Annotated in this window: 449 protein-coding genes, 2 tRNA genes, 1 other RNA gene and 1 pseudogene (1 of these 453 only partly in view); 238 read left to right on the forward strand and 215 right to left on the reverse strand. The window is 41.0% G+C overall.

What is annotated here, in order from left to right; translation table 11 throughout:
• The 4 genes in view from FUA25_RS01360 to FUA25_RS01375 are tightly spaced (at most 57 nt apart) and all read right to left on the reverse strand, a layout consistent with a single transcriptional unit that may run on beyond the window.
• Positions 1–512, reverse strand: partial view of a hemolysin family protein gene (locus tag FUA25_RS01360; RefSeq protein ID WP_147755101.1) — the 5' end (the start) only. 775 nt of this gene lie to the left of the window's left edge; the window shows 512 of its 1,287 coding nt (coding positions 1–512); it begins with the start codon at positions 510–512; its stop codon lies off the left edge, out of view.
• A 54-nt stretch (positions 513–566) separates the two neighbouring features.
• Complete coding sequence (locus tag FUA25_RS01365) at positions 567–1,424, reverse strand: alpha/beta hydrolase (protein ID WP_147755102.1); 858 nt, start codon at positions 1,422–1,424, stop codon at positions 567–569.
• Positions 1,425–1,481: 57 nt separating this feature from the next.
• Positions 1,482–2,444 carry a glycosyltransferase family 2 protein gene (locus tag FUA25_RS01370; RefSeq protein ID WP_147755103.1) on the reverse strand — a complete coding sequence of 321 codons (963 nt, stop codon included), beginning with the start codon at positions 2,442–2,444 and terminating at the stop codon, positions 1,482–1,484.
• Between the two features lie 7 nt (positions 2,445–2,451).
• Entirely contained in the window at positions 2,452–3,330 is an 879-nt protein-coding gene (locus FUA25_RS01375; protein ID WP_147755104.1) for a lysophospholipid acyltransferase family protein, read from the reverse strand.
• A 97-nt stretch (positions 3,331–3,427) separates the two neighbouring features.
• Here FUA25_RS01375 and FUA25_RS01380 point away from each other — a divergent pair, with 97 nt between their 5' ends.
• The gene (locus FUA25_RS01380; protein WP_147755105.1) at positions 3,428–4,024 is read left to right on the forward strand and encodes a thioredoxin family protein; all 597 of its coding nucleotides are present in this window, start codon (positions 3,428–3,430) and stop codon (positions 4,022–4,024) included.
• A 159-nt stretch (positions 4,025–4,183) separates the two neighbouring features.
• On the opposite strand, the gene FUA25_RS01385 is transcribed toward FUA25_RS01380, so the two are convergent.
• Positions 4,184–5,545 (reverse strand): aldehyde dehydrogenase, encoded by a 1,362-nt coding sequence (locus FUA25_RS01385; protein ID WP_147755106.1) that lies wholly within the window; start codon positions 5,543–5,545, stop codon positions 4,184–4,186.
• A 56-nt stretch (positions 5,546–5,601) separates the two neighbouring features.
• Here FUA25_RS01385 and FUA25_RS01390 point away from each other — a divergent pair, with 56 nt between their 5' ends.
• Positions 5,602–6,408: an SDR family oxidoreductase gene (locus FUA25_RS01390; RefSeq protein WP_147755107.1), complete on the forward strand. Its 807-nt coding sequence runs from the start codon at positions 5,602–5,604 to the stop codon at positions 6,406–6,408.
• 49 nt (positions 6,409–6,457) lie between these two features.
• On the opposite strand, the gene rplI is transcribed toward FUA25_RS01390, so the two are convergent.
• The 5 genes from rplI to FUA25_RS01415 all read right to left on the reverse strand — a co-directional run bounded on the left by rplI (position 6,458) and on the right by FUA25_RS01415 (position 10,206).
• Positions 6,458–6,979: a 50S ribosomal protein L9 gene (rplI, locus tag FUA25_RS01395; RefSeq protein WP_147755108.1), complete on the reverse strand. Its 522-nt coding sequence runs from the start codon at positions 6,977–6,979 to the stop codon at positions 6,458–6,460.
• Positions 6,980–7,050: 71 nt separating this feature from the next.
• Positions 7,051–7,353 carry a 30S ribosomal protein S18 gene (rpsR, locus tag FUA25_RS01400; RefSeq protein WP_147755109.1) on the reverse strand — a complete coding sequence of 101 codons (303 nt, stop codon included), beginning with the start codon at positions 7,351–7,353 and terminating at the stop codon, positions 7,051–7,053.
• A gap of 27 nt (positions 7,354–7,380) precedes the next feature.
• Complete coding sequence (gene rpsF / locus FUA25_RS01405; RefSeq protein WP_147755110.1) at positions 7,381–7,722, reverse strand: 30S ribosomal protein S6; 342 nt, start codon at positions 7,720–7,722, stop codon at positions 7,381–7,383.
• 257 nt (positions 7,723–7,979) lie between these two features.
• Positions 7,980–9,317 (reverse strand): dihydrolipoamide acetyltransferase family protein, encoded by a 1,338-nt coding sequence (locus FUA25_RS01410; RefSeq protein ID WP_147755111.1) that lies wholly within the window; start codon positions 9,315–9,317, stop codon positions 7,980–7,982.
• Positions 9,318–9,378: 61 nt separating this feature from the next.
• On the reverse strand, positions 9,379–10,206 hold the full coding sequence (locus FUA25_RS01415) for an S-adenosyl-l-methionine hydroxide adenosyltransferase family protein (RefSeq protein WP_147755112.1): 828 nt from the start codon (positions 10,204–10,206) through the stop codon (positions 9,379–9,381).
• 129 nt (positions 10,207–10,335) lie between these two features.
• On the opposite strand from FUA25_RS01415, the gene FUA25_RS01420 reads away from it, so the two are divergent.
• The 5 genes from FUA25_RS01420 to FUA25_RS01440 all read left to right on the forward strand — a co-directional run bounded on the left by FUA25_RS01420 (position 10,336) and on the right by FUA25_RS01440 (position 14,088).
• Positions 10,336–11,295: a PhoH family protein gene (locus FUA25_RS01420; RefSeq protein ID WP_147755113.1), complete on the forward strand. Its 960-nt coding sequence runs from the start codon at positions 10,336–10,338 to the stop codon at positions 11,293–11,295.
• Positions 11,296–11,431: 136 nt separating this feature from the next.
• Positions 11,432–11,938 (forward strand): outer membrane protein, encoded by a 507-nt coding sequence (locus FUA25_RS01425; protein WP_147755114.1) that lies wholly within the window; start codon positions 11,432–11,434, stop codon positions 11,936–11,938.
• A gap of 101 nt (positions 11,939–12,039) precedes the next feature.
• Complete coding sequence (locus FUA25_RS01430; protein WP_147755115.1) at positions 12,040–12,609, forward strand: DUF3575 domain-containing protein; 570 nt, start codon at positions 12,040–12,042, stop codon at positions 12,607–12,609.
• 133 nt (positions 12,610–12,742) lie between these two features.
• Positions 12,743–13,303 (forward strand): porin family protein, encoded by a 561-nt coding sequence (locus tag FUA25_RS01435; protein WP_147755116.1) that lies wholly within the window; start codon positions 12,743–12,745, stop codon positions 13,301–13,303.
• A gap of 104 nt (positions 13,304–13,407) precedes the next feature.
• Positions 13,408–14,088, forward strand: a complete 681-nt coding sequence (locus FUA25_RS01440) for a porin family protein (RefSeq protein WP_147755117.1) — start codon at positions 13,408–13,410, stop codon at positions 14,086–14,088.
• Between the two features lie 98 nt (positions 14,089–14,186).
• On the opposite strand, the gene ffh is transcribed toward FUA25_RS01440, so the two are convergent.
• A complete protein-coding gene (gene ffh / locus FUA25_RS01445; RefSeq protein WP_147755118.1) occupies positions 14,187–15,554 on the reverse strand; it encodes a signal recognition particle protein in 1,368 nt (455 codons plus the stop codon).
• Between the two features lie 133 nt (positions 15,555–15,687).
• On the opposite strand from ffh, the gene FUA25_RS01450 reads away from it, so the two are divergent.
• The 10 genes from FUA25_RS01450 to FUA25_RS01495 all read left to right on the forward strand — a co-directional run bounded on the left by FUA25_RS01450 (position 15,688) and on the right by FUA25_RS01495 (position 23,480).
• Positions 15,688–16,014, forward strand: coding sequence for an AtpZ/AtpI family protein (locus tag FUA25_RS01450; RefSeq protein WP_147755119.1), 327 nt, complete (start codon positions 15,688–15,690; stop codon positions 16,012–16,014).
• Positions 16,015–16,036: 22 nt separating this feature from the next.
• Positions 16,037–16,429 carry a hypothetical protein gene (locus tag FUA25_RS01455; RefSeq protein ID WP_147755120.1) on the forward strand — a complete coding sequence of 131 codons (393 nt, stop codon included), beginning with the start codon at positions 16,037–16,039 and terminating at the stop codon, positions 16,427–16,429.
• A 64-nt stretch (positions 16,430–16,493) separates the two neighbouring features.
• On the forward strand, positions 16,494–17,648 hold the full coding sequence (atpB, locus tag FUA25_RS01460) for a F0F1 ATP synthase subunit A (protein ID WP_147755121.1): 1,155 nt from the start codon (positions 16,494–16,496) through the stop codon (positions 17,646–17,648).
• Between the two features lie 89 nt (positions 17,649–17,737).
• Positions 17,738–17,935, forward strand: a complete 198-nt coding sequence (gene atpE / locus FUA25_RS01465; RefSeq protein WP_027377418.1) for an ATP synthase F0 subunit C — start codon at positions 17,738–17,740, stop codon at positions 17,933–17,935.
• 98 nt (positions 17,936–18,033) lie between these two features.
• Entirely contained in the window at positions 18,034–18,531 is a 498-nt protein-coding gene (gene atpF / locus FUA25_RS01470) for a F0F1 ATP synthase subunit B (protein ID WP_147755122.1), read from the forward strand.
• On the forward strand, positions 18,532–19,071 hold the full coding sequence (gene atpH / locus FUA25_RS01475; protein WP_147755123.1) for an ATP synthase F1 subunit delta: 540 nt from the start codon (positions 18,532–18,534) through the stop codon (positions 19,069–19,071). It begins immediately after the preceding gene.
• A gap of 18 nt (positions 19,072–19,089) precedes the next feature.
• Complete coding sequence (gene atpA, locus FUA25_RS01480; protein ID WP_147755124.1) at positions 19,090–20,667, forward strand: F0F1 ATP synthase subunit alpha; 1,578 nt, start codon at positions 19,090–19,092, stop codon at positions 20,665–20,667.
• Between the two features lie 82 nt (positions 20,668–20,749).
• On the forward strand, positions 20,750–21,607 hold the full coding sequence (gene atpG, locus FUA25_RS01485; protein ID WP_147755125.1) for an ATP synthase F1 subunit gamma: 858 nt from the start codon (positions 20,750–20,752) through the stop codon (positions 21,605–21,607).
• 166 nt (positions 21,608–21,773) lie between these two features.
• A complete protein-coding gene (locus FUA25_RS01490) occupies positions 21,774–23,132 on the forward strand; it encodes a hemolysin family protein (protein WP_147755126.1) in 1,359 nt (452 codons plus the stop codon).
• 39 nt (positions 23,133–23,171) lie between these two features.
• Entirely contained in the window at positions 23,172–23,480 is a 309-nt protein-coding gene (locus tag FUA25_RS01495; protein ID WP_147755127.1) for an ATP-dependent Clp protease adaptor ClpS, read from the forward strand.
• A gap of 44 nt (positions 23,481–23,524) precedes the next feature.
• Here FUA25_RS01495 and FUA25_RS01500 read toward each other — a convergent pair whose 3' ends face one another.
• Positions 23,525–25,744: a M20/M25/M40 family metallo-hydrolase gene (locus FUA25_RS01500; protein WP_185146631.1), complete on the reverse strand. Its 2,220-nt coding sequence runs from the start codon at positions 25,742–25,744 to the stop codon at positions 23,525–23,527.
• Between the two features lie 89 nt (positions 25,745–25,833).
• Between FUA25_RS01500 and udk the strand changes: the two are divergent.
• The 27 genes and pseudogenes from udk to gldG form a co-directional block, all read left to right on the forward strand.
• Positions 25,834–26,475 (forward strand): annotated as a pseudogene (gene udk / locus FUA25_RS01505) (uridine kinase); the annotation flags it as partial.
• Between the two features lie 2 nt (positions 26,476–26,477).
• Positions 26,478–26,840 carry an FtsB family cell division protein gene (locus tag FUA25_RS01510; protein ID WP_147755129.1) on the forward strand — a complete coding sequence of 121 codons (363 nt, stop codon included), beginning with the start codon at positions 26,478–26,480 and terminating at the stop codon, positions 26,838–26,840.
• A 14-nt stretch (positions 26,841–26,854) separates the two neighbouring features.
• On the forward strand, positions 26,855–28,018 hold the full coding sequence (locus FUA25_RS01515) for a methylmalonyl-CoA mutase family protein (protein WP_147755130.1): 1,164 nt from the start codon (positions 26,855–26,857) through the stop codon (positions 28,016–28,018).
• A 39-nt stretch (positions 28,019–28,057) separates the two neighbouring features.
• The gene (locus FUA25_RS01520; protein WP_147755131.1) at positions 28,058–29,206 is read left to right on the forward strand and encodes a class I SAM-dependent methyltransferase; all 1,149 of its coding nucleotides are present in this window, start codon (positions 28,058–28,060) and stop codon (positions 29,204–29,206) included.
• A 65-nt stretch (positions 29,207–29,271) separates the two neighbouring features.
• Complete coding sequence (locus tag FUA25_RS01525) at positions 29,272–29,532, forward strand: hypothetical protein (RefSeq protein ID WP_147755132.1); 261 nt, start codon at positions 29,272–29,274, stop codon at positions 29,530–29,532.
• Between the two features lie 93 nt (positions 29,533–29,625).
• Entirely contained in the window at positions 29,626–31,011 is a 1,386-nt protein-coding gene (locus FUA25_RS01530; RefSeq protein ID WP_147755133.1) for a dipeptidase, read from the forward strand.
• Between the two features lie 132 nt (positions 31,012–31,143).
• Complete coding sequence (locus FUA25_RS01535; RefSeq protein ID WP_147755134.1) at positions 31,144–32,622, forward strand: T9SS type A sorting domain-containing protein; 1,479 nt, start codon at positions 31,144–31,146, stop codon at positions 32,620–32,622.
• Positions 32,623–33,104: 482 nt separating this feature from the next.
• Complete coding sequence (locus FUA25_RS01540) at positions 33,105–34,556, forward strand: T9SS type A sorting domain-containing protein (RefSeq protein ID WP_147755135.1); 1,452 nt, start codon at positions 33,105–33,107, stop codon at positions 34,554–34,556.
• Between the two features lie 234 nt (positions 34,557–34,790).
• Positions 34,791–35,537, forward strand: coding sequence for an electron transfer flavoprotein subunit beta/FixA family protein (locus FUA25_RS01545; protein WP_147755136.1), 747 nt, complete (start codon positions 34,791–34,793; stop codon positions 35,535–35,537).
• Positions 35,538–35,569: 32 nt separating this feature from the next.
• Complete coding sequence (locus tag FUA25_RS01550; protein WP_147755137.1) at positions 35,570–36,517, forward strand: electron transfer flavoprotein subunit alpha/FixB family protein; 948 nt, start codon at positions 35,570–35,572, stop codon at positions 36,515–36,517.
• 166 nt (positions 36,518–36,683) lie between these two features.
• Positions 36,684–37,280 carry a bifunctional nuclease family protein gene (locus tag FUA25_RS01555; RefSeq protein WP_147755138.1) on the forward strand — a complete coding sequence of 199 codons (597 nt, stop codon included), beginning with the start codon at positions 36,684–36,686 and terminating at the stop codon, positions 37,278–37,280.
• A gap of 15 nt (positions 37,281–37,295) precedes the next feature.
• Positions 37,296–38,618 carry a nucleoside permease gene (locus tag FUA25_RS01560; protein ID WP_147755139.1) on the forward strand — a complete coding sequence of 441 codons (1,323 nt, stop codon included), beginning with the start codon at positions 37,296–37,298 and terminating at the stop codon, positions 38,616–38,618.
• An 18-nt stretch (positions 38,619–38,636) separates the two neighbouring features.
• The gene (locus FUA25_RS01565) at positions 38,637–39,398 is read left to right on the forward strand and encodes a hypothetical protein (protein ID WP_147755140.1); all 762 of its coding nucleotides are present in this window, start codon (positions 38,637–38,639) and stop codon (positions 39,396–39,398) included.
• Positions 39,399–39,506: 108 nt separating this feature from the next.
• Positions 39,507–40,685: an acetyl-CoA C-acyltransferase gene (locus FUA25_RS01570; protein ID WP_147755141.1), complete on the forward strand. Its 1,179-nt coding sequence runs from the start codon at positions 39,507–39,509 to the stop codon at positions 40,683–40,685.
• A 102-nt stretch (positions 40,686–40,787) separates the two neighbouring features.
• Positions 40,788–42,272, forward strand: coding sequence for an MFS transporter (locus FUA25_RS01575; RefSeq protein ID WP_147755142.1), 1,485 nt, complete (start codon positions 40,788–40,790; stop codon positions 42,270–42,272).
• A 115-nt stretch (positions 42,273–42,387) separates the two neighbouring features.
• Entirely contained in the window at positions 42,388–43,314 is a 927-nt protein-coding gene (locus tag FUA25_RS01580; RefSeq protein ID WP_147755143.1) for a mevalonate kinase, read from the forward strand.
• Positions 43,315–43,362: 48 nt separating this feature from the next.
• Entirely contained in the window at positions 43,363–44,253 is an 891-nt protein-coding gene (locus FUA25_RS01585; protein WP_147755144.1) for a UbiA family prenyltransferase, read from the forward strand.
• 56 nt (positions 44,254–44,309) lie between these two features.
• The gene (locus tag FUA25_RS01590) at positions 44,310–45,479 is read left to right on the forward strand and encodes a proline dehydrogenase family protein (RefSeq protein WP_147755145.1); all 1,170 of its coding nucleotides are present in this window, start codon (positions 44,310–44,312) and stop codon (positions 45,477–45,479) included.
• A 177-nt stretch (positions 45,480–45,656) separates the two neighbouring features.
• Positions 45,657–48,104 carry a primosomal protein N' gene (gene priA, locus FUA25_RS01595; RefSeq protein WP_147755146.1) on the forward strand — a complete coding sequence of 816 codons (2,448 nt, stop codon included), beginning with the start codon at positions 45,657–45,659 and terminating at the stop codon, positions 48,102–48,104.
• 206 nt (positions 48,105–48,310) lie between these two features.
• On the forward strand, positions 48,311–49,714 hold the full coding sequence (gene dacB, locus FUA25_RS01600) for a D-alanyl-D-alanine carboxypeptidase/D-alanyl-D-alanine-endopeptidase (protein ID WP_410493455.1): 1,404 nt from the start codon (positions 48,311–48,313) through the stop codon (positions 49,712–49,714).
• 77 nt (positions 49,715–49,791) lie between these two features.
• The gene (locus FUA25_RS01605) at positions 49,792–51,720 is read left to right on the forward strand and encodes a M1 family metallopeptidase (RefSeq protein ID WP_147755148.1); all 1,929 of its coding nucleotides are present in this window, start codon (positions 49,792–49,794) and stop codon (positions 51,718–51,720) included.
• A gap of 160 nt (positions 51,721–51,880) precedes the next feature.
• Entirely contained in the window at positions 51,881–53,206 is a 1,326-nt protein-coding gene (locus FUA25_RS01610) for a BspA family leucine-rich repeat surface protein (protein ID WP_147755149.1), read from the forward strand.
• 141 nt (positions 53,207–53,347) lie between these two features.
• The gene (gene kbl, locus FUA25_RS01615; RefSeq protein ID WP_147755150.1) at positions 53,348–54,544 is read left to right on the forward strand and encodes a glycine C-acetyltransferase; all 1,197 of its coding nucleotides are present in this window, start codon (positions 53,348–53,350) and stop codon (positions 54,542–54,544) included.
• Between the two features lie 33 nt (positions 54,545–54,577).
• Positions 54,578–55,225, forward strand: a complete 648-nt coding sequence (locus FUA25_RS01620; RefSeq protein WP_147755151.1) for a hypothetical protein — start codon at positions 54,578–54,580, stop codon at positions 55,223–55,225.
• A 35-nt stretch (positions 55,226–55,260) separates the two neighbouring features.
• A complete protein-coding gene (locus FUA25_RS01625) occupies positions 55,261–55,818 on the forward strand; it encodes a CopD family protein (protein WP_147755152.1) in 558 nt (185 codons plus the stop codon).
• Positions 55,819–55,840: 22 nt separating this feature from the next.
• Complete coding sequence (locus tag FUA25_RS01630) at positions 55,841–56,569, forward strand: ABC transporter permease subunit (RefSeq protein WP_147755153.1); 729 nt, start codon at positions 55,841–55,843, stop codon at positions 56,567–56,569.
• A gap of 12 nt (positions 56,570–56,581) precedes the next feature.
• On the forward strand, positions 56,582–58,237 hold the full coding sequence (gene gldG / locus FUA25_RS01635) for a gliding motility-associated ABC transporter substrate-binding protein GldG (RefSeq protein WP_147755154.1): 1,656 nt from the start codon (positions 56,582–56,584) through the stop codon (positions 58,235–58,237).
• A gap of 73 nt (positions 58,238–58,310) precedes the next feature.
• Here gldG and FUA25_RS01640 read toward each other — a convergent pair whose 3' ends face one another.
• On the reverse strand, positions 58,311–58,739 hold the full coding sequence (locus FUA25_RS01640; RefSeq protein WP_147755155.1) for a DUF4268 domain-containing protein: 429 nt from the start codon (positions 58,737–58,739) through the stop codon (positions 58,311–58,313).
• 76 nt (positions 58,740–58,815) lie between these two features.
• Here FUA25_RS01640 and FUA25_RS01645 point away from each other — a divergent pair, with 76 nt between their 5' ends.
• A complete protein-coding gene (locus FUA25_RS01645) occupies positions 58,816–59,109 on the forward strand; it encodes a putative quinol monooxygenase (RefSeq protein ID WP_147755156.1) in 294 nt (97 codons plus the stop codon).
• On the opposite strand, the gene lipB is transcribed toward FUA25_RS01645, so the two are convergent.
• A complete protein-coding gene (gene lipB, locus FUA25_RS01650; protein WP_147755157.1) occupies positions 59,106–59,828 on the reverse strand; it encodes a lipoyl(octanoyl) transferase LipB in 723 nt (240 codons plus the stop codon). The genes FUA25_RS01645 and lipB overlap by 4 nt on opposite strands.
• A 58-nt stretch (positions 59,829–59,886) precedes the next feature.
• Positions 59,887–60,456, reverse strand: a complete 570-nt coding sequence (locus tag FUA25_RS01655; protein WP_147755158.1) for an anthranilate synthase component II — start codon at positions 60,454–60,456, stop codon at positions 59,887–59,889.
• A gap of 124 nt (positions 60,457–60,580) precedes the next feature.
• On the opposite strand from FUA25_RS01655, the gene FUA25_RS01660 reads away from it, so the two are divergent.
• The 6 genes from FUA25_RS01660 (at position 60,581) to FUA25_RS01685 (ending at position 66,980) form a co-directional block, all read left to right on the forward strand.
• Entirely contained in the window at positions 60,581–60,799 is a 219-nt protein-coding gene (locus FUA25_RS01660; protein ID WP_147755159.1) for a hypothetical protein, read from the forward strand.
• A complete protein-coding gene (locus FUA25_RS01665; protein WP_147755160.1) occupies positions 60,799–61,206 on the forward strand; it encodes a c-type cytochrome in 408 nt (135 codons plus the stop codon). Before FUA25_RS01660 ends, FUA25_RS01665 begins: the two co-directional genes overlap by 1 nt.
• A gap of 110 nt (positions 61,207–61,316) precedes the next feature.
• Entirely contained in the window at positions 61,317–63,014 is a 1,698-nt protein-coding gene (gene lysS, locus FUA25_RS01670) for a lysine--tRNA ligase (protein ID WP_147755161.1), read from the forward strand.
• 242 nt (positions 63,015–63,256) lie between these two features.
• Positions 63,257–65,191, forward strand: coding sequence for a DNA topoisomerase (ATP-hydrolyzing) subunit B (gyrB, locus tag FUA25_RS01675; protein ID WP_147755162.1), 1,935 nt, complete (start codon positions 63,257–63,259; stop codon positions 65,189–65,191).
• 74 nt (positions 65,192–65,265) lie between these two features.
• A complete protein-coding gene (locus FUA25_RS01680) occupies positions 65,266–66,072 on the forward strand; it encodes an RsiV family protein (RefSeq protein WP_147755163.1) in 807 nt (268 codons plus the stop codon).
• 47 nt (positions 66,073–66,119) lie between these two features.
• Positions 66,120–66,980 (forward strand): diacylglycerol/lipid kinase family protein, encoded by an 861-nt coding sequence (locus tag FUA25_RS01685; protein ID WP_147755164.1) that lies wholly within the window; start codon positions 66,120–66,122, stop codon positions 66,978–66,980.
• On the opposite strand, the gene FUA25_RS01690 is transcribed toward FUA25_RS01685, so the two are convergent.
• Genes FUA25_RS01690 through FUA25_RS01715 form a run of 6 tightly spaced genes read right to left on the reverse strand, consistent with a single transcriptional unit; the run spans position 66,963 to position 71,674 of the window.
• Positions 66,963–68,267 (reverse strand): cryptochrome/photolyase family protein, encoded by a 1,305-nt coding sequence (locus FUA25_RS01690; RefSeq protein WP_147755165.1) that lies wholly within the window; start codon positions 68,265–68,267, stop codon positions 66,963–66,965. The genes FUA25_RS01685 and FUA25_RS01690 overlap by 18 nt on opposite strands.
• A 1-nt stretch (position 68,268) precedes the next feature.
• Complete coding sequence (locus FUA25_RS01695; protein WP_147755166.1) at positions 68,269–68,910, reverse strand: MarR family winged helix-turn-helix transcriptional regulator; 642 nt, start codon at positions 68,908–68,910, stop codon at positions 68,269–68,271.
• Between the two features lie 9 nt (positions 68,911–68,919).
• Positions 68,920–69,615 carry an SDR family NAD(P)-dependent oxidoreductase gene (locus FUA25_RS01700; protein ID WP_147755167.1) on the reverse strand — a complete coding sequence of 232 codons (696 nt, stop codon included), beginning with the start codon at positions 69,613–69,615 and terminating at the stop codon, positions 68,920–68,922.
• A 22-nt stretch (positions 69,616–69,637) separates the two neighbouring features.
• Entirely contained in the window at positions 69,638–69,856 is a 219-nt protein-coding gene (locus FUA25_RS13420; protein ID WP_147755168.1) for a DUF2805 domain-containing protein, read from the reverse strand.
• On the reverse strand, positions 69,804–71,117 hold the full coding sequence (locus FUA25_RS01710) for an ABC1 kinase family protein (protein WP_147755169.1): 1,314 nt from the start codon (positions 71,115–71,117) through the stop codon (positions 69,804–69,806). The genes FUA25_RS13420 and FUA25_RS01710 overlap by 53 nt, the downstream gene beginning before the upstream one ends.
• Complete coding sequence (locus FUA25_RS01715; protein WP_147755170.1) at positions 71,117–71,674, reverse strand: TetR family transcriptional regulator C-terminal domain-containing protein; 558 nt, start codon at positions 71,672–71,674, stop codon at positions 71,117–71,119. Before FUA25_RS01715 ends, FUA25_RS01710 begins: the two co-directional genes overlap by 1 nt.
• Before the next feature lie 198 nt (positions 71,675–71,872).
• On the opposite strand from FUA25_RS01715, the gene FUA25_RS01720 reads away from it, so the two are divergent.
• Genes FUA25_RS01720 through FUA25_RS01750 form a run of 7 tightly spaced genes read left to right on the forward strand, consistent with a single transcriptional unit; the run spans position 71,873 to position 77,769 of the window.
• The gene (locus FUA25_RS01720) at positions 71,873–73,342 is read left to right on the forward strand and encodes a phytoene desaturase family protein (protein ID WP_147755171.1); all 1,470 of its coding nucleotides are present in this window, start codon (positions 71,873–71,875) and stop codon (positions 73,340–73,342) included.
• Positions 73,343–73,352: 10 nt separating this feature from the next.
• Entirely contained in the window at positions 73,353–74,198 is an 846-nt protein-coding gene (locus FUA25_RS01725; protein ID WP_147755172.1) for a phytoene/squalene synthase family protein, read from the forward strand.
• Between the two features lie 6 nt (positions 74,199–74,204).
• Entirely contained in the window at positions 74,205–74,663 is a 459-nt protein-coding gene (locus FUA25_RS01730; protein ID WP_147755173.1) for a hypothetical protein, read from the forward strand.
• Positions 74,664–74,666: 3 nt separating this feature from the next.
• A complete protein-coding gene (locus tag FUA25_RS01735) occupies positions 74,667–75,134 on the forward strand; it encodes a sterol desaturase family protein (RefSeq protein ID WP_147755174.1) in 468 nt (155 codons plus the stop codon).
• Between the two features lie 10 nt (positions 75,135–75,144).
• On the forward strand, positions 75,145–75,870 hold the full coding sequence (locus FUA25_RS01740) for a lycopene cyclase domain-containing protein (RefSeq protein ID WP_147755175.1): 726 nt from the start codon (positions 75,145–75,147) through the stop codon (positions 75,868–75,870).
• Positions 75,860–76,345, forward strand: a complete 486-nt coding sequence (locus tag FUA25_RS01745; RefSeq protein ID WP_147755176.1) for an SRPBCC family protein — start codon at positions 75,860–75,862, stop codon at positions 76,343–76,345. The genes FUA25_RS01740 and FUA25_RS01745 overlap by 11 nt, the downstream gene beginning before the upstream one ends.
• Positions 76,342–77,769 carry an SDR family oxidoreductase gene (locus FUA25_RS01750; RefSeq protein ID WP_147755177.1) on the forward strand — a complete coding sequence of 476 codons (1,428 nt, stop codon included), beginning with the start codon at positions 76,342–76,344 and terminating at the stop codon, positions 77,767–77,769. Before FUA25_RS01745 ends, FUA25_RS01750 begins: the two co-directional genes overlap by 4 nt.
• Before the next feature lie 3 nt (positions 77,770–77,772).
• Here the strand turns inward: FUA25_RS01750 and ggt are convergent, their stop codons facing one another.
• Positions 77,773–79,458 carry a gamma-glutamyltransferase gene (gene ggt / locus FUA25_RS01755; RefSeq protein ID WP_147755178.1) on the reverse strand — a complete coding sequence of 562 codons (1,686 nt, stop codon included), beginning with the start codon at positions 79,456–79,458 and terminating at the stop codon, positions 77,773–77,775.
• An 87-nt stretch (positions 79,459–79,545) separates the two neighbouring features.
• Here ggt and FUA25_RS01760 point away from each other — a divergent pair, with 87 nt between their 5' ends.
• The gene (locus FUA25_RS01760) at positions 79,546–80,511 is read left to right on the forward strand and encodes an NAD-dependent epimerase/dehydratase family protein (RefSeq protein WP_147755179.1); all 966 of its coding nucleotides are present in this window, start codon (positions 79,546–79,548) and stop codon (positions 80,509–80,511) included.
• Positions 80,512–80,517: 6 nt separating this feature from the next.
• The gene (locus FUA25_RS01765; RefSeq protein ID WP_147755180.1) at positions 80,518–81,270 is read left to right on the forward strand and encodes a polysaccharide deacetylase; all 753 of its coding nucleotides are present in this window, start codon (positions 80,518–80,520) and stop codon (positions 81,268–81,270) included.
• Here the strand turns inward: FUA25_RS01765 and FUA25_RS01770 are convergent.
• Together FUA25_RS01770 and FUA25_RS01775 are read right to left on the reverse strand one after the other, a co-directional pair.
• Positions 81,267–82,472 carry a metallophosphoesterase gene (locus tag FUA25_RS01770; protein ID WP_147755181.1) on the reverse strand — a complete coding sequence of 402 codons (1,206 nt, stop codon included), beginning with the start codon at positions 82,470–82,472 and terminating at the stop codon, positions 81,267–81,269. The genes FUA25_RS01765 and FUA25_RS01770 overlap by 4 nt on opposite strands.
• A 60-nt stretch (positions 82,473–82,532) precedes the next feature.
• Complete coding sequence (locus FUA25_RS01775; RefSeq protein ID WP_147755182.1) at positions 82,533–83,600, reverse strand: 3-oxoacyl-ACP synthase III family protein; 1,068 nt, start codon at positions 83,598–83,600, stop codon at positions 82,533–82,535.
• Between the two features lie 103 nt (positions 83,601–83,703).
• On the opposite strand from FUA25_RS01775, the gene FUA25_RS01780 reads away from it, so the two are divergent.
• The 6 genes from FUA25_RS01780 to rny all read left to right on the forward strand — a co-directional run bounded on the left by FUA25_RS01780 (position 83,704) and on the right by rny (position 88,385).
• Positions 83,704–84,273, forward strand: coding sequence for a hypothetical protein (locus tag FUA25_RS01780; RefSeq protein ID WP_147755183.1), 570 nt, complete (start codon positions 83,704–83,706; stop codon positions 84,271–84,273).
• A complete protein-coding gene (gene ubiE / locus FUA25_RS01785) occupies positions 84,267–85,001 on the forward strand; it encodes a bifunctional demethylmenaquinone methyltransferase/2-methoxy-6-polyprenyl-1,4-benzoquinol methylase UbiE (RefSeq protein WP_410493456.1) in 735 nt (244 codons plus the stop codon). The genes FUA25_RS01780 and ubiE overlap by 7 nt, the downstream gene beginning before the upstream one ends.
• 2 nt (positions 85,002–85,003) lie before the next feature.
• Positions 85,004–85,786, forward strand: coding sequence for a porin family protein (locus FUA25_RS01790; protein WP_147755185.1), 783 nt, complete (start codon positions 85,004–85,006; stop codon positions 85,784–85,786).
• Between the two features lie 135 nt (positions 85,787–85,921).
• Positions 85,922–86,224: a hypothetical protein gene (locus tag FUA25_RS01795; RefSeq protein WP_147755186.1), complete on the forward strand. Its 303-nt coding sequence runs from the start codon at positions 85,922–85,924 to the stop codon at positions 86,222–86,224.
• Positions 86,224–86,511 (forward strand): cell division protein ZapA, encoded by a 288-nt coding sequence (locus FUA25_RS01800; protein WP_147755187.1) that lies wholly within the window; start codon positions 86,224–86,226, stop codon positions 86,509–86,511. The genes FUA25_RS01795 and FUA25_RS01800 overlap by 1 nt, the downstream gene beginning before the upstream one ends.
• Positions 86,512–86,813: 302 nt before the next feature.
• A complete protein-coding gene (rny, locus tag FUA25_RS01805; protein ID WP_147755188.1) occupies positions 86,814–88,385 on the forward strand; it encodes a ribonuclease Y in 1,572 nt (523 codons plus the stop codon).
• Positions 88,386–88,461: 76 nt separating this feature from the next.
• Here rny and FUA25_RS01810 read toward each other — a convergent pair whose 3' ends face one another.
• The gene (locus FUA25_RS01810) at positions 88,462–88,926 is read right to left on the reverse strand and encodes an acyl-CoA thioesterase (protein ID WP_147755189.1); all 465 of its coding nucleotides are present in this window, start codon (positions 88,924–88,926) and stop codon (positions 88,462–88,464) included.
• A gap of 71 nt (positions 88,927–88,997) precedes the next feature.
• Here FUA25_RS01810 and FUA25_RS01815 point away from each other — a divergent pair, with 71 nt between their 5' ends.
• Positions 88,998–89,348, forward strand: coding sequence for an arsenate reductase family protein (locus tag FUA25_RS01815; RefSeq protein ID WP_147755190.1), 351 nt, complete (start codon positions 88,998–89,000; stop codon positions 89,346–89,348).
• Between the two features lie 137 nt (positions 89,349–89,485).
• Here the strand turns inward: FUA25_RS01815 and gcvT are convergent, their stop codons facing one another.
• Positions 89,486–90,571 (reverse strand): glycine cleavage system aminomethyltransferase GcvT, encoded by a 1,086-nt coding sequence (gene gcvT, locus FUA25_RS01820; protein ID WP_147755191.1) that lies wholly within the window; start codon positions 90,569–90,571, stop codon positions 89,486–89,488.
• A 174-nt stretch (positions 90,572–90,745) separates the two neighbouring features.
• Positions 90,746–91,255, reverse strand: a complete 510-nt coding sequence (gene idi / locus FUA25_RS01825) for an isopentenyl-diphosphate Delta-isomerase (protein WP_147755192.1) — start codon at positions 91,253–91,255, stop codon at positions 90,746–90,748.
• Between the two features lie 143 nt (positions 91,256–91,398).
• Here idi and FUA25_RS01830 point away from each other — a divergent pair, with 143 nt between their 5' ends.
• Together FUA25_RS01830 and FUA25_RS01835 are read left to right on the forward strand one after the other, a co-directional pair.
• Positions 91,399–91,800: a phosphoheptose isomerase gene (locus FUA25_RS01830; protein WP_147755669.1), complete on the forward strand. Its 402-nt coding sequence runs from the start codon at positions 91,399–91,401 to the stop codon at positions 91,798–91,800.
• 35 nt (positions 91,801–91,835) lie between these two features.
• Positions 91,836–92,795 carry a D-2-hydroxyacid dehydrogenase gene (locus FUA25_RS01835; RefSeq protein WP_147755193.1) on the forward strand — a complete coding sequence of 320 codons (960 nt, stop codon included), beginning with the start codon at positions 91,836–91,838 and terminating at the stop codon, positions 92,793–92,795.
• Between the two features lie 68 nt (positions 92,796–92,863).
• On the opposite strand, the gene mscL is transcribed toward FUA25_RS01835, so the two are convergent.
• Positions 92,864–93,238, reverse strand: coding sequence for a large conductance mechanosensitive channel protein MscL (gene mscL / locus FUA25_RS01840; RefSeq protein ID WP_147755194.1), 375 nt, complete (start codon positions 93,236–93,238; stop codon positions 92,864–92,866).
• A 128-nt stretch (positions 93,239–93,366) separates the two neighbouring features.
• Here mscL and FUA25_RS01845 point away from each other — a divergent pair, with 128 nt between their 5' ends.
• Positions 93,367–94,872: an NAD(P)H-hydrate dehydratase gene (locus FUA25_RS01845; protein WP_147755195.1), complete on the forward strand. Its 1,506-nt coding sequence runs from the start codon at positions 93,367–93,369 to the stop codon at positions 94,870–94,872.
• Positions 94,873–94,911: 39 nt separating this feature from the next.
• Positions 94,912–95,202, forward strand: coding sequence for a hypothetical protein (locus tag FUA25_RS01850; protein ID WP_147755196.1), 291 nt, complete (start codon positions 94,912–94,914; stop codon positions 95,200–95,202).
• Positions 95,203–95,263: 61 nt separating this feature from the next.
• On the opposite strand, the gene lgt is transcribed toward FUA25_RS01850, so the two are convergent.
• Both lgt and yidD read right to left on the reverse strand, forming a co-directional pair.
• Positions 95,264–96,133: a prolipoprotein diacylglyceryl transferase gene (gene lgt / locus FUA25_RS01855; RefSeq protein WP_147755197.1), complete on the reverse strand. Its 870-nt coding sequence runs from the start codon at positions 96,131–96,133 to the stop codon at positions 95,264–95,266.
• A gap of 26 nt (positions 96,134–96,159) precedes the next feature.
• Positions 96,160–96,396: a membrane protein insertion efficiency factor YidD gene (gene yidD, locus FUA25_RS01860; RefSeq protein ID WP_147755198.1), complete on the reverse strand. Its 237-nt coding sequence runs from the start codon at positions 96,394–96,396 to the stop codon at positions 96,160–96,162.
• A gap of 97 nt (positions 96,397–96,493) precedes the next feature.
• Between yidD and FUA25_RS01865 the strand changes: the two genes are divergently transcribed.
• Complete coding sequence (locus tag FUA25_RS01865; protein ID WP_147755199.1) at positions 96,494–97,771, forward strand: replication-associated recombination protein A; 1,278 nt, start codon at positions 96,494–96,496, stop codon at positions 97,769–97,771.
• Positions 97,772–97,846: 75 nt separating this feature from the next.
• On the opposite strand, the gene FUA25_RS01870 is transcribed toward FUA25_RS01865, so the two are convergent.
• A complete protein-coding gene (locus FUA25_RS01870; RefSeq protein WP_147755200.1) occupies positions 97,847–98,290 on the reverse strand; it encodes a hypothetical protein in 444 nt (147 codons plus the stop codon).
• A 123-nt stretch (positions 98,291–98,413) separates the two neighbouring features.
• Here FUA25_RS01870 and FUA25_RS01875 point away from each other — a divergent pair, with 123 nt between their 5' ends.
• Positions 98,414–99,676 (forward strand): T9SS type A sorting domain-containing protein, encoded by a 1,263-nt coding sequence (locus FUA25_RS01875; protein WP_147755201.1) that lies wholly within the window; start codon positions 98,414–98,416, stop codon positions 99,674–99,676.
• A 2-nt stretch (positions 99,677–99,678) separates the two neighbouring features.
• On the opposite strand, the gene FUA25_RS01880 is transcribed toward FUA25_RS01875, so the two are convergent.
• Entirely contained in the window at positions 99,679–100,089 is a 411-nt protein-coding gene (locus FUA25_RS01880) for an acyl-CoA thioesterase (RefSeq protein ID WP_147755202.1), read from the reverse strand.
• A 135-nt stretch (positions 100,090–100,224) separates the two neighbouring features.
• Here FUA25_RS01880 and dnaA point away from each other — a divergent pair, with 135 nt between their 5' ends.
• The 4 genes from dnaA to FUA25_RS01900 all read left to right on the forward strand — a co-directional run bounded on the left by dnaA (position 100,225) and on the right by FUA25_RS01900 (position 103,383).
• Entirely contained in the window at positions 100,225–101,679 is a 1,455-nt protein-coding gene (dnaA, locus tag FUA25_RS01885) for a chromosomal replication initiator protein DnaA (protein WP_147755203.1), read from the forward strand.
• An 82-nt stretch (positions 101,680–101,761) separates the two neighbouring features.
• On the forward strand, positions 101,762–102,223 hold the full coding sequence (locus tag FUA25_RS01890) for a low molecular weight protein-tyrosine-phosphatase (RefSeq protein ID WP_147755204.1): 462 nt from the start codon (positions 101,762–101,764) through the stop codon (positions 102,221–102,223).
• Positions 102,224–102,242: 19 nt separating this feature from the next.
• Positions 102,243–102,941: an SAM-dependent methyltransferase gene (locus FUA25_RS01895; protein WP_147755205.1), complete on the forward strand. Its 699-nt coding sequence runs from the start codon at positions 102,243–102,245 to the stop codon at positions 102,939–102,941.
• Between the two features lie 64 nt (positions 102,942–103,005).
• A complete protein-coding gene (locus tag FUA25_RS01900) occupies positions 103,006–103,383 on the forward strand; it encodes a hypothetical protein (protein WP_147755206.1) in 378 nt (125 codons plus the stop codon).
• Between the two features lie 52 nt (positions 103,384–103,435).
• Here FUA25_RS01900 and FUA25_RS01905 read toward each other — a convergent pair whose 3' ends face one another.
• Positions 103,436–103,909 (reverse strand): DUF962 domain-containing protein, encoded by a 474-nt coding sequence (locus FUA25_RS01905; protein WP_147755207.1) that lies wholly within the window; start codon positions 103,907–103,909, stop codon positions 103,436–103,438.
• Between the two features lie 97 nt (positions 103,910–104,006).
• Positions 104,007–106,043 carry a methionine--tRNA ligase gene (gene metG / locus FUA25_RS01910; RefSeq protein ID WP_147755208.1) on the reverse strand — a complete coding sequence of 679 codons (2,037 nt, stop codon included), beginning with the start codon at positions 106,041–106,043 and terminating at the stop codon, positions 104,007–104,009.
• A gap of 179 nt (positions 106,044–106,222) precedes the next feature.
• Here metG and FUA25_RS01915 point away from each other — a divergent pair, with 179 nt between their 5' ends.
• The 3 genes from FUA25_RS01915 (at position 106,223) to FUA25_RS01925 (ending at position 108,125) form a co-directional block, all read left to right on the forward strand.
• Positions 106,223–106,738 (forward strand): nuclear transport factor 2 family protein, encoded by a 516-nt coding sequence (locus FUA25_RS01915; protein ID WP_147755209.1) that lies wholly within the window; start codon positions 106,223–106,225, stop codon positions 106,736–106,738.
• Positions 106,739–106,838: 100 nt separating this feature from the next.
• Positions 106,839–107,552, forward strand: a complete 714-nt coding sequence (locus FUA25_RS01920) for a pirin family protein (protein ID WP_147755210.1) — start codon at positions 106,839–106,841, stop codon at positions 107,550–107,552.
• Between the two features lie 36 nt (positions 107,553–107,588).
• A complete protein-coding gene (locus FUA25_RS01925) occupies positions 107,589–108,125 on the forward strand; it encodes an NADPH-dependent FMN reductase (RefSeq protein ID WP_147755211.1) in 537 nt (178 codons plus the stop codon).
• 70 nt (positions 108,126–108,195) lie between these two features.
• On the opposite strand, the gene FUA25_RS01930 is transcribed toward FUA25_RS01925, so the two are convergent.
• A complete protein-coding gene (locus tag FUA25_RS01930; protein WP_147755212.1) occupies positions 108,196–109,107 on the reverse strand; it encodes a DUF808 domain-containing protein in 912 nt (303 codons plus the stop codon).
• Positions 109,108–109,392: 285 nt separating this feature from the next.
• Between FUA25_RS01930 and FUA25_RS01935 the strand changes: the two genes are divergently transcribed.
• The 6 genes from FUA25_RS01935 (at position 109,393) to guaA (ending at position 116,254) form a co-directional block, all read left to right on the forward strand.
• Complete coding sequence (locus tag FUA25_RS01935; protein WP_185146634.1) at positions 109,393–109,938, forward strand: YcxB family protein; 546 nt, start codon at positions 109,393–109,395, stop codon at positions 109,936–109,938.
• A 20-nt stretch (positions 109,939–109,958) separates the two neighbouring features.
• Entirely contained in the window at positions 109,959–110,948 is a 990-nt protein-coding gene (gene purM, locus FUA25_RS01940) for a phosphoribosylformylglycinamidine cyclo-ligase (RefSeq protein ID WP_147755214.1), read from the forward strand.
• 55 nt (positions 110,949–111,003) lie between these two features.
• Complete coding sequence (gene purN / locus FUA25_RS01945) at positions 111,004–111,576, forward strand: phosphoribosylglycinamide formyltransferase (protein WP_147755215.1); 573 nt, start codon at positions 111,004–111,006, stop codon at positions 111,574–111,576.
• A gap of 87 nt (positions 111,577–111,663) precedes the next feature.
• Positions 111,664–113,181: a bifunctional phosphoribosylaminoimidazolecarboxamide formyltransferase/IMP cyclohydrolase gene (gene purH, locus FUA25_RS01950; protein WP_147755216.1), complete on the forward strand. Its 1,518-nt coding sequence runs from the start codon at positions 111,664–111,666 to the stop codon at positions 113,179–113,181.
• A gap of 136 nt (positions 113,182–113,317) precedes the next feature.
• The gene (gene purD, locus FUA25_RS01955; protein ID WP_147755217.1) at positions 113,318–114,556 is read left to right on the forward strand and encodes a phosphoribosylamine--glycine ligase; all 1,239 of its coding nucleotides are present in this window, start codon (positions 113,318–113,320) and stop codon (positions 114,554–114,556) included.
• Positions 114,557–114,724: 168 nt separating this feature from the next.
• Positions 114,725–116,254, forward strand: a complete 1,530-nt coding sequence (guaA, locus tag FUA25_RS01960; RefSeq protein ID WP_147755218.1) for a glutamine-hydrolyzing GMP synthase — start codon at positions 114,725–114,727, stop codon at positions 116,252–116,254.
• Between the two features lie 51 nt (positions 116,255–116,305).
• Here guaA and FUA25_RS01965 read toward each other — a convergent pair whose 3' ends face one another.
• Positions 116,306–116,956, reverse strand: a complete 651-nt coding sequence (locus FUA25_RS01965) for a hypothetical protein (RefSeq protein ID WP_147755219.1) — start codon at positions 116,954–116,956, stop codon at positions 116,306–116,308.
• 107 nt (positions 116,957–117,063) lie between these two features.
• Between FUA25_RS01965 and FUA25_RS01970 the strand changes: the two genes are divergently transcribed.
• Positions 117,064–118,413: a DEAD/DEAH box helicase gene (locus FUA25_RS01970; protein WP_185146635.1), complete on the forward strand. Its 1,350-nt coding sequence runs from the start codon at positions 117,064–117,066 to the stop codon at positions 118,411–118,413.
• Positions 118,414–118,442: 29 nt separating this feature from the next.
• Here FUA25_RS01970 and FUA25_RS01975 read toward each other — a convergent pair whose 3' ends face one another.
• Positions 118,443–119,096 (reverse strand): GDSL-type esterase/lipase family protein, encoded by a 654-nt coding sequence (locus tag FUA25_RS01975; RefSeq protein WP_147755220.1) that lies wholly within the window; start codon positions 119,094–119,096, stop codon positions 118,443–118,445.
• Positions 119,097–119,209: 113 nt separating this feature from the next.
• On the opposite strand from FUA25_RS01975, the gene FUA25_RS01980 reads away from it, so the two are divergent.
• Genes FUA25_RS01980 through galE form a run of 3 tightly spaced genes read left to right on the forward strand, consistent with a single transcriptional unit; the run spans position 119,210 to position 121,809 of the window.
• Positions 119,210–120,334, forward strand: coding sequence for a DegT/DnrJ/EryC1/StrS family aminotransferase (locus FUA25_RS01980; RefSeq protein WP_147755221.1), 1,125 nt, complete (start codon positions 119,210–119,212; stop codon positions 120,332–120,334).
• Positions 120,335–120,336: 2 nt separating this feature from the next.
• Positions 120,337–120,771 (forward strand): hypothetical protein, encoded by a 435-nt coding sequence (locus FUA25_RS01985; protein ID WP_147755222.1) that lies wholly within the window; start codon positions 120,337–120,339, stop codon positions 120,769–120,771.
• Between the two features lie 21 nt (positions 120,772–120,792).
• On the forward strand, positions 120,793–121,809 hold the full coding sequence (gene galE / locus FUA25_RS01990; protein ID WP_147755223.1) for a UDP-glucose 4-epimerase GalE: 1,017 nt from the start codon (positions 120,793–120,795) through the stop codon (positions 121,807–121,809).
• 91 nt (positions 121,810–121,900) lie between these two features.
• Here the strand turns inward: galE and FUA25_RS01995 are convergent, their stop codons facing one another.
• From FUA25_RS01995 to pnuC, 4 genes are all read right to left on the reverse strand, one after another.
• Positions 121,901–124,462: a TonB-dependent receptor domain-containing protein gene (locus FUA25_RS01995; protein ID WP_147755224.1), complete on the reverse strand. Its 2,562-nt coding sequence runs from the start codon at positions 124,460–124,462 to the stop codon at positions 121,901–121,903.
• Between the two features lie 152 nt (positions 124,463–124,614).
• Entirely contained in the window at positions 124,615–125,646 is a 1,032-nt protein-coding gene (gene mltG, locus FUA25_RS02000) for an endolytic transglycosylase MltG (protein WP_147755225.1), read from the reverse strand.
• Between the two features lie 40 nt (positions 125,647–125,686).
• Positions 125,687–126,451, reverse strand: coding sequence for a diaminopimelate epimerase (gene dapF / locus FUA25_RS02005; RefSeq protein ID WP_147755226.1), 765 nt, complete (start codon positions 126,449–126,451; stop codon positions 125,687–125,689).
• Positions 126,452–126,554: 103 nt separating this feature from the next.
• Positions 126,555–127,229, reverse strand: coding sequence for a nicotinamide riboside transporter PnuC (gene pnuC, locus FUA25_RS02010; protein WP_147755671.1), 675 nt, complete (start codon positions 127,227–127,229; stop codon positions 126,555–126,557).
• A 163-nt stretch (positions 127,230–127,392) separates the two neighbouring features.
• Here pnuC and FUA25_RS02015 point away from each other — a divergent pair, with 163 nt between their 5' ends.
• From FUA25_RS02015 to hemN, 3 genes are all read left to right on the forward strand, one after another.
• Positions 127,393–129,069 (forward strand): amino acid permease, encoded by a 1,677-nt coding sequence (locus tag FUA25_RS02015; RefSeq protein ID WP_147755227.1) that lies wholly within the window; start codon positions 127,393–127,395, stop codon positions 129,067–129,069.
• Between the two features lie 70 nt (positions 129,070–129,139).
• Positions 129,140–130,165, forward strand: a complete 1,026-nt coding sequence (locus FUA25_RS02020; protein WP_147755228.1) for a WD40/YVTN/BNR-like repeat-containing protein — start codon at positions 129,140–129,142, stop codon at positions 130,163–130,165.
• Between the two features lie 110 nt (positions 130,166–130,275).
• Positions 130,276–131,655: an oxygen-independent coproporphyrinogen III oxidase gene (gene hemN / locus FUA25_RS02025; RefSeq protein WP_147755229.1), complete on the forward strand. Its 1,380-nt coding sequence runs from the start codon at positions 130,276–130,278 to the stop codon at positions 131,653–131,655.
• Between the two features lie 33 nt (positions 131,656–131,688).
• On the opposite strand, the gene FUA25_RS02030 is transcribed toward hemN, so the two are convergent.
• Complete coding sequence (locus tag FUA25_RS02030) at positions 131,689–133,047, reverse strand: PQQ-dependent sugar dehydrogenase (protein WP_147755230.1); 1,359 nt, start codon at positions 133,045–133,047, stop codon at positions 131,689–131,691.
• Between the two features lie 177 nt (positions 133,048–133,224).
• On the opposite strand from FUA25_RS02030, the gene FUA25_RS02035 reads away from it, so the two are divergent.
• The 4 genes from FUA25_RS02035 to FUA25_RS02050 all read left to right on the forward strand — a co-directional run bounded on the left by FUA25_RS02035 (position 133,225) and on the right by FUA25_RS02050 (position 138,579).
• The gene (locus tag FUA25_RS02035) at positions 133,225–134,007 is read left to right on the forward strand and encodes a hypothetical protein (RefSeq protein WP_147755231.1); all 783 of its coding nucleotides are present in this window, start codon (positions 133,225–133,227) and stop codon (positions 134,005–134,007) included.
• An 88-nt stretch (positions 134,008–134,095) separates the two neighbouring features.
• On the forward strand, positions 134,096–137,014 hold the full coding sequence (gene secD, locus FUA25_RS02040) for a protein translocase subunit SecD (protein ID WP_147755232.1): 2,919 nt from the start codon (positions 134,096–134,098) through the stop codon (positions 137,012–137,014).
• 149 nt (positions 137,015–137,163) lie between these two features.
• Entirely contained in the window at positions 137,164–138,222 is a 1,059-nt protein-coding gene (gene cax / locus FUA25_RS02045; protein ID WP_147755233.1) for a calcium/proton exchanger, read from the forward strand.
• A 117-nt stretch (positions 138,223–138,339) separates the two neighbouring features.
• Complete coding sequence (locus tag FUA25_RS02050) at positions 138,340–138,579, forward strand: hypothetical protein (protein ID WP_147755234.1); 240 nt, start codon at positions 138,340–138,342, stop codon at positions 138,577–138,579.
• 90 nt (positions 138,580–138,669) lie between these two features.
• Here FUA25_RS02050 and katG read toward each other — a convergent pair whose 3' ends face one another.
• The 3 genes from katG to FUA25_RS02065 form a co-directional block, all read right to left on the reverse strand.
• A complete protein-coding gene (gene katG / locus FUA25_RS02055; protein ID WP_228411619.1) occupies positions 138,670–141,003 on the reverse strand; it encodes a catalase/peroxidase HPI in 2,334 nt (777 codons plus the stop codon).
• Positions 141,004–141,244: 241 nt separating this feature from the next.
• The gene (locus FUA25_RS02060) at positions 141,245–141,877 is read right to left on the reverse strand and encodes an NAD(P)H-dependent oxidoreductase (RefSeq protein ID WP_147755235.1); all 633 of its coding nucleotides are present in this window, start codon (positions 141,875–141,877) and stop codon (positions 141,245–141,247) included.
• Positions 141,878–142,081: 204 nt separating this feature from the next.
• Positions 142,082–142,528 (reverse strand): hypothetical protein, encoded by a 447-nt coding sequence (locus tag FUA25_RS02065; protein WP_147755236.1) that lies wholly within the window; start codon positions 142,526–142,528, stop codon positions 142,082–142,084.
• Between the two features lie 146 nt (positions 142,529–142,674).
• Here FUA25_RS02065 and FUA25_RS02070 point away from each other — a divergent pair, with 146 nt between their 5' ends.
• The 6 genes from FUA25_RS02070 (at position 142,675) to FUA25_RS02095 (ending at position 154,717) form a co-directional block, all read left to right on the forward strand.
• The gene (locus FUA25_RS02070; RefSeq protein WP_147755237.1) at positions 142,675–144,804 is read left to right on the forward strand and encodes a type IA DNA topoisomerase; all 2,130 of its coding nucleotides are present in this window, start codon (positions 142,675–142,677) and stop codon (positions 144,802–144,804) included.
• A gap of 177 nt (positions 144,805–144,981) precedes the next feature.
• The gene (locus FUA25_RS02075) at positions 144,982–145,482 is read left to right on the forward strand and encodes a peptidylprolyl isomerase (protein WP_147755238.1); all 501 of its coding nucleotides are present in this window, start codon (positions 144,982–144,984) and stop codon (positions 145,480–145,482) included.
• 451 nt (positions 145,483–145,933) lie between these two features.
• Positions 145,934–149,854: a response regulator gene (locus FUA25_RS02080; RefSeq protein ID WP_147755239.1), complete on the forward strand. Its 3,921-nt coding sequence runs from the start codon at positions 145,934–145,936 to the stop codon at positions 149,852–149,854.
• Positions 149,855–149,864: 10 nt separating this feature from the next.
• Positions 149,865–150,221: a response regulator transcription factor gene (locus FUA25_RS02085; protein WP_147755240.1), complete on the forward strand. Its 357-nt coding sequence runs from the start codon at positions 149,865–149,867 to the stop codon at positions 150,219–150,221.
• A gap of 12 nt (positions 150,222–150,233) precedes the next feature.
• A complete protein-coding gene (locus FUA25_RS02090; protein WP_147755241.1) occupies positions 150,234–151,295 on the forward strand; it encodes a HEAT repeat domain-containing protein in 1,062 nt (353 codons plus the stop codon).
• A complete protein-coding gene (locus tag FUA25_RS02095) occupies positions 151,289–154,717 on the forward strand; it encodes a sulfatase-like hydrolase/transferase (protein WP_147755242.1) in 3,429 nt (1,142 codons plus the stop codon). The genes FUA25_RS02090 and FUA25_RS02095 overlap by 7 nt, the downstream gene beginning before the upstream one ends.
• Here FUA25_RS02095 and FUA25_RS02100 read toward each other — a convergent pair.
• The 11 genes from FUA25_RS02100 to FUA25_RS02150 form a co-directional block, all read right to left on the reverse strand.
• Positions 154,714–155,949 carry a YaiO family outer membrane beta-barrel protein gene (locus FUA25_RS02100; protein WP_147755243.1) on the reverse strand — a complete coding sequence of 412 codons (1,236 nt, stop codon included), beginning with the start codon at positions 155,947–155,949 and terminating at the stop codon, positions 154,714–154,716. The two genes, FUA25_RS02095 and FUA25_RS02100, sit on opposite strands and share 4 nt — an antisense overlap.
• A 205-nt stretch (positions 155,950–156,154) precedes the next feature.
• A complete protein-coding gene (locus FUA25_RS02105; RefSeq protein ID WP_147755244.1) occupies positions 156,155–156,577 on the reverse strand; it encodes a DUF1810 domain-containing protein in 423 nt (140 codons plus the stop codon).
• Positions 156,578–156,707: 130 nt separating this feature from the next.
• A complete protein-coding gene (locus tag FUA25_RS02110) occupies positions 156,708–156,917 on the reverse strand; it encodes a hypothetical protein (protein ID WP_147755245.1) in 210 nt (69 codons plus the stop codon).
• Positions 156,918–156,921: 4 nt separating this feature from the next.
• On the reverse strand, positions 156,922–157,413 hold the full coding sequence (locus tag FUA25_RS02115) for an SRPBCC domain-containing protein (RefSeq protein WP_147755246.1): 492 nt from the start codon (positions 157,411–157,413) through the stop codon (positions 156,922–156,924).
• On the reverse strand, positions 157,410–157,730 hold the full coding sequence (locus FUA25_RS02120) for an ArsR/SmtB family transcription factor (RefSeq protein WP_147755247.1): 321 nt from the start codon (positions 157,728–157,730) through the stop codon (positions 157,410–157,412). Before FUA25_RS02120 ends, FUA25_RS02115 begins: the two co-directional genes overlap by 4 nt.
• 336 nt (positions 157,731–158,066) lie before the next feature.
• Positions 158,067–158,348, reverse strand: a complete 282-nt coding sequence (locus tag FUA25_RS02125) for a hypothetical protein (protein WP_147755248.1) — start codon at positions 158,346–158,348, stop codon at positions 158,067–158,069.
• A 74-nt stretch (positions 158,349–158,422) separates the two neighbouring features.
• Positions 158,423–158,920 carry a Crp/Fnr family transcriptional regulator gene (locus FUA25_RS02130; RefSeq protein ID WP_228411643.1) on the reverse strand — a complete coding sequence of 166 codons (498 nt, stop codon included), beginning with the start codon at positions 158,918–158,920 and terminating at the stop codon, positions 158,423–158,425.
• Positions 158,921–159,110: 190 nt separating this feature from the next.
• The gene (locus tag FUA25_RS02135) at positions 159,111–159,740 is read right to left on the reverse strand and encodes a DUF523 domain-containing protein (protein ID WP_147755250.1); all 630 of its coding nucleotides are present in this window, start codon (positions 159,738–159,740) and stop codon (positions 159,111–159,113) included.
• Between the two features lie 145 nt (positions 159,741–159,885).
• Positions 159,886–160,434: a hypothetical protein gene (locus FUA25_RS02140; protein WP_147755251.1), complete on the reverse strand. Its 549-nt coding sequence runs from the start codon at positions 160,432–160,434 to the stop codon at positions 159,886–159,888.
• Between the two features lie 102 nt (positions 160,435–160,536).
• Entirely contained in the window at positions 160,537–161,973 is a 1,437-nt protein-coding gene (locus FUA25_RS02145; RefSeq protein WP_147755252.1) for a DUF6794 domain-containing protein, read from the reverse strand.
• Positions 161,974–162,084: 111 nt separating this feature from the next.
• Positions 162,085–162,780, reverse strand: a complete 696-nt coding sequence (locus tag FUA25_RS02150) for a hypothetical protein (RefSeq protein WP_147755253.1) — start codon at positions 162,778–162,780, stop codon at positions 162,085–162,087.
• A 329-nt stretch (positions 162,781–163,109) separates the two neighbouring features.
• Between FUA25_RS02150 and FUA25_RS02155 the strand changes: the two genes are divergently transcribed.
• Positions 163,110–163,889 carry a GLPGLI family protein gene (locus FUA25_RS02155; protein ID WP_147755254.1) on the forward strand — a complete coding sequence of 260 codons (780 nt, stop codon included), beginning with the start codon at positions 163,110–163,112 and terminating at the stop codon, positions 163,887–163,889.
• Positions 163,890–163,953: 64 nt separating this feature from the next.
• Here the strand turns inward: FUA25_RS02155 and FUA25_RS02160 are convergent, their stop codons facing one another.
• The 16 genes from FUA25_RS02160 to FUA25_RS02235 form a co-directional block, all read right to left on the reverse strand.
• On the reverse strand, positions 163,954–164,379 hold the full coding sequence (locus FUA25_RS02160; RefSeq protein ID WP_147755255.1) for a hypothetical protein: 426 nt from the start codon (positions 164,377–164,379) through the stop codon (positions 163,954–163,956).
• Between the two features lie 121 nt (positions 164,380–164,500).
• Complete coding sequence (locus FUA25_RS02165; protein ID WP_147755256.1) at positions 164,501–164,707, reverse strand: DUF4287 domain-containing protein; 207 nt, start codon at positions 164,705–164,707, stop codon at positions 164,501–164,503.
• Positions 164,708–164,950: 243 nt separating this feature from the next.
• Entirely contained in the window at positions 164,951–165,469 is a 519-nt protein-coding gene (locus FUA25_RS02170) for a hypothetical protein (RefSeq protein ID WP_147755257.1), read from the reverse strand.
• Positions 165,470–165,680: 211 nt separating this feature from the next.
• A complete protein-coding gene (locus tag FUA25_RS02175) occupies positions 165,681–166,253 on the reverse strand; it encodes a hypothetical protein (RefSeq protein WP_147755258.1) in 573 nt (190 codons plus the stop codon).
• Between the two features lie 321 nt (positions 166,254–166,574).
• Positions 166,575–167,141 carry a hypothetical protein gene (locus tag FUA25_RS02180; protein WP_147755259.1) on the reverse strand — a complete coding sequence of 189 codons (567 nt, stop codon included), beginning with the start codon at positions 167,139–167,141 and terminating at the stop codon, positions 166,575–166,577.
• A gap of 129 nt (positions 167,142–167,270) precedes the next feature.
• Positions 167,271–167,870, reverse strand: coding sequence for a hypothetical protein (locus tag FUA25_RS02185; protein ID WP_147755260.1), 600 nt, complete (start codon positions 167,868–167,870; stop codon positions 167,271–167,273).
• A gap of 114 nt (positions 167,871–167,984) precedes the next feature.
• Positions 167,985–168,650 (reverse strand): hypothetical protein, encoded by a 666-nt coding sequence (locus FUA25_RS02190; RefSeq protein WP_147755261.1) that lies wholly within the window; start codon positions 168,648–168,650, stop codon positions 167,985–167,987.
• A 109-nt stretch (positions 168,651–168,759) separates the two neighbouring features.
• On the reverse strand, positions 168,760–169,005 hold the full coding sequence (locus FUA25_RS02195; RefSeq protein ID WP_147755262.1) for a hypothetical protein: 246 nt from the start codon (positions 169,003–169,005) through the stop codon (positions 168,760–168,762).
• A gap of 239 nt (positions 169,006–169,244) precedes the next feature.
• The gene (locus FUA25_RS02200; protein ID WP_147755263.1) at positions 169,245–169,832 is read right to left on the reverse strand and encodes a hypothetical protein; all 588 of its coding nucleotides are present in this window, start codon (positions 169,830–169,832) and stop codon (positions 169,245–169,247) included.
• A 54-nt stretch (positions 169,833–169,886) separates the two neighbouring features.
• Positions 169,887–170,528 (reverse strand): hypothetical protein, encoded by a 642-nt coding sequence (locus FUA25_RS02205; protein WP_147755264.1) that lies wholly within the window; start codon positions 170,526–170,528, stop codon positions 169,887–169,889.
• A 160-nt stretch (positions 170,529–170,688) separates the two neighbouring features.
• Positions 170,689–171,783, reverse strand: coding sequence for a hypothetical protein (locus FUA25_RS02210; RefSeq protein ID WP_147755265.1), 1,095 nt, complete (start codon positions 171,781–171,783; stop codon positions 170,689–170,691).
• A 347-nt stretch (positions 171,784–172,130) separates the two neighbouring features.
• Positions 172,131–172,682 (reverse strand): hypothetical protein, encoded by a 552-nt coding sequence (locus FUA25_RS02215; RefSeq protein ID WP_147755266.1) that lies wholly within the window; start codon positions 172,680–172,682, stop codon positions 172,131–172,133.
• A 221-nt stretch (positions 172,683–172,903) separates the two neighbouring features.
• Entirely contained in the window at positions 172,904–173,467 is a 564-nt protein-coding gene (locus tag FUA25_RS02220; protein WP_147755267.1) for a hypothetical protein, read from the reverse strand.
• A 153-nt stretch (positions 173,468–173,620) separates the two neighbouring features.
• Entirely contained in the window at positions 173,621–174,085 is a 465-nt protein-coding gene (locus FUA25_RS02225) for a hypothetical protein (protein ID WP_147755268.1), read from the reverse strand.
• 123 nt (positions 174,086–174,208) lie between these two features.
• Positions 174,209–174,700, reverse strand: a complete 492-nt coding sequence (locus tag FUA25_RS02230; RefSeq protein ID WP_147755269.1) for a hypothetical protein — start codon at positions 174,698–174,700, stop codon at positions 174,209–174,211.
• 154 nt (positions 174,701–174,854) lie between these two features.
• Positions 174,855–175,172, reverse strand: a complete 318-nt coding sequence (locus tag FUA25_RS02235; protein ID WP_147755270.1) for a hypothetical protein — start codon at positions 175,170–175,172, stop codon at positions 174,855–174,857.
• A 402-nt stretch (positions 175,173–175,574) separates the two neighbouring features.
• On the opposite strand from FUA25_RS02235, the gene FUA25_RS13200 reads away from it, so the two are divergent.
• Complete coding sequence (locus FUA25_RS13200; RefSeq protein ID WP_185146640.1) at positions 175,575–175,718, forward strand: hypothetical protein; 144 nt, start codon at positions 175,575–175,577, stop codon at positions 175,716–175,718.
• Between the two features lie 161 nt (positions 175,719–175,879).
• Here FUA25_RS13200 and FUA25_RS02240 read toward each other — a convergent pair whose 3' ends face one another.
• The 3 genes from FUA25_RS02240 to FUA25_RS02250 form a co-directional block, all read right to left on the reverse strand.
• Entirely contained in the window at positions 175,880–176,509 is a 630-nt protein-coding gene (locus tag FUA25_RS02240) for a hypothetical protein (protein WP_147755271.1), read from the reverse strand.
• 453 nt (positions 176,510–176,962) lie between these two features.
• Positions 176,963–177,901, reverse strand: coding sequence for an RDD family protein (locus FUA25_RS02245; RefSeq protein WP_147755272.1), 939 nt, complete (start codon positions 177,899–177,901; stop codon positions 176,963–176,965).
• 491 nt (positions 177,902–178,392) lie between these two features.
• Positions 178,393–179,364, reverse strand: a complete 972-nt coding sequence (locus tag FUA25_RS02250; protein WP_147755273.1) for a tetratricopeptide repeat protein — start codon at positions 179,362–179,364, stop codon at positions 178,393–178,395.
• Between the two features lie 338 nt (positions 179,365–179,702).
• Here FUA25_RS02250 and FUA25_RS13205 point away from each other — a divergent pair, with 338 nt between their 5' ends.
• The 7 genes from FUA25_RS13205 (at position 179,703) to FUA25_RS02280 (ending at position 186,935) form a co-directional block, all read left to right on the forward strand.
• On the forward strand, positions 179,703–179,846 hold the full coding sequence (locus FUA25_RS13205; protein ID WP_185146641.1) for a hypothetical protein: 144 nt from the start codon (positions 179,703–179,705) through the stop codon (positions 179,844–179,846).
• A 290-nt stretch (positions 179,847–180,136) separates the two neighbouring features.
• Complete coding sequence (locus FUA25_RS02255) at positions 180,137–180,706, forward strand: hypothetical protein (RefSeq protein WP_147755274.1); 570 nt, start codon at positions 180,137–180,139, stop codon at positions 180,704–180,706.
• A gap of 187 nt (positions 180,707–180,893) precedes the next feature.
• Positions 180,894–182,129: a TCR/Tet family MFS transporter gene (locus FUA25_RS02260; RefSeq protein WP_147755275.1), complete on the forward strand. Its 1,236-nt coding sequence runs from the start codon at positions 180,894–180,896 to the stop codon at positions 182,127–182,129.
• A gap of 416 nt (positions 182,130–182,545) precedes the next feature.
• A complete protein-coding gene (locus tag FUA25_RS02265) occupies positions 182,546–185,077 on the forward strand; it encodes a cation-translocating P-type ATPase (RefSeq protein WP_147755276.1) in 2,532 nt (843 codons plus the stop codon).
• A 148-nt stretch (positions 185,078–185,225) separates the two neighbouring features.
• Positions 185,226–185,549, forward strand: a complete 324-nt coding sequence (locus FUA25_RS02270; protein WP_147755277.1) for a twin-arginine translocase TatA/TatE family subunit — start codon at positions 185,226–185,228, stop codon at positions 185,547–185,549.
• 4 nt (positions 185,550–185,553) lie between these two features.
• Positions 185,554–186,120, forward strand: coding sequence for a phosphatase PAP2 family protein (locus FUA25_RS02275; protein WP_147755278.1), 567 nt, complete (start codon positions 185,554–185,556; stop codon positions 186,118–186,120).
• Complete coding sequence (locus tag FUA25_RS02280) at positions 186,117–186,935, forward strand: tetratricopeptide repeat protein (RefSeq protein WP_147755279.1); 819 nt, start codon at positions 186,117–186,119, stop codon at positions 186,933–186,935. Before FUA25_RS02275 ends, FUA25_RS02280 begins: the two co-directional genes overlap by 4 nt.
• Before the next feature lie 4 nt (positions 186,936–186,939).
• Here FUA25_RS02280 and rlmH read toward each other — a convergent pair whose 3' ends face one another.
• A complete protein-coding gene (gene rlmH, locus FUA25_RS02285) occupies positions 186,940–187,413 on the reverse strand; it encodes a 23S rRNA (pseudouridine(1915)-N(3))-methyltransferase RlmH (RefSeq protein WP_147755280.1) in 474 nt (157 codons plus the stop codon).
• Positions 187,414–187,443: 30 nt separating this feature from the next.
• Here rlmH and FUA25_RS02290 point away from each other — a divergent pair, with 30 nt between their 5' ends.
• Positions 187,444–188,448: a YihY/virulence factor BrkB family protein gene (locus FUA25_RS02290; protein ID WP_147755281.1), complete on the forward strand. Its 1,005-nt coding sequence runs from the start codon at positions 187,444–187,446 to the stop codon at positions 188,446–188,448.
• Here the strand turns inward: FUA25_RS02290 and nhaA are convergent, their stop codons facing one another.
• The 4 genes from nhaA to acs all read right to left on the reverse strand — a co-directional run bounded on the left by nhaA (position 188,449) and on the right by acs (position 194,333).
• Complete coding sequence (gene nhaA, locus FUA25_RS02295; protein WP_147755282.1) at positions 188,449–189,636, reverse strand: Na+/H+ antiporter NhaA; 1,188 nt, start codon at positions 189,634–189,636, stop codon at positions 188,449–188,451. It lies immediately after the preceding gene.
• Positions 189,637–189,638: 2 nt separating this feature from the next.
• Complete coding sequence (locus tag FUA25_RS02300) at positions 189,639–191,843, reverse strand: RelA/SpoT family protein (protein WP_147755673.1); 2,205 nt, start codon at positions 191,841–191,843, stop codon at positions 189,639–189,641.
• A 112-nt stretch (positions 191,844–191,955) separates the two neighbouring features.
• Entirely contained in the window at positions 191,956–192,309 is a 354-nt protein-coding gene (locus FUA25_RS02305; protein WP_147755283.1) for a hypothetical protein, read from the reverse strand.
• 116 nt (positions 192,310–192,425) lie between these two features.
• Positions 192,426–194,333, reverse strand: a complete 1,908-nt coding sequence (gene acs / locus FUA25_RS02310; protein ID WP_147755284.1) for an acetate--CoA ligase — start codon at positions 194,331–194,333, stop codon at positions 192,426–192,428.
• 243 nt (positions 194,334–194,576) lie between these two features.
• On the opposite strand from acs, the gene FUA25_RS02315 reads away from it, so the two are divergent.
• From FUA25_RS02315 to carB, 3 genes are all read left to right on the forward strand, one after another.
• On the forward strand, positions 194,577–195,467 hold the full coding sequence (locus tag FUA25_RS02315; RefSeq protein WP_147755285.1) for an aspartate carbamoyltransferase catalytic subunit: 891 nt from the start codon (positions 194,577–194,579) through the stop codon (positions 195,465–195,467).
• A 100-nt stretch (positions 195,468–195,567) separates the two neighbouring features.
• On the forward strand, positions 195,568–196,653 hold the full coding sequence (locus FUA25_RS02320; RefSeq protein WP_147755286.1) for a carbamoyl phosphate synthase small subunit: 1,086 nt from the start codon (positions 195,568–195,570) through the stop codon (positions 196,651–196,653).
• Positions 196,654–196,807: 154 nt separating this feature from the next.
• Positions 196,808–199,990, forward strand: a complete 3,183-nt coding sequence (gene carB / locus FUA25_RS02325) for a carbamoyl-phosphate synthase large subunit (protein WP_147755287.1) — start codon at positions 196,808–196,810, stop codon at positions 199,988–199,990.
• A 64-nt stretch (positions 199,991–200,054) separates the two neighbouring features.
• Here the strand turns inward: carB and FUA25_RS02330 are convergent, their stop codons facing one another.
• Both FUA25_RS02330 and FUA25_RS02335 read right to left on the reverse strand, forming a co-directional pair.
• Positions 200,055–200,792 carry an anti-sigma factor domain-containing protein gene (locus FUA25_RS02330; RefSeq protein ID WP_228411620.1) on the reverse strand — a complete coding sequence of 246 codons (738 nt, stop codon included), beginning with the start codon at positions 200,790–200,792 and terminating at the stop codon, positions 200,055–200,057.
• A 49-nt stretch (positions 200,793–200,841) separates the two neighbouring features.
• Positions 200,842–201,417 (reverse strand): RNA polymerase sigma factor, encoded by a 576-nt coding sequence (locus FUA25_RS02335; RefSeq protein WP_228411621.1) that lies wholly within the window; start codon positions 201,415–201,417, stop codon positions 200,842–200,844.
• Positions 201,418–201,513: 96 nt separating this feature from the next.
• Between FUA25_RS02335 and msrB the strand changes: the two genes are divergently transcribed.
• The 5 genes from msrB (at position 201,514) to FUA25_RS02360 (ending at position 205,017) form a co-directional block, all read left to right on the forward strand.
• On the forward strand, positions 201,514–202,047 hold the full coding sequence (gene msrB, locus FUA25_RS02340; protein ID WP_147755290.1) for a peptide-methionine (R)-S-oxide reductase MsrB: 534 nt from the start codon (positions 201,514–201,516) through the stop codon (positions 202,045–202,047).
• A 127-nt stretch (positions 202,048–202,174) separates the two neighbouring features.
• Positions 202,175–202,708: a fasciclin domain-containing protein gene (locus FUA25_RS02345; RefSeq protein WP_147755674.1), complete on the forward strand. Its 534-nt coding sequence runs from the start codon at positions 202,175–202,177 to the stop codon at positions 202,706–202,708.
• A 155-nt stretch (positions 202,709–202,863) separates the two neighbouring features.
• On the forward strand, positions 202,864–203,451 hold the full coding sequence (locus FUA25_RS02350; protein WP_147755291.1) for a DUF2911 domain-containing protein: 588 nt from the start codon (positions 202,864–202,866) through the stop codon (positions 203,449–203,451).
• 100 nt (positions 203,452–203,551) lie between these two features.
• Positions 203,552–204,595, forward strand: a complete 1,044-nt coding sequence (locus tag FUA25_RS13410) for a bifunctional transcriptional activator/DNA repair enzyme AdaA (RefSeq protein ID WP_147755292.1) — start codon at positions 203,552–203,554, stop codon at positions 204,593–204,595.
• 59 nt (positions 204,596–204,654) lie between these two features.
• Entirely contained in the window at positions 204,655–205,017 is a 363-nt protein-coding gene (locus FUA25_RS02360) for a cupin domain-containing protein (RefSeq protein WP_147755293.1), read from the forward strand.
• A gap of 13 nt (positions 205,018–205,030) precedes the next feature.
• Here the strand turns inward: FUA25_RS02360 and FUA25_RS02365 are convergent, their stop codons facing one another.
• Positions 205,031–205,681, reverse strand: a complete 651-nt coding sequence (locus FUA25_RS02365; protein WP_228411622.1) for an HAD family hydrolase — start codon at positions 205,679–205,681, stop codon at positions 205,031–205,033.
• Between the two features lie 45 nt (positions 205,682–205,726).
• A complete protein-coding gene (locus FUA25_RS02370; RefSeq protein ID WP_147755294.1) occupies positions 205,727–206,161 on the reverse strand; it encodes a type I restriction enzyme HsdR N-terminal domain-containing protein in 435 nt (144 codons plus the stop codon).
• Between the two features lie 2 nt (positions 206,162–206,163).
• Here FUA25_RS02370 and holA point away from each other — a divergent pair, with 2 nt between their 5' ends.
• The 4 genes from holA to FUA25_RS02390 all read left to right on the forward strand — a co-directional run bounded on the left by holA (position 206,164) and on the right by FUA25_RS02390 (position 208,920).
• Entirely contained in the window at positions 206,164–207,201 is a 1,038-nt protein-coding gene (gene holA / locus FUA25_RS02375; RefSeq protein WP_147755295.1) for a DNA polymerase III subunit delta, read from the forward strand.
• Positions 207,202–207,313: 112 nt separating this feature from the next.
• The gene (gene trxB, locus FUA25_RS02380) at positions 207,314–208,255 is read left to right on the forward strand and encodes a thioredoxin-disulfide reductase (protein ID WP_147755296.1); all 942 of its coding nucleotides are present in this window, start codon (positions 207,314–207,316) and stop codon (positions 208,253–208,255) included.
• Between the two features lie 103 nt (positions 208,256–208,358).
• Positions 208,359–208,727 (forward strand): fluoride efflux transporter CrcB, encoded by a 369-nt coding sequence (gene crcB / locus FUA25_RS02385; RefSeq protein ID WP_317130254.1) that lies wholly within the window; start codon positions 208,359–208,361, stop codon positions 208,725–208,727.
• Positions 208,728–208,835: 108 nt separating this feature from the next.
• Positions 208,836–208,920: transfer RNA gene (locus FUA25_RS02390), tRNA-Ser, on the forward strand.
• Between the two features lie 70 nt (positions 208,921–208,990).
• On the opposite strand, the gene FUA25_RS02395 is transcribed toward FUA25_RS02390, so the two are convergent.
• On the reverse strand, positions 208,991–209,761 hold the full coding sequence (locus FUA25_RS02395; RefSeq protein ID WP_147755297.1) for an XRE family transcriptional regulator: 771 nt from the start codon (positions 209,759–209,761) through the stop codon (positions 208,991–208,993).
• 62 nt (positions 209,762–209,823) lie between these two features.
• Between FUA25_RS02395 and dinB the strand changes: the two genes are divergently transcribed.
• The 7 genes from dinB (at position 209,824) to FUA25_RS02430 (ending at position 218,464) form a co-directional block, all read left to right on the forward strand.
• On the forward strand, positions 209,824–210,987 hold the full coding sequence (gene dinB, locus FUA25_RS02400) for a DNA polymerase IV (RefSeq protein ID WP_147755298.1): 1,164 nt from the start codon (positions 209,824–209,826) through the stop codon (positions 210,985–210,987).
• Positions 210,987–214,055, forward strand: coding sequence for a DNA polymerase III subunit alpha (locus FUA25_RS02405; RefSeq protein ID WP_147755299.1), 3,069 nt, complete (start codon positions 210,987–210,989; stop codon positions 214,053–214,055). Before dinB ends, FUA25_RS02405 begins: the two co-directional genes overlap by 1 nt.
• Positions 214,056–214,151: 96 nt before the next feature.
• A complete protein-coding gene (gene dnaX, locus FUA25_RS02410) occupies positions 214,152–215,237 on the forward strand; it encodes a DNA polymerase III subunit gamma/tau (RefSeq protein ID WP_147755300.1) in 1,086 nt (361 codons plus the stop codon).
• Positions 215,238–215,344: 107 nt separating this feature from the next.
• Complete coding sequence (locus tag FUA25_RS13310) at positions 215,345–215,839, forward strand: hypothetical protein (RefSeq protein WP_228411623.1); 495 nt, start codon at positions 215,345–215,347, stop codon at positions 215,837–215,839.
• A 22-nt stretch (positions 215,840–215,861) separates the two neighbouring features.
• Positions 215,862–216,944, forward strand: coding sequence for a chorismate mutase (locus tag FUA25_RS02420; protein ID WP_147755301.1), 1,083 nt, complete (start codon positions 215,862–215,864; stop codon positions 216,942–216,944).
• A gap of 2 nt (positions 216,945–216,946) precedes the next feature.
• On the forward strand, positions 216,947–217,873 hold the full coding sequence (rsgA, locus tag FUA25_RS02425) for a ribosome small subunit-dependent GTPase A (RefSeq protein WP_147755302.1): 927 nt from the start codon (positions 216,947–216,949) through the stop codon (positions 217,871–217,873).
• Positions 217,874–218,044: 171 nt separating this feature from the next.
• Positions 218,045–218,464 (forward strand): nucleoside-diphosphate kinase, encoded by a 420-nt coding sequence (locus FUA25_RS02430; protein WP_147755303.1) that lies wholly within the window; start codon positions 218,045–218,047, stop codon positions 218,462–218,464.
• Between the two features lie 72 nt (positions 218,465–218,536).
• Here the strand turns inward: FUA25_RS02430 and rpe are convergent, their stop codons facing one another.
• A complete protein-coding gene (rpe, locus tag FUA25_RS02435) occupies positions 218,537–219,187 on the reverse strand; it encodes a ribulose-phosphate 3-epimerase (protein ID WP_147755304.1) in 651 nt (216 codons plus the stop codon).
• A 36-nt stretch (positions 219,188–219,223) separates the two neighbouring features.
• Positions 219,224–220,300, reverse strand: coding sequence for a M42 family metallopeptidase (locus tag FUA25_RS02440; protein ID WP_147755305.1), 1,077 nt, complete (start codon positions 220,298–220,300; stop codon positions 219,224–219,226).
• A gap of 54 nt (positions 220,301–220,354) precedes the next feature.
• Here FUA25_RS02440 and FUA25_RS02445 point away from each other — a divergent pair, with 54 nt between their 5' ends.
• Together FUA25_RS02445 and FUA25_RS02450 are read left to right on the forward strand one after the other, a co-directional pair.
• Entirely contained in the window at positions 220,355–221,056 is a 702-nt protein-coding gene (locus FUA25_RS02445) for a DUF4294 domain-containing protein (protein ID WP_147755306.1), read from the forward strand.
• The gene (locus FUA25_RS02450) at positions 221,057–221,848 is read left to right on the forward strand and encodes a S1/P1 nuclease (protein ID WP_147755307.1); all 792 of its coding nucleotides are present in this window, start codon (positions 221,057–221,059) and stop codon (positions 221,846–221,848) included.
• Here FUA25_RS02450 and FUA25_RS02455 read toward each other — a convergent pair.
• Both FUA25_RS02455 and mnmD read right to left on the reverse strand, forming a co-directional pair.
• Positions 221,843–222,259, reverse strand: coding sequence for an NUDIX hydrolase (locus FUA25_RS02455; RefSeq protein ID WP_147755308.1), 417 nt, complete (start codon positions 222,257–222,259; stop codon positions 221,843–221,845). The two genes, FUA25_RS02450 and FUA25_RS02455, sit on opposite strands and share 6 nt — an antisense overlap.
• Before the next feature lie 38 nt (positions 222,260–222,297).
• Positions 222,298–222,972, reverse strand: coding sequence for a tRNA (5-methylaminomethyl-2-thiouridine)(34)-methyltransferase MnmD (gene mnmD, locus FUA25_RS02460; protein WP_147755309.1), 675 nt, complete (start codon positions 222,970–222,972; stop codon positions 222,298–222,300).
• Between the two features lie 84 nt (positions 222,973–223,056).
• On the opposite strand from mnmD, the gene FUA25_RS02465 reads away from it, so the two are divergent.
• Positions 223,057–224,130, forward strand: coding sequence for a branched-chain amino acid aminotransferase (locus tag FUA25_RS02465; protein WP_147755310.1), 1,074 nt, complete (start codon positions 223,057–223,059; stop codon positions 224,128–224,130).
• Positions 224,131–224,310: 180 nt separating this feature from the next.
• The gene (locus FUA25_RS02470) at positions 224,311–225,315 is read left to right on the forward strand and encodes a peptidylprolyl isomerase (protein WP_147755678.1); all 1,005 of its coding nucleotides are present in this window, start codon (positions 224,311–224,313) and stop codon (positions 225,313–225,315) included.
• A gap of 311 nt (positions 225,316–225,626) precedes the next feature.
• Here FUA25_RS02470 and FUA25_RS02475 read toward each other — a convergent pair whose 3' ends face one another.
• The 6 genes from FUA25_RS02475 to FUA25_RS02500 form a co-directional block, all read right to left on the reverse strand.
• Complete coding sequence (locus tag FUA25_RS02475) at positions 225,627–226,988, reverse strand: M20/M25/M40 family metallo-hydrolase (RefSeq protein ID WP_147755311.1); 1,362 nt, start codon at positions 226,986–226,988, stop codon at positions 225,627–225,629.
• A 3-nt stretch (positions 226,989–226,991) separates the two neighbouring features.
• Entirely contained in the window at positions 226,992–228,368 is a 1,377-nt protein-coding gene (locus FUA25_RS02480; protein WP_147755312.1) for a M20/M25/M40 family metallo-hydrolase, read from the reverse strand.
• Positions 228,369–228,418: 50 nt separating this feature from the next.
• Entirely contained in the window at positions 228,419–229,660 is a 1,242-nt protein-coding gene (locus FUA25_RS02485; protein WP_147755313.1) for a DUF1015 domain-containing protein, read from the reverse strand.
• Between the two features lies 1 nt (position 229,661).
• Positions 229,662–230,627: a D-2-hydroxyacid dehydrogenase gene (locus FUA25_RS02490; RefSeq protein ID WP_147755314.1), complete on the reverse strand. Its 966-nt coding sequence runs from the start codon at positions 230,625–230,627 to the stop codon at positions 229,662–229,664.
• Positions 230,628–230,679: 52 nt separating this feature from the next.
• Positions 230,680–231,744 carry a 3-phosphoserine/phosphohydroxythreonine transaminase gene (gene serC / locus FUA25_RS02495; protein ID WP_147755315.1) on the reverse strand — a complete coding sequence of 355 codons (1,065 nt, stop codon included), beginning with the start codon at positions 231,742–231,744 and terminating at the stop codon, positions 230,680–230,682.
• Positions 231,745–231,840: 96 nt separating this feature from the next.
• On the reverse strand, positions 231,841–232,191 hold the full coding sequence (locus FUA25_RS02500; protein ID WP_147755316.1) for a 4Fe-4S dicluster domain-containing protein: 351 nt from the start codon (positions 232,189–232,191) through the stop codon (positions 231,841–231,843).
• Positions 232,192–232,826: 635 nt separating this feature from the next.
• On the opposite strand from FUA25_RS02500, the gene FUA25_RS02505 reads away from it, so the two are divergent.
• From FUA25_RS02505 to FUA25_RS02520, 4 genes are all read left to right on the forward strand, one after another.
• A complete protein-coding gene (locus FUA25_RS02505) occupies positions 232,827–233,021 on the forward strand; it encodes a hypothetical protein (RefSeq protein WP_147755317.1) in 195 nt (64 codons plus the stop codon).
• A 205-nt stretch (positions 233,022–233,226) separates the two neighbouring features.
• A complete protein-coding gene (locus FUA25_RS02510) occupies positions 233,227–233,712 on the forward strand; it encodes a hypothetical protein (RefSeq protein ID WP_147755318.1) in 486 nt (161 codons plus the stop codon).
• A gap of 490 nt (positions 233,713–234,202) precedes the next feature.
• Positions 234,203–234,478, forward strand: coding sequence for a DUF2130 domain-containing protein (locus FUA25_RS02515; protein WP_262712204.1), 276 nt, complete (start codon positions 234,203–234,205; stop codon positions 234,476–234,478).
• Between the two features lie 172 nt (positions 234,479–234,650).
• Positions 234,651–235,685 (forward strand): acyl-CoA reductase, encoded by a 1,035-nt coding sequence (locus tag FUA25_RS02520; RefSeq protein ID WP_147755319.1) that lies wholly within the window; start codon positions 234,651–234,653, stop codon positions 235,683–235,685.
• A gap of 72 nt (positions 235,686–235,757) precedes the next feature.
• Here the strand turns inward: FUA25_RS02520 and FUA25_RS02525 are convergent, their stop codons facing one another.
• From FUA25_RS02525 to FUA25_RS02540, 4 genes are all read right to left on the reverse strand, one after another.
• The gene (locus tag FUA25_RS02525; RefSeq protein ID WP_147755320.1) at positions 235,758–236,006 is read right to left on the reverse strand and encodes a DUF6952 family protein; all 249 of its coding nucleotides are present in this window, start codon (positions 236,004–236,006) and stop codon (positions 235,758–235,760) included.
• On the reverse strand, positions 236,003–236,314 hold the full coding sequence (locus tag FUA25_RS02530) for a thioredoxin family protein (RefSeq protein WP_147755321.1): 312 nt from the start codon (positions 236,312–236,314) through the stop codon (positions 236,003–236,005). The genes FUA25_RS02525 and FUA25_RS02530 overlap by 4 nt, the downstream gene beginning before the upstream one ends.
• 28 nt (positions 236,315–236,342) lie before the next feature.
• On the reverse strand, positions 236,343–236,981 hold the full coding sequence (locus FUA25_RS02535) for a peroxiredoxin (protein ID WP_147755322.1): 639 nt from the start codon (positions 236,979–236,981) through the stop codon (positions 236,343–236,345).
• Between the two features lie 163 nt (positions 236,982–237,144).
• Positions 237,145–238,335 (reverse strand): pyridoxal phosphate-dependent aminotransferase, encoded by a 1,191-nt coding sequence (locus tag FUA25_RS02540; RefSeq protein WP_147755679.1) that lies wholly within the window; start codon positions 238,333–238,335, stop codon positions 237,145–237,147.
• 81 nt (positions 238,336–238,416) lie between these two features.
• Here FUA25_RS02540 and rsmG point away from each other — a divergent pair, with 81 nt between their 5' ends.
• The 3 genes from rsmG to FUA25_RS02555 all read left to right on the forward strand — a co-directional run bounded on the left by rsmG (position 238,417) and on the right by FUA25_RS02555 (position 242,387).
• Complete coding sequence (gene rsmG, locus FUA25_RS02545) at positions 238,417–239,052, forward strand: 16S rRNA (guanine(527)-N(7))-methyltransferase RsmG (protein WP_147755323.1); 636 nt, start codon at positions 238,417–238,419, stop codon at positions 239,050–239,052.
• A 66-nt stretch (positions 239,053–239,118) separates the two neighbouring features.
• The gene (locus tag FUA25_RS02550) at positions 239,119–239,661 is read left to right on the forward strand and encodes a DUF922 domain-containing protein (RefSeq protein ID WP_228411624.1); all 543 of its coding nucleotides are present in this window, start codon (positions 239,119–239,121) and stop codon (positions 239,659–239,661) included.
• Positions 239,658–242,387: a PD-(D/E)XK nuclease family protein gene (locus FUA25_RS02555; protein ID WP_147755324.1), complete on the forward strand. Its 2,730-nt coding sequence runs from the start codon at positions 239,658–239,660 to the stop codon at positions 242,385–242,387. The genes FUA25_RS02550 and FUA25_RS02555 overlap by 4 nt, the downstream gene beginning before the upstream one ends.
• A 58-nt stretch (positions 242,388–242,445) precedes the next feature.
• On the opposite strand, the gene FUA25_RS02560 is transcribed toward FUA25_RS02555, so the two are convergent.
• The 3 genes from FUA25_RS02560 to FUA25_RS02570 all read right to left on the reverse strand — a co-directional run bounded on the left by FUA25_RS02560 (position 242,446) and on the right by FUA25_RS02570 (position 245,644).
• Positions 242,446–243,627, reverse strand: coding sequence for an acyl-CoA dehydrogenase family protein (locus FUA25_RS02560; protein WP_147755325.1), 1,182 nt, complete (start codon positions 243,625–243,627; stop codon positions 242,446–242,448).
• 65 nt (positions 243,628–243,692) lie between these two features.
• Positions 243,693–244,436, reverse strand: a complete 744-nt coding sequence (locus tag FUA25_RS02565; RefSeq protein ID WP_147755326.1) for an NUDIX hydrolase — start codon at positions 244,434–244,436, stop codon at positions 243,693–243,695.
• A gap of 11 nt (positions 244,437–244,447) precedes the next feature.
• Positions 244,448–245,644: an MFS transporter gene (locus FUA25_RS02570; RefSeq protein ID WP_228411625.1), complete on the reverse strand. Its 1,197-nt coding sequence runs from the start codon at positions 245,642–245,644 to the stop codon at positions 244,448–244,450.
• A 202-nt stretch (positions 245,645–245,846) separates the two neighbouring features.
• On the opposite strand from FUA25_RS02570, the gene FUA25_RS02575 reads away from it, so the two are divergent.
• The 8 genes from FUA25_RS02575 (at position 245,847) to FUA25_RS02610 (ending at position 258,525) form a co-directional block, all read left to right on the forward strand.
• Positions 245,847–248,615, forward strand: a complete 2,769-nt coding sequence (locus tag FUA25_RS02575) for a SusC/RagA family TonB-linked outer membrane protein (protein ID WP_147755327.1) — start codon at positions 245,847–245,849, stop codon at positions 248,613–248,615.
• A gap of 17 nt (positions 248,616–248,632) precedes the next feature.
• Positions 248,633–250,084, forward strand: a complete 1,452-nt coding sequence (locus FUA25_RS02580; protein ID WP_147755328.1) for a RagB/SusD family nutrient uptake outer membrane protein — start codon at positions 248,633–248,635, stop codon at positions 250,082–250,084.
• Positions 250,084–251,526 (forward strand): glycoside hydrolase family 30 protein, encoded by a 1,443-nt coding sequence (locus FUA25_RS02585; RefSeq protein WP_147755329.1) that lies wholly within the window; start codon positions 250,084–250,086, stop codon positions 251,524–251,526. Before FUA25_RS02580 ends, FUA25_RS02585 begins: the two co-directional genes overlap by 1 nt.
• A 9-nt stretch (positions 251,527–251,535) precedes the next feature.
• A complete protein-coding gene (locus FUA25_RS02590; protein WP_147755330.1) occupies positions 251,536–253,764 on the forward strand; it encodes a glycoside hydrolase family 3 N-terminal domain-containing protein in 2,229 nt (742 codons plus the stop codon).
• 3 nt (positions 253,765–253,767) lie between these two features.
• Complete coding sequence (locus FUA25_RS02595; RefSeq protein ID WP_185146642.1) at positions 253,768–254,601, forward strand: family 16 glycosylhydrolase; 834 nt, start codon at positions 253,768–253,770, stop codon at positions 254,599–254,601.
• Positions 254,602–254,611: 10 nt separating this feature from the next.
• Positions 254,612–256,051 carry a glycoside hydrolase family 30 protein gene (locus tag FUA25_RS02600; protein WP_147755331.1) on the forward strand — a complete coding sequence of 480 codons (1,440 nt, stop codon included), beginning with the start codon at positions 254,612–254,614 and terminating at the stop codon, positions 256,049–256,051.
• Positions 256,052–256,153: 102 nt separating this feature from the next.
• Positions 256,154–257,185, forward strand: coding sequence for a threonine aldolase family protein (locus FUA25_RS02605; protein WP_147755332.1), 1,032 nt, complete (start codon positions 256,154–256,156; stop codon positions 257,183–257,185).
• Positions 257,185–258,525, forward strand: a complete 1,341-nt coding sequence (locus FUA25_RS02610) for a M28 family metallopeptidase (protein WP_410493457.1) — start codon at positions 257,185–257,187, stop codon at positions 258,523–258,525. The genes FUA25_RS02605 and FUA25_RS02610 overlap by 1 nt, the downstream gene beginning before the upstream one ends.
• Positions 258,526–258,580: 55 nt before the next feature.
• Here FUA25_RS02610 and FUA25_RS02615 read toward each other — a convergent pair whose 3' ends face one another.
• Both FUA25_RS02615 and FUA25_RS02620 read right to left on the reverse strand, forming a co-directional pair.
• The gene (locus FUA25_RS02615) at positions 258,581–259,390 is read right to left on the reverse strand and encodes an enoyl-ACP reductase (RefSeq protein WP_147755683.1); all 810 of its coding nucleotides are present in this window, start codon (positions 259,388–259,390) and stop codon (positions 258,581–258,583) included.
• Between the two features lie 105 nt (positions 259,391–259,495).
• Positions 259,496–259,795 carry a hypothetical protein gene (locus FUA25_RS02620; RefSeq protein WP_147755334.1) on the reverse strand — a complete coding sequence of 100 codons (300 nt, stop codon included), beginning with the start codon at positions 259,793–259,795 and terminating at the stop codon, positions 259,496–259,498.
• A gap of 198 nt (positions 259,796–259,993) precedes the next feature.
• Here FUA25_RS02620 and FUA25_RS02625 point away from each other — a divergent pair, with 198 nt between their 5' ends.
• Both FUA25_RS02625 and FUA25_RS02630 read left to right on the forward strand, forming a co-directional pair.
• Positions 259,994–260,551 (forward strand): DNA-3-methyladenine glycosylase I, encoded by a 558-nt coding sequence (locus FUA25_RS02625; protein WP_147755335.1) that lies wholly within the window; start codon positions 259,994–259,996, stop codon positions 260,549–260,551.
• Positions 260,552–260,585: 34 nt separating this feature from the next.
• Complete coding sequence (locus FUA25_RS02630) at positions 260,586–261,464, forward strand: hypothetical protein (protein WP_147755336.1); 879 nt, start codon at positions 260,586–260,588, stop codon at positions 261,462–261,464.
• Between the two features lie 29 nt (positions 261,465–261,493).
• On the opposite strand, the gene FUA25_RS02635 is transcribed toward FUA25_RS02630, so the two are convergent.
• Both FUA25_RS02635 and FUA25_RS02640 read right to left on the reverse strand, forming a co-directional pair.
• On the reverse strand, positions 261,494–262,348 hold the full coding sequence (locus tag FUA25_RS02635; RefSeq protein ID WP_147755684.1) for a nucleoside phosphorylase: 855 nt from the start codon (positions 262,346–262,348) through the stop codon (positions 261,494–261,496).
• Positions 262,349–262,414: 66 nt separating this feature from the next.
• Complete coding sequence (locus tag FUA25_RS02640) at positions 262,415–262,738, reverse strand: translation initiation factor (RefSeq protein WP_147755337.1); 324 nt, start codon at positions 262,736–262,738, stop codon at positions 262,415–262,417.
• Between the two features lie 101 nt (positions 262,739–262,839).
• On the opposite strand from FUA25_RS02640, the gene gpmI reads away from it, so the two are divergent.
• The 7 genes from gpmI (at position 262,840) to FUA25_RS02675 (ending at position 269,081) form a co-directional block, all read left to right on the forward strand.
• A complete protein-coding gene (gene gpmI, locus FUA25_RS02645) occupies positions 262,840–264,369 on the forward strand; it encodes a 2,3-bisphosphoglycerate-independent phosphoglycerate mutase (protein ID WP_147755338.1) in 1,530 nt (509 codons plus the stop codon).
• A 102-nt stretch (positions 264,370–264,471) separates the two neighbouring features.
• Complete coding sequence (locus FUA25_RS02650; protein ID WP_147755339.1) at positions 264,472–265,455, forward strand: acyl-ACP desaturase; 984 nt, start codon at positions 264,472–264,474, stop codon at positions 265,453–265,455.
• Positions 265,456–265,596: 141 nt separating this feature from the next.
• Positions 265,597–266,028, forward strand: coding sequence for a BT0820 family HAD-type phosphatase (locus tag FUA25_RS02655; RefSeq protein ID WP_147755340.1), 432 nt, complete (start codon positions 265,597–265,599; stop codon positions 266,026–266,028).
• Positions 266,029–266,054: 26 nt separating this feature from the next.
• A complete protein-coding gene (map, locus tag FUA25_RS02660; RefSeq protein WP_147755341.1) occupies positions 266,055–266,864 on the forward strand; it encodes a type I methionyl aminopeptidase in 810 nt (269 codons plus the stop codon).
• A complete protein-coding gene (locus FUA25_RS02665; protein WP_147755342.1) occupies positions 266,864–267,631 on the forward strand; it encodes a class I SAM-dependent methyltransferase in 768 nt (255 codons plus the stop codon). The genes map and FUA25_RS02665 overlap by 1 nt, the downstream gene beginning before the upstream one ends.
• An 83-nt stretch (positions 267,632–267,714) precedes the next feature.
• Entirely contained in the window at positions 267,715–268,590 is an 876-nt protein-coding gene (gene era, locus FUA25_RS02670; RefSeq protein WP_147755343.1) for a GTPase Era, read from the forward strand.
• 62 nt (positions 268,591–268,652) lie between these two features.
• On the forward strand, positions 268,653–269,081 hold the full coding sequence (locus FUA25_RS02675) for a DoxX family protein (protein ID WP_147755344.1): 429 nt from the start codon (positions 268,653–268,655) through the stop codon (positions 269,079–269,081).
• A gap of 16 nt (positions 269,082–269,097) precedes the next feature.
• Here FUA25_RS02675 and FUA25_RS02680 read toward each other — a convergent pair whose 3' ends face one another.
• The 16 genes from FUA25_RS02680 to FUA25_RS02755 form a co-directional block, all read right to left on the reverse strand.
• On the reverse strand, positions 269,098–270,468 hold the full coding sequence (locus tag FUA25_RS02680; RefSeq protein WP_147755345.1) for an MATE family efflux transporter: 1,371 nt from the start codon (positions 270,466–270,468) through the stop codon (positions 269,098–269,100).
• A gap of 60 nt (positions 270,469–270,528) precedes the next feature.
• On the reverse strand, positions 270,529–271,713 hold the full coding sequence (locus tag FUA25_RS02685) for a sigma-54-dependent transcriptional regulator (protein WP_147755346.1): 1,185 nt from the start codon (positions 271,711–271,713) through the stop codon (positions 270,529–270,531).
• A gap of 76 nt (positions 271,714–271,789) precedes the next feature.
• Positions 271,790–272,452, reverse strand: a complete 663-nt coding sequence (locus FUA25_RS02690; RefSeq protein ID WP_147755347.1) for a YggS family pyridoxal phosphate-dependent enzyme — start codon at positions 272,450–272,452, stop codon at positions 271,790–271,792.
• Between the two features lie 72 nt (positions 272,453–272,524).
• Complete coding sequence (locus FUA25_RS02695) at positions 272,525–273,211, reverse strand: SIR2 family NAD-dependent protein deacylase (RefSeq protein ID WP_147755348.1); 687 nt, start codon at positions 273,209–273,211, stop codon at positions 272,525–272,527.
• Positions 273,208–273,933, reverse strand: coding sequence for a DUF72 domain-containing protein (locus FUA25_RS02700; protein ID WP_147755349.1), 726 nt, complete (start codon positions 273,931–273,933; stop codon positions 273,208–273,210). The genes FUA25_RS02695 and FUA25_RS02700 overlap by 4 nt, the downstream gene beginning before the upstream one ends.
• Positions 273,923–274,525 (reverse strand): hypothetical protein, encoded by a 603-nt coding sequence (locus FUA25_RS02705; RefSeq protein WP_147755350.1) that lies wholly within the window; start codon positions 274,523–274,525, stop codon positions 273,923–273,925. The genes FUA25_RS02700 and FUA25_RS02705 overlap by 11 nt, the downstream gene beginning before the upstream one ends.
• A 34-nt stretch (positions 274,526–274,559) precedes the next feature.
• On the reverse strand, positions 274,560–275,096 hold the full coding sequence (locus tag FUA25_RS02710; protein ID WP_147755351.1) for a type 1 glutamine amidotransferase domain-containing protein: 537 nt from the start codon (positions 275,094–275,096) through the stop codon (positions 274,560–274,562).
• 83 nt (positions 275,097–275,179) lie between these two features.
• Entirely contained in the window at positions 275,180–275,713 is a 534-nt protein-coding gene (locus FUA25_RS02715; protein ID WP_147755352.1) for a ferritin-like domain-containing protein, read from the reverse strand.
• A 119-nt stretch (positions 275,714–275,832) separates the two neighbouring features.
• Positions 275,833–278,370, reverse strand: a complete 2,538-nt coding sequence (locus FUA25_RS02720) for a copper-transporting P-type ATPase (RefSeq protein ID WP_228411626.1) — start codon at positions 278,368–278,370, stop codon at positions 275,833–275,835.
• The gene (locus FUA25_RS02725) at positions 278,357–278,755 is read right to left on the reverse strand and encodes an acyl-CoA thioesterase (protein WP_147755354.1); all 399 of its coding nucleotides are present in this window, start codon (positions 278,753–278,755) and stop codon (positions 278,357–278,359) included. The genes FUA25_RS02720 and FUA25_RS02725 overlap by 14 nt, the downstream gene beginning before the upstream one ends.
• A gap of 91 nt (positions 278,756–278,846) precedes the next feature.
• Positions 278,847–279,260 carry a DUF6157 family protein gene (locus FUA25_RS02730; protein ID WP_147755355.1) on the reverse strand — a complete coding sequence of 138 codons (414 nt, stop codon included), beginning with the start codon at positions 279,258–279,260 and terminating at the stop codon, positions 278,847–278,849.
• Between the two features lie 136 nt (positions 279,261–279,396).
• Positions 279,397–279,618, reverse strand: coding sequence for a hypothetical protein (locus FUA25_RS02735; protein ID WP_147755356.1), 222 nt, complete (start codon positions 279,616–279,618; stop codon positions 279,397–279,399).
• Positions 279,619–280,065: 447 nt separating this feature from the next.
• Complete coding sequence (locus FUA25_RS02740) at positions 280,066–280,488, reverse strand: hypothetical protein (RefSeq protein WP_147755357.1); 423 nt, start codon at positions 280,486–280,488, stop codon at positions 280,066–280,068.
• A gap of 326 nt (positions 280,489–280,814) precedes the next feature.
• Positions 280,815–280,887 (reverse strand) — tRNA-Phe (locus FUA25_RS02745).
• A gap of 85 nt (positions 280,888–280,972) precedes the next feature.
• A complete protein-coding gene (locus FUA25_RS02750) occupies positions 280,973–282,814 on the reverse strand; it encodes a lysophospholipid acyltransferase family protein (RefSeq protein ID WP_147755358.1) in 1,842 nt (613 codons plus the stop codon).
• 16 nt (positions 282,815–282,830) lie between these two features.
• A complete protein-coding gene (locus FUA25_RS02755) occupies positions 282,831–284,069 on the reverse strand; it encodes an aspartate kinase (RefSeq protein WP_147755359.1) in 1,239 nt (412 codons plus the stop codon).
• Positions 284,070–284,276: 207 nt separating this feature from the next.
• Here FUA25_RS02755 and fbp point away from each other — a divergent pair, with 207 nt between their 5' ends.
• Both fbp and menC read left to right on the forward strand, forming a co-directional pair.
• The gene (gene fbp, locus FUA25_RS02760; RefSeq protein WP_147755360.1) at positions 284,277–285,293 is read left to right on the forward strand and encodes a class 1 fructose-bisphosphatase; all 1,017 of its coding nucleotides are present in this window, start codon (positions 284,277–284,279) and stop codon (positions 285,291–285,293) included.
• A complete protein-coding gene (menC, locus tag FUA25_RS02765) occupies positions 285,294–286,298 on the forward strand; it encodes an o-succinylbenzoate synthase (protein WP_147755361.1) in 1,005 nt (334 codons plus the stop codon).
• Here the strand turns inward: menC and FUA25_RS02770 are convergent.
• Positions 286,295–287,044, reverse strand: coding sequence for a DUF3575 domain-containing protein (locus FUA25_RS02770; RefSeq protein ID WP_147755362.1), 750 nt, complete (start codon positions 287,042–287,044; stop codon positions 286,295–286,297). The genes menC and FUA25_RS02770 overlap by 4 nt on opposite strands.
• 151 nt (positions 287,045–287,195) lie before the next feature.
• Here FUA25_RS02770 and FUA25_RS02775 point away from each other — a divergent pair, with 151 nt between their 5' ends.
• Complete coding sequence (locus tag FUA25_RS02775; RefSeq protein ID WP_228411627.1) at positions 287,196–288,884, forward strand: glutamine--tRNA ligase/YqeY domain fusion protein; 1,689 nt, start codon at positions 287,196–287,198, stop codon at positions 288,882–288,884.
• 365 nt (positions 288,885–289,249) lie between these two features.
• Here the strand turns inward: FUA25_RS02775 and FUA25_RS02780 are convergent, their stop codons facing one another.
• Genes FUA25_RS02780 through FUA25_RS02805 form a run of 6 tightly spaced genes read right to left on the reverse strand, consistent with a single transcriptional unit; the run spans position 289,250 to position 295,814 of the window.
• On the reverse strand, positions 289,250–290,536 hold the full coding sequence (locus tag FUA25_RS02780; protein ID WP_147755363.1) for a glycosyltransferase family 4 protein: 1,287 nt from the start codon (positions 290,534–290,536) through the stop codon (positions 289,250–289,252).
• A 24-nt stretch (positions 290,537–290,560) separates the two neighbouring features.
• The gene (locus tag FUA25_RS02785) at positions 290,561–293,137 is read right to left on the reverse strand and encodes a YfhO family protein (RefSeq protein ID WP_147755364.1); all 2,577 of its coding nucleotides are present in this window, start codon (positions 293,135–293,137) and stop codon (positions 290,561–290,563) included.
• A 47-nt stretch (positions 293,138–293,184) separates the two neighbouring features.
• Entirely contained in the window at positions 293,185–293,418 is a 234-nt protein-coding gene (locus tag FUA25_RS02790) for a hypothetical protein (protein WP_147755365.1), read from the reverse strand.
• Positions 293,419–293,448: 30 nt separating this feature from the next.
• Positions 293,449–294,498 (reverse strand): DUF6263 family protein, encoded by a 1,050-nt coding sequence (locus tag FUA25_RS02795; RefSeq protein ID WP_147755366.1) that lies wholly within the window; start codon positions 294,496–294,498, stop codon positions 293,449–293,451.
• A gap of 53 nt (positions 294,499–294,551) precedes the next feature.
• Positions 294,552–295,304, reverse strand: coding sequence for a 23S rRNA (guanosine(2251)-2'-O)-methyltransferase RlmB (rlmB, locus tag FUA25_RS02800; protein ID WP_147755367.1), 753 nt, complete (start codon positions 295,302–295,304; stop codon positions 294,552–294,554).
• A gap of 39 nt (positions 295,305–295,343) precedes the next feature.
• The gene (locus FUA25_RS02805; protein ID WP_147755368.1) at positions 295,344–295,814 is read right to left on the reverse strand and encodes a DinB family protein; all 471 of its coding nucleotides are present in this window, start codon (positions 295,812–295,814) and stop codon (positions 295,344–295,346) included.
• Positions 295,815–296,060: 246 nt separating this feature from the next.
• Between FUA25_RS02805 and FUA25_RS02810 the strand changes: the two genes are divergently transcribed.
• The 9 genes from FUA25_RS02810 (at position 296,061) to FUA25_RS02850 (ending at position 304,339) form a co-directional block, all read left to right on the forward strand.
• Positions 296,061–297,065, forward strand: a complete 1,005-nt coding sequence (locus FUA25_RS02810; RefSeq protein WP_147755369.1) for an AAA family ATPase — start codon at positions 296,061–296,063, stop codon at positions 297,063–297,065.
• A 56-nt stretch (positions 297,066–297,121) separates the two neighbouring features.
• Positions 297,122–297,985 (forward strand): DUF58 domain-containing protein, encoded by an 864-nt coding sequence (locus tag FUA25_RS02815; protein ID WP_147755370.1) that lies wholly within the window; start codon positions 297,122–297,124, stop codon positions 297,983–297,985.
• Between the two features lie 11 nt (positions 297,986–297,996).
• Positions 297,997–298,917: a hypothetical protein gene (locus FUA25_RS02820; protein ID WP_410493458.1), complete on the forward strand. Its 921-nt coding sequence runs from the start codon at positions 297,997–297,999 to the stop codon at positions 298,915–298,917.
• The gene (locus FUA25_RS02825) at positions 298,910–299,914 is read left to right on the forward strand and encodes a VWA domain-containing protein (protein ID WP_147755371.1); all 1,005 of its coding nucleotides are present in this window, start codon (positions 298,910–298,912) and stop codon (positions 299,912–299,914) included. The genes FUA25_RS02820 and FUA25_RS02825 overlap by 8 nt, the downstream gene beginning before the upstream one ends.
• Positions 299,914–300,924 (forward strand): vWA domain-containing protein, encoded by a 1,011-nt coding sequence (locus FUA25_RS02830; protein ID WP_147755372.1) that lies wholly within the window; start codon positions 299,914–299,916, stop codon positions 300,922–300,924. The genes FUA25_RS02825 and FUA25_RS02830 overlap by 1 nt, the downstream gene beginning before the upstream one ends.
• Before the next feature lie 129 nt (positions 300,925–301,053).
• The gene (locus tag FUA25_RS02835) at positions 301,054–301,752 is read left to right on the forward strand and encodes a tetratricopeptide repeat protein (protein ID WP_228411629.1); all 699 of its coding nucleotides are present in this window, start codon (positions 301,054–301,056) and stop codon (positions 301,750–301,752) included.
• On the forward strand, positions 301,752–303,494 hold the full coding sequence (locus tag FUA25_RS02840) for a BatD family protein (protein ID WP_147755374.1): 1,743 nt from the start codon (positions 301,752–301,754) through the stop codon (positions 303,492–303,494). Before FUA25_RS02835 ends, FUA25_RS02840 begins: the two co-directional genes overlap by 1 nt.
• 40 nt (positions 303,495–303,534) lie before the next feature.
• Entirely contained in the window at positions 303,535–304,131 is a 597-nt protein-coding gene (locus FUA25_RS02845) for a MarC family protein (protein ID WP_147755375.1), read from the forward strand.
• Between the two features lie 13 nt (positions 304,132–304,144).
• Complete coding sequence (locus tag FUA25_RS02850) at positions 304,145–304,339, forward strand: hypothetical protein (protein ID WP_147755376.1); 195 nt, start codon at positions 304,145–304,147, stop codon at positions 304,337–304,339.
• A 1-nt stretch (position 304,340) separates the two neighbouring features.
• On the opposite strand, the gene FUA25_RS02855 is transcribed toward FUA25_RS02850, so the two are convergent.
• The 10 genes from FUA25_RS02855 to FUA25_RS02900 form a co-directional block, all read right to left on the reverse strand.
• Entirely contained in the window at positions 304,341–305,315 is a 975-nt protein-coding gene (locus FUA25_RS02855) for a chorismate-binding protein (protein WP_147755377.1), read from the reverse strand.
• Between the two features lie 29 nt (positions 305,316–305,344).
• On the reverse strand, positions 305,345–306,163 hold the full coding sequence (locus FUA25_RS02860) for a hypothetical protein (protein ID WP_147755378.1): 819 nt from the start codon (positions 306,161–306,163) through the stop codon (positions 305,345–305,347).
• Position 306,164: 1 nt separating this feature from the next.
• Positions 306,165–307,295, reverse strand: a complete 1,131-nt coding sequence (locus tag FUA25_RS02865; protein WP_147755379.1) for an RNA polymerase sigma factor — start codon at positions 307,293–307,295, stop codon at positions 306,165–306,167.
• Positions 307,296–307,298: 3 nt separating this feature from the next.
• On the reverse strand, positions 307,299–308,306 hold the full coding sequence (locus FUA25_RS02870) for a hypothetical protein (RefSeq protein ID WP_147755380.1): 1,008 nt from the start codon (positions 308,304–308,306) through the stop codon (positions 307,299–307,301).
• Positions 308,307–308,414: 108 nt separating this feature from the next.
• Positions 308,415–308,849 (reverse strand): PaaI family thioesterase, encoded by a 435-nt coding sequence (locus tag FUA25_RS02875; protein WP_147755381.1) that lies wholly within the window; start codon positions 308,847–308,849, stop codon positions 308,415–308,417.
• Positions 308,850–308,868: 19 nt separating this feature from the next.
• On the reverse strand, positions 308,869–309,435 hold the full coding sequence (locus tag FUA25_RS02880; RefSeq protein ID WP_147755382.1) for a 1-acyl-sn-glycerol-3-phosphate acyltransferase: 567 nt from the start codon (positions 309,433–309,435) through the stop codon (positions 308,869–308,871).
• Between the two features lie 330 nt (positions 309,436–309,765).
• The gene (locus FUA25_RS02885) at positions 309,766–311,463 is read right to left on the reverse strand and encodes a PspC domain-containing protein (protein WP_147755383.1); all 1,698 of its coding nucleotides are present in this window, start codon (positions 311,461–311,463) and stop codon (positions 309,766–309,768) included.
• Between the two features lie 5 nt (positions 311,464–311,468).
• Entirely contained in the window at positions 311,469–311,804 is a 336-nt protein-coding gene (locus tag FUA25_RS02890) for a PadR family transcriptional regulator (protein WP_147755384.1), read from the reverse strand.
• Positions 311,805–312,144: 340 nt separating this feature from the next.
• Positions 312,145–312,639: an ATP-binding cassette domain-containing protein gene (locus FUA25_RS02895; protein WP_147755385.1), complete on the reverse strand. Its 495-nt coding sequence runs from the start codon at positions 312,637–312,639 to the stop codon at positions 312,145–312,147.
• 286 nt (positions 312,640–312,925) lie between these two features.
• Positions 312,926–315,076, reverse strand: coding sequence for an endonuclease MutS2 (locus FUA25_RS02900; RefSeq protein ID WP_147755386.1), 2,151 nt, complete (start codon positions 315,074–315,076; stop codon positions 312,926–312,928).
• A gap of 89 nt (positions 315,077–315,165) precedes the next feature.
• Between FUA25_RS02900 and FUA25_RS02905 the strand changes: the two genes are divergently transcribed.
• On the forward strand, positions 315,166–315,807 hold the full coding sequence (locus FUA25_RS02905; RefSeq protein ID WP_147755387.1) for a uracil-DNA glycosylase: 642 nt from the start codon (positions 315,166–315,168) through the stop codon (positions 315,805–315,807).
• On the opposite strand, the gene FUA25_RS02910 is transcribed toward FUA25_RS02905, so the two are convergent.
• Together FUA25_RS02910 and FUA25_RS02915 are read right to left on the reverse strand one after the other, a co-directional pair.
• Positions 315,794–316,495: a hypothetical protein gene (locus FUA25_RS02910; protein ID WP_147755388.1), complete on the reverse strand. Its 702-nt coding sequence runs from the start codon at positions 316,493–316,495 to the stop codon at positions 315,794–315,796. The genes FUA25_RS02905 and FUA25_RS02910 overlap by 14 nt on opposite strands.
• Positions 316,496–316,499: 4 nt before the next feature.
• On the reverse strand, positions 316,500–316,991 hold the full coding sequence (locus FUA25_RS02915; protein ID WP_147755389.1) for a DUF456 domain-containing protein: 492 nt from the start codon (positions 316,989–316,991) through the stop codon (positions 316,500–316,502).
• Positions 316,992–317,059: 68 nt separating this feature from the next.
• Here FUA25_RS02915 and FUA25_RS02920 point away from each other — a divergent pair, with 68 nt between their 5' ends.
• Genes FUA25_RS02920 through FUA25_RS02950 form a run of 7 tightly spaced genes read left to right on the forward strand, consistent with a single transcriptional unit; the run spans position 317,060 to position 324,184 of the window.
• Positions 317,060–318,322 carry a mechanosensitive ion channel family protein gene (locus tag FUA25_RS02920; protein ID WP_147755390.1) on the forward strand — a complete coding sequence of 421 codons (1,263 nt, stop codon included), beginning with the start codon at positions 317,060–317,062 and terminating at the stop codon, positions 318,320–318,322.
• Between the two features lies 1 nt (position 318,323).
• Positions 318,324–319,043 carry a pyridoxine 5'-phosphate synthase gene (locus FUA25_RS02925; protein WP_147755391.1) on the forward strand — a complete coding sequence of 240 codons (720 nt, stop codon included), beginning with the start codon at positions 318,324–318,326 and terminating at the stop codon, positions 319,041–319,043.
• A gap of 35 nt (positions 319,044–319,078) precedes the next feature.
• On the forward strand, positions 319,079–319,867 hold the full coding sequence (locus FUA25_RS02930; protein ID WP_147755392.1) for an alpha/beta fold hydrolase: 789 nt from the start codon (positions 319,079–319,081) through the stop codon (positions 319,865–319,867).
• A 17-nt stretch (positions 319,868–319,884) separates the two neighbouring features.
• Positions 319,885–320,895, forward strand: coding sequence for an NAD-dependent epimerase/dehydratase family protein (locus FUA25_RS02935; RefSeq protein WP_147755393.1), 1,011 nt, complete (start codon positions 319,885–319,887; stop codon positions 320,893–320,895).
• A gap of 5 nt (positions 320,896–320,900) precedes the next feature.
• Positions 320,901–322,664 (forward strand): AMP-dependent synthetase/ligase, encoded by a 1,764-nt coding sequence (locus FUA25_RS02940; protein WP_147755687.1) that lies wholly within the window; start codon positions 320,901–320,903, stop codon positions 322,662–322,664.
• A 37-nt stretch (positions 322,665–322,701) separates the two neighbouring features.
• Entirely contained in the window at positions 322,702–323,757 is a 1,056-nt protein-coding gene (locus FUA25_RS02945; RefSeq protein WP_147755394.1) for a diphosphomevalonate/mevalonate 3,5-bisphosphate decarboxylase family protein, read from the forward strand.
• A 49-nt stretch (positions 323,758–323,806) separates the two neighbouring features.
• On the forward strand, positions 323,807–324,184 hold the full coding sequence (locus FUA25_RS02950) for a VOC family protein (protein WP_147755395.1): 378 nt from the start codon (positions 323,807–323,809) through the stop codon (positions 324,182–324,184).
• Between the two features lie 15 nt (positions 324,185–324,199).
• On the opposite strand, the gene FUA25_RS02955 is transcribed toward FUA25_RS02950, so the two are convergent.
• The 3 genes from FUA25_RS02955 to FUA25_RS02965 all read right to left on the reverse strand — a co-directional run bounded on the left by FUA25_RS02955 (position 324,200) and on the right by FUA25_RS02965 (position 326,572).
• Complete coding sequence (locus FUA25_RS02955; RefSeq protein WP_147755396.1) at positions 324,200–324,577, reverse strand: DUF1634 domain-containing protein; 378 nt, start codon at positions 324,575–324,577, stop codon at positions 324,200–324,202.
• Positions 324,578–325,408, reverse strand: a complete 831-nt coding sequence (locus FUA25_RS02960) for a sulfite exporter TauE/SafE family protein (protein WP_147755397.1) — start codon at positions 325,406–325,408, stop codon at positions 324,578–324,580. It abuts the gene before it with no gap.
• A gap of 96 nt (positions 325,409–325,504) precedes the next feature.
• Positions 325,505–326,572, reverse strand: coding sequence for an endonuclease/exonuclease/phosphatase family protein (locus FUA25_RS02965; protein WP_147755398.1), 1,068 nt, complete (start codon positions 326,570–326,572; stop codon positions 325,505–325,507).
• Between the two features lie 171 nt (positions 326,573–326,743).
• Here FUA25_RS02965 and FUA25_RS02970 point away from each other — a divergent pair, with 171 nt between their 5' ends.
• On the forward strand, positions 326,744–327,853 hold the full coding sequence (locus FUA25_RS02970) for a 5-(carboxyamino)imidazole ribonucleotide synthase (RefSeq protein WP_147755399.1): 1,110 nt from the start codon (positions 326,744–326,746) through the stop codon (positions 327,851–327,853).
• Here FUA25_RS02970 and FUA25_RS02975 read toward each other — a convergent pair.
• Positions 327,828–328,745, reverse strand: a complete 918-nt coding sequence (locus FUA25_RS02975) for a DMT family transporter (RefSeq protein WP_147755400.1) — start codon at positions 328,743–328,745, stop codon at positions 327,828–327,830. The two genes, FUA25_RS02970 and FUA25_RS02975, sit on opposite strands and share 26 nt — an antisense overlap.
• Positions 328,746–328,833: 88 nt before the next feature.
• Between FUA25_RS02975 and purE the strand changes: the two genes are divergently transcribed.
• The gene (gene purE / locus FUA25_RS02980) at positions 328,834–329,334 is read left to right on the forward strand and encodes a 5-(carboxyamino)imidazole ribonucleotide mutase (RefSeq protein ID WP_147755401.1); all 501 of its coding nucleotides are present in this window, start codon (positions 328,834–328,836) and stop codon (positions 329,332–329,334) included.
• A gap of 33 nt (positions 329,335–329,367) precedes the next feature.
• Here purE and FUA25_RS02985 read toward each other — a convergent pair whose 3' ends face one another.
• A complete protein-coding gene (locus FUA25_RS02985) occupies positions 329,368–330,006 on the reverse strand; it encodes an alpha/beta hydrolase (RefSeq protein ID WP_147755402.1) in 639 nt (212 codons plus the stop codon).
• 120 nt (positions 330,007–330,126) lie between these two features.
• Between FUA25_RS02985 and FUA25_RS02990 the strand changes: the two genes are divergently transcribed.
• The gene (locus FUA25_RS02990) at positions 330,127–330,546 is read left to right on the forward strand and encodes a hypothetical protein (RefSeq protein ID WP_147755403.1); all 420 of its coding nucleotides are present in this window, start codon (positions 330,127–330,129) and stop codon (positions 330,544–330,546) included.
• Positions 330,547–330,639: 93 nt separating this feature from the next.
• Here the strand turns inward: FUA25_RS02990 and FUA25_RS02995 are convergent, their stop codons facing one another.
• Together FUA25_RS02995 and tyrS are read right to left on the reverse strand one after the other, a co-directional pair.
• Positions 330,640–331,392, reverse strand: a complete 753-nt coding sequence (locus FUA25_RS02995) for an acyl-CoA desaturase (protein ID WP_147755404.1) — start codon at positions 331,390–331,392, stop codon at positions 330,640–330,642.
• A 131-nt stretch (positions 331,393–331,523) separates the two neighbouring features.
• A complete protein-coding gene (gene tyrS / locus FUA25_RS03000; protein ID WP_147755405.1) occupies positions 331,524–332,819 on the reverse strand; it encodes a tyrosine--tRNA ligase in 1,296 nt (431 codons plus the stop codon).
• 285 nt (positions 332,820–333,104) lie between these two features.
• Here tyrS and FUA25_RS03005 point away from each other — a divergent pair, with 285 nt between their 5' ends.
• Positions 333,105–333,914 carry a glucose 1-dehydrogenase gene (locus FUA25_RS03005; RefSeq protein WP_147755406.1) on the forward strand — a complete coding sequence of 270 codons (810 nt, stop codon included), beginning with the start codon at positions 333,105–333,107 and terminating at the stop codon, positions 333,912–333,914.
• A 43-nt stretch (positions 333,915–333,957) separates the two neighbouring features.
• Positions 333,958–336,612 carry an MGH1-like glycoside hydrolase domain-containing protein gene (locus FUA25_RS03010; RefSeq protein WP_147755407.1) on the forward strand — a complete coding sequence of 885 codons (2,655 nt, stop codon included), beginning with the start codon at positions 333,958–333,960 and terminating at the stop codon, positions 336,610–336,612.
• Positions 336,613–336,622: 10 nt separating this feature from the next.
• Here the strand turns inward: FUA25_RS03010 and FUA25_RS03015 are convergent, their stop codons facing one another.
• The 3 genes from FUA25_RS03015 to FUA25_RS03025 all read right to left on the reverse strand — a co-directional run bounded on the left by FUA25_RS03015 (position 336,623) and on the right by FUA25_RS03025 (position 339,761).
• Positions 336,623–337,204: a DUF1003 domain-containing protein gene (locus FUA25_RS03015; RefSeq protein WP_147755408.1), complete on the reverse strand. Its 582-nt coding sequence runs from the start codon at positions 337,202–337,204 to the stop codon at positions 336,623–336,625.
• 132 nt (positions 337,205–337,336) lie between these two features.
• A complete protein-coding gene (locus FUA25_RS03020) occupies positions 337,337–338,611 on the reverse strand; it encodes an aminotransferase class I/II-fold pyridoxal phosphate-dependent enzyme (protein WP_147755409.1) in 1,275 nt (424 codons plus the stop codon).
• A gap of 112 nt (positions 338,612–338,723) precedes the next feature.
• Positions 338,724–339,761: a PLP-dependent cysteine synthase family protein gene (locus FUA25_RS03025; RefSeq protein ID WP_147755410.1), complete on the reverse strand. Its 1,038-nt coding sequence runs from the start codon at positions 339,759–339,761 to the stop codon at positions 338,724–338,726.
• Positions 339,762–339,980: 219 nt separating this feature from the next.
• On the opposite strand from FUA25_RS03025, the gene FUA25_RS03030 reads away from it, so the two are divergent.
• The 5 genes from FUA25_RS03030 to FUA25_RS13210 all read left to right on the forward strand — a co-directional run bounded on the left by FUA25_RS03030 (position 339,981) and on the right by FUA25_RS13210 (position 348,289).
• Positions 339,981–343,466, forward strand: a complete 3,486-nt coding sequence (locus FUA25_RS03030; protein ID WP_147755688.1) for a DUF2723 domain-containing protein — start codon at positions 339,981–339,983, stop codon at positions 343,464–343,466.
• A 116-nt stretch (positions 343,467–343,582) separates the two neighbouring features.
• A complete protein-coding gene (locus tag FUA25_RS03035; RefSeq protein WP_147755411.1) occupies positions 343,583–344,110 on the forward strand; it encodes a DUF1697 domain-containing protein in 528 nt (175 codons plus the stop codon).
• Between the two features lie 31 nt (positions 344,111–344,141).
• Positions 344,142–344,951, forward strand: a complete 810-nt coding sequence (gene kdsA, locus FUA25_RS03040; protein ID WP_147755412.1) for a 3-deoxy-8-phosphooctulonate synthase — start codon at positions 344,142–344,144, stop codon at positions 344,949–344,951.
• Between the two features lie 80 nt (positions 344,952–345,031).
• Positions 345,032–347,185: a TonB-dependent receptor plug domain-containing protein gene (locus FUA25_RS03045; protein ID WP_147755689.1), complete on the forward strand. Its 2,154-nt coding sequence runs from the start codon at positions 345,032–345,034 to the stop codon at positions 347,183–347,185.
• 591 nt (positions 347,186–347,776) lie between these two features.
• Positions 347,777–348,289, forward strand: a complete 513-nt coding sequence (locus FUA25_RS13210; protein ID WP_185146643.1) for a hypothetical protein — start codon at positions 347,777–347,779, stop codon at positions 348,287–348,289.
• Positions 348,290–348,359: 70 nt separating this feature from the next.
• On the opposite strand, the gene FUA25_RS03055 is transcribed toward FUA25_RS13210, so the two are convergent.
• Complete coding sequence (locus FUA25_RS03055) at positions 348,360–348,914, reverse strand: hypothetical protein (RefSeq protein ID WP_147755413.1); 555 nt, start codon at positions 348,912–348,914, stop codon at positions 348,360–348,362.
• Between the two features lie 120 nt (positions 348,915–349,034).
• On the opposite strand from FUA25_RS03055, the gene FUA25_RS03060 reads away from it, so the two are divergent.
• Positions 349,035–349,685: a metal-dependent transcriptional regulator gene (locus FUA25_RS03060; RefSeq protein WP_147755414.1), complete on the forward strand. Its 651-nt coding sequence runs from the start codon at positions 349,035–349,037 to the stop codon at positions 349,683–349,685.
• Positions 349,686–349,732: 47 nt separating this feature from the next.
• Here FUA25_RS03060 and FUA25_RS03065 read toward each other — a convergent pair whose 3' ends face one another.
• Positions 349,733–351,109 carry a tetratricopeptide repeat protein gene (locus FUA25_RS03065; protein WP_147755415.1) on the reverse strand — a complete coding sequence of 459 codons (1,377 nt, stop codon included), beginning with the start codon at positions 351,107–351,109 and terminating at the stop codon, positions 349,733–349,735.
• Between the two features lie 27 nt (positions 351,110–351,136).
• Entirely contained in the window at positions 351,137–353,791 is a 2,655-nt protein-coding gene (gene gyrA / locus FUA25_RS03070) for a DNA gyrase subunit A (protein ID WP_147755416.1), read from the reverse strand.
• A gap of 151 nt (positions 353,792–353,942) precedes the next feature.
• Here gyrA and FUA25_RS03075 point away from each other — a divergent pair, with 151 nt between their 5' ends.
• Positions 353,943–354,257: a DUF4286 family protein gene (locus FUA25_RS03075; RefSeq protein WP_147755417.1), complete on the forward strand. Its 315-nt coding sequence runs from the start codon at positions 353,943–353,945 to the stop codon at positions 354,255–354,257.
• Positions 354,258–354,292: 35 nt separating this feature from the next.
• Here FUA25_RS03075 and FUA25_RS13425 read toward each other — a convergent pair whose 3' ends face one another.
• The 8 genes from FUA25_RS13425 to atpD form a co-directional block, all read right to left on the reverse strand.
• Positions 354,293–354,694 (reverse strand): hypothetical protein, encoded by a 402-nt coding sequence (locus FUA25_RS13425; protein ID WP_147755418.1) that lies wholly within the window; start codon positions 354,692–354,694, stop codon positions 354,293–354,295.
• 73 nt (positions 354,695–354,767) lie between these two features.
• Positions 354,768–355,265 (reverse strand): GNAT family N-acetyltransferase, encoded by a 498-nt coding sequence (locus FUA25_RS03085; RefSeq protein WP_147755419.1) that lies wholly within the window; start codon positions 355,263–355,265, stop codon positions 354,768–354,770.
• 55 nt (positions 355,266–355,320) lie between these two features.
• Positions 355,321–358,155: an excinuclease ABC subunit UvrA gene (gene uvrA / locus FUA25_RS03090; RefSeq protein ID WP_147755420.1), complete on the reverse strand. Its 2,835-nt coding sequence runs from the start codon at positions 358,153–358,155 to the stop codon at positions 355,321–355,323.
• A gap of 151 nt (positions 358,156–358,306) precedes the next feature.
• On the reverse strand, positions 358,307–358,882 hold the full coding sequence (locus tag FUA25_RS03095; RefSeq protein ID WP_147755421.1) for a glutathione peroxidase: 576 nt from the start codon (positions 358,880–358,882) through the stop codon (positions 358,307–358,309).
• Between the two features lie 27 nt (positions 358,883–358,909).
• Positions 358,910–359,773: a lipoyl synthase gene (lipA, locus tag FUA25_RS03100; RefSeq protein WP_147755422.1), complete on the reverse strand. Its 864-nt coding sequence runs from the start codon at positions 359,771–359,773 to the stop codon at positions 358,910–358,912.
• 141 nt (positions 359,774–359,914) lie between these two features.
• Positions 359,915–360,472, reverse strand: a complete 558-nt coding sequence (locus FUA25_RS03105; protein ID WP_147755423.1) for an RNA polymerase sigma factor — start codon at positions 360,470–360,472, stop codon at positions 359,915–359,917.
• Between the two features lie 108 nt (positions 360,473–360,580).
• On the reverse strand, positions 360,581–360,862 hold the full coding sequence (locus FUA25_RS03110; protein ID WP_147755424.1) for a FoF1 ATP synthase subunit delta/epsilon: 282 nt from the start codon (positions 360,860–360,862) through the stop codon (positions 360,581–360,583).
• Positions 360,863–360,941: 79 nt separating this feature from the next.
• On the reverse strand, positions 360,942–362,450 hold the full coding sequence (atpD, locus tag FUA25_RS03115) for a F0F1 ATP synthase subunit beta (RefSeq protein WP_147755425.1): 1,509 nt from the start codon (positions 362,448–362,450) through the stop codon (positions 360,942–360,944).
• 101 nt (positions 362,451–362,551) lie between these two features.
• Here atpD and FUA25_RS03120 point away from each other — a divergent pair, with 101 nt between their 5' ends.
• Positions 362,552–363,472 carry a bifunctional riboflavin kinase/FAD synthetase gene (locus FUA25_RS03120; protein WP_147755426.1) on the forward strand — a complete coding sequence of 307 codons (921 nt, stop codon included), beginning with the start codon at positions 362,552–362,554 and terminating at the stop codon, positions 363,470–363,472.
• On the opposite strand, the gene FUA25_RS03125 is transcribed toward FUA25_RS03120, so the two are convergent.
• Together FUA25_RS03125 and FUA25_RS03130 are read right to left on the reverse strand one after the other, a co-directional pair.
• Complete coding sequence (locus FUA25_RS03125; RefSeq protein ID WP_147755427.1) at positions 363,469–363,822, reverse strand: MmcQ/YjbR family DNA-binding protein; 354 nt, start codon at positions 363,820–363,822, stop codon at positions 363,469–363,471. The genes FUA25_RS03120 and FUA25_RS03125 overlap by 4 nt on opposite strands.
• A gap of 1 nt (position 363,823) precedes the next feature.
• Positions 363,824–367,573 (reverse strand): tetratricopeptide repeat protein, encoded by a 3,750-nt coding sequence (locus tag FUA25_RS03130; RefSeq protein ID WP_147755428.1) that lies wholly within the window; start codon positions 367,571–367,573, stop codon positions 363,824–363,826.
• Between the two features lie 114 nt (positions 367,574–367,687).
• Between FUA25_RS03130 and FUA25_RS03135 the strand changes: the two genes are divergently transcribed.
• From FUA25_RS03135 to FUA25_RS03145, 3 genes are all read left to right on the forward strand, one after another.
• Positions 367,688–368,344, forward strand: coding sequence for an NAD(P)H-binding protein (locus FUA25_RS03135; protein WP_147755429.1), 657 nt, complete (start codon positions 367,688–367,690; stop codon positions 368,342–368,344).
• Between the two features lie 85 nt (positions 368,345–368,429).
• Positions 368,430–369,296 carry an RNA polymerase sigma factor RpoD/SigA gene (locus FUA25_RS03140; protein ID WP_147755430.1) on the forward strand — a complete coding sequence of 289 codons (867 nt, stop codon included), beginning with the start codon at positions 368,430–368,432 and terminating at the stop codon, positions 369,294–369,296.
• A gap of 52 nt (positions 369,297–369,348) precedes the next feature.
• Positions 369,349–369,828 carry a hypothetical protein gene (locus FUA25_RS03145; protein WP_147755431.1) on the forward strand — a complete coding sequence of 160 codons (480 nt, stop codon included), beginning with the start codon at positions 369,349–369,351 and terminating at the stop codon, positions 369,826–369,828.
• Between the two features lie 27 nt (positions 369,829–369,855).
• On the opposite strand, the gene FUA25_RS03150 is transcribed toward FUA25_RS03145, so the two are convergent.
• The 4 genes from FUA25_RS03150 to FUA25_RS03165 are packed head-to-tail and all read right to left on the reverse strand — an operon-like array spanning position 369,856 to position 371,818.
• Positions 369,856–370,446, reverse strand: a complete 591-nt coding sequence (locus FUA25_RS03150; RefSeq protein WP_147755432.1) for a Crp/Fnr family transcriptional regulator — start codon at positions 370,444–370,446, stop codon at positions 369,856–369,858.
• A 6-nt stretch (positions 370,447–370,452) separates the two neighbouring features.
• Positions 370,453–370,827, reverse strand: a complete 375-nt coding sequence (ytxJ, locus tag FUA25_RS03155) for a bacillithiol system redox-active protein YtxJ (protein ID WP_147755433.1) — start codon at positions 370,825–370,827, stop codon at positions 370,453–370,455.
• Positions 370,824–371,282, reverse strand: coding sequence for a DUF1569 domain-containing protein (locus FUA25_RS03160; protein WP_147755434.1), 459 nt, complete (start codon positions 371,280–371,282; stop codon positions 370,824–370,826). Before FUA25_RS03160 ends, ytxJ begins: the two co-directional genes overlap by 4 nt.
• Entirely contained in the window at positions 371,279–371,818 is a 540-nt protein-coding gene (locus tag FUA25_RS03165) for a YfiT family bacillithiol transferase (protein ID WP_147755435.1), read from the reverse strand. Before FUA25_RS03165 ends, FUA25_RS03160 begins: the two co-directional genes overlap by 4 nt.
• Before the next feature lie 131 nt (positions 371,819–371,949).
• On the opposite strand from FUA25_RS03165, the gene pncA reads away from it, so the two are divergent.
• Positions 371,950–372,555 (forward strand): bifunctional nicotinamidase/pyrazinamidase, encoded by a 606-nt coding sequence (pncA, locus tag FUA25_RS03170; protein WP_147755436.1) that lies wholly within the window; start codon positions 371,950–371,952, stop codon positions 372,553–372,555.
• Positions 372,556–372,632: 77 nt separating this feature from the next.
• On the opposite strand, the gene FUA25_RS03175 is transcribed toward pncA, so the two are convergent.
• Positions 372,633–373,709 (reverse strand): pseudouridine synthase, encoded by a 1,077-nt coding sequence (locus FUA25_RS03175; protein ID WP_228411630.1) that lies wholly within the window; start codon positions 373,707–373,709, stop codon positions 372,633–372,635.
• 108 nt (positions 373,710–373,817) lie between these two features.
• Here FUA25_RS03175 and aroB point away from each other — a divergent pair, with 108 nt between their 5' ends.
• Together aroB and FUA25_RS03185 are read left to right on the forward strand one after the other, a co-directional pair.
• The gene (gene aroB / locus FUA25_RS03180; protein ID WP_147755437.1) at positions 373,818–374,858 is read left to right on the forward strand and encodes a 3-dehydroquinate synthase; all 1,041 of its coding nucleotides are present in this window, start codon (positions 373,818–373,820) and stop codon (positions 374,856–374,858) included.
• 329 nt (positions 374,859–375,187) lie between these two features.
• Positions 375,188–375,796, forward strand: a complete 609-nt coding sequence (locus tag FUA25_RS03185) for a porin family protein (RefSeq protein ID WP_147755438.1) — start codon at positions 375,188–375,190, stop codon at positions 375,794–375,796.
• 75 nt (positions 375,797–375,871) lie between these two features.
• Here the strand turns inward: FUA25_RS03185 and purF are convergent, their stop codons facing one another.
• From purF to FUA25_RS03210, 5 genes are all read right to left on the reverse strand, one after another.
• Complete coding sequence (gene purF, locus FUA25_RS03190; RefSeq protein WP_147755439.1) at positions 375,872–377,359, reverse strand: amidophosphoribosyltransferase; 1,488 nt, start codon at positions 377,357–377,359, stop codon at positions 375,872–375,874.
• A gap of 18 nt (positions 377,360–377,377) precedes the next feature.
• Positions 377,378–378,097 carry a phosphoribosylaminoimidazolesuccinocarboxamide synthase gene (gene purC, locus FUA25_RS03195; RefSeq protein ID WP_147755440.1) on the reverse strand — a complete coding sequence of 240 codons (720 nt, stop codon included), beginning with the start codon at positions 378,095–378,097 and terminating at the stop codon, positions 377,378–377,380.
• A gap of 34 nt (positions 378,098–378,131) precedes the next feature.
• Positions 378,132–378,833 (reverse strand): DUF3307 domain-containing protein, encoded by a 702-nt coding sequence (locus FUA25_RS03200; protein ID WP_147755441.1) that lies wholly within the window; start codon positions 378,831–378,833, stop codon positions 378,132–378,134.
• Complete coding sequence (locus FUA25_RS03205; protein ID WP_147755442.1) at positions 378,834–379,436, reverse strand: SatD family protein; 603 nt, start codon at positions 379,434–379,436, stop codon at positions 378,834–378,836.
• Between the two features lie 106 nt (positions 379,437–379,542).
• Positions 379,543–381,420 (reverse strand): endonuclease, encoded by a 1,878-nt coding sequence (locus FUA25_RS03210; protein ID WP_147755443.1) that lies wholly within the window; start codon positions 381,418–381,420, stop codon positions 379,543–379,545.
• A gap of 171 nt (positions 381,421–381,591) precedes the next feature.
• Between FUA25_RS03210 and FUA25_RS03215 the strand changes: the two genes are divergently transcribed.
• A complete protein-coding gene (locus FUA25_RS03215; RefSeq protein WP_147755444.1) occupies positions 381,592–382,731 on the forward strand; it encodes an acyl-CoA dehydrogenase family protein in 1,140 nt (379 codons plus the stop codon).
• 94 nt (positions 382,732–382,825) lie between these two features.
• Here the strand turns inward: FUA25_RS03215 and FUA25_RS03220 are convergent, their stop codons facing one another.
• From FUA25_RS03220 to FUA25_RS03255, 8 genes are all read right to left on the reverse strand, one after another.
• Complete coding sequence (locus FUA25_RS03220; RefSeq protein ID WP_147755445.1) at positions 382,826–384,031, reverse strand: NAD(P)/FAD-dependent oxidoreductase; 1,206 nt, start codon at positions 384,029–384,031, stop codon at positions 382,826–382,828.
• Positions 384,032–384,058: 27 nt separating this feature from the next.
• Positions 384,059–384,721 (reverse strand): outer membrane lipoprotein-sorting protein, encoded by a 663-nt coding sequence (locus FUA25_RS03225; protein WP_147755446.1) that lies wholly within the window; start codon positions 384,719–384,721, stop codon positions 384,059–384,061.
• 100 nt (positions 384,722–384,821) lie between these two features.
• Positions 384,822–385,556 (reverse strand): 3-deoxy-manno-octulosonate cytidylyltransferase, encoded by a 735-nt coding sequence (kdsB, locus tag FUA25_RS03230; protein WP_147755447.1) that lies wholly within the window; start codon positions 385,554–385,556, stop codon positions 384,822–384,824.
• 76 nt (positions 385,557–385,632) lie between these two features.
• The gene (locus FUA25_RS03235) at positions 385,633–386,886 is read right to left on the reverse strand and encodes a pyridoxal phosphate-dependent aminotransferase (RefSeq protein ID WP_147755448.1); all 1,254 of its coding nucleotides are present in this window, start codon (positions 386,884–386,886) and stop codon (positions 385,633–385,635) included.
• Positions 386,887–386,937: 51 nt separating this feature from the next.
• Positions 386,938–388,656 (reverse strand): phospho-sugar mutase, encoded by a 1,719-nt coding sequence (locus FUA25_RS03240; protein WP_147755449.1) that lies wholly within the window; start codon positions 388,654–388,656, stop codon positions 386,938–386,940.
• Between the two features lie 52 nt (positions 388,657–388,708).
• The gene (locus FUA25_RS03245; protein ID WP_147755450.1) at positions 388,709–389,410 is read right to left on the reverse strand and encodes a GIN domain-containing protein; all 702 of its coding nucleotides are present in this window, start codon (positions 389,408–389,410) and stop codon (positions 388,709–388,711) included.
• Between the two features lie 89 nt (positions 389,411–389,499).
• Positions 389,500–390,450 carry a glycosyltransferase family 2 protein gene (locus tag FUA25_RS03250; RefSeq protein WP_147755451.1) on the reverse strand — a complete coding sequence of 317 codons (951 nt, stop codon included), beginning with the start codon at positions 390,448–390,450 and terminating at the stop codon, positions 389,500–389,502.
• A 19-nt stretch (positions 390,451–390,469) separates the two neighbouring features.
• Positions 390,470–391,045, reverse strand: a complete 576-nt coding sequence (locus FUA25_RS03255) for a DUF4199 domain-containing protein (RefSeq protein ID WP_147755452.1) — start codon at positions 391,043–391,045, stop codon at positions 390,470–390,472.
• A gap of 47 nt (positions 391,046–391,092) precedes the next feature.
• Between FUA25_RS03255 and ffs the strand changes: the two genes are divergently transcribed.
• Positions 391,093–391,190: signal recognition particle sRNA small type (gene ffs, locus FUA25_RS03260), an RNA gene on the forward strand.
• A gap of 8 nt (positions 391,191–391,198) precedes the next feature.
• Here ffs and FUA25_RS03265 read toward each other — a convergent pair.
• The 6 genes from FUA25_RS03265 to FUA25_RS03290 all read right to left on the reverse strand — a co-directional run bounded on the left by FUA25_RS03265 (position 391,199) and on the right by FUA25_RS03290 (position 397,565).
• Entirely contained in the window at positions 391,199–391,879 is a 681-nt protein-coding gene (locus FUA25_RS03265; protein WP_147755453.1) for a metal-dependent hydrolase, read from the reverse strand.
• Positions 391,880–391,895: 16 nt separating this feature from the next.
• Positions 391,896–392,825, reverse strand: coding sequence for a 1,4-dihydroxy-2-naphthoate octaprenyltransferase (menA, locus tag FUA25_RS03270; RefSeq protein ID WP_147755691.1), 930 nt, complete (start codon positions 392,823–392,825; stop codon positions 391,896–391,898).
• Between the two features lie 45 nt (positions 392,826–392,870).
• Entirely contained in the window at positions 392,871–394,373 is a 1,503-nt protein-coding gene (locus tag FUA25_RS03275) for a PH domain-containing protein (protein WP_185146644.1), read from the reverse strand.
• Positions 394,363–394,974, reverse strand: coding sequence for a PH domain-containing protein (locus tag FUA25_RS03280; RefSeq protein ID WP_147755455.1), 612 nt, complete (start codon positions 394,972–394,974; stop codon positions 394,363–394,365). Before FUA25_RS03280 ends, FUA25_RS03275 begins: the two co-directional genes overlap by 11 nt.
• A gap of 56 nt (positions 394,975–395,030) precedes the next feature.
• Positions 395,031–395,867 carry a 1,4-dihydroxy-2-naphthoyl-CoA synthase gene (locus FUA25_RS03285; protein WP_147755456.1) on the reverse strand — a complete coding sequence of 279 codons (837 nt, stop codon included), beginning with the start codon at positions 395,865–395,867 and terminating at the stop codon, positions 395,031–395,033.
• Positions 395,868–396,152: 285 nt separating this feature from the next.
• Positions 396,153–397,565, reverse strand: coding sequence for an APC family permease (locus tag FUA25_RS03290; RefSeq protein ID WP_147755457.1), 1,413 nt, complete (start codon positions 397,563–397,565; stop codon positions 396,153–396,155).
• Positions 397,566–397,724: 159 nt separating this feature from the next.
• Here FUA25_RS03290 and FUA25_RS03295 point away from each other — a divergent pair, with 159 nt between their 5' ends.
• On the forward strand, positions 397,725–398,231 hold the full coding sequence (locus tag FUA25_RS03295) for a DUF4920 domain-containing protein (RefSeq protein ID WP_147755458.1): 507 nt from the start codon (positions 397,725–397,727) through the stop codon (positions 398,229–398,231).
• Positions 398,232–398,281: 50 nt separating this feature from the next.
• Here FUA25_RS03295 and FUA25_RS03300 read toward each other — a convergent pair whose 3' ends face one another.
• A complete protein-coding gene (locus FUA25_RS03300; RefSeq protein WP_147755459.1) occupies positions 398,282–399,388 on the reverse strand; it encodes a M14 family zinc carboxypeptidase in 1,107 nt (368 codons plus the stop codon).
• Between the two features lie 347 nt (positions 399,389–399,735).
• On the opposite strand from FUA25_RS03300, the gene FUA25_RS03305 reads away from it, so the two are divergent.
• Together FUA25_RS03305 and FUA25_RS03310 are read left to right on the forward strand one after the other, a co-directional pair.
• On the forward strand, positions 399,736–400,827 hold the full coding sequence (locus FUA25_RS03305) for a TerC/Alx family metal homeostasis membrane protein (RefSeq protein WP_147755460.1): 1,092 nt from the start codon (positions 399,736–399,738) through the stop codon (positions 400,825–400,827).
• A gap of 134 nt (positions 400,828–400,961) precedes the next feature.
• Positions 400,962–401,474, forward strand: coding sequence for a helix-turn-helix domain-containing protein (locus tag FUA25_RS03310; RefSeq protein WP_147755461.1), 513 nt, complete (start codon positions 400,962–400,964; stop codon positions 401,472–401,474).
• An 85-nt stretch (positions 401,475–401,559) separates the two neighbouring features.
• Here FUA25_RS03310 and FUA25_RS03315 read toward each other — a convergent pair whose 3' ends face one another.
• On the reverse strand, positions 401,560–402,213 hold the full coding sequence (locus FUA25_RS03315) for a CoA transferase subunit B (RefSeq protein WP_147755462.1): 654 nt from the start codon (positions 402,211–402,213) through the stop codon (positions 401,560–401,562).
• 120 nt (positions 402,214–402,333) lie between these two features.
• On the opposite strand from FUA25_RS03315, the gene FUA25_RS03320 reads away from it, so the two are divergent.
• Positions 402,334–404,118, forward strand: coding sequence for an ABC transporter ATP-binding protein (locus tag FUA25_RS03320; protein WP_147755463.1), 1,785 nt, complete (start codon positions 402,334–402,336; stop codon positions 404,116–404,118).
• Positions 404,119–404,629: 511 nt separating this feature from the next.
• Here the strand turns inward: FUA25_RS03320 and FUA25_RS03325 are convergent.
• Entirely contained in the window at positions 404,630–405,016 is a 387-nt protein-coding gene (locus tag FUA25_RS03325) for an HU family DNA-binding protein (RefSeq protein ID WP_147755464.1), read from the reverse strand.
• 307 nt (positions 405,017–405,323) lie between these two features.
• Here FUA25_RS03325 and FUA25_RS03330 point away from each other — a divergent pair, with 307 nt between their 5' ends.
• Both FUA25_RS03330 and FUA25_RS03335 read left to right on the forward strand, forming a co-directional pair.
• Entirely contained in the window at positions 405,324–405,560 is a 237-nt protein-coding gene (locus FUA25_RS03330; RefSeq protein ID WP_147755465.1) for a hypothetical protein, read from the forward strand.
• On the forward strand, positions 405,545–405,847 hold the full coding sequence (locus tag FUA25_RS03335; protein WP_147755466.1) for a type II toxin-antitoxin system RelE/ParE family toxin: 303 nt from the start codon (positions 405,545–405,547) through the stop codon (positions 405,845–405,847). The genes FUA25_RS03330 and FUA25_RS03335 overlap by 16 nt, the downstream gene beginning before the upstream one ends.
• Positions 405,848–405,924: 77 nt before the next feature.
• On the opposite strand, the gene FUA25_RS03340 is transcribed toward FUA25_RS03335, so the two are convergent.
• Positions 405,925–406,626, reverse strand: a complete 702-nt coding sequence (locus FUA25_RS03340) for a CoA transferase subunit A (RefSeq protein WP_147755467.1) — start codon at positions 406,624–406,626, stop codon at positions 405,925–405,927.
• Positions 406,627–406,930: 304 nt separating this feature from the next.
• On the opposite strand from FUA25_RS03340, the gene rplS reads away from it, so the two are divergent.
• The 11 genes from rplS (at position 406,931) to FUA25_RS03395 (ending at position 414,609) form a co-directional block, all read left to right on the forward strand.
• Positions 406,931–407,284 carry a 50S ribosomal protein L19 gene (rplS, locus tag FUA25_RS03345; RefSeq protein WP_147755468.1) on the forward strand — a complete coding sequence of 118 codons (354 nt, stop codon included), beginning with the start codon at positions 406,931–406,933 and terminating at the stop codon, positions 407,282–407,284.
• Between the two features lie 152 nt (positions 407,285–407,436).
• The gene (locus FUA25_RS03350) at positions 407,437–407,904 is read left to right on the forward strand and encodes a nucleoside triphosphate pyrophosphohydrolase family protein (RefSeq protein ID WP_147755469.1); all 468 of its coding nucleotides are present in this window, start codon (positions 407,437–407,439) and stop codon (positions 407,902–407,904) included.
• An 11-nt stretch (positions 407,905–407,915) separates the two neighbouring features.
• Positions 407,916–408,443 carry a TlpA family protein disulfide reductase gene (locus FUA25_RS03355; RefSeq protein WP_147755470.1) on the forward strand — a complete coding sequence of 176 codons (528 nt, stop codon included), beginning with the start codon at positions 407,916–407,918 and terminating at the stop codon, positions 408,441–408,443.
• A gap of 16 nt (positions 408,444–408,459) precedes the next feature.
• Positions 408,460–409,074 carry a DUF4230 domain-containing protein gene (locus FUA25_RS03360; RefSeq protein ID WP_147755471.1) on the forward strand — a complete coding sequence of 205 codons (615 nt, stop codon included), beginning with the start codon at positions 408,460–408,462 and terminating at the stop codon, positions 409,072–409,074.
• 10 nt (positions 409,075–409,084) lie between these two features.
• A complete protein-coding gene (locus FUA25_RS03365; RefSeq protein WP_147755472.1) occupies positions 409,085–409,276 on the forward strand; it encodes a hypothetical protein in 192 nt (63 codons plus the stop codon).
• Positions 409,277–409,406: 130 nt separating this feature from the next.
• Positions 409,407–409,934 (forward strand): hypothetical protein, encoded by a 528-nt coding sequence (locus FUA25_RS03370; RefSeq protein WP_147755473.1) that lies wholly within the window; start codon positions 409,407–409,409, stop codon positions 409,932–409,934.
• 182 nt (positions 409,935–410,116) lie between these two features.
• Positions 410,117–412,036, forward strand: a complete 1,920-nt coding sequence (gene thrS / locus FUA25_RS03375; protein ID WP_147755474.1) for a threonine--tRNA ligase — start codon at positions 410,117–410,119, stop codon at positions 412,034–412,036.
• A gap of 89 nt (positions 412,037–412,125) precedes the next feature.
• Positions 412,126–412,632 (forward strand): translation initiation factor IF-3, encoded by a 507-nt coding sequence (infC, locus tag FUA25_RS03380; RefSeq protein ID WP_147755475.1) that lies wholly within the window; start codon positions 412,126–412,128, stop codon positions 412,630–412,632.
• A gap of 68 nt (positions 412,633–412,700) precedes the next feature.
• Positions 412,701–412,898, forward strand: a complete 198-nt coding sequence (gene rpmI / locus FUA25_RS03385) for a 50S ribosomal protein L35 (protein WP_012782450.1) — start codon at positions 412,701–412,703, stop codon at positions 412,896–412,898.
• Between the two features lie 119 nt (positions 412,899–413,017).
• Positions 413,018–413,362: a 50S ribosomal protein L20 gene (rplT, locus tag FUA25_RS03390; protein ID WP_147755476.1), complete on the forward strand. Its 345-nt coding sequence runs from the start codon at positions 413,018–413,020 to the stop codon at positions 413,360–413,362.
• A gap of 86 nt (positions 413,363–413,448) precedes the next feature.
• A complete protein-coding gene (locus FUA25_RS03395; RefSeq protein ID WP_147755477.1) occupies positions 413,449–414,609 on the forward strand; it encodes a M28 family peptidase in 1,161 nt (386 codons plus the stop codon).
• 45 nt (positions 414,610–414,654) lie between these two features.
• Here the strand turns inward: FUA25_RS03395 and hisC are convergent, their stop codons facing one another.
• From hisC to FUA25_RS03420, 5 genes are read right to left on the reverse strand one after another with little or no spacing between them, the layout of a single operon-like run.
• Positions 414,655–415,680, reverse strand: coding sequence for a histidinol-phosphate transaminase (gene hisC / locus FUA25_RS03400; protein WP_147755478.1), 1,026 nt, complete (start codon positions 415,678–415,680; stop codon positions 414,655–414,657).
• A gap of 36 nt (positions 415,681–415,716) precedes the next feature.
• Entirely contained in the window at positions 415,717–416,817 is a 1,101-nt protein-coding gene (locus FUA25_RS03405) for a glycosyltransferase family 4 protein (protein WP_147755479.1), read from the reverse strand.
• Positions 416,814–417,482 (reverse strand): glycosyltransferase family 32 protein, encoded by a 669-nt coding sequence (locus FUA25_RS03410; protein WP_147755480.1) that lies wholly within the window; start codon positions 417,480–417,482, stop codon positions 416,814–416,816. Before FUA25_RS03410 ends, FUA25_RS03405 begins: the two co-directional genes overlap by 4 nt.
• A gap of 13 nt (positions 417,483–417,495) precedes the next feature.
• Positions 417,496–418,305: a 2,3,4,5-tetrahydropyridine-2,6-dicarboxylate N-succinyltransferase gene (locus FUA25_RS03415; RefSeq protein WP_147755481.1), complete on the reverse strand. Its 810-nt coding sequence runs from the start codon at positions 418,303–418,305 to the stop codon at positions 417,496–417,498.
• A 59-nt stretch (positions 418,306–418,364) separates the two neighbouring features.
• Positions 418,365–418,904 carry a C40 family peptidase gene (locus tag FUA25_RS03420; RefSeq protein ID WP_147755482.1) on the reverse strand — a complete coding sequence of 180 codons (540 nt, stop codon included), beginning with the start codon at positions 418,902–418,904 and terminating at the stop codon, positions 418,365–418,367.
• Positions 418,905–419,094: 190 nt separating this feature from the next.
• Here FUA25_RS03420 and FUA25_RS03425 point away from each other — a divergent pair, with 190 nt between their 5' ends.
• Together FUA25_RS03425 and FUA25_RS03430 are read left to right on the forward strand one after the other, a co-directional pair.
• On the forward strand, positions 419,095–419,349 hold the full coding sequence (locus FUA25_RS03425; protein WP_147755483.1) for a hypothetical protein: 255 nt from the start codon (positions 419,095–419,097) through the stop codon (positions 419,347–419,349).
• A gap of 104 nt (positions 419,350–419,453) precedes the next feature.
• Positions 419,454–420,206 carry a hypothetical protein gene (locus tag FUA25_RS03430; RefSeq protein WP_147755484.1) on the forward strand — a complete coding sequence of 251 codons (753 nt, stop codon included), beginning with the start codon at positions 419,454–419,456 and terminating at the stop codon, positions 420,204–420,206.
• Positions 420,207–420,240: 34 nt separating this feature from the next.
• On the opposite strand, the gene FUA25_RS03435 is transcribed toward FUA25_RS03430, so the two are convergent.
• The 7 genes from FUA25_RS03435 to FUA25_RS03465 all read right to left on the reverse strand — a co-directional run bounded on the left by FUA25_RS03435 (position 420,241) and on the right by FUA25_RS03465 (position 427,516).
• On the reverse strand, positions 420,241–420,774 hold the full coding sequence (locus tag FUA25_RS03435; protein ID WP_147755485.1) for a lipocalin family protein: 534 nt from the start codon (positions 420,772–420,774) through the stop codon (positions 420,241–420,243).
• An 11-nt stretch (positions 420,775–420,785) separates the two neighbouring features.
• Complete coding sequence (locus FUA25_RS03440) at positions 420,786–421,304, reverse strand: pyridoxamine 5'-phosphate oxidase family protein (RefSeq protein WP_147755486.1); 519 nt, start codon at positions 421,302–421,304, stop codon at positions 420,786–420,788.
• Positions 421,305–421,325: 21 nt separating this feature from the next.
• The gene (locus FUA25_RS03445; RefSeq protein ID WP_147755487.1) at positions 421,326–421,694 is read right to left on the reverse strand and encodes an STAS/SEC14 domain-containing protein; all 369 of its coding nucleotides are present in this window, start codon (positions 421,692–421,694) and stop codon (positions 421,326–421,328) included.
• 68 nt (positions 421,695–421,762) lie between these two features.
• Positions 421,763–422,428, reverse strand: coding sequence for a ligase-associated DNA damage response endonuclease PdeM (gene pdeM / locus FUA25_RS03450; RefSeq protein ID WP_147755488.1), 666 nt, complete (start codon positions 422,426–422,428; stop codon positions 421,763–421,765).
• Positions 422,425–424,878, reverse strand: coding sequence for a ligase-associated DNA damage response DEXH box helicase (locus FUA25_RS03455; protein WP_228411631.1), 2,454 nt, complete (start codon positions 424,876–424,878; stop codon positions 422,425–422,427). The genes pdeM and FUA25_RS03455 overlap by 4 nt, the downstream gene beginning before the upstream one ends.
• Before the next feature lie 29 nt (positions 424,879–424,907).
• Complete coding sequence (locus FUA25_RS03460; RefSeq protein ID WP_147755489.1) at positions 424,908–426,488, reverse strand: ATP-dependent DNA ligase; 1,581 nt, start codon at positions 426,486–426,488, stop codon at positions 424,908–424,910.
• 5 nt (positions 426,489–426,493) lie between these two features.
• Positions 426,494–427,516, reverse strand: a complete 1,023-nt coding sequence (locus FUA25_RS03465) for a ligase-associated DNA damage response exonuclease (protein ID WP_147755490.1) — start codon at positions 427,514–427,516, stop codon at positions 426,494–426,496.
• 306 nt (positions 427,517–427,822) lie between these two features.
• Between FUA25_RS03465 and FUA25_RS03470 the strand changes: the two genes are divergently transcribed.
• On the forward strand, positions 427,823–428,227 hold the full coding sequence (locus tag FUA25_RS03470) for an endonuclease domain-containing protein (RefSeq protein ID WP_228411632.1): 405 nt from the start codon (positions 427,823–427,825) through the stop codon (positions 428,225–428,227).
• 624 nt (positions 428,228–428,851) lie between these two features.
• Here the strand turns inward: FUA25_RS03470 and FUA25_RS03475 are convergent.
• Both FUA25_RS03475 and FUA25_RS03480 read right to left on the reverse strand, forming a co-directional pair.
• The gene (locus tag FUA25_RS03475) at positions 428,852–430,069 is read right to left on the reverse strand and encodes a PepSY-associated TM helix domain-containing protein (protein WP_147755491.1); all 1,218 of its coding nucleotides are present in this window, start codon (positions 430,067–430,069) and stop codon (positions 428,852–428,854) included.
• Positions 430,070–430,138: 69 nt separating this feature from the next.
• Positions 430,139–432,277 carry a TonB-dependent siderophore receptor gene (locus FUA25_RS03480; protein ID WP_147755492.1) on the reverse strand — a complete coding sequence of 713 codons (2,139 nt, stop codon included), beginning with the start codon at positions 432,275–432,277 and terminating at the stop codon, positions 430,139–430,141.
• A 578-nt stretch (positions 432,278–432,855) separates the two neighbouring features.
• On the opposite strand from FUA25_RS03480, the gene FUA25_RS03485 reads away from it, so the two are divergent.
• The 5 genes from FUA25_RS03485 (at position 432,856) to FUA25_RS03505 (ending at position 438,474) form a co-directional block, all read left to right on the forward strand.
• Entirely contained in the window at positions 432,856–435,666 is a 2,811-nt protein-coding gene (locus FUA25_RS03485) for a fibronectin type III domain-containing protein (RefSeq protein ID WP_185146645.1), read from the forward strand.
• Positions 435,667–435,969: 303 nt separating this feature from the next.
• Entirely contained in the window at positions 435,970–436,338 is a 369-nt protein-coding gene (locus FUA25_RS03490; RefSeq protein WP_147755494.1) for a nuclear transport factor 2 family protein, read from the forward strand.
• A 73-nt stretch (positions 436,339–436,411) separates the two neighbouring features.
• Positions 436,412–437,380 (forward strand): alpha/beta hydrolase, encoded by a 969-nt coding sequence (locus FUA25_RS03495; RefSeq protein ID WP_147755495.1) that lies wholly within the window; start codon positions 436,412–436,414, stop codon positions 437,378–437,380.
• A 119-nt stretch (positions 437,381–437,499) separates the two neighbouring features.
• Positions 437,500–437,967, forward strand: coding sequence for an SRPBCC family protein (locus FUA25_RS03500; protein ID WP_147755496.1), 468 nt, complete (start codon positions 437,500–437,502; stop codon positions 437,965–437,967).
• A gap of 240 nt (positions 437,968–438,207) precedes the next feature.
• Positions 438,208–438,474, forward strand: coding sequence for a cupin domain-containing protein (locus FUA25_RS03505; protein ID WP_228411633.1), 267 nt, complete (start codon positions 438,208–438,210; stop codon positions 438,472–438,474).
• Between the two features lie 269 nt (positions 438,475–438,743).
• On the opposite strand, the gene FUA25_RS03510 is transcribed toward FUA25_RS03505, so the two are convergent.
• The gene (locus FUA25_RS03510) at positions 438,744–440,828 is read right to left on the reverse strand and encodes a T9SS type B sorting domain-containing protein (protein ID WP_147755498.1); all 2,085 of its coding nucleotides are present in this window, start codon (positions 440,826–440,828) and stop codon (positions 438,744–438,746) included.
• A gap of 364 nt (positions 440,829–441,192) precedes the next feature.
• Here FUA25_RS03510 and FUA25_RS03515 point away from each other — a divergent pair, with 364 nt between their 5' ends.
• Positions 441,193–442,020, forward strand: a complete 828-nt coding sequence (locus FUA25_RS03515) for an HNH endonuclease (protein WP_147755499.1) — start codon at positions 441,193–441,195, stop codon at positions 442,018–442,020.
• A 149-nt stretch (positions 442,021–442,169) separates the two neighbouring features.
• Here FUA25_RS03515 and FUA25_RS03520 read toward each other — a convergent pair whose 3' ends face one another.
• Entirely contained in the window at positions 442,170–442,472 is a 303-nt protein-coding gene (locus FUA25_RS03520) for a prolyl oligopeptidase family serine peptidase (RefSeq protein ID WP_147755500.1), read from the reverse strand.
• A gap of 289 nt (positions 442,473–442,761) precedes the next feature.
• A complete protein-coding gene (locus tag FUA25_RS03525) occupies positions 442,762–442,938 on the reverse strand; it encodes a histone H1 (protein ID WP_147755501.1) in 177 nt (58 codons plus the stop codon).
• A 723-nt stretch (positions 442,939–443,661) separates the two neighbouring features.
• Between FUA25_RS03525 and FUA25_RS03530 the strand changes: the two genes are divergently transcribed.
• The 11 genes from FUA25_RS03530 to cphA all read left to right on the forward strand — a co-directional run bounded on the left by FUA25_RS03530 (position 443,662) and on the right by cphA (position 454,247).
• Positions 443,662–444,045, forward strand: coding sequence for a hypothetical protein (locus tag FUA25_RS03530; protein WP_147755502.1), 384 nt, complete (start codon positions 443,662–443,664; stop codon positions 444,043–444,045).
• A 55-nt stretch (positions 444,046–444,100) separates the two neighbouring features.
• On the forward strand, positions 444,101–444,412 hold the full coding sequence (locus FUA25_RS03535) for a hypothetical protein (protein ID WP_147755503.1): 312 nt from the start codon (positions 444,101–444,103) through the stop codon (positions 444,410–444,412).
• Positions 444,413–444,528: 116 nt separating this feature from the next.
• Positions 444,529–445,356 carry a PstS family phosphate ABC transporter substrate-binding protein gene (locus tag FUA25_RS03540; RefSeq protein ID WP_147755504.1) on the forward strand — a complete coding sequence of 276 codons (828 nt, stop codon included), beginning with the start codon at positions 444,529–444,531 and terminating at the stop codon, positions 445,354–445,356.
• On the forward strand, positions 445,353–446,231 hold the full coding sequence (gene pstC / locus FUA25_RS03545) for a phosphate ABC transporter permease subunit PstC (protein WP_147755505.1): 879 nt from the start codon (positions 445,353–445,355) through the stop codon (positions 446,229–446,231). The genes FUA25_RS03540 and pstC overlap by 4 nt, the downstream gene beginning before the upstream one ends.
• Positions 446,231–447,082 (forward strand): phosphate ABC transporter permease PstA, encoded by an 852-nt coding sequence (gene pstA, locus FUA25_RS03550; RefSeq protein WP_228411634.1) that lies wholly within the window; start codon positions 446,231–446,233, stop codon positions 447,080–447,082. Before pstC ends, pstA begins: the two co-directional genes overlap by 1 nt.
• 2 nt (positions 447,083–447,084) lie before the next feature.
• Positions 447,085–447,840 carry a phosphate ABC transporter ATP-binding protein PstB gene (gene pstB, locus FUA25_RS03555; protein WP_147755506.1) on the forward strand — a complete coding sequence of 252 codons (756 nt, stop codon included), beginning with the start codon at positions 447,085–447,087 and terminating at the stop codon, positions 447,838–447,840.
• Between the two features lie 179 nt (positions 447,841–448,019).
• A complete protein-coding gene (locus tag FUA25_RS03560) occupies positions 448,020–448,787 on the forward strand; it encodes a 4-hydroxy-tetrahydrodipicolinate reductase (RefSeq protein WP_147755507.1) in 768 nt (255 codons plus the stop codon).
• A gap of 354 nt (positions 448,788–449,141) precedes the next feature.
• Positions 449,142–449,990 (forward strand): cyanophycinase, encoded by an 849-nt coding sequence (locus FUA25_RS03565; protein WP_147755508.1) that lies wholly within the window; start codon positions 449,142–449,144, stop codon positions 449,988–449,990.
• A gap of 316 nt (positions 449,991–450,306) precedes the next feature.
• Positions 450,307–450,975: a guanitoxin biosynthesis heme-dependent pre-guanitoxin N-hydroxylase GntA gene (gntA, locus tag FUA25_RS03570; RefSeq protein ID WP_147755509.1), complete on the forward strand. Its 669-nt coding sequence runs from the start codon at positions 450,307–450,309 to the stop codon at positions 450,973–450,975.
• A 22-nt stretch (positions 450,976–450,997) separates the two neighbouring features.
• On the forward strand, positions 450,998–451,615 hold the full coding sequence (locus FUA25_RS03575) for a DUF1989 domain-containing protein (protein WP_147755510.1): 618 nt from the start codon (positions 450,998–451,000) through the stop codon (positions 451,613–451,615).
• A 70-nt stretch (positions 451,616–451,685) separates the two neighbouring features.
• Positions 451,686–454,247, forward strand: a complete 2,562-nt coding sequence (cphA, locus tag FUA25_RS03580) for a cyanophycin synthetase (protein WP_147755511.1) — start codon at positions 451,686–451,688, stop codon at positions 454,245–454,247.
• A 157-nt stretch (positions 454,248–454,404) separates the two neighbouring features.
• Here cphA and FUA25_RS03585 read toward each other — a convergent pair whose 3' ends face one another.
• The 6 genes from FUA25_RS03585 to FUA25_RS03610 form a co-directional block, all read right to left on the reverse strand.
• Positions 454,405–455,196, reverse strand: coding sequence for a hypothetical protein (locus tag FUA25_RS03585; RefSeq protein ID WP_147755512.1), 792 nt, complete (start codon positions 455,194–455,196; stop codon positions 454,405–454,407).
• Between the two features lie 206 nt (positions 455,197–455,402).
• Entirely contained in the window at positions 455,403–456,587 is a 1,185-nt protein-coding gene (locus FUA25_RS03590; RefSeq protein WP_147755513.1) for a MalY/PatB family protein, read from the reverse strand.
• Between the two features lie 5 nt (positions 456,588–456,592).
• Positions 456,593–458,158 (reverse strand): ABC transporter permease/substrate-binding protein, encoded by a 1,566-nt coding sequence (locus tag FUA25_RS03595; protein ID WP_147755514.1) that lies wholly within the window; start codon positions 458,156–458,158, stop codon positions 456,593–456,595.
• On the reverse strand, positions 458,155–459,063 hold the full coding sequence (locus tag FUA25_RS03600) for an ABC transporter ATP-binding protein (RefSeq protein WP_147755515.1): 909 nt from the start codon (positions 459,061–459,063) through the stop codon (positions 458,155–458,157). The genes FUA25_RS03595 and FUA25_RS03600 overlap by 4 nt, the downstream gene beginning before the upstream one ends.
• 6 nt (positions 459,064–459,069) lie before the next feature.
• Complete coding sequence (egtB, locus tag FUA25_RS03605; protein ID WP_228411635.1) at positions 459,070–460,260, reverse strand: ergothioneine biosynthesis protein EgtB; 1,191 nt, start codon at positions 460,258–460,260, stop codon at positions 459,070–459,072.
• Between the two features lie 14 nt (positions 460,261–460,274).
• Positions 460,275–461,255, reverse strand: coding sequence for an L-histidine N(alpha)-methyltransferase (locus tag FUA25_RS03610; RefSeq protein ID WP_147755516.1), 981 nt, complete (start codon positions 461,253–461,255; stop codon positions 460,275–460,277).
• Positions 461,256–461,373: the final 118 nt, after the last annotated feature.

Consider the following 461,373-nt stretch of genomic DNA (forward strand, 5'->3'; position numbering starts at 1 on the left):
TCGGATTTGCCTTTAATGCCCATCAGTTTCAGCAGTAAATTGTTGGAAGTGGTGAGCAGCCAGACAAACGGAGACGTGATTTTTGAAAGGATGTCCATTGGTTTGGAGATCAAAGTGATGATGGTTTCCGGATACGTCATGGCAATTCTTTTCGGAAGCAGTTCGCCCAGCAATATGGAGAGATAGGTAATAAAAAGCACGATTCCTGCAGTTGATAAAGTATCGGAATACTGCTGAAGTGCGGGAAAACCATTGAGAAAACTTTGGAAATCAGCGGTCAGGTTTTCTCCGGAATAAACCCCGAGTAAAATACCGATAAGCGTGATTCCGATCTGTACTGTAGACAGGAATCTGGTCGGATTTTCAGAAAGTTCCAGTGCTTTTTTTGCGCCCAAACTTCCTTTTTTCTGTGCATTCTCAAGTTTGAATTTTCTTGAGGAAACAAGAGCCATTTCAGACATTGAAAAAATTCCGTTAAGCAGTACAAGCAGCACTATAATAAGTAGCTCCATTCAGTTTTCTATATTTCAGCAAAGATAATCGATTGGCCCGACTTACACGCGCCATTAATTTCGGTGATTGATATTTAAACTTGTTTTTTCGGCATCAATGAATATTTTTCTTTCGTTAAATATTTCCTCCATTACCCGATGGTATTCTTCGAACTGGTGGATATTGATGTGTCCCGCTCCCAAAATCACATACAGCCGCGTCAGTTTCGGATTAATTTCGGACAAATCCACCGCAGTACTGATTGGAACCAGCCTGTCGTCGCTTCCGTGGATAATTTTTATCGGACAGCGCACCTTTTTAAGATACTGAAAAGTAGGAAGATTGTACCTTAAAAACGGTTTTGCCGGCATAAACGGGAGATAGCGGTGAATGGTCCGCAGCAGCGAATAGAGGGGTGAGGTTAAAATCAAAAGCCTAGGATTGTTTTTTGCAGCCAGCCTCGCTGCAAATCCGGAACCTAAAGAACGGCCGTATACGACAATTTTTTCTTCGGAAAACTCTTTTTTTACAATGTCATAAATGAACTGCGAATCTCTTTTCATCGCTTCCATCGTTCTCTTTCCTGTGCTTTTACCAAAACCGCGGTAATCCATCATGATCACTTCGTAACCAAGTCTGGTGAAATCGACTGCAAATTTTCCCCATCCTTTGATGCTTTTTGTATTTCCTTTCAGATAGATCACTACTCCTTTGGGTTCATCAACCATAAAATGGAGATAGTTGATTTTTGCACCGGGCTCAGGTTCCACGGTTTTTTCTTCAGCTTTTAAATGTTCGTAGGCAAATTTGAAATCGGGGGCAAGCTTTTCGGGCTGGAAGAAAAAACGGTGCTGAAAAAAATAGATGAATAAGCCGATGACCAGAATGACAACGGCAATAATGGTGAGGGCTAAATATACATCTGCATTCATTGATATAAATGTAGTGTTTATTTGCTTATATCTCGAGGTTAAGATCCAGAAAAAAACTTATAAAAAGTGCTTAAAAATAAGCCATTTACTATTGTAGTAATTTGGAATCTGATGTTTTCCCCGGAGTTTCAAAGTTCGCGCGATGTGAGCATAAAAACTGAAATGTGCCCGGAGCACTGCCCAAAAATGAGGAAATCCCATTTTAAATCCGAAATAAAACGCAGCCCCGGCATCCAGGATGAGCCGCAGAAGCAGAATCCAGATCAATCTCGGGAACGGAAGGTTTTTCAGCAGCATCGTAAGATTATTTCGCATGTTGAGAAAGGTCTTTCCGGAACTCTGTTTGTTTAAGGTTCCGCCGCCTACGTGATAAACGGTCGACTTTCCAGTATAGAAAATCTTTTTCCCTGAATTTTTGAGCCGCCAACAAAGGTCAATTTCTTCCTGATGCGCGAAAAACCTTCCGTCAAAGCCTTTTTGCGCCCAAAAATCATCAGCACGGATGAAAAGACTGCAGCCTGAAGCCCAGAAAATTTCTGTTTCATCGTTGTACTGACCGTGGTCTTCTTCAATATTTTCAAAAACTCTTCCGCGGCAGTACGGATAACCCAAATTGTCGATAAAGCCACCACCTGCGCCGGCAAATTCAAAGAAATTTCTGCGGTTGTAATCGAGTATTTTTGGCTGTATAGCTGCAACATCTTGGTCTTTTTCAAAAATTTTGAAAATCGGTTTCAGCCAGTTTTCGGTGACTTCCACATCTGAATTCAGGAGACAGTAAATATCGGCTTTTATATTTTTTAATCCTTCATTGTAACCGCCTGCAAATCCTCTGTTTTCAATATTTTTTACAATCTTAACCTCCGGAAAATGCTGCTGGAGAAAGGTAACAGAATCGTCGGTCGACGCATTGTCGATGACGTAAACTTCTGCCTGTTCGGAATGTTGAGTCACACTGGGCAGGAATTTTTCCAGCCAGTTTTTTCCGTTCCAGTTCAGTATGACGATTGCAGTTTTCAATGCGAAATTATTGGTCGTTGTATGTTTTGATGGCGTGTGCGTTTTTCCACTTGCGGTGCGACCACAGATAGTTATCAGGTCTTTTCCTGATGGTATTTTCCAGCTGTCTATGAAACTTTTTCACGACTTCGAATTGCGTGAATTTTTCTCCGTCGGGATAGATCCGGTGGTAATTTACCTGATAAAAACCACGTTTTACCTTTTTCATTTCACAGTATACAAATACCAGATCCATTCTCGTCGCCAGCTTGTCGTATCCGATGAATGCCGGAGTCCGTTGGTGCAGGAATTCAAGACCGAAATCCACCAGATCCACATGCGGAGTCTGATCGGCTACGAACATATAAATGGAATTACCATCGTTGGTGTTCCGGAAAATATGTTTGATGACGTCATTGGCTTCCAAAGCCTCGTTCCCGTAACTATTGCGGATTTTCTTAATCTGGTTTTCCCAAAATTCGTTGTTAACTTTCCGGTAAACAGGATGGCAGTGTTCCTGCGGTACGATCTGGGCTAAAGCATTGAACCATTCCCAATTGAAAACATGTCCAGCAAGAAGAATGATGTTCTTTTTTTCTTCCTTGGCTTCTTCGAAAACTTCCCGGTTCAGATGCTGCACCCGAACCCGGAGTTCGTGCTGCGAAATGCTGAAAGACCGTACCGTTTCCACCAGATAATCGGAGAAATTAATAAAGAAATTCTTTCTGATCTTTTGAAGATCTTGCTCGCTTTTGTCAGGGAAAGAGTTTCTGATATTTTCTCTGACCACTTTTTTTCGGTAACCGAACACGTAGAAAGTGAAGAAAAATATAAGATCCGCGAAAACGTAAAGTATTTTCAGCGGCAGATGTGAGATCAGGGAAACAATTTTAAATAAAAAATTCATAAACGAGCCGCTAATTTAGTGATAATAATAAAACGGAGAGAATTTCGTTTTCCTCTAACCAATAAATCCTTATATTCGAAGTCAAAATAACGATCAAATGAAAAGAAAAAGTCTGAACCTGTTTGTTGCAGGATGTATATTCACCGGTTTTTTAGCGTGTTCACAGAAAACCGACAATAAAAGCACAGAAACCAATTCGACAGATACTGTAGTTGCTACAAAGACTGACAGTGCTGCACTACTCGAAGCAAAGAAGAAACGTGCTGCAGAAGAAATGGCTAAATTGGAGAAGCCTTATCATCCGGAAGACAATGCAGAAGCGAAAATCGCAGAAATGGTGACTCTTGCAAAAAAAGAAAACAAGAACGTTATGATTCAGGCCGGTGGAAACTGGTGTATCTGGTGTTTGAGATTTAATGATTATGTAAAAAAAACACCTGAACTTAAAGAAGCAGTAGACCAGAATTACGTGTATTACCACCTGAACTGGTCTCCGGAAAACAAGAACGAAGCCATCTTTAAAAAATACGGTAATCCTGGAGATAAGTTTGGGTATCCGGTTTTCATGGTACTGGATCAAAACGGCAAGCTGATCCACACGCAGGACAGTGCGGTGCTCGAAGACGGCAAAAAAGGTTACAATCTCCAAAAGGTGAAAGATTTCTTTACCAAATGGGCGCCTAAAGCCTCTTAAGCGAACTGAAAATAAAAAATGCTCCTGAAAGATTCAGGAGTATTGTTTTTGCTGAGGCACTCTATGAATGATCCATTCTTTTTCCAAAACAGGTTGCTTTTAAATAAATTACTTTGCATTTATACTCAACTTGCTTTTGATCAAAAGATCTTTCTAAAATTACATTAATCGTTTAATCCAGTTCAGTTTCTCATCGGTATATGGCGGATATTTGAGATTGGGTTCGCCCCACGTTGCCCGGTCGAGCACGGATTTCTGATGCGAAAATGCTTCAAAACCATATTTGCCGTGGTAATTCCCCATTCCCGAATTTCCAACGCCTCCGAAAGGCAGATGGTCATTGCTCAGATGCATCATCACATCATTGATGCAGCCGCCCCCGAAAGAAATTTTCTGCGTAAAAAGTTCTTTTTCTTCGGCATTTCCGGAAAAAAGATAAGCAGCAAGAGGTTTTTCCTGTTCCGAAATCCTGAGCAGCGCTTCATTAAAATTCTGAAAGGTGAGGACGGGCAGGATGGGTCCGAAGATCTCTTCCTGCATCACGGTATCGTCCCAGGAAATATTGTGGAGCAGGGTAGGCTCAATATAACGAATGGCCGCATCGCTGTTTCCCCCATGATATACTTTTTCAGGGTCAATTAATCTGGTGAGCCTTTCGAAATTCCTGGTGTTGATGATTCTTGTATAATGTTTCGCGTCTGCAGTGTAGCTGAATTTCTTCAGATACTGGGTCATGGCATCCAGGAAGCTTTCCTTCACTTTTTCATCCACCAGAATATAATCAGGAGCCACGCAGGTTTGTCCGGCATTCAGAAATTTGCCCCACACAATGCGTTTTGCGGCCACTTCAAAATCGGCGTGCGAGGTTACAATTGCGGGAGATTTACCGCCCAGTTCCAGCGTTACGGGTGTGAGGTGTTTCGCGGCGGCTTCGTAAACAATCTTACCCACGCGCGGACTTCCTGTGAAGAATATTTTATCGAATTTCAGTTTGAGGAGTTCGGTCGTTTCCTCAACACCGCCTTCCACAACGTGCAGGTAGTCTTTCGGGAAATTTTCGTTGATGATTTTTGCCATGGCTTTCATGGAATGTTCCGCCACTTCACTCGGTTTCAGGATACACGTGTTTCCGGCCGCCAAAGATGCAACCACCGGCGAAAGGGAAAGCTGGTAAGGATAGTTCCATGCACCGATGACGAGCGTACATCCCAAAGGTTCGGTGTAAATTTTACTGGAAGCGAACTGATTCACGAGATTGGTCCAGACTTTTTTTGGTCCCGCCAACCTTTTCAGGTTTTTCAGATAATAGTCGATATCCTTTAATACGAATGAAATTTCAGTGGTAAAGGTGTCGAATTCCGATTTTCCGAAATCACTGTAAATGGCTTCACAGAGAAGATTCTGATGGTCTGTGATGACGGTTTTCAGCTTTTCAAGATACATTTTCCTGAAGTTTAGGTTCTTTGTTTTCTGGCTGCTGAAGAGTGCTCTCTGTCCGGTTAATATTTCGTGGAAATTCATTATATTTATTTCTGATTTAGAACAAATTTAACCATAAAAACTGATATCATTCAAAAATGGATTTTAAAGGTAAAACGGTGCTCATTACCGGAGGTGCATCGGGAATCGGAAAAATAATGGCGAGAAAATCGCTGGAAAGAGGAGTCCGGTGCCTCGTGATCTGGGACCGGAACGAAGAAGGACTCGCATTGCTGAAAAATGAGTTTTCAGGTTTCGGAATTCAGGTGATTGCTTTTACCGTGGATGTAATGAATGTAGATGAAGTCCGCATCACCGCGCAAAAAACGAGAACTGAAGCCGGAAAGATTGATATCCTTATCAACAATGCAGGAATCGTTGTCGGCAAATATTTTCATGAACACAGCCATGATGACATCTCCAAAAGCATGCTCGTGAATGCAAATGCTCCCATGCACATCTGTCTGGAGTTTCTGCCGGAAATGATGAAGACCGACTGCGGTTCGGTGTGCAACATCGCTTCTTCTGCAGGATTGATCTCGAACCCGAAAATGGCAGTATATGCCGCTTCAAAATGGGCGGTGACCGGCTGGAGTGACAGTCTGCGGCTGGAAATGGAACAACTGGGAAAAAGGGTTTCCGTTACCACGATTATGCCTTTTTTCATCAACACCGGCATGTTTGATGGGGTGAAATCGAAACTGCTTCCGATTCTGGAGCCCGAAAGCACTGCTGAAAGAATCATCAAAGCCATTGAAAGCGAAAGAAAAATGCTCGCTATGCCATTGCCTTACTGGTTCATCAGACTCTCGCAGGGAATTTTACCGCTTCCGGCCTTTGACTGGGTGATGGATCATGTCTTCGGTATCTATGATACGATGGCAGAGTTCAGAGGCAGAAAATAAAAAACCACTCTAAAAATTAGAGTGGTTCTGTATTGAAAAGAAATTTTCCTTATGCTTCTTCAGCAGGAGTTTCCTCTACTTTTTTAGGGGCAGGAGCCGGTTTAGGAGCTGCCGGCGCCGGTGGAGCGTCAGAAACGATGTCGAATGCGTAATTGTATTCAACATGTCTGTGAAGTCTGATAATGGCCTCAACTTTACCTGTTCTCTTGATCGTGTTCCCAGGAATCTTGATGTATTTTTTATCAACAGCAACACCTGCTTTAGCCAATTCTTCGGAAAGATTAGCGTTGTTGATGGATCCGAACAATTTATCTCCGGAACCCACTTTTGTAGCGATGGTGATGGAAGTTTTCTTCAGTTTTTCAACAATTGCGTTGGCATCTGCGATTAGCTGAGCTTCTTCTTCTTTTCTGGCTTCCAAAGTAGCTTCTAGCTGTGCTTTGTTTTTTGGAGTTGCTAAAAGAGCAATTCCCTGCGGCAACAAGAAGTTTCTTGCATAACCTGGTTTAACGTTTACAGTATCGAACTCAAGTCCTAAGTTCTCTACATCTTTTTTTAGGATAATTTCCATTGTTGTTGTCCTTTTTTAATTAGAAGTTAGGCGTTTTTGTAAAACAGCCAACAACTATTTGGGTTAAATAATTATTTCAATAAATCCGCAACATAAGGCATCAAAGCCAAATGTCTTGCTCTTTTGATTGCTGAAGAAACTTTTCTCTGGTATTTCAAAGAAGTTCCGGTGTATCTTCTAGGTAAAATTTTACCCTGTTCGTTAACGAACTGAAGAAGGAAGTCAGCATCTTTATAATCCACATGCTTAATTCCGTATTTTTTGAATCTACAGTATTTTTTCTGTGATTTTGTATTAATATCAAGTGGAGTAAGGAATTTTACTTCTGATTCTCCTCCGGCTGAGGCTTGTTTAGCCATATCATCTATTGCCATATTCTGTAATTTTTTAGAGGGTTAAAATTAAGCTCTTGCAGTTTTTACTTTTGTTCTTCTGGTAACTGCATAGTCGATTGCGTGTTTGTCCAGTTTAGTGGTCAGGAAACGGATGATTCGCTCATCACGTTTGAAAGCCAGCTCTAAATCTGCTACCACGGTTCCTTCACCTTTAAATTCAATTAAAGTGTAAAATCCATTCTTTTTCAGTTGAATAGGATACGCTAATTTCTTCAGTCCCCAGTTTTCTTTGGCAACGATTTCGCAATTGTGTGAAGTCATCAGATCTTCAAATTTTTTCACTGCTTCCTCCACCTGAGCATCAGATAGAACGGGAGTTAAAATGAAAACAGTTTCGTAATTGTTCATAATGTTAAAATATTTGTTATTTATTTCGAGGTGCAAAAATATAAATTTTAATTAGAATGTACAAGTAATTAATGGATTAGGTTGGTTTTTTATTGAATGTATAGTGATGTTTGCTGTCCTGAATTGCAGAAAAATGGACTTGAACGCTTGAATATTGTTTCGGCGGCGGCGAAGCCGCCGCCGAAAAAGAAAGATAAACCAATACATTTCTCAAAACAAAACCTCCGGAATTTCCGGAGGTTCATCATCATTTATTTCTATATTTCGGTATCCAGATCCCAGTTCTGCAGGTAATCGTGAACGTGTTTCAGGAACATTCCACCAAGTGAACCGTCTACCACACGGTGATCGTAAGAATGAGACATGAACATTAAATGGCGGATTGCAATAACGTCGCCGTCTTTTGTCTCCAGAACCGCCGGTTTTTTTACAATGGCACCGACCGCTAAAATAGCAACTTGTGGTTGAGGAATAATTGGTGTTCCCATTAGATTCCCAAAACCACCGACATTCGAAATCGTGTAGGTGGCGCCCTGAGTGTCTTCCGGTCTCAGTTTTTTGTTTCGCGCGCGGTAAGCAAGATCGTTAATCGCTTTAGCAAGTCCGGAAAGGGAAAGTTGGTCGGCATTTTTAATCACCGGAACAATTAAGTTACCGTCCGGAAGGGCCGTTGCCATTCCGATATTGATATTTTTCTTTTTGATGATTTTATCGCCGTCTACAGAAACGTTGATCATCGGGAAATCCTGAATCGCTTTTACAATGGCCTTCACGAAGATCGGCATATAAGTCAGTTTTTCACCTTCGCGTTTTTCGAAAGCATCTTTGTGTTTGGTTCTCCATTTCACAACGTTTGTCACATCAGACTCAATGAACGAAGTTACGTGCGGAGAAGTTCTTTTTGAATTCACCATCGCATCGGCGATGATTTTACGAACGCGGTCCATTTGGATCACTTCGTCGCCCGCGCCAACTGCAATTGGTGCAGAAACCGGTGCCGCAGGTTGCGGAGCTGCAGGAGCAGCTGCCTGAGGAGCTGAAACAGTTTGCTTCGCTTCGCTGGTAACGATACCTCTGTTGGAAACATAAGCCAGGATATCTTCTTTTGTGATTCTACCTTCGATACCGCTTCCTTTGATGGATTTAAGCTCACTTTCGGAAATATTTTCCTGCTGTGCGATATTTTTCACCAATGGCGATAAATACAAATCTCCCGAAAATTCCTGACCAGCTGATGCTACTACGGGTTTTTCAAGTTCTTTTACGTCAGCCTCCGAAAGCTGAGGGATGTCTGTTTTTACCTCTTCGGCAGTTTTTGGTTGTTGAGACTGTTCTGCAACTGCTTCACCTTCACCTCCAACTTCAAGAATGGCAATGGCCTCGCCAATTTTTGCGACATCATCTTTTTGCTTCAGAATTTTGATGATTTTCCCCGAAACCGGTGTCGGAACGTCGGAATCAACTTTATCTGTAGCAATTTCCACAACGGAATCGTCTTCTTTAACCGTATCTCCTTCACTGAACATCCAACTGATAATTGTCGCTTCCATCACGCCTTCACCCATGGAAGGAAGTAGTAATTTATATTCTGCCATTTTTAATTTTTAGATTTTCACAAATATATAAAAAATTGAACATTTTTTGAGAATAGTATAATCAGGCAAATTCCACATAGATTTTTTCACCTACGCTGAGCCCGAAAAGCGATTTAGCGCCGTTGTTAATATTTCCTTTGTAAATCGTAAGTTCTAAAAGATCTGCGTCATTGAAAATTGCTGCAGATTTGCCGTGGGACTCCGGTTCAAGTTTCCAGTCTGTCACCACGTCGGTATACTGGCCGTAAATTTTTGTCAAAGCAAGATTTCTGAATTTTACAATGAAATTTTCAAAGTTCACTCCGTTTTTTTCAAAGAATTTTTTGTGGATGTTGGAAACTACATTCCCGAAATTATCAATAAACATCACTTCGCCGATAATCATATTTTCATTTTCATTGAAAACGGGCCTCGGGAAAGAAAGCTGTTTGGGATTCTTGAATTTCCTTCCGATCACTTCAGGAAGTCCGCCGTTCTGAAGATGAACTGCCGCCGGAGCAAAAATATCGGTGGAGGTAAAACTCACTTCATCATCAAAACGGTTGTTGAGCGTAATTTCGTAAACCGCTTCGGGCTGGATGTCGTAGAAAATAAGACTCAGTACTCCATTGTCTGCTGCGATAAAATAATGGCCGTTGGCTTTGTAAATGATGCTTTTCCTTTCTTTCGTATAAAAACTGTCGACCGATATAATATGAACCGTGTCTTTCGGGAAAAACGAATAGGAATTCCGAACGATATAAGCGGTCTGCAGTAGATTGTATGCCTGTATTTCGTGTGAAATATCGACCAGTCTGATGTCTTCTTTCAGGCTCAGGATCCTGCCTTTCACAGAAGCCACTCTGTGATCTACCAAACCATAATCTGAAGTAAATGTGATAACTGACATTGAAATATAACCGTGAGAGGGCAAATTTAAATTAAAAAAATATTTTCTGCACCATTGCATAAAATTAAACTTGGTATCTGAAATAAAAATTATATTTTTAAAAAATATTCTAAACAAAACAATTAATAGATGTTTGAAGTCAACTATGAAATTTCCGGGATCGACATTAAGACTTTCTACGGAGTGAACAATCAGTTTTTCAATGTGCTGAAATCCAGCTTTCCGACCTTAAAAATTACCGGACGAGACCACTTTGTTTTTGCCATGGGCAACCGCGAAGCTTTAGATATTATGGAGCAGAAGCTGGATGATATCGTCGGGTTTATTTCGAAAAACAATTCCATTACTTTAAAAGATATAGAGAATATACTCAATTTAAAAGATGAAACCGAAAAACAGCTCGTTTTTGATCAGGATATCATTGTTAAAGGCGTGAACGGTAAAGTGATCAAAGCCAAAACCACAAATCTTAAAAAACTGGTAAAAGAGTCCGAGGTTAAGGATATGGTTTTTGCAATTGGTCCTGCGGGAACAGGGAAAACATACACAAGCGTTGCTTTGGCAGCAAGAGCACTCCGCGATAAAGAAGTGAAGAGAATTATACTTACAAGGCCCGCCGTAGAAGCCGGCGAAAGCCTCGGATTTTTACCCGGAGATTTAAAGGAAAAACTCGATCCTTACTTACAACCGCTTTATGATGCGCTTCGGGATATGATCCCGCACGAAAAACTGGAAGGTTATATCGAAAAAAAAGTAATTGAAGTCGCGCCACTGGCTTTTATGCGCGGACGCACACTTGACGAAGCTTTTGTGATTCTGGATGAAGCCCAAAATACGACGCATCTGCAGATGAAAATGTTTCTTACCAGAATGGGAATGAACGCCAAGTTCATCATTACCGGTGATCCGAGTCAGGTAGATTTGCCGCTCCGCCAGAAATCCGGTTTAAAAGAAGCCATGCGTATCCTGAAAGATGTGAAAGAAATCGGATTTGTACATTTAACCGATGAAGATGTGGTACGTCATCCTGTAGTGCGGAAAATCATCAATGCCTATGGAAATGAAGAAAAACGACAGCGCGAAGAGTAGTTGTTCACATATACACTTCAACGAAATATTGTTCTATTTATACTATTAAAAGGGGTTTAACGAATTATTTTTAAAAATTTAGTTAATAATTTGTTAATTAGATTAATAATTTTATATTTGTCGCACAACAATGAATATGAAGAAAATAATAATTTCAGCGGCAGTAATGATTTCTGCAACGTTTTTTGGGCAGCGTGTCCAGAAAGGAGATTTGCAGTTGAATGCGGGTCTGGCTCTGCCTCACCGTTATGCAGAAAATGTAGGTTTGTATGCCGGTTTGGATTATGGTGTATATAAAGATGTAACCGTAGGTATTGAAGCGCGTTTTGGAGATAAAGATTACGACAATGATACCCGTGGCAGATGGCTCGGTGTAGGAGTAAACGGAAACTACCACTTCAATACGCTGATGAGCATACCCGATAACTTTGATTTTTATGCCGGTTTAACAGTGGGATTCAATTCCTTCAATTTCGATCATCCGAACAATCCTAATTACCATGATCCTTACAAGTCGGAACCCGGAGTTTCAGCACAGGTGGGCGGTCGATATTATTTCAGCAATAATTTCGGCATCAATGCTGAAGCCAATGCAGGAGGCGTCTTTAACGGCGGAAAAATAGGGATTTCCTATAAATTTTAAAAACTTTTTACAATTCATCTGCTCTTTTAAAAATGCAATTATAATTGGGCAGTGTATGATAATAACCATAACTGAAAACTTTTTTAACTAAAATATAAAACATGAAAAAATTATTATTGGTGGGTGCTTTGGCACTGTTTGGAGCGGTAAACGCCCAGGAAAATTCAATCAAGGTTAATCCAGCGGCATTGTTAGGAGGTTCTGACCTTATTACCTTCGAACACAAATTGGGAGATAATTTTTCCGGCGTTATCGGCGCTGGTTACGGAGGCTTTAAGTTCGGGAGTAACAAATACACCACTTATGGCGGAGGTTTACAGGGACGTTACTATTTTGATGAGGCCATGACCGGTTTCTATGGTGCCGCAGTGGCAGATTATACAGCAGGAAAAGTGAAAATTGAAAATTCCTTTTCTTTTAGTATGGATCCCTCAATGCCAACTGAAACCCAGTCAGCTGAAGCCGATATCTCAGCAATCGGGGGTGGTTTAAGAGCAGGTTACCAGTGGATTTTTGATTCAGGTATTACATTGGACATCAACTTGGGTGCTTCTTACAAATCTTTCAAATATAAGTGGAACAACGCAGCTGATGAAACTTTTTATGGTGATAACCTTAAAGCAAGCGGAGTTTTACCAACAGGTTCATTAGGAATTGGTTACTCTTTCTAATCAAAGTTCAAATAAAAACACTAAATCCTGCAGCAATGCAGGATTTTTTTATGATAAAAATCATTTCCAAGGTTTTTGTACAATTCATCCTTATTTTTAATTTTGCGCTCGTTTAATTTAAAAAACAATAAACATGAAAAAATTATTTTTAGTAGGTGCTTTGACACTTTTTGGAGCTGTGAACGCTCAGACTTTTGGTTTGAAAGCCGGGGTTAACGTTTCTTCAGTATCAAACTTTGCCCAATCCAAATCTAAAATAGGTTTCAACGGTGGTGTATTTATGAACGCGCCGCTAGCTGCGAGCTTCAGCATTCAGCCTGAAATTATTTACAGCGGAAAAGGAGCAAAGTATGACGGCGTAGTGGAAGTAGACATGAATCTTGATTATATTTCTGTTCCCGTGATGTTCCAGTATAACGCAACTCCTAAATTTTATTTTGAAGCAGGACCGGAATTCAGCTTCTTAATGAGCGGTAAATTAAAAGGAGAAGGTGAAAGTGTTGATCTTAAAGATGATTTGAACTCATTCGATTTTGGTATCGGATTGGGATTAGGATATTTTTTCACCCCTAACTTCGGTATTAACGCAAGATATGTTTCAGGAATTACAGGCATCATCAAAGATAACCCAAATGATGAAGCGTCTAAAAATAACGTATTCCAGATTGGATTAGCGTACAAATTCAGCAAATAATCTGAATTTTATTAAAAATCCCGCTATTACGCGGGATTTTTTTTATTAATTTCTTGTTTTTTAACATTAATTAACAGTATTTTAGCCAATTAAAAATTAAAACTATGAAAAATTTATGGATCGCAGCATCTCTGCTGTTTTGCACTGCAGCTTCTGCACAAACCACTTATGGACTGAAGGCAGGTTATGCCAGTTCTTCATTCGCATCTGATGAAATGAGTGAATTCGAAGGAATCGACATGAATCTGAAATCCCGTTCTGGGTACTATGTAGGTGGGTTTGTAGAACATAAACTTAACGAGAAATTTGCTTTACAGGCAGATGTTCAATATGCGAGTTTAGGTGGAAAAATGACAGGAGGTTATGACGATGGAACTCTAAATTTTACTTTGGACACTGATATTGCCGTAAACCAAATTCTAATTCCGGTCTCAGCGAAGTATTATGTAACCCCTTCGTTCTCGCTTTCGGCAGGACCTTTTGTTGGATTCCGCACTTCTACAAAAGTGGAAATGTCTATTAAAGATACCAATATCCCGGCTGAGTTTATTTCAGAAATCGAAGGTGAGTTTACTGCATTGGAGAATGAAATGGAAAAATCATTGGAGGAGAATATGAAGTCAACCAATTTTGGGGTGCACGTAGGCGGACAATATACCTTCTACAAAGGACTTTTTGCAGAAGCAAGATATAACATCGGCCTAAGCAATTTAGAAGAAAGTTCTGCTTCGGATTCAAAAACAACAATGAGTTATTTGCAGATAGGTTTGGGATATACTTTCTAGTTCCTTGGTTTGAAATGACGAGATTATGTCTCAGAGATTATAAAAAAATCCCGGATCAATTGATTCGGGATTTTTAATTAAGTATAATTTCTCAAATTTTATTTTCCGAAAAGGTTACCGCCCATTCCCGGAACTTTCGGCATTCCTTTGCTCATCATCTCCATCATCTGTTTTCCCTGAGGTCCCTGCATCATTTTCATCATTTTGCCCATCTGTTCAAACTGTTTCATCAGCGCGTTCACGTCTTCAATTTTTCTACCGGCGCCTTTGGCAATCCTGCTTTTTCGCTGGGTATTGATGATCGAAGGTCTTCTTCTTTCATCCGGAGTCATCGAATAAATAATGGCTTCAATATGTTTAAAGGCATCGTCCTGAATGTCCACGTCTTTCATGGCTTTTCCAACTCCGGGAATCATGCCCATCAGATCCTTCATATTTCCCATTTTTTTGATCTGGTTGATCTGTTTCAGGAAATCATCGAAACCGAACTCATTTTTGGCAATTTTTTTATGGAGTTTTTTGGCTTCCTCTTCATCAAACTGTTCCTGAGCTCTTTCAACCAAAGAAACAACATCTCCCATTCCGAGGATCCGGTCTGCCATTCTTTCCGGATAGAAAACGTCCAGCGCTTCCATTTTTTCCCCGGTCGAAATGAATTTAATCGGTTTTTCAACCACCGAACGGATCGTTAAAGCCGCTCCACCTCTTGTATCACCGTCAAGTTTTGTCAAAACAACGCCATCGAAATTCAAAGCCTCGTTGAAGGTTTTTGCAGTATTCACGGCATCCTGACCGGTCATTGAATCGACCACAAAAAGCGTTTCATCGGGTTTGATGAAATAATGAACCGATTTGATCTCATTCATCATCTGCTCATCAATCGCCAAACGTCCGGCTGTATCCACAATCACGACATCGTGGCCGTTTTCTTTTGCGAATTTCACCGCATTTTCAGCGATCGAGGAAGGGTTTAAAGCGCCCTCTTCGGTATAGACAGGAATTCCGGTCTGTTGGCCGAGGATTTTCAGCTGTTCAATTGCGGCCGGTCTGTAAACGTCGCAGGCTACCAGTAAAGGTTTTTTATTTTTTTTCTGTTTTAGATAATTTGCGAGTTTTCCGGAAAAAGTAGTCTTTCCAGAACCCTGAAGTCCCGCGATAAGAATAACGCTCGGTTTTCCCGAAAGATTGATGCCTTCATGCGTTCCGCCCATCAGATCTACCAGTTCGTCGTGAACGATTTTCGTCATGAGCTGTCCCGGCGTCAGACTGGTGAGAACATTCTGTCCCAAAGCTTTATCCTGAACCCTTTTGGTCAAATCTTTCGCCACCTTGTAATTCACATCGGCGTCAACAAGTGCACGGCGGATTTCCTTTACCGTTTCCGCAATATTGATTTCGGTGATTTTCCCGCGCCCTGAGATGTTGTGAAGCGCTTTATCTAACTTATCCTGTAAACTGTTGAACATAATTTTTTAGTAATGATCTGCAAAAATAAGGATTTTTTATTTTTTAAATTCATTTTGTTGTATTTTACTTCATCAGCACCTCAATCATCTTTAATCAAACCTGCAAAAAACATATCTTTGTGAAAATATTAAGATGCCCGAAAAAAACACTGAAGAGCAGGATTTCAGTCAGGAAGACGAAAAAAAGTTTGCGAAAAACGGCCTTCGACAGTACGGCGTGTATTCCGCAATTGTTTTTCAGTTGCTTGCAACGATGGGACTTTCGTTCTGGGGCGGAAAAAAGCTGAACGACTACTTTGAAATCGACAGCAACCTTTTAACCATAGGCATCGGCTTTCTGGGGATGGGACTGGCTTTTTACAGCCTGCTGCGGCAGCTGAAAAAAGTGCAGGGCGAGGACCAACCTGCTTTGCCAAAAAATACAGCCCCAAAAAATGGAGGCTCCGGAACTTCTTCTTAAAAATAAACGCACCGCTATGAAAATGAAAAATACCACCCTTTATATCATCCTTTATTTTGTCATGTTTTTTGTCCACTTTGGGATCTGGCAGATATTGGAAATCGGTTTTGAGACCACTTTTATCAAATATTACCTCTTTCTTACGGTGCTTTTCACGATGGTGATTACCATCCTCTCGCTTATCAAAAAAATCTATCCCACTTACATCGGTTTTGCCTTTATGGGACTGGTCATGTTTAAGCTCATGATCATGTTTCTGATTATGAAAAAGCTTAATTTGAGCGAAGTCCCGAACTATAAGGTTCATTTTATCATTCCTTACCTGATTTCACTGGTCATCGAGACGCTGTATTCGGTGAAACTGATCCAGCGGGAAGATGCCCAAGAAAGCCCAAAAGATGAAAAATATCAGTAAAAATTGATTTTTATATTATGATTATTTGTTCTATTTTTGCAAAACTTTAAAACAAGATATCTCAATGCTGAAAAGAGTAGTACTTCTAATAGGATTTTTATCGACATTTTCTACATCGTTCGCACAGCACGGAACTGCGGTTACTGCTGAGCATGCCAACGGAACAGAAATTTCGGCACCCGTTTCAGAGCAGGAAAAAATTAAAACTGAAAATAAAAGTTTTATCGATCATCACCTTCTTGATGGGCACAGCTTTGATATCATGGTGGCAAAAAATGCCGACGGTACCGAAAAACACATCGGATTTCCGCTTCCTGTGATGTTTTACGATCAAGCCAACGGTTTTCATTCTTTCATGAGTTCTGAATTTCACCACGGTGCAGAAATGAAAGATGCGCATGGTACAAAATATAATGTGATTGAAAGCAAAGGTGCTCATTACGCACTTTACCATGAGAAGATCTTAAAAACTGACGCAAACGGAACACTTCAGCTGAACAAAGACGGTCACGCTGAAAACGAAAAAGTTCTGGACCTTTCCATCACCAAAAGTGTGCTGATGATCATCCTGACAGGATTACTGATGATATGGATCTTCGGTTCCATGGCCAGAAACTATAAAAAATCGCTGGTTCCTACGGGAGCGGGGAAACTCCTCGAACCCTTGGTGCTTTTTGTGAGAGATGAAATTGCAAAGCCGAACATCGGCCCCAAATACAAAAAATACATGGGTTATTTGTTAACCGTATTTTTCTTTATCCTTTTCCTGAATATTTTCGGATTGATGCCCTTCGGAATTAATGTGACCGGAAACATCGCCATTACCCTTGCGCTGGCCACAATCACCTTTTTTGTGACCCAGTTTACAGCAAATAAAAATTACTGGCAGCACATTTTCTGGATGCCGGGATTGCCTTGGCCAATGAAGATCGTCATGATGCCTATTGAAATTATCGGGGTATTCATCAAGCCTTTTTCCCTCCTTATCCGTTTGTTTGCAAACATGTCGGCAGGGCACATCATCATCATGAGCTTAATTGCACTCATCTATTATTTCCAGAATGTGATCGCTGGAGTGGCTTTCCCATTCCTGACCTTCGTTCTGTATTTACTGGAAGTGCTGGTCGCGTTTTTACAGGCGTATATCTTCACCATGCTTTCAGCAGTATATTTTGGAATGGCGAATGAGGAACATCACCACGAAGAAGCTCATCATTAATTGAGAGCCAAGTAGAAAGAGCTAAGTAAAAAGAAACAAGTTCAAGTTGAACTTCATTAAACAGAACTAATTTTTTAAAATTATATATTATGCAAGAAATGCCAAAAATCATCGGTGCAGGTTTAGTAGTAATCGGAACAGGAATCGGTATCGGTAAAATCGGTGCTGCTGCCTTGGAAGGTATGGCTAGACAACCAGAACAAGCTGGTAAACTTCAAACGGCGATGTTGATCGCTGCAGCCCTTGTAGAAGGAGTTGCTTTTGCTGCATTGTTTGCAGTAAACTAAGAAGCTGCAAAACAATATCACTTGCCGGGAACGGTTGGTTACGGCAGGTGATTTTTTAAAAAATTAAAAATTAATTACAATATTTTATTATAACTCTTATGGGATTATTAGAAAATTTTTCATCAGGTTTATTCATCATTCAGACGGTGATCTTTTTGGTCTTGCTTTTTGTTCTGAGAAAGTTCGCCTGGAAGCCGATCATGGATGCTGTTAACGAGAGAGAAGTAACCATCGTTGATTCCCTGAATCAGGCCAAACTTGCTAAGCAGGAAGTTTTAAACCTGAAAGCCGAAAATGAGAATATTATCCGTGAAGCGAAAGTAGAGCGCGATAATATCCTGAAAGAAGCACGGGAAATCAAGGACAGAATTGTTGGTGAAGCGAAAGATCTTGCAAAAGTTGAAGGCGACAAAATGATTGCGCAGGCAAGACAGGCCATTCAGGCTGAAAAATCTGCTGCAATGTCCGATATTAAAAACCAAATCGGTTCTTTGTCGGTAAGCATCGCAGAATCCATCCTGAGACAGAAGCTTGATAACGACGGTGCTCAAAATGCTTTGGTAGAGAATATTCTTAACAAATCTAATTTGAACTAAATGCTTACAAGTAAAGTAGCAAAAAGATACGCGCAGGGTCTGCTTAATTTCACTCAGGAATCCGGGAAAACCGATTCTGTGTACAGTGAAATGGCTGATATTGTGAAAACCATTGAAAAATCCAAGGAACTGCAGAATTTTTTCGCTTCCCCGGTAATCGATACAAAGAAGAAGATCAGCATCGCGATGGAGATCTTTAGAAGCTTTTCACCCATAGCTCAGAACATGATCCAGTTGGTCATCAAACAGGGTCGCGAAAGCCAAATGCAGAATATTGCTCAGGAATTCATCAATAAAGTGGAGGATATTAACGGGGTTCAGCGAATCACCTTAACTTCCGCATCATCACTGTCTGAAGGAAATATCCAGAATATTCTGAAATCTTCTTCCCTGGTGAACCACGACAATAAATTTGACGTGAAAACCATCATCAACCCTAAAATTTTAGGAGGATATGTTTTAAGAGTCGGTGACCAGCAGATTGATGCTTCGGTACGGTCCAAACTGACGCAGCTTAAAAAAGAATTTCAATTAAATTAAGACAAAAACAACCATAAAATGGCAGAAATAAATCCGGCAGAAGTATCTGCAATCCTTAAACAACAGTTAGCCAATTTCGACACGCAGTCAAATGTAGAAGAAGTGGGAACTGTTTTAACCATCGGTGATGGTATCGCTCTAGTATACGGTTTGGAAAATGTTCAGTACGGTGAATTGGTAAAATTCGAAGGCGGTATTGAAGGAATCGTTTTGAATCTTGCAGAGGACAACGTTGGTGTTGCACTTCTTGGAGAATCCAAACTGGTAAAAGAAGGTGATACAGTAAACAGAACCAACCGAATTTCCTCGATCAAAGTTGGGGAAGGAATGTTGGGTAGAGTAGTGGATACCTTGGGTAACCCTATCGACGGTAAAGGACCGATTGCAGGTGAACTTTTTGAAATGCCTTTGGAAAGAAAAGCGCCGGGAGTAATTTTCCGTCAGCCGGTAAACGAACCGCTTCAAACGGGTATCGTTGCCATCGATTCCATGATTCCTGTTGGAAGAGGACAGAGAGAGTTGATCATTGGTGACCGTCAGACCGGTAAAACTACGGTTGCGATTGATACGATTCTGAACCAAAGAGAATTTTATGATGCAGGCGAGCCTGTATTCTGTATATACGTTGCAGTTGGGCAAAAAGCTTCCACTGTGGCACAAATTGTAAAAACACTTGAAGATAAAGGAGCTTTGGCATATACCGTTGTGGTAGCTGCTAACGCTTCCGACCCGACTCCAATGCAGGTGTACGCGCCAATGGCGGGAGCTTCAATCGGAGAATTTTTCCGTGACACAGGCAGACCGGCTTTGATCATTTATGATGATTTATCAAAACAGGCGGTTGCTTACCGTGAACTTTCTCTTTTGTTGAGAAGACCACCGGGCCGTGAAGCGTATCCAGGAGACGTTTTCTATCTTCACTCCAGATTGTTGGAGAGAGCTGCAAAAGTGATCAAAGATGACACGATTGCATCTCAGATGAATGATTTACCGGATTCTTTAAGACCAATTGTAAAAGGGGGCGGTTCTTTAACTGCGCTTCCAATTATCGAAACTCAGGCAGGTGACGTTTCTGCTTATATCCCAACGAACGTAATTTCTATTACCGACGGACAGATTTTCCTTGAAACAGATTTGTTTAACTCCGGAGTACGTCCTGCCATCAACGTAGGTATTTCTGTATCCAGAGTTGGAGGTAACGCTCAGATTAAATCCATGAAAAAAGTTTCAGGAACGCTTAAGCTTGATCAGGCTCAGTACAAGGAACTAGAAGCATTTGCTAAATTCGGTTCTGACCTTGATGCTACAACACTTGGCGTAATTTCTAAAGGGGAAAGAAACGTAGAAATTTTGAAGCAGCCGGTAAATTCACCGCTTCCTGTAGATTCTCAGGTGGCTATGATTTACGCAGGAACTGAAAATCTTTTGAGAACCATCCCGATCAGAAATGTAAAAGCTTTCCAGAAGGAATACGTGGAGTTTTTAAGATCAAAGCATCCTGATACAATGGCAGCCATCAAATCCGGAAAGATTGATGACCAGATTACAGGAGTTCTGAAGCAGGCCGCTACAGAATTGGCTTCTAAATACAACTAAGATGATATTTGAAAGGTTTGATGTGCTTTTTAAGGCACATCAGACCATCAGATTTTTAAACCAAAATAAAACCATTTAATTAATGGCAAATTTAAAGGAAATACGGGGACGGATTACATCTATCTCTTCCACAATGCAGATTACGAGTGCGATGAAAATGGTTTCGGCAGCGAAACTCAAAAAAGCGCAGGATGCAATTGTGATGTTGAGACCTTATTCCGAAAAACTGCAGGAAATTATAGAGAATGTAAGTTCATCTACTGATCTGGAGGGGGTTTCGACCTTCACCGCCGAAAGGGAGATAAAGAAAGTCCTGTACATTGTGGTGACTTCAAACCGTGGTCTTGCAGGTGCTTTTAACTCGTCCGTAATCAAGGAACTCAATACTTTGATCGGGAACTCCCAGCATGAAGTTGAAATCTTGACGGTGGGTAAAAAAGTGTACGACTCTGTAAGAAAATCCAGAACAGTTTACGACAACCAGAGCGCGATTTTCGATGCGATGAGTTTCGAAACAGTTTCAAATTTCACTGAAAATCTGATGAAGGATTACAGAGAAGGGAAATTCGACAGGGTGTATGTGGTGTATAATAAATTCATCAACGCTGCAACGCAAGAAGTGAAAACTGAACAGGTTTTACCGATCGCACTGCCCGAAACGGCCACTACGGTAAACACCGATTATATTTTCGAGCCGAACGCGGCAGAAATTCTGAATGTATTGATTCCGAAATCCATCAAGACCCAAGTGTATAAATCGATTCTTGATTCTGTTGCATCTGAGCACGGAGCAAGAATGACGGCCATGCACAAAGCGACCGATAATGCTGAAGCGTTAAGAAGTGATCTGAAAATATTTTATAATAAAGCACGTCAGGCAGCGATTACGAACGAAATTTTAGAAATTGTAGGTGGAGCGGAAGCCCTCAAGAATTCTTAATTATTTTAAAAATACAATACAAAACACCGGTTTATCCGGTGTTTTTTTGTTGCATTAACTGTTACCATATTTATTAATTTTTGCCAATTCTGTTTTCAGTCTTATGCTTATCATATTGTAATTATTTAATTTTATATATCTTTGCAGCAATATATTCAAACTCTAAATGGACTCTGACATAGTCAAGCTTTTATTAGCAATTCTCCTCGTATTACTCAATGGTTTTTTCGTAGCCGCAGAATTCTCAATTGTTAAAGTCCGTTATTCGCAGATCCAGATCAAAGCCGCTGAAGGAAACGCCATGGCGAAACAGGCGGAACACATCATCAAACATCTTGATGAGTACCTTTCAGCTACGCAGCTCGGGATTACTTTAGCTTCTCTTGCCTTAGGGTGGGTGGGTGAAAGTGCCATGCATCATGTCATTGAAAATACTTTCCACTATTTAAATATTACCATTGACCCGGCTACCGTAACCACCATCTCCCTTGTGATCAGTTTTCTGTTGATTACGGTGATGCACATTGTGTTCGGGGAATTGATTCCTAAATCAATCGCAATCAGGAAAGCGGAAGCCACTACAATGGCCATTGCAATGCCGTTAAGGGTTTTTTATACCGTTTTCAAGCCTTTTATCTGGGCAATGAACCAGATGTCAAGTGCTGTTCTGCGTCTGATGAAAATTCATCCGGCCTCAGAACATGAAATTCATTCTACTGAAGAGCTTCAGCTCTTGGTGAAACAGTCGGCTGATTCTGGAGAAATCGAGGAAGAAAACTACGAGATCATTAAAAACGCTTTCGATTTTACAGATCATTCAGCCAAACAGATTATGGTTCCGCGACAGAATATCGCTTCCATCGATTTCGACAGTGATATCGAAGAGATTATTGGTAAGATTATGGACAGTGGTTATTCCAGGATTCCTGTTTTCCAGGGTTCTATTGATAACATTATCGGAATTTTTTACGCCAAGGAAATTATCAGAGAATACATCAAGCGGAAAGGTGCAATTACCCACGAAGTTTTAAAAGAACTGATGCGGGAAGCCTTTTTTGTGGTCGGGAGCAAGAAAATTTCAGACCTGCTGAAGGTTTTTCAGCAGAAAAAACAGCATTTGGCCGTTGTGATCGATGAATTTGGCGGTACCGAAGGAATCGTAACTCTTGAAGATATTCTGGAAGAACTTGTTGGCGAAATTCAGGATGAAGAAGATGACGAAGAGAAGATCGTTGACAAAGTAGGCGAGAATGTTTTCTGGGTGCAGGCTACTCAGCCGCTCGATGAAATCAATGAACATTTGCCTAAAAAATTCACGCTGTCTGAAGAAAGTGAATACAACACGCTTGCAGGATACATTCTGCATGAACTGGAAGATATTCCGGAAGAAAACCAGGAATTTGTCATCAACAACTATCATGTGAAAATTCTGAAAATGCAGAACAAAAGCGTTGACCTGGTTGAGCTGGTGTACGAAGAATCCAATATTATCGATGACCTGAGCGAAGAGATCAGCGAACTTTAACCCAGATCCGGAAACGGATATGCTAAAAGATTGAATCAGATGATCAACAATATTTACAATTCAAGAAATTACGAAAAACCACAGCGGGAATATGAAGAAGATGTCGCCCTCCTCGAAAAGGAAGACGACGTTTACAAACTGGTGCTGTGGAACGATGACGTTAATACTTTCGACGATGTCATTTCAGCTCTGATCGAAATTTGTGGGCATACCCTGGAACAGGCTGAACAGTGTACCTTGCTCGTCCACTACAAAGGCAAATGCACGGTAAAAACCGGTTCCCTCGAACTTCTGAAACCCATGCACGAAAAACTGATCGCGCGCAGTTTAACAAGCGAGATCGTATAAAAAAAGACGCAATTTGCGTCTTTTTTGTGTTGGTATATTACAGTTTAAAACTTCACTTTCATCGTAAGTTCTTTTCCGTTTCTGATCACCGTCACCGGAATTTCATCCCCCGAATTTACTTTGGAAAGGCAGTCCATATAAGAATATACTTCCTTCACCTCACATTTCCCGATTTTGGTCAGAATATCACCAGCCTGAATTCCTGCATCAGATGCAGGCCGGTGTTCAGAAACCCCGTCAATATGCAATCCGTCTTTGGTATCTTCATAACTCGGCATGATTCCGAGTGTTACTTTGTATTTCGGAATGGCTTTGCTTTGGGTGAGTTTGGTTTTGGTGAAAGGAATTTCTTTTATACTGGCCAGTTCGTTTGCCAGGCCGAAAACATACCCGGTAATATTTCTGACTCCTTCAAAATTGATTTTGTCTGTATCATCAGTCGGTTTGTGATAATCTGCGTGTGTTCCTGTGAAGAGAAACAGAACCGGAATATCTTTCAGATAAAAACTCGTGTGGTCACTCGGTCCTACACCGGCACTGTCAATGGCTAAGTTATAACCGGCGGGTTTGTAACGCGCAATCATTTCTCCAAAAATTGGCGACGTTCCGATTCCACCTACCGGCAGGACTTTATCTTTGTTCAGCCTTCCGACCATATCCAGATTGATCATCGAAACAACATTTGGATATTTCACTTTTACGGTTTCTGCAAAATTTTTAGAACCGATGAGCCCGTCTTCTTCTCCTGAAAATAAAGCAAAAACATAGTTGGCCTTCTCTTTGGTTTTATTTGTTGAAAACATCCTGGCGAGTTCAAGTACAGCCGAAGTTCCAGAAGCATTGTCATCAGCTCCGTTGTGAATCTGCCCATCAGAATTCATCAATGTGGAATTGTGGTGCTCGTTCAGGCCGAGATGGTCGTAATGTGCACCAATGATGATGGTTTTGTCGGCTTTGTTGTCTAAAAATCCGATGACGTTTCTGCCGTTTGTTTTAACTGAAGAATTTTCCTCGTGCGGATTCATTTTTATGGAGTATTCAAAAGGAATAATTTCTGTTTTAAGGCCGGAGTTTTTCAGTGCTTTTGAAATAAATTCTGCTGCTTTTTTTTCACCTTCGCTTCCAGCGAGACGGCCTTTCAGTTGATCTGATGCCAAGTATCCAATGGAATTTCTTAGGTTTTCTTCCGATACATTTTCGTTAGCATCATTTTCTACCCAGTCCGCGATAAAAACGTTGGTTTCATGGAGTTTCCCGGCCTGTCTGTTGCTGGAAAAAACCAGTTTTTTTCCGTCATGAGAAAACATCGGGAATGCATTGAATTCACTTTCGTAAGTAATCTGTCTTAAATTTTTACCGTCAATATCAATGGAATAAATCTGGAAATCATATCCACGGGTGGAGTGGTGGTTGGAAGAAAAAAGGATTTTTTTATCAGAAGGATGAAAATACGGTGACCAATTTGCTTTTCCCAGTTTTGTAATCTGTTTGAGGCCGCTTCCGTCGATATTCATCGTGTAAATTTCCATCTCGGTCGGTGCGACAAGATTTTCAGCCAGAAGCGCTTTATATTCTTGTACATCTTTTTCTGTTTTCGGACGCGAAGAACGGAAAACCAACTTCTTTGAATCATGGGAGAAAAAAGCGCCGCCGTCGTAGCCCAATCCTGAGGTGAGCTGTTTCAGGTTTTTACCGTCAAGATCCATTCTCCAGAGTTCGAGGTCGCCGCTTCTTGAAGAGGTAAACACAATGTATTTTCCGTCTGGAGAGACTACTGCCTCGGCATCGTACCCCGGTGAATCTGTTAACTTTTTAATGATTTTGCCATTCTGGTCGGCTTCATAAATATCAAATTCAGCATACACGGGCCAGAGATATTTTCCGTCGGTTCTGGGAGCAGGTTTTGCTGGACATTCTTTGCTGGCAGCATGCGTAGAAGCGTAAATGATATGTTTTCCGTCGGGCATGAAAAAAGAACACGTGGTCCTTCCTTCTCCTGTTGAAACCAGTTGCAGATCTTTGGTTCCGATCTCTTTCCGAGAAAGATCCAGCAGATAAATCTGATCACAGTGTGCACCGATCAGCGGGTTTGTTACCTGTAGGGTGAGTTTTTTACCGTCCGGAGAGAAGTAGGCTTCAGCGTTGTCTCCGCCAAAAGTAAGTTTGCGGATATTGGCAAGGTTTGTTTCCTGAGCGGAGATCATCCCGAACATCAGTAAAAAAGCGGGAAAGGCTGTCCTTAGGGAATAGTTTTTATGGATCATTGGTTACATTTTCTATAACAAATATACTTAATTAAAATGCTCATTTCTTCAAAAATCATCGTTGAAATAGAAGATTCAATTCCTTAAAATATTATATTTGTAAAAAACAAAATATGCTGGTTATCGGAATTGCAGGAGGAACAGGGTCAGGAAAAACCACAGTGGTGAATAAAATACTGCAACAACTGAATACTGAAGGGGTGAACGTGCTGTCGCAGGATAATTATTATCACGACAATCAGCAGCTTACGCTTTCTGAACGCGAAGTCTTAAATTATGACCATCCAAAATCAATCGATTTTGACCTTCTCATCAGTCATGTGAGGGCTTTAAAAAACGGCGAAACCATCGATCAGCCTTTGTATTCTTTTGTAACGCACTCCAGAACGGGTGACCATATTTTGATTGAACCGCGAAATGTTCTGATTGTGGAAGGAATTCTGGTCCTTACGAATAAGGAACTATTGAAAGAGTATGATTTAAAAGTTTTTGTACACGCCGATTCTGACGAAAGGCTGATCCGCAGAATCCGCCGCGACACGCAGGAACGTGGCCGAGACCTCCAGGAAGTGCTTCACCGTTACCAAACGACTTTAAAACCGATGCACCAGGAATTCATAGAGCCTTCAAAAAACGAAGCCGACCTGATTGTTCCGAATATGAAACAGAACACCGTGGCCATTGATTTTCTTTCAACAGTCATCAACAACACGCTCAAAAAAACACATTAACTATGGACGAAAAACTCATTAAAGAAATCAAACCGAAATCTGCAGGAATGAAGTTTTTTCAGAAGTATATTCTGAATAAATATTTCATCACCATTTTTCTTTTTTTGGGATGGATGGTTTTTTTCGACAGTACCTCGTTCCTCGTGATCAATGAACTGAACGGTGAGATCAGCAAATACGAAAAGCAGATGAGCTATTATCAGGAAGAGTACAGAAAGAATGATGAATTTTATAAGAAACTCATGAACAACAAAGATGAAAAGGAAAAATATGCACGCGAAAATTATTTCATGAAAAAACCCAACGAAGAAATCTTTATTTTAGTCGTGGACAGTACAAATCTGAAAGCAGATTCAAAAAAATAATCCAAATTTTAAAAATGTTTACAAAAACTTCACTCCAGGACTGGGAAAATCTTGTTAAGAAACAATTGAAAACTGATGATTTCCTTTCTGTTCTTATGAAAGAAAATCTGGAAGGAATTACAGTAAAGCCGTACTATGCGGCTGTTGAAAGACCTCTTAAAAATCTTCCGAAAGTGGAGGAGTCGACTCATTTGGTTTCTGCTTACCAGGAAAATCTCGAAGATCAGGCTTTTGCATTTCTTCTCGATAAAAATGTGGAAAATCTGGAGGAGAAAGTGATTTTTGTGAACAATAAAGACCTTGCCGAACACATCTCCGTCGAAGAGAACAACCGCTACTTTTCTCTCATCGATGTGTTTGATGAAGACACCGGCGAACTGCATGAAAATTTAGGCAAAGAACTGCTGGAAAAATCATTCGAAAGAAATATCTGCATAGATGCAGCACTTCACCAGAATTCCGGTGCGTCCATTCAGCAGCAGCTTGCAACTGCACTTGCCAAATCAAAGGACTTGACCGAAATTTTCGGTGCCGAAGTACAGAAAAAGATCATTTTCAGGTTTGCAGTCGGCGGAAATTATTTCTTCGAAATCGCTAAAATCAGGGCTTTTAAGTTACTGTTCAATCAGTTTTCAAAAGAATTTGGACTTGATGAGATTCCGTATATTTTTGCGGAAACATCTATGCGGAATAAGGCGGCAAATGATGCTGAAAATAACCTGATCCGCTCCACACTGGAGCTTTCCGCAGCGATGATTGGCGGTGCAGACGCAGTTTTCTGCAATAATTTCAGAATCGTTGGCGCAAATTCTCTTTCCGAAGAGATTTCCTTCAAGCAGCAGATTGTGCTGGCTTACGAAAGTATCATCAATGTTTTTGATGATGCGGGCAACGGCAGTTATTATATCGACAACATCACGCAGCAGTTCGCGGAAAAATCATGGAAATTATTCCTTGAAATGGAAGAGGAGGGAGGTTACAGCGAATTGATGAAAGCCGGAACGCTTCAGAAAAACATCTTTGATCATGCACTTGAAGAGCAGAAATGGGTTGAAGAAGGAAAGCTGAAATTAATCGGCGTGAACCTGTATCCGAAAACAGAGAAAACAAGATCTGTGGACGAATTGTATAACCCTTCGGTCATCAAACCGGTGCGCTGGGCCGAAATGTATGAATAAGAAATTTACATTTCTCCTGATTTACGCACTAAAACTGTTGTGAAAAAAATCCTGACAAAAGAAATTCAGAACTATATCAATGCAAATCTCAACAACGATTTGCATTCTTTGTTACTGAGGAAAAGCCCTTTCCCTGAAGTGTCGATGCCGGAAATCGTTCAGCAGATCAAGGGCAGAAAAGTGGCAGAGAAAAAATTCCCTTTTTTGCTTCAGGAAAATATTGTTTTTCCGCCCAATCTGAATCTGGAACAGGCTTCTTCGCAGTCAACGGCTTTGTTTAAAGCCAAAGACCTGAAAGGGATGAAATTCCTTGATCTTACCTGTGGTTTTGGGATCGATGCCTTTTTTTTATCTGAAAAATTTGAGGAAGTTACCTTGGTGGAGCAAAACACTGAACTTTTGGAAACGGTTGAGCACAACTGGAATACTCTTGGCCGGAAAGCACATTTTATCAATGAAAATCTGGAAATATTTTTGAACAGAAACACAGAAAATTTTGATCTCATTTACCTGGACCCAGCACGCCGCGATGACGAAAAAAACAAAAAATTCCTGCTCGAGGATCTTTCGCCAAACCTGTTGGAGATTCAGGAAAAATTATTGGATACTGCAGAACAACTCATTATTAAGCTTTCACCGCTCGTTGACATTTCCTACCTCATTTCTGTTTTGCGGGGCCTTTCAGAAATCACGATTATCGCCGTTAAAAATGAAGTAAAAGAACTGTTGGTTATCCTAAACTCCGGACAACAAAAAAAGGATGTTAAAATATCCTGTCATAACCTTGAAAGCACCGAACCGGCTTTCAGCTTCAATTTTAATGACGAAAAAAGTGCACCTTCCGAATTTTCTGAGCCGCTCAAATTCCTCTATATTCCGAATAATGCGATATTGAAATCCGGAGCCTTTAATTTAATCTCAAAAAAATTAGGCGTCAAAAAACTCCATCCTAATACTCATTTATATACTTCTGATCTCTTGTTGGAAGACTTTCCGGGTAGAATATTATCAGTGGAAATAATAGAATCAAAACAGATTAAAAAGGGGGAGAAATTCAATATTATTTCCAAAAATTACCCGCTGGCTCCGGATGAAATCAAAAAAAAATACAAAATTTCTGACGGCGGAAACACTTATCTGATTTTCACCCAAAGCCAAAAGGGGAAAATTATTTTAAAATCACTTTAAAAATCAGTGTTTTTCTTTGTGGGAATGCCAACATTTCTTACTTTTGGGCAATCAAAAATTTCAGAATGAAAAAAATTATTTTAGGAGTGTTGCTGGCCGGTACCGTAATGAGCTGTAAAAAAATTCAGCCCGGAGGAAATTTGGGAGCACTGAAACTGGAAGAAGGAACTGAAAGATATTCGGAAGACCAGCCCGGAAGTGCAAACACTGTTCATGCTGTTCCTGAAGCTCATGCTGATGCCGACAGTACTGCTGCACCTCATAACGTTGCGGAAAAAGCAAAGACTGACAGTGTGAAAGGCCCAACTTCACCCGAACACCGTTAATAAACTCTTTTAAAAATACAAAATGTCTTGCTCCTGCTGGGCATTTTTTTTTATTTTTACGCGTCCCTATTTAATAACTTTAATTATACCACAATGCAAGAAACCTTAAATTATATCCAGCAAAACAAAGAACGTTATGTTGAAGAACTTTTTGAACTGCTGAAAATCGCGTCTATTTCTGCAGATCCGGCTTATAAAGATGAAGTGCTGAAATGCGCTGATGAAGTGGCCAAATATTTGAAAAATGCAGGTGCCGACAACGTAGAAGTCTGCCAGACAAAAGGCTATCCGATCGTTTTTGGGAACAAGATCATTGATAAAAATCTGCCGACGGTCTTGGTTTACGGACATTACGATGTTCAGCCGCCGGATCCGCTTGATTTGTGGAAAAAACCACCTTTTGAGCCTTATATTGAAAAAACGGACATCCATCCTGAAGGGGCCATTTTTGCCAGAGGTTCCGCCGATGATAAAGGACAGTTTTTTATGCACATCAAAGCTTTTGAAGCGATGATGCAAACCAATACATTGCCCTGCAACGTGAAATTTATTCTAGAAGGAGAGGAGGAAGTAGGCTCCAAAAGTCTTGAAGCGTTTGTGAACGAAAATAAAGAAAAACTTTCCTGTGATGTCATTTTGATTTCCGATACCCATATTTATTCCAATGAACAGCCTACTGTTACCACAGGTCTGCGTGGACTGAGTTATGTGGAAGTGGAAGTGGAAGGACCGAACAGAGATTTGCATTCCGGATTATATGGTGGAGCGGTGCCGAATCCGATTCATGTGTTGTCGCGAATGATTGCCAATTTGATTGACGATGACGGACACATTAGGATTGACGGTTTTTATGACAATGTGGAAGAAGTTTCGCTGGAAGAGCGCGCAGAAATGAACAAACTGAAAGATGATCCTGAAAATTTCAAAAAATCCATTGGTTTAAGCGGCGTGGAAGGAGAAAAAGGATATACGACACTGGAGAGAACATCCATCCGTCCGACCTTGGACTGTAACGGAATCTGGGGCGGTTATACCGGTGAAGGTGCCAAAACGGTAATCCCGTCCAAGGCTTTCGCGAAAATTTCGATGCGTTTGGTCCCATATCAGACTCCGGAAGAAATCACTGAAAAATTCACAAAATATTTCGAAAAAACAGCGCCGGCTAACGTAAAAGTGAAGGTGACTCCGCATCACGGTGGAATGCCATATGTGCTGCCGAGCGAGACCAAAGAATTCCGGGCGGCGAAAAAAGCGATGGAAACTGCTTTCGGAAAAGAAGTTCTTCCTTACAGAAGCGGCGGAAGTATTCCGATTACCGCGATGTTTGAACAGGTTTTGGGTGCAAAATCAGTGTTAATGGGCTTTGGTCTGGACTCTGATGCCATTCATTCACCGAATGAGCATTATGGACTTTTCAATTTCTATAAAGGTATTGAGAGTATTCCGCTGTTTTTTGAAAATTATTCAACAAAAGGTTAAATGTAATTAAATATTTTCCGATTTTTTATGGAATAAAACTCATTAAAGCGATTTTTTATAAAAAGTGGCATTTTTAATTGGGCAAATAATGATATTGATTTATTTTTATCGCCAATATAAATTATAAATATTATGAAAAAAATTCTATTGACTTTATTGCTTGGAGTTGCGCAGTTGGGTTTTGCCCAGCTTACATGTGCGACCTCTTCTATTGCAACTGTTGGAACTAATGTTGCTCCTGCAATTACTGGGACATACGTTACAAGTTGCGATACAACCAACGGTAACAAGGTTGCACCTAAAGGGATATGGTACTCCTTTACTCCTTCTGCGAATGGGCAATTAAGCATAACCTCTAATTTGCCTGCAAATGATGGGAATACTTATAGTGATGACACGAGAGTTTCTGTCTTTACAGGAACTTGTGGTTCATTGACTTGTGTGGCTGGGAATGATGATATTAATGCTGATATTTACCTTTCAACTGTTAATGTTACTGTAACTGCAGGAACTACTTATTATATAGAATGGGATGATAGATGGTCTGCTTTAGGATTTGAATGGACTCTGGCTTTCACAAGCTGTCTACCTCCTACTGCATTAAGTATATCTGCAATTTCAACAACGACAGCGACGCTTACATGGACTGCACCAACTCCAGCGCCCTCAACTTATAATATTGAATACGGCCCAATCGGATTTACTCAAGGAACAGGAACAATAGCAAGTACTGCTACCCCAACCTATACTTTCCCGGCTCAAGCGCCTGGGTCAAATATCAGTTTCTATCTGCGCTCTAATTGTGGCGCTAACCAAGGAAGCTGGATGGGCCCTTACAATATATTTTTAGTGAAAAATACCCCGTATTCTAATAGTTTTGACGATACGGCGAATAGGGCAGATGGATTTGTACCTGCTGGAAATTGGGCATTGGCTGTTGATGCTCCTGGAGTTGCGCCATCCCAATCTCCTACCGGTTTTTACTATTCCAATAATTCCGCAACTGCCGCTTCAAACTCGCAATTATACTCAAGACCACTTAGTCTAGTGGCGGGTGCTACAAACACTGCAACTTTCTATACAAGACTGTATGCTTTTGAAGTTTCTACGGGCGTTCCCGGCGTTCCATCACCGATGACGATGAATGTTTATATAAATACAACCAGAAGTTTGACAGGTGCTACGCAAATTGGGACTGCAATTACTACCTCCGGAACAACTCACGTTTTAAGAACTGTGCCATTTACCGTTCCTACAACTGGTAACTATTATATGATATTTAGTAATAATACACCAGTTGCTACAGGCGCAACTAACACTACCGCTTTAATATTTGACACTTTTGCAATTACTTCTAACTCACTGGCAGTGAATGATATCGCAAGTAATGATGCAAATATCAGTGTTTATCCTAATCCAACTTCAGACATCTTAAACATCAGATCCAAAGAAAAAGTAAATTCAGTTTCTGTTTATGATATTGCGGGAAGAAAGATTGATGTTAAGCTTAAAGATAACACTGTAAATGTAAAATCTCTACAAAGTGGAACTTACATCATTACGGTTGAAACATCAAAAGGCAAAATTTCTGAGAAATTCATCAAGAAATAAAGATCATTAATTTTGATATTAACAGACACTCCGCGAGGAGTGTCTTTTTTTATATTTCTACTGATTTATTAGGAGGTTTTTCAATGATGAGCTGCAAGATGACTTACACCAAAGAAGGCTGGTTCTAAAGTAATAATGAAAAAAATTGAGTGATGTGACAGCTGTAACTCAGGGCAATTATATGATCCTTATAGAAAACACATTGGTTTTTTAATGAAAATTCATCAAAATATATATTTTCAATTAAAAATATTTTTAACGCCTCATTATTGAGGTGTTTTTTAGTTAGTAAATAAACCTAATTGACTTGAATACATAGATTAAATCTCGCTTTTTCATTGTTTTTTATTATGTTATTTTTTAAGTCAATTTATATTTAATAAGTAATAATATTTAAACAATATCGAAAAAGTGGTATTTTTTTTTGGTATATCAATTTATTTATTAATTTTATACTCTAATTAACTTTAAACATAAATGTTATGAAAAAACTTCTATCAATTTTACTGTTAGGATTTATTCAAACAGTATTCAGTCAAGGTTTAAGTTGTGCTACAGCTACAACTATAACCACAAATAACACGTATACCATAACAGCAATATCGGGTACTTACCAGCCTGGCTGTACTACAGAGCCTACACCTGCTCCGACGAGTGGAGTGTGGTATAAATATACACCAGCTACAAACGGTGTTCTGACGATAAGTTCAGATTTGCCGCAGAATGATGGAAACACCAATAGTGACGAAACGCGTGTTTCGGTTTTTACAGGAGCTGCATGCGGTTCTTTAACCTGTTACGCTGGAAGTGATGATATAAGCAGCGCGAACTATTTATCTACACTTTCAACACTTCCTTTAGCTGCCGGAACAACCTATTACATTCAGTGGGACAATGCCTGGGGAGCAACTTTGGGCTTCGATTTTACATTTACGTTCACTGCTCAAACCTGTATGCCTATCAATGCCAGTTCGGTTACTCAAACCAATATTACCAACACTGCCTTTACTGCTAATTGGACTGCAGCTATTGGTGCTCCTGCAAATTACAATATTGAGTATGGAGCTATTGGATTTACTCAGGGTACAGGAACTGTGGTGAGTACATCTGGAAACAGTATAACCATTACACCACCTACTGCAGGAGCAAGTTATGATTATTATATCAGAAGTAACTGCGGGGCAACACAAAGTACTTGGTCCGGTCCATTTACGGTTCATCTTGCATCTATTCTACCGTACAGTACTAATTTTGACACTACAGCATCATTATATGGTGTTACTACAAATGGCTGGTCATTATCGGCTACTGCCGCTTCAGCGCACACTGCTCCTAATTATCTATTTGTTAATTCTACCACAACTGCTGCTACAAATGCCCAACTATTTACAAAAGCATTAAGTATAGCGTCCAATGAAATTGTTACTGTCACATTCTACACCAGATTAGGTTCCGCAGCCGGAACACCACATACACTAAAAGTATATTATAATACGACCCCATCTATGACGGGAGCAACATTAGTAGGGACACCTTTAACAATATCAACAGGAACCTATACCCAGAACTCCCGCAGCTTTAGTGTGCCAACCAGCGGAATTTATTACATTATTTTTAGTGATGAGACCCCTATTGTTGCAGCTGCAACTTCATTAAGATTTGATACCGTTGCTACAACTTCTGTCTTAGGAACGAATGAAACGGAGATTTCACTTAACAATATTGTACTTTATCCTAACCCTGTTTCTGATGTTCTAAATATTAGATCAAACGACAAAATAAAAACTGTTTTAGTACATGATATGTCAGGTCGAAAAATTGATGTTAAATTAAGTGGTAGTACAATTAATGTAAGGAGTTTAGAAAGCGGAACTTATATAATTGATATTGAAACTGCTAGTGGTAAAACTTCACAGAAGTTCATCAAAAAATAAAAATCACAATTATCAAAAAAAACGTCCCTTTTCGGGGCGTTTTTTTTGCTTAAACTTTGAATTGCCCGTTTCTTCAAAAATCCGTAATTTTAATGCTTCGAATAATGATTCTTTTAAGGTATTATGCATGCATAGTAGTTTTTCTCTATCTTAGCACAGATAAAAGTTCATTCGTAGGCGATCAGTCTTTTACTTTTAAAAATTAGATGTTCTCTCAATAAAAAATAATTAAACATGAAAATATTGGTTTGTATCAGTAGTGTTCCCGATACTACTTCAAAAATTAATTTCACGGCAGACAAATCTGCTTTCGACAAAAACGGAATTCAGTGGGTGATCAATCCGCTGGATGAATTCGCTTTAACAAAGGCAATAAAACTTCAGGAATCCCAAGGGGCAACCGTTACGGTGCTGAATGTTGGGGATGCCACAACAGAACCGGTTATCAGAAAAGCTTTAGCCATTGGTGCAAATGACGCAGTTAGGGTGAATGCAGAACCAAAAGACAGTTTTTCGGTTGCGAAAGAAATTGCAAATGTCGCTCAAACTGGCGGTTATGACCTTATTTTGTGTGGTAAAGAATCAATCGACTATAACGGTGGGGCAGTTCCCGGAATGGTGGCACAGTTGCTGAACCAGCCTTTTGTAAACGCCTGCGTTGGTTTGGATGTAGCCGGAGCAGAAGCTACGGCGGTCAGAGAAATCGAAGGTGGTAAAGAAACCATTTCGGTAAAACTTCCTGCAGTAATCGCTGGGCAAAAAGGAATGGTAGATGAAAAAGACCTGATCATCCCGAATATGAGAGGAATTATGTCTGCAAGAACAAAACCTTTGCAGGTTCAGGAAGCTACCGCTTCTGAAGTCCGTGTTGAAGGCGTTTCATATGACTCAGTGCCTGCAAGGGCAGCAGTTAAAATGGTAACTCCGGACAATCTCGATGAGCTTGTAAGATTACTTCACGAAGAAGCAAAAGTGATTTAATTCATTATTCAAATTCTAAAAAATTAAAAAAAATGGCAATATTCGTATATGCAGAAAATATAAACGGTGTTTACAAAAAAGCAGCTTTTGAAGCGGTTTCTTATGCAAAATCTATTGCAGATAAAATGGGCGATACCGTAACGGCAGTTTCTGTAAATCCAACCGATGCATCCGACGCTTTATACAAGTACGGTGCAAACAATGTAATCAATATCAAGGATGAAGGTCTTAAAAACTTCAGTGCCAAAGCTTATGCACAGGCAGTGAACGAGGTGGCAACAGGAAACATCATCGTTTTCCCGCACACGACCGATGCTTCATCAATAGCGCCGATGTTGGCGATCATGAAGGATTCTTCATTAATAACCAATGTCCTGGAAACTCCGGAAAACTTGTCACCGTTTCAGGTGAAAAGACGGGCTTTTTCGGGCAAAGGATTTATGCATGCAAAAGCTGATGCACCGGCTGTAATTGTTACGGTTTCCCAGAATGCTTTTGGCGTGAAGGAAAATCCGGTTTCAGGTTCCGAGGAAATTAAAAATCTTACCATTTCGAATGAAGACACCAAAGTGATTTCGCATGAGCAGAGCTCAGGAAAACTTGATCTGAAGGAAGCGGAAGTTGTGGTTTCTGCAGGCAGAGGAATGAAAGGCCCTGAAAACTGGGGCATGGTCGAAGATCTGGCCAACACTCTTGGTGCTGCAACCGCTTGCTCGAAACCGGTTTCAGATATCGGCTGGAGACCTCATACCGAACACGTCGGACAGACCGGAAAAGCAATTTCTCCGAATTTGTACATCGCCATCGGTATTTCGGGAGCAATACAGCATTTGGCTGGAGTAAATTCCTCAAAAACGATCGTTGTAATCAATAACGATCCGGAAGCGCCCTTCTTCAAATCTGCTGATTATGGAGTAGTAGGTGATGCTTTCGAAATTATTCCTGCACTCACACAGAAAATAAAAGCCTTAAAAGGTTAATAATTGTTACAAATCATAAAAAATCCGGAAGTTCATCTTCCGGATTTTTTATGAATGGGGTTCCCCAAAAGCGTTAAGTTTTTGCAGCATTTCAATGCCTTGTATTTATTGTAAAAACTTCTCGATTTAAAATCCCGAATCTAAAAAATCATTTATATTTGTAGTCATGGATTACCAACGATTAACCATACGCGGAATTTCTTACAGCCAAACGCAGTCCGGTGCTTATGCCCTGCTTTTAGAGCATGAAGAAACGAACGTAAAATTACCCGTAGTCATAGGAAATTTCGAGGCACAGTCGATTTCCTTAGGCCTCGAAAAAGATATTCATCCGCCGCGGCCATTAACCCACGATCTGTTTTCAAAATTTGTAACGCAGGCCAATTATGAATTGGTTTCCGTCATCATTTATCAGATTGTAGACGGTGTTTTTTTCTCGAACATCAACTTCAAAAACAAATCCAACAACGAAGAAATGATAATGGATGCACGGACTTCAGACGCTGTAGCGATGGCAGTACGGTTTGATGCACCCATTTACACTACTCAACAGGTGCTGGATGAAGCAGGGATTCTTTTGGAACTGGACGTGCCGCCAACTGAAGATGGTGATGCCGAAGAGTTCCCTTCGGGCGAAAACCTGAGCAATGTATCGCTGGAAGAATTGCAGAAACTCCTCGAAATTGCAGTAAAAGATGAGGATTTTGATGCTGCTCTGGATCTTCAGGAGGAAATAAAACGCAGAAAAAAGAAAATCGACTAACCTTTATAAATTAAAATGAGTTTAAAATTACGGCTTACCATGTTAAGCTTCCTTCAGTTTTTTGTTTGGGGAGCGTGGCTTACAACATTGGGTACATATGGATTTTCTTATAAACAGTGGAATGGGGCAGAATTTGGGGCAGTATTTTCTACTTTAGGAATTGCTTCAATATTTATGCCCGCATTAATGGGGATAGTTGCAGATAAGTGGATTAATGCGGAGAAATTATATGGAACTTTACATGTTCTATATGGAGCCACCCTTTTCCTACTTGCAAAAACTAATGATCCAACTTCCTTTTTCTGGATTCTTTTGGTTGGAATGTGTTTTTATATGCCCACATTATCTCTATCAAATTCCATTTCATATAAAATATTAAAAGACAGTCATTATGATGTCGTAAAGGTGTTTCCGCCTATTCGGGTTTGGGGCACCATCGGTTTCATTGTCGCTATGTGGTGTACAAATATATTTAGTGATGAGCAGTCCTTTTCAAATTTCGGTATTAATATAGGAACAAAAATTGCTGGTATTTTCGGAAATTCTTTAAATGCAAATCAGTTTTATTTTGCTGGATTTTTTGCCATATTTCTTGGAGTATTTTCGTTCTTCTTACCTAAATGTCCACCTCCAAAATTGATTAAAAAGGACGCCACTTTATCACAGAAGTTAGGTCTGGATGCCTTCAAACTATTCGGAGAAAGAAAGATGGCGTTATTTTTTATATTTTCTATGTTTCTAGGTGCAGCATTACAGTTAACCAATATGTATGGGGACACCTTCCTGAAAGACTTTGGACAAGTTGCAGCATTTAAAGATTCCGCAGTGGTACAATATTCCACAATGATCATATCAATATCTCAGATTTCCGAAACAGTTTTTATTCTGGCAATACCTTTCTTCCTATATAAATTTGGAATCAAAAAAGTAATGCTGATCTCTATGGTTGCATGGGTGTTAAGATTTGGTTTCTTTTCTTTTGGAGAGCCGGAAGGTTTTGGATTGTTATTGATCATTCTATCCAATATTATTTACGGAATGGCTTTCGATTTTTTCAATATTTCAGGTTCGTTATTTATAGAAACCACTACTGACAGTAAGATCCGTTCCTCTGCGCAGGGATTATTTATGATGATGACAAATGGCTTCGGTGCTATTCTGGGAAGTTCAGTAAGTGGGTGGCTGATTTCAAACTATTACACAAATTCAACGGGAGATAAAATGTGGCATGAAATCTGGCTTGTTTTTGCCGGTTATGCTTTAGTCATTGCCGTGCTGTTTGCGATAATGTTCAAGCACAAACACGTTCCGGAAGCTATTGCGGAAATCAAACATTAAATCTAAAAAATCCCATTTATGAGAAAAATTACATTATTGGCTCTTACTTTTATTTCGGTACTGTCTTTTGCACAGGAAAAAATCAAATATTCGAGAGAGCAGCTGAAAAACATGGACAACTATCTTTTCGAAGAAGTATTTACAATGGTTTCTCCATCCAGAATTTCCAAAATTATCCTGAAAGATGGCCGTACTATAGAAGGTAAGGCGCGGGATCTGGACCGTAAAAAAGCACAGATTTATTCCATTGATATTAAGGACAAATCAGGAAATAAGCAAACGCTGGAAGCTTCTCAGATTGCCGAAATGTATCTCCCTACAGCTGAATTTGAAAAAGCTGTCAAAATCACAAACTATTTCTCTAAAGTTGGATACATGGAGAATAAAAAGATAAAAAAATCAGTTGAAAAAGATGTGGTCTACTTCCGCAATCAAAAAGTGTCCTTAAAGAACAAAGCGGATGAAAAAGAATATCTGATGCAGTTGATCAATCCGGAATTCAGCAGCAAAATTGAAGTCTATGGTGATCCTTTGGCTGGCGAAACCGGGGGAGTGAGCATTAACGGCAGTCCGCAAATAGGAGGCGGTGTTACCAAATCTTTTTACGTGAAGAAGGGCGATAACATCATTTGGCTTAAAAAATCAGAATTTGAGGAGCAATACAATTTTCTTTTTGGCGACAATGCTGAGTTTGTTAAAAAGTATCCGCTGAACAGTATAAAATGGGAGCAATTCAGCTTTTTGGTCAGTGAATATACAAGGCTGGCAGAAGAAGGATAAACTCAGCTCTAATCTCAGATTTATCAATAAAATGCTACAAAAACACACTTTCCGGAAAGTGTGTTTTTTTTTGTAATTTAGCGTATTCAAAAAATAATAAAATTCAATATGCAAGAAGTTTTCATCGTTTCAGCAGTAAGAACTCCAATGGGAAGTTTTATGGGGAGTTTATCCACCGTTCCGGCAACAAAATTAGGTTCAACAGCCATTAAAGGCGCTTTAGAAAAAATAAATCTTGATCCGAAACTGGTTCAGGAAGTATATATGGGAAATGTGCTTCAGGCTGGCGAAGGTCAGGCTCCTGCCCGTCAGGCTGCGTTGGGAGCAGGTCTTTCGAATGAAACACCTTCCACAACAATTAACAAAGTTTGTGCATCGGGAATGAAAGCGGTTATGATGGCTGCTCAGGCCATTAAAGCTGGTGATCAGGATATTATCGTTGCAGGAGGAATGGAGAATATGTCTTCAGTTCCCCATTATTTCAATGCAAGAAATGCAACGAAACTTGGAGATGTAAAAATGCAGGACGGAATGGTTCTGGACGGTTTAACCGACGTTTACAACAAAGTCCACATGGGAGTTTGTGCAGAGAAATGTGCAGCCAAATACGAAATTACAAGAGAAGATCAGGACAATTTCGCCGTAGAGTCTTACAAACGTTCTGCAAATGCGTGGAGTGGAGGTAAATTTAAAGACGAAGTAGTTTCTGTGGAAATCCCGCAAAGAAAAGGTGATCCAGTTATCTTCAGCGAAGACGAAGAATATAAAGCGGTTAATTTCGACAGAATCGGAACTTTAGCTACCGTTTTCCAGAAAGAAAACGGAACGGTAACCGCAGCAAATGCGTCCACCTTAAATGACGGTGCTTCTGCTTTGGTTTTGATGTCCAAAGAAAAAATGGAAGAACTGGATCTTAAACCTTTGGCTAAAATTGTTTCATATGCCGATGCCGCACAGGAGCCGGAATGGTTTACCACTGCACCTGCAAAAGCACTTCCGATTGCTTTGAAAAAAGCTGGACTCGAAATTTCTGATATTGATTTCTTTGAATTCAACGAAGCTTTTTCGGTGGTTGGGTTAGCCAACAATAAAATTTTAGGTCTTGATTCCGCAAAAGTGAATGTTAATGGCGGTGCTGTTTCCTTGGGTCACCCGCTCGGAAGTTCAGGTTCCAGAATCATCGTTACGCTTATCAATGTCCTTAAACAGAACAACGGAAAATACGGCGCAGCCGCAATTTGCAACGGTGGAGGTGGAGCTTCTGCAATTGTGATTGAGAACGTATAAGCACTAAATAAACTTTTAATCCAGGCCATTAAGAATTGTTAATGATTTTTTTCATCAGATTCTTAATGGTTTTTTTATTTTTGTTCAACTAATTGTACCCAAATGCCTGAAAACGACAATTTAAAGTCTCAGAACATCAAGAATAATCCAAAGATCATGAAAGCCTGGGCTTATTATGACTGGGCGAATTCGGTTTATTCACTGGTGATCACTTCCACCATTTTCCCCATTTATTATTCTATCCTTACGACTTCACATGAAAAAAGTGAATTTGTAAAGGAAACCGGGCAATGGATCAAGGTTCCGGTCCGCCATATGATCAGTATATTCGGGAAGGAATATCAGCCGGACGCTATTTACGGATATTCGCTTACGATTTCGTTCCTCATTGTGGTTTTACTTTCTCCTATTTTGTCTTCTTTGGCTGATACCATTGGGAATAAGAAATCATTTTTACAGTTCTTCTGCTATTTGGGAGCCACTTCATGTATGGGACTGGCGATGTTTACTGGGATGCAGAACGTTTTTTTAGGATTGCTCTTCAGCATTACCGCAAGCGTCGGGTTTTGGGGAAGCCTCGTTTTTTACAATTCCTTTCTCCCGGATATTGCCACGCGTGACAAACAGGATGCCCTCTCGGCTCGGGGCTATGTTTACGGCTACATCGGCTCGGTTGTTCTGGTGATTATATGTCTGGTTTTGATTCAGGTTTTTGCTAAAAATCCTGATGAAGCCAAGCTGTACACCCGGATTTCTTTCCTTCTGACCGGTGCATGGTGGTTTGGGTTTTCGCAGTATACTTTTAAATACCTGCCGCAGTTCGGGAATGTTAAAGATCAGCTTCCTAAGGATCTGGTTTTGCTGAATTATAAGAATATTTTTAAAAAACACGAAGAACAGGGCGGTTTCTGGGAAGTTTTTAAAGACAATATCCATTTTTACAGAGATATAGTGAAGGAAAGTTTTCACGAGCTTTTCAAAGTGGGAAAAACGCTTTTTGCAGACCGGAATCTTAAGTTCTTCCTTTCCAGTTTTTTCTTTTATAGTGTTGGAATGCAGACCATTTTTTTAATGGCGACGCTGTTTGGGAAAAGCGAAATCAATCTTCCTCAGGATCGCCTGATCTTAACGCTGTTGCTGATTCAGATTGAAGCGATTATCGGTGCTCTATTTTTCTCCTGGTTATCGAAGAAAATAGGAAATAAAAATGTGATCTCCATTGCTGTTTCACTTTGGATTGTTGCATGTTTGTCGGCATATTTTCTTAATAAAGAGAATCCGAATGTGGAGTATCAGTTTTACGGAATTGCAGGAATTATCGGTCTGGTAATGGGCGGTTTACAGGCAATGTCGCGTTCTACTTATTCGAAGCTGCTCCCGGAAGATTCCATGGATAACACCACATTTTTCAGTTTTTACGACGTGTTGGAAAAACTGGCGATTATTTTAGGAACTTTCATCTTTGCAACCATGATCGAAAAGTATCATAACATGCGATTTGCAGCCCTATCGATGACCATATTTTTCTTTGCAGGTCTGGTGCTCATCAGGTTTTTGAAGGTTAAAATGAATAACGAGAAGGAATAGGTTCAATTTAAATTATAATTAAAAATATGGCCCCGATTTTGCTGATATGAAAATGAATTTCCGGATTTAAATTTTTGTATCTTTGCAACTGGAAACCAACGAATTAAATCACATTATGACGAATCCTCTATTTTACGCAAAAATCCTTTTGTTCGGCGAATACGGCATTATCGAAGATTCCCAGGGTTTAACCTTACCGTACAGTTTCTATAAAGGCGCATTAAAATTCTCAGATCTAAGCAGCGATTTCGAAAAAAAATCAAATCTTTCCCTTCAAAAATATTCGGTTTATTTAAAAAATCTTGAAATTCCTGATCAGTTCAAAATAGATATTTCTGCCCTGGAGGAAGATCTCAGAAATGGTCTTTTCTTTGATTCAAATATTCCGCAGGGTTATGGAGTTGGGAGTTCCGGCGCTTTGGTTGCCGCGATTTTTGAAAAATATTCTGTTAAAAAATATTCTCCGGATCATATTTCGAAAAACGAACTTAAAGACCTGAAAAAAATATTCGGCGAGCTCGAAAGTTATTTCCACGGAAAAAGTTCAGGCATTGATCCTTTGATCTGCTATATGAATCTTCCGATTCTGATTGAAAACCGCGAAAATGTTGATAAAGTTTCCATTCCGAAAGGAGAGGAAGGAAAGGGCGCAATTTTCCTCATCGATTCCGGAATGACAGGTGAAACCGGACCGATGGTGCAGATTTTCTTTGAAAAAATGAAAACTGAAGGGTTCCGGAAAACGATGAAAGAGGAGTTCATCCGCTATAACAATGCGTGTATTGAAGCATTTTTGAAAAAAGAAATGAACCCCCTCTTCAGAAATCTTAAAAATCTCTCAATCTGGGCGTACGAACATTTTAAACCAATGATTCCGGAGAGTACTTACAAAGCGTGGAAAAAAGGACTTGATACCAATGCCTATTACCTGAAACTTTGCGGCAGCGGCGGTGGTGGCTATATTTTGGGATTCACAAAAGATTATGAAAAAGCCGAAAAAATGCTTTCGGGTTTTCAGAAAGAAGTCATTTACCGATTCTAATATTAATGCCGGAACTCACTTTTCAAAATTCACATTCGGCATAATTTTATGAAGCACCCACTCTTTTACAGAATTTCACAGTTTGTCGGTTTTTTGCTTGGAGCCAGGGTTTTCGTTACGGCTTTACTAACTTTCGCGTTATATGTTTCCACTTTTTTTCTTTTCAATCAGGAAGAGAGTCTGAGCAATTTTGTTTTCGATTTTAAGATTCACGGCATTATTTTCTGTGCTGTTTTAAGTATTTTGGCCGGCGGAATCATCAATCAGTTCTATGACCGTGAAAAGGATAAACTTACGAAACCTTTCCGCACGCGTTTACAGAGCTTTCTTAAACAGAAATATTTTCTTTACGCTTATCTTTCTTTAAACCTGGTATCCCTTGGGATCGCGTTTCTTATTTCGCCGCGGGTTTTTGTCTTTTTTCTGGTCTATCAGTTTCTGATGTGGTTTTACAGCCATAAACTGAGTAAAATTCTCATCATCAACAATCTCACATTTGTGGGGCTTACTTTATATCCTTTTTTCGGGATGCTTGTTTATTACCGCACTTTTTCTCTGAAGGTTTTTTTAATGGCCGCATTTCTATTTTTAATGCTGCTGATTATTGACGTTGTTAAAGATTTTCTTACCCGGACAGCCGATAAAATGTTTGGTTACGACACGCTTCCAATCCGCTTTGGTCTAAAGGCTTCCAGAACGATCAGCGTAATCTTGATCATAGTTTTAATGGGTATTTCGGCAATTATTATAGACAAAACAGGTTTCAACAGCATACTGAACTATTATTTCGGCGCGGGAATGTTCATTCTTATCGTTTCTGTTTATTTATTGCTCAGGCCGGCCACGAAAAATACCGTTATTGTTCTGAATATTCTCAGAATCTGGATTTTTGTAGGGATCATCGCCATGCTTTTTAACGGAATCCTTACAAAATTTTAGTTTTTATTTTTTATTCCTCTTCTATTGTTTAAATTTGCTTCTACTAAAAAGTTTTAATGAGCATTTTCAACAATACACAGCTTGCTTTCGCCGATAAGACCGATGCACAGCTGAAAAAAGCATACTGGATGTTTAAACTGATTGAACAGCCGGCTCTTACAAAAATAGGTACCAATATTCTCAATTTTACCGTTCATCATAATTTTCCTTTCGCCGGAGATGTTGTGAAAGCCACTTTGTTCGAACAGTTCTGCGGCGGGGAAACACGTGAAGAAAGCATGCAGGTCGTTACCCAGATGTTCCGCCGGGGAGTGGGAAGTATTTTCGATTATTCCATTGAAGGAAAAGAAGAGGAAGCAGTTTTTGATTCGGTTTGTAATGAAATTAAAGACATCATCCGTTTTTCAGTAGGCAATCCGGCAATTCCATTCATCGTTTTTAAACCAACAGCTTTCGGCAGAATTGATATTTATGAAGAAATCGGAAAAGGAACGGAACTCACTTCCAGCCAGAAAGAAGAATGGGAAAGAGTTGTAAAAAGGTTTGACGAAGTCTGCAGACTTTGTTTTGAAAATGACAAAAAAGTGATGATCGATGCAGAAGAGACCTGGATGCAGGATGCAGCCGACCATTTGGTGGAGGAAATGATGCAGAAATACAACCGCGAAAAACCCATTGTCTGGAACACCATTCAGATGTACAGAACCGGAAGGCTGGAATATATGCAGGCAAACCTTCAGCGTGCGAAAGAAAAAGGCTATTTCATCGGCTACAAAATTGTACGCGGTGCTTATATGGAAAAAGAACGGGAAAGAGCGGCCGCAAACGGTTATCCGGATCCGATCCAACCGACAAAAGACGCTTCAGATAAAAATTATAACAGCGGAATTGATTTTGTAATGGATAATTTGGATAGCGTTTCCGGATTTTTCGGTACCCATAACGAGAAATCTAGCGAACTGGTGATGGATAAGATGAAAGCGAAAGGTCTTGAAAACAGCGATGAACGCATTTATTTCGGTCAGCTTTATGGAATGAGCGATAATATCACTTTCTATTTGGCCGACAAAAAATACAATGTTGCCAAATATCTTCCGTACGGTCCTGTGAAAGATGTGGTTCCGTATCTCACACGAAGAGCACAGGAAAACACCTCTGTTAAGGGACAGACCGGTCGTGAACTCGGCCTGATTCAAAAAGAACTGGACCGCAGAAAAGGAAAATAAATTTTTATTGATCAACCATATTTTAGATCTGATATTTTCAGACTAAATAAAACATTTACAGAACGGGCTTCAGCCCGTTTTTTCGTGGGAAGCAGTTTGCTTTGACTGGAATTTTCTAAATTTGCAGATTGCCGCACCGCAAAATTTCTAAATCAGATAAATTTCTAAAAAATTACCTTGACTTTCGCCCAGATCATTTTACCGCTTAACCTAAAAGGGACTTTTACCTATAAAGTTCCCGAAGCTTTAGTGGAAAAACTCGAGCCGGGAATGCGCGTTTTGGTCCCGTTTCGCGGCAAAAAAATATACACGGGAATTGTTTCGGAAATTCACAGCGAAAAACCCGAAACCTTCGTTCCGAAAGAACTGATTAGTATTCTGGATGATTTTCCGATTCTGCCGAAAGAACAGAACCTTTTCTGGAACTGGCTTTCAGAATACTACCTCTGCAACCTGGGTGAGATTTACCGTTTTGCTTTTCCTTCCTCATTAAAGCTGGAAAGTGAAACCTATCTGAAACTGAAACCCAATACAACTGTTGATTTTGAGCATCTGGATGTGAATGAAATGTACCTGATCCAAGCGCTCGAAGTGCGTCAGCTCATCAATTTAACGGAAATCGAAGCGTTTATTCCAAAGAAGGACATCGTAAAAACGATCAATGCGCTCATTGATCTGCAGTATATTGAAATTGATGAAAAAATTACCGAGAAATACAGAGCTAAAGAAGTTGCGTATTTAAAGATTAATGAGGAAGAACTGAAAAACAGAAAACTTCCCGAAATTCTGGTCCAGCTGAAAAGGTCGCCAAAGCAGCAGGAACTGTTTCTGATGCTGCTTGAAAAGCAGACCGAAAATCCCGGAACACCGCTGCGGAAATCCGATATCTTCGGAGAAGGAAACTTTGCGCATGCGCACTTGAAATCTTTGACAGACAAGAATCTTGTACAGGAATATTTTCTTCAGAAAGACCGTCTGGAGACCTACAGTGGCGAAACCGAAGAACTGGACGAGTTGAGTGAAGCGCAACAACTTTCAAAAATTGAAATCGATACAGCATTTGCTGCAGGCAAAAATGTGCTGCTTCATGGGGTTACTTCTTCGGGCAAAACCCATATTTATCTCGAGAAAATTGAAGAGACCGTACAGAACGGAAAAAATGTTCTTTTTCTGCTTCCGGAAATTTCCCTCACCAAACAGATTGTTCAGCGCCTCGAAAAAAAATACGGAAATAAACTCGGTTTTTATCACCAGAAACTGACTGATTTTGAAAGGGTAGAGGTCTGGCGTAAAATTAAAAACAACGAACTGAAAGTGCTGATCGGAACAAGGAATGCGCTTTTTCTTCCGTTTCAGAATCTAGGCCTTATTGTCGTGGATGAGGAGCACGATTCTGCCTACAAACAGCGGGAAGTTTCACCATTTTTTAACGGAAAGGATGCCGCTCAGGTACTGGCCAACTTTTACAGAGCCAATGTCATTCTGGGTTCTGCAACGCCGTCTGTTGAGTCATATTATCTTGCAAAAAAAGACAGAATTCGTTACGTGTTTCTTGCCGAACGTTTCGGCAAGGTGAAATTACCGGAGTTTGAAATCATCAACTTTAAAGAAGAGCAGGATTCAAAAAAGATCATCGGCAATTTTTCTTTGAAATTGATTGATGAAATTAAAAACGAATTGGAGCATAAAAAACAGACCATGATTCTCCACAACCGTCGCGGTTATGCCAATGTGGTGGAATGTGAGACCTGTGGTTATGTAAATTACTGTTCGAATTGTGATGTGGTCATGACTTATCACAAATTTTCGAATGAAATGAAATGCCATTATTGCGGACAGAAAGCTGCCAAACCGAAAGTCTGTCCGAAATGCCATTCCGAAAACCTGAATGAACGCGGAGTGGGCGTGGAACAGATTCATGAAGAAGTGTCAAGGATTTTTCCGGAGGCTGAAGTCGATAGGATGGATGTGGATTCGATGCGCAAAAAGTTTGCCTACGAAAAACTCTACGAAAAGATTGAAACCGGCGAGACTGAAATTATCGTCGGAACACAGATGATTTCCAAAGGCCTGGATTTCGACAATATTGAACTCGTAGCTATACCAAAAGCGGATTCGTTGCTTTATGTGCAGGATTTCAGGGCAGATGAAAGAGCATATCAGCTCATTACCCAGGTATCCGGAAGAGCCGGAAGATTATCGGGTGAAGGTAAAATTCTGATTCAGACCTATAATCCTCAACATCTGGTTTTCCAGCTAATTAAAGAACATGATTCAACGAAAATTTACAGCCATTTTCTGGAAGAACGAAAGAAATTTCTTTATCCACCTTTCGTTAAATTGATCATGATCGAACTCAAACACCGAAAGGAAGACAAAGTGAACCGCGCTTCACAGTTTCTGGGATCGGTGCTGAGAAAATATCTGCCAGAAGAATGCATTCTGGGCCCTGAAAAATCTCCAATCGGGAAACTGAATCTGCTGTATCAGTTTCAGATTATGCTTAAGCTGCCGCGGGGCAAAAAATACGCCGAATATAAAAATCTTGTAGAAGCCAGTCTGGAGGAATTTGATGAAATCACTGCTTACCAAAGCATTAAAAAGATGATTTTCGTGGATTTTTAAGAAACTTTAACGCTTTTTTGTAGGTTTTAAGGCTGGTAAGTGACGGTTTATCAACAATAATTTCTATTTTTGAGCGTTCGATAGATGTTTATGCGTTCAATCTTATCGAAAAAAGAAGAGTTATTCAGATAATCAAATAAATATTTTAAATGATTAAACTAAAAAAAATCATTGTCCCGGTTGCTTTTGCGTTTTCAGCGTTAGCAATGGGACAGGGAACTTTCGCCTCGTCAACTTACCCTCAATCATACGAAAATCAACCTTCCAGTGCCGTTAAAGATGTAGTATCTTCAGAAAAACTGCTCACAGCAAAGGAAATTGTTGACATTAACATCAATTCGATGGCTACTGATCCTGTTCTTCGCAATGCGAATTGGGGTTTTGTAGTGTATGATCCGAAGACAAAAAAAGTTATTTCATCTTACAATGAAAGCGAGCCGTTGGTTCCGGCTTCTACAACAAAGCTGCTTACCACAGAAACCGCTCTGAATCTTTTAGGAGAGAAATTCCGATGGATTACACAACTGGAATACTCAGGCACATTGAACCCTGATGGTATTTTGGATGGCAATCTTTATCTTGTAGGCAGCGGCGATCCCTCCTTAGGGACCAATAAAGCAGGTGCCCAGTCATACAGCACCATTGTTGCAGATTTTCTGGCTGCCATGAATAGTAAAGGCATTAAAAAAGTAAACGGCAACATCATTATTCAGACGGCGGTTTTTAAACTGAATAAAACCCAGAAATTGCCCGAAAACATTGTTTGGCTGGAAAACGGAAACTATTATCTTCCGGCAGGAACCACCTTAAACATCAACCCGGCCAACGAAAAACTCATTTCAAAACAGTCGAATCCTTTTTCTGAAAGTAAAAATTATTATTACATCTCACCGTACATCCAACAGATGGTTTATGCGGAAAAATTCGAAAACGGAGGTGTTACCACAAAACTACCCGATGCTCCGGCTTATCTTGCGAATGCTTTAAGAACTGCCATGGTAAAAAGCAAAATGCCTATTACAGGGAAAGTCATGACGAAAATGAATGATGCTGAACCTGAAAAAAGAGAAATTATTACTTCTTACCTTTCTCCAACATTAGCTGAAATCCTGTTTTATACGAACCAGCACAGCGATAATGCACTGGCTGAAGCTACTTTGAGAATGGTGGGTTTTCAGAAAAAAGGCGATCAGACTTTGGAATCAGGAAGAGCAGTGGTTTTAAATCACCTCACTTCCGAAGGATTCGACACAGCAGGTTTGAATTATTTGGATGGAAGCGGCCTTTCACATTATAATAAAGTTACACCCATTGCTCAGGTTAAGTTTCTGACCTCGCTGATGAACGAGAAATATTTTAAATCGTATTTCGATTCTTTACCTGTTGCGGGACAAACCGGGACGCTTAAAAGGATGTTCGCCGGACCCGGAAATGGGCAGATATTTGCTAAAACTGGAACTTTAAACAAAGTGAAGACACTTGCAGGATATATGAAAACAAGTTCAGGCAGGACTCTGGTATTCTCCTTGCTCATCAATAATTATGCAGGCTCTGTGACGCAGGTCAAGGCTAAAATGGAAAAGATTCTGGAGCCGGCGCTTAATCTTTAAATAATACACCAAATTATATTAAAAACCTTTCTTCCATGATGTTGAAAGGTTTTTTTATCTTAGCAAAAATAATTTAAGTGAAAAAAATATATTTATTTCTTCTGTTATCGCTTTTCAGCGTAGCAGTTTCAGCTCAGAATGAAGAGCTTGAAAGAAAAGCACTCATTGCAAAGGAAATCAGCAATTATAATAAGATGGTTGAGTTTAATGTGAACCCAAACACCTTAAATTACGATCTGAAATATCAGCGGATGGATCTTACCCTTAATCCGGGTGTTTACAATGTTTCCGGATCGGTGACTTCACATTTTACTCCCAATCAGAATATCAGCAGTATTTATTTTGATTTGACTACTGCATTAACGGTTTCTCAGGTCACCTATCACGGAACAAACGTGACATTTCAGCAGCTTCCTACAAAAGAACTGAAAATCGATTTCCCTGCGCAGTTGCCCTCCAATACTTTGGATTCCCTCACCATTCATTATTCCGGAGCACCGGATTTGGCAAATAATGCATTTGCAAATCACATGCAGAGTGGGACGCCGGTGCTTTCCACCCTGTCGGAACCTTATGGCGCTCAGGATTGGTTTCCTACCAAACAGAGCATGAATGACAAAATTGACCGCTTCGATTTTAAAATCACAACGCCTAATCAGTACAGTGTAGCGGCTAATGGTAAAATGATGTCGGAAACTGCACTTGCAGGTAATCAGAAACTCACTTTCTGGAGAACACAGTATCCGATGGCAGCCTATCTGGTAGCGGTTTCCATAACCAATTTTACCAAGATTAATGACGTCATTGGAACACCGCCTTTCCCGTTTGTAAATTATGTTTATCCTACAACAGCGGCCAATACCGGCTCTATGGCGAACATTGAATGGACCAAACAGGCCATGTCAACGTTCGAAACGTACTTTGGACCTTATCCGTTCCGAAATGAAAAATACGGACACATGGAATATGGGTATTCCGGAGTCTGTATGGAGCACCAGACCATGAGTTCCATGAGTGGATGGGGAAAAGGTGTCATCGCACATGAACTTGCCCATCAGTGGTTTGGTGATAAAGTGACCTGCGGAGACTGGAACGATATCTGGCTCAACGAAGGTTTTGCTACTTTTGGAGAACACCTTGTGAACGAAAAATTGCTGATGAATAATGCTGACTTTCTCAACTATCTTTTATCACAGAAAAATTATATCACCAGTTCGACAGGAGGAAGCACTTATGTAGATGATGCTTTTCTGTCTAATCAGAACGTTATATTCAGTGGCAGGCTTACTTATGCCAAAGGAGGCTATATATTACGCATGCTGAAATGGATTTTAGGCGATGCAGCTTTTTACCAGGCGGTACAGGACTACCATTCAAGACCAAATTTGGCATATAATTATGCGAAATCCACCGACTTGAAGGCGTCATTGCTTCAGTCCACCGGTAGGGATTTTACCGAATTCTTCAATGATTGGCTCTATGGGCAGGGTTACCCGACTTACACCATTAAATGGGCTCAGAATACTTCAAATACCAATCTTGTCTTTCTTGTTTCTCAGGTGCAGAGCCATTCTTCAGTGAGTTTCTTTGAGATGCCGTTACCGATCAAAGTAAATGGTACAGGCGGACAGACCGCTTATTTCGCGCTTAATAATACTTCCAACAATCAGTACTTTAATCAGCCAGTTTCATTTCCGGTCGCGAGTGTAGAATTCAATTATGATTACCAGATTCTGGAGAAGAACAGCACCGTAACCAACGATATAACCTTAGGCGTAAAAACATCCGAAAATGAAGAATTTACAATGTATCCAATTCCCGCGAAGAATGAACTGTTCTTTAAAGGCATCAGCAGAACCACCGGCTTTGAGATCTATTCTATCGACGGGAAGCTATTGAGAAAAGGTACCTATACTCCTTCAGGCTCAATTAATATTTCAGAACTCGTTCCCGGAACCTATGTCATGAGCATAAACGGCAAGCATATTAAATTCACGAAAAAGTAACAGATAAACTCGATGCATTTCCCAGTGGCTACATAAACATCCAACATTTAACAAAAGGAAATTGTTTTCTGATAGAAACTCCAAATAATAAAGGAAAAGTGAAATTTATTAAAAATTAAAAAAGCGTAATTACGTTTGCCAATAAATAGCATTATTCACTATGAAAAAACTGATCACTGTCATTATCTGCTTCTTTTTTTTACACATTGCGAAAGCTCAGAATGAGTTTATTACTGTCTGGAAGCCTGGAACTTCCCAACAAATTCAGTTTCCGGGCAGAGGCACTAATTTTAACGTTGCATGGGAAGAAGTTGGATATCCTCAGCATAACGGGAATTTAAGTAATGTAAATTCTACTCTGGAATTTACAGTTAATTTTGGAAGTCCACTAAATCCAGTTCCTGCAAACACAACTTACAAAATAAAAATAAGTGATGGCAATGGTAGCTTTAATCAAGTAAGATTCTTTGACAGCACAGGCACCTTATCCTATTTAAATTCAGATCATGAAAAATTACTTGAGATTGCGCAATGGGGAAATATACAGTGGCAAACATTCGACAATGCCTTCGTGTGGTGCAGTAATATGAATGTTACTGCAACAGATGCTCCTGTTCTGACGAATGTTACCCAAATGAATGAGATGTTCTTCTTCTGTTTCTCACTTGTGGGAAATCCCAGTTTTAATACGTGGGATACTTCCACAGTCACTAATATGTATTATATGTTTGGTGACGATTCTTTGTTCAATGCCCCAATTAACGAATGGAACGTTAGTAACGTAACCAATATGTCTTACATGTTCGATGTTGCAACTAATTTTAATCAACCACTCAGTAAGTGGAATACAGCAAATGTAATAACAATGCAACATATGTTTCATTCAGCGAGTTCTTTTAACCAAGATCTGAGCAGTTGGAATACTGGAAATGTTACCAATATGAACGAGATGTTTCATGCTGCAACTGCTTTTAATCAGAATATTGGAGCGTGGAATCTCAGCTCATTGGTCAATGGTGTGGATATGCTTAAATTTTCCGGGCTCAACTGTCAAAATTACGACAACGCTTTATTTGGTTGGAATAACAACCCTCAAACCCCCAATAATATTGATCTTGGATCCGCACTGCCGCTCAATTACAAACATCAATCTGCCATAAACGCCAGAACCAATCTTATTAATTATAAAAATTGGTTAATTACGGGCGATAGTTATAATTCTGCCTGCACTTCGATTCTAGGGACGGACGAAACTGATATAAAATCTTCGCTTTCAATTTATCCGAATCCGGCAACGCATTCAATCTTCATAAAATCTAAGGAAAAAATAAAATCTGCAGAAATAATAGATGCTTCAGGAAGAGTTATTTCAGGAGTTTTAAATCCTGATGGAGTAATAAACATTAAGCAGTTACCAAAAGGAAATTATTTTCTGAAGATAGAAACTTCAAACAATAAAAAAACGGTGAAATTTATTAAAAATTAAAAAGCGTGATAAAGTTTACCAAAATAGCAAAATCACTATGAAAAACTGATCAGTAAAATGCAATTTACAGGTCTTAACTTTTAAAAGCCTTCAGTTTGAAGGCTTTTTCTTAAATTAGCAGGTCAAAAAAATCCAACAAACATGATTTCACCAAAGTACCTCGAAAACCTTCAGAACGAACTTACCAATATCAAGAACGACGGCCTTTTTAAGACCGAAAGAATCATCACTTCACAGCAAAGCGCCGAAATAGAGGCGAACGGGAAAAAACTCCTGAACTTCTGTGCGAACAATTACCTCGGACTTTCGAACAACCCTCGCGTGATGAAGGCTTCTCAGGACATGATCGAAAGCCATGGTTACGGCATGTCATCGGTACGTTTTATCTGCGGGACTCAGGACATCCACAAAGAACTGGAAGCCAAAATCTCCAGATTCCTCGGAATGGAGGACACGATTCTTTATGCCGCGTGTTTTGATGCGAACGGTGGGGTATTCGAACCGCTCTTTTCTGAAGAGGATGCCATAATTTCTGATGAACTCAATCATGCCTCGATTATCGACGGGGTAAGGCTATGCAAATCGGCACGATACCGGTACAAAAACAACAATATGGAAGACCTGGAAGCTCAGCTCATCGCTGCTTCCGGAAAAAATCACCGCTTTAAAATCATCGTAACCGACGGGGTATTTTCAATGGACGGGATTGTTGCGAACCTGAAAGGCGTTTGTGACCTTGCAGACAAGTATGATGCTTTGGTGATGGTGGATGATTCCCACGCAACAGGTTTCATCGGCAGAACCGGCCGCGGAACCCACGAAGCCAATGAAGTGATGGGAAGGGTAGACATCATTACTTCGACGCTTGGAAAAGCATTGGGCGGAGCGTTAGGCGGATTTACCTCCGGTAAAAAAGAGATTATCGATATGCTCAGACAGCGTTCAAGACCGTATTTATTCTCAAATTCACTCGCTCCCGGAATCGTAGGAGCAGCTATGGAAGTGCTCGACATGATTTCTGATGACACTTCGCTTCGCGATCAGGTCATGGAAAATGCAGAATATTTCCGTACCCATATGAAAGCGAAAGGTTTTGATATTCCGGACGGCGATGCCGCAATTGTTCCGGTAATGCTGTACGACGCGCCTTTATCCCAAAAGATGGCGGAAAAACTTATGGACGAAGGTATTTATGTCATCGGCTTCTTTTATCCCGTAGTACCGAAAGACAAGGCAAGGATCCGTGTTCAGCTTTCAGCAGCGCATACGAAAGAACATCTCGATAAAGCCCTGGCTGCTTTCGAAAAAGTTGGGAAAGAACTGGGAGTGATTTCCTAAAAAGGGAAAATCCCAAACACTTTATTGAAGCGTATGAAAAAATTAGTTCTTTTAATTGCTGCTGTATTCTGCGGCACTGCGAATGCGCAAAGTTCAGATTATAGAAATATTGTTACCGTAGGTACTGTTTCTGCATTGGCATCCAACCGGTGGACTGTAGGGTATATGCATGAACTAAACGAAAAAATCTGGTTGGGTGCAGAAGTTGGTGTTGGGGCACGTCCTATCGCATTCAGAATGGATGACTGGATTACAGAATTCAGCTCCTTTGAAATCCGCCCTGAAATTTACTACAGTCTTGCTCCCGACCGGAAATCGAAACATTTTCTGTCAGCTTCCCTGTTTTATGTCAATACGCAGCAGCATTTAAAGGATGGTGATTTCTCTGAAAACGGAGCCAATTATACTTACGACGAAACGGATTACCAGAAAACCAAGAAAGGTGTTGGGGTCAACTACAGTTTTCTGATGCTGAAGGAAGGCGGAAGATTTGGAGTAATGCCTAAAATAGGCATCGGTTTACCGGATGTAGATATTAAATATGAGAATACCGTGGGCAAAACTGAAACGCAGGGACCAACTGATGATTTTTCGCTGGGTTTGGCGGGAATGAATTCTGATGCCGGTTCCCATACTCGATTGAACATGTATTTCGATATAAAATTGTTTTACAGATTTTAACTGTGTTTAATTATCTTTGCACCTAAATTTTTCCGATGCTTTATACCGTCATCAAAGCCGTTCACATCATTTTTATGGTCAGTTACTTTGCCGGGATCTTTTACCTGGTCCGGCTGTTTGTCTATTATAAAGACACGGATGAATTCGAAGCAACCAAAAAACAAATCCTTCGCGAACAATATGTTTTCATGGCCAGACGTTTATGGAACATCATCACTGTTCCGGCGGGAGTCATCATGCTTTTAAGCGGTATTACGATGATTTTCCTGAATTTGGGTTTGATGAAAACACCGTGGTTTCATTTGAAACTGACGTTTCTGGTGGGGTTGGGAATCTATCATTTCTGGTGCTGGAAGAAAGTATTGCAGATGAAAAATTTGAACGGAGAGCTATTACCAATTTCCAATGTAAAACTTCGGCAAGCCAACGAAATCGCGACATTTATCCTTTTTCTCGTGGTATTTACGGTAATTTTAAAATATTCCGTCATCGAATACTGGTGGCAGTTGATTACAGGATTTATCGCGTTGGTTGTAGTGATAACATTGACGGTGAAACTCGTGAACAGGAGAAAATCAAACAATAAGAATTAAAACCATACCTCATTCATACGCAATGAAAGCAATTTTTAAAAAAGAACTTTGGAGCTATTTCGGGAACTGGAGCGCGTGGCTGATCATCGCTGCATTCAGTCTCATCGGAACGCTATTCCTGTTTTTCTTCGAAAACGATTCCAATATTTTCGATATCGGAACGGCTACTTTACAGAGTTATTTTGTTCTGGTACCGTGGCTGCTCATGTTCATTATTCCGGCGCTTTCGATGAAAACGCTGGCCGAGGAACAGCAGTCGGGAACATTGAGCTGGCTTTTTTCGCAACCGGTAAAGGTTTCTGAGATTGTTGTTGGAAAATTCCTGGCCGTTTGGGTCGTGGGAATTCTGTGTCTGTTGCCCTCTCTCATTTATCTTTATACAGTCTATGTTTTGGGAGTTCCGGTTGGCAATATTGATTTTGGAGCTACCTTAGGAAGTTATTTCGGACTGATTCTGCTTATTGCGGCATTTGCATCTGTCGGAATTTTAGCCTCGTCGCTTTCTCAGAACCAGATTATGGCGTATCTGTTAGGCGTTTTCATGTGTTTCATCCTGTATTTCGGAATAGAGCAGCTCGCAAGCTACAAACTCCTTGGCGGTGCAGATTTTTTCCTTTCCAACCTTGGATTTTACAAGCATTTTCTCGGTTTCACAAGAGGTCTGGTCGACAGCCGGGATCTTTTCTATTTCCTGCTGGTTATTGGGATCTGTTTGTATCTGTCTGAAATTTTTGTCGAAAAAAAGAAGTAATCATCACTCAAAATGAACAGAAATAATATCATTTATACGGTTATCGCAATTGTTTTGCTGGCGGGAGCTTTTGGCCTCTTTTCTTCAAGAATCGACTTAACGAAGGAGAAACGTTACACCCTGTCTGACTCCACCGTAAAAATCCTGGAATCGGTGAATAAACCGATGACGATTGATGTATATCTGGAGGGGGATTTCCCGGCCAGTTTCAAACAGCTGCAGAACGAGACGAAATTTATGCTCGAGGAATTCCGCAAGATCAATCCGAAAATCGATTACCGTTTCATTGATCCGATCAAAACAAAAATGTCTCAGGATACGTTGATGGCCATGGGAATGCAGCCTTCGAAACTTACGGATATGAAGGACGGAAAGATTTCTGAAATCTATCTTTTTCCTTACGCAGCCATCAAATACGATTCCCGCGGAACTTCGCTTCCGCTCATCATCAGCCAGACGGGGATTGAATCTTCGGAACAGCTGACAAAATCCATTGAAAATCTCGAATACAATCTGGTATCGAATATTAAATCCATCACCCGCCCGACAAAAAAGAATGTGGGGATCCTCATCAACCACGACGAACTGAATCCGCAACAGTTTCATGGATTCATGCAGATGGCGCTCGAAAACTATAATGCAGGTCCTATTATTCCTCAAAACCAGATTGAACTTACGCTTGCCGATGTCCCAAGACTCAAGAAAATGGACGCGCTGGTCATCGCCAAACCGAGAAAAGCTTTTACCGACGGTGAAAAAGTGATTATCGACCAGTTCATCATGAATGGCGGAAAGACTTTGTGGATGATGGATGCTGTGAATGCTGAAATGGATACGCTTTTCCGTTCAGAAAAAATCATGGCTTATCCTGTGGAAAATAATATGACGGATTTTTTCTTCAATTATGGAATCCGCATCAATTCAGGTTTGGTAAAAGACCTTAAGAAATCGGCACTCATCAGGCTTCAGGCCGGTGAAGTCTCCGGAAATGCGCAGTATGCAAGCTTTCTCTGGCCATATTTCCCGCTTGGAATTGCAGACCGACCCAATCCGATTACCAAGAACATCAATCCTGTAAAGTTTGAGTTCCCAACTTCCATTGATACGTTGGGAAGAAAAAACATCAGAACCAATGTCCTTTTCGAATCCAGCGAAAGAACCAAAATCAAGCAGGTTCCGAATTTTGTGCAATTGGGAGAAATTGTAACCGAAGATTCCATAAGACCCAATGAAAGACCGGAAACGCCGAAGATTTTCGCGGTTTCTCTGGAAGGAAAATTTACTTCTGCTTACGCTGCACGAAGCGAAAAAAATGCTTATCCCGGATTCAAAGCACAGAGTTCTGCCAATAAAATGATTGTAATTGCAGACGGCGATGTTGGAAGAAACCAGGTTTACAAAGGTAATCCGCTGCCTTTGGGGCAGGATCTTCTCACGAAACAGACCTACGGTAACGAACAGTTTTTACGAAACGCGTTGGATTATCTGCTGGATGACAGCAATCTGATGCAGCTCCGGAACAGAAATATAGAAGCGCGACTTCTGGACCGGCAACGAATTGATGAAGAGAAAAGCTACTGGCAGTGGCTGAATCTGCTGTTGCCTTTGGCCATTATCGGTTTGCTCGGAGGCGTATTTTACTGGTGGAGAAAGAAAAGATTTTCTTAAAATTAATGACAAAAAAGGCTGAATTAAAATGTTCAGCCTTTTTATTTAAGTTTTCAGTACACCAATTAATCTTTTAAACATCCTTGATATAATCTTCGTACTCGTAGTAAAAGTGTTCGAAGCCTTCCATCTTTTCAATAAAAAACTCAAAAATTTCGGACCAGGTGTTTTTGTTGAATATGGTGACGTTTTCTTTGGTGACCCAAATGCGGGAAATCACTTTTCCGTTTTCAAGCGTGTAAAATTCATCCTTCTGAAAATCCCCGATATGGTCTTTCAGCATGTTTTCCAGAGACCAAATCTTTTCATAATAGACATTGCGGAAGAGTTCATCCTTCATTTCGATATCGAGTGAAACTTCGGCTCTCTTATTGTCGGCAGAAAATTTAAAGGAAAAGTCCTTGATTTTGGTATCGTACAGAAGCCATTTTCTGGGGAAACTTTTTCCGAAGGCAATCCAGAATTCCTGCTTTAACTGTTGTGCTTCCTGTTTGCTGAACATCTATATTTTTAGGGATTTATTCTTGTTTACCGGCTTTTAATGCCTGCTTTTTCTTATTTTTGAAAAAACAAAATTAATGAAAAACCTGTATATCGTCGCACTGTTTCACTTTAAGGAAAATTATATGATGGACGCGATTGAACTGCTGAAAAAACTGGTAAGCGAAACACGCAAGGAAGAAGGATGTCTTCAGTACGATCTAATTGAAGACACTTCCAATAAAGGGACATTTTTCCTGGTTGAACTTTGGGAGACTGAAGAGCATCACCATAAGCACAGTGCGGCAGACCATCTTTTCGAGTTCCGTAAAAACGCCGCTCCGATGTTTGAAAAATCGGCAGAAGTGTACCGCGGGTCGAAAATATTTTAAGAAATTACAGCATCAAATACTTCACAGAAGTGTTTTTTTATTGTTTCTTTCAACGCTCCAATTTCTTCCTCAGAAAATTCCCTTTCCAGTTCTCTTTTTAATGAAGTCACTGATTTGTCTTTTATCCCGCACGGAATAATGTATTCGAAATACCGCAGATCGGTATTCACATTCAGCGCAAAACCGTGCATGGTTACCCATTTCGATGTTTTTACGCCCATCGCGCAGATTTTTCTTGCGTATGGTTTGCCGACATCCAGCCAGACACCCGTTTCACCTTCGCTTCGTTCGCCCTTTAATCCATATTCAGCAATCGTCCGGATGATGACTTCCTCCAGATTTCGCATGTACAGATGGATGTCGGATTTGAAATTGTCGAGATCCAGAATAGGGTAGCCGACAATCTGTCCAAAACCGTGATAGGTGATATCGCCGCCGCGGTTTGTCTTCACAAATGTGGCGTTGATTTCATTCAGTTTATCCGCATTCAGGAGCATATTGTTTTCATCACCGGATTTTCCTAACGTGTAAACATGAGGATGTTCAACAAAAAGCAAATAATTGGGTGTTTCTTCATATTCACCATCGGTGCGGTCGCGGTTTATCAGTTTAAGGTCGATGATTGCTTTCATCAGTTTTTCCTGATAGCTGAAGGCCGGTTCGTAATCCATTAAACCCAATTCCCGAAACTGCAAATTTTTATTTTGTGTAGCCACCATTGGTTTTCTCAGTTTTGAAGCGCAAATTTATGAATTTAATTTATTATGCACTGAATAATTAGTGAAGCAGAAAATTCTTAAGAACATCTTTTCCCAAAGGTGTCAGAATACTTTCCGGATGAAACTGAACCGCATGCAGATCATATTTACGGTGCTGAACGGCCATAATCATCCCTTCCTCGTCGATGGCGGTAATTTCTATTTCTTCAGGAAAATTTTCCGGATTTGCTGCCCAGCTGTGATACCTTCCTGCCTGAAATTTATCTGGAAATCCTCTGAAAATGACCGCGTTTTTATTTAAAATTTCAACTTCAGTTGCGACGCCATGATAGATTTTATCTAAGTTGATGAGGCTTGCACCAAAAGCTTCTGCAATGGCCTGCAGACCAAGACAGACCCCGAAAATAGGCTTTTTACCGGCAAATTTTTTAATAATTTCAAGCAGAATTCCCGCTTCTGCAGGGATTCCCGGACCGGGGGAAAGAACTATTTTATCGAATTTATCCACTTCTTGAAGCGCGATTTCATCATTCTTGGCGACAAAAACATTTTTACCGATAATTTGCTCCGTCATTTGAACAAGATTGTAGGTAAAACTGTCGTAATTGTCAAGAATCAGAATTTTCATTCCGCAAATTTAATAATAATGGGATCTTTCAGACTTAATAATTTCAGCTAATAATGGAAAATTTGGTCTTAAAAAGTTGACAGTTCACCACGGAATCTTTATTTTTGCTCAAATTAAAATCAGAATGAAAAAAATCCTAACAATGGCATTAATCGGTGGTTTGTTTGCCGCAAGCTGCTCAAAAAAAGAAAACACCTACCAACAGGACAGTAACACCATGTTGGCAGAACCTGAAGTAACGGTATCCGATACTGCACAAACCACTTCAGATAAGGCATCGTTGGGTACGCCGATGCCCAAAGCAGATTCTACAGCGGTAAACGATTCCGCGGCAGTAAAATAATGAAGGTGAATAAAATTTTCATCAGTTTCTCGGTAGCTTTATTTCTTTTTGCATGCTCGAAAAAAGAGTCATCTTCTGTTCCGGATCATCAGTCCGTCGCAGTAACGAAAACTGAGGAAAAGCTTCCTGAAGTTGATTCGGCTGCAGATATTACCGAAGGAAAAGCTTTAATAGAAGGTGCAGACTGTATGACGTGTCATCAGATTTCAGAAAAAATGATAGGACCATCTTATATGGATGTTGCTGGGAAATATGAAAACACGCCCGAAAATGCAGCGCTCCTTGCTGGAAAGATTATTGAAGGTGGAAGTGGTGTCTGGGGAAGTGTTCCAATGGCAGCGCATCCGGGAATGAGCCGTGACAATGTAAATAAAATGGTTGCATACATTCTGAGCCTTCGAAAATAATATTGATCCAAAGAATTCATGAACAGTCGGTCCCGACTGTTTTTTTTATGCCTGTTCAACAAAAAAATTGCATAAAAAACACTAAATTTGCCCCTTAAAAGCAATAAGAAATGCAGTTATCAGAACAGGAAATAATCAGAAGAGAAAAGTTGGCAACCCTTCAGAAAATGGGGATTGATGCTTTTCCTGCTGAAGAATATACCATAACCGACACCACGAAATCCATCAAAGAAAACTTTGAAGAAGGCAAAAAAGTAAAGATTGCCGGAAGGCTCATGAGCCGCAGGATTCAGGGGAAAGCGAGTTTTGCTGAAATCCAGGATTCCGAAGGCAGGATTCAGGTGTATTTCAACCGTGATGAAATCTGCCCGGGCGAGGATAAAAGCCTTTACAATGAAGTTTATAAACATCTTTCGGACATCGGTGATATCATCGGTATCGAAGGTGAACTCTTTAATACGCAGGTTGGAGAAATGACTGTGAAAGTGGAGCATTTCAAAATTTTAACCAAATCTTTGCGTCCGCTTCCGCAGCCCAGAACCGATGAAAACGGAACAGTTCACGATGCCTTTAATGATCCCGAACTCCGTTACAGGCAGCGTTATGTGGATTTGATTGTAAATCCGCAGGTGAAAGAGGTCTTTGTAAAAAGAACGAAACTCTTCAATGCAATGCGTACGTTTTTCAATGATGCAGGTTATTTTGAAGTGGAGACACCGATTTTACAGTCGATTCCGGGTGGAGCTGCTGCAAAGCCGTTCATCACGCATCACAATGCACTGGATATTCCCCTGTATCTAAGAGTTGCGAACGAATTATATTTAAAAAGACTTATTGTAGGCGGTTTCGACGGCGTTTATGAGTTTTCCAAAAACTTCAGGAACGAAGGGATGGACAGAACCCACAACCCGGAATTCACGGCGATGGAGATTTATGTTGCCTACAAGGACTATAACTGGATGATGGATTTCACTGAAAAACTGCTCGAATTCTGTGCTATTCAGGTAAACGGATCTACAGAAGCCACTTTCGGGGAACATCAGATCAATTTTAAAGCGCCTTATCCGAGAATTTCGATGACCGAAGCGATCCAGAAATTCACCGGTTTTGACATTACCGGAAAATCTGAAAGCGAACTGTTCGATTTTGCAAGATCAATTGGGGTCGACGTAAACGAAACGATGGGGAAAGGAAAGCTTATCGATGAGATTTTCGGGGAAAAATGTGAAGGAAACTTTATTCAGCCGACTTTTATCACCGATTATCCTGTGGAAATGTCGCCTTTAACCAAAAAACACCGCAGCAAAGAAGGTCTAACCGAACGTTTTGAACTCATGATCTGCGGAAAGGAGGTCGCAAATGCCTATTCTGAACTGAATGATCCGATCGACCAGCGCGAGCGTTTTGAAGCGCAGCTTTCGCTTTCTGAAAGAGGAGACGACGAAGCCATGTTTATCGACAACGATTTCCTGCGCGCTCTGGAATACGGAATGCCGCCAACTTCTGGATTGGGAATCGGGATGGATCGTTTGATCATGTTCTTAACGAATAATGCTTCCATACAGGAAGTGCTGTTCTTTCCACAGATGAAACCTGAAAAAACGGTGCCGCAGATCGAACTGGGAGAAGATGAAAAAGTGATATTGGAGATTTTAAGTTCTCAGGAAGAACCTTTTTCCCTAAATGAAATTAAAGAACGAAGCCAGCTCTCTGGCAAAAAGTGGGATAAAGCCACAAAAAATCTCTCGAAATACGAAATGATTAAAGTTGAAAAAACAGAAGATGCTGTTTTGATGAAACTTGTTTAATGATTTTTAAGAATCGATAAAGCGGGCTTCGGTCCGTTTTTTTTATGTATTAAAACCAGATAATTTGGAGTGTTTTCGTTAAATTTATTTATGAAAACCATCCATTTTATCATCCATTAAACTTTCATAAATCAAAAAAAATCACGATATTTGTAGGTCTTTGCGCCACGCAAAACAATCAAGAATTTTAAGTATTAATTTAATTTGCTGGAGACAGAAATGCAGCCGGCATCGCAAAAATTATGAGTCAAAAAGAATATACAGCGAGTAGTATACAGGCATTAGAAGGAATCGAGCATGTAAGGCTCAGACCTTCGATGTACATTGGAGATGTAGGAACCAGAGGTCTTCACCATTTGGTGTATGAAGTAGTCGATAATTCAATTGATGAGGCTTTAGGAGGGCATTGTGACACCATTTCGGTGGTCATTCACGAAGGAGAAAGTATTTCTGTAAAAGATAACGGACGAGGAATTCCTGTAGATATGCACGAGAAAGAGCAGAAATCTGCACTGGAAGTGGTAATGACCAAAATTGGAGCCGGTGGAAAATTTGACAAAGATTCCTATAAAGTTTCCGGTGGTCTTCACGGGGTTGGAGTTTCGTGTGTGAATGCACTTTCCACTTCTCTTATTGCAACCGTTAACCGTGACGGAAAAATATATCAGCAGAAATATTCTGAAGGAAAAGCGCTTGAAGATGTTCACCAAATAGGAAAGACTGATGAAAGAGGAACGGAAGTGTTTTTTCAGCCGGACGCCACGATTTTTCAGGAAACGGTGTACAATTATGACACGCTGGCTGCCCGTTTGCGGGAGCTTTCTTTCCTGAACAAAGGAATTACAATTACTTTGACCGATGAACGACATAAGAATGAAGACGGAACTTTCGTTACCGAGATTTTTCATTCTGAGGGCGGTCTGAAGGAATTTGTTGAATACATCGACGGAAACCGTGAATCCATCATGACCAACGTAATTTTCATGGAAGGCGATAAAGATGATATTCCGGTAGAAGTAGCCATGCGTTACAATACCTCTTACACCGAAAATCTGCACTCTTATGTGAATAATATCAATACCCATGAAGGCGGAACTCACCTTGCAGGTTTCCGAAGGGCTTTAACAAGAACACTGAAAAAATTTGCCGATGAACTCGGTCTTCCTGCAAAGGAAAAAGTGGAGGTAACCGGTGATGATTTCCGGGAAGGTCTTACTGCGGTAATCTCCGTTAAAGTGATGGAACCTCAGTTTGAAGGCCAGACCAAAACAAAATTGGGGAATTCTGAAGTTTCAGGCGCGGTAGATAAAATTGTAGGCGAAATGCTTTCGAACTTTTTGGAAGAAAATCCTAACGAAGCGAAAATTATTGTTCAGAAAGTTGTTTTGGCTGCAAAGGCAAGACAGGCTGCGAAAAAAGCGAGAGAACTCGTACAGAGAAAATCGCCGATGGGCGGAAGCGGGCTTCCGGGAAAACTTTCCGACTGTTCTTCAAAAGACCCTGCGATTTCTGAACTTTTCCTCGTCGAGGGAGATTCCGCAGGTGGAACAGCAAAACAAGGGCGTGACCGTCATTTTCAGGCGATCCTTCCTTTAAGAGGTAAGATACTGAACGTGGAAAAATCCATGCTGCACAAAGTGTACGATAACGAGGAAATTAAAAATATTTATACCGCTTTGGGAGTTTCCGTTGGAACTGAAGAGGATAGCAAGGCTTTAAATATCAGTAAACTCCGTTACCACAAAGTAGTGATCATGACCGATGCAGATATTGACGGTTCACACATTTCTACCCTGATTCTGACTTTTTTCTTCCGTTACATGAAGGAACTGATTGAGAACGGCTATATTTTCATTGCGCAACCGCCTTTATACCTCCTCAAAAAAGGAAACAAAAAAGTGTATGCTTACAACGAGAAAGAGCGCGAGGAATTTACCCTCGAAATGGCTCCGGACGGAAAAGGAGTGGAAATTCAGCGTTACAAAGGTCTTGGGGAAATGAATCCGGAACAGCTTTGGGAAACCACCTTGAATCCGGACGGAAGGATCCTGAAACAGGTAACGATCGAAAGTCTTGCAGACGCCGACAATGTTTTCTCGATGCTGATGGGTGATGAAGTTCCACCACGACGGGAATTTATTGAGAAAAATGCAGTATATGCTAAAATTGATGTGTAAACATTAAATACTATCTATACAGAAACCGTTCAGTTTTGGACGGTTTTTTGTATTCAAACCGAAAAATAAAAAAAATGAAAACCTATATTCAGGCTGTACTGGTTTTAGGACTTTTAAGCTGCAGCAAACCGGAAAAGACATCAGTGAAAAACGTTCAAAACAATGATGTCAGGCAAGTTCAGCCGGATTTGTTCAAGCATGATTCAATAATGGTGGAAGATTCGCTGAAGGTAGACGAAAATCTTACTTTCTCTTTTAAATCCAGCATTCTTGTTTTCCCCAATATTTCAAACAAAAAACTTCTTGACAGTATTTACGCGAAAGAACAGATAAAACTTTCAGAATATTCTGCAGAAAATCTTCTAAAGGAGTTGAATTCCCAAAAGGATAAATATTTTTCTGATTCAAAGGAGTCATTAAAAGAATGGAAACCGGACTTCAAACAAACCTGGAACCAAAATTCAGCCATGAAATTATTTTCTAAAATAAATGATATCATGACCATTCAATATTCAGGCGACGGATATACGGGAGGTGCTCACGGTTATTATTATGAGTTTTATAAAGTTTTTGATGCAAAAAACAATATCACTTTGCAGCTTTCAGACGTTGTGCAGAACCGCGACCCGAAAATCTGGAGTAAAATTCTGATGGACAATTACCTGAGCAGCGAAAGCGGGCATGCACAACCCAATATGCTCCTGGTAAAAGAAATCCCTTTGACGAAGAACTTTTATTTCGACACCAAAAATTTGTATTTTCTTTACAATGAGTATGAGATTGCAGCTTATGCAAGCGGGCCGGTTCTGTTGAAAGTTCCTTTTTCCGGAATCAAGGAAATGCTGAATCCTGATTTCAAATCTAAAATGAACATTCAATAAATTCCGTTTAGAAGCCAAATTAGTTGGCTTTTACATACTTTTGCCCAATGAAAAACGTCGCGTTCATCATCAATCCATTTTCAGCAAAAAAAAATTACGGAGTTTTTCTTTCAGCGCTAAAAAAGAAGGTGGAAAATCCACTGTTTTATGTATCAGAATCCATTGAAGGAACCTTTAATTTCATTGATGATAATTTTGCAACTGTCGATATTTTTGTAGCGGTGGGGGGCGATGGAACGATTTCAACTGTATCGCAAAAGCTTATCCAGACTGACAAAATTCTTGCTATTTTTCCGGCAGGTTCCGGGAACGGTTTTTCGAAGGAGACAAAATTTTCTAAAAATATTGATGAGCTTCTGACAAAAATAAAAGCTAGAAAAATTAAGGAAATTGATACTTTCACGGTGAACGGAAAACTTTCGATTAATGTCTCCGGGACCGGTTTTGACGGAAAGGTGGTAAAAGAATTTGAAAAAACCGACAGAGGGTTTAAAAATTACATCAAAGTTTCAATCCAGACATTTTTTAATTACAAGCCAATAAAAGTAAATTTTTTAACAGCGGATTTTCAGCAGTACAATGGTAAATATCTAATGCTGAATATCGCAAACACACGTCAGTTTGGCAATAACGCGTACATAGCACCAAATGCAAGTAAAAGTGACGGTTTGGTGGATGTGGTTCTGGTAAAGAAGTTTCCCATAACGTATTCTCCTTTTTTTGCTTTCAGAATGTTTACGAAGCGTCTGAAAGACGATCAGTACGTAACTTATCTGCCGGTTTCTGAAATTGATTTTGAAGTGAGTACCACCAACTGGCATTTGGATGGAGAATTCAATAAAATAAAGTCACCGATCAGCATTAAAGTGCTCCCAAAAAGTCTGAGAATTTTACAGGGATTCCTGTAAAGCTTTTTTATAGGTATCCAAAGCACGTTGTCTGGCAAATTTATGATCGATCATCGGTTTTGGATAGGATGAAGTTCCCAATTCCTTTACCCATTTTTTGATATAAATAAAATCCGGATCAAATTTTTTCTGCTGTTCTTCGGGATTGAAAACTCTGAAGTAAGGTGCTGCATCGCAACCGGAACCTGCGCTCCATTGCCAGTTTCCGTTGTTAGCAGATAGATCATAGTCCAAGAGTTTTTCCGCAAAATAGGCTTCCCCAATTCTCCAGTCCGTCAGCAAATGTTTGGTGAGAAAACTCGCGCAAACCATTCTCACACGGTTGTGCATCAGTCCGGTTTCGTTCAGTTCGCGCATTCCGGCGTCCACAATCGGAAATCCGGTTTGTCCTTCTTTCCATTTTATAAAATTTTCTTCATCATACAACCAAGGAATTCTATCATATTTCGCTTTGAATGCCTGGTTCATCACTTTGGGAAAATGATAGAGAATTTGCATGAAAAACTCCCGCCAAATCAATTCTTTCAGATAGGTTTCATTCAGTGAAGACGCTGTTCTGGCTAGTTCGCGAATGCTGATGGTTCCGAACCGCAGATGCACACCCATTTCTGAAGTTTTAATGGCCGGAAAATTTCGCGTTTCGTGGTAATTTTTTAAAATTTCAGCATTGATTTCAGGACTTTGAAACTGAAAACCGGTCGGCTTAAAACCTATTTTTTCCAAGGTAATTTTCTGTTTTTCAATATTCTCAAAATTCTGAAGAAAATCCTGGGATGGATAATGTGATTTTTCCGCTGCATGATATTTTAAAAGCCACTGTTTTGAATAAGGCGTGTAAACAGTGTAAGGAGTTTTGTCGGCTTTCAGTATTTCATCTTTATGAAAGTGAACCTGATCTTTAAACGAAAGGAAATCAATATTTTTTTGGTTTAAAAATTCTTGAACAGCAGCATCTCTTTGAATGGCCGAAGGTTCGTAATCTTCGTTGCAAAAAACCTTTTCAACTTTATAAGTTTGTGTAATTTCATTAAAAATTTCCAAAGGTTTGCCATGAAAAATTTTAATGGCTTTTCCGTTCCTATCCAGTTCTTCATTTATTTTTAGTAAAGCCTGGAAAATGAAATCTACTCTTCGGTCTTTCTTGTTTTCCAGTTTCGACAGTATTTCGGTATCAAAAATGAAAATGGGTAATACTTTATTTTCTGCAATTAGGGCCTGGTAAAGTCCATGATTGTCGTTTAAACGCAAATCTCTTCTGAACCAGAATACCGATAATTTTTCAGACATACTATAGCAATTTCAGAATTTCAGAGGTGTTTTCATTTTTGAAATTCGAATAAACGGTATGATGAAACGTGTTGAGTTTCTTCAGAGAAGCCAATAAATTTTCTTTTTCTTTTGTGGTTAGCTGTCCGCACATGATTTTTGAAACCACCGTAATATCCTGCATGGATTCCAGAAATACCTTTTTTCCTTTATCTGTGACGGCGAGACGGGTGCTTCGTTTGTCTTTTTTATCTGGGCTTTCAGCCAGCAAACCGTTTTTTACCAGACGTTTGATAATTTCGATACCTGTTTGTTTTTCGTGCGCATTTTTTTCAATGAGCTGCATTTTAGTCAGGCTCTCGTAATCCATCATTCGGAACAGATAAGTGAAGTCTTCATTCACCAGATCCGGGTGTTTTTCCAGAGATTTCCTGATGAGCTGTTTGGAATACCTGCCAAGCATAATGACCTGCTTTGCAATTTCATTTTCCAGATCGAAAACATCCAGATCAAACTTTTCGGTTAAATTTCTGGGATTTTCCTTTTCGTACGCAGTTTGGTTCAGGTACAGCCGGAAATCTTCCAAACTGGACTGACTGTTAGGATGATTTTTCCGGAAATGATCCAGTGCTGTTAAAATCTCAATGATTAAAGGTAATTCCATCGCTATTTTTTAAAGTTTAATGTTTCCCAAACCGCCATCAACGCCAATAACTTGTCCTGTAATCCAGGAGCTTTGGTCTGAAACCAAAAATGCCGCAAGCTGAGCACTGTCTTCCGAACTCCCAATTCTTTGCAACGGATGCCTTTTGGCCGAAGCTTCTCTCTTCTCAGCAGTCGAAAGCAGAACTGACGCCAACTGAGTATCCGAAAGCGAGGGCGCAATAACGTTCACCCGGATCTTCTGCGGCGCAAGTTCTGCAGCCAGACTTTTAGCAAAACCTTCCACAGCTCCTTTACTTGCAGCAATTGAAGTATGAAATGGCATTCCCACTTTCGCTGCAACAGTGCTGAAAAGTACAACAGAAGCCGCGCCGGATTTCTTAAGAGCAGGCAGACATTTTTGTATGATCCTTACTGCTCCAGTCACATTTTGTTGAAAATCTGCCAGAAAATCTTCTTCGGTTAACCTGCTGAACGGTTTCAGGTTGATGGAACCCGGGCAAAAAATCAGTCCGTGCAGTTCTTCAGGCAAAGATACTTTACTCAAATCATCTTTGGAAGCATCGAGCTGAAAAAAATGTGTTTCCAACACTTCCAATTCGGGCGTCAAATTTCGGGAGATGGTGAAGAGATTTTCCTCTCTGAGCAGTTCGGCAGTTTTGAGACCTATTCCTTTGCCGGCTCCAACAATTAAGATGTTTTTCATTAAGATGTTTTTCATTTTAATTTCAGTCTTTAAAATTTTTGAGAGAGGAACAGATAAGAACCTTTCTCATCAGTACGAAAACGTCTTTTTTAAAAACTCTAAACCGATAGCTGATTGCTTCGAAAGGAGTGCGATTCTCCCAGCCCATTTTGATAATACGGTCTAGATTTCCGGTGTTAGATTCATCGTTAAATGAATTCTTTATAATGATTAATTTTAATTTCTGTTGATCCAATATCATGCATCAGATTATATAAACCAAAAAAAGTACGGTTCATATAGATGAAATGGCGTGAACCACGATTGGCGTTTCTGCCTTTCATTTGGGTGTTCTTCGCATATTTCTGACCCAGATTTGCAATGTCGCTGAAGAACTTCTGATCGGAAAAATCGAAAGTTTCATTCTGAAACGGGGTGGTAAACAAAAACAGCAACTCGTGAAAAATTTCGGTAAAAAACTGCCGTTCTTCCGCAGAATCGTCGGTTCTGATGATTTCAAGTTCCAGCAATTTCTGATCGAAAAAATTTTTATTCTCAAGATTTTCTCGAACAGAAAGTTCAAAATAAGGTTTATAAAAATCTTCGGGAATGGTCTTCATACATCCGAAATCGATGGCGATGAGTTTTCCTGCGCCGGAAACCAGAAAATTTCCCGGATGCGGATCTGCGTGTACTTTTCGCAGATGATGGATCTGGAACATATAAAAATCCCATAAAGCCTGTCCAACGTTTTTTGCCAATTCCGGATCTTTCTTTTCCTTGCAGAACTCTGAGAGGTGTTTGCCGTGCATCCAGTCCATCGTGATGATTTTATCATTCGACAATTCAGGATAATAGTCGGGAAATGCAATACTTGGTAAGGGTTTACAAAGTTCCTTAATTTCCAGGCTTTGTTCAATTTCCAGTTTATAATCAGTTTCTTCAAGCAGTTTGTCCTCGACTTCTTTGAAATACTGCTCCGAATTTTTCCCTTTGATGTTGAACATTTTCATGGCGATGGGTTTTACCATAGCCAGATCAGAAGAAATACTCTCCGAAACGCCGGGATACTGAATTTTTACGGCCAGTTCTTTACCGTCTTTCATCGCTTTATGAACCTGTCCGATACTCGCAGCGTTACTGGAATTAGGATTAAACTCGTCAAACAATTCCGTTGGTCTTTTACCAAAATAATTTTTAAAAATTTTGCTCACCAAAGGTGCGGAAAGCGGCGGAACCTGAAACTGCGACAACGAAAATTTCTCTACATAGGCTGCCGGCAGAATGTTTTTCTCCATGCTGAGCATTTGTGCAACTTTTAAAGCGCTGCCTTTCAGTTCCTTAAGTCCGTCGTAAATATCTTCCGCATTGTTTTTATTCAGATTATCTTTGGCTTCCTCTTCATTTTTGGTGATTTTGTCGCCATAGTATTTCAGGTAGTTTACCCCAACTTTTGCACCGGTAGAAAGTAATTTTCCGGCACGCTGCATTTTTCCAGTTGGTATTTTGTCCAGTGTTTTCATTAGTTTGTTTTAAATTTTTCTTTAAAAAGAAATTTACCCAGATCCAGTATTTTTTTCAGCGGCTGTACTTCCAGTAAAGCAAAACTGGTGTCCAAAGATTTCTCAATAAAGATGTCGGTTTTTTCGAAACTGGAACTGGTATCCTCCATCCAGAATTTGAGGGTTGCCAGCAAATGTCCCCAAAAGACTTCCTCAATTCCTTTGTTCCTGAATTTTTCTATTTTTTCGGAATTTTCATTATTGATTTCCATGAGTGGTTCCGTAATGCCTAGACCGGACATAAAATGCTGATATACTTTCCGAAGAGGCCATAGCTTTTTAAGATTGGGTAGCGCACTTTTTTTGCCATCTAAAAGATAAAGAACCAGACTGCGGTTTAAGGTAAGCTGCTCGAAAAATGTGAAGTAAAAGGAGAGCATTCTGTCTTTCGGAGAATATTGGCTATAACTTTCTTCTGAAGAAATTAGCCTGATACTTTCCTGCATGAAGTACACCAAAAAATCACCTTCCAACTGTTCGAAGCCGGAATAATATTTGTAAAAGTCGGTTTCACTCATTTCATTCTCTTCACAGAAAATGAAAACGTTCGGCGGTCTGTGGTTATTCGTTAGTATGTATTTAGAATAGAGGTTCAAAATTATTGAATTGTCCAAATTTTCATTTTTCATAACTTGGTATATATTTATCAGCAAAATTAGTAAAAATATTTTCTAAATTGAAAATTAAAGTATATTTTTGTTCCATCATTATAGTTCATGAAAAAAGTCATCATTATTGGTTCGGGTTTTTCTTCACTCGCTTCTGCCTGTTATATGGCCAAAGCAGGTTATTCGGTGGAAGTCTTAGAAAAAAACGAACAGATTGGCGGCCGCGCTTCGATGCTGGAAGTTGATGGATTTAAATTTGATATGGGTCCAAGCTGGTACTGGATGCCGGATATTTTTGAAAGATTTTTTGCTGATTTTAATAAAAAAGTTTCGGACTTTTATACTTTGGAAAAACTTTCACCGGCTTACCGTGTGTATTTTGGGGAAAATAAGTTCATTGATATTGCTGATGACCCGGAACAGATCATTGAAACTTTTGAAAAAATCGAAAAGGGAAGTGGCAACCATTTGCGTGACTTCATGAAAGGAGCGAAAGCCAATTATGAAATCGCAATGCAGGATCTGGTATATAATCCCGGAAAATCGGTTCTCGAACTCATCAGTCTGGAAACGGCAAAACGCCTTCCTCTTTTTGTACAGAATATTTCAGAAACAGTCAGAAAAAATATTAAAGATCCGAGATTACAGAGCATTCTTGAATTCCCGGTTTTATTCTTAGGAGCAAAACCCGGCAACACGCCTGCTTTTTACAATTTCATGAATCATGCTGATTTTGGAATGGGAACCTGGTATCCGAAAGGCGGATTCAATGCTGTAGCCACCGGAATGGCAAGGCTTGCAGAAGAACTGGGCGTGAAATTTCATTTGAATTCCGAAGTTCTGAAAATTGAAACCGTCGGAAATGCTGTTACAAAAATCATTACCAATGTCGCAGTTTTTGAGGCCGATCTGGTAATTTCCGGAGCCGATTATGCGCATACCGAAACTTTATTGAAATCTGAAGAAAAAAATTACACATCGCAGTACTGGCAGAAAAAAACTTTTGCTCCTTCTTCTTTCCTTTATTATGTAGCGTTCGACCGGAAAGTTCCGCAGCTTCAGCATCACAATCTTTTTTTTGACACCGATTTTGAAGCACATGCCAGAGAAATTTACGATGAACCGGCTTTACCTAAAAAACCATTGTTTTATGCGAATTTCTCAAGCAAAACCGAGGTTGGACTTTGTCCGGAAGGAAAGGAAGTTGGATTTTTTCTGATTCCTGTTGCGGTGGATCTGGAGGATTCTCAGGAAATTCACGACCGCTATTTTGAACTGATAATGGACCGTATTGAGCAAAATACAGGCGAAAATCTTCGGAACTCAGTACTCTTTAAAAAAAGTTTTGGCGTCCAGGATTTTAAAGAACGCTACAATTCCTGCCGCGGAAATGCTTACGGATTGGCGAATACTTTATTGCAGACATCAGTTTTAAGACCACAGATTAATAATAAAAAAATAAAGAATCTCTTTTATACCGGCCAGCTTACTGTACCAGGACCGGGAGTACCGCCGGCGCTTATCTCCGGAAAGGTAGTTACCGACTATATTTTAAAAAATAAACACCGAATTTTCTAAAATTATTACGATGAACAATTTAGAAATTTTTAACAATGTGTGCAGTCTCTCTTCGAAAATGGTGACCGAAAAATACAGCACTTCATTTTCCAGAGCCTCTACACTCTTTCAGCCGGAAATAAGGCAGCACATTTACAATATTTATGGTTTCGTGCGCTTTGTAGATGAAATTGTGGACACTTTTCACGATTTCGACAAGGCAGATTTGCTTGATGATTTTGAACGGACCTACCGTTCAGGCTTGCAAAAGGGAATTTCACTGAATCCAGTGATTCAGTCGTTCTGTACCACTCAAAAGGAGAAAAATATTCCGCAGCATTTGGTGGATGCTTTTCTGCTTTCGATGAAAATGGATTTAGGGCAGATCAAGGATCTGAACAGCGATAAATACAACGAATATATATACGGCTCGGCTGAAGCGGTGGGTCTGATGTGTCTGCAGGTTTTTGTTAACGGAAACGTTGAGGAATATGAAAAAATGAAGCCTTATGCGCAGAGTTTGGGTGCCGCTTTTCAGAAAATAAATTTTTTAAGGGACATCAGCGCAGATTTCAATGACCTGAACCGCACGTATTTTCCGAATGTCGATTTCCGTAGCTTCAGCATTTCCGATAAGAAAGAAATTGAAAATGATATAGCAAAAGATTTTGCACATGCGATTACCGGAATAAAAATGCTGCCGATCTCGAGCCGACTTGCCGTTTTTATGGCGTACAAATATTACCTGAACTTATTTAAGAAAATCAGGAAGACAAAACCGGAACTGCTTTTATCAAAGAGAATCCGCGTTTCAAATGCCCGGAAAATTTACCTTTTCGGAGAAATGATTGTGAATAAAAACCTTAATTTAGTATAAGTTTTCATGAACAGAATTTGGATCTTTTTTTTAATATTTTTTGCGGCATTTTTTAATGCGCAGGATTTGAAGGATTTCAGGACACTTCTTCAAAAAGGTGAAAATTCCGAAAGTGCTTCTGAACTGCTGATACAGACTTCTAAAAAGGCTTTCGAAAAAAGCAGAAAGCCAATTTTTGAAGCTTTTTTTGCGGTTGGAAACTTTTTTATGGCGAAACATGCCACGAATCCGATTTCGAAATATGCTTATTTTAACAAAGGAAAAAAAGCGCTAAACAATGCCGTCATTAAGGATCCCGTGAATCTGGAAATCCGTTTTATGCGCTATCTTTCGCAGGAGAGTTCGCCTGCGCTGTTGGGATATAAAACAAATCTTGCTGCAGACAAGAAATTTATTTTATTGGAAGTGAAAAAATCAACAGACGAAGCGCTGATCCGTAGAATAAAAAATCATTTTAAAATTTAAGTCATGCATACCGTATTCTATATCTTTCTGACGTTGGGTGTTTTTGTAACCATGGAAGGCATTACCTGGCTTACGCACAGATTTGTGATGCATGGTCTGGGTTGGTATTTTCACGAAGACCACCATCAGCCGGGATATCCGCATGTTTTTGAAAAAAACGATTTCTTTTTTGTGGTTTTTGCCGCGCCGTGTATCGCACTCTGTTACTTCGGAACGTGGTACGGACTGAACTGGATGTTTTTTGTGGGACTCGGTATTTTTCTTTACGGGATGTGTTATTTTCTCGTGCATGATGTACTCATTCATCGCCGGTTTAAGTGGTTTGACAAAACAAACAACTGGTATTTCCGCGCATTGAGAAAGGCCCATAAAATTCATCACAAACATTTGGGCAAAGAAGAAGGGGAGTGTTTCGGGATGCTTTTCGTTCCGTTGAAATACTTCCGCGAAGCCAAACTATCAACCCACTAAAGAAAAACAATTGCAGTCGTATTATTATCTTTTACTTGATATTTTGAGTTTTTCTGTGCCCTTTCTTTTCAGTTTCGAGAAGAAAAGAATGCATTTTATTCAGTATTGGAAAGCATTTTTCCTTGCCATTTTCATGGTTGGAATGTTCTTTATTTTATGGGACATTTACTTTACAAAGATGGAGGTGTGGGGTTTCAACGACAAATATTTAATTGGATTCAGGATTTTTAAAATGCCGCTCGAAGAATATCTGTTTTTTCTGCTCATCCCATATTCCAGCGTTTTTATTCATTATGCAATTGAATATTTCTTACCAAAGTTCAAACTCAGCGAAAGTGCAGCAAAGTATATTACCATTTTTCTTTTTGTCTTGGGTTTCTCCGTAGCGGCCCTTAATTATGACAGGATTTATACCCTTGCCAGTTTTGGACTTTTCTCGCTCTTGATGCTGCTGCAGATCGTCTTTAAATGGAAAGATGCGCAGCGGTATTACCTGAGTTTCATCATCATTTATATTCCATTTTATTTTGTGAATAATGCCCTGACTGGAAATTATTCTGACAGTCCGGTAGTTTTTTACGACAATGCAGAGAATCTTGGAATCCGTGTGGGAACAATGCCGCTCGAAGACAGTTTCTATTGTTTTACCCTTCTCTACAGCATAGTTCTGGTGTTTGAATATTTCAAAAAAAAGTGGAATTACCCTATAAATTCTAAAAATTTAAATGAATATTAAAATAACGAAACAGTCCGGAATCTATACCCTGACATCAGAACAGATGCTGCCTATTTCTCCGGAAAAAGCCTGGGAATTTTTTACCGTGCCCACGAATCTGGATAAAATTACACCCGCAGAAATGAATTTTTACATCACGAACAATCCGGGAAGTGAAACCTATCAGGGACAGATCATTACCTATAAAATCGGGATTTTCCCATTCATCAAAAACAACTGGATTACTGAAATCACACATTTGGTAAAAGGGAAATTTTTTGTTGATGAACAGCGCTTCGGGCCCTATGCGATGTGGCATCACGAACATCATTTTGCAGAAACTGAAAACGGCATGGTGAAAATGACTGATATTGTAAACTTTAAACTTCCATTCGGAATTTTTGGCGATTTCATTGCCGGAAAATTGGTGAAAAACAAAGTGAAATTTATTTTCGAAAACCGCTATAGAATTCTGGAAAAACTCATCATTTCATGAAAATATTTCTCACCGGCGTCACCGGTTATATCGGCAAAAGACTTCTAATACAGCTTCTTGAAGAAGGACATTCAGTCGTCTGTTCGGTCCGGGATCCGAAAAGATTCAGCACCAAACTCTTTGAAAGTCACCTGAACCGGCTTGAAATTGTTAAAAATGATTTTCTGGATGAATCCAGTCTCCAAAATATCCCAATTGACGTCGATTTTGCGTATTATCTCATCCATTCCATGTCCTCAAATGATGGTGATTTTGAAGAAAAAGAGAGGATTTCGGCTGAAAATTTCCGCGTTGCATTGGAAAAAACTGAGGTGAAGCAGGTTATCTTTCTCACAGGAATTATCAATGAAGAAAAACTGTCCAAACACTTAAAATCCCGCAAAAAAGTAGAGGAATCGCTGCAAAGTGCAAAATATGCGTTAACAAGTCTTCGCGCCGGAATCATTGTGGGTTCAGGAAGTGCTTCGTTTGAAATCATCCGTGATCTGGTGGAAAAACTGCCCGTGATGATTGCTCCGAAATGGCTCATCACCAAATGTCAGCCGATTGCCATCCGGAATGTGATTCAGTTTTTGGTAGGGGTGATGGGCAAGGAATTTACTTTCAATAAAAATTACGACATCGCAGGACCGGATGTTTTGAATTACAAAGAAATGCTGTTGCAGTATGCGGAAGTGCGCGGTTTAAAAAGACATGTTTATATGGTTCCGGTCATGACGCCGAAACTATCTTCCTATTGGCTGTATTTCATTACAAGCACCACGTATTCTTTGGCTCAAAATCTGGTCGACAGTATGAAAATTGACGTCATCGCCAAAAACAACAGCCTCGCAAAAGACCTCGGAATTCACCTTTTTTCATACAAAGAAGCTATCAGTCAGGCATTCGACAAGATTAAGCAGAATGATGTCCTTTCGAGCTGGTACGATTCGTTTACCAATCCATTTCACGACCGTAATTTCTGGCAGTACCTGGAAGTGCCTTCAAAAGGATGTTTTAAAGACATCCGCAGGATGGAAATCACCGATGAAAAAGCAACGGTGGAAAGGGTTTTCAGTATTGGCGGAAAAACAGGTTGGTATTACGCAGATTTTCTCTGGAGAATCCGCGGATTTTTAGACAAACTTTTTGGTGGAGTAGGACTCCGACGCGGCCGCAGAAATCTGAACCATCTTGAAGCCGGAGATTCGGTAGATTTTTGGCGTGTTTTATATGCCGATAAGGAGGAAAAAAGACTTCTTCTTTTTGCCGAAATGAAAGTTCCGGGAGAAGCCTGGCTGGAATTTACGGTGAAAGACGGAGTACTGCTTCAGGAAGCCACTTTTCGCCCGCTCGGTTTGTCCGGAAGACTGTACTGGTATTCGGTATTGCCTTTTCACGGTTTGATTTTCAACGGAATGCTGAAGAAACTGGCGGGAAAATAAAATTTATTCCACTGCAACGGAATCTTCGCCACGCCCGTCTGCAACAGCGGTGGCATTTCCTTTTTCATCAATTATAATCAGTTCCGTTCTGCCGATTTGCGAAACCTTTTCCATTTTGTAATTCTTTTTTTCCAATTCTTTAATTGTGAATTCCGGGAAATTTTTTTCTACCAGAACGTTTTCCGGAAGCCACTGGTGGTGAAATTTCGGTGAATTAACGGCCCTTTCCGGACTGAGTTTAAAATCGATAAGATTCACGATCGACTGGTAAACCGATGTCGGAATGGTGGTTCCGCCCGGAGTTCCAACGATGATGAAAGGTTTCCCGTCTTTCAGAACAATTGTAGGAGTCATTGAACTCAGCATCCGTTTGCCGGGCTTTATCGAATTGGCTTCGCCGCCCACTGCACCAAACATATTCGGAACGCCTGGTTTTATGGAGAAATCATCCATCTCATTGTTCAGGAAAAATCCCGCTCCGGAAACCACGACTTTGCTGCCGAAGAGTCCGTTGAGTGTTGTGGTGACCGCAACTGCATTTCCATCTTTGTCAATGATGGAAATATGCGTTGTTTCGGTCGATTCTTTGGGCTGCGGAATAATTTTTCCGACATCAGCACTGGGGGTTGCAAGATTTTTACTGAAGCTTTTCCATCGTTTTTTCAGATATTCATCGGAAATAAGCCTTTCAGTCTTATCACTGATGAAATCCGGATCGCCCATAAACTCTGCGCGGTCGGCAAAAGCCCGTCTTTCGGCTTCCACCATTATCTGCACGGCTTCTGCAGAATTATGTCCATATGCTGAAAGATTTTCAAAACCGGACATTTTCAACATCTGAGCCAACAAAATTCCGCCGCTGGAGGGCAAACCCATCGAAACGACTTCGTTCCCTCTATAATCAAATACAAGTGGTGCTCGTTCTGCAACTTTATAATGTCTGAGATCATTCATTGTAATGATTCCGTTTCCTCTAGTCATTTCTGCCACAATCAATGCTGCGGTTTTGCCTTCATAAAAAGCTTTTTCACCGCCCTTCTGAATGCGTTTCAGCGTATCAGCCAGGTCTTTCTGAATTAACAGATCCCCCTGTTTCCACATTTCTTTTTTCTGAAAAATGGTTTGGGTTTTATTGTGAGCGTTGAAAAATTCTGTCTGACTGTTTAGCAAAGCAGCCTCTCTTTCAGTCAGGGCAAAACCTTTTTCCGCAAGATCGATGGCGGGCTGGATGAGTTTTTCCATCGGAAGTTTTGCATGTTTCAATGTCGCGAAAAAACCGGCAACAGAACCCGGAATTCCGACCGCCAGCCTGCCGTTCTGGGAAAGATCAGTATTGGCATTTCCTTTTTTATCGAGATACATGTCACGGGAAGCATTTTCCGGAGCGGTTTCGCGATAATCAATCGTGAATTTTTCGCCGTTGTTTTTAACACCGACTAAAAATCCGCCGCCGCCAATATTTCCGGCCTGGGGATACACCACGGCCAGAGCCAGTTGCGTTGCAATTGCAGCGTCATAAGCATTTCCTCCCATCCTCATGACTTTTGCTCCTGCTTCACTTGCCAAAGCATGGGCAGAAACCACCAATCCACGTTTGTTAGACTTAATTTCTTTAACAATACTGATTTCCGTGAACTGGGCAAACAAAAAATAAGGCAGTAAGAGAAAGATAAAAAGCAGTTTTTTCATACCTAAAGTTTGATCAAAAGTAAAGATTCCTTTTTTAAACTGCTCAAATTTTCTAAATTTGCTGACATCTAATTCTAAATTCTCAAAATGGAGTCCTACACGGAAAAAATTCTTATCACGGGTGCACTTGGACAGATCGGCACCGAACTCACCAACAGACTGGTGGAAATTCACGGCGCTGAAAATGTAGTGGCTTCAGGACTCGACCGTTGGGATAAAAACCTGACTTCTGCAGGGTTTTATGAAAGAATGGATGTATCAAATACCCAACTCGTGAGACAGGTGGTGAAAGATTATGAAATCACAACCGTTTATCATTTGGCTTCCCTGCTCTCCGGAACTTCCGAAAAACAACCGCTCTTTGCCTGGAAACTCAACATCGAGCCGCTTCTGAATTTCTGTGAAATGGCAAAAGAGGGAATGCTGAAGAAAGTTTTCTGGCCGAGCTCCATCGCCGTATTCGGTAAAGGTATTCCGAAAGAAAATGTAGGACAGGACGTGGTTCTAAATCCGACAACTGTGTACGGGATTTCCAAAATGGCAGGCGAAAAATGGTGCGAATATTACCATGATAAATTTGGAGTGGATGTAAGAAGCATTCGATATCCTGGACTGATTTCCTGGAAAACTCCGGCAGGTGGCGGTACGACCGATTATGCAGTCGAAATTTTTTACGAAGCCGTGGAAAAAGGAAAATACACGAGTTTTATTTCGGAAAATACTGCAATGCCCATGCTGTACATGGACGACGCGATTAATGCCACTTTAAAACTGATGGATGCTCCGAAAGAAAATCTGACCGTGCATACTTCCTATAATTTAGGCGGACTGTCTTTCACCCCGAAAGAGCTTGCAGAAGAGATCAAAAAAGAAATGCCGGAATTTGAAATCGCTTATGAAACGGATTTCCGACAGGCGATTGCCGATTCGTGGCCAAGTTCCATTGATGATTCTGTAGCCAAAAAAGACTGGGGACTGACCTATGATTTTGATATCACTGCTATGACGAAGGATATGCTGAAAAATCTGAAAGTAAAACTGGGCACTGCATAATTTCTGATGATTTTACTGACCTTCAACATTGTTAACAACAGAAATGCATTTAAAAACAATGCTCAGCTGAATGATGATGAAATCCTTAAAATCACCGAAAACAATATCCTGTCTGTGCTCAGAATTTTGGAAACCCACAACATTCTCGCCACTTTTTTTATTGAAATTTCAATTGCGGAAAAGTTACATCCCCTTTTGAGGAAAATAAACGCAAAAGGACATGAAATTGGTCTGTATAATGCGCATTCCGAAATCCCCGAAGTGGAAAAGGTTAAAAAAAACACCGAAGATCTTATTGGGAAAAACATCCGCGGGGTCCGGCAGAAAGATCATCTGATTGCGGTTGATGGTTTGAAAAAGCTGGAGTTCAGCTACATCTCCAACATTGAAAATGCCGATATTTTATTTCCCTTTAAAAGACTGAAAAGAAGCACGGAAATTCTGGAAGAAAACGGCATCAGCATTATTCCCGAAAGCATTTCTCCATATTCGCAGATTCCTTACAATGATTTTGTATTCCAGGCCGTTCCTATGAAATTTTATGAGAATATGGTTTTGGAAACAATCAAATCAGAAGACTTTGTTCTGATTTACCTGAATTCGTGGCAGTTTACCGGTTTTCAGAAATACCCATTCGAGATTCCTTTTTACCGGAAATACAATTCAGGAAGAAAAATGGAGGACAAACTGAATGCTTTTCTGGAGTGGATGAACGAAAATGAACTGCCGTTTGCCAGAATCAAGGACTTTATTTTTTAAGACAGTTCGAAAACGGTAATTTCCGGCTCAATTCCAACCCTTCCCGGAAACCCGATCACGCCGAAACCGCGGTTGACGTAAAGATATTTCCCCTGTGATTCATATAAATCTGCCCATTTTTTGTACCGGTACTGCACCGGCGACCAGCGGACGTTCTTCAGATCGATCCCGAACTGCATTCCATGCGTATGGCCGGAAAGCGTGAGCTGAACATTCGAAGGATGATTTTTCACGATTTGATCAAAATGAGTAGGGTCGTGGCTCATGAGAATTTTAGCGGCATCTGCAGGAACTCCGGCTGAAGCCTTGTCCAGATCTCCATATTGTGGGAAAGGTTTTTCACCCCAGTTTTCTACGCCTAAAATATAAAGTTTTTCGCCGTTTTTTTCGATGATGCGGTGCTCATTTCTGAGCATTTCAAATCCCGCTTTTTTCTGTAGCTGAATTAAATCAGGGATATTCCGGGCTTTTTCCTCTTTTGAGTTCCATTCGGCATAATCTCCGTAATCGTGGTTCCCCAGAATCGAAAGTTTGCCGTCTTTTGATTTAATGGTAGAAAACAAAGGTACAAAAGGCTGGAATTCGCTTGCGAAATTATTTACCATATCTCCCGTAAAAAGTACCAGATTCGCATCCTGCTCGTTAATGAGATCAATGGCTTTCTGCAATTTTTCAGGATGGAAGAAACTTCCGCTGTGAACATCGGAAATCTGCAGAACTTTATATCCTTTAAAGCTGTCTGGAAGTCCTGAAAGTTTCAATTTTACTTTTCTGATGCGATGACGGTATTTCCCGAATACAATTCCGTCGACAATCAATGCCGAGAAAACTGCAGCAAGACCTAACCCAGCGACGCTGATGAACTGTCTCCTTTCAGGAAAATAAGATTCAGGCGTAGCAAAAAAGGTAAATAGATATCTGAAAAACCGCGAAATATCCTCCAAAAACAGGAAGAAGACAATGAAAATTTTAGGAATGAAAAAAATCAGAAAGATAGAAGCCACAATTTGAATTCGGTGATGATCACGGTCTGACCGTCGTAAATTCAGCAGTTCGAAAACAAAATAGCCATACACCGCCAGTGTAATTACCCAGAATGCGATACGCAGATAGGTGTTGCTGGTAAGGGTCTTAAATGCCTGATAAACATAGAATTCCAAAAGGAATATAATACCGGCTATGATGAGAAAGTTTCTTTGCATATGATTAAAAAAAAGCACAAAATTTAAATTTGTGCTGTAGGTTTTAGGACTTTATTTTTCTTACGGAAACTTGTAAACAATGGCATTGATGTTCATGCCCGCGCCAACCGAGGCAAAAACGATATTCGAGTTCTTTTTGAAGGTCTGCCCTTCCATTTTTCCCTTCAGCATTAAATCAAACATGGTGGGAATAGTTGCTACAGAAGAATTTCCAAATTCCTGAATGGTCATCGGCGCCACCGCGTGGTCGTATTCTGATTTTCCATATAGCTTAAAAAGCCGGGAAATCATCGCGTAATCCATTTTGGCATTGGCTTGGTGAATAAGGATTTTATCAATATCTTCAATGCTTAAACCGGCATCATCAATAGTTTCTTTTATGGCAACGGGGACATTTTTAAGCGCATATTCATAAATTTTCCGGCCGTACATTCTGATATACGGAATATCCTGATTCGCATCTTTGTTGAGAGACGGTGAATTTATGAGGTAAGCAGATTCTGCACCGTTATCACAAATCGTATTGTGGGCAATAATTCCTACGTTGGATTCCTCTGTTGCTTTCACAACAACCGCACCCGCTCCGTCTGCAAAAATCATGCTGTTGCGGTCGTATGAATCGGTCACTCGGCTTAACGTTTCGCTTCCAACTACTAAAATCAGTTTCGCTGCCTTGGCTTTGATCAGCTGATCGGCTAAAATCATGGCTTCTACCCAACCAGGACAACCAAAAATCATGTCGTAGGTAATACATTTCCGGTTTTGGATGCCGAGTTTGTTTTTGACGCGTGCAGCCATATTCGGCATAAAATTCACGTAGGAGAGTTCCTTCACATCTCCGAAATTGCTCGCGTAAATTATATAATCGAGTTCCTCACCGTTAATTCCTGCATTACTGATGGCCTCTTTGGCAGCCTCATAACCGAGATCAGAATTGATCTGATCATCAGCAATATACCTCCTGGTTTCAATTTCAGTAATTTCAACAAACTTCTGAATAACTTCTTCGTTGGATTTTTCAATCTTCTCGCCTTCATCCGTATAAAATTCTGAATTCAAAAAATGATCTCGTCCTATTATTCTGGGCGGAAGGTAGCTTCCTGATCCGATGATGATGGTATTTGGCATTTATTTTAGGTAAAAAAAATTAGAACGCAAAGTTAAGAATTAAAAATCTATAAGAGGAATTAAAAATATTATTAAATTTGCAGAATATACTCCTGATAATCACATGAAAAACAACCCCGCCCTTAAAGGCTTACTGATTTCTGTAACTGTAGTTCTGATGGCCTTTGGGATATATTTCTTTTTTCTGGCAAAGAAAAATGAGTTTTTAGTGGACAATCCTACCGCCAATACCTACTATTTCAAAATCAATAACGGCACCGAGAAAATTATATCTGCCGGACAGTATGTAAAAGTTGATCTAGAGAAAGGCAGGAACTCCATCAAAGTTTTTGACGATAAAAAATCACTCCTTTACGATTCAGCTTTCACCGTAAATAAGGTGAGAGGTCTCCTGAATATCGCACATCAGGATTATTATATCAATACACAATATTATGGGTATAATTTAAAGAAAGATTCCTTACTTTTGGCACTGGATAAAACGCTGATTAACGGAAAACTCTATTTGGGAGCTCCACAGCATTTTAACAAACTTTATACCGACGACTTTTATTATAATGTGGATGAAGATTATGACAAACTCATCAAAAACATCCAGCAAATTGAATCACGAACCAAAATCTTCAGAAAGCAGGATTTTCTGAATTATTATAAAGAATATTATAAATTTTGAAAAAGAAATTGGAACAGGTAACTCCTTATAATTCCGAAGCCAGCAAAAAAAGTCAGGTTGAGGATATGTTTGACAATATTGCGCCGAAATATGACCTGTTGAATCATGTTCTCTCGATGAAAATTGATGTTCTCTGGAGGAATACCCTCGTAAAGTGGATGAATCAGGACAAGCCTCAGGAGGTTTTGGACGTGGCCACAGGCACTGGTGATCTTGCGATTGCAGTGCAAAAAGGAACCAATGCTAAAGTGGTGGGACTCGATTTGTCGCAACAAATGTTAAATGTTGGGATTATTAAAATAAAAAAACTTAAATTAGACGACAAAATTTCCATGCAGAAGGGGGATGCCGAAAAGCTTCCGTTTGAAGACAATCGTTTTGATGCAGTTTCCGTATCATTCGGTGTTAGGAATTTTGAAAATCTTACTAAGGGACTGGCCGAATTAAGAAGAGTAGTAAAAGAAAACAGAAGCGTTTACATTCTTGAATTTTCAAAGGTTGAAGGCTTTTTAGGGCCGTTTTATATGTTTTATTTTAGAAATATCCTTCCACTGATTGGAAGGCTTGTTTCTAAAGATAACAGAGCTTATACTTATCTTCCGGATTCGGTGAACTCATTTCCTTACGGAGAAAAAATGAAGAAAATCCTGTTAGAGGTAGGATTTAAAAAAGTAGAATATAAAAAACTGAGCTTAGGCATTGCCACGATTTATAAAGTAACCAAATAAACATGAATAAATTTTTATTAAAATCACTTGTTCTAGCATCATTAGGAGTAGCCACTTTTGCAGATGCACAATTCCGGACCCGAAACAGAATGGACCGCAGTGAAGAATTGGATCAGCAGCAGTTCAGCTGGGGTTTTTATCTGAACGGCAACAGGTTTGATTATCACTTGGTGCTTCATCCGAAATACGGAATGAATTTAGACAAAAATTTGGTGGTCGTTACGCCTACATACAGCTTTGGAGCGGGATTAATCGGTAAATTAAGACTGAACGACGATTTTGATCTGAGAGTTGAGCCTGGTTTGCAGTTTACAGAAAGGGAACTGAAATTCGAAACCCAGTCTAATGATCAGTATCAGTACGGAAATCCTACCAATCCCCCTTTTACACCAATTGTTCTGAAGGAAGAGGATAAAATCCGAAATGTAAAATCTACCTATGTTGATATTCCAATTCTTCTAGAGTTTCACGGCAACAGATGGTACAATTCACGCCCTTATGCTGCGGCAGGGGTTAATTACATTGCCAATTTGCAGTCCAATTCAGACAGTTCTGATGATAACTTACAGCAGATTTACAGATCTACTACGCATAATTTTGCATGGTCTGCCGAAATCGGGATGCAGTTTTATTTCAGCAGATTTAAACTTACACCTGGTTTCAGAGGTACTTTTTTCATGAACAACGAAAAAGTAGCCGACAATCCAAACACACCGCCATATTGGGCCACAGCAATTTCTGCTTTTCAAACCAGAGCCTTTATGTTCGTGCTGAAATTTGAATAAGTTTCACTTTCAATAATAATACAGAAGAAGATCGTCATGGTCTTCTTTTTTATTTAAATTATTCGATTAATATGCATTAATTCAAATTTAATTTTTATATTTTTGTAACATTGTTAGAATAATTAAGCCTGAAAAATGCTCAAGGATATAGAAAATAATTTTTCGGTTTTGGAGAAAGGGATTTTGAATATCAGTAAAAATTATCAAAATCTCAGCGAAAAATATTCAGAACTATCCCGTGAGCATGAAGAACTGCAGAAGAAGTACGATGAAGAGCGAAAAAAAAGCCAGGTTTTAGCAGAAGAACACAAAGAAATAAAACTTTACTCAGCAATATCAGGAAATCCGGATCACAACCGTTTGATGAAGAACCACATCAACCGTTTGATTAAAGAAGTGGACCACTGCATTGCAGAACTTCAAAACAGCGGTTTGTAATGGAAGTAAGAAGAATTACCATCAACATTGCCGGAAGAAATTATCCACTGAATGTTCCCGCAGCCGAAGAGGAAACCCTTCGGAAAGTTGGGAAGCAGATTGAAGCCATGATTAAAGATTTTGAACAGAATTTTGACGTGAGAGATAAGCAGGACGCTTTGGCCATGTGTGCCCTAAAACTGGGAACCAACGCTGAAGTTTCACAAATCAGTAACGAAAAAAATATGATAGCTGCCAATGACCGGTTAACCAAAATTAATCAGTTACTGGAAGCAGTGGAAAAGTAGATTTTTCTTTTCCGCAAACAACTGCCTACAATAGTTCTAACACATTACAGGTAAACTCAACGCTAAACAATAACCGAACGAAAGTTCATTTAATGGCGCGCCGACTTGCTCGGATTACAGAAAATGAAAATCAGTTTAAATCGTGTTGATTAGGAGTTTACTCTATATCACTGAACTGTTGTGGGTTTTTTTTATATTTTAGGAAAGGATTTAAACCATTTCCTTGAAAAGGTGCAAAGTGATTATTGGCTGACCGGCCGTCACACGCACATTAACAGATTGGAACATTAAAACAACCATATATGACAACAACCGCTATTATTATCGGTATTGTTTGCCTTGTTTTAGGAGCCGTGATTGGAATGTTATTTTCCAAAAGTGCACTTAATACAAAAGCAAAATTCATCCTCGAAGATGCAAAGAAAAATGCCGAAAACCTTATAGAAAAAGCCGGCGTTCAGGCAGAATCCATTAAGAAAGAAAAACATTTTCAGGCGAAGGAAAAATTCCTTGAACTGAAATCCCAGCACGATGCCGACATCCAGTCCCGCGAAAAGAAAATGCAGGACTCTGAAAAAAGAGTGAAAGACAAAGAGCAGAAGCTTAATGATGATCTCAGCAAAGCAGGAAAACTCGAAAAAGATTTGGAGCGACAGATCGCCGATTACGCGAAAAAACAAGAAATTCTGGACAGAAAACAGCAGGAACTTGATGTTGCTACCGCACAGAAAATTGAAATGCTGGAGAAAATCTCAGGATATTCTGCAGAAGATGCGAAAAGCGAACTTGTAGAAGCGCTGAAAGCAGAGGCGAAAACCAAAGCACAGGCTCACGTTCAGAATATCATGGCAGAGGCGCAGCTTAATGCCAAGAATGAAGCCCGAAAAATCGTTATCCAGACCATTCAGAGAATTGGGACGGAACAGGCAGTAGAGAATTCGGTTTCTGTTTTCAATATTGAGTCCGACGAGATTAAAGGGAGAATCATCGGTAGAGAAGGTAGAAATATCCGTGCGCTTGAAGCCGCAACAGGTGTTGAAATTATTGTAGATGATACCCCGGAAGCAATTTTGCTTTCGTGCTTCGATCCGGTAAGAAGAGAAGTTGCAAGACTTTCCCTTCACCGTTTGGTAACTGACGGCCGGATTCACCCTGCAAGAATTGAAGAAGTGGTGGAAAAAACCAAAAAACAGATTGAAGAAGAAATTATTGAAATCGGGAAAAGAACCATTATCGATCTCGGTATTCACGGGCTTCACCCAGAACTCGTAAAAATTGTCGGAAGAATGAAATTCCGTTCTTCTTACGGCCAAAACCTTTTACAACACTCCAGAGAAGTAGCGAACATCGCTGCTACAATGGCTGCAGAACTGGGATTGAACGTAAAAATGGCAAAAAGAGCAGGTTTACTTCATGATATCGGTAAAGTTCCTGAACAGGAATCTGAATTGCCGCATGCACTTTTAGGAATGCAGTGGGCTGAGAAATACGGGGAAAATGCTGAAGTAGTAAACGCCATTGGAGCTCACCACGACGAAGTGGAAATGACTTCACTGTTATCACCGATCATTCAGGTTGCGGATGCGATCTCAGGAGCAAGACCGGGAGCAAGACGCCAGGTTCTGGAGTCTTACATCCAAAGGCTGAAAGATCTTGAAGCAGCAGCACTTAGTTTCGACGGTGTTTCCAGCGCTTATGCAATCCAGGCCGGACGTGAACTCCGTGTGATGGTGGAAAGCGGAAAGATCAACGACGATCAGTCGGCACAGCTTTCTTATGATATTTCAGAGAAAATACAGAACGAACTGACGTATCCTGGACAGGTGCGGGTAACAGTAATCCGCGAAACACGAGCGGTAAATATCGCGAGATAAAATTTTAAAATTATTCATAAAAAACTCCTTTCAATTTGAAAGGAGTTTTCTTTGTGAAAGAGTTGAAATAAATCAATTAAAGGAACGGCTTCATTTCGTCTTCAATCTTTTTCCTTAAATCCATTAATTTTATTGCGTATTGCTCCATCTGTTTTTCCTGTTCGGTTTCCGGCACGAAGTGGGGTACCTGAACCGAATTTCCTTCATCATCAACCGCTACAAAGACAATGATGCAGTGGGTTTTCTTTTCAAAATCCTTGCGTTTGATGTTTCTTGAAAATACGTTGATTGCAATATGCATGCTGGTTTTTCCGGTGTAAATGACTTCAGCTTCCACTTTTACGATATGCCCGATTTTAATGGGTGAGTAAAAGCGGATTCCCCCCACATAAACGGTAACACAGTAACTTGAACTCCAATAGCTTGCACAGGCATATCCTGCCTGATCGATCCATTTCATCACACTGCCTCCGTGAACATTTCCGCCATAATTGATGTCGCTTGGTTCAGAAATGAACTGAAACACGGTTTTTGTCTGCATATTTTTCTTAAATTTGTAATAAAGATATTCATAAATTTTTAAATTCCTTTTATTAAGACTATTTTTGGAAAATGAAAAAAGTATTTTATTTAAAAACCTGCGATACCTGTCTGAAGATTCTTAAAAAATTCAATTTAAGAGACTGGGAACTTCGGGAAATAAAAATAAATCCCATAACGAAAGAGGAATTGGAGGAAATGCATAAATTCACGCAGTCTTACGAAACCCTTTTCAGCAAGAAATCAACGCAGATTAAATTGCGGGAGATAGATTTAAAGACCCTCACGGAAGATGATTACAAGGAACTTCTTCTGGATCATTACACGTTCCTGAGACGTCCTGTTTTTCTGACCGAAAACGAGATTTTCATCGGTAGCGACAAGAAGAATGTTGAAGCATTGCGGAGTTTCTTTGCTGCTTAAAAAGCATAATTCCAAATTTTCTTTACTGCACTGGCTTTAAAACCGCTAACAGTACAAACGGTTAATTCGTATCAAAAAAAATCGTCTGAAATTTTTCAGACGATTTTTATAGTTTCTATGAATTCCAAGCTTTCCGTTTATGATACGAATGGCAGTTTTACCACTTTTGCCGGAATGTTTTTGTTTCGGATCTGGATGAAGATCTCGGAACCTAGTTTAAAATGCGGTTTCGCCACATACGCCAAACCAATGCCGACGGATTTCATCGGACTCATGGTTCCTGATGTTACTTTTCCGATGACATTGCCTTCAGCATCCACCACCGGATAATCATGTCTCGGCACGGCTCTTTCCTGCATTTCAAACCCAACTAATTTGCGCTTTACGCCTTCTTCTTTTTGTTTCGCGAACATTTCCTTATCCACGAAATCTTTATCGAATTTTGTGATCCATCCCAAACCTGCTTCCATCGGAGAGGTGGTGTCATCAATATCGTTTCCGTAAAGACAGAAGCCTTTTTCCAGCCTCAAAGTGTCGCGTGAAGCCAGTCCGCACGGAATCAGGCCAAATTCTTTACCGGCATCCGAAATCGCTTCCCAGATTTTCACGGCATTTTCATTTTTGAAATAAAGTTCAAAACCGCCGCTTCCGGTATAACCGGTGTTCGAAATAATCACATCAGGAAAACCGGCCACAGAACCTTCTGTAAAATGATAGTAAGGAATCTCTGAAAGATTGGTTTCTGTAAGTTTCTGCAGGATTTCCGTCGCTTTTGGTCCCTGTAAAGCGATCAGCGACATTTCATCGGACGCATTCGTTAGTTTCGCACCGAATTTTTCGTTGTATTTGGAGATATGATTCCAGTCTTTTTCAATATTCGAAGCATTTACAACGACAAAATATTTTTCGTCCGCCATTTTATAAACAATCAGATCATCTACAATTCCGCCGTTTCCGTTGGGCAGACACGTGTACTGTGCTTTGCCGTTTTCGAGTGCATCCACATTGTTTGTCGTGACGAATTGCAGCAAGTCCTTTGCTGAAGGTCCTTCCACAAAAAATTGTCCCATATGCGAAACATCAAAAATCCCCGCTTTTTCGCGCACGGCAAAATGTTCTTCAGTAACCCCGGAGTATTGTACAGGCATTTCGAAACCTGCAAAAGGCACTATTTTCGCGCCCAGAGAAACATGTTTGTCGAACAGGGCAGTTTTTTTATCCATCTTATATTTTTTTTAATTTTTATTTTTAGAAGCAGTGGGTTTGTTGCTGTCTTCAAACTCAGTCCCGCTTTGGCTACGCCGAACCACTTCGTTAAGTTTTCACTCTATCTTTTGCTCGCTGCGCTCCGCAAAAGGATACCATTGCAATCGGGGCCATAATTGCTTATTCTTTTTCTAAAGATGATGTTGGTACTCTTCCAGAATAATTTTAAACCACTCCGTGAAATGTTCCGGATTTTCCGTCATTTCCCGGTTCAGTTCCTCCATTGAAATGTAGCGGACTTCTGAAACTTCCTCTTTATTCAGATGAAAATCACCGGCGAAATTTCCTGTAAAAACGTGGTCCAGCTCGTGTTCCCAAAGGTTCTGGCCCACATCAGCCTGGTAAATGAAATCAAATTTTTCGGTGAGTTCGGTTTCGATGCCCAGTTCCTCTTTCAGACGTCGGTTTGCGCCTTCCAGATAAGTTTCCCCCGCTTTTGGATGTGAACAGACAGCATTTGTCCACTGCTGCGGGGAATGATATTTTCCGGCGGCACGTTTCTGCAGAAGCATTTCACCCATGTCATTAAATAAAAAGACGGAAAAGGCCCGGTGAAGGATCCCGTTTTCATGTGCCTGCATTTTATCCATCAAACCCAGGATTTCATCCTGTTCCGAGACCAAAACAACCTTTTCTTCCATTCTTACAAATTTAAGATTTAAATGGCGATTGCTAAAACTTTTTGAAATAATATTCATGATCAGACTCCTCATTCAACAATTGAGGTTTTTAATCCGCTGAAAACCAATGAAATTTCGTACTTTGCCACTTGAAATAATGAATGATGGAATTAGAATACAATGACCATTTAAGTCCGATGCTGAAAGGGGATATCAAAAATTATCTGATTGATATTGACGGAACGATTACCGATGATGTGCCGAACGAAGAACCGGAACGAATGAAGGACTGCGAGCCGTATCCGGATGCTTTGGAAACAGTGAACAGATGGTACGACCAGGGTCACATCATCTGCTTTTTTACTTCCAGAACTGAAAATCTTAAACAGCTGACGGTTGATTGGCTCGATCATCACGGTTTTAAATATCACAGTGTTCTCTGCGGAAAACCGCGTGGCGGAAATTACCACTGGATCGACAATCACTTGGTCAAAGCAACACGATACAAAGGAAAATTCACCGATATGGTGGAAAAAAACCAGACCATCGAAGTGTTTCAGGACTAGGTTTTACATTTTCAAATAAAATATTAAAAATGACAATGAAGGTATTAGCAAACGACGGTTTAGACCAGTCAGGCATTGATGCTCTGAGAGAAAAAGGCTTTGAAGTGATAACCGAAAAAGTTCCTCCGGAAGATTTGAAGGATTACATCAATCAACATCAGATTAAAACCATTTTGGTCAGAAGCGCCACTACGGTCCGAAAGGAACTTATCGACGCCTGTCCGAGTCTGGAAATTATTGGTAGAGGCGGTGTTGGAATGGATAATATTGATGTGGAATATGCCCGTTCAAAAAACATTCATGTGATTAATACGCCTTCAGCATCTTCAGAATCCGTAGCAGAACTGGTTTTTGCTCATCTGTTTTCAGGTGCAAGATTTCTTCAGGATTCAAACCGGAAAATGCCCTTGGTTGGCGACACGGAATTTGCAAAACTTAAAAAATCTTACGAAAAGGGAATTGAACTCCGCGGAAAAACCATCGGAATCATCGGAATGGGAAGAATCGGGCAGGAAGTGGCCAGAATTGCTCTGGGTCTCGGAATGCGCGTCATTGCAGCCGACAGCACAGTGGGGAAAGCGAGCATTAAGGTTACTTTTTATAACCGTCAGTTCATCAATGTCGACATTGAAACAGAACCGATTGAAGGCGTTCTGAAACACGCCGATTTTATTACGTTGCACGTACCCGCGCAAAAAGACGGTTATGTGATTGGCGAAAAAGAATTGAACATGATGAAAACAGGCGCTGCGATTGTAAACTGTTCAAGAGGTGGAATCATCGATGAAAAGGCACTTATTGAAGCATTAGATTCCGGAAAAGTGGCTTATGCCGGTTTGGATGTTTTCATCAACGAACCCACTCCTTCAAAAGAAATTCTGAATCATCCGAAAATATCGGTTACTCCGCACACCGGAGCCTCTACCGTAGAAGCACAGGACAGAATTGGGCTTTCTCTGGCCAGCCAGATCTGCAGCATTCTGAATGTAAGCTGAAGAATTCACACAAAATAAAAAAAACACGTTTTAAAGCGTGTTTTTTTGTTTCCAGAATAAAAATAGATTTATGACCTGTTTTTTAATAAATCCCTTATTTCTGTTAATAACAGTTGATCTTTGGTCGGTCCAGAAACGGCCTTTTCCTCTGGTTTATTGATTTTATTGGCGACCTTAATGAGCCAGAATAAAACCATGGCAATACACAGAAAACTGATTACTGCAGAAAGGAAATTTCCGTATTTTACTCCTTCCCAGCTCAGTTGCGCAATATTTTCGGCTCCTACGGTTTTAAGGGCCGGGTTGAGGAGCAAAGGCGTAATAACGTCTTCTACCAACGACGAAACAATTTTACCGAAAGCTGCACCAATAATCACTCCAACTGCTAAATCCACAACATTTCCTTTGAATGCAAATGATTTAAATTCTTTAACAAATCCCATAATCAAACTTTTAAGGATTAAAAATATCATTTTTTTTAAAAAGAATGCTTTAAAAGCTGAAATTCTTTAAAAAGAAATAAAATGTCTTCTTTAATTTCTTAAATTTAAGGAAGCAAAATTGTTCCCGCATGAAAATCTTTTCGGCCGCTCAAATAAAAAGAGCAGATCTCTACACGGTTGAAAACGAACCGGTTTCCTCACTTGGCTTGATGGAAAGGGCCGCGGAATCCTGTGTAAGGTTTTTAACGGCTAAATTTAAAGAAAACCATACTTTTTCAGTCTTCTGTGGAAACGGGAATAATGGCGGCGACGGCTTCGCAATTGCGAGACTCCTGTATCAAAAAGGTTCTGACGTCAATGTTTTTGTGGATGAAAATAATCCTCATTTCACTCCCGATGCCAAGTGGAACTTCGATAGGATAAAGGAAATGTTCGGAATTTCGGTAGTTGATTTTATGGAGGATGAAACATTTGATTTCAGTGCGAACACGGTAATCATCGATGCTCTTTTTGGAACCGGATTGAACAGAAAACTGGAAGGAAAAATCGGCGAACTGGTTGTGCAGTTAAATAAACTCAGCTTCCCGAAAATTTCCGTCGATATTCCTTCCGGTTTGTTGGCAGATATTGTTCCGGCTGAAGATTCGATTATTTTCAAGACCGATCATACGCTGAGCTTCCAGTTCTGGAAAAAAGCTTTTCTTCACCCGGAAAGCGGAATCTTTTGCGGCAAAATTCATGTTCTGGACATTGGTTTGAGTCCGGAATTTATCAATAAAGAACCTACCCACAATTTTGTGATTGATGAAGGACTGATTCATCAGATTTTTAAATTCAGAGATGATTTTTCACATAAAGGGACGTACGGGAAAACTGCAATTGTTGCAGGCAGCCTCGGGAAAATGGGTGCGGCAGTTCTGGCTACACAATCTGCGATGAAGTCGGGAAGCGGAATTACCTTTACGCTGGCGCCAAAATGCGGTTATGAAATCCTGCAGACCACCTGTCCTGAAGCGATGTACCTGTTTGGCGGTGAAAATTATATCAGCCATTTTGAAATTGATTCTGATTCAACGATGGGAATTGGTCCAGGATTAGGTTCCGATCCGGAAACGGAGCATACTTTTCTGGATTTTTTAAAAAATTTCAGAAAGCCTTTGGTTTTAGACGCCGATGCATTGAATATCCTTTCAAAAAATCAAGATAATATAAAGTTGATTCCGCAGCATTCCGTCATTACTCCTCATCCGAAAGAATTTGAAAGGCTTTTCGGAAAAACAGAGAATTCATTTGACAGATTGGATCTTGCACTAAAAAAGTCGAAAGAATTTGGCATTTTTATCGTTTTGAAGGACCACCACACCCAGATCATTACTCCTGAAGGAGAAGTTTATTACAACATCACGGGAAATTCCGGAATGGCAAAGGGCGGAAGCGGTGATGTGCTGCTCGGAATCATCACTTCACTGCTTGCACAGTATTATTCTCCGCTGAATGCAGCAATTTTTGGGATTTGGCTTCACGGAAAAGCCGGAGATTTCGCGGCGGAAAAGCACTCAAAAGAAGCGATGCTGCCCAGTGATTTAATTCATGAATTAGAAACCGTTTTCAAACTTTTGAACGAAAGGGTCTGAATTTTGTTCTGCTTATTCAAATTTTAAAAAATGAAAATCATGAATTTTTTATCTGCCTCCGTACTTCTGATATTAAATATAGCCTGCACTGCCATTTTACCGACTGCTGAAAAAGCGACTGTTATCCGCGACTGTACCGGAACTTATTTACGCATGGACAAAAAAGACTTTAAAGTATGTAACAATGCCGTTCTGAAAAATTATAAAGAAGGCGTTGAAGTCACCGTAAAATTTGCAAAAACCGATAGCTGTCCGGAATTTAATGATAAAGCCGTCTGCATGATGTATCACGAGAATGAAGGTACAGTCCGGATTTCAGAAGTGAAATAATTGCTCACAAATAAAGAAAAGCCTTTCAGAATTTCTGAAAGGCTTTTTAATTTTAATTATTTTAAACTGGTTTTCCGTTTTCTTCTTCCGTGATTTTATTATTTTTAGAATAAAACATAATAACGACCCCGGCAAGCATAAACGGTATGGAAAGGATTTGACCTGTGTTCAGACCCGCAAACTGAATGAATTCGTCTCCCTGAGGTTCTTTCAGAAACTCAACAAAAAAGCGGATGGCCCATAAAAGGATAAAAAAGACTCCGAAAAGCCAGCCCTGCTGATATTTTTTATTGGTATAGCGATATAGAATCCACAATAAGATAAAAAGAAGGAAATAACCCGCCGCTTCAAAAAGCTGGGTCGGGTAGCGGGCAACAATGGCGCCATATTCGGAACTTTGCTGTGGAAAAAGCACTGCAAAAGGGGAGTCTTCAGGTGCGGGTTTACCAATAATTTCTGAATTAAAGAAATTGCCGATCCTCACAAATGTACCGCCCAATGCAACTACAATTCCAACTCTGTCATACACCCAAAAAGGATTTTTCCTGATGATTTTATAGGAATAATATAGGGTTGTCAAAATCACTGCGATGGTCGCACCGTGACTGGCCAATCCGGAAAAACCGGTAAATTTAAATTCAGGTTTTGTCTGGATCGGCAAAAATACCGACCAGAAATCCTCCGTAAAAAGTTCCGGCTGATAAAAAATAACGTGTCCCAGTCTTGCGCCCAGGATCGTTCCAACCAAAGTCCAGGTGAAAAGCGGTTCTACATACTTCTGGTTAACATTGTCGATCTTGAAAATTTTCGACATGATCACATAACCCAGTCCAAACGCCAGAATGAACATCAAACTGTAATAATGAAGTGTTACAGGACCTAAATGTATCCCTGTTGAAGGATCCCAGGTGGTATATAAAAGAGTCAGCATAGTATTTTTATTAATTTTTTAGTTTTTTATTCAGTTTTTGGAGGAACTGGGTCATAGCCTTGTCCTCCCCACGGATGGCAGCGTGAAATCCTTCTCGCTCCGAGCCAGAATCCCTTAAAAATTCCGTGAATCTGAAGCGCTTCTACCATGTAATGGGAACAGGTTGGTTCGTAACGGCAGTTTTTCGGCAGCCAGGGCGAAATCACCCACTGATAAATCTTTATCAGGATAACCAGAGGAAAAGTGATGATTTTGTTGAACATGGCGTTGCAAAAATAACGAAATAGTTTAAATTTGTTGAAGTTTCTGGTTAAACTTGTTTTAAACAGTTTTCTAAACGTTAATACCAAAATTTTCATCTTGAACTCAAACATGCCCCTTGCCGAAAGAATGCGCCCGAAAACGCTTGACGATGTTCTCGGTCAGGAACACCTGACCGGTAAAAACGGCACGGTGCGAAAAATGCTTGAGAATGATACTTTAAATTCCCTTATTTTCTGGGGTCCGCCCGGGACCGGCAAAACGACGCTGGCCGAAATTATTTCTGAACAGTCAGGAAGAAAATTTTTTAAGCTGTCAGCGGTTTCAAGTGGGGTGAAGGATGTTCGCGAAGTGATTGAGGATGCCAAAAAGCAGAATCTGTTTTCCGGAAAATCTCCGATTCTTTTTATTGATGAAATCCACCGGTTCAACAAGTCTCAGCAGGATTCTCTGCTTCATGCTGTTGAAAAAGGCTGGATCGTCTTGATTGGTGCAACTACTGAAAATCCGAGTTTTGAAGTCGTTTCGGCCTTGCTTTCGCGTTCTCAGGTATATGTTTTAAAATCTTTGAGTTATGAAAAACTGGAAGAACTGGCGGAAATTTCTCTTAAAAAATACAACGAAGAGGAATCTACTTCTTTTCAGATCAAAGACACGGAAGCTTTCATCCAATATTCCGGTGGCGATGCCCGGAAACTGATCAATGCGGTTGAAAATGTCTTGAATAATTTTAAAAATTCCAACAAAAAGGAAATTTCGAATGCAGATGTCCTTGAGGTGCTTCAAGAAACCATGGCACTTTATGATAAAAACGGGGAGCAGCATTACGATATCATTTCAGCTTTCATCAAATCCATGAGGGGTTCAGACCCAAACGGTGCTGTTTACTGGCTCGCCAGAATGCTGGTTGGCGGCGAAGATATTAAATTCATTGCGCGCAGAATGCTTATTCTTGCGTCGGAAGATATCGGTTTGGCCAACCCGAATGCTTTGGTGATTGCGAGTAACTGTTTTCAGGCCATCAACGTTATCGGAAATCCGGAAGCGCGGATTATATTAAGTGAAACGGCAGTGTATTTAGCGGTTTCGCCAAAAAGCAATTCAACGTATCTGGCGATTAACGCTGCCATGGCTCATGTAAAGCAGACCGGAAACCTGCCGGTTCCCCTGCACCTGCGAAATGCGCCTACAAAACTCATGAAGGATATGAATTATGGGAAAGACTACGATTACGCGCATTCATACGAAGGGAATTTTGTAGATCTTGAATTTTTACCCGAAGAAATCTCCGGAACTGTATTTTACAAACCTGGAAATAATTCTACCGAAAATAAAATTGCCGAAGAATTGAAGCGAAAATGGAGAGGGAAGTATTGATCTGAGATCGGTTAGAATTTTAAACAAAAAGGCGCTCCGAAGAACGCCTGAGTTTTCAAAGTAATTGCTACCTCTTTATTTTGCAGGAAAAGTGATGGACAAAACCTGCATACCATCTATAGTCTTAACTTCCATATTATCCAGTACGTTCCCATAAATTTTAAGGTCAGTATTTTCGATTTTTCTTCCGTCAACATAAACTGGATTATTTTTTGGCAGTTTAAACTGTTCATTAACTTCTCCTAGAGAGATGCGGTCATATACGGAGGCGTTTTTTTTCAGTTTCAGTTCAGTAAGTCCATTATCGGAAACACTTGCCCAGCTTTTTAAATTTTCAGGTATCGCCGACTTGGTTTTATAAACATTCATTGTTTGAATTTCACCTTTAGGAACGTCACTTTTAATCATCTTTTCCGAAGAAATAATGCCGTCAATTAAAACAAATGGAGACTGACCTGTTTTCTGGCCAAAAACCGTTACTGAAGCAAAAAGCAATGCCGTGTATAAAAATCTTTTCATTATTTTAATTTATTTCTAACAAAAATAGTAAAAAGAATGACTTACCGAAAAGATTTTCCGAATTTTATTCAATAATTTTGAATTGGAAAGTTAATACCTGCTTATTCTGTAAATTTACCTGTTATGAAAATATTGATATCATTTTTTCTCTTTCTCCATCTTGTTTTGCAGTCCCAGCAATATTCATGGTCTACTTTGTCCATGCCACCAGCAACAACAGGGCGATACGATGATGTTTTTTTTCTCAATGAAAATGTAGGATGGGCTGCAAGAGGTGGTGCCGGAAGAATCTACAAAACCACCGATGCAGGCGCGACATGGATTCAACTGACGCTGCCTAATCCAACCAATGAATATTACAGAAATATTGAGTTTCTCAATGAAAATATTGGTTTCTTGGGAACCCTCAACAACAGTTTTTATAAAACTACCGATGGGGGAACTTCCTGGCAAAAAGTACTTAATATTTCACCTGCGCCACAGGCAATCTGCGGTTTGGATGCTGTGGGAACTTCCACGATATATGGCTGTGGTGCTTATTTTTCGCCAGCATATATCATTAAATCAACAGACAGCGGAATTTCCTGGCAGTATATCGACATGTCAGCGCATGCCACCGCACTGGTCGAAATTCTTTTTATTGATGAAAATACTGGTTTCGTTTCAGGTCAGGATAATAACGGCGGCGTAATCCTGAAAACAACAGATGGCGGTGTAAACTGGACAAAAATCTACAGCGGTGTAGTCGCCAATGAATACGTTTGGAAAATTCAGATCCTGCCGGGAACAGGAAACCTGAAAATGTTCTGCTCCATTGAATCAGTAGCGCCAAATTCCGGAAAATTGATTAAAACATCAGATGGGGGTGCAACATGGCAGACAAAGTCTTTTCCTGACGTTGATGTTCAGGCAGTAGGTTTCATCAACGAAAATAAAGGATGGATGGGTGGCCACAACACCGGTTTCTACGAGACCAACGATGGCGGCACAACCTGGACCAATTTGGGAATCGGTGGTTCGCTCAACAGGATTTTCTTCATCAACAATACTTCAGCATTTGCATCTGGCCGCAATATTTATAAAATGAGTACCACAAATCTTTCTACTGCTGAAACTAATGATTTCGCAGATGAACTGAAAGTGGAGATTTTTCCGAATCCAGTAAGAAACAAGTTGAATCTGAAGGTAAATTTTGTGCATTCAGATCATATCCTCATTGGTCTTTACGATGCCTCGGGGAAGTTCCTGGGAAACATTTTAAAAGATGATATTTATAAAACCGGAAGAAGAACTTACACCTTAGATTTCCCTTATCCTTCAGGCGTTTATTATCTGAATATTCATTCCAATATCGGACGGATGTCTAAAAAGTTGATTAAAGAATAAAACTATTCGATCCATTTTTTTTCGATGAGTTCCAAAAGGAAATCAGGACATTTTATAATTTTGTCCGTTTCGGAGTCCAGAAAAAATAAAGTGGTTCTGGCCTCGCTTATTTTTTGTTTTGCCGGATTGTAAATTTCGTATTCAAATTCCAGTTTAACACCCGGAATTTTTTTAATAAAAGTATGGATTTCGAGAATTTCATCGTATCGTGCAGGTTTTATATATTTGATCTGATACTCGGAAACCGGAAGCCATATTCCGCGTTTTTCGATTTCATCGTACGAAAAACCGAGCGACCGAAAAAGTTCGACCCTTGCTACCTCCAGGTATTCGGCATAATTGCCGTAATAGACGTATTTCATAGGGTCTGTTTCTCCGTAACGTACTCTTATTGAATGAGTTGTGTGTATCATTTTAAGTTCTTTTTTATACATACAAATATATTTTTAAATAATCAATAGCACAAAAATTTTTTTTTGAGATTTTTAAATTGGATATTTGTAATCAGTGAAAAACGAAATAACCGCCGGAAAACTGCAGAGAGAAAAATGGACGAAAATTTAGAATTACTTTGGGAAAAATGCCTTCAGTTCATGAGAGACAATCTCAATGCGGCTGAAGACAACACCGACTTGAAAAAGTTGGAAAATTCCTTCGATTTACTCTTTGACAGTGTTTCACCTGTTTCATTGGTCAATCATAATCTGACCTTACTGGTACCGAGCGATTTTTATAAAGAATATATTGAAGACAATTACCTGTCTTTACTTTCAGCTGCGTTAAAGAAATACATCGGAAAAGGAGTGAAACTCTGGTATTCGGTGATGGAAAACAAACCTGCAGGCAAAGAGAAACCCATTACCATACAGCTTAAAGGTAAAAGCATTTCTGCTCCCAAAGTTCAGGAAACACTTCCACCTTCATTTTCACAGAATCTCATCAACCCTTTTGTAGTTCCGGGAATCAAGAAAATAAATATTGATTCAAATCTGAAAGCCGACTTTTCTTTCGACAATTACGTGGAAGGCGAAAGCAATAAATTTGCAGCCACAGTGGCGCGATCAATTGCGAAAAGACCCGGCGCTACTGCATTTAACCCCTTGTTTTTACACGGTGGTTACGGCGTAGGGAAAACCCATTTGGGTCATGCAATCGGTCTGGAAGTTAAAAATTCATTGCCGGATAAAGTAGTGCTTTATTTATCATCAGAAAAATTCATCCAGCAGTTTGTGTCTGCGGCCAAAGCCCATAAACAGACGGAATTTGCGAATTTTTACCAAATGGTGGATGTGCTGATTATTGATGATATTCAGTTTTTATCAGGCAAAGCCGCCACTCAGGACAGTTTTTTCCATATTTTCGATTACCTGCACCAAAACGGAAAACAGATCATCCTGACTTCCGATAAGGCACCAGTTGATATTCTGGATATTCAGGAAAGAATCGTTTCCCGTTTCAAATGGGGACTTTCTGCAGAAATAAAATCTCCGGATTTTGATACCCGCAGAAAAATTATCGTCGATAAATTAAGTAGAGACGGTATCATTCTGACTGATGATATGCTGGATTTTCTCGCCTCTGAAGTGAAAACGAATGTTCGTGAACTGATCGGGGTCATTAATTCAGTTATTGCGTATTCCACCATATATAAGTCCGAACTTAGTTTGGAACTGCTCAAAGAAACCATCAATAAGATTGCAGCCAATCAGAAAAAAATCATCAACATTCCTTATATTCAGGATGTGGTTTGTGAATATTTCGGTATTCAGCGGGAACAGCTGCTTTCCAAAACACGAAAAAGAGAAATTGCTTTGCCAAGACAGCTTGCAATGTATTTTGCAAAGGAACTTACGAACGCTACTTTCACCAAAATCGGAGAGGAAATGGGGGGAAAAGACCATTCAACCGTAATGTACGCCTGCGAAACGATCAAAGATGTTTCGAAAATTGATAAAGAACTTAAAAAATACGTAAAGGATCTGTCTGAAAGAATCAAACAGTAAATTTTACGACTTTAAAAAATAATAACCTTTCGGAAATTTTCTGAGAGGTTTTTTTAAACTTAATTCAGATTAAAAGTACCCTATGAAAATACTCATGGTATGTCTTGGAAACATCTGCCGAAGCCCGCTGGCGGAAGGAATTTTACGTAACATGCTCCCGGATAATTTCACCGTTGATTCAGTGGGTACCATTTCGCTGCATGAAGGGGAACACCCCGACCAACGCGCCATAAAAACCGCAAAGAATCACGGGACTGATATTTCCGGACAGAAATCCCGGCCCATAACCGTTCAGGATCTACAGAACTTTGACCATATTTACTGCATGGATTTAAGTGTTTATGAAGATGTGATTTCTCTGGCTCAAAATGAAGAACAGCGGAAGAAAATTGCTCTTTTTCTGGAGGCTGCCGGAAACTATGGTGAAAATACCGATGTTCCGGACCCGTATTGGAGCGGAATGAAGGGTTTCGAAAAAGTTTTTCTACTTTTGGAGGATTCCTGTGGGAAGATCAAAACGAAACTCCTCAGTCAGAACTCCTAATCCAAAATTCAAAGAAGCCATGTTATTCCTCATTCCCGCTTATTTATCTGAAAATTCCCCGGTTGATTATTTCGCGCCCGCGATCAGCGAATATATTCTGAAAACAGATTATTTTTTTGTTGAAAATGAAAAAACCGCCAGAAAAGTCATTAAATTTTTTGCACCAACGAAGAAACAGTCGGATCTTAAACTTTTTCTTCTGGACAAATATTCCAAATCCGATGATTTAAAAGAGGCGCAAACCTTAATGAAAAAAGGCCAGGATTTTGGACTTCTGTCTGAAGCAGGTTTGCCTTGCATTGCCGATCCGGGAAACCTGATGGTGAAATGGGCACACGAAAACAACATTAAGGTAATTCCGGTTAACGGTCCCTCTTCCATTATTCTGGCTTTAATTTCCAGCGGATTCAACGGTCAGGAATTTACATTTCACGGTTATTTACCCATCGACAGAGCCGAAAGGAAAGCAAAAATCCAGTGGCTCGATAGCCAGGTACAGAAAACCGGCTATTCCCAGATTTTTATGGAAACGCCTTACCGCAACAATCCGCTGTTCGAAGATTTGTGTAAATTTCTCTCGCCGCAAACCAAACTGAGCATCGCTGCAAACATCAATGATCCTCTGGAAGAATTTATTAAAACAATGAGCATCAAGGATTGGCAAAAGGCCAAACCGAATCTGCACAAAATTCCTGCAGTTTTTGTTCTTGGAAGGTAAAGTTTAACGTCCTTTAACAGCAGAATTGCATTAATCTTGATTATATTGCACAAAATAAATTATTATGTCAGATAAAAAATTAGCAGGACTTTGGTTAGACCAAACCAAAGCTGTAGTCGTTAAAAATCATGATGCACAGAATGCATTCAAATTTTTCCTTTGTTCACCGGTAAAAGCAGTTGTTCAGCACGGAAATTCCAATGAAAATGCTGGAAACAATGCAGAGCAGACCAATAAAGCAAAATTTTTCAAAGAAATCGAACACCTTTTAACCAATTCTCAGGAAGTATATATTACAGGTCCAGGAACAATGCAAGAAGAACTGAAGAAATATCTTCATGAAACGGCTCAGTTCAGAGATTTAAAAATTACGTTGGATACCGCTCAACATATGAGCGATGAACAGGTTCTGGAGACGGTAAAAAGCCATTTTGGTGAATAAGTAACAGGCAATTATATAAAAATGCGGTCAGATTTGACCGCTTTTTTTTTATTCAGTATCGTATTCCTAGTTTCTTCAGCACAAAACTCATCAGCCAGATGGGTCCTACCAATAAAAACTGCAGATCTTTAAGAAAACTGGGCTTTTTACCTTCGATTTTGTGTCCGAAAAACTGCCCAATCCACGAAAGGATGAAGATGATAAGGAAAAAGATCCATGATGTACTTTCAAATTTAATATTGATGAAATACACCAGATGTTCCATCAACAGCATCACGAAAATCATGATGAACGCGATCTTCCAGGATAATCTTAAATAAAAAACGCTCACCAGAATGATGGCCAGAATGCTTGCTGCACTGATGCAGCCGAAATAGCGCAGACAGAAATGCGGCGCAGGAATCAGTGACACAAATCCTAAAATGGTCCAGAAAATTAAGGGTACACAAATCCAGTGAATGGATTTGTTAGTTTGATTTTGATGACTTTCGGTGTATTCCGCGAAAAGCCTGTCTATTTTTCTCATGCCGTTTTCATTTTTCAATGAATAAAAATAAAAAAGATTTTGAGTTATCTCAAAATCTTTTTTAATGTATCGGACGAGTTAAATAGTTTTCAATCTTTTATCCAATTTCAACACCGTTTTCCACCGTTTCATCAGGGGTTACAAAAGCCAGTTTTCCGTCTGGTTTTGTGGTGAGCAAAAGCATTCCCTGAGATTCGATGCCGCGGATTTTCCGTGGAGCAAGATTTAGTAAAATCATCACCTGTTTTCCGATGCATTCTTCTGGGGTAAAACTTTCGGCAACTCCGGAAACCACAGTTCTTACGTCAACTCCTGTATCTACGGTGAATTTCAGCAGTTTGTCGGCTTTTTCCACTTTTTCTGCGGTAAGGATGGTGGCGGTTCTTAAATCTATTTTCGTAAAATCATCAAACTGAATTTCGTCTTTCATGGGGCTTGCTTTAAGGTTGGTTTTTTTGTTGGACTGTTTCGTGTTTTCGAGTTTCTGGATCTGAAATTCAATGGTTTCATCTTCAATTTTAGAAAACAGAAGCTCCGCAGGATTAATTTGATGTCCGGTTTTAATCAGAATTTTTTCGCTTTCAATCTCTTTCCAACTAAGTTGTGAAATGTTGAACATTTTCAGTAATTTTTCTGAACTGAAAGGCATGAACGGTTCAGAAATCTGTGCCAGTCCGGCTGCAATCTGGGCGGCAATGAACAGCGAATTTGCAGCTTTTTCAGGATTGTCTTTAATGGTTTTCCAGGGTTCTTCAATCTGAAGGAACTGGTTTCCGAAACGGGCTAGATTCATCATTGAACTCAAAGCATTCCTGAACTCAAAATGCTCCAGGAAATTTTCAATTTCGTTTGCTGCTTTTTTGATTTCCAGCAGTTCCGGAGCATTTTCATCTCCCTGTGGAACAACTCCGTCATAATATTTATGGATGAGAACGGCAACCCTGTTGATGAAGTTCCCGAAAATCCCAACGAGTTCCGAATTGTTTTTGGTCTGGAAATCTTTCCAGGTAAAATTATTGTCTTTGGTTTCCGGTGCCGATGCGAGCAAAGTATACCGCAGAACATCCTGCTGCCCCGGAAATTCTTCCACATATTCGTGCGCCCATACTGCCCAGTTGCGCGACGTGGAAATTTTATCGTTTTCTAAATTTAAAAATTCAAAAGCGGGAACATTGGTCGGCATCATGTACTCACCATGCGCCTTCATCATCGCCGGAAAAATAATACAGTGAAATACGATATTGTCTTTCCCGATAAAATGAATCAGGTCCGAATTTTCATTCTGCCAGTAATCTTTCCAGTTTTTACCGTTTTTTTCTGCCCATTCCTGAGTAAACGAGATATATCCAATCGGCGCATCAAACCACACGTAGAGCACTTTTCCTTCAGCATCAGGCAACGGAACCGGAACGCCCCAATTCAGGTCGCGGGTCATGGCTCTCGGTTTTAAACCGTCATTCAGCCACGATTTTACCTGTCCGTAAACATTGGGTTTCCAGTCGTCTTTATGGCCTTCAATAATCCATTCGTTTAGGAAATCTTCATAATCATTCAAAGGAAGATACCAGTTTTTGGTTTCTTTTAATACCGGAACATTTCCGCTGAGCATGGATTTTGGGTTCAGAAGTTCTGATGGTGAAAGGGTAGTGCCGCATTTTTCACACTGATCGCCATAAGCGCCGTCGTTTCCGCAGTTGGGACAGGTTCCGACAATATAACGGTCTGCGAGGAATTCTCCGGCCTGCTCGTCAAAATACTGTTCAGAAACTTCTTCTGTAAATTTGCCTTTATTATATAGCGTTTTGAAAAAATCCTGGCTTACTTCATGATGTTTTGTTGAAGTGGTTCTGGAATATTCGTCGAAAGAAATGCCCAGATCTGCAAAAGATTTTTTGATGATTTCATGGTATTTATCTACGATATTCTGGGGAGTTACGCCTTCCTTCTTTGCACGGATGGTGATTGGAATCCCATGTTCATCGGAACCGCAAATAAATGCGACATCTTTGCCCGATCTTCGCTGAAACCTCGCATACACATCCGCCGGAATATAAACTCCCGCCAAATGACCGATATGAACCGGACCGTTTGCATACGGCAAAGCGGCAGTAATCATCTTTCTTTCTGACCTCATTTCTTCTAAATTTATGCAAAGATAAGGGTTATGAAACTGAATAAAAAATTTGATGGCATTTTAGAATTCAAGTACCATTTGATGAATAAAAATTTTTACAAATGAAAATATTAAAGAAATTGTCTTAGTTTTAAAAAATAGAATTGCGGTCATAAGAACATATTCAAAAAATTAAAAACATGAAAAAATTGACTTTATTTGGAGTTTTAATATTAATGCTTCATTCAACTATCATGATTTCGGCCCAAAAGCAAAGAACAGATGATCACAAAAATGTTAGTAAGCTGCTCGATAACTTAAATATTTTCGCTGCCAGTGCTGATTTCAAAAATTATTTTGATTTGTATGCCGAAGAATCTACCTTTATTGGGACCGACGCCACAGAAATATGGAATAAAAAAGAATTCATGGCCTATGCAAAGCCTCATTTCGACAAAGGAAAAGCCTGGAATTTCACGTCCTTAAAAAGAAACATTACCTTCAGCAAAGATGGCCAGTATGCTTGGTTTGATGAAATTCTGGATACGCAGATGAAAATCTGCCGCGGTTCCGGAGTCCTTGAAAAGATTGCAGGAAAATGGAAAATAAAACAGTATGTACTGTCGATGACCGTTCCGAATGATGTTTCAAATGAAGTCATCAAAATAAAAGCGCCGGTTGAAGATCTATTGATTCAACAATTGAAGAAAAAATAAGAATTCCCCTTTTCAGACTGCAGTTTTCTTACCGCACATCAACGTTTTTGCAGACTGTTTTGAATTAAATTTGCAGTATTAACCCGTTAACTTATTAAAGATGAAAACAGTTTATCATAAAGCAGATACAAGAGGTTTTGCCGACCATGGTTGGTTAAAATCTTACCACACCTTCAGTTTCGCCAATTACCACAATCCCGAACGGATGAATTTCGGCGTTTTAAGGGTTCTGAATGACGATCAGGTGGCTTCCGGAATGGGTTTCGGAACGCATCCGCACCGCGATATGGAAATTATTTCCATTCCGCTTGAAGGTGACTTGGAGCATAAAGATTCCATGGGCACTTCATCGGTGATCCGAAAAGGGGAAATACAGGTGATGAGCGCCGGAACCGGAGTTCAGCACAGCGAATATAACCGGAATAAAGACGAAATCGTGAAATTTTTGCAGATTTGGGTCATTCCGAATAAAATGAATGTGACGCCGCGTTACGACCAGATCAACATTAAGGAGAACCAAAAAATCAATGTTTTTCAGCAGATTCTGTCTCCGGATCAGGATGACGAAGGCGTATGGATTCATCAGGATGCTTGGTTTAACCTCGCTGATTTCGAAAAGGACAATAAAAAAGAATACAAAATTCACAAACCTGGAAACGGAGTGTATGTATTTATATTGAAGGGTTCGGCAAAAATCGGAGATCAGATTTTAGGAACCAGAGACGGTTTTGGCATCTGGGAAACTGATTCTTTCACACTCGAAGCCCTTGAAAATGCAGAAATTCTGCTGATGGAGGTGCCGATGGAAGTTTAATAGTGTATATTTACTTTTTAACTGAAAATTTAATTTATGAAAATACTGGCCTTTGCAGGAAGCAATTCCGAAGTCTCCATCAATAAAAAATTGGTAACATTTGCGGCTTCATTTTTCCCGAACGATGAAATTGAAATTCTGGATCTCAACGCATATGAAATGCCGATTTATAAACATGAACGCGAGCAGCAAACAGGAATTCCGGAACTTGCAAAAAATTTCGCAGGAAAAATCGACGGTGCGGATCTCATCCTGATGTCTCTGGCTGAACATAATTCGGCGTATTCCACTGCTTTTAAAAATGTGTTCGACTGGGTGTCCAGAATTAAAGAACGGAAACATTTCGGCGAAAAACCCATGTTCCTGATGGCTACTGCACCCGGAAACGGCGGCGGAAAAAATGTTCTGGAAGTATTCGTGAAAAGAGCACCGTTCAGCGGAGCAGAAGTACTGACGACATTTTCCCTGCCCAATTTCAAAGAAAAATTTGAAGAAGGAAATGGGATTACTGATGATGAAAAACGCAGTGAATTTATGGAGAAACTTGAAACGGTAAAAGAACGTTTTGCCTGATCTTGTTGATCTTGCATTATAAAAAAAAGCGGACGAAAGTCCGCTTTTTTGTTTTAGTATGAAAAGAATATTATTTTTTGATGAGCGCAAGCATTTTTTTTCCTCCGGTCATCACCACAACCATAAGAAGTCCGGCTGCAAGTCCGAATAAAGCCTGCTTTGCCATTTCGGGAAATTCAGGAAGCAGATGATGCAGAAAATCAATATTGTGATCGAAAATACCGCCGGATACCAGAATCAACGCAAGAGTACCGATAACGCTTAATGCCTTGATCACAATCGGCAAAGCCTTCACAAGAATATTACCCAAAGTGGTAAGAAAGCCTTCGTTATTGGATTTTTTGATCAGTTTATAGCCCGCATCATCCATTCTTACGATAAGTGCAACGATTCCGTAAACACCAATGGTGGCGATGAGTGCAACAATAGAAACGGTGGCGATTTCCACAATTAGAGGATCAAATTGCGATTTGAGATCTTGAAAATTGTCTTTTGCTGAAGCCAGGGCAATAATTACGATTTCGAGTGAAAGAATAAAATCTGTTTTTATTGCTGAGTTTATTTTGGCTTTTTCTTCGTCTTCACCTTCAAAACCGGCGTCTTCAATTTCCTGAATGACATCCTGTCCAGATTCTTCGGTTTCCTTTTTATGAAAAAGATATTCAACAATTTTTTCAGCTCCTTCATACGCTAAATAAAAACCTCCGATGACCAAAACAATACTTACTGCAGGCGGATACAGCCATTGAAGGAAGAATACGATTGGAACAATGATCAGTTTATTGATGAAAGATCCTTTCATGATTTTCATCAAAACCGGTATTTCCCTCGATGATAAAAATCCGGTGGCTTTTTCGGCATTTACCGCCAGGTCATCGCCCAGGATTCCTGCAGTCTGTTTCGTAGCAATCTTTGAGGCAACTGCTACATCATCCATCAAAGCTGCAATATCATCGAGAATTGCAAAAAAACCTGAAGCCATATTTATTTTTTTTTGAAGCACAAAAATAGTACTTTCTGATGATAAAGAGCGTGTGAAAAATTTGTGCGGACAACTCTTTGAAAATATTTCCTTCTAAATTTTAAAATCAGGTCAAAAAATCTTATTTTTGCAGTACTAAATTTTTAAAAAAATTGAAACCGCAAAGATTACATGCCCCAAAAGAGAAATTCCAAAATATTGGAGGTGCAATCTTCACCAAGAAATAATAATGAGCCGACGTCTGAATGACTGTCGGCTTTTTTTTTTGATAAATTTAATATGTCAATGACTTTACAATTTAGCCTTGATGAAACTGATTATTTAAATTATCAGTTGTTTACCGCTTCAAAATCTAGAAATATTATTAAAAAAAGGCAGAGGAACAGATTTTTACTTCCTGTATTTTTTATTGTTTTAGGATTATTTCCAAGATTTGATCTTACCGAGAGATTCGCTCAAATTTATATTTTGATTGCTCTGCTGTGGTTGTTGCTGTATCCACTTTGGGAGAAAAAAATGTACATAAATCATTTTAAGAAACATATCACTGAACATCATAAAAATAATTTCGGTCGTACTTCCACATTAGAATTTGAAGAGAGGGCAATCATAGCTAAAGATGAAAACTCAGAATCAAAAATTTCATTTAATGAATTTGAGCAAATTGACGAAGTTCCATCTGCAATTTATATCAAACTGAAATCAGGTCAATCTATTATACTTCCAAAGAAAAGTGCAAATAATATTGATGAAATAAAAGTATTTCTACGAAATTTATCAAATGATATAAAGATCAAATATATTGATGATAATGAGTGGAAATGGAAATAGAATTTAAGTTAAAAATAAAAATGAGCAATACCTACAAATCAGCCGGAGTAGACAAAGAAGAAGGCTACAAAACCGTCGACAAAATAAAAACTGCCGTTGCAGAGACGCATAACAAAAATGTACTGAACAGTCTCGGAAGTTTCGGGGCTTTTTATGAAATTGCGGGCTATAAAAATCCGGTACTCGTAAGCGGAACCGATGGAGTGGGAACCAAGCTGAAAGTCGCTTTGGATTCAAAAAAATATGATTCTATCGGGATCGACTGTTTTGCGATGTGTGCTAACGATATTCTTTGTCACGGAGCCAAACCTTTATTTTTCCTCGATTATCTGGCTTGCGGAAAACTGGATTCCGAAATTGCGGCAGAAATTGTGATGGGCATGGTGAAAGCCTGTAAAGACAACAACTGTGCACTCATCGGTGGCGAAACCGCTGAAATGCCGGGAATGTACAACCCAGGAGATTATGATGTGGCAGGATTCTGTGTCGGAATTGTTGAAAAAGATCAAATAATTGATGGCTCTGGTATCAAAGCCGGTCACAAAATCATTGCGCTGCCGAGTTCCGGCTTCCACAGCAACGGATTTTCCCTCGTGCGCAAAATTTTCCCTGATTTTAATGAAGAATTTGAAGGAAAGCCGCTGTATGATACATTGTTGATCCCTACAAGACTGTATTATCAGCCGATTCATAAACTTCTGGAAGAAGTAAGTGTTTCCGGTATCGCACACATCACAGGCGGCGGACTTATCGAAAATGTTCCGCGTGTAATTCCCGAAGGCTTATGCGCAAAAATAGATGCTTCTAAAATTAAGATTCCAAGCATTATGCTTGAACTGGAAAAACGCGGAAATATCGACCGTATGGAAATGTTCGGAACCTTTAACATGGGAGTCGGAATGGTAATCGTGATTGATGCAGATCATGCGGAAAAAGTTTTTCAACTGCTTGATGATGCTTATGAGATTGGCGAAATCGTAGCCGGCCCGGAAAAAATTGAACTGAACTAAAAAAGTTGATGCGATAAGGAGTTTTTCATCTGAACATTATCGCATTACCATTCCTATGAAAAATATTGTTGTTTTAGTCTCCGGTGGCGGTACCAATCTGCAGAGAATTATCGACTGCATTGAAAGCGGAGAAATTCCCAACGCACAAATTTCGTTGGTTGTTGCCGACCGGGAGTGCTTCGGTTTGCAGCGCGCAGAAAACAGCGGAATTAAGAACGTGCTGATCAAACGTGGCAAAGATTTTTCTGAAAATCTGTCAAAAATATTACCTGAAGACACCGACTTGATTGTTCTGGCAGGATTTTTATCAATTCTCAACAAAGAATTCTGCGAAAATTTCAGCGGAAAAATCATCAATATCCATCCCGCACTTTTACCGAAATTCGGCGGAAAAGGAATGTGGGGACACCATGTTCACGAAGCGGTATTGAAAGCCGGAGAAAAGCAAAGTGGTGCCACCGTTCATTATGTAACCTCAGGAATTGATGAAGGTGAAATTATTCTTCAGAAATCATTTGACATTTCAGAGCATGAAACGCCTGAAAGCCTAGCGGAAAAAATTCATGCTATTGAATATGAAATTTTCCCGGAAGCCATCAATTTGGTTTTGAATAAAGATAAATGGTAGTCGGTCTTCATTCACAAAAATGTAGTTTCAGCCGTAATTGATGATGAAAAGTTAAAAGTATCTAATAAAAGTAAAAAGAAAGAAAAAATGTCAAAGAAAAGAGCTTTAATCTCTGTCTCCGATAAATCCGGACTCATCGATTTTGCAAAATTTTTAGAAGAAAAAAATTACGAACTCGTTTCCACCGGCGGAACGTTTAAACACCTGAAAGACGCGAGATTAAACCCGATTCAGATCGATGAAGTCACCGATTTTCCGGAAATGCTTGACGGACGCGTAAAAACCCTTCATCCGAAGGTTCACGGCGGTTTACTTGCGGTCCGTGACAGTGCAGAACACATGAAAACCGTTCAGGAGCACGGAATCGGACTAATCGACATGGTGATCGTGAATCTGTATCCGTTTTTCGAAAATGCAAATGCAGACATTTCTCTGGATGAAAAAGTAGAATTCATCGATATCGGCGGACCGTCTATGCTGCGTTCGGGCGCAAAAAACTTCAACTCCGTAACGGTGATTACCGATGTGGCCGACTATGCCAAAGTTCAGAAGGAAATGGAGGAAACCGGAAATACCACTTTGGAAACCCGTAAAAAACTGGCCGGAAAGGTTTTCAACCTGACTTCCGCTTACGACGGCGCCATTTCAAAAATGCTTCTGGATGAGGAATATCCGCAGTATTTAAATGCTTCCTATAAAAAAGTTTCGGACTTAAGATATGGCGAAAACCCGCATCAGTCGGCTTCCTATTATGTTTCAACAACCGACAACGGTGCAATGAAAGATTTTGAAGTTCTGGGCGGAAAAGAGCTTTCCTTCAACAATCTTCGCGACATGGATTTATGCTGGAAGGTCGTTAACGAGTTTAAAGATGAAATGGCCTGCTGTGCGGTGAAACATTCCACGCCTTGCGGGGTGGCTGTCGGAACTTCAGCACTGGAAACGTATAAAAAAACCTTCGATTGCGATCCTGTTTCCATATTTGGCGGAATCATCGGAATGAATTTCAAAGTGGATGCTGCAACGGCAGAAGAACTCAACAAAACTTTTCTTGAAATCGTGATGGCGACAGATTTCGATAATGAAGCGCTGGAGATTTTAAGAAAAAAGAAGAATCTGCGCATCATTAAAATCAAGAATCCGGTTTCAGACCATCAGACCTGGGTGAAAATCGACGGCGGAATCCTTGTTCAGGACAGCGACAATCAGTTTTCAGAAAAAATAGAAATCGTAACGCAGAACAAGCCTTCTGCGGAGCAGGAAAAAGCACTTCTGTTTGCACAGAGGGTCGTGAAATATGTAAAATCCAATGCAATTGTAGTGTCGAACGGCATTCAGGCACTTGGAATTGGCGGCGGTCAGGTGAACAGGATCTGGGCAACACAACACGCAGTAGAACGGGCAAAACAGAAATTCGGCGGCGATCTCGTTTTGGCTTCCGATGCATTTTTCCCTTTTCGGGACGTGGTGGACTTCTGCGCAGCGGAAGGAATCAAAGCCATTATTCAGCCAGGCGGAAGCCTGAAAGATAAAGACAGTATTGAAGCGGCAGATGAGCATGGAATCCCGATGATGTTTACGGGTATGCGCCATTTTTTTCACTAAAAATATGTTTTATCAATGGGGAAATAGGCGGTTTTGATGAATTTTTTAACTTTCATTAAGATGTTTTTCTTTACCCTAAAATTTGTAAAACCCTTTCTAATTAGTAATTTTGTAAAATTCAAACAGCAATAAAAAGATGAAAATATTAATCGTAGGAAACGGCGGTAGAGAATCTGCTCTCGCCTTAAAGTTAAAGGAAGACAGCAGAATCACTAAAATGTATTTTGCGAAAGGCAATGCCACTACCGATAAACTGGGACAGAATGTATACGAAGACAGTGTAGAAGGGTTAACCAGTTTTGCCATCAAGGAAAGAATCGATCTTACGGTTGTAGGTCCTGAAGCACCTTTGGTTGACGGAATTGTTGACGAATTTAAAAAACACGGTCTTAAGATATTCGGTCCTGTAAAAAGAGCTGCAGAACTGGAAGGAAGCAAGGCTTTCTCCAAAAAATTCATGCAAACCAATGGCATTAAAACTGCCCGCGCGGTGGTTTTTGATGCTTATCAGGAAGCCATTGATTACGTGAGAACACAGAAATTTCCTCTGGTCATTAAAGCCAGCGGACTTGCCGGTGGAAAAGGAGTAGTGATCGTGGATGAATTAATAGACGCGGAAGCTACGATTCATCAGTTTATGATCGAGAGAATTTATGGCGATGCCGGAATTCAGCTTGTGATCGAGGAGTACTTAGATGGTTTCGAAACTTCAATCATCGCATTTTCTAACGGTTCCAAACTTTTCCCATGTATTCCGGTGAAAGATTATAAAAGAGCTGGTAACGGCGATATAGGACCAAACACAGGCGGAATGGGCAGCGTAGCACCAAGCCCGGAATTTACCGCAGAAAATTATAAGGATTTTGAAGACCATATTTTGGCGCCAACACTTTCCGGTCTGCATTCGGCCAACATTCATTTCAAAGGGTTCATCTTTTTCGGATTAATGGTGACCAAAAACGGCACCTATCTTTTGGAATACAACATGAGAATGGGAGATCCCGAAACTCAGGTTCTGTTGCCTTTGATGGAAAATAATTTATTTGATGTAATTATGGACTGTCTTGACGGAAAAGACATTGACCTGAAATTTAAAAATAAGAAAGCGGTTTGTCTGGTGATGTGTTCAGGCGGTTATCCGAGAAAAATCGAAACAGGTTTCGAAATCAAGAATATCAGTAAGGTCACAGAAAGCCAAATCCTTTTTGCAGGCGCACAAAATTCCGGCAGCAAAGTCCTGACTTCAGGCGGTAGGGTCCTGAGTCTGGTAGCAACCGGAGACTCTTACGACGAAGCGCGTAAAAAAGTATATGCGGATGCGAAAACCATCCATTTCGATTACGAATTTTACAGAGAAGACATCGGAAAATTCTAAATGCAAAAGGCGTGAATTTTTCACGTCTTTTTTATTGAACGGAAGCGGTAAAAATTTTTATCATTTCGGTTCAGAACTAAATTGTTTCAGAAAATTCAATCCAAAATAAATAAATCGTCAGACTTTTTTCTCTTTAAGAAAGGTTTGAGGTAATAAAAAGTAAAATAAATGAACAAAGGCATTATCATCCTCGACTTCGGTTCCCAGTACAACCAGCTTATCGCCAGAAGAATCCGCGAACTGGGCGTATATTCCGAAGTGTTACCTTTCAATACCAGTCTGCAGGAAATACTGTCCAGAAACCCTTCCGGGATCATTCTTTCCGGTGGCCCAAGTTCCGTAAACGTTGAAAATGCACATCTTGTTGAGAAAGAACTTTTTGAACAAGGCATTCCAGTACTGGGAATCTGCTACGGAATGCAGCTGATTACGCATTTATTAGGCGGAAAAGTAAAAAAAGGAGTAAAAGGGGAATATGGAAAAGCCAAACTGGAAATCCAGAAATCAAATGCATTGCTTTCTGGTGTCAGCCGTTTTTCTACTGTTTGGATGAGCCATTTCGATGAAGTGGAAACACTTCCTGAAGGTTTTTCCGTTAACGGCATGACCGATGTGATTTCTGCGATCTCCAACGAATCTAAAAAAATCTACTGCGTTCAGTTTCATCCCGAAGTATCCCATACCGATGAAGGTTCACGTATGATTGACAATTTCGTCTTCGGTATCTGTCATGCTCCGAAAAACTGGAAACTTACCAATTATATCGACGAAACTGTGGCAGAAATCAAGGCAAAAGTAGGCGATCAGAAGGTGATTCTCGGACTTTCCGGCGGCGTGGATTCCTCAGTGGCTGCAGTGCTTATTCACAAAGCCATCGGTGATCAGCTGCAGTGTATTTTTGTAGACACAGGCCTTCTGCGAAAAGAAGAGGCTGAGAAAGTCATGAAAAATTATGGGGAGCATTTTCACCTGAAAATCAAATTGATTGATGCGTCCGAAAGATTTTTATCGAAGCTGAAAGGCATTTCAGATCCTGAAGAAAAAAGAAAAATCATCGGCAACGAATTCGTTTCTGTGTTTGATGAAGAATCGCATAAAATTGAAGGCGCAAAGTTTCTCGCACAGGGAACGATCTATCCGGATGTCATCGAATCGCAGTCGGTGAAAGGCCCTTCTGCAGTCATTAAGTCACATCACAATGTGGGCGGTCTTCCGGATGAGATGGATTTTGAGCTTCTGGAACCTTTGCGTGAACTTTTTAAAGATGAAGTGAGAAAAGTGGGAGAGGAACTCGGAATTCCGCATCATTTGGTTCACCGCCATCCGTTTCCGGGCCCTGGTTTGGGAATCAGGATTTTGGGTGAAGTGGACGAGGAAAAAGTGAAAATCCTGCAGGAAGCCGACGATATTTTTATTGAAGAACTCTACAAAAACGATCTGTACGAAAAAGTTTCTCAGGCTTTTGTTGTACTGTTGCCGGTGAAATCTGTTGGCGTAATGGGAGATGAAAGGACTTACGAATATACCGCGGTAGTGCGATCTGCAAATACTACAGATTTTATGACCGCCACGTTCAGCAAATTTCCATGGGAATTTCTGGAAACGGTTTCCAACAGAATCATCAATGAAGTGCGCGGAATCAACCGCGTTGCCTATGATATTTCAAGCAAACCGCCTGCAACAATTGAGTGGGAGTAAAAATTAAAAACCTTGTAATTTTTTACAAGGTTTTTTTATGATTTATAAAATTTACTCCACTTTGATACCGTTCTTTCGAAGGCGGAGTTTAGCGTAATCACTTGAAAAATTTAACGTATCGGGATATTGATAACTTTTTTTTGTCAAAGTTTTTAAATCATATTCATTCATAAAAAGTACTCTTTCATAACTATTTTCGAGGGTAACAAACACCGAATCATTTTTCCAGTAGGCGTCTTCGATCCAGAACGAAGGCCCGTAAAAAGCCACTCTTGAAACCTTCTTATTTTTTAAATCGACCAGATTCAATTCCTGATCGGCTTCAAAACTGGCATTTCCATCTGCATCCAGAATCCATTGGTAACTGTCGAAATCAAGATATAGCGTTTTCGAAGGATTAAAGACCAGAAACGGTGCATAAACGGGATCGAAATTCTGGTCAAATATTGCATGAACGTGTCCTTTAAAATTTAAATCGAATTTCGTTTCATTTAGTAGTATGAACCGATCCGGTGAAAATGCAGCAGCATGCTTTGTGTAATACTGAAGCCAGTCCGCAGGGATTTTCTGTGCAGCTTCAGGGTTTTTGATGGCCGTCACCATTTCTTTTTCAGATGCGATGACAGATGAATCTTTATGTTCCTTCTTTTCAGAACAGGAAAATATCAAAGCAAAAATGAGGAAAATAATCTGCCTTTTCATCACTACTAAATTAGGAAAAGTTTTACATTTTCAAAAACCTTATCTTTGCAGCATGTAACACTTTGTGATGCATCCGACTTCCTTTCTTTTAATTGATTATATTACTGATGAATACCACTTTTGCCGATTTCGAATTACCGGAAAAAATCCTCGACGTTCTTGCTGATTCCAACCTTTTTGAACCAACCCCTATTCAGATAAAAGCCCTAAAACCAATACTTTCGGGCCGCGACGTGATGGGAATTGCCCAAACCGGAACCGGAAAGACCTTGGCTTATTTACTGCCCGTTTTAAAAACCTGGAAATACAATAAAACCGGAAATCCTACTGTGGTGATTCTGGTTCCTACCCGTGAACTGGTGGTTCAGGTTTCCGACATTGTCAAAAATCTTACAAAGAATATCACCGCCAGAGTTGTCGGAATTTATGGTGGCGTGAATATCAAGACGCAGAAACTGCTCTTCAATGATGGCTGCGATATCCTGGTCGGAACTCCCGGAAGGATCATGGATCTTGCGATTGATAATGCCATTTCGCTGAAGGAAGTTCAGCAACTTATTGTTGATGAATTTGATGAAATGCTGAACCTCGGTTTCAAAGTCCAGCTTTCGAATATTTTCACGATGATGCGCGAAAAAAGGCAGAACATCCTTTTTTCTGCTACAATGACGGAAGCAGTGGATTCTGTACTCGAAGAATATTTTGCGAATCCAATGGAAATCTCCTTGGCAAAATCCGGAACACCTTTGGAGAAAATTCAGCAGTACGGTTATAAAGTGGAAAATTTTCATACGAAAATCAACCTCCTGGAATATCTGCTGAAGAGCGATGCAGATTTTTCAAAAGTTTTGATCTTCTGTAACAACAAAAAAAATGCGGATTACCTGCATACCAAAATCGAAGAACTTTTCCCGGAGGAGTTTGATGTGATCCATTCCAACAAATCCCAGAACTACCGTCTGAATGCGATGAGAAGTTTTGAAAACCAGGAGATCCGCGGACTGATCACCACCGATATCATGGCGAGAGGTTTGGATATTTCAGATATTACCCATGTCATTAATTTTGAAGTTCCTGAGGTACCTGAACAGTACATCCACCGAATCGGGAGAACGGGTAGGGCGGATAAAGACGGTATTGCTGTTGCCTTCGTGACAAAAAAAGAAGAAGCGCAGCTTTTGGACATTGAACTTCTGATGGACAAAGAAGTGAAGATGAAAGCCTTTCCACAGACGGTAAAGGTCAATCCTGTGAAAATCGCGTCTGAGAAGGATGAAATCGTCATGAAAAACGCCCATACCGTGAAACTTGAAGAAGGTGGCGGTGCCTTCCACGCGAAAAAGGAAAAAAACACGAAAGAGAACTGGGGTGGACCGCACCGCAGAAAAGAACCGAAAAAGATCGGCGCGAACAGGGCTCAGCAAAAAGCCAAATCGAAAGCGAAACGGAAAAAATAATAAAATCAGGAAGCCAACACTTCCTGATTTTATTTTAAATATGGTTCCATTTGTTTTTTCCAGATCCGGTAACCTTCGGGTTTCATGTGTAGCATGTCTTCCAGAAAAAGATCTTTCCGGACTTTTCCGTCAGGTCCGTTCATGGCTGCGGTGATATCAATATAATCCGCATTTTTTTTACGGATCATAAATTTTTCGATAAGGGTGTTCGTTGCAATAAATTTTGGCCAGAAATTTTCCCGGCGCGGCGAAAGTTTAATGGACACATAACTGACCGGAATTTCAGGATAAAGTTTTCTGATTTCTGAATAAAAAGTTTTGTAACGCCGGAAGACCTGTCGCGGAGTGAGTGTTTCATCGGTAGCAAAATCATTTTCACCGCAGTAAATAATAATCTGCTTTGGTGCATAAGGTTTCAGCAGTTCTTCTGCGTAAAAATTAAGGTCTTTCAGGCTTGAGCCTCCAAAACCACGGTTAATGATGGTTTTGCCGGGAAAATAATCATTAACGTCCGTCCATTTGGTAAAGGAAGAACTTCCTACGAAAAAAATGGCATTTTTTGGTGGTGGAGTGTTTAAGTCCAGCTGTTTGAAATGCTGGATATCCTCATAGAAAGCCGGCTTTTCCTGGGCGTGGGAGGTCAGGAAGAAAAGGAGCAGGCAAAAGGCAAAGAATTTTTTCATGGTCACGAACTTTCGATAAAATTATAAATAATCCTGAAAGCAAACGGTAAAAAGCCCCAAATTTTTTGAAAGGCATTTTAAATTTATTAAATTTGAAAAAATATATTTTTTTTATGAAAAAAATACAGATGGTTGACCTGCAAAGTCAATACTACAAAATAAAATCAGAGGTCGATAATGCTGTTTTAAACGTCATGGATTCCGCGGCCTTCATTAACGGACCTGAAGTAAAGTCTTTTCAGACCGAATTGGAGCAGTATCTTGAGGTGAATCACGTTATTCCGTGCGCAAACGGCACCGACGCGCTGCAGATCGCTCTGATGGCCCTGGATCTTAATGAAGGCGATGAAGTAATTACCGCAGATTTTACTTTCGCAGCGACTGTAGAAGTTATTCATCTGTTAAAACTCAAATCGGTTCTGGTGGATGTTGATTATGATACTTTCACCATCGATACTGAAAAACTCCGGGCCGCCATCACTCCGAAAACCAAAGCCATTATTCCTGTGCACTTATTCGGACAGTGTGCCAATATGGAGGAAATTTTGAAAATTGCGAAAGATCACAATCTGCATGTTATTGAAGACAATGCACAGGCAATCGGTTCAACCTTTACTTTTGCAGAAGGAACAGTGAAGAAATCCGGAACCATGGGAATCTTGGGAACGACTTCTTTCTTCCCTTCAAAAAATCTCGGCTGTTACGGAGACGGAGGTGCAATATTTACAGATGATGATGCGTTGGCGCATAAAATCAGAGGCATCGTAAACCACGGAATGTACGAAAGATATTATCACGATGAAGTGGGAGTCAATTCCCGTCTCGACAGTATTCAGGCCACCGTTTTAAGAAAAAAACTTCCCCTTCTGGACTCTTACAATGAAGCGCGCAGAAAGGCCGCCGATTATTACGATGAAGCTTTGGCAGGAAATCCCAATATCTTAACGCCGAAGAGAGCGGAAAATTCTACCCACGTTTTTCACCAATACACTTTGAGAATCCTGAACGGAAAACGCAATGAACTGCAACAGTTTTTAACGGAAAAAGAAATTCCGGCCATGATTTATTATCCGGTGGCATTAAGAAAGCAAAAAGCTTATTTTCAGGACAGTGAGGACAAGGATTTTGTGAATACCGACAAGCTTTTGGGCGAAGTCATTTCTTTACCCATGCATACCGAACTGGATGAAGAGCAGTTGAAATATATTACGGATGCGGTTTTGGAGTTTATGAAATAAACATGAAAAGAAAAATTTTTAAATATAAATCTGTTTATATTTATCATCTGATAATTACTTTAATTTTTATTTTTTCTTTCTCATTTTTTCTTATCAGCTTTATGGGGATTATTACCATTGGTAAAGAGGAAAAGTTCACAGATTCTTTGGCAAAATATTTAGGGATTATTGTTTTAATATCTAGCATAATTTCATTTTTTTTGTTAATTGAAAAAAATAAAAAAACTATTTTATTATTAAATCTAAATACTTTATTTGTTGGGTTGTTTTTAATATTATTAATTTTTACTGCACGTACAGAAGGTATTTATGATATTACAGCCATTATTATTTTTCTCTTACTTTTTTCTTTTATTGGATTGACGTTCTTTTTAATTAATTTTTATAGATATAAACCAATTAAGAACGAAATTGCAGATTTCGAAACTCCGCAATAAAATCATTAATCATTAATAAACATGACCATACTCGTAACAGGCGGCCTCGGCTATATTGGTTCACACACCGTTGTGGAACTTCTCAATAATAACTTCGATGTTGTGATCGTTGATGACTTGTCGAATTCTGAAAAATTTATATTAAAGAATATTGAGGAAGTCACCGGTAAAAAACCGGTTTTCTATCCTTTTGATCTGAAGAGAAAGGAACTTCTTTCACAGGTTTTTGATGCTCACGAGATCGCTGGATGCATCAACTTTGCCGCTTATAAAGCCGTTGGTGAAAGCCAGGAAAAACCGCTGGATTATTATGAAAATAATCTGTTCACTTTAATCAATATTCTGCAGGAATTCAAAAGAAGAAACCTTTCGAATTTCATTTTCAGCTCCTCCTGTACGGTTTACGGACAGGCCGATGAACAGCCTATTGATGAAAATACCCCACTTAAGACTCCTGAATCTTCCTACGGGAAAACCAAACAGATGGGAGAGGAGATCCTGAAGGATTTCGCTACGGCTTATCAAAAGAAAGTAACGCTTTTACGGTATTTTAATCCGATCGGTTCCCATCCTTCGGCACTTTTGGGGGAACTTCCCTTGGGAATTCCGAACAATCTGGTTCCTTACGTAACGCAAACAGCCTCAAAAATCCGGGAAAAACTCAGCATCTGGGGAAATGACTATCCGACAGCAGACGGAACTGCAATCCGGGATTACATTTACGTTGTAGATCTGGCCAAAGCACACGTAAAAGCGTTGCAAAAACTCCTGGACGAGACTTCTGAAACCGTGATTGATATTTACAACCTCGGAACAGGAAAAGGATCATCAGTTCTGGAAGTTGTTGAAGCTTTTGAAAGAGCTAATCATGTTGAAGTTCCTTACCAAATCTGTGAAAGAAGGGCGGGTGATATCACGGTTGCATTTGCAAATGCCGACAAGGCAGAAAGAGAACTCGGCTGGAAAGCAGAAACGATCCTTGAAGAAGCTTTACGCACCACCTGGGAATGGCAGAAGTATCTGCAGACCAGAATTTAAGATCGTCCAGATCACTTATAAACAAAAAACAGTCCCGTTTAATTTAAACAGGACTGTTTTTTGTTTGAAATCCATAAATAGGAGATGGAATTTACATCGGCACCTGATCTTCGTCGCCGGTGGCGTTGCTGTTGATGTCTTTCTTCCTTTTCGGCTGTTCCACTTTCTCACCCTGTTTGAAACGGTAGGTCAGTGAAATACTGAATTGTCTTGGCTGCCACTGCATGTAACTGTACTGCGAGTAACTTGGAGTGATGGTTAGATTCTCTCTTGCACGGGTATTGAAAATATCCTGAATATTGAATGAAACCGTACCGTTTCCGTCCAGAATCGTGCGGCTCGCGCCTAAATTCACCGCATACATCGGTTCTCTCTGTTGCGACACGGTATTTTGCGCTCCACGATAAAAGCCCTGAATCTGCACACTCGTTTTCTTATCCGGTTTGAAGGTATTGGTCAAACGGAATCGTGTAGAGAATCCTTCTCCTGAGAAGTCGAAATCTTCATAAGAGCCTTCGTTTTTGTAGCCGAAAACATCTGCGCTTCCCATGATTTTCCACCATTTGAAGGGATCATAAGTAGCATTCAGATCCAAACCATACTGACTTTCGGTTCCGGCATTTACGGGCATTGTGTAGATAACAGTATTTCCTTCGTCATTTAATCCGCTGTACTGATAGAAGTTTACTTCGTCTTCAGATTTTTTGTAGTACAGAGTGGGGTTGAAGGTCACTTTGCTTTTCGATAAGTTGTAGCCCAGCTCAAATGAATTTTCATAAGTCGGGTTCAGATCCGGATTTCCGCTGAAAAGGTTTCTGTTATTGTTATAAGACATAAATGGAATCAGAAAAAATGACCTTGGCCTGTTGATTCTCCGTGAATAATTTAATAAAAGCTGATTGTTTTTATCCAAGTCATAGCTGAAAAATGCACTTGGGAAAAATTTAAGATAATTTTTATCTACGCTGACCTGTTGAGCATCGTTCACCCTCTTGAAATTTACGCCAATGTCTGTATTTTCAGCTCTTAGACCAATCTGATATCCGAAATTGTTAATTTTGCTTTTAAACTGTGCATAACCTGCCAAAATATTTTCATTGTAAAAAGTTTTACTGGTAAAATCAGGAAGTACAGCCGTTGGACCGCCGTTTTCGCTTTGATCTACATAATAATCATAATCATTTTTGTTGGCATCAAACCTTGCTCCGGCTTCAATTTTGGAAAATTCGCCTACCGGAAGTTCATAATCTGCTTTTGCTAAAAATGTAGTATTTTCCGAAGAGGTAAGGATATTATTAGACGTTAAAGTCGCAATATCAAACTGGTTATCGAAACCGTTTTCGGTAATTGCAGATGTCCCGTCACTTTTGTTTTTCTGATAACTTGTTGCAAGGGAAATAAGTTGTCCTTTGTCTCCGATTTTCTGATCGAATCCTAAATCTGCCTGAAATGAATTGTTCACGCTGGTTCCCACACTCAGTCTGTTCGTAAACTGATCCTGCATGATATAGGGAACCGCCGGATATCCGACTGCATTTCTGTCCTTAAGAATGATACTGTCGAAATAATTGGTTTCACTGGTTGATTCATTATTAAAGTTACGGAACATTACAGAAGCATTCAGTGATGATTTTTCAGTAACATCCACCACAAATCCGGTCGTGACATTATAATTTTTATTTTCGCCCTCGTTAAGTCCGGTTTGAACAGATTTCATAGAAAATCCGTCGTTCAGCATCGTAGGATCCAGAAATGAATTGAATTCTGAATTGTTTTTGGATTTGTTTCTGCTGTAACCGCCGCCGCCATTGATATAGTATGTCCACGCTCCTTTTCTCCAGCTCAGATTGGTGTTTAATCTCGTGGTTGGCAAATAACCTAAAGTACCCTCAACGCTGCCGTTAAAACCAACTTTTTTTGATTTTTTCAGAATAATATTTAGAATACCTGCTGTACCGCTGGCTTCGTATTTTGAGGAAGGATTTGTAATGACTTCAATTCTTTCGATCTGATCTGCCGGAATCGACTGCAAAGCGTTGGCTCCGTCATCTATGCCGAGCATGGAAGAAGGTTTTCCGTTGATTAAAAAACGGACATTCGAATTTCCACGCATTGAAACCGTTCCGTCAGTATCTACATCCACTGAAGGTACATTCGCCAAAACGTCCTGAAGATTACCACCTTTTGCCACAATGTCCAATGAAGGATCGTAAACCTTCTTATCGATTTCTACGCGATAGGCTTTGGTGGAAGGAGCAGATAATACTACTCCCTGAATTTCCTGGGTAGCAATACCGGTTGTAACCTGTTCTCTGGAAATAGTGAGGTTTCCGATCGATCCTGGTCCGGAAATCTGTTTGTTGAGGCTTGCTTTCGTGAAATCAACCGCTTCGATGGTAATTTCATAATTGCCCGGAATAAGCTGAAGGGCATAATTTCCTTGCTCATCGGTCAAAGCGGCATCGCTGAAAAGTTTGTTGGTAGAATTTGAAAAAGTTACTGAAGCGTATGGAACCGTCTGGTTTTGCGCATCTACTATTTTTCCGGATACATTCACTTTTTCCTGAGCAAAAGCAAATGCTGCTGCAGATAAAAGTAAGGTAAGTCCTAACGTTTTTTTGGTTAATGTTTGAGTAATTTCAGTTTTAGTCATTATAAGTCATTTTATTACAGTCTGCCCTTTTGATTTTAAATTATTTCTAAAAAAGAGCAGGATTTAATGTCGTTAATTTAATTCGGATAATCAATTAGACGCAGCGTTTGCGAATTTGTTAAAAATTTAGGGTGTTAAAAAATGTTAAACATTTATTTAATGTTTTTTGAATTCAGCCAATCCTGATAATCGCGTGCATTTTTGGCATGTTCAGTATCACTAGCGGTAAATCGGTGAAAACCAAATCTTCCTGGATCAGCAGCCATAAAGATGTAGTTGTTTTGTTCAGCATTCAGCACTGCATCTACGGAGTTTTTGTCCGTAATACAGATGGGTCCCGGCGGAATCCCGACGTTGGCATACGTATTATAAGGAGATGGATGCGTAAGATGTTTGTAAAAAACCCTTTTGATGGGTGTGGTAAAGTTGGTTTCTTTGTTAATGGCGTAAATTACCGTCGGGTCGCTTTGGAGTTTCATTCCTTTTCTGTAGCGGTTGAGATAAAGCCCGGCAATGGTTTTCTGTTCATCGGGTTTTCCGCCTGATTCTTTGTAAACAATGGAGGCGAGTGCATAAATCTGGTCCCTGCTTAGGCCGCTTTGCTTTTCTTTTGCCTTTCTTTCAGCAGTCCAGAAATCGTTGTAACTGTCCTCGAATTTTTTAAAGAATTCTTTAGGTGTTACAGTCCAGAAAAAGTTATAACTGTCAATAAAAAAATATTTCTTAAGATCTTCTGCATTTTTATAGCCTTTCTGCACAGCAATTTGATTGAGATCGGTCGCAAAACGCAGCGAATCGAGTTCTGTTTTTTTGGTGACCTTCCCGATCATCTGATACACATCGCCGAAATCGCCGATTCTGAACGTATTTTCCGTCTGGTTTCCGGCTTTGATCATATTTACCAAATCGCTATTTCCCGTTCCGGATTTGATGCGGTACCGTCCTGCATTGAAATACTGCTCCAGATTTTTATCTTTCGCAACTTCCGTAAATGATGCCGTGTCCTTTAGATAAGGAGAAATGGAATCAAGGATCGACTTTAAATTTGCTGAATGAGGAATCAGAATGTAGCCTTCTTGAGCTACGTTGTTTCCGTAATATTTGGAGTAGTATCTGAAGCCAAAAAAACCGCCGATGACGATCAGCACGCCCACGATACCTAAGATTAAATTTTGTTTTTTCATATTTTAAAAATCTGATTGATGAACCGGTCGATTTTCAGAATCACAGATTGATTTTGCCTTTGAAGACCTGTTTTGCCGGACCTTCAAGCCAGATATTTCGGAAAGCATCTCCGTTCTGTTCGGCATACACTTTCAGTTGTCCTCCCAAAACTTTTACTTCTACACTGTCCAGATTTTTTCCTTTCAGAAAAACAAGGGCCGAAGCGGTGGCGCCGGTTCCGCAGCTGAAGGTTTCATCTTCCACGCCGCGTTCGTAGGTTCTCACGAATATGCTGTGTTCCGAAGTTTTTTCAACAAAATTCACATTGATTCCCGCTTTTCTGTAAGTCGCATTATTACGGATATTGTTACCGCATTCATAAACCTTGAAATGTTCAAGATCATCAACAAACTGAACAAAATGGGGAGAGCCGGTGTTCAAAACAAAATCTTTTCCGTCATTTTCAATGCTTTCCACATCAATCATCTTCAGTTTTACGATGCCGTTTCTGATTTCCGCTTCGTGAAGACCGTCGATGGCCATGAACGTGGTCCGGTCCTCAAAAATATCCAGGAAATGTGCGAAGGCGACAATACATCTTCCTCCATTTCCGCACATCGTACTTTCGTTTCCGTCGGAATTATAATATACCATCCTGAAATCTGCATTTTCTTCTTCTTCGAGCAGAATCAGACCATCGCCGCCGATACCGAAACGCCGGTCGCAGAGCTTTTTGATGATTTCAAGCTCCTTCGGAAACTGAAGGTCACGGTTATCGATGATCACAAAATCGTTTCCAGTTCCCTGATATTTATAAAATTCCATGTTTTTCTGCATAAAAAAAGCGGAAAATCCCGCAGTAGATTTGGTTTGCAAATTTAATCAAATCCGGTAAAAATTCGTATACGATAAGAAATATTGAAAAGATCTATTTTGCCGGCGAAATCGCTTTCAGAGATTTTTGCCACTCCAAATAACCCATTACAGCCATCACTGTGAAAACCAAATACTGTACCGAAGTGATTCCTAAACCTTTATGAAGCATCATCGGAACGCAGATGAAGTCGCCGATGACCCAGAAAATCCAGTTTTCGATGCGTCTTTTTGCCATGAGCCACATCCCGACCAGGAAAATCGCGGTGGTGAAAACGTCGAGCCAGTTTGCCCAGTCCAGATGATGCAGACCCAAGCTAACGCGATCCATTGAGAATTTATTTTCAATGAATGGCTTTAAATAATACACAACTGTAACCAATATTAAACTTAAAATAAATAGCATTCCTGCAATAAACCATTCTCTTTTTTTGGTCCAGGAGACTTTTACATGAACATGATCTTCAGAACTTTTAGCCCACAAAATCCAGCCATAAACACTCATAACGGTATAATAAAAATTGATCATCATATCCCCCAGAAGTCCGAAACTTAAAAGAATGTATACATACAGTGCGGTAGAAATGATGCCGGTAGGATAGACCCAGATGTTCTTCCGGATGGAGAAATAAACGCTCAGCAAACCAAAGACGGCGGCAGTGGCTTCCAGAAAGATCTGAAAATTCGTATAGCTTTCATAGGGTTTGAGAAAGAGATCATGCAGATTCATATTCGTCAAAGATAAAAATATTTAGGTGAGGTTCCGTTTTGATACTTCAGCATGAAAATCAGAAAATTAAATCCGATAAATACGCTTTAGAAAAAGAAAGTTGACTAAAAACAGTTAATAATTAACAAAATTTTATACTTTTGAAAATCTTAAAAAAAATAAAATGTCGAATCTTTGGAGAACGAAACCCCTGAGTCAGCTTCTGATTGAAGCCGATGATTCTGAAAAGGGACTTAAAAAAACACTGTCTTCCGGAGCACTGGTTGCTTTGGGAATCGGCGCCATCATTGGAGCCGGCCTTTTCTCGATAACCGGTATGGCTGCTGCTAATTACGCAGGTCCCGGAATCATGATTTCCTTTATTATTGCAGCAATAGGCTGCGCTTTTGCCGGACTTTGTTATGCCGAGTTTGCATCAATGATTCCTGTTGCAGGAAGCGCTTACACCTATTCCTACGCAACAATGGGTGAATTTGTGGCCTGGATTATTGGTTGGGACCTGGTCCTGGAATATGCGGTAGGCGCTGCCACCGTAGCTTCGAGCTGGTCAGGATACTTAGGGAAATTTTTCCATTCTTTCGGCGTATCGCTTCCTGAAACGTTGATGACGACGCCTTTTGACATCACTTCAAGCGGCGCGACCGGAATCATTAATCTACCTGCAATTTTCATCGTGTTGATCATGTCTTTGATTTTGATAAAAGGCACGAGCGAATCTGCATGGGTAAATACCGGAATTGTAATTCTGAAGGTGGCGATTGTAATTCTCTTTATTGTTGTTGGTTTCAAATACATCAAAGCAGAAAATCTGACTCCCCTGATTCCTGAAAACACCGGAAAATTTGGAGAATACGGCTGGTCCGGGATTATACGGGCCGCAGCAGTCGTCTTTTTTGCCTATATCGGTTTTGATGCGGTTTCTACGGCAGCACAGGAAACAAAAAATCCGAAAAAAGCAATGCCGATCGGTATTATGGGCTCCCTATTAATCTGTACAGTACTGTATATCATTTTTGCTTACGTAATGGTGGGTGTGGTTCATTATAAAGCTTTCGCTGCAGGCGGTGGAGCAGATCATCTTGCACCGGTAGCGATTGCAATTGAGGCGATGGGAGATGTGGTAAACGGAACAGTAGTTCCTGCTTATCCGTGGTTGAACACCACAATTATTTTTGCGATCTTATTGGGATATGCTTCGGTAATTCTGGTAATGCTGATGGGCCAAAGTCGTGTGTTTTATTCCATGAGTAAAGACGGACTTTTACCGAAAGTATTCAGCGAGATTCATCCGAAATACAGAACTCCATATAAATCCAATCTCTTTTTCCTTGTTTTCGTGAGTTTATTCGCGGCATTTGTGCCGGGAAGAGTGGTAGGAGAAATGACGAGTATCGGAACTTTATTTGCCTTTATTTTGGTGTGTATCGGAGTTTTGGTGATGAGAAAAACGCAGCCGAATGCACCACGTGCATTTGTGACTCCTTTGGTTCCTTTGGTTCCGGTGCTGGGTGTTCTGGTTTGTTTCGGAATGATGGCGTTTCTTCCGTTCGATACCTGGATCCGTCTGGTTTGCTGGATGATGATCGGTCTCGATGTATATCTGTTCAGAGGAATCAAAAATTCATTGCTCGGAAAAGCAAATGCTACGACACATGATCCTAAGAACTTCACCGTTACTGCCATATCAGGAGCAGTTCTTACGATAATTTTAGCGGTTCTTGCGTTCTTACATCATCGCAGTGCCGAGACCGATGACAGTGCGCTCATTAACTTCTCTATCGTAATGATCATCGTACATGCGGTGCTTTACGGATATTACTTCTTCAAAAACAAGAAATAAACATTCATTATAAACTGTTGAAAATCCCGCTTTATGGCGGGATTTTTATATTTTTGACCAAATTGGATTCATGAAAAAAATATTCCTCATTACTTTCATTGGTGCTTTTTGCCATATTGCTGCACAGAAAGTGCAGGTAAAGACCTTATTGAAAGACAAAATTTCCATCCGTGCGCTGCAGATCTGGAACGGAAAAGTCTGGTATTCCGGAACGGATTCAAAATTCGGATATGTTAATCTGAAGGATACATCTGACCACAAACAGATTAAACTTTCCCCTGAGAAATTACAGTTCAGAACCTTGGCGCAGAATAAACACGCATTTTATCTCATCAATATTGAAAGCCCGGGTTATTTCTTTAAAATTGATAAAAAAACTTTAAAACCTCAGATTGTTTTTAAAGATACTCTGAAAACCGCGTTCTACGATGCCCTTCATTTTGTTCATAATGATCTGGCTTATGCTTTCAGTGATCCTGACAAAGATTTAAATATGAAACTTGCGGCATATCATGGGAAAGGTAAAAATACATGGCACGTGATTGATCATGATGGAAAACTGAAAATGAATAAAGGCGAAGCCGCATTCGCAGCCAGCAATACCAATATCGCTTCTTTAGGAAAATATTTGTGGATCGCAACCGGTGGCGAGACCTCGCGCATCTTCAGACTGAATTTCAGTCAGGGAAATTGGGAGATTTTCAATACGCCGTTTATCCAGGGAACTTCTTCACAGGGGATTTATTCCATCGATTTTTATGATGAAAATTTCGGAATTGCTGTTGGCGGTGATTATACCAAACAGGCTGAAAACATCAGTAATATTGCAACCACCCACAATAGCGGCGAAACCTGGCAAATTCAGGCATCAGGAAAAAACGGCGGTTACAAAACTTGCGTAAAGATCCGTCCGGGATCGAAAGGGAAAGAAATCATTGCAGTCGGAGACCAGAATATTGAGTTTTCAAGGGATTTTGGCAAAACTTGGACAAAAATTTCTGAAGAAAAAGGGCTGTTCGTGTGCGAGTGGGGCGATAGGAATACTTTGGTATTTGCTGGAAAGGACAGAATCATTAAAATGGAACTTAAATTTTAAACTGTGAAATCTCATCACGCATAATTTCATGCTCCTAACTTATTTCGTATTTTTGCTGCTTGAAATTCTTTGAATGATTTTCATGTCTCCTTCAATAAATAAGTTCCCGAATGAATTCTTTAATCGATAAATACAATATTCCCGGCCCACGCTACACTTCATATCCAACCGTTCCGTTCTGGGACGAGGCTGGCTTTACAGCAGATTTGTGGCAGCAGTCGGTCATCAGGTCCTTTAATGAAAGCAATGATGCCGAAGGAATTTCCATTTACATTCACTTGCCTTTTTGTGAGCAGCTCTGCACCTTCTGTGCGTGTCATAAAAGGATTACAAAACAGCATTCTGTTGAAGTTCCTTATCTCGAAAGTGTCCTGAAAGAATGGGATCTTTATTTGAATCTTCTTCAGAGTGAAGGCAGTAATCTCGGTAAAAAACCAAAAATAAAGGAACTGCATTTGGGCGGTGGAACTCCAACTTTTTTCTCTCCTGACAATCTGAAAACCCTGCTGGAAGGGATTTTTGCCAAAGCTGAAATCGCAGAAAATCCTGAGTTTTCTTTTGAAGGCCATCCGAACAATACGACGCGTGAACATCTTCAGACGCTTTATGATCTGGGTTTCCGCAGAAGCAGTTTCGGCGTGCAGGATTACGATCCGCAGGTACAGAAAGCCATTAATCGGATCCAGCCTTTCGAAAATGTAGAAAGGGTGACCAACTGGGCCCGCGAAATAGGATACAAAGGTGTTTCTCACGATTTGGTCTTCGGTTTGCCATTTCACACCTGGGAAAAAATGGAACATACGATCCGCAAAACGTTGGAACTGAAACCTGACCGGCTGGCTTTTTATTCCTACGCCCACGTTCCATGGATTAAAGGGGTCGGACAAAGAGGTTTCGACGAAAACGATTTGCCGAGTGGCGAGGAAAAACGGAAACTCTACGAAAACGGAAAAAAATTACTGGAAGAACTCGGTTATATTGAAGTGGGAATGGATCATTTTGCTCTGGAACACGATGATCTGTATCAGTCAATGGTTTCCGGTGATATTCACCGGAATTTCATGGGTTATTCCTCAAGCAAAACCCAACTGATGATCGGTTTGGGCATGAGTGCGATTTCGGATTCATGGTACGCCTTTGCGCAGAACGAAAAAACCGTGGAAGATTACCAGAAAAGGGTAGAGGAAGGCAAAATTCCTGTTTTCCGCGGGCATATTTTAAATGAAGAGGATTTGAATATCCGCCAGCACATTCTGAATATCATGTGCAGGCTCGAAACTTCCTGGGACTGGCAGACTGCATTCCCTGAAATTGAAAATGCTCTGGATGCATTAAAAGAAATGGAAGCCGACGGTTTGGTGGAAATATCTGAAAATTCAATTAAAATAACCGAAAAAGGCCGCGCTTTCACCAGAAATGTGGCCATGACTTTCGACCTCCGCATGATGCGGAACAAACCGGAAACCCGGATTTTTTCGATGACGATATAGAAGATAAAGCGGCTCACATTTGAGCCGCTTTTTTTATTTTATGATGATTTTCTGTGAGTAAATCTTTACTCCGTCAGATTTTATGGTAGCGAAATACACGCCGGTCTTCAGAGACGAGATATCGATGCTTAGATCTTCGATGATCTTGACTTCTAGTACTTTTCTTCCTTCCGAATTGATGATTTCAGCCGAAAGATCTTTGCCTTTGATCCCTTTTACAAAAATTTTACCGGACGCAGGATTCGGGCTGATGCTGATTTTTTCTTTCAGCATCTCGGCCGTTGAAAGGGTAGTGGTCGTGACTTTATACACTTTTCCGTTGCTTACGGCCGCCACATAAAGTTCCTTGTTCACATCTTCACCAAAAGTTGAAAAATTATTGCCGGTAAATGCGGTTGTCCAGACAATGGAGTTGTCGGGAGCCATCATCCCGATCTGGGTGGAGCAGTAATCGGCGAAAAAATATTTTCCTGAAAAAGCAGGATAAAGTGCACCACGGTAAACATAACCTCCGGTAATTGAGCATTTTCCTCCGGAATGGTCATAGGTAGCAACCGGAAAGGTCATCGTGGAAGCGGCAGCGCAACCCGCAGTGTTGTATGCACTGTTTCCTTCATGGCACCGCCATCCGTAGTTGATTCCGGCCTGGGAAATCGGCATCCGGTTGATTTCTTCAATCTGGTTTTGTCCAACATCAGCGATCATTGCATTTCCTGCGGTAAGATCAAACGAAAATTTCCACGCATTTCTGAGGCCGTAAGACCAGACTTCATCAGCACCATCAACGCCGACAAAAGGATTGGCAGGTGGAATATTATAGGGTCCAGTGGAATTTACATCAATCCTGAGCATTTTTCCTAAAAGTGCATTTTTGTTCTGCCCATTTCCATTCGGGTCACCGCCACTGCCACCGTCGCCGGTTGAAATCCAGAGATAACCGTCGGGTGCGAAATGAATGCTTCCGCCGTTGTGATTGTCGAAGGGTTTCGGGATATTCAACAGTATTTTTTCTGAAGTAAGGTCGGCAATATTCGGATCGGTGGTGCTTACAGAATATCTTGCGACGGTAATATTTCCTGCAAGGTTATTGTAATACACGAAAAAATAACCGTTTGTAGCGTATTGCGGATGAAATGCAAGGCCGAGAAGCCCTCTTTCGCCACCAAATGTAATCTTGGAACTGAGGTTCAGAAAAGGAACGGCATCCACGGTTCCCGTGGACTGGAGGATTTTGATCTCGCCGCTTTGCTGAACAACAAACAGACGGCTGTCGTTGGCATTTGCAATTTCTACCGGATTGCTGAAACCGCTGGCGAATTCAACAAGACTAATGCTTTGGGCTGAAAAAACCATTGAAGAAAAAGCACTGATAAAAAATAATATTTTTTTCATGATACCGTGATTTTTATGTTTAGGTGAAGTTACTTAAAAATTAGTGAAGATATAGCGCCGTCAACTCGATTTTAAAACAGCGATATTTTTTCCACATTAAATATACAATTCCCGAATGATGGCCAGAAAAATAAAAAAGTTACATTTTTTATTAAATTTGCTTTAAAATCTACACCAATGAAAAAAATTAAACAAATCCTGGCAGTTGCCTTACTGTTCTCGGTTCAGCTCTTTTTTGCCCAGCAGTTGCAGGAATCTCTGGACTGGATTAATTCCAAAAGGATTGAAGGTTTCGATTACTTCAGCACCGGATTGTCACAGGATCCCGAAAACCGGCTGCAGATAACTTCGGACAAAATCCGGATCGAATCTAAAGATGCAACAAAATACACCTGGTTCGACTGGAATACCATTAACGACATGAGGGTAAATGATGAAGTGGAAGGCAAGTATGTTCTTTATATCGTTTCCAATTACATTTACGAAGGGCTTCCGCTTTATATCGGGATCCATTTCAAATCAAAAGATCTCAGAACACGTTTCTCAAATGCAGTGGAGCATATTGCCAAATTAAAGGGAGGGAAAGGTCTTATTTATAATAATTATGATACCTCCAAATCCAGTGCGGTGATATGGCTTCGGGCCCGAGGAATTGATATTTTTGAGGGAGACAATAAACTTCGACTTGAAATTACTGAAGACAGAATTCGGAAATATTATCTCAAATCCACGGAATCCATCAGCATCAACTGGCGGGATGTGAAAGAGATCAAGTCTGAACTTTACGAAAAAAACAAAAAATACAAGCACGTTACAATTGTTGGGCCCACCGACGCTGCAGGCAACTTAACCACCATCAGTTTTTATATCTATCAGGGAATGGCCGACGAATATGTAAAGGCTTTGAATTCACTGGCTTACAAAAACGGCGCACAACTCGTGAAAGAAGATTTGTTCTGAGCAGATTTATTATCTTCAAACCATTTCTAAAGTAGCCTACTTTAGATAAAATCATTATATTTGCCGACTAATTTTAATGTTGTATAAAATGCAAGGAAAAGGACTTATTACGATTGTTGCCATTGTTTTGGGATTAATTTGCCTCAACGAATTACTGCCGACTTGGTACGCAAGCAAAATTGAAAACCAGGCCACTGCCATTGCCGGAAACAACCAGGCTAAGTACCAGAAAGAGCTTTCAAGACTCTCGAAGGACACTTTGAACCTCGGTTTCACCAAACTTTACTACTCCAAAGCGAAGGAAAAAGAGATGAAACTGGGTTTGGATTTGAAAGGCGGTATCAACGTGCTGTTGGAAATCAACCAAAGAGATTTGGTAAATGACCTTACCAATTATTCCACCAATCCTGTGCTTATCGAAGCCCTTAACCGGACCGATGTAGCCCAGAGAAACTCCACAAAATCCTATATCGATAATTTCTTCGATGTTTTTGAGACGGTGAATAAAGAAAAAGGCACCAACCTGAAACTTGCCGATCCGGATATTTTCGGAAATACAACATTATCGGAAGTAAAATACAACACGAGTGACGATCAGGTGAAAAGCATCGTCAGAAAAAAAATTGAGCAGTCTATCGGGACCGCTTTTGAAGTAATCAGAACGCGTATCGACAAGATGGGAGCCGTGCAGCCAAACGTGCAGCAGGTACCTGGAACCGGAAGGATTTCTGTGGAAATGCCTGGAATCAAAGATATTGACCGCGTGAAAAAAATGCTTCAGACTTCTGCAAAACTCCAGTTCTGGGAAGTGCAGCAGACTCCTGAAGTATATCCGTACTTCGAGCAGCTAAATACAATGGTTGCTGCAAAAGGAGATTCAATGGGAGTGGCGAAGAACACCAACTTCACCAAAATTCTTCAGGTTGATAAATTAAGATCAAACGGCGTTGCCAACGTAAAATTATCCGATACTGCTGCGGTGAATAAAATCATCAACAGCAAAGTAGCGGTGGAGGCCCGTCCTTCAAACTTAAAATATACCCAGTTCATGTGGGGCTACAAACCGGAATCCGGTGATGAAGAGAATTTGGTTCTGTATGCCGTTCGCGGAAACATCAACCAAAAAGCTCCGGTTGACGGCGCGGTGGAGACTGCAAACGTCAGCTACGACCAGATGGGAAGAATTGTAGTGGACATGCAGATGGATTCTGACGGTGCGAAAGACTGGAAGACCATGACTGCGAAAAATGTAAACAAGCCGGTTGCAGTAACTTTGGACAACAGAGTATACACGGCCCCGAATGTAGTTGGTGAAATTCCGAACGGAAGAACACAGATTTCAGGTAACTTCTCTCAGGACGAAGCACAGGATCTTGTAAATGTACTGGGTGCAGGAAAACTTCCAGCCGGTGCAAAAATTGTTCAGGCCGATGTGGTAGGACCGTCTTTGGGTGCTGAATCCATCGATGCGGGTGTGCTTTCCTTTATGATAGCCTTCCTGGTGATTATTGCGTATATCATTTTCTATTATGGCGGTGCCGGAATTTATGCGGTAATTGCCATGATCATTAACCTTTTCTACATTTTTGGAATGATGGATTCTGGGGATTTCACCCTTACCCTTCCGGGAATTGCAGGGATCGTGCTCTCCATGGCCATGGCGGTGGATACGAATGTGATCATTTATGAAAGAACCAAGGAAGAACTCTTTGCCGGGAAAAATATCCTCGAAGCCTATAAAGACGGTTTCAAACATGCGCTTTCAGCGATTATTGACGGTCACTTAACAACGATCCTTACCGCAGTGGTGCTGTATGTCTTCGGAACTGGTCCGATCAAAGGTTTTGCGATTACATTGATCATCGGTATCCTGATGACGTTCTTTACTTCTGTTTTATTGTCAAGGGTAATGATCTTTGCACGTCTTAACAAAGGAAAAGGACTTTCCGTTTGGACTCCGCTTACGAAAAATCTTTTCAGAAACGTTTGGATCGATTTTATCGGAAAAAGAAAATATGCCTATATCATTTCCGCAGTGCTTACTGTAGCCAGTATTATTTCAATTGCCAGCAACGGCTTCAAATACGGAATTGATTTCACAGGCGGACGAAATTATGTCGTGAGATTCGAAAAACCGGTTGATGCGACTCAGGTTGAGGAAAAATTGCTTAAAATATTCTCAACTTCCAATAATCTCAACTCTTCTGTGGAGGCCAAAACATTCGGAACCGACAACCAGCTTAAAATTTCTACCGATTACCTCATCAATGATGAGTCTTTAGCTGCCGATCAGACGATTGAAAAGAAACTTTATGAAGGTCTGAAAAATGAGCTTCCTGCAAACTTAACCCTTCAGGATTTTAAAGCTTCTGATAAAGGACATGCCGGAATTGTTTCCTCAACGAAGGTTGGACCTACCGTTGCAGATGATATTAAATCAGGAGGAACGCTTGCGGTGATTGCTGCGCTGGCGGGAATCTTCCTCTACATCCTGTTAAGATTCCGCAAATGGCAGTTCTCCCTCGGAGCAGTTGCCGGTCTTGCGCATGATGCGATCATTATTTTAGGTGCGTACTCCTTGCTTCACCGTTATATGCCGTTCAGCATGGAGATCAACCAGGATTTCATTGCGGCGATCCTTACGGTTCTTGGATATTCAATAAATGATACCGTGATTGTCTTCGACAGGATCAGGGAATATTTGCGGGAGAAAAAATCCCTTACTTTGGCCGGACTCTTTGATGACTCCATTTCAAGTACTTTGGGACGGACTTTCAACACCTCTTTCACCACCATTCTGGTGATCACAGCCATCTTCATCTTCGGTGGAGACAACCTAAGAGGATTTATGTTTGCTCTTCTTTTAGGGATTATTTTCGGAACCTATTCCTCCATCTTTATTGCCTCAGCGATTGCTTACGATTTCCTGAAAGGCAAAGGAAAAGAGGAAACGCCTCACGGCAAATCGAGTACCGTTAAAGATGTCATTACTCCAAAAGCAAAATAATAAAAACTCATTTATAGAAAAAGTCCTTCGAAAGAAGGACTTTTTCTTTTATCCGCAGTTCGGGTTGTACATTATCATACTGCTCATTCATGGTGGAATTTAACCACTAGTCATTCTTTTTTATTACTTTTATAAATACAAACTACATCATGAATAAGAAAGATATTGTACTCATAATCGGTGCTGTTTTGGTGGCTGCCGCAACAGGAGTCGCGACTTATACCGGAATTAATGCGGTGCTGCTCTTTGCTGTTGCTGCTGCAGCGCTGGTGTTGGTTGCGATGATTGTCGGAAAAGCCACAGAACAGTTAGGGAGTAGAATGGGACCTGCCGCCACTGGGGTCTTACAGTCGGCATTGGGTAATTTACCGGAGCTGTTCGTTTGTATTTTTGCCTTAAAAGCAGGGCTGGTTACAGTAGTTAAGGCAGCATTGGTAGGATCTATTCTCGGAAATTCTGTGCTTGTCTTCGGAATGGCAATTTTTTTCGGCGGAATTAAGAATGGACGGCAGTACTTCCATTCGGAGCCTCCAAAGATGAATGCTATATTGATGATCTTAGCTTTTGCAGCAATGGCGGTACCTACACTTACTTTTTATCTTCATACTCCTGCGGAAAGTCATATCAATACACTGGATCTTATTGTGGCGATAGTTTTACTTGTTGTTTTTGGCGCATTTCTGAGTTTTTCTATTAAAGGCGACAAGTCGGTGGTTCCGAGTGAAGAAACAGAACCGCACTCGGCAAGTTGGTCTATGCCTGTAACCTTGGGCGTTTTGGCAGGAGCAGGAGTTGCTGCTGCATTTGTCTCAGACTGGTTTGTTAAAGCCCTGAATCCTGCTATGGAGTCCTTAGGAATCAACGAAGTATTTGCCGGCTTAATTGTTGTGGCTATTGCCGGAAATGCGATTGAAAATCTGGTTGGGATTCAACTGGCCATAAAAAATAAAGCCGATTATGCAGTGAGTGTCATTTTGAATTCATCACTGCAGGTTGCATTGGTTCTGTACCCGCTTCTGATCATTATATCATTTTTCCTGGGTGGCGCAGTACTGTCATTTGTGCTGAGCCCACTGCTCCTGGCTTCACTGGCGCTCTCCGTTTTAGTCAGTGCATTCATTGTTTTTGATGGAGAAAGTATCTGGCTTGAGGGCGTAGCATTAATAGGATTGTACATCATCATTGCTGCGGCTTTTTGGTGGGGGTAAAGGATAGCCTTATTCCTTTTCATGTAATTTAATGTAAACTGCGGTAATGGTGAAAAATTGTAAATTAGAAGTCTGAACAAATGATTAAAATCTTCAAAAATTATAAATAGAGATCTAATGAAAATACAGATTAAAGAAAACGAATTCCTGCTGTTGGCTTTAGGGCAGGCAAAAGAAGAACACGGCGTAGTAACGCGCGAAGTGAGTTTCGAATTCAACGGAAACCGGTTTGAAAGGGAAATTGTTTTAAGACCCAACGGTACAGGCGCCGATTACGAAGAGCCCGAAAAATTTTATATGATGAACAAAGAAATGGTAGATGCCAGTCTTGTAGAGTATCTTGCTGAACAGCACTGATTATTCTAATGGTTCTGAAAACTGCATTGGCAAATCAACAGTTTTCCGCAAATAAAAAAGCCCTTTCATTTGGAAAGGGCTTTTTTCTGATTATTTTTTGAGATCGTAGCGGTCTGCATTCATGACTTTCGTCCAGGCTTTTACAAAATCCTTCACGAATTTCTCTTTATTGTCATCCTGTGCATAAAATTCAGCATAGGAACGCAAAATGGAATTGGAACCGAATACTAGATCCACCCGGGTTGCCGTCCAGCGCGTTGCTCCGGACTTTCGGTCCACAATGTTGTAAAGGTTGTCCGAAACCGGAATCCAGCGGTAATTCATATCGGTAAGGTTTACAAAGAAATCGTTGCTCAAAGTACCTTCGCGATCGGTAAAAACACCGTGTTTGGTACCGCCGTAATTCGTTCCCAGAACGCGCATCCCTCCTACGAGAACGGTCATTTCCGGAGCCGTTAAACCCATGAGTTGGGTGCGGTCGAGCATGAGTTCTTCTGCAGAAACCACATAATCCTTTTTCAGCCAGTTGCGGTAGCCGTCGTGTATGGTTTCGAGTTCATCGAAAGATTCCGCATCGGTCATGTCCTGACTCGCATCACCACGTCCGGCGGAAAAAGGAACATTTATATTATATCCTGCCTCTTTCACAGCCTGTTCAACGGCAGCAGTGCCTCCCAGAACAATAAGATCAGCCATGCTTACTTTTTTTCCGAAATTAGACTGAATCATTTCCAGAATATCCAGCACTTTGCGGAGCCTTTGCGGTTCGTTTCCTTCCCAGTTCTTTTGGGGTTCCAGACGGATTCGGGCTCCGTTTGCGCCTCCGCGGTAATCGGAGCCACGATAGGTTCTGGCACTATCCCAGGCGGTATTGATGAGTTCTGTTCTGGTAAGTCCGCTGTTAAGTATTTTTCCTTTTAAATCTTCAGTTTCTTCATCGGTAATTACATAATCCACTGAAGGAATCGGATCCTGCCAGATCAGATCTTCAGCAGGTACATCCTTGCCGAGATATCTGGATTTCGGACCAAGATCACGGTGGGTAAGCTTAAACCAGGCTCTTGCAAAAGTATCGGTAAAATATTCAAAATCATGGTGAAATCTTTCTATAATCGCACGGTAGCCCGGATCCATTTTTAAAGCCATATCGGCATCGGTCATCATGGGATTTCTGCGGATATTCGGGTTGTGCGCATCTACCGGCTTCAGTTCCTCCGGAAGATTCACAGGCTCCCACTGGTTCGCTCCGGCCGGACTTTTTGTGAGCTGCCATTCGTGGTTCAGCAGCAGATCCAGATAACCGTTGTCCCACTGCGTTGGATGGGTTGTCCACGCGCCTTCAAGACCGGAGGTCACCGTATCTTCGCTGTGACCTTTTCCTTTCGGATTGATCCATCCAAAACCCTGCGTTTCCAGCCCGGATTCTTCCGGATCACCACCAAGAGCGGAGGCATCGCCGTTGCCATGACATTTCCCTACGGTATGCCCACCCACGGTGAGGGCGGCAGTCTCTTCATCATTCATGGCCATTCGTTTGAAGGTAACGCGCAAATCTGCTGCGGTTTTCAGTGGATCCGGATTTCCGTCCACTCCTTCAGGATTTACATAAATAAGCCCCATCATCACTGCAGCCAGAGGATTTTCAAGTTCTCTTTCCCCGGTATAGCGGCTGCCCTCGCTGCCGGTAGGAGCCAGCCATTCCTTTTCAGATCCCCAGTAAATGTCTTTTTCAGGATGCCAAACATCTTCACGTCCGCCACCAAATCCGAAGGTTTTAAGACCCATCGATTCATAAGCCATATTTCCTGCGAGGATAATGAGATCTGCCCATGAAAGCCGGTTTCCGTATTTCTTTTTGATGGGCGAGAGCAGTCTTCTTGCCTTATCGAGGTTCACATTATCAGGCCAGGAATTTAGTGGCGCAAAACGCTGGCTGCCGGTATTGCTTCCGCCTCGGCCGTCTGCAGTTCTGTAAGTTCCTGCCGAATGCCACGCCATTCTTATCATGAGTCCGCCGTAATGGCCCCAGTCGGCGGGCCACCATTCGCGGCTGTCGGTCATGAGGTTTTTAAGATCTCTTTTTACTGCTTCGAGATCGAGTTTTTTAAATTCCTCGGCATAGTTAAATTCTTTTCCCAAAGGATTTGTTTTTGTGTCATGCTGAGAAAGGATATCGAGATTGAGTGCTTTCGGCCACCAGCTCATCACATCATTTGCTTCTTCAGTATTGGCGCCGTGCATAACGGGACATTTCCCGTTCTGTCCCAAAGATCCGCCCGCTGCGGGAATGGGATTCTCTTCGTTCTGGCTGTGGATGGTTTCGCCCTGTGCAGGGTCATTCTGAACGGGTTGATTGGCCTGTTCCATAGCTTCCTGTGCTTTCTGTCCTTCATGATGCGGACAGCGTCCTTCTGAATTTGTCATATTGTACTGTTTTTACCAAAGTTAAAAAGAATCGATGGTAAAAATTCCGGATTCATGATTTATTCTGAAAATAACAGTGATAGGCGTTAATGATTACATAATTTGAGAAGCGATAAGATTCATAATAGGGTGAGTGCATATTGTGTCTCGGAGAAAGCTATAGCGTTGCTTCTAAAAAGAAAAACCCTGTCCGGAGTAAACCTGAACAGGGCAAATTGAGAAAAAATTTTAATTCCATGTATTATTTCATTACAATAAATTCCTCCATCGGAATTCTTACTTTCTTCATTGTAGCCAGCCAGTCGGTTTTCTCATCACGGTATCCGAGATAGAGAAGCGTTACACTTTTTAATCCGAGTTCTTTAAGTGCCAGGATTCCATCCACTACTTCATTGCTGAATCCTTCCGCAGGTGTACTGTCTATTTTAAGTTCAGCCGCCTGAGCCATCGCAAGTCCTAATGCAATATAGGTCTGCCTTGCCGTATGCGCAAAATGTTCGTCTGGAGTTTGTGCACCATAAATATTTTTCAGCTGATCGGTATAACTGCTGAATCTGCCTTGCGGCAAATCCCGTACTGTCGTATGGTGATCATACACCTGATCTATTTTCTCTGCGGAATAGCGGTCCCACGCTGCAAATACCAGTACATGTGAGCAGTCCCGCATCACCTCCGGGTTCAGGGCACCTGCTACCATTTTCTCTTTTAAGTCCTGATTTTCCACAACAATAACGCGGAATGGCTGAAGACCTGATGAAGTAGGAGCGAGCCTTGCAGCTTCGAGTATCTTGTTTAAATCTTCCGGTGAAACTTTTATGTTAGGGTCATATGCTTTGGCGGCATGGCGCCAGTTTAAATCTTCGAGTAATGACATGATGATATTTTAAAAGGTTATAGATTTCCGCTTTATTCGTCACTTCTGACAGCTTGTTTTTAACGGTTTATTGAAGGCACAAAGATAAGTGCAATACAGAACCTTAACGATCGAATGCTGAGAAACGCACGGTAGATAAAATCAATAAAAAGGAAACCAAAATATTTTTTCGAATGATGACAAAGTAATCGTCTAAAGGTCACCTTACTTTTTGTTTTTGAGTTTACTGATGATTTTCAGTAACGCTTCCCGGTTTTTGGAGTCGTGGTAGAACTTCGGCAGTTTTTCCAGAAAGGTAAAGTGTGTTCGGTCTTTATGCTCCCTGAGTTTTGCTATGATATACTGTTCCAGATAAAGGAGGTGCGCCTCATTATAAGCCCAGAATATCTCATTTTTAAAGGAAGTCTCATACCAAAGCGGCAAATCCAGATATACATGCGCCGCAGTAATGTAATGAGCGTTCATTCCGAAGGCCGAACGGCAGGTGCTCACTTCGCGGTGATGTCCGCAAGAGGTACAGGTCAAACGGACTTTCTGTGCTTCGTAATCGGCTTTTGCGGTTGCTTTTTTTGTACATACGGAGCAGATCACCGCAACTTCCTGCTGGAAATAGCTGAGACGGTACTGCTGATCCTGGAAACGGTGATCCATATTTGAGAGTAAATGGTAAGATGGATGTCTTTCGACTTTATACGAAATTAATAAATTAAATTTCGTTACAGAAATACTTCACGGAACGTCCTGAGATTTATTCAGAAAAAAAACGGAAATTTGCACGTCAAAAATGGAGCTGTAAGATGAAATTATGTATTGCCGAAAAGCCAAGTGTTGCCCGCGATATCGCCAAGGTATTGGGAGCCGACATGCCTAAACAGGGATATTTCGAAGGCAACGGATACTGGGTGACGTGGACGTTCGGGCATCTCTGTACGCTCAAGGAACCCCATGATTACAGTCCGCATTATAAATCCTGGGACCTCATCTTCCTGCCCGTCATTCCGCAGAACTTTGGCATCAAACTCATACCGAATCCGGGTGTCGAAAGACAGTTCGGCATTATTGCCAAACTCGTTGAAGCCTGCGAAGAGGTCATCAACTGTGGTGATGCCGGTCAGGAAGGGGAAGTCATCCAGCGGTGGGTCCTGCAGAAAGCGAAATGTACAAAACCAGTAAAACGGCTCTGGATTTCTTCGCTTACAGAAGATGCGGTAAGGGAAGGTTTCTCCAGTTTAAAACCGGCGGAAGCCTATGATAACCTTTACCTCGCCGGCAATGCACGCGCCGTTGGCGACTGGCTTCTTGGGATCAATGCAACACGGCTCTACACCCGTAAATTTGGCGGAAATAAAGGTGTGCTTTCGGTCGGCAGGGTACAGACGCCCACACTTGCCATGCTCGTGCAGCGCCAGAAAGAAATGGAAGCTTTCGAAACGGAAGAATACTGGGAACTGAAAACCCGCTACCGCAATGTGGTTTTCAGTGCTGCGATTGACCGCCTGAAAACCGAAGAAAAGGCAGAAAAAGGACTCGAATATCTGAAGCAGCATCTCTTTGATATCATCTCCTTTGAAATAAGAGAGGGGAAAGAGAAAAACCCTCGGCTCTTTGACCTCACAGCGCTTCAGGTAGAAGCCAACCGAAAATACGGACTCTCTGCCGATCACACCCTTAAACACATTCAGAGTCTTTACGAAAAGAAACATACGACTTATCCGCGGGTCGACACCACTTACCTTTCTGAAAATCTGCATCCGAAAATCTCCGTGATACTGCAGTCCATGAATTTTTATAGGGAACTCACCACTCCTTTGCTCGCGCAGCCCATCCCGAAATCCAAAGCCGTCTTCGATGATGCCAAAGTAACGGATCATCATGCGATCATCCCGACCGAAATTCCGCCTTCTGCACAATTGACAAAAGAGGAAAAACTCGTCTATGATCTCTTGGCAAGACGATTTATTGCGGTCTTTTATCCGGAATGTAAGATCTCCAATACCCTTGTGGAAGGACAGGTAGGTAAAATCCCATTTAAAGCCTCAGGAAAACAGATTCTTGAGCCGGGCTGGCGTGCAGTATATGCTAAAGATGAAGCTAAAGTGAAGGAAGAGACAAAGGATAAGAATGAAGTGAAAGAAGAGGAACAGCAGATCCCCGAGTTTAAAGCCGGAGAAAAAGGTCCGCACAAGCCACTGATTCACCGCGGTAAAACCAGTCCGCCCAAACCATACACGGAAGCAACGCTGCTCCGCGCCATGGAAACCGCCGGAAAGCAGGTGGAGGACGAAGAGCTGCGCGAAATGATGAAGAACAGCGGCATCGGACGACCTTCCACCCGTGCCAACATCATTGAAACCCTTTTCAAAAGAAAGTACATTGAAAGGAAAAAAAAGAACCTTTTCGCCACCGTTACAGGCGTGGAACTCATTGATGTCATCGACGATGAGCTGCTTAAAAGTCCGGAACTTACGGGCGAATGGGAATTCAAACTGAGGAAAATAGAACGCGGAGAATACGGTGCCGCTCTGTTCAGGGAGGAGCTCATCCAAATGGTAACTGACCTCACCGCAAAAGTCATCCGCGGAAAGGGCAAGACCATTTCCTTTCACGAAGAACCGATGCCCGTAGTAAAAAAGCCTGTGGTTCCGCGGAAATTGCTGCCCATTGCCTGGGAGGAAATGCAGTGTCCCAAATGCAAGGAAAACCAACTGATGAAAGGGCGGAGCGCAATCGGCTGCACCGCTCACAAAGACTGCGGATTCAAAATACTTTTTAGCCTTTTTGGCAAAAAAATCACCGAAAAACAGATCCTGGAACTCATTACAAAACGAAAATCCGGACGCCTCAAGGGGTTTACTGAGCATCCGGCGGGCATTAGTGAAGGGGCGCTCAGATTGTCGGAACGGTGGGAAGTGGAGTTTGTTGTGTAGTCGGTGAATCGTTCACTTAATAAATTGAAAATCGGCTTGTTTTTGGGCCGTGGAATACGAAAAAAACCGTTTTAATTCAAAATATTATCTTTGCACACTGGCAGATTCTGGAAACCGGCTGCTTTAAATACCAAAATTAACCGAAGGATATAAAAGCCTTTGCTAAACTTATACACAATGACAATAGAAAAAAACCACGTGGTAGCACTTCAGTACACGCTGAATGCCATTGAAGAAAACGGCGAAAGAACCTTTATTGAACAGACCGACGCTGAAAATCCTTTCACTTTCCTTTACGGAGTGGGCATGATGCTTCCTAAGTTTGAAGAGCACCTTCAGGGAATGGCTGCCGGAGAAAAGAAATCTTTCACGCTTACTGCAGAGGAAGGCTATGGCGAAAGAGAAGAAAATGCCACTACGCAGCTGCCTGCAGAAATGTTTGAGGAATCGGGAATACCGCCGCTCGGCGCCATATTGCCTTTACAGGATCCTGACGGAAACCACCTGAATGCCGTAGTGTTGGAAGTGACTCCGGAGGCCGTAACAGTAGATCTGAATCACCCGATGGCAGGGAAGGTACTGAACTTCGATATTGAAGTCGTGACCACAAGACCGGCGACCGAGGAAGAACTTGATCATGGTCATGCGCACGGCATTGACGGTCATGGCGGACATTAATACAAATTCATTTCATAGAAAGCTGCGGGTAACCGCGGCTTTTTGTTTTTCAGGAGTGAGGCGGCAGAAAGCTATTTGTAGTTTTCCAGGTTAAGAAAAACGTTCAGGCCAATATTAATGATTAATGCAGAGCCAAGGTGTAGATTGCAGTGACACATGTCAGAATAATTATATTGCGGAATTCGTGGCCATAGTGAATACTCGTGGTATATGTGTTTGGAGTGTCAGAACAATCTGCTGGCACTTACCGGAAAATATTATCCGACTCTAGGTAAGTGGCGGCATTTTAATTTAAGTTCACCAATAAGTAGTCTTTTATCCATCGGAAATTTACACTCAATCCATTTTTGTGTATAAATTATATCAATTTTATTTTTGAAATATTATCTTTGGTCTTCCTCCTCAAATAAAGCTTTTTGGAGAAACTTTATTACAACAAGTTCAAACCACTATGAAAATATTTCCTGTTCCTGCCAATGAGCATGAACGCCTGAAAAAACTGGAATTTTTTGATCTGATGCATTTGGGAAAAGATCCCGAGCTCGACGTTTTTGCGGAGGTGGCATGCCTGATTGCAGACTGTCCGGCATCAATCGTGGCAATGATGGAGGAGGAAACCCAAACCATACAAAGTTGCGTAGGGATGGACCTGGATTTTGTAGACCGTAAAGACACGGTTTGCCAGTACGCTATTGCCAGCCGGGAAATCCTAATTATTGAAGATACCCTGCTCGATGACAGATCATCATCAAACCCACTTATAATCGCAGGCGGAATTCGTTTCTATGCGGGGGTGCCACTCATCGATGATGAGGGTTTTGCATTAGGCACACTCTGCGTTATCGATTATAAACCTAAACCAATTTCTGAAAAGCAAGTGGCTTCACTGAAAAAGATGGGGGAAGCGATCACGAAAATTTTGATGGGGAAGAAAAGAAATATTCAGGCTGAGTATTTTGAACAGACCTTCAGTGTGACCAATAATCTCATCTGCGTTCTCGATAATAATTTTAAGATAAAGAATCTGAACCCTTCATTTGAAGAGGTATTTCAAATAAGTAAATGTGAGGTGCTCAACAGTAATTTTGTTGCGTTTCTGGGAGAAAATAATACGGATTTACACCAGCTTGCTGAAACGTTCCCCCAACATCAGGAGAAACTTTTTTTAACGACCACCACCCAAATTGATCTTTCAACAAAAATAACTGTTGAATGGTATATTAAGCAGAACCAAAACAATTCAGAAATATTTTGCTTTGGAATCAATATTTCCCACCTTATTGAGGAAAAAACCAAACTGGAAAGATCTGAACGCAGATTCAGGAGTTTTTTCGAAAATGCCATCGGACTTATGAGTATGCATGATATGGAAGGGAATATTTTGGATGTGAACGAAAAAGGAAGGGAAACACTTAACTATTCGATTGAAGAAACCAGGAGCCTGAATCTGAAAGATCTGGTTCCCCAGAAAAACTGGACATTTCTGGAGCAGTACCTTGAACGGATTGCATTAAACGGTGAAGATTTAGGTACAATGGTCCTTAAGTCAAAAGCAGGTGAAGAAATGTTCTGGATGTATCACAACGTAGTAGATACTGATGAGGAAGGAAAGCCTTATGTAATGAGTACATCGCTCAACATTACCGAAAGAATGGCCCTTGAGAAAGACCTTGTATATACTAAAAAGATCCTGGAACAAACGAGTGCTGTTGCAAAAGTTGGCGGATGGGAAGTGAATATGAAGCACGGTACCGTCTTTTGGTCACAGTCTACAAGAGATATTCATAAAGTAGATCAAACCTTCGAGCCCGATTTGGAACGCGCGATGAAATTTTATACTCCAGAAAGCGAAAAAAGAGCCCGTTTTCTATTCAACAGGGCGGTTACAGAAGGTATGCCTTATGATGAAGAATTGGAACTTGTGCAAAATGACGGCACTATTATATGGGTGCGGGTAATAGGAATACCTGAATTTGAAAATGAATTCTGCACCAAAGTATTTGGAATTATACAGAATGTAGATGTTTTTAAAAAGATCTATTTGGAACTGTCGAGAAAAGAAGCAATGCTGCAGTCATTTGTAGCTGATGTTCCTGTTGCTGTAGCAATGCTGGATATGGAGTTGAAATACCTAAACGTCAGCAAATCCTGGACTGAAGAATTTTCCATGAACCGTAAGGAAATTATTGGTAAAAATATATTGTATACTTCTATTGAGGTTCCGGTAGAAATAAGCCAGATTTATCTCGATGCACTGAATGGCAAATCTTATAGGAATGAGGATTTAGCGCTCAAAGTTTCCAATAAAGAGGAGATCCAGCATTACAAGATGGAAGTGGGTCCCTGGTACCTGTCTGACGGGCTGAAAGGAGGAGTCATTGTTTCCATCCAAAATATTACCGAATCCGTAAAGACAAATGAAGAACTTAAAAACGCAAAAGAAATCGCCGATTTAGCCAGCAAAGCGAAGTCAGAGTTTTTAGCCAATATGAGCCATGAGATCAGGACTCCACTCAACGGGGTAATCGGATTTTCAGATCTTCTGCTTAAAACTCCGCTGAACGAAATGCAGACACAGTATCTGAATTATATTAATGAATCAGGCGAAAGTTTGCTGAGCATCATCAACGATATTCTCGATTTTTCTAAAATAGAATCCGGAAAGATGGAGCTTCTGATTGACCGTTCCAACGTTTATGATCTCGTAAGCCAGGTAATGAATGTCATTCTTTATCAGTCCCAACGCAAGGATATTGAACTTTTGCTGAATATTGAACAGGGATTGCCCAAAAATGTTTTCCTCGACGAATCGCGAATCAAACAGGTCCTCATCAATTTACTGGGGAATGCCGTGAAATTTACTGATCACGGTGAAATTGAACTGAAGGTCGAAAAACTGGAGATGAACAGTGAAAATATCACGTTGCGTTTTTCCGTTCGCGACACAGGAATTGGGATTCCTAAAGACAAACAGCAGCGGATATTTGATGCTTTTACGCAGGAAGACAGCTCTGTAAGCAAACGTTACGGCGGAACAGGTTTGGGATTAACGATTTCCAACAACATTCTGAAATACATGGGCAGCAGGCTAATACTTACCAGCGAACAGCAAAAAGGTTCGGTATTCTGCTTCCAGTTGCAGATTCCTTATGAGATTGATGAATTGGACGTGAGTTCGGAAGATGAGGATTTGAAAATTGAACGCGTTCTGATTGTAGATGATAATGAAAACAACAGAATCATCCTTCAGCACATGCTGGCTTACAAAAATATTGATGCAAAACTAGCCGCAAACGGAATGGAGGCCTTACAGATTTTGATGAAAGGCGAGCGTTTTGATGTTATTTTGATGGATTACCACATGCCGGTAATCTCCGGTTTGGAAACGATAGAAAAAATCAAGGAACTGTTCACCCAACAAGACGAGATAGCGCCATTGGTTGTGCTTCATACTTCATCCGAAGAACACGATGTTATCAATGCCTTCCGCCAGGATGAAAAATCATTCTGCCTCCTTAAACCGATAAAGTCAGCCGACCTCTACAGTACATTAAAGCGCGCAGTAAAAAACGTAAAAACCAATACTCCCGAAATTAATCATGTTAAAGCTGAAGAGGCGAACTCTTTCTTTCCTCATTCTCTGAATGTTCTGTTGGTTGATGATAATCCGGTGAACATGGTGCTCAACAACAGAATGATGCAGTCGCTTATTCCCGATGCCCATTTAACGGAAGTTACTGACGGGTTGCAGGCGCTGGAAATCTGCAAGGTAAAACAGTTCAGTATAATTCTTATGGATGTACAGATGCCGGTGATGGACGGTATTGAAGCTACGAAACAGATACGCCTTCTTTCTGAATATAAAGACGTTCCAATTATCGGGGTTACCGCCGGAAATGTTCTCGGAGAAAAAGAAAAATGCCTCAATGCAGGGATGAACGACTTTTTGCCGAAGCCACTGCGTCATGCGGATCTTTTTGAAATGCTGAAAAAACATCTCTCGAATAAATCCGCTGAAGAGTACACGGGAACTATTGTAAATGAAGAATATCTCAATATGGACCTTCTCAGCGAACAGGTAGGTGATGATGTGGATTTTAAAAACATGTTTCTGAATCTGGTAGTGCAGGAGCTTACCATGTCCTCCGATAAGATTACGCAGGCGGCAGACAGCAGAGAAGTAGAGGAAATTAAAAAACTCCTTCATAAGCTGAAAGGAACCGCAGGAACTGCCGGTCTCTTTAGACTTGCAGAACTTTCTGCAGATTGGGAAATAAAAACAGATCCGAACACCGATTTTTCTGCCTTGAAGGATGAAATAACGGCGGAAATAGGCATTGGAGTGACGATTATGAAGGGTTTAATGAATTAAAAAGTAAAATATGTTGATTTTAATTGCTGAAGACGACGAATTGATTTTGAAAACAATTGAACATAAATTATTGAAGGAAGGGTATGAAGTGATTCTCACCCGCAATGGGAAAGATGCCATTGAAACGATAAAAAAAACGGAGATTGATCTCATCATTACAGACATCATGATGCCTTTCGCTTCCGGCATCGAGATCCTTTCCGCAGTGAAATCTTCCGGCAAAGAAATTCCCGTCATCATGCTGTCGAGTATGGGGCAGGAAGAGGTCGTGCTCAATGCGTTTGACCTGGGGGCATCGGATTTTATTGTGAAACCCTTCAGTCCCAACGAACTCATGCTGCGGATCAAGAGATTTTCTGTTAACTGACAAAAAGATTGAATGCCCGACTCTTTACATTTACTGTTATATATTTTTATCGGCATACTGGTAGTCGTTCTTTTGCTGATTATTGCGGTGCTTCTTTACAGCTTTCATCAGTACAAAGAATTACGGCACCGTGCGTTATGGTCAGAAATTATCGACAAAAAAGTTTCTGAAGCAATTGTTTTTGGTCAAAATGACCATAAATCCGATCTGAGCTTTGATAAATTTTCAGAAAATGCCAGTTTCAGAGATTTTTTTCTGGAGAAACTGGTAAGTTCCGAAAACAAATTTTCCGGACTGGCTCAGGGGGAAATAAAAGGGCTGTTTTCAAGTTACAATCTCAAAAAAGAAGCATTTAAAAAACTCGATCAGAGAAAACCCTATCTTATTGCAGGCGGGATTCAGGAACTCACGGCAATGAATGTAGAGGAAGCACTGCCCAAGATTTCTTCGTATATCAATCACCCATCACCCCAGGTTTTCCAGGAAGCACGCTATGCTATGGCCGCTTTCAGAGGATTTAAAGGGCTTGAGTTTTTAAATGATATCACCAACAGGATTTCAGACTGGCAGCAGCTGCGCCTGTTGCTCTCGGTATCTCGTATTCCGGAAGGTTCCGAACATATAATCTCCAATTGGCTCGCTAGTTCAAACAGTTCAGTGGTTATTTTTACACTGAGTCTGTTGAGGAAATTCCAGATGTTGTCTCACTATACAAAGGTGTGGTCTTTATTGACTCATCATGACGATGAGGTAAGAGTGAAAGCGGTGCATACTTTGCAGTGGCTCGAAAACCCTTCAACAATAAAGGATTTTATGGAAATATTTCCCGCTCAGTCTTTAGCCGTCCGGGAAGAGATCCTGAAAGCAATGAGACGTTCCCGCGACCCACAGTGCGTACCGTTTCTTAAGCAACAGCTCCTCGCAAGCGGCGAAACGAGTATCCAGATAGAAGCCGCAGAAACCATTTTCGAATTAGGGTACGAAACCTATCTTAAGAATTTAGCAGATACCGAATCTTCATCGGAACATTTGGTTAGAATCATCAAACACGCATTGCAGGAAAAAATATGTTAGAGTTTGCTCATATCGTTTACGAAGTTGTAATATGGCTGTTTTTAATCTATGGTGCGGCTGTTTTCATTATTTATGCCTGGGTAGGCATATATGCCCTGGGAGCAGTTGTAAATTACAAAAAACAGAATACATTCACCGACTACAGCATTATCGCGGCAAATCCTAACGCGCCAACCTTCAGCCTCATTGCGCCGGCGTACAACGAAGGGATGACGGTCGTGGAAAATGTGCGGTCATTGCTTTCCCTTTACTATCATAATCTTGAAATTATTATTGTTAATGACGGCAGTAAAGATGATTCCATTGCGAAACTCATAACGGCATATGATCTGGAATCGGTTTCGTTTTTTGTTCAGGGCGAAATCCCAACAAAAAACATCCGCGGAATCTATAAAAGTAAGAATCCGGCCTTCAGTAAACTTATTGTGGTGGATAAGGACAACGGTGGTAAAGCGGATGCGCTGAATGTGGGAGTAAATATTTCATCAGGAGAATATCTGGTATGTATTGATGTAGACTGTATTCTGGAGCAGGACGCAATCCTGAAACTCGCAAAACCGTTTTTGGAACAGTCAGAAAAAAAGGTGATTGCATGTGGGGGAGTGATCCGCCTCGCCAACAACTGTAAAATTGAGAACGGAAAGGTGGTGGAAGTCAACCTTCCAAAAACGCTTCTGGGCAAAACCCAGGTTCTGGAATATATCCGCGCTTTCGTACTGGGGAGAATGGCTTGGTCGCGTGCATCGGGTTTAATCCTTATTTCCGGTGCGTTTGGGGTATTCGACCGCCAAATTGTGCTGGCCTGCGGAGGCTATGATAAAAATACAGTTGGGGAAGATATGGAACTCGTAGTCCGGATGCGGAAGTATATGGAGGAGAAGAAGGAGCCGTACCAGGTTGTGACCATTCCCGATCCTTTGTGCTGGACCGAAGCCCCCGAGAGCAAAGATATTTTAAGAAAACAGCGCAACAGGTGGATGCGCGGGACCATAGAAACGTTATGGAAACACCGCAGACTCATGTTTAATCCCAAATACGGAAAACTGGGGATGGTGAGTCTCCCGTACTGGTTTTTCTTTGAATTTCTGGGGCCACTTGTTGAGTTTTTCGGATATATGGTGTTCTTTGTTTTTCTCATTCTGGGAATCATCAACTGGCCGTTTTTCATCGTGCTGTTTGCGCTGGTCATTTCCTCCGGATTTCTCTTTTCAGTCTATGCGATTCTGGTAGATTTGGTGAGTCATCAGGTTTATTCCAAACGGAAAGATTTCATTAGCCTTATTGGAACAGCGATTCTGGAACCCTTCTATTTTCATCCGATGGTGGTGAAAGCCGGAGTACAAGGTTTTATAGATTATTTCAAAAAATCCCATGCCTGGGGCGATATGACGCGTCAGGGCTTTAATCAGGACACTAAAAATTTGCCGCTGAAAGAAAAAATCTGGGCAATACTGAAGATGGGACTGCGAAAATGGGGAGTATTTGCCTCTGTTTTCCTGCTGTTATTTATTGTAGGAGTATTGGTGGAATGGGGATGGTACCGTTATAACTTTTCTGAAGCTCCTGAAGATGTTATAGCACAAAGTCTGTTTCTGGAGAACTTCATTTTCATTCTGAAACTCACCTTCGGGATCGGCCTGTTTTATCTTATTCTTAATTTCATTAAAGAATCGTGGGCAATGATATTGGCTCTAGTGGTCTGTACTTTTGTCGTCATCGTACAGTACATGCTGTTCGTGTATTTTTCAGAATCAAAGAATTTGCTTGGAGCAGACATTCTTTACTATGACCGGGAAGAAATCAAACAGATTCTGGAGGCAAGCGGAATGCTGAACATGAAGAATATTGCTTTGGCGCTGATTTTAACGGCAGTTTCTTTTGTTCCGTTCTGGTTTGCTGCAAAAATGCCTTTCAGGAAAATATATGCAGGTGTCGCAATAATGGGGTTGGGACTATTAGCGGTTTTTATTCCAAAAGATATCATGGTGCTGAACAATGTAAATGAATTTTACCAGAATGCAGCCAAAAGCAAATGGGAATATTTTTTCAATTCCAATGTCAATAATTTTGTAAATCAGCATCCCGAAATAGAAAATCTCTGGAATGATGCCGGAAGCTTTGCGAAAAATCCGGATATGATCGATGAAGATTACCCGTTTTGGAGAAAAGAAAACACTCCGGATTTTCTCGGCACATATTTCAACACTTCAGAAAAGACCCCCAATCTGGTTTTTATCATTCTGGAAGGGATGGGTCACGCATATTCGTCACCAAACGGATATGTAGGCAATTTCACCCCGTTTTTAAATTCACTCGCAGACAAAAGTTTATACTGGGAGAACAACCTCAGTTCATCCGGGCGTACGTTTGGAGTGTTGCCTGCAATTACCGGTTCTTTGCCTTTTGGCAAGAACGGATTTTTGGAAATTCAGAAGACACCGCCAAACTTAAATCTTTATAATATTTTAAAGGCCAACGGGTTCGATACCGGATTTTACTACGGCGGAAATGCGCATTTCGACCGTACGAGTGACTTTTTAAACTATAGCGGCGTCAATGACATTATTGATGAAGCTTCATACGGCAAACCATACCGGAAACTTCCTTCAAAAAACGGTTCCAGCTGGGGCTATGAGGATCAGGCAGTCTTTACCAAAATGCTTGAAGTACAGAAACCGGAAGCGAGACCTTACTTCAACACCATCCTCACCTTATCCACCCACAGTCCGTTTCTCATCAACAATACGGCTTTTTATGAAAAACGGTATTTGCAGCAGTTGAATTCCAATACGCTGAACACAGAACAGAAAAGATGGGCTGCAGAACACAAAAAACAGCTGATTGCGGTGCTGAACGCCGATGATGCATTAAAAAAGTTTATTGAAAGCTACAGCAAACGCCCCGATTTCGACAATACCATATTTGTGATAACAGGTGACCACGCAATGCCTGAAATCACCCTGCAGTCCAAGATTGACCGCTTCCGGGTTCCACTCCTGATCTATTCGCCGCTCCTGAAAGCTCCGAAAAAGTTTGAGAAAATAGTGAGTCATTTCGATGTTGCCCCTTCCATCCTGGCTTATTACAGAAACAATTATCAGATCAGCACCCCATCTACGGTAACCTGGGTCGGAAAAGGCTTAACGGCAGATTCTGATGTTTCACTCTCGGGAATCCCAATCATGAAAAGCAAGAACCAACTCGTAAATTATGTGTATGGCAATTACCACCTGGAGGACAACCAGTTGCTTATCCTCAGCAAAATGCAGGAGGAGCCTGTTGTAGATGCCGCCGAACGGAAGAAAATCACAAGGAAATTTAATGATTTTAAAGCCATGAATAGCCGGTTTTACTCCGCGAATAAGCTAATGCCGGATTCGGTGTATGTGAATTTCATGAAGAAAACCAAGCCGAAATTCTAAAACTTTTTGGTGTATCCGAAGGTAATATCAAACTGGTTTCCCTTTTCATTCGGGCGGTATTCCTGATTGAAATACATGGCCGAAACGGAGAATATATTCGTTCTTTTCACCGAGAAATTGTATCCGGCACCGATTTTATAGGTCTTGAGCTTGAAGGTCTCATTTACAAGCAAATTACTCCTGTTTTCTTCCGGACTGATGCCCGTTCCGGCCTGAACGGTAAAATAATCCTCGGCTCCTTTCGTATAATAACGCACCGTTCCGGTATAGGAATGGGAAATATTTTCGCGGTCCGGAGTAATATAGGTTCGGAGGTTGAACCAGAAATTTTTGTAGTATTTTCCGATGGAGGCTGTATACAGCCAGATATCGTCGGTAAAGTGCAGCTGACGGTATCCGATTTCCGCCTCAAAGCTTTTCGGCAGGTTGGCATTAAGCGAAACGCCTGTTCTGTATTTTGGAAAGATGCCCACATCGTTGGAATAGGCAGCACCTATATACAGATAAAAAGTAGGGGAGATCTTCGGATAGGCTTCCAGTTCAATCTGGGTGCCGTCTTCTGCAAATTTATTGGCGTAATTTCCTCTCAGAATCACAGAACCAATCGGTGTCACTCTTTTATAACTGATTCCCACCATATGCCAGTCGTCCGCAAACTGCCGGTCGAAATGGGAAAAACCATAGGTGATCCCCACCGCATTTTTGGACGTAAGGTCGCTGAGTCTGACAAGCATTTCCCGCCCTTCTGTATTTCCGGGATTAATTTGCAGCAGCGCGTTTACAGCCTCTTCGGCCAGTGCATAATTTCCGCTGCTGTTATGGACTTTTGCCTTCAGATGCCATAAAGCTTCCGACTTCGGGTGATAACCGAGTCCTTTGTCCAGAATTTCCACCGCCTTGGTATAATTATCATTCCAGTATTCGAGGGAGGCATAGGCCAGGAAAAAATCTTCGTCTTTTACCTCTTTGCGCTCCAGTTCACTGAAAACTTCCCGCGCGGCTGCCAAATCCTCATTCCACGTATACACCCGGCCAAGAAATACTGCGATCTCGGTGTATTCGGGAGCTTTTTTGATGGCTTCCTTTGCCAGAGCGATAGAAGTGGGGTAATCCTTTTTCTCAAATGCGGCAGTTCTTGCCTGTGCAAATAATTCATCAGCACTTACATCCTGCTGACTGAAAAGCGTTAAAGGGAATAAAATCAGCAGTAAAAAACCAAGGCGTTTTTTCATTGGAGAGTCATTAAAAATGTGAATTGAGTCAGCAAATATATTGAACTTTTCCGTTTTTATTACTTTCATTTATCAAAGCCTTAAACAGTCAACGGAAGACGAAATAATGGTTGCAAAATCTGAGCTTTTCTTAAAAACAGATAAGAGGTAATTGCAGAATAAATTAAAAACAGTTGCTGCCCTTCGTTTTATACGTCGCTTTAAACTATTTCGCCAGCTTTTCAAGCGTCGCCGGGTCCTCTTTGCCTTTAAAATACCTTTCCAGTACCCGCCGGAAGATATTGTCCGGCTCCGAGTCGGCAGCGGCAAAAAGCGTCATGCAGGATTTCAGTTTCAGATCGTCAGGGCTGCCGAAGACGGCATGGGCATCTTTTACAGGAAGTTCCAACAGCACCTGTGAAATTTCCCGTAAACGCAAACCCAGGATAGGGTGCTCCAGATATGCTTTGGCCTCTGCAGCATTTTCAATAGCATATAACTTAGAAATTTCACTGAAGCCCAGTCCTTTGATTTGCGGAAACACAAACCACATCCAATGGCTGTTTTTGTGCCCGGATCGCACTTCACGAAGCGCCGTTTCGTAGGTGTTTGCTTGGGCATCGAGAAATCGTTGGAGGTTATTTAACATTGTTTATTTCATTGTTTAATACGAACAAAAGTCTTAAAAAATTGTGATATAGAGTTGGAAAATTTTACTTTCTATATCCAAAACCTCCGTTAGCAGAGGGTTTTCATTTTCTGCCGCAAAGGCGAGACTATTATTGTAATTCTTCACAGACAAAATTGTGACTGTTAAGCAGATCTGTTATTTCCAAAACGATGTTTTCTTCACTCTCGATTCGCAGAATCTTATCGCAGTCCTCAAGGTCGAAATTCCATTTTGCATTTGGAAGTATTCTGTCTAAGGAGGGTTGGAGTTTTGACGCCTGCAGTTTTGTTCTTACTGAGGTCCTGAAAACGAAAATCATGACTTTATTTTAATGTTTCCAAAAGATTTTCCAGATTGTTCATCGACATTTTGAATCCTTCGGTGAAGCCCATTTCAATCATCCTTTCCAATCGTTCAAGAGATTCATTATAAATAACGATATTTACTTTTGTGATACCGTTCTGTTCACTGAAAGTGTAATCCCAGTCAGAACCCGGCAGTTCAGGATTCCCGTCTTGGTCTGCAAAAGCATTCGACATTTTGAAATGGGTTTTTGGCGTAATAGAAGTGTATTCCTGAACCGACCAGCGTTCCTGTCCTTCGGGACTCACCATCGCGTAAAATCTTCGGCCACCCACTTTGAATTCCATGAATTTTGTTTTTGATGTCCATGGTTTAGGCGCCACCCATTGGTCAAGCAGTTCCTGTTTTGTAAATGCATCCCACACGAGCGGAAGTTCGGCATCAAATTCCCTCGTGATGAATACCGTTTTTGTTGCTTTCTCAACCTTAAAGTCAAATTCCAGATTGTTCATTTTGTATTTTTTTTAATTGTTGATAATAAATGATCTAACTGATTAAATCGGGTTTCCCAGATCACCCTGAACTGTTCAATCCAATGGTCTATTTCTTTCATTTTGTCAATTTCAAGCGAGTAATAGATTTCTCTGCCTTTCTGTTTCTGTTTTATGAGTTCGCATTCTGTTAAAATACGCAGGTGTTTTGATACGGCCTGCCGTGTCGTGTTGAAGTTTTCGGCAATGGCGTTAGGAGTCATTGCCTGTACCGCTATTAAAGCAATAATGGCTCTTCTGGTAGGGTCAGCAATGGCCTGGAAAATATCTCTTCTCATGTGATTGTTCTTTAATTATGCAACTATTAGGTTGCAAATATAAGCGCAACTGTTTGGTTTCGCAAATATTTCTGCGAATATTTTTTATAAAGTTTAAACATACTTCTGAAACGTATATTTATGGGGCGTCTGCAATATGCTCCGTAACGTAATGGGTGAAAATAGAGAGGTTCAGAAAGAACTTCTTCAGTAGCACAGGTCCGGATTTAGCCTTTCTTTATATAACTTTTGCATTTTTTATGATCAAGCGCAGGTCAATAAGCTATTACGCTCGCTTCAAAATAAAAAAACGATTCTTCAAAGATATTTTGAAGAATCGTTCCGGATTGCTGGCATTTAATCGAAAGGAATACTGTTGCAGAAGGTAACATCAAATCCACCGATCACACCTGCCTTTTTTTGGGTGGATTTCCATTCCGGATTGGCCAGCATGGCTTTCGCCACTTCCAGACTCGGATATTCCGAAATTAAGGAAATACTTCTTTCATCATCCAAAGACTGATAAATTCCTTTTATCTCGATCCCTAATCTTTTACGGAATTCGACCGCTTCGTCGAAAACTGTTTTCCATTGCTCAAAGTTTTCAACTTGAATTTTTACAATAAGTGTTACTGCCATTTTTCTTTTGTTTTAAGATTGTTCATCAAAATTAAATCTGCTGAAAACTTAAAGCGTTGATTCAAATCAACAAATCACTTATTGGCAATTTTTTTTCGGATCCTGCTGATGGTCTCCGTGGTTATTCCCAAATAATTTGCAATAAAGTGTTGAGGGACGCGCAAAATCAATGAAGGTCTGTTCTTCATCAGGCGCAGGTATAAACTTTCAGGGGTATCACTTTTTAACCGGGTGGCTTCCTGAATAATCCGGTTGTGGTCCAGCGGATATTTGATGTCGAAAAACTGCCGGTAAGCGGGGAAGTTTGCAAATCCAGATTCTATATTTTCTATCGTAATGCCAAGAATTTCGCAGTCTTCAATGGCCTGTAAATACATTTCGGTTTTGGTTTTGGTCCTCATGCACTGTAATTCTCCTGCAAACCAGCTCTCTTCAGCAAAAAACACGATCTGTTCTTCGCCGTCTTCATTGATGAAAAATTTCCGCATGCACCCCTTGATAATAAAAGGGCTGTACTTGGGTATTTCGCCCGCCTTATAAAAGAACTCATTTTTCTTAACATTAAAAGGCACAAACAGCCTTAAAAACTCCGGAAAGTCTTTTTCATTAAAGTCCGAGTACTTTTGTAAATCCTGAAGTAAAATGTCCGTGTTCAAGGGAATCCTGTATTTTCAGATTACTTTTTTCAAATTACCGCTTAAGTGTGTGGTGAAGTCACTTTGGCCGGCATATTCTCAAACTAAAGCCTTTTGTTCAGGCTTTTTACCTGTCCTTCATTTTAAAATAGTCCAGATACCATTCGTGTTGGTCAAAGTCCTTCGCCGACTGATCCACTTGATGCATGGGATCTATTTTCGAATATAAAATTTCAAGAGATTCATACTCTCTCCAGCTGATGATTTTAAATCCTGCCCGGTGAAGTTGCGCGCCACATACCCCCATACCGATTTGATATTTTTTGTCTGCAGCATATCGGTCGCCATCATAAATCACGTGATTTCCACAGGCAGCGCTTATATCCATCATTATGGCCAGCTCAACCGCATTATGTTGTGCCACTTCAAGCATTTTTTCCGAAGCGTTTATCATTCCTTCAGTCCAGTCTGAACCAGAGGTGGTTAATACTTTTGCTTTTCCCTCCAAAACATCAAGTCCGTTACCGCCGTAAATGTCACACATTTCTCTGGGGGTACCAAATTCAAAATCTTCCGGACAGAACTGGATCAGTTGTACATTTTCATATCGCAGAAGTTTTAAAACACTTGTATATTCTCCATAACTGTCTCCATCAACCCCACATTTTACACCAAGTAAGCAGGCACTGACGAGAATCCTCAAAGGATTTTCTTTAGTGGGGATTCGTAAATTTCTCAGATAATCTTTATCAGGCATAGCAGTTCTGTTGAATCAAGGTTCGGCATATTGCAGTGAAATAACTGTGACGTTGGGTATTTCTGTTCGCGGAGAGTGTGATAACTGGTCTATGTAAATATAGCATGAGCAATTAGTGAATAGCTCATAATGTTGAGCTTAGTTTCTACTCAGCTTTATAATAGCGGTTATCTTCCTGTTTGAACCATTTATTGGATTCACCGCTAAATATCAAAATTAATGCAGCGATTTGTAGAATTCCATTTATTGAAGATAAACTTCCAATAACTAAACTCTGTTCAAAAAGCATTGGCAATGTAAAAGGAAGAAAGAATAACCCTAAAACAGTCAAGATTAGAAATGTTATTCGTGCCCAATTTTTCCCTTTATTCATTTCATAAATTAAGAAACCGATAATGAGAAAAGTGAAGAAAGTGGTAAACACCCCTTGGGCACTAGACAAAGATTTTATATCAGTTAGGAATTCTGTAAGCATCACATTTAAAAACCCTAAAATCAGCGTAATAATTAAGATCGAAATTCCGGTTTTGGTTTTTTGCGGTTTAGTTTCAATAGTCATGGTCGTATTTGTTTTTAAGCTTTTTTGATAATCAGTGGTAGGTAAGCATTGTGCGCAGCCGCAGCTTACCGCGCTGTTGTAAAGATATAAATTTTCCCTTTGAGTTTTCCGGCTAAAGTCAACCTGCCATTGCAAAGACAGACAGTTTCTGGTGGCTTTTATTTAAAGCGAAGAACTATTCGTTGAGCTTTGCATTTTCGCGACCTATTGCAAAACCTTTCTTGGCCTTAGTTTTCATTATTTTGGATTTTCTTTTTCCCATTTTCTCCAGGCATCTTTGTCTCCTTTCAGCCAGATCATATATTGGGTAATTATGATACCTGAAATTTCATCATTCCCAAACATTCCTTTTCCTCTATTTCTATCGTTAAAATATTTTAAAAGTCGGGAACCTCCATTTATTCCCCAGGTGTTTCGTATCCACATTCCCAATCCGCCAATATGTGAATTAAATTGCCAGGAATCTTTAGTCTCAATGATTTGTTGTTTACTTTCGAAATTTAAAATTTGGTCCAGTGCTGTTAAACATTCATATAGGTTTTTAGGAATATATACATCATCGATTTTTTCAAGGGTAAGACGTTTTTCAAATTCTTTCTTTCTTTTTTTTCTATCTTTAATTGTTTCTCGCTGTGCAATTTTATCATCATAATCACGATAGCCTCCATAAAAACCTTTCACATAAATTTTATCAACTTCACGGGGAATAAACTCTGTTTTGAATGTGGCAGTAGTGATATAATCTTCTATCCATTTTTTATTAAAGATGGAATCAGTTTCAAGATTTTCAATTTCAAATTTGCCATTCCGGTTCATATAACCACTTAGTTCAATTTTGTGAAGCTTATATTTATGAAAAGTTGAATCATTTATGGAGATAAATTTTAAACCAGCCCTTTTACCGATGCTTTCAGAAAGCATTTCATTGTTTTTTGAATTTTGAATATCTATTACATATTTGTAAGGATATTTATAATAGGAAACTTTGCTTTTAACAGCCTCAATGTTTCTGATTTTTGGATAAATTGAATCGAATTCAATTTTTGAACCCACGATATTTCCTTTATCCAGATCATAAAGGGTTATTTTCTTTCTTGAATCAATTACATATATGGTGTCGTTTTTATTGAAAACAAAACTTTTATTTAAAAAAATGTCTTTATTCGAAGCTGTTTTTTTGTATTCTTTAAATGTCATACCTCCCCCTCCATAGATCTGATACTTATTATCATAAAACAGCTCACACTTTTCCTTATCTTTATTGCAGTTAATAAATTCTTCAGTGGTATATGTTTTCTCTAATTTACCGTCAACATAATACGTGATGTTTTTATTTTCTACACCGTTTTCATAGAGGTAATCTGTAATGTAGATGATCTTTCTTCCGTCATTACTGATAGCAGTAAAATACGGATAGCCTTCATACACATCAAAAGACCTTTTTATCATATAAAATTTTTTTCTGACCCCAATGCTGTCATATTCTTGCGTATATGAAACAAAAGATTCTCCTCTCAGATTTGGAAATTCGTCATCATAGGAAATAGATAACAACTTAAATTCCCCATTTGATGAATAGGTTTCGGAAATGGGGACACCCTCCGTGGACATTTGAGCAGAAAGGTTTTGGAAAACCAAAGCAAAACAATATAGAATAAAGATTTTTTTTTTCATTTGATGTTTCTGGGCATTTTTTAAATAATTGCGGATAAATTCCACCGTTCAACCGTGGCGACAATTTTCCACTTTGTGCCATTGCGAAAACCACTGATAGACGTGGCATTTTTATTGATCCTTTTTATTTTCAGTTTCTATTCTTTTTTTATTTTTATCTGCAATCATATTTACCCATTTTTTATATTTTTCTGAGAACTCTTTCATTGCGTTTGGTTCTAAAAACATAACTTTTTCAGCAAGTTCCCTATCAGAAAATCTTAAAACATTTTTGTAAGTTGAATGTTCTCTAAACTCTTTCGGAATTTCAAATTGAGTTACATTAATTTTACCTTTTAATTGATTTGAATAAACTACTTCGTCGTAAATTAAAAATTTGAATCTTATTTCAGTTTCAAAAGTTCCGTTATATTTTTCAGTTTCTGTTTTAATTATTTTTTGACTTTCAACATTTTCGGACAAATAACTGTTTCCACACCAAGAATTACTCCAATATTCTATCGGTTTCCATTCTCCTTTTTTATTTTTTGCTTCTTGAATTAGGTACAAATGCCTATCCTGTTTACTTAAATTTAGGGAGTCTTCCGTGTTGTTTTTCAGGTAAATGGAGATAACGGTATCATTTGTGATTTTAGCAATTACTTGAATTTTACTGTTAGAATTTTCATTTTCATTAAATTCTTTTTTTAATTCTTCATTTGCTGTAAATTTAAAGTCACTTTGATTTTTATTATAAACCATAGATTTATTTTGGCCAACAATAGCAAGAGAAAAAAAATAAAATATTATGCTGAAACTATATTTCATAAGATTGTTTTACGTTTCTATAATGGCGCTGAACCCCCGATCTAAGTGATTTGTGATCCGTGTGACTACAATATATAATGCCCTTGTTAGGTTGGGTTTTTCAACTCATTCCAGGTCAGGAACACCTCTTGATCTGCTTAAGCTGATAAAAAAATAACCCCCTTATAATCAGATTTATTTCAATATCTTGGAATCGATTTAAAATTAATAATTATTTATTAAAAAAGATCAGGAAAAACAGGATTAATAATTTTACAGTCACTAATAAACAGGCAAATGAATAAGACCGTCTCTGATATGGTCCTTTGTATTTATATTAAAGAAATAACATGAAGAAGATCCTCCTCCTCATTCATCTGTTGATAATAACATTCGCTTTTTCTCAAAAGAAATTTGAGATAGTTTATGAAGCCGATTATAAATTAAATTACAAGCTTTCAAAGTCCGGTAATTTCAGGAAGTCAACAACTTTTGCTTTATTGATTAATCACGACGCTTCGTTTTTTAAAAACATGAATAAATATATTGCTGATTCTCTTGAAGTTGAAAAAGTAAACATTACTATGAACGAAGCAATGAAATATGTAACCGATTTTAGGGAAACCATTGGAACGACTTCAGCCAGAATTTATGTAACAACTGAAATCAATTATCTTGATTATTCTTATGAAGAGCCAAACAATATCAATTGGAAAATTAAAAATGAGTTTAAAACGGTTTTAGGTTTTAAATGTCAAAAAGCCGAAACCACCAGATATGGCAGAACCTGGATGGCTTGGTTTACAACAGATATTCCATTTCAGTATGGACCCTATAAATTTAACGGTTTGCCAGGTCTTATTGCTGAACTCTATGATTCCAAAGATGATTATCACTATACCCTTTATGCCTTTAGAAAAAGAAAATATACTTGTAAATCGGCGAATGTTGCAGCCAACGCTAAAAAAACAACAAAGGAAAAAATTGCAGAACTTTTAAAAAACAAAGTAGCCGGAAGAATGCAGATACATGAACAGTTTATTGAAAACAAAGATGATTTGGAAATGATCAGAAGAAACGCAGAATCGGCTGCTAAAGACTATAATCCTCTCGAATTAAGTATTTATTAAATGACCATTACTGGACATGATGCACCATGCCAACCAAGCACAGAATCTGCTTCTTTCGTATTGTCTAAATAAATTTTAAATAATCTGTTTCTTCGGTCAAAAGTTTTCTTTCGGTGTCATTTAGAATGCTGGCCAAGTTGTTTTGTGCTGCAACTCCAATTTCAATAATTTCTAACCACTTTGGGTCATTTAGAATCGCTTCATTGTCAAAGTGATCATTTTTAGGCGGGTTGTATTTGGCAAGTGCAGTGTGCCAGTCTTCAATAAGGTCATATTCCTTTTGTGTCACCCAGTCGTTGTCTAATTGATATTTGTAATTTTCGTGAATAACCAAATCGTCAAAATAGCAACATATAAATTCTACAAATGACCAGTGTGGATTTGAATGGGTTCTGTCATTCCAGGATTTTTTTTGAAGTTCAAGCGAAGTCAACTGGTTAATACAACCGAGCCAGCTTGCCCTCCATAAATTCTTGTCGTTACTGGTCATCAATTCTTTTTTGTTTCGATTGTCGTTTTTTAAATGTGCGCTGACGCGTTGCATTTTGCGAAAGGTATTTCCGGATAATAAACGGCCACTACGCCAAACCAGTGTTAGTGACCCGTTGTTTCTATTTGTCTTTCTTCAGATACAGGGTGGTCAGAGTCCTGGCCCAATATCTTGGCATTTCATAGTCTTTTTGCAGAAACGAAACCACATCATTTGATTTTTTTTCAGCTGCTTTGAATTGCTCGAGAATTTTGACCCATTCAGCAATGTTCTTTCCGGTTTTTTCGATGACCTGTTCATCTGAAACATCCCAGTAATCTTTTTTCATTTGTTTAAGTCTTTGCTTTTGTTTTTTGTCAGTCTTTTCGTTGATAGAATAGGGTTGCAGGTTTCCAATTGCGGCCAACTTAGATGTTTTTACGGATCGGGGGCACAAGCTTTTGTAAGTATAACAATATCACCAATCTGCAAAAATTTATATGAGGTAAATTTCAACCCCGCTAACAAAAAAAGTTGTTATCTACAGCCAGCATTTATTGATGAGGTTTCCATTCGATCTAGAAATAACATGTTATTGAGAGTCTCTTTTGATTTTTTCAATTTCAGCATTCATTTTTATTTCCCAATTCTTTCCGTTTCGCTTTTCCAAATAAGGGCTTACGGTCTCCTTATACTTTTTCTGCGCTTTGATTTCTGCATAGTTAATGAGACAACCTGTATTCAAATACGTTACTCCATATTTTTCATGAATACGGTCGATCTCCTTTACCACTTTTTCACTGTACATGGGAAGTGCTAAACCTCCGGCATATTCGTAAATTATTTTGTCTTTTGTGATGTCTTTTTTTGCCCGTGCGATATATGCATTTTCTAGCTTGATTAATTTACTTTTTTGATGGATAAATGCCGATACCCCTTCAAAAATCATAAACACCAGGAAAATTGAATTAAAAAGCGGGAGAATTCTCAGAAACTTATTTTTGAAATCTAAATTTTTAATATTTAAAGTAGCAACCAATGCTGTTAGCAGTGCTATTACTAATACAATCGCTGCAACATACTCAAATCCATATTGGTTAAAATCGTACATGAAGTTAAATGGATACGGATAATTGATCCCGTAAAATGTTCCTATACTTGCAGCAAATATCAGAATAAGAATTATTAAATTTAAAAAAGTTAACTTTCTGATCATGACTGTTTTTTATGAGATTACCAATAACGGTGGGTTTTCTGCTGGGGGGCAGTATGATAAACATTACCCCTCTCTTTATAGAGATAACGTGCTGAGGGCTGTATTTTTATTCAGCAATATTTAAGGCGTCGGTTAATTTAGCGAGTTTTTCAAGACGCATTTTTGAATTTTCCTCCCAAACATCCGCAAATAAAACCTCCCGTTCGATTGCAATTTTCGCTAGATGTTTGATCTCAGGATCAATATTTCCGCCTATAAATAACTGGGTAAACGCCAAAGAAATGACTGTGTTGTCAATTGAGTTGATGTCATCATATTTATTTGGCATTTTATCAACATTCAACAGTAATTGCCTTGGGTCTTTTGCATCTGCATTTAAATTAAAATCTGACAAGCCCATTTCAGCAAGATTTCCAGTGAGAAATTCAGTGGCTTTTTTAGTTTCATTTTTATTTTTCCATTCTATGAAAGTGTAAAAAGTGTCATTTCCTACATCATTTCCAAATGGTGCAAATTCATCTACAACATCATAAAAGAATTCATCTGACATTATCTTCTGAGCAGCCGGATTTGCATTTTCTTTTTTTATTTCGATATTCATAGGGAGATTATTTTGTCCTTTACTTTCACAAGAACTTATGATAAAGACTAAAAATAATATTTGGTAAACTATTTTCATAACATATCAGTTAACATAACCCAATTTCTTCTGGCTTTTCACATCTCGAATTTAAGATGTCATCCAATATCTTCCACTTTTTATTTTTCGGAAAATTTCTAAAAAGACTGAAAATCCTGATCAAAATATTTTTTGATTAATTTTTCTTGATGTCAAATATGTTAATTTCAGATGGATTCATAAAATGGCGCATAACCTTCCGCTTTGTGTGAGTGGCGACTTGTTAATTGTTCAGTTGTAAATATATCGAATTTTCCCATTCAGTAATCCGGGTGTGAAAAACTAAGTGCGCCATTGCACAAAACCGCTTGCGAGCGGTTTTTATATTTTCAGTTTTATCCGTATTATTTGTTTTTTGTTTTGGTGGTCAATATGAGGGATTGTCCATTCAACATATAAGATATTCTTACGAACATTTATACTGTCAATGCAATAATGCGGAAAAACGCTTCCACAGTGAACCCACTCCCTGCCAATAAATTCCTTTTTCCCGTTCTCTATATTTTCCGCCACCAGTTTGAAACCTGCGGAATCTGTTTCACAAATTACAGTTTCCGCATTTTTGTCATAGGCCAGCGCATTCTCAAAAAGTTTGTAGTGGTTATGATTGAAAGGCAAAATGATATCCGTCCAGGTGTCGCTTCCGGTAGAATGTCTCAGACAAATATATTGATCATTTGACCATTTACAGTAAGTCTTATTATCAACGTAATTTTTGTCTATTGTTTTTGATGATCGGTACACTGTTTTTCCGTCAGTCCATTCAATAAATGAAGTGGAATCAGTCGCCTTAACGGTCCTGAATTTTTCAGGAAAACTGATTTCAGCCGTCTTCGGATGACAGCTTGCGAAGAAGAGAATGAATACGATTTTGAATGGGTTTTTCATAACATGCTGACAATCTCTTATGTTTAACAACATTTTCAAGAATCCGCGACGACATTTTTTGAGATCGTCTTGTAAAACATCACCCAGGCCATTTGCATAGGGGCAGGGGTCAAAAGCAGTTAATTTTGATTAATAGACGATACAATCTTTAGATTTATAATAATAGCCCCGATTTTTTACTTCTTTGAATTTTCCATTTTTTTGTACAGTTACAATAAAGGCTTCTTTCGATTCAGGACAAGTATTGTATTTATGTACTTTAAGCTTGTAGCCATATTCTGTCTTCGTAAAACCGTTACCTTCTGAAGATCCATTGTCAATATCGTAATCCTTGATTCTTGCTATTAAGAAAGCCTCTTTTTCATTATCAATTTCTCCAATGAATTCAGACAATTTTTCTGTGTCCTGAACATAATGCCAGGTTTTATTTTTTAAATATACAATTCTATAATTGCAGTAACCTGGTTGGCATCCTGAAAAGAAGCCATTTCCGTTTACGGTTTCAGGAATTAATATTTGTTTTGCCAGTTCCTTATCCCCCGTGGAAAATATTTTTTTTGGCGAAAAACCATAAACATAATCAATTTGCCAATATTCAATATAATTATGTGGAACTATAGCCTTTAATAATTCTTCATCATAAGATTCCCCTGCTTTTAGTTTCGTGAAATTTTCCTTACAGCTGTTACAAAGTAAGATCAAAATTATGGCTGCAAATGTCTTGTACATATCGTTTAAACGCATAGGGTAGAATATTGTCGGTTACGTTAGCCTTTGAACTAAAGTTCATTACTGTTAAATCAAACTGCGTATTGCCCAACCGATGTTATGGGGCAGCCTTCTTTATTGTCCAAATAATTTCGTCCATAAAGTTTTCTTTGAATTGTGTTTTTCTATTTGTTGTTGTTCTATGTTTTCAAGCCTTTGTAACAATTCATAATTTGTAGTTACAAGCAAATTGTCCATTTGAGAGTAATATTCGTCTTCATTGTCTTTAAGTTCAGAAGCTGTTATAAAAATTGATTTTCCGTTTTGTGTTTTAATCTCAAATGTTTGAGGATATATTGAAGTTCCAGTTCCTGCCCACAAAATTTTAAAGTCAACGATTTTTTGCCCTATCAAAGGTTGCCACCTACTGTCAGAAGAAACATCCCATTTTTGTTCATAGTCATTTGTTTTTTCTGTTAAGTCAAGTTGTTTTGACAGAAGTCCATAGCAAACAAATGTGTTGTCCCAAAAAACATAAAGCGTTTTGTTGTCTGTTTTGAAGTAAATCGAATGGTCAAGCGTGTCGATGTCAGGATATTTTGTTTGGTAAAATGGCTCAGGATTAATATTGTTTCCTTCTTCGTCAGCAAAGTACTTTAGTTCTCCATAAATAATACCACGAATGATCTGTCCAACGAACATTTGTCTGCAGTCATTTTCGTAAGTGATGTGTTGGTCAGTTAGTGTCATTGTAAGGTTGCCGATAAGGTTTACAGATTTGTGATGGGCGGTTTTTACCACTAATGTTGATGCGGAGCAGGACTTGAAAATCAGCGAAGCAACCCCCGTCTGTTGCAGGTGCGCTGTTATGCGTTCGGCTTTCTTGTCTCCAATGAGATTTGTTGGTAATTTACTTCGATTTCAAAAGTTTATGAAGTTCGGGGAATTCATTCTCAATTCTCCTATCATCCATTTTTCCGTCTTTGTCATGGTCTCCATATTCTAAGCCAACCCTAATAAGACCTTCAATTGAATTGGTTTCTTCTCTGCCAAGTTTCTCAACCATCGAAGCAAATTCATTTTCTCCGATGCGATAAATTATTTGAGTTACAATAAATCCTAAATCGTAACAACCTGCACCGCCGCCGCACCCCAAATTATTAAGTTTAGCTAACGCTTTTTCGTCCTTATTTAGAGTCTGATGAATGAGCTGTCTAAGTTCTCGATTATATGTGACGTTCGTCTTCTAAGCTCACGCATAACGGTTAGGTATTTCTTTTGGTGAGGATTATGATAAAAAATCTTAGTAAATATAACTAAAAGAACAATTACCCAAAATCTCCATAGTGTAAAATTCAACCCAGCTAGAAGAAATACTGAGATAGCTAAAGTATTTTAGAATTTGTTCAGGATTTTTTGAGGAAGTATGCTTTTTAATTGAGGTTTGTATTGAGGTTCAACAATAAGAAAGGTCCAATCTTTTTCATTACTTGAAATGGCACAGGCTTTCATTTTTGCATTGATGAAATAATAATCTTCATCAGAGAAATATTGAACATTATCATTTCCGTATTTTTTAATTAACCCTTCTTTTATTTGCGATTTTGCCTGCCCCGAATTTGGAATAGAATTCCAGTTGATTTTCAGTTTCATTTTGAAAGAATAATCAGCAATAGAGTAGTATTCACTCTTTATTTTTTCTGGTTTTTCAATTTTATCAATTTCGAACCTTTGAATCTCAGTTATAATTGAAGGATTATTATATGTCAAATTCAGAATTTGTGTCATCTGTTCTTTTTGAACTACTTCGAAATATCTTGGATAAATGAATTCGACAGCAGAATTAATTTTTTTCTCTTTTATATTTTCGACGAATGCGGTCAATGATTTTCTTATGTAATCATCCGAATTTTCAGTTTTACTTTGGCTGCAAGAATAAATAGAGAATAGGGTAACCAGGAAAATTAAGAATTTTGTTTTCATTCAGTTTTTTGATTGATTTTGAACCGCGACTTTTTTCGATAACCTCATCTGTAATTAACCCGCTCCAGAAATACTTTCCAGATGTAATTTATTTCCATCAAATTTAAAAATCCACCAAAAATTGTGTTCGCATATTTCACTTGAATTTTCTGGAATCTCTTCTTCTGAAATTGTTTTGGATTCGTAATTTCTGTTTGAGTTCATATTCATTCTTAATGTGACAATGTCCTTATTTAATTCTATTTGGTAAGAATAAAAGCAGGGTTCAGTTTTACGGTAAGCTTCATACACCAATGTGTCTTTATGGTCTAAACTGTCAATGGCGATATTATGAAACAGACTTTTTAATTGGTCAAGCCAAATACTTTCAGAAATTGATTTGTAATGTTCTAAGAACATTGTTCTTGTAATCTTGTTGCCGTTTGACTTGAATTGTTCGTTAAATGAATTGTCGTCGATGTAGATACTGAACGATTCGTCGGAAAGTGGAAATTCAAAAATGTCAGCAATTTTTTCTTCGTCATTGGAAGCTATGGTTTGCCGCAGCTTCTTTAATTCTAAAATTAATTTTTGTCGTTTCGTTGTCTCGGAAATTTGTTCAGAGACTTGTGCGTCGCTTGTAGTCTTCGTCTTTTCAGAATTATTACATGAAACCAAAACCACAAATGTCGTCAATATGATAACTGTCTTTTTCATTTGATGTGTCTTTTTTGCTTGTCCATGAAGGTTTCGCGCTTTGTGTTCGGGCAGGTTTCGGAGCACAAAGCTGGTTTTATTTCTATTGTTTAATTGAAAAACTACTGTTGAATTTTGCACTTCAGCCGGCATATTGCCAAAACGATGAAAATCTATTTTTTTATTTAATTCTATTTAATTCTGTTGCAATTTGAAAACCTCCAATCGCTTCAAATACTTCGTTTTGATTTGTTTTGTCAGTCCAACCTTTTTTGGCAAGTTCATTTCTAATTTCTCCTTCGGTCTTGTCTTTCACGAAATGGTAATAAGTAAAATCAATGACTTCTACTGGAACTCTTTCAATTGCATATTTTGTCAAAACGGATACAATTTTCAAATAAACAAAAAGTCCAGTTAAGCCGAGTTGTAAAATCCAACTAATTACCAAACCAATCCAGCCAGTGTCAAGGCTGTTAAAAGTTAAACCTTGTGAAAACCTTAATTTTAAAAATTCTAAAAATCCGATTCTGTCATAATTATTTGCATTCAAAATGATTTCATATTGGAAATATTGATTTGACAAATAAATCAGAATTATCATTCCGGCTAATAAGTATTGCAACTTATTAAAGTCAGTAAAATTTGAAAGTTTGATTAATTGTTTCATAGTCAGTGCTATTGCTGATGCTACTAAAAATTCAAACAAACCAATAAAATACATTCCTTTCAACGAAATAAATGCTATTACAAAACCCAGAATTAGCGAAATTACTAAACCTCCAATAATTGGTATAAATATATTCGGTTCTTTTGCCCGAGTGGGTTGTGGTAAACTTTCTGGAATGACATAGTCATCCCAATTATTCTTTTTTTTAATTTCCTTTTCAAGTTCATTTAAGGATTGTCTGTCGAAAGTCTTTAAGGTTTCTTCAAACGAATAAATAAACATTTTTACTCTTTTTGAGTTTCTGCCTACATCCCACATTTCATTTCCCAGACTTTCACTTTTAACAACAATATTACCATATGCATAACTTGCTGAAATTGCTTCTGTCCAACGTTCAATACCCAAACTTTTTTCCTTTCGTTTTGCTTCTATACTGTTTTCGTCTTTAAATACTAAATCCCAACCCAGTTTTTCAACTGCTTTTTCCGCAATCGCAACAAAAAGAGTATGGTTTAAACTCGTCCTGAATTCTTCTTTGTATTTAGGAGTGAAATTTACACTATGTTTTCTCTTTATTGTTTTTTCGTAATCTTTAAAAATATCTTCCATCGGTTTCTGTTGGGTGGTGTCTCGTTAATTTTTCTGCTAACTCGTTATAGGTATTATAAAATCCTACAAAGTAAACATGGTGTAGATGTATTAAAATAGGAATTTCTTCCCAGGCACAAAACGTGAACTGATAACTTTCTGCCCGCTATTGCTGAACCCTTTTTACCTGCAATGTTTTTTAGATTTGTTTTTCTCTTTCAATTCCATAGTTATAAAAAGTACCGAATATTAAGAATAGAGAAAAGCAAAGGAATAAAACCCTCATAAAATTTTCTTGAGAATTCAAAGTTAAAATCTCAAATTTATAAGCATTATATCCGCTTGTAAGAGTACTTTGTTAGCTGCCGTTAATATCGGTTAACGACTTTTCCTCTTCCAATTATATTTCCTGTTTTAGCATCAATTTCTAAGTATAAGCAGTTGTCACATTTATTTTCACATTTCCAATAAAATTTGTCCGTAGTACAGTTTAGAATTAAATCTAAATCTTTCTCTTTCATACCGTTATTTAAAGCTATTTCAGTAGCTTTCGTTTTAGTTATTAAAAGGTCTTTGTCTATAAATTTTCGAAAGGCAAGTAAGTGAAATTTTCGGTAATCTATTATTTTTATGTTTGCATCAAAGTCGGATCGGAAAGAGCTGATCGTGTCACCCTTATAAACAAAATCATAAAAAATTTGATAGCTTTTCGGCATTTCTGATAAGCTGTCTGATATTCCTAGAATAACATTATCATATTCAAATCCACTTGCAATATTATTAAAATGAAAATATTCTGAAAACTCTTTCTCGCTTATTTGCTTATTAATTAATTGCCGTGTCAAACTTAAGCAACTATCGAAATTTGTCTTTAATCGTTGATTGGACGTCTTAAGTAGAATAGGAGTTTCTTTAAACATTTTTGAAGTGTCTGTCGAACAACTTATGCAACAAAATAATATTAAAATGAATACATATTTCATAATTGGCTCTTAATGGTAGCTAATGTTTGGGTATTTCTGTTGGCGGGAAATTATGATAACTGGTCTTTGTAAATATAACAAAAGAACAACTAGAGAAAATCTTTATGATGTAAATTTCAACCCTGCTAACAAAAAAAGTTGTTATCTACAGCCAGCATTTATTGATTAGGTTTCCATTCTGTATCAAATTTTCTCAGCATGTTTCCTTTATATCCTATGTCAAAGTTGAAAATGGACATTTCATTTTTAAAATTATTTTTAGCGTTATCTATACAAAGACAAAACGATGCAAGAAATAAAGGATTTTCGTTATCATTTGTAATTATTTTATAAAAATCACCTTCACCAAAAATAAAATTATTCTTTTCCCAAAATCCGATTTGTTTTTGATTTTTAAAAATTGAATATCTATTTCCATTATGTCCATAAAATTGATATAAATCGTCATTAATTTGACACCTCAAAAGGAGTTTTATATTATTTATTTCTTCAAACGAGAATATTTCTTTTGTGCATTGAGGTTGAATGTAATAATTGGCCCTCAATCCAAAATTTTGTTTGGCAATTTTTATAATACATTCATTATTTTCCACATTAAGAATATCAATTTTAGCTGCTTTTTTCAGAGGTTCAGATGTAGCAATATATTTTAATGTATGATTAATATAAATTTTATATTCCTCTGTTAGTGAAATTGTTTTTTGGTCGATTTTTATTTCCACGGTGTTTTAAACTGGTTGCAGTTAATGGTTGCGTATTTTTGTTAGCGGGATTGATAAAGGTCTTTGTAAATATAACAAAATGAACAATTAACGAAAATCTTTATAAGGTAACCTTCGACCCGCTAATAGAAGTACTGTTAAATAGAATTCCTTTTATTCATTAAACCTTTTTAAAACATTTCGATCCGAATAAACTTCCTTCCACATTTCGATCTTATAAGAGTCGTTGGGAACTTCATCATATGCAGATTCTAAATTTAATGAATACACCCGTATTCTGTATTCTCCATTTTCAATTTGTATTTCCAATTCAATGCCGGAATGGGGACAGTCCAGTACTTGTAAAACTCCAGAATGAATTTTAATGCTTGCCTCTGCAACATGATCAAACCCGCCGAAATCTATAATTAGACTTTTTGAATCTAAAATTTCTAATTCACCATTTACGATTCCCTGCTCATTTGCGATTCCAACACCTATTATTCCGTCTTCAATGGCAAGCTTGTCTACATATGCTTGTTCATTCCAAAAATCTTCAGACCCGGTGCTTCCACTTGCATTGTGATCATTGATATAAAACTGTCTGTAATCGGTTGTAAAATTCAATTGAAATTTCATTAGATAATTTTTTAATCTTTTTTGGGCATTTGCTTATCACCATCTCAGAATTTTCACGCTTTGGCCATTATATATGATGATTGTCCTATCCCTATTGCCAATACGATGTTATCTGCACACTTTTTACGTAAATGCTTCTTTAAATTCATCAATGTAAGAGAATTTTTCATATCCTAAATCTTTAAAATTGGCTTCTATTAATTCTTTAATTGCCCAATAGTTTTTGTGATAAAATTCAGAAATTTTTATAATTTTTTTTCCGTTGTAATTATAAAGATATACATATTCATAACTTCCACCTTTTGAGGATAAATCTGAATATTTCCAACCTTGTATTTCTGAAAATTTGTAAATCTCATTTTTAAGGCCAAAATAGCGTTTAACATTTATTTGGTTTATTTCAATTTCTACAATAATATTTTTTGTTCTTAATTCTCCAAATATCAAATAAACAAAGGAAAATATTGTGCAGGTTGGAACGAAAAATTTCGGGAAAAGTTTATCGTCGTAATAGGGATTATTAAAGAAAAAAGGAATAATTTTTACAATTAATACTGCAAAAGAAAAAATTAATAATAGTAATAAATATGCTTTAACTGTTGGTTTTGTTTTCATCTGTCTTCTGCGATTATCTTAGAAAGTTTGCTAACGTTTCACTGGTAGGCGACGTTGCGGGAAAAAAACCGGAATGCCTCGGCTACCGTAAATGAAGTTAGGGAAAAAACTTTTTCTTTTTTTGCTCGAAAATAGAAATGGTGTTTACCATTTGTTAGCGGTGGTTAATTTTTAGGTCGTTTCTATATCCCATCGGAATTATTTCCTTTTCTCTGTCGCTTAGTTCTGCTCCTTTATATTCCGTGAATATTAATAATGCAGTTTCAATATTTTCTACTCCAAGATCAGCGTTTGCTTTTCCCCATGAATATAAAGCCAATTCAATATTGGTCATAAAGAGACCGGGTTTCACTTGTGATCCGTTATATTCTATTCCTTTGATTTTTGTGAAAAAGTCTAATTTTCCGCCTTCTTTTGTTTCGGCAAGAATAAAAGTTTTGGTTTCTTCTTTTGAAGGTCTTTCTTTTTTCAAGTTTTGAGAAAAGCTCAAAGTGCTGATCAGCAGCAAAAGGATAAAGAGGTTGTTTTTCATGAGTTATTATTTAGTTGTTTCGTTATATCACTGATAATGTTCTGCACCTTTGCGCACTAGCGAATGCTTTCCGCTTAGTCGTAAAGATATATAAATTTCCTTTTGGTGTTCCTGTTTCAATGTACCCCGTCCTGAGACATAAAACTGTTTCCTTAGATTTCAGTCTGTGACCAATAATACGGTTTGGGGTATTCATATATTGGAAAATTGGTGTAGGTTTGTATGGATGGTTAGGATCACAGTCGCATGTACGGTAGAGCAATGTCTGTACCGTGCTGAAGTCAGTTAATACACCTTTATTGAATGGATCTGCATCAGTAATTAACATGTAAATATAAAGCGATGAACAGTAAAAAGAAAATTTTAGCGGTCTCTGCTGTAGTTGTAATGATGGTAGCAGCTGTTTGGATGTACGGAAAATACCAGTTATTTAAAGATGCACAGGTGTTAACGCCTGAGCAGATGTCGGTGAAACACCGGGAATAGCAAAATCGTACCGTCTCTGGAAGGTCACCGTCTGAGCCGATCAGATCATCCGCCGCCTGTTGGTCGCTGTAATACGGTAAAGTCAAAGCGTAGGAAAAAGGGCAAGGCCAATAACGAAAGTGAATAGGGAGATAAGTCGTGGGGTTATTATGGGCTAAATACTATTTGTCGTCACTATTGATATCTACAAAAGGCTCTAAAAAGCCCTCGTTCGATATTTTAAGTTTAGAATTACATCTACCAGAGTATTTACCATTCGCATCTTTTGTATCAGAAGTAAAATACACTGATATGCTAAAAACATTTTCACCAAAAATTTTCGTCGAAGCGGTCTCGCTGCCAAATCCAGTATCGTAATTAGAATGAACCAAAAGCATTGAATTAATTTTACCTTTTACCTCATTTACTAGATATAAGGACGAATTCTGTTCGGAATCCGATACTAAATACTGCTTAATGTTATGATTTTGATAATATCCTAAAACATACATCGGCATACTGCCTTTTAAATTTGGAAGGTTAAAAAATTCATTTTTTGGTATAGAAATTATTTGTTCTGCATTGAGTTCTTTAACACTCACTCCATTTTGCAAATAAAAATTGAATAATTTAAAATCTATTTCTTTTAGATTGGAAATGTTTTTTATTTCATTTAATACCGTAAAACCGTTGTAATTGTAATAATTTAAATATTCTGTTGTACACTCGGGCGCTGTGTTAACCTTAGCGTTTAAACAACTAGAGGATGTATCAATAATTATGATAAAAAATAAAAGATAAATAGGTCTCATAGTGTACTGTTATTTTGACCACCCGAAAGGATTAGCGAGGTGAATCTGTTGTTTTTTTAAACCGGTCCCATTCCATTTCGAAAGATGATTGCTAAACTTATCTCATAGAACAAAACTGAAATTAAAACGCCTATAGTTAATCCTATCATTATTCGCCAAACCTTTTTCATTTCAAGAAATTTAAGACATATAAAGAGACAGATCATGGGCATTAGAAAAACTGAAAACCATAAATTTGACCAATAATATCTTTTGTTTCTTCACTCATTTTGAAATTCTGTTAGCAGCCAAATAACTCAATATCTGACATAAACCATTTATAATTGGTGACATCAGATTCCTGCCAACCGCGGGTTGGCGATGTGGCGGATTGAGCATAAAAGTTCAATCGAAGAACCGCTGTTGGATTAAGTACTGAACGTTTGCCAAACCCGTGTTAGCGTTAGTTTTTTTTCATTTCAATATTGCTCTCCATTCGCTCGGGGTATGGCTGATTGTCGAGCTTGTTTTTTTTGATGCAATACCTATATTAAACTCCCTAGTCATAGAGATTGAAATTACGTCAAAGCGGTCAATACTGTTTGCGTTGTTAAGAATGGTCTGAACAACTTCTCTAACCACTTTATTGTTTTCTAGGTTTTCTTGTGGTAAATTTTGAACCCATAGGTTTGCGGTGTAGGAAAGAGTTTTTGAACCATTGGTATAATTGGTATTTTCAACAACACTTGCATTCAGCACTCCGTCAATATTCGACACTTTGGAATAAATACTTAATACATCTTTAAGTTCGGGAGCTTTCCATGTCGCTGCAAAAACTGAAACTCCGATGAGCAGGGTAACAAGTCCGCCAAAAACATAGAATGGAGTTTTCGTCATTGTCGGAAGTATTGTTGGTTCTTTTTTTCTGTAAGTGGACGCAACATAAGTTCCAACTGCTAAGTCGTGTAGTGATTGTCTTGTTTGCTTGTTGAAGATGTAAATAACAACTACTCCAATTACAATTGTTGCAAGAATAATGGTCTTGATAACATTCACGATAGCAGTGTCGGAAAGTCCGGGAATGGTCAGGTTAACGGTGAAGTAAGGAAGGCAGAGAATTAATGCTCTCAAAAAAGATTTGCCTAAGTCTATGGGGTCGCCATTGATGTCAACCACTTGTATATTCATAGCACGTTTACCAAGAGTTTGTCCGTTGCCAACTCTTGAATTAAAAATTGTCTGATAAACAACCGTAATAACCAATCCGAAAAGCAGTCCGTAGTTCCCGATACTAACCAAGAAGTCTTCTACTGCAAGTCCCATCAAATAACCGATTACTCCGAGTAATAAGCTGTCAATAAGCAGTGCCCAAATTCTTGTCCAGAATTTTGCGATGTTGATTTTTGTTTTCATTTCCGTCTTGTTTTATTTTCTGTGTTGTAGGGTCTGTAAAATTACCGCTAACCCGCTTATAGGTATCATAAAGGATGCAAAGCCAACATGAGGTAGCCTAACTGTATGATAATAATACTTTAGTGCTTCGCTAAAATAGTTAAAAACCTTTTACAAATCATAAACAGACTTTTTTATTTGTTGCAGATCCGCCGCCAAATTCCACGCTTGACCTCGGTTCGAACAGACCTCCCCAGAAACGGTAAAGCCAAAGCGTAGGAAAAAATGGCAAGGCCAATAACTAAAGTCAATAGGGTGATGGGTCGTGGGGTCATGCGCGATAAATTCTGGTGATATTATTTTGACCACTCGAAAGGATTAGCGCTGCTGAATCCGCGATTTGGCTACCCCGATTCTTCGAATTGATTTCATAGATTCTTCGAATTCGCGCGGACGGGGAACACTGTTCAATGCAATTTAATATAAAGACGACGCTATACTTTTCTCATCGTCTATTTGTGGATGATTTTTGCGGTCTTGAAAAATTTCGTCCATTGGTCTTTTAGGCCTGCTGGAATTGTCGCTTGTTTAACTGCCCTAAAGTTGGTATAAAGTGCTTGTTTTCCTTGAACAATATACCATAATTGAGATTCAGGTGTTTTGTCGTTTTTGAAACTGGGCGATTCAATAGTAAATATGATCCAAGGATATTCAGCACTTTCATCTTTCTCTATAAATGTCAGTTTTGCTTTTGGGGAAATTAGTTTTGCCTGGTCAAACATTAAATTCATTACTGTATCCATAGGAACTCCCTTAACACCTTTTATAGAAGTCATATTACCTAACTCAGACCACTTGTCAATTGTTTCGTTGGTATGAATTAAATCAAGAACGTGTTTTTGTTCATTCTCTTGGTCATCTCCAATTTTCCAGTTTTCGCTTTCTGGCCAGTCAAGCATTAATGACTCGCCAACCTGCTGTTCATTACCGCAAAATTGAGTTAAATATTGGTCCGCTTGCTTGTCTCCAATTTGCTTGGCTTGACTGAAGTCTTCGCAGGCTCCCTTTTTATTTCCTGTTTGCGCTCGGATTTGTCCACGCAATGTCAATACGTTTGGTGTTGTTGGGTCAAGTTCTATGGTCTTGTCGAGGTCAGGCAATGCTTCAACATACTTTTCTTGACTTACAAGCACCGACGCTCTGCTGTAATAAGCTTTAACAAACTTTGGGTCAAGTTCTATGGTCTTGTTAAAATCTGTCATTGCAGGTTTGAAATACTTTAAGGCAAGTTCACAGATACCACGGTTGTAATAAGCATCTCTGTTTGCTTTATCTTCTTTTATGGATTTGTCGTAATCTTTGATTGCACCTTTATAGTCCTGTTGCTTGTGCTTTGTAATTCCATTTTGAAAATGCTTTTGTGAAGTCTGTCCAAAAGCGGTCAATGTACAAATAACTGCAAATGTTGTAAGTGTTCTTTTCATCGTTGGTCTATTGTTGCGTTGTATTGGTGCTAAAGGATCGCCGCTTCACGCAGTGGCAAATCTTTCCGCTTAGTCGTAAAGATATATAAATTTCCTTTTGGTGTTCCTGTTTCAATGTACCCCCGTCCTGAGACATAAAACTGTTTCCTTAGATTTCAGTCTGTGACCAATAATACGGTTTGGGGTATTCATATATTGGAAAATTGGTGTAGGTTTGTTTGGATGGTTAGGATCACAGTCGCATGTACGGTGGAGCTATGTCTGTACCGTGCTGAAGTCAGTTAATACACCTTTATTGAATGGATCTGCATCAGTAATTAACATGTAAATATAAAGCGATGAACAGTAAAAAGAAAATTTTAGCGGTCTCTGCGGTGGTTGTGATCATGGTCGCAGCAGTTTGGATGTACGGAAAATACCAGTTATTTAAAGATGTACAGGTGTTGACGCCTGAGCAGATGTCGGTGAAATACCGGGAATAGCAAAATCGTACCGTCTCTGGAAGGTCACCGTCTGAGCCGATCAGATCCTCTGCCGCCTGTTGATCGCTGTAATACGGTAAAGTCAAAGCGTATGAAAAAAGGCAAGCCCAATATCTAAAGTGAACGATTTGGCTACGCCGATTCTAGAATTGCCGGTGGGTCTAGTTCTTACTTTTTCGGAATTATTATTTGTCCATTTTTATTTAGATATTGAGGCCCACCTGAAAAATGTGGACCTGAAGGCTTGCGGTTTTCTTCACTTATTTATTAACCCTTTAAATCTTTACATCATGGCAAAATCAAAGAATAATGTCGTGACCCACGGTTTGAGTGGGAAAGTGGGAGACATCCTCGTCTTCCGTCAGTTACACGGGGAAACAGTGGTTGCCAAGGCACCCCGACAGAAAACAGCAGAAGATACGCCTAAACAGAAAGCCCATAAACTCAAATTCCAGGAAGCGGTCGTTTATGGAAAATCTTCGCTGGCAGATCCTGTAACGAAAGAACTGTACAGAGATAGGGCAGAAGCTGACCCCGATAAAGGACTCAGCGCCTATACCGTTGCAGTGGCTGATTTCCTGAATGCTCCCGAAATCACCGAGATTGATATTTCTGACTATAACGGAAAATCAGGGGACATGATCCGCATTAAAGTCACCGATGATTTCGACGTGAAAACCGTTACGGTACGCATTGAAAATGCCGACGGTACATTGGTGGAAGAGGGCGCAGCACTGGAAGCAGGCATCACCTGGGATTATACCGCCACTAAAAACAGTACCGATCTGAGCGGTGCAAAGATCATTGTACGCGCTACAGATTTGCCTGACAATCTGACAGAAAAAACGGAAAACCTCTGAAATGTTTAGATGCGTTTTTGATACGGGAACCATACGGGAACCCTACGGAAACCATAGAGAAAAAAAGGGGTATTTTTCCTGTCAAAATGACATTTATGCGTGCTGCCTCCATTGAGGCAGCATTTTTTTATACAAAATTTCACCTGCTTTTTTCCGGCGCGTGGCCATTTTTCTTACCTTCGTCTTTGTGAAAAAAAATCAGAAATCCGCCGCCATCGGCTTCATCTTCATCACCTTACTCATCGATATTACCGGTTGGGGCATTGTGATTCCCGTGGTGCCCAAGCTCATCCAGGAACTCATCCACAACCCCGACCTCAGTGTGGCTTCCCAGTACGGCGGCTGGCTCAGTTTCGTCTATGCCGCCATGCAGTTTGTCTTCGCCTCCGTCCTCGGCGGCCTCAGCGACAAATACGGGCGCAGGCCTATCATCCTCTTTTCCCTGCTGGGCTTCTCCCTCAACTTTATGCTTCAGGCCCTCGCGCCCACCATCTTCTGGCTCTTTGTCGGCCGCATCTTCTCCGGGATCACCGGGGCGAGCATCACGACGGCAAGTGCCTATATCGCCGACATCTCTACCGATGAGGACCGTGCAAAGAATTTCGGCATGATCGGTGCCGCCTTTGGCCTCGGCTTTATCATCGGTCCCGTGATCGGTGGGGTCCTGGGTCAGTACGGCGCCCGGATTCCTTTTTACGCCGCCTCCGGCCTCTGCCTCGTGAACTTCCTCTACGGCTGGTTCATCCTCCCCGAAAGTCTCGACAAGGCGCACCGCCGCCCTTTCAACTGGAAGCGCGCCAATCCCGTCGGCTCCCTGTTGCAGCTCCGCAAATACCCGCAGATCCTCGGACTCATCGCGGCCCTCATCTTCGTCTACGTTGCCGGCCACGCCGTACAGACGAACTGGACCTTCTTCACGATGTATAAATTCAAATGGACCGAAACCCTCGTCGGCATTTCCCTTGGCGTCTCCGGCTTTATGGCGGCGCTCGTGCAGGGCTACCTCATCCGCCTGATCCAGCCGAAGATCGGCAACGAGAAAAGCATCTTCTACGGACTCTTGCTCTACGCCCTTGGCATGGTCCTTTTTGCCTTTGCCACGGAGAGCTGGATGATGTTTGCCTTCCTGATCCCGTACGGACTGGGCGGTATCGCAGGCCCGGCGCTGCAGTCGGTCATCTCCGCCGAAGTCCCGAAGAACGAGCAGGGAGAACTCCAGGGCGCGCTCGCGAGTCTCATCAGCCTCACGGCCATCGTGGGCCCGCCGCTCATGACGAACACCTTCTACTATTTCACCCACGACGATGCCCCCTTTAAATTCCCCGGCGCCCCCTTCTTTCTGGCCTTCATCCTCATGCTCATCAGCGCCGTGATTGTGTTCTTTGTCTTCCGGAAAAAGGAAGCAGTGGAAGGGAAGCTTTAGGCTATACGCTTTAAGCTGGAAGTGAGAAGTATGATGGCTGGAAGCTGGAAGTTGGAAGTTGGAAGTTGGAAGTATTGGGGAGAGTAGGTTGAATGCGTCGGGTTTATCGGAAACCGTCATTGCGAGGAGCGAGGCACGAACGACGAAGCAATCCATAACTCATAACCCATAACTCGAACCCCGCACCCCGAATCTCGAATCCTTCATCCTTCATCCTTCATCCCTCATAACCCATAACCCATCCCTCGCACCCCGAACCTCGAATCCCGCACCCTTCATCCCTCATCCCTCATCCTTCATCCCTCATCCCTCTCACCTCGCACCTCGCACCTCGAACCTCGCACCCCGTACCCCGAATCCCGCCCCCGCAACTCTCCCCCAAATTCCTTACCTTTATCCTCCTAACCACCCCCGTCATGGATTACCACATTCCCGGACATCTGCAAGGCCTGTCGGAAGCCGAAGTCAAAGCCTCCCGCGCCAAGTTTGGCGAGAACAGAATGGAGCAGGAGGCGCGCCGCACATGGCTCACCCTTCTGCTGGACATCCTCAAAGAACCGATGCTCATCCTCCTCATCGTGATAACGCTGATCTACCTTTTGGTCGGGAATTACAGTGAAGCGGCCTTTATGTTCACCGCGATTGTAGCGGTTTCCGGAATCTCTTTCTATCAGGACAGCCGCAGCCGAAAAGCACTCGAGGAACTGGAAAAACTGAATGAACCTTTAAGCCGCGTCCTGCGGGGCGGACAGGTACGGGATATTCCCACCCACGAGCTTGTGGTCGGCGACCTCTGCATTACCGAAGAGGGAAAGATGATCAACGCCGATGGCATCATCCTTCACAGCAATGATTTCTCGGTCAACGAATCTTCCCTGACGGGAGAAAGCTTCTCCGTCTTCAAGGACAAAAGTTCCGATGATGCTTCCGTCTTCAGCGGCACGCTTACGGTTTCGGGTCTGGCGGTATTCGAAGTACAGAAGATTGGGAAGGAGACCCGCCTCGGCAGAATAGGCACCTCCCTGCAGCACCTGACGGAAGAAAAGTCGCCGCTCCAGATCCAGATCCAGCGCTTCGTGCGGAACATGGCCCTTATCGGCATCGTGGTCTTCCTGCTCGTCTGCATCTTCAAATACATACAGACCAAAGACCTCGTGGAGAGTCTGCTGAACGGATTAACCCTCGCCATGTCGATCCTGCCGGAAGAGATACCGGTCGCGTTTACCACCTTTATGGCCTTAGGTGCCTGGAAACTCATGCGCGAAGGCATCATCATCAAGAAAAGTTCCGTCGTCGAAACGCTGGGGAGTACAACGGTCATCTGCACCGACAAAACCGGTACGATCACCGAAAACTCCATGAAACTGAATGCGGTCTATGATTATCAATCCGATACCGTCTTTCAGGAAAATGACTTTGCTGACAGCAGACTTTCCGAACTCCTGACCTACGCGATGTGGGCAAGCGAACCCGTGCCTTTTGATCCGATGGAGAAGACCCTTCACGCCACTTACGCCCAAACACAGCCTGCGGACCTGAGGAAGCAGTTCACGATGGTGCATGAATATCCGCTCGAAGGAAAACCGCCCATGATGACCCATCTCTTTGAAAACGAAAGAAAAGAACGCATCATTGCCGTGAAAGGCGCTCCTGAAGCCATCCTGCACGTCTCAACGCTCAATGCTGCGCAGAAAGAAGCTATTCAGAAAAGGGTCACCGGCTTCGGCAAAGAGGGTTACCGCGTCCTCGGCGTCGGGAAAACCGCCTTTGAAGGCAACGACTTCCCGGAAAAGCAGCAGGACTTCCGCTTTGACTTCCTCGGGCTCGTCGTTTTTTATGATCCGCCCAAAGCGGGGATCACCGACGTGTTCAGGCAGATCCGGGAGGCAGGCATCAAGGTGAAGGTCATTACAGGCGACAATGCGGAAACCACCAAGACCATCGCCGCAAAAGCCGGCATCCGGAATGCCGCGCAGGCCATTGACGGAACTCAAATTGCCCTCCTCAGTGAAGCGGAACTGGGCAAAGCCGCTGCTGAAAAGACCCTCTTCACCCGGATGTTTCCTGAAGCCAAACTGGCTGTCATCAACGCCCTCAAAAAGAATGGGGAAGTGGTGGCCATGCTCGGCGACGGCGTAAACGATGGTCCGGCCCTGAAAGCCTCTCACATTGGCGTCGCCATGGGGAAAAAAGGCACTGAGATGGCAAAGGCCGCTGCTGACGTTGTACTGACCAATGATGATCTCGGAAATCTCGTCACCGCAATCGCTTCCGGCCGCCGGATTTACACGAACATCAAAAAGGCGGTGCAGTATATTATTTCGATCCATATTCCCATCATCCTCACGGTCTCCCTGCCGCTCTTTCTGGGCTGGGCCTTCCCCCAGATCTTCACGCCGCTGCATGTCATCTTCCTCGAGCTCGTGATGGGTCCTACGTGTTCCATCGTTTATGAAAATGAACCCATGGAACGCAATACGATGCAGAAAAAACCCCGCCCGATGACGGAGACTTTCCTGAATTTCAGGGAACTGGGCATCAGCATTGTTCAGGGGCTTATGATAACAGCAGGCGTACTTTTCGTGTATCAGCTCACTTACAGAAGCGGCGGAAACGAGGAAACAGTCCGTTCGATGGTCTTTACAACGCTCATCTTCGCCAACATCTTCCTGAGTCTGGCAAACCGCTCCTTTTACTACACCACCCTTGAGACCTTCCGGAATAAAAACAACCTGCTGGTATACATTACGGGCATCACGTTAGGTCTGCTCCTGCTGATGCTCTACTTCGGTCCCGTATCCTCTTTTTTCATGATGAATGCACTTAATTTGGATCAGATGCTGACGGCGCTGTCTGCAGCAGTGCTCTCCGTATTCTGGTTCGACGGATATAAACTGGTGAAAAGAGCAGGGAAAGGAGAAGTGAGAAGGATGATGGATGAAGGATGAAGGATGAATTGGAACTGCGAATGATCAGTATTTATACTCATAACTCGAACCTCGAATCCCGAATCCCGAACCCCTCATAACTCATAACTCACAACTAATTATCAAATTAACCCCTTCCCAAATAAAAATTCTTTTGTAATATTGCAGTATGGAATTAAGTATAGGCGAAATGCTTTTGGTTGCCGTGGCAATCGTTGTGCTCTTCGGACCCGATAAACTGCCGCAGATTGCCCGCGACATGGGACAGGGCATCCGCAAGATGCGCGGTGCCATGGAAGATGTGAAAACTGAGATCATGAAGGAAACCGACAATCCGCTTTCTGAGATCAAGAAGGAGATCGAAAAGGTAAAACAGTCGGCGATGGATTTTCAGGCAGAGGATGCCGCCCGGAAAAATACCACTTCGGAACCGGCAAGTCCTAAGATCAGCCTTGCCGAAAACGATGATCACGAAGGACCTGTAACCCGTTGAGGTGATGGAGGAGATCATTCAGGCAGACCGGCAGGCATTTCTCTTTCTCAACGGACTGGGAAGTGAGGCTTTTGATCCCTTCTGGATCCTGATGTCGGGAAAGTGGTTCTGGATTCCGCTCTATGTCATTTTCCTCTACCTGCTCATCAAAAAATTCAAACCGAAGTCCATTATCTTCATCCTGATTTTCATTGCACTTGGCATTACGGTCTCGGACCAGTTGGCCGGTGTTTTCAAATATGGAGTAGCCCGGTTAAGGCCCTGCCACGATCCGGTCTTGGAACCTTTGATGCGGATCGTCAACTGTGGCGGGTCTTTCGGCTTTTACTCTTCCCACGCCTCGAACACTTTTTTTATTGCGAGTTTCCTCAGTTTTCTTTTAAAAGGGAAATACCGCTGGCTGCCGTACTTCCTCTTTATATGGGCTGCGGTGGTCGCCTACAGCCGGATTTATCTGGGCGTGCATTTCCCGCTCGATGTTTTAATGGGAGCGGCAATGGGCTTCCTGCTTGGCGGTCTTTTCTCGAACCTTACGCTGAAAGTCATTAACAAACAAAATAAAACGTCATGAAAAAACAGCTCTATTTTCTTTCTTTCGTGTTTTTGTATGCAGCAGGATATGCCCAGGATGGGGTGAAAACCGCGGACGAGTGTTTTAAAAAAGGGGACTTCAAATGTGCCGAGATACAGTACAAAGCCCTCGCCGAAAAAGAACAGATCCAGAAATTCAAATCCAACTATTACAACAGTCTGGGCACCGCACAGCGCCGGCTCGGCAAAACTTCTTTGGCTTTTAAGTCGTATGAGCAGGCCATGGTATCTGATCCGATGTCCGTAACCTCTTACCTCAACCTCGGATCGATGCATTCGCAGAAGGGAAGCAAAGCCAAAGCTTTGGAATACCTGAACAAAGGCCTTCAGATCGATGCCGAAAATGCAGAGCTCTACCTCACGCGTTCCAAAGTATATGAAGACCAGGGCAACAAAGAGCTTGCGGAAAAAGACCTGAATACGATCCTGACCTTTGCGCCGGAAAACATCTTCGCCCGCACCAACCTCGCCAATCTGAAGAAGAAAAAAGGCGACCTGGAAGGTTCCTTGAAAGATTTCAACCAGCTTATTTCCGAGAAACCTGAATCACTGCTCTACAACAGCCGTGCTGATGTGTATTTAAAACTCAAGAAAAACAAAGAAGCCCTCCCTGACGCCAACAAGGCCATAGCCCTGGATGCGAAATTTTCCCAGGCCTATGTCACCAAAGCCCTCATTCTTTTCGACATGGGAAAAAAGGACCATGAAGCCTGCGCCACTCTGGACAAAGCGGTAGCCACCGGTTTTGAAAAAGGGCTGCTTACGGAACTCTACAAAAAATGTGAGACAAAATAAAGGATCAGTCGTTGTGATAGGGTTTTCCCTGTAGAATCTGGTCGGCGCGGTACAGCTGTTCAGCAAAGAAAAGCCGGATCATCTGGTGCGTAAAGGTCATTTTGGAGAGCGACATCTTTTCGTTTGCCCGCTCGTAAATCTCTTCGGAAAAACCGTAGGCACCGCCAATAAAGAAGGCCACCTTTTTTACGGATGAGTTCATCCAGTGTTCGATTTTCCCCGCAAATTCACGGCTCGTGTACTGTTTGCCCTTTTCGTCGAGAAGCACGATGAGATCAGAATTCTCACAGGTCTGAAGGAAGAGTTTGCCTTCTTCTTTTTTCAGAAGGTCAGGAGAGAGGTTTTTTGCCTGCTTCACGTCGGGGATTTCAGTGATCTCGAAATTCCAGTGCTTTGGCAGGCGGCTCCGGTAATAGCTGACCCGCTCAGCGATTTCTTTGTCATCCGTTTTTCCGATGCATACCAAATTGATTCTCATTTCTTATCTTTGTTCTGCAAATATAGATGAATGCCCATAAAGACCCCCCGATTCCTCCTGAAAATTCACGCATATCTCGATGAGATGCACATTCCCGTTCTCGGCATCTCGCTCTGGGAGATGTTCGAAATTTATGGGAAAGGCGTGTTCAAGATGCAGATCGGGCGAATGGCTGCCAGTATTTCCTGGAGCTTTTTTCTGAGTCTGTTCCCCTTCATTCTTTTCCTGCTCTCGCTGCTGCCTTACCTGCCGCACTATGATAAGCTGCAGTTCTATATTTTCGAGGTGCTCATGGGGAATATTTTCCCGTCGCACATCCAGAAAGATGTCACGGGTTATATCCAGACATCCATTATTCCGAACATCAGCAACATCAGTACGGTCACGATTGCTTTCGCATTGGTAGTTGCGACGAACGGAACCCACTCCCTCATCAACGGTTTCAACCTGAATACCGACTTAAAAAGGGGTGCTGTAAAGGAGTATCTTGTGGCCTTCGTCATTACAATTGCATTCATTGCCCTGATTATAGGCTCTTTACTCGGAGTGTATTACAGCGAGGTGGTACTGAAGCTCTTTACCCCGCAGGTGAATATGTCGTGGTTTGTTAAAAACCTGACGAGTATTATCAGTTTTATTTCGTTTCCGATCTTTTACTTTCTGCTGCTTTCCCTCTTTTACTGGGTAGGCTGCCTGAAAATTACGTCATGGAAACAGGCATTTCCGGGTGCTATTCTCACCACGATACTTTTTATTCTTCTTGCATATATCTTTGCCATATATGTACGGGATTTTGCCCGCTACAACGTGCTGTACGGATCCATTGGATCCATTATGCTGCTGATGGTATGGGTAAACGTAAACATCATCCTCATTCTTTTGGGAAATGAACTGAATATCGCCATTAAAAAAGTACGGGTAGATAAGCTTATTGCCGACGAAATGCGCGCCAACATCAGCAACTTCAAGCCGGAATTACTGCCTAATACGGATGATTTGACGGATGATTCGCATACCGTTACAGTAGAGCGCTGATCAGTATTCTTCGTCTGAGCCCAGAACAGTTTTGTCTTTTGCAGCGTAGCGCAGAAGAGCGTACCCTGAAAACCCTGCGATAGCCGATGCCACCAGAACAGCGAATTTTGCTTCAGCCTGAATCTCAACATTTTCTTTGAAAGACAGCAGTGCAATAAAAATCGACATGGTAAAACCGATTCCGGCTAAAAGACCCGCGCCCAACATTTGAGACCACGAACTTTTATGCGGAAGGCTGCTGATTTTGAGGCGGATAAATATATACGAGAAGACATTAATTCCCACAATCTTCCCGACTACCAGTCCTAAAATAATCCCGTAACCAAAGGTTGTGAACAGCCCGTCGACCATTCCGGAATGAAAGGTGATATTCGTATTGGCCAGCGCAAATATGGGCATGATCAGAAAGTTTACAGGGAAATGCAGCTTTCCTTCCATCTTTTCGAGTGGGGAAATTTCCGTCGTGGATTTGTTGGTAGGTACGGTAAAAGCCAGCAAAACGCCTGCAATGGTGGCGTGTACCCCCGAATGGTGCATAAAATACCAGAGGAAAATCCCCGGAATGAGATAAAAATACTGCCGCTTCACGTTGAAATAGTTCATCGCGATCAGAAGCAGTACCATTACCGCACTTAATCCCATATATTCCCAGTGAATCTGATCGGTATAAAAAATGCCGATCACCACAATCGCTCCCAGATCATCAACAATGGCGAGTGCCGCAAGAAAAATCTTTAAAGACAAAGGCACCATTTTCCCCAACATGGAGATGATGGCAAGAGAAAAGGCAATGTCAGTAGCCATCGGGATTGCCCAGCCATTGATATAATCGGTTCCCTGATTGAAAAGATAAAAGATAAGCGCCGGAAAAAGCATTCCGCCGATAGCTGCGACTACAGGCAGCGAGGCATTTCTGAAACTCGACAATTCTCCTTCAATTATCTCGCGCTTGATTTCCAGGCCCACCAGCAGAAAAAATACCGCCATTAAGCCATCATTGATCCAGACGCTTATGGAATAGTTCAGATGAAAAAGATCGGTACCGGTCTTTTGGTCAAGAAGATTCTGAAAACTTTCCGCCAGCGACGAATTGGCGATCAGTAAGGAAATAAGGACACACACGATGAGCAGAATGCCCGAAGACTGCGAACTGTGAAAGAAATTTCTGAAATATTGAGTGATGGTCATATTCATAGCCTTTTTACTTTGGAAACTCCGTTAATGGTCGTAAGCTGTTTAAAGGTTTCTTCGAGTTGGTTTTTATTTTTCACCTCCAGATTAATGGTTCCGGTAAATATGCCGTCATTGGATTCAATGGTCATGCTCTTCATATCGATACTCATCGAGTTGCTGATGACCTGTGTGATATCGTTGATCATTCCCATACGGTCCAGACCTTCAATCTCGATTTTCACACGGTTTTTAAAGCTTTCCTCATTTACCCATTTGGCCGGCATTACCCTGTAATCGTACTGTGCGCGGAGGTTAATGGCGTTTGGACAGCTTTCATTATGCACTTTGATGCCGTCTGAAATCGTGATAAATCCGAAAATCTTGTCTCCGGGAATCACGGTGCAGCATTTTGCGTAGGAATAATTCAGTTTTTCTTCTTCTTTCCCGAATACGATCATGTTAAGATCCGTCTCCGGCGTCTCGGTGAAGACCTCATTTTTATTCGGTGATTTCCTGAATCGCTGAAGCAGGTTTCCGAAAATCCCTTTGCCTTCTGTATACTTTTTAATGTCTCCAATGTCCAGATTCCCGTTCTGGAAACTCAGAAAAAGTTCCTGCGAGGTCTTGAGATTGAAGAACTTCTGCATTTTGTTGATCTCTTCATCATTGAAGTTCAGTTTCGCATGGCGCATTTTACGCTGCAAAATCTCTTTGCCTTCTTCCACCAAATGGTTCTTTTCCGAATTCAGGATGGCTTTGATCTTCGATTTGGCTTTGGAAGTCACGACAAAATCGAGCCAGTCGGATTTCGGTTTCTGGTTCTGAGAAGAGAGAATATCCACCTGATCGCCGTTCTGCAAAACATAGGAAATCGGAACGAGTTTGCCATTCACCTTCGCGCCGAGACACTTCGTTCCAAGATCGGAATGGACAGAAAACGCAAAATCCAAAGCAGTGGAACCCGTCGGGAGAATCTTGATTTCTCCTTTAGGAGTAAATACGAAAACCTCTTTCGAATAAAGGTTAAGTTTAATATTGTCTAAAAGTTCGGTTGTCGATAGAGATTGTTGACTTTCAAGGACTTCTCGGATTTGAATAACCCACTGCTCGAAGTTCCGCTCATCGGTACTTTTATTAAAACCTTCTTTGTATTTATAATGGGCAGCTACCCCTTTTTCTGCAATATCATCCATCCTTTCAGACCTGATCTGTACTTCGATCCATTTATTGTCGGGTCCGAGAACAGTGAGATGCAGACTTTCGTAACCAGTAGAGCGGGGTTGCGAAATCCAGTCGCGCATCCGCGACGGGTTGCTGTGGTAAAGATCGGTAACGATGGAGTAGATTTTCCAGGCAAGGAATTTCTCGTTTTTAGCATCCGATTTATAAATGATCCGGATGGCATAATTGTCATATACTTCTTCGAAACTTACACCCTGTTTGAGCATTTTCCTGTAAATGGAGGAAATGGCTTTCGCCCTTCCTTTGATGGTAAAATTAAGGCCTTCCTCATGAAGCTGTTCCGAAACTTCTTTTTTGAATTCCTCTACATACTTTTCGCGGCTTTCTTCTGCAAGTTCCAGTTTTGCGACGATATCAAAATACACTTCCGGATTGTTGTATTTCAGGGATAGATCTTCCAGTTCGGATTTGATGTTGTAGAGTCCTAGCCGGTGCGCCAGAGGTGCATAAATATACACGGTTTCCGATGCGATTTTCATCTGCTTGTCGGGCGCCATGCTTTCCAGTGTCCGCATATTGTGAAGGCGGTCCGCAATTTTGATCAGAATCACACGGAAATCTTCAGACAGGGTAAGAAGCAGCTTTCGGTAATTTTCAGACTGAATCGAGATGTTCTGGTGGTTCATCACCGAGATTTTCGTGAGTCCGTTTACAATTCCCGCAATCTTTTTTCCGAAGATTTTAACCAGGTCTTCATAGGTGTATTCCGAATCTTCTATAACATCGTGAAGCAGGGCACAGGCAATGGAAGTGGCACCCAAACCGATTTCGTTGGCTACAATTTTGGCCACTTCAATCGGATGATAAATATAAGGTTCGCCCGATTTCCTGCGCTGGTCCTTATGAGCATCGAGCGCAATATCAAAAGCCTTCCTGATGAGTTTATTGTGTTCCTCATCAAGAGTTCTGTAGGTATTTGAAATCAGATCTTTGTACCGTGCGAGTATTTCCTTATTTTCTTTTTCTATATCGTACACCATCGCCATAACGCTTTATTTCAGACGAAAATACGAAAAATACCCGAGTTTTGAAGTATGGTAAGGGATCTAAAAAACAAAAATCTGCGCAATACACAGATTTAACATCAATATTTTAAAATTTGACTTCAGAGTTCATTCCCTCCCGGTAGTGATCATGGTGTTTGATCGTAACCGGCGAGAAAATCTGCTGTTTGGAATGGATGGAAATGATTTTCTTCAGATCTTCTGCATTCTCAATAATTCCGTCGAAGGAATACGTATGATCAACGCCGTGAAACCGGAAAATGTTCACGGCCATTTCCAGATCGTAGGAATCCGAAACCGGAGTGCAGACCATTAACGGATGATTGTCCTGATCCTGAACAATAATGTTCGAAGGCTTGAAACCTGCAATCTGCAGGCTGTTGGATGCTTTCCGGACCTTGTCCTTTCCCTGAAAAAATCCAACAAAACTGGTCGTTTTCATATCATTTTTCTTTTTAATTGGTTGTAACAAAGTTTACGTTTATTTATCGGAATACGCAAGAAAATCATCGGAAATTTATCGAATTTTTAACGGTTAAAGATGGTTTGCTGAAATATTTAAATCCGATTGTTCATAATTTCCTCAACAATCTCCGGATTCAGGAGGGTAGAAGTATCCCCGAAATTCTTCAGATCTCCTTCCGCAATTTTCCTTAAAATTCTCCTCATGATTTTCCCCGATCGGGTTTTTGGAAGTGCAGAAACAAACTGAATTTTCTCAAGTTTTGCAATGGGTCCAATGGTATCACTGATGACCTGGTTGATTTCTTTTCTCACATTTTCGCGGTCACGGCTTTCGCCTGAATCTTTCAGAATGACAAAGCCGTACAGCGCGCTCCCTTTAATGTCATGCGGATAACCGACAATTGCGGATTCGGCCACGGCAGGATGCTGGTTAATGCTGTCTTCGATAGGGGCTGTTCCAAGATTGTGACCGGAAACAATAATCACGTCATCAACCCGTCCTGTGATCCGGTAATAGCCCACTTCATCGCGCAAAGCCCCGTCACCGGTGAAATATTTTCCCGGAAAAGCCGAGAAATAAGTCTCTTTATACCGCTGATGGTCGCCCCAGATCGTTCTGGCAATTCCCGGCCACGGAAAACGGATGCACAGATTTCCGTCTACCTGATTTCCGGTGATTTCATTACGCTTGTCATCCATCAAAACAGGCTGGATTCCCGGCAGGGGAAGGGTAGCGTAAGTAGGTTTTGTCGGCGTTACAAAAGGGATCGGCGAAATCATGATGCCGCCGGTTTCGGTTTGCCACCAGGTATCCACGACTGGGCATTTTTTCTTCCCAACATGGTCGTTATACCAATGCCATGCTTCTTCATTGATCGGCTCTCCAACGGAGCCGATGACCCTTAAACTGGAAAGATCATGTTTCTCGACCCATTCATAGGATTCTTTTGCTAAAGAGCGTATCGCGGTTGGAGCCGTGTAAAACTGCGTGACTTTATGTTTTTCAATAATTTCCCAAAAACGGTCTGGTTCCGGATAGGTCGGAATGCCTTCAAAAATAACAGTTGTCGCCCCGTTTGCCAGTGGACCATACAGAATATACGAATGTCCTGTAATCCATCCCAGATCTGCCGTACACCAGTAAATATCATTTTCTCTATAATTAAAAACATTTTTGAAAGTGTAGGCCGTGTATACCATATAACCGGCGCTGGTGTGCAACATTCCCTTCGGTTTTCCCGTAGAACCGGAAGTGTAGAGGATGAAAAGCGGATCTTCTGCATCCATAATCACTGAGACAAAATCGGTTGGCGCTTTTTCATAAAGGGGTTCGAGCCATAAATCGCGGCCTTCCTTCGTTGTTACTTCACCACCGGTTCTTTTTACGACGAGTACATTTTTTACGGTTGGACAATTTTCCACTGCTTCATCAATGATCCCTTTCAGATCAATCGCTTTGCTGCCGCGGTAACTGCCGTCTGAGCAGATGATGAGTTTTGCCCCGCAGTCATTCACGCGTGAAGTCACGGCAGAAGCCGAAAATCCTGCAAAAATCACCGAATGAACTGCCCCAAGTCTCGCGCATGCCAACATCGCTACCGCCAGTTCCGGAATCATGGGCAAATAAATGCAGACCCGGTCGCCTTTTTCGATGCCAAGATCGCGAAGGACATTCGCCATTTTACAGACCCTGTCCCGAAGTTCAGAATAGGAAATATGCTGTGCTTCCTCTTTCGGGTCGTTGGGTTCCCAAATAATAGCGGTCTTTTCGCCCCGGCTGTTCAGATGCCGGTCGATACAGTTTTTGGTAATGTTGAGTTTTGCGTTTTTAAACCATTTTATTTTGGCTTCGTGCATATCATATTCCACGACTTTGCTCCATCTCTGGTACCACACAAAATTTTCATCGGCGACTTTATCCCAGAATTTCTTCGGGTTCTTGATGGATTTTTTATACTGTTTGAAATAATCGGGAAGAGTATCAATAAAATAGTTTTTCATGTCAGCGTTTTCTTTGTTAAATTTAATTATAAATTTCAATCTTAGAGCAATGGTTTTTAAATTATCATACAATTTTGATGATCAGTTTTGAGATTTAAAATAAATTTCTATCTTTGCACCTAATGAAAAGAACATTTCCATTAGACGTGATACAGATAGGCAGAAATGCCGATTTCAGCAATATTTATTTTATTTAACGAAGCCATTTTGGCTTCGTTTTTTTTTGATTTTAAGTGAACGACTATGCTTACAACCACCGATTTAACTGCAGAAAAAATTTACAGTCTGTTAAAGACTGCCGATGAATTTTCAAAGGGAAAAGTTTTGAAAGCCCAAAATGAAATTTATGTTTCAAATCTTTTTTTTGAAGATAGTACGCGTACCAAAACGAGTTTCGATGTTGCAGAAAGAAAATTAGGGCTGCACGTAGTGCCTTTTGATGTAACGTCGAGTTCTGTAAATAAAGGGGAGTCCTTATATGATACGGTCAAAACACTTGAAAGTGTAGGAATAAACCTGGTCGTGATCCGACATCAAAAAGACCGGTTTTATGATGATTTAAAAAAAATAGATATTCCGGTGATCAACGGCGGCGATGGGACGGGAAATCACCCTTCCCAGTGTCTGCTGGATCTGATGACCATTCACCAGGAATTCGGAAAATTCGAAGGTCTGAAAGTGGGAATCGTTGGCGATGTAAAGCACAGCAGAGTGGCCAATTCCAATGCTGAAGCCTTAAGGAAACTGGGCGCTAAAGTATACTTTTCAGGACCTGAAAAATGGTTCGATGAGGGAACCATCATCAACGGAACTTACCGTTCTCTGGATAATCTGATTAAAGAAGTGGACGTGCTGATGCTGCTCAGAATCCAGCATGAGAGACATGGCGAAAAAATGAAGATCTCTCTGGAAACCTACCATAACAAATATGGTTTGACCAAAGAACGTGAAAAAATCATGAAAAAAGAGGCCATCATTATGCATCCGGCACCGATTAACAGAGGAGTGGAAATTGATGATGAACTCGTGGAATGCAGCCGTTCCCGAATTTTTAAACAGATGGAAAACGGAGTTTTTGCCCGAATGGCCATTCTGAAAGATGTCCTCGAAGAAAAAGGGTTTGAGTTTAAATAACAGACATCAGATATTAGACATCAGATCTATTCAAATTAAAACAATAACTATTTTTCAGTCTGAAATCTGATATCTCAAGTCTGAAATCTAACAAAATAAAATGAAAAAGAAATTAATATTAGAATCCGGTGAAGTATTCCATGGTGAGGGTTTCGGAGCCAATCTGGAGACAGATGGTGAAGTGGTCTTCAATACAGGAATGACCGGCTATCAGGAACTTATTTCCGACCCGTCCTATTGCGGACAGATCGTGTGCATGACCTATCCTTTGATCGGGAATTACGGCATCAACCGCGACGATTATGAGAGCATTGAACCTGCAATCAAAGGTTTAATTGTAAAGGAACTCTGCGATTTCCCATCGAATTTCCGGAACCAGTTGACTTTGCATGAATTTTTTCAGAAAAAGAAACTTTCAGGAATCTCCGGAATCGACACGAGAAGACTTACAAGGGTTTTGCGGAGCAAAGGAGTGGTGAAAGGAAAAATAGTGGATGATAATTCAAACGAAAATTCAGTCATTGAAAATTTAAAAAACACCGTTTTTCCAATCAATCAGGTCGAACAGGTTTCCACAAAAACGGCGTATGCAAGTCCGGGAAGAGGATTGAAAGTGGTTCTGGTGGATTTCGGTTCCAAACTCGGAATCTTGCGGGAACTTACCCAACGCGACTGTGATGTTACGGTCGTTTCACAGGATGTGACGGCGGAAGAAATTTTGCTGATGGATCCCGATGGGATTATGCTTTCCAACGGTCCCGGTGATCCGGAAGATGTGAAAGGCGCGTCTGAACTCATCAACGGTCTGCTCGGAAAAGTACCGATTTTTGGAATCTGTTTGGGACATCAGCTTATCGGTTTGGCTTGCGGGGCAAAAACCTTCAAACTGAAGTTCGGTCACCGCGGCGGAAACCATCCTGTTCTGGATTTAAAGAACAACAAAGTGGCCATTACTTCCCAGAATCATGGTTACGCCGTAGATCAGGACTCACTGAAAGATACCGATCTGGAAGAAACACACATCGCCCTGAACGACCGTACCAACGAAGGCTTGAAACATAAAATTCATCCGTGTTTCTCAGTTCAGTACCACCCGGAAGCCAGCCCGGGTCCGGAAGACGCCAATTATCTGTTTGATGAATTTATTGAGCTGATGGAGGATTTTAAAACAGCAGATGTCAGATAGTAGACATCAGATTACAGAAAAAACAACTGTGAAGTAAGAAATAAATGTACAATTTTGAAAATTTTCTGTCAGGAACTAATGCTTTCGCAAAGAATTGAAAATAATCTACTAAAACAGTCTTGAATCTTGGTTCTAGACTCTTGAATCTATAAAAATGAAAAGAAACGACATAAAAACAATCCTCGTTATCGGGTCCGGGCCGATCATCATCGGTCAGGCTGCTGAATTCGATTACGCAGGAACTCAGGCCTGTTTGGCACTGCGAGAAGAAGGATATAAGGTGATTCTGATCAATTCAAATCCCGCCACCATCATGACCGACGTTGAAATTGCCGACAAAGTGTATATCGAGCCGATTTCCCTTCCGTTTGTGAGCCATATCATCAGAAAAGAAAGGCCGGATGCGCTCTTACCCACTCTGGGCGGTCAAACCGGACTCAACATGGCGGTGGAATTGCAGAACTCCGGAATTCTGGAGGAATGCAAAGTGGAAGTTCTAGGAACCAAACTTTCCGCTATCAATCAGGCGGAAGACCGCGATTTGTTCCGCGAACTCATGAGGGAACTTAATGAACCGGTTCCGGATTCCGATATTGTGAATACCGTTCAGGGTGCTTTGGAATTTGCCCAGAACATCGGTTATCCGGTGATCGTCCGTCCTGCCTTTACAATGGGCGGAACCGGTGGCGGAATCGCTGCCAATGAAGAGGAACTGAAAGAAATTGCCAGTTTCGGTCTCAAATATTCACCCGTAACCCAGTGTCTGATCGAGAAATCCATTGCCGGATTCAAAGAAATTGAGTACGAAGTGATGCGCGACAAAAACGATAATGCAATCGTGGTCTGCAACATGGAAAATATCGATCCGGTCGGAATTCACACCGGAGATTCCATTGTAGTGGCACCGTCGCAGACTTTATCGGACCGCGAATACCAGATGCTGAGAAATGCATCGTTAAAAATTATCCGTGCACTCGGAATTGAGGGCGGCTGTAACGTTCAGCTGGCTTTAGATCCAAACTCTTTTGATTACTACATTATTGAAGTGAATCCGCGGGTTTCCCGGTCTTCGGCTCTGGCGAGTAAAGCAACGGGTTATCCGATTGCGAAAATTGCGGCAAAAATTGCGGTGGGTTTAACGTTGGATGAAATTATGAATCCGGTTACAGGGAAGACTTACGCTTGTTTTGAACCTGCTTTGGATTATGTTGTGACGAAATTTCCAAGATTTCCTTTTGATAAATTCGAGACTGCAGACCGCCGGCTTTCCACCCAAATGAAAGCCACGGGTGAAGTGATGGCCATCGGAAGAAATTTTGAGGAATCGTTGCAGAAAGCCATCCGTTCTCTGGAAACCGGTTTAAGACATATCGGTCTGAAATCCAAGCAGGCAGAAGAGCTGACCGACGAAGAAATTGAAAGAAGAATACGTGTGTGCGATGACGAAAGGTTATTCATCATTGGTGATGCTTTGCGGAGAGGCTACGACTGGGAAAAAATTGTGGAATGGAGCAAGATCGATAAATTCTTTATCTGGAAAATCAAAAAACTGATTGATTTTGAAAAAGTCATTGCCGAAAACAAATTCGATACTGAGATATTGCTGAAAGCGAAAAAACTCGGTTTTTCAGATTTCAGCATCGCCCATTTATGGGATTCAAGCCAAAAAGAAATTTTTGAGTTCAGAAGAACCAACGCTGTGATGCCGGTTTATAAAATGGTGGATACCTGTGCTGCCGAGTTCGAAAGTGAAACGCCGTATTTCTACGGAACGTATGAAGAAGAAAACGAAAGCGTTCCTTCAGACCGCGAAAAAATCATCGTTCTGGGTTCCGGACCCATCAGAATCGGGCAGGGTGTTGAGTTTGATTATGCGACGGTACACTCGGTTTGGGCAATTAAAGAAATGGGTTACGAAGCTATCATCATCAACAACAATCCGGAAACGGTTTCCACCGATTTCTCGATTTCAGACAAACTTTATTTCGAGCCTTTAACTGAAGAAGATGTGATGAACATCATCGAACTCGAAAAACCAAAAGGCGTTGTGGTACAGTTCGGCGGGCAAACAGCCATTAATCTGGCAGATAAACTGGCGGCACACGGCGTAAAGATTTTGGGAACTTCGTTGGAAGACCTTGATCGTGCCGAAAACCGAAATAAATTTGAAGCCGCCCTTCAGGAACTCGGAATTCCACAGCCTTTGGGAAAAACCTGCTTCACGAAAGAGGAAGCTTTGGTTATCGCCAACGAAATCGGATTCCCGGTATTGGTTCGTCCGAGTTATGTTTTGGGCGGAAGAGCCATGGAAATTGTGTACGACGAGAAAGAACTCGATTATTATATGACGAATGCGGTGAAGGAAAATTCGGAGCATCCGATCCTCATCGACCGTTATTTGACCGGAAAAGAAGTGGAAGTAGATGCCATTTCTGATGGCGAGACCGTTGTAATTCCGGGAATCATGGAACATATCGAAAGGGCAGGAGTGCATTCCGGCGACTCCATCGCGGTGTATCCGCCGCAGAATATTGACCAGAGACAGATCGATATGCTCGTTGATTATACCGAAAGGCTGGCAAAAGGCTTGAATGTCATCGGTCTGATGAATATTCAGTATGTTTTGTACGAAGGGGAGGTGTATGTGATTGAGGTAAATCCGCGATCGAGCAGAACCGTACCTTTCCTTTCAAAAATTACCGAAATCCCGATGGCCAATCTCGCTACGAAAGTGATTCTCGGTCAAAAGTTGAAAGATCTGGGCTATAAAAACGGCCTGGCTCCTGTGAAGGAGGGGATTTTTGTAAAAGTTCCGGTATTTTCTTTCTCCAAATTAACGAAAGTGGATATCTCGCTCGGTCCGGAAATGAAATCCACTGGAGAAGTGATGGGCAAAGACACGACGCTCGAAAAAGCGCTTTACAAAGGCCTCATCGGTTCCGGAAGAAAAATGCCGCTGCACGGCGCCATCCTTTTCACCGTTGCCGATAAACACAAAGAAGAAGCCTGTGAACTTGCCAGACGTTTTCAGGAAATTGGTTTTAAAATCTGGGCGACCGAAGGAACAGCGAATTATTTTCAGGAACACGGCGTCAGAACCAAAATCGGTTACAAAATCGAGGAAAACCCGGAAATCAATCTGATTGATCTCATCCAGAAAGGAAAGGTACAGTATATTGTGAACACAATGACGAAAGGGAAGCAGTCGGAAAGAGACGGTTTCCAGATCCGAAGAACTTCTGTCGAGAACGGCGTTCCATGTCTGACTTCAATGGATACCGTGGAAGCGATTCTGAAAGTGATTGAAAGTATGAGTTTCAAGATGGAAAAAATGTAGAATATTCATCTGTAAATGCAAAAACGCGCCGAAAGGCGCGTTTTTGCATTTTTAAATCTGTTGGTTATATCTCACCCATTACATACATTTCCTCCATCGTTGGAGTAGGATTACCTCCTTTTTTCTCCAGTGTTATGGCAAAAGCCTGTGCGTTACTCACTGATTTCATGGCCTGAATGGTGGAATCGCTTTCTGTTTCATACATTCCCATATCCACAGGTTTACCATTTACGATGGCCCAAAGCTGATACTGTTTTCCTTCCGGAGCTTCCGGCAGGTTTTTGATGTCCAGATAAACTTTGTTGGATTGATCCCAATACACTTCAGCCAAAAGATCCGGATGTGTTTCCACACCTTTCAGCGGGATCTTTCTTGAATTTTTGAGCACGGTATTGATTTCTTCCAGAGATGAAATTTTACCTGTTAATTCGGTATTGTTTTTCGCAAAATCTTCAATCTGCTGATTTTTTAAATTTACTTCATAACCCAGCCACCCCACCACAAGTATTGCAGCTGCAGATGCGACCTTCATCCACGTTGGGTAATGACTTTTTTCTGAAACAAGAGTCCGGTGTTTTGAAATTGGAATTATCGGAGTCTCCTCTTTAGAGCTGGATTCGGCATTTCCGAACTGTATTTTTTTAAGAATTTCTGCTTTCAAATGAGACGGCGGTTTAACTGCCTGCTCCGTGGCTAGATGTTCCAGGGTCTGCTGCGCTTCGAAAACTGCATTTCTTACTTCAACATTATTTTTCATCACACATTCCAGAATAGAAGATTCCTCCGCGGAGAGAATTCCCATGGTGTAAGCTTCGATAACGCCTGATGATATGTATGTTTTAATATCCAACTTAATTAATAATAAAAAATAACAGAATTACTTTATAATTCTCAAGAATTTTTGCGAGTTCCAAAAGGGCAGCTCTGGTTCTTGTTTTTACTGTTCCCAAAGGAATTCCAAGTTCACTGGAAATTTCTTCCTGTGTAAATCCTTCAAAATATCCTTTGTTAATGACATTTCTATAATCTTCTCTTAAAGTGTTCACTGCATTCTGCACTTCATTGAATTCGTGTTTCTGTTCTGTTGAAAGCTTCTCACTCTCATTTACGAAATCGGGAATGCTTTGGTTTTGCAGGTCGTTCTGGAAAGATTTTGATTTTAGCCGGTCGATGGCAGAATTTCTGGCGATATTCAGCATCCAGGTATATAGCGATGCTTTGTTTTCATCAAAGGTGGAGAAGGAATTCCAGATTTTCACAAAAGTATCCTGTAAAACTTCATTGGACTCTTCCTGATAATGCAGCACCCGGAGAATTACACCGTACAGTGCACCGGAATAATGCTCATAAAGGTAATTAAAACCGGCTTCGTCCTTACTTCTCAGTAAAGATAAAAGCTGTTCCGGCGAAAGTTGACCTTTTTTCAATATCATTATTCGGTTCCAAAAATAGTTTTTTTTTCGTTATAAAAATCCAAATCACAGGTGGATTCGTAAATATTTTAAAACCCAACACTTTAAAACATGAAAAAATTAATTAAAATGTCGGTCTTTATTGTTTTTGGTGCCGGTATTTTTCAAAATATCGATGCCCAGAAAATTCAGACCGTGAACGGAAAAAAGATTGTCAATCCTTATTACTCCAGAACCGACACCCGCATTTTGAAAGTTCAGAATGCTGCCTGGAAAAAAGTCCTGAACGCTGATTTATATGCCGTTTCGAGGCTAAACGATACTGAACGAGCCTTTTCCGGAAAATATAATAATTTCTCGGGAATTGGAACTTACTATTGTGCAGCCTGCGGAAATGCGCTCTTCCGTTCTGATGCTAAATTTTCCACAACTTGCGGCTGGCCGAGTTTTTTTGAAACCATACGTCCGAAATCGGTCATCTATAAAACCGACAATACTTATGACATGGAAAGAACGGAAGTGCGCTGCGGAAGATGTGATGCGCATCTTGGCCATGTATTCGATGACGGTCCGAAACCAACCCGAAAAAGATTCTGCATGAATTCGGTATCATTGGAATTTGAACCTATAAAAAAATCAAAATAAATCAAGAAAATAAATCCGAAAAACAATCTGCTTCGTAAATGATGGTAAGACAAAACATTAATCAATAACATTAAATTTCGCTATTATGAATCTCTTCAAAATTTCAGCTACAGCCTTGGCGTTTACAATGACGGTGGCAATCGGAACTCAGGCAAATGCACAGAACATTGCCAAAAAACAGAAAACCGTAATGGTCGGAGGCGCTGCAATGTACCCAACGAAAAATATCGTGGAAAATGCAGTGAATTCGAAAGACCATACCACATTGGTTGCAGCAGTGAAGGCCGCAGGTTTGGTGGAAACATTACAAAGCGAAGGACCTTTTACAGTTTTAGCTCCTACGAATGCAGCATTCAGTAAACTGCCTGAAGGAACCGTAGAGATGCTGGTTAAGCCCGAAAACAAAGCTATGCTTACCAAAATTTTGACTTATCATGTGATTCCGGGGAAAATCTCAGCAAAAGACCTTTGGATGTGGACCAAAAAGAATGGCGGAAAATATACAGCAGAATCAGTGGAAGGCGAAAAATTAACATTCTGGACGAAAGGAAATGATTTGTATGTGACCGACGCAAAAAATAACTCAGCAAAAATTACAATAGCAGACGTGAATCAGTCAAACGGAGTGATACACGTGATTGATACCGTCTTGATGCCTTAGTTTTCATGGTTTTTAGTTTTTAATGTGGGCCGCTTGATTTTTTAATTAAGCGGCTTTTTTATTAATATCCAAAAGACTCATTCTTCCAATATGAATAAAATCCCTATATTTAAAACCGCTATAACTAAATCTTATCTTAAAAAATTCAATTAAAAATGAAGAAATTATTATTTACTGCACTACTCACGATGTCTATTTCCGCTTATTCCCAATATACGCTTCCGGCCGCCAGTCCGCGTCAAAAGGTGGAACAGCAGTTTTCCATGACCAAGTTAACTGTTGATTACGGAAGACCGGGGGTAAAAGGAAGAAAAATATTCGGAGAATTGGTGCCATTCGGTAAAGTTTGGCGCGCTGGCGCGAATGCTGCAACAAAAATTACTTTTGACCAGTCCGTGAATTTTGGCGGAAAAACAGTTCCCGCCGGAACCTACGGCTTGTTTGTTATTCCCCAGGAAAAGGAATGGAAAGTGATTCTGAACAAAGATGCGCAACAGTGGGGCGCGTACAGCTTTGATGAAAAACTGAATGTTCTGGAGGTGACCGTTCCGGTTCAGAAACTGTCAGAAAAACAGGAATGGTTTGAAATGGAGATCAATCCCGTTGATGACGGCGCTGCTGATCTTGTTATGAAATGGGATTTTACCAAAGTAGCTATTCCTGTAAAAACCGGAAAGCCTGAAACGGTATCAAAAATTGTTGAAAAACTGAAAGAAATCAAACAGATCGAAACAGCAAAATAAAAAGGTGAACTTCGGTTCACTTTTTTTTTTGAAAAATACTTGTCCGTTTTTCGGTTGCAAAGGTTTTCAAACAGAATTAATTTTGCCTTAAATTTACAACATGGAACTTTCAAATGACATCATGTATAAGGCTTCAGTCGATAAAAATCCTGATTTTGAAGGCGTTTTCTGGATGGGCGTAAAAACCACCGGTATTTTCTGCCGTCCTATTTGCCGTGCCCGAAAACCAAAACCGGAAAATGTGGAATTTTTTTCAACAACGAAAGCCGCCATCCTGAAAGGTTACCGCCCGTGCAAAGTCTGCAGACCGCTGGAAAATCCTGATGAAACACCACCGTATATTCAGCAGATCCTGGAAGAACTGCGCGAAGATCCTTCTCTTAAATTTAAAGATTTCGATCTCGTAAAACGCGGAATTGAACCCGCAACGATGAGAAGATGGTTCCAGAAAAACCACGGAATGACTTTCCAGAGTTTTCAGCGGATGTTCCGGCTCAATACGGCTTTTAAAAAACTGCAGCAGGGAGAAAATGTGATCGAAACGGCTTACAATTCGGGATTTGAAAGTTTAAGCGGTTTCAGCGAAAGTTTTAAAAACATCTTCGGCGTTTCTCCGAAAAATTCCAAAACGCACCGCATTATCGATTTGAAAAGAATTGAAACTCCCCTCGGAACTATGTATGCCGCAGCATTGGAGGAAGGAATCTGCATGCTGGAATTTACAGACCGTAAAATGCTGGAAACAGAGTTTAAAGATCTGGCAAAATCGCTGAATGCTACGATTGTTCAGGGCGAAAATCCACATTTCAAAAAGCTGGAGAAGGAACTGGACTTATATTTTGACGGAAAACTGAGGGAATTTACGGTTCCTTTGGCTCCTGTCGGAACTGAATTTCAGAAAAGTGTCTGGAAAATCCTGCAGCAAATCCCATACGGCGAAACCTGGAATTACCGGAAACAATCTGAACTTCTGGGCGATGCAAAAAAAGTGCGTGCTGTAGCCAATGCGAACGGAATGAACAAAATATCCATACTGATTCCGTGCCACCGGGTAATCGGCAGCAACGGGACTTTAACCGGTTACGGAGGCGGGATCTGGCGGAAACAGAAACTGCTGGAACTGGAAAAAGCCATTTTATTTTAATATTTTAACTAAGAATACCTAACAGAAGGGATGTTTGGTGAGTCAAAGACAAAATTATAATGAAAAAATTCAAAATTCAAAAATCGCCTTTTGTTGTTCCTACGAATGACGGGAAACTGATCGAAGAAATCTGGGGGAACTCCACCGGAAACACCAATATTTCTGTCGCGCACATGATCGCGCCGCCGGATTGGAGCGAACCGCATCAGACGCCCGAATTCGATGAAATCACCTACATCATCAAAGGAAAAAAACAGTTTGAAATTGATGGAGAAACCCTTGTTCTGGAAGCCGGGCAAAGCATTTTAATTGAAAAAGGCGCCAGAATCCGCTACAGCAATCCTTTTGAAGAATCCTGCGAATATCTGGCGATCTGTCTGCCGGCTTTTTCGATGGATCTGGTGAACCGGGAAGAGAAATAACCTGTTTTTGTTTTTAAAAATTCAGGCCCAAACTTCGGAGTTCCTTTTCCAGATCGGTGTCTTCTGTAGTATGAACGGTTACAAATCCAAGGCTTTCAGCGACTTCAATATTTTTCGGATTATCGTCGATGAAGACCGATTCTTGGGGAATCAGTTCATATCTTTCCAGCAGGACTTCCCAGATTTTCGGGTCGGGTTTGATGAGTTTCTCACTTCCTGAAACCACGATTCTGCCTTTGAAAGCATTGAAAAAATCATAATTTTCCAGGGCGTACGGAAAAGTCTCTGCCGACCAGTTCGTGAGGCCGAAGAGTTCATATTCCGACGCTTCCAGTTTTCTTAAAACTTCAACATTTTGAGGGATATCTGATTTCAGCATCGTGGTCCAGTTGTCGTAGTAAGCGCGCAGTTCCTTTTCCCATTCCGGAAATTTCGCGATCTGTAGGGCGGTTCCTTCAGCCAAAGTGCGGCCGCGGTCCTGTTCCGCATTCCATTCATCTTCAGCGATGTGTTTCAGGAAGTATTCCATTTTTTCATCGTCATTGAAATAATCTCTGAAAAAATAGCGCGGATTCCAGTCCATGACCACACCTCCGAAGTCGAAAATAATATTTTTTAGCGGTGCAGAAGGGCTCATACTTAAATCTGTATTGGGAGTACTCATATGAATTCGTTTTATAATTGATGTTAAAAAATCTTTCTGAAACAACTAAAATTCCGGCTTGCTGAATGTATAGGAGTTGTCATTAAATTTCGCAAAAATATGCTGCAGGCCGTTGCTTAGAATGATTTCTTCGGCACCGATGATGGAATTATATCGCGCCATCTGTTCAAAAGTTTTTTCAGTAAGCTTAATCTTCGGCGCTTTGCATTCTACAAGAATTTTAGGAACTGTTTTTTCCGTCACCAACAGGTCAATTCTCTTTGTGGTTCCGTTCAGTTCCAGCTTTTTTTCAAGGACTAAAGAAGATAAATTCCGGCCTTTTCGAAAATGGAAATAATGCACCCAATGCTGGCGTACCCATTCTTCAGGCGTAAGCAGGAGCCAGGTTTTCCGGACCAGATCATAAATAAAAAACTTATCTTTGTCACTCCTGATTTGGAAATCAAAAGTATGCTCAAAATTCAGTTCCGGAAGTTGCATTTATGAAAGAATTAGATTTAATCCTCAAAAATATTAAAAATAAAGAGTTTCTGCCCATTTATTTTTTCCACGGCGAAGAGCCGTATTTTATGGATGCAGCCGTTAAATCTTTTGAAAATGATGTATTGACAGAAGATGAGAAGGCCTTTAACCAAACCGTAGTGTACGGAAAAGACACCACCTTCAGCGAAGTGCTTTCGCTCGCCAGACAGTTTCCGATGATGGGAGACAGACAGGTGATCATCCTGAAAGAAGCTCAGGAAATCCGCATGACCGATAAAGAGGCGGAAGCGCTGAAAATCTACGCTGAAAATCCCGTGGATTCTACGCTTTTGGTTATTGCCCACAAATACAAAAAAGCCGATTCCCGTAAAAGCTTTGCAAAGATCCTTTCGAAAAATAAAATGCTTTTTGTAAGCGATAAACTGAAGGATTACGAAGTCCCGAAATGGATCGATCAGGAACTCAGAACTACAGGTTTGAAAGCTAAACCCAATATTCCGGCGCTGCTTTCCGAATATCTCGGAACCGATCTTTCCCGAATCTCGAATGAACTGAACAAACTCAGAATGATCCTGAAAGACGGGGAAATCCTGGACGAAAAAATCATCGAAACCCATATCGGGATCAGCAAGGATTTCAATGTTTTTGAACTCATCAAAGCTCTTGGCAGGAAAGATGAAGCCAACGCGTTTAAAATTGCGCATTTCATCGGCAAATCCCCGAAAAATAATCCGTTCGTGATGATGATCGGGAATCTGTATAACTTTTTTTCGAATCTTATCATTTACCACACCTCCGTCGGACAGTCGCCGCAAACAATGGCTGCCGCCATGGGCATCAATCCATATTTTATAAAAGATTTTGCTGAAGCCGCCCGATTCTACAATTTAAAACACTGCACAAGGATCATCTCGATTCTGCGCGAAATCGACCTTAAAAACAAAGGTCTCGGTGCTGTGAATACCGACGAGAGTGAACTCCTCACAGAAATGGTGTTCAAAATCCTGAATGTGGACCAGTACAAAGTAAAAACGTAAGGCCGCAATCGAAAAAATTCATCATAAATTCATTTCTCATCCAAAATAAATAACGATTTTTGAAAACTAAAAATCCCAATTTTAAACTTAACATCAACCTTAATCTCAATTAATGGAAGAAAATATTTTAGACTGCGTCATTGTAGGTTCCGGGCCTTCCGGATTTACAGCAGCCATTTATGCCGCAAGAGCAGATTTGAAACCTGAATTATACACCGGTCTGGAACCGGGCGGACAACTCACGACCACAACGGAAGTCGATAATTTTCCGGGGTATGCGGACGGCGTTACGGGTCCGGAAATGATGATGGATCTGCAGAAACAGGCCGAAAGATTCGATACCAAAGTGCATTACGAACTGATTACAAAAGCCGAATTTGCTAAGGAAGTTGGTGGTGTGCACAAACTGTGGGCCGGAAACAAAGAAATCACGGCCAGATCGGTAATTATTTCTACCGGAGCAACCGCGAAATACCTGGGTTTGGATGATGAAAAAAAATATTCCGGAGGTGGCGTTTCCGCCTGTGCAACCTGCGACGGATTTTTCTACAAAGGAAAAGATGTGGTGGTGGTAGGAGCGGGAGACACGGCAGCTGAAGAAGCGACGTATCTGGCAAAACTTACAAACAAGGTAACGATGCTTGTGAGAAAAGATGCTTTCCGGGCTTCAAAAGCCATGATTCACCGTGTGGAAAGCACGCCGAATATCGAAGTGAAATTTAACCACGAACTGATCGGAATCGAGGGTGAAAATGCGTTGGTCGAAAGGGCAGTGGTCATCAACAACCTGACTCAGGAAACTTCTACAATCGATGTTCACGGAATTTTTATCGCCATCGGCCACAAACCGAATACCGATGTTTTTAAAGGGCAGGTTGATCTAGACGAAAACGGCTATATCAAAACCGTTCCGGGTTCTACCCGAACAAATTTGCCGGGCGTTTTCGCCGCAGGGGACGTTCAGGACCATATTTACCGTCAGGCGATTACCGCAGCAGGAAGCGGCTGTATGGCGGCAATGGATGCTGAGAAATATCTGGCGGAATTGGAGTAAACTCAAAGTAAAGAAACAGGTAAAAAGAATAGTAGCCAACTAAAAGGAAATAAGATGTAAATGGATCGAACTTGATTCTTTTTACTTTTTCCTTGGCTCTTACATGATGAAAACCCTCTTCTACATATTTATCGGTGGCGGCTTCGGGAGCGTTCTGCGTTTCCTCGTTTCCAACTATACCCAAAGGTTATGGAATATCAGTGCATTCCCTATGGGAACTTTTGTGGTGAATATGGTCGGGTGCTTTTTAATCGGCGTGTTCACGTCTTATTTTATTAAAATTGATAACCATCTGAAATTTCTGCTGATCACAGGTTTTTGCGGCGGATTCACGACTTTCTCAACGTTTTCTGCAGAAAACATCTCACTTTGGGAAAACGGGAATTATTTTATTTTGTCGCTTTATATTCTGCTAAGCGTAATTGTGGGTTTAGCAGCCGTTTATTTCGGATTGAATATGGCAAAAAATTAAATTTTCTCCTTTGAATCTGAGGTTTTTAATACATTTCATCAGAAATAATTTGGTCAATTTATAAAAGCGCTTTATATTTGCACCACTGAAAAACAGAAATGTTTTTTTGGAGAGCTGGCAGAGTGGTCGATTGCGGCAGTCTTGAAAACTGTTGACTGTAACAGGTCCTGGGGTTCGAATCCCTAGCTCTCCGCATAATAAAAAATAACCTACTGATTACAGTGGGTTATTTTTTTATCTTTTCTCGCGCGTGCTTTCTCATTTTACTGAGAATTATTCATTTTAAGTTCCTTGATTTCTTTCTTTAAACCCATCAGCATATCTCTTATAGCATTCATATCCAAGGGGCTTCCACCAAGTTCTTCGGTATTGATGCTGCATGCATATTCCCAGATTTCCAGAAGCTGCGACTTTTTAATTGTATAAGGTTCGTAGAAGTCATTATCTGGCGTAACGGTCATGGTGGCAGCTGACATTTCCTGAAATCTTTTATAAGTAATCCCTTCATTTCTGGTAATAAAGATATAGGTCTTGCCTTTTTTCAGATCATCAATGTTTTCCACATATTTGCCCACAACGTAAGTACCGTCATTGTAAGGAGGCATTGAATCCCCTTCAGTAGGAAATGCCCTGTATTTTCCGTTTCGCAAAAACGGCAAGGAAATGGACTGAAGACTTTCAATGTAGCCCGGATCTGAGTAACCGCTCAGGTACCCCATAGAAGCCTTCTGGGGAATGATTTCTATTTTATTTTCTCCTCTGGAATCTACCGTTATCGGCAATACAATTCGGTTATCTGCCAGCTTCAGCATTTGGTCTATCGGATACTTTTTAAGGTCCACGGTAAGAAGAAAATCGATACTGATTTTATAGAATTTCGAGATCATGATCAAGATGTCTATCGGTGGTTCATTCGATCCGTCTTCATACTTTACATATCTACCCCGGGTAATTTTTAAACTGTCGGCTACATTTTGTTGGGAAGTCTGTAATTGACCTCTCAGATACCGCATGTTTTCAGAGAATATTGACATTGTTCTAATTTATAACAACAAATATACAATTATTTGTTACAAAACATTATAATTTTGTCCGCATGGAAAGAGCAATTGTGCATATGGATTTGGATACTTTTTTTGTCTCCTGCGAAAGGCTTCACAACTCGAAACTGAACGGTTTGCCTGTAATTATTGGTGGCGGAGACCGTGGTGTTGTAGCTTCCTGCAGTTATGAAGCCCGGTATTTCGGAGTCAGATCCGCAATGCCCATTAAGATGGCTTTAAGGCTTTGCCCCGATGCAAAGGTGGTAAAAGGGGATATGGAATATTATTCGCAAATGTCTCATGAAGTTACTGAGGTCATTCAGGAAAAGGTTCCGCTGATGGAAAAAGCCAGCATTGATGAATTTTATCTCGACTTATCCGGAATGGATAAATTTTTCGGCTGTTATAAATGGACCGGCGAAATTGCCGATTCTGTACTGAAAAACACGGGACTTCCCATCAGTTTTGCGCTTTCTACGAATAAAACAGTTTCAAAAATCGGCTCCGGAGAAGCAAAACCGACTGGAAGATTAGAAATTACGGAGGATTTTGTAAGACCCTTCCTCAATCCTTTATCTATAAAGAAAATCCCGATGGTGGGAGAGGTCACTTTCCGGCTGCTTTCCCGGATTGGAATCCGTACGATTCAGACACTTTCCGAAATGCCTGTATTGATTCTTCAGCAAATGATCGGCAAAAACGGCACCGAACTTTGGAAAAAAGCAAACGGCATCGATCACAATCCAGTAGTGCCCTTTTCTGAAAGAAAATCCATTTCTACAGAACATACCTTCGTTAATGATACGATGGATATCCTGGAACTTAAAAGACTCATTTCGGGAATGGCCGAATCGCTGGCTTATCAGTTGAGAAAAGAAAAATGGCTGACTTCCACGGTAGTGCTGAAAATCAGGTATGCGAATTTCGATACCGAAACCAAACAGGTGAAAGTGGCCTATACTTCCATTGACCATACCCTTTCCAGAATTGCAGTTGACCTTTTTGAAAGACTCTATACGAGACGGATGCGGCTTCGGTTGGTGGGATTAAGGTTTACGGGTTTGGTTCACGGAACGTATCAGATGAATTTATTTGAAGATTCCGAAGAACTCATCAGCCTGTATCAGTCGATGGATCAAATTAAAAACAGATTCGGTAAAGATTCGGTGGGAAGAGCTTCCGGATTTCACTTGAACAGCAAAAATAATGTTAACTGATGTTTCTGAACTGTCATACTTATCACAGCTTACGGTACGGAACCCTTTCGATCCGCGATTTGGTTCAGCAGGCTTCTGATTTGGGGATTGAAGCGCTGGTTTTAACGGACATCAATACGGTTACCGGAATTTATGATTTTCTGAAAGCATGCGAAGGAACAGGAATAAAGCCCATTGCCGGCATGGAAATCAGAAAAGGGAATGACCTGCTATACATTACAATTGCGAAGAAATTCGAGGGAATGGGAGAAATCAACAGACTGCTCACCAACCACAATTGCTGCGGTGATGAGCTTCCTTTGCATTCGCCTAAATTGAAAGAAGTAATCGTGGTGTATCCCATGTCAAATGTTCCTGATGAGCTCGGTACTGATGAATATCTTGGCATAAGGCCCGAAGAACTCAATTATTTAATCCGCCCGGAATGGAAAAGATATTTAAACAGAATGGTGATTCTTCAGCCCGTCACCATCAGAACCAAAAAAGATTACAATCTTCACCGGATCTTGAGGGCTATTGATCACAACACTTTACTGTCAAAACTCCCGGAAGCGGAGGTTTGTAAAGCCTCTGAAAAACTGCTTTCTCCTCATGATCTTCTGGAAATGTATCAGCATCATCCGCAAATCATTGGGAATACACAGAAAATCATTGACAGTTGTGAGTTCACCTATGATTTCAAGACGCCAAAGAACAAAAAATTCTACACCGGAGACAAGGAAGAAGATATTCAACTCTTGACGAGCCTCGCCTACGAAGGCTTAAAGAAAAGATACGGGGAGAATAATGAAGAGGCCCGAAAAAGAGTGATGCGGGAGCTGAAGGTCATTGATGAAATGAATTTCAGCGGATATTTTCTTATTACCTGGGATCTTGTAAAATACAGCAACAGCATGGGTTTTATGCACGTCGGACGTGGGTCAGGAGCCAATTCCATTATCGCGTACTGCTTAGGCATTACCAATATCTGCCCGCTGGAACTCAATCTTTATTTTGAAAGGTTCCTGAATTCGACACGGAAAAGTCCGCCCGATTTTGATGTCGACTGGTCCTGGAGAGACCGTGACACCATTCTGAAGTATGTTTTTAACCGTTATGGAAAAGATTATGTTGCCTTTTGCGGCACCAATGTAGAATTCAAGTACAGGTCAATTTTCCGGGAAGTAGGGAAGGCTTTCGGTTTGCCAAAAGAAGAACTCGATGCGCTGGCAAAAAATCCAATGAGTATCCATGACGATAATTCTGTCGTAAAACTGGTTCAGAAATACGGAATGCTGCTCGAAAAATTCCCCAATCAGCGCAGCATGCACTCCTGCGGAATTTTGATTTCTGAAGAACCTATTACCAACTTCACCGCCCTCGAAATGCCGCCGAAAGGTTTCCCCATCGTACAGTTTGATATGCATGTGGCGGAAGACATCGGTTTCGAAAAATTTGATATTTTATCACAGAGAGGGCTCGGAACCATCCGCGATACGGTGGAACTCATCAAAAAAAACCGCGGGATTTCGATCAATATCGAAGATCTGAGCATTTCAAAGGATGAAGCAAGCGCAAATGAATATCTGAGCAGAGGAAAAACCATCGGCTGTTTTTACATCGAAAGCCCGGCCATGCGGGGACTTTTGCGCCGACTGAAATGTGATAATTATCCAACGCTGGTTGCCGCTTCCTCCATCATTCGGCCCGGTGTGGCACAAAGCGGGATGATGAAGGAATATATTTTCAGGCATAACCATCCGGATCAGTTTGAATATTTCCATCAGATTTTTGAAGAACATCTGGGCGATACCTACGGAATCATGGTCTATCAGGAAGATGTCATTAAAATCGCGCTCCATTTTGGAGGTTTAACCGCCGATGACGGAGATGTTCTCAGAAGGGCCATGTCCGGAAAAGGCCGGTCGCTTGAAGCGCTGCAGAAAGTGAAGAATGATTTCTTTGACTCCTGTGCACGGCTCGGCCATTCAGAAGCGCTTTCCAAAGAGGTGTACCGCCAGATTGAGTCTTTTGCAGGATATTCTTTTTGTAAAGCCCACTCTGCCTCTTACGCGGTTGAAAGTTACCAGAGTTTATATCTTAAAGTGTATTATCCTGTGGAGTTTATGGTTTCCGCGATCAATAACATGGGTGGTTTCTACCGGACTGAAGTGTATGTTCACGAATGCAGAATGGCGGGCGGAAAAATTCATAATCCGTGTGTAAACAAAAGTTTTTTCGAAACCACAGTGTATGGAGATATTGTTTTTCTGGGATTTATGCATCTGCAGAAACTCGAAATAAAAACAGCACACTTCATTACTGAAGAAAGGGAAAGAAACGGCGCCTATCGATCTCTGGAGGATTTCATCCGGAGAATTCCCATCGGAATTGAAACCCTGCAGATCCTGATCTTTATCGGAGCTTTCCGGTTTACGGGAAAACCCAAAAATGAGTTGTTGGTCGAAGCCAGGTTACTGCTCATTAATTTCAAACCGGAATACCGCGGGTTAAGTCTGCTGGAAGAACCGGTGCAGGAATACCGTTTGCCTGAACTGAAAAGAAGTGCGTTTGAAGACGCATTTGATGAAATCGAACTGCTCAGTTTTCCCGTCTCCTGCAGTCCGTTTGATCTGCTTCAGACGAAATACCGGGGAAGCGTGATGGGCAATGATCTTATAAAACATCATAAAAAAGAAGTGAAAATGCTGGCTTATCTGATTTCAAGAAAACACGTTCCCACCAAAAAAGGAACCATGTTTTTTGGAACGTGGATTGATGCGGAAGGCGAATATTTTGATACGGCGCATTTTCCCGATAATGTACAGAAGTTCCCGTTTCAGGGCGGCGGGGTTTATCTTTTGCTGGGAACTGTAGAGGTGGATTTTCATTTCCCGACTGTCACCATTTCCAAAATGGCGAAAATGCCCTTCATTCCCGATCCACGATATGCGTATGATAAAGAGAAAGCCTATGAAGTTCATAAAAACATCAGGGAGGATGTAAGCATGACGTGGAGAAAACCTTACCCGCAAGAACATGAAATCGGGCTGCCGAGGAATAAACTGCAGTCAGCAAAGAAACCGTAATTCCGGAGGTATTGGATTAACCGTTCAATTCAATCCACTTACGGTTTTTTCATTGTTCATTTTTTTATTTCTGAATTATTTCCCTATTTTTGACCAATGGAAAATTTCATCGTATCCGCACGCAAATACCGCCCGCAAGAGTTCGACACTGTGGTGGGGCAGTCGCACATTACCGATACTTTGGAACATGCCATTGAGAACAGTCAGCTGGCCCAGGCTTTGCTCTTCTGCGGCCCCCGCGGAGTCGGGAAAACTACTTGTGCGAGAATTTTAGCACGCAAGATCAACGAAAAGGACGGCTCCACAAGCGAAGACGGTTTTGCTTACAATATTTTTGAACTTGATGCGGCTTCCAACAACTCGGTCGACGATATCCGTGATCTGACGGATCAGGTGCGTTTTGCCCCGCAGATCGGGAAGTACAAGATTTATATCATTGATGAGGTGCACATGCTGTCCTCTTCCGCCTTCAACGCGTTTCTGAAAACCCTCGAAGAACCGCCTGCGCACGCCATTTTTATTCTGGCGACTACCGAAAAACACAAGATTATTCCCACGATTTTATCCAGATGTCAGATCTATGATTTCAAAAGGATTACAATTGAGGATATTCAGGAGCATTTAAGACAGATCGCGCATAAAGAAGACATCAAATATGAAGACGATGCGCTTTTTCTGATCGCGCAGAAAGCTGATGGAGCGCTTCGCGACGCCCTGTCCATTTTCGACAGGATCACGACTTTTTCCCAGAAAAACATCACGCTCTCCCAGACTGCCGAAGTGCTGAACATCCTGGATTATGACCAGTACCTGAACATGGCAGATCTTTTCAAGGAAAATAAAATCCCTGAGGTTTTATCAGCTTTCAACGAAATTGTGAAGAAAGGTTTCGATTCCCATGTTTTTATCGCAGGACTTGGCAATCATTTCCGCGATCTGATGATGGCCCGCAATGCCATGACCCTGAATTTAATTGAAGTAGGAGAGCAGACAAAAGTAAAATTTGCGGAGCAGAGCAAAAACTGGAGCGCACAGCAGCTCATTGATGCGATTGAAATCTGCAACCACGCCGACATCAATTATAAAAATTCCAAAAATCCGCGCCTCACGGTAGAGATTGCCTTAATGCAGCTCTCTTCTCTGACCGGCACCGATTCTAAAAAAAAAAGTTCCGAATCCTAGCGCCCTTTCTGCATGAAATTCTGCTCAAGCCCGCCCCTGAAATAACCAAAACTGAAACACCACCAGTCCCGGTAAAGACAGTTATTGAGGATAAACCGGAAGAAACCGTGCTCCCAAAAGCTTCCCAGCCATTGTCGCGTGCAAAAATCCCGTCAAAATTCAGCATCAATGCAGTGCTGAACAAAAGAGAGGAAGCCGTTGCAGAGGAGAAAACAGACAATTCTGAAGAACACCTGCCTAAAAACCATTTCACGGAGACCGATCTGCAGACCGAATGGCAGAAATTCCTGGAGAAAATAAAGGAAAAAGATATCGTGATGTTCAGCGCCATTAACGGCTTCCGGCTTTCAAAAAAAGATGAGGACACCATCCTGATCGCCTATCCCTCAGAGTCGGCAAAAAGCGAATTCACCAAGATACAGGCTGATTTTTTCAATCATTTCACACACAAGGTCAATCATTTCAGGATCAAAACCGATTTTGTCATCGATGTGGCACTCAAAAAAGAAATACTCACCAAACGTAAAATTTTCGATAAATTTGCTCAGATAAATCCGGTTCTCAAAGACCTGGATGACTTACTGAAGTTTGATTTTTCATAATACTGAAAGCGGAAGAACGAAGATGGAATTAAAAGATTTAAAAAGTACGTGGATCCACAGTTTTCCACAACCCCTAATCATCGCCGGCCCGTGCAGTGCTGAAAGCGAAGTGCAGATGCTGGAGACTGCCAGGAGAATGAAGGAATCGGGTGCAGACATTCCTGTTTTCCGTGCAGGAATCTGGAAACCGCGCACGAAACCGAACGGTTTTGAAGGAGTAGGGACAATTGGTTTGGGCTGGCTGAAAAAAGTGAAGAAACAGTACGGTTTTAAGACCGCTATCGAGGTCGCCAATCTGCATCATGTTACGGAAGCGCTGGAAGCCGATGTAGACATTTTGTGGATTGGTGCGCGCTCCACGGTGAATCCGTTTACCGTTCAGGAAATTGCAGAAGCTTTAAAAAACACCGATAAAATTGTGCTGGTTAAAAATCCGGTAAACCCCGATCTTGCCTTGTGGATAGGCGCACTGGAAAGGCTTTTGGCACAGAACATCACCAACCTTGGGGTCATTCACCGCGGATTTTCAACCTACCAGAAAACAAAATACCGCAATATTCCGAACTGGCAGATGGCGCTGGACTTTAAAAACCAGTTTCCCAATATTCCGATGATCATTGATCCCTCACATATCTGTGGAAACCGCACCGGATTGGCCGGCATCGCACAGGAAGCCCTGAATATGGGATATGAAGGAATTATGATCGAAACCCATCACGATCCGGATCAAGCGTGGAGCGACGCCTATCAGCAGATCACACCTGAAGTTTTGGCGGAACTCATCAGAAACCTGCAGATCCGAAATACGGATATCTCCGAATTTGACGGGGAAATGGGCCGTCATCGGACCCTGATTTCCGACTTGGATTTTCAGCTGATTGAACTGCTTTCGCAGAGAATGAAGATCTCCGAGAAAATAGGCGCTCTGAAAAAGAGCAACAACCTTGCGATTTTTCAGCCAGAACGCTGGAAAGTCATCACCGAATATGCCGCCCAGAAAGCAACGGAGACGAATATGTCTCCTGAGTTTATCGAAAAAGTTTTTAAAGCCATTCACGAAGAATCCATCGAAGTGCAGAATAACGTCATGATAAAAAAAGATTAATTTTGAAAGGACGCATCACCAAATCTACAGGTAGCTGGTACCAGGTTCTGGATTCAGATAACGGTACGTTTTATGAAGCCCGGATCCGCGGAAAATTTAAACTCATTAAAACACGCCTCACCAATCCGCTCGCAGTGGGTGATTTGGTTGAATTTTCCCTCGAGCAGGACGATGTTGCCTGGATTACAAAGATTGAACCGAGGAAAAATTACCTGATCCGGAAATCGGTAAACCTCTCCAAAGAAGCACATATCATTGCCTCTAACATCGATCTGGCGTGTTTTATTTATACGCTGAAACATCCCGAAACCTCCCTCGGTTTTCTAGACCGCTTTCTGGCCTGCTGCGAAGCGTACAACATCAAACCGCTGATTCTTTTCAATAAGATGGATGTCTTAAGCGAAGACGAAAAGGAAATTGTGGAAAATATTGAGGATCTTTATCACCACATCGGTTACGAAACACTGGAAATCTCTTCCTACTCCAAAATGAATCTCGATACGCTTCAGGAAATGGTAAAAGATAAGATTTCGGTTTTTTTCGGACATTCCGGAAGTGGCAAATCTACCTTAGTCAATGCTTTTCAGCCGGATCTGAATATTAAGACCGCAGAAATTTCCGGTACTCATCTGAAGGGAAAACACACCACTACTTTTGCGCAGATGCATTTCTGGCATTTCGGCGGCAGCGTTATTGATACGCCTGGTGTTCGCGAATTTGCCATGATTGATGTGACGAAAGAAGAAATTCAGCATTATTTCCCGGAGATTTTCCGGAAAAGAAAGGAATGCAAATTTCACAACTGTCTGCACCTGAATGAACCCAAATGTGCAGTATTAGCAGCTATTGAAACAGGAGAGATCGAAGAAACACGGTATTCCACTTATCTCAAACTCATGGAGGAAGCAGAGGAAAATGCTGAAAATTAAAAAACCCAGCCGAAGCTGGGTAAAAACTAATAACCATGAAAACTCAAATTAAACATGAGAATCATAACATTGGTTGCAACATCTGTGCCAAAACCAAATTGATGGAACTTTATTTTTTATGGACAGGTCAAAAACATTTTGTACTTTTGCGCCATCAAAAAAGATGAATATATGTCAGGTAAAATTACATTCACCATGATCAAACCGGATGCTGTTGCAGATGGTCACATTGGTGCTATTTTAGGAAAAATCTCCGAAGCAGGTTTTAAAATCAAAGCCATGAAATTGACTCAGCTCACCATTGCCGATGCTCAGAAATTTTATGAAGTTCACGCTGAAAGACCTTTTTACGGGGAATTGGTTGATTTCATGAGTTCAGGACCAATCGTTGCAGCGGTTCTGGAAAAAGACAATGCAATTGAAGAATTCAGAACGCTGATCGGGGCTACAAATCCTGCAGATGCTGCTGAAGGAACCATTCGGAAAATGTTTGCAAGAAGCATTGGTGAAAACGCTGTTCACGGATCTGATTCCGATGAAAACGCTTTAATTGAGGCAAATTTTCATTTTGCCGGAAGAGAAATTTTCTAATTTCCTGCCGAACAGATAAAAAGTCCCGGAAATTCCGGGACTTTTTTGCTTCACCAATTGTGTTCAAACATTTTATATTTTCAGCAGTTCGATCGTCCGCTCCGGACTCTCAGAAGAGAAAACAGCATTGCCCGCAACCAGGACATCAGCGCCGGCTTCGAAAAGTTTCGCGGCGTTGTCCAGATTTACACCGCCGTCAATCTGGATCAGTGCAGTGGAATTGTTGGAAACGATGAGATCTTTGGTTTCTGCGATTTTTTTGTAAGTATTTTCAATAAACTTCTGTCCGCCAAATCCGGGATTCACGCTCATCAGCAGCACAAGGTCCACATCGGCAATAATGTCTTCCAGCATGAGAACTGGCGTGGCAGGATTCAGGACAACGCCGGCTTTCGCGCCTTTGTCCTGGATCAGGTTAATGACACGGTGGAGGTGGGTGCAGGCTTCATAGTGCACCGAAATCAGGTCTGCACCCATACTGATGAATTCTTCCACATATTTTTCAGGTTCCACGATCATGAGGTGAACATCTACAAATTTTCTGGCATGCTGGTGAACGGTTTTCATCACCGGAAATCCGAAGGAGATATTCGGGACAAAGCGTCCGTCCATCACATCAATATGAAGCCAGTCGGCCTGTGAACGGTTGAGCATTTCGATATCCCTTTCCAGATTTCCGAAATCTGCGGAAAGTAGGGAGGGAGCGATAAGTTTTGTTTTCATTTTTACTCTTTTATACTTTTACTTTTTTCCCAGGATTTAATGGTATTTCAGATTCATATCCGGTTTAATTTTCAGCAGCGTTTCATAAATCAGCTGAATGACATTGGCCACGTCTTCTTTTGAAACCATTTCTACGGTAGTATGCATATACCTTAACGGAAGTGAAATCAATGCGGAAGGCACTCCGCCGTTGGAATGTGCGAAAACATCCGTATCGGTTCCTGTAGCACGGCTTGCTGCCGCTCTCTGGAAAGGGATCTTTTTTGCTTTTGCCGTCTCCACGATAAGTTCGCGGATGGTGTGATGCACACTCGGTGCAAAGAAAATGACCGGACCGTCACAACATTTCTGGTCGCCTTCTTTTTTCTTTTCGATCATTGGGGTGGTGGTGTCGTGCGTGACATCGGTAATGATGGCAATATTCGGCTTGATGGTATCAGCAATCATATCGGCACCATAAAGCCCGACTTCTTCCTGAACCGAATTGGTAATGTACAGGCCGAACGGAAGTTTCTTTTTATTTTCTTTTAAAAGTCTTGCGACTTCGGCAATCATAAAACCGCCGATGCGGTTGTCGAGCGCCCTGCAGACGAAATAACGGTCGTTGAGTTCAAAAAACGGGTCCGGATAAGTGATCATACATCCTACAAAAATTCCCAGTGCTTCCACTTCTTCTTTCGTGGTAGCGCCACAGTCGATAAATATATTTTCAAGTTTCGGAACGGGCTCATCGGAATTTACGCCTCTTGTATGAATCGCAGGCCACCCAAAAACGCCTTTTACAACGCCTTTCTCCCCGTGAATGTGCACGATCTTTGAGGGAGCGATCATCTGGTCGGACCCGCCATTTCTGATGACATAAATCAAACCTTCGGCGGTGATGTAGTTCACATACCAGGAAATCTCATCAGCATGTGCTTCAATGACCACTTTAAACTCAGCGTCGGGATTAATGATGCCGTAGCAGGTTCCGTAATGATCGAATTCTACCTGATCTACATAGTTTTTAACATAATTCATCCAGATTTTCTGGCCTGCATGTTCGTAACCTGTTGGCGAGGCGGTATTTAAATATTCTTCTAAAAATTTTATGGATTTTTTTTCTAATTTCATTATAAAAGGAATGATTTTTGACGTTTTTATCGGATTTTAACGAAGGTAAAAGTAATGAAATTTAACAAAGTATCCATAATATTCTTTCTGTTTTTAGGCTTCCTTTTTCACGCACAGGATACGATTTCGGTGAAATCGCTCAGTCAGTATCCCCCTGAATTGATCAAAACCGACGAATACGGAAACAAGTATTATTACGACGAAGCACAGAAAGCAAAAATATATGAAATAAACGGCGAAATGGTAGTGATAATGGACCAACTCGTCCTCCTCAACAAACCCCGATTCAACAACCAACTCGACCGGAACTATTATTATTTCCTCAACAAAAAACTTTACCGCGTTTATCCTCTTTTTGTAAAGGCTTTGGAGCAATATACAGCTATGCAGGTGCAATTGGCTAAACTGGACAGGAACTCGCAGAGGAATTTTACAAAAGAGCAGCAGAAAATCCTGGCTGACCAGTACGAAGCGCAACTACGGGATTTAACGACTACCGAAGGGCAGATTTTTGCAAAACTCATGAACCGGGCGACCGGAAAAACCGTTTTCGTCATCATCAAAGAACTGCGCGGCGGCTGGAGCGCTTTCTGGTGGAATGTGAAAGGGAATATTGCCAATGTAGATATAAAAATTCCTTATGATCCCCATGTAAACCGTACGGATGAATATCTGGAATCACTGCTGCAGAGCAACTGGAACGCAGGTTATCTGCAACCATACCCTGGCTATATGACTTTTAAAATTAAAAAATAAATGAACAAAATCCTTTCAAACACCATCATTCTCCTTTTTTTACTGACTTTCAATTTTGGATATTCGTGGGGAACAATAGGCCACCGCGTCGTTGCAGAAATCGCACAGAATCACCTCTCCGCCAAAGCAAAAAGAAATCTGAAAAAAATGATTGGGGATCAGAAACTGGCGTACTGGGCGAACTGGCCGGATAATATTAAATCTGATACTACAGGGGTTTGGAAGGCAACCGACAAATGGCATTATGTCAACATCAATCCACAGCCGAATTTCAAAATGTTTTCAGACAGCCTGCGTGCGCAGCAGGCTCCCAATCTTTATACCCAGATTAAAGCCCTGTCTGAGCAGATCAAAAACAAAAACACTCCAAAACAGGATCGGGAAGTTGCGCTGCGTTTTCTGATTCATCTGATGGGCGATGCCGCACAGCCGCTACATGTTGGGAAAGCAAAGGATTTGGGTGGAAACAGGATTAAACTGAAGTTTTTTGGGGACAATACCAATCTGCATTCGCTTTGGGATTCCAAACTGGTCGATTTCCAGAACTACAGTTTTACGGAATTTGCTCAGGTGTTGGATGTGAAATCTGAAGATGAAGTGAAAAGCATTCAGGCCGGAACGCTGGAAGAATGGCTTTACGACAGTCAGAAAATTGCCAATAAGATTTATTTCAATTCCGTTCCTGAAGCTTCATACGCCTACGATTACAATTATAAATTCGAACCGGTACTTGAGCGTCAGCTGTTGTATGGCGGTTTAAGACTGGCGAAAATTCTGAATGAGATTTTATAGAAAACGTTCTTTCAGTTTTTCAAAAGCAATCTGATCAATCGGCAAGGGAAAAGGATTTTCCTCCGAATCGATGGAAATCCATTCCGTTCTTTCGATGCACGGATCTAAAATAAGAAATTCATTTTCATCAATAATTTCGGCGGTAAAATAAACGGTCAGAAGCTGTTCATTTTCCCGGAATCTGGACACCTGAAAATTTTCCTGGGTATATAAATGATCCAGGATTTTTATTTTTACATTCAGTTCTTCCTCAAATTCGCGGTGCAGGCAGTCATGGATTCCTTCGCCAAATTCCAGACCACCACCCGGAAATTTCATCAGCGGTTCTCCGGCATATTCTTCAAAAAGGGTGAGGACTTTGCGGTCTTTTAAAACACAGGCATAGATCCGGACATTCAGTTTATCGATCATTGTAGTATGTTAATCATTGCTAAGATAAAAAAACCAAATTACTTTTTTACGGCGTTGATCATTTCTCTTTTCCCGGGAGGTCCGGGCTTTTTCTGCACGTCAAAATCGAGGGCTTCTAAAATCCTCCGGACACTTCCTTTCGAGGAATAGGTGGTCAATAAACCATGTTTCTTCATCTTTTCGGATACCATTTCGAAAAGAGGTTTTTCCCACAGATCGGGCTGAACCCGGGCTCCAAAGCAGTCGAAATACACCAGATCAATTGGCGGGAGCTGAAGGTTTTCAAGCTCGAAAAAATCACATTTTATTTTAGTAAGGTTAAAACCGGAAATAATTTCTACCGGAACCTCCCATTCCGCAGCGTGAATATGACGGTAAATATCCACCGTCTGAGTACTTCCAAATAGGCGCTCATAACCCAATTCTGATATTTCATAATCATTTATGGGATATTTCTCCAGTGAAAAGTAATTAATTTTATGATATTTATCAGTTTTTAAAAACTCATTAATAGTCACCAAAACATTCAGACCTGTTCCAAAACCGAGTTCTAAAATATTAATTTCACAATTTTTAATTAATATCAATCCATTATCAATAAAGACATGTAAAGCTTCCTGCAGGGCACCATGATGGGAGTGATAACTTTCATTTAAATCATTGATAAATAACGTTTTACTACCGTCATTCGTTATTTTAATTTCTCTTTTCACGCTATTTTTGTCCAAATTTAATCTAAAATTTTTATATTTAAAAAATTATATTAAATTTGTAGAACATCATAAAAATTTTTAAAAATGATAATTCAAAAATCAGAAAACCCCAGAATTTCCAGTTTCGATCCGAATAACTTTTCATTTGGAAATACCTTCATTGATCACATGGTCATCTGTGAATTTGAAGACGGGAAATGGGGAGAGGTAAAGTTGGTACCATACGGTCCGCTTCCGTTTTCGCCTGCGATGATGGGTGTGAACTATGGTCAGGCATGTTTTGAGGGAATGAAGGCTTATAAAGATAAAGACGGTGAAGTTTTTCTGTTCAGACCTGAAAAAAACTTTGAGCGAATTAACAAATCCGCAGCACGTCTTGCCATACCGGAAATTACAAGGGAAATGTTTATCGACGGCCTGAAAGCTTTGGTGAACCTGGACAGAGCCTGGATTCCGCAAGGGGAAGGCATGTCTTTATATATCCGTCCGCTTATTTTTGCCACGGAAGAAGCGCTTAAAGCAAAGATTTCGAGCAAATATATGTTTGCCATCGTGGCTACTCCGGCGAAAAGTTATTATACAGAGCCGGTTTCTGTTAAGATTTCTGATTTTTACTCACGAGCGGCGAGCGGCGGAGTGGGATCTGCCAAAGCAGCCGGAAACTATGCTGCTTCTTTTTACCCTACGCAGCTGGCAAACGAAGAGGGTTACGAACAGATTATCTGGACCGATGATGCCACTCACGAATATTTCGAGGAAAGCGGAACGATGAATGTTTTTGTAAGAATCAACGATACGATCTATACGCCTCCGACTTCAGAAAAAATCCTCGACGGGATTACCAGAGACAGTTTTATTCAGCTTGCCAAAAAACGCGGTATTGAATTAAAAGTGGAGCCGGTTTCAGTAAAACAAGTTGTGGAAGCCCATAAAGACGGAAGTCTGAAAGAAGTTTGGGGAGTAGGTACAGCCGTTGTAACGAGTGTTTTTAAAGCACTGGGTTACAAAGGAGAGAAGCTGCAGCTTCCGCTTTTATCACTTGAAGAAAGTTTTGCACTTTCACTTCAGAAAGATCTGGTTGATATCCAGACCAACAATGCAGAAGACACTTTCGGTTGGAGAGTTTTGGTTAAAAATGAAATCCTGGAAACAGTTTAAAACCATTTAAAATATTGAAAGCCGGATTGTTTTCCGGCTTTTTTTGCTTTTATATGTTAGGTTAAATCCGTATTTTCGCCACAGTTTTAAAGAAAATTTTAACCTATGAATTTTAAAAAGAATATAATTTTAGCTCTTGCAAGTATTTCGCTGCTGAGCTGTACCCCAATTTATAAAAAAATGAATGTAAACAAAGAAACTTATGAAGGTCTGAACGACGGCCTTTATGCAAATCTTCAGACTTCAAAAGGAAATCTGATTGTTAAATTTGAAGATAAGAAATCACCGGTAACCGTTGCCAATTTCATTGGTCTTGCTGAGGGAAAGATTGAGAACAAAGCCAAAGCGAAAGGAGTCCCTTTCTACGACGGAACAATCTTCCATAGAGTCATTAAGGATTTCATGATTCAGGGAGGCGATCCTAAAGGAACAGGAATGGGTGATCCGGGTTATAAATTCGATGACGAAAAGAATGACCTGCAGCACACCGGCAAAGGAATTCTGTCAATGGCTAACTCCGGACCGAATTCAAACGGTTCCCAGTTTTTCATTACGGAAATTGCCACTCCTTGGTTAGACGGCAAACACACCATCTTCGGGAAAGTTGTGAAAGGTGATGACGTAATTGATGCGATTGCCAATGTTGAAAAAGGCTCTCAGGACAAACCGAAGACCGATATTGTTCTGGAAAAAGTGCTGATCTTCAGTAAAGGCGACGAGTACAAAGGTTATGATGCTGCAAAAATCTTCACCGAAGGTAAAGGTAAAATTGCTGCCAACAACAAAGCCCAGGCTGAAAAAGCAGAAGCAGAAGCTGCTAAAAAACTCGAGGACCTTAAAGCCGGAATGCAGACCACCGCTTCAGGGCTCATGTATAAAATCACCAAAAAAGGTTCAGGAAAAAAAGCAGAGAAAGGAAATATTGTTTCCGTTCATTACGTCGGAAAACTGACGAACGGAACTGAGTTCGACAATTCCTTCAAAAGAGGGGAACCGCTTGAATTTCCTGTAGGAACCGGCCAGGTGATCAAAGGATGGGACGAAGGAATCCTTCTTCTGAACGAAGGTGACCAGGCAACATTCCTGATTCCTTCTGACTTAGGTTACGGAGCAAGAGGTGCAGGTGGAGTGATTCCGCCAAATGCATGGCTGATCTTCGAAGTGGAACTTGTTAAAGTGAAATAAGAAATTTCAACGATAAAAAAAACGCATCTTTTAGGAGATGCGTTTTTTTGTATACGGGAACTAAGAGACGAGAGCCAAGTAAGAAGCGAAAGGCAGCAGGGAAAAGCAAAAGGATCAGGTAAAAAGAGCGTAAAGCTTAATGCTTACAGCCTGCAGCCTACAGCCAAGAACCAAGAGTCAGGGCAAAAGTAAAAAGTAAAAAGCGAATGGCAGTAGGCAATAAGCAGTAGGCAACAGGGAAAAGCAAAAAGGATCAGGTAAAAAGAACGCAAAGATTAATGCTTACCGCATACGGCTTACAGCCAGAATTGCTACCAGTTTTTATCAATCATATAAATGATCTGCGCCATGGTTACGGCACCCAAAAGCAGTTCACGGCGGTTCACCTTTTCGAAAGTGTCTTCTTCTGTATGGTGGATGTCAAAATAGCGCTGAGAATCCGGAACCAGTTCTGCAGTCGGGACATTCATTTTTGCATGCATCGGCTCTACATCGGTCCCTGAATACTGCAGGGAGAAATTGTGCACGCCGTATGGCTCAAAAAGCGGTGCCCAGGATCTGATCATTGCTCTTTTGCTTTCTTCCATCTCCAGGGCAATTCCGCGCGGGGTAAATCCTCCGCCATCACTTTCGATGGCAAAAAGATGTTTTTCATTGATGTCCTCAGCAACCTTGGCATAGGTGTTTCCGCCGCGGACGCCATTTTCTTCATTGGCAAAACATACGACCCGAATGGTATGGTTGTTCGCAATTCCAAGATTTTTGAATGTCCTAAGCACTTCGATCGACTGTACGATTCCTGCACCGTCATCAGAAGCACCTTCCCCCACGTCCCAGGAATCCAAATGTCCGCCCACGACTATAACACTTTTATCTTTTTTACCGGTAAGTTCCCCGAACACCGAAAAGCTGTCTTTCTCGCCTTTCATGGTGCAGTTGGAATTTAGTTTTACTGTGATTTTATGGTTTTTCACCAGGTTCTCAATCTCATCAGCGGTCTTTGCCCCAATGGCAGCGGCCGGAATTTTTTTGAGTGGATTATCATATCGCATCAAACCCGTATGTGGAACATCATCGAAAGCAGAAGTCAGGGACCGGATTATGGCGGCCTTTCCTCCTTTCTCTGCCACCCAGGATGCAGCGGAGCGCCTGTAAACGCCTGCGTCGCCATAAGCCTGGCCGGTTGAAATGAATTTCTGATTGAAGGCATAATTAAACAGTACAATCTTGTCCTTTACCTGTGCCGGGGTCAGCTGGTCGAATTCCGCTTTGCTTTTCACGACGATGATTTCCCCCACCAGATCCTTTCCACCGGTTCCTTCGGAATTGCCAAGAGACAGGAAACGTATTTTACGCCATTTTCCGTTATCGGTTTTTACCTGGAGCGTTTCTTCGCCTCTGACCCAAACCGGAACTTTCACTTTCTGAAGCCAGATTTTATCAGCACCTGCTTCCAGAAGTTTTTTCTGCGCCCAGATCACCGATTTTTCATAGGCTTCTGAGCCGCTTAAGCGGTGTCCGATATTTTTGGTCAGATCCCGCAGGTCTTCATATGCCTTACCATGGGTCAGCATTTCATCAGCTATCCTGCTGAACAGCAGGGAGTCGGCTTTTGTCTGTCCAAAAAAGGGAAGGGTAATCAGTAATGCTGCGACTGCAGTGATTTTTCTCATTTTTTACCAGTTTTTATCAATCATATAAACAATTTGGGCTATCGTCACGGCACCGAGCATGAGTTCGCGGCGGTTTACTTTTTCAAAAGTATCTTCGCTTGTATGGTGGATGTCGAAATACCGCTGCATATCCGGAACGAGTTCGGCCAGGGGAACATCAAGTTTCTTGAGGGGAAGAATGTCCTGTCCCGCATAGGTCTGGTCAAAATCATAAACACCGTACGGAAGGAAATAGTCTTTCCAGGCGAAAACCAGCCTTCTTCGCTGCGGAATCATGTCGAGAGATATTCCGCGCGGGGAGAATCCGCCTGCATCGCTTTCGATGGCGAAAATATGTTTTTCCCCTTTCTTTTTTGCCTGCGCTGCGTAGGTTTCGCCGCCCTGTACGCCGTTTTCTTCATTGGCATATAGCACAACGCGGATCGTATGGTTATTTTCGATATTGAGTTTCCTGAAAGCCCGCAGCACCTCCAGACACTGCACCACACCGGCCCCGTTGTCGTGCGCGCCTTCGCTGATGTCCCAGGAGTCGAGATGGGCTCCGATCACGATGACACTTTTATCCTTATTGCCGGGAATCTCGCCAAAAACATTATGATTGATCATTTCGCCTTTGGTGCCTGAAGTGGTATTGATTTTGGCAAAAACTTTCTGTTTGCCTAAACTTTTCTCCAGTTCATCGGCAGCTTTGGCGCTTATGGAAATGGCCGGAACCCTGTTTTTATCGTCCTGATCATAATACATGCTTCCGGTATGGGGAACATCGTCAAAGGCGGATGTAAGGGATCTTGTGATCACGGCTTTCGCGCCTCGCTTTCCAACCAGAGACGGGGTAGACCAGCGGTATTTTCCGGCCAGCATGTACGCATCAGCAGTATTCACAATGCTCTGGTCGAACGGATAATTGAAGAATACAATCTTTCCTTTTACATCTTTCGACATTAGGGTATTAAATTCCTGAATGCTTTTTACAAGCAGAATTTCGCCTTCCAGGTCTTTGCCACCGGTGCCTTCTGAACTGCCCAAAGAAAGCATTTTAAGGCTCTGCCATTTTCCGCCTGACGTTTTGATCTGTAAAGATTCGCGTCCGCGTTCCCAGACCGGAACCACCACTTCCTGTTTCCAGATGTTCTCGGCGCCGGCTTCCTTCAGTTTCTTTTCAGCCCAGACCACAGCTTTCTCATAACCCGTAGTAGCACTAAAGCGCGGGCCTACCTGCTTGGTAAGTTCTCTTAGATTTTCATAGGAATTGCTGTTGAGCAAAATCTCATCAGAAATTTTCTTGAATTCTACAGGATAAGAGATCTTTTGAACCGGTTTTCTCTGGGAAAAGAAAAATCCACCCAAAAAGAGTGGAAGTAAGGTGAGCAGTTTCTTCATTAAACTTTAGTTTGGTAATGCTAAATGTATAAAAAAATTTTATAAAAATGCTATTTCATGTCGTACATAACGAGTGCGGTGATGAGTTTTGGTTCGATATAGGTACATTTCGGAGGCATGATGAGCTTCAGGTCCGAAATCTTGATCATGTCGTTAAAACTGACCGGATAAATGCCGAAACCGACTTTAAAATCGCCCGTGTCAACAGTATCTTTCATTTTAATGATTCCGTCCATATTTGAACTTCCCTTTACATAGCTTATTTTATCGGAACTGTCGGTATTTTCAATTTGCAGGATGTCCTGAAGGATGTATTTTTCGAGGAGATGATGGTCCAGATTATCCAAAGACATTTCCGGCGACCGAAGATGGTGTTTCACATGCAGCGAATAAAATTTACCATCCAGATACATAGAAATGTGAAATTTTTGAGACGAATAATAGAGGGTAGCTCCCTTTTCGTGAATGTTGAATGATTTTTCGAGTTTTTGAAGAAACTGTTCGGTGGTTAAACCGTTCAGGTCTTTCACGACCCTGTTGTAATCATGTATTTTTATGGACTGATTTGAAACAATGAAACTGAAAACAAAATTATACGGTTCTGTTCCCGTATGTTTTTTGTTCCTTTCCTTATGCATTCTGGAATTCAGGGCTGTGGAGCCGATGCGGTGATGGCCGTCGGCAATATAGAATGAATCTACCTGATCCAGCACTTCCTTGAACTGCTGCATCTTGAGACGGTTATCGATCTTCCAGAGCTTGTGCTTGATGCCTTTGCTGTCGTGATAACTGAGGAGAGGAACATTTTTTTCTTCATGGTTCATCAACAGTTCCACTTTTGAATTGGCCGGATATGTCAGCAAAACAGGCTCTGCCTGAAGGTTTACCTTATCCAGATAATGGGCGAGTTTCTGTTTTTTCTGAGGAATGGTGCTTTCATGCCTTTTAATCTTTCCGCTCCAGAAATCCTCTACCGAAACCAGTCCCAACAGTCCGCGGAATACCGTTTTGTCAGGTTTTATCTGCTCATAAAGGTAGTAGGATGAGGAATCCTGAACGAGCTTCTTATCTTCCAGAAGTTCTTCGAAATTGCTTCTTACCTTTCTCAGATTCCGGTCGATATCCTTTGATTTGCTCACCACATAAGGCTTGATCATCTGCACATAAGACGAATCCTCCTGTGCTTTTTTGGCAATTTCTTCCTGCGTGAAATTGTCTAAAGGATGGGTAGGGAAGACCTCAACGAAATCCTCGTTGGGTCTGATCCCGCGAAAAGGTTTAAAAATAGGCATGTTATATCTTTAATTTCTTTTTAATATCAATAATTTGAACAGCCAGTTCGGCAGCGATTTTTTCCTGTGCATCCACTGTATTTCCGCCGACATGAGGCGAAAGTGAAAGATTCGGATTCATCAGAAGCGGCAGTTCAGGACTTGGTTCGTTCTCGAAAACGTCCAAAGCTGCGCCGGCAACTTTTCCGGACTCAATGAAATCGAGTAGGGCCACTTCATTCAGAACACCACCTCTTGCAGTGTTGACGATAAAGACACCATCTTTCATTTTTTCAAACTGCGGGGTATCTAAAATGTATTCGGAAGTTTTCGGGGTATTGATGCTGATAAAATCGGCTTCTTTCAGAAATTCATTCAGATCATCGGTAGAACTGATTTCAAAATCCACTTTCTGACCGTCGAAAAACTCCAGAGTAATTTTTTTCTTGCGGGGTTTTCTCGTAAGCACTTTCACTTTCATGCCGAGTGAAATTCCCATCTTAACGACTTCCATTCCAATTCCGCCAAAACCGATCACCCCCAAAGTTTTCCCTTCAAGTTCAACAGCGTTCGAGAATGATTTTTTAAGGGCGCTGAAATGGGTGTCGCCTTCCAGCGGCATGAGCCGGTTGGATTCATGAAGGAATCTGGCGAGAGAGAAGAAATGGGCGAAAACCATTTCGGCTACCGACCGTGAGGAGGCATTCGGCGTGTTGATGACATAAATTCCTTTGTCAATGGCATGCTCCACATCAATATTGTCCATTCCGACGCCGCCTCTTCCCACAATTTTCAGGGTTGGGCAGGCCTCTAAAATATCTTTTCTGACTTTGGTGGCGCTTCTGACGAGCAGCACATCCACCTGATTTTCGTTGATGAAACCGATCAGGTGTTCCTGGGAAACTTTCGTTTCCAGCAGTTCAATTCCTGCGTCAATTAACATGTCTTTTCCGGAATCAGCGATCCCGTCGTTGGCTAAAACTTTCATAAATCAATCCCGTAATTTACAGATAACAGTTTAAAAATTTGACTCTTGTTACTTATTTCAGATTTTTCATCACATCTACCAAAACCTGCACACTTTCGATCGGCAGGGCGTTATAGAGACTCGCTCTGTAGCCGCCAAGACTCCGGTGTCCATTCAGTCCGCTGATCCCGGCAGCTTTCCAGGCAGTGTCGAATGCCTCTTTTTTGGTTTCGTCGAGTAACCGGAACGAAACATTCATCAGCGAGCGGTCTTCTTTCACGCAGAAGCTTTCAAAAAGAGGATTTCTGTCGATCTCATCGTACAGAAGCCTTGCTTTCGCTTCATTTCTGGCTTCCGCTGCAGCGATTCCGCCGTTTTTCTCCAGGTACTGAAGTGTTAAAAGCGAAGCGTAAACCGGAAAAACCGGTGGGGTATTGTACATCGATTCCTTATCGATATGAAGCGCATAATCCAGGATGGAAGGAATATCGCGTCCTGTTTTTCCCAGGATGCTTTTCTTCACCACCACGAGCGTCACGCCGGCCGGACCCATGTTTTTCTGGGCTCCCGCGTAGATCAGGTCGAATTTTGAAAAATCGATGACCCTTGAAAAGATGTCGGAACTCATGTCGCAGACCATGAGGGTATCCACTTCAGGAAAGGATCTCATCTGCGTTCCGAAAATCGTATTGTTGGAGGTACAGTGAAAATAATCATATTCGCTGCCTACTTTGAAATCTTTGGGAATAAAGGAATAATTGTCGGCTTTTGAAGAACCTAACACATCAACAGGTCCCATTTTTTTCGCTTCCTTTATAGCCGCCGCTGCCCAGGCTCCGGTATCTACGTAGGCCGCTTTGCCGTTTTCCGACTTCATGAGGTTGAACGGAACCATTAAAAACTGGAGACTTGCACCCCCGCCCAGATACAGCACTTCATAATCATCACCCAATTTCATCAGGCGTTTTACAATCGCTCTGGCTTCGTCCATCACGGCGACAAATTCTTTGCTGCGGTGGGAAATTTCGAGGAGTGAAAGACCCATTCCGTTGAAATCCAGAATGGCTTCTGCAGATTTCTGAAAAACTTCCTGAGGAAGTATGCATGGACCCGCACTGAAATTGTGTTTTTTGCTCATATTTTAATTTTTTGCAGAAGTCCGCGGCTGCGGCTTTTAATTATCAGGGTAAAAATACTAAAAAAAATGCTCACCGTGAAAGATGAGCAGAATGGTTTATTCTCCGTGCAGAAATTCCTTTTTGGCGAGCAGGCTCTCTTCTGATTCCACATGATCCTCATCCGGAATACAGCAGTCTACCGGGCAAACGGCGGCACACTGAGGCTCTTCATGAAAGCCCATGCATTCGGTGCATTTATCGGCGACAATGAAATAGACATCATCACTTACCGGTTCCTGAGGAGCATCAGCATCAACTGTTAAACCCGATTTCATCACTACTCTCCCTTTCAGGGCAGTCCCTTCGGATGCCTTCCAGTCTACAGCGCCTTCATATATCGCATTATTCGGACATTCCGGTTCACACGCGCCACAATTTATACATTCATCTGTTATTCTGATAGCCATTGCTAGATTTTATTTTAAATTGGTACAAAGATAAAGAAAATTCTGCGCATGGGACTGATTTTACGACGCATGAATTGCGAAATAAACGTTGTGATTGCGAATGGTGAATTTAGGATGATGAATTTTGAATGATTGGTCTGCGATTCAGTTATTTCTGGACTGTGAATGGTGACAGTGAAGCTGATGTGGTAATGTAATGGTTAAGCGATTACCATTTTTATGAATCCGGTAACGTTATATTTGTTTTATCCCTGCCTTTAAGTGGCAATAGACTGGGAGTAGACTGGCACCAGACTGGCTTCAGGTATGCTCAACCTTCGGTATCCTTTTTACAAATGGGTAGAGGGTAAATGTGTGAAAAAATACAGGAAACAGGAGGTTGCACCCAGAAAAAGTAAAGATAGCGTACCAGCGTATTGGTGCAATGTGTATATTTACGATTTTAGTGGCTGCTGCAAAAAACAGCATCAAATGTAAATTTACTGGAATCAGCTGTCTTACCTGAAAGCAATAATCTCCATCAAATTAATAAAATTCATTTTCAACAATGTTTAAATACCTCAAACTTCTTAACTTATTTCTTAGCCTACATAATAAAAACAGAACGACAGAGAACAGATGCAGATTTTAACCCTATGAAAAAAATTACTTTGATCGCTTTAGCCATCATTTGGATTTTAAGCCTGGCGGTCTTAATCATCGCTTTGACCAACCTATTTCCGGACAATATTTTTAAGAATTATCGGCTAATTGCAGGAATTGGATTTGTTGCAATTACTGGATTTATCAGAACAGCATATAAGAACCTAATAAAACAGAATAAACTCTAAATTTATCCTCCGTATGGCGACCAAGTATACACAGGACAGTAGATTGAACTCATAAAAGCAAAAAGCTGACAAGCAATATGGCAAATGCTTTGCTGCATGTCGGTTTAAATGTCAGAACTCTTATATCCATTTAACCGGACTAAAATGGGCAGACCATTAAAAGCAAGTAATTGAAGAATACGAAGGACCACTAAAGAAACGACAAATGAGCGTAGACTTTGAGAGCATATTTCAACACGTAATTCCAATGGAGGGCTTTGGGCGAAAATGGCGTTTTACGGAAGAGAATTATGACATGTTACCTGGCCAAGATCTTGAACAGCTGAAACCGTTAGACCAAGAAGCTGCAGAATTTTTGAACGACTATATTTCAACCGCAGGTTTGCATCACGACGTACCCTTTACAAAAGGCTTCTTTAAGACAACTGACCACATAAGAATTTCAGACGGCAACGAAAAGGAAATAAAAAAATGGCTGTATCAACGCGGACTTCCTTTTGACAAGCCCGTATTTCTTTCCTGGGACCAGACGGACGCCATGATCGTTCCGTGGAATCTTGTCGTAAAATATTTCGACAGTTTCTATTACGGTGTTTCAGATGACTTAACTATAATGGACCAAAGCCTGAACTGGGCAGTGTTGTTTTTCCACGAAAACCAAATTTATTTTGGAAGCAATACCGACTTTTAAGCATTTGCAGAATTGATTTATCTATTCAGTTGGTCTTCCGGAGCGTTAAGGAAATCACGTCGCGCTAGAACTCCATGGCGTATCGTAGCAATTCGTATTTACACTATTGGTCACCAGCATCTACACCATGAGCAGAATGAAAATGGTATATACACCTGCCTATGGCTTGAAATTTAGGAACATTTTCTCAACGTTATTTCGGGATATTATATTAAAATCTGCTGATTGAAATGCTCAACCATGAGACGACATTATAAAAAACACTGTGTTAAAAGGAGTATGCAATAAATTATCGGTTTTGCTTTTTGCTTTGCTTTTGCCTGGAATTCAGCTCAGGATTATCCAAGATTAGGCAAAGAAATATGCGAACAGATTTAAAAAATAAATCCATTTCTCAGGAAATATTCTGAAAGAATTTGCAAAGTATTTCGATTTTTAATGATCACCGAAATGATTTCCTCATTTCTGATTTTAATGGTTTTTTCATTTCATCTTCAAAAAGAAATTATTAAAAACTGTTCAGACTCACTTCAAGGAAGGCTTTGCGAAGAATTATGAACTGGCGAGCCGCAAATTCAAGACGGCCATTGAGGAAATCGACAAGACCATCGACCATCTGCAGAAAACCAAAGACGCCCTGCTGTCTTCCGAAAACAACCTGAGGCTGGCTAACAACAAAGCGGATGACCTGACCATCAAGAAACTGACGCGGGGCAACCCCACGATGACGGCGAAGTTTGAGGAGCTGAAGAAGGAGGAGCTTTGAGTTCGTTAGTTGTTGGGCGGGTGAGAGTAAAGAATAAAGAGAAAAGAATAAAGAAAAAACGAGATACTGTTATTTCAGACTGACGCCTCCGTTTGCCCAAGGAAAATCAATTCCGTAATTTTGCGGGACAAAACGCCGCACATGCGGACTTTCAATTTTTAGCCCTTTCCTCATGAATACCGAAAAGCACATTTCAGGACTCTGTCAGCTCAGCGATTACATTAAAAAATATCTGGATGCCGATCCTGGACATTTCAGTGAAGAAGATGAAGCCTTTTCTGCACTGCTGAGAACATGTGAAATGGAGAATCCTTGGTTCACCCAGGAGAATCAGCGGTTTGCGCTTCGGCAATGGGCCGGTCTCTTGAAGGAAGAAAATATTAAAAACTGGCTGGCCAGTTACAAGATCTCCAAAACCTCTAAAAAAGTCGGACTGATCCTGGCTGGAAACATCCCAATGGTGGGATTCCATGATGTGATCTGCGTGGTGCTGAGCAACCATATTCCGGTGATCAAACTTTCGTCTAAGGATAAGCTGATGCTTCCTTTCTTACTGAAGAAATGGAATGAATTTTCAGAAGGAACTGTTCCGTTCGAACTGGTGGACCGGCTGGAGGATTTTGATGCCGTCATTGCCACGGGAAGCAACAATACCGCGCGGTATCTGGAATACTACTTTAAAAACCACCTGAGCATTATCCGTAAAAACAGAACTTCTATAGCGGTTTTAAAAGGCGATGAAAGTGAGGCAGAACTGCAGCTTCTGGCAGAGGATATTTTCCGGTATTTCGGGCTGGGGTGCAGGAATGTGACGAGAATCCTGATTCCGGAAGCGTTCAAGATCGACCGGTTATTTGAGAACTTCCTGCATTTCAAGGACATCATCAACCATCACAAATACGCGAACAATTACGATTACAACCGCGCCATCAACCTGCTGAACCGCGACCTGTTCTGGGACAATAATTTCGTCATGCTGAAAGAAGATGAAAGTTTGTTTTCACCGCTTTCAGTCCTCAATTTTACACGGTATAAAACGCTCGGTGAAGTACAGGCCTTTATCGCCGAAAATCAGGAAAACATCCAGGCGGTTGTCGCAAAACCCGAACTGGGCCTGGAATCCGTTCCGTTCGGAGAAGCGCAAAATCCCGGTCTGGACACTTACGCGGATGATGTGGATACGATGCGGTTTCTGGAACTCGTTTAATCCAATCGAAACAAATTCAAAAAATAAAAAGGACTTCAGCGATGAAGTCCTTTGTTTATTTACATTTAGTGTTTAGCGGTCAATCGACCCTAAAACTTTCTGGGCAAAACCGTTCAGGGCATCCCGTTCGGTCATTCCGTCCTTTACTTTGCTGTGGACTTCCAGGGCGCCGCAGATTCCGGTAATGAGTTCCCCGACCACGTTGAGGTCCTCTTCGGTAGTTCCGCGGAATTCTGAAAAAGATTCCAGCACTTCGAGTGTTTTTTCGAGGTTTTCAGGCGTCTGCGTCTGATACAACTGTCTGATGATGGGCAACTTCATGACTGAAACCGGTTAAAAAGTTCGTTGAGGCTTTCGGCCTGATTGGTCTGCACCTGATCTGCTAGTTCGCCGTTGATGAATACCGCAAAAGTCGGTAAATTATCCACTTTCGCCAGTTTTCTGCTTTCCGGAAGTTTTTCTGCATCCACATAATAAAAAGGGATGGCATCGTTTTCCGCCGCCAGTTTTTTGAACTTCGGCTTCATGATCCGGCAGTTACCGCACCATGTCGCGCCGTACTGAACCACCACCTTCTGGTTACCCGCTACAATTTCCTTTAACTGATCTTCTGCTAATTCTGTGTACATTTTCTTAATTTTTAAATGAACTCTTCAATTAATTCGTGTGATTGGCCAGATAATCGGCGGTTGATTTGCTGTCCGCACTCATTGCCGTTTTTCCTTCTTCCCAGTTTGCAGGGCACACTTCACCGTGTTTCTGAACGTGCGTGTAGGCATCAATCAGTCTTAAAAATTCCTTCACATTTCTTCCCAAAGGCATATCATTCACTGCTTCGTGGAAAATCTTTCCGGTTTCATCGATCAGGTACGTGGCTCTGTACGTCACATTCGAACCGCTGAAACTTTCGTTTCCTTCTGCATCATAATCAAAATCCTGATCCACAATTCCCAAAAGATTCGCGAGCTGACGGTGCGTGTCGGCCAGGATCGGATAGGTCACCCCTTCGATTCCGCCGTTTTCTTTTGCGGTGTTCAGCCAGGCAAAATGCACTTCGTTCGTGTCGCATGACGCCCCGATGATTACTGTATTTCTTTTTTTAAATTCTTCCTGCGCTTCCTGAAAAGCGTGAAGTTCAGTCGGGCACACGTAAGTAAAATCTTTCGGGTACCAGAACAACAAGACTTTCTGATGGTTTTTCGTCGCTTCTTCAAAGATGTTGATCCTTAAATCATCTCCCATTTCACTCATTGCATCTACCGCAACATTGGGGAATTTTCTTCCTACTAATGACATAATTTTTTATTGTTTAGTTGTTTAATTTTCTGGTGCAAAAGTAGTATGATTTGTCTATCGAAACAACAATATCTAATTAATAAAATCTATAATAAGGATTCATTGTCTTTTATATTCTCTATTAAAAAATCCGGCTCTGAGAACCGGATTTAAATAAAAGTGATTAAAATTTCTCGAGACATTCTTTAATTCGCCTCATGGCTTCTTTCAGGTCTTTTTCGGAAGCCGCGTAGGAAAAGCGGATGCAGTCCGGATTTCCGAAGGAAACACCACCTACCGCACCAACATGTGCATGGTCGAGGAGGAACATGGCAAAATCATCCGCATCGTTAATGAGCGTCCCGTTCAGGGTTTTACCGATATAATGGGAAATATCCGGGAAAAAGTAAAATGCCGCTTCCGGATAATTCACCCTGAAACCGGGAATTTCTTTCATTAGTCCGTACACCAGATCGCGTCTTTTTCTGAATTCCTCAATCATATAACGGTATTTAGACGGATCAGTTTTTAAAGCGGTAACAGAAGCCTTCTGGGCCATTGTATTGGCGCCGCTGGTCATCTGTCCTTGGATTTTCTCGCAGCCTTTCGCGAGCCAGTCCGGGCAGGCTGAATAACCGATCCGCCATCCCGTCATCGCAAAAGCTTTGGACATGCCGTTGATGACGGCCGTCTGCTCATAAACCTGCGGGAACTCCGCAATCGAAGTATGTTTCCCGTCGTAATTGATGTATTCATAGATTTCATCGGAAATAATCGTGATCTGGGGATATTTCGCGACCACATTGGCAATCTGTTCCAGTTCCTCGTGTCGGTAGAAACTTCCGGACGGATTGCAGGGCGAACTGTACATCAGGACCTTGGTTTTCGGTGTGATGGCTTTTTCCAGCTGTTCAGCGGTCATCTTGAAATCGGTCTCAATGGATGTTTCCACAAAAACCGAAGTTCCACCCATCATTTTGACCATTTCATCGTAGCTGACCCAGAACGGAGCCGGCAGAATCACTTCGTTACCATCATTGATGACGGTAGCCAGAACGTTCAGGATGGCCTGTTTCGCACCGTTGGATACGCAGATTTGGGAAGGAAGATATTCCAGATTGTTGTCGCGTTGAAGTTTTTCACAGATGGCTTCCCGCAAATCGAGAAATCCGGGAACAGGCGAGTAGTGGCTGAAATTACTGTTGATCGCGTCGAAAGCGGCTTCTTTAATATTGTCGGGGACATCAAAATCGGGTTCACCGAGGGTAAGACTGATGACATCAATTCCGCGGGCCTTCATTTCCCTTACCTTGTTGCTCATCACAAAAGTCTGCGAAAAGCTTAACCGATTGACCCGGTCTGAATATTTCTGCATGTGTAATTTCATTTTTTCAAAGATAATTTTTTCTTCAAAATTGTGAACTTGTTTTTTTAAATTTGTGAAAATTAAAAACCAATGGCAGTCGAACTCCTCGAAAAATATTTCCCCAATCTTACCGATGATCAGAAAATGCAGTTTGCAGCTCTTGAAGGCCTTTATGCGGAATGGAATGAAAAAATAAACGTCATTTCCCGGAAAGACCTGGATTCCCTGTATGAAAAACACATTCTCCACTCTCTCGGGATTGCGAAAATAATGGCGTTTGCGCCGGGAACGAAAGTTCTGGACATCGGCACGGGCGGCGGTTTTCCGGGAATTCCGCTTGCGATTCTGTTTCCTGAAGCAGAATTCACACTTATCGACTCCATCGGCAAAAAAATAACAGTCGTGAAGGAAGTTTCAGAAGCCATCGGTCTTAAAAACGTAAAAGCCGTTCACGGCAGGGCTGAAGACCTGAAGGAAAAATTTCATTTCGTGGTCAGCCGCGCGGTCACCCAGATGCCGGTTTTTCTGCGGTGGCTGAGGGGTAAATTTGAAAAAGAGCAGTTCAACACGAAACACAACGGTGTTTTATACCTGAAAGGCGGCGATCTGGGCGAGGAACTCGCCGGTTTAAGGGCCGAAATCCACAATCTGAAGGATCATTTCGAAGAGGAATTCTTTGAAACCAAGAAAGTGGTTTATCTTTCCAAAGGGAATTTCAGTTCCTGATTTAACCTCGAAGCGTAAAAAGCTTCTAATTGGGGAACTTTATCTCAATAAACCGCACATTCAAATATGAAAAAAAAATTTTTAATCATCACGGCCTTAATGCTCACCCATTTTCTCTCTGCCCAGAAAATCTTCTGGAAAGAAGGAGCGCCACTGGTTTGGGAGAACTTCCAGGGCATTAAAAACGAAACCGGCGGCGACAATGTAGTGGCCTATACCTATTGCGGGTGGATGTATACCGGAATGAAATCCACCAATCCGAACGCCAGGATCGATATCAAACTGCAGACCGTTTTCAGTCCGGAAAAATCATGGAAAGATCCCCTGAAGATCAATGAAGAAGTGCTGAACCATGAACAGAAACATTTTGATATCGCCGAACTGTTCGCCCGAAAACTCCGCAAGGAAATCGCAGAAAAAATAAAGACTTCACGCGATTTCGACCGGTATTTCAAACCTTTGTACAACCGGTATTTTGCCGATTATCAGAAATTCCAGGACCGGTACGACGGTGAGACCAGACACGGAACCAATAAAGAAAAACAGTTGGAATTCAACACCTACATCGCTGCAGAACTCAACAAATACCAACAATACCAGGAATCTTGAAATTTTTGAATAAAATTGTCACCGAGCTGCTGTCTCAAAGCGGGGATCTGTCTGATTTCAGCATCGTTTTACCCGGAAAAAGACCGATCGTTTTCATCAAGAAAATACTGAGGGAAAAGCAGTATTCCGGTTTTCTGCCTGAATTCTTCACCATCGAAGACCTGATACAGGAGCTTGCCGGAAAGCAAAGCTTTCAGGGAATCCCTCTTTGGTTGTATGCCTATGAGGTTTACCGCACACAGCATCCTGCCGAAGATTTTTCGGTTTTTCTGAAATGGTTTCCGACCCTTCTGAAAGACTGGGACGATATCCTGAAGTTTTCAGACGATGACCAGGCGGTCCTCGAATATCTGTTTGATGAGGAAAGGATCAAGAACTGGTCCGAAAACCTGGGGGAGTCCGATGAAATACCAAGGAAAAAATTCCTTAATTTCTGGCGGAAGATGAGTGCATTCCTGCCTTTGCTCAAAGAAAAACTTCAGGAACAAAACCATGCGACTGCCGGAATGATCCACAAAGCCGCAAAGGATAAAATCAGTGATTTCGCCCAGCAAACAGACCGGAAATTTGTTTTCTGCGGTTTCAATGCCTTTACCCCGGCCGAGGAACAGCTTGTAAAAAACCTTTTGCAGTGGGACAAAGCACAGGTCTTTTTTCAGGCCGATGAATATTACGTTAAAGACGAAAAACAGGAAGCCGGTATCTTTCTCAGAAACCATCTGAAATGGAAGGAGTTCAACAATAGCAGGAGTTTTCACTGGATCGAAAACGATTTTGTACAGCCCAAAAATATCAGTGTTTATGAAGTTTCGGGGAATATTTCGCAGACGAAGGTCCTGCCGGAAATATTCAAGGAGATCAACGATGAACATCTGACGAATACGGCGGTTGTACTTCTTGATGAAAACCTTCTTCCGGCCAGTCTTGATGCCCTCAGTTCTGTGGAATTCCTGAACATTACGATGGGATTTCCGCTGAAGAACCTGGGGTTTAGCCAGGCAGTGAAACAGCTTTTTTATCTGCAGAAGCAACTGGAAAAGAAAAAATCCTCCTACTATTACAGTGATGTCCTGACGGTTCTGGAAGAACTGCCGAACAGCGATGGTGAAAAAAAGATCATTGCTGACTTCAAATCGTTTATTGAGGAGCGAAATATCGTTTATATCTCGGCGAAACAGCTGAAGGAATCGTTACAAAACCTTTCCTATTACGCACTTTTTGAAAAGCCTGAGTCGGTTAATGCGTTTCTGGACCTTCTGATCCGTTTCTGTTTCGAACTGAAATTCACGGAACTGGACGACATTCAGTATGAAAATGTTTCGCATTTTGAGAAGATTTTCAAAATCATTAAAAACCAGATCGCGCCGTATTCCTTTGAGGTGAAGATGGAGACTTTGGAAGTGCTCATCAATCAGCTTTTGAGTTCAGAATCGATAGATTTCCAGGGCGAGCCGCTTCAGGGGCTACAGGTAATGGGGCTCCTGGAAACCCGGCTTCTCAATTTTGAGAATATTATCCTGCTTTCGGTAAATGAAGGGAAACTGCCTCTGGGGAATTCGCAGAATACGTATCTCCCGTTTGAGGTCAGGAATCATTTCCAGCTTCATACTTTCCTGGAAAACGACAGCATTTATGCCTATCATTTTTACCGGCTGATTCAGGATTCGAAGAATGTGCATCTGCTGTACAACGCCTTAAGTTCAGGAGTCAATACAGGAGAAAAAAGCCGGTTCATCACCCAGATGGAATTTGAAAGTCCGCACGAAATCCGTCATCTGATCATTGAAAACACGACCGAACCGATTCAGAAAGATCCCATCCGGATCAAAAAAACCGGAAAAGTTCTGGAAAAACTGGAGATCTGGAAGACCCGGGTTTCGGCTTCTCACCTTACTTCTTATCTGTACAATCCCGTCGATTTTTATCTGACGAAGATCCTGAATACAAAGGAATCAGAAGAAATTGAAGAAGAACTCTCGCAGCGCAGTTACGGGAATCTCGTTCATTACGCTCTTCAAGATATTTATGAAGTATTAGAAGGTAAAACACTATCTGTAAATGATTTAGAATTTTCACCGGAATCACTGCTTAAAGTCATTGACGGAGCCATTGAAAAGCTCAGACACCAGACTGAGTTCTACGAAACCGGTATCAATTACATCCACAAATCCATTGCACAGCGGATTGTTAAAAGCATTGTTGATTACGACCGAAAACTTCTGGAAAACGGGAACACCATCGAAATCATTGCCGTTGAAAATAAATTTGAAAACATCGATTTTTTTCTGAATGAGGAAAAAACAGATAAAGTCGCTTTCTATGGTTTCATTGACCGCATCGACCGGCTGAACGGTAATTTGCGCATCATTGATTATAAAACCGCAAAAACGAAAAATCTGGCTATCAATATCCCGAAAAGGGAAGAGGATTTCGAAAAAACCGAAAGATTATTTTCAAAGGAAGAGAACAAACAGGCGATGCAGCTGAGTCTGTATGCCTATTCGATTCTGGAATCCGGCGATTTTCCTGATAACAGCATAGAATGTGGCATCTGGAGTTTTGCGGAAGTACAGAAGGGCGTACAGAACCTTCGGGTATTCAAAGAAAACGCTATCTCCAAAAGCCTTCTCGAAACACCGATGAAATCAATCAGAAATGTAATTCTAGATATCCTTAATCCCGAAATTGATTTTGTGGAGGAAGTAAAAGTGAGCTACGCCGAATAAATTTCAAAAAAAAGCCTTTCAAAATGAATTGAAAGGCTTTCAGTGATCATAATATGTTCTAGCCGAAAGCATTAATGCCCGTTACATCCATTCCGGTGATCAGAAGATGGATATCGTGGGTGCCTTCGTAGGTAATAACAGACTCCAGATTCGCGGCATGGCGCATCATAGGGAATTCACCCATAATTCCCATACCACCAAGAATCTGTCTTGATTCTCTTGCAATATCGATTGCGATTTTTACGTTGTTTCTTTTCGCCATCGAAATCTGGGCCGGTGTTGCTTTATGGTCATTTTTAAGTTTTCCCAACTGCAGGCAAAGCAGCTGCGCTTTTGTAATTTCCGTTAAGAATTCGGCCAATTTTTTCTGCTGAAGCTGGAAAGAAGCGATCGGTTTGCCGAACTGCTTTCTTTCCTTTGCATATTGAAGTGCGGTGCAGTAGCAGTCAACCGCAGCACCGATTACGCCCCAGGAAATGCCGTAACGCGCAGAATTCAGACATGATAATGGCCCTTTTAATCCGGAAACTTTCGGTAATAAATTTTCTTTGGGAACTTTCACGTCATTGAAAACGAGTTCGCCCGTTTTGGAAGCACGCAGACTCCATTTGTTGTGGGTTTCAGGCGTTGTAAACCCTTCAAAATCCCGTTCTACGATCAGACCCTGAACTTTTCCTTCTTCATTTTTCGCCCAAACAACTGCGATGTCGCAAAGCGGGGCATTGGTAATCCACATTTTGGCACCGTTCAGCAGATAATGGTCACCGTTGTCTTTAAAATAGGTCTCCATCGAACCCGGATCGGAACCGTGGTTCGGCTCTGTGAGTCCGAATGCGCCTATCATATCGCCGGAAGCAAGTTTCGGCAGGAATTTCATTTTCTGCTCCTCAGACCCGAATTCGTTGATTGGGAACATGACCAGTGAACTCTGCACCGAAGCTGCAGAACGGATGGCGGAATCGCCTCTTTCCAGTTCCTGCATAATGAGTCCGTAAGAAATCTGATCCAGCCCGGAACCGCCGTATTCCACCGGAATGTACGGTCCTAAAGCACCAATTTTCCCCAATTCTTTCATCAGTCCCGGAATATCGGTATGTTGCTGTGCTGCTTCATCGATTTTCGGCATCACAAAACTCTCTACCCAGTCGCGGACAGACTGCCGGATCAACTTGTGTTCATCCGTTAAAAGTTCATCCATTAAAAAGTAATCCGGTATGGTTGTGAGCGGGTAGTATGACATATTTTTTTGTTTGGCTAAAATTAGGTTTTTTCAGAAAGATGGCGAAATTTACGGGGTGAAAAATTTTATTTTTTTTCCGCGAATTTATAGAGATAAGGCGCTTTGTTGGCGGAGCCGTCAAAAAGCTTTTCGAGCCTTTCGAGGGAATTGAGTGCCAGAATTTTCCTCTGGAAATTATTCCGTCTGAATTTTTCGCCCAACACGGTTTCATAAACGGTCTGAAGTTCTTTCATCGTGAACTTTTCGGGGAGCAGATTGCTGGCAACGATCTGTGTATCGATGTTTTTTCTGAGATATTCGAGACCGGTGCTGATGATCCTTTCATGATCGAAAGCCATGCTCGGAAGGTTAGTCACTTCAAACCAGGCGCAGCTTTCATTAAAGGCGTCGGGAAACGTATTGACCAAAGTAAAATCGATGAGGCTACAGTAGCCAACGGTGATAAACCGCTGAAAAATCCAGTGGTCGTCGGGAACCTCTATATTTTTGTTTTTCAGCAACGTACGGTGCACATTGTTCTCGGTGCGGCTGATCCTGCCAAAAGTATGAAACTGTTCAAGGAAAATATCCGAAAGATGAGTCCTTTCGTGCAGTACGCGCGATGCAGCTTCCCGGAGATCTTCATCATTAAAAACAAATCCGCCCGGAAGTGCCCAGAGGTCAAGATCGTGGTATTTAAGAAGCAGAATTTTCAGAATTCCTTCATGAAAGCCGAAAATGGCACAGTCCACCGAAATGTGCTGTACAAAATCTTTGGTTTCAATAAGTTCCTGCAGATTTTGCTTGATTTTCGAATCATCAATGTTCATAGCGGACAAAATTAAATATTTTTTTTAGTTTTTTCGGAAGCATGATACCGGAAATACAAAAAACTTATCACAAAAAGGATGACTGCTGCACCTGAAATCAGCAGTGCATAATCCTTACCGTAATCATACTGAAAAATAAGGGACATGCTTACCGAACCGAATGAGCTGCCCAATGAAGAAAAAATAACGAGGATGGAAGTGAACACATTCACATCGCTCCTGGATACGGTTGTGATCATTCCGGAACTGACGACCGGATAGAGTGGCGCCAAAAACAGTCCGATCAGCGGAAACAGGAACAGTGAAATCTGCTGAAATCCGTTCAGCAGAAGAAAGTGAGCGGAGAGCAAAACGGAGAGTAAAAGCAGCACACAAAAAGAAAAGTACCGTGACAGGGAAAAATTCTGAATAATTCTGGAGGTCACCATCCGGCCGATGTAAGAAAATAAGGCCAGAAATGCGGTCGCCTGCAAAGCAAAAAAAGAATTGACACCCAGATGGATTTTATAAAAGGAGGGAAGCCAGGAATTGAAGTTCTGTTCTATAAATACAATACAGAAAACCGTGAGGAAAAAAAGCAGATTTTTTTTGGTAAAAAACTTAAAAACAGTGATTATGGAACCTTTATTTTCTGTGGTGATCCTGAGGTTGGTTACCGATCTCTGAAGGAGCAAGACCGTAAGAAAAGCCAAAAGCGAAATCAGCCAGAATCCGTATTTCCAGTAGTCGGAATATGCACTCGAAATCAGCCATCCAAACCCTATATTCACCACAAAAATACCGATCATAAAAGACGCTTCAACGCTGCTCATGACTTTGGCTAGAAGCGATTCCGAGGAAATACTGTTCCGGATAATGCCGTAAACGGAGATTTTCGCAATGGCAAAACACAGACCTATTACAGTAAACCAGATCTTGAAAAACCAGAATGCTTCAACAAGTGGCAGCAGAAAACAGCAGCAGCCCACCACCAAAAGCGAAAAGGTTAAAGATTTTTTGCCGCCAAAACGGGTGATGAAGCCTGCAGCAAATAAAGATATGAGGGCAATCGGCAAATCCTTAAAAGCTTCCAATATTCCCAGTTTCGCATAAGAAATTCCGCTTCCGGCCAACTGCAGGATTACAATTCCCATACAGTTGAGTACCATAGAGAAGATGAGAAAACTCAACTGCAGCGGCAGCGATATGGTTGACGATTTTAAGAACATTTTGGTTAAAATTTCACAAATCCTTAATCTTTCGTTAAAACAGAAACTGAAAAAACGGCATTTTTTTAAGGATCCCAAGGAAGTTCAGGCATTGAAAGCCCCAAAAATACTGCAAAAACTGAAATAATTAAAAAAAAGATGCATTGTTAAGAAAAATTAAATAAATTTATTGTCTCAATTTGAGAAAACAAAAACTAACAATATGAAATTTAAGTATTCAAAAAGTCTCGGACTCATTGCGGCACTTTACTTTACCTCGAACGTGAATGCTCAGGTCCAGGATTCTCTACAGGAAAAAAGTATTGAAGAGGTGGTACTGATTGGGTATGGCAGTGTAAAGAAACAACAGTTAACAAGTGCCGTATCCACGGTAAAAGCTGATGCTTTTGCTGAGCGGCCCATTTACAATGCAGCACAGGCACTTCAGGGAAATGCATCGGGAGTTCAGGTGGTTCAGCCCTCCGGAAAACCGGGTGCGGCCATGCAGGTGAAAATCCGCGGAAACAACTCCATTTCATCTGATACCAATCCTCTGTATGTAGTTGATGGAATTCAGACCTATGATATTTCCGGGATTAACCCCAATGATATTGTTGAGATGACCGTTCTGAAAGATGCAACATCAACAGCAATATATGGAGTAAACGGAAGTTCGGGAGTCGTGATTGTTACCACTAAAAAAGGAAAATCAGGAACACCGCAGCTGAGTTTCAATGCGTACTGGGGAGTTTCTAAGGTCGTCAACAATATTGATGTACTGAATTTAGACCAATATAAAACGCTGATCGGCGAAATAAATCCCAATTATTTAATTACCGCCAACGATCCGAAATATGCCGGAATCAACACCAACTGGAAGGATGAAGTTTACCAGACCGGTTTCGACCAGAATTATAATGTATCATATGCTTTCGGATCCGACGGAGTTAGGGTGTATACCGCGTTAGGATATCAGGGAATCAGTGGTATTATTAAGCCTTCGAAGTTTGACAGGGTCTCCGCAAAAGTAAATCTGGATGCTGATCTTGCACCTTGGCTGAAGCTTAATACGAGTTTGAATTACTTCAACACGCAACTGCAGAATACCTCAGACAATTTAAGTACCGCAAGAGGTGGAGTGGTATTAAGCGCATTGAATACCCCTGCATTTCTTCCAATCTACGGAAGCCAGGTTAATGGAGTTCCGCTGGGAACCGACGGGCAACCTTTAGACGGATATAAACCGGGACAGTTTACTCCAAATCCTTATCAGTCGTCCTGGGAAAACCCAGTCGCTTATCAGTCATCACAGGACGATTTCAGCACCAACAGATTTATGAGTAATTTAGGTTTGGAGGTGAGACTTGCCAAAGGTTTTACCTGGAAACCGTCTGCGAGTTATGAAATCGTGGATTTACAGAATGATAAGTTCACAAACGGTTACCTCACTAATTACGGAAGGCAGAACAAAGGAATTGGAAGCGACAACAATACCGTTTGGGCTAACTATTTCCTGGAAAATACGCTTAATTATAATTACAAAAGCGGAAAACACGATTTGGCACTGTTGCTCGGACACTCTATTCAGGAAAACAAATATACCTTCCATGGTTTTTCCGGAAATGAATTTCCGGAAGGAACTACAATGTTTGATGTAAACCTTGCCAAATTCCCGCATGAGTATTATAATCGGAATCTTAAAAGATATATGTCCGAATTCGGACGCGCAGTGTATACCTTCAACAATAAATACACCTTAATGGCCGTATTCAGGGCAACAGGAGCCTCCCAGCTCGCTGATGGAAACAAATGGGGATTGTTCCCCGGAGTTTCGGCGTCTTGGATGGTCTCAAATGAGGATTTTCTAAAGGACAGTCCGGTAGTTTCAGAATTTAAAATCAGGGGAGGTTGGGGTAAGACAGGCAACGTATCTGCAATTCCTGATTATGCACATTTTGCTTTGAACAGTTTAACCGAGTTAGGACCTAATGGGGTATGGAACTACAGCCAGTTAGAAACCAGTGATCTGACCTGGGAAACCACTGCCGATACCAATATCGGCGTAGATCTGGGTTTTGCAAACCAAAAAATAAAACTTACTCTGGATGCTTATCAGCGTAAAACCTCAGACTTAATTATTCCGATAACTTTACCATTAGTTGATTTTCCTTTCCTGAAAAATGCTGGGGACATGGAAAATAAAGGAATCGAAGTTAGTTTAAACACTCAGAATTTTAAAAGGGAAGATTTCTCGTGGTCCACCAATTTTAACATTTCATCCAACAAAAATAAAATCACCAAAATAAATTATTTAAAAATAATAGATGATGTACAATTGGAAACTGTTGGTGAAAGGGCAGTAAGATTACAGGCGGACCAGGCGGTAGGGGCATTTTTTGGCTATATGGTTGACAAAGTTGATCCTGCTACCGGTACCTTGCTTTACAAAGATTTAAATGGAAACGGAGATTTTGATCCGGGAGACCGAACATTTATCGGAAACCCAAATCCTAAATTCACTTTTGGCTTCTCCAATAATTTCACCTACAAAGGTGCCTATTTAGATGTTTTATTTACTGGTTCAGAAGGAAATGACATTTTCAATGCCTCAAGACTTGATCTGGAAATGATGAATGATTTCAAAAACCAGTCGACTGTAGTGTTAGACCGCTGGACGACACCAGGCCAGATTACCAATATTCCTAAAGCAAATGATCCAAATGCACTCCATCTTTCCGACAGATTTATTGAAGACGGATCATTTATTAAATTAAAAGCGGTTACGCTGGGCTATAATTTTAAGAATCTTCTTAAAGGGGTAAGCAGTTTGAATTTATATCTAACCGGACAGAATCTGGTAACATGGACAAAATACACGGGATTTGATCCGGAAGTAAATGCTTTTAGCACTACAGCAGGTGTTTTCGGAATCGATTACGGTACTTATCCTCAGGTTCAGACTTATATTGTAGGCTTAAAAGCCAATTTCTAATATTTAAATCAAACAAAATGATACTAAAACATAAATCAATTTATTTCGCATCAGTTTTGGCTCTCGGAATCTCTGCTGTTTCACTGAATTCCTGCTCAGGATATCTGGATACGGAACCTATTACTGATCAGATTGTTGTAGAGACCGCACCGATAAGAGATGCAGCAGATGCTGAAGAAAAAATGACCTCCATTTATTCTGAATTTGGCGGGGAATACTGGCAGTTGGACCAGTTTATGAATGGTGATTCCCAGACCGATGTGGCATATGCAGGGGCGGATAATGTGCAGAATTTTCAGCAGGACGAGTATAGAATTTTATCAACGAATTCTAATGTCAACAGAGACTGGAATTACCTCTATGTTTTTATTTTTAAATGCAATATTATACTTAATAATATTGATAGTGTTGCAGATGTATCTCCCGCCCGGAAAACAGAGATGAAAGCGGAAGCTTCAATTCTCAGAGCTTTGGCTTATTTTCACGCCGTTCAGCTTTGGGGTGATGTTCCACTCGTAACAAAAGCAGTTACATCCGTAAATGCTGCCAATTTTGATGAAGTTTACGCTCAGACTTTCCCCACCAGAAAACCAGTTACGGAAGCCTATACTATGATTATTTCTGACTTGGAGGGCGCCATAGCTGCAGCTCCGGCCAATTCTCAAAAATACAGAGCCAATAAAGGAGCGGCTTACGCCCTTTTAGCAAAGGTCAATGCTACCAAGCCAAGTCCGGATTGGGCTAAAGTGAAGCAGTATTGCGATTTGGTGACAGGATATTCTCTACTTCCTGTTTATGACCAGTTGTTTGACGGAAATCATGAAGCAAATGCCGAATCAATATGGGAAGCAGACGGAAACAGTGGAAATATATGGGCTTGGGGCTCTTCAATGTTCTACGGAACTGACTGGAAAAAATTCAACACCCCTTCCAATGATTTGGTAAAAACCTTTACGGATGCCGCCGATACTCAAAGACTGAATGCCTCAGTCTGGTTTTCTTCAACTACAGTGAGTTGGTCCGACAGTTTCTGGCCAAGTAACCATTTTCCTTTTGCCTATAAAATGAGGAAAACTGATGGAACACAAAATTTCTACCTTTTGCGATATGCCGACATTTTATTACTGAAAGCAGAAGCCAATGTGCGGACAGGCGATTTGAATGGTGCTGAATCTTTAGTCAATCAGGTTCGTGCAAGGGTCAGTTTAAGTCCAATCACCATTGCTTCTGCGGATGACGGAATCAACAAAATCCTAAGTGAGCGCAAAATGGAACTCGCTTTTGAAGGCCACCGATGGTTTGACCTGAAAAGAACGGGTAAAGCCATTGCGATTCTTTCGCAACAGAAAAACGGAAACGGAGTAGTTCTTCCATATGCTTCCAGTCTCAATCAAAACAGATTATTATGGCCAATTCCGCAGGCGCAGATGGATAAAAATGCCAACCTCGTTCAAAACCCAGGATATTAATGATCAAAACACACACTTCATATCAACAGTTTTTTAAAAGTGCTGCACTTTGCGGTGTAGCGCTTTTTTCTTTGGCCTCATGTGGCAACAGAATTGCTTCCGAAACGCAGAATTCCAATAATACAATAGAATATTGGCTCACCAAAGGTGATGAATCGGTGAAGCTCCAAAAGCAGAATTCTTTTCAGTTTTCAGATGCTCAGAACATTTTTCAGAATATCGAAATCGATGATACCCAAAAATTCCAGACGGTGGATGGGTTTGGATACACCCTTACCGGAGGAAGTGTTGAAGTCATCAACCGGCTCTCGGCTGCAAAAAGAAAAGAACTTTTAAAAGGAATTTTCGGAAATTCTGCGGATGCGATATCGGTAAGTTATTTACGGTTGAGCGTAGGAGCGTCGGATCTGGATTCTGAAGTATTTTCCTATGATGATATACCTGCAGGGCAGACAGATCTGAATTTAACCCGTTTCAGCCTGGAAAAAGATGCTAAATTAATTGCGATGCTGAAGGAAATTCTTACCATCAATCCTCACATTAAAATTATTGCAGCACCATGGTCACCGCCGGTTTGGATGAAAGACAATGGAAATTCCAAAGGAGGCAGTCTGAAACCCGAATTTTATGGCGTTTACGCCAATTATTTCGTGAAATACATTCAGGGCATGAAAAAAGAGGGCATCACGATCAACGCGGTTACGCCGCAGAACGAACCACTGCATCCGGGAAACAATCCAAGCCTGCTGATGACTTCGGAAATGCAGAAGGAATTTATTAAAAACCATATGGGTCCTGCCTTTAAAAATGCCGGAATTTCGACCAAAATTGTAGTGTATGATCACAACTGCAACAAACCCGAATACGCCATCAATATTTTAGATGACCCCGAAGCCAGAAAGTACATCGACGGGTCGGCTTTTCACCTGTACGAAGGCGATATTTCCGCCTTAAGCACCGTTCACAATGCGCATCCTGATAAAAATCTCTATTTCACGGAACAGTGGACCGGTTCAAAGGGAAATTTCAATGAGGAGATCAACTGGCACATGAAAAATGTCATCATCGGTTCGATGAGAAACTGGAGCAAAATCGCTCTTGAATGGAATCTTGCCAACGATGCAGATTTCAATCCTCATACTCCCGGCGGATGTACCGAATGTAAAGGAGCGATCACGATTAACTCTTCTGATAGTTACACGAAAAATGTGGCTTATTACATCATCGCGCACGCTTCTAAATTTATTCCGCAAAATTCTGTCCGGATTGCATCCACCCAAAGCGGTAGTATTTCCAGTGCATCATTTCTTACGCCTGCCGGAAAGAAGGTACTGATCATTCAGAATGAGGACCCGGAACCGCAGGATTTCAACATCAGATTTAAAGGAAGATCAGCTCCGACTTCCATTCCCGGAAAATCGGTGGCTACTTACGTTTTTTAAAAAATCATCATGAAAAAAATTCTTCTTTCCATTTTCATCATGGGATTCGGAAGCCCGTTTTCGGCCCAGAAATCCATTGACCAAAAAGTCTCCGATTTACTGGCGAAAATGACGGTTGAAGAAAAAGCCGGACAGCTCAGCCAGCTCAATTCAGATTGGGAAGATCTTACTGGGCCGATTCTTCAGAAAAAGGATGAAGATAAAGTTGTCCTTATTCAGCAGGGGAAATTAGGATCCATATTGAACGTCCGATCTGTTGCACAAACCCGCATGTTACAGGAATATGCCATGAAATCGAGGCTCAGGATTCCTCTTCTTTTCGGTCAGGATGTGATTCACGGTTTCCGCACTACTTTTCCGGTCAATATCGGCCAGGCCGCAAGCTGGGACCTCAATTTAATTGAAAAATCAGAAAGAATTGCCGCTACTGAAGCTGCAGCATTCGGCATTCACTGGACTTTTGCACCCATGGTTGATATTTCCCGCGATCCACGCTGGGGACGGGTGATGGAAGGCAGTGGCGAGGATACTTATCTCGGCAGTTTGATCGGCGTGGCGCGTGTAAAAGGTTTTCAGGGAAAAGGCTTGGGAAATATTGATGCCGTCATGGCCTGTGCAAAACATTTTGCAGCCTACGGAGCGGCAGTTGGCGGAAGGGATTACAATTCCGTTGATGTGAGTCTGAGACAGCTCCATGAAACATACCTGCCGCCATTTAAAGCCGCCGCGGAAGCTGGAGTGGCTACTTTTATGAATTCTTTCAATGATATCAACGGTATTCCCGCTACCGCTGATGCCTATATTCAGCGGGATCTTCTGAAAGGAAAATGGGGTTTTAAAGGATTCGTGGTGTCCGACTGGGGAAGTATAGGCGAAATGGTGAACCACGGATATGCAAAAGACAAGACCGATGCCTCGCTGAAAGCCATACTTGCTGGCAGTGATATGGATATGGAAAGCCGGGCTTATATTGAAAATCTTCCGCAATTGGTAAAAGAGGGAACAATTGACATCAAAATCATTGATGATGCAGTGCGGCGCGTGTTAACGAAAAAATTTGAACTCGGACTTTTTGATGATCCGTTCAGATTCTGTAATGATGACAGACAGAAACAGCAAACCAACAACCCCGAACACCGAAAATTCGGCCGCGAATTCGGTTCCAAAAGCATTGTGCTGCTAAAGAACGAAACTAGCATCCTTCCGCTTTCAAAAACCACAAAAACCATTGCACTGATCGGGCCTTTTGGCAAAGAGACCACAGCCAATCACGGATTTTGGGCAGTTCCGTTCAAGGATGACAAAGACCGCATTATTTCCCAATACGACGGTATTAAAAACCAGCTCAGCAAGAATTCAACCCTGCTCTATGCGAAGGGAAGTAATGTTGATGACGAGGACCGATCCATGTTCGCGGAGGCTGTAGAAACTGCCAGAAATGCCGATGTCGTGATCATGACTTTAGGAGAAGGGCCTAACATGAGCGGTGAAGCGAAAAGCCGAAGCAATATTCATTTTTCCGGAGTACAGGAAGAACTTCTGAAAGAAATTTCCAAAACCGGAAAACCGAGCGTTCTGTTGATCAATGCCGGAAGGCCATTGGTTTTCGACTGGGCTGCAGATCATATTCCGACGATCATGTATACGTGGTGGCTAGGAACTGAAGCCGGAAATTCCATTGCCGATGTCCTTTTCGGAGCTGTAAATCCCGGTGGGAAACTGCCGATGACTTTTCCGAGAACGGAAGGGCAGATCCCGGTTTACTACAACCATTACAATACCGGCAGGCCAGCTGCAAAATCCACCGACAGAAATTATGTTTCTGCGTATATCGATCTCGACAATGACCCGAAATATCCGTTCGGTTACGGGCTGAGTTACACAAATTTCAACTATTCGGATTTTCAGTTAAGTTCAGAACATCCAACGGGGAATCAGGAGTTGAAAATCAGTGTTACCGTTACCAATACCGGCAATTTTGATGGCGAAGAAGTTGTACAGCTTTACATCCGCGATTTGGTGGGAAAAGTAGTGCGGCCCGTGAAAGAACTGAAAGGATTTCAGAAAATTTTCCTCAAAAAAGGGGAGCGCAGGACCGTAACCTTCAGTTTAAATCCAGAAAGCCTGAAATTTTACGATGATCAGCTAAGTTACGAGTGGGAAGAAGGAGAGTTCGACATCATGGTCGGGACCGATTCAGAAAACGTTCAGACAAAAAGAATTTACTGGAAAAAATAAAGCATGAATACAATGGTGATTTTTAAAAATATTTCCGCTGCAGTACTGGCTTCGCTGCTGTTATCGGCTTGTGGAAAACATGTTCCTGAAATCAGAGACGGCAGAAAACTCATTTGGAGCGAAGAATTCAATTATACGGGGCTGCCCGATTCCACCAAGTGGAATTATGAAGTGGGTGGGAATGGCTACGGCAACAATGAAGCCCAGTTTTATACCAAAAACCGTCTGGAAAACGCAAGAGTGGAGGGTGGGAATTTAATAATTGAAGCGCGTAAAGAGCAGTGGGAAAATAGCCAATATACTTCCGCCAGACTGATGACACGGGGAAAACATTCCTGGAAATACGGAACCTTTGAAATCCGTGCAAAACTTCCGAAAGGCCGCGGAACCTGGCCTGCAATCTGGATGATGAGCGAAAACATGAAAGAATGGCCCGATGACGGCGAACTCGACATTATGGAACATGTGGGATTCCATCAGGGCTTCATCCATGCGACTGCGCACACCAAAAAATACAACCACATCATCAATACCCAGAAAACCGATACCCTTGAAGTGAAAGATGCTTCAGAGAAATTTCATGTCTATCGGATGGACTGGTCTCCGGAGAAAATCGAGATGTATGTGGATGACCTTAAATACTATACCTACGTAAACACCGAAAAAACATATGACGCCTGGCCTTTTGACCAGCCATTTTTTATGATTCTGAATTTGGCAGTTGGCGGCAACTGGGGCGGACAGAAAGGGATTGACGATTCCATTTTCCCACAGAAATTCTATATCGACTATGTGAGGGTCTACGCACCTGTCCAGGAAAAGAATGATAAGCAATAAAAAAATGAACATGAGAAAAACGCTGACAGCATGTGTCCTAATAGGCACTTTTTTAAACGGATATTCCCAGAATTACTGGAAAAACAATACCAAAAAAACCGCAAAAGTCATCATGACCAATGCAGCAAATCAGGAGAAGCTGCAGAATAAGGGAACGGTACACTTCGAGAGCCTTCCACAGCCAAAGGAAACCGATGCCTGTATTTTTGTAGATCCCGATTTTAAATATCAGAAATTAATCGGAATCGGCGGCGCCATTACCGATGCTTCTGCCGAAACCCTCTACAAAATGCCGAAATCGAAACAGAAAGAAATTCTGGAAGCGTATTACGGAAAAAACGGTCTGGGATACACCGTGGTGAGAACCAATATGAACTCCTGCGATTTTTCCAGCGGTTCATACACCTATGTTAAAGACGGAGATGCTTCCCTCAAGTCGTTTTCAGTAGCACATGACGAAAAATTTAAAATTCCGATGATTAAAGAGGCACAGAGGATGATCGGAAAACAGTTTACCTTCTATTTTTCACCGTGGAGTCCGCCAGCCTGGATGAAATCCAACAACAACATGCTGAAAGGAGGCAGGCTTGAAAATAAATATTACCAGACTTGGGCCGATTATTATATTAAATTCATCGACGAGTACGAAAAAAGGGGAATCAATGTCTGGGGCCTCACCATTCAGAACGAGCCGATGGCTACCCAAACCTGGGAATCCTGTATTTATACCGCGGAAGAAGAAGGTGATTTCCTGAGAAATAATCTGGGTCCGACTTTATGGAAAAACGGTTTCAAGGACAAAAAGGTCATCATCTGGGACCATAACCGTGACCTGATTTACCAAAGGGCTACTACCACACTGCAGGATCCAGAAACGGCAAAATATGCAAACGGAATCGGTTACCACTGGTACGAAACGTGGAACAACAAAACCCAGCTGTTCGACAATCTGGGCGAAATCCAGCGCGCGTTTCCCGATAAATTTCTGGCTTTTACCGAAGGCTGTAAAGAAAAATTCAGAATGGACGGTATTTATGATGTTTCCTTAGGAGAATTATACGGCAGAAACATGCTCACCGATTTCAACAAAGGAACGGCACTCTGGACCGACTGGAATGTCCTGCTCGATGAAACCGGCGGTCCGAATCATGTCGGTAATTTCTGTTTCGCACCGATCATCGCGGATACAAAATCCGGAGAAGTGCACTACACGTACGAATATTATTACATCGGTCAGGTTTCCAAATACATTCAGCCGGGAGCGCAGCGGATCGGGAATTCATCGAACAGGGCGGCGATTATTTCCACTGCTTTTATGAATGAAAACGGCGAACTGGTAACAGTGATCATGAATGAAGCTGATACCGATACCGATGCTTATCTCTGGATTGAAGGACAGGCCGCAAAACTTTCTGTCCCTGCACACTCTATACAGACCGTAATTTTATAGTTTATTTTTACATTCATGAGGATGGAGCCGTTATTTTAGCGGCTCCTCTTTGTTTGCCAACAATTTCTGCTCTAAAAATTTTATTTTTTATACATTTATTGAATGAAATTTTCCTTTAAAAACGATTATTCCGAAGGCTGCCATCCCAGGATTCTGGAAGCCCTGATTCAAACCAATTTAAGTCCGCAAAGCGGTTATGGCCATGATGAATTCTGCCTCAGTGCCGAAAAAATGATTCAGTACAAAATCAAAAGCCCACACTCAAAAGTCTATTTTGTTTCGGGCGGGACTCAGGCAAATCTTATTGTGATTTCTGCCTTTTTAAGGCCTCACGAGAGCGTTGTTGCTGCAGAAACCGGCCATATCTTCACGAATGAAAGCGGAGCGATTGAATCCAGCGGGCATAAAGTTCACGGAATCAGCACTGCAGACGGAAAAATAACGCCGGAACAGATCCAAAAAATATTGGAGGTTCATCAGAACAAGCCCCATCAGGTGAAACAGAAACTCGTCTACATTTCAAATGCCACGGAAATCGGTACGGTGTATACAAAAGAAGAACTCCGGAATTTATCTGATTTTTGTAAAGAGAACAAACTATATTTATATCTAGACGGTGCGCGTCTCGGAAACGCTTTAATGTCGGAAAACTATGATGTAACGTTGGAAGACTTCGCAAAATACACCGATGCTTTTTATCTGGGCGGAACCAAAAACGGAGCCCTTCTCGGCGAAGCCATCATCATCAACAATGAAAAACTGCAGGAAGAATTCGGTTTTCATATCAAACAGAAAGGTGCGATGCTCGCAAAAGGAAGACTTTTGGGCCTTCAGTTTCAGGAATTACTGAAAGATGATCTTTATTTTGAACTGGCAAAGCATGCCAACCGGCAGGCGATGAAAATTAAAGACGCTTTTCAGCAAATCGGTTGCGGTTTTCTATCGGAAACCTTTACGAATCAGATCTTTCCTATTTTGAGTCAAGACCAGATTGCGCAGCTCTCTGAAAACTTTGACTTCTACGTCTGGAAAAAAATTGATGAAGAGAAATCGGCCATCAGACTTATCACTTCCTGGGCGACTACTGAGGAAATGACGGAAATTTTTGTTAACCATATCAAAAAATTAAAATGATCAAACGTGTGTTATTTTTAAGCCTATTCGCTTCCGTAACGGTGAGTGCCCAAATTCAGAAGAAGGATGCTGAAATAGAAAGATATGTTCAACATGTAAATAAGGATTCGCTTCAACATCATGTTGAAAAACTGGTGAGTTTCGGAACCCGTCATACGATGAGTTCGACCACCGATAAAAACCGCGGAATTGGGGCGGCCCGAACCTGGGTACTTTCGAAGTTCAGAAATTATGCTGAAAAATCCGGCGGCCGAATGGAGGTGTATCTCCAAAATCAGGATTTGCAGCCCGACGGCAAACGCATCAGCAAAGTTACCAATCTCGGCAATGCTGTTGCTTTTTTAAAGGGAACAGATCCCAATGACAAAAGGGTCATCATCATTTCAGGACATCTGGATTCCAGGGTTTCCGATGTTATGGATTCTGAAGCTTACGCACCGGGCGCGAATGATGACGGGAGCGGAGTAGCAGCGGTCATTGAAAGTGCCAGAATTTTAAGTGCATCAAAGTTTCCGGTTTCCATCCTTTTTGTCGCGGTGAGTGGGGAAGAGCAGGGTCTTCTGGGATCTAAAATGCTTGCCGATAAAGCAAAGGCTGAAAACTGGGAAATTCTTGCGGTCTTAAACAATGATATGATAGGGAACAACCGTTTTGATGCGCCTGAGAACTCCGGAACGCCGAAACTGCGTGTTTTCAGTGAAGGTTTACCGGCTTACGACACCGAAAAATCTGCTGTAAGCATCAGAAATTTTGGTTTGGAGAACGATGGTGCAGCGCGGCAACTCGCACGATATGTAAAAGAGACCGGCGAGAAATACGTTAAAAACATTGATATTAAATTGATTTACCGAAATGACCGTTTTTTACGCGGCGGAGATCATACACCGTTTGTCAATAACGGTTTTACCGCAGTACGCTTAACCGATTATTATGAAAATTTCGATCACCAACATCAGGACTTGCGAACCGAAAATGGTAAAAAATACGGAGATTTAATGGAGTTTATGGATTTTGAATATCTGAAAAGCAATAGCGCTGTAAATGTAGCGGTTTTAGCCAATCTGGCTAAATCTCCTGCCACTCCGGAAAATGTTTTAATGGATGTAAAAGAGCTTTCAAATTCCACAAAACTGAGTTGGGAAAAGCCCAAAACAGGCAATGTTAAAGGATACCTGATTTTAGTGCGGGAAACCGACAGTTCGACCTGGACAGAACGGATTTTCACGAAAGATACCACCACCATCATTCCTTATTCAAAGGATAACTTCCTGTTTGCCGTGCAATCGGTTTCGGAATCTGGAAATGAAAGTTTAGCCGTCATTCCAAAGATATCGAGATAAAAAGATCCGCTCAACATTTTGAGCGGATCTCTTATTTATATTTTAAAATTGACTTCTAAAGATCTTCAAATTTATCGACAATCTTCTGAGAAACTCCGGTTTTGCTGAAACCACCATCGTGGAAGAGGTTTTGCATCGTTACTTTTCGGGTAAGATCCGAGAACATGCTTACACAGTAGTTTGCACAGTCTAACGCATCGGCATTTCCAAGCGGCGACATGCTGTCTGCAAAATTGAAAAATCCGCTGATTCCTTTTACGCCTGCTCCGGCTTTGGTCATCACCGGTGACTGGGAAATGGTGTTTACACGTACTTTCCGGTCTCCCCAGTAATATCCGAAACTTCTTGCAATACTTTCAAGATAGGATTTATTGTCGGCCATATCGCCGTAATTCGGGAAGGTTCTCTGCGCAGCAATGTAAGTTAAAGCCAAAATACTTCCCCATTCGTTCATGATATCTTTGTCCCAGGCAGCTTTCATTACTTTATGAAATGAAACAGAGGAAACGTCCCAGCCTTTTTCGAGAAAATCATAATTGAGATCGGTATAGGCTTTTCCTTTTCTGATGTTTACGGACATTCCGATGGAGTGGAGGATAAAATCAATTTTACCGTACTTTTCTTCGGCATGGGCAAAAAGTTTTTCGAGATCTTCTACCGAAGTGGCATCCGCAGGAATCACATCTGAACCGGTTTTTTTTGCCAGTTCATCAATTTCTCCCATTCGCATAGCAATTGGCGCGTTCGATAAAATAAATTCGGCACCTTCTTCGTGGCATCTTTCTGCAACTTTCCAGGCGATTGACTGATCATTGAGTGCTCCGAAGATGATTCCTTTCTTACCTTTTAATATTCCGTATGACATCATAGTTTTTCTTTTGATTTCACAAATTTAAATATTTTATTGTTTAAAGCATAAAAAAAGAGAACCGATTTGCGTCGGCTCTCTTCTTCTTTATAGAAATTGTGATTAATTGGTCTTTTTGTTCCATTCAGCTTTTACGTCTTCGCCAGCATCCTTAGTGCTGTCCCAAGCATCGTCTGTCCAGTCTTTTGTTTTTTCCCATGCATCTGATACGGCATCTTTTGTATCTTCCCACGCATCAGCAACATTATCCTTAGCTCTTTCCATCCATCCCTCTGCCGTAGCTTCAGAATCATTGGCTTTCTGTTCGCGGATGTAGTCTTTAGCTCTGTCAGCATAATTATCTACTGTCCATTTTGTTTTGTTGACTGCTCTTTCGGCGTCGTTGTAATTTTTTGAGTCCATAATAAATATTTTTAGTTAATAAATTGGTGAAAAATTAATTTGATGTCATAAAAGTAACAAGAACTATTCCCAAAACTTTTAATATTATGTTAAATATTTCATAAAATTTTATTAACATCCATTTTAAATCCACAAATTAAGAATTCTTTCTTCAACAGTATCACGCAGAAATTTTTATCTTAGAGCAAATTTTTTTGGATGGATAAGATACGGTGTTCGTGGTGTGAAAAAGATGATCTTTACCGGAAATATCATGATGAAGAGTGGGGCAAACCAGTTTACGATGATGATACGATATTTGAATTTCTTGTTCTGGAAAGTTTTCAGGCAGGGCTTTCGTGGTATACAATTCTTAAAAAAAGAGGAAATTTCAGGCTGGCATTTGATGATTTCAATTATAAAATCATCGCTGAATATCCAGATCAAAAAGTGGAAGAACTCATGCAGGATGCCGGAATCATCAGAAACAGGCTGAAAATCCTCGCGACCATCAACAATGCTAAGAAATTTATGGAAGTTCAGAAAGAATTCGGGACTTTTTCCAAATACATCTGGAGTTTTGTAGACGGGAAACCGCTCATTAACCGCAGAGAAACGCTGAAAGATATTCCGGCTACAACAGAAATTTCTGATGCACTGGCAAAAGATCTGAAAACACGCGGTTTCAAATTCCTGGGTTCAACTGTAGTTTACGCGCATATGCAGGCGACCGGAATGGTAAATGATCATGTTGAAAATTGTTATTGTAGAGATTAGAAATTAAAACTATTTTTGAAATATTATATATCTTATGAATAACAAAAAATGCTTACTCCTTTTCTTGATTTGTTTTAGTCAATTTTTCTTTTCACAGAAGAAGAAGAAGAAAAGAGATGTAAATACGGAGGTGGCCGTTAAAATTTTAAGAGAAGATGGAAGTGAATCTTCAGGTAAAATGTCAGGTGTATATTTTCCAGATACCAATAGTTTTGCTGGAATGATAGCGCAATCTTCCAGCAAGTATTCAATTTATTCTAATGATGTGAAATTTGAATTCAAGAATGATACAACTGGACAAACAGAAAACATTCCATTTAAAGATTTAAAAAAAATAAAAGTTCTTGATGATTTTGAAGATGAAATAATTGGCTATGAAAAACTGAAAATTCAGCAGTTTGATAAGGATATGAATATCATCCCTAAAAATTATGAAGCCTTTGTACCCATATTATACGAAGGTAAAATAAATATTTATGGTTATGATTATTTAACTTGTTACGGATATGGCAATAATATTAATACAAACAACTGTACTTATAGTACTACGATGTTATACATTAAAAACCAATTCAATCCTATTGCATTCATGCCGATTGATTATGATAGAATCGGGCAGTTAGCATGGGGATCAATCAGCAAAAGATTCATGGCTGCATTTCGTGAAGCTGGCAAAGATTGTACAGATTTTCAGAAATATTTAGATGGAATTCAAACTCAAATAGATGAAAATGGATATGCGAAAACTTTATATCCCAATTGGAAAGCAGAAATGAAAAGTTTCCGTGCAGATAAAAATGATCAAAATTTAGGAGTGTTGGAAAAGAAAAGAGCAAAACAAAAATTGATGCGCGATCTGTATATGCAACCCTATTTGGGCTTTATAAAAGAATATGAAAAAAACTGTAAATAATTAACCCTCTTATAAGTAATTTTTTAATATCATTTTATGATTCTCTCCAACACCCACTCAATCATATTTTTCTCCGAAGTCTGATGGTCTGCAGAAAATTCCCCGCGTCTTCGGTTTGCGATTACGCAGTTTACCGTGATTGCTTTATGTCCTAAAAGTTTGGAAAGCCCGTAAATCGCCGAGGTTTCCATTTCAAAATTCGAGATTCCAAGATCATTTAAAGTTTCCAGAAATTTGTCATCAAGCGCTTTCAGGCGGAGCTGTCTTCCCTGAGGTGCATAAAAACCGGGGAAAGTTGCCGTATTTCCGTGGTACTTGGCATCTTTATAATAAGGGGAAAGCTCTTCAGCCCAATCGGAGAAGTAAAGCATCGGTTTGATTTTTTCGTAAGGAAATGCTGTCAAAAAGTTTTTTGAAAATTCATTTTCAAAATGATAATCTGAGTAAAAATGCAGCAGCCCGTCGAGGCCAACCACATTCTGCGTCACCAGCATATTGTCGACTTCCACATCAGGATTTACACTTCCGCACGTTCCCATCCTGAAAAGTTCAAGGGATTTATGTTCCGCTTTGAATTCTTTCTTTTGCAGATCAATGTTCACGAGTGCATCGAGCTCATTCATCACAATGTCGATGTTTTCGGTCCCTATTCCGGTGGACATTACCGTAATCCTTTCGCCGCGCAACGTTCCCGTATGCGTGTAAAATTCGCGTTTGTTTTTTTTGATTTCAATCGTATCAAAGTATTTCGACACTTTCGGAACGCGGTCCGGGTCGCCTACCAGCATTATTTTGCCTCCAATATCTTCGGGCAGAAGATTGAGATGATAAACACTTCCGTCCCCGTTCAGGACCAGTTCAGATGCCGCTAATTTATTGAGTATTGACATTTTTTTAGTTTTTTTATGAATGAAGATATTGAAAATTACTTTACGGAACATTTAGTCAGGTTAACCACCGACTCTTTTGGTTTTATACCCCATTTCATGTAAGATTTTCATGATTTTATCGCGGTTGTCTCCCTGTATCACAATGATTCCGTCTTTTTCTGAACCGCCGATCCCTAAAGTTGTTTTTATTTTCTTCGATATATTCTTTAATTCTTCTCCGTCGCCTTCAAACCCTTCAATCAAGGTAACCGGTTTTCCGTTCCGCCCTTTTTTTTCGAATTTGCATACCAACGGTTCCTTCTGAACGAATTTTTCCTGCGGAAATTCAAAATCCTGCTCATCATGTTCCGGAAAAAGGTTCTTTAATTGATCCCGTAAATCCATTTTATCATTTTAAAAGAAGGTAAAAATACAAATAAATCCACATAAAACCCGATATCACAAATTCAAAATTCGTAAATTTGTTCATCAAATAGGATTTAAAAATGTCAAAAAAAGCAATATTGGCCATACTTGATGGATGGGGCCTCGGTACCGATCCCACTGTTTCAGCCATCGCTCAGGCGAACACTCCCTTTATCGATTCCTGTCTGCAGAAATTCCCCAACACCACCCTGGAAGCCAGTGGCATTGCCGTGGGTTTGCCCTTCGGACAAATGGGAAATTCTGAGGTAGGTCATATGAATTTAGGTGCGGGAAGAGTGGTGTACCAGAATCTGGTAAAACTCAATATGGCGGTGGAAAATGCCACACTGGGGAAGGAAAATATCATTACCCAGGCTTTCGAATATGCCAAAATCAATAAGAAGAAAGTCCATTTCATCGGTCTGGTTTCTGATGGTGGCGTGCATTCCCACATCAATCATTTAAAAGGTCTGCTCACTGCCGCACACGAATACGGACTGAATGATCAGGTGTATGTTCACGCCTTCACTGATGGCCGAGACTGCGATCCGCATTCGGGGAAAGGTTTTATTGAAGAACTTTTAAACCATATGAAAGTCACCACAGGAAAACTCGCAACAGTAATCGGAAGGTATTATGCAATGGACCGTGACCGACGCTGGGAAAGGGTAAAACTGGCCTACGATGTAATGGTGAGAGGAGTTGGAGATCAGACCCATGATATTTTAGCCACCATTGAGAAATCTTATAAGGAAGGAATTACTGATGAGTTTTTAAAACCTATCATCTGCCTTAAAGACAGTAATTTACCGATGACAACGATTGATAACGAAGATGTGGTTTTCTGCTTTAATTTCAGAACAGACCGGGGACGAGAAATTACGGAAGCCCTTACACAGCACGACTTTCCGGAATACGGAATGCACTGTCTAAAACTTTTTTATGTCACGATGACGAATTATGACAAAGATTTCAAGAATATCAAAGTCGTGTTCGATGAAAAAGTTCTGGAGGAAACCTTAGGCGAAATCCTTGAACGAAACGGAAAAACCCAGATCCGCGTTGCGGAGACCGAAAAATATCCGCACGTCACTTTTTTCTTTTCGGGCGGCCGTGAAGAGGAATTTATAGGAGAAAGAAGGCTTTTGTGCCCAAGTCCGAAAGAGGTTCCGACTTATGATTTTAAACCCGAAATGTCGGCTTACGACATCACTGAAAAAATTCTGCCCGAAATTGTGAATGAAACTGCAGATTTCATCTGTTTGAATTTCGCGAATACTGATATGGTTGGGCACACCGGGGTTTTTGAAGCTGCCGTCCGGGCTGCAGAAACAGTCGACAAATGTATTGAAAGGGTAGCCACAGCAGCTTATGAACATAATTACGCCGTTTTTATACTTGCAGATCACGGAAACTCTGATGTGATGAGAAATCCTGACGGCAGCCCAAACACCCAGCATTCAACCAATCTGGTTCCGCTAATTGTCATGGATAAAGACCGGACCTGGACTCTGAAACCGGGTAAGTTAGGTGATATCGCTCCATCAATTCTTACCGTAATGGGAATTCCCGTTCCGGAAATTATGACCGGCGACATATTGGTACAGTAAATGCAACAATAAAAAAATCCTGTTAAATATTTCACAAATGGTTTTATCCTATGCTGTAAATAATTAATAATTTGTTAATTTTGTAACTTATAAAGAGAAAGAATGTACGAAAAAATAGTAAGACTCGAAGTAATGAAGTCGCTTGAAAAAAATATGAAAGGCTTCATTGACGATTATCTTACCCCTGTTGAGAAAATTTGGCAGCCCTCCGATTTTTTACCCGATACAACAAAAGACAGTTTCAAAGACGACCTGGACGAACTGCAGACTTTGGCGCACGAAATGCCTTATGACCTTTTTGTTACTTTAATTGGCGACTGTATTACTGAAGAAGCCCTGCCAAGTTATGAATCCTGGATCATGGGAATTGACGGTGTTAACCAGGAAGACAGAGAAGAATTGGGCTGGGCCAACTGGGTGCGGAATTGGACTGCAGAAGAGAACCGTCACGGCACGATGCTTAACACCTACCTGTACCTTTGTGGAAGAGTGAACATGCGGGAAATGGAAATTACCACCCAATATTTAATTCAGGATGGTTTTGATATTGGAACCAGCATGGATCCTTACCGAAATTTTATCTATACGAGTTTTCAGGAAACCGCAACCAATATTTCCCACCGCAGAGTAGGGACTTTAGCCAAACAGAGCGGCAACAGGAAACTTGCCCAAATGTGCGGCGTAATTGCTGCTGATGAGGCAAGACATGCAAAAGCATATAAACATTTCGTAACCAAGATCTTCGAACTCGATCCTTCAGAAATGATGCTGGCGTTTGAGGACATGATGCGGAAGAAAATTGTAATGCCTGCGCATCTGATGCGTGAATCCGGTCAGAAAGCCGGCGAATTGTGGGAACATTTCTCCAATGCTGCGCAGCGCTGTATGGTATATACCGGCCAGGATTACATCGATATTCTGAAAGAACTGATCATTGACTGGAAAATTGAACACATCTCCGGTCTTAATGAAAAAGCGGAAAAAGCAAGGGAATACCTTGTCAAATTACCGAGAAGACTTCAGAACATCTCAGACAGAATGAGCACTCCCGATCTTGACCATGAGTTCAGATGGGTTAAAAATTAGAAAAGAGACCGTTAGATTAATTAAATAATTCGTAAAGGTGATTGATTTTCTTCAGTCACTTTTTTTATATTTTATATCTTTGCAAATCAATTTTTTTAAGATTTTGAGATAGATTTTAAAGCAAATAAGGAATTACAGTGTATGATAAGCAATAAAAAACTTGCGATAGATTTTGACGGTACCATCGTGGATGATGCCTATCCGGGAATCGGAAAAACCAAAACTTTTGCCTTCGAAACCCTTAAAAAACTCCAATCGGAAGGCTACCGTCTCATTTTATGGACCTACCGCCACGGCAAAACGCTGGACGAAGCCGTGGAATTCTGCCGAAATAACGGTATTGAATTTTATGCCGTAAATTCGAGTTTTGAAGGAGAAGTGTTTGATCCAAAAGACGCTTCCCGTAAAATTGATGCCGATCTGTTCATCGATGACCGAAATTTAGGAGGATTTCCGGGGTGGGGAGAAATCTACAACATCATCAACCAAAGAATTGAATTCCGCGTTGACGGGGGAACTGTTTTAGCATATTCAAAAATGATAAAAGATAAAAAGAAAGGCCTTTTCTGGTAAGCTTTCCGATCCAGACAATATTTGTAATGATACATCTAAAAACAATTGACGAACTGAGGCTTATGCGCGAAAGCGCGCAACTTGTTTCCAAAACACTGGGAATGCTTGCCGCTGAGATAAAACCGGGAGCCACAACGAACCGTATGGATCAGCTGGCCGGTGAATTCATACGTGATCATGGCGGAGAACCCGCATTTTTAGGAATGTACGGGTTTCCGAAGAATCTCTGTATTTCCCCAAATGCCGAAGTTGTTCACGGAATTCCCAATGATAAACCGCTGGAAGAAGGCGATATTCTTTCTGTAGATTGTGGTGTTCATATGAACGGTTTCTACGGCGATCATGCCTATTCCTTTGAAGTAGGTGAAGTGGCGCCCGAAACCAAAAAACTGTTGAAAATCACGAAAGAATCTTTATACAAAGGTATTGAACAGTGTGTTCGCGGAAAAAGGGTTGGAGATATTTCCTACGCCATTCAGGAATACTGCGAGAAAAACGGTTACGGAGTCGTTCGCGAGCTGGTAGGCCACGGTTTGGGAAGAAAAATGCACGAAGACCCCCAGGTTCCGAATTACGGCCGCAAAGGTAGCGGAAAAGTCCTGAAAGACGGAATCGTTCTCGCCATCGAACCCATGATCAACCTCGGGACCGAAAAAGTGAAATTCCACAGCGACGGCTGGACGGTCACCACGCTGGATATGAAACCTTCTGCACATTTCGAGCATGATGTCACCATTATTGAGGGAAAACCCGTTCTTCTTTCTACCTACCGGTATATATATGAAGCGCTGGGAATTACAAGCAATGAAGAAGCGCCGTTTACGAAGGATTTTTAATGAAAAAAATATTTAAATTCTTACTGAACCGGATCCCCAGACCAATGCTGATTAATATGAGCATTTTTCTGCGTCCGATTATTTATCAGTTTTTTAAAGGCGATCAGTTTACCGATCCCATCGACGGGAAATCATACCGAAAATTTCTTCCCTACGGTTACGGAAAACAGCGCGAGAACGCCCTTTCACCCGGAACGCTGAGTCTTGAACGTCACCGTCAGATGTGGCTCCATCTTCAGAATGAAACCGATTTTTTCACCGCAAATTACAAAGTTCTTCATATCGCTCCGGAGCAGGAATTTTTACGCCGCTTCAAAAAAATGAAAAATCTGGATTACACTTCTGCAGATTTGTATTCCCCGATTGTGGATGTAAAAGCCGATATCCTGGATCTGCCTTTTGAAGATGACAGTTTCGACATTGTCTTCTGCAATCATGTCCTGGAACATATTGTGGATGATCAAAAAGCGATGAGTGAACTCTACCGCGTGATGAAAAAAGGCGGTTGGGGAATTTTTCAGGTGCCGATGAAGAATTCACTGGAGAAAACCTATGAAGATTTCTCAATCAAAGATCCAAAGGAAAGACAAAAACATTTCGGGCAGTACGACCACGTCCGCTGGTATGGAATGGACTATTTCGACAGGCTGAAATCCGTTGGTTTCCAAACCGATATCAATTTCTATTCAAAGAAATTCTCGAGTGAAGAAAGAAAAAAATTCGGTCTGATGGAAAATGAAATTCTGCCGGTAGTCGTTAAACCGTAGCCACACTTAATTCACTATCTTTGCAGAGATTTTCAGATACTCTTTTATGCATCTGGAAATTTCTTAAACTTATTATTACAAAAATGCACAAATCAGGATTCGTAAATATCGTCGGAAAACCCAACGCCGGAAAATCAACACTTCTCAATGCTCTTATGGGCGAGAAACTGGCCATTGTAACACAAAAGGCACAAACGACGCGTCACCGGATTTTCGGCATCTATAATGAAGAGGATCTGCAGATCGTTTTCTCCGACACGCCCGGAGTTTTAGACCCCAAATACGGCCTTCAGGAGAAAATGATGGATTATGTAAAAGATTCTCTGCAGGATGCGGACGTTTTTCTTTTTATTGTGGACATCCTTGATAAAACTGAGCCTTTCGAATTTTTGGTTGACAAACTGAACAAAATTCCGGTTCCTGTGCTGATTCTTGTCAACAAGATTGATGAATCAAACCAGGAAGATCTTGAAAAAGCGATGGAACTCTGGCATGAAAGAATTCCGAAGGCGGAAATCCTGCCGATTTCAGCGCTGAAGGGCTTTAATACCGAAATTATTCTTCCGAAACTCAAATCTTTACTTCCTGAAAATCCTCCGTATTACGACAAGGACCAATATACTGATAAGCCCGAACGTTTCTTCGTTAATGAAGCCATTCGCGAAAAAATCCTTTTGAATTATGAAAAGGAAATCCCATATGCGGTAGAAGTCGTTACAGAAATTTTCAAGGAACAGGAAGGCATTATCTTCATTGATTCCATTATTTATGTGGAAAGAGATACGCAGAAGGGCATTATCATCGGACACAAAGGTGACGCCATCAAGAAAGTCGGAACCGAAGCGCGGATTGATCTCGAAAAATTCTTCGGAAAAAAAATCCACCTGAATCTTTTTGTAAAAGTGAAGAAAGACTGGCGTAAAAATGACAGAGATCTTAAAAACTTCGGTTACCGTTAGACCATTTGTAAAAAAATCAGCATTTAAAGGATTTTTTACTAAATTTGGTTGAAAATCACGGTATGAATTATTTTACTTCAGTCAAACCCAACCTGGCAATTGTTGATATTGTACTTTTAGTCATCCGGATATTTGCAGGATTTGCAATGCTTTCTCATGGTTTTCCGAAATTACAGCAACTCTATTCCGGGGAGGAGATCCAGTTCTTTAATTTTCTGGGGCTTGGTGAACAGTTCTCCCTTATTTTAGCGGTTTTTGCAGAGTTTGTATGCTCTATTTTTATCATTTTAGGCCTCTTCACAAGACCGGCAGTATTCTTCCTGATCATCACAATGGCAGTAGCGGGACTTATGGTTCACGGTGCTGATCCTTTTGAAAAAAGAGAGACCAGTTTGCTGTATCTGTCGATTTACCTGTTGCTTTTTGCATTCGGACCGGGTAAATATTCCGTTGATTATATGATCAGCAGAAGGCGCGAATCGAACTGGTAAATTAAATTTCTATAACTTAAACAGGCAGTACCGCCTGTTTTTTATTTTTTTCTGACAGCCATAAAAAGCGGTACACTAGCAGCACTGCAGAAATCGTCAGTCCGATTCCTAACGCAATCCACATTCCGAAAGCGCCCATTTCCAAAGTAACACATAAATAATAACCCAACGGAATCGTCAGGATCCAATAGGCGACAAAAGTAATAAAGGACGGAATTTTCACATCCTGAATTCCTCTCAGGCAACCCAATGCCACGACCTGAACGCCATCTGAAAGCTGAAAGAGCGCCGCAATGATCATGAGTTTTGAAGCCAGCAAAATTACTTCGGTATCTTCTTTTTTGGTGAAGAAAGTGGGCAGGATATTTCTTCCGACCACGAAGATCATCCCACAAAACAGCATAAAAATAAAAACGATTTTGAGGTTATTGACTCCGACTTTCTTCAGTTCAGTATAATTCTGCTCGCCTGTTTTTCTTCCAATCATTACCGTGGAAGCTACACTGAAACCAATGCAGAGATTAAAGGTAAAAGAGGCCATGGAAAGAGCGATCTGGTGCGAAGCAATATCTTTTGTTGAGATCAGGCCGCAAATAAAAGCCGCACCCGCAAAAGCGGTGACTTCAAAAAACATCTGCAAAGCCGTCGGGAAACCGATTTTCAGCATTCGGTCGAACATCTCTCGGGAAAATTCTGTGATTTTCAGTGAAAATTCTCTGATGTAACGGTGGGTTTCTTCTTTTTTCAGCAGTACATAATACAGGAACACCATCATGAAGATTCGGGCAATTAAACTGGCCAGAGCCGAGCCCTGCACGCCCATCTGAGGAAAACCGAAAAGCCCTTTGATAAAAACATAATTCAGAATGATGTTAATGACGTTGGCAATGATTGTCGCCTTTGTAACGCCAATCGTGTACGATAATCCTTCGGAAACTTCACGTAGCGTCTGAAAGGCCATGAACGGCAGAATACTCACCGCCATAATGGTGAGAAAACTGATTGTATCCGGAATTATTTCTTTCGGCTGATCCATATGATACAGCAACGGCAATGCAAACAGAAGCAAAAGCATCAGAATAAAGCCAATTCCCATGTTGATCACAAAACCGTGGCGGAAAACCGAATTGATTTTCTGATGGTCGTTCCGTGAATGCGCTTCGGAAACCAAAGGCGGAATGGCAAAAGAAAAGCCCAGCGCAAAAACAAAGATTGAAAAAAAGACGGCATTTCCCAGCGAGACAGCAGCAAGCGCTTTTGCGCCCAAAAGTTTTCCAACAATAATGTTGTCGAAAAGATTTACGGAAACCTGTCCGACCTGCGTGAGCATTACGGGCAGCGCAAGTTTAAGGCAGTCGCGGGTGTATTTTGCGTTGAGAAATAGCATTAAAAAAGTTTGCAGCAAAAATACTGCAAACTTTTCCGTTTTTTAAGATTGAGGAGAAAATTATTTTCTTACGAAACTGGCTACGTCTTCAGCCGAAACCGGATTGGATCCCAGAATCAGGAGCCTTTCAACTACGTTCCGGAGTTCTCTGATATTTCCTGTCCATTTAAAATTTTCAAGGGCTTTTATAGCCTTATCGTCGAACTGTTTCTGAGCAGTCCCATGTTCATCCGAAATCAATTTTGAAAAATGCTGCACCAGGAGTTTAATGTCCTCTTTTCTTTCATCTAAAGGCGGTACGTAGATTTCGATGACTGAAAGGCGGTGGTAAAGATCTTCCCGGAACTTTCCGGATTCAATTTCTTTCTGCATGTCTTTATTGGTTGCGGCCAGAACACGCACGTCCACTTTAATTTCCTTGTCGCTCCCAACAGGCGAAACCTTGCTTTCCTGAAGCGCACGAAGCACTTTTGCCTGAGCAATCAGACTCATGTCGCCAATTTCATCCAGGAAGATGGTACCATTGTTGGCGAGTTCAAATTTGCCCTGTTTGTCTTTTATAGCACCAGTAAAACTTCCTTTTACGTGTCCGAAAAGTTCAGATTCAATAAGCTCAGAAGGAATGGCGGCACAGTTTACTTCGATCATAGGACCTTTGCTGCGTTCACTTTGGGAGTGGATTGCATGAGCCACGAGCTCTTTTCCTGCACCGTTCGGGCCGGTAATTAAAACTCTTGCATCAGATGCGGCAACTTTTTCGATCATGTCCTGAATCTTCTTTAAAGGAGCCGATTCACCGATCATTTGATATTTCTTGTTGACTTTCTTTTTTAAAGTTGTATTTTCAATTTTTAAATGCTGGTTGGTTTTCTGCAAATTCCCTTTGTCCAGAGCATTTTTAACACTCGTAATGAGCCGGTTGATATCAATCGGTTTCGAAATAAAATCATAAGCACCTTCTTTCAGACAGTCAACTGCGGTATCAATATCGGCATGACCGGAAATCATCACAAAGGTGGTATCCGGTTTTTTCTGTAATGCTTCCTTTAAAAGTTCTGTCCCTGAAAGTTTTGGCATCTTAATATCTGAAACCACTAAGGCGAAATCTTCTTTTTCAATTTGTTTAAGCCCCTCCAAACCATCGTCTGCAATTACAAATTCATAATCGGTTAATTCATCGGATAAAATACTCTGAAGTACTCCTGAAATGGCCTTTTCATCTTCTACTATTAAGATTTTCTGCATTCGTTACAATTTATGGATTTTATAAAAAATTAGTTTAAATTTTGCCGATAATGTAGCAACTATCATACCCAAAAAATCAGTTTCTGCGCCCGAAGATCGCAGAACCAACTCTTACGGAGGTTGAGCCACATTCAACTGCTGTCATATAATCATCCGACATTCCCATGGATAGGGTAGTAAGAGGTCTTAATTTTGAAAGCTGATCGAATAACTGTTTGAGGAACAAAAATTCCTGACGGACCTGGTTTTCATTATCGGTGAATGTTGCCATTCCCATTAATCCTGTAATCTCTACATTTGGAAATTTACCGTTCAGATACTCCTGAAAAAGTTCTTTTGCTTCTGAAATTTCAAGACCGAATTTGGTTTCTTCCGCAGCAATTCTCACCTGGAGCAACACTTTGATCTTCCGGTTGAATTTCTCAGCCTGCCTGTCGATTTCAGTCAGTAATTTTTCGGAATCCACGCTCTGAATGGTGTCAATAAACTCTGCGATGTATTTTACCTTATTGGTCTGCAGATGTCCGATTAAATGCCACTGAATATCATTCGGGAGCAGGGGGAATTTTTCAATAAGTTCCTGAACCCTGTTCTCACCGAATATTCTCTGCCCCTGATCATAAATTTCTTTAATTTTTTCCGCAGGCTGTGTTTTCGAAACTACGGTAAGCTGTACGGCTGGAGGTAAAGTCTGCAGGATTGCTTTATATTCCTGTGCAATATTGAGATTTTCGGACATATTTTTATATGGAAATAAAATGAATGCACGAATTTAACGAAATTCAGGAGGATGACCAAAAGCGTTTTTATCTCAGGATTCAGAAACAAGTATTCCCTTCAGTTTTTTCATTCCTTCGGTTGCTGAAACTTTAAAGAAATTGACCCTTTTAGAAAAACTGTTTTCAAGATGAGGATCAATGACAAAAACTTCACAGTGTTGCGGAATGTGATGAATAAGTCCAGCCGCAGGATACACCTGCATGGACGTCCCGATAATCAGAAAAATATCTGCTCGCGCTGCAATTTCCATTGCTTTTTCCATTTCGGGAACTGCTTCTCCAAACCATACGATATGCGGACGCAACTGTACGCCGTTTTGGTCCAGATCCCCTAAATTCAGATCATCTTGCCAGTCCAAAATTGGAATTTCAGAATCGACCGGTTTTGCTTTTTTCAGTTCCCCATGAAGGTGGGTGATTTTGGAAGAGCCGGCTCTTTCATGCAGATCATCTACATTCTGTGTGATAATTTCTACCTCAAAATCAAGTTCCAGTTCAGCAAGAATCCGGTGTGCATCATTTGGTTCCACTTCCTTCAGCTGGCGTCGTCGGGCATTGTAAAAATCAAGCACCAATTTTGGATTTCTCACAAAACCTTCCGGTGATGCAACATCTTCAATACGGTGCTCTTCCCAGAGTCCGTTGGAATCTCTGAAAGTTTTTACGCCGCTTTCCGCAGAAATTCCGGCGCCGGAAAGGACTACGAGTTTCTTTTTCAACTTAAAATTTTCTTTAAATATAAGGCATTTTTGAGGGCGGCAGTTCCCCACGTATTGTTGAAAAAAATGTATACAGTCTGGCCGGCATTTCTGATATGCTCAGCCAGTTTTTCCATTTCAGATTCTGAATATTCCGATTTAAAAAGCACCGGAACGCCATGTAGGCGGTAATACACCATATCATTACTGTTCATGATGAAATCGTCCGGAAGGTCTTTTGGAAAACTGACGCCGGAAAAAACGATGTTTTTTTTCTTTAAAGTTTTCATGACTTCCTCATTCCACCAGGATTTGTGACGGAACTCCACCACGTTCAGAAAATCAGGAGCAACGGTTGCAATTACTTTTTGGAGATTTTCATCGCTGAAATGAAAAGAGGGCGGCAACTGAAACAGAAATCCTGCCAGTTTTTCCTTTAAACCCGTTTGAATAAACGTGCAGAAGACTTTTGTATCATCGTGAGTTTCGGTAAGCCTTCTGAAATGCGTAAATGACTGTGGGATTTTAATGAAAAACCTGAAATCCTTACCCGTAAGACCATACCAGTTCTCCAAAGTCTGCTGCCGAGGTCGCCGGTAAAATGTGGAATTAATTTCAACCGAATTGAATTTTTCGGAATAATAGGTAAGCTGCTCTTTCGCCGGAAGGGTGTCCGGGTAAAAATAGCCTTTCCAGTCGCGGTTTGAAAAACCGGAACAGCCAATAAAAATTTTATTTTTCATACTTAACCAAGCCTTCTGTCAATGATTTCCACTGAAATTTGCTTCCGGCAATCATTCCGCCAACCGCTACTAGAGCGTTTCTGATTTTTTTCAGAACATTCAGATCGTCAGTGTTTGGCACTTCATTTCTGCCATGAACTTCGGCTGAAATCTTTAATCCATCGCGTTTGATCAAAAAATTGGAAGTCGCCTTTTCATCAAAGAAATGAGCGGTTTTTTCATCAGATTTAGTGGGATCAGGAGCAGGGCGAACCCGAATATACACGGATTCGGAATGGGCTTTTTTCTCCTCTTCAATATGCTCGACCTGCACCCAATCAAATTCGTTGCCGGTACTGTTATGTAGTCCGGGAACTTTAATGCTGAAATAATCTCCAATGTTTGGTTTTCCCAGAAGAATATTTCCATTTTTATCCCGAAGGGAAAATTCCGCTTTTTCTTCGCCTGCAAACAGTTCCCAGGAATTCACATCGAAAAAACGTTTTTTAACCGTTTCAAAATGCTCGGCAGCCATCATTTCGTTTTCCATCTCCATATCGGAAACCGTATCGCTTTGCGCGCCGGTTTTTTGCTGTGGTATTTTTTCTTCCATGATAAAAAGCCCGGAAAACCGGGCTCGCATTTAATTATTTGCTGAATTCTTCTATTATCCTTTTGTTGAAAGCTGGAAGATCTTCCGGCTTGCGGCTTGTCGTAAGGTTTCCGTCTGTTACCACTTCTTCATCCACCCAATTGGCGCCCGCATTCTTTAAATCCTTGGAAATAGCATTAAACGAAGTCATTTTACGGCCTTCAACCACTTCAGCATTAATCAATGTCTGCGGACCGTGACAGATCGCAGCGACCGGCTTGTTGGCACTGAAAAAATCCTTGACAAAACTCACCGCTTTCTCATCTGCGCGTACCGCATCTGGATTCAGAACTCCGCCGGGCAATAGGAGCGCGTCGTAGTCACCAACTTTTGCCTCAGAAACAGTTTTGTCGACCTTTACAGCATTGCTCCATTCGTGGTCTTTCATCGCTTTAATTTCTCCGGATTTCAGTGAAACAATTTCTACAGTTGCTCCGGCGTCTTTTAAGGCTTGTACTGGGCTTTCCAGTTCCGACTGTTCGTATCCATCAGCTGCCAGTACCGCAACTTTTCTGTTATTTAAATTTGTCATAATTGTATTTTTTATTTGAAAAGGGCAACAAAAATATTTGCTGCCCTTTGGTAATTTTTGTTAAGCAGACTGAACTGCTTTTATTATTTTGCTTTAAGATTGATTTCGGTCTTGGCCAATTTGGTAAGATCCTTATCACATGATTTTTCCTCGTTCAAAGTTGCCAGCAATAACTGCATCACTTCTTTTTCACCCAATAATTTCGCATAGGTAGCCAAAGTACCGTAAGAAGCGATTTCATAATGCTCGACTTTCTGTGCCGCAGCAATGATAGCCGCATCGCGAACTGCACCCGGTTCAGTTTCTTCCATGATTCCTTCTGCTTCTTTAAGCAAGCCATCCATAGCATCACATTTCACTGCTTCCGGTTTTAATTTTAAAGCTTTGAAGGCATCCTCCAATCTTTTTACCTGATCTTTGGTTTCATCCAAATGCAGGTTAACCGCATCTTTCAGTTTTTTTGAAGTGGCGTTTTTGGCCATCTTCGGAAGGTTTTTAACGAGTGCTTTTTCTGCCCAGTATAAATCCTTCATTCCGTCAACCATAAAGTCTTTCAGTTTGTCAGCCGCATCCTTTTTAGGAGCGATTTTTCCGTTTGTTGTGGTTTTTTTTGCCATAATATAATTTTTAATGTTTTTTAATAATGATTTTATAAATATAATCAATTAATTACGATATTCCGCAATCATAATAATTTTTATTTGCTACTAATCTCGAAAAAAGATAAAAACTGTAATTAATTGTTTATTTTATTTAAGTCCACCTGATTAAGTCTTAAAGAATTCAGGATTACAGAGACAGAACTTAAACTCATTGCTGCTGCTGCAATCATCGGACTTAAAAGTATTCCGAAGAACGGGTACAGCAAACCTGATGCAAGCGGAATGCCAAAAACATTATAAACGAACGCAAAAAATAAATTTTGTTTGATATTTCTCAAAAGTTTTTCGCTTAAAATTCTGGCTTTCACGATTCCCAGAATGTCACCTTTCAGCAAAGTGATCTCTGAACTTTCAATTGCAACATCGGTTCCGGTCCCCATTGAGATTCCTACATCCGACTGGGCGAGAGCAGGCGCATCATTGATTCCGTCTCCGGCCATGGCAACGGTTTTCCCAGATTGCTGAAGTTTTTTAATTTTCGCGAGTTTATCGTGGGGAAGCTGGCTCGCAAAATATTTTTCGATACCCAAGGTTGTGGCGACAGCTTTTGCAGTATGCTCGTTGTCGCCGGTCATCATGATGATTTCCACCTTATTTTTCTGCAGATAATCAACAGCCTGTTTGGAGGTTTCTTTTATTTTATCTGAAAAACTTAGAAATCCGAGAACTTTTTTACCATACGAAATATAAGAGACCGTTCTGGCTTCATCCTGTTTGCCGGTGACTATCTTTTTCAGATTTTCAGGTATTGTAATATCGAATTGATTTAAGAGTACTTCGGTCCCCAATAAGACTGTTTCTCCGTTAATCGCTGCTTTTATCCCTTTTCCTGAGATGTTTTCGAAATTTTCTGTTTTCTCAAAAACCGTGTGTTCTTTTTTATATTCCTTCAGAACTGCAGCAGAAAGAGGATGTTCTGAATTCTGATTCAGCGCTGCTGCGAGTTTCAGTATCAAGGCTCGGTCTGCATTTTCTGAGGCATACATTTCCTCCAGACTTGGTTTTCCTTCAGTCAGAGTGCCCGTTTTATCGGTAATCAGAACATTCACCTTTGCCATCTGTTCCAAAGCTTCCGCATTACGGATCAGAATTCCGTTTTTCGCCCCTTTTCCGATTCCCACCGTCAAACTCATCGGCGTTGCCAAGCCTAAAGCACACGGACAGGCAATAATCAGCACCGCAACAGCATTTACAAATCCCAGAATTAAGCCGTTTTCTCCTGCAAAAATAAACCAGGCAAAAAATGTGAGTACCGAAACCGCGATAACAGCCGGAACGAAAATCTTCGCTACTTTATCTGCCAATTTCTGAATCGGTGCCTTGCTGCGGCTCGCTTCATTCACCATTTTAATGATTTGAGAAAGCAATGTCTCGTTGCCCACTTTTTCAGCCAGCATCAGAAAAACGCCGTTTCCGTTGATGGTTCCCGAAGTCACCTGATCTGCTGTTTTTTTCTCGGTCGGAATTGGTTCTCCGGTAATCATGCTTTCATCAACCGTAGATTCCCCTTCGGTTATTTTACCGTCGACCGGAATTTTCTCGCCGGGTTTTACGCGAAGAACATCACCGGTTTTAATGTCAGAAAGCGGCACTTTTTTCTCCTGTCCGTCCACCACTAAGTTCGCTTCGCTCGGTGAAAGGTTCATGAGTTCTTTTATGGCGTTTCCGGTTTTTTTATGAGCGGCGGCTTCCATGAGTTGTCCTAAAATAACAAGAGTCAGAATAACACAAACCGCTTCAAAGTATAGCGGAATCTCTCCTCCGTGGGAAATTTCATGCGGGAAGAGCTGCGGATATAGCAATGCTGCAATACTGAAAATAAATGCAGCGGCTATTCCCAGTGCAATGAGGCTGAACATATTGAGATTCCAGGTTTTAAAGGAATTCCAACCGCGTTTCATTAAAAACCAGCCTGCATAAAACAAAACCGGAAGCGTTAAAATGAGTTCTACAATTCCCTGGGTTCTTCCGGAAATGCCAAAATCGAAAAACATTCCACCCATGGAAAGAATGAAAACCGGAACCGTAAAAACTAAAGCGGTGATGAATTTTTTCTTTAAGTTTTCCAAGGTTTTATCTTCGGAAACTTCGCCGGGTTTGCCAGGAATCTGAACGAGATCCATTCCACAAACCGGACAGCCAACGTTGGAATCATAGACCTTATCGCCTTCGCAAAACATCGGACAATAATATTTTCCGGCATTGTTCTGCTGTTCTAAAATCGATTGCTTTAATCCGTCGGATTTTAACTCTTCATGAGTTCCCGAATTTTCTACAGAGCTTTTTGAAAGAAGTTCAGGTGTAATTTTCTCCAGATGCATGTGACACACGGGACAGCCGGAATCGGATTCATAGGTTTTATCAGCTTCGCAGAACATCGGACAAAAATATTGGCCAATTTTTTCTTTGAAATTTTTCGGAAGATGGGATTTGGAGAATGCGGCTTTTTTGTTTTGATAATCGGCTCTTTCCTCAATAGGAACCAGAAACATATTGCAGACCGGACAGCGTTTTCCGGGTGCGAAATACACTTTTTCACCTTCACATTCCATAGGACAGTAGTACACGGAACTGGGCGAAATTTTCGCTGACGGATGATTATGATTTTCCATCTCGCAAGCGCTGTTCAATAAATTCAATCTGGGTTTTCCCGTGTTTCGTGGGTTTTCCATCATCGTCAACACCAACAAATACAATCCTGTCGATTGTAATAATGGTCTGGCGGGTCATCATATTTCTTACATCGCACTGCAAAGTGATCGAAGTATTCCCGAACTCAATGGCTTCGATTCCAATTTCGATGATGTCACCCTGTCTTGCAGAACTGATGAAGTTGATTTCAGAAATGTATTTGGTAACGCAGCGTGGCGTTTCCAGCTGAACGATGGCGTAAAGCGCCGCCTCTTCGTCGATCCACTGCAAAAGCCGACCTCCGAAAAGCGTGTGATTTGGATTCAGGTCTTCCGGTTTGATCCATTTTCTTGTATGATAATTCATGTTTTTACTTTCAATTGAATGTAAATTTACTTGAAAAAATCAGAAATCAGGCTAATTTCCGTCATTCAGTATCATAGAAAAAACAAATAGATCAGCCTTTTTTAGTCCGCATTGCCTTTACTTTTTTAACTTCCGGATCTTCAACAAATTTCTGGTACTCTTCGCTTTCTACCGGATAGAGTGCGACTTTCCCATCAGAATTGCTGTGAACGCCGAAACCGTAACGTTTGCCAAGAGCGGAAGACCGGAAACAGGCCTGGCCTTTTGAAAAGAACTGTTTTCTGGCTTCGGTTTTTTCAGTTTCAGTAATGTCGTTTTTCTGAACATAGCATTCAAACATCACATCATCAGAAGAAAACCGATAAGGATTTTTGGAAATCATGTCGTACTGAATTTCAGCCAGCGTTCTGTTTCGTTTCATCGGCGGAATTTCACTTTCTGAAACGGGACAGTCTTCTGCAATTTCGATAAAAGTGTCTTTATAATTCGTGGTATGGGTTTTCATTTTTAGGTTTTAATGGTTATGAGGGTGTGAATTTATGGGATTTTTTAAATAAAAAAAGTGCCCAAGACAATTATGTTGTCGAGAAATTCCTTTAAATTCTATAAAAATGGCTCACGCCAATTTCCTCAGCATCTAATTATTTTGATAAATTTGGGTCAGAGATAGGCATACAGTCCCTGAAAATAGGATAAAAGTACTGTAGTTTAAACTTCATTTTTTCTTTCTCATCATGATACTGTTCAACATTTCCTTCTTTTATTATCCACCATTTTGAACGCCCGTCGAAATAAACGGTGTCATTAAGATTAATGGTTTTATATTTTACGAATGCATATTGAACATAGTCGTCAAACTTCATTTACATATTTTAAAATTCTGACTGAATCTACGATCCTATCAAAGCTGGGAGAACTAAAGTCTTGCGTAATAAAAGTTTTATCTTCAAAATTCATTTGCCAAAATCGAGCTATCTTAAAATCCATTTCATCAGTAGATTCATCAACTTGCTTAAAAATAATTACCTTCTCAATGAGATGATCTTTATTAGTTACGCAACTGAAAAATATTAGAAGAGAAAATATTAAGTATATATTTTTTTAATTTCATTGCTTTTACGTTTTTAATAGGAACATATATTGAGAAATATTTTTATGCAGTATATTTCTTTGAAGTATTGCCATTAAAGTGATAAAATTAATAGAGATTGCCACTCCCATAAACATTATGCTATAAAATTTCCACATACTCTTGTTTTGAGGTTGCGAGCGCAATCTAAATATAACATCAGTCCAAATTTTATACAAATTCATTTAATTAGCTTTAATAATAAAAATGCAGTTAATGCATAAATAGGTAAACTTAAAAATGATATAAGTAAATATGTACCAATATATCTTCCATTATGATATTTATATTTTTCTATTAAACGCTCATATTTCCTATTGTAGAAAACTAAAGAATAATTTAGTAAAAGGGCAGGTAAAAAATAAGACATAATAAAACCTAAAATTGAATTCAATTTACTGTTTTCAATAAAAAAATTAATCTTAACGATAAATATTTTATCTATCATGTTTAAATCACTTAAAAAAATAGAAATAACAATGAAGTTTAAACTCATCGCAATTCCCATAAACAATATTGAGAGAAATTTCCAGTTTTCCCTATTCTGAGACTGCGATTTAATACGCAAAATACAATCAACCCAAATAGTATAATAAAGTTTCATATCTAAGGATTATATTTATTTTGACATATAAGACTTTGGGAGGGACTAAGGTAAAAATATTTGGTGGGATTTTGTGGAATTTGGAGATTAACGAAAATGGAAACTTTTCGATACTCTTTAGACAAAGGCAAAACAGGAATGAAATAGTAAAATAACTGATGTAATATTATACTCACAAAATCATTCTAAAAAGAATTCTCATGAATGTAAAAAGTAGAACAAAGTCAATACAGCAGGGTTTTCGAGAAAGATTGAGCACAAAATCGAGAGTAGGGATAAAGATATTAAAAAAGCCCCTTAAAAAGGGGCTTTACAACTGTTAGTTGTGGTTTCTCCAGGAATCGAACCAGGGACACATGGATTTTCAATCCATTGCTCTACCAACTGAGCTAAGAAACCTTTTCGTTTTGTTGTGGGGCAAAAGTATAAACTTTAGGCTTATGACACAAATTTTCAGCGAACTATTTTATGATTTTTACAAAAACTATTGATTCTCAGACGGATTGTTTTCCTGTTCGCGACGGATGTGTTCGCTCATCTCCTCCAAAACAGGTTTAATGGTGCTTTCCGGAAGTTCGCTGATGCGGATATACATAAGCCCATCGATGGCATCATTGAAATTTGGATCCACATTAAATGAAATCACCTTCGCGTTTTGCTTGATGTATTTCTTGATCAGAACAGGAAGTCTCATTTCGGGTTCCAGATCATCGATTATTTTGTCGAGTTTATTGAGATCCGATTCCACTTCATCAAAAAACAGGTTTTTATCGCGGTCTTTCAGTTTTACTTTGAACTCTTTTTTAGGATGAATGTACTGCGCTACGGCTGAGTCGTAATAATGGGAACGCATAAACTCAATCATCAGAGATTTGGAAAATGCTGAAAATTTATCGGAAATACTCACGCCGCCCATGAGGAACTTGTGCTCCGGATTCCGCAGACAGACATGCACTATGCCTCGCCAAAGCAGGAAAAGCGGCAAGGGTTTCTGCTGATACTCCTGCGAAACGTAGGCTCTACCCATTTCAATCACTTTTCTGAAAAAAGGCTGAAGTTCGGGATCAAATTCAAACAGAGAACTGATGTAGAATCCTTCAATTCCGTACTTTTTCATGACTTCACTTCCAAGCGCCATTCTGTAGGCCCCTACGAGTCTTTTTGCTGCACTGTCCCAAAGAAAAAGATGGTGATAATGTTTGTCATATTCATCGAGATCAAAGGGCAGGTTGCTGCCTTCGCCAATGGCGCGGAAAGTCAGTTCGCGCTGTCTCCCGATCTCGCGCATGATAGACGGGATTTCATCGTAGGCCACAAAAAATACTTCATAGCTCCCGTTCTGGAAAAGCATTTTTTCGCTTTTATGCAACTTTTCAATCTCCCGGATCAGGTCTTCCTGCGGTGTTTCATCGATGATATTCTGCACGACATTTTCTTCCTTCAGGAGCGGAAAATTGAGTTTTAGATTCGGCAGTTTGAGCTGTTCGGCAATCGACTTTCTTTTCTCGTAATAGGATTTAAGCATGTAAATCTTATTCTGAAGAAATTCGCCAAGTTCTTCCACGGATTCATGATCGTCCATTGTTTTTACCGGTACCGGTTTTCCAATCCGTATGCGGATGGGTTTCTCACGCTTGTGCATCATTTCCGCCGGAAGCATCATGGTTTGAAGATCTGCGTGCAGTTTGGAAATACGGTAGAATATATTGCTGTTCTTTGCGTGGAAATACATCGGAACAACGGGAACTTTTGCCATTTTAATGAGTTTCAGCGCCGGTTTTTCCCAGGTTTTGTCCAAAATCTCACTGAATTCATTATTTTTATTTGAAACTTCGCCAGCCGGAAAAATACCTACGCAGCCGCCTTCCTTTAAGTGCTGTAGTGTCGCGCGCATTCCGGTGGCGCTGTTTCGGACTTCTTTTCTGTTTTCAAAAGGATTTACGGGAATCACAAAAGGTTCCATCGGTTTGATTTTCTCCAGCAGGAAATTTCCCATTACCTTAAAATCCGGACGGATTTCAGTGAGAATTTTACACATTAAAATGCCGTCAATGGCCCCTAAAGGATGATTGGAAACCAGAATGAACGGCCCTTTTTTTGGAATTTTTGCAAGATCTTCCTTAAAAACGATATATTTTAAATCTCTTTCCCGAACAAAGGAATCAAAAAAGTCTTTACCCGATTTTTCCTTGAGTTTATCATACAGTTTATTCACTTCATCAATTTTCGTCAAACGCATAGCGGCGGCGGCAAGGGGATTTTTAAGAAATCCCAGTTTGCTTAAACCGGATGCTCTAATCAGATCGTTTTTGGTAATAAGGCTCATGTTGTCAGTTTGGTTATCAGTGGGTGACCATCTGTATGGTCTGTTTCGAAATCTGTTCGAGCAGTATTTTTTTGTCCTGGTAAAATTTATTCAAGTCGCTAAGGTCTGCATTTCTCACCGTAAAAAGGGAAACTCCTTTAACAAATTCAATATTGAACTGTTTATTGAGTTCGGCCTTGAGCAATTCTATATTGTTGAACTTGTCTTCCACACACAGCGCGAGCGAAATGGCAGAATTCTGCATGAGTGAAATCTTGATTTTATACTTTGCCAAAAGCAGAAAAATGAGACTCAAATGGTCTTCAGCAATAAAGGAAAAATCGCGCGTCGCAATGCGGATCAGCACCTGATTTTCCTTTAGAATATAGGATTCAGTATATTCATTTTGGTCAGTCATTCCCACTTTTGTTCCGTTTTTTTCGGGTTCGAGAAATGATTTTACAAAGAATGGAATGTTTTTCTGTTGTAAAGGCTGCAGCGTTTTCGGATGAATGACAGAAGCTCCGTAATATGCCATTTCAATAGCTTCTTCGTAAGAAATGTTGGAAAGAAGGGAAACGTCTTTAAATTTCCGTGGGTCGGCGGTCATCACGCCGGGAACGTCTTTCCAGATCGTCATGGCTTCAGCATTCAGACAATAGGCAAACACCGCTGCAGAATAATCTGAACCCTCTCTTCCTAAAGTCACCGTAAAATTATTTTCGTCGGAACCAATGAATCCCTGGGTCACATAACAGATATTTCGCTGAAAATTTGAAATGTATTTTTCTGTTTTTTCCCAATTCACATTTCCATCGCGGTAAGAATCATCAGTTTTGAGGAAATCCCGTGCATCCATCCATTGGTTGAGAAAATTAATTTGATTGAGATAGGCACTGAGTATTTTAGAAGAGATGATTTCGCCACAGCTCACCACCTGATCGTAGACAAAATCATAATTGGGCGATTTATTTCTGCTCAAAAACGAGGAAATTTCGTCGAAAATCAGTTTAATTTCTTCAAATACAGGGTGTTTTTCAGAAAAAAGACCGTCCGCAATATCGAAGTGATTCTGTTTAACATTTGTAATTTCATGTTGGAAATCTTCTTTGCCGAAATATAGTTCCACTACTTTTTCCAGAGCATTGGTCGTCTTTCCCATAGCGGAAACCACGAGCATGCAGTTTTCAAAACCCTGAGATTCCAAAACCCGACCGACATTTTTTATACCTTCCGCATCTTTTACTGATGCACCTCCAAACTTAAAAACCTTCATCTAAATATTTCAAAATCAATAGTATAAATTACAATTCCACCTGTTTTAATTCTTCAACCAATCTTCAAAATTATTGATTTAGTTCGAGAAAAAAAAGGAATGATTTTCTAATGGGATATTTATACCCTTTTTTGATCAAAAATTTGTACAAAAACGGTATAATTGAAAGAATTTTTACGAAATTTGAAAAAACATAAAAATAAACAGATGTCAGAACAATCTTTTCAGACCCTTGGTGAATTTATTATCGATAAGCAGGACGATTTCCAGTATTCTACGGGAGAATTTTCGAGGCTTTTAAGTGCCATTCGCTTGGCTTCGAAAGTCGTGAACCGCGAGGTGAACAAAGCCGGAATCGCCAACATCATCGGAAAAGTAGGCGGCGATAACATACAGGGAGAAGAGCAGCAGAAACTAGACGTTCTGGCCAATGAAATTTTTATTGAGGCCCTTTCTCAGAGAGAAGTGGTGTGCGGAATTGCCTCAGAAGAGACCGACGATTTTATTGAAATAAAGGCCGGGTCAAACGCTCATTTAAGCAAATATGTGGTATTGATCGATCCATTGGATGGATCCTCAAATATTGATGTGAATGTGTCTGTCGGAACCATTTTCTCCATTTACCGCCGTGTAACCGAACCGGGAACTCCCGTAACTTTAGAAGATTTTTTACAGAAAGGCGTCAACCAGGCAGCTGCCGGTTATGTAGTATACGGTTCATCGACCATGATTGTTTATACTACCGGAAACGGAGTGAACGGTTTTACGCTCGATCCAAGTCTCGGAACCTATTATCTTTCACATCCACGGATGCAGTTTTCAGAAACAGGCAAAATTTACTCCATCAATGAAGGAAATTATATTAAATTTCCGCAGGGAGTAAAAGATTATATCAAATACTGTCAGCAGGAAGAGGATGATCGCCCTTATACCTCCCGTTATATCGGAAGTTTGGTGTCGGATTTTCACAGAAATATGATCAAAGGTGGGATTTACATCTATCCATCCACTTCCCAGTCACCCAACGGAAAACTGCGTTTGCTTTATGAATGCAACCCAATGGCATTTCTGGCAGAACAGGCGGGAGGGAAATGCAGCGATGGTTTCAACCGGATTCTGGAAATTCAGCCGACTGAACTGCATCAGAGAGTACCTTTCTTCTGTGGAAGTTCAAAAATGGTCGAAAAAGCAGAGGAGTTTATGCAAAATGCAAAAGATGCCTAAATGACGGCGAAGTTTTCTTCCTATATCCTTAATTTTAAACAGCCGGGCGGCACTTCGCGTGGAATTCTGCATACGAAGGAGACTTTCATTCTGGAAATTTTCGAAAACGGAAAAAAAGGCGTCGGTGAATGTGCCCTTTTCCGCGGTTTGAGTTGTGATGATGTTCCTGAATATGAATCCAAACTGAAATGGCTCTGCGAAAACATCAATGAAAATCCCGCATTTTTAAGTTCTAAATTAAGCGCTTTTCCTTCCATTTGGTTCGGATACGAACAGGCTTTGTTGAATTTAAAAAACGGGGATTGTTTGTATTTTCCGAGCTCATTTACCAAAGGAAAAGCGAGGCTCAAAATCAACGGACTGATCTGGATGGGCGACGCATCATTCATGCAGAAACAGATTGAAGAAAAACTGAAAGACGGTTTCGACTGCATTAAATTAAAGATCGGCACCGACTGGAAATCTGAAAAAGAAATTCTGAAAAATCTCCGTGAAAAATTCCCGGAAGAGCAGCTTGAAATTCGGGTAGATGCGAACGGCGGTTTTGATTTTAATGAAGCAAAAAAAGTCCTGAAAGAACTTTCTGAACTGAAGATTCATTCGATTGAACAGCCCATCAAAGCGGGAAATCTGGACCAGATGGCTGAACTTTGTGAAGAAACTCTAACTCCCATCGCTTTGGACGAAGAACTCATAGGGATTCTGGAACCTGAAGAAAAACAGAAACTTTTAGCCAAATTACAACCACAGTACATCATTCTGAAACCTTCATTAATTGGTGGCTTTTTGGGGTCTGATGAATGGATTTCGTATGCCGAATATTCAGGAATCGGGTGGTGGATGACATCCGCACTCGAAAGCAATATCGGTCTGAATGCCATTGCACAATATGCTTTTACAAAAAACCCCACAATTCCGCAGGGATTGGGGACTGGGGGGCTTTTCACCAATAATTTTGAAAGTGCGCTCGAGCTTAGCGGGGACCAACTCAGATTTAAGGTTTAAAATCGATATCCGATTGAAATTCCACTTCTGATTCCTGCCCATGGGCCGTCTAAAACTGCATCGGCACCGTGTTCATTTACGGTTGTCGTGTATTTTACAAGCGGAATGTCAAGATCGTCCAGGTTCTTTTTCAATTCTGCCTGCATTTCCGGAGTCAGGGTTTCATTAGTTCTTCCTGAAACGGTGCCGCTGCCTTTTCCGTAATGTGCACCGACAAACCATGCATCCAGAACCCATTTCTTGGAATTTCCCAAAAACCACTGCGCGCCAATCATTAAACCGCCGCTGGCACCCGAAACTTTTCCGGAAAAATTAAGCGGAAAGTCGTAAGCGAACCCACTGTAAGTCCCTCTGAAATCATACACAATATTGTTAACTTCGAAGGTAGAATAACGAAAATATGGTGCCAGATAAAATCCTTGTCCGAAGCCTTTTCCAAGATAGATTCGGGGTTCAATAGTGAAATTACTCCCTTTAATTTCGGCATCTGCAGAAATGAGGGCATCGTTGTTATTAAACGATGATTCAAATGGGATTTTGCCGTTTCCTATAATTCCGAAACCGCCTGCAATTGAGATTCTTTTGCTGATGATTCTTTCATAAGTAAGATTGTAATTTCTCATGAAGTAACCGGCCACATTGGTTTTGATGATGTTGGAGACTTGTTTTACTTCTACAGTTGCGGAATCCTGAGCAAAACCGTGCTGAGAAAACAGCAACACTGCAAATAGAATTAATTTTTTCATGGTATAGTTTTTTTGTTCAGATAAAATTAAACAAAAAACTCTTAAGCTTTACATTATATTTAGAGGATCCGTTCAATCTGATTTAAATTATTAATCCTAATCGTTCTTTCGAATTTTTCTTTTCCCTGAGAATCCGTAAATTTGCGCTACAATGAACAATTCCATGGAAGAAGAAGAAAAAAAATCCCTCAATTTTATTGAGCAAATAATAGAAGACGACTTAGCAAACGGTTTGGATCCAGCCAAACTGCGTTTCCGTTTTCCACCGGAACCAAACGGTTATCTGCACGTGGGTCATACGAAAGCCATCTGCATCAATTTCGGTTTGGGAGAAAAATACGGTGCTCCAGTGAATCTGCGTTTCGACGATACCAATCCCGAAAAAGAAGAACAGGAATTTGTAGACTCCATTAAAGCAGATATCGATTGGCTCGGATTTAAATACGATCAGGAACTTTATGCTTCAGATTATTTCGACCGCCTTTACGAGTGGGCTGTTCAGATGATCAAAGATGGAAAAGCGTATGTAGATGAGCAGCCTTCTGAAGAAATAACCGCTCAAAGAAAAAATCCTTTTGAAGACGGAATTGATTCTCCTTTCCGGAGCCGTCCGGTGGCCGAAAGTCTGGAACTTTTTGAAAAAATGAAAAACGGTGCTTTCGATGAGGGCGCGATGTCGCTCCGTGCAAAAATCGATATGAAATCGCCGAATATGAATATGCGCGATCCCGTGATGTACAGAATTCTGAAAAGACCGCATCACCGTACCGGCGAAAAATGGAAAATTTATCCAATGTACGACTGGGCCCACGGTGAGTCGGATTACATTGAACAGATTTCACATTCTTTGTGTTCCTTAGAGTTCGAAAATCACCGTCCGCTGTACGATTGGTATCTGGACCAGGTGTACGAAGAAAATACGGTGAGAAACAAACAGAGAGAATTTGCAAGGATGAATGTTTCTTACATGATTACTTCCAAGCGAAAACTTCAGCGTCTTGTTGCTGAAAACGCCGTTTCAGGCTGGGATGACCCAAGAATGCCTACAATTTCAGGAATGCGGAGATTGGGATTTACCCCAACGGCCATCAAAAAATTCATTGAAAGAGTAGGAGTTGCCAAAAGAGAAAATCTTATCGACATTCAGCTGCTTGAATTTTTTGTGAGAGAAGATCTGAATAAAATTTCGACCCGCGTCATGGCGGTTGTGGATCCGGTGAAACTTATCATTGAAAATTATCCTGTTGATGTCGAAGAATGGCTGGAAACGGAGAACAATCCAGAAGATGAAAATGCAGGTACCAGAGAAGTTCCGTTTTCCAGAGAACTTTATATTGAAAGAGAAGACTTTAAGGAAGAGGCCGATAAAAAGTTTTTCCGCCTAAAACTGGGCGGTGAAGTACGTCTCAAATCCGCTTACATCATTAAAGCAGAACGTGTGGATAAAGATGAAAACGGGGAAATCACTACCATTTACGCTTCTTATGACCCGAAAAGCAAATCCGGAAGTGGAACGGAAGAAAGTTTAAGAAAGGTAAAAGGAACTTTGCATTGGGTGTCGGCAAAACATGCGCTCCCCATTGAAATCAGAATCTACGACAGGCTCTTTACCACTCCGCAGCCGGATGCGGAAAAAGAGACGGATTTTATGGACTTCATTAATCCGGAATCCTTAAAAACAGTTCAGGGTTTTGCCGAACCAAGTCTGAAAAATGCAGAAATCGGGAAGCACTATCAGTTTCAGCGCATCGGATATTTCACGCAAGACAGGGATTCATCTGGTGAGAAAACTGTCTTTAACAGAACCGTTACTTTAAAAGACGGTTACAAACCGGAGTAAATAAATTCCCAGAAAATAGAAGCCTTTCAGTTTTAACTGAAAGGCTTTTTAGTTGTTTACACATTACCGTTAACGAAAATTGTTTCCTTAAGTTTCAATACCCACCTTCTGTAGTGGATTTTGTAATTCTGTAGTAATTTTTTCATAATCGTAATTATTAATTGTTCAAATATACAATGATAATTTGATATTAATATTACATAAGTCTTAAATATTTTTAAATGATCTTTTAAACCTAGTCAATCAGTTTTCTAAAATCATTACAAAATGTGCATCAAGACAGTCTTACATAATTTATTAGAAAAGTTTTATGCTACAGTTGTATCTTTTTTAGAAAAATATTAAAAAAACTAATATATAGGCCTTTACAGAATCTGAGAAAACTTCTGCGTTAAATTTTTTCTGGAGAACTGTACAATATCACGCGTATCAACATTCAATTTTCCGAATTTCCAGTCATTGTATTTTTCCAAGATAAAAGCCTTTAACATTGAGGAATCGTCATATGAGAAATGTTGACCAGCGTGAGTTTCCATAAGAATTTTCTTAACATCGCTGTCTTTGGGACCGAAAGAAATGATCTCTTTTCCGGAGGCCAGGTATTCAAAAATTTTGCCAGGAATAATACCCTTTGAACTTTCATTCGGGAAATTGGTCATCATGAGTACATCAGAAGCCTGCATCTGTAAATTAGCTTCAGAATGCGAAAGATATCCCAGATTTCTTACAGAATTTCTGAGCGCTGAACTGTCAATTTTTTCTAAAATTTTACTGTCAATTTTTCCAACGAACCGCAGTTCAAAATCATTCTTGAAATCTGTGTTTTCCTGAACCATTTCCCCAAGAACTTTCCATAAAATTTCAGGATTTCGCAGCTGTTCCAGCACGCCAATATAACTCAGAACAAATTTTTCTCCGGAATCTTCGGATTTAATGGTCTGTTCAGGAAAAACATCATAACCATTTGTGATACACACTGCATTCGCTCCTTTTTTCCGGAAATTCTCGGCGTCGGTATAACTGGTTGCCAAAGTGATATCGGCTTTCTCAAATACTTTCTGTTCCAGACTGCGGTGCTTACGGTCGGCAGATTTGGTCAGTTTAAGGTGCTGGTAATAGGAAATTTCGGTCCATGGATCGCGAAAATCTGCAATCCATTTAAGTTCCGGGAATTCTTTCTTCAGTTCCAGACCAATCAGGTGCATGGAATGCGGGGGACCTGTCGTGACAAACGCATCAAAATGATTTTCCTTTAGATACTTTTTCAAAAATGTAACGGAAGGTTTTACCCAGAAAACACGGGCATCCGGAATAAAAAAATTACCGCGGATCCAGACTGAAATTTTTGATTTCCAGGACTGGTTTCCGCCGACATCAAACTGTCCGGCTTTGAATTTTTTATTGTCCTTTCCGAACCATTCTGCAAGCTGGTATGGCTCCCAAATCTTCGTTTTTATAATTTCCAGATTCTTCGGGACGTCTTTTTCCAAAGTTTCATCAATGATCGGATAGCTTGGGTTTTCCGGAATGAAAACAGTGGGTTTCCAGCCGAATTCTGGCAGGTACTTTACAAATTTTAACCAACGCTGAACACCGGGACCGCCTGCAGGAGGCCAGTAATAGGTGATGATTAAGATTTTTTTGTTTTCCATATCTTAAACGCTGAAGAAGATTTTTCAGTCTTCCAACATTGAAAGTTTTTCGGAAATGTTTTTCTCCTTTCTTCGGTAAAGCATATAAATCCCAAACGCAGAAAGCAGCACAAACACGCCAAAGCAGATCATCGAAATTATTTTACCAGTTTGGATTACTGCAGGTTCAAAAACCATTTTCACATTATGCGTTCCTGCTGGAACATGTACGGCTCTCAAGAGATAATCAGCTTTGATGTATGGCACTTCCTTTTCATCAACAAAAATTTTCCATCCTTTCGGATAGTAAATTTCTGAGAAGACAGCCAATTGTGGTGTTTTCGACTGGGTTCTAAACTCCAGTTTATTTGCCTCGTATTTGGTCAGTTTTAAAAATGCAGTTGAATCGGGCGCTAAATTTTTTCCTTCGAAATATTTTCTATCGTCATCGGAAACAACCGCTGTTTTTTTCGTGTTCAGTTCACCAATGAGCTGTATTTCTTCGTTTGGAGATTTTACAAACTTCACGTCAGAAACAAACCATGCATTTCCGTTCGTTTTAGGATTAATAACCACCTGCGGATTCTGAGCTTCTCCGAAAATCATGTATTTCGTGTTCAGCAGGTTCAGGATCCGTGGGATCTTTACGGTATCCATCTTGTTGAAATACTGATTGATGAGATCATCGTAACGTCGAAGTTTCACTGCATGATAGCCTCCGATTGAGGACTTGAAATAGGAAGTATTGGTCTCGCTAAAAGTTCCAAGTGTCTGGTTGTAAATCCGATAATGGTTTTTGTCTTTTTCAGCAATCGTTTCCAGAGTTTTGTTTACATTCGCATTGGCCAGAAGCGATTGCAGATTGGCGTTATCGCCTACTTTCTGCATGAGCAGATCTGAATTTTCAGTCTGAAAAGGATTTTCGGTAAAAGTTTTATCGATGAAATTATCGTTGTTCAGATATCTTTTGTTCACGCTCCATAAATCCAGCAGACTTACAAGACCAATAATTATTAAAGCGATATTCTGGCTGAGTTTCTTCTTTAAAGTAAAATATAACACTCCAGCAGTGATTGCTACATAAAGAATGGCTTTGAGCGCATCTGCACGGAACATCGCGAATCTTTCATCTACCAAAAACTCGAGAAGATAGGGGGGAAGGTATGTTTTTTCGTTGGCGGTATGGAAACCCAAAATAGCTTTTCCGAAAAGCAACAGCAAAACGGTGATTCCGAGAACTGCAGCGCTCACATAAATAAGGATTTTCTTTTTGTTTTCTTCGGTTAAGATGTTCTCAGCAGAAGTCTCCGTTTTTTCGGCGGAATTAAAAAACCGATAAAGACCGATGATTGCGATGAGCGGGAACAGCAATTCTACCACGACCAGAATCGAACTTGGCGCACGGAATTTATTATAAAAAGGAACAAAATCGATGAAAAGATCCGAGACGAACATCAGGTTGCTTCCCCACGCCAAAAAAACGGTGAGAATAGATGCTCCCAAAATCCAGTACCGGTATTTTTTCCACGCGAAGAAAAATCCTAAAATGGCCAGAAAGCACACCACAGCACCCTGATAAGCAGGACCCGAAGTTCCGGGCTGTTCGCCCCAATACGTCAAAGATCCAAAACCCTGTGAAATTCTATCCATTTCCTGCTGTGACGAAACATTGCTCTGCACCATTTCCTGAACCTGGCCCATCATTTCTTCGGAACCTTCTTCGTTGCTTGAGCCTCCCATTAACCTTGGAATAAACAAATTCAGGGTTTCAAGTTTGCCGTAACTCCACATCAGCATGCTTTCTTTGTCCATTCCGGATTCTCCCGAAGAATTCACTTCGTTATCAAGGATCTGTTTGCCACGCACTGTTTCTGTAATATATTCAGAATTGGCCAAAATCCGCTGAGCGTTCATTCCAATTCCCAAAACAAACGCGAAAGCCAGCAATCCGGTAGAAATTCCAAAATGTTTCCAGCCGGTTTTCCCCTGAAAAGCACGGATGAGTTCAGAAATAAATAGAAATCCAAGTGCAATAAAAAGGTAATAGGTCATCTGCGGGTGATTCGCTGCAATCTGAAGCCCCATAGATAGAGCAGTCACAATAAACCCAACAATATATTTTTTCCGGATATATACGAGCAGAATTCCGGCCAGAAGCGGCGCAAAATATGCCACTGTATGGATTTTTCCGTTATGCCCGGCGGCGAGCGCAATATAAAAATAGGTGGAGAGTCCAAAAAAAGTTGCCCCCAAAAGTGCATACTTCCAGTTCCTCACGACCACCATTCCGAGCAGAAAAAATCCGGAGAAAAGTAGAAAAATATAATTGGCAGGTTTCGGTAAAAAATTCAGGACATCATCGATTGTTTTCACAAAATCGCCGCGAAACTGCGCGCCCATCTGGTAAGTCGGCATCCCGCCGAACATGGAATCGCTCCAATAGGTTTCTTTACCGTTCTGCGCCCGGTAATCCAACAACTCTTTTGCGCCGCCTTTGTACTGCACAATATCGTGCTGAAACAGCTGTTTCCCTGATAATACAGGATTCGCATATACCAAAGCCAGCACCACGAAAGCGATGAGGCTTGCAATGATGAATATTAATTTTCTGTTTTTTGCCATATTATAATTGATTGCTGAAACTTTGATGAGCTTCCGGAAAGGATTTTCTACTTTTTGTAATCGTTATTTTCTTTAATTTCCTCGTAGTCTACCGTTTCGGCATCCCATTTTACCTTTTGGCTGACCTTTTTGTCGGCTTCTCTGGAATTATCTGGTTCTTTTTTCTGATTGAAAGCAGAAGGGAAATTCCTGTAAAATCTGGTCAGAAAAATCCTTTTCAGGATGTTCCATACAAAAAATATAATTACGGTTGCGAGAATTAACTCCAATAGATATTTCATGATTTCAGAAATATTTAAAATGTTTAAAATTTATTTTGACGCAGGATTCACCATTACCGTTGAATTGGAAACCGATTTCATGTTTTTGGTCTGTTTGCCGTCTGAAAGTGTTTCAACCTGCGAAGTCTTTACGTTAATGTTCTGGTTGGTGATCCAGCCGGATTGTTGGTCCAGCGTTACTGTGCCGGTCTGCGTAAGTTCTGAACTCATGCTTCTGGTAATGCCTTCCTGTGTTCTTTTCTCAGATTTGTATGGAATCCCTCCATTTACGGTGATAACTGCTTTACCATCTCCAACGCTTTTTAAAGCATAGGTAGTGGTCAGTTTTACTTTTCCGTCCGGTGTTGCATTTTCTGTGTGGGTCCATTTCTCTCCAAGTTTTACCCCCTTCTCCGGAATGAGCATTAGATTTTTTGTAAACTGTTCACTCATTGACTTTTCCCCGAAACTGTTTTTAAAGCTTTTCAGAAAATCTGCTTTCGCAGCAGCATCCTTAATAAAAGTTGCTGATGAAGCGGCAACTTTCGTATAAATTGGTTCAAATCCGGTAATTGAAAGGATTTTTCCGTTTTCCTGCATTTTCATCTTCAGTTTGTTACCTACCAAAGCTTTGTTGATGGTCCACATCATTTTCATGTTGTCATCTTTCGGAGCGGACTGCTTGGTATCAACCACCATCGTTTTTCCTCCGGAAGTCTGGGAACTTCTTTTGCCGATCAGATTAATTGTAATATCATAAACTCCTTTATCATAACCATTCACGAGAAAAGACATTTCATCAGTCGATTCACTCGTTCCGCTTTGTGATTCACCGGTTGGTGAAGTAACGGTCTGAACATCGCGCTGATAAGTGGTTAAAGGATAAGTTTTACCAACTTCCAGATTAAAAGACTGTATATACACTCCGGATGAATCTCTGATGGCCATTTTATCTGCTGTATTTTCCTCAGATTTTTCCACCGGAACTTCGACATTAATGGTTTTTCCTGTTGCAGGATCTACCTTAGTGATGGTTTTTGTCTCTTTATTGCAGGAGATTAAAGTGATGGCAAGTATGGCGAATGCTGTAATTTTTTTCATAAATTTTAAGATGGCTTGTAAGCTATGTAGAATTTGGTTTTTAGTTTTTTATTTTAAATTTCCTGCGCTATTTTTTGGCGAACGGCTTCATAAAGTATGGCACCACATGCTACAGAAACATTCAAAGACTGTGTTTTTCCCTCAATCGGGAGTTTGATCTTTTCATCAGCATGATGCATTACTTCCTTGGAAATGCCTGTTTCTTCATTTCCCATCACCAAAGCGCAGGGCTGGGTAAAATCTACTTCGTAAACCGATTTCTGAGCCTTTTCAGTAGCTGCAAAAACCTGTACTCCTGATTGCTGAAGAAAATCCACAGCGTGTGCGAGATTTTTTTCCTTGCAGATTTTCAGATTGTATATCGCTCCTGCAGAAGTTTTAATGGCATCCGAATTAATCGGAGCGGAGCCTTTTTCCGGAAGAATTACCGCATGAACTCCGACGCATTCTGCCGTTCTGCAGATCGCTCCAAAATTCCGAACATCCGTCAGGCGGTCAAGAATCAAAAGAAATGGCGTTTTGCCTTCTTCAAAAAGCTGGGGCAGAATATCTTCGATTTTTTCAAAAGGTACATCAGAAATAAATGCAACTACCCCCTGATGGTTTTTCCGGGTAAAGCGGTTCAGCTTTTCCACAGGAACGTAATTAGGGCGTATTTTATGTTTCCCCAAAAGCTGTTTCAGTTCGTAGTACAAATCTCCCTGCAGCGCATTCTGCATAAAGATTTTATCGATGGATTTTCCTGCTTCCAGTGCTTCAATTACCGGCCGGAGGCCAAATATAAAATCATCTTTTTTGTCCGTCATTTTTTCTTTAATATAATTTGTTCTGACTTGCTGTCATTTTTAAAAAGTTTCCCCCAGAATCGCTCTTTTCTGGGCCAACGCGTAACCATAATGCAGGGTTTCGTGCATGTTGTTAAATATAATCGCATCCTGAATGCTCTTCAGATCCATCCCAAAACTGGTGGTATAAGGGGTGTAATCTGAAAAAAAATCGGCGTCATAATCCTTCATGAGAATTTTTGAAGTTTCCGTGAGCAGAAAAGCGAGGTCGTCAACTTCCGACTGCTGCACGTTCAGATTCGGCATGGTCCCTTTTTTATAGGTTTCAATCCAATACTTATCTATGCGGAAAGGATTTCCGCTCAAGTAATAACACAACAACTGCTGCGTGGCCACTGTGTGGGCAATATTCCAGTAAATATTATTGTTGAAACCATCCGGAATGCTTAGCAAATCTTTATGGGACGTATTCTGAAGAATTTCCAGAAGGTTTTTTCGGATCTGCCGGTGCGCCTGAAAATGATAATTCATTTGAGCTAATTTTAATCGACAAAAATAAGTTAATTAACTGAACATCACAATTTGTTGCGGCAGGTTATGAAGTATTTCAGCAGATTTTAAGAAAACTTTTAGTTTTAAGGCATACAATAAGCTAAAATTATCAAAAACCTTATGAACAGGGCAGATTATTTAACAAATTTTAACTCAAAATTGGCATTGATTTAGTAGATTGTTGCAGGTATTTATCAGAAATTTACACTTTAATTTTAAAACTCTATGTCAGAACTACATCAAGCCGAAGATATCAGACAGCTAACCGAAAAAGTAAGAGAGCAGAATTACTTTTTTTCACTTTTAAAACAGGAAATCAACAAAGCAATTATCGGACAGGAATACATGATAGACCGTTTACTGATCGGTCTTCTTGGCAATGGCCATGTTCTTTTGGAGGGAGTACCGGGTCTTGCAAAAACCCTAGCGATCAAAACGCTGGCCGATGCAGTTCACGGCGAGTTTTCCAGAATCCAATTTACGCCCGATTTACTTCCGGCAGATGTAGTGGGGACGCAGATTTACAATATCAGGGAAAATGATTTCTCCATTAAAAGAGGCCCCATTTTCGCGAATTTTGTTCTGGCAGACGAGATCAACCGTGCGCCATCAAAGGTTCAGTCGGCTTTGCTTGAAGCGATGCAGGAAAAACAGGTAACAATTGGGGATGAAACCATGGCACTTCCCAAACCTTTTTTGGTTCTTGCAACACAGAATCCAATCGATCAGGAAGGAACTTACATTCTTCCGGAAGCGCAAAGTGACCGTTTTATGCTGAAGTGTAAAATTGACTATCCTGAATTTGAGGATGAAAGAAAAGTAATGAGAATGGTTGCAACAGCTCATCAACCACAAATCAGACCTGTGATCTCTCTTGAAAATGTGGTAGAAGCAAAAAATCTCATCAACCAGATCTATCTCGACGAGAAAATTGAAAAATATATCCTTGATATGGTTTTTGCAACTCGTTTCCCGGAACGTTACGGCCTTGCCGAACTTAAAAATTACATTAGTTTCGGAGCTTCTCCGAGAGCTTCCATCAATCTGGCAATTGCATCGCGGGCGATGGCATTTCTGAAAAACCGGGCATTTGTGATTCCGGAAGATGTGAAAGAAATTGCCAAAGATGTCCTGAGACACCGTATCGGACTGAGTTTCGAAGCGGAAGCCGAAGAAATTACCGCAGAAGAAATTATAGACCGGATTTTGGGCAAAGTTCAGGCGCCATAATTAAAAGATTCATTCAATTATATTAAAAACCCATTACCTCATATTTAAGACTTTAAATGCAGATCAAAGACATCATTAAAAAAGTAAAGCAGATTGAAATTCGCACCCGAAAAAAATCGGAGGCTGCTTTAATGGGTCAGTATCACAGTGCATTTAAAGGACAGGGAATGACCTTCTCAGAAGTCCGACCCTATCAGTCCGGAGATGAAATCCGAAGAATCGACTGGAACAAAACAGCCCGTTTCCGGGAACCTTATGTAAAGGTGATGGAGGAGGAAAGGGAGCTGACGATGATGCTGGTTGTGGATATTTCCGCGTCAATGGATTACGGCACCAAAACGCAGCTTAAACGGGAGTTTGTAGCTGAAATTTGCGCAAGTTTGGGATTTTCAGCGGTCGGTAACAATGACAAAGTGGGTTTGATTCTCTTCGCTGATAAAGTGTACAAAGTAATCCCGCCCCGAAAAGGACGTAAACATATTCTGGCGATCATCAGCAATATTCTTACGGTAGATTATATTCCTGCTCCCTCCAAAATTGATGCGGCCATGGAATATATGATGGGTATTTTCAAGAAGAAATCACTCGTGTTCCTTTTTTCTGATTTTGAAGATGAATATGATTCGAAAATGTTGCGCGTAGCTTCAAAAAAGCATCAGGTTTTAGGAATGCGCATCTTTGATGAGAAAGATAATGAAATCCCCAATGTGGGATACTCGTTATTCACTGATGCAGAAACCGGAAAACAGATTTGGGCGAATACTTCCAGCTCGAGATGGCGGTATGATTTTGCGGAAGCCCAGAAACAGAAAGTGAAAAAAGTGGAGGAGGATTTCGAAAATTCTTCCGCCGGCTTTATGAATATGAATACCGGAGAGGACTATTCAAAATTCCTTTACCAGTATTTCAGAAAAAAATGACAGCATGCATGATGATAAAGAATAACAGCAGAATTTTAAAAAATATTTCCCTTTTTACATTTATTTTCCTCGGTGTTTTTGCCAATTCGCAGACACTGGGTTCCAGATTGGAGAAAAAGACGCTTGCCCTTGGAGAAGTAGTAGTATTTCGGGTTTTGATTTCCGATCTTCAAGGCAAGGATGTGGTTTCCGCGCCAAAAAATGAGCTTTTACCCTTCCATTTTGAAGAGGTGAAAGACAGCATCAATAAAAAACCAGATGTTTACGAAAGAACCATTGAATTTGCTGTGTTTGAAGAAGGTAAATTCACCATTCCCCCGTTGGATTTTAAAATTGGCGGAGAACTTTACCAAACCGTTCCATACGAAGTGGAAGTCATCAATACTGCACAAAAAGGTGACGTGATTAACGACATTATGAAAAACAAGGAGGTGAATCTTGGAGTTCAGGATTACTGGCAACTTTACAAATGGTATGTTCTAGGATTTTTAATTCTTGTCGCTTTAATTTTTGTTATTTATCAGATCGTCAAATATGGGAAACGTAGGAAAGATTCGCCGGTTGTAATGACCAACCAGACCCTGAAGGATCTGGACCAGCTGAAGAAGAAAAAATACATCGAAAATGGCGATTACCGCTCATTTTACGTTGAACTCATCGATATTTCCAGAAATTTCATCACCAAACAATACCGCATTCCGGCAGATGTTCTGCTTACCGATGATCTGATTGATGTAATGAAGATGAACAATACCATTTCTCAGGAAAATGAAAAGGTAGTAGAAGAGATTTTTCTCCGGGGCGATCTTGTTAAATTTGCCAAAACATTTCCGGATCAGGCTCTTATGGAAAATGATTTTGAGAATATAAAGGCCTTTGTCAAAAGATCATCTAAGGATCTCGAATTTGAAAAACTGAGAAAAGATGTTTAATGCCTTCAACGACTTCGAATTTTACAGTCCGTGGTTTTTACTGCTATTCCTGCTGTTTATCCCTTTGCTGATAAGAGATATCAGCAGCAAAAAGAGAGCGGGTATCAAAGTTCCGAGCACAGCAGAAATGAAGGAAAGTCAGGGGATTGTCTTTGTACTTTTTCTGCTGAAAATTTCAAAATATCTAATTCTTACCTGTCTTGTTATTGCGATGGCAAGACCTCGGACTTTTTCTATATCAGAGGATTACAACGCCAATAAAGGGATTGACATTATGCTCTCGGTAGATGTGTCTTACAGTATGCTTGCAAAAGATTTGGATCCGGACCGACTGACGGCTCTGAAAAAAATTGCAAGAAGTTTTGTCGAGAAACGACCTGCCGACAGAATTGGTTTGGTTGCTTATTCAGGAGAAGCATTTACTAAAGTTCCCGTAACTTCAGATCATTCTGTACTGATTGAAGAGCTTAACAATCTCAACCCATTGGAACTGGAGCAGGGAACCGCAATTGGCGAGGGCCTTTCGGTGGCGGTAAGTCATTTGAAAGACAGCAAAGCCAAATCCAAGATTATTATTTTAATGACAGACGGCGTAAATACGATTGAGAACGCAATGCCTCCTCAGGTCGGTGCTGAACTGGCCCGCAGTAATAATATTAAAGTATATTCAATTGGAATTGGAACCAACGGTTACGCATTGATGCCAACACAATTAGGTCCCTTTGGAGACCTTATTTTTACTGAAGCAGAAGTGAGGATTGATGAATCTGTTTTACGGGAAATTGCACAGACCACGGGCGGAAAATATTTTCGTGCAACATCCAATCAAAGTCTTGAAGAAGTCTACAACGAAATTAACCAGCTGGAAAAGACGGATGTAAAATCAGCAAAAATCTATCATTATCAGGAATATTTCCGGACCCTGCTGTTTATTGCGCTCGCGGTTTTAATAATAGATGCGTTTCTGCGCTGGTATTTATATAAATTTTTGAATTAATGGATTGGTATATTGAAAATTACTGGCTCTTTTTGCTGCTGTTGCTTTTTCCGGTGCTGGTTTTCCTAATTGTTCAGTTTACAAAATGGAAAAAGAACAAGAGGTTAAATTTTGCGGAAGAGAAATTCCATCAGGATCTTTTTGAAAAAAAGTCGAAATTTTCGGCGGTTTTACCGGTCCTGTATCTGACAGCCGTTTTATTTCTGATATTTTCGATCATCGATCTTCTGAAAGGCTCCGAAGATGTGAAGACCCTGCAGAAAATGAACAATGTTATTTTTGTGCTGGATGTTTCCAATTCCATGAATGCCGAAGATATTCAACCCAACCGATTAACGGAAGCCAAAAATATCATTATTGGGACAATGGATAAAATGAAGAATGACAAAGTCGGGATTGTGGTTTTTGCGGGCGATGCTACTTCTGTGATGCCTTTAACCACCGATTATTCCACTGCAGAAACCTATATTGGTGGACTCGAAACAAATATTATGAAAGTTCAGGGAACTGATTTCCTGAAAGGAATGCAGGTTGCGTCGGAGAAATTTAAAAATGTAGCAAAAGGATCACGTAAGATTGTTCTGGTGAGCGACGGCGAAGACAATGAAGGTAATGAAGATGCAGCCATAAAAGAAGCTAAGAGAGAAGGAATGACTGTTATAACAGTTGGAATCGGTACCGATGAAGGCGCGCCGGTTCCGGAATATGCCTTCGGACAGTTAATGGGTTATAAAACCGATCTGAATACCGGCGAAACCGTAATTTCTAAAAGGCAGACCGAAGCGCTGAGAAAAATCGCTTCTTCTACGGAAGGTTCCTATATCGACGGGAATAATCTGGAACAGGCTTCGCAGGAAATTGTTGATGCACTTAACAGGAAAAACACCTCTTCAGAAACACTTATAAAATCTCAAAATGCCATTCATTATTACCAGTATTTTTTGGCGGTTTCTCTTTTCTTTTTTTTGGTTATTTATTTATTCAATCCGAAAAAAGATCTCAATATTTGATGGTTCAATTCTTGTAAACCCTTTAAGCCCTTTATTTAACCCAATTTTAACATTTAAACCCCTGTTTCTTAACATTTAAACGAATAATTTTGTATCATGCGTAATAAATTTTCTTTTCTCACGTTATTAATGATTTTTTTCGCCGGTAATGTATCGGCACAGGAAAATTATAATACCCTCATTTTTGAAGGCAATAACGATTTCGACAGGAAAAATTATGATGCAGCCGCTTCCAAATATCTGAAAGCCATCGGCGAAAATAATAAAGATTTCACTGCCCATTACAATCTTGGTAATGCTCTGTATAAAAGTAAAAAGTTTGAAGAAGCGAAGGCAGAGTTCGAAAAAGCGCAGGATCTTTCCAAAAATTTTGCCGATAAAGCTGCCGCCCTTCACAACCTGGGAAATTCATATATGCAGACAAATAATGCCGAAAAAGCTGCTGAATTTTACAAAAAATCCCTGAAGCAGGATCCTTACAACGAAGCTACACGGAAAAATTATGAGATTGCGAAGCTGAAGGAAAAAGAAAATCAGCAGGAGAAAAATCAGGATAAATCCGGCGGCGGAGGCGGTAAAGGAAATAAGAAAGATCAGCAGGAAGGTGAGGGCGATAAGAAACAGAAAAGCGGAGGAAACGGTGATGAACAAAAAGGAAACGGTGACGGAGAAAATCCGGATAAAAACCAAAATCCCAGGAACAGCATGCCGAAAGAACTTCAGGATGCTTTGCTGAACAGAGTAGCCAATAAAGAAAGGGAAACAGCCAAAAGAATTTTAAACAAAGGTTCCTATTCGGTGCCGGAAAGCAATGCTAAAGACTGGTGATGAAACAGAAGATCTTCTTTTTCTTCCTTAATTTTATGGCTGTAGCTTCTTACGGTCAGGTAACTTTGGTGCCCGTTATAGAAGGAGAGGATTTCAAGGTAAACCAACGGTTCAACATTACTTATGTTCTTGAAATAAAAGGAGACAGCTACATTCAGGAAACACCTCTGCAGCTTCCGGATTTTTCGAAATTCAACATGATCGGCACCGCATCTGATCAGAAGACTTATGCTGACCCCAAAAAGAACTTCATCATCAACCAGATTATTTATCAGGTGGTTCTGGAGCCAAAGCAGTCCGGAACCATTAAAATAGGTTCTGCGAGGGTGATCGTAAATGGTGAAATTTACCGAACCGAGCCTTTTGACATCTATATTTCCCCGGCTGAAAAAACAGCAGTCGCTGTAACAAAACCAGCGGACGATATTTATCTGAATCTGGAGATTGAAGACAGAGTGGTCTATAAAAACCAGCCAACCATAGCGGTTTTGAAAGCGTATTCTAAAAATTTCGATAATTTCCGGAAGGTAAAGAATATTCAGACTCCGCAACAGCACAATGTAAATTTCAAAACGGTCAGCAACCGGAAATCTGAAATTGAAACAACCGGAAACCTATCTTCACAGGTAATTGCGGTGTATATGATTTTCCCGAAAGAAAGCGGGAAGGTTTCTGTAAAATCTGTTTCGGCGATGATAAAAAATACCGTTTCCGAAAATAAAATCCTTTCCAATAAAGTAAATCTGAATGTTAAAGATCTTCCGAAGGAAGCCCCGGAAAGTTTTCGAAATGCCGTAGGGAATTTTAAAGTTCAACTCATTAACCGTTCCGAAGGAAAAGTAGAAACAGACAAACCCATCAATGTAACCGTGAGGCTTTCCGGAGAGGGAAATCTTGGAAATATAAAACTTCCCGCCATACTTGAATCTGATCATTATAAAGTATTTCCGTCGAAAATCATCAATCATATCAAGACCGGAAAAACCGGCATGAAAGGTGAAGTATTGGCAAATTACATCATTGTTCCTCAAAAACCTGGATCAATTTCCATACAGACTGACGAATTCAGTTTTTTTGATCCATCTGAGAAAAAATATGTTTCGTTACCGCCTCAAACTATTGAAATCAGTGCTTTTACCCATGCGGAAATTCTGGATGACCAAACCACCTTGGAAAAGGTGAACAATTATACCAACACTGTTCTGGAAACGGTAAACAGTCCCGTAATTCATACTTCGAAACTGAAGGTTAAGGAAAATGCCGGCATCAACTGGAACGCTGTACTCCTGAATTTCGGAGTGTTTTTCGGGGTCGTGCTGTTGGGTTTCCTGTACCGCAGACATCAGCGGAAACAGAAAGCACTTGTCATGCAAAAAGTATCAATGAAAGCTAAAGCTTCGGGAAGTGTAGCGGACAGAGAAAATGAAATTCGGAGCCAACAGAATGTTGAGCTCAGCGCATATTTTATTTATTTGGAAAAACAGCTTAAAAACCGTGAATGGGAAGGTTTCTTTAAAACTTTTGAGGAAATGAAGCTTGAAGTCAGAAAAAGTTTTTCAGCGGAAAATGAATCGGAGTTCAGAAATATTCTGGAAAGGGAGAGAGGCCCAAAAATTACCGAAGAATATCGGAATCTTATTCAGAGAATTCAAATTGAAAGATTTGCGCCGCTACATCTCGAAGAAAATATCATCGAAATATACGATCAGACGGTTGAATTATACTCCCAAATTAGCAAATAACCATTTTTTATTTATAATTTTGCGAAATTAATAATGAGCAATGTTTGAATTTTTCAGTTTAAAGGAAACACTTACCACTACGATGGTTCTGTTTGCGGTAATCGATATCGTAGGGTCCATCCCGATTATTGTAAGCCTGAAGCAGAAATTCGGAAAAATTGAAGCAGAACGTGCCACCATAGTTGCGTGTGTCCTCATGATCGCCTTCCTTTTTATTGGTAATAATATCCTGAAGTTCATTGGTGTTGATGTGAATTCTTTCGCGATTGCGGGAGCGTTTGTCATTTTCATCATCGCAGTTGAAATGATTCTGGGTATTGAGATTCAAAAAAATACCGAATCCAAATCGGCATCGATCGTTCCTATTGCATTTCCGCTGATAGCAGGAGCCGGAACCTTAACCACAACGCTTTCGCTGCGTGCGGAATATCATGACATCAATATCATTGCAGGCATCATCCTGAATACAATTTTTGTATATTTGGTGCTGAAATCAGCCAACTGGCTCGAACAGAAAATGGGCGACGGGACTTTGCAGGTTTTGCAGAAAGTTTTTGGAATTATCCTCCTCGCAATTTCCATTAAATTGTTCACTGCTAATTTTGCACAGCTGTTTTCGACCTATGTTAATTTTTAAAAAATCTTAGATCATGCAGACCATTTACAAAGTATTTTTAGTGCTTTTCTTAATATTTATCGCCTTCAATCTTTATGTGATCGAGTGGGACCTCGGAATTATGCATGAAGAAAATTCAAAATTCATCTTGTCAATTTCTGCTGCAGTAATCGGTATTATTTTGCTTTTTGCCCTGAATACCTGGAGCAAGCTGACTGTAAAAAAATAATTCAGCTGTAAAAAGCTAGATTTTTTAGGATTGCTTGTGATTTCAGTTCAGTTTCCTGCCATTCTTTTTCCGGGATGCTGAGCGTGGTTATTCCACCGCCAACAAAAAGTTTTGTGGCATTTTTGTAGAATTTTGCACAGCGTAGATTTACAAAATACAGGATATCTTCTTCCTTTTCAATTCTGATGTAACCTGCATAAAATTCCCTCGGATATCTTTCAAAATTTGCAATTGCTTTTTTACAAAAATCTCTCGGAATTCCGCAAACCGCAGGAGTTGGATGAAGTTCGGAAATTAAATTTTCAAGATATTTTTCTTCTGTTTTTATTTTAAAATCGGTTCTTAAATGTTTAATATCTCCCGAAATATGATCGTAAGTTTCGGAAGAATGAATTTTTGAATTGTATTTTTCTAAAATTTTTAAAATATAATCAGAAACAGGTTTTTGTTCCTCGATTTCTTTCTCCGTCCAGTTTTCTTTTACAGGAAGCGTTCCCGCCAAACTCATCGTTTCAAAATCCTTATTTTTTTTGTTGAATATTCCGAGAATTTCAGAAAAAGCGCCTATCCAACAAACTCCGTTATCCAAAAAGAAGTAAACAAAGGCATTTGGATAATTTTCACATAAATTCAAAAAAGTTTGAGACAGATTAATTTTTTTTTCGGGAAATTCGTTTATTTTCTGTCGGGAATAGACCAATTTTTGGAGCGAATTTTCGTTTATGAAATCGATAACTTCCTTAAGTTTAGTTAAATATTCGTCTTTACTTTCTTGTTTAAAATCAAGGATCTCGCTATTAATTTCATCAGAAAATTTTTGGTTCTGAAGAATTTCTTCTTTCTTAATTTCAACTATATTCCCTTTAAAATCTAACCTTTCAAATTCATCAAATGAAACAACACTGATGGCAGTTTCAGAACTATTTCCGTGAACGGAATAATATTTATCGTTAAAAGGCAGTTTGAATAAAATCATTGGACATTAATAGGAAGCCCGAAATTAATCTAAAAAATTTGCATAAAAAAAATTTTGCAGCTTTTTAAAAAAACATAACCAATTCCGAAGAGATAACTGTATTCTGTAAATCCTTTTTCATTGGTTAAAATATTGAAGTTAAACTCTTTGTTTTTTAATTGCAGTTTGTCCAAAGTATGGGTTTGGACTTCTGCAAACAATTTAATTTTTGGAACAATCCGATATTCTAACCCGAAAGTGCTTCCAATGCTTACATTTTGGCTTTTAAAATCGGCTAATTGCGAGAGCACATCGTTCTCAGGTGCCAGAAACTGCATTTTGTAGCTGGTTTTGTTTAAGGAGAATCCCACAAAAGGTGTAATTTTTTTCCAATCGTACTTTACTTTAAAAATTGCCACCCATTCCGAATGTCGGTTGTTGAATTTCTGAAAAAGCAGGGGTTCGTCTTTTTCCGTAAAATAAAAACCGTTCAAAATCGTATCATCTTTATTGCCGTCCAAATCGAAAGTGGAATTCCAAAGATGGTATTGCAAACCTGTGGAAAAGGAAAAATTCGGGAAGAAAAAATACCGCTGAACTTCAATACCAAAACCATATCCAAGCTGTGCTTTATCGCTAAAATCTTTAAAAAATTCATTTTTTTTAATCCCGGCAAAAGCATTTCCGGAGAAATTCCATTTTTTCTCTTCTTTTATCATTTGCTTTTCGGTCGTTAATTCTTTTTTCTCTTCCACATACACGGTATCGTGAATAATTTCTTCCTCATAAACAATGATGGTATCGTTTTGAGCTTTTACAGTAATTGAAAAAATAATGAGCAAAAACAAGAATAGTCGGGAAAAAGGCATGTTATTTATTTTTTTTGATGAAAATGGTTTCCCGTTTAATGATTTTTTTCACGATGATCACTTTGTTTCTTTGTTTGGCTTGCATGGTATCTGAAATTGGAATAATTTCAACAGCTTTTTCTTGATCAGAAAATGGGCTCGCTGCAAATAAAGTGTTTTGTGTAGGTTCTTTACTGGGAACCTTTTCTGCAATTTTTACAGATTTTTTGGCAGGGGTTTCTGTAATGTCAAAATTTTCAGAAGTTTTTATTTCTGCAATTTCAGAAGGAAATTTTTCATTTATTTGCTTAGCAGGTTTGATGTCATTCTCTATTTTCACCGGAGCATTAACTGTCGTTTTCGTGGATTGAGTATTTATTTTATTAAAAAAGAAAAGGGAAGAAAAAACGGTGAAGATTAACACTAGAAATGCAACGGCTTTTATCGAAGGTTTTTGTTGGTGTTTTTTTACTTCGTAAGGGATATTTCCAAAATTTTCAGATAAAGTTGGTCTTTGAGGATGGATCCTTAAAGCTGAAAGTTTGTTTCGATACATTTGCGCCCAAACTAAATTTCCGAAACCTAAAAATACAAGTAGCAAAACTCCTTTTTTTCGTCTTTTTTGTTCTGTAGAAGAAGACCTACTTTCCAAAAGATAATGCCGGATCGATTTTTTGGCACGTAAAAGATGAGATTTTGAAGTGTTGAGATTAATGTCAAGGTGTTTACAAATATCGGAATGGCTGTAATGGTCGATAAAATACATATTGAAAACCGACTTTTGCAGAAAAGGAAGCTGATCGATGGAAGCCAATAATTCTTCCGAAGAAAAATCATACGCCAAAACCTCGTTCTGTTCAAAAGCAGTAGAATTATTATCCGACATAGCTGGAATTTGTTGAGTTTCTATAGACACAAATTGGGTTTTTGCAGTTTTTTTTAAAAATTGCAAGGCATTATTAATCACGATTTTCTTCAGCCAACCCGAAATGTTTTTGTCATCTTTCAGTTGATGCACATTTTGAATAGCGGTAATAAAACTCTCCTGAAGAATATCTTCCGCTGCATAAACATCGGCAACATACCTTCGGCAAACCCCCAAAAGTTTGGGTGATAATTGCGTGTAAATATGGTTCCAGTCTTTGTTTTGCACTTTTTAGTTTTGGACGACGAAAATCGAACGAAATGAACCATTTGGAATAGAAGTTCCTGTAATACTTTGGGTAATAACATTATTTATGTACACTTTATAAGAATTTTGTTTTGTCTTAATCAAATAAACATTGTTATTAAGTACAAACATATCAGAAATCACATAATAATCATTATCAACAGGTACAATTATGTGATTATTATTTTTATAATAATAATTATTCAAATATGATGATGAAATATACAGATCATTCGTGTATTTATCAGTAATAAACTTTCCTTCTGATAAATTTGGGTTTGAAATTGTATCTACAAAATAGTTAACATTTGTATTTGTATTGTTATAATAAAATGTACTGTTTGGACCTGTTGTTTCATGTTTATTATATAAAACCAATACTCCTTGATTTGTCTTTACAAAACCATGCATCCAACTTGCATTGACCGGGAAAAATGTATTGTCTATAAAATAACCCACCGGAAAAGAACTGCTTATATAGACATGATTGTCGAAATAGGCAATTTCATCAGGAAAAACTGGGTTGGAGTTTTGGTACACAATATTTTTTACATTATTTTTCCAAAAACAAAGTTCATATTGTAAAGCAGGAGGGGCTGTTACATTTTTAAACATACCTGTAATATATGTTTCATCATTACTAACCGTAAAATCGGTAATAGTATAATTTGATCCAGCAGCAATGTTTAAATACTGTTCAATATCATATTTTACGTTATTCTTCCAAAAAAAAGATTTTCCGTTTTGGTATGAGGAACCAAAGACAAAAATATTATTATTTTCTATTATTATTTTTGAGAGAGAGATGTTATCGCCAAATGGTAACACATGCTTCACATTATTTTTCCAATAACATGCTTGATTAAATTCAGATCCGGCAACATACACATCCACAGAATTCATCAATTTTTTCTCGTCTGGTAAAACTTCATCTCTGGAACAAGACGAAAGAAATAAGAGTAAAAAAGCAAAGGGCAAAAAAAGCGTTTTCATACAAATTAGTTTTGGTTCTTACTTATAAGATTCAAAAAAGTAAAAAAGTTGCAGAAAAATAAAAAAACCTTTCAAAATTTGCTTGAAAGGTTTAGATGATTTTTTAAATCAAGATAACTTATTGCGCGGAATGATATTGTTGGTCATTGTGGTATGATTGATCAGGCTGCCCTTTTCGTCCCGGATTTCTATCTCAGAAACGTGCATTGTATTACCTCTTCTGATGAATCTGGCGGTTCCGGTTACCATTCCGTGGCGTTTGCTTTTCAGGTGGTTGGAGTTGATGTTTGTTCCCACGGGAACCACTTTTTCAGCATCCACGCTGATGTATGAAAGACACGAACCCAAAGTTTCGGCCAAAACACAGCTTGCACCGCCGTGAAGAATTCCGTAAGGCTGATGCACTTTCGGCGTTACAGGCATCGTTGCGGTAAGGGTTTCCTCTGTAACATCTGTGAAAATAATATTGAGCGTTTTTCCGAGGGTTTCTTCACCCCAGTTATTCAGCATTTCAAGAATTTCTCTTTTTTTTGAATTATCCATTTTTAGTACGGGTGTATATCTAATAAATTTTGGGATTCCAGTTTTCAGGATTTTTTGGAGTAATTTTTTTGTAATATTCCTGCATTTCCTCCATAATGCTTTCAAAACTGCGGGTTTCCAGATCGTGAACAGTGATGATTTTGCCCAAATAAATGATTTTGTGTTTAAAGTCCCCGGCAGCGACCACAATCGGGACTTTTGCTGCCAAAGCCATATGGTAGAAACCTTTCCGCCATTTCGGAACCCAGCTTCTTGTTCCTTCCGGCGTAATTACCAGACTGAAACTGTCTTTCTTAAATTCATCCACTACAAATTTAATGAGGTCGTTTTTCTGGCTTCTGTCAATACCAATACCGCCCAAAGCTCTGACTATGGAACCGTACCAAGCTTTGGTGTGTTCGTCTTTAATAATAATTTTCAACGGTTTATCCAGCGCCCAGTACGCCAGATTTCCAAGGAGATATTCCTGATTGGAAGTGTGTGGCGCCACAACCAGAATACAGCGGTCCAGATTATTCACATCGCCTTCCAATACAATCTTCCAGCCCACAATCCACATCATCAATTTCCCGATCAGTTTCTTCATTTTTTTTAATTTTTTAAACAAAAAAGTATAACCAAATTTTGGTTATACTTACAAATATATCGAATTAATAATTGTTCTTAAAATAAACTGCTTACGAAATCAACGACTTTTATTGCGATTTCAACTACAAACTGTACCATGATTTTTTTGTTTTAAGGTTAATTTATTTGATATTCAAAATTAACAGTACGAATTTAATAATTATTTTCTAATATAACCGAAATCAGTATGTTAAATTTTAATTAAAATTTTGTTTTTAATGATGAACAAGCGAAAAGCGAAATTTTTTATTTGATTAAAAGCATTCGCTTTTACACTTATCCACTCTCATTATTTGGTTTTAATGGAAATTTCTTTTTTGCCGTTTTTAATGGAGATGTCCACATCCTGAAGTTTGTCGAAATCCAGTTTCATGGAATCAATCACTTTATCGGCAGCAGCTTTCGGCATTTTTTTACCGTTAATGATCACGCTGTCTTTATCATTAGAATCATACTGAATAGTAGAACCGTTGATCTTGATCTTATTGTTTTCAATTACCACATCGTTGCTGTCGTCATCGTCGTCTGTTCCGTCTCCGTTTAAATCACCTTCTATTTGAAGACCATTCTCTTTAACTTTAAAGACTTTTGTATCCTGAGGAACTACGAGTTCGTAAGTCACATTGTAATCCCGGAAACGCTGCTGGTAAGGATATTTAACGAAATTGGGAAGCAGAATTTTATTGTCCTGGATTTCCACCGGAACGGTCAGCTGAACCGGCACATTATAACCTTTTCCTTCTTTTTTAACAATAAGGTAAGGTGCTGTGATATCGGCTTTTCTCGTAACTTCAACATAAGGATAGTCTTCCTCGTACACCATTTTTTTGTCTGAGAAAATATCATCGTCATACGCTGTAAAGTTCTGCGGAATGTTAATCTGTTTTACATCTACATAAAGACTATCTGAAGTCGTATTGATGGCAATATTTTCTGTTTCTTCTTTATCCCCTTTATAAATCATGTCTTTTTTAGCCATGTTGATTCCGAAATAGGTTCCGAAAGCCAAAAGAATAAGGAAAAGTGCTCCAACAACGTATCCTACATTTCTCAGCTGCGTTTTCGGCGAAATTAATTTTATGGCCATCAGACTGAAAAGCAGGGCAGGAATTAAAGTTCCGATCAACATCATGGCGTAGAGAACGTTATTCATTCCGTCATCTTCAAAAAGGAAATTGAATTCATTCATTCCCGGGAAATCAGGATTTCCGAAAAGACCGAAGATGAAAAATGCTCCGATGATGCTTCCCAATGCCATTAAGGCAAAAATACTTCCTAGGACATAACGAATTACATTCCAGATTCCGCTTCCTGCATTGTTGATATAGGGTTTGTTTTCCGTATAAATTTCTCCGACTCTTTGCGTGGATTCATTTGCAAACTGAACCAGTTTGTTGGATTCACTTTTTAAATTGTCGAAATTCATCGGCTTTCCCTTCATTTTCAGAAAATCTGTGGCCGTTTCTGCCTTAGGCAGAACGATCCACAGAATTATATAGATGAGAATGATGAGGGAAGTGGAGATGGCGGCGGTAAAGATCCCTAAAACTGCTATTCCAAGCCAAATGGCACGCATTGCGGTAATGTCCATTCCAGTGTAATGCGCTAAACCAGCACAGACTCCGGCGATTTTTTGTCTTTCCGGATCGCGGAAGAGCTGTTTTGCGCCGCTGTAATTTGCAGAAGTACGTCCGTTTTTTGTATTTTTTTCGGAAAAATAAGCTTCTTCCTGTTCTTCAATCACTTCGGGTTTCCCGATCTGGGCAATAACTCTTTCCACATCGACATCATTGATGACTTCACGTTTACCTAAGGTATCCTTGAAGATTTCAACCATTCTGATCTCGATATCGTGCATCACTTCATCCGCTTCAGAAACATCCAGAGAACTTCTGAGTGCAGCAAGATAGTCGCTTAACTTGATATATGCATGTTCCTCAATGGTGAATGAGAAACCTGCTAGTCCTATTGAGAGTGTTTTGTTCATTGTATTTAGTTTATAGTTTTTAGAGTAATTTGATTCACGGAATCGGTAAGATCGTTCCAAGTGTTCAGAAGTTCGGTGAGAAACAGTTGACCTTTTTCGGTGATCTGGTAATATTTTCTCGGTGGACCTCCTGTGGATTCTTCCCATCGGTAGGAAAGAAATTCGCCGTTTTTCAATCTGGTGAGGAGCGGGTAGAGCGTTCCTTCCACCACATCCAGTTTTCCTTTTTTGAGTTCGTCGATCAAATCAGAAACATACATTTCTCTTTTGTCAATAAGACTCAAAATACAGAATTCCAGAATTCCTTTTCGCATTTGCGCTTTGGTGTTTTCTGTGTTCATTTTGTGAGGTTATTATTTGGTTTTAAAATTGGTGTTTTATTACGTTAAAAGTTATACCCTTAACTTTACATGGCAAAGATATGTAAATAAATTAGTATTATGCAATACAAAGTAGTGAAATAATTTTAGAAAAATATATAACTGATTGATTTTCAATGATAATAATTTTTAAAACAGGATTTTATTTGACATATTTATAAAACTTGAGATCATCAATACCGTTAATTAGAATTGTTGAACCGTTTTTCAGCAGATAGATTCTGTTGGAAACATCCATTACCTGTTCATACTGATGATCCGATATAATGACTCCTTTGGTTTTGCATTGAGTAGTGAGTAATCATTTGATTTCATCAGTCATTTGGGGAGCGAGACTTTGGAATGGCTCGTCGAGGAGGATAAATTTACTTTCAGAATAAAGGATGAGCAGGATTTCGATGAGTTTAAGTTCACCGCCGGAAAGTGTTCTTGGTTTTGAGTCGAGAAAAGGGGAAATAAAGGGATGCAGAAAAAGTTTTTCAGCATTTTCCCTGTTCGTGAAAACTTTAATACTGTTTTTAATTTTTACATGAGCGGGAAGAAAATGATACTGTGGAAGAAAAGAAATCATTCCGCGGTTTTGGCTGACATTTTTCAGAATAACACCATCAATCCTCACAAATTTGGTGTCAGCAGTTTCCAGACCTGCAATAATTTTTAAAAGAGTTGATTTCCCCGAACCGTTCCGGCCGAGTAAGCCCACGACTTCGCCGCTAGTACAGCCGATAAAAATATCCTGAAGTATTTTTTTATCCTTAAAGGTTTTGGTGATGCTGTCGGCATGAAGACTACTCATAACATTCCGGTAATTAATTTTACGAAAACACTTATAGCAATCGTGGAAATCCACAAAATTTTCCGGGAGAATCCTAAGTTTGCGTAGAAGACATATTCATTTGCAAACCTTGCTTCATATATGAAATAATGCATCAGAGGCGCAATAACCAAAAATGATATTCCGGCAGCATTAATATTAAATGAAGAACCGATGAATAAAGCTAAAAAAGAAAACAGAAACGCAGGAATCATGATTCTGCTGTAGAACATCCGTAATATGTTGATCTTTTTTATCAATTTTGAAATTAAATCCGCTCCAGTTCCTCTGCCGAAATCTGTGTTTTAAACATGCCGTAATTCACGGTGACCTTCTGGTTTTTGTCGATTTTTTCAATGGTTCCGACTGAAGTGGAGCCTGAAATTCTTACTCTTTGTCCGATTTTCATCCATACTGCGCGGTCTTTTACCCGTTTGTCCTCCAGTTTTTCGTTTGTTTCGGCTATTTTCTCAATCACATCTGTTTTTTTAAGCTGCTGTGTGATTTTCCGTTTTACGATCTGCAGTTTCTTGGTTTCATCTTTGTCTGAGCCCAGTTTGCGGAATTTCTCCTGTTCCAGGATTTTTACGAAATCTTTTACAACGTCTTTCCGCGATTTTCCTTTCACATAAGAATCAATAAACCCTTCAATCTTGTTTCCGAACTGCAGTTTGCGGTGTTCCTCCTCATACAGTTTCTGAAAATTAAAGAGTTTCTGCTGCAGCTGTTCGTTCAGTTTTTCCAGATTCTCCTTTTTATTCTGGGTCGAATCGCGTTTTTCCGTAAGGTCGGTTTTCAGTTTTTCGACCTCAAACTTTTCCTGCTGCAGTTTTACGATCGTTTTATCGAGATTAATGATATCGTGCTCTACCTTTTTCTTGGCAGCGTCGATGATGTATCGCGGAATTTTATTTTTTTCCGCCACTTCAAATGTAAAAGAACTTCCTGCCTGTCCGACTTCCAATTTGTACAGGGGCTCCAGCGAATGTTCATCAAAGAGCATGGCCGCATTCTGCGCGTTCGGGAGCTGTTCTACGACCAGTTTGATGTTCGTGTAATGTGTGGTGATAATTGCAAAACTTTTGTTGTCATAGAAAAATTCCAGAAAAGCTTCAGCCAAAGCACCGCCGAGTTCGGGATCGGATCCGGTTCCGAACTCATCGATGAGCAAAAGGGTCTCCGCATCGGATTCCCGGATGATTTCGGCCATTTTTTTCAGGCGTGAAGAATAGGTGGAAAGGTGGTTCTCGATGGACTGATTGTCGCCAATGTCCGTCATGATCTTGTCAAAGAAAAACATCTCAGATTTAGGATGTACCGGAACCAGAATTCCGCTCTGGATCATGAGCTGCAGCAGTCCGACGGTTTTCAGCGTAATGGACTTTCCGCCCGCATTCGGTCCGGAAATACACAGGATCCGGTTGTGCTCCGTTAACGTGAGCGACTGCGGGAAAATTTCCTTTTTTTCGACCTGATTTCTGAGATAAAGCAGCGGATGAAAGGCATTGACGAGGCGAAGCGTTTTGTGGCGGTTGATTTTCGGCAGGATTCCTTTTATTTTTTCTGAAAATTTGGCTTTGGCTCTCGTGAGGTCCAGATCAAAAATATAGGCTTGATATTCGGCAAGCTGCGGCTGGAATTCTGAAATTTCTGCCGTAAGTTTCCTGAGGATTTTGTCGACTTCTTTTTTCTCTTCCTCAATGTCTTCGCGAAGTTTGAAATGGTGTTTCACCACCGTATCCGGTTGCATAAAAGTGATCGAACCGGTCTTTGAGACGCCGAGAACTCTTCCGTTCACACGTTTTTTATATCCCGATTTCACCGCCAAAACCCTTTGGTCATCAATAATGCTTTCGCGGATGTCGTCCAAATAATCGGTGGAGGATAATGCGGTAAGTGCTTTGTTGAAATTTTCCTGAATGGCTTTTCTGGCGTGGGAAATTTCGGCTCTTAAAACTTTCAGAATGGGGGAGGCTTCACTTTTTACTTCTCCGAAACGGTTGAAGACCTTGTCGATCTTCTCAATTATTTCTTTCCGGAATTCGAGAACTCTAACATCGTTATTCAGATGTTCAAAAACACCTTCGAAAACAGGATAAAATTTTTGAAGTTTCCCGATTTGCTCCGTCAGATTTTTGATTTTGATGAAAGCAGGATTATCGAGCCGGAAATTCTCAATAAGCATGAGTTGAAGTTCCTCTTCGATATCATCGTATTCATTGAAAGGTATGGCGTTGTCGCTTTCAAAACTCGTCAGAAATTCTGAGGTTTTTTTTAATGAAATTACCGCTTCTTCCAAAGGAAGAGGCTTCAGATTCTGGATTTTTTCTGCGGTTTTATGAGAATAGGCAAACGGGGAAATTTCCGAAAGCAGTTCCGGAAATTCAAGTTCTTCTAATTGGTCTTTTGTAATATGCACGAAGCAAATTTAATGATTATTTGAGAATGGGCGCTTATGTAATTTTTGTAAATTTGGAAGCTGTCAAATCAACATTCAGGATTGAAATTATGGATTGGAAAACCGTTTTAGAACCCATCAAAAATTCAGATTATTTTGAAATGCTGTGGAAAAAAGTGAAGGAAGAATATGCTACAGCAAAATGTTTTCCACCGAAAAACCAGATATTCCGGGCGCTGGAACTCACACCATTTGAAAAAATAAAAGTCGTAATTATCGGCCAGGACCCTTATCATAACGATTATCAGGCGAACGGACTTTGCTTTTCGGTCTCCGAAAATGTGGCGACACCGCCGTCCCTCAAAAATATTTTTACGGAACTTCAGGATGATCTGGGAGTTGTAAGAACAAAAAAAGAGCTCGATGATTGGGCAGAACAGGGTGTTTTATTATTGAATGCAACCCTTTCGGTGAAAGCACATGCTCCGAATTCACACAAAGATCTGGGCTGGGAAAAGTTTACGGATTTCATCATCAAGGAGATTTCAGATCAAAAAGAAAATGTGGTATTCGTTTTATGGGGCGCATTTGCACAAAAAAAGGAGGAACTGATAGATTCCTCCAAACATTTTATCATTAAATCAGCACACCCGTCGCCGTTTTCTGTTTACCGTGGTTTTTACGGGAGCAAACCTTTTTCAAAAATCAATGATTTTCTGAAATCGAAAAATCTAGAAATTATTTCCTGGTAGCGCCGCCCCGAGCGGTCGGGTCTATCGTATTTGATCCGTCTTTAACGATGGTAATGCCTATTTTGTAATTTCCTGAAAGACTTTTAAAACCTCTGGACTCCGTTGGATAAGGTTCTACATTTACTAAAGTGATTCTATAACCGTTAAAAAGAGTGGATTTTGAGTAACCTTTTGATGGCATATCCAATGTTGACAAAGTTATAGTTCGCGGTCTTGTGTATGTTCCCATCAGCTCAATTTCCGCAGTAGCAACTCCTTGCCAAATACAGTTTACTCCTGTCGGACAGCGGCTGTCTTCTGTCATTTTTTTGAAAGTAACATTCATTTCGTACTCGCTCAGGAAACGGTTTTCTCCTTCTTTAAAAAAAATGGCCGCCCTTTTTCCGCTTTGTACAGAACGGGAAGCCGATTTGCCAGTCACATTCGGATTTGAAACCGACGAAACATTTCCGGTATGCTTACCAGGAGAAACCTGACTCTTTTCTTTTGGAGTTTTTGCTTCGGGTACTGCATCAGTTTCTGCGATTGCTTCCTGTTCTTTTGAAGTGGAATCCGGAGTTAATGTTTTCACGGATCCAGAATTTTCTGTTGATGTGGTGACAAGATCCGAATTTTTTTCAGTGTTTTTGGTGCTGCACATGGCTAAAGTTAGTACAGAAGCCCCTGTTAATATGAGTTTATGAAGCATTGTTTTAATTTTTAATAATATCAATCACAACTACCAAAAACATTGCCAAACCAACAATGAAGTTGAAGGCCGTACCGTAGAGAAATCCGATAAAAGCTCCTTTTGTAGAGTTCCAGGCCTTCTTTCTGTCGCTCGCATCATGAAGAAGTTCCCCGATAAATACACCTGCAAACATTCCGATTAAAAAACCGAACGGAAGCGGGATAAAAAACATTCCTATCAAAGTTCCGATCACGGAACCGATGCTTCCCCAACGCGTGCCGCCATATTTCCGGTTTGTTTTTGCAGGAATCACATAATTCAGTACGACTGAAACCGCTGTAAGAAGCACGAAAATCCAGATATAAACCATTGAAAGTGGGGTATCGGTCCCGAATTTATAAATCAGTAATCCGCATAAACTGAGCAGTAACCCCGGAAGAACCGGAAGAAAAGTTCCAAGAATTCCGAGAATGAGCAGAATGATACTCGCTGTTTGAATAAGGCCGGTGTCCATATGTTTTTATTTTGTTAAAAATACTTATTAATAAATGAATCACAAACAGTTTTCTTATTTTTGCATTGATGAAAGACGAATTACAACAGACCAAAGATTTAATCACGGAAATCAGCGATGCGGTTCATTATTTTGTGGTGGATAATATCTCTGATGAATGGATGGTTTTAGTCAGTGTAAAAGTATTGTTGCTTACCGCTTTTATTTTTTTCATCGATTTTTTCCTCAAACTTCTGGTCCGCATTTTTCTCGCTACGTTTAAAGACGAGGAGAAACATCCTGTTTTTAAGGCTTTGTATACCTCGAAAGTCATCAACTCGATGGCACATCTTGTCGCAATGATGATTGGCAGATTTGCCCTGTATTCTGTTTTTTCAAGGCGCCATCCTGAAAGTTTTGCCGTTCTGGACAGGCTTATGGAAGTTGCCGTTGTTTTAATCGTTGGTGGAATGGCCCTGCGGGCAATCAAAGCGGTCGAAAATTATTACTTCTATAAAAAAGATTATTACAGGATTGTGGCGTTGCGCGCAATTTCGCAGACCTTGCGGATTTTTGGAAGCTTCATCTTTGCAGTCATCATCATCAGTATGGTATTCGGAATCAGTGGGGCGACTATTTTAGGAAGTCTCGGAGCGATTACCGCGGTATTGGTTTTGGTTTTTCGGGACACGATTCTCGGTTTCGTAACCGGAATTCATGTCGCCACATCACAAAACATGAAAGTGGGAGACTGGATTGGCATTCCAAAATACAATCTGGAAGGCAATATCCTCGACATTAACCTGCTAACAACCAAAATCCAGAATTTCGACAAAACCATTTCCACCATTCCGACCTACGATTTACTATCAACGGAGATAAAAAATCTTCAGGTGATGGCTGAAAGCAATACCCGGAGAATCAAAAGATCCATTATTTTCAACATCAATTCCTTTACATTTCTGAACCGTGAGACTATAGAAAAGCTGGAGAAAATTAATCTCATTTCTGATTATCTGGAACAGAAAAAAAATGAAATGATCGCGGAAAGAGAATCCATCCCAAATTCCGAACTGCTCATCAACGGAAGACAGCTTACCAATATTGGCGTCTTCCGGGAATATGTTTTCAACTATCTTAAAAAAAGCGAACATATTGATCAGGAAGGGACACTTTTAGTCAGACAGCTCGAAAATACACCGCAGGGAATGCCTCTGGAAATCTACTGTTTCACCAATAATTCCGAATGGTCGGGCTACGAAGAAATTATGGCCGATATTTTCGATCATTTGCTAGTGGCTTCCAAGGAATTTAATCTCGAAGTGGTACAGTTCTCAAAAATCGCAAATTGAAATGACAAAACTCAGTGTAAATATCAACAAAATTGCCACCCTGCGAAATGCCAGAGGCGGCGAGTTCCCAAGCGTTACGGAAGCTGCGGTGAAACTGCAGGAATTCGGAGCCCAAGGAATTACCATTCATCCGCGTCCGGACGAGAGGCACATCACACGAAAAGATGTGTACGATCTGAAACCGCTTGTTTATACCGAGTTTAATATTGAAGGAAATCCGCACCGTTCTTTTATTGATATGGTTCTTGAAGTAAAGCCGGAGCAGGTGACTTTGGTTCCCGATGCTGATGATGCCATTACCTCAAACGCCGGTTGGGACTGCGAGAAACATGCAGGTTTTTTAAAAAATGTCATCGCTGAATTTAAAAATGCCGGCATCAGAACTTCTGTATTTTTGGATCCCGATCCGCAAATGGTAAAATTTGCCGCTGAAACCGACACCGACCGGATTGAACTCTATACCGAGTCATACGCTAAAAATTATTCGGAAAATAAAGAAGAGGCGATAAGACTATACATTGAAACGGCTTCGGAAGCACAAAAATACAGACTCGGAGTAAATGCAGGACATGATTTAAGCCTTGAAAATCTGAAATATTTTGCAGACAATATCCCGAATCTGCTTGAAGTATCCATCGGGCATGCCCTTATCTCGGAAGCTTTGTATATGGGAATGGAAAATACTGTTCAGGCCTATCTTAAAAGGCTGGCAAAATGGTAAAAATCGCTTTATTGTTGACCATAAAAACTGATTAAATGGAAATTCTGCACTCAAAAATTTACGGAGAAGAAAAATCCGGAACACCGCTGCTTGTTTTTCACGGACTTTTCGGAATGCTCGATAACTGGGGCAGTTTCGGGAAAGAAATGGGGGAGTTTTTCCCTGTTCATTTAATTGATTTAAGGAATCACGGAAAAAGTTTTCATTCCGAAGAAATGTCGCACGACGATCTTGCGCACGATATTTCACATTACATGGAAGCCCACAATCTACAGAAGGTCAATCTTTTGGGCCACTCATTAGGCGGAAAAGCCGTGATGCAGTTTGCAATAAAATATCCGATAAAAGTAGGGAAACTCATCGTCGTTGATATTGCTCCGAAAGCATATCCTCCGCATCATCAGGGAATTATCAAGGCACTTGAAAGTGTTGATTTTCAAAAACTCACAACACGCCAGGAAGTGGAGGAATCATTGAAACAATACATTCCTGAGAAATCAGTCATTCAGTTTCTGGCAAAAAGTCTTTACTGGACCGCAGATAAAAAACTGGCGTGGCGTTTCAACCTTCACACGCTTTCAGAAAAATACGATCAGTTTGTTTCCAATGCGATTAAATTCGGCGTTTTTACCGGCGAAACACTGTTTATCGGCGGCGAAAAATCCAATTATATTCTGCCTCAGGACGAATTTCAGATCAAACAGCAGTTTCCGCATGCATCGGTAGTCACGATTAAAAATGCAGGACATTGGGTTCAGGCGGAAAACCCCACCGATTTCAATGAAGTGGTAAAGGATTTTCTTTCAGAAAACAGAATCGATTAAATATCAAATAACCGCTCATGATTTTAGTTACCGGTGCAACAGGAATTCTCGGAAGAGTAATCGTTTTGGAATTGCTGAAGCGCGGAAAGGTGGTTCGCGCCACGAAACGAAAATCAAGCGATCTTAAAGAAGTCCGGAATTCCTTTAAATTTTACACCGAAAATCCCGATGACTTTTTCAGTAAAATTGAATGGACTGAGGTGAATTTCGATACCCTCGACTCACTGCATAACGCCTTAAAAGGGGTAGAAGAAGTCTATCATTGCGCGGCGAAAGTCAGTTTTCATCCCGGATCGCGGAAGGAAATGTACGAAACCAATATTGTAGGCACCAAAAACCTGTTGTATGCATGCGAAAATTCTTCCGTCAAAAAGTTCTGTTTTGTGAGTTCTGTAGCGGTTTTGGATGGTGTTAACGAAGACGGAAAACTCGACGAAAGCTCCGATTTCAATTCCAAAGTGGAGCACTCGCCTTACGCAAAATCAAAACATTTTGCCGAAATGGAGGTGTGGCGTGCTTCCGCAGAAGGCCTGGACACAGTGATTGTAAATCCGGGAGTCATTCTCGGAAGCGGAAACTGGAATTCAAGCAGCAGCGAAATTTTCAGCACTTTCGAAAAATATCCGTATACCATGAGCGGAACCACATCTTATGTTGACGTGCGCGATGTGGCAAAAATTTGTGTTGATTTAATGGAGCAAAATGTGTTCGGTGAAAGATTTATTCTGATTTCAGAAAACCGAAAATATTCGGATATTGCCGATGCAGTCCGGAAAAAATTAGGAAAATCAAGAGCAAAAATACTTTCCCAATCCATATTGGATTTCGGTTATGTTTTATACCTACTTTTCGGCTGGCTTTTCCCAAAACTCAGGATGATGAACCGCCAGAATCTGGACACCGTCACTTCAGAAAGTGTGGTTTCCAATGAAAAAATACTCAAAAAATTGAATTATCAGTTCATTCCGGTTTCGGAAAGTATTGATTTTCACCTCCATAACTATATTTCCGATAAAAACGCTAAATAATGCTGATGAATATTGCTGATTTTCTGAATATCAATGCCGAAAAATACGCCCAAAAACCCGCTATTGGATACAAATCTAAAGAGAAATGGAAGGAACTGAGCTGGAAAAAGTTCAGAAACATGGTGTTTAAGACAGCAAATGCACTGAAAGAAGCAGGAATTGAAAAATGCGACCGCGTTGCCATTTATTCTGACAATTCTGCGGAATGGATTACTTTTGACCTAGCCGTGCTGGCTCTCGGAGCGGTGACGGTTCCTGTATATTCAACAAACAATCAGGAGCAGACCGCCTATATTTTGGAAGATTCCGAAGCCAAAATGATCCTGGTCGGAAATCAGGAACAGTACAATTCCTGCTACGAAATATCACAGAAAAGTGATTTCTTAAAGAAGATTATTGTGGCCAAAAAAACGGTTTGGAATATCAATGAAGGCAGTTCGTATTTCGAAGATTTCATCAGTAAAAGCTCAGATCTGTTTGAAATCTGTCCGAAAAACGAAGACGATCTTGCAACCCTTATTTACACTTCCGGAACAACGGGTATTCCAAAGGGTGTCATGCTGTCGCACGGAAATTTCAAAAAATGTTTCGATGCCCATTTCGACTTTTTCAAATTTAAAAACTTCGAAAATGAACACTCCCTGGCTTTTCTACCTTTAAGCCATGTTTTTGAACGCAGCTGGACACTCCTTTCCCTTTATGGCGGCGCAAAAGTTTCCTTTTTGGAAAACACCAAGCTCATTGCACATACTTTAATGGAAATTAAACCGACGATGATGTGTGCAGTGCCGAGATTTTACCAGAAAATTTATTCCGGAGTCAATGAAGCGGCAAACGGAGGATCCGGAACAAAGAAGAAAATTTTCGTCTGGGCAATGAGTGTGGGAAGTGAAGTGGCAGAGCTGAAAAGAACCAATAAAAATATTCCAATTGGTTTAAATCTTAAAAATGCTGTTGCAAACGCGCTCGTTTTTCAGAAAATTAAAAATAAAATGGGTGGAAACCTCTGGTTTATGCCCTGTGGAGGCGCTTCTATTTCTCCTGAAGTGACGCGTTTTTTTGATGCGATGGGCATTCACCTGACCGTTGGGTACGGTTTGACGGAAACGACCGCAACTTTAACCGCATTTCCCTTTACAGGATACAAACACGGCAGCGCCGGGGTCCCTTTGGGCGATACTCAGATAAAAATCAGTGAAAACAGTGAAATCTTCGCCAAAGGAAGTGGTATTATGAAAGGCTATTATAAAAAACCGCAGGAAACCGCTGAAGTTTTTACTGAAGACGGATGGTTCAAGACAGGCGATGCCGGAGAATTCGACGAAAACGGAAATCTCACAATTACCGACCGGATCAAGGATCTGATGAAAACCTCGAACGGAAAATATATCGCTCCGCAGCCCATCGAAAACATGCTTTCCAACAACAGCCTGATCGAGCAGGTAATGGTCGTTGCTGAAGGAAAGCCCTTCGTTACGGCGTTGGTTGTTCCCAATTTTGAGTTTTTAAAACTGCAGCTGGAAAAACTGAATATCCCTTTTACTTCCTGGAAAGAAATCGTAAACCTGCAACAGATTAAAGACCTTTATCATCAGCATATTGAACAGGTCCAGGAGCATTTATCAGGTTTTGAAAAAGTGAAAAAATTCGCCTTGATGGCCTCAGAATTCGAAATCAGCAGCGGTGAAATCACCCCGACTTTAAAAATCAAAAGAAATACAGTCCTCAAGAAATATGAGGAATTGATCGATAAAATGTACGCTAAATAATTTAAGTTAATTTGAATTTTCTCCACATAACAAAAATATGGAAAACGAATTTTTAGGAAATAAAATATTTGAGGTCTACAGCCAAACCGTTTCAGCAAGCTGTCCTTCCAACATTGCTTTAATCAAATATTGGGGGAAATATGCTGACCAGATTCCGGCAAATCCGAGCATCAGTTATACGCTGAACAACTGTAAAACCAATACTTCTATTGAATTTCTTGCGGGAGAAAAATTCTCTGTTCGGACTCTTTTAGCCGGAAACGAAGAACCCAAATTTGCTGAAAAAATTGAAAAGTATTTCAGAAATATCGAAAAATACCTTCCCTGGATTCTGAAAGGGAAGTATATTATTAAAACCGAAAATACTTTTCCCCACAGTTCGGGAATTGCCAGTTCTGCTTCCGGTTTTGGAGCCATTGCAAAATGCCTCATGGAACTTGACGGATATTTTTCGGGCAAACTTGCAGATGAAATCATCATTAAAAAAGCGAGTTTTCTCGCCAGATTGGGTAGTGGAAGCGCCTGCAGAAGTCTTTATAATGGATTGGTGGTTTGGGGAAAAACTGCTGAAGTAGAAAACAGCTCTGATCTTTTCGCGGTTCCGTATCCGGACAAAGAAATCCACTCTGCATTTAAAAATTTCAATGATTGGGTGCTTCTTATTCACGAAGGGGAAAAATCTGTCAGTTCGACGGTGGGACATGGTCTCATGAAAACCAATCCTTATGCAGAAAGAAGGTTTCAGGAAGCGCATGAAAACTTTAAAATTTTAAAGGAAATCCTGAGAACAGGCGATCTGAAAAACTTTATCAAACTTGTTGAACATGAAGCATTGACGCTTCACGCGATGATGATGATGAGTGATCCTGCCTTCATTCTGATGAAATCCGGCACGCTGGAAGTCATCAATAAAATCTGGGAATTCAGAAACACAACAGGTTTGCCTTTATTCTTCACTCTGGATGCAGGAGCGAATGTGCATTTGTTGTTTCCAGGAGATAAAAGCGAAGATAAAATCAAGGAATTTATTATAAAAGAGCTGCTTCAGCATACCCAGAATAATGGGGTAGTGAAGGATGTGATGAGATTTTAGTCATTTTTTTGTTAAAAAACTTGAAAAGTAAAAACTTTAATTCTTTAAAATGAAAATCCACCACATTGCCATTATCTGTTCTGATTATGAAGTTTCCAAGAAATTCTACACCGAAATTTTGGGACTTAAAATCCTGCGCGAAGTGTACCGTAAAGAACGGCAGTCATATAAACTCGATTTAGGCATCGAAAACAATTATATCATCGAACTTTTTTCTTTTCCGAACCCGCCGGAACGGCCTTCAGATCCAGAAAGCTGCGGACTCCGGCATCTGGCTTTTTCCGTAGAAAATGTGGAACGGAAAAGGGATGAACTGTTGAATAAGGGACTAGACTGCGAAGAAATCCGCGTGGATGAATTTACCGATAAAAAATTCTTTTTCACTCAGGATCCGGATCGCCTGCCACTGGAATTTTACGAATCGTAATTACAGACCGCTGCATCAATGGGCAAAACCCATCATGAAGCTGAAGACCATGATTCCCAGAACGATCAGCGACACCACCACGTAGGTGTAATCTTTTTCTTTAAGATAACCAATCAGCGCAAAAATAATCCGCATGAGTGGGGTGAAAATAAGAATCAGTATACCGAGCTGAATAATGGCCATTCCTTCAAATTTACCCAATGAGATCCAGAAATCATGGAGAATATTACCACCTCTGTTTTCAAGGGATTCATAATTTTTAGGCATTTTGAAACCTTCCAGAAAAAGTTTGATGAAACCAAAGAGTGAGACCACTACGGATATCATGACACCCAACCGGAGTAAATTTCCGATTGACCTGTTTAAATCCAAATCTGTAAAATGGCGTTTCATTTATTTAAAATTATGGCTGATTCCGTTGTACATCATGTAGATTGAAAGAATGGTCACTACGATTGCGAAAACAGCTTTCAGTTTTTTAGTTTTTGAAACCATCAGTGTTTTTGAGCCGATATAGCTTCCAACCACCACCCCGATCAGCACCGGTGCGACAATTACCGGAATGATTTCCCCGCGCTGAAAATAAATTAGGGAACTGGCCACTGCCGTAACGCCAATCATAAAATTGCTCGTTGTTGTGGAAACCTTAAACGGAAGTTTCATAATATTATCCATTCCGAGAACTTTTAAAGCGCCAGAACCGATTCCCAGAAGTCCCGACATCACTCCGGCGAAAGCCATCATCAGAAATCCTGAAACGGTATTACGCGCAGAATAACTTTTCATAACCCCTTTATCCGGAAAACTGCCGTAAAGTTTCAGCCTTTCTTCTAAACTTCCCTTGATCAAAGGCTCCTGATGATCGGGTTTTTTCTTTAAACTTAAAATTACCGTCACAATTAAAATGCTCGCGAAAATGATTCCGATGGTGTTGGCATTCAGATATCCCGAAATTAAGGCACCAACTATTGCTCCGGACGTGGTGGCGATTTCCAAAAACATCCCTATCCTCATATTTGTAAATCCTTCTTTAACAAAAGCGACTGCAGAACCTGAGGAAGTTCCAATAACCGAAATAAGTGAAGCACCAATTGCATAATGCATTGGAACACCAAAACCCAGCGTCAATAAAGGAATGATGATTACGCCGCCTCCCAGTCCCGTCAGCGAACCGAGCAAACCGGCTGAAACCGCTCCGAAAAACAGAATTAATATTTCCGACATTTCACAAAGTTATGAATTTATTAGTGTTTTAGGGGTTTCTAAGATGAAAAAAATGATAAGGATTATTTTTCTGGTTGTATAAACTGCCGTCTATCTTCAGCGATTATCTGATTGCTCCTTTTTACCTTCCCCAATCAATTCCTGTACTTCCTCAGCCTCTTCAGTATCGAGTATTTTAACGTCTTTCTCCTGCTGCTTGTCTCTGTGATTAACCTGAAATTCACAAAGAATCGGGAAATGGTCTGAACCGATGTATCCAAGTGTTTCAAGTTTTACGACAAAAATCTCGGGACTGTGAAACAGCAGATCCAGCGGAACACGAAAAAACCAGTATTTTGCATGAAAAGTAGCTAGAATTCCCCTTCCAACACGGGCATCAATCAGTTTGCTGGTTTTACGGAAAAGGATTGAGGTTTCGGACCAGGCAACGGTATTGAAATCACCGATGACCATGGAAGGAAGATTGTTTTTCTGGACTTTTTTAGCCACGCAGAGCAGGTCCCCGTCACGTTCCTTGGAGGTTTTTTCTTCAGTCGGGCTTGGCGGCGGTGGGTGAACTGCAAAAATCACAAAATCGTATCCGTCGGATGTCTGAAGGTACACTTCTATGCTAGGTAAATCGTCGGCAACAAAAAAATGAATTTCAGCCTTCAAAAACGGAATCTTCGAGTACAAATGCATTCCGTAAGTGTTGTCAAGGGTCATTTTCTGCGTATACGGATAATCTTTTTCAAGGATTCGATTCGCATTTTCCCATGCGGAATTGCTTTCCATCGTGATGAAAATATCCGGCTCGTGTTCCAAAATGAGCTTTTGGAATTTTTCGAAATCTTTATTGAATTGATAAACATTTGCGGAGATCACTTTTACAGTCTCCGAAGAAGAAGATTTCTTAACAACCCGTTTTCTTCTGTAAAATTTCGTGTAACGGATCAGAATATAGAGATGGTAAACAATAAGTACCGACTGTATGGTATTGATGACCCAGAACCATATCGTCTTTTCAATAAAAAAAATACTCAGCCCCAGAACAATGACCTGCAGTACAAGCAACTGGATTTTCATAAATTCCGGCACGCGGAAGATCCAGTGCTGGTTTTTAGAAAAGGGGAGTACACTCAGAATGATGAGTACACCCGATAAAATGTTTAAAAAAAGTTCCATAGTTAGTATTGCAAAGTAAAAATAAAAAAACTTTATTTGTATGCTTTTGAGAAAAATCTTGAAAAAATAAGTCATTTTTGCGCCTTAAAGATTGCTTTTGTAATTTTGCCCGAACTTTAAGCAGTTCATCAAACACCAAAATGATAAACTTCATCAATTAAAATCAAGATTATGAAAATCGGAATTCTCGGAGGCGGACAGTTAGGCCGGATGCTCATACAGGAAGCATTGAAATATGATGACGAATGGTTTACGCTTGATCCGGCAAAGGATGCGCCTTGTAGCGGAATTTCCAATTTTACCGAAGGCAGTTTCAATGATTATGACACCGTTTTTGATTTCGGGAAAGGAAAGGATGTTGTTTCAATAGAAATAGAACACGTGAACGTAGATGCGCTTATGGAACTGGAGGAATGTGGAATCAAAGTAATTCCGAGTCCGCAAATTATTCAGACCATTCAGCAGAAAATCTTACAGAAAAAGTTTTATCTCGCCAATGACATTCCAAGTCCTGATTTTCAAGCGATTCAGCATAAATCTGAAGCCGATTTCCCTCTGCCTTTTGTTCAGAAAATGAATACTGGCGGCTACGACGGAAAAGGCGTTCAGGTCATTAAGACAGCAGAAGATCTTCAGAAATTATGGGATGTGCCTTCGGTCCTGGAAAGTCTGGTAGATATCGATAAAGAACTTTCCATCATTATCGCCATCACTGAAAACGGCGAAAGCCGCACTTTTCCGGTTACCGAAATGATTGCAGACCCAAAACTCAATCTGCTTGACTTTAATATCTGTCCCGCTGAAATTGATGAAGATGCAGAAAACCAGATCCGGAAGATCACTGAAAAATTTGCTGAAGCCGCTCAGTCTCCCGGACTTTTTGCAATTGAGCTTTTTCTGGATAAAAAAGGAAAAATTTGGGTGAATGAAACAGCTCCGCGGCTTCACAACTCAGGCCATCAGACACAGGAAGGAAACGCAAATTCTCAGTTTGAACAGCTTTACAGAGTTCTTAAAAATCTTCCGCTTGCAGATACGGGCAGTTTAGGTTTTTCAGGAATGCTGAATTTAGTGGGTGAAGAACACTTTTCGGGAAAAGTAAAATATGAAGGTCTGAATGAAGTACTGAAATTACCCAGAACTTACGTCCATCTCTACGGAAAAACTGAGACAAAACCGGGTCGGAAAATGGGTCATATCAATGTACTTGCTGATTCCAGACAGGATCTGATGGAAAAACTGGGACAGATTAAATCTATGGTAAAGGTGATTTCTTCTTAAACATTGTTTTTCGGTAATTCATGATGAAAACCCCGCTGATAATGAGCAGTGCAGCCAAGATAAATTTTACAGTAATTTCCTCATTCAAAACCAACCATCCCAGGAATATCGCAATCACAGTGTTTACATAAGAAAGCATAGAAACCTGCGTGGGCAGAAGTTTTTTCAGAGCATAATTAAAGGCGAAATAGGCAGTTACTGACCCAAAAAGCGCCAGGTATACTGTAGCCAGAATACTTCGCGTCGACCATTCTTCAAAATTGTAACTTTGAGAAAATGCGAAAGCAAAGATAACCTGTACAATGCCCGCAAAAGCAAACTGATAAAAGAGATTCAGAAACAGGTTTTCGTTCCGGTACTGTATTTTTTTGGTGTAAATCGTTCCGCCGGCCCAACCGCAGATGGCAAGGAAAAGCAGAAATATTCCGGACAGATAATCAGGATTTGTGAGATCTGAAATTCCGTTCCAGAAAATGAATACCACTCCAGTAAAACCGAATAAAATCCCGATGACAGAACGGTAAGAAAATTTTTCGAGGCCGAAAACCACACTTCCGATCAGAACCATTATCGGTGACATGGAACTAACGAGCGACGCCAGACTACTGGAAATATGCGCTTCCGCGACAGTGGTAAGGCCATTGGCAGTTATCAGCATCAAGGAGGAGAGCGTGATCTGTACCAGAAAATTCTTCCTTCCGATCCATTTCAGTTCTTTTTGGGAAATCAGGAAAATCAGCAACAGTAAAGCCGCTAAAAGCTGCCGGATTCCGGCTACAAACCAGGGGGGAATGGTTTCCACGCCAATCTTGATGCCGAGGAATGTGGTTCCCCAAACAAGCGCCACCGTTAAAACCGCTAAAACTAACTTTACATCTCTCGAAAAATTCACGGTGCAAAATTAGCTTTTTCACGCGTGAAGCAGGCCGATTTTATTAAATTTTCATAACTTTAAAAATTCAATTCAAACTTCAGTTAAAATGGTCGGAATAATTATGGGCAGCCAGAGCGATCTGGCGGTAATGCAACAGGCAGCGGATTTCCTGAAATCTTTGGAAATTCCTTATGAATTAACGGTTATTTCGGCCCACCGCACTCCGGAAAGAATGTTCGATTATGCTAAAACCGCACAAAAACGCGGACTGAAGGTGATTGTTGCCGGAGCAGGAGGCGCGGCGCATCTTCCGGGAATGGTGGCGAGCTGTACCACATTGCCGGTAATCGGCGTTCCAATTTTATCTTCGAACTCAATTGACGGTTGGGATTCGATCCTGTCGATTCTGCAGATGCCTTCAGGAATTCCTGTAGCAACAGTTGCGCTGAACGGCGCAATGAATGCCGGAATTTTGGCGGCAAAAATCATTGGAAGTTCTGATGCTGGAGTTTCAGAAAAACTAGAAATTTATCAGAATTCGCTAAAAGATAAGGTGCTTGGCACCGTGGAAGAGATCAGGAAAACCCACCCGAACCAGTACGATTAACACTGGATCATCAGGAATTGTCAGTTTTAAAGATTACTTCAAAAGAAAATTCATAAGGTCCATGTAGTTTTTCTGGTTCACGCTGTGACCGCTCATGTATTCCCGAAAACTGAAGTAGCAGCTTAAATCATAAAGCATTTCCGCAGCTTTTCTACCTTCTTCCAGAGGAATGACCACATCATCGGTGCCGTGAGATACAAAGAAACGAAGGTTCTCGAGCTTTTTTTTGTCTTTTACGATGTTTTCAAGCAGTTTTTCTTCCGCATAACAGCTCATACAGGCAACCTTTGAAAAAAGTTCGGGATTTTCTAGTGCCAGCGCATAACTTAAAATTCCGCCCTGGGAGAAGCCGCACAAATGGGTTTTGTTATCCGACAGTCCGTATTGGTTGGAGACCCTTAAAATAGTTTCCAGAATTCCTTTTATCGATTCTTTCGCCTGCGGAACATCTACACGGTTTTCAAGATCATTGAAATCAATGTCGTACCACGAAAAACCTTCAAAATCTGTTGAAAGCGGCGCGCGGATACTCACGACAAGCCAGTCTGCAGGCAGGGTAGGAACGAAGGAAAACAGATCTTCCTCATTGCTGCCATAACCGTGAAGCAGTATTAAAAGTGGGGTGGAAGACGTAATGGTTTCTGGTTCGCGAATAAGATATTTGAAGTCCATGCAGCAAAGATAAACTTTTCTACGATTGCCCGAAAAGGAGAAATGTGCAGTTTTTTGAAAAAAATTAACTTCCATTTAAAGAAAAAAACTATATTTGAAAGATTAAAATCAATTTTAAAGATGAAAAATATTTATAGTTCGAAGCGTTTACTGAAATTCGGCTTTTCAATGATTTTGCTGTCTTCTGTATTAGGAGTGGTTTCTTCCTGCAAAAAAGATGATGAACCTGATTTCACCTCACATAATGTACAGTTTAAGGTGGAAGCCACAAACGATGTACATATTAAAGCGATTGTAACGCAGGTCGGAACGGTTCAGACTTCCAATTATGTGGTGACCGGAACCTCATGGAACAGCGAAAACATCAATGTAAACTCAACTCAAGGTTCTGTAAATATCGCCTCCACAGCAGACGGCTTCGATGCTGATTCAAAACTTATCGTGAAAATTCTGGTAGACGGTGAGTTAAAAAAGACAGACACAGCCAAAGGTCTTGATCTGAAAGCAATGACCACCTACAGTTTTTACAAACAGTTCTAAATTCTATTCGGCCTACTTCCGGATTTAAAAAATAAAAAATGCTAAAATCAGATTTCTGGTTTTAGCATTTTTGTTTTGGGGTGATCCGGGCAATTAGATTTCTCTATTTACCGGTGCAACAGGATTCAGCCGGATGAGTTTCATTTTATCGAGCAGAAGCATAATGCAGTAGGTGATATCGATTTCATGCCATCTTACGCCGCCGAAATTAGCACGTCCACCGAATTTATGGTGGTTGTTATGATAACCTTCGCCCATCATCAGCCAATCGAAACGGAAGAGATTTTTGGAAGTATCTGAAACCTTGAAATTTACATAACCGTAAATATGTGCAAACCAGTTGATGATGACTCCGTGAATCGGTGCCATGAAATAAGCCACCGGCAGAAAGAGCCATTCCCACCACGCGGTTGCAAAAAAATAGAAGAAAGCAGTGTAAGCAAGTGCCCAACCGATTCTGGAACCCCATGAACTCGCAAACCGGTCGAAACCTTCCCACTGCGGAACATTTTTAGTGAATTTCTCTTCGATTTTCAATTTCTGCTGATTGATCTCGGTGTAAATTTTCTTTGTCCGCCACATCATTGTAAAAAGATTGTGGTCATATTTCGGGGAGTGCGGATCTTTTTCGGTATCGGCGTAAGCATGGTGCATCCTGTGCATTACTCCGTAACCATACGCAGAAAGATAATTGGAGCCTTGTGTAAACCAGGTTAAAACAAAACAGAGTTTTTCGCCAAATTTTGACATTTTGAAAGTCTGATGCGCGGCATATCGGTGAAGAAAAAAGGTCTGAAAAAAAAGCCCTGAATACCACAGAACTGCAATAAATATTAAAATTCCCATACATTAAGTTAAGCTGCAAAATTACGCTGATTTAAAGGATTTTTCATCAATAACACAGTTTTACGTTATGCACAAAATAGAAGACCGGAAAAATTCCCGGTCTTCATCAATTATTTATTGTCAAAAGAATATTACACAGCTTTCACGATAAAATAATTCTTTTTCCCTTTTTGCAAAAGCAGGAATTTACCGTCGATAAGGTCTTTTTCTGTCACTTCAAAAGTGTCGCTCACCTTTTCTTTATTAATGGAGATGGAATTGCCCTGAAGTTCTCTTTTCGCTTCACCTTTAGATTTTAAGAAACCTGATTTCTCCGAAATCAAGTCAATGATATTTTGGCCAAGTACTTCAGTTTTCGGAACCTCTTTCTGCGGAACCCCGTCGAAAATTTCCAGAAATGTCGCTTCGTCTAGATTTACAAGATCTTCGGCAGTAGAACGGCCGAAGAGAATTTCAGAAGCTTTCTGGGCTTTTTCGAATTCCTCACGGCTGTGCACCCAAACCGTCACTTCTTCCGCGAGTTTTTTCTGCAGTTTTCTTTCGTGCGGGGCGGTTTTATGATCTCCGATAAGATTTTCGATTTCCGTTCTGCTTAAAAAAGTGTAGAATTTAATGAATCTTTCGGCGTCTTCATCGGTGGCATTCACCCAAAACTGATAGAATTTATATGGGGAAGTCCTTTTCGGGTCGAGCCAGTAATTTTCTCCGCTTTCGGATTTCCCGAATTTGGAGCCGTCTGACTTTGTAATGAGCGGAACTGTTAAAGCAAATGCATCACCCTGCACTTTTCTGCGGATAAGTTCGGTTCCTGTGGTGATATTTCCCCACTGATCCGAGCCGCCCATCTGCATTTTTACATTATTATTTTTATAGAGATGCAGGAAATCATAGCCCTGCAAAAGCTGATAGGTAAATTCCGTGAAACTCATTCCCTCCGCGCCGTTTTCACCAGTAATTCTCTTTTTCACAGATTCTTTCGCCATCATGTAATTCACAGTGATGTTTTTACCCACATCACGCACAAATTCCAGGAAGGAAAACTCTTTCATCCAGTCATAATTGTTAACCAGTTCTGCTTTATTGTCTTCTGTTCCGTCGAATTTCAAAAATTTTGAAAGCTGGTTTTTAATACAGTCTACATAATGATTGAGGGTGGCTTCATCCAAAAGGTTCCGTTCGCTGGACTTTCCGGATGGATCACCGATCATTCCGGTCGCGCCGCCCACCAAAGCGATCGGTTTATGACCGTGCTGCTGAAAATGAGCCAGTATTTTGATCTGAATTAAACTCCCGATATGCAGAGAATCCGCGGTAGGGTCAAAACCTATGTAGGCGGTTGTTATTTCTTTGTTGAGCTGTTCCTCGGTTCCGGGCGTCATGTCAGCAAAAAGTCCGCGCCACTTCAGTTCTTCAATAAAAGGATTCATTTTCATAAAAATTTTGAGTCGCAAATATAGGAAAATTCGGCAGGAAGTTTGTGAGATGAATGGAGGTCAAAAAACTCAAACTCCAATGCAAAAATTTGTTTTAAAAATATTCAGTGGTTTGAATTATCAAAAAAATGTTCCTCAATCCCAACCTGAGCTTAAATTGAATGAAAAAGTCTTTCAGATGCTTATTTTCCTATTTTAAATTATAAACTTTCATAAAATAAGGGGTTTTGCACCTTCTTTTCTCTAAATTTGACTGAACATGAACTTTAAAAACACATTATGGAGGTTTCCTTAAAAAATCAAATAGCGGTTATCACCGGTGCATCCAGCGGAATTGGAGCAGGAATTGCAAAATCGATGGCCGAAGCCGGAGCAACAGTTGTTGTGAATTACCCGTTTGACGGTGCGCTCGATCAGGCCAATTCGGTACTGCAGGAAATTACCCAAAAAGGCGGAAAAGGAATCGTTTACCAATGTGATGTTTCGAAAGAAGATGAAGTGATAAAAATGTTTCACGAGGTTGTTGAACAACTCGGCACCGTGGATATTCTGGTGAACAACGCCGGAATTCAGAAAGATGCAAAATTCACCGAGATGACTCTTGATCAGTGGAATGCGGTAATCGGTGTGAATCTTACGGGACAGTTTCTCTGCGCCCGCGAAGCAATCAAAGAATTTCTCCGCCGCGGTATAGACCTTTCGCGTTCTGCGGCATGCGGAAAAATCATCCACATTTCTTCGGTTCATGAAATCATTCCGTGGGCGGGACATGCGAATTATGCTTCGAGTAAAGGAGCAATACGAATGCTGATGCAGACTTTGGCTCAGGAATACGGAGGAGATAAAATCCGCGTAAATTCCATCTGTCCGGGTGCCATTCAAACTCCGATCAATACAAATGCCTGGAGCAATACCGAAGCAATGAACTCGCTGCTTACTTTAATTCCCTACAACAGGATCGGCCAGCCTCAGGATATCGGGAATCTTGCCGTTTTTCTGGCCAGCGACTTGGCAGATTATATTACAGGAACCAGCATCTTCATTGATGGCGCGATGACTACTTTTGAAAGTTTTTCAACCGGCGGATAACAAACTGCTGAAAGTCATGTTTTTATCATAAAATTTATTCATTATGTCAGAAGAAAGTAAAAGACTGCCCGATATTTCCTGGAAAAAATGGGGACCTTATGTAAGCAACCGCGAGTGGGGTGTTGTGCGTGAAGATTACAGTTCGGACGGCGATGCCTGGAATTACACCCATCACGACACCGCTGAAGCAAAGACTTACCGGTGGAGTGAAGAAGGAATCTGTGGAATTTGTGATGACAAGCAGCTGCTCGTTTTCTCTCTGGGTTTTTGGAACAGAGAAGACAAAATGGTGAAAGAAAGGTTTTTTGGCCTAACGAATCCACAGGGGAATCATGGTGAAGATGTAAAGGAATATTTCTACTACTTAGACAATACCCCGACGCATTCTTACATGAAAATGCTCTACAAATATCCGCAAAATGCTTTTCCTTACGAAGATCTGGTCCAAACCAACGCCAATAAAACCCGCCTGGATCCTGAATATGAACTGATAGACACCGGCATTTTTGATCATAACGAATATTTCGACCTTTTTATAGAATTTGCGAAGGAATCGCAGGAGGATATTCTGATCAGGCTTACAGTGGTGAACAAATGTAAAAAAGCTGCGCCGCTGGTAATTCTTCCTACTATCTGGTTCCGGAATACCTGGCGATGGGACAATCATGATTACAAGCCACAACTTTCCTCTGAATTTGTAGATCAGATTAAAATCAGTCATAAAGAACTCGCCGTCAAAAATATTTATGCCAAAAAATCATCAAATACCTTGTTTTGCGATAACGAAAGCAATGAGGCGCGGCTTTACCACATGCCAAATTCTGAACATTTCTGCAAAGACGGCATCAATGATTTTGTAATCAACGGCAATTCAGCTTCAGTAAACTCAGAAAAGAGGGGTACAAAGGCTTCTTTTTATATTGATGAAAATATCGCGGCGAATTCAACACAGATTTTTGAATTCAGGCTCAGCGACAAAGATTTAAACAATCCCTTTGAAGATTTTGATAAAATTTTTGATTTAAGGAAAAAAGAAGCCGACGGTTTTTACGAAGAAATTCAGAAAGGCATTAAAACTGAAGATGAAAAACTGGTGCAGCGGCAGGCCTTCGCAGGGATGCTCTGGAACAAACAGTTTTACCACTACAATGTCGAAAAGTGGTTAAAAGGAGATTCGGGAGAAATCCGTCCTCCAAAATCCAGGGAAAAAATCAGAAATTCCGAATGGAAGCATCTGAATAATTTCGACATCATTTCTATGCCCGACAAATGGGAATATCCATGGTATGCAACCTGGGATCTTGCGTTTCATACTTTAAGTTTTGCCCTCATTGATCCCGATTTTGCCAAACAGCAGCTGAAACTTTTCACCCTCGACTGGTTTATGCATCCAAACGGGCAGCTTCCGGCGTATGAATGGAATTTTTCTGATGTCAACCCACCGGTTCACGCCTGGGCGGTTTTTCGGGTCTTTAAAATTGATGAAGTCCTGAAACAGAAACCCGATCTGGAGTTTCTGGAAACCGTTTTTCAAAAACTTCTGATCAATTTCACGTGGTGGGTCAATAAAAAAGACGCAAACGGAAACAATATTTTTGAAGGCGGATTCCTGGGACTCGATAACATTGGAGTTTTCGACCGGAGTGAAAAACTGCCCAACGGCGAAAGCCTTGAGCAGGCCGACGGAACGAGCTGGATGGCCATGTTTGCCCTGAATATGATGCGGATCGCGATTGAACTCGCGCAGTACAATCCCATTTATGAAGAAATGGCAACCAAATTTTTCGAACATTTTCTTTATATCGCAGATGCATTGGACAAAATGGGGGACAGCAATTTTTCGTTATGGGACGATCAGGACGAATTTTTCTACGATGCCATTTCTACCAGTAAGGGCACCAATATGTTTTTAAGACTGAGAACTGTTGTAGGCTTGATTCCGATGTTTGCTGTAGAGGTGATTGAAGATGAAATGCTGCAGAAACTTCCTAAATTCAAAGCGAGGATGGACTGGATCATGGAAAATAAACCTGAACTGGCTTCGCTGGTTTCCCACTGGGAAGTGAAAGGTCACGATTCCAAACACCTGCTTAGCCTGCTTCGCGGCCACCGGCTCAAGAGATTGCTGGCCAGAATGCTGGATGAAAAAGAATTTTTAAGTGATTACGGCGTTCGTGCACTTTCGAAAATTTACGAGAAAGATCCTTTTAAAATGGAGTTTAACGGCATGGATTACACCGTAAAATACACTCCGGCAGAAAGCGACAGCGGGATGTTCGGCGGCAACAGCAACTGGCGCGGTCCAATCTGGTTTCCGGTTAATTTCCTGATTATCGAAAGTTTACAGCGTTTTTTCTTTTATTACAGTCCCGATTTTAAAGTGGAATATCCTACTGGTAGCGGAAATTTTTCTGATCTCGATGAAATCGCTGACGAACTTGGAAAAAGGCTTTCGAAAATATTTTTAAAAGACGAAAACGGAAAACGCGCCTTCAACGGTCAGTATCCAAAATTTCAGGAAGATGAGGATTTTAAGGACTATATTCTGTTCTATGAATACTTCCACGGTGATAATGGGCGTGGAGTGGGAGCCTCGCACCAGACAGGGTGGACAGGACTTATCGCCAAAATCCTGCAGCCCAGGTTCTCAAAAATGAAAATGGCAAAGGCCGAAACAGAAACCGAAGCTTCAAAATAGTTTGGTAGAACTATTTCTGATTGTGGCCTCCGTTATTGCGGCTTTTTTCAATTTCTGAAAGTTTTTTTGAGATCGTTTCCAGAATTTCAATCTGTTTCTGCTGCATTTCGCACATGTGTTTGTATTGGTCGATTATGGATAAATCGAGCTTTTCGTGGAGATTCCTGATTTCAATTTCTGACTTCAGGTTCACCATATAATCATTTTTGGAACGCTTCCGGTCTTTAAATTCCTGACGGTTCTGGCTCATCATAATGATGGGAGCCTGCACTGCGGCGATACAGGAAAGGATCAGGTTGAGTAAAATATACGGATAGGGATCAAAACCAGAGTTTTGTTTGATTTGGGTATTATAGAAAATCCATAAAAACATGACCAGTGCAAAAAGGATAATGAACTTCCAGCTGCCTCCGAATTTCGCGACATTGTCTGATAGTTTTTCACCAAATGTTCTACCGTCATTCTCATCTTCATTAAGTTTGGTAATTAAAAGTGATTCTTCTTCAATCGCTTTATGAACAATGTTATGAATTTTGTTAAGCTGATCATCCTCACTTTTTAAAAGATCTAAAATATATTTTTCACTTTTCATGGTGTGTAATTTACCAACAAATGTAAATCAATAAATTAAAAAAATCCAAAAACTCATTCACCAGATATTTTATCTGTTGCACAAAAAAACCGTCTGAATATGCAGACGGTTTATATAAAAATTTTAAAATTCTTAGCTGGATTTAAAGGACATTCCTTTTTCCTCCAATAATTTCTGTTCCTGTTCTTTATACACTCCTGAAATCAATTTTTCGTGAATCGCGTCGAAAGCATCAAGCGTGGCATTGATCTCAGAATCGGTGTGTGAAGCAGTTGGAATCAATCTCAATAAAATCATTCCTTTTGGAATTACCGGATAAATCACTACTGAGGTAAAGATGCCGAAATTTTCGCGCAGGTCTTTCACCAAAAGGGTAGCTTCTACTGTTGAACCCTGCATCATAACCGGAGTAACACATGTATTGGTATTCCCGATGTTGAATCCTCTGTCAGTTAATCCGTTCTGCAGTTTCAGCACATTTTCCCACAATTTTTCTTTGATTTCAGGCTGTGAACGCAGCAAATCAAGTCTTTTCAAACCTCCGATTACCATCGGCATTGTTAAAGATTTTGCAAAAACCTGCGAGCGGAGGTTGTATTTCAGGATTCTGATGATTTCCTGATCTCCTGCAATGAATGCTCCGAATCCCGCCATTGATTTGGCAAAAGTGGAGAAGTAAATATCAATCTGGTCCTGACAGCCCTGTTCTTCACCGGCGCCGGCGCCTGTTTTTCCTAATGTTCCGAAACCGTGAGCATCATCCACCAAAAGTCTGAAATTGAATTTTGATTTCAGGTCACAGATTTCCTTGATTTTTCCCTGCATTCCGCGCATCCCGAAAACTCCTTCAGTAATCACTAGGATTCCGCCGCCGTTTTCTTCAGCCACTTTGGTAGCACGGGCAAGATTTTTTTCAAGACTCGCCATATCATTATGTTTAAAAGTAAAACTTTTACCCATATGAAGTCTTACTCCGTCAACGATGCAGGCATGGGAGTCAGCATCATAAACAATAACATCGTGTCTTGAAACCAATGCATCGATGGTGGAAACCATTCCCTGGTAACCGAAATTCAAAAGGTAAGCAGCTTCTTTTTCTACAAATGCAGCCAGTTCTCTTTCCAGCTGCTGGTGCTGTTCGGTTTCTCCGGACATTGCTCTGGCTCCCATTGGATAGAACATTCCGAATTCTGCGGCAGCTTTTGCATCGGCTTCCAAAACTTCAGGATGGTTGCAAAGTCCAAGATAATCGTTTGCGCTCCAGAAAATCACTTCTCTTCCCTGAAATATCATTCGGGGACCGATCGGTCCTTCAAGTTTCGGAAAAACAAAATATCCTTCTGCATAATCTGCGAACTGGCCGAGAGGCCCCGGATTCTGCCTGATTCTATCGAAAATATCTACCATTATTGCTGTATTAATTTTTATAAATGTAAGTGCGCAAAGATAATTAAATTTAAACTAAAAAAAAGCCTTTCACTATTTACGAAAAGGCTTCAGGCTTAGTTTATTTTAATATTTATTTGATGTATTCAGTTTTGAAAACTTCATCATAGTTGTGAACACAGTTGTTGATGAACCCCTGTTCTTCCATCCATTCGTCGCTGTACACCTTTGTAATATACCTCGAGCCGTGATCGGGAAAAATAACCACAACCAAATCCTCTTTCGAAAATTGATTGCTGTTCGCATACTGCAGAAGTCCCTGAACAACAGCGCCAGTCGTGTAACCGCCCATTATTGCTTCTTTCAGGGCAATTTCACGGGTTCTGTAAGCAGACATTTCGTCATTGACCCTTACAAATTCGTCAATTTTATCAAATAAAAGAGCGGAAGGAATCAGATTTTTCCCCATTCCCTCGATCTGGTAAGGGTGAATGTCATCACTGTTAATTTTTCCCGTTTCATGAAAACCTTTCAGTATTGAGCCTGAAGCATCAACTCCAATCACCTTGATATCCGGATTTTTTTCCTTTAAAAATTTTGCAGATCCCGAAAGCGTTCCGCCGGTGCCGGTACAGGCAAAAAGATGGGTGATTTTGCCATCAGTCTGCTCCCAGATTTCAGGTCCGGTTGTGCGGAAGTGTGCATCTATATTGAGCTCGTTGAAGTACTGATTGATGTAGATGGCATCCGGAGTTTCGGCGGCAATTTTTTTGGCCACTTCGTAATAGGAACGTGGATCATCTGCCGGAACGTTTGCCGGACAGACATATACAGTCGCACCCAAAGCCTTTAAATAGGATATTTTTTCTTTTTTCGTCTTGTTGCTTACGGCCAGAATGCATTTATACCCCTTAATAATGGAAACCATTGCAATGGAAAAGCCTGTGTTGCCCGAAGTGGTTTCTACAATCGTGGAACCGGGTTTTAAAAGCCCTTTTTTTTCTGCCGCTTCAATAATATGAAACGCAATTCTATCTTTTGTAGAATGCCCCGGATTATAGGATTCTAACTTGGCATATACAGTCGCCGGAATCTCTTTTGTAACAGTATTGAGTTTTACCAGCGGAGTGTTTCCTATTAAACCAAGTATGTTGTCGTAAACATTAGTCATTGTTCATTAATTTCTCTAAAAAACTATCTGCGAAATTACTAAAAAAATAATTATTAACAATATTTAACTTTTTTAATTCATATAAGTAGTATAAAATTGAATATTCTTAAAAATACAATTTTGGCTATTTCCAATTAGTCTGCCAAATTCTGTAATTTTTAGAAAAAATCAAAATAATTATGGTTGAAAAACCTTAATTTCGCAACAATTCACAATTTTATGAAAAACTGGTCTTTTAAACTGTGGAATACCGTTCTGGGATGGGTGGTTTTCATCATTGCTTTTTTAACATATTTGTCAACAATAGAGCCGAATTTCAGCTTTTGGGATTGTGGCGAATATATTTCTTCGGCTGTAAAACTTGAGGTAACCCACGCGCCCGGAGCTGCACTATTTCAGCTTATCGGTGCGGTTGCGGCAATGTTTGCCTTCGGAAACGGAGAGCATTATTCCGTCGTGATCAATGCGATGTCTGCACTTTTCAGTGCTTTCACGATTCTTTTCCTTTTCTGGACGATTACTCATTTGGTACGAAGGCTGATGAACAAAGAATTTGAAGAAGTCACTTTCCATCAGGAAGTCTCTATTCTGTTTGCAGGTTTGATAGGAGCTTTGGCGTTTACCTTCTCAGATACTTTTTGGTTCTCGGCAGTAGAGGGAGAAGTATATTCTATGGCCACTATGTTTATCGCGCTTTTAGTTTGGCTTATAACTAAATGGGAAAATGAATACCATGATGCCGACAATGAAAGATGGATTATTTTAATCTTTTTCATGATTGGCCTTTCTGTAGGGGTCCATATGATGTGTATGCTTGCTTTGCCTGCAGTTTGCTTCATTTATTACGCAAGAAATTACGAGTTTAACTGGAAGAGTTTTATCTGGGCAAATCTCATCACTTTAGTGATATTGGCAATTGTTTTTAAAGGAATTTTCCCGCTGATCATGACTCTTTTCGGAAAAATGGAGATTTTTGCGGTTAACGGGATCGGTCTTCCTTTCCACTCCGGAACCGTAATTTCCTTTATTATTTTGGTGGCTTTATGTTATTTCGGAATCCGTTACGCAAAAAAAGCCAGGAAAAATATTTATCAGACCATTGCCCTATCTGTGGTGTACATGATCATCGGTTTTTCATGCTGGATGGTGATTCCGATCCGTGCCAATGCAAATCCGCCGATGAACCTTAACAATCCGGACAATGCGATTGGAATGCTGGATTATTACAACCGGGAACAGTACGGAGACTGGCCAACCTCTTACGGACAGAATTATACGGCCTATCTGGACTGGGACGGTATTCAGAAAAATGAAGACGGAAGTTTCAAAACCGATAAAACCGGAGATGTTTACGAAAAAGATGAAAAAACAGGCACCTACAGAAAAGTAGGCGAACGTTTCAATTATGTTTTCAGTCTGGATCAGGTAAGTCTGATGCCACGAATGTTTAATGAAGACAAGGAGGTCATGGCCAATTACATGTCCATGTACGGCGCACCCGATTTTTCCTTTAATTATGACAATGAAGATATTGCCGACAACCCAAAAGCCAAAGAGATTTTTGAGGATCTGAGGCGGAAATATGAAGACGGCAGCATAAAAGTTCAGGACTACTTGGAAGTCAAGCCTTACCGCCTGATCAACATCCAGAGACCTTCGCTGAGTCAGAATTTAAATTACTTTTTTGAGTTCCAGAACGGCTATTATTTTGCCCGATACCTGATGTGGAATTTCGTCGGAAGGCAGAATGACCTGGAAGGAAGCTGGGAAAACACCAAGGGCAACTGGATTTCCGGAATCCCGTTTATCGACAATGCGAGATTGGGAGACCAGAGTAAAATGCCGGAGAAATTCAGAAATGAAAGCACCGTAGCGTTTTATTTCCTGCCTTTCCTTTTAGGACTCATCGGCTTTTTCTTCCAGCTGAATAAGGATTTCGGGCGTTTTTATGCGATTCTTTCCCTCTTTGTGATCACAAGTGTCGGAATTGTATTTTATACGGGCGTAAAACCGTTTGAACCGCGGGAAAGAGATTATGCGATGGTCGGCTCATTTTTCGCTTTTTCCATCTGGATCGGTTTAGGTGCAGCAGCAATTTTATGGTACCTGCAAACAAAGATAAAGTCCACAGCTGTAAATTTTGGAGCCGGTTTGATTTTGCTCGGTATTCCATTGATGATGGGCTTCAAGAATTATAATGTTCACGACAGAAGTGAGAGGTATACCGCATTTGATTATGCATATTCAGTTTTAAAATCACTTCCAAAAGACGATATTCTGTTTGTTTATGGCGATAATGACACCTATCCGGTGTGGGGAATGCAGGAAACTTCAGGCCTTCGTGACGATGTTAAAGTTGTTAATTTTACACTTCTCTCCACACCGTGGAATATTGATCAGGTAAAAAGAAGGACGTACAATTCCAAACCCGTTCCAAGCTCTTTCACCCATGACGAATACCGCGACGGAACCAATGATCAGGTGTATCTGATGAGCAAAGAAGATTGGGAAAACATCTTCTCGAATCTTAAAGATCAGGGCGCTCCGGATGATGCCATGAAAGAATTCCAGAAATATCTTACCAAAGATTCCATGACCATGAAGGAAGCAGTGAATTTCTTAAGATATAAATCGGAAGCAAAAGATGAAATCCTCAAGATGCTTTTCGGTGAAGAGCGGTACGCGAAAAACAATATTCTGCCGGTAAGTAAATTTGTATTGCCGGTGAATAAAGCCAATGCAGTGAAATCAGGAATTATTAAAGCCTCAGATGCGGGAAGCACTGTAGACAATATCGTGATTGATTATAAAGGAAATACCATGTTCAAGAATAATCTCCTCATGCTTGATATTCTGGCGAATTTCGACTGGAAAAGACCTATTAATTTCTCTTCAGGCGGAATTTACGACAGCGAAAATATCTTTTATCTGGATGATTATCTACAATACGACGGTTTCAGTTACCGGCTTGTTCCCATTAAAACCGAACCGACGGAAGACGGTGAAATGGGTCGCGTAGATGCAAATTCGCTGTACAATATTGTAAAAAACTACAGATGGGGGAATTTTAAGGATTTGAATGTTCATTTTGATGAAACCGCAACCTCAAATATTGTGAGTTACCGCAGTTCAGCGAGCAGGGCTGCAGAAGCTTTGGCTTTATCGGGTCAGAAACAGAAAGCCATTGAAATCCTGGATCTTGCCAACCGCGAGATTCCCATCTCAAAATTCAACGATGCCCGTTCTTTAAGCTCAATCGTTTACGGTTATATCGTTGCCGGTCAGGAACAGAAAGGGCTTCAGCTTGCTGAAAAACTTAAAAAAGATATTTTCGAAGAGTACGATTACTACAACAATCTTCCACCAGAGGATCAGGCCACTGTTTCAAGAGTCATGAGAACCAAACCGTTCGAATATTCACTTATTGTAGGAGCCGTTTCGAATGCTTACAAAAAAATTGGACAGCAGGAAAAAGGGTACACCTATCTGGTAAAATCCATTGAACCGGTAGATAAAAGGTTCAACAACTTTATCAAAGACCTCGAAACCATGGGTAAAGAAAAAGCCTACAAGGAATCGGAAAATGTACAGAAAATAACGCCTTTTTATCAGTATCTTTTTGAAGTGATGAAGCCTTATGACACTACTTATGCAACAGAAAAGGAACACCAGATCACCACTTCAATCATGAAGGCTACACAATAAGCTTTAAAAGCTTAAAAATCATGTAAAAACGGGCAAATTGTCCGTTTTTTTGTCTTATTTTTGGAAGAGAAATGAAAAAGAAGGATAATTTTTTCTTCAATAATTAAACTGAAAGGATGAAATATTGTGCGTTTCTACGCGGGGTGAATGTCAACGGAACTTCCATGAAAATGGCAGAGGTTTGCAAAGTATTTGCTGATGCAGGTTTGAGTGATGTTTCCTCAGTTCTTGCAACCGGAAACATCCTTTTTTCCTCTTCCGATAAGGCCCTGGACCTGAAAAAAAATCTTGAAAAAGCAATGTCGGAGTATTTTAATTACGACGCATTTCTCTTCATCAAAACCGAAAAAGAAGTCGCGCAAATGGTGGAAGGAAATCCGTTTGAAAAATCCGAAAACCTTCATATTTATATTTTTACCGGAACAGAAGGCATTGAGAATATTCTTCTGGATGAATTTAAGATTGCTTCAAAAACCGACTCGGAAAAAGGAGAAGTAGTGGGGGAGACTTTTTACTGGCAGGTTCCGAAAGGTGATACGCTCGGCTCTTCTTTTGGAAAAATACTGGGAAAGAAATCCCTGAAAGATAAAATGACCAGCCGCAACCTGAATACAATGGAAAAAATCTTCAATAAATTTCAGTAATACCTTACTAAAGCATAATAACCAAAATCAAATGATTCAGTATTTAGACAACATCCATCACAAAAATTCCAGGAATTTTTTCCTCATAGCCGGTCCCTGCATTATCGAAGGGGAGGACATGGCGTTAAAAATTGCCGAAAAAATAATGGAGATCACCAATAAATATGAAATTCCATACATCTTTAAAGGAAGTTTCAAGAAGGCAAACCGCAGCAGGGTCGACAGTTTCACTACCATTGGTGAGGAAAAATCGCTTGAAATCCTGAAAAAAGTAGGTGAAACTTTCAATATTCCGACGACAACCGATATCCATGAAAATGATCACGCTGCCTTGGCCGCAAATTATGTGGATGTGCTACAAATTCCGGCTTTTTTGGTACGTCAGACCGATCTTTTGATCGCTGCCGCAAAAACAGGAAAATGTGTGACCCTGAAGAAAGGCCAGTTTCTTTCACCAGAATCAATGAAATTTGCGGTGGAAAAAGTCCATGATTCCGGAAACATAAAAACCGCGATTATTGAGCGCGGAAATTCCTTCGGTTACACGGATCTGGTTGTGGATTTCAGAGGAATCCCAACCATGCGGAATTATGCTCCTGTAATTCTGGATGTTACCCATTCGCTGCAGCAGCCCAACCAGAATTCAGGCGTGACCGGCGGAAGACCGGAACTTATTGAAACCATTGCAAAAGCCGGAATTGCGGTAGGAGCAGACGGACTTTTCATTGAAACACATCCGGATCCAAGCTGTGCGCTTTCAGACGGAGCAAACATGCTGCAGCTGGATAAACTCGAAGATCTGCTCCAGAAACTGACCAGAATCCGCGAAGCGATTTTATAATCCAAAATTTTCTTACATTTAGCTCTAAAATTTTCAGGTTGAAAAAATTTATATATTTTCCGGCTTTATTGCTTCCGGCCATGCTTTTTTCCCAAAATGATTCGGTGAAAACTTCAGACATTCAGGAAGTCGTGTTTCAGAAAAAGGGCAGTCCCCGAAGCAACGACCTTACTTCGGTAAGCATTTCGGCAAAAGATGCCAAAAATGTCGCATCGCTTTCAGGCGGAATTGAAGGGCTCATTAAAACACTGCCTTCGGTGAATTCGAATACCGAACTTTCTTCGCAATACATGGTTCGTGGCGGAAATTATGATGAAAACCTGATCTACATTAATGATATTGAAATTTACCGGCCCTTTCTGATCAGAAATTCCATGCAGGAAGGCATGAGCATCATCAATCCCGATATGGTTTCAACGGTGAATTTTTCAGCCGGTGGTTTCGAAGCCAAATACGGAGACAAAATGTCTTCGGCACTGAATATTTATTACCGTCAACCCGAAAAATTCGAACTTTCAGGCGAAGCGAGTTTGATAGGAGGGAGGCTGACAGCAGGTTTCGGAACGGAAAACAAAAAAGTAAATGCGCTTTTTTCCGCACGATACCGGAATACGAATCTCGTTTTAAATACGCTAAAAGAGGACACTGATTTCAATCCAAAGTATATGGATTTTCAGTCCTATATCAATTATCACATCACACCGAAATTCTCTCTGTCATTCATTGGCTATTACTCAGACAATGCCTATGATATGATCCCAAAACAGAAGGAAGTCGATTTCGGTTCACTGCTTACGCCACTTACTCTGACCGTTTATTATGACGGACAGGAGGAAGACAAGTATAAAAACATGATGGGGACCTTCTCCATGAACTATAAACCGAGTGATAAATGGAGGTTTACGCTGGACAGTTTTGCCTATCAGAACAGGGAAAGAGAGTATTATTCCATAGCTTCCGCATATCTTCTTCAGACTTTCGATCCCATTACCGGTGATCCGATTACGTCTTATGATGTTGGCGGACAGATCGAACACGCCAGAAACGATTTGCAGGTAAAAACTTATGGAGTACAGTTCAAAGCCAGATTTTCACCGAATATAAATACCGATATTGAGGTAGGTTTGAAATACGAAAAAGAAAATCTTCAGGATTTCACCAACGAATGGAAACTCGTTGATTCCATCGGTTACAGCACACCCAGAGATTTTGTAAATCCGGGGACGCTTGACGCTTCCGCGCTGGATCTTTATTATTCCATTTCCGGAAAGAATCATATTGAACCTACGAGAATTTCGGCCTACGCGCAATATTCAACAAAATTTTTCCTCGGAACATCCAAAGCATTTGTAAATGCAGGAGCCCGGGTTTCGCACTGGGACTTCAATGATGAAACCATCTTTTCGCCGCGTGCGCAGTTTGCGCTAAAACCGGACTGGAAAGCCGATATGCTATTCCGTTTGTCCGGAGGAGTTTATTATCAGGCACCTTTTTACAAGGAAATCAAAGATCTCGACGGGAATTTCAACCCCAATATCATCTCACAGCGTTCCATTCAGATGATTCTGGCCAATGATTATGAATTTTTCATGTATGACCGGCCATTTAAACTGACAACCGAAGCATACTATAAAAAGATGGATGATCTGATTCCTTATTATATGGATAATGTCAGGGTACGGTATACAGGCAAAAACAATTCCGAAGGTTATGCGTATGGAATTGATACAAGGCTTTTCGGGGAATTTGTTCCGGGAATTGATTCATGGCTTTCAGCGAGTTATGCAAGAGTTTTTGAAAATATTGACGACAGAGGAGAACTTCCTCGTCCGACTGACCAACGGTTCAGATTTGCACTTTTCTATCAGGATTATATGCCGAGATTTCCAAAAATGCGGGTAAACTTAACCGGAACTTACGGAATGGGATTACCAAACGGCGCGCCGATTTTTAGTGATCCTTATGAATTCAGGAGAAATCTGCCTTCCTATAAAAGAGTTGATCTCGGACTTTCTTATGTGTTCATTGATCCTAAAGAAAAAAACCAGGCATGGGGTTTCTGGGGAAGTTTTGAGGAACTGACTTTAGGGGTTCAGGTTTTCAATGCATTCAACATAAACAATACAGTCGCAAACCAATGGATTACCGATGTGAATACCAATTATATCTATCCGGTTCCGGTGCGGTTAACAGGCAGATTCTTTAATGTAAAACTGGAGTTTAAAATAAAATAAATTCCGGTTTTCTGTAGTTGATCTGACTTATAACAAGCCTTAGCATCCAGAAAGATTTTATTAAGATTAAATTCAACAGTTGCAAAAGGCTGCAAAAAATCCAATTTAACATAATATAAATTATAGGACATTTTTAGATGCCTATATTACCGCTGGCTGTTGACTGGAATCTTCGAATTAGCTTCTCAATTTGTCTCTGTTAAAATTAGATCTCAATTTATCTCTGTTAAATAAAGCCAGTTCTTAATAATATCGTGGAGCCTATTCTCAGCGATCAGAGATCTTGAAAGCATTTTACTTGGTTTGGCTAAAAATCTGAAAGTTTCCTATATGAGTTTCTTTTAAAGCTCAGCAAAATTTCTGCTCACATCAAAATAAACCAACATACAATTTATGAACATCTTATGAACATCAGAAAATTTGAGACTTTAAGGAATTGTAAACGAATACATTCATAGAAAATTGGTTCCTCATGATCCATCATTTAAAAACTTGCTCGCAAGTTTCTAAAAAGCAATGACACTTAACATAATAATCGTTATTTCAATGGTTCGATAATTTTTTAATATCTTTAATTTTAAATTTTTACCTATGAAGAATTATTTTGTTGCCGCTGCGCTTTTAATGACGGCGCTGGCTTGTGAAAAAAAATCTACAGAAAAGATCAATACCGCTACCACTCCACCCGACTCTGTTGTGGTGCCGGAAACCAATGAACCGCTGGAGTCTTCAACCCGTCAATCCTGTTATATAGGCGCAGTTGGAAAGGATTCTGTATTCATGTCGATCGACGATAATCTGGGAACCATTACTGGTAAATTGAGGTATAAAAACTTTGAAAAAGACAGTTCATTCGGCGACGTTGCCGGAAGCCAGAATGGTGATACGCTTAAGTTATTCTATACCTTTCAATCCGAAGGTATGACATCCAACCGGGAGATTTATTTCCTGAGAAAAGATGGTAATCTGTTGGAAGGAATCGGGGAACAGAAAACAGAAGGCAACGATGCAGTTTACATTAATCCCTCCAAATTAAAATTCGAAAATGGTCATACAATGAGACCAACTGAATGCGAAGGCTTCGAGAAAAAATTTGTTAATTAATAGCTTTATGTATATCATAAAAGAGCATCCCATAAGGATGCTTTTTTTTGTGAAATCATCATTCACTGAATCAGTCAAATTTCGCGGCATACGTCATCAAATCTCGGTATAGCGGATCGGAAGAAGTATAAAAAATTCTGATTAAACTCCGCAAATCGTCTGAGGTGCTGTAATTGGTGGGGAAAACTTTGGCATATTCCACTGAACTTTTTGCGAGTTCAGTATGGTCTGCCTGGTAACCTCTTACAAAACTCTCGTTGCTGATATTATAATAAAGGATGAAATTATCCGGCGTGTAACCGCCTGTTCCCTGTATGATTTTAGCAGTTTCAGCAGCGTCGATATAAGCAATCATAATATCGGTGTCGGTTTTATCATGTTCCCATCTAAGTGTGGCATCAAAACTGGCAATTTTGGTGGAAACTCCTCCGTCTGTAGAATACTTCACCCTGATCACTGCCGGATTTGTTGTTGCACCTGTCCGCTGTTCAGCAGCCACCATAAATTCATAATAAATACCGTCATTGGCAGTCCAGTGGTAAAAATCTACAATTTCTATATTTTTTAACTGCGCCTGAAACGGGGTTAAAAAAAGAAATAAAACAATGCTAAGAAATGTTTTCATGATTTTATTTTTTAATTTAACCAAATTTAACATTTTTTTTAATGAATCTGACTTAACATATTAAAAAAGGAGTGTCTGCAAGATTTAAAATTGTTAGATTTGCATTATATATAATCTAACATGATCTCCCTAACCGAAGAAAACTATCTTAAAGCAATTTTTCATCTTAACGATGAAGAAAATTTAGTGACCATTAATGATCTAAGCAAGTTTTTAAATGTTAAAATGCCCAGTGTGAACAGTATGATGAAGAAATTCGCAGAAAAAAAATGGATTGTATATGAGAGTTACAAACCTCTTAAAATTACCGATTCAGGCATGAAAGAAGCGGCACTTGTGGTAAGGAAACACCGCCTAACTGAAATGTTCCTCGTGGAAAAAATGAATTTCGGATGGGAAAATGTTCATGAAATCGCCGAACAGCTCGAACATTTGCAGTCTGAAATATTTTTTGATAAAATGGATGAAATCCTAAATTATCCAAAACTCGATCCGCATGGTGAGCCTATTCCCGACAAGGATGGCTGTATTATTGCGCAGAATCTGCAGAAACTCAGTGCCTGCAAGACTGGTGATAAGGTTACATTTGCATCAGTCACGGTTTCAAGCCATGACTTCTTAAATTACCTGAATGATAAAAACCTGGTTTTGGGAACATCAATTGAAATTTTGAATATTGAAAAATTTGATCAGTCGATGAGTGTACGAATCAATAAGAAAAAGGAGATTTTAAGTAAGATGGTATGCGAAAAACTGCTTGTAAATAAATAAAAAAAGCAGGACGAACTGTCCTGCTTTTATATAAAAAATATGCAATTTTATTTTCCTGCAGCATTCATAGCCGCTTCTTTTGCTTTAAACTCCTGAAATTTAGCATCGTTTTTAGTAGACATGTAAAGTCCCTTAAGTAACGTTACCGCATCAATATTAGGATCGTATTGATACCATTTTTCGGCATATGGCAAACTTTCGGCAAATCTTTTTCTTCTTGCGTCCAATATCTTATTGGCCTGATCTATCTTCCCACTTTTCTTTGCAGCATTATACTCCTCAATTGCTTTTGTATCATCCCCCAGTAACAAATACGTAAGATTTTGGTAGGCCTGAGCAAAATCCGGTTTGAGTTCTACGGCCTTTTTATAAGAATTTATAGCATCGGTAATAGATGAAGGATCTTTACTTTGCAGCACTCCCAGATTGTACCAATTTGTGGCATCATTGGGTTTTTTTGCCAGTTGTCCTTTTAAATTGTTTACAAATTCATTGGTTTTCCCGGATTTAAAATAAGCATTCCCCTGAAGTTCCGCGAGTTTTGAATTTGAAGGGAATTTTTGCAATCCTTTTTCAAGCAAAGTCAAAGCTTCCTCCACTCTGCCTGCTTCAATTAGAAGTGCAGCATTGGTTTCATAAAGTTCCGCTCCTATGTCTGGAGTAGTTTCTGTTTTGAAATCTGAATATTCAGTACTTTTCTTAACTAGATCCCAGGTGGCCTTATCTAAAGTCTCAGTTTCCCCTGTTTTTTTACTTTTTGCAGTATAAGAAGTCATTACTCCGTTATAACCTGAATTGATGAGTTGATTATAAATGTCGATCGCTTCAGGTTTTTGCCCAGCCAACGCATAGTTCAACCCTGCATAATAGAGATATTGTTCATTTATCTGTCCACTTGCTTTAAGCAAATTATAAACTTCTAAAAATTTCGGTGCGGCCGCAGAATAGTTTTTAGCCGTGTAAAAATCCATGGCACTTTTGTTGCCCGATTGAAGCAACGGATTAATGATAGCGCCTATTTTACCCACAAGTGTTGGAACATAGACTTCTTCTTTCAGTCCCTGAATTCCAGATTGATCCGCAGCTGCTTTTCCTACGAAATACACTTTGTTTTTATCACTGTCTTTACCCGTATAAATTTTGGATTTTCCCAAATCACTCATTTTGGCCAAATATGCTGCGCCTTCTGTATTTTTTCCGGATTTTATCAATGATAATCCCTTAGCATAATAATACTGCTCCAGAACCGTTGGCTCCAAAAGCTGAGTTTTACCACCCATTGCAGATTCGGCTGCCGAAATTTGGGAAGTTGCAGTGGTCATATCACCGGTTTCGATGGCTTTTACTGCTGCAGCTATTTCTTTTTTCTGTGCAAATGCAAAGGTTACCGAAACCATTGCCATGCTTAAAAATATTTTTTTCATAATATTTAAACTTTATTTTGATTTAATTTATTCTTCAGAGTCGTCGTCTTCCTCTGATTTTTCATTTTCTTTGGCTTCTTCATCCTCAATTTTTTTCAAAACTTCAGGATCGCCCATATTGCTTATCAAATTATCGCCGGTTTGCGGTGTGCTTTCAAATTCCGGAGTTGCAGAATCTACAGCGCCCGGAAGTTCTGCTGTTTCATCATCAAACTCTTCTTCAACAACATCTTTATCCATTTCCACTTTTGCAATGGCTGCAATAGAATCATTATTTTTAAGGTTGATGACTTTAACGCCCTGAGTATTTCTACCCATTACACGCATTTCGCTCATTCCCATTCTTATGGCTACCCCGGATTTGTTGATGATCATAAGACCGTCTTCATCGGTTACATTCTGAATGGCAATAAGATTTCCGGTCTTTTCGGTAATATTTAATGTAATTACCCCTTTTCCGCCACGGTTGGTCACGCGGTAATCTCCTACAGCGGTACGTTTACCGTAGCCTCTTTCAGAAACTACCAAAACGGTTTCATTCTCCACATCGTTCACAACAATCATTCCAACCACTTCATCACTGTCTTCCAGAGAAATTCCGCGTACGCCAATGGAGCCTCTTCCGACAGCTCTTGCTTTTTCTTCCGGGAAACGGATACATTTTCCGTTTTTTGTCGCGATCATGATTTCGGAATCGCCGCTGGTTAATCTTGCGCCTAAAAGCTGGTCATTATCCCTGATTTCAATGGCATTCACCCCGTTTGTCCTCGGTCGTGAATAGGCTTCCAGGGAAGTTTTTTTGATGGTTCCGTTCTTGGTGATCATCACCACGTTCATCTTGTTGATGTATTCGGTATCCTTTAAATCATTCGTTCTGATATACGCCTTGATTTTATCATCCGGTTCAATATTGATAAGGTTCTGCACCGCTCTTCCTTTTGAAGTTTTGGAACCTTCAGGAATTTCAAATACCCTGAGCCAGAAACATTTTCCTTTTTCTGTAAAAAAGAGCATGTACTGGTGATTGGTAGCAGCAACGATATATTCGAGGAAATCCTCATCTCTCGTAGTTGCGGCGCGGTTTCCTACTCCACCTCTGCTCTGAACTTTGTATTCTGAAAGCGATGTTCTTTTGATATAACCGGCATGGGAAATTGTAAGCACCACTTTTTCATCCGGAATTAAATCTTCAATGGACATCTCGCCACCTGAATAATCAATTTCAGAACGTCTCTCATCACCGTACCTTTCCTTTACTTCAAGAAGTTCGGTTTTAATGATTTCATATCTTCTACCTTCATTCGAAAGGATATCTTCCATATCCTTAATGAAATTCATGATCTCCTCGTACTCAGCCCGGATCTTGTCGAGTTCCATTCCCGTCAGTCGGGCTAATCTCAGGTCCAAAATTGCCTGTGCCTGAATGTCGGAAAGATCGAATTCCTTCATCAAGCCTTCTTTGGCTTCGGCAGGATTGGCGCTGTGACGGATAATGTAAATGGCTTTATCAAGATCATCCTGAGTGCCGATGACTTTCATGAAACCCTCAAGAATATGCGCCCTTTCCTTGGCTTTTTTCAGCTCATATTCGGTTCTTCTGATGATCACTTCATGGCGGTGATCCACAAAATGATGGATCAGATCCTTCAGATTCAGCTGTTGAGGACGTCCTTTTACCAGTGCGATATTATTCACGCTGAAAGAAGTCTGAAGCGAAGTATATTTGTACAGCATGTTGAGGACAACGTTCGGAATCGCGTCGTTCTTGAGTTCGTAAACGATTCTCAGACCCTGACGGTCGGATTCGTCACGTATTTCATAGATGCCCGGAATTTTCTCGTCTTTTACCAATTCAGCGGTACGGGCAATCATCTCAGCCTTGTTCACCTGATACGGAATTTCAGTAATAATGATGGCATTCCTGTTTCCGATTTCCTCGAAGTTTACTTTTGCACGGAGAACGATTCTTCCTCTCCCGGTGTGGAAAGCATCGCGGACTCCATCATAGCCGTAAATAATCCCTCCCGTCGGGAAATCAGGAGCGATGATGTGCTTCATCAGCTCATCAATGGTAATTTCTTTATTTTCTACATATGCAACAATAGCATCAATGCTCTCAGAAAGATTGTGGGGAGCCATATTCGTCGCCATACCTACTGCGATTCCGGATGTTCCGTTCACGAGAAGATTCGGGATTTTTGTAGGCATTACGGATGGCTCCGTCATGGAATCATCAAAATTATTCTGAAAATCAACCGTGTCTTTATCAAGATCTGAAAGGATTTCATCAGAAATCTTTTTAAGTCTTGCCTCGGTATAACGCATTGCTGCAGGCGGATCGCCATCCATGGAACCGAAGTTACCCTGCCCGTCAACCAATGGGTAACGCAAACTCCAGGGCTGTGCCATACGGACCATCGCGTCGTAAACGGAGGAATCGCCGTGTGGGTGATATTTACCGAGAACGTCACCGACAATTCTCGCGGATTTCAAATGTTTTCGGTTTGAAAAAACGTTCAGATTGTACATTCCGTAAAGAACTCTTCTGTGAACGGGTTTCAAACCATCTCTTACATCAGGCAATGCTCTGGAAACAATAACCGACATCGAATAATCGATATAAGAGCTTTTCATTTCATCAACAATGTTGATAGGGATTAACCTTTCTCCTTCTTTTTGCATAAATATTTTTTAATAAAATGAAAATCAGACAGTTAATTTACAGCCTGTATTTTCTTTAATTTCCAATCTTAATAACGGGCTAATTTACAAAAAAATTACCGATTTTTGCCCCTCCGTTTATCAAGAATAATCATAAAAAACAGTACAGAAAATGAAAGTTTTAAGCCTCACATTCCACTCTACCCCAAACGTAGGAAAAGAATGGGAAAACTTTGTCCAAAATGAACTGATAGAGATGGCGGAAAGCCTTCAGGAGGTTAAAAATTATTTGATTTCAGAGGTGGAAACCGATATGCTTTCGGAAGGCAGGAACACTAATCTTCTGTTGATATTTGATAATAATGAAAACCGGATAGATTTTCTGGAAAATGACCTCCAGAATATTGCCGGGGAACTGGAAGTGAAATTCGGAAATAACGTTCTCATTTTTGATACGCTGCTTAATCCGATAAAGTCCAATTTTTAAAATAAAAAAGGCGGAAAAATTTCCCGCCTTTTTTATTATTTATGTTTTTTTGATTTGTGTTTTTTATCGTGTCCGGAACCGTGATCATCATCATGACCATGACGCTTTTTCATTTGTCCCGGCGCATAATCTTTAGCACTTCCGCCATATATTTTTTTAGCCTGTCCTGGAGGGAGTCTCTTTGCATTATCGTTTCTTCCGTAAACGCCTGAAGTCTGAGTTCTGATGACTCTTCCATTCTGGTAAATATTGCCGTTGCGGTCTGAATAAACATCACCCTGTCGGTAAACAGTTCCATCGGGAGACCTGTACACCGTTCCGTTATTGGTTGGATACTGGGCGGAACCGTTGTTTCCATAAGCGTCATTCACCGCACCACATGATACCATTGTAACGGCTAAGCCCGCTCCAAGAAATATTTTTAATAAATTTTTCATTTTTTCAAATTTAAAGATTGAGTTCAAACCTCTCAATCTTGATGCCAAACCTGAAAAACGAAAATTCTCCAAATTAAATTCCCACTATTGTACTCCGTCTTTCCAGCAATACCACATCGCGCCAAATGCCCTTCATCTGCCCTAATTTTTCGCGGTTTCCAACTACACGGAAGCCAAGTTTTTGGTGGACCGCAATACTCGGCTGATTTTCCGGAAAAATTCCTGCCTGCAGCGTCCAGAATTCGTGTTCTTCGCTGGCCAAAATCAATTTCTGAAGCAACATCGAACCAAGGCCTTTTCCCTGTGCGGAATCCGCCAAATAAATGCTTACTTCAGCAACGCCTTTGAAACACTCCCGTTTACTAACGGGCTGCAGTGCGGCCCAGCCCACAATTTCCTCGTCTTCAGTTTCAAGTACAAAACGGCATATATTAAAGAATTTCTGATCCCAAGATTCCCAAGTTGGTGCGTCTTTGTCGAAAGTAGCATTTCCTCCTGCAATTCCCTGCTCAAAGATTTCAATGACTTTTTCTCCGTCGGTCGGAAGCATTTCGCGGATTTCGTAATTCATGCTGGTGTTTTTATAGGACTTTAAAAAAATTAAAAACCATTAAGATACTTGAAAACTATGCCTCAAGTTCTCTTTTCAGATATTTTGCAGTCAGCGATTTTTTAGATCTGGCGACTTCTTCAGGAGTTCCTTTCGCAATGATTTCTCCACCTTTGTTCCCTCCTTCCATACCCACATCAATGATATGATCGGCCAGTTTGATGACGTCCAGATTATGTTCGATGATGATGAAGGAATTTCCCAGATCGACGAGTTTGTTGATGGCATCCATCAGAATCTTGACATCCTCAAAATGCAGCCCTGTTGTGGGTTCATCGAGAATGTACAAGGTATTTCCGGTCTGTCTTTTCGCCAGTTCCGATGCCAGTTTTATCCGCTGTGCCTCGCCGCCTGAAAGCGTTGTAGACTGCTGCCCCATTGTAATATAACCCAAACCGACATCCTGAAGGGTTTTTACCTTTGCAAAAATCTTCGGAATCGGCTGGAAAAATTCAGTCGCTTCATCGATTGTCATTTCCAGAACATCAGAAATGGATTTTCCTTTGTAACGCACTTCCAGGGTTTCGCGGTTGAAACGTTTTCCGTTACAGGTTTCGCAGTGCACATATACATCGGGAAGGAAATTCATTTCAATAACTTTTAAACCGCCTCCCTGACAGGTTTCACATCTGCCGCCTTTAACATTGAAAGAAAATCTTCCCGCCTTATACCCGCGTATTTTCGATTCGGGAAGTTCGGCAAAAAGATTCCGGATGTCGGTGAACATTCCGGTGTAGGTTGCAGGGTTGGAGCGAGGAGTTCTGCCGATCGGAGTCTGGTCCACATCTACAATTTTGTCGATATGATCGATTCCCTCGATTTTTTTATACGGCAAAGGATCCTGAACGCTTCGGTAAAAATGACGGTTCAGAATCGGATACAGCGTCCCGTTGATCAGCGATGATTTTCCGCTTCCCGAAATTCCGGTCACTACCACGAGTTTTCCAAGCGGAATTTCAATATTTACATTTTTAAGGTTATTACCGGTAGCGCCTTTCAGCACAATCGATTTTCCGTTGCCTTCGCGTCTTTTTTCCGGGACTTCAATTTTTCTCTTTCCCGTCATATAATCGGCGGTTACCGTATCCGCTTTCAACAGATCTTCCGGTTTACCCTGCCAAAGGATTTCGCCACCGAATTTACCGGCGCGCGGACCTATATCAATCACTTCATCCGCTTCGAGGATCATGTCTTTGTCGTGTTCAACAACAATTACAGAGTTTCCGATGTCCCTGAGGTGTTTTAAAGATTTTATGAGTCTTTCGTTGTCCCTTTGATGCAGCCCGATGGAAGGTTCATCCAAAATATAGAGGACGTTTACGAGTTGTGAACCGATTTGCGTAGCCAGACGGATCCGCTGAGATTCGCCGCCAGAAAGGGTGCGCGAACTTCTGCTTAAACTCAGGTAATCCAAGCCAACATCAAGCAGAAACTGAAGACGCGTTTTGATTTCCTTCAGAATTTCATGAGCGATAATTTTGTTTTTTTCACTGAATTTATCTTCAACATCATTCAGCCAATCCATGAGATCCAGTAAAGAAAGTGCATTGATTTCTGCAATATTTTTTCCGTCGATTTTAAAACTTAAACTTGAGGGCTGCAGCCGTGTTCCCTTACATTCCGGACAGGTTTCTTCGGTCGTAAAATGTCTTTCGAGCAGAATCGCGTCGTAACTTTCTTTATCGTCGATCATTTCATTGATAATCGGCACGAGTCCATCGAAATTGACTTTTATTTTCTTCGTAATTCCGGCATATTTTAAGTCTTTATTAAATTCTTTATGACAGCCGTGGTAAATATAATCGAGTGCCTCGCCGGGGATTTCTTTGAAAGCAGTAGTCAGCCCGAGCCCGAAGATCTCTAGAATATTCTTGATCTGGCCCAAAATCCATTTGTTGGATTTAATGTCCTCCAAAGGCAGCAAACCACCCTGATTAATGGAAAGTTTCGGATTTTCGACAAAATAATCGGTATTCACTTTTTTGATGGTTCCGAGACCTTTGCAGTGGGGGCAGCTTCCTTTCGGGGAATTGAAAGAGAATGTATTGGGTTCAGGCAACGCCAGGGAATGACCGCTTTCGGCATCCATGAGATTTTTAGAGAAATATTCAATACTGTCGCTCCCCAGGATCTGGATTCCCACCGTTCCTTCCCCCATCTGCATGGCGGTTCGGAGCGATTTTTCCATCCTTGTTTCCGAAGCATTTTCACCAATGATCCAGCGGTCGATCACAATATCAATATCATGGGTTTTGTAACGGTCGAGTTTCAGGTCGTATTCAATATCCTGCAGTTCACCGTCGATTCTTGCCTGACCGTAACCTTTTTTGGCCATCTGAATGAAAAGTTCATGGTAATGGCCTTTCCGGGACCGGATCACAGGAGCCATCAGCATGACTTTTTCTCCTCTGTAATTTTCTTTGATCACGTCGATGATCTGATCTTCAGTGTAACTGACGAGTTTTTTTCCGGAACTGGATGAATAGGCATCCGAAACTCGGGCAAAAAGCAAACGGAGGTAATCGTAAAGTTCAGTGACCGTACCCACCGTAGAACGCGGATTTTTGTTGGTCGTTTTCTGTTCGATGGCAATAACCGGAGACAGTCCGTCGATTTTATCCACATCAGGCCTTTCGAGACCTCCTAAAAATTGTCTTGCATAAGCTGAAAAAGTTTCGATATACCTTCTTTGACCTTCCGCAAAAATGGTATCAAAAGCAAGGGAAGATTTTCCGCTGCCCGAAAGCCCAGTGATGACTACCAACTCATTCCGGGGGATTTTTACGTTAATATTCTTGAGATTATGTTCCCGTGCGCCGTAAATTTCTATGTATTCTTTGTCGTTGTTCATTTTATATTTTCTGAAATCAGTTTTCAGAATTTTGCAAAATTACGCAAATTTTTTACTCAAACATGAACCGTATCCGGATTAACTTATGTGAAATTTTAGAAAGTGAGATGATATTCCTTTCATAAAAAAAGCCTCAATGTGAGGCTTTTTTTTATTTGAGATATTTCGTGATGGATTCACTCGTAGGTTTTGTTGTGCTGACAAATGAATCGATGAGGCGGCCGTTTTCATCCAGAAGGAATTTGGTGAAATTCCACATGATGGAAGTATTTTTAACACCGTTCTGTTCCTTTTCAGTAAGAAATTTAAAAATGGGTGCGGTATCATCTCCTTTAACAGAGACTTTCGCTGCCATCGGGAAAGTAACGCCAAAGTTTTTCTGGCAGAATGCCCCGATCTGTTCATTGGTTCCGGGTTCCTGACCACCAAAATTATTGGCAGGAAAACCTACAACTACAAGTTTATCTTTATATTCTTTTGAAAGCTGCTCCAGATCTGCATACTGCGGCGTGAAGCCACACTCGGAAGCGGTATTTACAATGAGAATTTTTTTTCCTTTAAAATCGGCGAAATTGATCTCTTTACCATCCAGACCTTCCACTTTAAAACTGTAAATATTTTTTTCCATAGGATTTTGGGTTTTTGACTGCGGAACTTCACTTTTTTGGTTCGTACAGCTCTGAAATGAAATTCCTGCTGCTACGAGGAGTATGAATAATTTTTGCATTGTTTTGTTTTAAAAAATTGATTGATTTTAATGAATGTGTTTCTCAGCATGATAAGAACTTCTCACAAGCGGCGAACTTTCTACATGCCTGAAGCCTAAACTTCTTGCAAAATCTCCAAATTCATTGAATTCTTCCGGTGTTACGAATTTTTTTACCGGCAAATGTTTTTTGGTGGGCTGAAGATACTGCCCAATCGTGATCACATCTACGTTCGCATTTCTGACGTCTTCGATGGTTTGGAAAACTTCATCTCGTTCTTCACCCAATCCGAGCATGAGTCCTGTTTTCGTGCGGTTTTGCCCCGCTTCTTTCAAATACCGTAATACTTCAAGGCTTCTTTCGTATTTCGCCTGAATTCTCACTTCGCGTGTTAGTCTTTTTACCGTTTCCATATTGTGGGAAATTACTTCCGGCGATACATTAAGAATTCTGTCAATGTGTTTTGTGATTCCCTGGAAATCCGGAATCAGTGTTTCCATCGTGGTTCCCGGAGAAATTCTGCGTACGGCATTCACCGTTTCAGACCAAAGAATGGATCCCATATCTTTCAGATCATCCCTGTCAACAGAAGTCAGAACCGCGTGTTTAATTTTCATTAACTTTATGGAACGGGCTACTTTTTCAGGTTCATCCCAGTTCACATCGAGCGGTTTTCCGGTTTTTACACCACAGAAACCACAGCTACGGGTGCAAATGTTTCCCAAAATCATGAACGTTGCCGTTCCTTCGCCCCAACATTCGCCCATATTCGGGCAGCTGCCGCTTTGGCAGATGGTGTTGAGTTTATATTTATCCACCAAAGTGCGCAGTTCGCGGTAATTTTTCCCGGTAGGAAGTTTTACGCGGATCCATTTGGGCTTTTGGATAGTGGTGTCGGTTAAATTCTCCATTTTTTATTAAAAACAAGGTCTGAGTTTAAAATTTCTTCAAAAATTCAAGAAATCCAACTTCAAAAATACGAATAAGATTTGTAGTGACCATCACGGTAATTTAGTTTTTAAAAAACCGGAAGATCGATAAAATGAATGGTATTAGTCTTCAGAATCATTGTGTTTAAGCAGTTCCGCAAGCACTTTTTTGGCACGCATAATCCTCACTTTTGTGTTGGCAACCGAAATGTGCAGTTCTTCGGCAATTTCTTTGATGCTTTTTTCCTCGAAAAACCGCAGACGCAGGATATCCTGGTAATTGGTGTCGAGACTTTCGATAACGGTGATGATCTGCTTTTGGTCTTCTTCTGAAATCAGGAGTTCTTCCGGAGAGCGCGCAAACTGATTTTTAAAATGATCGAAATTATCTGTAGAATCTTCGTTCTCACGCGATTTTTTGCGCCAGTAATCGATGACAGAATTCTGTGCAATCGTCAAAATCCATGTTTTAAACTGAAAATTAGGATCAAAAAGGTCGAGTTTGGCAAGCACTTTCGAAAATACCGATACTGTGATTTCATCGGCCACATTTTCATCCTGAACTTTTTTCATCACAAAGCTGAACACCTCTACCCAAAAGGAATTGATGAGTTTGGTCTGTGCTTTTTGGTCCTTTTTTTTAGCCAGATCGATGAGCAGTAAAATGTCCTCTTTGTTCATTCAGACAGCAAAGGTAAGTTTTTTGGAAGAGATTATAAATGCGGGCAAAAGCGAATAAAAAATCCTGCCTTTTATGCAAAGACAGGATTTTTATGATTTTAAAAGTCCTTATTCTGCCAGAATAATTCCTTTATTGTTGTTGAATTCAATCACTCCGCTTTTCACAGCGAAAGAAAATACGCTTTCTTTTTCGTTCTCTTTCGTGAAATGTTTTGCATAGTTCTCGGCGATCTCGTTTGTGAAAACCCTTACGTTTCCACCAATCAGCGAAGCCACTATTGCGGCGTGGTCTTTCATGATATGGAAATCACCGTTTTTTCCGGGAAGCAGTACTGAACTTACTTCACCTTCAAAAACCACAAATTCCGGAGTTAAAATTTTTATATTCATTTTTTTAGATTTAAAGATGTCAGATTTCAGATTTCAGACATTAAAGTCTCATGTCTGAACTCTTCTATCTTGTGTCTAATTAAGCGTTTTCTGCCAATAATTTTTCTCCTGCCTCAATTGCCTCTTCAATGGTTCCTTTCAGGTTGAAAGCAGATTCAGGAATGTGATCCAGTTCACCGTCGATAATCATGTTGAAACCTTTGATGGTATCTTTAATATCAACCAAAGCTCCTTTAAGACCTGTAAACTGTTCTGCAACGTGGAAAGGCTGAGAAAGGAATCTCTGTACTTTTCTCGCACGGTACACGACCAATTTGTCTTCCTCGGAAAGTTCTTCCATACCAAGGATAGCGATAATATCCTGAAGCGCTTTGTAACGCTGAAGAATTTCTTTTACTCTTTGTGCACAGTCGTAATGCTCGTCTCCTAAAATTTCCGGAGTCAGGATTCTGGAAGTGGATCCCAGTGGATCTACTGCCGGATAAATACCTAATGAAGCAATTTTTCTGTCCAATACTGTAGTCGCATCAAGGTGGGCAAATGTAGTTGCCGGAGCCGGATCCGTTAAATCATCTGCAGGAACGTAAACCGCCTGAACAGAAGTAATGGAACCGTTTTTAGTGGAAGTAATTCTTTCCTGCATCGCACCCATCTCTGAGGCCAATGTGGGTTGGTAACCTACTGCAGAAGGCATCCTTCCCAAAAGTGCAGATACTTCAGAGCCCGCCTGTGTGAAACGGAAAATGTTATCAACGAAGAACAATACATCTCTTCCCTGTCCCTGTCCGTCACCGTCACGGAAATATTCTGCAATCGTAAGACCTGAAAGTGCTACTCTTGCTCTTGCTCCCGGTGGTTCGTTCATTTGTCCGAAAACAAAAGTTGCTTTTGACTCTTTCATTTCCTCAAGATCTATTTTTGATAAATCCCATCCTCCACTTTCCATGGAGTGCATGAACTCATCACCATATTTAATAATTCCTGATTCCAACATCTCTCTCAAGAGGTCATTCCCTTCTCTCGTTCTTTCACCTACACCGGCAAAAACTGAAAGACCACCGTGTCCTTTCGCGATATTGTTGATCAGTTCCTGAATCAATACTGTTTTACCAACTCCTGCTCCACCGAACAAACCGATTTTTCCTCCTTTTGCATAAGGCTCAATAAGGTCGATTACTTTAATTCCTGTAAAAAGAACTTCGGCTGAAGTGGATAATTGGTCGAATTTTGGTGCTTCTCTGTGGATCGGCAACCCTCCTTCTTTGGAAACCTGCTGAATACCGTCGATGGCATCTCCTACTACATTAAACAATCTGCCTTTTACGGCTTCACCAATCGGCATGGTAATTTGCTGACCCTGTGCGATCACTTCCTGACCTCTCTGAAGTCCGTCTGTTGCATCCATCGCGATACATCTCACTGAATCTTCACCGATGTGCTGCTCTACTTCCAGAACAACTTTTTCGCCATTATGTTTAGTAATTTCCAGTGCGTCGTAGATTCTCGGAAGTTCTTCTACATCTGTAAAAAGTACGTCGATTACCGGACCAATAATTTGAGAAATTTTTCCTTTAATTTGGTTTGCCATTGCTAAATTTTTTCTTGAGTGCAAATATAGGCAAACTTGTTAAATCTGCAATTGCTTAAAAAGAAGATTTTTATCATATTTGCACCACAAAATTTCTTCTCTTGAAAATCATCCAGAATTTCACCGATTACCACGAAAAAACACCTTTGGCATTATCCATCGGAATGTTCGACGGTGTTCATCTTGGGCATCAAAGCATTATCCGGAAACTGAATGCCATTTCGGAAAAGAAAAATCTGGAATCCGCGGTACTTACCTTCTGGCCGCACCCGAGAACGATTTTTAATCCGAACGATGATCTGAAATTGCTCAACACGCTGGACGAAAAAACCTATCTGCTCCAAAAAAACGGCATCCGTCACTTATTTTTAAAGGAATTTGATGAAGCTTTCAGAAACCTGAACGGTGAAGAATTTGTAAGGCAGATTCTGGTAAAAAAACTGAATGTGAAACATCTTATTGTTGGTTACGACCACACTTTTGGGAAAAACAAGAGCGGCGATTTCAGTTTATTGCGAAAAATGTCGGATGAATGTGGCTTCAAAGTGGAACAGGTTGAAGCCGTAGATTTTCATGAGAAACACATCAGTTCCACCCAAATCAGAAATGCTTTGGCAGTAGGAAATGTAAAAGAAGCCAACGAAATGCTTGGTTATATTTATTCCGTATCCGGAAAGGTGATAGACGGAAAAAAAATCGGCAGAACCATTGGCTATCCAACCGCCAATATTTCATCGGATCCGCTGAAACTTTTGCCGAAGAAAGGGGCTTACATCGTAGAGGTTTTTGTAAAAAACCGGAAATACAAAGGCATGCTGAGCATCGGAACGAACCCCACTGTTAATGGAAATTCACTTTCTACAGAAGTTTATATTCTGGATTTTAATGAGGACATTTACGGCGAAGAGATTTCCGTGAACTTTCGTGATTTCCTTCACGAAGAAATAAAATTTGAAAATATTGAAAAACTCATTGAAAGACTGGATGAAGATAAAAAACTCACCGATAATTTCATTTTTTAGGAGCTCGAAACCTCTTCCCTTTTCTTTTTCGTCAGAGAATTGAAAATCAGTTCATAGGACTGATCGATTAATTTCAGGATCAACTCTTTCCTTAAACCTTCGCACACTACCGAATTCCAGTGCGTTTTGTTCATGTGATAAGCTCCGCTGATTTGTGGATGCTTCGCACGAAGTTCCTCGCTCCATTCCGGGTCAGTTTTTACGGCGATGGTAAGCGGCTGGTTTTCAAGCGGAATCAGCAAAAACATTTTCCCGCCGACTTTCAGAACAAGTGTTTCCTTGTCGAAGGGAAAAGTCTCTTCAACGGCTCTTTTTGTATGGCAATATTCCAAGATTTCTTCAACAGTCATATCAATCGGTTTTATAGCCCAGAACCTGATTTTCAGCAGTCATTATTTTCTCCACAAACAACTTAAAAGCAGGATAATCCTTCACTGAAATATTTTCCCACGGTGTAGAGGCTTTTCTGGTAACCTTAAGGAGATTAGGAGCAGCCCGATCAAAGTGTATAGCATATTTGAAATTTTTGAATTCGAAACTTTCAGATTTAGGAATCTCAATGAATTTATAGTTATCAGGAAGAATGAAATTCACCTCTTCATCATAAAAATTCTGATTTTCATACGTTGTGTATTGAATATCCGAAGTCCTGTTTTCAACAGCAATAATTTCTTTGGTGAAAGGTTTCGTTACAAAAGGAATTTTGACAATATGCATATTTCCTAACAATTGCGAAGTATCATTCATCTTATAATTTACTTCAAAAGCGATTGGATTTGCGGTTAGATCTCTGCCCGAGATGAGCTTCACCGAATTTACCTTTACAATGCCGTTTACCACATTTCCGAATGTTTCTTCGAAATGATTTTTCATTTCCTCGTCAGTCTTTTCTTCTGTAAAAAATTCGTTGTAGAAAGACTTTGATGCACTCTGTATATACTGAACAGTTCGGTAACGCTTATCAGCATCTTTAAAATCAGCCTGGGTAACTGTTTTAAGGATATTCGGGAGGTTATTTTCGCCTGGAAGATCAAAAATTTCGGAATTTGTATTCAGCGATTTATCATGGTTGATGACAAGGCCTTTTGCATGGTAATTACCTTTAACAAGAGAATTAAAAGGAAGATATTTATCCGTCATTTCCAGGTAGAATATTTTTCCGTCTAAATTCGCCTGCACAATGCAGTGGTTAAAGTTGAAGTTGGGCAATAAAAGATTGCTATCACTAAAATTGTTGGTCTTTACCAATACAAGATTTGATTTTAAGCCTGCCTGTTTCCCCAGCACAACAAATAAAGTGGAAATATCTTTACAGTCTCCGAGTTTTGTGACAAGCGTTTTGGACGGTTTCTGAGGAATGTAGCCGCTTTGCCTGAAATTCACAGAACTGTAACTTATATTTTTTTCAATATAATTGTATATTTTTTGAGCTTTTTCTAAATCTGAAATTCCATTTGTTCCGGAAGGGAAGATGGTTTTGAAAACCTTGTCCACAGTAGTGTCATAAACCATACTTTTCTTTGTAAGATCAGCATACCAATCCGCAATTTCTTTCCAGGATTTAATTGTATTAACGGTAACTGATGTTGACTGCTCATTAAATCCAACACTGAACGCTTCGTCAAGGTTAAGTTCTTTTATGTTGGTCATTCGCCATGTCTCAAATATTTTTCCGCCGGCTTTTTTCACGACTGAGGGAATCGTGCCGTTGTTTGCTTTAGACTGATACGGCATGTTTTCGGGAGTAATCACCGTAAAAACAGATTCTACCACCGGGTAGGAAGATGCGAAGTAAGATGTGAGATTAAAATCTTTATAAAAACGTCCGGATGAACTTTCGATGCCTTCACTCTGAATGGTAATAACATCTCCTACTTCGATATTGGTAAAAACTGCCTGGTCGTAAGATTTTTCGCCCGGAACAATACTTCCGTTGCGTTTCGTAATTTCTGCCTTAATGATGTTGGTGCCATTGCTGTAATATTCCTTCATTTCATCAACTCCTTTTGCAGAAGTAATTTCAAAAACATAGGTACTTCGTGTTTTATAACCGCCTTCAGGAAAAACGTTTACAATATACTCGTCTAAAAGGGTGGTTACACCTTTACTCCCTTTAAGGTTTGTATTCCTTCTTTCCGAAATTATAGTGGAAAAATCTTTGATTCCGGCTTTTACAATTTCATCTTCTCTGTTCTGCAAATCCCGCTGCAGCTTTATTATAGCTGTATAAGCCGAATTATGAGACAAAACTTCGGATGCAAGTTTCAAAGCTTCATCTTTCCGGTTTTGTTTGGCAAAAAGATCGGCTTTCATGGCTAAAATGTTATAGGAGTACGGAAAATTATCCAAAGCCATGTTTAGTTGGTTTAAAATTTCCGGATCTTTCATATTATCTGCCAACACAGACGCAAAGTCTGATCTGAATAAATTTAGATTGGGATACTTGGTGATATAGTCTAAATAAAGTTTTTTGCTTTCCTCGTTCTTGCCTGCATTTTTATACAGGTTAGCCAAACGGTACATTACGGTAATATTGGTTTTTTTTGCAAGAAAATCTTCAAAACTTTTCATGATTAATGTCTGATCCACTCTGTCAACAAACTCCATAGGAGCTACCACAGGAAACATACTTTCATTATTATACGTTTTTTCCTTGAAAATTTTTACATATTTCAGTACCTCCGGAAAATCTCTTTTTTTTGCCGCAGCTATTGCAGTATACAGATCTGCAAAAAAATCTGCTTTGGTCTTTCTAAGCTTTGCTGCCTCTGTCTCTAAATCCGAAACACTCGCATTCTCAATCCAGTCTTCCTCACCAAATTTCAGAATTGGAATGATGTAATTGTCTGGATCATCGGTCTGAATGCTTTTTGTGTTTTGCGCCCTCTTTGCCGTATCCCTGGTTTCCAGATAATACTTGCCTAACAGCATGCGAAGCATTGTAGATGTAGGATATTTTTTCAGCAGTTCTTCCGTGACCTCTTTGGCCTGATCAAACTGGCTATTAGCCAAATATCCGGATGCCAGCAAAAATTTATAAAAAGGTTTGTCGGGATTCTGTAAGATTTTGCCAGTCAGAAAACTTTCAAAACGCAAAGGTTTTTCAATCGCTGCAAGTTCCTTAACACTGCTTTGGTTGTATGGTTGATAGGTGTCGTAATATTTAAGGTCCTTAATTTTATCATATTTTTCATTAAACAAAACGCCCATAAACGCAGTATCATGGTTCATTGCCATTTTTAAAAGAAGCCGGTTCATTCCCTTTGGCAGGAAAAATTCCACGGTGTGGGTTCCCGGATTTGTATAACCATCTTTTGTAGTGGAAAGAATTTCCTGATCATTCACAAACACTTTGTATTCTGTATTGACATTCATTTCCAGCAGGACTCTTCGTCCTTCTGGATTATCCACAAAACTTTGCGCATAAACGATTCCACTCCCGTATTCACTTTCATTCGAAAGAAATTCAAATCCCTCAGTTGGATTGTATGAAGGATTGTACCACCCCACTTTACCGTAACTGTTTGCATTAAATAATTTATCGTTTTTTGCATACGTTTCGGGTTCATATTCAATGTCAATTCCACTGCCATTCAAGTTTTCAAATACGCCAGCCCGTTGCCATTTTTTAATCCGGTTCAGTTTTTCTAAATAATTTTTAACCTCATTATCATTTTTCAGATTTTTTTCCAAAACTGCTTTGAATGAAAGTACGAAATTCTGATCCTGAAACTGCGGTGAAGAAGCCAAAAGATCGATTTTTTTATAAGTAAGGTCATCAATACCGTAATCTTTAATATCTCCTATTACAAACCTTCTGTGCGACATCGGAAAAAGATAATTTGCATCTTCATGAAGGTTGAGGAAATTTTTCAGGAAGGTTTCATCAAAATTATACTCTCCCAATTCCTCATCAATTAATGCATCAAGTAGAAGAAGTTCATAGTTTGAAGTTTTTTTTTCGGCAAAACTTTTGTCGAAAAGAAGTCTGGCTTCCTGCCTTTTATTATTGAAAAGCAGATCCCATGTTTTATCCTCGGATGACTGGGCAAAAGCAAATAGACAGAAAAAAGTGAATGCAAGCAGTAGAATTTTTTTCATGAAACACTGAATTAGGTAGAGATTAATAATTCTATACTATGTTTTTTATTTTTCATAAATTTAAAACTAATTTTCAAAGCCACAAGACGTAAGTTAATTCACACAAAATAAATAATGAAGGCACTTGTAATCGGCGCCACCGGCGCCACCGGAAAAGATTTGGTAGCACAGCTTCTGAACGACAGTGATTTTGATGAAGTGGATGTTTTTGTCCGCAAGCCATTGAAGATCACGAATTCAAAACTTAAAAGCCATATCGTCAACTTTGAAAAACCAGACGAATGGAAAGATCTGATAAAAGGAGATGTTGCATTTTCCTGTCTCGGAACTACTCTGAAAGATGCCGGTAGCAAGGAAGCCCAGCGAAAAGTCGATTTTGATTATCAGTATAATTTCGCAAAAGCAGCAAAGGAAAATGATGTTGAAGATTATGTGTTGGTTTCTGCTTACGGCGCCAGTCCAAATTCCAAAATTTTCTATTCGAGGATGAAAGGAGAACTTGAGCAGGCGGTAAAAGAGCTCCGGTTTAAAAAAATTACGATTTTCAGTCCCGGAATGCTTGAAAGAAACGATACCGAAAGAACCGGTGAGGTCTTAGGCGGAAAAATTATCAAATTTGCGAACAGATTAGGATTGTTTGAACAGCAGAAGCCTTTACCCACATCAGTTCTGGCTAAAGCCATGGTGAATTCCTCAAAAATAAAATCCTATGGATATTCCAAAATCAAACTCGGTAATATTTTCAGTTTTGCAGAAAAAGGTGATAATTAATTTTTTAAAAAGAAAACTTTGTAACCTTTTACCGTTTGCTGTCGTATAATATAATGCAGCCCTTTAAATCGGGCTTATTTCTTACATGAGACAGTTAAAAATTACCAAGCAGGTTACCAACAGGGAGACCGCATCATTAGACAAATATTTGCAGGAAATCGGGAAAGTGGATTTGATTACCGCTGACGAAGAAGTTGATTTGGCCCAGAAGATCCGTGCAGGCGATCGTGTCGCTCTTGAAAAACTGATTAAAGCCAACCTCCGTTTCGTGGTTTCTGTTTCTAAACAGTACCAGAATCAGGGACTTTCATTGCCCGATCTCATCAACGAAGGAAACCTCGGACTGATGAAAGCCGCGAAAAGATACGATGAAACCAGAGGTTTTAAGTTTATTTCTTATGCCGTTTGGTGGATCCGTCAGTCGATTTTACAGGCTTTGGCAGAACAGTCCAGAATTGTTAGACTTCCGCTGAACAAAATCGGTTCCATTAATAAAATCAACAAAGCATACGCTCACCTTGAACAGGAAAACGAAAGACCACCTTCTCCGGAAGAACTGGCCGAAGTTCTGGACATGAGCGAGGAAGATATCAAAGAATCGATGAAAAATTCCGGACGCCATTTATCGATGGATGCTCCGCTTGTGGAAGGTGAAGATTCCAATCTATACGACGTTCTGCGTTCCGGTGAATCACCGAGTCCTGATAAAGATCTGATGCTGGAATCCCTGCAGATTGAAATTGAAAGAGCATTACAGACGCTCACGCCAAGAGAGGCTGATTTGGTTCGCCTCTACTTCGGACTGAACGGAAAACATCCGATGACGCTGGAAGAAATCGGGGAAACTTTCGACCTGACTAGAGAAAGGGTTCGCCAGATCAAGGAAAAAGCGATTAAAAGATTGAAACACAATACCCGAAGTAAGATTCTGAAATCTTATTTAGGTAAGTAATTAAAAAAAATATTATATAAATTTGAGCAGGTTTTTTTAAGCCTGCTTTTTTATGGAAAATATTTTAACCGAAATTGCATCATTTAAATTTTCATCAAATTTACAGTTCGTAAGCTCAATTCTTAAAGACAAGGGAATAAGGCATGAAACGGATTATGAAAAAAATTGTCTCCTTGCGGATATTTCTAATAAAGAAATTATCAAGGAGATAATAAATACCCTCAATATTGATGAAAATGATATCAGTATTGAAGATGATACCTTACAAGGCTACCGGGAATGGAATCAAAACATGTACAACCCAGGATATTATACAGGGGGGAAAGTTCCATTTTTTACAATTGACACAAATAATTATTTAATGTATGGATTTGTGACTTTAGTTTCCGGTCTTGCATGTTTAATAGAAGTTTTAAATAGCAAAAATTTTTCAAAAACGTTCTTTTGGATGTCTGTTATTTTAATTTGTGGAATTTCTGGATCAATGTTTTATCAATATTATAAGTTCAAAAGAAAACAAAATAGGAAATAAATTTAAGGAACTCAAGAGTTCCTTTTTTTATGAAGTCTGGAAATTCTTTCTCGCCAGTTCTTTCCGAACGCGGCTTAAACTTTCCGGCGTAATTCCTAGATACGAAGCCACCATCCATTGCGGGACCCGCTGAAGAATTTCAGGATACATTTTGATGAAATTCATATAGCGCTCTTCCGCCGTTTCGGCCAGAAGGGAATTGAGGCGGTTCTGCAGATTTCTGATGTGTTTCTGCAAAAGCAGATCGTTGTTTCCGGCAGTTTGAGGGAATTCTAACGCCAGATTCTTGAAAAAATCATTTTTAAGCAAAAGAATCTCAGAATCTTCCACCGCTTCAATATAATATTTTGATTTTTCACTGAAGTAGAGCGAACTGCGGTCAGACATCAGCCATTTTTCGGGCGCGAACTGAATGATGTGCTCCTTCCCGTTTTTGTCGATGGAATACATTCTCAGCAGGCCTTTTTCCACAAAATAGGTTTCTTTACAAATTTCGCCTTCGCGCAGCAAAAATTCATTTTTGGAAACTTTTTTCGGGACATAAAAATTACTGCATGCAGCGACTGCCGCTTTTGGAATCTCCAGAATTTCAGATAAATAAGTTTCGATATTTTCCATGAAATCTTACATTAAATCCAATGTGATACTTTGGTGTGAAGCGTTATTTATTGCTTTGCCGTTTTCAAGGACAATAAGCTGCGGACTTTGGTGAATCACATCCAGGTCATCTGCTATTTGGTTGGACAGATCACGGTTGGCAATTAAATCCAGAAAATAATAGGAATAAGGCTGATCCGATTTTTCCACTTCCTTCTCAAAATTCCGCAGAACTGTTTTGCTGATGAAGCATCGCGTGGAATGCTTGAAAATAGCGACTTTTTTTTCAAAGGATTCTTTAACTGCAGCATTTAAATCCTCTTCTGACTGCAGTTTTTTCCAAAAGTTTATGGAAGGTTCTTTCTCCTCAGAACTGCCGAATATTTTATCTAAAAAGCTCATACTTCAAATTGTTTTAAATGATGGTTAAGATGTTTGTACTGCAGGAAACCCCAGTCCTTGGCGGTCATTTTCCCGAAAAGAGCGTGCTCTGAAACCAGAGTGTCTTTTTCGGAATTTTCTATAAATTCGTCGATCATGGACAGCAATTCCTGTCTTGACTTTTCAAAATTACACTTTTCTGTGACCTTAACCTGTGCAAAAGTCGGCATATTTGGCGGAATGCCGTTGTTCAACAGGTACATTTCCTTTTTTGTCAGTACTCCGATGCATTTAATGAAAGGGTTTATTTTCGGCAGGATTATTTTGCCAACTGCGATCTGCAGGATTTTATCACAGTGCCGGAACATTTGCGCAGATTGCATTTTCCCCCATTTCGGTACCGAATTTTCTGAAATTTTATTAATTCTTTCTTTTATTTCTTCCAGATCTTCCGGATGCAAAAGCGATTTTCTCATGTCCAGCCCTTCTCTTTTTTTAGATTTTCGATATGCGCAAAATGGTGGTCACAATGCCAGGCAAAGAAGGTCAGATATTCTTTTAAAATGACCGTTTTATTTTGCTCGGGATGAAAAAATGTTCTTTCAAACTCTTTATTGGTCAAAGTTTTCAGGAGATGAAACCAGCGGTAATGCAAACCGGTCAGGAGATAAAGTGCAGGTTTCACCGGAATATTAATGCTGTCCTGAAGTTCCGCCCATTTCGCTTCATCATATGGTTTTACGGTAGGATTATCTTCAGTTAAAGCCAGTTTGAAACGGGAAAAACTCTGCATATGGCTGTCGGAAAGGTGATTGATGAGCTGCCGCACGGTCCAGCCTTTTTCCCGGTATTGGGTATCCAGCATTTCGTCGGTCCAGTTTTCTATAAGATTTTTCAGTTTTGAAGGAAAATTTTTAATGACCCCGATACATCGGTCGATTTCACTATCAGAAACATGATCTGAATAGTGAAATTTCCCGATGGGATATTTTTTGTGTTCGATATTTTTCATTTCTTTAGACGATTTGGCAGAACGCATGTTTCTGGCTGAAAATTTGAGCCCTGTTCTGTAAATTTACAATATAAAACGACAACTTCGGATGTTGAATTCGCAAAAGTTGACACAAAATTAATATTTAAAAAATGAAAAAAGCCCTTATTATTGTTGATGTTCAGAATGATTTCTGCGAAGGCGGTGCATTAGCTGTGCCCGGTTCAAACGGTATAATTCCGTATATCAATCTTTTGATGGAAAAAAATGAGTACGACCAGATTGTGCTTACGCAGGATTGGCATCCGGCTGATCACAAGAGTTTTGCCTCCACCAACGGAAAAAAAGTGGGAGAAACCATTTCTTTAAACGGTGTTCCGCAGTTTATGTGGCCCGACCACTGTGTTCAGGGAACTTTCGGTGCAGAATTTCATCAGGATCTAAACCAGGAAAAAGTGACGCACATCATTCAGAAAGGAAAAAATAGTGAATTTGACAGTTACAGCGCGTTTCAGGACAACAATCATTTCGTGAAAACCGGTTTGGATGATTTCCTGAAATATCATGATATTCAGCTGTTGGAAATTGTTGGACTGCCCTTGGATTACGGCGTTAAATTTACCTGTCTGGACGCAGTACAGAACGGATACATCACCTGTCTGCATTTTAACGGAACAAAAGCGGTAAACGTAAAACCCGAAAACGGGCGCGGTGCCATTTATGAAATGCTGGAAAACTCAGTGACCGTTTTAGGATAAATTTTCACTAAAATTTAAAGTCAGAATTAAAAAAAGCAACCCGATGAGGTTGCTTTTTATTTTTTATAAAAGGATAATTACAGCATTTTAAGGGTGTTCACCTCAAGATCTGTAAGAATTCTCCAGTGTCCCCGTTTGATGTTTTTCTTTGTCAGTCCTGCAAACATCACACGGTCCAGTCCTTCCACTTCATAGCCCAATCTCTGGAAAATACGGCGCACTACCCTGTTCCAGCCGATATGTAGTTCAATGCCCACTTCATTTTTAGGTTTTCCTTCAATGTAGGAAATACTGTCAACCTCTGCAATCCCTTCTTCCAGTCTTACTCCTTCCGCAATCGCATTCAGGTCAGCACGGTCAAGTTTCCGGTCCAAAGTAACATGATAGATTTTTTTCATGTTGAAAGACGGATGCGTAAGCTTTTTGGTCATGTGTCCGTCGTTGGTCAGCAAAATAACTCCTGTCGTGGAACGGTCTAGCCTTCCAACCGGGAAAACACGGTAAGGAGACGCATTCGCCACCAAATCCATCACCGTTTTACGGGCTTTTTCATCTTTGGTTGTAGAAATATAGCCTTTCGGTTTGTTCAGCAATACATACACTGGTTTTTCCGGTGTGATGCCCTGTCCGTCGAAAATTACTTTATCAGTCTTCTGAACCTGATAGCCCATTTCATTCACCACTTTTCCGTTCACTTCAACCAAACCCTGAGTGATCAGTTCATCGGCTTCTCTTCTGGAACAGATTCCTGAATTGGCAATATATTTATTCAGACGGATGGTTTCTTTCGGAACTTCCTTGGAAATTTTCTCCAGTCTTCTCTGCTGAACGAAAGATTTTGTTCTTTCACCTTCATCATTTCTGCCGAAAGTTCGGGTATAAGTTTTTTTAGGAGCCTTTTTGTCTCCTTTTATAAACGGCTTGTCTCTGTTGAATGATTTGCCAATTCTTTTTCCTGCAGGTTTTTTAAAAGTTTTTTCGTAGGATTTTGCTTCTGATTCCGAGAGAAGTCTTGGTTCTCTTGGTGGTTTCGAAGGTTTTTTATCGTCGGTATTTTCAGTCTTTGGAGCACGCGAAGGGGAAGGTCGTGAACTTCCGGTTTGGGAAGATCTGGGTTTATAAGGTTTATCGGAACTGTTTCTGTCTCTGCTCATTGTCTAAAAAATTTTGTGCAAAGATAGCTTTTTTTGTCGGGAGATGGAAGCGGTGTGGAATCTATCCCACTATTATTCCGATAATTAAATTAATTTTGCAAAAAAAACATGATTTCAATCCTGGATGAAAATTTTTCGGCGCTGAACCGTTATCTGGCTGAGGCGCTTCCTTCAAAGCTTTTCATTCTTGTTGATGAAAATACACATCACTTCTGCCTTCCAACATTACTCGCCAATTTAGAAACAGAAATCTCTTTTGAAATCATAGAAATTGCGGCCGGTGAGGAAATGAAAACTCTGGAAACCGCCACTCAGCTCTGGGAAATTCTTTCGGAATTTGAGGCCGACCGGAAATCGCTCTTTATGAACCTTGGCGGTGGTGTTGTGACGGATTTGGGAGGTTTTGTGGCTTCTACCTACAAAAGAGGAATAAAATTCATCAATATACCCACTACTCTTTTGGGCATGTGCGATGCATCCATCGGCGGAAAAACCGGCATCGATCATCTTTTCCTTAAAAACGTCATCGGTACTTTTGCTGATGCCGAACATATTTTTGTTTTTCCTGAATTTCTAAATACCCTTTCATTTGAAGAGTTAAGAAGTGGTTTTGCCGAAATGCTGAAGCACGGGCTGATTGCAGATGCATCACACTGGAACGACCTGATCCGTATCGATGAATTAAAGGCAGAAAACATTTATCCTTTCATTGAAAAATCCATGCAGATCAAACTGCAGATTGTGGAAAAGGACTTCAGAGAACAGCATATAAGAAAGACACTGAACTTCGGACATACTGTTGGTCATGCTGTAGAAAGTGTTTGCCTGAAAAAAGGAAAACCGATTCTTCACGGTGAAGCCGTTGCGCTTGGCATGATCTGCGAAACACATCTTTCACAACTGGAAAATCTAATTTCTCAGGATACTGCAAATAAAATCATTTATCAAATCAGAAGATTTTTCCCGCTTATAGATATGAGTTCCCTTGATCCTACAGAACTTTTCTCAGTGATGAACCAAGACAAGAAGAATTCACATCAACAGATTAATTTTTCACTGTTATCCGGAATAGGAAGTTCAAAATTTAACTGCCATGTGACAGCGGAAAAAATTAAATATGCATTGCATTTTTATCAAAAATTGGCCTGATTTTCTTTTCTTGTCACATTTCAAGACAAACAATACGCTTTTCACCTTTTACCAGTAATTTTAATTTATAATACTGATAATCAGTAGGTTCTATATAAAATTAATTAAACTATTGTTTAGTTTTTTTTTGTTTTCTCAGTTTTTGGCACAGCGTTTGCGGAGTACACTTCGTAAAACAAAAATTTAAATCTTATTGATCATGCAGGCTCAGTGAAATTGTTGAAGTTTTTAACCATATTCCAACAGTATATTTCAAATAAAGCAACAGCATTAGTAAATAGATAAAATTTTAAGAAAAATTAAGAAAGTAAAATTTAAAATTTAAAATTATGAAAAAGTTATTTTTAGGTGCAGCAATCGCAATGAGTTCATTGACATTCGCACAGACGTTTGGTGTTAAGGCAGGAATGAATGTTTCATCCATTTCCAAAGATGCAGATTTAAGCGATCAAGGTTCAAAAATCGGATTTAACGCTGGGGTAACTATGAATGTTCCTTTGGCTGCAAGTTTCAGCATCCAACCTGAATTATTGTATTCTCAATATGGAGATAAATACAACATGGATATCCTAGGTACGACCTATGCCAGGTCAAGACACTTAGATTATATTACTTTACCGGTAATGTTCCAATATAATGCAACTCCAGCTTTTTATTTAGAAGCAGGTCCAGAATTCGGTTTGTTGGTTAGTGCTAAAGACAGATTTACTGATGAAAGTAACAATGATCTTATTGATGAATCAGGTAACTACAAAGACAGCTTAAACGGACTAAATGTTGGAATTGGAATTGGTGCAGGTTATTATTTTACTCCTAAAGTTGGAGTAACAGCAAGATATGTTGCAGGTTTGACTGACATTAACAACAGTGATAATAATGGAGACAGAAATTCAGTTAAAAACAACGTATTCCAAGTTGGTTTAGCTTATAAATTCTAATCATTTTAGACTTAGATAAATAAGAAAAGAGTCAGATTAATTTCTGACTCTTTTTTGTTTTATAATTTAACCCTCTTATTTAAAAAGTTCGACCTCCTCTCCTTTTGCTACCGGATACTGCTCAGTAAAACATCCGAAACAGTGATTTGAACTTCCAAGGATCACTTTAAGATTATCGACCGTTAAAAATTCCAGGGAATCCACTCCCAGATACTGTCTGAGTTCTTCTACATTCATATTGGCTGAAATCAGGTCATCTTTTGAAGGAGTATCAATTCCAAGATAACATGGCGCAATAATCGGCGGCGATACGCTACGGAAATGAATTTCCTTTACTCCTGCATCTTTCAGGATTTTCACCAGACGTTTTGAAGTGGTTCCCCGAACGATAGAATCGTCGATGATCACTACCCTTTTTCCTTTGATTTCAGATATAATCGGATTGAGCTTGAGATTCACAATCCTTTCGCGCATTTCCTGAGTCGGGACAATGAAACTTCTGCCGATATATCTGTTCTTAATCAAAACAGGCCGGAAAGGAATTCCTGAAGCTTTTGAAAATCCAATGGCAGCCGGAACCCCGGAATCAGGTACTCCAATCACAATATCGGCTTCAACAGGGGCCTGTTCCCAGATTTTTTCTCCGGATTTTTCGCGGATTTCATGCACATTGATGTTTTCGAGAACGGAATCGGGTCTTGCAAAGTAAATATATTCGAAAGCGCAGATCCTTTTTTCGCAGTTTTCCCGAACCAAAAATGATTTCAAACCAGTTTCATTCTCGCTCGTATACACAATTTCGCCCGGCAGAATGTCACGGACATACTGTGCACCCACTGCATCCAAAGCAACGGATTCGGAAGCGGCAACAAATGTTTTTTCGTCGATGGCTCCCAAAACCAAAGGCCTGATCCCGTGAAAATCGCGGAAAGCAAAAAACTTGTTTCTCGTCATTCCGACTACGGAATAAGCACCTTCAATCTTTTCCATCGTTGCTTTGATTGCACCACGAAGACCCAAATCCAGATTTTTCTGGATCAAACGGAGAATCACTTCAGAATCTGAAGTGGCGCGAAAAACAACGCCTTCTGCTTCCAGTTCTCTTTTGAGCTGATTGGCATTTGTGAGATTTCCGTTATGCGCAATGGAAAGCACGATCTGGTCGTACTCATTTTTTGCAAAAAACGGTTGGAAATTGTATTTCTTCTTGTCTCCCGCTGTAGTATAACGTGTGTGTCCGATGGCGGAATTGCCCATGAACGTTTCCGGTTCGCGGATTTCTTTATATACATCCAGAACAAGGCCTTCATCTTTGATATTGACGATTTTCCCTTTTTTCATGACAGAAATGCCACAGGCTTCCTGACCGCGGTGTTGTAGCGCAAAAAGACCAAACTGGGAAAGAGAAAACGTATCGAGATCGGTATCCGAATAAATTCCGAAAATTCCGCATTCTTCTGAAGGAGCATCAAACGGGTCGTCGGTTTTCAGGAGGTTCCGTCCGTAAACCGTTTCTTTGAACTGGTTAAGATAATCTTCCTTATATTTCTGTAAATCTGTCATTATACTTTTTCGATCGAATTATTTATTCAAAACTTTTTTAAGACGTTCGTAAATTTCTACATATGCTTCGGTTACTCCTCCTAGATCCCGTCTGAAACGGTCTTTGTCGAGTTTCATCATCGTGTCTTTATCCCAAAGGCGGCAGGTGTCCGGTGAGATTTCATCGGCTAAAATAATTTTTCCGTCAGCGGTTTTCCCGAGTTCGATCTTGAAATCCACTAAAATGATATTCATTTTATCAAACAGGTCGATCAGAATATCGTTGATATCTGAAGTAAGTTCATACATTTCATCAAGGTCTTCATAAGTGGCAGCGCCGAGAAAAACAGCGTGATGATCGTTTATTAAAGGGTCGCCGAGTTCATCTTTTTTGTAGCAGAGGTCAAAAATGGTTACCGGTGATTTGATGCCCTCATCTACGCCCAGTCTTTGCGCCATGCTGCCGGCAGAGTAATTTCTAACCACCATTTCGAGAGGAATGATGTTCACTTTTTTTACCAGCTGCTCTCTTTCATCGAGTTTTTTAATAAAATGGGTGGGAATACCTTTTTGGTTCAGATATTCAAAAATAAGGGTGGTAATGGCATTATTCATTTCGCCTTTCAGGTCTACACTTCCTTTTTTCTGTGCATTGAAAGCAGTGGCATCGTCTTTAAACCGCACAATCACTTCATTTGGATTGGATGTTTCAAAGACCTGTTTTGCTTTTCCTTCATAAAGCATTGCTCCTTTTGTCATTTTTTTTTACTTTTTATTTCTTTTTACTTTCTATTTAAATTTTCACTAAAATCCCCGTCAGAACGGCAATTCCGAAACTTAATAAAGTTCCTATCAGTACATATTCTGTAAGTTTTCTCTGTTTTGCTTCGGCCAAGTCACTGAATCTGAAAACCGATTTTGCAGCGATCATAAAACCCACTCCTTCCCAATGATTAACGACAATAAATACGAAAACCAATAGCCTTTCTAGTATGCCGATGTATTTTCCAGCGTTCACTAAGGATTCGGTCTGAAGTTTACTGTGCTCCACGGTAACGGGTGTCCAGATGGAGATTAGGGTTTTAATGAGTATTGAACTCGGGATAGTCAGGAAAATAAGGGCTGTCAATAATTTTAAGGTGTGGTCATTAAAAAAATCTTCCCATTTGAAAAAAGGAAAATACCATACTGAAATCGCTCCGATTACAATAATATGCAGAAACTGGTCGAGGAAGAACCATGTTCTTTTTGTTTTTGGAGTCTGATAATGAAGTTTTACCCAGTCGATAATGAAATGAGTAACACCAACAGTCAATGCAATCCACCATAGATTAACATCCCATAAAAAAAGAAAAACCAGAATCGTATGAATGAGAATATGGAGGTACAAATAAGGGCTCGCTGCTTTTTTCCTCTCTTTGTCGGCTACCCAAGAATTGGGCTGGAAAATAAAATCTCCTAATAAATGGGCCAATATGAGCGGGATAAAAATCATTTACAGTTCTGCCATTTTTTTTCTGAAAAACCGGTCAGTTTCCAGAATGAGATCAAAATCAGCCCTTTTAAGCCGCTGGCTTATGGAGGACTGCGAAATGTTAAGTTTTTGAGCCACCAGTTCCTGATTTATGTTGGGATCTTTCAGGAAGATATCTACAATTTCGGCAGAAACCACAGACCAGTTGTCGGTAGTGTTACTGAGCCATTTGAAGATCAGATTCAGGACTTCGTCGGTTTCGATGTTTCCTGAACTGATGCTGAGGTTAATTTTTTGGGCTTTAATTTTTTCGAAATTTCTGCCGGAATGTACAAATGCTGTTCCGGTGGACTGTGAAACTTTTTCGCCAATGAAATCCTGAGAGCCTGTTCCAATTGAAATACGGACATCAAGTCCGGGGATTTTTCTGATTTTTGATTTAATTTCGATGGCTTTCTTAAAAGCATCTTCGGCATTTTCCAGCAGGCACTGAAACTCGTCGCCGCGGTAGATTTCCCAGTTATTTGCGTCTTCGCTGCTGAAAACTTCCTTTAAGGCTTGATGCCAAATTTCAGTATCAACACTCTGCGAATTAATGATGTCTCCTGTAAGTACAGATTTCATATTACAAAGATAATATTTTCTATTAACAATGGTAATATTTATTTATCTACTTATATCTGTTAATATAATTTGTATTGCTTATATATTGATTTATTAGCGGATTTACTTATTTTTTAATAAACTTATACGAACTTCCATTCAACCTTAACAGATACAGTCCTGTGTTCAATTCATGAACATCTATGGATTTTTTATTTTTGAAAGGCTGCATTTCTGTTTTGATTAGTTTTCCGTTGAAATCATAAATCTGAATACTTTTAACATCTTTTAAACGCACTGCATCTACAAAGAGTTGATTTTCAACAGGATTCGGATAAATTAGAACGTCATCGCCCACAGTGTTCTCAGAAACCTTTAAAATTCCTAAATTCTGACAGTAATCGGACGGATTACTTTGCCATTCCGAAAGACTAAATGTGGCAGTGGGCTGTGTTATTGATGCCAAGCGATACAGAGACACATTTCCGACCGTGTTGGTTGTATTTTTTGCACCGATTACATCAACTGGAATATTACCGTCATACGCCAGTTCGATGTACTGCGTTCCCGTATACGTCATGGGAGTAGATGCCGTAACAAATTTAGCCTGAGCATTGGTGAAGCAGGTGAAGTTCGCATTCGGATTCAAAATCACAAAATTCTCTCCGTCAGCAACAGTTCCTTCCAATTCATAGGTATCAGAAAAATAATAAGAACTACCGCTAAAAAACTGAATATTGATCCGGTAGTTATTAAGGTTAACGGAGTGACCGGTTCTGTTGATCAGTTCAAGAGCTTTGTTATCGGAAGAACCTTCAAGATACTTGATAATCATCAGGTCGCTTGAAAAAGAATCAGAGGCCAAAGTCGTAGCTGCTGCGACATTACTGACGGGGGATTCCAAATAACCTTTATCAAAAGCTTTAACAGTGAAAGTGTACGCCGTTGAAGGGAGAAGATGATCAATCGTGACTGAAGTACTTTTGCTGGTTTCTGCAGGCGTTGTTGAACCATTTACATAAATCCGGTATCCCAAAACATCAGGATCAGGACTTGGGGACCAGGTTAGATTCACAAAATGGGCATTTTGCTGCGTAACCGTGAGCGCACCCGGAGCACCTGGAGCAATCGCATCTGGAGTTTCTGACCAGATCATATTCACCCATTCAGGATGATCGATGAAAGGATTTCGGTTTTTCTGAATTCCGTAAACAATATTATTCTTGTCGATTTCTTTTGGCGATACAGGATCCATTGCGTTCCACTGTTTCAGAAGAGTGATATACGACGGATCTAAAGCCCGCTCCTCGGTGCCGTCAAAAAGAGATTCATCATTTGCAGGCGTTGTGCCCATATTGTGATTGAAAGATCCCAATTTTCCTTCGTACCGTACTGCAAAATAAAGCAGTGTTCTTGCAATATCTCCCTTAAATTCATTTATAGGTTCATACACCCTTCCCGTATAGGGGGAGCCAGGAATCGCACAGTTGCCGATTCTCGAACCATTCGTGAAAGTATAATAAATGGTGGAACCTACTACCCCATAAGGATAATTGCTGCGTAACTGGTTGATCCGTGCATCTGCAGGCACTACATGAAAGAGATCGGAGTACATCGGATAACCGCTGATACTACCTGTACTGAAAGTACTTTGCGGTACCATATGTTCCCTGTTATAACCTACACCCTCAGCTCCTGCGCTCGAAACCAACTGTGCACTGGTATATTCATAAGCATCCGGACCTGTAGGAATTTCAGAATACATGTCCAGCAAAAAAGTGGTATTAGTCGCGGTATGGTCATAATATTTATCAAGATCCGTCTGTGCATAATAATTGGGCAGATCGCCATAATGCCAACTGATGGTTTTAGATGATATAATATCGTGTACTTTAGACTTTAAAGCATAACCGGTAAGCCCCACCGCAGCGTCATAGTAACCTACAGGTATCTGCGAAAACGCAAAAAAAGGGATTAAAAATCCCAGAAACAGAATTTTTTTCATTATATAAAAATACTGATTTATATGCAACATAAAATGAAACTTTATGTTAATAATATAATAATTTTATGGTCTGGGTAAATGATAATCAAAACAGAATGCAAACGTGTATAATGAATAAAAAACTTTTTCAGATTTTCTACATTTTAAGTATATTTGAACCAAATAAAAGAAATGAATACCGATACGCTACAAAACATTAAAATGGTGGCAGAAACTGCCAGAGATTTTGCTGAAAAAAATATCAGACCCAACATTATGGACTGGGACGAAAGCCAGACTTTTCCGGTAGCGCTTTTTCACCAATTGGGTGAAATGGGTTTCATGGGAATCGTTATTCCGGAGGAATACGGCGGATCAGGCCTCGGTTATCATGAATATGTTACCATTTTGGACGAAATTTCTCAGGTTGACCCCTCTATAGGACTTTCTCTTGCGGCACACAATTCACTCTGTACCAATCATATCTATGAGTTCGGGACTGAAGAACAGCGTCATAAATGGCTGCCAAAACTGGCTTCAGGGCAAGTGATCGGCGCCTGGGGACTTACAGAACACAATACTGGCTCCGATTCCGGAGGAATGACTACCACAGCTGTTAAAGACGGCGATGACTGGATCATCAGCGGAGCGAAAAACTTCATCACTCACGCTATTTCCGGAGACATTGCAGTGGTAATGACCAGAACAGGTGAAAAAGGAGCAAAAAACAACTCAACTGCATTTGTTCTCGAAAAAGGAATGACTGGATTTTCTTCAGGAAAAAAAGAAAACAAACTCGGAATGAGAGCTTCGGAAACTGCAGAACTGATTTTCGACAGCGTAAGAGTGCCGGATTCGCACCGTTTGGGTGAAGTTGGAGACGGTTTTAAACAGGCCATGAAAATCCTGGACGGCGGAAGAATTTCCATCGCTGCATTAAGCCTCGGAATTGCAAGAGGCGCTTACAAAGCTGCTCTGAAATATGCGCAGGAAAGACATCAGTTCGGCAAAGCGATTTCCGAATTCCAGGCAATCAATTTCATGCTTGCAGACATGGCAACTGAAATTGACGCTGCTGAATTGCTTATTCAGCGCGCTTCCACTTTGAAAAACGCCAAACAAAAAATGACGAGAGAAGGAGCAATGGCTAAGTTATACGCTTCTGAAGCATGTGTAAGAATTGCAAACAATGCACTTCAGATTTTCGGTGGGTACGGTTATACCAAAGATTTTCCGGCAGAAAAGTATTATAGAGACTCCAAACTGTGTACGATTGGTGAAGGAACTTCCGAAATCCAGCGTTTGGTTATTGGCAGAGATATTACCAAATAGTTTATATTGTTAATCGGTGGTTAACATCTAATAAAAATCCGGTATTTGAATATTCAAATACCGGATTTTTTTAACTTTTAATGCCACGTCCAACTCAGCGTTCGAATTTGAAAAATTCTGTAAGCGGATGCTCTTCATTTTTCATGAAATGGGAAGCCATTTCCATTCCGGTCACTGAAAATGTGATGCCGTTTCCGCCAAAACCGAGTACAAAATAAGAGTTTTTAAATTTTTTATGGGTTCCGATGTATGGCAGCCCGTCTTTCGTCTCCCCAAATGTCCCGGCCCAGGTAAAATCGGTGTAAAACTCATATTCCGGAAGCAGTTTACTGAGCGTTTTCAGGGTTTCCTTTTCTTTCTTGGCAATCATTCTATCCCGCTTTTCGGGGTTCCGGAAGTCTTCATCTCCTCCGCCAATCAGGAGCCGTCCGTCATCAGTAGTCCGCATGTACAGATAAGGTTCATCGGTGTTCCAGAAAAGAGTTTCGCTTAATTTTGAGATATTGGAATCATCCATTTCAGAAACGATGGCAAATGTGCTTTTCAGATTTACAAAATTATCTTTAATGAGTTCCTTGCTTTCGTAACCGATGCAGTATATTATTCTTTTGGTTTTGATTTTGCAGCCGCCAGCGGTTGCAACTTCACTAAAATCTTTAAAGTACTTAACCGATTCCATTTTGGTCTTATCAAAAATCTGCAGTCCTTTTTTAAAATTAAAGTCCAACAGTTCATGGGCAAATTTAAAGGCATCAATACTCGCTCCCTGCTCCGAAAGAATTCCGCCCAATGTATGTTCCAACCCATATTTGTCCTGAATTTGTTTTTCATCGAGCCATTGTACGCGGAAACCTGCTGCGTTTCTGGCTTCAAATTCTTTGTACAGATAAGTGATGTCCTTTTTCTCGTTGGTGAAATACAATGATGATTTCTTGGTAAAACCCGCTTCCGATCCAATTTCAACAGCAATTTTTTTAAGATCGTCAATGGATTTTGAGCAGGCTTTATAGCTTTCCACCGCACCTAAAATCCCTATTTTTTCCTTCAGTTCGTGCAGAGGAACGTCAATCTCATACTGAAGCATTGAGGTGGTAGCCGATGTGCTTCCGTTGCAGATCTCCCGCTTGTCGATGATGATGGTTTTGTAACCGTCCTTGATCATTTGGTGGGCAATTAAACTGCCTGTAATACCGGCTCCAACGATCAGTACGTCGCATTCTTCATCGGCTTTCAGAGATGGATATGAAGCAAGAAGACCGTTCTTTACAAGCCAAAAGGGTTCATTGGATTTTAGATCCATAATTTTACATTAAAATCTTAATGAAGTCTAGAATTTAAAAGTGTTTGCCGGAAACACTTTGTTGACTTCAATTTTATTGATCAGCATCAGGTAGTCGCTGTCTTTTTTTGGAGAGGAAGATTCGATCCGGAAAGGCATCATAAGAGTGCCCACTTTTCTATAATCACCATAACTGAGCACTTCATCTTTCTTAGTTTCCTTTACCAGCATATAGCTTTTTGAATCAAAATAATAAATGGTTTTGTTAACATTTTTGGTAAGTTCCACTTTATGGCAATAAATATCGTTAACCTTTTCTTTGCCTAAATATTTTGCCTCGAATCCTTTGTTTTCCCAGTCGATGAAATCGTTATCAAAACTTTCCGCCACATAATTGGGATACTCCTGAATTTTATTGGTGGCATAATTCATGGCATACCCTTTTTTGCCGTCGTAGCCTTCAATCGCCGTTTCTTTTTTATTGATAGAAATTACTGTTTTGGTGAGATTGGGTCTTTGCTGGTATATTTTTATGGGATAATCATCGTTGACTCCCAAAGTGACATTTCCCTGTAAAGTTACGGAGTTCAGAAGCTTCCAGTTTGTCAGTCCGCCGGACAGTTCAATGTTTTTATCGATGATCTCTTTTGCAGTCTGTGCAGATACAAAACCGCTCATGATGATGATGAATATTAAAAAAATCTTTTTCATTAATGCGCCCGTTTATTTTTTCAAATATATACTTTATTTTTTCACAGATGCTTATTGCAACCACAAATTAAACTAAAAAATCGCTTAGAATTGTTTTCTTTCAGGAATTTCCGTTCAGGATTTCTCTGGCTTTTTCCAGATCCTGCGGTACATCAATTCCCACTCCAACAAAGTCTGTTTCAATCATCATGATTTTCATGCCGTATTCCAGATAACGGATGCATTCAATTTTCTCTGCCATTTCCAAAGGTTTCATCGGAAGCGCGGCAAATTTGAGCAAAGCTTTTTTGCGGAATGCATACACCCCAACGTGTTTGAAATAATCGGTTTTTTCAAAAATTTCTCTGGTAAAAGGAATAACAGACCGGCTGAAATAAAGCGCAAAACCTTGATTATCCGTAATCACTTTTACGTTATTGGGATTCTCGATTTCTTCTTTTTCAGTAAGTTTTATTTTAAGCGAAGCGAGGGAAATTTTCTCCTCAAAATCATTCTTAAAGACGGAAATAAGCTGAGATAAAGGCTCAGTTTTCAGGAATGGTTCATCGCCCTGAACATTGACCACGATATCGCATTCAATATTCCGGACGGCTTCAGCGATCCGGTCGCTGCCGGTTTCGTGCTGACCGGTCATTACAGCATTTCCGCCTCTTCTGCTGATTTCCTCAAAAATAATTTCAGAATCGGTCGCCACAAAAACTTCATCAAAAAGTCCGGTTTCCACCACATTTTCATAAGTGGTTGCGATGACTGTTTTATCGCCCAGAATCTGCATAAGTTTTCCCGGGAAACGGCTGGCTTCGTAACGGGCAGGAATAACGGCGATAATCTTCATGGAGTGATGAGTTATAAGTGGTGAGTTACAAGTTTTTTGATGTGGCCGTAATAATAATGCTTCTCAGAATTAACATTTATATAAGCTTATTTAAAGCATTTTCCAGCCTTGGGAGCATTTTTTTAATTTCTGCGGCAGACAGACCGCCGGCAGATGCGCGGAACCACGGCATATTCCGGGAATTTCCAAAAGCGGAAAAAGGGACAAGTGCTACGCCTGCTTCGTTGATTAAATAAAAAACCAGATCTGAAGAATCCACGATTGGTGTGCCATCCGGTTTTGTTTTTCCCAGATAATCCAATTCTATGGTCAGATACAGGGCTCCCATCGGCTTGATGCTGTCAACCAGTAATCCTCGTGATTTCATGTCCTGAATTCCGTTGTGAAGCGATTGCAGACTTTCAGCCATTTTTTCTTTAAAATCCTGAACAAATTCATCAGTTTTAGCTGAATTGCTCAAAAAAACACCAACAGCTTCCTGTTCCGGTTTGGGGGCCCAAGCGCCGATATGGCCGAGTAAGGCCTTCATCTTATCAATAATTTCGGCCGGACCGAAACTCCAGCCGACTCTTATTCCCGTTGCTGCAAAACATTTTGAGGCCCCGTCAATATAAACGGTGTACTCCTTCATTTCCGGAAAAAGGGAAACGGGAGTAAAATGCTCTTCGCCAAACGTAAGCATCGCATAAATCTGGTCATACAGTAAGTAAAGCGGTTTTTCGTTTTCGCCACGTTTTTTGTTTTCCTCGATAACCAGTTTACAGATTTCCGTCAGCTGGTCCTTTGTAAACATCGTTCCCGTAGGGTTTAACGGAGAACAGAGGGCCAGAAGCACCGCTCCCTCCAGATGAGGTTTTAAATCTTCGGCATTGGGTAGAAAATTATTCGACTGGGAAGTTTCAACTTCAATTTTTTCGGCATGAGTCAGATAAGAATAATGGTTGTTGTTCCAGGACGGAATTGGATAAACCACTTTATCACCTTCATCTACAATTGTTTTAAAAGCAGCGTAAATCAACGGTCTCGACCCACCTGCCACTAAAATTTCGTCCGTGGAATAGTCAAGATGCCAGCGATTTTTTAAGTCTTCAGAAACCGCTTTTCTTAAGGATAAAAGTCCGGCTGCAGGTGGATAATTTGTCAGATTATTCTGATAAGCCTTCTGAATCTCTTCCTTCAGAAGAACCGGAATCGGATAAATGTCAGAATCGAGATCACCAATCGTAAGATTTGCAATTTCGGCACCCTGCATTTTCATTTCATTGACCTGATTTCCAATCTTGATGATTTCTGAACCGATAAGGTGATGGGCGAGTTTTGATGTTTTCATTTGGTCAGTCGTTAAATTTACGGGCTTTAATAACCCCGTAGATCTGGTTAATTAAAGTTTTAAATCAGCTTTTACCCGCTGGATTTTCTGATCAAGAATCAACAGTTTTTCTTTGAATTCATCTTCAGAAGTAACGGAATCTTTGACTGAAACATAAAACTTGATTTTTGGTTCCGTTCCGGAAGGCCTGACACAAACCTTTGTGCCATCTTCGGTATAATAAATCAGTACATTGGATTTTGGAATGTCATCCATTGCCAATTTTTTGTTTTCTTTGAGATGCAGACAGGTCTGTTCCTGAAAATCTTTTACTTCGGCAACCGGTGACCCGGCAATTTCTTTGGGAGGATTTTCGCGGAAATCCTTCATCATCTGCTGAATCTGACCGGCACCTTCTCTTCCCTTTTTTGTAACATTAATGAGCCCTTCATAGTACATTCCGACTTCTTTGTAAATATCGATCAGATACTGATACATCGTCTTGTTGTTGGCTTTGCACCAGGCTGCAATTTCGCAGGCCAGCAAAATGGAGCCACACGAATCTTTATCGCGCACAAAGTCTCCGGTCATAAACCCAAAACTCTCTTCGCCACCGCAGATAAATTTTTCTTTTCCTTCAAAATCCCGGATCATTTTACCGATCCATTTAAATCCGGTAAGTCCTACTTTACAGTCGACTCCGAATTTTTCTGCAATATCAAAGAACACATCCGAAGTAACAATCGTAGAGCCTATAAATTCTTTTCCGGTAATTTTGCCGGCTTTTTTCCACTGATCAAGGATATAATAAGTAAGAATCGTGTTGCACTGGTTTCCGTTCAGGAGCTGCATTTCGCCATCCAGATTACGCACCGCAATTCCTAGACGGTCGCCATCAGGGTCAGTTCCGATGACAATGTCGCCGTTCGTAATCCGTGCCAAATCAATGGCCATTTCCAAAGCTGCTGGTTCTTCAGGATTTGGAGAAGCTACCGTCGGAAAATTTCCGCTCGGAATCATCTGTTCCCTAACGAGATCAATTTTTGTGAATCCCGCTTTTTTTAAAGCCTGCGGAACCGTTGTATAAGTGGTTCCGTGGATGGAGGTGAAAACGATATTCAGATTATCGTACCCTGTTTTATCTTTCTGATAAAGGGAATTTTCGATACAGGCATCAATATACACTTCATCCTGCTCCTCTCCGATCCATTCAATCAGATCATCGTTTCCACTGAATTTAATTTCGTCAAATTTTACAGAATACACTTCCTTAATGATCATCTCATCGTGAGGAGGAACAATCTGGGCACCGTCATTCCAATAAACTTTATAACCGTTGTATTCAGGCGGATTGTGAGAAGCGGTTAAAACGATTCCGGCGTTGCATTTTTTATCGCGCACGGTAAATGAAAGTTCAGGAGTTGGACGGTGTTCTTTGAAAAGCAGCACGTGAATTCCGTTTGCGGTAAGCACATCTGCACACATTTTTCCAAATTCTCTGGAATTGTTGCGCACATCGTAGGCAATTGCGACTTTAATTTTTTCTCCGGGAAACTGGGAACGAAGATAATTGGCCAAACCCTGCGTTGCCTGTCCGAGCGTGTATTTGTTGAGACGGTTTGTTCCAACTCCCATGATTCCTCGCATTCCGCCGGTTCCGAATTCGAGTTCGCGGTAAAAAGAGTCTTCGAGATCATCGGAATTGGTGTCGATCCATTGCTGAACGGTATTTTTTGTTTCTGTATCGAAAGTATCGGTAAGCCAGAGTTTTGCTTTTTCTAAAGTGGTCATGGTTGGTTATTTAAGGTCGTTTGACTTGATGAAATTTAATTGGAATTTTAAATTATTCCAGTATTTTGTTCTGAACATTTGCATTCTTGCCTATTTTGAAGGCGCGGATGGGATCGTTGTAATACACCAGTTTCGAGGTATTGTTGACGCTGCCTTTTAAAGAATCCTTCACATTTACTTCAGCATAATTTTCATTTTTGGAATCGATGTTTAAGTTATCCATGATAAAATAGGGAGCAATAATACTGGCCGTATCCGAGATTTTGAGGACAGCATTTTTTGTTTTCCCTGAAAAATTAGCCCGGCTTTTCCCGGTCATCTGCAAGTCTGCAAGTCTTGAATTTACCGAACCAATAAATTTAGCATTATTTTTTAAATTCAGTCTGAAATGATCCGTTTTTATTTCGCTCGAAATGTTCATTTCAACAGCATCCGACAGGTCTACCTTTTCTAAACTGTATTTAGAATAAATCGTTATGTTGTAGAAATCAACCCCTTTTGTTGGTCTTCGTTCCTCAATTGTGAGGGTTTTATCCTTCACTTTTATTTTAAGGTTATCTAAAATATTCGGATAGGTTTCAACATTTACAAAACTCTTTGAAGCATGAATATAGAACACCCTAAATTTCCCGTCGAGATTGAGGTTAACGAATTCCTCCACCGCAATATCCTTGCTCTGAATGTCACCTTTCGGAGAAATTTTTCCGCAGGAAAATAGAGTGAATACGAAGATAACATACAATAAATTCTTCATCAATTTTAATTTTAGGGAACTCTGCATCTGAGAATTGAGTTGAAAGCAGTTCGGAATTTTGTTGAAACTTTTGAATAATCTACTTTCTGTTAAATTATTTCATCAATATTGTAATTCTTATGTTCACGCGTGGTGCGGATCATCATTTCGCCAAGGAAACCAGCTATAAAAAGCAGCGTTCCGAGAACCATCATCGTTAAAGCGATAAAGAACCAGGCATTATCAGTTAAAAGATGTCCGTAAATTCCACGCGAAACATCGATTAATTTTGAAATTCCAAGCCAGAGCGCAGAAAGAAAACCAATGATGAACATCACCGTTCCCGCCGCGCCGAAAAAATGCATTGGACGTCCACCAAAACGGCTTATAAACCAGAGCGTGACAAGATCCAGAAATCCGCGTACAAATCTCTCGGTACCAAATTTTGAAGTACCGTAAGGCCTTGCCTGATGCTGAACTTCTTTCTCTGTGATTCTTCTGAAACCGGCGTTAGCCGCCAAAACCGGAATGTAGCGGTGCATATCTCCGTAAACATCAATGGATTTGACCACCTGTTTTTTATAGGCTTTCAAGCCGCAGTTGAAATCATGAAGTTCGACTCCGGACACTTTTCTTGCAGCAGAATTGAAGAGTTTTGAGGGCAGATTTTTCGTCATCACATTATCATAACGTTTCTTCTTCCAGCCGGAAACAATGTCGTAGTTTTCCTCCTTGATCATCTGATAAAGTTCAGGAATTTCCTCCGGAAAGTCCTGCAGATCAGCATCCATGGTGATAATCACTTCGCCGTTCGCTTTTTCGAAAGCCGCGTGAAGCGCCTGAGATTTCCCGTAATTTCGGGAAAATTTAATTCCGTGAATCTGCGGATGCTGCACTTTCAGATTCTCGATGATGCTCCAGGAAAGGTCGGTACTTCCGTCATCAACAAACCAGATTTCATAGGTAAGTTTGGCAGTGTTGCAAACGCTGTCGATTCTTGAAAAAAGTTCTTCCAGGGACTCCTCTTCGTTGAGTAAAGGGATGATTATGGATAAATTCATTTATTTTTTAAAAAGTATTTTATTTTGCGCTTCTGCTTCGGAAGAATGCCCCGAAAAACAGCGATAAAATTAGGTAAAAAATCAGGATTGCAGCAAAATATGCTGAAAAATGGCTCGCTGTGAGCATGTCTTTGTTTTTAATGCGTTCCGGAGCAAAACTCTGAAGCCTTTCCTGATATTTCTGTTCCAGTTCCTGAATGTCCTGATCTTTCGCCAGGATTTTTTTGGCTTTCTCGTATTCATTGGTAAGTTCCGATTTCTGGCGTTCGACATACTGATAATTCAGTAAGGCCTTCGCATCGGTATCGATAAAATTCAGAAAAACAAAAATGGTTAAAACAGAAAGAAAACCTCCGATAAACATTGGGGTAAAGGCTCTGCTGAAAGATTCTCTGAAATTAATCACCCCTTTTTCTTTCCAGAAAGTTCTCACGGAAACAAAAGCAAAAATGCAGTATAACACCGGCAATAGGAATGCATTCATCATAAGGGAAGTATTGAAATAGTTCACCCCACTGATATAATATACCGTAAAGAAAATTAACATGGTGATAATGAAGAGGATAATACCCAATGTTACTGGATTTTTTGACATAAATTAAATTTTTGTTTCAGATTTTACTAATTTTTGTATATTTGCACCGGCAAGTCCTACACAACCAGCTCCTGTGACCCCTCCAGGGTGGGAACGCAGCAAAGGTAAACGGTTGTAGCGGTGTGATGTAGATCGCTTGCCATTTTTTTATGCCTAAATTTCAAAGGTTTCTCCCAGCTTAGGCAATACCAACTCCACTCCTTTTTCATCAAAATGCCCTTTAGCTTCAGCGTGATCAATTTTGATCGGTGCGAACGTGTCAAAATGACATCCGATTACCTTTTTTGTTTTCAAAAGTTCAGCAGCTGCAAAGCTGGCTTTTCTGGCGCACATCGTGTAGTGCGCACCGATAGGAAGAATCGCTAGATCAATGTTGCCGAAAAGCCTCGGAAACATTTCCATATCTGCCATCACACCGGTATCGCCGGCTAAATAGACGTTTTTCCCGGGAAATCTGAAAATGTAACCCGAAGGTTCGCCGCCATAGGTTCCGTCAGGAAACGAGCTCGTATGGCTTGCCGGAACCATTGAGATTTTCAGGTCCTCCAATTTTGCAGAACCCCCAAAATTAATGTCGATGGAATTTGGATGTCCGAAATAACCGCATATTTCCGGCTGTCCGATAACATGTGCATCAGGATGGTGCTGCAGAACTTCTTTTACATCTGCAGTATGGTCGCCGTGCGCATGCGTAATGAGAACATAATCAATTTTCTGGGCTGTGATGTCGAAACCCGACTGTGCTTTTCCAAAATTGTAAAAAGGATCACTTAAGATGTTTTTTCCGTTGTAAGTGAACAAAAAACAGTTTTGTCCAAGGTATTGTATTTTCATATTTTTCAAAATTTAATTAAAAATAATTCAGTCCTATAGCCACCATGATACTCATAATCAATGTTATAATACCGACCTGTTTCAAAAAAGGATCCAGTTCCTGGGGGTTTTTTATCTGCATAATTTTTCTTCTCAGTCCCGTCATGGGAAACATCAAAATAAAGAAAATAAAAGCATAATATTTTCCCTGGGTGTGAAGTCCGTTCATCATCATAAAAACCAGCATCAGAATTAATGGCAGTTGGAGCAGTATCACTTCGTAAACCATCGCTTTTTTGAAACCAAGGCGCAAAGCCAGGGTTTTTTTTCCGCTCAAGGCATCACTTTCAATATCCCGCATATTATTCAGGTTAAGAACGGCTGCACTCAGCATTCCGATTGCGGTTGCGGGCAAAAGGATGTCCCAGTCGAAAGTTTTTGTAAATAGAAAATAACTTCCGCAAACCGATACCAGTCCGAAAAATACAAAGACGAAGACATCGCCCAGACCGAGGTAACCGTAAGGTTTTTTACCAACTGTATATCCAACCGCAGCTAAAATGCATGCAATCCCAAGTCCCACAAAAATGTAAAATTCCTGCATTAAATTTTCTCTGAAAAAAGCAAGATAAAGCAGTGCTAAAGTTGCTGCAAATGAAAGTATTGCGAACAGAATTACCGCATTCTTCATTTGCCCAGCTGTTATTCTACCGGAAGCAACCGCTCTTGATTCAGCTTTACCGGTCCGGAATTCGTCGGTTCCTTTGATTCCGTCGCCGTAATCGTTTGCAAAATTGGAAAGGATCTGATAAAGCAAAGTGACCAGCAAGGCCATCGCAAAAATCTTCCAGTCCCAGGTTCCGCCATTTTCGATAATCCGCCAACGTGCGATGAAAGAACCCATAATAATTCCACTCATCGATAGCGGCAAAGTGCGCAATCTTGCGGCTTTTATCCAGTCTGTCATCATTATATCAAATTTTAATACCATTTATATTATGAAATTGTATCTCTACATCCAGTGGTTTTGGTCACTTTCTACCTTAAACAAACCATAATTCACCAGTTTTTTTATTTTGCTGAACCGGGTGCTTCGGAAAGAAATTTTACCACCCGCCGTAAAAAAATGCACTGATCCCAAATCATTTTTGCGTTGCCAAATATACTGTGAAACCTTTATGGATTGTATTTTCTGATATTCGACCGTTTTCTTTTCAATATCCCAAATACCCGATTTTAAGCAAAGAAAATATTCATTGTAATAAAGCCTGCTGTTTCGGAACGATGCAATGAGCATCAGCTCTGCGAGCACACCGTAAAGCAAAATCAGCCAGAAGTATTCCTTAAAAATGGAATGCACGAAAATACTGATAATAATCGGGATGCCGACAAAAATAAGACTCGAGATGATGAGTGTTCTGGGGTGGGGTTTTAAGGAATATTGGTATTGGGGAAGAATTTTCCAGATGAATTTTAAAAAATCATTACGTTCCGTTTTACTGCATCCGGGAATTGAATTATGTAACTCTTTATGATCTTCTTCGCCGGAAACCTGTCGGAATTTTAAATGCAGAATATTGATCTTTTTTTGAATAAAATTCTGAATTTCAATCACCATCTGTACTTTATGGGGAGCAATAATCACATGTTTTGTATTAATAAGGCCATACTCCAAAGACAGCCGGCTGCTATTTTTTGTGATTCTCATGTTGAAATACATCACCAGATTCAAAATTACATTCACCACAATTCCCATTAAAAAAATAAGGCATATGAACCCTGCAATGCCAAGGACAGAAAAATTTTCCAGCAGCGCCACAGCGAATGCTTTTCGGTTTTCAACAATAAAATCTTCAGCCGACTGCTCTTTTAAAAATTCGATGGCATTCTTACCCATATAAAATGCAAATGCAATGATGGCGAGGAAACTTTTCAGGTAATTGGCGGTGAGTCCATATTTCAGTAAAGAGGCGATGGAAATACTGACTTTATTTTCCGGCGGTGGTGCACTCAAAAGTTGCGTCTGATCTGTCGTTAATACTGCAGAACCTCTGTTTTCCAATAGATAATTTTTCAGATCAAGTGCATTTTGGTAAGAAATAGCATTTACACGCACCTCTTTTGTATCACTTCCTGGCGTGTCGATTTCCAGTTTAAAGATATTTAAAACCTTATGAATAAAAGGCTGGTTAATATTGACCTCCTGTATTTTAATTTTCTCGATGCTGATTGTCTTTTTATTGATAATTCCACTCCGGATCACGAATTCTCCCGTCTTGGTATTGATAAAATAAGAGAAATTTCGGTACTGGAAATAAGAAATAACGGCGAAAAAAAGAAAAGGTAGTGCTGTTAAAGCCAACATCATCAGCCACTGATATTCATTCTGTTTAAAGAAAACAAACAGATAAAGAGGCCAGATGGCTTTCAGAAATTTTCCGAAATTAACAACTGTAATCAGTAGAATTCCTTTTGCCGACTGTCGCTGGGGTCTTGAAAATGCATTATTTTCCATCTTGCTCTTCGGATTGGGCAACAGTTTCTCCCAGTTGGGTTTCAGTAGAAAATGGATTTGCGTCTCCTGTACCAAATGAACCATTGGAACTCGGATCTTGTATTTTTTGCAAGATCAGCTGATTGAATTTTTCTGCAATCTCTTTAGGCAGACCATGAATCGTAAGATCCGACGCTTCTGAACCCGCCGTAAAAACGCTTAATGATTTCAGGCCTAAACTCCGCGATAGCCAGCCTTCCTGCAAAGCGCTGTGCTGTATTCTGCTGTAAGGAAAGATGAAGGTGGTCTTTTTCAGCAGTCCATAATGATATACCAGATCCTGTTGCCGAAATGCATACTTTCTTTGAAAAAACGCGTAGTAAGATGTAATGAAACGGATGATCATCAATGAAAAAACCACGATAAATACCAACCAAGAATACATAAAAACATCCCGCAAAAAATAATAGCTTACGCCACCCGCAATCCATAACAATAAAGAAAAAACAGCACTGTTAAAAATTACCACTTTCAAATATTTTTCAGAAACGGGCTTAAGTTCCAAATTTTCAAAATCTGGTAAATCATGTTCAAGAATAGAATTGTTATGAAATTCCTGCATCGTTTGGGATTATTGGATAAGGGATGTTTTCAAAATATAAAATGTGACCGTGAGAATTAAGATATCCACTTATTCTCCCCGAAATTCGGTTTTCTTTTTTCCAGAAATGCATTCCGCCCTTCTTTCGCTTCTTCGGTCATATAAGCCAGACGTGTAGCTTCACCTGCGAAAACCTGCTGCCCCACCATTCCGTCGTCGGTTAAGTTCATGGCAAATTTCAGCATGCGGATGGACATTGGCGACTTTCCGAGAATTTCCTGAGCCCACTGATAGGCAGTTTCCTCCAGTTCAGCGTGTGGAATTACGGCGTTCACCATTCCCATTGCTTCAGCTTCTTTCGCAGAATAATTTCTTCCTAGAAAGAAAATTTCCCGCGCCTTTTTCTGCCCGACCATTTTCGCCAGATAAGCAGAACCGTAACCGCCGTCAAAACTCGTCACGTCGGCATCGGTTTGTTTGAAGATTGCATGTTCTTCGCTGGCCAAAGTCAGATCACAAACCACGTGCAGCGAATGTCCGCCACCCACTGCCCAACCGTTCACGACCGCAATCACCACTTTCGGCATAAAACGGATCAGTCTTTGGACTTCCAGAATATTAAGACGGTGACGTCCGTCATCACCCACATAACCCTGTTCGCCGCGTGCTTTCTGGTCGCCTCCGCTGCAGAATGCATGTCCACCGTCTTTCGGGCTCGGTCCTTCTCCAGTGAGCAATATCACACCCACGGAAGCATCTTCCGAGACATGGTAAAAAGCATCATATAGTTCGGAAGTGGTTTTCGGACGGAAGGCGTTGCGCACTTCCGGTCTGTTGAATGCAATTCGGGCTACGGCGCCGGATTTCTGATAGGTGATATCTTCGTATTCCTTTACGGTTTTCCAGTCGGTCATTTTCTTACAATTTTGGGGTAAAGATAAGGATTTTTGGGGCCTGGACAAAAGGAAAAACGCCTGCTTATTGCAAACTTAGCGTCTTTTTTGAGGTGCAAGATGTTCGTGTGTTTTTTGAAATGAGGGTCCCGCTTTCACTGCAATCTTTTTTTGAAAAATATTATTTGAACGATGTCAATACATAAATCTCAGTTTAGCTCCGAAAAACATCGATAAATGGTTTCGGCCCCGTCTACGACGGGGCCGAAACCACAAATGAAAATCAACTGAATATCTTAATGAAATTTACTGCTCCGTTTTCTTTCTGCTGATGAACCAGTAAACCGGTAAACCAATTAATATCAGAATAAATCCTGGCCAAGTGTACTGTGGCTTGAACCAGATCAGCAACCCACAGAACGCAGTCCCGATGAGTAGATAAATAATTGGCGCAATAGGGTAAAGCCAGGTTTTATAAGGCCTTTCCAATTCCGGTTTCTTGATTCTTAAATAAATCACCCCGAAAACGGTAATCATATAAAACAATACAATCACGAAAGAAATCATGTCCAGAAGATCGCCGTACTGACCGCTGAGCGCCAGAACTGAAGCCCATATTCCCTGCATCCACAGAGATCTTTCCGGAACGCTGTGTTCATTGTTCACAATCGCGGATTTAAAAAAGAGGCCGTCTTTCGCCATCGTCTGAAAGACTCTTGCTCCTGCCAAAACCAGTCCGTTGATGCAGCCAAATGTAGAAATCATGACCAAAATCGCCATGATCACGGTACCGATATTCCCAAAAATAACTTCTGAAGCAGCAACTGCGGGCCGGTTTTTATCCGCAAAGGCAATTCCGTCGCGGTCAAGAGCATTCAGATATACAAAATTGACGAGAAGATATAAAATCATGACCACCGTAGTTCCCAAAACCATTGATTTTACCACATTTTTTTTAGGATTTTCGATTTCTCCCGAAACAAAAGTCACATTTTCCCATGCAACCGAACTGAAGACCGAACCTACCATTGCCGCGGCGATCCCGCCCAGAAGGGTAAGGCTTCCGATGGATTTCCATCCGGTTGGCATTAAGTCGTTTCCTACTTCTCTGCCGAAATCCTGAAATGCACTCCATCCAAAACTCATATTTCCGGACCACTGCGAATTCTTCACCAGTAAAAATCCGAAAATGATAATTCCGAGCAATGCCAGTATTTTGGAAGCCGTAAACAGATTCTGCAATATTTTTCCGTTTTTAACGCCTTTGGTATTGATAAATGTAAGCAGTAGAATCACTAAAATTGCTAAGATCTGGATCCAGGTAATTTTAAAATTTCCGCTTTGAAAAAGTGGCGCAGAATCGTTCAGCCACGGAACAAGATAAGCAGTAAACTTCCCGAAAGCCATGGCAACCGCTGCAATGGTACCCGTCTGAATAACGGTAAAAAGACCCCAGCCGTACAAAAATCCGGTCATTTTTCCGAAAATTTCTGTCATGTAGGTGTACTGACCGCCCGCCTTCGGAAACATCGACGAAAGTTCGCCGTAAGAAATGGCCGCCGCCACTGTCATGATTCCGGTGATGATCCATACCGCGATTAGCCAGTATCCTGAGCCGAGATTCCGCATCATATCCGAACTTACGATAAATATTCCGCTGCCTATCATAGAGCCCATTACGAGCATGGTGGCGTCCCACAGTTTGAGTTTTTTCTGCATTTTTATGTTTCAGGTTATAAGTTTGTTTTAATGGAAGTAAATATAGAAATTTTTACAAAAGACTCATCAGTTTATCAAAAAATTACAGTAAAACGGCATATTATATTTGCTGTGTTTTCATTTTAAGTTTAAAATAATTAATTTCGCAAAAAATATCAAATGAAAAAATTAGCACTCCTATTTACTTTGTTACTTTCAACCCTGATCTTTGCACAGGAAACTGCCACAAAAAAGTTCAGTCCACCTGCCGGAAATGCAGCTGTTGGGGATGTATATGGCTCAAACGTTTCTTTAAATTCAGAAACCAACGCCATTTCGGCAAAGAAACTCGACAAAAAATTAAAGAAGAGCAAAAAACTCGAAAATATTTCGGTTGTCGGCAAAGTGACCGACGTTTGCGATAAAAAAGGGTGCTGGTTGACAGTGGAAACCGATAACAACGAGAAATTTTTTGTGAAGATGAAAGATTATGCCTTCTTTGTTCCGACTGCTTTAAAAGGCAAAACCGTCGTTTTGGAAGGGAATGCCGAAACAAAAATTATTTCTGTTGACGAACAGAAGCATTACGCAGAAGATGCAAAAAAATCTCAGGAAGAAATTGATGCGATAACCCAGCCACAGGAGGAAATCAGATTTGTAGCAAACGGAATCAAAGTAATCAAGTAGTTTAGCGATACATATAAACATTAAAGCGAAGTCCGTGACTTCGCTTTTTTTTATTCGATCGTGAAATCAACTTCCGCTTCCAGCTTTGGAAATCTTCTTTCGGAAACGAATTTTTTTCCGGTACAGTCGATTTCTTTCCAGCCTTTCTTGTTTCCAATGTCCCCTACTTCTGCCACAACAGGAGTAAAAGTAATTTCATCATCACCATTCAGAATTTCTTCCCGATATTGTACAGCAATATCCAAAATACATTCAAAATCGGTATTCATTTTCACATTCCGGTAGATAATATCGTAATGCGTGTCTTTGTTTTCGGGGATTTCAAAATATTTTTCCCAATTTTCCGACGCCCCGTTTAACTCACCCATTGCTTTCAGACCTTCATACAAAGCATGCGCGTAATATTTTCGGGTGACCTGCCTCATGTAATCTTCCGGGAAATGTCCGCCTTCAAATAAAATTGTTGGGATTCCCATCTTCGTGAAGTTATCACCTGTTGACGTAGGATAAAATTCATCGGAATACCGGGCGATGTGCTGGGGAATTTCCTTATTCAGTTCTTCAAAAATCCTTGAAATTACTGCCATTGCTTTTTTACGGACCAGCGTAATTTCTCTTTCGTGATTCACCGAAGGGGCTAAAAATGAAAGGGTAGCGGGATTTTCTCCGTCAGTGGTAAAAATCGTTCTTTGCTCATGGAGATTCAAGGCATATTTGTACTTTCCATTTTCAGCAATCGTTTTTAGAATGCGGAATTCTTTGCTTGAAAGCTGAAAAAAATCCCTGTTCATATCGATGTCCAGCGCATTTCTCCGGTTCCAGATTTCAGAACCGTCTGGATTCAGCATAAAAATAAAATCCAGCGTTATTTTCGAAAATAATTCCTCTTTCAGCGAAGGATGATGCTTGAATATCTCCAGCAGATCCAGCATTGCTAAAGTAGCATTTGCTTCGTTACCGTGCATTTGCGACCATGCCAGGACTCTTATTTTGCCTTTTCCCAGCGTCATCATGTAAATGGGCTTTTCCAGATAAGAGGTTCCGGCTTCTGAAATACAGTCGCTGAAATTCGTCTGTAGGTAATTAAATAATTTTTCCGGGGAAATATACCGGTTTGGGAAATGAGGGTTTTTACAGTAAACAAAATTTTCAGGCATCAATCACTTTTTACAATTCTCAAATTTAATTTTTTTTTACGGGATTTTAAAATTTACTTTTGTAATATTATTAAACGCACTGTAATGTCAGTTTGTCTGTTGATAAAATTGTGGATTGAATTATTTTTATTTTAAAAATATATTAAACTGTAAATCTGTTTATTATATGTTTTATATCAATTTAAATTTTAATATTGCTTTAAGTACTGAATCATGTGGAAAACTCCGATTGTAGGTTAATAAAATAAACAGATAATTTATCGAATATTCAATAACCGATCCTTAATATTACATATGTAAATTTACGGCAAACAGATAAATTCTGTACATTTGCAGATATCATTTATATGGCAAACGAGACTATTTTTTTACTGGTATTTGTGCTGTTTATCTTTTTTATCCTGGCGCTGGATCTGGGACTTCTGAAGAAAAAAGCCGATACGATTTCGATGAAGCAGGCAGGAATGATGAGTTTCTTCGTGATTTCCCTGGCCATGTGTTTTTACTTTTTCCTGATTACCTACGGTCACCTACTCCATGGGATCAACAGCATGGAAAAACTTCAAAGCGTTATTTCTTCGCATCACCATCCCGTAAAAATAATTCCCAATGATCTGGAACACAGCATACAGCTGTATAACCAGAACCTTGGACTGGAATATTTGACCGGTTACGTTGTAGAATATGCCCTTTCGGTTGATAATATCTTCGTAATGGTCTTAATTTTCACCGCTTTTGGAGTAGCCCAGAAAAACTATCACCGGGTCCTATTTTGGGGAATACTTGGCGCAATCGTTATGCGGTTCATCTTTATATTTCTAGGTGCTGCCCTTATCGAGAAATTCAGCTGGATCATGTATGTTTTTGGGGCGTTTCTCGTGTTTACAGGTATTAAGATGTTTTTTGATAAAGATGGTGGCGATAAAATCGATACGCAGAATCATCCGGTGGTAAAGTTTGCCAACCGTTTCTTTCAGGTACATAATCATTTTGTAGGCCACCGGTTTTTTGTAACCATTGATGGAATTAAAAAAATAACACCCTTATTCCTTGTATTGCTCATTATAGAAGCTACCGATCTGATCTTCGCCGTCGACAGTATTCCGGCGATATTCTCGGTCACAAAGGATCCTTACATCGTCTTCTTTTCCAATATTTTTGCCATCATCGGGCTTCGTTCGATGTTCTTTCTTTTGGCGGGGATTATCGATAAGTTCAGGTTTCTTAAAATTGGTCTTTCGGTGCTGCTGACCTTTATCGGACTGAAGATGCTTTTCCACAATTATCTTCAGAACTGGGGCTTCTCCACAACACATTCGTTGATTGTTATTGTAAGTATTTTAGCGCTTAGCATCCTTTTCTCTCTCATGTTTCCGGAAATTAAGAAAGAGAGAAAACTTAAGTTTGATCCTGAAAACGATGAACATCTGCGCCATTAATATCCTTTTGTAAATAACTAAATTTCTATAAACCAATACGATAAGTATTGGTTTTACTTTTGTAAATAACAATTTAAATGAATGGTTTACATATGTTGTTTATAGTGTTGATTTAATTATTTACATTTGTAATTATGAATCTGAACGAAAGAATCGCCAAAATCATCGAATATTCAAAACTGTCTTCCTCAGAATTCGCAGACGAAATTGAAGTGCAGCGTTCGAACATTTCCCATATCACGTCAGGAAGAAATAAACCTTCCCTTGACTTCCTTATCAAAATCAAAGAACGTTTTCCTGAACTGGAATGGGAATGGCTCATAAAGGGCGAAGGGGAAATGAAGAAAAGTCCGGAAGAAGAGTTGGTTCCGGAGAAAGTAAAACCCAGCCCGATACCGGATCTTTTCTCGCTCATCAATGACGAAAACTTTGGGGTCACCGAAAGGGAAGATAAAGTCCAGAAACAAGTTTCGCGAGAATCTGAAATTCCTGCAAACAATCCAGTGAAAGAAAATATAGCCGATTCTCAGCGATTAGCAGCAGCGCAAAGCACCGTTAACACACAAGATGCTGAAAGTCAGGAAAATAAGATTAAACGCATTGTATGGTTTTACGAAAACGGTAAATTTGAAAGTTTCGAGCCTTAAATTCACCCATCGGTTGGGTTTATAAAAATAAAAACTCCTTTTCAAAAAAATTGAAAAGGAGTTTTCTTATCTTATATATAAGGAGTTAAAAAACCATCTCCGGGATTTCTCCTTCAATGATTAAATCTGCTTCCGTTGCTTTTATAATCTCTTCAACACTTACACCCGGCGCGCGCTCCAGAAGTTTGAAACCTTTTGGCGTAACATCCATCACCGCAAGTTCCGTCACTACTTTCTTCACACAGCCAACGCCGGTTAATGGAAGCGTACACTTTTTGAGGATCTTGCTCTCTCCTGCCTTGTTTACATGCATCATGGCTACGATGATGTTTTCGGCTGAGGCCACGAGGTCCATCGCACCGCCCATTCCCTTCACCATTTTACCGGGAATCTTCCAGTTGGCAATATCGCCGTTTTCGGAGACTTCCATCGCGCCAAGGATGGTAAGATCCACTTTCTGACTCCTGATCATTCCGAAACTGAAAGCAGAATCGAAGAAAGAAGCGCCCGGAAGCGTCGTGATCGTTTGCTTACCTGCATTAATAAGGTCTGCATCTTCTTCGCCTTCAAACGGGAAAGGTCCCATGCCAAGTACCCCGTTTTCGCTTTGGAATTCAACGGAAATGTTTTGAGGAACATAGTTGGCGACAAGGGTCGGGATCCCTATTCCAAGGTTTACATAATAGCGGTCCTTTACTTCTCTGGAGATTCTCTGGGCGATCTGTTCTTTTGTGAGCATAGTTGAAATTAAACTGCAATTTAATGATTTTGGACAGAATACTAAAATCTTCTTTTGGGAAAGCGAATAATAAATGCCGGATCAGATTTATATCTGTAATTTTGCACATTATATTTTTACATGAAAACATTACAGCATTATCTGAAACCGCACAAGTGGCTCATCATACTCTCTCTCTTCCTTGCCACCGTTAACCAGGTATTTTCCCTCTTTGCCCCGGCGATTACGGGGAACATCCTCGATCAGCTTGTAACGCATCCCAACTCATTTGACAAGGCAGGGCAGCTGCCGAGAAACCTGGATCAGTTCTTCTATGGAAGCGGAATCTATAACGGAGTTTTCTATTTCCTCGGCCTGCTCATCGGAACTGCTATGATCAGCAGAATTGCAAAGGCCTTTCAGGATTATGCAGTGAGTGTGATCACCCAGAAATTCGGTGCCAATATCTTTACCGACGGGCTTCGGCATTCCATGGCTTTGCCTTTTCAGGAATTTGAAGACCAGCGAAGCGGTGAGACCCTTTCGATCCTGACGAAAGTACGGGAAGACTCGGTGAAATTCATCACCAGTTTCATCAATGTATTCTTCGGGATCCTGGTAAGTATCGTTTTCGTTTCCATCTACGCTATAAGACTACACTGGTCCATTATGCCGGTGTACATCATCGGGATCTTCCTTATTGCCTTCGTTACCAACCTTCTGAGCAAGAGGATCAAGAACATCCAAAGAACCATTGTGGCCGAAACCACCGGGCTTGCCGGAAGTACGACTGAAAGTTTACGGAACATCGAGATTGTAAAAAGTCTCGGCTTAACCAATCAGGAAGTGAAAAGGCTGAACAACAATACCTATAAGATCCTGGGTCTCGAACTGAAGAAAGTAAAGAGCATCCGTTCTTTGAGCTTTATTCAGGGCACAATGGTGAACTTCCTTCAGCAGATGATCACGTTTACCCTGCTCTATCTCATCTTTAAGAATATCGTTACTCCCGGTCAGTACCTGTCGTTAATGTTCTACGGATTCTTTATTTTCGGGCCGATGCAGGAGATCGGAAACATCATCATTTCCTATCGGGAAGCCCAGGCTTCACTCAATAACTTCGACGTGCTGATGAAAAAACCTGCCGAGGAAAAACCTCACACCCCGAAACAGATCGGCGGTATCGAAGAGCTGGAATTCAGGAATGTATCCTTCAAACACCAGTCGGCGCAGTACAAAGCCCTGAACAAAATCTCATTCGATGTGAAAAGCGGCGAAACCATTGCCTTTGTGGGCCCCAGCGGTTCCGGAAAAAGCACGCTCGTAAAACTTCTGGTCGGACTGTACCGTCCGCTGGAAGGCGACATCTATTACAACGGCATCAACGGGAAAGAGTTTGATTTCGATGAACTGAGGAACCAGATTGGTTTCGTGACTCAGGACACCCAGCTGTTTGCAGGCACCATCAGGGAGAATCTCCTTTTCGTAAATCCCAATGCAACGGATGAAGATCTTACCCTTGCTTTGCAGAAATCCAGCTGTACTGCCCTGCTCGAGAGAGCTGAAAAAGGCATAGAAACCGTGATTGGCGAAGGCGGACTGAAACTGAGCGGCGGCGAAAAACAAAGGATTGCCATTGCCAGAGCCCTTTTACGGAAACCACATCTCCTTATTTTCGATGAAGCCACATCAGCTTTAGACAGCATTACTGAAGAAGAGATCACCTCCACGATCCGGGAGATTTCCCGGGAAAAGGAGCAGATCACCGTGCTCATCGCTCACCGTCTGAGCACGATCATGCATGCAGACCGGATCTTTGTGCTGGAACGCGGCAACGTGGTAGAAACGGGCTCCCACCTGAACCTGACGGCAGAAAAAGGGCTGTATTACGCGATGTGGAGACAGCAGATTGGGGAAAGGAAATAAAGGTTGTTGCGGTGGTTTCGTATTGATTAAAACAGTGCACCCTGTTTTTGTTGGAATGATGTAGGATAACAGAACTCGGTTTAAGTCCAAAAAATTTATATATTTATCAGATTAAGATAATTAAATGGAAAACAGATCAAAGAAAAACATCTCAATTTTCATGATGGTTGGAGGGTTAATGGTGATGGCTTATTATCTTTTTAAACTGGATTCAGCCACAGATAAGACGAGTTTCTTCATTGTTATTGGCTGTTCGATAATCTATACCTTTATCGGTTTCATATCCTTTTTAAAATACACAAAATTGCAAAGGAAATAGAAACATTGGACCTGCAGTAACCTGTGTACCGATCGGCTAAATGCGAGGTGTTCTGTTACAGACAGCAATTTAATATAAAAAGCAAGCTTGCTTTTTCTTAAAACCAAGCTTGCTTTTGGGAAACTCGTCGAAAGGATTTGGGTAAAAGCAAGCTTGCTTTGTGCAATAAGCAAGCTTGCTTTTTGAAACACTTTATTTTTCCTTTTCAAAAGTCATATTATTGAGCATTTCTTTCAAATCTACTCCCGGACGGAAATTCACTTTTGCACCTTTAATCATGGTCTTCCGGAACCTGTCTTCATTTTCTACACCTTCACTGGAAAGAGACAGGCTAAAAGAACCAAAAGAGCCGAAACGCACAATCTTCCCTTCGCTGAGATGGTGGGCAAGCGCTTTTGAAAGGTCGTTGAGTACCGCGAGCACATCAGTGTCGCTTACCGTGGTTGATCCGGCGGCAATCTCTTTACTGAGACCCCGGAAGGTAACTTCGCCGCTGGATTTTGCATTGGCATAAAACTTTTTAGGAGCTGTGGGATTGCCGGGATTCCCCTTTTGGGATAATGTGAAATTTACAGGCATAACTTTGTTTTTTTGAGATGAAACAGTAATTGATGATATGCTGAATGTCCATTTAAACCTTTTTTGTTTTGAACGTTTTAAACAGACCTTCGTGTATTTTCCGACATAAAGTTAGCTGTTTTCTAGTGACTTACGCAAGAAATATTTAAAAAAAAATGATGTGCTATGTTTATACCTATCAATAATTTTATTTCCGATATATGAGAATTGACATTCAACCGAGAAAGTTTATATGCTGAACCTTTAATCAAAACAAAAACTAAATCAGAAAAAATTTATAATTTTATATCACGAAATTAATTTGATAATGATGAGCACTGCAGAACTGAAAATTGATTTAATCAACCGAATAAAAAACACCACCGACCAGGTTAAACTGAAAGAATTATTGGAACTGTTGAAGTTTCAGGCTGACGAATCTGTATATGTTACCAGTGAAGATGATAAAAAAGCAATCTCAGAGGCCCGTCAACAAATTAAGGAAGGCAAGGTAATTCCTAATGGGGATGTTCAGAAAGAGATCTCAGAATGGCTGACAAAATAATATGGACGTTTAAGGCTAAGCAGGAACTGATTGAAATTCTGCAATACTGGATAGACAGGAATAAATCAAATTCGTTCAGTATAAAATTGAATTCTTTAATTGAAAAAGACCTGAATTTGATTTTAGAATCTCCAAGAATCGGCAGAATAACCGACGTTCCAGAGGTTTATGTTAAAGTGGTTCACAAATATCTTTTATATTATCAAATCTCCGATAATACGCTTTACGTCTTAACCATAAGACATAGAAGTAAAAACCCCAAGACACTGAAATTATCATCTGAATGACGACAATATACAGCAAAAGCGATCCAATGGAGCGCTTTTGTTTTTTATAATGAAATGAAAAATGTTTACCACATTTATCATTCACGCTTGCGTACGGTTCTCTGTTCAATCCTTTTCTCGAATTTCTCTCCCTGAAAGATCCGCTGCACCATGATGCCGGGAATATGGATTTCGTTCGGGTCCAGTTCACCCGGTTCTACCAGCTCTTCCACTTCGGCAATGGTGATTTTTCCGGCTCCGGCCATCGGTGCGTTGAAGTTCCGTGCCGAGCCTTTAAAGATCAGGTTGCCGGCATGGTCGCCTTTCCAGGCTTTTACAATGGAGTATTCTGCTTCGAAGGCATGCTCTAGGATATGCATCTTTCCGTGAAATTCCTTCGTCTCCTTACCTTCCGCCACCTCGGTTCCGTAACCTGCTGGCGTATAGAAAGCCGGGATTCCTGCCTGCGCGGCGCGGCTTCTTTCGGCTAAAGTTCCCTGGGGAATGAGATCTACTTCCAGCTCACCTGACAGCATCTGGCGCTCGAACTCCGCATTTTCACCTACATAAGATGAGATCATTTTTTTGATCTGCCGTTTCTGAAGAAGCAGTCCGAGCCCGAAATCATCCACTCCCGCATTATTGGAGATGCAGGTAAGGTTGGTGACATTGCTCTCGACCAAAGCGGCGATGGAGTTTTCAGGTATCCCGCAAAGGCCGAATCCCCCCAGCATTAAGGTCATTCCGTCTTTGATGCCTTCAATGGCTTCCTGCGCATTCTTTACTCTTTTGTCTATCATTTTCAGTGCGAATTTTGAGAGAATAAAAATAGGAAATATTATTGATTTCAGCATTTGCTCTAAGGGATTGATTTGATGGAAGTTTGAAAATTTCTGCATTGCCAAAGCCGGTTTTCTTAAACAATATCCTGCACTTTTGTAAATCCAAAGAATCATTTTACCGGTTATTTTCGGCAATTTGCAGAAATATTGCTTAAGGTATTGGCTGTTAGAATTATTTGTCTTATTTTTGCGACCTGTTAATCAACCTCTGACGAAGGACGTGAATGTTGCTTAGCTCGACAAAACAAATTTTTTTATTAAAATGGATTTAGTAAAGTACGTACAGGACAAGTACATCACAAAGAAAGAATTCCCAGAATTCAAAGCCGGTGACACCATCACTGTGTATTACGAAATTAAAGAGGGCGCGAAAACAAGAACTCAGTTCTTTAAAGGAACTGTGATCCAGTTAAGAGGGACCGGTCTTACCAAGACATTTACCATCAGAAAAATGAGCGGTGATGTGGGTGTAGAAAGAGTATTCCCAATGAACCTTCCTGCTCTTCAGAAAATTGAATTAGACAGAAAAGGTAAAGTAAGAAGAGCGAGAATCTATTACTTCAGAGACCTTAGAGGTAAGAAAGCGAGAATTAAAGATGCTGCTTATAAAAAGTAATCTTTATTTGAACTTATTATCAAATAAATTAAAGTCCGGTACCAGTACCGGACTTTTTTGTGCGGTTAAGTGAAAGAAGTTTCCAATATGTTCTTCAGGATTTATTTCATTCACTTCCCACAAAGATTTTTTATATTTGTTAAAATTATGGAATGGAAAAACTAGATGCCCTGAATCAGGTGGCCGAATTTCACAGGACCTTCAACGCTCCGATACTGGATGAGCCTCAGATTCCGTCGAAAGAAAGATGTGAACTCAGGATTTCATTGCTTCAGGAAGAACTCAACGAACTCAAGGAAGCCATTGCTGATAACAATCTGGTCGAAATTGCCGATGCCTTGTGTGATCTGCAATATGTGCTGAGTGGCGCGGTGCTGGAGTTTGGATTGGGCGAAAAGTTCGTGACCCTTTTCAACGAGGTACAGCGTTCCAACATGTCAAAAGCCTGCTCCACCCACGAGGAGGCAGCAGAAACCATCGCTTATTATCAGGAGAAAGGTGAAGAAGCATTCGCTGAAATTTCAGGTGAAAAAATAAATGTTCACAGGCGTTCCGACCATAAAGTTTTAAAAAATAAATATTATTCCCCCGCGGATTTAAACAGAATCCTCGAAAACTAAAACCTATCAATATGAATCCAATCATCAGAAATACAGTACTTACAGCAGCCCTGTTATGCATGTTCACAGGATGTACCGCGCAGCAAGCAGTGCCCAACCAGGAAGTAACTACGGAGAAAGACGGCAAAATGCTGCTCGGAACCCAAACAAAAGATCAGCTGTTAAAAGCGCCTTTCAGCGAATGGTATGCGAAGGAACATGAAGAATATGCACTCGATAAGACCGCAGTTCCCGAATTGATGAAGAGCAATCTAAACGATTATCAGATCACTTTGGTGATGGGAACATGGTGCGAAGACAGCCACCGTGAAGTGCCCCGTTTAATGAAAATACTGGAAACCGTGAAGTTTCCGGATGAAAACCTTACGATGATTGCTGTTGACCGGCAGAAAAAATCTCCCGCTGGCGAGGAAGAAAAGTTCAGGATTGAGAAAGTTCCTACAGTAATTGTTCAGAAAGATGGCAAGGAAGTTGGTAGAATAACGGAAAGTCCGACGAGCGGCTGGCTCGAAAGAGATTTGCTGCAAATCATTAAATAACCTTTATCAATAGCAATTGAAAAATCAACAAAGAATAATTACTTTCGTTTTGGGCGCAGCCGCAATGCTGCTTTTATTTCTGGTATGGAACAGCATCACTAAAAAATCCGAAGAAAAAGTCCGCAACGACTTCTATATCATTACGAACCAAATCAGGAAGATGAATAAGATGGTCGTCATGGAACAGGACTTTTCGAGTATGCAGAAAACAAAGTTTACTTCCGAGCTTTTGGGCGGAGGGATTCTTCCTCCTGTGGAAAAGGAACTGATCACTTTCACAAAGACCAACGCCCAGGTTTCCTATGATTTAAACAAAATGAAGCTCGACGTGGATTCAGTCAACAGAAAGCTGATTATTAAAGAATTGCCTGATGCGGACATCCGAATTACGCCAAGCGTAGAAATACAGTCGATGGACGATTCTTTTTTCAACCGTTTCGACCAGGATGACCTGAAAAAGATCACAAAGTCTGCAAAGGACAATGCCTATAAAACGGTAAACCAGAACAGGCTCCGCAGCGAGGGAAGAAAACAGTTGGTAGAAAACCTCAATACTATTTTTGTGCTTGCAAAGGCGTTAAATTACACGATCGAGGATCAAACCGGTCAGATCGATACTGCTAAACTTTAAAATTAAAGATATGAATACAGATAAAAATCAGGAGAAATCCAAAGAATCCGAGGTAAGAAAGCAAAATCAGGATCTCCCGAATATTCCCGCTTCTTCAGACAAAATACATTCTGAAGACAAGACAAAGAAAGAAATCGATGAAACGTCTGAACTTCATCCTGACGGCAAAACCGATAATACAGATCATAACAGCGGAAAATAATTGCCGCTTTCTTTTTTTTAGTATTTAAATGTTAATTAAATTCTAAAATTGAAAATGTGGCTGATTTTGTCATGGTTTTTGATATTATGTTAACGCAATTCACAGAAACTTAACATTAAAAACTTAAATTATGTCGTACACTGTTGTGGGCATGTTCCCAACCACCGATGATGCCGATCAGGCATCAAACAAACTCGATAACGCAGGCTTTGCGAAAGAAGATTACAGAGTTTCCAAATACTCCACCTCAGGAGAAATCTCAGGAGAAAAGGATTTTGATTATGAAGAAGACGAAAAAACAACCGGATTCTGGAACTGGCTTTTCGGAGACAATGAAACAGATAAGAACCGATACAGTTATGCCGGAACAAAAAGCAATCTGGTGACCGTTTATACCGATGATTTGAGCCGCGCTGAAAAAGCAAAAGAAATTATGAATGATCAGGGTGCCATCAACGTAAATGATTTTACGAAAGAAAGATATCCTGCTGAAGAATTCATATCTCCGGATAATAATTTAACTGCCGACGAAAGGGCAAGAATCATCAGCAAAGCAAAGAATGACCTTTATCTGACTCAGGAATACCGATCTTATAAGGTATCCGATAAAGGAATGACCAATGAAATGGATTCTCAGGGAAATAACACGACCTTTTAAGATCTTTTTCATAATTTTTAATCCGGCTTCATTTACTGAAGCCGGTTTTTTTTATTCTGTTTATTTATTCCCGAAACAACTTTTATGAAAGTTCAAAACGATTAATACTTTTAATTTCCGGAAAACAGGAAGAAGCTTTCAGGGAAAATCCGTATTTTTGCTTCTTAAATTTTCAGTACAAAATGATAAAAATAACACTTCCCGACGGGAGCATCAAGGAATTCGAAAGCGCAGTAACGCCGCTTGAAGTAGCAAAATCGATCGCAGAAGGTCTGGCCAGAAACACCATTTCCGCCATTGTAAACGGAACCCAGGTTGAAATCACCAAGCCGATTACGGAAGATTCTACGCTTCAGCTGCTTACGTGGAACGATGATCTTGGAAAAAAAGCATTTTGGCACTCCTCTGCTCACCTTTTGGCGCAGGCGATTATGGATTTTTACCCGGAGGCAAAACTCACGATCGGACCTGCAATTGACCAGGGTTTTTATTACGATGTGGATTTTGGCGACGAGACCCTGTCCGACAAGGATTTTGAGAGAATTGAAAAGAAAATGCTGGAAAATGCGAAAAAGGACTCAACCTTCAGCCTTTATCCTGTTTCCAAATCCGATGCATTGAAAGAATATGCCGACAATCCTTACAAAACTGAATTGATTACCAACCTGAACGACGGTGAAATCACCTTCTGTTCTCATGATAATTTCACTGATTTATGCCGTGGCGGACATATTCCGTCAACAGGAATCGTGAAAGCGGTTAAAATTCTTAATGCAGCCGGAGCGTATTGGAGAGGTGACGAAAAAAACAAACAATTGACGCGTGTTTATGGGATTTCTTTCCCAAAACAGAAAGACCTGACCGAATATCTGGAAAGGCTGGAAGAAGCGAAACGCCGTGACCACCGGAAACTGGGCAAGGAGTTGGGTATTTTCGCTTTTTCTGAAAAAGTAGGTGCCGGTCTTCCTTTATGGCTTCCGAAAGGAACAGCATTGAGGAAAAAACTGGAAAACTTTCTTTCCGAGGCGCAGAAAAAATCGGGTTACGAATTTGTCATGACTCCGCATATCGGGGCAAAAGAACTCTATGTAACGTCGGGGCACTGGGATAAATACGGCGCAGACAGTTTTCAGCCGATTAAAACGCCAAATGAAGGCGAAGAATTCATGCTGAAGCCGATGAACTGTCCGCATCACTGCGAAATCTATAAAGTTGGACAGTGGTCTTACAAGGATTTGCCGAAACGTTTTGCTGAATTCGGTACGGTTTATCGTTACGAACAGTCGGGAGAACTTCACGGTTTGACGAGAGTGCGCGGTTTTACGCAGGATGATGCCCACCTGTTCTGTACGCCCGATCAGCTTTTGGCTGAATTCGAAAATGTGATTGATCTGACGCTTTACGTTTTCAAATCTTTAGGATTCGAAGATTTTGTGACTCAGGTTTCATTAAGGGATCCTGAAAACAAGCAGAAATATATCGGTTCTGACGAGAACTGGAAGAAAGCCGAAGACGCCATTATTCAGGCTGCAGAAAAAAAAGGCCTGAAAACCATCGTAGAATACGGAGAAGCTGCATTTTACGGCCCAAAACTGGATTTTATGGTGAAAGATGCACTCGGAAGAAGCTGGCAACTCGGAACAATTCAGGTGGATTACAATTTACCGGAAAGATTTGATCTTTGGTACACCGGAAGTGATAACGAAAAACACCGTCCGGTAATGATTCACAGAGCTCCGTTCGGTTCAATGGAGCGATTTATTGCCATCCTTCTGGAGAACACTGCGGGCGATTTTCCGCTTTGGTTGGCGCCGGATCAGTTCACGATTCTGCCCATCAGTGAAAAATACATAGAATATGCGAAAAAAGTTTCACAATTGCTGGAAAATCACGATATTTGCGGCTTGATTGACGAGCGTAATGAAAAAACGGGAAGAAAAATCCGTGATGCAGAGATGCAAAAGCTGCCATTCATGCTTGTTGTAGGTGAAAATGAAGAAGATAGCGGCACCGTTTCCGTAAGAAGAAGAGGTGAAGGAGATTTGGGCACGATGAGTGTCGAGGATTTCATCAGTTACTTCAAAAAAGAAGCTGCAATTTAAAAATCAGAATTTAACCATTTAAAATAAACACCATAGCACAGAAATTTAATTACAGAGGCAGAGGTCCACAAAGACGTGTTCAGGAAGACTTGCACCAGATCAACGAGAAAATCCGTGCAAAGGAAGTGCGTTTGGTAGGCGACAATGTTGAAGCCGGAGTATATCCGCTTGCAAAAGCACTGGAAATTGCAAAAGAGCAGGAATTGGATTTGGTGGTCATCTCAGACAAGGCAGAACCTTATATTTCCAGAATTCTGGATTATAAGAAATTCCTTTATGAGCAGAAGAAAAAAACAAAGGAACTGAAAGCCAAACAGGTGAAAGTTGTTGTAAAGGAAATCAGGTTCGGTCCGCAAACGGATGATCATGATTACGAATTCAAGAAAAAACACGCTGAGAAATTTTTGGAAGAAGGTTCAAAACTGAAAACCTACGTTTTCTTCAAAGGACGTTCGATCATCTTCAAAGACCAGGGAGAAATTCTTCTTTTGAAACTTGCCCAGGATCTGGAGCACGTGGGAAAAGTTGATCAGCTGCCGAAACTGGAAGGCAAAAGGATGATCATGATGATGAGCCCGAAGAAGCCGATAAAATAATACACCAGGCTGTTATGAACAGATGGTGATGACAACGAATTGATAACAAATAGATAAAATTAAGCAAAATGCCAAAATTAAAAACGAAATCAGGTGCTAAGAAGCGTTTTAAGCTTACCGGAACCGGTAAAATTAAAAGAAAAGGTGCTTTCAAAAGCCACATTCTGACGAAAAAAGAAACGAAGCAAAAGAGAAATCTTACGCAGACTTCTTATGTTGCAGAAGTGGACAAAAAAAGCGTTTTACGTCAATTAGCCCTTAGGTAGTTTTTATAAATCCTTTCGGTTTATAAGAATTCTCGAAATTCAGAAAATTTAACCCTGAAACGGAGCACAAAAGTGTAATGAAATAAATTACCGCCCTTTTCAAAAAAAACAATTAAGTTATGCCAAGATCAGTAAATTCAGTAGCTTCAAGAGCTCGAAGAAAAAAAGTAATCAAGCAGGCTAAAGGTTTTTTCGGTAGAAGAAAAAACGTTTGGACCGTAGCTAAAAATGCCGTGCAGAAAGCAATGCAATATGCTTACCGCGGTAGAAAAGAGAAAAAGAGAAGTTTCAGAAGTCTTTGGATCATGCGTATCAACGCTGGTGCAAGAGAGCACGGAATGTCTTACTCCCAGTTTATGGGCGCTCTGAAAACCAACAACATCGAACTGAACAGAAAAGTTTTAGCCGATTTAGCAATGAATCACCCTGAAGCCTTCAAAGCAGTTGTAGATCAAGTAAAATAATGTAGAATTTTTGTTATCAATACTAATCCCGGGATTTTTCCCGGGATTTTTTCTATAAAACAACATTCGAAATTTTGTTAAAAAAAATGAAAAAAATAAACGTCCTCTTTCTTTTATGTTTCGCAGTCGCAGTTCAAGCTCAAAATTTTATTCAGGCTTATCAGGATAGGGCAAACCAGGTACTTCAAACCAACATTACCACTAATCTTCAGCAGTTTGGTAACTTAGGCGTAAAAACTACAGGTTCTACAAATAATGTAAATGCGCTTAACTGGATCAAAAATAAATACCTTTCTTACGGTTATTCGGCAAGCCAGATCAGCGAGGATCCCTTTACGTTTGGAAGCACTTCTTCTAAAAATCTCATCATTACTAAAGTAGGAACACTATATCCCAACACTTATGTAATAATCTGCGGCCATTTTGATACCATTTCCGGACCGGGTGTCAGCGATAATGGAAGCGGAACCTCCATCATGCTGGAAGCAGCAAGAATTTTAAAGGATATTCCGACCGAATATTCGATCAAGTTTATTCACTTTTCCGGGGAAGAGCAAGGACTGATTGGAAGTACGCATTATGTAAATACAGTCGCATATCAAAACAATGTCCGTCAGCTGGATATCCGACTGGTCTTTAATATTGATCAGGTAGGGGGACAGCTCGGAAACCTTAATAACACGATTTTCTGTGACCAGGACCAGGGAAATCCATCAGTTAATAATGCCGCTTCACAGGCAGTCACCCAGCAACTCGCCACTTGTACAGGTCTATATTCACCTTTACAAACTGCTATCGATCCGGCTTATGCTTCTGATTATATGCCTTTTGAAGATAAAGGAGAAGTCATTACCGGTTTCTATGAATATGAGCGCAGTTACAACGAGCATACGCCTAACGATACATTTGCAAATGTAGATCCGGTATATGTTTATAATGTTGGGAAAGCTGCAGTTGGAGCACTTCAGCATTTTGCAGTAGCTTCAGTACAAAATTTAGGGGTTAACGAAACGTATGCAGATGATTTTCAGATCTATCCGAACCCCACCAAAGATTTTATCAATATTGTAATGCCCGGTAAAATAAAAGATTTTTCATTTACCCTAACCGATATTGCGGGAACTTTCATTTCCAGAACTGAAAATACCTCCAAAATAGATATTTCCCGCCTTCAGGCTGGAGTTTATATCGGGATGATTGAATTTGATGACAAAAAGATAACAAAGAAGATCATCATCACCAAGTAATTATCGGACAGGAACTGATAAAATCCCGGACTTTTTGTTCGGGTTTTATTTTTGTTGTCTTAATTGAATAAGCAAATTTTCATTATCCTCTTCTGTCCCCACATTGATTCGGATACAGTTCCAGATTTCAGGATGTTTAAGGCTTGTAACAATGTTTTCCTGAAGCAGATTCTGATACACTCGCTCAGCGTCATTAAATTCTACCAAGAGGAAATTGGCTTCTGTAGAATGAACTTTTTTAACACACCTGAGTTTCAGCAAATTTTCGTGCAAACGGTTTCTGCTCTCTAAAACCTGCCGAATTCTTTCCCTGATTGCATCAAGATTCTGAAGTTCCTGAAGCGCTTTCTGTTTCGAGGCATTGCTGATGGAATACGGCGGCTTCACTTTGCTGATAAGCTGCGCAATATCAACTGAAGAAATTCCGATCCCGATTCGCAGTCCGGCCATCCCAAATGCTTTGGAAAGCGTTCGCAGAATAATGAGATTGCTGTACTTGTCTAAAAGATCAATGGCTGAATTTTCGGAAGAATACAGATGATACGCTTCATCCACCACCACCAAACCTTTGAAGTTTTTAATAAAATATTCAATGTCTTTCACACAGTTGCCGGTGGGATTATTTGGAGAACATAAAAAAAGAATTTTTGCGTTTTGGAGGTTCAGCACATCAAAATCTGCTTTCGGAATGTCAAAATTTTCATCAAGCCGGAGTTTTTCCACTTTCACTTCATTCAGCACCGCGTAATATTCATACATCGAATAGGTGGGGTGCATCACGATAACGGAATCTTTTTTGGGCTCGCAGAATACCCGGATCATCAGATCAATTAAATCCTCGCTGCCGTTTCCAAGAAAAATGTGTTCAGCTTCCAGATTTTTTATTTCGGCAATGCGTTTTTTCAGGTCGCAGTGGAAAGAATCGGGATAACGGTTCCACGTTCCAAATGGTGACTCGTTGGCATCAAGGAATTTTGCATTTTTGTCAAAATATTCCTCCCTCAACCCCGAATAATGAGATAAAGATTTAATATTTTCGCGGACTAAAGCATTAAGATTGAAATTTTCCATGCATTACATAACAGATGCTGCATGTTAAATGTAGGATTATTTTGCCAATGCGGAATAAATTTCCATCATATTTTTAGCAATAATCTCATCGCTGAACTGCTGAACATACAGAAGACCTCTTTCAGCACGGCGTTTCCTTTCGGCTTCATTGTTCCAGAGGAAAATGATTTTTGATTTCAGATCGCTGATGTCTTCAGGATGAATATACAGGGAATCCTTCCCTCCCGCTTCCGGTAGACTGCTTGTATTGGCGGCGATGACAGGCGTTCCGGAAAACAGTGCTTCGATAATCGGAATCCCGAACCCTTCGAAAACGCTCGGGTAAACAAAGACCTCTGCAAGCTGATAAATCGCTGCAAGTTCCTCCATGGAAACATTTTCAGGGAAGAACACCTGATTTTCCATCTTGTTTTTAATGATAAACCGGTTTATCTTTTGGAAATACCCTGTCTTTTTACCCACTGCCACCAATGGAATTTCAGCGCCCTGAAGCGCTTTCACCGTATTCAGAAGGTTTTTCCGCTCCTCAATCGTTCCCACACTGAGGATAAAGCGTTCCGGCAGGGAGAATTTCTCCTTTACCGACTGAAGGAATTCGGGAGATTTCTCTTCTTTAAAGGAATGATGACAGCCTTGGTAAATGACTTTAATTTTGGTTTCAGGAACCTTCAGAAACTTGATAATATCCCGTTTCGTCTGTTCCGAGATCGCGATGATCAGATCAGCCTGTTCAGCCGCTTTTTTAAACTTCCAGAAGTGGATTTTACGGTCAAAGAAACTGTAATACTGCGGAAATCTCATGAATATCAGGTCATGAATCGTCACAATCTTTTTTATGGGCGCATTATCCCATTTTAAAGGCAGTTCGCCTGAGAGTCCGTGGAAAATATCAGCATTGATATGCTGAGCATCCGTTCCCATCTGTAACTGTCGTGAAAAATTCCCTTTAGAAGTCGGAATGAATGACACATTCGGGAGCTCAAGAATCTCCGATCCCCTCTCCGTCTTGTTTTTATTGAGAAGAAAATAGTCGTTATTCGGATAAAAACCCGCTAATATGCGGACCAGATCCCGGGAATAATTACCCAAGCCGGAACTGTTGCTGAAGAAACGTTTGGCATCGAAGGCGATTTTCATGAGTTTTCCTCCGGTTTTATAATATCGGTGAGTTCCTGTTTCCGTTTCCAGTGTTCCGATTTGTTTTTATAGAGGAAGAATTTTCCCATCTTGTATTTGAACTGCATATGACCGCCATAATCAGGTTCCATGAACCGGTGCGGAATATCAGGATTCTGCTCCAGACACTCTTTTACCGCAAGCGTGTATACCGACGGGCCGGTTGTTTTATGAACGTTGTGCGGGAAACGGTGGGTGTTGATGTTGTCCAGCATCATTTCCATGGTTCTGGCCAGAAACGGATGGCCGGCTTCATAGAAAAGTGCCCACTGCACATAGTATGTGGGCGGAACCTCATCGGTCACCAAAGCCACATCGTCTTCTTTAATAAAATCCTTGAATCTGGTTCTCACCCCACTGTCGATATCGATATAAATTCCGCCTTTTTTATAAAGAACGGCATACCGGAAAAAGTCGGCTTTCGCCGCACCGATGGTGAGCCTGTTGTAAGCCTGAAGGTATTCAGCAGGATATTCTTCAGCCAGAAAACGGACGATTTTTTCATCATCATAAAAATGATAAGCATATCCCGGATTGCGCTTAAGCATTCTCCTGATGTAAAAACGGGTGAGCCAGGGCAGCTTTTCGCTCTTAAAAGTCTGAAAAATCTGTTTGGGAATCGCCATTGAGGTAAATTAATTAAACTGCGACGTTGTTTTCGCGCAAAGCGTCGTTCAGCGAAGTCTTTTTGTCGGTAGATTCTTTTCTCTGTCCGATGATGAGTGCACACGGAACCTGATACTCCCCTGCCGGAAACTGTTTCGTATAACTTCCCGGAATCACCACAGAACGGGCCGGAACCCTTCCTTTGATCTCTACCGGAGTGTCACCTGTAACATCAATTATTTTGGTGGATGCCGTTAATACCACATTTGCGCCCAGAACGGCTTCTTTTTCCACATGAACGCCCTCCACAACAATGCAGCGGGATCCTACGAACACATTGTCTTCGATAATTACGGGTGCTGCCTGAAGCGGTTCGAGTACGCCGCCGATTCCGACGCCGCCGCTCAGGTGAACATCTTTACCGATCTGCGCGCAGCTTCCCACCGTGGCCCAGGTATCCACCATCGTTCCTGAATCCACATAGGCGCCAATATTTACATAGGAAGGCATCAGAATCACGCCGGAAGCGATGTAAGCGCCTTCGCGGGCTACCGCATGCGGAACGACCCGAACTCCTTTTTCTGCATAATTTCTTTTCAGCGGCATTTTATCGTGAAATTCGAACGGTCCCACTTCAATTGTTTCCATTTTCTGGATCGGAAAATACATGACCACGGCTTTTTTAACCCATTCATTTACCTTCCAGCCATTTTCGGTAGGTTCTGCAACGCGGAGTTCGCCCAAATCCAGCTGACGGATGACTTCGCGGATGGATTTCTGGCTTTCGGCGTCTTTCAAGAGTTCCCGGTTCTCCCAGATATTTTCAATGGTTTGCTGTAACATAAGTATGGGTTATAAATTATAGATTTTAGGTTAGGAGGTAAGCTTTAAGCGGTGCAAATTTACAAAACTCTGCGTGTAAAAAGATAGGCTTTGTTCCAGTATTTTTCGTTGAGGGAAGAAATGATGACCCCTTTTGAGGTGGAGGCATGAATGAACTTCACTTCCCCATCAGAACCGATATCGTGTACAATTCCGACGTGGGAAACGGTTTCTCCACCTGACGTTGCGAAAAAAAGAAGGTCGCCGGGTTCGGCGCGCCGGATCTCTATTTCTTTACCGGTATTGGCCTGATCGGCCGATCTGCGCGGAAGCTGCACTTTGTTCTCAGCGAAAACTTTTTCTGTAAAACCTGAACAGTCGAAGCCGGCAGAAGTATTTCCAGCGTACTTGTAGGGTGCCCCGAGGTATTTTTCCGAATCTTCAATAAGATTCCTGACAGCTGCCGACATTTTCTCGGAATAAACGGCATTCAGGTTCCGCAGATCTTCAGTTTTCTTTACCGTTTTCGTGGGGACTTCCCTTTTGACCACCGCTTTCCTTGAGGCTCCGCAGGAAACCAGAAGAATTGCCGCGCTCATAATGATGATGATGTTTTTCATTGTACTTCAGCTGTTTATATGGAGATCAGCTTTCCTTAATGTATTACAGCACTTCGTGCGTTCTGTAAAGCCCTTCAAATATAATAAAAACTCTTATGAAAAAGCACTTCAGAACAAAATCCGTGTCCAAAAAAATTGTAAATTCGTTCTTCAAAAAACAGCATTAAAAAATTATCAAATAAACCAGATTATGAAATTTCAACTTCAGGAAAATGACATCACCATCCTTCAGTTAGGCGCCACTGAAACGGAGAATGGCGGAGACGTGCGTAACGTAACCTTTGAAATCAACGGGAAATCCTTTGAAAGAAAAATCCTTTTGGGCAAGAAAGAAGACGGCGGCAACGAAGACGATCCGGAACAGTTTTACCTCAGCAATAAAGAACAGATCCAAAGCAGCCTGATTGATTTTCTTTCGCAGAATCATCTGTATTACAACCAGTAATCTGTGGATGATAAATTTTAAAGGAGTGCGTAACTGCACTCCTTTTTTTGTTGCCGTAATTACATTATTCATATATTTGGTTGGTTAACTGATGAGCATTTGACATGAAAATAATCTTCAATATTCTGCTTTATTTCATTCCTCTGGGATGTTTTGCCCAATCCAATACTTCTCCTGAATACATTGTTGGACCTATTGGTAAAAAAGAAAATATTTTGAAAACCTCAGATCCGGGGTTCTTTTACGTGAAACCTATTCAATACATCGGGACTGTGAAAGCGTCTATAAATATTAACTACAACAACCATGATAAATACAACCCTGAACTGCAAAGCAATTATGAAAGAATCACGGATTCGTTGAATGCAGAATACAATAACCGCCATTATAACAATTTAAATATTTTTGTTGATACTGTTCAGACCACACCTTTGGAATTCGTAATTACAGACATGCAAAAAATAACTATAGAAGAATTGGATCTTGCAATGGAAATGATGAACGAAGGAAAAAAACCCTTGCGTGACATTCCTGTAAAAACTGAATATTATGATGGCTTTCCGGTGACGATATCCAATCAGGGTTCAGAAAACCCCATCATTGGTTTTGGCAATCATCTTCCGCTGGAATTGGAAGTTTTAGATCAACAAAAAAGGTGGAAAACAGTTTACGGAGTCAGAAGATACGGTTGCGGATATGGAGTAGATAATTATATCATTTTAAAACAGAATGAGATTGCAACAGTATTTGAGCCAAGACTGAAAGGAGATTTTAAAACAAAATTCCGTTATCGGTTAGCAAATATCGTCTCGAATGAGTTTATCGGAAATATTGACCCAAGGTATATTCCGGACTAAAGAAAAAGCGGACTCTCGTCCGCTTTTAAATTGATCAGTCCTGTTCTACCCAGATCAGGTTTTCTGTTTTATAACCTATTGCTTTTGCTTTTTTTAGAAAACGCTGCTTAATGTTTTCAGGGATGGTCTTTTCCCGGGAGAGGATCCAGAGATAATCCAAATCGTCGCCCGCCACCAAAGCGTATCTGTAATCCTCCAGGTCAATCACATTATATCCGGCCCAGAAGGGTTTAAAGAACGACACTTTCAGCCTCGCCACCGTTTTATCCTGAACAAATCTTGCCTCGCCTTCTGCTTCCGCCCATTTGTTCTTTTCCGTATTGTAGCCTTTGTTCAGTACTTTAATCGTGCCGTTTTCGTTAAGCGCATACTCGGCGGTCACGTTTTTAAGGTTTCTTTCGAAACGGTAATCGAATCTTGCGATTTCATACCATTTGCCGAGATATTTTTCGGAACTGAAACCGGTCACTGCAGTCGCGCCATCCGGAATTTTGGGCGTGCATGCGCTCAGAACAAAAAGACCCAGAAGGCCTAAACCTAGCGCTGCCGATATTTTGTGAAATTTCATTTGGAATGGGTTTATATTTCCAGTTTCCCCTCTACCCCGCCGTCTTCCATTTTAGCACCGGTCGCTGCTACCAACAGCATTTTTGCCATGGCTACGAGTTTATTCTCTTTCGTTTCGTAATAATAAGAATCGACCGGTTTTACGCGGATGATCGTCACTCTCGGATCATCTTTCCCGTCGAACCAGGCGTTGGCGAAATCGGTCCAGTACTTCTCGATCAAGGCAGGATCTTTGTGAATAGAGGCCTCACCCAAAACATAAAGGTATTCATACTTGCCGTTGTTCTGAAAATAGAGCTGTACTCTGGCATCGTTGGAGATCTCTTCGTTCTTATGACTTTCAGATGAACTGATGAACCAGAGGTTTCCATGCTCGCAAACTTCCTGAAGTGCCATCGGACGCGTATGCGGAAGATTGGAATCAATATTGGTGGTGAAAAAACAGTTCCCTGCCGCTTCTGCAAGTTCCTTCATCTTTTCGATGGCCTGCTCACTGGTAAGGTTTTCTTTTGGTGAAATTGCTTCTGACATAATTGTATATTTTTAATGTGGTTAATTTTGATCTGATACCCAAGCTACAGCAGCGTCATAGTCGCTGTGTTCAAAAACCTTGAACTCCCCGATCATCACTTTGCTGAAAATATCGGTAACCACTTTGATGGTTGCGGAATCTGAAATGATCGCCGAACGGTTCCATTTGGTGAGTTCCTTCAGGCCGAGCCAGGCATCGGAAATCCAGGCGCCGGAAGTGAAATTTTTAACATCCGTGTCCAGCACGAGCATGTAGTTCAGTTGGTCCTGGGTTTTAAGGAATTCCTTTACTTCAGGAATCACGGTGTTCTGAAAATCTTCTGCAGTTACATCGCCCGTAGCGCGGAAGCCGATCATATTGCCGGGAAGGTCATTAATTTTTGAAATCATGTGGTAATTTTTAAAGTGAATATCTTGACGGTTTTGAACAAACAATTAATGTTCCATTTTTGTCCAGATCAGGAAAACTGTCCGGAACCGTCCATTTCAAAGATCAGGTTCTCGGAAAAGGCAATGCAGTGATAATCGCCGCAGGATTTCGTATCCAGGCCGGTAAATCTGCTGAATGCCGGAAGCACAAGCTGCGTTTCGGAATATCGGTAACAGGGCAGACTCACGCTTTTATTCCGTTCCAGCTTCAGCGTTATTCCGGGATGAAGATGTCCGGATACCAGGAAACTTCCTTCTCTGTCTTCCGGCTCATGTATAAAGGTAAAAGGTGGCATCTCAAGTTCAGAACCGCAGATTTCAACGGATTTCTTTTCCAGAAACGAGGCTTTAAAAACATCGTGGTTCCCTTTGATGATCCTGATGCGGACGTGCGGAAACTGGACCTGCCATTCTTCAAAAATAGCATAGTCGGAATTTTTACCGGCATGCAGGAAATCTCCCACGATGAGGACCTGTTCGGCGTCAAAATGTTTGATCAGTGCTCCGAGCCGTGCCAGATCATCACTCAGGATATCAGACGGAACCGGAATTCCGTTCCTGCGGAAATAAGCGGTCTTCCCCACATGAAGATCACTCAGGATCAGGGCTTTTTCTCCTGTCCAGAAAAGTGCCCTTTCGTTGGTAAAGATGATCTCTTGGTTTTTAATGGTTTTTGTGATGGTTTTCAGCGTCATTTCCGGAGTCTTTTTTTCATGGCTTCGGTTTTAAGCCTCAAAATCCTTGCCGAGAGTTCTTCACTGCTCAGACTTTGGCGCATGCTGTCGACTTTAATCGGGAAACTGAGCGGCGTAAAAGCATTCGACTGTTTCACAATGATCCGGCTGTCGTGAATCCTGCTGAATGCCTGTGCAAGCCTCGCTTCATCGATCTGCTGGAAGAATACTTCTGCATAGGCCTGTTTCAGCAGCAGGTTCTGCGGATCATAATCCTCGAGCACATTGAAGATGAGCCCCGCTGAAGACTGCAGGTTTTTATTGTTCTTCTGCTGTCCCGGATAATTTCGGATGACCATTCCAGAGATCACGGCAATGTCACGAAATTTCCGTCTGGCCATTTCCGTGGAGTTCACCGAACTCAAAACATCCTTGATCAGATTTTCCTTGTTGAGTATTTCCTGAATATTGCTGTCATCCACCGGAATCTCGAGTTTTGAGAACAGTTCAAAGCCGTAATCGTTCATGGCCATCGAAAAAGAGATGGGGGAAATCCTGGAGATTCGGTAGGCCACGAGTGCGGCCATGATCTCGTGCAGAAGCCTCCCTTCAAAAGGATACATGAAGAGATGGAACCCTTCACGCGTTTTTATCTTTTCCACCAGAAACTCATCCTCTTTCGGGATATGGGAATTTTCCTGCTGGCTGACGAGGAGCGGATGCAGGAATTTCAGCTCTTTTTCGGAAGATTTGGCATCGAGCGATTCTGACAGTTTCTGCCTTAAAAAACCACTCAGGGAAGAGGACAGCGGCAGTCTTCCGCCCAGATAACTCGGGACAATGGCTTTTCCGGAAGAGTTGCGGACATATACCGTCATTTCCTTTATATGCGAAACTTCGAGCACTCTTCCGGCCAGAACAAAACGGTCATTCTTCTTGAGCTTCGAAATGAAATATTCCTCGATCATTCCGACATAGCCACCGCTGAAAAATTTCACCTTCATCATCGAATCGCTTACAATTGCCCCGATGTTAAAGCGGTGCAGCATCGCAATCCTGCGCGAAGTGACTTTATACAAACCATCCTCCACCACGACCTTGTGGTATTCTTCATAGTTCTTCAGTTTTCCACCTACGGTAATGAAGGAAAGGATCCAGTTCCAGTCTTCCGGCGTGACTTCCCGGAAAGCGTGGGTCCGTACAATCTGTCGGTACGTTTCCTTTTCTTCGAAACCCATCCCCACGGCCAGTGTCATGACGAACTGAAGCAGCACATCGTAACACAGCACCAAAGGCTCCCGCGGTTCAATCCGGTTCTGTTTCACGGCTTCCTTTAAAGCGGCAACTTCAATGAGTTCCAGAGAATGGGTCGGAACGAAATAGATTTTCGAAGTTTCATACGGCGAATGCCCGCTACGGCCGGCGCGCTGCAGGAAACGTGCGATCCCTTTGCTGGAACCGATCTGAATGACCGTATCCACCGGCTTAAAATCGACGCCCAGATCCAGTGAAGAAGTGGAAATCACGGCTTTGAGGTATCCCGAAGACAGGTTTTCTTCAATCCAGATGCGGATGTCTTTATCAACAGAACTGTGGTGAATAGCGATCTGTCCGGCAAAATCGGGATGCACGGTCAGCAGAACCTGATACCACATTTCCGCCTGGCTGCGCGTATTCGTGAACACCAGAGTCGTGTTGCTCGCGAGGATGATCGGAATGATCTTATCGGCGAGTTTGGTTCCCAAATGACCGGCCCACGGAAGGATTTCAAGATCATCGGGAAAGACCGAACGGATCTCGATCTTCTTTTTCTCCTTTGCGACTACTTTTGTCTTTTTGAGATCATACGGAATCAGTACTTCCATGGCCTGATCCAGATTTCCGATCGTGGCCGTTATTCCCCATATCCTGAGGTCTTTGCGATAGCTGAAAATGCGCGACAAGGCCAGTTCGGTCATGACGCCGCGCTTGGAACTGAGGAGTTCATGCCATTCATCTACAACGATGCACTGCAGGTTCTTGAAGAAATTCAGGTGATTTTTCTGTGCCAGCAGCAAATGGAGACTTTCGGGCGTGATGATGAGAATGTCGGGCATCTTTTTGGTCTGCTTCGCCCGGATGTCTTTAGGCGTATCGCCGTTCCTTACGTCCACTTCCCAGTCGAGGCCGATTTCTTCGAGTGCTTCGCTCATGGCTTTGGCAATATCCTTTGCAAGGGCACGAAGCGGCGTGATCCAGAGCAGTTTCATGCCGTGCTTATACTGTTCCGGGTGATTCATGAAATCGATGACGACCGCCAGAAATGCGGAAAAGGTCTTTCCGAAACCGGTTGGTGCGATGACCATCCCGGAGTAATTTCGGGAATATTTGCACCAGGTTTCCGCCTGAAAACCGAAAGGTTCCATGTTCTTGGATTCCATCCATTTGTGAATGATCTGATAGCCGTCGGAATTCCGGAATTTCTCGGTCATGTGGGTTTTAAGCAGTCAAAATCTGACTTTTATTTGATGAGTTTTTTGATTTCTTCAATATCATCGATCTCTTCCACGGTTTTGTCTTTCCGCCAGCGGACAATCCTGGGAAAGCGCACCGCTACCCCGCTTTTGTGGCGGCTGCTGAAACCTATGCCTTCAAAAGCGATCTCGAAGACGAGTTCAGGTTTAACCGTGCGGACCGGACCGAATTTCTCAATTGCATTCTTGTTCACGAATCTGCTCACTTCCATGATCTCCTTATCGGTAAGTCCCGAGTAGGCTTTGGCGATGGTCACGAGATTCCCGCCGCTTTTTACCGCAAATGTATAATCGGTGTAGTAGCTGCTCCGTCTTCCCGATCCCTTCTGCGCATAGATGAGGACCGCATCAATCGTGAGCGGACTCACTTTCCATTTCCACCAGTCTCCTTTTTTCCTGCCGGCGTGGTAGTGGGAATTTATTTCTTTCAGCATGAGGCCTTCGGAATTGTTGTCCCGTGATTGCTCACGGATCTCAGTGAGCTCCTCCCAAGTTTCTGTATCTACGATTTCTGAAATCAGGATGTTTCCGGTCGGATGGTCTTTGATGAGGCTTTCCAGGAGCAGCCTTCGCTCTGTGAGGGGTTTTTCACGGAGATCCTCCCCTTCCAGTTCCAGGATATCGTAGACGAATATCTTTACCGGGAGTTCTTCGAGCATCTTCTTCGGAATGGTCTTTCGGTTGAGGCGTTTCTGAAGTTCATTGAAATTCATTACCTGACCGTCTTTCACGACGAGAATTTCGCCGTCGATGACAAAATTGCCGGTCATTTCATTCAGGGCGGATACGACTTCCGGAAACTGTTCGGTGACGAGTTCCTCACCGCGGGACCAAATGAAGACCTCCTCATTCCGTTTGATGAACTGCCCACGGATGCCGTCCCATTTGTATTCCGCCTGCCAGTTTTGGCGGTCGCCGAGTTCTTCGATCTCCTTTTCAAGCGGATACGCGAGACAGAACGGATAGGGTTTGGAATCATCGGGATTGATATTGGTTCCCTGAATGAGGTTTTCAAAATCTTCTTCCTCGATCTTCCATTTTCCCATGATGCTGTGCATCAGAATATTGGCGTCGATGCCCGAATATTTGGAGAGGGCGTTGATGAGCAGTTTCTTCGATACGCCAATGCGGAAGCTCCCGCCGATGAGTTTATTGAATATAAAACGTTCGAGGTGGTTGAGTCCGTTCCAAGATTCCAGCACGTAGGCTTTCTTCTCCTCATCAGTCAGATCCTTCAGGGCAATCAGTTCTGCCATCCATTGGGTGAGGGTCTTTTCGATGGTTTCATTCGGATTGGGCAGGATCAGGGATAAGGTTTCACCCAAATCACCCACTGAAGAGTACGATTCCACAAAAAGCCATTCGGGAAGCCCGGTGATTTCGAGTGCCCATTGTTTCAGAAGATTCGTATTGACAGGTCTTTTGGGTCTTTTTCCTGTAAACAAAGCCAGAAACCACAAACGGTCACTTGAATTGGCCGTCTGCAGGTAATACACCATTGCATCCACTTTTGCATTGGTCTTGTTCGTACTGTCGAGGGTATTGATGAGTTGGGCAAAATCTTTCATGCAGCCTATTCTTTTGTGAGGATTTCTTTTTCCTCCAGTTCTTCGTCACCGAAAATGGTCTGAAGTTCTACGGCATCGATTCCGAGTTCATTCAGATATTTTGAAAAAACAGCGGTCTGACCATGGGTCACATATACCTTTTCCGCTCCAGTGGCTTTCACCGTATTGATCAGTCCGTTCCAGTCGGCATGATCGGAAATGGAAAATCCGGCATCTGCAGAGCGCCACCTTCTGGATCCACGCACCTGCATCCAGCCTGAACAGATGGCCGTGGCGCGTTCCGGGATTTTTTTGATGACATTGGAATCAAACAGGGCCGGCGGCAGGATGACGATCTCTCCTTTTACCTCCTTGATGTTATCGATGAAATTCACCGTTTCATAGTCAGGAAGGTCGATGCCCACGGATTCAATCCCTTCATTGAGCCGCGCGATGGACTGGTGCACAAAAATTTTTCCGCTGCCTTCCACCGATTTCATGATTCGCTGGGCTTTCCCCAAAGAATAGCCGATAAAGACAGAGGTTTTTCCGTTGCTGCGGTTTTGTTCCACCCAGGACTGCATGAGTTCCGAATACGCTTCCGGTTTCAGCCAGTTGTAAATGGGCAGCCCGAAAGTGCTTTCGGTAATGAATTCATTGCATTTTACGAGTTCAAAAGGCGTTGAAAGCCCGTCGTCATCCGTTTTATAATCACCGGAGAAGACAATGACGTAGCCTTTGTACTCCATTCTGATCTGGGAGGAGCCGACGATGTGACCGGCGGGAAAAAAGGAAACCTTTACGCCGTTGATGCTTATCTCTTCGGCATATCCCAGACTCTGGACTTCGATATCCTCCCCGATCCGGAGTTTTAAAATAGGTTTTGTGTAATGGTGACAGAGGTATTTCTTCATCCCCCATCTTGCGTGGTCGCCGTGACCGTGGGAGATGACCGCCATATCCACCGGTTTCCAGGGGTCGAGATAAAATTTCCCCGGGATGCAGTAGATACCTTTGTCGGTAAAGCGGATGAAAGTTGGGTTTTTCACAAAAAGTTTTTGCAACAGAAGCCAAAATTAAGCCAAATGGGAGCAGGAAATGATGAGTTTATCCATTGCAGCTACTCATTCAGCTTCGCAAATTTTTCAGATGAAGTACATGATTCCCTTTTCAGGCACTCCCATGCACTAAGGTGGCTTTAGAGTGGGAGTTGGTATACTTAAGAGTAGCTTCTCCTCTAAGCCGGTTTTGGTAAACGCCTGGATTCAGATGGAAAAATTTCATCGGTTTTTGCCCCGGCCCTGAAGGGTGACCGATGAAATTTTTTATAACTTTAATTTTAAAAAACAAAGACTGTGAAAAAGATAAGACCTCATCGCGACGACGGAATGTGGAAGGGCGCTCCGAAAGAGGGTTTCGCTAAAGCGTCAGTGCTGCGGAATAATCTTACCAAAAGTGAAGCACTTCTCTGGGAGAGACTGAGGCAGGGACAATTCAAAGGATTAAAATTCAGAAGACAGCATCCTGTCCATATTTATATTGCAGATTTCTACTGCCACAGATACCAATTGATTATCGAAATTGACGGCGCCTATCACAACACTCCGGAACAAATCCCGAAAGATGGCAGACGAACGAAAATCCTGGAAGAACTGGGTTTGGTTATTATCAGATTTACCAATCTGGAGGTGGAGACCCATATGGAACGAGTTCTGGAGCAAATCGGTGATAAAATCGAAGAATTGAAATCTCAAACGTAAATCGCCTGACCACCAAAGGGAGGAGTTGAAAAATTTCATCGTTTTGCCCAGTTCCCTACTTCGGAAGGTCAGCATAAAAGGATGTACCGGTGGAAAATTTCATCGGTTTTTGCCCCAGCCCTGAAGGGTGACCGATGAAATTTTTAACGTGATTCAGGAAAGAATACAAGGACCTGCCTGTGTGGTAGAAAGTTTCCAACTGGCTCCCTTCAGGGCGGGGCATTCCAGGTGGAAAATTTTCAGCGGCTTTGTCCAACCCTGCCGGTCAGAATCAGTATACAAGGCTGGCGGGTGGAAAATTTCATCGGCTTGGCCCCAGCCCTGAAGGGTGACCGATGAAATTTTAACGTGATTCAGGAAAGAATACACGGACCTTCCTTCAAAGCAGGTAACGTCTCCGGATCCAGAAAATTTTCCAGGTGGCTCCCTTCAGGGCAATCCAGGTGGAAATTTTCAGCGGTTTGCCCGTCCCTTTTGGTCGACAGGGTGAGCATTAAAAATGGGTGACAGTCAAAAAATTTCATCGGCTTGGGCCCGGCCCTGAAGGGTGACCGATGAAATTTTTAATCAGGTCAGGGAAAAAAACACGAACACTCTCATCACGTTGGGTAAAGGATTCTTATTTCAGGCGGGTGTTCTTTTTACTTTGTTCCTACGGCCCCACCAGACCAGAAATCCGGTCACCGGCAGGGAAGCGCAGGCGAGACTTACGATAAAGGCCAGGATTTTTCCCCATATCCCGAGGATGGCACCTACATGGATGTCATAGTTTGCAGCAACGTACTTCTGTCCAAAGTCTTTTGTTTGGTGAGGTCGGTTCTGCAGCATTTCGCCTGAATTCTCATCAAAAATAATCTGGTGGTTGATGTAGTAGGAATAATCCAGCTGTTTTACAAAAACCTCGTAGTTCGGATGTTCGTGATCATCGATATGCGGATGCCCGAAATCAATACTGTATGCAGATACGGTGGGATACAATTCCTCCACCTTTGCGGCAATTTTATCCAGGGTGCCGGCATTACGCATTTCTTTCGGGGCGGTGGTTTTGAAATGTGAATAATCAGGATAGGCCGTATTTCCGCCTGAAAAGAGGAAGTACATGAGCGACTGAATGAAGAGAAAAGAATAAAAGAGACCAGTTATGGCCGCGATAAGCGCGAGAAAAGACGCATAAAACCCCACAATGCTGTGAAGATCGTAGTTCTTACGGCGCCAGCTTTTTATGTTCTTCCAGTGAAACCAAAACCGCTGTTTACGGGCCTTTTTATTTTTGGGCCACCAGAGGATGATTCCGGAAATAAGCATAAAAAGGAAAATGAATACCGGAATTCCAACGATGTATTTCCCCCACTCCGACTTCAGGAGGAAACTCCAGTGGATGAATTTCACAATATTGAAGAACCCGTTCTTTTCATCCTGTACCGAGAGTACTTTTCCGGTAAAGGGGTTTACATAAGCGGTTTTGTAGATGACGAACTCATCAAAGTAATTCCAGGCTTCGGGATTATTTTCGTAGTAATAAAATTTGTAGGTCTTGGATTTGTCCAACGGAATATCGACCCAGTGAAGCGGGAATGTTTCACCTGTCTGCTCATTCACTTTTTCTTCCAGAACCCTCAGGGGCAGCGTTTTTTTTGTTTCAATACCGGACTCGGCGTGAAAATGGTAATCTTTCCGAAGAAGGTTCTGCACTTCATCCTTAAAGACATAGAGTGCGCCCGTAATGCTGACGATGAATACAATGAGACCGATGCTGAGACCGAACCACAGGTGCAGTTTGCCGGCCCATGTCTTTATGAATGATTTTTTTGAAGTTCTGATATGGTGAAGTTTTTTTCTCATTTTGATGTGGAAAAACCGGAAGCAACGGTATGCCACCACTTCCGGAATATTAAAACTGATAGGAATGTTCTAAAAATTAAATCCCAATGAAAGGGACAGGGTCCGCAGTTTTTGCGGCGTTACCGTGCTCCAGCCGGAAAAATATTTTTTATTGGCAAGGTTGTCGAGTTTCAAGGCGATGCTATATTTTGCGGGGAAATATCCTACCATGGCGTTCATCACGGTATAGCTTGGCAGCGTAAACGTTCCGATGATATGGCGGTTAAGGGTTTTATGCTCACTGGCGTAATTCAGGCCGAAACCTGCCGTCAAATCTTTCAGCATGCCTTGCTGCACTTTGTAGTTCGCCCAGAAATTGACGAGGGTCTCGGGGCCGGCTTCTTCGGGTCTTAAACCATTGTAGGTAACATCACCACTTACGAGTTCACTTTCATTGCGGCTGAAACCTGCAATTACATTCAGGCCTTCAACCGGAGTTCCGACCGCGCTGAATTCAAAACCCTTACTGAGTACTTTACCCCCCTGCAGCGCGCCATCGGTTCCTGGATTGGATACAATCTTATTCGTAACGGCAATGTCGTAGTAACTGGCTGTAAGAGAAAGTTTATTAGCGATTAAGTTTGCCTTTGCCCCAACTTCCCACTGGTTGGCTCTTTCCGGATCATAAATGATAAGCTTTGTCTCAGACGAACCCGGTACCGTTACCTTTGAAGGCGACAGATACTGGAAACCATTCATGTAATTGGCAAATACAGACAATCTATTTAATATCGGCTGATACACGAGTCCCAATTTCGGGGAAAGTGAAGTCTGGTTCTCGATTTCTTCTTCAGCCCACTGGTTGGGTTTACCGCTGAAGTTGTCGACGCGGAGGCTCACCATAGCAGACAACTCAGGTAAAATATTGAGCACATTGGAGAAATAAGCACTTTTAATGTTGGTCTCTGCGGAAGCTTGCGGAACAGCAATTAAAGCACCTACCGCTAAGTCTGCAGCGGATTTTGTAAGAATTCCTGTATCGGTTTGGTTGACTAAAGACACCACTCCTAAGGTGGTCCAACCAGTATCGTTGGCAATGACTTTGGTAGTCAAATAATCGAGTCCTACCACAAGACGGTTTCTCATATTTGCTATCTTGAAGTCCCCAATGAAATTTTGCTGTATGCCAGACGCAAGCGTTTTGCTGTTGCTTTTAGAAAGAAAGCGGGTAAAACTGTCGCCGTTGGAATCGTCCCAGAGGTACTGGTAATAACCCATAGCTTTGCTGGAACTCGTTGAAACCTGTGTTTGGGAAGTCCACTGGGGAGAAAGCTTGTAAATCATCTGGGTCTGTATGCTGAAGCTGGGGTTGGTAGTTGTGAGTTCGCTGCTGGTGTACGATTTCTTATAATTTTCTTCAAATAGATCCATACTGTTAAATGAAAGCGGCAAGTATCTGCTTAAGAAAATCATTGGCGCATTTGCCGCCTCATTATTCTTGAATTCTGTATTTACCAAAAAGGTCAGACGATCTGTAGCTGCATATTTAAGTGAGGGAGCAAGGAAAAAAGATAAGTTCGAGCCCCGGTCCTGGAATGAATTTTCAGAGTGAAGAGCAGTGTTGAGCCGTAGCGAAAGTTGAGCAGATGCGGGGGCATTCACATCGAGTGTGAATCTGTGCAAATCATTTGTGCCGGTGATATAATTTACTTCACCACCAAAATGATCGTAGGGTTTTTTGGTTTGGATGTTCACCAATCCGCCGTAGGATACCAGGGAGCCGCCATAAAGTGTTCCTGCGGGACCCTTGATCACATCAATATTTTCAATATTTGCAGGATCGAGTCCGCCGTTGTTAAAACTCGCCATACCGTTCACCAGCCGCGACTGGGTAGAAAAACCGCGCATGGTGTAGTATTCTGCACCGTCGCCGCCCCGGGAGGTACTTTCCCAAAGACGGGTGATTCCGGTGGCATTTGTCAGCACACTTTTAAAATTCGTGGAGACCTGGTCTTTCAGGATTGCCTTGGGAATACTGTTGTACACCTGAGGGTTTTCGATGTCTTTCAGCGGTAATTTGGAGACCGCGAATGCATTCTCATTCTTGTATTTCTTTGTCTGATTGATAATCACCTCGGTGATGTCCTCCGCTTTAAGGGTGTCAGTTTTTTGGGCCAGCACATTGGCAGCCGTCATTAACAGGGCAATGGGTACTACAATTTTCTTCATGGTTATTTGGAATGGTTTTAAATAAGAATGCAAATGTAAATATTATTTTTTATTATTTTTATTGATTCTAAATAAAATTAGCATTTATGACATAAAAAATCTTTGGGATTATTGATTTGTGTTATTCCTTGAGAAGGATTAACATCAAAAAAGGGTGGAAAATTTCATCGGTTTTGGCCCCAGCTCTGAAGGGTGACCGATGGAATTTTTAAGGTGGTTCAGGAAAAATACGTAGACCTGCCTGTGTGGTAGAAAATTTTCCAGCTGGCTCCCTTCCGGGCCGGGCACTCCAGGTGGAAAATTTTTCAGCGGCTTTGTCCAACCCTGCCGGTCAGAATCAGTATACAAGGCTGGCGGGTGGAAAATTTCATCGGCTTTGGCCCCGACCCTGAAGGGTGACCGATGGAATTTCATATGCCCCACGCTGCATAAACATACTGATGTTCTGAAAATAATATTTGCAGTTTTAGTAAATTGTATTTATTTTTACGTTACAATAAACCTGATTTATGAAAAAAATCTACCAAAATCAAACTAAAACAGAAAATTGGCCTTTTGTGTTTAAAAGTCTCTTTTTTATGTTTTTACTGGGTTTCTCAGGGTCATCTCTGAAAGCTCAGGTGAGTCTGTATTCCTTTTCCAGTTCTATGGGAACCTATACGGAAATTACCGGAGGAACGGTGCTTGCCACTGCGACCGGAAACACATCTGCAACCAGCCTTGATGCCGGAATTTATGCGTTTACCCCTTCTTTCACTTTTTTCTTCAACGGTGCTCCGGTGACGAATATCAGTGTTAATACGAACGGCTTTCTGACCTTCGGAGCCGTCGAGTCCACCCCCACTACTGCTACTCCGATATCCGGCAGTATTGCCTACGACGGAGCCGTATCTGCTTTCAGCAGAAATACCAATGCGGTCTTCGATATTGCAGGAAGAACCGGTGAGATCCGATGGGAAACCGTAGGCACCGCTCCGAACCGGGAAATGGTCATTCAATGGAAGAATTTCCGGCCCTCACAAAGTACTTCTGTTACGGAGGTGTATGTACTTTCATACCAAATACGGCTTAAAGAAACCAGCAATGCCATTTCGGTAGTATATGCGGGCGGGACCTATCTTGCAGGATCTGCAGCCATCACTTTTACCCTCCAGAACGGACTTCGAGGTGCCACCAATGCAGACTTCAACAATCGGATGAATGCCACCAGTGTGAAATATATGGAGAGCACAGCCGGTACGGCCAACTCCAGTACCCAGAATTTTAATACCGTCAATGATCCGCCGGGAATGCCGGCTGCCGGTTTTACATACACCTGGCTTCCGCCCACGTGTCTGGCCCCAACCGCGGTGAATGTCAATCCTGTCACCGCTACAACCGCTACTGTCAACTGGACTGCTTCATCGACCCCTGCCAGCAGCGGATACGATGTTTATTTCAGCACTGTCAACACTGCACCTACCGGCAGTACTGTTCTGGATGCTTCCAATTCAGTAAGTGTTCCTTCAGCCGCAGTTTCTGCACTCATCCCCGGCCTTGCTCCTGGCACCAACTATTTTGTGTGGGTGAGATCGAAATGCTCTGCGTTAGACCAAAGCGCATGGACCGCTGTTTCGGTACCATTTACTACCCCATGTATTGCGGTAAGTTCACTGTTTGAAAATTTCGACAGTTATGCAACGGGAAGCATTGTACCCAACTGTTGGGCCAGAATCGTACCTGCTACCACTCCGGGCACGCAAACCATCTCCTCCACTTCCCCGTTTTCAGGAACACGAAACCTCGTTCAGACCACCACTGCTGCCCAAACACCCCTTGTTGTTGTGCTGTCTGAATTCAGCAATATCAATGCAGGCACCCACTGGCTCCGTATGAAAGTGAGGGTGAGTTCATTACCGGGAACGCTTGACGTGGGATATGTTACCAATGCTGCAGATGCCAGTACATTTGTGAGTCTGCAGACTCTGAATATTACCAATACCGCTTACAGCCCATGGACCGACTATATGGTGACTGTGCCGACCAGCGTTCCTGCGGGTGCAAGACTTGCCACCAGAACTCCGTCAGACGGAAAATCCTATTATTATGATGATGTTTACTGGGAACAGATTCCCAGCTGTATGGTCCCAACCAGCGTAACGGTGACCGCTCAGGCAGCTACGAGCGCCCAGATTTCGTGGACACCCCCTTCTTCTGTTCCTGCCCAGGGCTATGATGTATATTACAGTACGTCGAATGTTGCACCTGTTTCTACAACGGTACCTCAGCTGACTCAGGTTAACTCCCCAACCACGATCACCAATCTTCAGCCCGTAACGCAATATTATGTGTGGGTTCGGTCCCGATGTTCGTCAACGGATCAAAGCGCATGGACCCCGGCAGCGGTATACGTGTTCAGCACCTGTGCTCCACCCGCTATAACCAGTACCACTCCCGCTACGGTTTGTCCGAACAATACCGCTACACTCAGCGCCACGGCCGACTCGGGAGCAACCATCCACTGGTATGACGGAGGAGGTGCAGAAGTGGGTACCGGACCTTCGTATACCACCCCGACCCTTACTACTACCACCACTTATTATGCGACCGCCTCTGTCGGTACGGGCAATATACCGGTGGGGAAAACCACTTTTGAACCGTCGCCGACCAGCGGTTCCGGAGTCACCAATTTCGGGCTGGTCTTTGATGTGCTGAGTCCTTTCACTTTAAGCAGTGTAACGATTTACCCGATCAGTTCTACCAGTGCATCAGGAACTGTAACCATTGATGTGATTGACGGGAACAACAATATCCTGCATACCGTTACGGTAAATACCACCGGTGCACCCATCGCCAGTGCCGTAGCACAGGTGGTTAATTTAGGATTCACCATGCTTCCGGGAACGAACTATAAAATAAGACCGAGAGGTTTTACCGGAATCAGCGGACTGGCCTTTGACCCCAGCGCCAATGCACCCGGCGGAAGCTACAATTATCCGTTTACGGTACCCGGCGTGGTGTCCATCAATACCAGTACCCTGAGTACAGCACCAGCCAATACTGCGCGTAACGATCTGTACTACTATTTCTATGACTGGAAGATCTCCACAAAATGTGAGTCTGCATCCCAACCTGTTGTAGCGACCGTTGACAGCGCGTGTCTTTCCACTTCAGAAACCGGGAAAGAGAAACTGCAGATCTATCCGAATCCGTTTACCGACATCATTACTATTTCTGATGTCCGTGATCTCAAATCAATAACCGTTCTGGACATGACCGGCCGTGTTGTGAAAACCATTCTGAAACCGGCATCCAAAATCAATCTGTCTGAACTGAAGACCGGCATATATCTGCTGAATTTAACCGATCAGAACGGGTCTACACAGGTCATTAAAGTGATGAAGAAATAGATCCTCTCGTCACCCCATAAAGAAGACAGCTGCAAGGCTGTCTTTTTTATTGTCCCCTGATGGTGGATTTTGGATTACGGATTCTGAATTATGGATTTTACCCTCTCATTGTACCGGTTTTCAACATTTATTCTTCATATTATGAATCCATTATAGGCTGATGCTCCCAGGTGATCAGTCAACCAGTATGTGTATCGTAATGCACTGACCACCAGATAAAAATTATAGAATCATAGCAAATAATTCGTATATTTGATTTATCTGCAATGCGATGAGCAATTAGCAATAATTAACTTAAATTGTATGTCTGAGAATAAACAAACCGTCGAAAAATACATTCAGGGTTTCAGAGAAAGCGACCATGAAGCAATACTTTCCTGTCTGACGGATGATGTCGTTTGGGAAATGCCGGGAATTTACAGACATACCGGAAAAGAAGAATTCGATCAGGAAATTGAAAACGAAAACTTTGTCGGAAGTCCAACAATACAGATCTACAGATTGGTTGAAGAGCAAAACGTGGTCATTGCTGAGGGTGCTGTTCAGGGCGTGATGAAAAACGGAAATCAACTGGACGCAGTATTCTGTGATGTATTTGTATTGGAGGATCATAAAATCAAACACCTCACATCGTATCTGATGTCCAAAAATTCGTCTTTAAATTTTGGATAAGGGCACAATAGCAGCTGCTAAAGCCTAGTCAGTCCTAAAAAGTACTGTAAAATCAGTTTAAATATCATGTACAATGAACCGGCACAGCATCCCATTATTATTTTCTTTAGCCCTTCTGGGTCTCCACTCCTGCGAGAAAAAACAGGAAAGACCGGAAAGCCGGGCCGAGACCCGAAAGGCTCAGGCTCCAATCACCATTCCGGTATGGCCCAACTCCATTCCTGATTCCGGACTCATCAAAGGAACCGAAACCTACCATGACGGCATGGTCAGGAATGTCTCCACCCCAACGATGACCATCTATTCACCCACGGGAAAGAATACCGGAGCGGCCGTCATTGTTTTTCCGGGCGGCGGATACACCAAGCTGGCCATTGACCTGGAAGGAAATGAAATCTGCAAATGGCTGGCCTCTATCGGGATCACCGGCATCCTGCTGAAATACCGCGTTCCCGGTTCCGGACCGCACTATGATGAAAAATGCGACTGCGAAAAAGACCCGGTCAAACCGCTTGCCCTGCAGGATGCGCAAAGAACCCTTGGCGTGATCCGCGCGCGTGCAAAAGAATGGAATATTGACCCTGAGAAGATCGGTGTCATGGGCTTTTCCGCTGGCGGACATCTGGTGGCGGACCTCAGCACCCACTACAGAAAAAGGGCGTACGCAGCGACCGATGATCTTGATAACATCAGCTGCAAACCCAATTTCGGCATCGTGTTCTATCCGGGGCATATGACCTTCCACACGACTAAACCATACGAACTCAATACTGACCTTCCTGTGGACCGGGAAACCCCGCCCACCTTTATTCTGCAGGCCGGAAATGATCCGATCGACCCTATTGAAAATTCGCTGGTGTATTATATGGCCCTGCAGAAAGCAGGCGTTCCGGCGGAATACCATGTTTATGCGGAGGGCGGGCACGCTTTCGGCCTCAACGAATCTGCGATGAAGGTTAAGGACTGGCAAAAACTGCCGATCGCCGGCTGGGAAAACCTTGTGGAACGGTGGCTGAAAACCATTAAAATGACTTCCCAATAAATTCTAAAATAAGGATGCCGGAACTTTTTGAAGTTTATTCTCGTGGTCTTTTTGTTATCTTTACCCACCCCTGTTACCACCGGCGAAAATACATCAAGGCTTAGGCTAATTCTGCATCCATGCGAGAGATCAATTTAAAAACCTTCATCAATGCCCCGGCCCAGCAATGTTTTGACCTGGCCCGTAATATCGAATTTCACCAATTATCGACTCAAAAAACCAAAGAAGTGGCAGTGGGCGGAAAAACGGAAGGCTGGGCGGATCTACATGATGAGATCACGTGGGAAGCGGATCATTTTATGATCAGACAGCAGCTGTCTGTGAAGATCACTGCATTTGAAGCACCTTTTTTTTTCGAAGACCAAATGACGAAAGGGGCTTTTAAAAGCATGCGGCACGAGCACCATTTTGTGATGGTGGGTGAAGAACAGACTGAGATGGAAGACCGGTTTTATTATGAAGTTCCGTTCGGTTTTATCGGGAAAATATTCGATATGCTTATTTTAAAAAAACACATGCAGAAGCTTTTGGAGGAACGAAACAGAATGCTGAAGGAAATAGCCGAAAACGGCAGCGCTGTGGGCTAAAGCGGAAGGTACGGGACCGGATTTCCTCATCACTTTATCCGGAACCATTCATGGACCCGTTAGCGGTATGGGCCATATCTTATTACTGATCACCGGTAGCTTTATGACAGTCGCCGATTTAAAAAACAGGCTTATGACAGAAAAACCGATCAGCAGACCGCAGCGCACTATTTTTGGGGCGAGCAGTGTGAGAGCTGGATCCTGGCCGACACGCCCGGGCTTTCCGTGAAGCAGGAAAAAATGCCGGCCGGGACACGGGAGCAGCTGCATTTTCATACCGAGGCGCAGCAGTTTTTCTACGTGCTGAAAGGTACGGCGACCTTTTACTCAGACGGGCAGACCACCACGGTCGGTGAACACCAGGGCATCCTGATCCATCCAAAGACCCCGCATTATATTGCCAATGAAACGGCCGGGGTGCTTGAATTCCTTGTCATCTCGCAGCCGTCGACCAATGCAGACCGGACGGAGCTTGATGCCTCGCAGGAGCCTTCAGCCGCTGTATGATCTTTTATCCGCAAAGCGCAGTTTTGCCGGAAATATACCCCTTTGTCCGAATTTGGTGCGGATGTCCGATTTCAGAGTACAGTTGGGGTGAAGTATCCCCGGGGTATCCTGCTCTTTGCAAGCATTCCCAATGGTAAAGAGCCAAGTAAAAAGGAAAAAGAGTCAAGGAAAAGGAAGGGCGAAGTACTCAAAGACGACTGCATAAGATCAATTAAAAAAAGGAATCCGTCTCAGAACTGAGGCGGATTCCTTTTTTTATTTAGAATGAGCTATTCTCTGTTCTTAACAAGAACCCATCCAGAGAATTTTACCGGGGTTTTGGCTGCATTCGGCTCGTTCCATGTTACCGAATACCAGTACGTGCCAGTAGGTAATGGTCTGTCAATAAGTTTTCCGTCCCATTTATAGCCGTTCGATTTATCTGCCTGGAAAACTTTACTTCCGTAACGGTCATAAACATTGAAGACCAGGTTTTGTTTGTAAGCCAGGGCTGAATAATCTACTACATCATTTACTCCGTCGTTATTTGGAGTGAGCACATTTACCAGGTTCGGAACGGTAATTTCAACAGCGATAGGCTCGCAGTCATATGAATCTTTAACATAGATCATGTTTTTCCCTCTCGGTACGTTTGTAAAAGTGTTGGAATCCTGCCACAGAAGATTGTCCAGAGAGTATTTGTAAGGTGGCGTGCCTCCCATTAGACTCACTGTGATGGTATTGTTTGCAATATCGATTCCGGAAACAACAGGACCTGAAGATGCTGAAACCGTTACCGTCTGTCGGGTTACACATCCATTAGCTGTAAGATTTACCCAATAGTAACCTACGCTTACATTTGATATAGAAGAGGTCGTTGCGCCAGTACTCCACAAGTATGTGCTGAATCCAGGGCCTGCATCAAGCGTCGTGGTATCTTCTGCGCAAATGATTTTATCCTTTAAAATTGCCGAGTATTTTGGAGGGGTCACATTAAGGGTGATTTTTGAAATCCCTGTGCAGCCGTTTGCGTTGGTACCCTTCACATACACCACTGTGTTTGGTGAGATGAAAGCAGCCGCAGGAGAGATCGCATTTGTTCCGTTGACCGCATCAGTATAGGAAGGATAATAGGTTTTTGTTACCGCACCGCCGCCAACTGTAGCGTTATTCAGATTAAATAGTCCTGTAGAAGGATTTGCCTCGATAAAGCATGTGGTTAGGGAAGCATCGTTCATCACCACAACCGGATAAAATTGAAGGGTAATGGTGCCGTAGTTCGTACAGTTTTGAGTGGTAGTGACTTTCATATAAACCGTTGCCGGAGCTGCCGATAAAAATGCAGCAGGGTTTGTAATGGGATTTACGCCATTATTCATGTCAGTTATCGTGCGGTAATACACCCGTGTTGCCGTTGGATCTGCATACATGGCGGTTGAAACTGAGGTAAGGTCGAAGACCCCCGTTCCAGCATTGTTATTGTTACAAGCCTGAACTGTTGCATTGTTGACCGTAATTGCACCCTGTATAAATGTAATTGTTCCGGTCTGGGTACACTTATTTATCGGATTAGCAGGATTTAACGGATCAGTATAATGAATTGCATAATAATACGTATTGGCTGTATTCACAGTAACCGTTGTAATAGGATTACTGTTGGTTAAAGCATCATTGGTGTTATAGTGGTATGTTACGGAAAAGTTTGTATTCCCATTGATGATTCCGGCAGAGAGCGTTGTGAAATCAAAAATTGCCGGATTGGTACAGATGGTAATTACCCCATTGTGATCGGGACCGGGAGCAATAAAAGGATTAGGACTTATTGCAGGATCATAGAAAGGAGAAGCCATCGTTGCCGTTCCTCCCCAAGTTAGCGAAAACGGTGCGGTAGTCGTACTTCCTGCGCCCACCCAGTTATCAATGTATAAATAATAAGTTTGACCTGCCAACACATTCATGTACTGACAATATGGAGTTGTTGAACCTCCCGCAGCACTAATCACTGTACTTGTCATATTCAGACCCGTAGAAGCGCCAACCCCAATAACCGTAGCCGCATTACAGCGTATTGGTGACCCCAGGCTTCCGCAGGCAACATTAGGACCATAAACAGCCCAGTCATAATCTGCTGCCGGATCATTCGGGACAAGATTAAAGGTTAATGTTCCGCTTGTAGCAATTGTTATTTTATACCAGATCGAATTATGTTCACCAGAACTCAGACATCCTCCCAAAGATTCATTGACTGCGCCAATACCGGTAGGACTGTACGTAATATTCGAGTTTCCACAAACCGATAATGCGGTAGAGCAATCTGCCTGAGAAAAAAAAGTTTGCGAGATCAGGAAAATAATGAAGAGTACAATTTTTTTCATATGAGCTTGGGTTTAAGGTTAAAGACTTATCAAATATATAATTTTTAATTATAATTACTGAATAATAATCAACTCATCACCTTTAATAGTGATAAATATATGCCTTTTTACTCATACTCCTGCGATTACTTCTATGACGACTCTATAGAAGAATCAAGAGCCAAGTAAAAAAGAAGAAGAAACAAGTGGTTGAATTTCTCGTCATTTCGCAGCCGACGATCAATGCCGGCCGGACGTAAACCGATGCTTAAGATCAGGAAAAGAGGGTTGAATTAAAAAACCTATATTTGACTTATATTACATCATATTGATTCAACTCCCCTTTATCCCTGATCAAATCTATCATCGAAGAAATGATATACATTTGCCGTATGGGGGCAACTGGCAATCGGGCATCGCTCCATCAGCATCTACCCCCTACATTTTTATTTTCACCGGAAGTTCGGGCTCTCAGCATGGCTACGAGGATGGGTGGGACAATCCAAATGTATTTTCCTATACAGGAGAAGGACAGATCGGAGATATGCAGTTCACGAAAGGAAATCTTGCGTTAAGAGATCATAAACGAAATGGAAAGCGGGTATTTTTATTCGAACAGCATAAAAAGGGGTATGTGAAATTCGTTTCAGAGGTTGAAGTCATTGATGTGGACTATTTTGAAACGTATGATCGTTCCTCTGAACCTCGGATTGGGATAAAATTCTTTTTTCAACGGAAAGGGATTTCTGTTCCTTACCGTCTAGCCCTTATTTCTCCTGCAGTTGATAGGTTTGAATCCAACGCATTATATCATCCCTCTGAAACCCAAAAAGAGCGCTTCGTCAATACTCGGGTTGGGCAGGGAGCATACAGAAAGAGAATCATTCATCGGTGGGAATACAAGTGCGCCGTTACAGGATTTGATAATCTTCAGGTTTTGGTGGCGTCGCATATCGTACCGTGGGCACAAGCAGATGACCGGCAGAAACTGGATGTTCATAACGGCATCTTATTATCTCCTGCTTACGATGCATTGTTTGACCGAAATTTAATCACCTTCGAGAATTCAGGGAGAATCATTCTATCCAATGCCATCGAGAAAGAAGCTTTTCTAAAAATAGGGATCACAGGTATTGAACGAATTAAAAATTTAAGTGCGTATAACCATCACTATCTGGATTCACACAGAAGTAGATTTCTATCGAACGAGTAAGTGATTTCAAATGGTAATGAGTTCCCTGGCAAGTTGCTGTTTACAAGTGGGTTTAGTTGGCGCTGTTTTATGAAGAATCCTAACTTTCAGTGGGTGCGAAGTCTGAAGGCTTTGAGCAGCTGGATTTCCTACATAAGAAAGGATGCCTTCTAGGCATCCTTTTTCATTTCTACACCGATCCATTCTACCGGTATATCCTTTAGGAAATAGTCGAGCCAATCGTGCAGGCGCCGGGAAAGGTCGGCCTGGGCCTTATCATCCGTCATCCCATGGCCGTTGTTTTTATAGAACAGGGCAATCACCTTCTTATCATTCCTTTTCAGGGCATTGTAAAATGTCCGCGTATCCTGCCAGTCTACATGAATTTTGGATGATTGCGAATTCGGGGAATGGTGTGAGGCTGGCTTTCCGTTTGCTGCAATGCTCTCACTTCGCTTCTCAAAAAGCGAGATTGCTTAATTTTTTGTTGCTGTCATTGACTTCGTCGAATCTTCAAGCTGCAAAAAATTACAGAAAACACAAGTACCTTTTGCCATTCAGTCCGCATATGATCGCCGTGCAAAAAACAGGATCACATGGAAATTGACCCTGATGAAAAGGGCTTCTAAAAGCGGCTGAATATCAGGCATTTCCAATTACTGATCTCCTGCGCTGTCACTGATGCCCTTTTTCAGATCACAAGAAAGGGATAGATCATAAAAAGCAAACCCCGCTTTAAAGCGGGGTTGTTTTTTTTAAGTCTTATTTCTTCGACTCCTCTACCGAAACTTTTCTGAAGTCTTTGAACAGTTTGCTCAGTTCAAGGGCTGATTTTCTTGCTCTTGTCCCGGCAGCCTTGTTTCCTTTTTCGGATTGCTGATCAGCTTCGTTTGAAAATACTTCGAACTCTGCATTAATTTTTTCGATTAGTTCTTTCATAAATGAATGGATTTGAAATTAATTTATCAGCAAATATAGTGGTTATAATGGTCCCATGCCTATTTTCGACTCCAGTTTAGGTAAAAATTATTCAGGTATGGACTTGCTGGACCAGGATGAGTGTGCTTCGTCGGCGTTCCGACTGCTCGCGATGACAGGATGAAAAGGAATAGAATGAATTCAGAAGCAGCGTGAAGAATCTTCACTCATTTCTTTGCTGGTACACCCTTTTGCACTCCCGGAAAATCTCAAAAAACAAACCCTTCCGGCGTATGATTTTTTTTATTTTGATAAGGATCATCCGGAGCAGAACAGAAGTTTCTATCAGCAAAAAGCAGAGCGCCTCCGAAGGTTGAACTGTTTTTACCTGCACTTCCCAAATGGTCTTTTTACGCCTGTTAAATCCTCCAAATACAAACACGCTAACTGCTGAAGATCATTTAATAAGATGATCAAAATCGTTTTTTTTTAACAACTGCCGGCGTACTATTGCAGTACTTTCTGATCCCGGCTTCAACTGAATTTATCGGGTGCCCTTAAAAATTCAGAAATGAACAGATCAGAGGGGAACGGAATCTGTAATGACATGCAATCACCGGTATCTGACCATTCAGCTCTGAAGGCTTTGCGGGAAAGATCATGATGAAAGGACCGATCCACCGGTCAACTGATTCCGGAAAAAAATGTTTGAATAATAAAATATTAACCATTAAAATTAAAGCAATGGAAAATACACAGACCATTTACGAGTTACACGAAGACCACAAAACATGGTTAAACAAACTGCTGTTTTACACCGATGAACTGTCGATCATGAACAACCGCATTTCAGAAGTGGCCATGAAGAACTCAGCGGAAGAAGTACTTTCGTCAGCGGAGCATTTTAAAGATCAGATCCGGAAGCAAAAGGAACAGGTCGATATCCTGAGCCAGGGCATTAAGGATCACGAAGCCTTTCTTGAAAAAGCGGCAGAGGACCATCCTGCAACGATCGAGAAAGAAAAATTTCCGGACCATCAGAAACACCGCTCAGGTATTGAGGCATTTGAGAAATCATACAACGGCCTGCGGGCGGACCTGATCCATTTCCTCTCCAGGTGGATGTAAGTGATCAGGCTGCAGAACTCAAAAGCAGCATGAAGAAACAGCAGTTACCAATAAGATGTTAGAATTAGGGAAACTGTACTTGCCGACCGTTCTGGCTTACGACCCCGACCTCGGTAAAATCTTCTTTAACGGGCCGGAACCCGGGACCGATGTGTACAGTTATATGGCAGCGTGTACATTGGTGATCAGTTTTTCGGGACCGAACGTTTATATTGACTATTCCTGCGACAACCTGAATTACCTGTCGGATCAGTTACAATTTAAAGACGGATGTATTGCAAAAGGAAGGCTGGATACCGAAAATTTTGAAGAAATTCAGAAACGGGCCCTTGACAACCTGGCTCCATTTATGGTTGATAAAGGGTAGATCGCGGGGCGCGGATGCCGAATGTTTACACCACACGCTGATATTTTTTTACCTGTCCCCTGAAAAGATAACACTGCGTTAACATTTAAGTATCGTCATACCACTAACTTAGCGTTATGAAATACGTCATGCCGCTATTGATGATTGTACTGTCTGCCTGTTCTTCCGGCCATGAGACTGTTAAAATCAAAGGCTCGGATACAGAAGTGAATCTTTCAGTCCTGCTGGCAGAGCAGTTTCACCGGACCAACAGTTCGCTGCTGGTTTCCGTTTCCGGAGGCGGTTCAGGATTGGGTTTTGCCTCTTTATTAAACGGCAATACCGACATCGCCAACTCTTCCAGAAGCATCAAAAAGGAGGAAGTCAATATGTTCAGGCATCAAAACATTGAAATCGATTCTTTTGTGTTTGCGCAGGATGCCATTGCTTTCGTCGTTTCAGATCAGCTTGGCATTGATTCGATTAGCACCGCAACTTTGTCCAGAATCCTCAGCAGTGCATATACCGACTGGTCGTTGGTCACCAATACCACAATGCCCATCACAATTTACGGCAGGCAGAGCAATTCCGGAACCCACGACTATGTAAAGGATATTCTGAATATTAAATTTTCACCCTACGCGAAGCAAATGAACGGGAACGCCCAAATTCTGGAAGCCATTAAGGCAGATGCTTCGGGTATCGGTTATGTAAGTGCGGGCTATATTTTGAACGGCAATGCCGACGGATTGAAAATCCTGACGGTGTATGATGGCAAAGAGAGGGCCATCTCGCCATTGGATACAGAAGCCATCGCATCAGGCGAATACTTTTTTCAGCGGCCGCTGTTTCAGTATTACCGTAAATCCAACTATCAAAAAATAAAGCCGTTCCTGGATTTCGAAAAATCGGCCGCCGGAGCCAAAATCATCCGACAGTCGGGCTATTATCCTGTTATGAAATGAATACAAGAAAGCGAGAGCAGATCGATGGTCTGTTTAACATAATTTTTAAAAGTACGGGGCTCATCACGATTGCGCTGCTGGCCGGTATTTTTATCATGCTCTTTTCGAACAGCATCTTATTTTTCCTGAAGGTTTCGCCCATCGACTTCTTTACCGGCTCGCAATGGGACCCGGAAACCCATTACAGCATCGTACCCCTGCTCGTCAGCAGCCTGCTGGTTGCCTTGGGTTCCATGATTATCGCGGTGCCGCTGGGCATTTTTACCGCTGCCTATTTATCGGAACTCGCCCCAAAAAAGGTGCAGATGTTTCTGAAGCCCATCATTGAAATGCTGGCCGCCATTCCATCGGTAGCCATCGGTTTTCTGGGAATTGTACTGGTAGGTCCGGGCCTGTCTTACGTTTTCGGGATCCAAAACGGGTTAAACGCATTAAACGGTTCCATTTTACTGGCTGTTATGGCGCTGCCAACCATCGTTACCATCAGCGAAGATGCCATTAACGCCGTACCCCAGTCGCACCGGGAAGCATCACTGGCATTAGGGGCGAACAAATGGGAAACGCTTTTTAAAGTCACCATCCCGGCAGCACTTCCGGGGCTCATTGCTGCGGTGATGCTTGGGCTCGGAAGGGCTTTGGGAGAGACGATGACCGTGCTTATGGCCACCGGAAATGCAGCCGCAATGCCCAAAGGGTTTCTGGATTCCGTAAGAACCATTACCGCAACCATTGCCATAGAAATGGGAGAAGTGCCCTACCAGACTACTCATTACTTTGCCCTGTTTGCTATTGCTGCCTTATTATTTCTGATTACACTTGCTGTAAATTTTGCAGGTGAATTTTTTGCCAACCGTCTTCGAAAATTTCATGTCTGATGATGATGCGGAAAAAAATTTACCTTATCCTGAACTGGGCGCTTCTTGGCGGCAGCACAGTCACTGTATGCTTATTCTTGGGTATTATCCTGTGGGATATTTTTTCAAAAGGATATTCGAGCCTGTCGTGGGAATTCATCTCCTCTTTTCCTACCCACGGAATGACGCAGGGGGGAATTCTTCCGGCAATCATCGGCACTGTTTTGCTCACGTTTATTACGACGCTGTTTGCAGTTCCTTTTGGGGTCGCCTGTGCGGTATACCTGAATGAATATGCGAAACCCTCTTTGCTGACCAATATTATCCGTGCCTCCATCAGAAATCTGGCCGGTATTCCTTCTATCATTTACGGCTTATTCGGTTTGGCCTTATTTGTACAGGCCCTGCATTTGGGTACTTCCATCTTATCAGCGGGTCTCACCTTAGGCCTGCTGTCCTTACCCTATATCATTACCACGACTGAAGAAGCGTTGAAAAGAATCCCCAACAGCCTGCGCGAAGCAACACTGGCGCTGGGGGTCACCCAGGCGGAAACTATTAAAGATATTGTGTTGCCAAAAGCACTGCCCGGAATTCTGACCGGAGTGATCTTAACGCTCTCGCGGGCTGCAGGAGAAACCGCCCCCATTCTGTTTACGGGAGTGGCCTTTTACATCAACGGGGTCATTACTTCGCCTACTCAGGAATTTATGGCACTTCCCTACCATTTATACATGCTATCGACCCAGCACAATGCAATAGAACAGGTCAGGCCGCTGGCATACGGCACGGCTACGGTTTTGATCCTGCTTGTGTTCCTTCTGAACAGCATTGCTTTTTATTTACGTTTTAAAAACAGAACCCAGGACTGACCATGGAAACCATCAAACTGCGCGCAGAACATCTGAACCTTCATTTCGGAAATAAACATATTCTAAAGAACATCAACATTGATTTTCCCAAAAATCAGGTCACGTCACTGATCGGTCCTTCGGGATGCGGAAAATCCACCCTGCTCCGATGCTTCAACCGGATGCACGATTTAACCCCAGACGCTGTAATCGAAGGAAAACTGTTTTTGGATGATCTGGATCTGTATGACCGCCAGAATTCAGTAACCGAGATCCGCAAACGGATCGGAATGGTCTTCCAGAAACCGAACCCGCTGCCGAAGAGCATTTATGAAAACCTTTCCTACGCCTTGAAAATTCACAACTATCCCAAAGACGAAATCCCCGGGCTGATCCGGAACGCCCTGGAGGAAAGTTTTTTATGGGAAGAAGTAAAAGACGAACTGAAAAAGCCGGCAGTTAAACTGTCCGGCGGCCAGCAGCAGCGGCTGTGCATTGCCCGGACGGTCGTGCTGAGGCCGGAAGTGATCCTGATGGATGAACCCTGTTCTGCCCTTGACCCCATCAGTACCAAAAAAATTGAGGAACTCATCCTGAAACTCAAAAAGGATTTTACCATTGTTATTGTTACCCACAATATGCAGCAGGCACAACGCATCTCAGATAAAGTTGTCTTTATGTACCTGGGTGAACTGATTGAATATGGCAGTTGCGATGCTGTTTTTAATCACCCGCAGCATGAACTGACCCGGCGGTATGTCGGGGGCCATTTCGGATAACTGCAGATTGAGGCTGCTGGATTTTAGATCGTACTACAGAGATGCGGGTTGGCGTTGCCCCATGCGTAGGAAACGGTCGCCCATTTACAGTTTGCAGCTGCAGTAAATTTTTTGTATCTTCCACTTGTTTTCACCTTCTGAACATCGGCAGACAAAAAACTGCCATCTAAATTTTTTACATGAAAATAGGGCTAATAGGTTTCGGTAAGGCCGGTAAGGCAGTTGCCAATGTGATTTTACGAAGCGATCAACATTCGTTAGAGTGGGTATTGCGGAACAGTGCCGCAAATACTTCGACCGCTAAAGATTTTTTAGAGGTTGATAGCCCGGACCCCGCTGAAATTGTTTCTTTAGCACATCAAACTGTACGTCAATTATTAAACGAGCGTCCTGTGGATGCCATCATCGACTTTTCCGGCGCAGAAGGTATTTATCAATATGGAAAGGAAGCTGCTGTCAGAAAAATAACCATCATTTCAGCGATTTCCCATTACGGGGAAGCGGAAAAGAAATTTTTAGAAGAATTATCCTTAGAAACCGCAGTGTTCTGGTCCCCCAATATTACATTGGGCGTTAATTATCTTTTATTTGCCGCCTCCCTTCTTAAAAACATTGCACCGGATGTTGATATTGAAATAAGTGAAGAGCATTTTAAAGCAAAGGCGGGGGTATCGGGAACGGCAGTAAAGATTGCAGAGTCGTTGGATGTAGAAGCGGACAGCATCAACAGCGTAAGAGCCGGCGGAATTGTAGGCAGACATGAAGTTATTTTCGGTTTTCCGTATCAAACGGTGAGGCTGGTTCATGAGTCGATCTCACGTGAAGCCTTCGGAAGCGGAGCATTATTTGTCGCTGAAAACCTCGTCAATAAACCTACAGGATTTTACAATTTTGAAGACCTTTTACGTCCCTATTTTTTCAGTACCTCAAAAGAGGAATCATCATAAAATAATCCGGTCTTCGCGGTGGCATTTTAATTAAGAAAGTTGGTGTTTAAACAAATTTTCTGAATATTATTATGCTATCCATTATAAATTTAATATATTTGATTTTTCTTCATACTAAATGATTTGTTAAAATAAGGCTGCTCTTTGGGCGGCCTTATTTGTGGGCGTCATGGCCGCCAAGGGTATACATTAATTTTATTTAACTGCACTAATTGGCATTTTCTTTGTTGGGTCTGAAAAGTCTCCAAGTTCCCTAGAACACGTATTACCATCCTGCCTGCCAGCAGGCTTTTTCTTGGTCGGTAATATGATGCGTTCATTGTGATCATCCTTAACAGTTTAAAATTAAAAAATATGAAAGGCAAATTACTGATTATTGGCGGTGCCGAGGATAAAGGTGAAAAGGATCCGAAAAAGGGTTTTTCAGATGAAATTATTTTACGCAGGTTCATCTGCGAATCACGGTTAAAGGAAAAATCCCGAATCGAGATTGTTACCAGCGCGTCCGAGATCCCGGAGAAAATGGGTGAGGTATATGTGAAAGCTTTCGGAAAAATCGGGGCTACGAATACCGGCGTCATGATTATCGAATCCCGGGAAGAAGCCGAACTCAAAAAGAACCTGGACCGGCTCCAAAAAGCAGACGCTGTTTTTTTTACGGGAGGCACACAGCTCAGACTCACTTCCATCTTTGGAGGAACCGAATTTTATAACTTACTTCTGAAAAAACTGGAAGATCCCCACTTTATCTATGCGGGAACATCGGCCGGTGCAGCAGCGGCTTCCGAGAGCATGATGAAGGACGGCAGCAGCGACGAAGCGGCAGACAAAGGGGAAGTTAGCACGACCACCGGATTCGGATTGGTGAAGAATATTATTTTCGATACGCACTTCATAGCGCGCGGCAGAATCGGGCGGCTTTTCGAAATTGTGGTGAGCAATCCCACCGTTTTGGGCGTTGGCCTGGAAGAAAATACCGCTTTACTGATCTACCGGAACAAGATGGAAGCGGTTGGTCCCGGAATGGCCATCCTGCTGGACGGCAGGAGCATTACGGAAAGCAACCTGCTTGACGTTATTAAAGGCGCCCCCCTTTCGTTTTCGAATATGACGATGCACCTCATGAGCCAGACCGATGTTTTCAACCTGACCACGATGAAACTCAAGATCCTCAATCCCCCTGAAGAAGAGCAAACTGATTAAACCATGCCATAGACGGAGTGTAAGGCAGCTCTTGGAAGGACATGGGTAAGTTAAAAATTTAAAATCTCGAACATACCGTTAACATCAATTATCCAGCATCATCTATATGCTATGTATCAGATCATAAAAATGGCCCTTGATCAATAATATGGCATAATTTCTGTGTACAAGATTCTGCAAATTCATGATGGGTGAATTATGATGATGATGCAGGTCTTTTGATTGTAAATCACCAAAACAGATCTTCAATTATTATTTAAAAAAATCCCAACCATTACCGGTAACGGTAAAAACAATACCTTAAAAAAGAATTATTATGAACGCAGTTACTGAAGCGGAAATCACTCTGGCATCTGTTAAAAAAAGCTACGAGGATTTTATTCTCAAAGAAGATCATCCGTGTATTATGGCCAAAACTTTATTCAAGATGGAGCTGTACAATCTTAACGTATACCGGGATATCGATGAGACCGAAAGTCTGGCTCAGCTCGTTGAGGACGTTAAGCGGTATGTCGCACAATATGATTTTGAAGGAAATACTTTTGAATCCTTTCTGGCCGTATTCCCGAATAATCACTACCGCGATGAGGAAAGCTTTGAAACCGCCCTGTGGAAGGCACTTCAAACGATCCATGATCTTGATGAATCCGCGTGGGACCCTACTGTGAGTGACGATCCGGAAGATCCGCAATTCAGCTTCAGTGTTGGCGGGAAAGCATTTTATATCGTAGGTTTACATCCTGAAAGTTCCAGAATGGCGCGCCGGGCACCTTTTACAACCCTTGTATTCAACCTGCACCATCAGTTTGAAAAGCTGCGTGAAATGGGTACCTACCACGCCGTAAGAAATACGATCCGGAAAAATGACCAGGAACTTCAGGGCAGCATCAATCCTGTACTGCGGGACCACGGAACTGATACCGAAACCAAACAGTACAGCGGCCGTCAGGTAGAAGAAGGCTGGAAATGTCCGTTCCACAAATAAAAAAACAAACCAAACTCAAATTATGACCGAAACCATTACCATTGAAAAACAGAGCGGCAAAGCCTTTTATCTGAAAAAAGGCGATTTATTAACCGTAACCGATCCGCTTGGCATGCAGGTGAGCGATATGGTCCTTTTTAATGCTGCCGACTTTGGAGAAAAAATATCTTCCGGAAAATCACTGGATTTTGAAGAATCTATCCTGTTATCTGCGGGAAACTTTTTGTGGAGCAACCGTTCGCACAAAATGATGGAGATCGTGGAAGACACCAACGGCAGAAACGATTTCCTTCTCGCCCCCTGCAGCAAAGAAACGTTTGAGATCATGTACAGCCATACCGGTTACCATCCCAGCTGCCTGGATAATCTGTCTAAGAATCTTGCTCCGATGGGCATCAAAGAAGATGATATCCCTACCGCCTTTAATATTTTCATGAATGTGCAGTTTGATGCACAGGGCAAAATCTCTGTACTGCCCCCTACGTCGGTGGCCGGAGATTACGTCCGCTTCAGGGCAGAGATGGACCTTTTGGTATGCCTGACGGCGTGTTCGGCGGAAGACAGCAATGGCGGAACCTTCAAACCCATCCAGTATCAGATCACTCCTGCAGCGGTAAGCGGAACTGATGACTTAAGCTGATATCAGTCACTTAAACTCAAAGCCGGCTTTCCAAACCCTTCTTAAAAAAACTTATACCACTTACTTTTATATGATTTTCGACGATATCAGAATTATGCGGGGCCCCAATATGTGGTCCGGCAAACACCAGGTTCTGGCTGTTAAATATGAACCCTCGCTGTATCCAGAAACTGGAAACGCTCAGTACTACGGCGTAACGGAATATTTCCGGATCCACCACGGAATCGAACATTCGGATACGGACGTGAGCAGATCGCTGTTCCGCTATACCATCCGTCTGGCGGCGCTTCTTCAGGACCGTAATTTTCATCATGAGATCATCGACCTCCCCGGAGACCGTTCGTACGGCATTGTGGAATACGGGACCGAGGAAGGCGGAACCGCAGCGCTGCAAACGGCAGGGCAAATCATCAGTGCACTCATTACAGGGGTTGAACCGGCCTCTTTTTTAAATGCCTGCGCTTACATCGCCAGCCTTAACCGCAAATTCGGAGAAGGGCCGAGTACCTCCATTATCACTCAGGCTGCCCGGAGGCGCAATATTCCCGTATCCAAAGGGCCGGCGGGATATCTTATCCTGGGCCAGGGGAAACATCAGCAGCGCATCAGCGCGGCCATGTCGCCAGATACCTCCTCCATTGCCGTTAATATCGCGTGCAATAAAGCCGCTACGAAAGAATTTCTGGAAAGCCAGTACCTGCCGGTGCCTCCCGGTGCTCACACCGACCAGGTCTCGGACCTGGAATCGATTGCTGAAAACTTAGGTTTTCCTCTGGTCACAAAACCGCTTACAGGCAACCAGGGCCGGAATGTGACGTGCAGCATCTCCAGTATAGAAGAACTGACCGAGGGTTTCCTCTATGCACAGGAAATTTCGGAAAAAGTGATCATCGAAAGGGAAATCGCCGGCGCCGATTACCGGTTGATTATTGTAGGCCAGCAAATGATCGCTGCCTCCAAACGTTCACCAGCCTCTGTTACAGGGGACGGTTCGTCCTCGGTTGCGGAACTTGTGCATCAGGAAAATGAAAATGAGCTCAGAGGAGAAGGGCATGAAAACAGGCTGACCAAGATTCATCTGGATGCCGCTACCGATGCGGTTCTGGAAAAACAGGGCCTGTCCAGAATTTCCGTACCGGCTGAGGGACAGCGTGTTGTTTTGAGACAGACGGCCAATTTAAGTACAGGAGGTACCGCAGAAGATGTTACTGATCTGGTGCATCCTTACAATAAAATGCTTGCGGAAAAAGCGGCGCAGATCATCGGCCTGGATATTTGTGGGATTGACATCATCGCTCCTGATATTTCCGTTCCACTGTCAGAAAACGAAGGGGCCATCATCGAAGTCAATGCGGCGCCCGGATTGCGCATGCACCAATATCCCTTGACCGGAACGCCGAGAGAAACAGGTGACCCAATTGTTGATCTGATGTTTAAGAAGGATCAGAACGGACGCATCCCTATTGTCGCCATTACGGGAACCAACGGCAAGACCACCACCACGCGCTTAATGGCTCATGTGGCGGATTCAGCAGGCAGGACGATAGGATTCAGCTCGACGGACGGCATCTACATCGGCGGCCATAAAATTTACGGCGGCGACTGTTCGGGACCGCAAAGCGCACGCACCATTTTACAGAATCCTACCATCGATTTTGCTGTTCTGGAAAGTGCAAGAGGCGGAATAATCCGATCCGGACTGGGCTTTGACCAGTGTGATATCGCCATCGTGACCAATGTGGCGGCAGATCATTTGGGATTAAAGGATATTCATACAGTAGAAGACCTGGCATTTGTAAAATCGGTGGTTCCGCGCGCGGTGCATCAGGATGGATGGGCTATTTTAAATGCAGGAGACGAACTTGCCTATGCCATGAAGAACCAGCTAAAGTGCAATGTTGCCGTATTTTCTTCGGATGACCGGCATGAAAATTTCGTGAAGCATATGGAAGTCGGCGGCACGGCCGTTTACACCGATCCGGAGCAGGACATTTACATCAGCCACCGCCAGGAAAAGATCTACATCTGCAATGCCGCAGAAGTTCCGATCACGCGGAAGGGCAAAGCAGGGTTTATGATTGAAAACCTCCTTCCTGTTGTTCTGGCTTCGTATCTGTCAGGTTTTCCACTTGAAGGTACGGTAGCGGCACTGAAGAATTTTATTCCGTCCGGGGATACCACTCCCGGGCGAATCAACGAACTGGAAATCAACGGAGTGAACGTTATTGTGGACTATGCCCATAATCCGCACGGCTTAAAAGCACTGGCGGGCTACCTGAAAAAAATTGAGGGATATAAGCTGGGAATCATCACCGGAACGGGCGACCGGCGCGAGGAAGATATCATCGAATTCGGAAGAATTGCGGCCTCGATGTACGATGAAATCATCATCCGGTTTGACCGTGACCTCCGCGGAAGAACGGAAGACTCCATTGTGGAACTTTTAACGCGCGGCATCCATGAGGTCGATCCAGAAAAGGAATATAACATTATACCCGATACCCAGACTGCGATTCACCATGCGGTAGAACACGCGCCGAAAGGCAGCTATGTAGTGGTGTGTGCCGACAACGCTACGTATACTTTGGGATTGACGAGGGCTGTAGCCGAACAGTTTCAGAATCCGGCTTAGTGTTGGGTGAACGATTTCGATTTTGGATGATGAATTAAAACGCGGAGATAAAGGCGGAGTGTGACTAGAAAGAGCACACTGCCGCTGTGGTCAGTGCAGGTTTGGTTTTGCTGGGTTTTCCTATTGCCTGCTGCGGTGGAGATCTGAGCTGGCGGTTTTATCTGGGCAAAAAATCGTAAAATATTTTCCTCATGACGGAAGTTCCGCCTGTGGATTCGGTGCTGAAATATGAAAGCCCGTTCGGCCCTTCGGTCTGCAGCAGCAGACTGCGACCGGGCTGCAAAGGGCGCGGATACAGATACCAGTTCGTACCAGCATCGAATGAAATATACACAGAGCCGTAGACTCCCGGGCTGATCAGGTAAATCCGGCCGCCCTGTTCCAGAATATAACATCCATCTCCCGAAACCTCATCTTTTATCTCCTGTTTTAATTCCAGACTTCCGGCGCCGTTTCTGAAGATCATTTTGCGGCCGTTGATCAGCCTAAAATTTACGAATTCCCTGACGGTGTCAGCAGTTTGCCCCATTGCCGGGACAGGACGCCGGTATATTTTTTCCTCGACTTTAAATTTCCACTCCCCTTTACTCCTGACCAGTAAGGGCTGGAAATAACGGGTGGTATTTACCGTATAATGATCATCATAGGTCCAGCTGCCGAGAGACACCGTGTCGTTCTTTGCAGAGAAATAATAATTGTTGTAATTGCTGTTATAATACAGGTCATCGGGAGTCTTTAACGAATCGGTCACCTTTCCGTTCCGCAGCAGATAATACGTTCCCTGTATGATTTGAGTCGCTTTTTTCTCCTGCTTTAATTCGTTTCTTGCATATCCGAGTGAGTAGTTCCGGTCCAAGAATTCGAATTCGGAAAACCCATATCCAGCAAACATTTTCCCGGTCTTTGCGGTCCTTTTCCAGGTCTTTCCTTCATCCCGGGACCGGTACATCTGTATCTGGGAGCGGAAAGTATTCTGGCAGTCGGAAAGCTGGATATTGAAATGTTTTTTACTGATACCTGAAGATACAGCATTCCATTGAACCTGTCGCTGTACAATTTAAAGCCGCGGATTTTTCTGCGGAAAAAACTGTTCTACCATACTAGCCGCCCTGTTCAGGACATCAAAAATATCCAAAGGACTACAGCAATCTAAAGTCAGGAGCCGGCGGCCACTTTTCGGTTCCTGTAATTCCTCAAACGACTTAATCCCCAGGAAAGCAGTTCCCGCGGGCAGGCGATATTGATCCTGATAAAACCTTCGCCTGACTCTCCGTACATGGTTCCGGGATTGAGCCACAGTTTTTCTTCGTCGAGCAATATTTTTGTCAGTCCGGCTGAATCTTCATTTAAAGCGCTGCAGTCGAGCCAAACCAGATACGTCGCCTGCAGCGGAATGACCAGGACTTCAGGCAGATATTCAGTGCAAAACTGCTGCAGATACTCAAAGTTTCCGGCCAGATAATCCTTCAGCTCTTCCAGCCACGCTCTTCCATTGGTATAGGCGGCGATCAGCGCTTCGGCAGCAAGAGGATTCGGATAAGCCGTTTCCTGCATCTCCAGCGTTTTGCGTATCCGCTCCAGCACCTGAAGATCGGGACTGATGCTGTAGGCGATGGGTAAGGACGCCAGGTTAAATGTTTTGCACGGGGAACCGCAAGTGATGTGCCTTAGGGCATAACCTTCAGCCGCCCCTACAAACGGATGATGCTGATGCCCTTTCAGCACCAGATCCGCGTGAATTTCGTCTGAAACGACCATTACTTCATGTCTTGAACATATTTCGGCTATTTTTTCCAGCTCCTTCTTTTGCCAGGCCTTCCCTACGGGATTGTGGGGATTGCAGAGCAACAGCAGTTTGGTGCCGGGATCTGCGGCTTTGGTTTCCAAATCCTCAAAATCTATTTTGTAGTCGCCGTTTTCAAAGATCAGGTTGTTTTTAACCAGGTGCATGCCGCAATTTTCAATGACCGTGAAAAAATGGTTGTAGACAGGAGGCTGGATGATCATGCTTTCCCCAGGCTTCAGAAAAGTCCTCACAATGGCAGACAGGGTTGGGATCATTCCGGGCCCGGCCAGGATCCATTCTCTTCTGACGGTAAAGTGATGGACATCCCGCCACCAACCGATTATGGACTCATAGAAATTTTCCGGAATACTTCCGTATCCGAACAGGCCCCCGGAAACCTTATTGATCAGTGCTTCTGTAATTTCTGGTGCAGTGCGGAAATCCATATCCGCGACCCACATCGGCAGCACCTCCGGATCTTGGGCAAGATCCCATTTCACGGAATCGGTGCCTCTCCGATCAATTATCTCATCGAAATCATATTTTTCAGCCATTGTATTTATTTTTGATCCAGATATTTCCTGAGGTCAGAGATCCTTTTGATATGCAGGTCATCAGCCTGTTTCCTGCGCATCATCAAAGCGTAGGAATTATTGAATCCAAGGGGTTTCAACCATTTGATTCCATACTGTTTCAGGAATTCTGCATTTACATAACCGTAAGTAGTTCCGGCGCTTTGTGTTACCGCTGAGACGGTTTTCGGGTCAGGCTGCAGTAAAACCAGAAGTCCGGTTCCGGTATATTCAGGATAAAAATCGATGGCATCATTCATCAGGGCATCAAAACAGATCTTCGTGCCGCCCAAGCCTGTTTTTGTTTCGACCCGGTAGCCGGTGTAGCCTTCGATAAGCATTTTATATATCTCCGCAAGGATGTACTGTTCCCCGAAGATCTTTGACCCAATTCTCACGGTTCCGGCGTTTCCGTTCTGCGGATCCCTGTATAATTTAGTGGTCACTAGGAAATCCTTTGCAATTCTATGGGGCGTCTGATGGAGATGATCTGATCTGTAATTGAGGTCTGTCATCAGCGAATCACTGAATTTCCCGGCCAGGAGATCGAGCGTTTTTTCGAGGTCAGGAAATTTCTGCAGGGTCTTTGTCTTTATGATGGGTGCTGCATAATAAGGAGGAAATATTTTTCTGTCATCTTCCAGCACATACAAATCAAAGGCCCTGATCCTGCCGTCGGTAGAATAGCCGCTGATCAGATCCAGGTCGCCTTCAAAAGCTGCTTTGTACATGACCGCATCATTCACCACCTCCGGATGCACGTTTAGGCCATAAACAGAACGAAGGCCGAGATCTCCGTCCTGTCTTCCCATAAATTCCGGGGTAAAACCGGCTTTGAGTTTATTCTCGGATCCGGTCTTGAACCAATACCCCGCACCGATCACAACCAGTATCACGGGAAAAATGACCCATAATCTCCGGAGCTGCTGATATCTGATCTTTTGAAAAACAGCGATAAGTTTATCCAGCAACACCGCCAATAACGCGGCCGGGATTGCTCCCGCCAGAATCATATTGGTATTGTTGAGTGAGATTCCGCCAAAAATAAATTCTCCCAAACCGCCTGCCGCCACAAATGAAGCCAGCGTTGCCACCCCAACATTGATAACTGCCGCAGTGCGTATTCCCGCAATGATTACCGGCATGGCCAAAGGAATTTTCACTTTGAAGAGCAGCTGTTTCCGGTTCATTCCCATGGCCTCAGCGGCTTCAATCACCGCCGGATCCACCCCGGTAATTCCCGTATAGGTGTTCCTGATAATCGGAAGAAGCGCGTAGATCAACAGGGCAACAATTGCCGGCGTGGCGCCAATTCCGAAAACCGGGATCATAAAACCCAGCAAAGCGATGCTCGGAACGGTCTGTAAAATTCCTGCAATGCCCAATACGGTGCCTGACAGTTTTCTTTTCCGTGCAATGAGAATTCCAAGGGGTACCCCTACGATAATTGCCAGAAGCAATGACAGAAAAGTCAGCCCAAGATGCTGGGTGATCTGGGTGAGTAATTTTTCGTGCTGGTCTGCCACGAACTGCCAAAAACCCTGCTGTGTCATACGGCCTGTAATTTTCTGTAACGGTTGAATGCCTGAACCATCTGTTCGTAAGGAGCAGTATTGACCTGATCTGCGCTTAATTTCTGGATAACTGTCCAAATACTGGAGTCTTCGGGAAAATCCATTTCAAAACCGAGTAGGAAAGGCAACACGTCTTTTACGACCGTGACCTTATATTCCAACAAGAGCCGGTTCGCCGCAAAAAAATCCCTGACAAAATCATTTTCCGGGCGGTAGAGCATTTCTTTTAAGGTTCCGGTCTGTATGATCTTTCCCTTATCCATCAGACAGATGCGGTGGCCCAGTTCAAAAGCCTCCTGAACATCGTGCGTAACCAGAACAGTCGTTTTATTCTTCAGTTCTTCCAAAGATTTGAATTCTGCATGAATGCCGGCTTTGGTAATATTGTCCAGCGCGCCAAAAGGTTCATCCATTAACAGGACGGGAGGATTGGAGATCAACGCCCTTGCGATCCCTACCCTTTGCTGCTGACCGCCGCTTAATTCATTCGGAAAGCGGGAAAGGAGATGGGTGGAAAGATGGAGTTTGCTTAAAAGTTCTTCCGTACGGTCTTCGGTTTTCTTCCTGTCCCATTTCAGCAGCCTCGGAACCGTCGCAATATTTTCCCTGACTGTGTAATGGGGAAACAGGCCGGAATTCTGCATGACAAAGCCGATCCCCATTCTTAATTCTTCCGGTTTCCGGTCACGGATATTTTTTCCGTCGATCAGAATATTTCCGGAATCGGCTTCAATAAGCCGGTTGATCATTTTCAGGGTCGTTGTTTTTCCACAGCCGCTTGTTCCCAGAAGCACCAGAATTTCCGCATCATTTGCCTGAAAGGAAATATCATCCACTGCCGGCCTTCCGCCAAAACTCTTCGAAACCGATTCTACTGTGATCATGGAATATTATTTAGCCAGGCGTATTCCTGTGAACTGCCACTGCAGGCCGGTCGGGAAAAAATTCCGGTACGTATTCCTGCTATGGCCAATCGGCGTGGCTACAGAGGCGCCGCGAAGAACAGTCTGGTTGACCATGAATTTTCCGTTGTATTCGCCAACCGCACCTGCTTCTTTTTTGAATCCCGGATACGGCAGATAGGCAGAATTGGTCCATTCCCACCTTTTTCCCCAATTAAAATGCGGGGAGGCCACCTCCCACTCTGCTTCGGTTGGCAGGCGCATCTCCTTCCAGGAAGCAAAAGCTGAAGCTTCAAAGAAATTAATGTGACAGAGTGGTTCATCGGGATTCATTTCCTGCAAACCGTTCAAGGTATATTGCATCCACTTTCCATTGATAAAATGCCAGTACAAAGGAGATTTGGCCTGGTTCTGTTTGACCCAGTCCCAGCCTTCGGCATGCCAGTGCCTGAAATCGGAATAGCCTTTCGATTCCATAAATTCCAGATATTCTCCGTTGGTCACGAGCTGATCCGAGATCTGGAAATCATTCAGATACACCTTATGTCTTCCCAGTTCGTTATCAAAACAGAAGCCCTCCCCTTCAAAACCGATCTCATAGACGCCTTCGGAAAACCCAATCATTTCTGCCTGTTTCCTGAGGTTATTTTCGTTTACGCTCTCCTTTTTATAAGCAGGAAAAAGCGGATTATGGCCGAGAATATATTTGATATCCGTCAGTAAGAGTTCCTGATGCTGCTGCTCGTGATTCAGGCCTAACTCCAGCAAAGACTGAATGCGTTCATTCATCAGATCGCTCTGAAGAAAATCCCGCATATTTTCATCCACATATTTTCGGTACCGGTAAATATCAGAGACAGAAGGACGGCTCAGGTTTCCTCTGTCAGTACGGATTACCCGCGCGCCTACCGTTTCGTAATAACTGTTGAAGACAAAATTATACTGGTCATTAAAGACCTCGTAACCCGGAAAAAAAGGCAGCAGAATAAACGTTTCGAAAAACCAGGTGGTATGCCCCAAATGCCATTTGGGAGGGCTTACATCAACAATGGGCTGCACTACGTAATCCTCGATTTCCAATGGTCTGCAAATCTCAACGGAATGGTCGCGGACAGCTGAAAACCGCTGTCCCCAGTCCTGATAAGTTTCAGATTTCTGCATTACTGAATTTGATTTCATATTCATCATTTTAATTATACCTGCCATACAGAATCTACAAACCAGTTTTTAGAATCTGCTATCTGTGAACGGATCTGAAACCCGGCACTCTTTGCCATTTCCATAATCTGTCCGGGAGAGAATTTCTGAGAGACTTCCATATCGATCAACTCATTTTCACCAAAAGCAATCTCCTCATCACCTATACGGACGACCTGCGCAGTGAGGCTCACGAGATAACTCCGGCACGCCCCTGAGACCGGATCGTAGGTCTGGTAATGCTGAAACTGATCCAGATTAAAATCCGCATCCAGTTCATTGTTCATCCTCGAAAGCAGATTGAGGTTGAAGGCGGCTGTGATACCGGCCGCATCGTTATAGGCATTAAGCACTGTATGCGGATTCTTCATTAAATCGAAACCGATTACAAACAAATCACCCGGATTCAGCCGTCTTCTGACTTCCCGGCAGAAATTGTTTGCTTCTCCGATCTCCATATTCCCAATATTCCCTCCCAGGAAAAACACCACTTTTCTTCGGACTGAGAGTCCGGCAGCTTTATCCAGCATACTGAAGTATTCGCCTTCCAATGGCACCACTTTTAATTCGGGCATCTTATTCTGAAGTTCTTCATTCAGAACCGAAAGAATGTTTCCCGAAATATCGACCGGAATATAGGTGAAATCCGTTTCGCGTTCAACAAGATACTGTAAAAGGTAGACGGACTTCATGCCGTCACCTGCACCCAGTTCTATGAGGTCAAAAGCGCTATCCTTATAAAAGACCGCTTCTGCAATCTCCCCTGTTCTGTTCCTGAAAACATCCAGTTCGCAGGCGGTGAGATAATATTCAGGCATCTGCATGATCTGCTGAAACAGCTGATCCCCTTCCTTATCATAAAAATATTTTGAAAACAGCCTTTTCGGCGAACTTTTTAAACCGTTCAACACATCGGCCCGAAAATTATCAATTAATGGAGTACTGATCTGAGCATCTGCAGATTGCGATAAATTCATATTTCTTACCTTTAATTCGACTTAATACAACTTTCCTGCCGCCACCGGCGTTACTTTCCCATAAAAGTATGTGGTTTAACAATACTATGCAATATAAAAATGCGTTTTATTTTGAGTT

Source organism: Chryseobacterium sp. (assembly GCF_008014695.1).
Classification (GTDB): domain Bacteria; phylum Bacteroidota; class Bacteroidia; order Flavobacteriales; family Weeksellaceae; genus Kaistella.

Bases quoted from the DNA above. Each gene is read 5' to 3' on its own strand.
- holA (WP_147755295.1), top strand. From the start codon at position 206,164: ATGAAAGAATTAGATTTAATCCTCAAAAATATTAAAAATAAAGAGTTT.
- FUA25_RS01380 (WP_147755105.1), top strand. From the start codon at position 3,428: ATGAAAAGAAAAAGTCTGAACCTGTTTGTTGCAGGATGTATATTCACC.
- FUA25_RS02885 (WP_147755383.1), bottom strand. From the start codon at position 311,463: ATGAACAAAACACTCTCAATAGGACTAGCAGGTTTCTCATTCACCATT.
- purE (WP_147755401.1), top strand. From the start codon at position 328,834: ATGGTCGGAATAATTATGGGCAGCCAGAGCGATCTGGCGGTAATGCAA.
- FUA25_RS02675 (WP_147755344.1), top strand. From the start codon at position 268,653: ATGAATTATTTTACTTCAGTCAAACCCAACCTGGCAATTGTTGATATT.
- FUA25_RS02125 (WP_147755248.1), bottom strand. From the start codon at position 158,348: ATGGCAGTAACACTTATTGTAAAAATTCAAGTTGAAAACTTTGAGCAA.
- FUA25_RS03150 (WP_147755432.1), bottom strand. From the start codon at position 370,446: ATGGAAAATATCGAAACTTATTTATCTGAAATTCTGGAGATTCCAAAA.
- FUA25_RS02135 (WP_147755250.1), bottom strand. From the start codon at position 159,740: ATGCCTGATAAAGATTATCTGAGAAATTTACGAATCCCCACTAAAGAA.
- FUA25_RS01900 (WP_147755206.1), top strand. From the start codon at position 103,006: ATGTCAGATAAAAAATTAGCAGGACTTTGGTTAGACCAAACCAAAGCT.
- thrS (WP_147755474.1), top strand. From the start codon at position 410,117: ATGATAAAAATAACACTTCCCGACGGGAGCATCAAGGAATTCGAAAGC.
- FUA25_RS02100 (WP_147755243.1), bottom strand. From the start codon at position 155,949: ATGAAAAAACGCCTTGGTTTTTTACTGCTGATTTTATTCCCTTTAACG.
- ytxJ (WP_147755433.1), bottom strand. From the start codon at position 370,827: ATGAGCTTTTTAGATAAAATATTCGGCAGTTCTGAGGAGAAAGAACCT.
- FUA25_RS02275 (WP_147755278.1), top strand. From the start codon at position 185,554: ATGGAGGAGATCATTCAGGCAGACCGGCAGGCATTTCTCTTTCTCAAC.
- FUA25_RS01620 (WP_147755151.1), top strand. From the start codon at position 54,578: ATGAAAAAATTAGTTCTTTTAATTGCTGCTGTATTCTGCGGCACTGCG.
- menA (WP_147755691.1), bottom strand. From the start codon at position 392,825: ATGACAGACTGGATAAAAGCCGCAAGATTGCGCACTTTGCCGCTATCG.
- rlmH (WP_147755280.1), bottom strand. From the start codon at position 187,413: ATGAGAATCAATTTGGTATGCATCGGAAAAACGGATGACAAAGAAATC.
- FUA25_RS02145 (WP_147755252.1), bottom strand. From the start codon at position 161,973: ATGAAAAAAAAAATCTTTATTCTATATTGTTTTGCTTTGGTTTTCCAA.
- atpH (WP_147755123.1), top strand. From the start codon at position 18,532: ATGCTTACAAGTAAAGTAGCAAAAAGATACGCGCAGGGTCTGCTTAAT.
- atpD (WP_147755425.1), bottom strand. From the start codon at position 362,450: ATGGCAAACCAAATTAAAGGAAAAATTTCTCAAATTATTGGTCCGGTA.
- FUA25_RS01455 (WP_147755120.1), top strand. From the start codon at position 16,037: ATGAAAAATACCACCCTTTATATCATCCTTTATTTTGTCATGTTTTTT.
- FUA25_RS13200 (WP_185146640.1), top strand. From the start codon at position 175,575: ATGAACAGTAAAAAGAAAATTTTAGCGGTCTCTGCTGTAGTTGTAATG.
- FUA25_RS03395 (WP_147755477.1), top strand. From the start codon at position 413,449: ATGAAAAAAATAAACGTCCTCTTTCTTTTATGTTTCGCAGTCGCAGTT.
- FUA25_RS02490 (WP_147755314.1), bottom strand. From the start codon at position 230,627: ATGAAAGTTTTAGCCAACGACGGGATCGCTGATTCCGGAAAAGACATG.
- acs (WP_147755284.1), bottom strand. From the start codon at position 194,333: ATGAAAAACTATTTTATTGATACTCTTCCCGATTATTTCAAACAGTAT.
- FUA25_RS02590 (WP_147755330.1), top strand. From the start codon at position 251,536: ATGAAAAAAATTCTTCTTTCCATTTTCATCATGGGATTCGGAAGCCCG.
- FUA25_RS03280 (WP_147755455.1), bottom strand. From the start codon at position 394,974: ATGCAGGAATTTCATAACAATTCTATTCTTGAACATGATTTACCAGAT.
- FUA25_RS02280 (WP_147755279.1), top strand. From the start codon at position 186,117: ATGAAAAAACAGCTCTATTTTCTTTCTTTCGTGTTTTTGTATGCAGCA.
- FUA25_RS02710 (WP_147755351.1), bottom strand. From the start codon at position 275,096: ATGACAAATTTAAATAACAGAAAAGTTGCGGTACTGGCAGCTGATGGA.
- FUA25_RS01500 (WP_185146631.1), bottom strand. From the start codon at position 25,744: ATGATCCATAAAAACTATTCCCTAAGGACAGCCTTTCCCGCTTTTTTA.
- FUA25_RS02395 (WP_147755297.1), bottom strand. From the start codon at position 209,761: ATGTCAATATTCTCTGAAAACATGCGGTATCTGAGAGGTCAATTACAG.
- lipA (WP_147755422.1), bottom strand. From the start codon at position 359,773: ATGGAGAATTTAACCGACACCACTATCCAAAAGCCCAAATGGATCCGC.
- FUA25_RS02550 (WP_228411624.1), top strand. From the start codon at position 239,119: ATGAAAAAAAAATTTTTAATCATCACGGCCTTAATGCTCACCCATTTT.
- FUA25_RS02455 (WP_147755308.1), bottom strand. From the start codon at position 222,259: ATGATCGATAAACTGAATGTCCGGATCTATGCCTGTGTTTTAAAAGAC.
- FUA25_RS02405 (WP_147755299.1), top strand. From the start codon at position 210,987: ATGTTTCTGAACTGTCATACTTATCACAGCTTACGGTACGGAACCCTT.
- pncA (WP_147755436.1), top strand. From the start codon at position 371,950: ATGAAAAAAGCCCTTATTATTGTTGATGTTCAGAATGATTTCTGCGAA.
- FUA25_RS02905 (WP_147755387.1), top strand. From the start codon at position 315,166: ATGGATTGGAAAACCGTTTTAGAACCCATCAAAAATTCAGATTATTTT.
- FUA25_RS02540 (WP_147755679.1), bottom strand. From the start codon at position 238,335: ATGCAGAAATATTCAGACCGGGTCAATCGGTTAAGCTTTTCGCAGACT.
- FUA25_RS03575 (WP_147755510.1), top strand. From the start codon at position 450,998: ATGACCGAAACCATTACCATTGAAAAACAGAGCGGCAAAGCCTTTTAT.
- FUA25_RS01790 (WP_147755185.1), top strand. From the start codon at position 85,004: ATGAATAAATTTTTATTAAAATCACTTGTTCTAGCATCATTAGGAGTA.
- gldG (WP_147755154.1), top strand. From the start codon at position 56,582: ATGAACAGAAATAATATCATTTATACGGTTATCGCAATTGTTTTGCTG.
- FUA25_RS03535 (WP_147755503.1), top strand. From the start codon at position 444,101: ATGTTAGAATTAGGGAAACTGTACTTGCCGACCGTTCTGGCTTACGAC.
- FUA25_RS02640 (WP_147755337.1), bottom strand. From the start codon at position 262,738: ATGGATTTACGGGATCAATTAAAGAACCTTTTTCCGGAACATGATGAG.
- FUA25_RS02470 (WP_147755678.1), top strand. From the start codon at position 224,311: ATGAATGTAAACAAAGAAACTTATGAAGGTCTGAACGACGGCCTTTAT.
- FUA25_RS01800 (WP_147755187.1), top strand. From the start codon at position 86,224: ATGGAAGTAAGAAGAATTACCATCAACATTGCCGGAAGAAATTATCCA.
- fbp (WP_147755360.1), top strand. From the start codon at position 284,277: ATGTCAGAACAATCTTTTCAGACCCTTGGTGAATTTATTATCGATAAG.
- FUA25_RS02230 (WP_147755269.1), bottom strand. From the start codon at position 174,700: ATGAAAACAAAACCAACAGTTAAAGCATATTTATTACTATTATTAATT.
- FUA25_RS02585 (WP_147755329.1), top strand. From the start codon at position 250,084: ATGATCAAAACACACACTTCATATCAACAGTTTTTTAAAAGTGCTGCA.
- FUA25_RS02830 (WP_147755372.1), top strand. From the start codon at position 299,914: ATGGATTGGTATATTGAAAATTACTGGCTCTTTTTGCTGCTGTTGCTT.
- FUA25_RS03560 (WP_147755507.1), top strand. From the start codon at position 448,020: ATGAAAATAGGGCTAATAGGTTTCGGTAAGGCCGGTAAGGCAGTTGCC.
- FUA25_RS13425 (WP_147755418.1), bottom strand. From the start codon at position 354,694: ATGAAAAATTTATTAAAAATATTTCTTGGAGCGGGCTTAGCCGTTACA.
- FUA25_RS03505 (WP_228411633.1), top strand. From the start codon at position 438,208: ATGCCGGCCGGGACACGGGAGCAGCTGCATTTTCATACCGAGGCGCAG.
- FUA25_RS01655 (WP_147755158.1), bottom strand. From the start codon at position 60,456: ATGAAAATTCTGATTCTTGACAATTACGACAGTTTTACCTACAATCTT.
- FUA25_RS01540 (WP_147755135.1), top strand. From the start codon at position 33,105: ATGAAAAAACTTCTATCAATTTTACTGTTAGGATTTATTCAAACAGTA.
- gyrA (WP_147755416.1), bottom strand. From the start codon at position 353,791: ATGCAAAAAGAAGGAGAAAGGTTAATCCCTATCAACATTGTTGATGAA.
- FUA25_RS01735 (WP_147755174.1), top strand. From the start codon at position 74,667: ATGCATACCGTATTCTATATCTTTCTGACGTTGGGTGTTTTTGTAACC.
- FUA25_RS01730 (WP_147755173.1), top strand. From the start codon at position 74,205: ATGAACAGAATTTGGATCTTTTTTTTAATATTTTTTGCGGCATTTTTT.
- FUA25_RS01410 (WP_147755111.1), bottom strand. From the start codon at position 9,317: ATGGCAGAATATAAATTACTACTTCCTTCCATGGGTGAAGGCGTGATG.
- serC (WP_147755315.1), bottom strand. From the start codon at position 231,744: ATGAGCAAAAAACACAATTTCAGTGCGGGTCCATGCATACTTCCTCAG.
- hemN (WP_147755229.1), top strand. From the start codon at position 130,276: ATGAATTCTTTAATCGATAAATACAATATTCCCGGCCCACGCTACACT.
- dnaA (WP_147755203.1), top strand. From the start codon at position 100,225: ATGGACGAAAATTTAGAATTACTTTGGGAAAAATGCCTTCAGTTCATG.
- FUA25_RS03510 (WP_147755498.1), bottom strand. From the start codon at position 440,828: ATGAAAAAAATTGTACTCTTCATTATTTTCCTGATCTCGCAAACTTTT.
- FUA25_RS01930 (WP_147755212.1), bottom strand. From the start codon at position 109,107: ATGGCTTCAGGTTTTTTTGCAATTCTCGATGATATTGCAGCTTTGATG.
- FUA25_RS03125 (WP_147755427.1), bottom strand. From the start codon at position 363,822: ATGACTGTTGAAGAAATCTTGGAATATTGCCATACAAAAAGAGCCGTT.
- FUA25_RS02795 (WP_147755366.1), bottom strand. From the start codon at position 294,498: ATGAAAAAAATTACAGCATTCGCCATACTTGCCATCACTTTAATCTCC.
- FUA25_RS01665 (WP_147755160.1), top strand. From the start codon at position 60,799: ATGAAGGTGAATAAAATTTTCATCAGTTTCTCGGTAGCTTTATTTCTT.
- purC (WP_147755440.1), bottom strand. From the start codon at position 378,097: ATGACAAAAGGAGCAATGCTTTATGAAGGAAAAGCAAAACAGGTCTTT.
- FUA25_RS01565 (WP_147755140.1), top strand. From the start codon at position 38,637: ATGAGAAAAATTACATTATTGGCTCTTACTTTTATTTCGGTACTGTCT.
- FUA25_RS02560 (WP_147755325.1), bottom strand. From the start codon at position 243,627: ATGTCATACTACCCGCTCACAACCATACCGGATTACTTTTTAATGGAT.
- FUA25_RS02105 (WP_147755244.1), bottom strand. From the start codon at position 156,577: ATGTTAAATAACCTCCAACGATTTCTCGATGCCCAAGCAAACACCTAC.
- FUA25_RS03540 (WP_147755504.1), top strand. From the start codon at position 444,529: ATGAAATACGTCATGCCGCTATTGATGATTGTACTGTCTGCCTGTTCT.
- rpsR (WP_147755109.1), bottom strand. From the start codon at position 7,353: ATGGCAATAGATGATATGGCTAAACAAGCCTCAGCCGGAGGAGAATCA.
- FUA25_RS03110 (WP_147755424.1), bottom strand. From the start codon at position 360,862: ATGAATATAAAAATTTTAACTCCGGAATTTGTGGTTTTTGAAGGTGAA.
- FUA25_RS02160 (WP_147755255.1), bottom strand. From the start codon at position 164,379: ATGACCAGTAACGACAAGAATTTATGGAGGGCAAGCTGGCTCGGTTGT.
- FUA25_RS01365 (WP_147755102.1), bottom strand. From the start codon at position 1,424: ATGAATGCAGATGTATATTTAGCCCTCACCATTATTGCCGTTGTCATT.
- FUA25_RS02655 (WP_147755340.1), top strand. From the start codon at position 265,597: ATGATAAGCAATAAAAAACTTGCGATAGATTTTGACGGTACCATCGTG.
- FUA25_RS02965 (WP_147755398.1), bottom strand. From the start codon at position 326,572: ATGGAACTTTTTTTAAACATTTTATCGGGTGTACTCATCATTCTGAGT.
- FUA25_RS01965 (WP_147755219.1), bottom strand. From the start codon at position 116,956: ATGAAAAGGCAGATTATTTTCCTCATTTTTGCTTTGATATTTTCCTGT.
- FUA25_RS02440 (WP_147755305.1), bottom strand. From the start codon at position 220,300: ATGAAATTAGAAAAAAAATCCATAAAATTTTTAGAAGAATATTTAAAT.
- FUA25_RS02015 (WP_147755227.1), top strand. From the start codon at position 127,393: ATGTCGAATCTTTGGAGAACGAAACCCCTGAGTCAGCTTCTGATTGAA.
- FUA25_RS03355 (WP_147755470.1), top strand. From the start codon at position 407,916: ATGAATCCAATCATCAGAAATACAGTACTTACAGCAGCCCTGTTATGC.
- FUA25_RS02880 (WP_147755382.1), bottom strand. From the start codon at position 309,435: ATGAAGAAACTGATCGGGAAATTGATGATGTGGATTGTGGGCTGGAAG.
- FUA25_RS03350 (WP_147755469.1), top strand. From the start codon at position 407,437: ATGGAAAAACTAGATGCCCTGAATCAGGTGGCCGAATTTCACAGGACC.
- pnuC (WP_147755671.1), bottom strand. From the start codon at position 127,229: ATGAATCTGCATGATCTCTTTCTCAAACCCTATGAAAGCTATACGAAT.
- FUA25_RS01765 (WP_147755180.1), top strand. From the start codon at position 80,518: ATGATTTTACTGACCTTCAACATTGTTAACAACAGAAATGCATTTAAA.
- FUA25_RS02290 (WP_147755281.1), top strand. From the start codon at position 187,444: ATGCCCATAAAGACCCCCCGATTCCTCCTGAAAATTCACGCATATCTC.
- FUA25_RS02115 (WP_147755246.1), bottom strand. From the start codon at position 157,413: ATGAACAATCTGGAATTTGACTTTAAGGTTGAGAAAGCAACAAAAACG.
- purN (WP_147755215.1), top strand. From the start codon at position 111,004: ATGAAAAATATTGTTGTTTTAGTCTCCGGTGGCGGTACCAATCTGCAG.
- FUA25_RS02210 (WP_147755265.1), bottom strand. From the start codon at position 171,783: ATGGAAGATATTTTTAAAGATTACGAAAAAACAATAAAGAGAAAACAT.
- FUA25_RS02945 (WP_147755394.1), top strand. From the start codon at position 322,702: ATGGAAAACGAATTTTTAGGAAATAAAATATTTGAGGTCTACAGCCAA.
- atpB (WP_147755121.1), top strand. From the start codon at position 16,494: ATGCTGAAAAGAGTAGTACTTCTAATAGGATTTTTATCGACATTTTCT.
- FUA25_RS02730 (WP_147755355.1), bottom strand. From the start codon at position 279,260: ATGAAAACCCATACCACGAATTATAAAGACACTTTTATCGAAATTGCA.
- FUA25_RS02350 (WP_147755291.1), top strand. From the start codon at position 202,864: ATGAAGAAATTATTATTTACTGCACTACTCACGATGTCTATTTCCGCT.
- FUA25_RS03445 (WP_147755487.1), bottom strand. From the start codon at position 421,694: ATGATTTCAAAAATTAATGACCTTCCCGGCAATATGATCGGCTTCCGC.
- FUA25_RS02185 (WP_147755260.1), bottom strand. From the start codon at position 167,870: ATGTACAAGACATTTGCAGCCATAATTTTGATCTTACTTTGTAACAGC.
- FUA25_RS02665 (WP_147755342.1), top strand. From the start codon at position 266,864: ATGAAAAAAATATTTAAATTCTTACTGAACCGGATCCCCAGACCAATG.
- FUA25_RS02170 (WP_147755257.1), bottom strand. From the start codon at position 165,469: ATGTACGATTTTAACCAATATGGATTTGAGTATGTTGCAGCGATTGTA.
- FUA25_RS02320 (WP_147755286.1), top strand. From the start codon at position 195,568: ATGAAAAAGAAATTAATATTAGAATCCGGTGAAGTATTCCATGGTGAG.
- FUA25_RS03600 (WP_147755515.1), bottom strand. From the start codon at position 459,063: ATGATCACAGTAGAATCGGTTTCGAAGAGTTTTGGCGGAAGGCCGGCA.
- carB (WP_147755287.1), top strand. From the start codon at position 196,808: ATGAAAAGAAACGACATAAAAACAATCCTCGTTATCGGGTCCGGGCCG.
- trxB (WP_147755296.1), top strand. From the start codon at position 207,314: ATGGAAGAAAATATTTTAGACTGCGTCATTGTAGGTTCCGGGCCTTCC.
- gpmI (WP_147755338.1), top strand. From the start codon at position 262,840: ATGTCAAAAAAAGCAATATTGGCCATACTTGATGGATGGGGCCTCGGT.
- FUA25_RS01830 (WP_147755669.1), top strand. From the start codon at position 91,399: ATGGAATTAGAATACAATGACCATTTAAGTCCGATGCTGAAAGGGGAT.
- FUA25_RS02825 (WP_147755371.1), top strand. From the start codon at position 298,910: ATGTTTAATGCCTTCAACGACTTCGAATTTTACAGTCCGTGGTTTTTA.
- FUA25_RS03220 (WP_147755445.1), bottom strand. From the start codon at position 384,031: ATGGATCTAAAATCCAATGAACCCTTTTGGCTTGTAAAGAACGGTCTT.
- FUA25_RS02750 (WP_147755358.1), bottom strand. From the start codon at position 282,814: ATGAGCCTTATTACCAAAAACGATCTGATTAGAGCATCCGGTTTAAGC.
- FUA25_RS02840 (WP_147755374.1), top strand. From the start codon at position 301,752: ATGAAACAGAAGATCTTCTTTTTCTTCCTTAATTTTATGGCTGTAGCT.
- FUA25_RS02080 (WP_147755239.1), top strand. From the start codon at position 145,934: ATGAAAATATTTCCTGTTCCTGCCAATGAGCATGAACGCCTGAAAAAA.
- FUA25_RS01430 (WP_147755115.1), top strand. From the start codon at position 12,040: ATGAAAAAATTATTATTGGTGGGTGCTTTGGCACTGTTTGGAGCGGTA.
- FUA25_RS01415 (WP_147755112.1), bottom strand. From the start codon at position 10,206: ATGTCAGTTATCACATTTACTTCAGATTATGGTTTGGTAGATCACAGA.
- FUA25_RS01450 (WP_147755119.1), top strand. From the start codon at position 15,688: ATGCCCGAAAAAAACACTGAAGAGCAGGATTTCAGTCAGGAAGACGAA.
- FUA25_RS02625 (WP_147755335.1), top strand. From the start codon at position 259,994: ATGGATAAGATACGGTGTTCGTGGTGTGAAAAAGATGATCTTTACCGG.
- FUA25_RS02605 (WP_147755332.1), top strand. From the start codon at position 256,154: ATGAAATTTTCCTTTAAAAACGATTATTCCGAAGGCTGCCATCCCAGG.
- FUA25_RS02510 (WP_147755318.1), top strand. From the start codon at position 233,227: ATGAGCGTAGACTTTGAGAGCATATTTCAACACGTAATTCCAATGGAG.
- FUA25_RS03305 (WP_147755460.1), top strand. From the start codon at position 399,736: ATGGCAAACGAGACTATTTTTTTACTGGTATTTGTGCTGTTTATCTTT.
- FUA25_RS02780 (WP_147755363.1), bottom strand. From the start codon at position 290,536: ATGGAAAACAAAAAAATCTTAATCATCACCTATTACTGGCCTCCTGCA.
- FUA25_RS01870 (WP_147755200.1), bottom strand. From the start codon at position 98,290: ATGAAAAGATTTTTATACACGGCATTGCTTTTTGCTTCAGTAACGGTT.
- FUA25_RS01780 (WP_147755183.1), top strand. From the start codon at position 83,704: ATGAAAAACAACCCCGCCCTTAAAGGCTTACTGATTTCTGTAACTGTA.
- FUA25_RS03315 (WP_147755462.1), bottom strand. From the start codon at position 402,213: ATGCTCACAAAAGAACAGATCGCCCAGAGAATCTCCAGAGAAGTAAAG.
- FUA25_RS02270 (WP_147755277.1), top strand. From the start codon at position 185,226: ATGGAATTAAGTATAGGCGAAATGCTTTTGGTTGCCGTGGCAATCGTT.
- rny (WP_147755188.1), top strand. From the start codon at position 86,814: ATGACAACAACCGCTATTATTATCGGTATTGTTTGCCTTGTTTTAGGA.
- FUA25_RS03060 (WP_147755414.1), top strand. From the start codon at position 349,035: ATGATCTCCCTAACCGAAGAAAACTATCTTAAAGCAATTTTTCATCTT.
- FUA25_RS03240 (WP_147755449.1), bottom strand. From the start codon at position 388,656: ATGACCACTTTAGAAAAAGCAAAACTCTGGCTTACCGATACTTTCGAT.
- FUA25_RS13210 (WP_185146643.1), top strand. From the start codon at position 347,777: ATGAAGAATTATTTTGTTGCCGCTGCGCTTTTAATGACGGCGCTGGCT.
- FUA25_RS01775 (WP_147755182.1), bottom strand. From the start codon at position 83,600: ATGCCAAATACCATCATCATCGGATCAGGAAGCTACCTTCCGCCCAGA.
- FUA25_RS02705 (WP_147755350.1), bottom strand. From the start codon at position 274,525: ATGGAAGAAAAAATACCACAGCAAAAAACCGGCGCGCAAAGCGATACG.
- FUA25_RS01590 (WP_147755145.1), top strand. From the start codon at position 44,310: ATGAGCATTTTCAACAATACACAGCTTGCTTTCGCCGATAAGACCGAT.
- FUA25_RS03475 (WP_147755491.1), bottom strand. From the start codon at position 430,069: ATGAGAAAAAAACTTCACCATATCAGAACTTCAAAAAAATCATTCATA.
- FUA25_RS13420 (WP_147755168.1), bottom strand. From the start codon at position 69,856: ATGATATTGGATCAACAGAAATTAAAATTAATCATTATAAAGAATTCA.
- FUA25_RS02700 (WP_147755349.1), bottom strand. From the start codon at position 273,933: ATGAAAAATAAAATTTTTATTGGCTGTTCCGGTTTTTCAAACCGCGAC.
- FUA25_RS03215 (WP_147755444.1), top strand. From the start codon at position 381,592: ATGAATACCGATACGCTACAAAACATTAAAATGGTGGCAGAAACTGCC.
- FUA25_RS02520 (WP_147755319.1), top strand. From the start codon at position 234,651: ATGAATACCGAAAAGCACATTTCAGGACTCTGTCAGCTCAGCGATTAC.
- FUA25_RS03105 (WP_147755423.1), bottom strand. From the start codon at position 360,472: ATGAACAAAGAGGACATTTTACTGCTCATCGATCTGGCTAAAAAAAAG.
- yidD (WP_147755198.1), bottom strand. From the start codon at position 96,396: ATGTTCAACAAAATCATCACTTTTCCTCTGGTTATCCTGATAAAGATT.
- FUA25_RS02215 (WP_147755266.1), bottom strand. From the start codon at position 172,682: ATGTTTAAAGAAACTCCTATTCTACTTAAGACGTCCAATCAACGATTA.
- FUA25_RS03410 (WP_147755480.1), bottom strand. From the start codon at position 417,482: ATGGCGATTCCCAAACAGATTTTTCAGACTTTTAAGAGCGAAAAGCTG.
- tyrS (WP_147755405.1), bottom strand. From the start codon at position 332,819: ATGAATCCTTTTATTGAAGAACTGAAGTGGCGCGGACTTTTTGCTGAC.
- rplS (WP_147755468.1), top strand. From the start codon at position 406,931: ATGGATTTAGTAAAGTACGTACAGGACAAGTACATCACAAAGAAAGAA.
- FUA25_RS02450 (WP_147755307.1), top strand. From the start codon at position 221,057: ATGAACAAAATCCTTTCAAACACCATCATTCTCCTTTTTTTACTGACT.
- FUA25_RS01935 (WP_185146634.1), top strand. From the start codon at position 109,393: ATGACTTTACAATTTAGCCTTGATGAAACTGATTATTTAAATTATCAG.
- FUA25_RS01810 (WP_147755189.1), bottom strand. From the start codon at position 88,926: ATGCAGACAAAAACCGTGTTTCAGTTCATTTCTGAACCAAGCGACATC.
- lysS (WP_147755161.1), top strand. From the start codon at position 61,317: ATGCAGTTATCAGAACAGGAAATAATCAGAAGAGAAAAGTTGGCAACC.
- FUA25_RS03140 (WP_147755430.1), top strand. From the start codon at position 368,430: ATGAGACAGTTAAAAATTACCAAGCAGGTTACCAACAGGGAGACCGCA.
- FUA25_RS01850 (WP_147755196.1), top strand. From the start codon at position 94,912: ATGAATTTTTTATCTGCCTCCGTACTTCTGATATTAAATATAGCCTGC.
- FUA25_RS02205 (WP_147755264.1), bottom strand. From the start codon at position 170,528: ATGAAAAAGACAGTTATCATATTGACGACATTTGTGGTTTTGGTTTCA.
- FUA25_RS03295 (WP_147755458.1), top strand. From the start codon at position 397,725: ATGAAAAAATTAGCACTCCTATTTACTTTGTTACTTTCAACCCTGATC.
- FUA25_RS03035 (WP_147755411.1), top strand. From the start codon at position 343,583: ATGAAATATTGTGCGTTTCTACGCGGGGTGAATGTCAACGGAACTTCC.
- FUA25_RS01715 (WP_147755170.1), bottom strand. From the start codon at position 71,674: ATGAGTGAAACCGACTTTTACAAATATTATTCCGGCTTCGAACAGTTG.
- msrB (WP_147755290.1), top strand. From the start codon at position 201,514: ATGAAAAAATTAATTAAAATGTCGGTCTTTATTGTTTTTGGTGCCGGT.
- FUA25_RS03325 (WP_147755464.1), bottom strand. From the start codon at position 405,016: ATGCCTGTAAATTTCACATTATCCCAAAAGGGGAATCCCGGCAATCCC.
- FUA25_RS02875 (WP_147755381.1), bottom strand. From the start codon at position 308,849: ATGGATAATTCAAAAAAAAGAGAAATTCTTGAAATGCTGAATAACTGG.
- FUA25_RS01925 (WP_147755211.1), top strand. From the start codon at position 107,589: ATGAAAATACTGGCCTTTGCAGGAAGCAATTCCGAAGTCTCCATCAAT.
- FUA25_RS03485 (WP_185146645.1), top strand. From the start codon at position 432,856: ATGTTTTTACTGGGTTTCTCAGGGTCATCTCTGAAAGCTCAGGTGAGT.
- guaA (WP_147755218.1), top strand. From the start codon at position 114,725: ATGAACAAAGGCATTATCATCCTCGACTTCGGTTCCCAGTACAACCAG.
- aroB (WP_147755437.1), top strand. From the start codon at position 373,818: ATGATTTCAATCCTGGATGAAAATTTTTCGGCGCTGAACCGTTATCTG.
- FUA25_RS01880 (WP_147755202.1), bottom strand. From the start codon at position 100,089: ATGATACACACAACTCATTCAATAAGAGTACGTTACGGAGAAACAGAC.
- FUA25_RS02725 (WP_147755354.1), bottom strand. From the start codon at position 278,755: ATGAATTATCATACAAGAAAATGGATCAAACCGGAAGACCTGAATCCA.
- FUA25_RS01545 (WP_147755136.1), top strand. From the start codon at position 34,791: ATGAAAATATTGGTTTGTATCAGTAGTGTTCCCGATACTACTTCAAAA.
- FUA25_RS02715 (WP_147755352.1), bottom strand. From the start codon at position 275,713: ATGGCAAAAAAAACCACAACAAACGGAAAAATCGCTCCTAAAAAGGAT.
- FUA25_RS01710 (WP_147755169.1), bottom strand. From the start codon at position 71,117: ATGAAAACACTGGACAAAATACCAACTGGAAAAATGCAGCGTGCCGGA.
- FUA25_RS02200 (WP_147755263.1), bottom strand. From the start codon at position 169,832: ATGAAAACAAAATTCTTAATTTTCCTGGTTACCCTATTCTCTATTTAT.
- dinB (WP_147755298.1), top strand. From the start codon at position 209,824: ATGGAAAGAGCAATTGTGCATATGGATTTGGATACTTTTTTTGTCTCC.
- FUA25_RS02150 (WP_147755253.1), bottom strand. From the start codon at position 162,780: ATGAAATATAGTTTCAGCATAATATTTTATTTTTTTTCTCTTGCTATT.
- FUA25_RS01995 (WP_147755224.1), bottom strand. From the start codon at position 124,462: ATGACTAAAACTGAAATTACTCAAACATTAACCAAAAAAACGTTAGGA.
- FUA25_RS02580 (WP_147755328.1), top strand. From the start codon at position 248,633: ATGATACTAAAACATAAATCAATTTATTTCGCATCAGTTTTGGCTCTC.
- FUA25_RS03420 (WP_147755482.1), bottom strand. From the start codon at position 418,904: ATGAAAAACATCATCATCATTATGAGCGCGGCAATTCTTCTGGTTTCC.
- FUA25_RS02785 (WP_147755364.1), bottom strand. From the start codon at position 293,137: ATGGCAAAAAACAGAAAATTAATATTCATCATTGCAAGCCTCATCGCT.
- FUA25_RS02925 (WP_147755391.1), top strand. From the start codon at position 318,324: ATGACAAAACTCAGTGTAAATATCAACAAAATTGCCACCCTGCGAAAT.
- FUA25_RS03030 (WP_147755688.1), top strand. From the start codon at position 339,981: ATGAAAAACTGGTCTTTTAAACTGTGGAATACCGTTCTGGGATGGGTG.
- FUA25_RS02345 (WP_147755674.1), top strand. From the start codon at position 202,175: ATGACGGTGGCAATCGGAACTCAGGCAAATGCACAGAACATTGCCAAA.
- FUA25_RS02035 (WP_147755231.1), top strand. From the start codon at position 133,225: ATGAAAAAAATTAAACAAATCCTGGCAGTTGCCTTACTGTTCTCGGTT.
- mscL (WP_147755194.1), bottom strand. From the start codon at position 93,238: ATGGGATTTGTTAAAGAATTTAAATCATTTGCATTCAAAGGAAATGTT.
- FUA25_RS01770 (WP_147755181.1), bottom strand. From the start codon at position 82,472: ATGCAAAGAAACTTTCTCATCATAGCCGGTATTATATTCCTTTTGGAA.
- gyrB (WP_147755162.1), top strand. From the start codon at position 63,257: ATGAGTCAAAAAGAATATACAGCGAGTAGTATACAGGCATTAGAAGGA.
- FUA25_RS02755 (WP_147755359.1), bottom strand. From the start codon at position 284,069: ATGAAGGTTTTTAAGTTTGGAGGTGCATCAGTAAAAGATGCGGAAGGT.
- FUA25_RS03585 (WP_147755512.1), bottom strand. From the start codon at position 455,196: ATGTACCGGTCCCGGGATGAAGGAAAGACCTGGAAAAGGACCGCAAAG.
- rplI (WP_147755108.1), bottom strand. From the start codon at position 6,979: ATGGAAATTATCCTAAAAAAAGATGTAGAGAACTTAGGACTTGAGTTC.
- atpF (WP_147755122.1), top strand. From the start codon at position 18,034: ATGGGATTATTAGAAAATTTTTCATCAGGTTTATTCATCATTCAGACG.
- FUA25_RS02245 (WP_147755272.1), bottom strand. From the start codon at position 177,901: ATGAAAACAAAAATCAACATCGCAAAATTCTGGACAAGAATTTGGGCA.
- rlmB (WP_147755367.1), bottom strand. From the start codon at position 295,304: ATGACGGACAAAAAAGATGATTTTATATTTGGCCTCCGGCCGGTAATT.
- FUA25_RS03160 (WP_147755434.1), bottom strand. From the start codon at position 371,282: ATGAGAAAATCGCTTTTGCATCCGGAAGATCTGGAAGAAATAAAAGAA.
- FUA25_RS03005 (WP_147755406.1), top strand. From the start codon at position 333,105: ATGGAGGTTTCCTTAAAAAATCAAATAGCGGTTATCACCGGTGCATCC.
- rpsF (WP_147755110.1), bottom strand. From the start codon at position 7,722: ATGAACAATTACGAAACTGTTTTCATTTTAACTCCCGTTCTATCTGAT.
- rpmI (WP_012782450.1), top strand. From the start codon at position 412,701: ATGCCAAAATTAAAAACGAAATCAGGTGCTAAGAAGCGTTTTAAGCTT.
- FUA25_RS02255 (WP_147755274.1), top strand. From the start codon at position 180,137: ATGGCAAAATCAAAGAATAATGTCGTGACCCACGGTTTGAGTGGGAAA.
- FUA25_RS02500 (WP_147755316.1), bottom strand. From the start codon at position 232,191: ATGGCTATCAGAATAACAGATGAATGTATAAATTGTGGCGCGTGTGAA.
- FUA25_RS02690 (WP_147755347.1), bottom strand. From the start codon at position 272,452: ATGTCCGAAAATCTCAATATTGCACAGGAATATAAAGCAATCCTGCAG.
- FUA25_RS02910 (WP_147755388.1), bottom strand. From the start codon at position 316,495: ATGCTTCATAAACTCATATTAACAGGGGCTTCTGTACTAACTTTAGCC.
- FUA25_RS02815 (WP_147755370.1), top strand. From the start codon at position 297,122: ATGCAGATCAAAGACATCATTAAAAAAGTAAAGCAGATTGAAATTCGC.
- FUA25_RS03020 (WP_147755409.1), bottom strand. From the start codon at position 338,611: ATGGTAGATATTTTCGATAGAATCAGGCAGAATCCGGGGCCTCTCGGC.
- dnaX (WP_147755300.1), top strand. From the start codon at position 214,152: ATGGAAAATTTCATCGTATCCGCACGCAAATACCGCCCGCAAGAGTTC.
- FUA25_RS02870 (WP_147755380.1), bottom strand. From the start codon at position 308,306: ATGAAAACGCTTTTTTTGCCCTTTGCTTTTTTACTCTTATTTCTTTCG.
- FUA25_RS01530 (WP_147755133.1), top strand. From the start codon at position 29,626: ATGCAAGAAACCTTAAATTATATCCAGCAAAACAAAGAACGTTATGTT.
- FUA25_RS13205 (WP_185146641.1), top strand. From the start codon at position 179,703: ATGAACAGTAAAAAGAAAATTTTAGCGGTCTCTGCGGTGGTTGTGATC.
- cphA (WP_147755511.1), top strand. From the start codon at position 451,686: ATGATTTTCGACGATATCAGAATTATGCGGGGCCCCAATATGTGGTCC.
- FUA25_RS01535 (WP_147755134.1), top strand. From the start codon at position 31,144: ATGAAAAAAATTCTATTGACTTTATTGCTTGGAGTTGCGCAGTTGGGT.
- FUA25_RS02090 (WP_147755241.1), top strand. From the start codon at position 150,234: ATGCCCGACTCTTTACATTTACTGTTATATATTTTTATCGGCATACTG.
- rplT (WP_147755476.1), top strand. From the start codon at position 413,018: ATGCCAAGATCAGTAAATTCAGTAGCTTCAAGAGCTCGAAGAAAAAAA.
- mltG (WP_147755225.1), bottom strand. From the start codon at position 125,646: ATGAAAAAACAAAATTTAATCTTAGGTATCGTGGGCGTGCTGATCGTC.
- FUA25_RS03405 (WP_147755479.1), bottom strand. From the start codon at position 416,817: ATGAAAATCGCCTTCGATGCCAAACGTTTCTTCAGCAACAGTTCCGGC.
- uvrA (WP_147755420.1), bottom strand. From the start codon at position 358,155: ATGAACAACGACAAAGAATACATAGAAATTTACGGCGCACGGGAACAT.
- FUA25_RS02835 (WP_228411629.1), top strand. From the start codon at position 301,054: ATGATTTTTTTCGCCGGTAATGTATCGGCACAGGAAAATTATAATACC.
- FUA25_RS02050 (WP_147755234.1), top strand. From the start codon at position 138,340: ATGAAAATACAGATTAAAGAAAACGAATTCCTGCTGTTGGCTTTAGGG.
- FUA25_RS02120 (WP_147755247.1), bottom strand. From the start codon at position 157,730: ATGAGAAGAGATATTTTCCAGGCCATTGCTGACCCTACCAGAAGAGCC.
- FUA25_RS03225 (WP_147755446.1), bottom strand. From the start codon at position 384,721: ATGAAAAAGATTTTTTTAATATTCATCATCATCATGAGCGGTTTTGTA.
- FUA25_RS01425 (WP_147755114.1), top strand. From the start codon at position 11,432: ATGAAGAAAATAATAATTTCAGCGGCAGTAATGATTTCTGCAACGTTT.
- FUA25_RS02525 (WP_147755320.1), bottom strand. From the start codon at position 236,006: ATGAAGTTGCCCATCATCAGACAGTTGTATCAGACGCAGACGCCTGAA.
- FUA25_RS03205 (WP_147755442.1), bottom strand. From the start codon at position 379,436: ATGAAATCTGTACTTACAGGAGACATCATTAATTCGCAGAGTGTTGAT.
- katG (WP_228411619.1), bottom strand. From the start codon at position 141,003: ATGACAAATTCAGAAGGACGCTGTCCGCATCATGAAGGACAGAAAGCA.
- FUA25_RS02790 (WP_147755365.1), bottom strand. From the start codon at position 293,418: ATGAAATATCTATTGGAGTTAATTCTCGCAACCGTAATTATATTTTTT.
- FUA25_RS01625 (WP_147755152.1), top strand. From the start codon at position 55,261: ATGCTTTATACCGTCATCAAAGCCGTTCACATCATTTTTATGGTCAGT.
- FUA25_RS02685 (WP_147755346.1), bottom strand. From the start codon at position 271,713: ATGCAGAAAATCTTAATAGTAGAAGATGAAAAGGCCATTTCAGGAGTA.
- FUA25_RS03135 (WP_147755429.1), top strand. From the start codon at position 367,688: ATGAAGGCACTTGTAATCGGCGCCACCGGCGCCACCGGAAAAGATTTG.
- FUA25_RS01690 (WP_147755165.1), bottom strand. From the start codon at position 68,267: ATGTCTGAAAAATTATCGGTATTCTGGTTCAGAAGAGATTTGCGTTTA.
- FUA25_RS01970 (WP_185146635.1), top strand. From the start codon at position 117,064: ATGAATACCACTTTTGCCGATTTCGAATTACCGGAAAAAATCCTCGAC.
- FUA25_RS03235 (WP_147755448.1), bottom strand. From the start codon at position 386,886: ATGAAAACATCAAAACTCGCCCATCACCTTATCGGTTCAGAAATCATC.
- FUA25_RS02740 (WP_147755357.1), bottom strand. From the start codon at position 280,488: ATGAAACTTTATTATACTATTTGGGTTGATTGTATTTTGCGTATTAAA.
- FUA25_RS01525 (WP_147755132.1), top strand. From the start codon at position 29,272: ATGAAAAAAATTATTTTAGGAGTGTTGCTGGCCGGTACCGTAATGAGC.
- FUA25_RS02305 (WP_147755283.1), bottom strand. From the start codon at position 192,309: ATGAAAACGACCAGTTTTGTTGGATTTTTTCAGGGAAAGGACAAGGTC.
- FUA25_RS01920 (WP_147755210.1), top strand. From the start codon at position 106,839: ATGAAAACAGTTTATCATAAAGCAGATACAAGAGGTTTTGCCGACCAT.
- FUA25_RS03175 (WP_228411630.1), bottom strand. From the start codon at position 373,709: ATGAGCAGAGACAGAAACAGTTCCGATAAACCTTATAAACCCAGATCT.
- FUA25_RS01980 (WP_147755221.1), top strand. From the start codon at position 119,210: ATGAAAAAAATACAGATGGTTGACCTGCAAAGTCAATACTACAAAATA.
- FUA25_RS02575 (WP_147755327.1), top strand. From the start codon at position 245,847: ATGAAATTTAAGTATTCAAAAAGTCTCGGACTCATTGCGGCACTTTAC.
- FUA25_RS03015 (WP_147755408.1), bottom strand. From the start codon at position 337,204: ATGAAAAGTGAAAAATATATTTTAGATCTTTTAAAAAGTGAGGATGAT.
- FUA25_RS01700 (WP_147755167.1), bottom strand. From the start codon at position 69,615: ATGAAAAACATCTTAATTGTTGGAGCCGGCAAAGGAATAGGTCTCAAA.
- FUA25_RS02465 (WP_147755310.1), top strand. From the start codon at position 223,057: ATGATAATTCAAAAATCAGAAAACCCCAGAATTTCCAGTTTCGATCCG.
- galE (WP_147755223.1), top strand. From the start codon at position 120,793: ATGACCATACTCGTAACAGGCGGCCTCGGCTATATTGGTTCACACACC.
- FUA25_RS02995 (WP_147755404.1), bottom strand. From the start codon at position 331,392: ATGGGAATTTTAATATTTATTGCAGTTCTGTGGTATTCAGGGCTTTTT.
- FUA25_RS03440 (WP_147755486.1), bottom strand. From the start codon at position 421,304: ATGTCAGAAGCAATTTCACCAAAAGAAAACCTTACCAGTGAGCAGGCC.
- FUA25_RS02775 (WP_228411627.1), top strand. From the start codon at position 287,196: ATGAACAATTCCATGGAAGAAGAAGAAAAAAAATCCCTCAATTTTATT.
- FUA25_RS01815 (WP_147755190.1), top strand. From the start codon at position 88,998: ATGAAAAAAGTATTTTATTTAAAAACCTGCGATACCTGTCTGAAGATT.
- FUA25_RS03565 (WP_147755508.1), top strand. From the start codon at position 449,142: ATGAAAGGCAAATTACTGATTATTGGCGGTGCCGAGGATAAAGGTGAA.
- FUA25_RS03590 (WP_147755513.1), bottom strand. From the start codon at position 456,587: ATGGCTGAAAAATATGATTTCGATGAGATAATTGATCGGAGAGGCACC.
- FUA25_RS02650 (WP_147755339.1), top strand. From the start codon at position 264,472: ATGTACGAAAAAATAGTAAGACTCGAAGTAATGAAGTCGCTTGAAAAA.
- lipB (WP_147755157.1), bottom strand. From the start codon at position 59,828: ATGGTGGCTACACAAAATAAAAATTTGCAGTTTCGGGAATTGGGTTTA.
- menC (WP_147755361.1), top strand. From the start codon at position 285,294: ATGACGGCGAAGTTTTCTTCCTATATCCTTAATTTTAAACAGCCGGGC.
- FUA25_RS02225 (WP_147755268.1), bottom strand. From the start codon at position 174,085: ATGAAATTTCAATTGAATTTTACAACCGATTACAGACAGTTTTATATC.
- FUA25_RS03415 (WP_147755481.1), bottom strand. From the start codon at position 418,305: ATGTTACAGCAAACCATTGAAAATATCTGGGAGAACCGGGAACTCTTG.
- FUA25_RS03010 (WP_147755407.1), top strand. From the start codon at position 333,958: ATGTCAGAAGAAAGTAAAAGACTGCCCGATATTTCCTGGAAAAAATGG.
- FUA25_RS02930 (WP_147755392.1), top strand. From the start codon at position 319,079: ATGGAAATTCTGCACTCAAAAATTTACGGAGAAGAAAAATCCGGAACA.
- FUA25_RS03200 (WP_147755441.1), bottom strand. From the start codon at position 378,833: ATGATTTTTATCCCGCTCATATTGGCCCATTTATTAGGAGATTTTATT.
- FUA25_RS13410 (WP_147755292.1), top strand. From the start codon at position 203,552: ATGGAACTTTCAAATGACATCATGTATAAGGCTTCAGTCGATAAAAAT.
- FUA25_RS03340 (WP_147755467.1), bottom strand. From the start codon at position 406,626: ATGATAGACAAAAGAGTAAAGAATGCGCAGGAAGCCATTGAAGGCATC.
- FUA25_RS02950 (WP_147755395.1), top strand. From the start codon at position 323,807: ATGAAAATCCACCACATTGCCATTATCTGTTCTGATTATGAAGTTTCC.
- egtB (WP_228411635.1), bottom strand. From the start codon at position 460,260: ATGAAATCAAATTCAGTAATGCAGAAATCTGAAACTTATCAGGACTGG.
- FUA25_RS01725 (WP_147755172.1), top strand. From the start codon at position 73,353: ATGAACAATTTAGAAATTTTTAACAATGTGTGCAGTCTCTCTTCGAAA.
- FUA25_RS03530 (WP_147755502.1), top strand. From the start codon at position 443,662: ATGGAAAATACACAGACCATTTACGAGTTACACGAAGACCACAAAACA.
- FUA25_RS03095 (WP_147755421.1), bottom strand. From the start codon at position 358,882: ATGCAAAAATTATTCATACTCCTCGTAGCAGCAGGAATTTCATTTCAG.
- pstC (WP_147755505.1), top strand. From the start codon at position 445,353: ATGAATACAAGAAAGCGAGAGCAGATCGATGGTCTGTTTAACATAATT.
- FUA25_RS03480 (WP_147755492.1), bottom strand. From the start codon at position 432,277: ATGAAGAAAATTGTAGTACCCATTGCCCTGTTAATGACGGCTGCCAAT.
- FUA25_RS03335 (WP_147755466.1), top strand. From the start codon at position 405,545: ATGGCTGACAAAATAATATGGACGTTTAAGGCTAAGCAGGAACTGATT.
- atpG (WP_147755125.1), top strand. From the start codon at position 20,750: ATGGCAAATTTAAAGGAAATACGGGGACGGATTACATCTATCTCTTCC.
- FUA25_RS02085 (WP_147755240.1), top strand. From the start codon at position 149,865: ATGTTGATTTTAATTGCTGAAGACGACGAATTGATTTTGAAAACAATT.
- pstA (WP_228411634.1), top strand. From the start codon at position 446,231: ATGATGATGCGGAAAAAAATTTACCTTATCCTGAACTGGGCGCTTCTT.
- FUA25_RS02855 (WP_147755377.1), bottom strand. From the start codon at position 305,315: ATGATTTTATTCAAACTGCCTTTTAACGATAAATATTATTCCGTTCAC.
- FUA25_RS01975 (WP_147755220.1), bottom strand. From the start codon at position 119,096: ATGAAAAAATTCTTTGCCTTTTGCCTGCTCCTTTTCTTCCTGACCTCC.
- FUA25_RS01985 (WP_147755222.1), top strand. From the start codon at position 120,337: ATGAAAAGAAAAATTTTTAAATATAAATCTGTTTATATTTATCATCTG.
- hisC (WP_147755478.1), bottom strand. From the start codon at position 415,680: ATGGAAAATTTCAATCTTAATGCTTTAGTCCGCGAAAATATTAAATCT.
- FUA25_RS03065 (WP_147755415.1), bottom strand. From the start codon at position 351,109: ATGAAAAAAATATTTTTAAGCATGGCAATGGTTTCGGTAACCTTTGCA.
- FUA25_RS01680 (WP_147755163.1), top strand. From the start codon at position 65,266: ATGAAAACCTATATTCAGGCTGTACTGGTTTTAGGACTTTTAAGCTGC.
- FUA25_RS03085 (WP_147755419.1), bottom strand. From the start codon at position 355,265: ATGAATTACGAAATCCGCGAAATGCTTCCGACCGACGGAGAAAAAGTC.
- FUA25_RS02960 (WP_147755397.1), bottom strand. From the start codon at position 325,408: ATGTCGGAAATATTAATTCTGTTTTTCGGAGCGGTTTCAGCCGGTTTG.
- purD (WP_147755217.1), top strand. From the start codon at position 113,318: ATGAAAATATTAATCGTAGGAAACGGCGGTAGAGAATCTGCTCTCGCC.
- FUA25_RS03460 (WP_147755489.1), bottom strand. From the start codon at position 426,488: ATGAAAGATTTTGCCCAACTCATCAATACCCTCGACAGTACGAACAAG.
- FUA25_RS02985 (WP_147755402.1), bottom strand. From the start codon at position 330,006: ATGGACTTCAAATATCTTATTCGCGAACCAGAAACCATTACGTCTTCC.
- FUA25_RS01760 (WP_147755179.1), top strand. From the start codon at position 79,546: ATGGAGTCCTACACGGAAAAAATTCTTATCACGGGTGCACTTGGACAG.
- map (WP_147755341.1), top strand. From the start codon at position 266,055: ATGATACATCTAAAAACAATTGACGAACTGAGGCTTATGCGCGAAAGC.
- FUA25_RS03425 (WP_147755483.1), top strand. From the start codon at position 419,095: ATGAAATTTCAACTTCAGGAAAATGACATCACCATCCTTCAGTTAGGC.
- FUA25_RS02430 (WP_147755303.1), top strand. From the start codon at position 218,045: ATGTCAGGTAAAATTACATTCACCATGATCAAACCGGATGCTGTTGCA.
- FUA25_RS01915 (WP_147755209.1), top strand. From the start codon at position 106,223: ATGAAAAAATTGACTTTATTTGGAGTTTTAATATTAATGCTTCATTCA.
- FUA25_RS02565 (WP_147755326.1), bottom strand. From the start codon at position 244,436: ATGAACATTGATGATTCGAAAATCAAGCAAAATCTGCAGGAACTTATT.
- FUA25_RS02070 (WP_147755237.1), top strand. From the start codon at position 142,675: ATGAAATTATGTATTGCCGAAAAGCCAAGTGTTGCCCGCGATATCGCC.
- FUA25_RS02770 (WP_147755362.1), bottom strand. From the start codon at position 287,044: ATGAAAAAATTAATTCTATTTGCAGTGTTGCTGTTTTCTCAGCACGGT.
- FUA25_RS01570 (WP_147755141.1), top strand. From the start codon at position 39,507: ATGCAAGAAGTTTTCATCGTTTCAGCAGTAAGAACTCCAATGGGAAGT.
- FUA25_RS03055 (WP_147755413.1), bottom strand. From the start codon at position 348,914: ATGAAAACATTTCTTAGCATTGTTTTATTTCTTTTTTTAACCCCGTTT.
- FUA25_RS02990 (WP_147755403.1), top strand. From the start codon at position 330,127: ATGAAAAATATTTATAGTTCGAAGCGTTTACTGAAATTCGGCTTTTCA.
- dacB (WP_410493455.1), top strand. From the start codon at position 48,311: ATGGGACAGGGAACTTTCGCCTCGTCAACTTACCCTCAATCATACGAA.
- FUA25_RS02110 (WP_147755245.1), bottom strand. From the start codon at position 156,917: ATGATTTTCGTTTTCAGGACCTCAGTAAGAACAAAACTGCAGGCGTCA.
- purF (WP_147755439.1), bottom strand. From the start codon at position 377,359: ATGACAGATTTACAGAAATATAAGGAAGATTATCTTAACCAGTTCAAA.
- FUA25_RS01390 (WP_147755107.1), top strand. From the start codon at position 5,602: ATGGATTTTAAAGGTAAAACGGTGCTCATTACCGGAGGTGCATCGGGA.
- FUA25_RS03370 (WP_147755473.1), top strand. From the start codon at position 409,407: ATGTCGTACACTGTTGTGGGCATGTTCCCAACCACCGATGATGCCGAT.
- FUA25_RS03430 (WP_147755484.1), top strand. From the start codon at position 419,454: ATGAAAATAATCTTCAATATTCTGCTTTATTTCATTCCTCTGGGATGT.
- FUA25_RS01575 (WP_147755142.1), top strand. From the start codon at position 40,788: ATGCCTGAAAACGACAATTTAAAGTCTCAGAACATCAAGAATAATCCA.
- FUA25_RS02240 (WP_147755271.1), bottom strand. From the start codon at position 176,509: ATGAGACCTATTTATCTTTTATTTTTTATCATAATTATTGATACATCC.
- FUA25_RS03250 (WP_147755451.1), bottom strand. From the start codon at position 390,450: ATGAATTTATCCATAATCATCCCTTTACTCAACGAAGAGGAGTCCCTG.
- FUA25_RS03255 (WP_147755452.1), bottom strand. From the start codon at position 391,045: ATGTCAAAAAATCCAGTAACATTGGGTATTATCCTCTTCATTATCACC.
- FUA25_RS01750 (WP_147755177.1), top strand. From the start codon at position 76,342: ATGAAAATATTTCTCACCGGCGTCACCGGTTATATCGGCAAAAGACTT.
- secD (WP_147755232.1), top strand. From the start codon at position 134,096: ATGCAAGGAAAAGGACTTATTACGATTGTTGCCATTGTTTTGGGATTA.
- FUA25_RS02620 (WP_147755334.1), bottom strand. From the start codon at position 259,795: ATGGACTCAAAAAATTACAACGACGCCGAAAGAGCAGTCAACAAAACA.
- idi (WP_147755192.1), bottom strand. From the start codon at position 91,255: ATGGAAGAAAAGGTTGTTTTGGTCTCGGAACAGGATGAAATCCTGGGT.
- FUA25_RS02845 (WP_147755375.1), top strand. From the start codon at position 303,535: ATGTTTGAATTTTTCAGTTTAAAGGAAACACTTACCACTACGATGGTT.
- purH (WP_147755216.1), top strand. From the start codon at position 111,664: ATGTCAAAGAAAAGAGCTTTAATCTCTGTCTCCGATAAATCCGGACTC.
- FUA25_RS02060 (WP_147755235.1), bottom strand. From the start codon at position 141,877: ATGTCATTACTCGAAGATTTAAACTGGCGCCATGCCGCCAAAGCATAT.
- FUA25_RS02265 (WP_147755276.1), top strand. From the start codon at position 182,546: ATGGATTACCACATTCCCGGACATCTGCAAGGCCTGTCGGAAGCCGAA.
- FUA25_RS01560 (WP_147755139.1), top strand. From the start codon at position 37,296: ATGAGTTTAAAATTACGGCTTACCATGTTAAGCTTCCTTCAGTTTTTT.
- FUA25_RS03525 (WP_147755501.1), bottom strand. From the start codon at position 442,938: ATGAAAGAACTAATCGAAAAAATTAATGCAGAGTTCGAAGTATTTTCA.
- FUA25_RS02860 (WP_147755378.1), bottom strand. From the start codon at position 306,163: ATGCCTTTTTCCCGACTATTCTTGTTTTTGCTCATTATTTTTTCAATT.
- FUA25_RS03265 (WP_147755453.1), bottom strand. From the start codon at position 391,879: ATGAAAATACAATACCTTGGACAAAACTGTTTTTTGTTCACTTACAAC.
- FUA25_RS02955 (WP_147755396.1), bottom strand. From the start codon at position 324,577: ATGAAACGCCATTTTACAGATTTGGATTTAAACAGGTCAATCGGAAAT.
- FUA25_RS01580 (WP_147755143.1), top strand. From the start codon at position 42,388: ATGACGAATCCTCTATTTTACGCAAAAATCCTTTTGTTCGGCGAATAC.
- metG (WP_147755208.1), bottom strand. From the start codon at position 106,043: ATGAGGTCAGAAAGAAAGATGATTACTGCCGCTTTGCCGTATGCAAAC.
- FUA25_RS02075 (WP_147755238.1), top strand. From the start codon at position 144,982: ATGACAATAGAAAAAAACCACGTGGTAGCACTTCAGTACACGCTGAAT.
- FUA25_RS02095 (WP_147755242.1), top strand. From the start codon at position 151,289: ATGTTAGAGTTTGCTCATATCGTTTACGAAGTTGTAATATGGCTGTTT.
- FUA25_RS03300 (WP_147755459.1), bottom strand. From the start codon at position 399,388: ATGCCTGAAAATTTTGTTTACTGTAAAAACCCTCATTTCCCAAACCGG.
- kbl (WP_147755150.1), top strand. From the start codon at position 53,348: ATGATTTCACCAAAGTACCTCGAAAACCTTCAGAACGAACTTACCAAT.
- FUA25_RS03495 (WP_147755495.1), top strand. From the start codon at position 436,412: ATGAACCGGCACAGCATCCCATTATTATTTTCTTTAGCCCTTCTGGGT.
- lgt (WP_147755197.1), bottom strand. From the start codon at position 96,133: ATGCTGACTCTTTTATATACCACCTGGGATCCTTCAACAGGGATACAT.
- FUA25_RS01585 (WP_147755144.1), top strand. From the start codon at position 43,363: ATGAAGCACCCACTCTTTTACAGAATTTCACAGTTTGTCGGTTTTTTG.
- FUA25_RS01375 (WP_147755104.1), bottom strand. From the start codon at position 3,330: ATGAATTTTTTATTTAAAATTGTTTCCCTGATCTCACATCTGCCGCTG.
- FUA25_RS02600 (WP_147755331.1), top strand. From the start codon at position 254,612: ATGAGAAAAACGCTGACAGCATGTGTCCTAATAGGCACTTTTTTAAAC.
- FUA25_RS01495 (WP_147755127.1), top strand. From the start codon at position 23,172: ATGATCAACAATATTTACAATTCAAGAAATTACGAAAAACCACAGCGG.
- FUA25_RS03320 (WP_147755463.1), top strand. From the start codon at position 402,334: ATGAAAACATTACAGCATTATCTGAAACCGCACAAGTGGCTCATCATA.
- crcB (WP_317130254.1), top strand. From the start codon at position 208,359: ATGATGAAAACCCTCTTCTACATATTTATCGGTGGCGGCTTCGGGAGC.
- FUA25_RS02065 (WP_147755236.1), bottom strand. From the start codon at position 142,528: ATGGATCACCGTTTCCAGGATCAGCAGTACCGTCTCAGCTATTTCCAG.
- FUA25_RS01510 (WP_147755129.1), top strand. From the start codon at position 26,478: ATGGACGAAAAACTCATTAAAGAAATCAAACCGAAATCTGCAGGAATG.
- FUA25_RS02820 (WP_410493458.1), top strand. From the start codon at position 297,997: ATGATAAAGAATAACAGCAGAATTTTAAAAAATATTTCCCTTTTTACA.
- era (WP_147755343.1), top strand. From the start codon at position 267,715: ATGCACAAATCAGGATTCGTAAATATCGTCGGAAAACCCAACGCCGGA.
- FUA25_RS03595 (WP_147755514.1), bottom strand. From the start codon at position 458,158: ATGACACAGCAGGGTTTTTGGCAGTTCGTGGCAGACCAGCACGAAAAA.
- FUA25_RS02030 (WP_147755230.1), bottom strand. From the start codon at position 133,047: ATGAAAAAAATATTATTTTTTATCAGTGCTTTTTCTTCAATGGTTTTT.
- FUA25_RS03145 (WP_147755431.1), top strand. From the start codon at position 369,349: ATGGAAAATATTTTAACCGAAATTGCATCATTTAAATTTTCATCAAAT.
- FUA25_RS02445 (WP_147755306.1), top strand. From the start codon at position 220,355: ATGAAATTTAACAAAGTATCCATAATATTCTTTCTGTTTTTAGGCTTC.
- rsmG (WP_147755323.1), top strand. From the start codon at position 238,417: ATGGCAGTCGAACTCCTCGAAAAATATTTCCCCAATCTTACCGATGAT.
- FUA25_RS01685 (WP_147755164.1), top strand. From the start codon at position 66,120: ATGAAAAACGTCGCGTTCATCATCAATCCATTTTCAGCAAAAAAAAAT.
- pdeM (WP_147755488.1), bottom strand. From the start codon at position 422,428: ATGACGCTGAAAACCATCACAAAAACCATTAAAAACCAAGAGATCATC.
- FUA25_RS02180 (WP_147755259.1), bottom strand. From the start codon at position 167,141: ATGAAAAACCCATTCAAAATCGTATTCATTCTCTTCTTCGCAAGCTGT.
- FUA25_RS01490 (WP_147755126.1), top strand. From the start codon at position 21,774: ATGGACTCTGACATAGTCAAGCTTTTATTAGCAATTCTCCTCGTATTA.
- FUA25_RS01610 (WP_147755149.1), top strand. From the start codon at position 51,881: ATGAAAAAACTGATCACTGTCATTATCTGCTTCTTTTTTTTACACATT.
- FUA25_RS03165 (WP_147755435.1), bottom strand. From the start codon at position 371,818: ATGAAAAATATCGAACACAAAAAATATCCCATCGGGAAATTTCACTAT.
- FUA25_RS02250 (WP_147755273.1), bottom strand. From the start codon at position 179,364: ATGAAAAGAACACTTACAACATTTGCAGTTATTTGTACATTGACCGCT.
- FUA25_RS02850 (WP_147755376.1), top strand. From the start codon at position 304,145: ATGCAGACCATTTACAAAGTATTTTTAGTGCTTTTCTTAATATTTATC.
- cax (WP_147755233.1), top strand. From the start codon at position 137,164: ATGAATAAGAAAGATATTGTACTCATAATCGGTGCTGTTTTGGTGGCT.
- FUA25_RS02595 (WP_185146642.1), top strand. From the start codon at position 253,768: ATGAATACAATGGTGATTTTTAAAAATATTTCCGCTGCAGTACTGGCT.
- FUA25_RS01420 (WP_147755113.1), top strand. From the start codon at position 10,336: ATGTTTGAAGTCAACTATGAAATTTCCGGGATCGACATTAAGACTTTC.
- FUA25_RS02505 (WP_147755317.1), top strand. From the start codon at position 232,827: ATGAAAAAAATTACTTTGATCGCTTTAGCCATCATTTGGATTTTAAGC.
- FUA25_RS02420 (WP_147755301.1), top strand. From the start codon at position 215,862: ATGGAATTAAAAGATTTAAAAAGTACGTGGATCCACAGTTTTCCACAA.
- ffh (WP_147755118.1), bottom strand. From the start codon at position 15,554: ATGTTCAACAGTTTACAGGATAAGTTAGATAAAGCGCTTCACAACATC.
- FUA25_RS03310 (WP_147755461.1), top strand. From the start codon at position 400,962: ATGAATCTGAACGAAAGAATCGCCAAAATCATCGAATATTCAAAACTG.
- atpE (WP_027377418.1), top strand. From the start codon at position 17,738: ATGCAAGAAATGCCAAAAATCATCGGTGCAGGTTTAGTAGTAATCGGA.
- FUA25_RS01905 (WP_147755207.1), bottom strand. From the start codon at position 103,909: ATGAGAAAAATAGACAGGCTTTTCGCGGAATACACCGAAAGTCATCAA.
- purM (WP_147755214.1), top strand. From the start codon at position 109,959: ATGAGCAATACCTACAAATCAGCCGGAGTAGACAAAGAAGAAGGCTAC.
- FUA25_RS03025 (WP_147755410.1), bottom strand. From the start codon at position 339,761: ATGACTAATGTTTACGACAACATACTTGGTTTAATAGGAAACACTCCG.
- FUA25_RS01835 (WP_147755193.1), top strand. From the start codon at position 91,836: ATGAAGGTATTAGCAAACGACGGTTTAGACCAGTCAGGCATTGATGCT.
- FUA25_RS01385 (WP_147755106.1), bottom strand. From the start codon at position 5,545: ATGAATTTCCACGAAATATTAACCGGACAGAGAGCACTCTTCAGCAGC.
- FUA25_RS02920 (WP_147755390.1), top strand. From the start codon at position 317,060: ATGAAAGACGAATTACAACAGACCAAAGATTTAATCACGGAAATCAGC.
- FUA25_RS02485 (WP_147755313.1), bottom strand. From the start codon at position 229,660: ATGCCTATTTTTAAACCTTTTCGCGGGATCAGACCCAACGAGGATTTC.
- dapF (WP_147755226.1), bottom strand. From the start codon at position 126,451: ATGGAATTTTATAAATATCAGGGAACTGGAAACGATTTTGTGATCATC.
- FUA25_RS02890 (WP_147755384.1), bottom strand. From the start codon at position 311,804: ATGAACACAGAAAACACCAAAGCGCAAATGCGAAAAGGAATTCTGGAA.
- FUA25_RS03435 (WP_147755485.1), bottom strand. From the start codon at position 420,774: ATGAAATTTCACAAAATATCGGCAGCGCTAGGTTTAGGCCTTCTGGGT.
- FUA25_RS02630 (WP_147755336.1), top strand. From the start codon at position 260,586: ATGAATAACAAAAAATGCTTACTCCTTTTCTTGATTTGTTTTAGTCAA.
- FUA25_RS02165 (WP_147755256.1), bottom strand. From the start codon at position 164,707: ATGAAAAAAGATTACTGGGATGTTTCAGATGAACAGGTCATCGAAAAA.
- pstB (WP_147755506.1), top strand. From the start codon at position 447,085: ATGGAAACCATCAAACTGCGCGCAGAACATCTGAACCTTCATTTCGGA.
- FUA25_RS02915 (WP_147755389.1), bottom strand. From the start codon at position 316,991: ATGGACACCGGCCTTATTCAAACAGCGAGTATCATTCTGCTCATTCTC.
- FUA25_RS02720 (WP_228411626.1), bottom strand. From the start codon at position 278,370: ATGGAAAATCATAATCATCCGTCAGCGAAAATTTCGCCCAGTTCCGTG.
- FUA25_RS02895 (WP_147755385.1), bottom strand. From the start codon at position 312,639: ATGAGTAGTCTTCATGCCGACAGCATCACCAAAACCTTTAAGGATAAA.
- FUA25_RS03075 (WP_147755417.1), top strand. From the start codon at position 353,943: ATGAAAGTTTTAAGCCTCACATTCCACTCTACCCCAAACGTAGGAAAA.
- FUA25_RS02020 (WP_147755228.1), top strand. From the start codon at position 129,140: ATGAAAAAAATATTCCTCATTACTTTCATTGGTGCTTTTTGCCATATT.
- FUA25_RS01890 (WP_147755204.1), top strand. From the start codon at position 101,762: ATGAAAATACTCATGGTATGTCTTGGAAACATCTGCCGAAGCCCGCTG.
- FUA25_RS02530 (WP_147755321.1), bottom strand. From the start codon at position 236,314: ATGTACACAGAATTAGCAGAAGATCAGTTAAAGGAAATTGTAGCGGGT.
- FUA25_RS01435 (WP_147755116.1), top strand. From the start codon at position 12,743: ATGAAAAAATTATTTTTAGTAGGTGCTTTGACACTTTTTGGAGCTGTG.
- FUA25_RS02315 (WP_147755285.1), top strand. From the start codon at position 194,577: ATGCTTACAACCACCGATTTAACTGCAGAAAAAATTTACAGTCTGTTA.
- FUA25_RS03365 (WP_147755472.1), top strand. From the start codon at position 409,085: ATGAATACAGATAAAAATCAGGAGAAATCCAAAGAATCCGAGGTAAGA.
- FUA25_RS02615 (WP_147755683.1), bottom strand. From the start codon at position 259,390: ATGTCATACGGAATATTAAAAGGTAAGAAAGGAATCATCTTCGGAGCA.
- FUA25_RS03130 (WP_147755428.1), bottom strand. From the start codon at position 367,573: ATGAAAAAAATTCTACTGCTTGCATTCACTTTTTTCTGTCTATTTGCT.
- FUA25_RS01875 (WP_147755201.1), top strand. From the start codon at position 98,414: ATGAAAATATTGATATCATTTTTTCTCTTTCTCCATCTTGTTTTGCAG.
- FUA25_RS03330 (WP_147755465.1), top strand. From the start codon at position 405,324: ATGATGAGCACTGCAGAACTGAAAATTGATTTAATCAACCGAATAAAA.
- FUA25_RS02330 (WP_228411620.1), bottom strand. From the start codon at position 200,792: ATGGGAATTCTCTCCGCGGAGGAATCTTCTATTCTGGAATGTGTGATG.
- FUA25_RS01555 (WP_147755138.1), top strand. From the start codon at position 36,684: ATGGATTACCAACGATTAACCATACGCGGAATTTCTTACAGCCAAACG.
- FUA25_RS01550 (WP_147755137.1), top strand. From the start codon at position 35,570: ATGGCAATATTCGTATATGCAGAAAATATAAACGGTGTTTACAAAAAA.
- FUA25_RS02480 (WP_147755312.1), bottom strand. From the start codon at position 228,368: ATGAAGAAACTGCTCACCTTACTTCCACTCTTTTTGGGTGGATTTTTC.
- kdsB (WP_147755447.1), bottom strand. From the start codon at position 385,556: ATGAAGATTATCGCCGTTATTCCTGCCCGTTACGAAGCCAGCCGTTTC.
- FUA25_RS02475 (WP_147755311.1), bottom strand. From the start codon at position 226,988: ATGAGAAAAATCACTGCAGTCGCAGCATTACTGATTACCCTTCCCTTT.
- FUA25_RS01645 (WP_147755156.1), top strand. From the start codon at position 58,816: ATGAAAAACCTGTATATCGTCGCACTGTTTCACTTTAAGGAAAATTAT.
- FUA25_RS03185 (WP_147755438.1), top strand. From the start codon at position 375,188: ATGAAAAAGTTATTTTTAGGTGCAGCAATCGCAATGAGTTCATTGACA.
- FUA25_RS01695 (WP_147755166.1), bottom strand. From the start codon at position 68,910: ATGGAATTACCTTTAATCATTGAGATTTTAACAGCACTGGATCATTTC.
- FUA25_RS03245 (WP_147755450.1), bottom strand. From the start codon at position 389,410: ATGAAGAATTTATTGTATGTTATCTTCGTATTCACTCTATTTTCCTGC.
- FUA25_RS03275 (WP_185146644.1), bottom strand. From the start codon at position 394,373: ATGGAAAATAATGCATTTTCAAGACCCCAGCGACAGTCGGCAAAAGGA.
- FUA25_RS01640 (WP_147755155.1), bottom strand. From the start codon at position 58,739: ATGTTCAGCAAACAGGAAGCACAACAGTTAAAGCAGGAATTCTGGATT.
- FUA25_RS02365 (WP_228411622.1), bottom strand. From the start codon at position 205,681: ATGAGTACTCCCAATACAGATTTAAGTATGAGCCCTTCTGCACCGCTA.
- FUA25_RS01720 (WP_147755171.1), top strand. From the start codon at position 71,873: ATGAAAAAAGTCATCATTATTGGTTCGGGTTTTTCTTCACTCGCTTCT.
- FUA25_RS02360 (WP_147755293.1), top strand. From the start codon at position 204,655: ATGAAAAAATTCAAAATTCAAAAATCGCCTTTTGTTGTTCCTACGAAT.
- FUA25_RS02300 (WP_147755673.1), bottom strand. From the start codon at position 191,843: ATGGTGTACGATATAGAAAAAGAAAATAAGGAAATACTCGCACGGTAC.
- kdsA (WP_147755412.1), top strand. From the start codon at position 344,142: ATGATTCAGTATTTAGACAACATCCATCACAAAAATTCCAGGAATTTT.
- FUA25_RS02155 (WP_147755254.1), top strand. From the start codon at position 163,110: ATGAAGAAGATCCTCCTCCTCATTCATCTGTTGATAATAACATTCGCT.
- nhaA (WP_147755282.1), bottom strand. From the start codon at position 189,636: ATGACCATCACTCAATATTTCAGAAATTTCTTTCACAGTTCGCAGTCT.
- FUA25_RS02940 (WP_147755687.1), top strand. From the start codon at position 320,901: ATGAATATTGCTGATTTTCTGAATATCAATGCCGAAAAATACGCCCAA.
- FUA25_RS03490 (WP_147755494.1), top strand. From the start codon at position 435,970: ATGTCTGAGAATAAACAAACCGTCGAAAAATACATTCAGGGTTTCAGA.
- FUA25_RS01440 (WP_147755117.1), top strand. From the start codon at position 13,408: ATGAAAAATTTATGGATCGCAGCATCTCTGCTGTTTTGCACTGCAGCT.
- FUA25_RS02805 (WP_147755368.1), bottom strand. From the start codon at position 295,814: ATGAATTATCATTTTCAGGCGCACCGGCAGATCCGAAAAAACCTTCTG.
- FUA25_RS02935 (WP_147755393.1), top strand. From the start codon at position 319,885: ATGATTTTAGTTACCGGTGCAACAGGAATTCTCGGAAGAGTAATCGTT.
- FUA25_RS03610 (WP_147755516.1), bottom strand. From the start codon at position 461,255: ATGAATTTATCGCAATCTGCAGATGCTCAGATCAGTACTCCATTAATT.
- FUA25_RS01515 (WP_147755130.1), top strand. From the start codon at position 26,855: ATGTTTACAAAAACTTCACTCCAGGACTGGGAAAATCTTGTTAAGAAA.
- FUA25_RS02370 (WP_147755294.1), bottom strand. From the start codon at position 206,161: ATGCAACTTCCGGAACTGAATTTTGAGCATACTTTTGATTTCCAAATC.
- rpe (WP_147755304.1), bottom strand. From the start codon at position 219,187: ATGAAAACAAAACTTATCGCTCCCTCCCTACTTTCCGCAGATTTCGGA.
- FUA25_RS03285 (WP_147755456.1), bottom strand. From the start codon at position 395,867: ATGACCGACTGGAAAACCGTAAAGGAATACGAAGATATCACCTATCAG.
- atpA (WP_147755124.1), top strand. From the start codon at position 19,090: ATGGCAGAAATAAATCCGGCAGAAGTATCTGCAATCCTTAAACAACAG.
- FUA25_RS03290 (WP_147755457.1), bottom strand. From the start codon at position 397,565: ATGCAGAAAAAACTCAAACTGTGGGACGCCACCATGCTCGTAATGGGC.
- FUA25_RS01660 (WP_147755159.1), top strand. From the start codon at position 60,581: ATGAAAAAAATCCTAACAATGGCATTAATCGGTGGTTTGTTTGCCGCA.
- FUA25_RS02175 (WP_147755258.1), bottom strand. From the start codon at position 166,253: ATGAAAATAGTTTACCAAATATTATTTTTAGTCTTTATCATAAGTTCT.
- FUA25_RS01795 (WP_147755186.1), top strand. From the start codon at position 85,922: ATGCTCAAGGATATAGAAAATAATTTTTCGGTTTTGGAGAAAGGGATT.
- gcvT (WP_147755191.1), bottom strand. From the start codon at position 90,571: ATGGATAAAAAAACTGCCCTGTTCGACAAACATGTTTCTCTGGGCGCG.
- FUA25_RS03210 (WP_147755443.1), bottom strand. From the start codon at position 381,420: ATGAAAAAAATTCTGTTTCTGGGATTTTTAATCCCTTTTTTTGCGTTT.
- ggt (WP_147755178.1), bottom strand. From the start codon at position 79,458: ATGAAAAAACTGCTTTTTATCTTTCTCTTACTGCCTTATTTTTTGTTT.
- FUA25_RS01630 (WP_147755153.1), top strand. From the start codon at position 55,841: ATGAAAGCAATTTTTAAAAAAGAACTTTGGAGCTATTTCGGGAACTGG.
- gntA (WP_147755509.1), top strand. From the start codon at position 450,307: ATGAACGCAGTTACTGAAGCGGAAATCACTCTGGCATCTGTTAAAAAA.
- FUA25_RS03455 (WP_228411631.1), bottom strand. From the start codon at position 424,878: ATGACCGAGAAATTCCGGAATTCCGACGGCTATCAGATCATTCACAAA.
- FUA25_RS02735 (WP_147755356.1), bottom strand. From the start codon at position 279,618: ATGAAGTTTGACGACTATGTTCAATATGCATTCGTAAAATATAAAACC.
- FUA25_RS02570 (WP_228411625.1), bottom strand. From the start codon at position 245,644: ATGTTCTTAAAATCGTCAACCATATCGCTGCCGCTGCAGTTGAGTTTT.
- FUA25_RS03045 (WP_147755689.1), top strand. From the start codon at position 345,032: ATGCTTTTTTCCCAAAATGATTCGGTGAAAACTTCAGACATTCAGGAA.
- FUA25_RS01895 (WP_147755205.1), top strand. From the start codon at position 102,243: ATGTTATTCCTCATTCCCGCTTATTTATCTGAAAATTCCCCGGTTGAT.
- FUA25_RS01745 (WP_147755176.1), top strand. From the start codon at position 75,860: ATGAATATTAAAATAACGAAACAGTCCGGAATCTATACCCTGACATCA.
- FUA25_RS03500 (WP_147755496.1), top strand. From the start codon at position 437,500: ATGCGAGAGATCAATTTAAAAACCTTCATCAATGCCCCGGCCCAGCAA.
- FUA25_RS02970 (WP_147755399.1), top strand. From the start codon at position 326,744: ATGAAAATCGGAATTCTCGGAGGCGGACAGTTAGGCCGGATGCTCATA.
- FUA25_RS02680 (WP_147755345.1), bottom strand. From the start codon at position 270,468: ATGCTATTTCTCAACGCAAAATACACCCGCGACTGCCTTAAACTTGCG.
- FUA25_RS02535 (WP_147755322.1), bottom strand. From the start codon at position 236,981: ATGTCATTAGTAGGAAGAAAATTCCCCAATGTTGCGGTAGATGCAATG.
- FUA25_RS02810 (WP_147755369.1), top strand. From the start codon at position 296,061: ATGTCAGAACTACATCAAGCCGAAGATATCAGACAGCTAACCGAAAAA.
- FUA25_RS01845 (WP_147755195.1), top strand. From the start codon at position 93,367: ATGAAAATCTTTTCGGCCGCTCAAATAAAAAGAGCAGATCTCTACACG.